At 41.5% G+C, this 461,373-nt stretch carries 365 protein-coding genes, 3 tRNA genes, 3 pseudogenes, 5 riboswitches and 3 other annotated features (2 of these 379 cut by a window edge); of the genes and pseudogenes, 78 read left to right on the forward strand and 293 right to left on the reverse strand.

Annotation, left to right across the window (positions count from 1 at the left end):
* From larAH6 to CDO33_RS08970, 13 genes are all read right to left on the reverse strand, one after another.
* Nucleotides 1–130 carry the 5' end (the start) of a nickel-dependent malate racemase, LarAH6 family gene (larAH6, locus tag CDO33_RS08915; RefSeq protein ID WP_103081050.1) on the reverse strand. 1,121 nt of this gene lie to the left of the window's left edge, so the window shows 130 of its 1,251 coding nt (coding positions 1–130); the start codon lies at nt 128–130; its stop codon lies off the left edge, out of view.
* 83 nt (nt 131–213) lie between these two features.
* The gene (locus CDO33_RS20795) at nt 214–372 is read right to left on the reverse strand and encodes a hypothetical protein (protein WP_161496469.1); all 159 of its coding nucleotides are present in this window, start codon (nt 370–372) and stop codon (nt 214–216) included.
* A gap of 112 nt (nt 373–484) precedes the next feature.
* The gene (locus tag CDO33_RS08920; protein ID WP_103081051.1) at nt 485–2,230 is read right to left on the reverse strand and encodes a class I mannose-6-phosphate isomerase; all 1,746 of its coding nucleotides are present in this window, start codon (nt 2,228–2,230) and stop codon (nt 485–487) included.
* A gap of 20 nt (nt 2,231–2,250) precedes the next feature.
* Nucleotides 2,251–2,970 (reverse strand): GntR family transcriptional regulator, encoded by a 720-nt coding sequence (locus tag CDO33_RS08925; protein ID WP_103081052.1) that lies wholly within the window; start codon nt 2,968–2,970, stop codon nt 2,251–2,253.
* Nucleotides 2,971–3,000: 30 nt separating this feature from the next.
* A complete protein-coding gene (locus CDO33_RS08930; protein WP_103081053.1) occupies nt 3,001–3,900 on the reverse strand; it encodes an ROK family protein in 900 nt (299 codons plus the stop codon).
* A gap of 15 nt (nt 3,901–3,915) precedes the next feature.
* Nucleotides 3,916–6,408: a glycoside hydrolase family 38 N-terminal domain-containing protein gene (locus CDO33_RS08935; protein WP_103081054.1), complete on the reverse strand. Its 2,493-nt coding sequence runs from the start codon at nt 6,406–6,408 to the stop codon at nt 3,916–3,918.
* A gap of 274 nt (nt 6,409–6,682) precedes the next feature.
* Nucleotides 6,683–7,975, reverse strand: a complete 1,293-nt coding sequence (locus tag CDO33_RS08940) for a replication-associated recombination protein A (RefSeq protein ID WP_103081055.1) — start codon at nt 7,973–7,975, stop codon at nt 6,683–6,685.
* Between the two features lie 238 nt (nt 7,976–8,213).
* Complete coding sequence (locus tag CDO33_RS08945) at nt 8,214–9,449, reverse strand: serine hydroxymethyltransferase (protein ID WP_103081056.1); 1,236 nt, start codon at nt 9,447–9,449, stop codon at nt 8,214–8,216.
* A 318-nt stretch (nt 9,450–9,767) separates the two neighbouring features.
* The gene (locus CDO33_RS08950) at nt 9,768–10,748 is read right to left on the reverse strand and encodes an AIR synthase family protein (protein ID WP_103081057.1); all 981 of its coding nucleotides are present in this window, start codon (nt 10,746–10,748) and stop codon (nt 9,768–9,770) included.
* A gap of 99 nt (nt 10,749–10,847) precedes the next feature.
* A complete protein-coding gene (locus CDO33_RS08955) occupies nt 10,848–11,540 on the reverse strand; it encodes a DUF2225 domain-containing protein (RefSeq protein ID WP_103081058.1) in 693 nt (230 codons plus the stop codon).
* A gap of 138 nt (nt 11,541–11,678) precedes the next feature.
* The gene (locus CDO33_RS08960; protein WP_103081059.1) at nt 11,679–13,070 is read right to left on the reverse strand and encodes a VanW family protein; all 1,392 of its coding nucleotides are present in this window, start codon (nt 13,068–13,070) and stop codon (nt 11,679–11,681) included.
* Nucleotides 13,071–13,216: 146 nt separating this feature from the next.
* Entirely contained in the window at nt 13,217–14,404 is a 1,188-nt protein-coding gene (gene thiI, locus CDO33_RS08965) for a tRNA uracil 4-sulfurtransferase ThiI (protein WP_103081060.1), read from the reverse strand.
* A gap of 9 nt (nt 14,405–14,413) precedes the next feature.
* Nucleotides 14,414–15,577 (reverse strand): cysteine desulfurase family protein, encoded by a 1,164-nt coding sequence (locus CDO33_RS08970; protein WP_103081061.1) that lies wholly within the window; start codon nt 15,575–15,577, stop codon nt 14,414–14,416.
* A 156-nt stretch (nt 15,578–15,733) separates the two neighbouring features.
* On the opposite strand from CDO33_RS08970, the gene CDO33_RS08975 reads away from it, so the two are divergent.
* Entirely contained in the window at nt 15,734–17,482 is a 1,749-nt protein-coding gene (locus CDO33_RS08975) for an S-layer homology domain-containing protein (protein ID WP_161496471.1), read from the forward strand.
* 71 nt (nt 17,483–17,553) lie between these two features.
* On the forward strand, nt 17,554–19,347 hold the full coding sequence (locus CDO33_RS08980) for a tetratricopeptide repeat protein (protein ID WP_103081063.1): 1,794 nt from the start codon (nt 17,554–17,556) through the stop codon (nt 19,345–19,347).
* A 165-nt stretch (nt 19,348–19,512) separates the two neighbouring features.
* Here the strand turns inward: CDO33_RS08980 and CDO33_RS08985 are convergent, their stop codons facing one another.
* From CDO33_RS08985 to yneA, 4 genes are all read right to left on the reverse strand, one after another.
* Complete coding sequence (locus CDO33_RS08985; RefSeq protein WP_103081064.1) at nt 19,513–21,768, reverse strand: stalk domain-containing protein; 2,256 nt, start codon at nt 21,766–21,768, stop codon at nt 19,513–19,515.
* Between the two features lie 203 nt (nt 21,769–21,971).
* On the reverse strand, nt 21,972–22,313 hold the full coding sequence (locus CDO33_RS08990; RefSeq protein WP_103081065.1) for a P-loop NTPase family protein: 342 nt from the start codon (nt 22,311–22,313) through the stop codon (nt 21,972–21,974).
* 495 nt (nt 22,314–22,808) lie between these two features.
* Nucleotides 22,809–23,024, reverse strand: a complete 216-nt coding sequence (locus CDO33_RS08995) for a hypothetical protein (protein ID WP_103081066.1) — start codon at nt 23,022–23,024, stop codon at nt 22,809–22,811.
* Between the two features lie 110 nt (nt 23,025–23,134).
* The gene (gene yneA / locus CDO33_RS09000; RefSeq protein WP_103081067.1) at nt 23,135–23,422 is read right to left on the reverse strand and encodes a cell division suppressor protein YneA; all 288 of its coding nucleotides are present in this window, start codon (nt 23,420–23,422) and stop codon (nt 23,135–23,137) included.
* Between the two features lie 274 nt (nt 23,423–23,696).
* Here yneA and lexA point away from each other — a divergent pair, with 274 nt between their 5' ends.
* Nucleotides 23,697–24,350: a transcriptional repressor LexA gene (gene lexA / locus CDO33_RS09005; RefSeq protein ID WP_103081068.1), complete on the forward strand. Its 654-nt coding sequence runs from the start codon at nt 23,697–23,699 to the stop codon at nt 24,348–24,350.
* Nucleotides 24,351–24,736: 386 nt separating this feature from the next.
* Here lexA and hfq read toward each other — a convergent pair whose 3' ends face one another.
* The 17 genes from hfq to murA all read right to left on the reverse strand — a co-directional run bounded on the left by hfq (nt 24,737) and on the right by murA (nt 44,281).
* Nucleotides 24,737–24,976, reverse strand: a complete 240-nt coding sequence (gene hfq, locus CDO33_RS09010; RefSeq protein WP_103081069.1) for an RNA chaperone Hfq — start codon at nt 24,974–24,976, stop codon at nt 24,737–24,739.
* Between the two features lie 98 nt (nt 24,977–25,074).
* Nucleotides 25,075–26,016, reverse strand: coding sequence for a tRNA (adenosine(37)-N6)-dimethylallyltransferase MiaA (gene miaA / locus CDO33_RS09015; protein WP_103081070.1), 942 nt, complete (start codon nt 26,014–26,016; stop codon nt 25,075–25,077).
* 43 nt (nt 26,017–26,059) lie between these two features.
* Nucleotides 26,060–28,678, reverse strand: a complete 2,619-nt coding sequence (gene mutL / locus CDO33_RS21250; protein WP_242973877.1) for a DNA mismatch repair endonuclease MutL — start codon at nt 28,676–28,678, stop codon at nt 26,060–26,062.
* 11 nt (nt 28,679–28,689) lie between these two features.
* The gene (mutS, locus tag CDO33_RS09030) at nt 28,690–31,314 is read right to left on the reverse strand and encodes a DNA mismatch repair protein MutS (RefSeq protein ID WP_103081071.1); all 2,625 of its coding nucleotides are present in this window, start codon (nt 31,312–31,314) and stop codon (nt 28,690–28,692) included.
* Nucleotides 31,315–31,332: 18 nt separating this feature from the next.
* Nucleotides 31,333–31,722: a YlbF/YmcA family competence regulator gene (locus tag CDO33_RS09035; protein WP_103081072.1), complete on the reverse strand. Its 390-nt coding sequence runs from the start codon at nt 31,720–31,722 to the stop codon at nt 31,333–31,335.
* Between the two features lie 121 nt (nt 31,723–31,843).
* A complete protein-coding gene (gene miaB / locus CDO33_RS09040) occupies nt 31,844–33,289 on the reverse strand; it encodes a tRNA (N6-isopentenyl adenosine(37)-C2)-methylthiotransferase MiaB (protein WP_103081073.1) in 1,446 nt (481 codons plus the stop codon).
* 424 nt (nt 33,290–33,713) lie between these two features.
* The gene (locus tag CDO33_RS09045) at nt 33,714–35,249 is read right to left on the reverse strand and encodes a YifB family Mg chelatase-like AAA ATPase (RefSeq protein ID WP_103081074.1); all 1,536 of its coding nucleotides are present in this window, start codon (nt 35,247–35,249) and stop codon (nt 33,714–33,716) included.
* Nucleotides 35,250–35,504: 255 nt separating this feature from the next.
* Nucleotides 35,505–35,972, reverse strand: a complete 468-nt coding sequence (gene nrdR, locus CDO33_RS09050) for a transcriptional regulator NrdR (protein ID WP_103081075.1) — start codon at nt 35,970–35,972, stop codon at nt 35,505–35,507.
* Between the two features lie 113 nt (nt 35,973–36,085).
* Nucleotides 36,086–36,373 carry a YlmC/YmxH family sporulation protein gene (locus tag CDO33_RS09055; RefSeq protein WP_479690696.1) on the reverse strand — a complete coding sequence of 96 codons (288 nt, stop codon included), beginning with the start codon at nt 36,371–36,373 and terminating at the stop codon, nt 36,086–36,088.
* Between the two features lie 230 nt (nt 36,374–36,603).
* The gene (gene sigG, locus CDO33_RS09060) at nt 36,604–37,377 is read right to left on the reverse strand and encodes an RNA polymerase sporulation sigma factor SigG (protein WP_103081077.1); all 774 of its coding nucleotides are present in this window, start codon (nt 37,375–37,377) and stop codon (nt 36,604–36,606) included.
* Nucleotides 37,378–37,517: 140 nt separating this feature from the next.
* Nucleotides 37,518–38,249: an RNA polymerase sporulation sigma factor SigE gene (sigE, locus tag CDO33_RS09065; protein ID WP_103081078.1), complete on the reverse strand. Its 732-nt coding sequence runs from the start codon at nt 38,247–38,249 to the stop codon at nt 37,518–37,520.
* 71 nt (nt 38,250–38,320) lie between these two features.
* Nucleotides 38,321–39,265: a sigma-E processing peptidase SpoIIGA gene (gene spoIIGA, locus CDO33_RS09070; RefSeq protein ID WP_242973354.1), complete on the reverse strand. Its 945-nt coding sequence runs from the start codon at nt 39,263–39,265 to the stop codon at nt 38,321–38,323.
* Nucleotides 39,266–39,472: 207 nt separating this feature from the next.
* Complete coding sequence (gene ftsZ, locus CDO33_RS09075) at nt 39,473–40,546, reverse strand: cell division protein FtsZ (RefSeq protein WP_479690674.1); 1,074 nt, start codon at nt 40,544–40,546, stop codon at nt 39,473–39,475.
* A gap of 173 nt (nt 40,547–40,719) precedes the next feature.
* On the reverse strand, nt 40,720–41,964 hold the full coding sequence (ftsA, locus tag CDO33_RS09080) for a cell division protein FtsA (RefSeq protein ID WP_103081080.1): 1,245 nt from the start codon (nt 41,962–41,964) through the stop codon (nt 40,720–40,722).
* A gap of 41 nt (nt 41,965–42,005) precedes the next feature.
* The gene (locus CDO33_RS09085; RefSeq protein ID WP_103081081.1) at nt 42,006–42,377 is read right to left on the reverse strand and encodes a small basic family protein; all 372 of its coding nucleotides are present in this window, start codon (nt 42,375–42,377) and stop codon (nt 42,006–42,008) included.
* Nucleotides 42,378–42,405: 28 nt separating this feature from the next.
* Nucleotides 42,406–43,251: a cell division protein FtsQ/DivIB gene (locus CDO33_RS09090; RefSeq protein WP_103081082.1), complete on the reverse strand. Its 846-nt coding sequence runs from the start codon at nt 43,249–43,251 to the stop codon at nt 42,406–42,408.
* Nucleotides 43,252–43,327: 76 nt separating this feature from the next.
* The gene (murA, locus tag CDO33_RS09095) at nt 43,328–44,281 is read right to left on the reverse strand and encodes a UDP-N-acetylglucosamine 1-carboxyvinyltransferase (protein WP_103081083.1); all 954 of its coding nucleotides are present in this window, start codon (nt 44,279–44,281) and stop codon (nt 43,328–43,330) included.
* 687 nt (nt 44,282–44,968) lie between these two features.
* On the opposite strand from murA, the gene CDO33_RS09100 reads away from it, so the two are divergent.
* The 3 genes from CDO33_RS09100 to CDO33_RS09110 are packed head-to-tail and all read left to right on the forward strand — an operon-like array spanning nt 44,969 to nt 49,118.
* Nucleotides 44,969–46,378 (forward strand): Mur ligase family protein, encoded by a 1,410-nt coding sequence (locus CDO33_RS09100; RefSeq protein ID WP_103081084.1) that lies wholly within the window; start codon nt 44,969–44,971, stop codon nt 46,376–46,378.
* 45 nt (nt 46,379–46,423) lie between these two features.
* Nucleotides 46,424–47,179, forward strand: coding sequence for a type 1 glutamine amidotransferase (locus CDO33_RS09105; protein ID WP_103081085.1), 756 nt, complete (start codon nt 46,424–46,426; stop codon nt 47,177–47,179).
* Between the two features lie 40 nt (nt 47,180–47,219).
* Nucleotides 47,220–49,118, forward strand: coding sequence for an LTA synthase family protein (locus CDO33_RS09110; protein WP_103081086.1), 1,899 nt, complete (start codon nt 47,220–47,222; stop codon nt 49,116–49,118).
* 328 nt (nt 49,119–49,446) lie between these two features.
* On the opposite strand, the gene CDO33_RS09115 is transcribed toward CDO33_RS09110, so the two are convergent.
* Nucleotides 49,447–51,270: an LTA synthase family protein gene (locus CDO33_RS09115; protein WP_242973879.1), complete on the reverse strand. Its 1,824-nt coding sequence runs from the start codon at nt 51,268–51,270 to the stop codon at nt 49,447–49,449.
* Nucleotides 51,271–51,696: 426 nt separating this feature from the next.
* Here CDO33_RS09115 and CDO33_RS09120 point away from each other — a divergent pair, with 426 nt between their 5' ends.
* Nucleotides 51,697–53,604 carry an LTA synthase family protein gene (locus tag CDO33_RS09120; protein WP_103081088.1) on the forward strand — a complete coding sequence of 636 codons (1,908 nt, stop codon included), beginning with the start codon at nt 51,697–51,699 and terminating at the stop codon, nt 53,602–53,604.
* Between the two features lie 173 nt (nt 53,605–53,777).
* Nucleotides 53,778–54,860, forward strand: a complete 1,083-nt coding sequence (locus tag CDO33_RS09125) for a DUF362 domain-containing protein (RefSeq protein ID WP_103081089.1) — start codon at nt 53,778–53,780, stop codon at nt 54,858–54,860.
* Between the two features lie 153 nt (nt 54,861–55,013).
* On the opposite strand, the gene CDO33_RS09130 is transcribed toward CDO33_RS09125, so the two are convergent.
* Together CDO33_RS09130 and CDO33_RS09135 are read right to left on the reverse strand one after the other, a co-directional pair.
* On the reverse strand, nt 55,014–56,114 hold the full coding sequence (locus CDO33_RS09130) for a PRK06851 family protein (RefSeq protein ID WP_103081090.1): 1,101 nt from the start codon (nt 56,112–56,114) through the stop codon (nt 55,014–55,016).
* Nucleotides 56,115–56,350: 236 nt separating this feature from the next.
* Complete coding sequence (locus CDO33_RS09135) at nt 56,351–57,403, reverse strand: Gfo/Idh/MocA family protein (RefSeq protein ID WP_103081091.1); 1,053 nt, start codon at nt 57,401–57,403, stop codon at nt 56,351–56,353.
* Nucleotides 57,404–57,641: 238 nt separating this feature from the next.
* On the opposite strand from CDO33_RS09135, the gene CDO33_RS09140 reads away from it, so the two are divergent.
* Nucleotides 57,642–58,040, forward strand: coding sequence for a BlaI/MecI/CopY family transcriptional regulator (locus CDO33_RS09140; RefSeq protein ID WP_161496472.1), 399 nt, complete (start codon nt 57,642–57,644; stop codon nt 58,038–58,040).
* Entirely contained in the window at nt 58,033–60,507 is a 2,475-nt protein-coding gene (locus CDO33_RS09145; protein ID WP_103081093.1) for a M56 family metallopeptidase, read from the forward strand. Before CDO33_RS09140 ends, CDO33_RS09145 begins: the two co-directional genes overlap by 8 nt.
* Nucleotides 60,508–60,545: 38 nt before the next feature.
* Here the strand turns inward: CDO33_RS09145 and CDO33_RS09150 are convergent, their stop codons facing one another.
* Both CDO33_RS09150 and CDO33_RS20800 read right to left on the reverse strand, forming a co-directional pair.
* Nucleotides 60,546–61,664, reverse strand: a complete 1,119-nt coding sequence (locus CDO33_RS09150) for an anaerobic sulfatase maturase (protein WP_103081094.1) — start codon at nt 61,662–61,664, stop codon at nt 60,546–60,548.
* A gap of 2 nt (nt 61,665–61,666) precedes the next feature.
* The gene (locus CDO33_RS20800; RefSeq protein ID WP_161496473.1) at nt 61,667–61,819 is read right to left on the reverse strand and encodes a hypothetical protein; all 153 of its coding nucleotides are present in this window, start codon (nt 61,817–61,819) and stop codon (nt 61,667–61,669) included.
* A 113-nt stretch (nt 61,820–61,932) separates the two neighbouring features.
* On the opposite strand from CDO33_RS20800, the gene CDO33_RS09155 reads away from it, so the two are divergent.
* Nucleotides 61,933–62,136 (forward strand): DUF896 domain-containing protein, encoded by a 204-nt coding sequence (locus CDO33_RS09155; protein ID WP_103081095.1) that lies wholly within the window; start codon nt 61,933–61,935, stop codon nt 62,134–62,136.
* A 209-nt stretch (nt 62,137–62,345) separates the two neighbouring features.
* Here the strand turns inward: CDO33_RS09155 and CDO33_RS09160 are convergent, their stop codons facing one another.
* The 4 genes from CDO33_RS09160 to CDO33_RS09175 form a co-directional block, all read right to left on the reverse strand.
* Nucleotides 62,346–63,809, reverse strand: a complete 1,464-nt coding sequence (locus CDO33_RS09160; protein WP_103081096.1) for a nicotinate phosphoribosyltransferase — start codon at nt 63,807–63,809, stop codon at nt 62,346–62,348.
* Between the two features lie 62 nt (nt 63,810–63,871).
* The gene (locus CDO33_RS09165) at nt 63,872–65,194 is read right to left on the reverse strand and encodes a homocysteine S-methyltransferase family protein (RefSeq protein ID WP_242973878.1); all 1,323 of its coding nucleotides are present in this window, start codon (nt 65,192–65,194) and stop codon (nt 63,872–63,874) included.
* A 387-nt stretch (nt 65,195–65,581) separates the two neighbouring features.
* Complete coding sequence (locus CDO33_RS09170; protein ID WP_103081098.1) at nt 65,582–66,232, reverse strand: response regulator; 651 nt, start codon at nt 66,230–66,232, stop codon at nt 65,582–65,584.
* Entirely contained in the window at nt 66,219–67,400 is a 1,182-nt protein-coding gene (locus CDO33_RS09175) for a sensor histidine kinase (protein WP_103081099.1), read from the reverse strand. The genes CDO33_RS09170 and CDO33_RS09175 overlap by 14 nt, the downstream gene beginning before the upstream one ends.
* Before the next feature lie 294 nt (nt 67,401–67,694).
* Here CDO33_RS09175 and CDO33_RS09180 point away from each other — a divergent pair.
* Nucleotides 67,695–67,770 (forward strand) — tRNA-Lys (locus CDO33_RS09180).
* A 122-nt stretch (nt 67,771–67,892) separates the two neighbouring features.
* Here CDO33_RS09180 and CDO33_RS09185 read toward each other — a convergent pair.
* Nucleotides 67,893–68,093, reverse strand: a complete 201-nt coding sequence (locus CDO33_RS09185; RefSeq protein WP_103081100.1) for a hypothetical protein — start codon at nt 68,091–68,093, stop codon at nt 67,893–67,895.
* A gap of 496 nt (nt 68,094–68,589) precedes the next feature.
* Here CDO33_RS09185 and CDO33_RS09190 point away from each other — a divergent pair, with 496 nt between their 5' ends.
* On the forward strand, nt 68,590–69,513 hold the full coding sequence (locus CDO33_RS09190) for a S41 family peptidase (RefSeq protein WP_161496474.1): 924 nt from the start codon (nt 68,590–68,592) through the stop codon (nt 69,511–69,513).
* An 821-nt stretch (nt 69,514–70,334) separates the two neighbouring features.
* Here the strand turns inward: CDO33_RS09190 and tnpA (CDO33_RS09205) are convergent.
* The 5 genes from tnpA (CDO33_RS09205) to CDO33_RS09225 form a co-directional block, all read right to left on the reverse strand.
* Nucleotides 70,335–70,790: an IS200/IS605 family transposase gene (gene tnpA, locus CDO33_RS09205; RefSeq protein WP_103083351.1), complete on the reverse strand. Its 456-nt coding sequence runs from the start codon at nt 70,788–70,790 to the stop codon at nt 70,335–70,337.
* Nucleotides 70,791–71,018: 228 nt separating this feature from the next.
* Entirely contained in the window at nt 71,019–72,107 is a 1,089-nt protein-coding gene (locus CDO33_RS09210; protein ID WP_103082910.1) for a Gfo/Idh/MocA family protein, read from the reverse strand.
* Nucleotides 72,108–72,172: 65 nt separating this feature from the next.
* Nucleotides 72,173–72,892: a ThuA domain-containing protein gene (locus CDO33_RS09215; protein WP_103082909.1), complete on the reverse strand. Its 720-nt coding sequence runs from the start codon at nt 72,890–72,892 to the stop codon at nt 72,173–72,175.
* An 82-nt stretch (nt 72,893–72,974) separates the two neighbouring features.
* Nucleotides 72,975–73,982 carry a LacI family DNA-binding transcriptional regulator gene (locus tag CDO33_RS09220; RefSeq protein ID WP_103082908.1) on the reverse strand — a complete coding sequence of 336 codons (1,008 nt, stop codon included), beginning with the start codon at nt 73,980–73,982 and terminating at the stop codon, nt 72,975–72,977.
* A gap of 123 nt (nt 73,983–74,105) precedes the next feature.
* Entirely contained in the window at nt 74,106–75,398 is a 1,293-nt protein-coding gene (locus CDO33_RS09225) for a CapA family protein (RefSeq protein WP_242973967.1), read from the reverse strand.
* Nucleotides 75,399–75,663: 265 nt separating this feature from the next.
* Between CDO33_RS09225 and CDO33_RS20805 the strand changes: the two genes are divergently transcribed.
* Nucleotides 75,664–75,918 carry a hypothetical protein gene (locus CDO33_RS20805; RefSeq protein WP_161496695.1) on the forward strand — a complete coding sequence of 85 codons (255 nt, stop codon included), beginning with the start codon at nt 75,664–75,666 and terminating at the stop codon, nt 75,916–75,918.
* Between the two features lie 34 nt (nt 75,919–75,952).
* Here the strand turns inward: CDO33_RS20805 and thpR are convergent, their stop codons facing one another.
* Together thpR and CDO33_RS09235 are read right to left on the reverse strand one after the other, a co-directional pair.
* The gene (gene thpR / locus CDO33_RS09230) at nt 75,953–76,504 is read right to left on the reverse strand and encodes an RNA 2',3'-cyclic phosphodiesterase (protein WP_103082907.1); all 552 of its coding nucleotides are present in this window, start codon (nt 76,502–76,504) and stop codon (nt 75,953–75,955) included.
* Between the two features lie 150 nt (nt 76,505–76,654).
* Nucleotides 76,655–77,113, reverse strand: a complete 459-nt coding sequence (locus CDO33_RS09235; RefSeq protein WP_103082906.1) for a MarR family winged helix-turn-helix transcriptional regulator — start codon at nt 77,111–77,113, stop codon at nt 76,655–76,657.
* A 457-nt stretch (nt 77,114–77,570) separates the two neighbouring features.
* Between CDO33_RS09235 and CDO33_RS09240 the strand changes: the two genes are divergently transcribed.
* Both CDO33_RS09240 and CDO33_RS09245 read left to right on the forward strand, forming a co-directional pair.
* Nucleotides 77,571–79,112, forward strand: a complete 1,542-nt coding sequence (locus CDO33_RS09240; protein WP_103082905.1) for a DUF1538 domain-containing protein — start codon at nt 77,571–77,573, stop codon at nt 79,110–79,112.
* The gene (locus tag CDO33_RS09245) at nt 79,105–79,794 is read left to right on the forward strand and encodes a P-II family nitrogen regulator (RefSeq protein WP_103082904.1); all 690 of its coding nucleotides are present in this window, start codon (nt 79,105–79,107) and stop codon (nt 79,792–79,794) included. The genes CDO33_RS09240 and CDO33_RS09245 overlap by 8 nt, the downstream gene beginning before the upstream one ends.
* A gap of 306 nt (nt 79,795–80,100) precedes the next feature.
* On the opposite strand, the gene CDO33_RS09250 is transcribed toward CDO33_RS09245, so the two are convergent.
* A complete protein-coding gene (locus tag CDO33_RS09250; protein WP_103082903.1) occupies nt 80,101–80,904 on the reverse strand; it encodes a hypothetical protein in 804 nt (267 codons plus the stop codon).
* A gap of 360 nt (nt 80,905–81,264) precedes the next feature.
* Here CDO33_RS09250 and CDO33_RS20810 point away from each other — a divergent pair, with 360 nt between their 5' ends.
* Nucleotides 81,265–81,492 carry a hypothetical protein gene (locus CDO33_RS20810; RefSeq protein WP_103082902.1) on the forward strand — a complete coding sequence of 76 codons (228 nt, stop codon included), beginning with the start codon at nt 81,265–81,267 and terminating at the stop codon, nt 81,490–81,492.
* Between the two features lies 1 nt (nt 81,493).
* Complete coding sequence (locus CDO33_RS09260) at nt 81,494–81,814, forward strand: YmaF family protein (RefSeq protein WP_103082901.1); 321 nt, start codon at nt 81,494–81,496, stop codon at nt 81,812–81,814.
* A 41-nt stretch (nt 81,815–81,855) separates the two neighbouring features.
* Here the strand turns inward: CDO33_RS09260 and CDO33_RS09265 are convergent, their stop codons facing one another.
* Entirely contained in the window at nt 81,856–83,004 is a 1,149-nt protein-coding gene (locus CDO33_RS09265) for a transglutaminase domain-containing protein (protein ID WP_242973964.1), read from the reverse strand.
* Between the two features lie 597 nt (nt 83,005–83,601).
* Between CDO33_RS09265 and CDO33_RS09270 the strand changes: the two genes are divergently transcribed.
* The gene (locus CDO33_RS09270; RefSeq protein ID WP_103082900.1) at nt 83,602–84,591 is read left to right on the forward strand and encodes a LacI family DNA-binding transcriptional regulator; all 990 of its coding nucleotides are present in this window, start codon (nt 83,602–83,604) and stop codon (nt 84,589–84,591) included.
* Nucleotides 84,592–84,667: 76 nt separating this feature from the next.
* On the forward strand, nt 84,668–86,488 hold the full coding sequence (locus CDO33_RS09275) for an L-fucose isomerase (protein WP_103082899.1): 1,821 nt from the start codon (nt 84,668–84,670) through the stop codon (nt 86,486–86,488).
* 103 nt (nt 86,489–86,591) lie between these two features.
* On the opposite strand, the gene CDO33_RS09280 is transcribed toward CDO33_RS09275, so the two are convergent.
* The 7 genes from CDO33_RS09280 to CDO33_RS09310 all read right to left on the reverse strand — a co-directional run bounded on the left by CDO33_RS09280 (nt 86,592) and on the right by CDO33_RS09310 (nt 93,195).
* Nucleotides 86,592–87,125, reverse strand: a complete 534-nt coding sequence (locus tag CDO33_RS09280) for a 2-oxoacid:acceptor oxidoreductase family protein (RefSeq protein WP_103082898.1) — start codon at nt 87,123–87,125, stop codon at nt 86,592–86,594.
* A 4-nt stretch (nt 87,126–87,129) separates the two neighbouring features.
* Nucleotides 87,130–87,876, reverse strand: a complete 747-nt coding sequence (locus CDO33_RS09285) for a thiamine pyrophosphate-dependent enzyme (RefSeq protein WP_103082897.1) — start codon at nt 87,874–87,876, stop codon at nt 87,130–87,132.
* Nucleotides 87,877–88,161: 285 nt separating this feature from the next.
* Nucleotides 88,162–89,223: a 3-methyl-2-oxobutanoate dehydrogenase subunit VorB gene (locus CDO33_RS09290; RefSeq protein WP_103082896.1), complete on the reverse strand. Its 1,062-nt coding sequence runs from the start codon at nt 89,221–89,223 to the stop codon at nt 88,162–88,164.
* Between the two features lie 49 nt (nt 89,224–89,272).
* Nucleotides 89,273–89,491, reverse strand: a complete 219-nt coding sequence (locus tag CDO33_RS09295) for a 4Fe-4S binding protein (protein ID WP_274540110.1) — start codon at nt 89,489–89,491, stop codon at nt 89,273–89,275.
* A gap of 106 nt (nt 89,492–89,597) precedes the next feature.
* On the reverse strand, nt 89,598–90,272 hold the full coding sequence (locus CDO33_RS09300; RefSeq protein ID WP_103082894.1) for a nucleotide-binding protein: 675 nt from the start codon (nt 90,270–90,272) through the stop codon (nt 89,598–89,600).
* A 25-nt stretch (nt 90,273–90,297) separates the two neighbouring features.
* Entirely contained in the window at nt 90,298–91,053 is a 756-nt protein-coding gene (locus CDO33_RS09305) for a tRNA threonylcarbamoyladenosine dehydratase (protein WP_103082893.1), read from the reverse strand.
* Between the two features lie 711 nt (nt 91,054–91,764).
* Nucleotides 91,765–93,195, reverse strand: a complete 1,431-nt coding sequence (locus CDO33_RS09310) for an ISLre2 family transposase (RefSeq protein WP_103089282.1) — start codon at nt 93,193–93,195, stop codon at nt 91,765–91,767.
* Between the two features lie 392 nt (nt 93,196–93,587).
* Between CDO33_RS09310 and CDO33_RS09315 the strand changes: the two genes are divergently transcribed.
* Nucleotides 93,588–93,917: an OadG family transporter subunit gene (locus tag CDO33_RS09315; RefSeq protein WP_161496615.1), complete on the forward strand. Its 330-nt coding sequence runs from the start codon at nt 93,588–93,590 to the stop codon at nt 93,915–93,917.
* 306 nt (nt 93,918–94,223) lie between these two features.
* Here the strand turns inward: CDO33_RS09315 and CDO33_RS09320 are convergent, their stop codons facing one another.
* Nucleotides 94,224–94,667, reverse strand: coding sequence for a Fur family transcriptional regulator (locus CDO33_RS09320; protein ID WP_103083190.1), 444 nt, complete (start codon nt 94,665–94,667; stop codon nt 94,224–94,226).
* Between the two features lie 377 nt (nt 94,668–95,044).
* On the opposite strand from CDO33_RS09320, the gene CDO33_RS09325 reads away from it, so the two are divergent.
* Entirely contained in the window at nt 95,045–96,250 is a 1,206-nt protein-coding gene (locus tag CDO33_RS09325; protein ID WP_103083189.1) for a cofactor-independent phosphoglycerate mutase, read from the forward strand.
* Nucleotides 96,251–96,553: 303 nt separating this feature from the next.
* On the opposite strand, the gene CDO33_RS09330 is transcribed toward CDO33_RS09325, so the two are convergent.
* Entirely contained in the window at nt 96,554–98,155 is a 1,602-nt protein-coding gene (locus tag CDO33_RS09330; RefSeq protein WP_242974856.1) for a recombinase family protein, read from the reverse strand.
* A 19-nt stretch (nt 98,156–98,174) separates the two neighbouring features.
* Entirely contained in the window at nt 98,175–98,315 is a 141-nt protein-coding gene (locus tag CDO33_RS20815) for a hypothetical protein (RefSeq protein WP_161496614.1), read from the reverse strand.
* Nucleotides 98,316–98,554: 239 nt separating this feature from the next.
* Between CDO33_RS20815 and CDO33_RS09335 the strand changes: the two genes are divergently transcribed.
* Nucleotides 98,555–98,860: a hypothetical protein gene (locus tag CDO33_RS09335; RefSeq protein WP_133158710.1), complete on the forward strand. Its 306-nt coding sequence runs from the start codon at nt 98,555–98,557 to the stop codon at nt 98,858–98,860.
* A 234-nt stretch (nt 98,861–99,094) separates the two neighbouring features.
* On the opposite strand, the gene rpoN is transcribed toward CDO33_RS09335, so the two are convergent.
* The gene (rpoN, locus tag CDO33_RS09340; RefSeq protein ID WP_161496613.1) at nt 99,095–100,258 is read right to left on the reverse strand and encodes an RNA polymerase factor sigma-54; all 1,164 of its coding nucleotides are present in this window, start codon (nt 100,256–100,258) and stop codon (nt 99,095–99,097) included.
* Nucleotides 100,259–100,435: 177 nt separating this feature from the next.
* Nucleotides 100,436–101,032, reverse strand: a complete 597-nt coding sequence (locus CDO33_RS09345) for a 5-formyltetrahydrofolate cyclo-ligase (protein ID WP_103083185.1) — start codon at nt 101,030–101,032, stop codon at nt 100,436–100,438.
* Nucleotides 101,033–101,306: 274 nt separating this feature from the next.
* On the opposite strand from CDO33_RS09345, the gene CDO33_RS09350 reads away from it, so the two are divergent.
* Nucleotides 101,307–102,671: a DDE-type integrase/transposase/recombinase gene (locus CDO33_RS09350; protein WP_207655289.1), complete on the forward strand. Its 1,365-nt coding sequence runs from the start codon at nt 101,307–101,309 to the stop codon at nt 102,669–102,671.
* 671 nt (nt 102,672–103,342) lie between these two features.
* On the opposite strand, the gene CDO33_RS09355 is transcribed toward CDO33_RS09350, so the two are convergent.
* The 7 genes from CDO33_RS09355 to CDO33_RS21255 form a co-directional block, all read right to left on the reverse strand.
* Nucleotides 103,343–103,699, reverse strand: coding sequence for a zinc ribbon domain-containing protein (locus tag CDO33_RS09355; protein WP_103081227.1), 357 nt, complete (start codon nt 103,697–103,699; stop codon nt 103,343–103,345).
* Nucleotides 103,700–104,305: 606 nt separating this feature from the next.
* Entirely contained in the window at nt 104,306–106,273 is a 1,968-nt protein-coding gene (ligA, locus tag CDO33_RS09360; RefSeq protein ID WP_103081228.1) for an NAD-dependent DNA ligase LigA, read from the reverse strand.
* Nucleotides 106,274–106,312: 39 nt separating this feature from the next.
* Nucleotides 106,313–107,008: a M50 family metallopeptidase gene (locus CDO33_RS09365; protein WP_103081277.1), complete on the reverse strand. Its 696-nt coding sequence runs from the start codon at nt 107,006–107,008 to the stop codon at nt 106,313–106,315.
* Between the two features lie 177 nt (nt 107,009–107,185).
* Nucleotides 107,186–108,040 (reverse strand): N-acetylmuramoyl-L-alanine amidase family protein, encoded by an 855-nt coding sequence (locus CDO33_RS09370; RefSeq protein WP_103081229.1) that lies wholly within the window; start codon nt 108,038–108,040, stop codon nt 107,186–107,188.
* Between the two features lie 247 nt (nt 108,041–108,287).
* Nucleotides 108,288–109,664 (reverse strand): ISLre2 family transposase, encoded by a 1,377-nt coding sequence (locus CDO33_RS09375; RefSeq protein WP_103081230.1) that lies wholly within the window; start codon nt 109,662–109,664, stop codon nt 108,288–108,290.
* 127 nt (nt 109,665–109,791) lie between these two features.
* Nucleotides 109,792–110,796 (reverse strand): GPR endopeptidase, encoded by a 1,005-nt coding sequence (gpr, locus tag CDO33_RS09380; RefSeq protein ID WP_103081231.1) that lies wholly within the window; start codon nt 110,794–110,796, stop codon nt 109,792–109,794.
* A gap of 181 nt (nt 110,797–110,977) precedes the next feature.
* Nucleotides 110,978–111,208 carry a hypothetical protein gene (locus CDO33_RS21255; protein WP_242974857.1) on the reverse strand — a complete coding sequence of 77 codons (231 nt, stop codon included), beginning with the start codon at nt 111,206–111,208 and terminating at the stop codon, nt 110,978–110,980.
* Between CDO33_RS21255 and CDO33_RS21675 the strand changes: the two genes are divergently transcribed.
* Nucleotides 111,102–111,410: a VanZ family protein gene (locus CDO33_RS21675; protein ID WP_422678836.1), complete on the forward strand. Its 309-nt coding sequence runs from the start codon at nt 111,102–111,104 to the stop codon at nt 111,408–111,410. The genes CDO33_RS21255 and CDO33_RS21675 overlap by 107 nt on opposite strands.
* A 27-nt stretch (nt 111,411–111,437) precedes the next feature.
* Here CDO33_RS21675 and CDO33_RS09390 read toward each other — a convergent pair whose 3' ends face one another.
* On the reverse strand, nt 111,438–112,187 hold the full coding sequence (locus tag CDO33_RS09390; RefSeq protein ID WP_103081233.1) for a hypothetical protein: 750 nt from the start codon (nt 112,185–112,187) through the stop codon (nt 111,438–111,440).
* Between the two features lie 350 nt (nt 112,188–112,537).
* Between CDO33_RS09390 and rpsT the strand changes: the two genes are divergently transcribed.
* Entirely contained in the window at nt 112,538–112,801 is a 264-nt protein-coding gene (rpsT, locus tag CDO33_RS09395; RefSeq protein WP_103081234.1) for a 30S ribosomal protein S20, read from the forward strand.
* 216 nt (nt 112,802–113,017) lie between these two features.
* Here rpsT and holA read toward each other — a convergent pair whose 3' ends face one another.
* The 15 genes from holA to CDO33_RS09470 all read right to left on the reverse strand — a co-directional run bounded on the left by holA (nt 113,018) and on the right by CDO33_RS09470 (nt 133,715).
* Nucleotides 113,018–114,085, reverse strand: a complete 1,068-nt coding sequence (gene holA, locus CDO33_RS09400; protein ID WP_103081235.1) for a DNA polymerase III subunit delta — start codon at nt 114,083–114,085, stop codon at nt 113,018–113,020.
* Nucleotides 114,082–116,445, reverse strand: a complete 2,364-nt coding sequence (locus CDO33_RS09405; RefSeq protein ID WP_103081236.1) for a DNA internalization-related competence protein ComEC/Rec2 — start codon at nt 116,443–116,445, stop codon at nt 114,082–114,084. Before CDO33_RS09405 ends, holA begins: the two co-directional genes overlap by 4 nt.
* Nucleotides 116,446–116,502: 57 nt before the next feature.
* The gene (locus CDO33_RS09410; RefSeq protein ID WP_103081237.1) at nt 116,503–117,414 is read right to left on the reverse strand and encodes a C40 family peptidase; all 912 of its coding nucleotides are present in this window, start codon (nt 117,412–117,414) and stop codon (nt 116,503–116,505) included.
* Nucleotides 117,413–117,718: riboswitch (cyclic di-AMP (ydaO/yuaA leader) on the reverse strand. It overlaps the preceding gene by 2 nt.
* Before the next feature lie 198 nt (nt 117,719–117,916).
* Nucleotides 117,917–118,684 carry a DUF72 domain-containing protein gene (locus tag CDO33_RS09415; RefSeq protein ID WP_103081238.1) on the reverse strand — a complete coding sequence of 256 codons (768 nt, stop codon included), beginning with the start codon at nt 118,682–118,684 and terminating at the stop codon, nt 117,917–117,919.
* Nucleotides 118,685–119,141: 457 nt separating this feature from the next.
* Complete coding sequence (gene argS, locus CDO33_RS09420) at nt 119,142–120,842, reverse strand: arginine--tRNA ligase (RefSeq protein WP_103081239.1); 1,701 nt, start codon at nt 120,840–120,842, stop codon at nt 119,142–119,144.
* Between the two features lie 277 nt (nt 120,843–121,119).
* Complete coding sequence (locus CDO33_RS09425) at nt 121,120–124,281, reverse strand: alpha-mannosidase (RefSeq protein ID WP_103081240.1); 3,162 nt, start codon at nt 124,279–124,281, stop codon at nt 121,120–121,122.
* A gap of 180 nt (nt 124,282–124,461) precedes the next feature.
* Complete coding sequence (locus tag CDO33_RS09430) at nt 124,462–125,358, reverse strand: AraC family transcriptional regulator (RefSeq protein WP_202849494.1); 897 nt, start codon at nt 125,356–125,358, stop codon at nt 124,462–124,464.
* Nucleotides 125,359–125,391: 33 nt separating this feature from the next.
* Entirely contained in the window at nt 125,392–126,516 is a 1,125-nt protein-coding gene (locus tag CDO33_RS09435) for a UvrB/UvrC motif-containing protein (protein ID WP_161496481.1), read from the reverse strand.
* 218 nt (nt 126,517–126,734) lie between these two features.
* Nucleotides 126,735–127,178, reverse strand: a complete 444-nt coding sequence (locus tag CDO33_RS09440; RefSeq protein WP_103081242.1) for a GatB/YqeY domain-containing protein — start codon at nt 127,176–127,178, stop codon at nt 126,735–126,737.
* Nucleotides 127,179–127,192: 14 nt separating this feature from the next.
* Nucleotides 127,193–127,369 (reverse strand): 30S ribosomal protein S21, encoded by a 177-nt coding sequence (gene rpsU / locus CDO33_RS09445; RefSeq protein ID WP_103081243.1) that lies wholly within the window; start codon nt 127,367–127,369, stop codon nt 127,193–127,195.
* Nucleotides 127,370–127,552: 183 nt separating this feature from the next.
* On the reverse strand, nt 127,553–127,897 hold the full coding sequence (locus CDO33_RS09450; protein ID WP_103081244.1) for a histidine triad nucleotide-binding protein: 345 nt from the start codon (nt 127,895–127,897) through the stop codon (nt 127,553–127,555).
* Between the two features lie 283 nt (nt 127,898–128,180).
* Nucleotides 128,181–130,823 carry an alanine--tRNA ligase gene (gene alaS, locus CDO33_RS09455; protein WP_103081245.1) on the reverse strand — a complete coding sequence of 881 codons (2,643 nt, stop codon included), beginning with the start codon at nt 130,821–130,823 and terminating at the stop codon, nt 128,181–128,183.
* A gap of 421 nt (nt 130,824–131,244) precedes the next feature.
* Nucleotides 131,245–131,448: a binding site (T-box leader), on the reverse strand.
* Nucleotides 131,449–131,644: 196 nt separating this feature from the next.
* Entirely contained in the window at nt 131,645–132,694 is a 1,050-nt protein-coding gene (locus CDO33_RS09460; protein ID WP_103081246.1) for an AI-2E family transporter, read from the reverse strand.
* 273 nt (nt 132,695–132,967) lie between these two features.
* Nucleotides 132,968–133,147, reverse strand: coding sequence for a hypothetical protein (locus CDO33_RS09465; protein WP_103081247.1), 180 nt, complete (start codon nt 133,145–133,147; stop codon nt 132,968–132,970).
* A 34-nt stretch (nt 133,148–133,181) separates the two neighbouring features.
* Nucleotides 133,182–133,715 carry a PRC-barrel domain-containing protein gene (locus CDO33_RS09470; RefSeq protein ID WP_103081248.1) on the reverse strand — a complete coding sequence of 178 codons (534 nt, stop codon included), beginning with the start codon at nt 133,713–133,715 and terminating at the stop codon, nt 133,182–133,184.
* Nucleotides 133,716–133,907: 192 nt separating this feature from the next.
* Here CDO33_RS09470 and CDO33_RS09475 point away from each other — a divergent pair, with 192 nt between their 5' ends.
* The gene (locus CDO33_RS09475) at nt 133,908–135,269 is read left to right on the forward strand and encodes a DUF1015 domain-containing protein (protein WP_103081249.1); all 1,362 of its coding nucleotides are present in this window, start codon (nt 133,908–133,910) and stop codon (nt 135,267–135,269) included.
* A 551-nt stretch (nt 135,270–135,820) separates the two neighbouring features.
* On the opposite strand, the gene CDO33_RS09480 is transcribed toward CDO33_RS09475, so the two are convergent.
* The 20 genes from CDO33_RS09480 to CDO33_RS09575 form a co-directional block, all read right to left on the reverse strand.
* Complete coding sequence (locus tag CDO33_RS09480; RefSeq protein ID WP_103081250.1) at nt 135,821–136,759, reverse strand: aminoglycoside phosphotransferase family protein; 939 nt, start codon at nt 136,757–136,759, stop codon at nt 135,821–135,823.
* A 367-nt stretch (nt 136,760–137,126) separates the two neighbouring features.
* Nucleotides 137,127–138,731 carry a phosphoglycerate dehydrogenase gene (gene serA, locus CDO33_RS09485; protein WP_103081251.1) on the reverse strand — a complete coding sequence of 535 codons (1,605 nt, stop codon included), beginning with the start codon at nt 138,729–138,731 and terminating at the stop codon, nt 137,127–137,129.
* A 155-nt stretch (nt 138,732–138,886) separates the two neighbouring features.
* Nucleotides 138,887–139,954: a pyridoxal-phosphate-dependent aminotransferase family protein gene (locus tag CDO33_RS09490; RefSeq protein ID WP_103081252.1), complete on the reverse strand. Its 1,068-nt coding sequence runs from the start codon at nt 139,952–139,954 to the stop codon at nt 138,887–138,889.
* 160 nt (nt 139,955–140,114) lie between these two features.
* Nucleotides 140,115–140,204: riboswitch (glycine riboswitch) on the reverse strand.
* Nucleotides 140,205–140,431: 227 nt separating this feature from the next.
* Nucleotides 140,432–141,697, reverse strand: coding sequence for a diaminopimelate decarboxylase (gene lysA, locus CDO33_RS09495; protein WP_161946383.1), 1,266 nt, complete (start codon nt 141,695–141,697; stop codon nt 140,432–140,434).
* A gap of 543 nt (nt 141,698–142,240) precedes the next feature.
* Nucleotides 142,241–142,621, reverse strand: a complete 381-nt coding sequence (locus tag CDO33_RS09500) for a sulfite exporter TauE/SafE family protein (RefSeq protein ID WP_103081253.1) — start codon at nt 142,619–142,621, stop codon at nt 142,241–142,243.
* Nucleotides 142,622–142,689: 68 nt separating this feature from the next.
* Entirely contained in the window at nt 142,690–143,064 is a 375-nt protein-coding gene (locus CDO33_RS09505) for a sulfite exporter TauE/SafE family protein (RefSeq protein ID WP_103081254.1), read from the reverse strand.
* Between the two features lie 223 nt (nt 143,065–143,287).
* Complete coding sequence (gene csm6 / locus CDO33_RS09510) at nt 143,288–144,637, reverse strand: type III-A CRISPR-associated CARF protein Csm6 (RefSeq protein ID WP_103081255.1); 1,350 nt, start codon at nt 144,635–144,637, stop codon at nt 143,288–143,290.
* Between the two features lie 37 nt (nt 144,638–144,674).
* The gene (gene cas6, locus CDO33_RS09515) at nt 144,675–145,430 is read right to left on the reverse strand and encodes a CRISPR system precrRNA processing endoribonuclease RAMP protein Cas6 (RefSeq protein ID WP_161496483.1); all 756 of its coding nucleotides are present in this window, start codon (nt 145,428–145,430) and stop codon (nt 144,675–144,677) included.
* A gap of 1,573 nt (nt 145,431–147,003) precedes the next feature.
* Nucleotides 147,004–148,149, reverse strand: coding sequence for a type III-A CRISPR-associated RAMP protein Csm5 (gene csm5, locus CDO33_RS09520; protein WP_103081257.1), 1,146 nt, complete (start codon nt 148,147–148,149; stop codon nt 147,004–147,006).
* A complete protein-coding gene (gene csm4, locus CDO33_RS09525; protein ID WP_103081258.1) occupies nt 148,146–149,087 on the reverse strand; it encodes a type III-A CRISPR-associated RAMP protein Csm4 in 942 nt (313 codons plus the stop codon). The genes csm5 and csm4 overlap by 4 nt, the downstream gene beginning before the upstream one ends.
* Entirely contained in the window at nt 149,062–149,757 is a 696-nt protein-coding gene (csm3, locus tag CDO33_RS09530; protein WP_103081259.1) for a type III-A CRISPR-associated RAMP protein Csm3, read from the reverse strand. Before csm3 ends, csm4 begins: the two co-directional genes overlap by 26 nt.
* A gap of 29 nt (nt 149,758–149,786) precedes the next feature.
* On the reverse strand, nt 149,787–150,275 hold the full coding sequence (gene csm2 / locus CDO33_RS09535; RefSeq protein WP_242973883.1) for a type III-A CRISPR-associated protein Csm2: 489 nt from the start codon (nt 150,273–150,275) through the stop codon (nt 149,787–149,789).
* 3 nt (nt 150,276–150,278) lie between these two features.
* Entirely contained in the window at nt 150,279–152,693 is a 2,415-nt protein-coding gene (gene cas10 / locus CDO33_RS09540) for a type III-A CRISPR-associated protein Cas10/Csm1 (RefSeq protein WP_161496484.1), read from the reverse strand.
* Nucleotides 152,694–152,890: 197 nt separating this feature from the next.
* Nucleotides 152,891–153,535, reverse strand: a complete 645-nt coding sequence (locus CDO33_RS09545; protein ID WP_103103151.1) for a glycerol-3-phosphate acyltransferase — start codon at nt 153,533–153,535, stop codon at nt 152,891–152,893.
* Nucleotides 153,520–154,647 carry an MGDG synthase family glycosyltransferase gene (locus tag CDO33_RS09550; protein WP_103081262.1) on the reverse strand — a complete coding sequence of 376 codons (1,128 nt, stop codon included), beginning with the start codon at nt 154,645–154,647 and terminating at the stop codon, nt 153,520–153,522. The genes CDO33_RS09545 and CDO33_RS09550 overlap by 16 nt, the downstream gene beginning before the upstream one ends.
* Nucleotides 154,648–154,895: 248 nt before the next feature.
* Nucleotides 154,896–157,190, reverse strand: a complete 2,295-nt coding sequence (gene recJ / locus CDO33_RS09555; protein ID WP_103081263.1) for a single-stranded-DNA-specific exonuclease RecJ — start codon at nt 157,188–157,190, stop codon at nt 154,896–154,898.
* 5 nt (nt 157,191–157,195) lie between these two features.
* Nucleotides 157,196–158,020 (reverse strand): PD-(D/E)XK nuclease family protein, encoded by an 825-nt coding sequence (locus CDO33_RS09560; RefSeq protein ID WP_103081264.1) that lies wholly within the window; start codon nt 158,018–158,020, stop codon nt 157,196–157,198.
* A complete protein-coding gene (locus tag CDO33_RS09565) occupies nt 158,005–160,257 on the reverse strand; it encodes an ATP-dependent helicase (RefSeq protein ID WP_103081265.1) in 2,253 nt (750 codons plus the stop codon). Before CDO33_RS09565 ends, CDO33_RS09560 begins: the two co-directional genes overlap by 16 nt.
* Before the next feature lie 269 nt (nt 160,258–160,526).
* On the reverse strand, nt 160,527–160,985 hold the full coding sequence (locus CDO33_RS09570; RefSeq protein WP_103081266.1) for a hypothetical protein: 459 nt from the start codon (nt 160,983–160,985) through the stop codon (nt 160,527–160,529).
* A gap of 74 nt (nt 160,986–161,059) precedes the next feature.
* Nucleotides 161,060–163,129 (reverse strand): UvrD-helicase domain-containing protein, encoded by a 2,070-nt coding sequence (locus tag CDO33_RS09575; RefSeq protein WP_242973884.1) that lies wholly within the window; start codon nt 163,127–163,129, stop codon nt 161,060–161,062.
* 198 nt (nt 163,130–163,327) lie between these two features.
* On the opposite strand from CDO33_RS09575, the gene CDO33_RS09580 reads away from it, so the two are divergent.
* Nucleotides 163,328–164,164 (forward strand): AraC family transcriptional regulator, encoded by an 837-nt coding sequence (locus tag CDO33_RS09580; RefSeq protein WP_161496485.1) that lies wholly within the window; start codon nt 163,328–163,330, stop codon nt 164,162–164,164.
* 5 nt (nt 164,165–164,169) lie between these two features.
* Here CDO33_RS09580 and CDO33_RS09585 read toward each other — a convergent pair whose 3' ends face one another.
* From CDO33_RS09585 to larE, 11 genes are all read right to left on the reverse strand, one after another.
* Nucleotides 164,170–164,424, reverse strand: a complete 255-nt coding sequence (locus CDO33_RS09585) for a TIGR03905 family TSCPD domain-containing protein (RefSeq protein ID WP_103081282.1) — start codon at nt 164,422–164,424, stop codon at nt 164,170–164,172.
* 278 nt (nt 164,425–164,702) lie between these two features.
* Nucleotides 164,703–166,019, reverse strand: a complete 1,317-nt coding sequence (locus CDO33_RS09590; RefSeq protein ID WP_103081268.1) for a LysM peptidoglycan-binding domain-containing protein — start codon at nt 166,017–166,019, stop codon at nt 164,703–164,705.
* Between the two features lie 199 nt (nt 166,020–166,218).
* Nucleotides 166,219–168,552 carry a YcdB/YcdC domain-containing protein gene (locus CDO33_RS09595; protein ID WP_103081269.1) on the reverse strand — a complete coding sequence of 778 codons (2,334 nt, stop codon included), beginning with the start codon at nt 168,550–168,552 and terminating at the stop codon, nt 166,219–166,221.
* Nucleotides 168,553–168,745: 193 nt separating this feature from the next.
* The gene (locus CDO33_RS09600) at nt 168,746–169,483 is read right to left on the reverse strand and encodes a DUF554 domain-containing protein (protein WP_338053255.1); all 738 of its coding nucleotides are present in this window, start codon (nt 169,481–169,483) and stop codon (nt 168,746–168,748) included.
* A gap of 349 nt (nt 169,484–169,832) precedes the next feature.
* Nucleotides 169,833–170,546, reverse strand: coding sequence for a zinc dependent phospholipase C family protein (locus tag CDO33_RS09605; RefSeq protein ID WP_103081271.1), 714 nt, complete (start codon nt 170,544–170,546; stop codon nt 169,833–169,835).
* Between the two features lie 204 nt (nt 170,547–170,750).
* A complete protein-coding gene (gene cysK, locus CDO33_RS09610) occupies nt 170,751–171,686 on the reverse strand; it encodes a cysteine synthase A (protein WP_103081272.1) in 936 nt (311 codons plus the stop codon).
* Between the two features lie 194 nt (nt 171,687–171,880).
* Nucleotides 171,881–172,036: a hypothetical protein gene (locus tag CDO33_RS20820; protein WP_161496486.1), complete on the reverse strand. Its 156-nt coding sequence runs from the start codon at nt 172,034–172,036 to the stop codon at nt 171,881–171,883.
* Nucleotides 172,037–172,396: 360 nt separating this feature from the next.
* The gene (locus tag CDO33_RS09615) at nt 172,397–173,203 is read right to left on the reverse strand and encodes a MetQ/NlpA family ABC transporter substrate-binding protein (protein WP_103081273.1); all 807 of its coding nucleotides are present in this window, start codon (nt 173,201–173,203) and stop codon (nt 172,397–172,399) included.
* A 347-nt stretch (nt 173,204–173,550) separates the two neighbouring features.
* On the reverse strand, nt 173,551–174,234 hold the full coding sequence (locus tag CDO33_RS09620; RefSeq protein WP_103081274.1) for a methionine ABC transporter permease: 684 nt from the start codon (nt 174,232–174,234) through the stop codon (nt 173,551–173,553).
* A complete protein-coding gene (locus tag CDO33_RS09625) occupies nt 174,224–175,246 on the reverse strand; it encodes a methionine ABC transporter ATP-binding protein (RefSeq protein WP_103081275.1) in 1,023 nt (340 codons plus the stop codon). Before CDO33_RS09625 ends, CDO33_RS09620 begins: the two co-directional genes overlap by 11 nt.
* 64 nt (nt 175,247–175,310) lie before the next feature.
* Nucleotides 175,311–176,138, reverse strand: a complete 828-nt coding sequence (larE, locus tag CDO33_RS09630; RefSeq protein ID WP_103081276.1) for an ATP-dependent sacrificial sulfur transferase LarE — start codon at nt 176,136–176,138, stop codon at nt 175,311–175,313.
* A 458-nt stretch (nt 176,139–176,596) separates the two neighbouring features.
* On the opposite strand from larE, the gene CDO33_RS09635 reads away from it, so the two are divergent.
* Entirely contained in the window at nt 176,597–177,895 is a 1,299-nt protein-coding gene (locus CDO33_RS09635; RefSeq protein WP_103083328.1) for an IS30 family transposase, read from the forward strand.
* 405 nt (nt 177,896–178,300) lie between these two features.
* Here the strand turns inward: CDO33_RS09635 and CDO33_RS09640 are convergent, their stop codons facing one another.
* From CDO33_RS09640 to yfcE, 6 genes are all read right to left on the reverse strand, one after another.
* Nucleotides 178,301–179,488 (reverse strand): SH3 domain-containing C40 family peptidase, encoded by a 1,188-nt coding sequence (locus tag CDO33_RS09640; protein WP_103083217.1) that lies wholly within the window; start codon nt 179,486–179,488, stop codon nt 178,301–178,303.
* Nucleotides 179,489–179,490: 2 nt separating this feature from the next.
* A riboswitch (cyclic di-AMP (ydaO/yuaA leader) is annotated at nt 179,491–179,740 on the reverse strand.
* Nucleotides 179,741–179,852: 112 nt separating this feature from the next.
* Nucleotides 179,853–180,551 carry a heparan-alpha-glucosaminide N-acetyltransferase gene (locus tag CDO33_RS09645; RefSeq protein WP_161496620.1) on the reverse strand — a complete coding sequence of 233 codons (699 nt, stop codon included), beginning with the start codon at nt 180,549–180,551 and terminating at the stop codon, nt 179,853–179,855.
* Nucleotides 180,552–180,651: 100 nt separating this feature from the next.
* Nucleotides 180,652–182,283, reverse strand: a complete 1,632-nt coding sequence (locus CDO33_RS09650; RefSeq protein ID WP_103083219.1) for a putative manganese-dependent inorganic diphosphatase — start codon at nt 182,281–182,283, stop codon at nt 180,652–180,654.
* A gap of 137 nt (nt 182,284–182,420) precedes the next feature.
* Nucleotides 182,421–182,864, reverse strand: coding sequence for a GreA/GreB family elongation factor (locus CDO33_RS09655; RefSeq protein ID WP_103083220.1), 444 nt, complete (start codon nt 182,862–182,864; stop codon nt 182,421–182,423).
* Nucleotides 182,865–183,285: 421 nt separating this feature from the next.
* Nucleotides 183,286–184,584, reverse strand: a complete 1,299-nt coding sequence (nagZ, locus tag CDO33_RS09660; RefSeq protein WP_338053256.1) for a beta-N-acetylhexosaminidase — start codon at nt 184,582–184,584, stop codon at nt 183,286–183,288.
* Nucleotides 184,585–184,708: 124 nt separating this feature from the next.
* Entirely contained in the window at nt 184,709–185,254 is a 546-nt protein-coding gene (gene yfcE / locus CDO33_RS09665; RefSeq protein WP_103082168.1) for a phosphodiesterase, read from the reverse strand.
* 306 nt (nt 185,255–185,560) lie between these two features.
* On the opposite strand from yfcE, the gene CDO33_RS09670 reads away from it, so the two are divergent.
* Complete coding sequence (locus tag CDO33_RS09670) at nt 185,561–188,218, forward strand: cation-translocating P-type ATPase (protein ID WP_103082169.1); 2,658 nt, start codon at nt 185,561–185,563, stop codon at nt 188,216–188,218.
* 71 nt (nt 188,219–188,289) lie between these two features.
* Here CDO33_RS09670 and CDO33_RS09675 read toward each other — a convergent pair whose 3' ends face one another.
* The gene (locus CDO33_RS09675) at nt 188,290–190,839 is read right to left on the reverse strand and encodes a PEP/pyruvate-binding domain-containing protein (RefSeq protein ID WP_103082170.1); all 2,550 of its coding nucleotides are present in this window, start codon (nt 190,837–190,839) and stop codon (nt 188,290–188,292) included.
* Nucleotides 190,840–191,124: 285 nt separating this feature from the next.
* Here CDO33_RS09675 and CDO33_RS20825 point away from each other — a divergent pair, with 285 nt between their 5' ends.
* Nucleotides 191,125–191,298 (forward strand): hypothetical protein, encoded by a 174-nt coding sequence (locus tag CDO33_RS20825; RefSeq protein ID WP_161496551.1) that lies wholly within the window; start codon nt 191,125–191,127, stop codon nt 191,296–191,298.
* Nucleotides 191,299–191,541: 243 nt separating this feature from the next.
* Here the strand turns inward: CDO33_RS20825 and CDO33_RS09685 are convergent, their stop codons facing one another.
* The 8 genes from CDO33_RS09685 to CDO33_RS09720 all read right to left on the reverse strand — a co-directional run bounded on the left by CDO33_RS09685 (nt 191,542) and on the right by CDO33_RS09720 (nt 199,001).
* Nucleotides 191,542–191,961, reverse strand: coding sequence for a bacteriohemerythrin (locus tag CDO33_RS09685; RefSeq protein ID WP_103082172.1), 420 nt, complete (start codon nt 191,959–191,961; stop codon nt 191,542–191,544).
* A 23-nt stretch (nt 191,962–191,984) separates the two neighbouring features.
* Nucleotides 191,985–192,401, reverse strand: coding sequence for a bacteriohemerythrin (locus CDO33_RS09690; RefSeq protein ID WP_103082173.1), 417 nt, complete (start codon nt 192,399–192,401; stop codon nt 191,985–191,987).
* A 73-nt stretch (nt 192,402–192,474) separates the two neighbouring features.
* Entirely contained in the window at nt 192,475–194,217 is a 1,743-nt protein-coding gene (locus CDO33_RS09695) for a putative bifunctional diguanylate cyclase/phosphodiesterase (protein ID WP_161496552.1), read from the reverse strand.
* Nucleotides 194,218–194,671: 454 nt separating this feature from the next.
* Entirely contained in the window at nt 194,672–195,376 is a 705-nt protein-coding gene (locus CDO33_RS09700) for an EAL domain-containing protein (protein WP_242973344.1), read from the reverse strand.
* A gap of 144 nt (nt 195,377–195,520) precedes the next feature.
* A riboswitch (cyclic di-GMP riboswitch) is annotated at nt 195,521–195,607 on the reverse strand.
* A gap of 294 nt (nt 195,608–195,901) precedes the next feature.
* On the reverse strand, nt 195,902–196,564 hold the full coding sequence (locus CDO33_RS09705) for an ABC-2 transporter permease (protein WP_103082176.1): 663 nt from the start codon (nt 196,562–196,564) through the stop codon (nt 195,902–195,904).
* Complete coding sequence (locus tag CDO33_RS09710) at nt 196,554–197,423, reverse strand: ABC transporter ATP-binding protein (protein WP_103082177.1); 870 nt, start codon at nt 197,421–197,423, stop codon at nt 196,554–196,556. Before CDO33_RS09710 ends, CDO33_RS09705 begins: the two co-directional genes overlap by 11 nt.
* A 1-nt stretch (nt 197,424) precedes the next feature.
* Nucleotides 197,425–197,799 carry a GntR family transcriptional regulator gene (locus CDO33_RS09715; protein WP_103082178.1) on the reverse strand — a complete coding sequence of 125 codons (375 nt, stop codon included), beginning with the start codon at nt 197,797–197,799 and terminating at the stop codon, nt 197,425–197,427.
* 290 nt (nt 197,800–198,089) lie between these two features.
* Nucleotides 198,090–199,001, reverse strand: a complete 912-nt coding sequence (locus tag CDO33_RS09720) for an AraC family transcriptional regulator (protein ID WP_103082179.1) — start codon at nt 198,999–199,001, stop codon at nt 198,090–198,092.
* A gap of 205 nt (nt 199,002–199,206) precedes the next feature.
* Here CDO33_RS09720 and CDO33_RS09725 point away from each other — a divergent pair, with 205 nt between their 5' ends.
* Nucleotides 199,207–200,448, forward strand: coding sequence for a hypothetical protein (locus CDO33_RS09725; RefSeq protein WP_103082180.1), 1,242 nt, complete (start codon nt 199,207–199,209; stop codon nt 200,446–200,448).
* 334 nt (nt 200,449–200,782) lie between these two features.
* On the opposite strand, the gene CDO33_RS21260 is transcribed toward CDO33_RS09725, so the two are convergent.
* From CDO33_RS21260 to CDO33_RS09760, 7 genes are all read right to left on the reverse strand, one after another.
* On the reverse strand, nt 200,783–202,825 hold the full coding sequence (locus CDO33_RS21260; RefSeq protein WP_117433637.1) for a GDSL-type esterase/lipase family protein: 2,043 nt from the start codon (nt 202,823–202,825) through the stop codon (nt 200,783–200,785).
* Between the two features lie 125 nt (nt 202,826–202,950).
* On the reverse strand, nt 202,951–204,636 hold the full coding sequence (locus tag CDO33_RS09735) for an extracellular solute-binding protein (protein ID WP_103082181.1): 1,686 nt from the start codon (nt 204,634–204,636) through the stop codon (nt 202,951–202,953).
* Nucleotides 204,637–204,753: 117 nt separating this feature from the next.
* Nucleotides 204,754–205,683 carry a carbohydrate ABC transporter permease gene (locus CDO33_RS09740; RefSeq protein ID WP_202849516.1) on the reverse strand — a complete coding sequence of 310 codons (930 nt, stop codon included), beginning with the start codon at nt 205,681–205,683 and terminating at the stop codon, nt 204,754–204,756.
* A 16-nt stretch (nt 205,684–205,699) separates the two neighbouring features.
* Nucleotides 205,700–206,554: an ABC transporter permease gene (locus CDO33_RS09745; RefSeq protein WP_242973343.1), complete on the reverse strand. Its 855-nt coding sequence runs from the start codon at nt 206,552–206,554 to the stop codon at nt 205,700–205,702.
* A 418-nt stretch (nt 206,555–206,972) separates the two neighbouring features.
* The gene (locus CDO33_RS09750; RefSeq protein WP_103082183.1) at nt 206,973–207,992 is read right to left on the reverse strand and encodes a uroporphyrinogen decarboxylase family protein; all 1,020 of its coding nucleotides are present in this window, start codon (nt 207,990–207,992) and stop codon (nt 206,973–206,975) included.
* 120 nt (nt 207,993–208,112) lie between these two features.
* A complete protein-coding gene (locus CDO33_RS09755; RefSeq protein ID WP_103082184.1) occupies nt 208,113–209,171 on the reverse strand; it encodes a LacI family DNA-binding transcriptional regulator in 1,059 nt (352 codons plus the stop codon).
* Nucleotides 209,172–209,274: 103 nt separating this feature from the next.
* On the reverse strand, nt 209,275–211,950 hold the full coding sequence (locus CDO33_RS09760; protein WP_103082185.1) for a glycoside hydrolase family 38 N-terminal domain-containing protein: 2,676 nt from the start codon (nt 211,948–211,950) through the stop codon (nt 209,275–209,277).
* Between the two features lie 349 nt (nt 211,951–212,299).
* Between CDO33_RS09760 and CDO33_RS09765 the strand changes: the two genes are divergently transcribed.
* Entirely contained in the window at nt 212,300–213,376 is a 1,077-nt protein-coding gene (locus tag CDO33_RS09765; protein ID WP_103082186.1) for a GntR family transcriptional regulator, read from the forward strand.
* 284 nt (nt 213,377–213,660) lie between these two features.
* Here CDO33_RS09765 and CDO33_RS09770 read toward each other — a convergent pair whose 3' ends face one another.
* The 13 genes from CDO33_RS09770 to CDO33_RS09830 form a co-directional block, all read right to left on the reverse strand.
* Nucleotides 213,661–214,689, reverse strand: coding sequence for a lactonase family protein (locus tag CDO33_RS09770; RefSeq protein WP_103082187.1), 1,029 nt, complete (start codon nt 214,687–214,689; stop codon nt 213,661–213,663).
* Nucleotides 214,690–214,812: 123 nt separating this feature from the next.
* The gene (locus CDO33_RS09775; protein WP_103082188.1) at nt 214,813–215,586 is read right to left on the reverse strand and encodes a YdcF family protein; all 774 of its coding nucleotides are present in this window, start codon (nt 215,584–215,586) and stop codon (nt 214,813–214,815) included.
* A 6-nt stretch (nt 215,587–215,592) separates the two neighbouring features.
* Entirely contained in the window at nt 215,593–216,093 is a 501-nt protein-coding gene (locus CDO33_RS09780) for a DNA-deoxyinosine glycosylase (RefSeq protein ID WP_103082189.1), read from the reverse strand.
* 324 nt (nt 216,094–216,417) lie between these two features.
* On the reverse strand, nt 216,418–218,748 hold the full coding sequence (gene yicI / locus CDO33_RS09785) for an alpha-xylosidase (RefSeq protein WP_103082190.1): 2,331 nt from the start codon (nt 218,746–218,748) through the stop codon (nt 216,418–216,420).
* Nucleotides 218,749–218,777: 29 nt separating this feature from the next.
* Nucleotides 218,778–219,857, reverse strand: coding sequence for a DUF4846 domain-containing protein (locus CDO33_RS09790; protein WP_242974858.1), 1,080 nt, complete (start codon nt 219,855–219,857; stop codon nt 218,778–218,780).
* Nucleotides 219,838–220,380, reverse strand: a complete 543-nt coding sequence (locus CDO33_RS09795) for a phosphatase PAP2 family protein (protein ID WP_103082191.1) — start codon at nt 220,378–220,380, stop codon at nt 219,838–219,840. The genes CDO33_RS09790 and CDO33_RS09795 overlap by 20 nt, the downstream gene beginning before the upstream one ends.
* 3 nt (nt 220,381–220,383) lie before the next feature.
* Nucleotides 220,384–220,884 carry a nitroreductase family protein gene (locus CDO33_RS09800; RefSeq protein WP_103082192.1) on the reverse strand — a complete coding sequence of 167 codons (501 nt, stop codon included), beginning with the start codon at nt 220,882–220,884 and terminating at the stop codon, nt 220,384–220,386.
* Between the two features lie 152 nt (nt 220,885–221,036).
* Complete coding sequence (locus CDO33_RS09805) at nt 221,037–221,813, reverse strand: alpha/beta hydrolase (RefSeq protein ID WP_103082193.1); 777 nt, start codon at nt 221,811–221,813, stop codon at nt 221,037–221,039.
* A gap of 316 nt (nt 221,814–222,129) precedes the next feature.
* A complete protein-coding gene (locus CDO33_RS09810) occupies nt 222,130–223,836 on the reverse strand; it encodes a cellulase family glycosylhydrolase (RefSeq protein WP_103082194.1) in 1,707 nt (568 codons plus the stop codon).
* Between the two features lie 412 nt (nt 223,837–224,248).
* On the reverse strand, nt 224,249–226,033 hold the full coding sequence (locus CDO33_RS09815; RefSeq protein ID WP_242973918.1) for a type 2 periplasmic-binding domain-containing protein: 1,785 nt from the start codon (nt 226,031–226,033) through the stop codon (nt 224,249–224,251).
* Nucleotides 226,034–226,165: 132 nt separating this feature from the next.
* Nucleotides 226,166–227,119: a carbohydrate ABC transporter permease gene (locus CDO33_RS09820; RefSeq protein WP_103082195.1), complete on the reverse strand. Its 954-nt coding sequence runs from the start codon at nt 227,117–227,119 to the stop codon at nt 226,166–226,168.
* Between the two features lie 59 nt (nt 227,120–227,178).
* A complete protein-coding gene (locus tag CDO33_RS21570; RefSeq protein WP_338053257.1) occupies nt 227,179–228,630 on the reverse strand; it encodes an ABC transporter permease in 1,452 nt (483 codons plus the stop codon).
* Between the two features lie 48 nt (nt 228,631–228,678).
* The gene (locus tag CDO33_RS09830) at nt 228,679–229,689 is read right to left on the reverse strand and encodes a LacI family DNA-binding transcriptional regulator (protein WP_103082196.1); all 1,011 of its coding nucleotides are present in this window, start codon (nt 229,687–229,689) and stop codon (nt 228,679–228,681) included.
* A gap of 640 nt (nt 229,690–230,329) precedes the next feature.
* On the opposite strand from CDO33_RS09830, the gene CDO33_RS09835 reads away from it, so the two are divergent.
* The gene (locus CDO33_RS09835) at nt 230,330–231,628 is read left to right on the forward strand and encodes an IS30 family transposase (protein ID WP_103083328.1); all 1,299 of its coding nucleotides are present in this window, start codon (nt 230,330–230,332) and stop codon (nt 231,626–231,628) included.
* Nucleotides 231,629–232,232: 604 nt separating this feature from the next.
* Here CDO33_RS09835 and CDO33_RS09840 read toward each other — a convergent pair.
* The 4 genes and pseudogenes from CDO33_RS09840 to CDO33_RS09855 form a co-directional block, all read right to left on the reverse strand.
* Nucleotides 232,233–232,805 (reverse strand): annotated as a pseudogene (locus CDO33_RS09840) (CheB methylesterase domain-containing protein); the annotation flags it as partial.
* 676 nt (nt 232,806–233,481) lie between these two features.
* Nucleotides 233,482–234,489 carry a carbohydrate-binding family 9-like protein gene (locus CDO33_RS09845; protein WP_103080712.1) on the reverse strand — a complete coding sequence of 336 codons (1,008 nt, stop codon included), beginning with the start codon at nt 234,487–234,489 and terminating at the stop codon, nt 233,482–233,484.
* An 82-nt stretch (nt 234,490–234,571) separates the two neighbouring features.
* Nucleotides 234,572–235,858, reverse strand: coding sequence for an alpha-L-fucosidase (locus CDO33_RS09850; RefSeq protein WP_103080713.1), 1,287 nt, complete (start codon nt 235,856–235,858; stop codon nt 234,572–234,574).
* A 17-nt stretch (nt 235,859–235,875) separates the two neighbouring features.
* Nucleotides 235,876–238,443, reverse strand: a complete 2,568-nt coding sequence (locus CDO33_RS09855) for a transglutaminase-like domain-containing protein (protein WP_103080714.1) — start codon at nt 238,441–238,443, stop codon at nt 235,876–235,878.
* Between the two features lie 939 nt (nt 238,444–239,382).
* Here CDO33_RS09855 and CDO33_RS09860 point away from each other — a divergent pair.
* Together CDO33_RS09860 and CDO33_RS09865 are read left to right on the forward strand one after the other, a co-directional pair.
* The gene (locus CDO33_RS09860) at nt 239,383–240,390 is read left to right on the forward strand and encodes a LacI family DNA-binding transcriptional regulator (protein ID WP_161496697.1); all 1,008 of its coding nucleotides are present in this window, start codon (nt 239,383–239,385) and stop codon (nt 240,388–240,390) included.
* A 300-nt stretch (nt 240,391–240,690) separates the two neighbouring features.
* On the forward strand, nt 240,691–241,686 hold the full coding sequence (locus CDO33_RS09865; RefSeq protein WP_103080716.1) for a glycoside hydrolase family 130 protein: 996 nt from the start codon (nt 240,691–240,693) through the stop codon (nt 241,684–241,686).
* A gap of 228 nt (nt 241,687–241,914) precedes the next feature.
* On the opposite strand, the gene CDO33_RS09870 is transcribed toward CDO33_RS09865, so the two are convergent.
* The 6 genes from CDO33_RS09870 to CDO33_RS09895 all read right to left on the reverse strand — a co-directional run bounded on the left by CDO33_RS09870 (nt 241,915) and on the right by CDO33_RS09895 (nt 247,265).
* Entirely contained in the window at nt 241,915–242,067 is a 153-nt protein-coding gene (locus tag CDO33_RS09870; RefSeq protein WP_103080717.1) for a FeoB-associated Cys-rich membrane protein, read from the reverse strand.
* 12 nt (nt 242,068–242,079) lie between these two features.
* A complete protein-coding gene (gene feoB, locus CDO33_RS09875) occupies nt 242,080–243,852 on the reverse strand; it encodes a ferrous iron transport protein B (protein WP_103080718.1) in 1,773 nt (590 codons plus the stop codon).
* 1 nt (nt 243,853) lies between these two features.
* Complete coding sequence (locus CDO33_RS09880) at nt 243,854–244,078, reverse strand: FeoA family protein (protein ID WP_103080719.1); 225 nt, start codon at nt 244,076–244,078, stop codon at nt 243,854–243,856.
* A 372-nt stretch (nt 244,079–244,450) separates the two neighbouring features.
* Nucleotides 244,451–246,295, reverse strand: coding sequence for a heavy metal translocating P-type ATPase (locus CDO33_RS09885; protein WP_103080720.1), 1,845 nt, complete (start codon nt 246,293–246,295; stop codon nt 244,451–244,453).
* Nucleotides 246,296–246,308: 13 nt separating this feature from the next.
* Complete coding sequence (locus CDO33_RS09890) at nt 246,309–246,530, reverse strand: cation transporter (RefSeq protein ID WP_103080721.1); 222 nt, start codon at nt 246,528–246,530, stop codon at nt 246,309–246,311.
* A gap of 366 nt (nt 246,531–246,896) precedes the next feature.
* On the reverse strand, nt 246,897–247,265 hold the full coding sequence (locus tag CDO33_RS09895; RefSeq protein WP_103080722.1) for an ArsR/SmtB family transcription factor: 369 nt from the start codon (nt 247,263–247,265) through the stop codon (nt 246,897–246,899).
* Between the two features lie 352 nt (nt 247,266–247,617).
* Between CDO33_RS09895 and CDO33_RS09900 the strand changes: the two genes are divergently transcribed.
* Both CDO33_RS09900 and CDO33_RS09905 read left to right on the forward strand, forming a co-directional pair.
* On the forward strand, nt 247,618–248,088 hold the full coding sequence (locus tag CDO33_RS09900) for a J domain-containing protein (RefSeq protein WP_103080723.1): 471 nt from the start codon (nt 247,618–247,620) through the stop codon (nt 248,086–248,088).
* 38 nt (nt 248,089–248,126) lie between these two features.
* On the forward strand, nt 248,127–249,944 hold the full coding sequence (locus CDO33_RS09905) for a MutS family DNA mismatch repair protein (protein WP_103080724.1): 1,818 nt from the start codon (nt 248,127–248,129) through the stop codon (nt 249,942–249,944).
* Between the two features lie 36 nt (nt 249,945–249,980).
* Here CDO33_RS09905 and CDO33_RS09910 read toward each other — a convergent pair whose 3' ends face one another.
* From CDO33_RS09910 to CDO33_RS09940, 8 genes are all read right to left on the reverse strand, one after another.
* Nucleotides 249,981–250,244 carry a hypothetical protein gene (locus CDO33_RS09910; protein WP_103080725.1) on the reverse strand — a complete coding sequence of 88 codons (264 nt, stop codon included), beginning with the start codon at nt 250,242–250,244 and terminating at the stop codon, nt 249,981–249,983.
* 12 nt (nt 250,245–250,256) lie between these two features.
* Nucleotides 250,257–251,507 (reverse strand): DNA polymerase Y family protein, encoded by a 1,251-nt coding sequence (locus tag CDO33_RS09915; protein ID WP_103080726.1) that lies wholly within the window; start codon nt 251,505–251,507, stop codon nt 250,257–250,259.
* Between the two features lie 320 nt (nt 251,508–251,827).
* The gene (locus CDO33_RS09920) at nt 251,828–252,958 is read right to left on the reverse strand and encodes a sodium ion-translocating decarboxylase subunit beta (RefSeq protein ID WP_103080727.1); all 1,131 of its coding nucleotides are present in this window, start codon (nt 252,956–252,958) and stop codon (nt 251,828–251,830) included.
* 120 nt (nt 252,959–253,078) lie between these two features.
* Nucleotides 253,079–253,453 carry an OadG family protein gene (locus CDO33_RS09925; RefSeq protein WP_103080728.1) on the reverse strand — a complete coding sequence of 125 codons (375 nt, stop codon included), beginning with the start codon at nt 253,451–253,453 and terminating at the stop codon, nt 253,079–253,081.
* 152 nt (nt 253,454–253,605) lie between these two features.
* Nucleotides 253,606–253,661, reverse strand: a sequence feature (sodium ion sensor (DUF1646 type); this cis-regulatory element may regulate processes involved in with the transportation of sodium ions).
* A 382-nt stretch (nt 253,662–254,043) separates the two neighbouring features.
* Entirely contained in the window at nt 254,044–255,447 is a 1,404-nt protein-coding gene (locus CDO33_RS09930; protein WP_103080729.1) for a sensor histidine kinase, read from the reverse strand.
* Nucleotide 255,448: 1 nt separating this feature from the next.
* Nucleotides 255,449–256,147 carry a response regulator transcription factor gene (locus CDO33_RS09935; RefSeq protein ID WP_103080787.1) on the reverse strand — a complete coding sequence of 233 codons (699 nt, stop codon included), beginning with the start codon at nt 256,145–256,147 and terminating at the stop codon, nt 255,449–255,451.
* Between the two features lie 460 nt (nt 256,148–256,607).
* Nucleotides 256,608–256,739: an LDCC motif putative metal-binding protein gene (locus CDO33_RS21460; RefSeq protein WP_274540081.1), complete on the reverse strand. Its 132-nt coding sequence runs from the start codon at nt 256,737–256,739 to the stop codon at nt 256,608–256,610.
* Between the two features lie 59 nt (nt 256,740–256,798).
* Nucleotides 256,799–257,320, reverse strand: a complete 522-nt coding sequence (locus CDO33_RS09940; protein WP_103080730.1) for a DUF2318 domain-containing protein — start codon at nt 257,318–257,320, stop codon at nt 256,799–256,801.
* A gap of 359 nt (nt 257,321–257,679) precedes the next feature.
* On the opposite strand from CDO33_RS09940, the gene CDO33_RS09945 reads away from it, so the two are divergent.
* The 12 genes from CDO33_RS09945 to CDO33_RS10000 all read left to right on the forward strand — a co-directional run bounded on the left by CDO33_RS09945 (nt 257,680) and on the right by CDO33_RS10000 (nt 269,699).
* A complete protein-coding gene (locus tag CDO33_RS09945; RefSeq protein WP_242974859.1) occupies nt 257,680–258,597 on the forward strand; it encodes a LysR family transcriptional regulator in 918 nt (305 codons plus the stop codon).
* A 342-nt stretch (nt 258,598–258,939) separates the two neighbouring features.
* On the forward strand, nt 258,940–260,304 hold the full coding sequence (gene fumC / locus CDO33_RS09950; RefSeq protein WP_103080731.1) for a class II fumarate hydratase: 1,365 nt from the start codon (nt 258,940–258,942) through the stop codon (nt 260,302–260,304).
* A 124-nt stretch (nt 260,305–260,428) separates the two neighbouring features.
* Nucleotides 260,429–261,211 (forward strand): CoB--CoM heterodisulfide reductase iron-sulfur subunit B family protein, encoded by a 783-nt coding sequence (locus CDO33_RS09955; RefSeq protein WP_103080732.1) that lies wholly within the window; start codon nt 260,429–260,431, stop codon nt 261,209–261,211.
* Between the two features lie 14 nt (nt 261,212–261,225).
* Entirely contained in the window at nt 261,226–261,618 is a 393-nt protein-coding gene (locus tag CDO33_RS09960; protein WP_274540082.1) for a 4Fe-4S dicluster domain-containing protein, read from the forward strand.
* A 27-nt stretch (nt 261,619–261,645) separates the two neighbouring features.
* Nucleotides 261,646–263,631, forward strand: coding sequence for a CoB--CoM heterodisulfide reductase iron-sulfur subunit A family protein (locus CDO33_RS09965; RefSeq protein ID WP_103080733.1), 1,986 nt, complete (start codon nt 261,646–261,648; stop codon nt 263,629–263,631).
* The gene (locus CDO33_RS09970) at nt 263,622–264,080 is read left to right on the forward strand and encodes a hydrogenase iron-sulfur subunit (RefSeq protein ID WP_103080734.1); all 459 of its coding nucleotides are present in this window, start codon (nt 263,622–263,624) and stop codon (nt 264,078–264,080) included. The genes CDO33_RS09965 and CDO33_RS09970 overlap by 10 nt, the downstream gene beginning before the upstream one ends.
* A complete protein-coding gene (locus tag CDO33_RS09975) occupies nt 264,059–265,087 on the forward strand; it encodes a 4Fe-4S dicluster domain-containing protein (RefSeq protein ID WP_103080735.1) in 1,029 nt (342 codons plus the stop codon). Before CDO33_RS09970 ends, CDO33_RS09975 begins: the two co-directional genes overlap by 22 nt.
* Complete coding sequence (locus CDO33_RS09980; protein ID WP_103080736.1) at nt 265,087–266,154, forward strand: 4Fe-4S dicluster domain-containing protein; 1,068 nt, start codon at nt 265,087–265,089, stop codon at nt 266,152–266,154. Before CDO33_RS09975 ends, CDO33_RS09980 begins: the two co-directional genes overlap by 1 nt.
* Nucleotides 266,147–266,992: an FAD/NAD(P)-binding protein gene (locus CDO33_RS09985; protein WP_103080737.1), complete on the forward strand. Its 846-nt coding sequence runs from the start codon at nt 266,147–266,149 to the stop codon at nt 266,990–266,992. The genes CDO33_RS09980 and CDO33_RS09985 overlap by 8 nt, the downstream gene beginning before the upstream one ends.
* A gap of 22 nt (nt 266,993–267,014) precedes the next feature.
* A complete protein-coding gene (locus CDO33_RS09990) occupies nt 267,015–267,689 on the forward strand; it encodes a 4Fe-4S dicluster domain-containing protein (protein ID WP_103080738.1) in 675 nt (224 codons plus the stop codon).
* A 12-nt stretch (nt 267,690–267,701) separates the two neighbouring features.
* A complete protein-coding gene (locus CDO33_RS09995; RefSeq protein ID WP_103080739.1) occupies nt 267,702–269,303 on the forward strand; it encodes an FAD-dependent oxidoreductase in 1,602 nt (533 codons plus the stop codon).
* A 114-nt stretch (nt 269,304–269,417) separates the two neighbouring features.
* Nucleotides 269,418–269,699: a PQ-loop domain-containing transporter gene (locus CDO33_RS10000; protein ID WP_103080740.1), complete on the forward strand. Its 282-nt coding sequence runs from the start codon at nt 269,418–269,420 to the stop codon at nt 269,697–269,699.
* A 246-nt stretch (nt 269,700–269,945) separates the two neighbouring features.
* On the opposite strand, the gene CDO33_RS10005 is transcribed toward CDO33_RS10000, so the two are convergent.
* The 28 genes and pseudogenes from CDO33_RS10005 to CDO33_RS10145 form a co-directional block, all read right to left on the reverse strand.
* Nucleotides 269,946–270,371, reverse strand: a complete 426-nt coding sequence (locus tag CDO33_RS10005; RefSeq protein WP_103080741.1) for an EamA family transporter — start codon at nt 270,369–270,371, stop codon at nt 269,946–269,948.
* A 304-nt stretch (nt 270,372–270,675) separates the two neighbouring features.
* The gene (rbsK, locus tag CDO33_RS10010; RefSeq protein WP_103080742.1) at nt 270,676–271,614 is read right to left on the reverse strand and encodes a ribokinase; all 939 of its coding nucleotides are present in this window, start codon (nt 271,612–271,614) and stop codon (nt 270,676–270,678) included.
* Nucleotides 271,615–271,680: 66 nt separating this feature from the next.
* On the reverse strand, nt 271,681–272,595 hold the full coding sequence (locus CDO33_RS10015) for a nucleoside hydrolase (protein WP_103080743.1): 915 nt from the start codon (nt 272,593–272,595) through the stop codon (nt 271,681–271,683).
* Between the two features lie 455 nt (nt 272,596–273,050).
* Nucleotides 273,051–274,997 (reverse strand): ABC transporter ATP-binding protein, encoded by a 1,947-nt coding sequence (locus CDO33_RS10020; protein ID WP_103080744.1) that lies wholly within the window; start codon nt 274,995–274,997, stop codon nt 273,051–273,053.
* Nucleotides 274,997–276,754 carry an ABC transporter ATP-binding protein gene (locus CDO33_RS10025; protein ID WP_103080745.1) on the reverse strand — a complete coding sequence of 586 codons (1,758 nt, stop codon included), beginning with the start codon at nt 276,752–276,754 and terminating at the stop codon, nt 274,997–274,999. Before CDO33_RS10025 ends, CDO33_RS10020 begins: the two co-directional genes overlap by 1 nt.
* 77 nt (nt 276,755–276,831) lie before the next feature.
* On the reverse strand, nt 276,832–277,293 hold the full coding sequence (locus CDO33_RS10030; protein WP_103080746.1) for a MarR family winged helix-turn-helix transcriptional regulator: 462 nt from the start codon (nt 277,291–277,293) through the stop codon (nt 276,832–276,834).
* 196 nt (nt 277,294–277,489) lie between these two features.
* Nucleotides 277,490–278,356 carry a MerR family transcriptional regulator gene (locus CDO33_RS10035; protein ID WP_103080747.1) on the reverse strand — a complete coding sequence of 289 codons (867 nt, stop codon included), beginning with the start codon at nt 278,354–278,356 and terminating at the stop codon, nt 277,490–277,492.
* 201 nt (nt 278,357–278,557) lie between these two features.
* Nucleotides 278,558–279,190 carry a class I SAM-dependent methyltransferase gene (locus tag CDO33_RS10040; RefSeq protein ID WP_103080748.1) on the reverse strand — a complete coding sequence of 211 codons (633 nt, stop codon included), beginning with the start codon at nt 279,188–279,190 and terminating at the stop codon, nt 278,558–278,560.
* Nucleotides 279,191–279,281: 91 nt separating this feature from the next.
* Nucleotides 279,282–280,142: an HDOD domain-containing protein gene (locus CDO33_RS10045; RefSeq protein ID WP_103080749.1), complete on the reverse strand. Its 861-nt coding sequence runs from the start codon at nt 280,140–280,142 to the stop codon at nt 279,282–279,284.
* Nucleotides 280,143–280,313: 171 nt separating this feature from the next.
* Nucleotides 280,314–281,195 (reverse strand): GGDEF domain-containing protein, encoded by an 882-nt coding sequence (locus CDO33_RS10050; protein WP_103080750.1) that lies wholly within the window; start codon nt 281,193–281,195, stop codon nt 280,314–280,316.
* Nucleotides 281,196–281,263: 68 nt separating this feature from the next.
* Nucleotides 281,264–283,345, reverse strand: a complete 2,082-nt coding sequence (locus tag CDO33_RS10055) for a sensor domain-containing protein (protein ID WP_103080751.1) — start codon at nt 283,343–283,345, stop codon at nt 281,264–281,266.
* Between the two features lie 440 nt (nt 283,346–283,785).
* Nucleotides 283,786–284,238 (reverse strand): hypothetical protein, encoded by a 453-nt coding sequence (locus CDO33_RS10065; RefSeq protein ID WP_103080753.1) that lies wholly within the window; start codon nt 284,236–284,238, stop codon nt 283,786–283,788.
* Between the two features lie 65 nt (nt 284,239–284,303).
* A pseudogene (locus CDO33_RS10070) lies at nt 284,304–284,519 on the reverse strand (aminoglycoside adenylyltransferase domain-containing protein); the annotation flags it as partial.
* Between the two features lie 7 nt (nt 284,520–284,526).
* Nucleotides 284,527–285,195, reverse strand: a complete 669-nt coding sequence (locus CDO33_RS10075) for a class I SAM-dependent methyltransferase (protein WP_103080755.1) — start codon at nt 285,193–285,195, stop codon at nt 284,527–284,529.
* 84 nt (nt 285,196–285,279) lie between these two features.
* Nucleotides 285,280–285,807 carry a hypothetical protein gene (locus tag CDO33_RS10080; RefSeq protein ID WP_103080756.1) on the reverse strand — a complete coding sequence of 176 codons (528 nt, stop codon included), beginning with the start codon at nt 285,805–285,807 and terminating at the stop codon, nt 285,280–285,282.
* A gap of 338 nt (nt 285,808–286,145) precedes the next feature.
* On the reverse strand, nt 286,146–286,829 hold the full coding sequence (locus CDO33_RS10085) for an ABC transporter ATP-binding protein (RefSeq protein ID WP_161496449.1): 684 nt from the start codon (nt 286,827–286,829) through the stop codon (nt 286,146–286,148).
* A 653-nt stretch (nt 286,830–287,482) separates the two neighbouring features.
* Nucleotides 287,483–287,905 carry an ABC transporter ATP-binding protein gene (locus tag CDO33_RS10090; RefSeq protein ID WP_103102785.1) on the reverse strand — a complete coding sequence of 141 codons (423 nt, stop codon included), beginning with the start codon at nt 287,903–287,905 and terminating at the stop codon, nt 287,483–287,485.
* A 258-nt stretch (nt 287,906–288,163) separates the two neighbouring features.
* Complete coding sequence (locus tag CDO33_RS10095) at nt 288,164–288,628, reverse strand: pyridoxamine 5'-phosphate oxidase family protein (protein ID WP_103080759.1); 465 nt, start codon at nt 288,626–288,628, stop codon at nt 288,164–288,166.
* Nucleotides 288,629–288,678: 50 nt separating this feature from the next.
* The gene (locus CDO33_RS10100) at nt 288,679–289,476 is read right to left on the reverse strand and encodes an APH(3') family aminoglycoside O-phosphotransferase (protein ID WP_103080760.1); all 798 of its coding nucleotides are present in this window, start codon (nt 289,474–289,476) and stop codon (nt 288,679–288,681) included.
* Nucleotides 289,477–289,620: 144 nt separating this feature from the next.
* Entirely contained in the window at nt 289,621–290,736 is a 1,116-nt protein-coding gene (locus CDO33_RS10105; RefSeq protein WP_103080761.1) for a GNAT family N-acetyltransferase, read from the reverse strand.
* Between the two features lie 155 nt (nt 290,737–290,891).
* Nucleotides 290,892–291,626 (reverse strand): M48 family metallopeptidase, encoded by a 735-nt coding sequence (locus CDO33_RS10110; RefSeq protein WP_103080762.1) that lies wholly within the window; start codon nt 291,624–291,626, stop codon nt 290,892–290,894.
* 301 nt (nt 291,627–291,927) lie between these two features.
* Complete coding sequence (locus CDO33_RS10115; protein ID WP_103080763.1) at nt 291,928–292,215, reverse strand: hypothetical protein; 288 nt, start codon at nt 292,213–292,215, stop codon at nt 291,928–291,930.
* A 194-nt stretch (nt 292,216–292,409) separates the two neighbouring features.
* Complete coding sequence (locus CDO33_RS10120) at nt 292,410–294,701, reverse strand: glycoside hydrolase family 3 C-terminal domain-containing protein (RefSeq protein ID WP_103080764.1); 2,292 nt, start codon at nt 294,699–294,701, stop codon at nt 292,410–292,412.
* Between the two features lie 392 nt (nt 294,702–295,093).
* Nucleotides 295,094–296,791 (reverse strand): CocE/NonD family hydrolase, encoded by a 1,698-nt coding sequence (locus CDO33_RS10125; protein WP_103080765.1) that lies wholly within the window; start codon nt 296,789–296,791, stop codon nt 295,094–295,096.
* Between the two features lie 29 nt (nt 296,792–296,820).
* Nucleotides 296,821–297,135 carry an AtuA-related protein gene (locus tag CDO33_RS10130; RefSeq protein ID WP_103080766.1) on the reverse strand — a complete coding sequence of 105 codons (315 nt, stop codon included), beginning with the start codon at nt 297,133–297,135 and terminating at the stop codon, nt 296,821–296,823.
* A gap of 3 nt (nt 297,136–297,138) precedes the next feature.
* A complete protein-coding gene (locus CDO33_RS10135; protein WP_103080767.1) occupies nt 297,139–298,494 on the reverse strand; it encodes an acyclic terpene utilization AtuA family protein in 1,356 nt (451 codons plus the stop codon).
* A gap of 176 nt (nt 298,495–298,670) precedes the next feature.
* Nucleotides 298,671–299,501: an MBL fold metallo-hydrolase gene (locus CDO33_RS10140; RefSeq protein WP_161496450.1), complete on the reverse strand. Its 831-nt coding sequence runs from the start codon at nt 299,499–299,501 to the stop codon at nt 298,671–298,673.
* Between the two features lie 236 nt (nt 299,502–299,737).
* On the reverse strand, nt 299,738–300,019 hold the full coding sequence (locus tag CDO33_RS10145) for a hypothetical protein (protein ID WP_161496698.1): 282 nt from the start codon (nt 300,017–300,019) through the stop codon (nt 299,738–299,740).
* Nucleotides 300,020–300,252: 233 nt separating this feature from the next.
* Between CDO33_RS10145 and CDO33_RS10150 the strand changes: the two genes are divergently transcribed.
* Complete coding sequence (locus CDO33_RS10150) at nt 300,253–301,281, forward strand: LacI family DNA-binding transcriptional regulator (RefSeq protein WP_133158687.1); 1,029 nt, start codon at nt 300,253–300,255, stop codon at nt 301,279–301,281.
* A gap of 68 nt (nt 301,282–301,349) precedes the next feature.
* Here the strand turns inward: CDO33_RS10150 and CDO33_RS10155 are convergent, their stop codons facing one another.
* The 5 genes from CDO33_RS10155 to CDO33_RS10175 form a co-directional block, all read right to left on the reverse strand.
* Nucleotides 301,350–301,643, reverse strand: a complete 294-nt coding sequence (locus CDO33_RS10155) for a sodium ion-translocating decarboxylase subunit beta (RefSeq protein WP_103080771.1) — start codon at nt 301,641–301,643, stop codon at nt 301,350–301,352.
* Nucleotides 301,644–302,059: 416 nt separating this feature from the next.
* Entirely contained in the window at nt 302,060–303,121 is a 1,062-nt protein-coding gene (locus CDO33_RS10160; protein ID WP_103080772.1) for an FAD-binding protein, read from the reverse strand.
* 39 nt (nt 303,122–303,160) lie between these two features.
* Nucleotides 303,161–303,388, reverse strand: coding sequence for a helix-turn-helix domain-containing protein (locus CDO33_RS10165; RefSeq protein ID WP_103080773.1), 228 nt, complete (start codon nt 303,386–303,388; stop codon nt 303,161–303,163).
* Between the two features lie 10 nt (nt 303,389–303,398).
* Nucleotides 303,399–303,875, reverse strand: a complete 477-nt coding sequence (locus CDO33_RS10170) for a DUF2975 domain-containing protein (protein ID WP_103080774.1) — start codon at nt 303,873–303,875, stop codon at nt 303,399–303,401.
* A 481-nt stretch (nt 303,876–304,356) separates the two neighbouring features.
* A complete protein-coding gene (locus CDO33_RS10175) occupies nt 304,357–305,229 on the reverse strand; it encodes a hypothetical protein (RefSeq protein WP_103080775.1) in 873 nt (290 codons plus the stop codon).
* Nucleotides 305,230–305,593: 364 nt separating this feature from the next.
* Between CDO33_RS10175 and CDO33_RS10180 the strand changes: the two genes are divergently transcribed.
* Nucleotides 305,594–306,802: an IS256 family transposase gene (locus CDO33_RS10180; protein WP_103080776.1), complete on the forward strand. Its 1,209-nt coding sequence runs from the start codon at nt 305,594–305,596 to the stop codon at nt 306,800–306,802.
* Between the two features lie 620 nt (nt 306,803–307,422).
* Here the strand turns inward: CDO33_RS10180 and CDO33_RS10190 are convergent.
* From CDO33_RS10190 to glmM, 10 genes are all read right to left on the reverse strand, one after another.
* Complete coding sequence (locus CDO33_RS10190) at nt 307,423–307,824, reverse strand: arsenate reductase ArsC (RefSeq protein WP_103080778.1); 402 nt, start codon at nt 307,822–307,824, stop codon at nt 307,423–307,425.
* A gap of 183 nt (nt 307,825–308,007) precedes the next feature.
* The gene (locus tag CDO33_RS20835; RefSeq protein ID WP_103103165.1) at nt 308,008–310,305 is read right to left on the reverse strand and encodes a M56 family metallopeptidase; all 2,298 of its coding nucleotides are present in this window, start codon (nt 310,303–310,305) and stop codon (nt 308,008–308,010) included.
* Nucleotides 310,306–310,309: 4 nt separating this feature from the next.
* A complete protein-coding gene (locus CDO33_RS10200; RefSeq protein ID WP_103080779.1) occupies nt 310,310–310,696 on the reverse strand; it encodes a BlaI/MecI/CopY family transcriptional regulator in 387 nt (128 codons plus the stop codon).
* 253 nt (nt 310,697–310,949) lie between these two features.
* Nucleotides 310,950–311,276 (reverse strand): DUF3626 domain-containing protein, encoded by a 327-nt coding sequence (locus tag CDO33_RS10205; protein ID WP_161496451.1) that lies wholly within the window; start codon nt 311,274–311,276, stop codon nt 310,950–310,952.
* Nucleotides 311,277–311,313: 37 nt separating this feature from the next.
* Nucleotides 311,314–311,955: a lactate utilization protein gene (locus CDO33_RS10210; protein WP_103080781.1), complete on the reverse strand. Its 642-nt coding sequence runs from the start codon at nt 311,953–311,955 to the stop codon at nt 311,314–311,316.
* Nucleotides 311,956–312,482: 527 nt separating this feature from the next.
* Nucleotides 312,483–313,010 carry a GNAT family N-acetyltransferase gene (locus tag CDO33_RS10215; protein WP_103080782.1) on the reverse strand — a complete coding sequence of 176 codons (528 nt, stop codon included), beginning with the start codon at nt 313,008–313,010 and terminating at the stop codon, nt 312,483–312,485.
* 96 nt (nt 313,011–313,106) lie between these two features.
* Nucleotides 313,107–313,823 (reverse strand): 5'-methylthioadenosine/adenosylhomocysteine nucleosidase, encoded by a 717-nt coding sequence (locus CDO33_RS10220; RefSeq protein WP_103080783.1) that lies wholly within the window; start codon nt 313,821–313,823, stop codon nt 313,107–313,109.
* A gap of 477 nt (nt 313,824–314,300) precedes the next feature.
* Complete coding sequence (gene glmS, locus CDO33_RS10225; RefSeq protein ID WP_103080784.1) at nt 314,301–316,124, reverse strand: glutamine--fructose-6-phosphate transaminase (isomerizing); 1,824 nt, start codon at nt 316,122–316,124, stop codon at nt 314,301–314,303.
* Nucleotides 316,125–316,775: 651 nt separating this feature from the next.
* Nucleotides 316,776–317,138: a hypothetical protein gene (locus CDO33_RS10230; RefSeq protein WP_103080785.1), complete on the reverse strand. Its 363-nt coding sequence runs from the start codon at nt 317,136–317,138 to the stop codon at nt 316,776–316,778.
* 496 nt (nt 317,139–317,634) lie between these two features.
* Nucleotides 317,635–318,984, reverse strand: coding sequence for a phosphoglucosamine mutase (glmM, locus tag CDO33_RS10235; protein ID WP_103080786.1), 1,350 nt, complete (start codon nt 318,982–318,984; stop codon nt 317,635–317,637).
* 359 nt (nt 318,985–319,343) lie between these two features.
* On the opposite strand from glmM, the gene CDO33_RS10240 reads away from it, so the two are divergent.
* Both CDO33_RS10240 and CDO33_RS10245 read left to right on the forward strand, forming a co-directional pair.
* Nucleotides 319,344–320,582, forward strand: a complete 1,239-nt coding sequence (locus tag CDO33_RS10240) for a transposase (RefSeq protein ID WP_103083335.1) — start codon at nt 319,344–319,346, stop codon at nt 320,580–320,582.
* Between the two features lie 258 nt (nt 320,583–320,840).
* Entirely contained in the window at nt 320,841–322,148 is a 1,308-nt protein-coding gene (locus CDO33_RS10245) for an amidohydrolase (protein ID WP_338053258.1), read from the forward strand.
* 530 nt (nt 322,149–322,678) lie between these two features.
* Here CDO33_RS10245 and tnpA (CDO33_RS10255) read toward each other — a convergent pair.
* From tnpA (CDO33_RS10255) to CDO33_RS20840, 22 genes are all read right to left on the reverse strand, one after another.
* Nucleotides 322,679–323,134 carry an IS200/IS605 family transposase gene (gene tnpA / locus CDO33_RS10255; RefSeq protein ID WP_103083351.1) on the reverse strand — a complete coding sequence of 152 codons (456 nt, stop codon included), beginning with the start codon at nt 323,132–323,134 and terminating at the stop codon, nt 322,679–322,681.
* Between the two features lie 196 nt (nt 323,135–323,330).
* On the reverse strand, nt 323,331–324,398 hold the full coding sequence (locus CDO33_RS10260; RefSeq protein WP_103082632.1) for a dihydrodipicolinate synthase family protein: 1,068 nt from the start codon (nt 324,396–324,398) through the stop codon (nt 323,331–323,333).
* Nucleotides 324,398–325,414, reverse strand: a complete 1,017-nt coding sequence (locus tag CDO33_RS10265) for an NAD-dependent epimerase/dehydratase family protein (protein ID WP_103082631.1) — start codon at nt 325,412–325,414, stop codon at nt 324,398–324,400. Before CDO33_RS10265 ends, CDO33_RS10260 begins: the two co-directional genes overlap by 1 nt.
* Before the next feature lie 55 nt (nt 325,415–325,469).
* Complete coding sequence (locus CDO33_RS10270; protein ID WP_103082630.1) at nt 325,470–326,093, reverse strand: TetR/AcrR family transcriptional regulator; 624 nt, start codon at nt 326,091–326,093, stop codon at nt 325,470–325,472.
* Nucleotides 326,094–326,182: 89 nt separating this feature from the next.
* Nucleotides 326,183–327,040: a carbohydrate ABC transporter permease gene (locus CDO33_RS10275; RefSeq protein WP_103082629.1), complete on the reverse strand. Its 858-nt coding sequence runs from the start codon at nt 327,038–327,040 to the stop codon at nt 326,183–326,185.
* Between the two features lie 16 nt (nt 327,041–327,056).
* Nucleotides 327,057–327,986 carry an ABC transporter permease gene (locus CDO33_RS10280; RefSeq protein WP_202849531.1) on the reverse strand — a complete coding sequence of 310 codons (930 nt, stop codon included), beginning with the start codon at nt 327,984–327,986 and terminating at the stop codon, nt 327,057–327,059.
* 255 nt (nt 327,987–328,241) lie between these two features.
* Nucleotides 328,242–329,891 carry an extracellular solute-binding protein gene (locus CDO33_RS10285; RefSeq protein WP_202849530.1) on the reverse strand — a complete coding sequence of 550 codons (1,650 nt, stop codon included), beginning with the start codon at nt 329,889–329,891 and terminating at the stop codon, nt 328,242–328,244.
* A 122-nt stretch (nt 329,892–330,013) separates the two neighbouring features.
* The gene (locus CDO33_RS10290; protein WP_103082628.1) at nt 330,014–331,009 is read right to left on the reverse strand and encodes a hydroxyacid dehydrogenase; all 996 of its coding nucleotides are present in this window, start codon (nt 331,007–331,009) and stop codon (nt 330,014–330,016) included.
* Nucleotides 331,010–331,240: 231 nt separating this feature from the next.
* Nucleotides 331,241–332,827, reverse strand: a complete 1,587-nt coding sequence (locus tag CDO33_RS10295; RefSeq protein WP_103082627.1) for an NAD(P)/FAD-dependent oxidoreductase — start codon at nt 332,825–332,827, stop codon at nt 331,241–331,243.
* Nucleotides 332,828–333,048: 221 nt separating this feature from the next.
* Nucleotides 333,049–334,284, reverse strand: a complete 1,236-nt coding sequence (locus tag CDO33_RS10300) for a CdaR family protein (protein ID WP_103082626.1) — start codon at nt 334,282–334,284, stop codon at nt 333,049–333,051.
* Nucleotides 334,277–335,158, reverse strand: a complete 882-nt coding sequence (cdaA, locus tag CDO33_RS10305) for a diadenylate cyclase CdaA (RefSeq protein WP_242973337.1) — start codon at nt 335,156–335,158, stop codon at nt 334,277–334,279. The genes CDO33_RS10300 and cdaA overlap by 8 nt, the downstream gene beginning before the upstream one ends.
* Nucleotides 335,159–335,948: 790 nt before the next feature.
* A complete protein-coding gene (locus CDO33_RS10315) occupies nt 335,949–336,134 on the reverse strand; it encodes a type II toxin-antitoxin system antitoxin (RefSeq protein WP_103082624.1) in 186 nt (61 codons plus the stop codon).
* A 35-nt stretch (nt 336,135–336,169) separates the two neighbouring features.
* On the reverse strand, nt 336,170–337,210 hold the full coding sequence (locus tag CDO33_RS10320) for an SPFH domain-containing protein (RefSeq protein ID WP_422678811.1): 1,041 nt from the start codon (nt 337,208–337,210) through the stop codon (nt 336,170–336,172).
* A 371-nt stretch (nt 337,211–337,581) separates the two neighbouring features.
* Entirely contained in the window at nt 337,582–338,490 is a 909-nt protein-coding gene (locus tag CDO33_RS10325; protein WP_103082623.1) for a CPBP family intramembrane glutamic endopeptidase, read from the reverse strand.
* A 117-nt stretch (nt 338,491–338,607) separates the two neighbouring features.
* Nucleotides 338,608–339,165: a signal peptidase II gene (locus CDO33_RS10330; protein ID WP_103082622.1), complete on the reverse strand. Its 558-nt coding sequence runs from the start codon at nt 339,163–339,165 to the stop codon at nt 338,608–338,610.
* A 279-nt stretch (nt 339,166–339,444) separates the two neighbouring features.
* A complete protein-coding gene (locus CDO33_RS10335) occupies nt 339,445–340,080 on the reverse strand; it encodes an ABC transporter ATP-binding protein (protein WP_103082621.1) in 636 nt (211 codons plus the stop codon).
* A 12-nt stretch (nt 340,081–340,092) separates the two neighbouring features.
* Entirely contained in the window at nt 340,093–341,487 is a 1,395-nt protein-coding gene (locus CDO33_RS10340; RefSeq protein ID WP_103082620.1) for an ABC transporter permease, read from the reverse strand.
* A 12-nt stretch (nt 341,488–341,499) separates the two neighbouring features.
* Nucleotides 341,500–342,663 (reverse strand): ABC transporter permease, encoded by a 1,164-nt coding sequence (locus CDO33_RS10345; RefSeq protein WP_161496699.1) that lies wholly within the window; start codon nt 342,661–342,663, stop codon nt 341,500–341,502.
* Between the two features lie 372 nt (nt 342,664–343,035).
* Nucleotides 343,036–344,415 carry a sensor histidine kinase gene (locus CDO33_RS10350; RefSeq protein ID WP_161496582.1) on the reverse strand — a complete coding sequence of 460 codons (1,380 nt, stop codon included), beginning with the start codon at nt 344,413–344,415 and terminating at the stop codon, nt 343,036–343,038.
* On the reverse strand, nt 344,399–345,076 hold the full coding sequence (locus CDO33_RS10355) for a response regulator transcription factor (protein WP_103082617.1): 678 nt from the start codon (nt 345,074–345,076) through the stop codon (nt 344,399–344,401). The genes CDO33_RS10350 and CDO33_RS10355 overlap by 17 nt, the downstream gene beginning before the upstream one ends.
* 403 nt (nt 345,077–345,479) lie before the next feature.
* Nucleotides 345,480–345,563, reverse strand: a tRNA-Leu gene (locus CDO33_RS10360).
* Nucleotides 345,564–345,674: 111 nt separating this feature from the next.
* Entirely contained in the window at nt 345,675–345,839 is a 165-nt protein-coding gene (locus CDO33_RS20840) for a hypothetical protein (protein ID WP_161496581.1), read from the reverse strand.
* A gap of 326 nt (nt 345,840–346,165) precedes the next feature.
* Between CDO33_RS20840 and CDO33_RS10365 the strand changes: the two genes are divergently transcribed.
* Nucleotides 346,166–347,002, forward strand: a complete 837-nt coding sequence (locus CDO33_RS10365; protein WP_103082616.1) for a metallophosphoesterase — start codon at nt 346,166–346,168, stop codon at nt 347,000–347,002.
* A 191-nt stretch (nt 347,003–347,193) separates the two neighbouring features.
* Here the strand turns inward: CDO33_RS10365 and CDO33_RS10370 are convergent, their stop codons facing one another.
* Nucleotides 347,194–348,546, reverse strand: a complete 1,353-nt coding sequence (locus tag CDO33_RS10370) for a glucose-6-phosphate isomerase (protein WP_103082615.1) — start codon at nt 348,544–348,546, stop codon at nt 347,194–347,196.
* Nucleotides 348,547–348,835: 289 nt separating this feature from the next.
* Here CDO33_RS10370 and CDO33_RS10375 point away from each other — a divergent pair, with 289 nt between their 5' ends.
* Nucleotides 348,836–349,057 (forward strand): alpha/beta-type small acid-soluble spore protein, encoded by a 222-nt coding sequence (locus CDO33_RS10375; RefSeq protein ID WP_103082614.1) that lies wholly within the window; start codon nt 348,836–348,838, stop codon nt 349,055–349,057.
* 287 nt (nt 349,058–349,344) lie between these two features.
* Here CDO33_RS10375 and pheT read toward each other — a convergent pair whose 3' ends face one another.
* From pheT to tnpA (CDO33_RS10395), 3 genes are all read right to left on the reverse strand, one after another.
* Nucleotides 349,345–351,813: a phenylalanine--tRNA ligase subunit beta gene (gene pheT / locus CDO33_RS10380; protein ID WP_103082613.1), complete on the reverse strand. Its 2,469-nt coding sequence runs from the start codon at nt 351,811–351,813 to the stop codon at nt 349,345–349,347.
* Between the two features lie 45 nt (nt 351,814–351,858).
* Nucleotides 351,859–352,878 carry a phenylalanine--tRNA ligase subunit alpha gene (gene pheS, locus CDO33_RS10385; protein WP_103082612.1) on the reverse strand — a complete coding sequence of 340 codons (1,020 nt, stop codon included), beginning with the start codon at nt 352,876–352,878 and terminating at the stop codon, nt 351,859–351,861.
* 359 nt (nt 352,879–353,237) lie between these two features.
* The gene (tnpA, locus tag CDO33_RS10395) at nt 353,238–353,693 is read right to left on the reverse strand and encodes an IS200/IS605 family transposase (RefSeq protein ID WP_103083351.1); all 456 of its coding nucleotides are present in this window, start codon (nt 353,691–353,693) and stop codon (nt 353,238–353,240) included.
* Nucleotides 353,694–353,886: 193 nt separating this feature from the next.
* Nucleotides 353,887–354,160: a binding site (T-box leader), on the reverse strand.
* Between the two features lie 531 nt (nt 354,161–354,691).
* Here tnpA (CDO33_RS10395) and CDO33_RS10400 point away from each other — a divergent pair.
* Nucleotides 354,692–355,531: a tetratricopeptide repeat protein gene (locus tag CDO33_RS10400; RefSeq protein ID WP_103082935.1), complete on the forward strand. Its 840-nt coding sequence runs from the start codon at nt 354,692–354,694 to the stop codon at nt 355,529–355,531.
* A gap of 152 nt (nt 355,532–355,683) precedes the next feature.
* Here the strand turns inward: CDO33_RS10400 and CDO33_RS21265 are convergent, their stop codons facing one another.
* From CDO33_RS21265 to CDO33_RS10440, 8 genes are all read right to left on the reverse strand, one after another.
* Nucleotides 355,684–356,025, reverse strand: a complete 342-nt coding sequence (locus CDO33_RS21265; RefSeq protein ID WP_103082934.1) for a P-II family nitrogen regulator — start codon at nt 356,023–356,025, stop codon at nt 355,684–355,686.
* A gap of 18 nt (nt 356,026–356,043) precedes the next feature.
* Complete coding sequence (locus CDO33_RS10405; protein ID WP_103082933.1) at nt 356,044–357,438, reverse strand: ammonium transporter; 1,395 nt, start codon at nt 357,436–357,438, stop codon at nt 356,044–356,046.
* A 310-nt stretch (nt 357,439–357,748) separates the two neighbouring features.
* Complete coding sequence (locus tag CDO33_RS10410; protein WP_103082932.1) at nt 357,749–361,603, reverse strand: TIM-barrel domain-containing protein; 3,855 nt, start codon at nt 361,601–361,603, stop codon at nt 357,749–357,751.
* 334 nt (nt 361,604–361,937) lie between these two features.
* Nucleotides 361,938–365,213 carry a TIM-barrel domain-containing protein gene (locus tag CDO33_RS10415; RefSeq protein WP_161496600.1) on the reverse strand — a complete coding sequence of 1,092 codons (3,276 nt, stop codon included), beginning with the start codon at nt 365,211–365,213 and terminating at the stop codon, nt 361,938–361,940.
* A 407-nt stretch (nt 365,214–365,620) separates the two neighbouring features.
* A complete protein-coding gene (locus CDO33_RS10420; RefSeq protein WP_103082930.1) occupies nt 365,621–366,472 on the reverse strand; it encodes an ABC transporter ATP-binding protein in 852 nt (283 codons plus the stop codon).
* Nucleotides 366,469–368,253, reverse strand: a complete 1,785-nt coding sequence (locus CDO33_RS10425) for an ABC transporter ATP-binding protein (protein ID WP_103082929.1) — start codon at nt 368,251–368,253, stop codon at nt 366,469–366,471. Before CDO33_RS10425 ends, CDO33_RS10420 begins: the two co-directional genes overlap by 4 nt.
* 924 nt (nt 368,254–369,177) lie before the next feature.
* Nucleotides 369,178–371,919 (reverse strand): glycoside hydrolase family 31 protein, encoded by a 2,742-nt coding sequence (locus tag CDO33_RS10435; RefSeq protein WP_103082927.1) that lies wholly within the window; start codon nt 371,917–371,919, stop codon nt 369,178–369,180.
* Between the two features lie 104 nt (nt 371,920–372,023).
* Nucleotides 372,024–373,055 carry a LacI family DNA-binding transcriptional regulator gene (locus CDO33_RS10440; RefSeq protein WP_103082926.1) on the reverse strand — a complete coding sequence of 344 codons (1,032 nt, stop codon included), beginning with the start codon at nt 373,053–373,055 and terminating at the stop codon, nt 372,024–372,026.
* A 457-nt stretch (nt 373,056–373,512) separates the two neighbouring features.
* Here CDO33_RS10440 and CDO33_RS10445 point away from each other — a divergent pair, with 457 nt between their 5' ends.
* Nucleotides 373,513–374,811 carry an IS30 family transposase gene (locus tag CDO33_RS10445; RefSeq protein WP_103083328.1) on the forward strand — a complete coding sequence of 433 codons (1,299 nt, stop codon included), beginning with the start codon at nt 373,513–373,515 and terminating at the stop codon, nt 374,809–374,811.
* A 713-nt stretch (nt 374,812–375,524) separates the two neighbouring features.
* On the opposite strand, the gene CDO33_RS10450 is transcribed toward CDO33_RS10445, so the two are convergent.
* Nucleotides 375,525–376,520 (reverse strand): LacI family DNA-binding transcriptional regulator, encoded by a 996-nt coding sequence (locus CDO33_RS10450; RefSeq protein WP_103082859.1) that lies wholly within the window; start codon nt 376,518–376,520, stop codon nt 375,525–375,527.
* A gap of 409 nt (nt 376,521–376,929) precedes the next feature.
* On the opposite strand from CDO33_RS10450, the gene CDO33_RS10455 reads away from it, so the two are divergent.
* From CDO33_RS10455 to CDO33_RS10465, 3 genes are read left to right on the forward strand one after another with little or no spacing between them, the layout of a single operon-like run.
* Complete coding sequence (locus CDO33_RS10455; RefSeq protein WP_242973336.1) at nt 376,930–377,871, forward strand: ABC transporter permease; 942 nt, start codon at nt 376,930–376,932, stop codon at nt 377,869–377,871.
* Between the two features lie 17 nt (nt 377,872–377,888).
* Nucleotides 377,889–378,818 carry a carbohydrate ABC transporter permease gene (locus CDO33_RS10460; protein ID WP_103082861.1) on the forward strand — a complete coding sequence of 310 codons (930 nt, stop codon included), beginning with the start codon at nt 377,889–377,891 and terminating at the stop codon, nt 378,816–378,818.
* Between the two features lie 39 nt (nt 378,819–378,857).
* Nucleotides 378,858–380,504: an extracellular solute-binding protein gene (locus CDO33_RS10465; RefSeq protein ID WP_103082862.1), complete on the forward strand. Its 1,647-nt coding sequence runs from the start codon at nt 378,858–378,860 to the stop codon at nt 380,502–380,504.
* A 429-nt stretch (nt 380,505–380,933) separates the two neighbouring features.
* On the opposite strand, the gene CDO33_RS10470 is transcribed toward CDO33_RS10465, so the two are convergent.
* The 5 genes from CDO33_RS10470 to galT all read right to left on the reverse strand — a co-directional run bounded on the left by CDO33_RS10470 (nt 380,934) and on the right by galT (nt 387,223).
* Nucleotides 380,934–382,181: a rhomboid family intramembrane serine protease gene (locus tag CDO33_RS10470; RefSeq protein ID WP_202849535.1), complete on the reverse strand. Its 1,248-nt coding sequence runs from the start codon at nt 382,179–382,181 to the stop codon at nt 380,934–380,936.
* A 458-nt stretch (nt 382,182–382,639) separates the two neighbouring features.
* Nucleotides 382,640–383,350 carry an RluA family pseudouridine synthase gene (locus tag CDO33_RS10475; protein WP_103082863.1) on the reverse strand — a complete coding sequence of 237 codons (711 nt, stop codon included), beginning with the start codon at nt 383,348–383,350 and terminating at the stop codon, nt 382,640–382,642.
* A gap of 59 nt (nt 383,351–383,409) precedes the next feature.
* A complete protein-coding gene (locus CDO33_RS10480) occupies nt 383,410–384,273 on the reverse strand; it encodes a class I SAM-dependent methyltransferase (protein WP_103082864.1) in 864 nt (287 codons plus the stop codon).
* Between the two features lie 144 nt (nt 384,274–384,417).
* Nucleotides 384,418–385,602, reverse strand: a complete 1,185-nt coding sequence (locus CDO33_RS10485; protein WP_103082865.1) for a galactokinase — start codon at nt 385,600–385,602, stop codon at nt 384,418–384,420.
* 52 nt (nt 385,603–385,654) lie between these two features.
* On the reverse strand, nt 385,655–387,223 hold the full coding sequence (galT, locus tag CDO33_RS10490; protein WP_103082866.1) for a UDP-glucose--hexose-1-phosphate uridylyltransferase: 1,569 nt from the start codon (nt 387,221–387,223) through the stop codon (nt 385,655–385,657).
* 370 nt (nt 387,224–387,593) lie between these two features.
* Between galT and CDO33_RS10495 the strand changes: the two genes are divergently transcribed.
* Nucleotides 387,594–388,454, forward strand: a complete 861-nt coding sequence (locus CDO33_RS10495; protein WP_242973962.1) for an AraC family transcriptional regulator — start codon at nt 387,594–387,596, stop codon at nt 388,452–388,454.
* Nucleotides 388,455–388,942: 488 nt separating this feature from the next.
* On the opposite strand, the gene melA (CDO33_RS10500) is transcribed toward CDO33_RS10495, so the two are convergent.
* Together melA (CDO33_RS10500) and melA (CDO33_RS10505) are read right to left on the reverse strand one after the other, a co-directional pair.
* Entirely contained in the window at nt 388,943–390,241 is a 1,299-nt protein-coding gene (gene melA / locus CDO33_RS10500; RefSeq protein WP_103082867.1) for an alpha-glucosidase/alpha-galactosidase, read from the reverse strand.
* Nucleotides 390,242–390,415: 174 nt separating this feature from the next.
* Entirely contained in the window at nt 390,416–391,732 is a 1,317-nt protein-coding gene (gene melA, locus CDO33_RS10505) for an alpha-galactosidase (protein ID WP_103082868.1), read from the reverse strand.
* Between the two features lie 182 nt (nt 391,733–391,914).
* On the opposite strand from melA (CDO33_RS10505), the gene CDO33_RS10510 reads away from it, so the two are divergent.
* The 3 genes from CDO33_RS10510 to CDO33_RS10520 all read left to right on the forward strand — a co-directional run bounded on the left by CDO33_RS10510 (nt 391,915) and on the right by CDO33_RS10520 (nt 395,638).
* Nucleotides 391,915–392,742, forward strand: coding sequence for an AraC family transcriptional regulator (locus CDO33_RS10510; RefSeq protein WP_103082869.1), 828 nt, complete (start codon nt 391,915–391,917; stop codon nt 392,740–392,742).
* A gap of 528 nt (nt 392,743–393,270) precedes the next feature.
* On the forward strand, nt 393,271–393,804 hold the full coding sequence (locus CDO33_RS10515; RefSeq protein WP_103082870.1) for an HD domain-containing protein: 534 nt from the start codon (nt 393,271–393,273) through the stop codon (nt 393,802–393,804).
* Between the two features lie 283 nt (nt 393,805–394,087).
* Entirely contained in the window at nt 394,088–395,638 is a 1,551-nt protein-coding gene (locus CDO33_RS10520) for a multicopper oxidase family protein (protein WP_103082871.1), read from the forward strand.
* 355 nt (nt 395,639–395,993) lie between these two features.
* Here CDO33_RS10520 and CDO33_RS10525 read toward each other — a convergent pair.
* Nucleotides 395,994–396,069: transfer RNA gene (locus tag CDO33_RS10525), tRNA-Val, on the reverse strand.
* 278 nt (nt 396,070–396,347) lie between these two features.
* On the opposite strand from CDO33_RS10525, the gene CDO33_RS10530 reads away from it, so the two are divergent.
* On the forward strand, nt 396,348–397,646 hold the full coding sequence (locus tag CDO33_RS10530) for an IS30 family transposase (protein ID WP_103083328.1): 1,299 nt from the start codon (nt 396,348–396,350) through the stop codon (nt 397,644–397,646).
* Between the two features lie 577 nt (nt 397,647–398,223).
* On the opposite strand, the gene CDO33_RS10535 is transcribed toward CDO33_RS10530, so the two are convergent.
* The 7 genes from CDO33_RS10535 to uvrB form a co-directional block, all read right to left on the reverse strand.
* Entirely contained in the window at nt 398,224–399,777 is a 1,554-nt protein-coding gene (locus tag CDO33_RS10535) for a sodium/proline symporter (protein WP_103081618.1), read from the reverse strand.
* Between the two features lie 88 nt (nt 399,778–399,865).
* Nucleotides 399,866–400,633: a hypothetical protein gene (locus CDO33_RS10540; protein ID WP_103081617.1), complete on the reverse strand. Its 768-nt coding sequence runs from the start codon at nt 400,631–400,633 to the stop codon at nt 399,866–399,868.
* 378 nt (nt 400,634–401,011) lie between these two features.
* Complete coding sequence (locus CDO33_RS10545; protein ID WP_103081616.1) at nt 401,012–402,157, reverse strand: hypothetical protein; 1,146 nt, start codon at nt 402,155–402,157, stop codon at nt 401,012–401,014.
* Between the two features lie 206 nt (nt 402,158–402,363).
* Nucleotides 402,364–403,002, reverse strand: a complete 639-nt coding sequence (gene thiT, locus CDO33_RS10550; protein ID WP_103081615.1) for an energy-coupled thiamine transporter ThiT — start codon at nt 403,000–403,002, stop codon at nt 402,364–402,366.
* A 75-nt stretch (nt 403,003–403,077) separates the two neighbouring features.
* A riboswitch (TPP riboswitch) is annotated at nt 403,078–403,180 on the reverse strand.
* 147 nt (nt 403,181–403,327) lie between these two features.
* Nucleotides 403,328–404,098 (reverse strand): sugar phosphate isomerase/epimerase family protein, encoded by a 771-nt coding sequence (locus CDO33_RS10555; RefSeq protein ID WP_103081614.1) that lies wholly within the window; start codon nt 404,096–404,098, stop codon nt 403,328–403,330.
* Between the two features lie 147 nt (nt 404,099–404,245).
* Nucleotides 404,246–406,180 (reverse strand): type I glutamate--ammonia ligase, encoded by a 1,935-nt coding sequence (locus CDO33_RS10560; RefSeq protein WP_103081613.1) that lies wholly within the window; start codon nt 406,178–406,180, stop codon nt 404,246–404,248.
* Nucleotides 406,181–406,573: 393 nt separating this feature from the next.
* Nucleotides 406,574–408,553: an excinuclease ABC subunit UvrB gene (uvrB, locus tag CDO33_RS10570; protein ID WP_103081611.1), complete on the reverse strand. Its 1,980-nt coding sequence runs from the start codon at nt 408,551–408,553 to the stop codon at nt 406,574–406,576.
* Nucleotides 408,554–409,158: 605 nt separating this feature from the next.
* On the opposite strand from uvrB, the gene CDO33_RS10575 reads away from it, so the two are divergent.
* Nucleotides 409,159–409,947 carry a putative ABC transporter permease gene (locus CDO33_RS10575; RefSeq protein WP_103081610.1) on the forward strand — a complete coding sequence of 263 codons (789 nt, stop codon included), beginning with the start codon at nt 409,159–409,161 and terminating at the stop codon, nt 409,945–409,947.
* A 1-nt stretch (nt 409,948) separates the two neighbouring features.
* On the opposite strand, the gene CDO33_RS10580 is transcribed toward CDO33_RS10575, so the two are convergent.
* The 18 genes and pseudogenes from CDO33_RS10580 to CDO33_RS10665 form a co-directional block, all read right to left on the reverse strand.
* Nucleotides 409,949–411,037, reverse strand: a complete 1,089-nt coding sequence (locus CDO33_RS10580) for a GerAB/ArcD/ProY family transporter (RefSeq protein ID WP_103081609.1) — start codon at nt 411,035–411,037, stop codon at nt 409,949–409,951.
* 248 nt (nt 411,038–411,285) lie between these two features.
* Nucleotides 411,286–412,449: a Ger(x)C family spore germination protein gene (locus tag CDO33_RS10585; RefSeq protein ID WP_103081608.1), complete on the reverse strand. Its 1,164-nt coding sequence runs from the start codon at nt 412,447–412,449 to the stop codon at nt 411,286–411,288.
* A gap of 9 nt (nt 412,450–412,458) precedes the next feature.
* A pseudogene (locus tag CDO33_RS10590) lies at nt 412,459–413,855 on the reverse strand (spore germination protein).
* A 573-nt stretch (nt 413,856–414,428) separates the two neighbouring features.
* Nucleotides 414,429–416,687, reverse strand: coding sequence for a glucosidase family protein (locus CDO33_RS10595; RefSeq protein ID WP_103081607.1), 2,259 nt, complete (start codon nt 416,685–416,687; stop codon nt 414,429–414,431).
* 200 nt (nt 416,688–416,887) lie between these two features.
* Nucleotides 416,888–418,450, reverse strand: coding sequence for an ABC transporter substrate-binding protein (locus tag CDO33_RS10600; protein WP_161496512.1), 1,563 nt, complete (start codon nt 418,448–418,450; stop codon nt 416,888–416,890).
* Nucleotides 418,451–418,593: 143 nt separating this feature from the next.
* The gene (locus CDO33_RS10605; RefSeq protein WP_103081605.1) at nt 418,594–419,466 is read right to left on the reverse strand and encodes a carbohydrate ABC transporter permease; all 873 of its coding nucleotides are present in this window, start codon (nt 419,464–419,466) and stop codon (nt 418,594–418,596) included.
* A gap of 33 nt (nt 419,467–419,499) precedes the next feature.
* Nucleotides 419,500–420,459 (reverse strand): ABC transporter permease, encoded by a 960-nt coding sequence (locus CDO33_RS10610; protein WP_103081604.1) that lies wholly within the window; start codon nt 420,457–420,459, stop codon nt 419,500–419,502.
* Between the two features lie 138 nt (nt 420,460–420,597).
* Complete coding sequence (locus CDO33_RS10615) at nt 420,598–421,617, reverse strand: LacI family DNA-binding transcriptional regulator (protein ID WP_103081603.1); 1,020 nt, start codon at nt 421,615–421,617, stop codon at nt 420,598–420,600.
* 413 nt (nt 421,618–422,030) lie between these two features.
* Nucleotides 422,031–424,163: a DNA gyrase/topoisomerase IV subunit A gene (locus CDO33_RS10620; protein WP_103081621.1), complete on the reverse strand. Its 2,133-nt coding sequence runs from the start codon at nt 424,161–424,163 to the stop codon at nt 422,031–422,033.
* A 63-nt stretch (nt 424,164–424,226) separates the two neighbouring features.
* On the reverse strand, nt 424,227–426,206 hold the full coding sequence (locus CDO33_RS10625) for a DNA gyrase/topoisomerase IV subunit B (RefSeq protein WP_103081602.1): 1,980 nt from the start codon (nt 426,204–426,206) through the stop codon (nt 424,227–424,229).
* A gap of 273 nt (nt 426,207–426,479) precedes the next feature.
* Entirely contained in the window at nt 426,480–428,093 is a 1,614-nt protein-coding gene (locus CDO33_RS10630; RefSeq protein WP_103081601.1) for a copper amine oxidase N-terminal domain-containing protein, read from the reverse strand.
* Nucleotides 428,094–428,440: 347 nt separating this feature from the next.
* Nucleotides 428,441–428,878, reverse strand: a complete 438-nt coding sequence (locus CDO33_RS10635) for a threonine/serine exporter family protein (RefSeq protein ID WP_103081600.1) — start codon at nt 428,876–428,878, stop codon at nt 428,441–428,443.
* Nucleotides 428,879–428,883: 5 nt separating this feature from the next.
* Complete coding sequence (locus CDO33_RS10640; RefSeq protein WP_103081599.1) at nt 428,884–429,639, reverse strand: threonine/serine exporter family protein; 756 nt, start codon at nt 429,637–429,639, stop codon at nt 428,884–428,886.
* Between the two features lie 119 nt (nt 429,640–429,758).
* Nucleotides 429,759–431,963 (reverse strand): ABC transporter transmembrane domain-containing protein, encoded by a 2,205-nt coding sequence (locus tag CDO33_RS10645; protein ID WP_103081598.1) that lies wholly within the window; start codon nt 431,961–431,963, stop codon nt 429,759–429,761.
* A 100-nt stretch (nt 431,964–432,063) separates the two neighbouring features.
* On the reverse strand, nt 432,064–432,612 hold the full coding sequence (locus tag CDO33_RS10650; RefSeq protein WP_103081597.1) for a DUF1854 domain-containing protein: 549 nt from the start codon (nt 432,610–432,612) through the stop codon (nt 432,064–432,066).
* Nucleotides 432,612–434,936 (reverse strand): ABC transporter ATP-binding protein, encoded by a 2,325-nt coding sequence (locus tag CDO33_RS10655; RefSeq protein WP_103081596.1) that lies wholly within the window; start codon nt 434,934–434,936, stop codon nt 432,612–432,614. The genes CDO33_RS10650 and CDO33_RS10655 overlap by 1 nt, the downstream gene beginning before the upstream one ends.
* A gap of 313 nt (nt 434,937–435,249) precedes the next feature.
* Nucleotides 435,250–436,299: a Gfo/Idh/MocA family protein gene (locus tag CDO33_RS10660; protein ID WP_103081595.1), complete on the reverse strand. Its 1,050-nt coding sequence runs from the start codon at nt 436,297–436,299 to the stop codon at nt 435,250–435,252.
* A 48-nt stretch (nt 436,300–436,347) separates the two neighbouring features.
* Nucleotides 436,348–437,133, reverse strand: coding sequence for a sugar phosphate isomerase/epimerase family protein (locus tag CDO33_RS10665; protein ID WP_103081594.1), 786 nt, complete (start codon nt 437,131–437,133; stop codon nt 436,348–436,350).
* 175 nt (nt 437,134–437,308) lie between these two features.
* Here CDO33_RS10665 and CDO33_RS10670 point away from each other — a divergent pair, with 175 nt between their 5' ends.
* Nucleotides 437,309–438,214 carry a helix-turn-helix domain-containing protein gene (locus tag CDO33_RS10670; RefSeq protein ID WP_103081593.1) on the forward strand — a complete coding sequence of 302 codons (906 nt, stop codon included), beginning with the start codon at nt 437,309–437,311 and terminating at the stop codon, nt 438,212–438,214.
* Between the two features lie 91 nt (nt 438,215–438,305).
* On the opposite strand, the gene CDO33_RS10675 is transcribed toward CDO33_RS10670, so the two are convergent.
* Both CDO33_RS10675 and CDO33_RS21465 read right to left on the reverse strand, forming a co-directional pair.
* Nucleotides 438,306–438,443, reverse strand: a complete 138-nt coding sequence (locus tag CDO33_RS10675) for a sporulation protein YjcZ (RefSeq protein WP_103081592.1) — start codon at nt 438,441–438,443, stop codon at nt 438,306–438,308.
* 41 nt (nt 438,444–438,484) lie between these two features.
* On the reverse strand, nt 438,485–438,607 hold the full coding sequence (locus CDO33_RS21465; RefSeq protein WP_274540088.1) for a hypothetical protein: 123 nt from the start codon (nt 438,605–438,607) through the stop codon (nt 438,485–438,487).
* Nucleotides 438,608–439,055: 448 nt separating this feature from the next.
* Between CDO33_RS21465 and CDO33_RS10680 the strand changes: the two genes are divergently transcribed.
* From CDO33_RS10680 to CDO33_RS10720, 9 genes are read left to right on the forward strand one after another with little or no spacing between them, the layout of a single operon-like run.
* Entirely contained in the window at nt 439,056–439,373 is a 318-nt protein-coding gene (locus CDO33_RS10680; protein WP_103081591.1) for a hypothetical protein, read from the forward strand.
* 21 nt (nt 439,374–439,394) lie between these two features.
* Nucleotides 439,395–440,444: a V-type ATPase subunit gene (locus CDO33_RS10685; RefSeq protein WP_103081590.1), complete on the forward strand. Its 1,050-nt coding sequence runs from the start codon at nt 439,395–439,397 to the stop codon at nt 440,442–440,444.
* Between the two features lie 9 nt (nt 440,445–440,453).
* Nucleotides 440,454–442,367, forward strand: a complete 1,914-nt coding sequence (locus CDO33_RS10690) for a V-type ATP synthase subunit I (protein ID WP_103081589.1) — start codon at nt 440,454–440,456, stop codon at nt 442,365–442,367.
* 14 nt (nt 442,368–442,381) lie between these two features.
* Nucleotides 442,382–442,807 (forward strand): ATP synthase subunit C, encoded by a 426-nt coding sequence (locus CDO33_RS10695; protein WP_103081588.1) that lies wholly within the window; start codon nt 442,382–442,384, stop codon nt 442,805–442,807.
* A 27-nt stretch (nt 442,808–442,834) separates the two neighbouring features.
* A complete protein-coding gene (locus CDO33_RS10700) occupies nt 442,835–443,143 on the forward strand; it encodes a V-type ATP synthase subunit F (protein WP_103081587.1) in 309 nt (102 codons plus the stop codon).
* Nucleotides 443,144–443,152: 9 nt separating this feature from the next.
* On the forward strand, nt 443,153–443,761 hold the full coding sequence (locus CDO33_RS10705) for a V-type ATP synthase subunit E (RefSeq protein WP_103081586.1): 609 nt from the start codon (nt 443,153–443,155) through the stop codon (nt 443,759–443,761).
* Nucleotides 443,762–443,799: 38 nt separating this feature from the next.
* The gene (locus CDO33_RS10710) at nt 443,800–445,563 is read left to right on the forward strand and encodes a V-type ATP synthase subunit A (RefSeq protein ID WP_103081620.1); all 1,764 of its coding nucleotides are present in this window, start codon (nt 443,800–443,802) and stop codon (nt 445,561–445,563) included.
* A 27-nt stretch (nt 445,564–445,590) separates the two neighbouring features.
* Nucleotides 445,591–446,985, forward strand: a complete 1,395-nt coding sequence (locus CDO33_RS10715; RefSeq protein ID WP_103081585.1) for a V-type ATP synthase subunit B — start codon at nt 445,591–445,593, stop codon at nt 446,983–446,985.
* Nucleotides 446,986–446,989: 4 nt separating this feature from the next.
* Nucleotides 446,990–447,631 (forward strand): V-type ATP synthase subunit D, encoded by a 642-nt coding sequence (locus CDO33_RS10720; protein ID WP_103081584.1) that lies wholly within the window; start codon nt 446,990–446,992, stop codon nt 447,629–447,631.
* A gap of 564 nt (nt 447,632–448,195) precedes the next feature.
* Here CDO33_RS10720 and speA read toward each other — a convergent pair.
* From speA to CDO33_RS10770, 8 genes are all read right to left on the reverse strand, one after another.
* A complete protein-coding gene (gene speA / locus CDO33_RS10730; protein ID WP_103081582.1) occupies nt 448,196–450,115 on the reverse strand; it encodes a biosynthetic arginine decarboxylase in 1,920 nt (639 codons plus the stop codon).
* 277 nt (nt 450,116–450,392) lie between these two features.
* Complete coding sequence (locus tag CDO33_RS10735) at nt 450,393–451,484, reverse strand: GerAB/ArcD/ProY family transporter (RefSeq protein ID WP_103081581.1); 1,092 nt, start codon at nt 451,482–451,484, stop codon at nt 450,393–450,395.
* 10 nt (nt 451,485–451,494) lie between these two features.
* Nucleotides 451,495–452,676: a Ger(x)C family spore germination protein gene (locus CDO33_RS10740; protein WP_161496511.1), complete on the reverse strand. Its 1,182-nt coding sequence runs from the start codon at nt 452,674–452,676 to the stop codon at nt 451,495–451,497.
* A gap of 2 nt (nt 452,677–452,678) precedes the next feature.
* Nucleotides 452,679–454,289: a spore germination protein gene (locus tag CDO33_RS10745; protein WP_103081579.1), complete on the reverse strand. Its 1,611-nt coding sequence runs from the start codon at nt 454,287–454,289 to the stop codon at nt 452,679–452,681.
* Between the two features lie 263 nt (nt 454,290–454,552).
* On the reverse strand, nt 454,553–455,917 hold the full coding sequence (locus tag CDO33_RS10750; RefSeq protein WP_161496510.1) for an FAD-dependent oxidoreductase: 1,365 nt from the start codon (nt 455,915–455,917) through the stop codon (nt 454,553–454,555).
* 438 nt (nt 455,918–456,355) lie between these two features.
* On the reverse strand, nt 456,356–457,963 hold the full coding sequence (locus CDO33_RS10760; protein ID WP_103081576.1) for a type 2 periplasmic-binding domain-containing protein: 1,608 nt from the start codon (nt 457,961–457,963) through the stop codon (nt 456,356–456,358).
* Nucleotides 457,964–458,029: 66 nt separating this feature from the next.
* Nucleotides 458,030–458,917: a carbohydrate ABC transporter permease gene (locus CDO33_RS10765; RefSeq protein WP_103081575.1), complete on the reverse strand. Its 888-nt coding sequence runs from the start codon at nt 458,915–458,917 to the stop codon at nt 458,030–458,032.
* Between the two features lie 76 nt (nt 458,918–458,993).
* Nucleotides 458,994–459,977 carry an ABC transporter permease gene (locus tag CDO33_RS10770; RefSeq protein WP_103081619.1) on the reverse strand — a complete coding sequence of 328 codons (984 nt, stop codon included), beginning with the start codon at nt 459,975–459,977 and terminating at the stop codon, nt 458,994–458,996.
* Between the two features lie 232 nt (nt 459,978–460,209).
* Here CDO33_RS10770 and CDO33_RS10775 point away from each other — a divergent pair, with 232 nt between their 5' ends.
* On the forward strand, nt 460,210–461,373 hold the 5' portion of the coding sequence (locus CDO33_RS10775) for a response regulator (protein WP_161496700.1). Its footprint extends 342 nt past the window's final position; 1,164 of the gene's 1,506 nt are visible here — the first part of the coding sequence; the start codon lies at nt 460,210–460,212; its stop codon lies beyond the right edge, outside the window.

The following is a 461,373-nucleotide window of genomic DNA, read 5'->3' on the forward strand; positions in this document are numbered from 1 at the left end:
GTGCCCTTTTTACTTCATCGGCCCCTGTAAGCTTGATATCCACATGGTTTTGCCTCAATTCCATAAGGATGTTTTCATCATTAATGTCAAATTCTTTATATGTCCTCCCATACCCATACTTAAAATGCATTGTAAATCATCCCTCCAAAATTGTTGAAATCTTATTTTGCACAGCAAATAAAGCCTTTGCAGCTCTTTATCTGCCAGCACATTCTACTTCTTTCTGTTAATGACCAGGAAAAAATATATACATATCGCCGCGTAAATAATAGTGCTAAATCCCAGATGATACTGCAGCACAAATATATTAATCAGCAGCAGAATAAAACCTATCAGCATTATCCAGGCAAAAATGCGTCTTTTTATATCCATGTAGACTCCTCCAAATATTAACTGATGAACATTATATAATAAAAATATACTGTTGTAAAAATAAAAAAGCAGCAATTTATAAACTAAATTACTGCTTTTATTTTATACAATGCTATCTTATGGTGGCCACAATTACACGCAATGTCTCTTTTTTAGGGGATTCGACAATAAACTTTTTAACATGGGCGGGAATTACAAAGGTTTCACAGTAATGCATTGTTTTTGGTTCCCAACTCCCATCAACGCTTTTGATAAAAGCTTCCGTACCTTCCACAAGGTTAATTACGGCAACAGAATCATTAAGCGTTATCTCTGCATTCTCATCAAAAGTATAACGCAGGGTATCAATCATTTCATATTCATGCAATCCTGTTCTCTCTATTAAGCAATGTTCATCCTTATGCAATACTTTTTCCTGATGAATTAAATTGTCTAGTACCCAATTCGTATCCCGTTCCCACTTGATATTTTTCTTTCCATGATTTATATGAACCGGTCTTGGGAGACCATCAAGCCCAATTTTCCCCCAATCCCATAGCTTAAAGGTGAAGATATATGGAGTAACGCTTATTTCAAGGACATGGGTATCCTTGCCTGAGCAGTGTACAGTTCCTGCCGGAATTAATACATGATCATGCTTTTTTACCGGTATTTTGTTAACGTATTTTTCGGCATCAAACATGATCTCGCCACGGTTTGCTGCTTCAAGATCGGCAATCATTGCTTCCTTGTCGATTCCTTCCTTGAGTCCGATATATACACAGCTGTTTTCTGTGGCATCCAGGATATAATAGCTTTCGTCCTGGGTATAGTTCTTTAACCCAAAAGTATTCTTTATATAATCCCTGGTGGGATGAACCTGTAATGATAGATTGCCACCCTCAAAGGTATCCAGCATATCAAACCTTATGGGAAAGTCAGCGCCATAAGCATTATAAACTTTGTCACCCAGAAGTTCTCTGGGGAACAATTTTACCAGGTTCAGGGCTGGAAATACTATGGTATTTCCTCCAAAGGAAAACCTCACGCAATTTTCTTCCGGCACACCATCAAAGGACCATCCGTAGTTCTCCTCATCTCCATCGACGCCCAACATGTTTTTCATCCATTGACCGCCCCAAACGCTTTTATCAAAATAAGGCTCCATCCTGAAAGGCTCTTTCGATATCTTTTCAAAGGCGGCATAAAAAGATTTTTTATCAATAGCTTTTAATTCACTGCTTATATTAGCATCAACCCAATAATCAACTGATGCAAAATTTTCTTCTTTATGGGTATCCGCCAGTCTCCATTCTATAAAAAACCCTATCTTGTACTTGGTTAGAACCGGGGCATCCGGATTGTTGAACAGCCAGTTGGGGCTCCCTTTACGAAATCTTAACTGAATCTCCCAACGGGTGACGTCAAAATAATAATGAACGTCAGCTTTGGCAAAAAGACTGGCGCCAACACCTATTATAAAGATAACTTCATTCTTGCTTTGCTCAAGGAGCGACTTTACCTGAGCAACTTTATTCTCATCAAAGCAGGTTTCCAGCCTGCTGTTGACCATATAGCCAAATACACGGTCGTCTGTGATGTTCTGATCAAACATCCTATACAATTCGTCCTCTGAACGCTTGCAGGTATCCGTATCAATTAAAAGCTTATGATTTAATACTCTTAAAAGTGAAATTAAGCTTTCCTTATCAACTCCGGGATATAAATCGTAAACGAAAATTCTATTTCCTTGTTTTATTTGATTTTTGATCAATTCTGCCAGATTGCTATTGCCGACAATAACATCTTCCTTCTTATCATTGACAACAATACAGGGCCTTAAATCAAAGTTATTCTTCGATGGGTAATGGTAAGTCATAGTTTATCATCCTCATTTAATCAAAGGTTTACAAAATATCTGTATTTATCTCCGGGATAATAGCAAATTGTGTACTCAACCTCGTTATCATATTGGTCATATGCTACTCTTGTTCTTTTAAAGGTTGGAAAACCTTGAGCAACCTCCAGTCTTTTTGCAATAACTCCTTCTGCAAGGCTTGCTTCAAGTATATCTCCCGCCCTTGTGATGTTTATGTTATATTCATTCTGCAGGAACTTGTACAAAGAGTCCTTATACAAGTCAGCGTCCAACGGCAAGTCCGTTTTTTTTAGGTAGGTTGTTGAGTAAACCAGAGGTTTATTATTTGCGCATCTAACCCTTGTCAGCTCCAAAACAGTGGATTTAACGTCAACATTAAGATTTTTAGCAACTGTTTCACTGGCTTGAACCGGTTTTATTTCACAAAAGCTGGTTTGCATAATAATGCCATGCAATTTCATTTCATCAGAAAAGCTAATAACCCGCTTTAGCTTTTCTTCAATTTTGCCATAGGTAACAACGGTTCCTATTCCTCTCATTCGTTCCACATAGCCTTTGTTTACCAGCTCTCCGATTGCTAATCTTACAGTCATTCTACTGACGCTATACATTTCTTCCAACTGCTTTTCACTGGGAATGATTTGCCCTTGTGTATATTCGCCCTTTTCTATTGCTTGTGCAATCTGTCCGGCTATTTGCAAATATAAAGGTATCGCAGCTTTTCCTCTGTCTAATTCCATCTATTCTCCCTCCATAGCTTTTACCTGGATTTATAGAGTGGTCAATCCTAACATTGTAAGCCTTGACGTATCACTTTCAATAATAAGATCAACCCCCAAAGCTTTGCAGCTCTCCTTCAGCGGTGAAATAAACAAATCGCTTGAACGGCTTATATTTCCACCAATCACTAATGTATTAGCCTTAAATTGCTTCAATAAAGGCAAGAGCGCTGCAGCTAGATCATCTCCAAATTCTTTATAAGCCTGGATAGCTTCTTTGTTTCCATTTTCAGCTATCTTGCTTAATTCTAAAGGAGAAAGAGCTTGGTTGCAATACCTTAAGGCCAGCTTGTTGATTCCGCGCGCAGAAATATATTCATCAATTACCATATCCTTAAAGGGTAATGAATATATCCATCCGTTTTCAGGGATTCCTTGTGACCGATCGGTAGATATCTGACCGTCTATCGAAAATGCGGAACCACAACCTGTACCTATGCAAACATATATCACTCGATATCCTTGATATAAATTTCTTTTGTTCATAGCACCAAGGGCATAAGCTTCTACATCATTGACAAATTGAAAATCATTATTGCTTCTCGGTATAAAATCATAATTTTCCTTGATGCCCAGATGGATCATCTCATCGGGAATAGATACCGAATATAAGCTCTCATACTTGGCAAGTCCTTTTATTTTGGATATGCCTTTGCCGTAATCAAAAGGACCGGGGAAAGCCATCCTGATGCTTCGGATTCTTTTATTATCGTCATGGATTTGCCCCCATATCCTACCACAAATAGTGATAAAGTGTTTTATTATTACATCCTTTTCTTTGTCAGAATTTGAAATAAAATTATAGGAATCCGAAAGAATATTTTTTCCGGTATTATAATAGCCACCCTTTATACCTGTTCCGCCAACATCCAAGAGTATGTCATATAACATAATTATCCCATTCCTTTAAATATAAAATCCCAGCACACCTTCGTTGATTGCTTTGGCATATTCCAATGCCTGATTGCGTGACTCAAACTTATCTGTAACTACTGTATAGGTAAATTCATAGAACCCGCCAAGATCAGCTTTGAAATTGGTCTCCCAGAAATTATTCATTATCCAGGAATACGCAGTAGAGTTTTTAAGTTCCGTATTTTTTCCATCGCATAGTTTAACCGGTGCGGCTTCTCGCTTGCCAAAGCAGATTAAAGGAGCATCCTTTATGCTTACCAATATGTCTGTGTCTTTTCCTGTTCTTAGCATGCCGTTCTGGATGAGATAAAAGTTTTGGCAAGTACCAGGAAGCTGGTCAATACCGGGACGGATAATGCAACCGGTTTTGTCCACATAGGTTTCTTTAGCTGCATCGCTGATAAAAGGCAGTGATACATAAAGATTTTCAGGCTCCCAGACGCTTTCCTTATGGAGACAAATTCTGGCTTCAATCATTGGAGCCACTTTATAAATTTTCAAATACACATAATAGAATTTTGTGCCCGGAAGCTCATAAGACAGCTTTGCAGTAACGTACACGGGACCACTCTCTACAATGGATACATCTGTAAGCTTAGAAATGCTTCTTTGTGTTGCAATGCTTGAGCGGTTTCTTCCCATTTGACGGCGCACTTCACAAGGATTGCCGTTTTTCATCGGTGTAAACTCATAAATGCCTGAAAAAGCGCCTTCAGTAACTTCACTATCGGTAATGCATCTGCCTGTTTTTTTATCCAGAATAGAAGCAATTCCCTTTTCCTGAGAAAACTCCACTTTGTAGTAATCCGTTTCGATCAGGAACGGCGTTTCCAAATATTCGCCTTCTATTACAATATCTTTTACTCCCTCTGCACCAATATGGGCATGGTTTCGTATTGTGCCTGCATTTCCATAGCTCTGTTTCAGCTTAACGATCTTTTCCTCTCCCGGAGCCAAATCCACAACAACCTCGACTTCATGCGCCCTGGATATTCTATGTCCCTGACATGTCAGCCTTTCCCCGGTCTTTTCATCATAGGCTTCAATCGTAGCGCTTGTATCCAGAGGAATACCATCAAAATACTCCCAGTACTCAACATATAGCTTAGCAGTTCCCTTATAACGGAAGGGATGAGGATTGATAATTTTATATCTTTGACACTTATGGGCATCAATTGATACTTCTCCCATTTTGGAAAGAATCAAATCAAGATTTTTTGATATAGCAATATTGGCATTTATAGCATAGGCATCCTTCTTTTTCTCCAGACATGCAACAAGAGAATCCCAAGGCTCAGATATGGAGGAGGAATATCCCCAGGTGTGCTCAGCATAAAGCATAATATTCTCCGCTGCATTTTCTAAAAGCTCTGCATTTCCCAGCCTGTTTTCCGGATCCAGTTTTTTGCAAAGGTCATACTTTCTTTGAGCCTCCCGGAATAGTTTAACCGCATTGGGAGTTGATCCGACGCCGTCAGCCCACCAATCGGTAAAATCGCCTTCATAGGTTGGAATGGAAACCTTGCTGCTTCTCAGTTGGTCAAAAAACTCATCCAATGTGGCCATCTTTATAGTGACTTTGCCGTCAAATATTTGATTCAGCTCATGTACTCTCTTTGCAATATCAGCATTTGGAGGTGCATTGTCTGAAATAACTCCTGAAACCATAATTGGAACGAAGTCATAAGGATAACCTTCTTTTTCAAGATTATCAACATACCTTAGTATTCTTTTCTGTGAAAACTCAAGCTCTTTTTTCTTTGTTTCATCCACACCTGAAGTTCTAAAGCCTCTGCTAAGTTCTTTTCGGATATCATCACTGATCATGTATGAAGTGCCTCCGTGAGGACAGAGAAACAATTCATTGCCCAGATGATAATGTTCGCTTACCCAAACGAGAACTTTATTTTTGTTTGGGCCCTGCCAATAAAAAGGTTGCTGCTTTTTATACAGCGGGAACATACCGTGGTGGGGATGGAGGGCGCAAAGAAGATTTTCTACTCCGCATTCTGAAAGTATGTCAGGGTATCCCCAGGCGTATCCATTAATATCGGCTGACATACCGCTCTTGATTTTAACTCCGATTTTTTCACCATATTTCTTTGCTTTCATTGTTCTGGAAAGCAATACTTCCTTATCCACCAGCTCCGTCATATTGAGATAGTTTCCGGAGAGCCCGATTTCACCAGACTTCACATATTTTTCGAATTTTTCTATTTGCTCTGCTGTAGCGTTTGCATAGAAATTTTCTACCTGCCACTGATTTTCACACTGCCATTTAAACCCTTGGCAGCCTTGTAACTTCCCGGAATGAATATCATCAAGGATATTTATGGCCTGTACTATAAAATCCTTGTGATAGTTCATTAATTTTTCCTGCCGCTCTGTGTAACCGATATCCGTGTGGGAATGATGGATTAAAAATATCGTCCAGTTTTTCATCATTTTTGCTTCCTTTCTTTTTGCATTGATTTGAAATTCCATTATTAAAATTATTATTTATTGTTGATACAGAATTATTGTTGGCATAGATGCTATTGCACATGCTACCAGCATGGCAGGTTTGTTGCTTGTAACGGAGCTTTTAATATTGATGCAAATGTTCTAGAGAATCCAACCTTTATTATAGTTATATTATTATAAGGTTATAACGTTATAACGTTATAACATTTACAATTGTATGGTAGCATCTAATTTTAATGTTGTCAATACAGAATGTTAAATCTTGCTTTATCAATATAGAAACTCTTATGAAAAGCTAAATTCCACTTTTTCTTCTTTCGTCCAGCCACTCCTTGATTTTGCGCTCGTACCCGTTGACCGTAGGTTTGTAATATATTGTGCCTCTCATCTCTTCGGGAAGATATTCCTGGTTTACGATATTTCCGGGATAGTCGTGGGCATATTTGTATCCGACTCCATATCCCAGGTCCTTCATCCCCTGAGTAACTGCGTTTCTGAGATGCATCGGCACATCACCGGTGCGCTTTGTCTCTACATCGTGCAATGCCTGGTTTATGGCAGCGTAAGCAGAATTGGATTTCGGACTGGTGGCTACCATAACAGCAGCATGGGCCAATATAATCCTTGCTTCGGGCATTCCTATCATTCTTACAGCTTCAGCAGCAGCTGTTGCTACCACCAAGGCATTCGGATTTGCCATCCCGACATCTTCGGAAGCGCATATAATTATCCTCCGGGCGAGAAACTCCGGGTCTTCCCCGGCATATAAAGCCCTGGCAAGATAAAACACCGCCGCATCGGGATCACTGCCCCGCATGGACTTTATAAAAGCGCTGATATTGTCATAGTGCATATCTCCCGATTTGTCGAAAGTCACAGCCCTTTTTTGCACACATTCTTCAATTACAGACATATCTATGTGAATCTTTCCGTCACTGCTGATCTCAGAAGTTATTACCGCCAGCTCAAGGGCATTCAATGCGATGCGGGCATCCCCGTTGCATATGTTGGCAAGGTATTTTAATGCGTCATCTTCCACCTCAATATCGTATTCCCCCAAACCCCGCTCCCGATCGGTTAGCGCATTGTTCAGAAGCTTCAATATGTGCTGCTCCGAAAGGGGTTTGAGCATGAATACCGACGACCTTGAGATCAGAGCCTTGTTAACTTCGAAAAACGGATTTTCAGTGGTAGCGCCGATTAAAACTATGGTTCCGTCCTCTACATAAGGCAGCAGCGCATCCTGCTGGGATTTGTTAAAACGGTGGATTTCGTCAATAAAAAGAACCGTTTTTCCCTTGGTATTCAGCATGGGATTTTGGGTATCGGCAACAATTCTCTTTATGTCCGCCACTCCCGCCGTAACCGCGTTCAGCTTTTCAAAAGGAGTTTTCGTCGATTCTGCAATAACCCTTGCAAGGGATGTTTTTCCCGTGCCCGGGGGACCGTAAAAAATGACGGACGATATGCGGTCTGCTTTTATCATCCTGTAAAGCATTTTTCCTTTGCCGACGATTTCTTCCTGACCCACAAATTCTTCAATTGTCCTTGGTCTCATTCTATAAGCCAGAGGTTCTTTTCTTTCCATCGCACTTCTCTTCCTTGTAACATGTAGTATATGACAAATTATATTTTACCATTATAGGAGAGAGGTTTTCCATATATAAATCTTTTTTCTTTTCCGGGGAAGGTGTGCCCCCATCAAAAAGGAAAAGGTGCCGTAACAGGCACCCCGTATAAATCATCAGTATATAAGCTATCAATTAAGCGTAGTTTTTCACCAGATTATTCTGTATAAATACTTTGTGTTGAAGAGTATAGAGCTATCAGTACAATGGATACTTATTCGTGAGGGCTTTTACCCTTTCTATAACAGCTTCCTTGCTGTTGTCAAAATCCGTAAGGGCCAAGGAGATCAGATCAGCTATCTCCACCATGTCATCTTCCTTCATTCCCCTTGTGGTTACCGAAGGAGTGCCAAGGCGCAATCCGCTGGTAACGGTAGGCTTTTCGGGGTCAAAAGGAATTCCGTTCTTGTTGGCGGTTATGAACACTTCATCCAGCTTATGCTGGGCCTCTTTTCCGGTTATGCCCTTATTGCGGAGGTCTACCAGCATGAGATGGTTGTCCGTTCCCCCGGAAACCAGATTGAAGCCTTTTTCCATCAAAGCATTGGCCAGAGCTTTTGCGTTCTTTACAATTTGAGTCTGATATGCCTTAAATTCATCGGAAAGAGCTTCTTTGAAGCTTACGGCTTTTGCCGCAATCACGTGCATCAGTGGTCCTCCCTGTATTCCGGGGAAAACAGCGCTGTTCAGTTTTTTGGAAAGCTCTTCGGTGCACAAAATCATCCCGCCCCTCGGACCGCGGAGGGTCTTGTGCGTGGTAGTGGTTACAAAATGGGCATACGGTACCGGGTTGGGATGAAGGCCGGCAGCTACCAGACCTGCAATGTGGGCCATATCCACCATCAAATATGCTCCCACTTCATCGGCAATTTCCCTGAAAGTTTTGAAATCTAATATCCTCGGATAAGCGCTGGCACCGGCTATTATAAGCTTTGGAGAATGCTTTTTGGCCAGTTCCCTTACCTGGTCGTAATCAATCCTGCAGTCACTTTCCCTTACACCATAAGGGATTACATTATAGTACTTACCGGATATGTTCTTGGGCATACCGTGGCTCAGGTGGCCTCCATGGGCGAGGTTCATGCCCAACACAGTATCCCCGGGTTCCAGAACAGCAAAGAACACTGCCATGTTGGCCTGTGCTCCCGAGTGAGGCTGAACATTTGCATGCTCTGCTCCAAAAAGCTCTTTTGCCCGTTCTATTGCAAGGTTTTCAACGACATCCACATAATCGCACCCGCCGTAATACCTTTTTCCCGGGTAACCTTCGGCATACTTGTTTGTAAGGGGAGTTCCCAGGGCCTCCATGACTGCTTCACTTACGAAATTCTCCGAGGCGATAAGCTCTATATTATTTCTTTGGCGATTTACTTCATCCTCTATAGCCCTGGCTATATCAGGATCAACTTTTTTTATCTGATTCAAGCTGTACATCTTCTATCCTCCTGTTTGTAAAATCAATGTTCCTAATGGACTTTATAATAAAAAATGCTATTAATCTTTATAATAAAAAAAATGCTAGTAATATTAACGTCTTTTATTGACATCTTTATAAAGCTGCATTTATAGCTTGTATTGATGATATTATCATGGCTTAATCAAATGCATAAATAAAAAACTTTAGCAATAAATATACATTTAATCAAATTATAATAACTAAAAAAAGGCATGTCAACAAATTGTCAAAAAAGATGGAAAAATCATCTTTCTGGTAAACTGTGGCCTTAAAGGTCATACTGCAGGCCTGCAGGCTCAAAGGACCTTATACAGCTCGTCCGAATCAGGCTGCGGTATGCACTCTTCGTGCTCGCCGGAAACCATCTTTTTATCCGGACCTGCAGTAACTTCCCCAATTATTGCAGCCGGGATACCGTTGCTTTTTAGTTTTTTCACCAGACCTTCTCCATCAGGACAGGTTATAAGCATGCAGCCGCTGGATATGAGCTTAAGGGGATCAATGTTGAAGAGCTCTGTGATTTGGGCCGTCTCCGGCTCGACAGGTATTCTCTCCCTATATACAATTACCCCTGTCCCTGAGGCTTCGGCAACCTCCCAAAGGGCTCCAAGGACGCCTCCCTCTGTGACATCATGCATGGCATTTACACCATATTCTCCAGCGATTTTTCCTTCCTTTACAGCGCTTATCCTGTTTATGAAGGTCTTTGCCCTGTCAGCAAGCTCCTGTCCAAGTTTGCTTGCCACATATTCCTCTTTGTCGTGAGCTATGATGGCGGTTCCTTCGAGGCCGGCAGATTTCGTCAAAATTATCTGATCTCCCGGCTTTGCTCCCGAAGTGGTAACCATTTTTTCTTTAAGGACCTTTCCCACCGAAGTGCATACAATTACACATCGGTTGACTGCCTCCGTAATCTCCGTATGTCCTCCGATTATGTCAACGTCCAAGGCAGTGGCTTCCTGGGCTATTTGACCCATAATAGTCTCTATGTCTTCTTCCGTCGTATCCGGCGGAGCAAGAAGGGTGATAAGAAGACCCAGCGGTTCTACACCACAGGAAGCTATATCATTGCAGGATACATGAACTGCCAGCCTGCCTATCTCATTCACTGCTCCGGTAATAGGATCGGTGGACAGCAAACATACATTTTCGCCGAAATCCACAGCACAGCAATCTTCGCCTATGTTAGGCCTGACCAGAATATCGGGCCTTTTTGATTTTAATTTGTCCAGTATGATTTTTTTCAAAACATCATTAGGTAGCTTTCCAACTTTCATTTGTGTTTGCCTCCGTCATAGCCAACTTGGTATGTGTTATCCTGTAAACGTAAAAAGACAGGCAGTTCCAACCTTGCGGATACATCTGTATAAGTAGGTTTATTCATGCCTCCCCATCTGCTCCCTCAGCACCTGCAATTGCTCCCGGGCTGTGTTCATAAGCTTCGCATTTTTCCTTGCCTCCGGGGAGCTGATCAGCTTGCTGAACCATTTGAGTGCTTCTTCATATTCATCCAGCCTGCGGTTCAGCTCAGCAATCAGATAAATGCAGGTGAATTCATCCAGCTTGTCCAACGGAAATCTCTCATTCTGGTATGCATCGTAATAATTTTTGAGGGAAAATTCGAGGAACTGTCTTTCTTTTTCTTTATCTCCTTTAAATCTATACAGCCAGGCTATCCTCAGGCATACTTTAGCAAATTCGCTGCAAGGAGCATTCCTTACCTGCAAATTATAAAGGGCCAGTTTGAAAGCTTCCAGGGCGCCATCTACAGTCCTTTCACCGCTAAAGCTTCTCTTTGTCCATCGTGGTTTTATCTCTTTCCTGATAATCGCGGCGCTTTTTGCTCCAATTTCTTCAAATTTGTCTTTCATCGATGAGTATCCGCAATTTTCACATACCCATACATCATAAAGCAAAGGATTTATATTTTCATAATATGTACAGAAGTCCGAGTCCCTGGATACAACCTTGCATGATCTGATCTTGACCTTTGTTACTTCAAAGTTTGAACCGCATACCGGGCAGGTGACCGACGAGTTGTATATACTGTTACTAACGCTGTTGTCCATTTAATTACCTCTTTTCTTCACTGACATTAAAATTTATTCTTATGCTTCATATCCGGTTTTATCTATGAAAGCAGAGGCTATGCCTTTCTGCAAAGAAATCAGACGGCATGGAAGAAATAAGCTTTCTTTGCATCCTGCCTAATCTGATTTCTTGTCTGACCCATATAGATAATTATAGTATTTTTCATTCATTTTTACCATAGCATTCACAGGTTTATATACATCCTCTGAAATTTTTTCCCTGCTTTTTAGCTTGCCGTTTTTATCGTATGTCTCCCGGTATAATATAACCCTAAAACCTTCTCTGGCCTTGCGTTCCACTACTTTTTCGCCGAACGCCAGGCTGTTATCTATTTCTATTTCCTCCTTTTCAGGGGCGTATCTCTCCACTACTTTGGAAACAAGTTTTACCGTATAGTCGTTTTCCTTTTTTCCCAGTATTCTTATGACAATTTGGTTTTTTGCCACTTCTGCGCTGATGCACACAGGATAATCCTTATCGTTTTGAAATTTAAAATCTATATAGTCTCCGGAAATGGTGGCATCCTGACCTAAGCCTACATACAATGACGGCAGTGAATGATGGGTTCTTTCCAGCACTTTCAGCTTGGCCTTGAGTACGGAATTATATAAAGTGGTTGTAGTCTGGCACACCCCGCCTCCTATGCCGTCTATATACTCGTTTTTATATACAATCAAAGCCTCCTTGTAGCCATTTTCCACTGTCCTGGGCCCCAAAGCCTTGTTCATTGAAAATATGTCGCCGGGCATCAATATGATTCCGTTAATTTTTTCACATGAAATTTTCACATTGTGCGTCCTGTTAACATCACTGGGATTAAAATAAGTTGTAAAGCTCGACACGACATGGTTTATTACTTTTACATCGTCATAAGTAATATCGGGTTTGAATTTATCAACTATGAGGCTTATCTCATAAAAATCGCCGGAGGAAACCTTTTCGGAAAACAGCTTAAAATTCTTATTTATGTCCAGTACCTTGCCGGGCTCATCTTTCTTGATGTCGATTTTGCCGTTTTCATATTTAACTTCGGCATTCCTGCCTTTTTCATCGATCTGCAGTTTGATTTCAGCCAGTTTTCTTTTCAAGAGTTCTTCATCAAACTCCAATTCGGCTATGATGCGCTTGCCTTTAAACCTTACCCGGACGATTTCATAAAGCCTTTGGAATAAATTACCTGTGCGTCCTGTTTTGTATGCCTCTTTTATGATTTCGGAGGTTGGATACTTCAAGTTTATGTCCTGCACATCGCAGGTCCAGGAATTGTCTTCATGCCTGAAGGTTATATGCTTTTTTGCATATTTTTCCTGAAAGATATTTTCTATAACCGAGTCCGCTTGCATTTTGTCAAGCCCACCCAGGTTGATACCTTCAAACCATACGCCATCGTATATGGTTTGAAGGTTCAGTACCCAAAAGGCAGCCAAAGCAACGGCAAAAGCCAATGCCAGGAACGTGACAGCCAGAATTATCAGCCATTTTTTTTTAAGTATAGAAGAAAACAACATATTTATACCATCCGGAATATTTCTTTTAATGTCTATTATATAAATATTACAGATGGCTTTATTTATACTAGTTTGAAAGAATTCATTCAATATATAAATTTTCCAGGCTTCCAGCCTTATGGATAAATATGCACAGCCATTTTAAATCAAAGCACCTTGCCCAGCCGGATGCGCAATACTTCCCTTTCCTCCACTGCTTTTTTAATCATATCCTCGATATTCAGGTTTGCTTCCGACTTAAGGATTTGCTCCAGCCTGGGTTTTGTCTTGGGGTGTTTTGCAACGAAAACCGTACAGCAGTCTTCATAGGGCAGGATGGAGGTATCAAAAGTGTTGATTTTTCTTGCAATTTCAATCACTTCATTTTTATCCATTCCGATAAGCGGCCTGAACACAGGAATGCTTACTACAGCATTGGTGCAGGCAAGGCTTTGTATGGTCTGGCTTGCCACCTGCCCCAGGCTCTCTCCGGTAATCAGAGCATGGGCTCCGGTCAAGCCGGCAATCCTTTCTGAAATATCCATCATTACCCTTCTCATAATAATTGTAATCTCATCTTCCGGGCACTTATCATTAATTTCCAGCTGTATGTCGGTGAAAGGCACAATATGAAGATTTATCTCCATGCAGTATTCGGACAGGATTTTTGCCAGATCGATAACCTTTTCCCGAGCTCTCTCACTGGTGTACGGATAGCTGTAAAAATGCACCGCTTCAATTTCCACTCCCCTTTTAGCCATCATCCATCCTGCCACCGGACTGTCAATGCCTCCTGACAGGAGCAGGACAGCCTTTCCGTTGGTGCCCATGGGCAAACCGCCATGGGCAGGGGTAATGTCCGAATAAATATATGAGTTCTCCCGGACTTCCACATGCAGGATAAAGGCGGGGTTGTTGACATCCACCGTCAAAGACGGGATGTTCTCCAGGATATATGCCCCCAATTCCCTGTTGATTTCCGGCGTATCCATGGGAAACTTCTTATTTCCCCTCTTTGTTTCCACCTTGAAGGTGGAATGCCCGTATTTTTCAGTGAGGCTTTTAGCCAGCATCAATCCATGCTTTTTAATCTCTTCAAAATCTGTATCTACTTTCATGACAGAGCTTACGGATACTATGCCGAAAACCTTAGACAGCCGTTTAAGAGCTTCATCAATATCATACTCGTCGGATTCCGGTTCTATATAAATTCTTGACTGCGACTTTATGACCTCAATTTTTCCAAGTCCGTACAGAGACCTCTTTATATTGCTTATGAGCTTTGACTCGAATACTGGTCTGTTAAGACCCTTAAGGGCTATTTCGCCGTAACGCACCAATATAATCCTCTTCATTTGAAGTTACTACCTCCGCCTGTTTTTATGTATTTTGATTTTCGGTATTATTACCTTTAACGCATCGATGGTATCCAAAACATCCTGTTCCGTGTTCAAGGATGAGAAGCTGAACCTTATGGCTCCTTCAGCATAACATTTGTCTACATTGATTGCCTGAAGCACATGGCTCCGGGTATCTTTCCTCGAGGAGCAGGCTGATCCGGTAGATACGTATATTCCCTTCTCCTCCAGGTGGTGAAGCAGCACCTCGGCCTTCAGGTCCGGGAATGAGATGTTTAAGATATAGGGCGACGCATCCTCCGGTGAATTTACATGAAAATCATCTATTTCTTCTTCCAGTCTTTTTAAAAACAAGGATTTCAACCCGGCAACCTTTTTAAAATTCTCCTCCAGCCTTTGGAATATCATCTCCGAAGCCATTCCAAAGCCGCCAATTCCCGATACGTTTTCGGTACCTGAGCGGATCAAGGATTCCTGGCCACCCCCGAATAATATGGGCTTCAGCCTTATGGTTTTATTTGCCCAGACCGCACCCACGCCCTTGGGGCCATGTATTTTGTGGGAGCTTATGGACAACAGGTCAATTCCCAGCTTTTTAGGGTTCAGCTTTATTTTTCCGTAGGCTTGTATCGCATCCATATGCAATACTGTATTCCTGTTGACGGCATTCTTGATTTTTACTATTTCTTCCACCGGTTGAACCGAACCGATTTCATTATTTACCACCATTATGCTTATAAGGGCGGTATCTTCATTTATAGCATCCCTCAATTGCTCGAGATTAATTATCCCCTTGCTGTCCACGTCCAGGTAATCCACCCTGTAGCCGTTCTCAGCCAGGTGCCTGCAGGTTTCCAGCACCGAAGGATGCTCAATTTTGGAGGTGATAACATGCCGTCCTTTCCTGGGGTTTGCACTAAGATATCCTATTATCGCGAGATTGTTGGATTCTGTGCCTCCCGAAGTAAAATACACCTCCCTGCCTTCCACCCCAAGGGAACCGGCAATTATATCCCTGGCTTTCTTTATCAGCCTTTCGGCCTCTATGCCCTTTGTATGCAGGGAGGAAGGATTTCCGTATACACTGGCATTGATATAATTTATGTAATCTATAACCTCGTCATAAGGTCTCGTCGTAGCGCTGTTATCAAGATATATGTCCCTTTCCATTGTCATCCTCTCTTTACTTACAAAAATCAACATTAATTATTCTAACATATAATGATTATTTTAACCATTCTAAATACAGCTTTATATTTAATCAGGTTTTCACAGGTATTTTTTTGTGTTAAACTGTAATATATGTAAGTAATGGGGGTATGTGTTTTGTTAGGTCCTTTTAGAAGAATAATAGGCTGCATTTTGACTATTGCTATGCTGGCTGCTTTGCTGCCGGCTTTTACAGCAAAGGCTTCCGACAATACGGAACCTTTTTTTGATGTTCCGGCTAAAAGCTACGCTTATGATGCGATACACAAGTTGAGGGAGCTGAATATCACCAACGGTATTGGCAACAACCAGTTCGGTTATGGAAAGACGATAACCAGAGCTGACTTTGTCACCTTCCTGGTCCGCCTGATGGGATGGGAGCTTGTATATCCTGAAGAAGGAAGCTTCAATGACAATAAGGATAAAAAGAAGCACTATTATCCTTATATCGAAACTGCCCTGAAGGCTGGAATAATTAAAAAAGCGGAATATTTCCGGCCCAATGACAATATTTCGCGGGAAGAGATCGCTATAATGATAATAAGGACAATCGGCCTGGAAACCCTTGCCCAGCAGCCATCTCTTTCGTATCAGCCTTTCAGCGATGTAAATAAATATAACGGATATATTAATATCGCAAAAGATCTGGGCATCGTCACCGGAATTCCGGGAAATCTCTTTGCGCCCAAGAACAACGCCAAGAGAGAAGAAGCTGCTGTCATGATGATGCGCATGTATGAGAAGTTAAATCACGGCATAAACGAGCTGCATGCCTTTTATGCCCACAATGCTTATTCCCAGAAGGAGTATATAAAAAGCTTGGATTCGGTAAGTTTTGGCTGGTGCCGCCTCGAATATGATGCCGAAAACGGGAAGGTCATACTGAATTCTTCTTCCAAAAACGAAAATGACTTCGTGCTGCCCGACGGTTTTTCCGGCGTTGTGGAATATGCGCGGCAGGAAGGAGCCTCCACCCAGCTTAATGTGTTTGCTTCCAACGACATCCGTATCAATGCTGATGAAACCCAGAAAAATATCGGCCTGGTGGAATACATCATTAAAAATCCTGACGTAAGGAAAGCTGTTATCCATGACATCGTCCAAATGCTGAATTCCGCTAAAAAAGGTGATGAAGAGGCTGCTTTTGACGGAGTGGTCATTGACTTTGAAGCTCTCGGAGGCAAGGATAACCAGGTGTTTTTAAATACATTCCTGGATGAACTGAACACCGAGCTGGACAAACACAGCAAAAAACTTTACGTTGCCGTACATCCGGTGCAAAGACCGGGAGAGGCTTATTATAATGGTTATGATTTTAAAACCATAGGTGAAATAGCCGACAAGGTGATCCTTATGGCCCATGATTATAACGCCAAATCTTTGAACGATAGCGAAATGGACATCGGCTTTACATCCACTCCCCTTACTCCCTTTGATCAGATTTATTTTGCCTTGAAAGCGATTACAGATAAGGATACAGGGGTTCAGGACCTGAGCAAAATTTGGCTTCAGATTTCCTTCGGATCGGCTCAGTGGCAGAAGAAGGACGGAAAGGTTATAAACCGGTATCCCTATGTTCCAACTTATCAAAAAATAAGGGATAGAATAAAGAACCTGGATAATATGCAAAATGTAGTTGTAGAATATGCAAAATCTTATGAAAATCCTTATATAACATATTACAACCCTGACACCGGCGTCAGCAATGTTATATGGTACGAGGACAGCCGCAGCGTCACAGCGAAGGTAAACCTGGCTAAAATGTTCGGTATCCGGGGAATTTCCTTATGGAGGCTGGGAAACATACCTGATTTTGATGATGACGGAATGTATCTGGATGTTTGGCAGCAGTTGATTGAACAATAATTGGGTTTTTTGCATCTAAAATATATGGGATAATAAAGGAATCAACTATTATTAAGGATATGGTGAGATAGATGTTAAGCAGAATCGAAGAAATATTGAAGAAAAGATATATGCCTTACCTTTTAATATCGGTAGTAGGACTGATTGTTTATTGCAACAGCTTTACAGCGCCTTTTACCCTGGATGATTTCGGTTCCATCACAAATAATTATGCCATAAGGAATCCTCTGGATTTCAAGGCTATATGGGAATTTTATTCCAACAGGTTCGTGCTGTACTATACAATATCACTGAATTACTTTTTGTTTCAGAACATGCCCTTTGGATATCATGTTGTGAACTTTATTATTCATATAATCAACGGTATACTGGTATATTCCATACTTTATCACCTGCTCGGACTGGATTATTTCAAAGACAAACTGCCCGGCAGGTACCGGAAGCTTGTCTGCACCCTTTCTGCCATAATGTTTATATGCCATCCGGTCCAGGTAAACGCAGTTACTTATATTATACAGCGTACCGCAGCCCTGGCCGCGACGTTCTATTTTGCTGCCGTCCTGAATTATTTGAAATACAGGATATACCACAGAAAAAGGTATTTTGCATTTACCCTGCTCTTTACCGTCATCGCCATGTTTACCAAGGAAAACACCATTACTATACCATTCATGCTGATTCTAATCGAGCTCATGTTTTTCCTCAAGGACGGAAGAACAAAATGGGTAAAGAGAATAGCTGTTTTTTTGGTTCTCCTTCTGACAATACCTATTATTCCTGCGACAAACCTGTATCTTGGTGGTTACAGCCAGAGTGATCCGAATGTGGACTTCAAGGCCAGCACATCAATGGACAGGATGCACTATTTTTATACCCAGCTGAATGTCATACTCCACTATGTTCAGCAGCTGTTCATACCCTACAGGCTGAATTTTGATTACAGCAACGATTATCCCATATCTAAAACTCTTTGGGAAAACTATTCCTACATATCCTTGATAATTCATGCCATCATTGGCATTATTGCGTTGGTGAATATAAGGAAAAACAAGCTTATTGCTTTGGGAATCCTTTGGTTTTATATAGGCTTGTCGGTGGAATCGTCTTTTATTTCGATAAAAGATGTCTATTTTGAACACAGGCTGTATTTCCCTATCGTAGGGTTTATAATGTTTCTCACCGGCCTCATGCTCCATGAAACCGGTAAAGAAAAGCGTCCCTATCTTTTTAAGCGTCCTATCGAATTCTTTGTTGTTGCAATGGGGTTTCTCATCGTTATGTACTCCGGAGTCACTCTGCACAGGAATTACATTTTCAGTGACGGCATACGCCTCTGGACCGATGTGACGCAAAAGGCTCCCAACAGTGACAGGGCTCATTGCGTTCTGGCTACGAATTACCTCGATTCCTATGAGCTGAGCGACAATAAACCGGCGGAATACCTGGAAGCTGCGGAAAGGGAGTTTAAAAAGGCGATAGAGCTAAACAGCAGAAATGACACTGCCCATTGCAACCTTGCCAAGGTTTATAATTTAAAAGGAGAATATGAGAAAGCCATAGAGGAGGCTAAATCCTGCAACAGGATCAGAAAATCCAAATATGCCTATTACAATCTGGGCACAGCTTATAAAAACCTCGGCAGGACTGAAGATGCCATCGATGCATATCTTGAAGGATATAAGATAGACAACAAGGCCACTTTTATTTTGGAAGCCCTTGGAGATATTTATAGCGACATAGGCGATTATGATAATGCACGTTTCTATTATGAGGAGATAATTAAAAATAACACTTATTCGAAAAACACCAGGATCAAGGAAAAGCTGGAGAAAATCAAGGATTTAAGCGGTGAGAGTAAACCGTGACTGTACAAGAAGGAATGGTCAAGATCAAAGTATGCTTGCTGGAGTTAATAGAGTACCTGTTTTGTTAGAAAAAAGTATACAAATTAATGTGTCAAGAAGCCATTTTGATAAAATAAACCAGCTCCGAAAGGAGCTGGTGTCAATATTTGTTCCTTCTTTCGACATTCAATGGGCCGAAACAGCAACATCTTTTTCAAAGGTGCTCTTTATAATAAATTGGGAACCGTCCCACACAAAATGCTGCTCTATGTACTTACCTTTTATGTTGTCGTAATAAGTATTTATAAACCCGCTTTTTGCAAATTTCTCAAACTCTGTCGTATATCTGCTTTTTCCTCCGCTGCTGAAAATTTCACCGGTTTTTACAGGCAGCAGCTCAATTCCGTCATCTTTAATGGTAAACAGCCTGTACACGTTGCCATTGCTTGAGGCATACTGACCCAGGGCAAAATCAAGATTTCCGTCATTATTATAATCATCAAACTGCAAAAGAAAGCTGCTGTTGAATACCAAGTCCTGGCCGCCAAAGGCTTCATTCAAGTCCAACTCCGATATTGTCTTTCCGGCTTCGTCAATGAGGGAAACGACGAATTTCCCCTGCCAGTTCCAGCCTTGAAATGGCCCGGCTTCTGTTTCCTCATACTGCTTGCCGTCCACCATCCTTACCACAATCTTTTCATCTTTTGAATCCTTATCATAATCCAAGGTATTTTCCGACACAATCCCATCCATATCCCTGAGGCTCTTTTTCAGTTCCATACCATAACGGGTATACCTATACTCAACCCTTTTATGATCAGTCATATCACCGGTCCTATAATAAGCTGAAAAACTTCCGTCTTCTTTATTAAAGAGCACGAAAGATGCATTTAACGCCTGATCAACATTTGCGGACATTAGCGTGTTTCCGTCCCATTCAAATATACAGGCTGTGGTGATTGTACCGGGAAGCTGTGTAATGATTTCTTTCACACCATCACCATCAATATCCATTTCCGCTGTAATGCCATCCACTGAGAGAAATGGCTTTGGAATGCCCTGCTCTATAATGAAGTATTCTGTCTTGGTTTCATAGCCGCTAAATGCCCCTTGAAACTTAACCATTGTTTTGTCAAAGAGGTCCAATGCCTCTGTGCAAACAAGGTCATCAGCAATGCTGTTTTTATCTGCTATGGCTCCCAGGTCATAATACTCTTTGCCTGCAAAACCCATATGAAGGTATTCATTATCGTCGGCCTTTTCATAAATGTACGCGCTTCCACCATCAACATACACACTATCCACCATATCGCCTATATGCCCTTTAATTTCCGTAGAAATTTTTTGCTCGTAGCCATCTTTGCCAAACTTTAAAGGTATGGCAGTAAGGAAGCTGAATTCAGGCTTTAGCATATCATTTAATGTTAATAAGGGAATGTCAAATTCAGGAATGCCGAAAACATAAGGAAAGTATTCATATGCCTGGAAGTAAACCACAACGGCATTGTTCGATAAATAGAAATCCTGATCGGCTTTTATAGCATCAAAGGGATTCAGCAGTGCATAGGTCATTCCCTTCTCTTCCATCTGCTTTTTCACTTCATCGCTGATATAGGATACATAATCAATGCCATCCTTAAATAAATCCTTTAAATCGCATTCCTCTCCTGTGTTCAGATCAAAGGTATAAGAGCTTTGAAGGGTATTGCCATGAGCGCCTCCGCTGTACAGGTAGGCGGAAAACACGATGCTCAACATGCCGTTCTGGTTGTATTTGACCTGGTAATTGAAATAGGTTTCAACCTTAATACCCCTTGCGATTTCATCCTGGCCTATGTATTTTGCAAATTCATATCCTTCTTTCTTTGCCTCTGCTGCAAGTTTTGAAAATAAGGAGTTTAACTTATGCTGCACTTCGGTGTTATCCAATCCTTTAATCTCCGGATATTGAATAGTAAGCTTCAAGGTTTGAGTTTCTTTTACTTCCTTCTTTGTATTGATTACAATAGGATTTTCCTTGACGCTGTGTATCCTTACATCGTTTTTAGCCTTATCCCATATTATTTTCAATCCCATATTATCGCTAAAAAAGTCCTGCCTCATGTAAGTCCTGCCGCCCACATGGGTGTATCCTCCCTGGATATAAGACTCATGGTCATCCACGGCAATTATATAATCCGAAAGGCGGATATTGATATTCCTTTCGGGCATGCGAATGATAATTTCTTGATTTTTTCCGGACCACAAGACCTCAAACCCCAGCTTTTCGGAAATAGCCCGCAGGGGCAAGAACAATTCCCCATCGATAACCTTTGCAGGCATTTCAATTGTTTCGCCGTTTACCGCAATCCTCAAGACATCCACATCGTCTGCCAAGACGACTGTACTTGCAGCCATACAGATTGTAAGAGCCAATAAAAAAACCAGTAATCTTTTACCCATTGTTACCACACCTTTTTAAGACATATTTTTACGCATAATAATTTTAGGCGTATTTAAAGAAGAAAAAGTTCCCTTTTTGAAAATGCAATTTCCTGATGAACCAGCTAAGAAATTTCAAAGGCAGTTCCATCTTCGAGTTCATATTCACCAAATCGGAATTTGCTTTCAACATGATGGCATCTTTTTTAGATATACTCACAAATCTAAAGCCAGTCAATGCCGTTTCTTTGCAAGGCATCCAGAGCAAAACTGCTGTGCTGGGGCTTCACCCTGCAAACCTTGTAATTTGGATAAAGCAGTTTGTCGTCCCCTTCTTCCACTCCCACAGCCAGTGAGATTAGCTTTGAACCCTGCTCCAGCAATTTATTCAAAATATCGCACTGATCCGCCAGAACGTGAATATGGGTCACCCACAGGCCTCTAACTCCCAGCAACTTTAGATAACAGATCAATTCCAGTGACATTGTCAATGAGTCCACTGAAGTACAGGACGTAAAAGGCTCATTGAATAGTACCAGTGTGTCGGAATTGATTCTATTAATCAATTCGGATAACTCCTTGAGCTCCCTTGACAATCTTCCATTATAGACTGGAATAGAAATCATCAGAATAAAGATGCTGAAAGATACTGTCTATTTGCAAATCCTTATATGCACTATACAACCATGATGGTTGGGCATTCATGTCTGTGTCTGTTTCATAAAATAAAATATCTATACCCATGATCAACACCAAATCTAATAAAATAAATTAACGGCTTTGGCAATCTATGTAATTTATGTTCAATTATATAACACTTTACTAATATGTCAATAATTTAAGGGATATGTCTTTAGGCTAGTGATTGAATTAACTTCCCTTTTTATTTTCACTTTTTAATGTTTTCTTTCTGGAATAATAAACAGCTTTCTATGATTTTGTCATAGAAAGTTGTATTCAAATCGGAGTTCATTGAACTGATAGCTGGTAAAGCCAGGCTAAACCCAGGTATTGAATGATAGTACTGAACTTGGCAGAACCTTATTTATCAGAACATCATGTCATTCTTTCTCTTTTTCATTATTATTGAAATTTTCTATCATTTCTTTTTCTTCTTGAATGTCCATGAACTCTTCCAAATAAACAGTTCTATATTCATCTATATCATCCAGGCATTTGCAACAGTTGTCGCACCTTTTCTCCGGGTCCAGGTCGCATATGTCGCATTCGCCACAATCAACGCATTCCCGGTCATACAACAAACATTCCTTGTTCATACTGATATACTCCTTTTTATTGCCATTATTAAGATAAATTATAACCGGTGGGAATGCATTAGTAAACATGGTAATTCAAAAAGTATGCAGCTGATTAAGCTTTCGTACTGCTAACTTCCGACAGGTATCAAAAGCTTGGAGCCTGCATATATGTTGCTGCCGGATAGATTGTTTATTTCTATTATTTTATGAATGTACTCTCTCAAATCTCCGCCTGTGCTGTATTTTTCGGCAATATTCCACAGGTTGTCCCCATGAAAAACGGTTATTTCCATATATGTAGGTTCCTTATATCCCTGTACGCTTGCGGCAAACAAGGTTGTAAGCATTATGAAGGTTATGAAGGAAATGAATAATATGAATCTCTTCTTGTTCTTCAATACATACCTTTTTCTCATAAAACCGCCTCCACAACAGAACATTTGTTCCTTTGTTAACTGAATTATATACGAACATTAGTTCTTTGTCAATAATTTGTGAAAAAAATTCGAACATTAGTTTGATTTTTGTAAAAAATATGTTATAATAAGGTAGAAAGAATGCCGAACCTGTAATTAAGCCAGGTGGTATGGCCTGCATCATTATCCGTGGGTCTGGTTACATATTGATTTACTATAAATTTTCTGGCTTATGAAAGGTTGCTATCAAATAATTCGAACTGAGGTGCAAACCATGCAAAAAGATAATAAGAGTCCGCTTAATGAAAAGCAGCGGAAAATACTTGAATTTCTTAGACAGCAAATAGATGAAAAAGGGTATCCTCCTTCAGTAAGGGAAATATGCAGCGCTATGGGTTATAAATCGACCTCTACTGTACATGGTTATATCGAGCAGCTGCAAAAAAACGGTTATCTTCAGAAAGATCCTACAAAGCCCAGAGCGTTGAAGATTATATCCAATAACAAGGAAACGGAAGTTAGAAAAGAAGGCGAGTATTATTCCAAAAAAGAGCTGGTGGATGTGCCTATAGTCGGCAAGGTTACAGCAGGACAGCCCATTCTCGCTGTTGAGAATATAGAAGACACCTTTCCAATCCCGGTGGATTTCGTACAGAATTCTACGGCATTTATGCTGAGGGTTCAGGGAGATAGTATGGTGGAAGCAGGCATATTAGACAAGGATTATGTGCTTGTTAAGCAGCAGTCAGTGGCATCCAACGGCGATATTGTTGTTGCTTTGATTGGAGATGAGGCGACGGTTAAAACCTTCTACAAAGAAAAGGATTATATCAGGCTTCAGCCGCAGAACAAATATTACGACCCCATTATCGTCAAAGAGGGCGTGTCAATTCTCGGGAAAGTGATTGGTGTTTTCAGAAAGCTGTGATTCAATAAGCTTTATAGCTTATTTCTGATACGATATTGCGATATTATGCGGATTAAAGTACAGACTTAAGGCAAGGGACGGAATTGCAGTGCTTTAATCCAAGGCTTCTTGTGTAAATGTAAAGATTTAAATGACATATAGAGATTTTAAGAATAAACTAAAGAGAGTATCAAGCAGATTAATGGATTGGATAACACCGAAGTGCAGCATAAGCTCAATTTCTTATTTTCAAAGCTTACAGCAGATGCATGGAAAACTATATAGCAGAACAATCAATGACAGCATAATAAAATAGGGCCTAATAATATGGACCCTATTTTATCATGCACAGGTAAAACTTCTGAAATGGATATATCAATTATATTGCCCATAAAAATAAATATATTTTATTCTTTGTTATCGTTGAAAATCAAATTTACCATTTTCATCGGGCTTACAGTTGATATGGCATGTTTATAAACAAGCTGCTGCTTTCCTTCGCTATCCAAAACTACAGTAAAGTTGTCAAATCCTTTTACCATGCCTTTCAATTGAAAGCCGTTGGTAAGATAGATTGTAACGGGAATATGATCCTTTCTTACCTGATTCAGGAAAACATCTTGCAAATTAATACTATTCTTAACCACAATAATCCTCCTCTGTTTTCTGCGCTTGCATAAATATTGACACATTGTATATTAAATATATAATGAGCAATGTTTTGGTTCATCATTTTAATATTATTCTATAGGAAAATTCCAAATGTTGCAAGATAATCTTTGACATTTTCCAATAATTCTAAATGTCCGTCCAGCTTGTCGACGTCAATCCAATGGACATCAGGTATTTTTTTGAACCATGTCATCTGCCTTTTGGCATAATGTCGGGTATCCCTTTTAATAATATAAATTGCTTCGTCCAGTGAAATCTCTCCTCTTAGGTAGGAGAGGATTTCTTTGTATCCAATACCTTGCATCGCCACGGCGTTTTTGTCGTATCCCAGTTCTACCAATCTTTTGACTTCATCCACCAGGCCCTTTTCCATCATCAGGTCGACCCTCTTATTGATCCTGTCGTAAAGAATTTCCCTTTCCATTCTCAATCCAATCAGTATATATTCATATTTTACAGCCTGGGTTCTGGATAACTCCTGATGATAAGATATGGGCTTTTTGGTTTGTTCGTAAACTTCTATGGCTCTGATAACCCTCTTTACATTATTTTCGTGGATTTTTTCCGCTGCCTTCGGATCGATTTTCTTTAGTATATCATGAAGGTAACGATTGCCTTTTTCTTCGGCTTCCTTCCATAGCCTTTCCCTCAACTCCTGATTGCTTTCCGTTTCCGAAAAATTTATGTTATATATCAAGGAGTTGATGTAAAGCCCTGTGCCTCCTGCTATAATGGGAATTTTTCCCCTTTTTAATATTTCCTCAATATATTTTTCTGCCAGATCTTTAAATTTCACAACATTGAATTCTTCATCAGGATATATTTCATCAATGAGATAATGCTTTATACCCTGCCTTTCTTCCATATCCGGCTTAGCTGTTCCGATATCCATGTATCTGTATACCTGCATTGAATCTGCAGATATGATTTCAGTATCCAGCTTTTTAGCCAGATCAATTGACAAATTTGTCTTACCGGAAGCGGTAGGTCCCAAAATGACTATCACCTTATCCATAATCCACCCCACAGTTGCTTCTTTAACTATATCCGTTCTTCATTTATACGATTCTTTTAAACATCTTTTCCAGTTCATATTTAGTAAGCCGTACAATTGTTGGACGTCCATGGGGGCAAGTATATGGATTTTCCAGTTTGTCCAAATCCTCCAGTATTTTTCTTATTTCCATCTCGTCCAGCCGCTTGTTTGCTTTTACTGCAGCCTTACAAGCCATGGTGTATATCGCGTCGTCGGCGATTTTTCTGTAGTTGTCCTTGCCGGCCTTGGTTACACTGTCCACAACATCCAAAAAAACGCTTTTTACAGGCTCATCAATGCATGCAAAGGGCACGGATCTCAGTATAATGGAATTATTGCCAAAATCCTCATAAATAAAACCCAGTTTATTGAAAAATTCTCTTTCTTCCTGCAGTAGCTTTAGCTCCTGATTGGTAACTTCTATAACAATGGGAGCTAGCAGCTCCTGGGATAGAGATTCGTTATCCATAAACTTTTTCTTCATCGCTTCATAAGTTATACGCTCATGGGCGGCATGCTGGTCTATAAGCATCAGCTCGTCCTTATGCTGCAAAATGATATAGGTTGAGAAAGCCTGACCAACCAACGTACACTCGCTTAAAGACATTTCAGCTTCAGGAGTCTTTTCACCATAACGGGATGACACCTCGCGGAAGGTTTCAGCATCGGAGCTTTGAAATTTAACATCCTCGTCTATGGCAAGGGATGCTTTTTCTTCATATCCTGCTTTGGCTTTTCCTATTCCGGTTTCGTTTGTCAAGGTCAAGTCTTCTTCAAATTCGTCTTCTCCGGTTGCGCTTGGAACACTTTCTACTGCTCCATGTTTTATTGATCCAGCTTCGCTTGCAGTAAATTCATTTATATCGATTTTTTGCGCTTCCCTTTCGTATGCTGTAATACCTCTTGCATTGAATCTTTCTGTTTCACCCTTGAATGCAGAAACATCTCTTGTACCGGATTCTCCTGCTTCACCTTTGTACGCTGTAATATCTCCTACATTGGACTTATCTGCTTCGCCTTTATATGCTGTAATATCTCCTACATTGGACTTATCTGCTTCGCTTTTATATGCTGTAATATCTCCTACATTGGACTTATCTGCTTCGTCTTTATATGCAGTAATATCTCTTACATCCGGTTTATCTGCTTCAACTTTGTATGCTGTAATATCCCTTCCATCGGATTTATCTGCTCCGTCTTTGAATGCTGTAACTTCCCTTGCATCGATTTTCGTTGTTTCATCTTTGCAATCTGTAATTTCCCTTTCGTCGATTTCTTCTTCAGCTTTGCTTGGGAAATTATATTTTTCTCCGGGTGACTCCATCCAGGCGTTGCTTGCTGTAGTGTCTTTTGTCGAAGTTTTTTGTGCTCCGGTTATGTTTGAGAAGCTTTCTCTCGCTGCGGCTCTTCCTGTTCCGCTTTCCCATGCCAGAGCTTCTCCTGCTATATAATTTGCTCCTTTTGTGCCCTCTATTTCATGCCGCTTTGCTTCCTCTGTCCTGGCTTCTTTTGTCCCGGTTTTTTTCTTATCCAACACCGGATTTATCCCGGAATATATATCCTGCTGCAAAAAGTCCCCATTGGCCTTTTCAAAGCCGTCGAACTTGAATATATTGCTATCCTTGCTTTCCAGGCGCACCGTCCTTATGAGGGATGTACCCAGAAGAGCGTTGTTTACTGCATGGTAAACGATTCTAAAAATCTTTTGCTCTTCGGAAAACCTCACTTCCATTTTTGTCGGATGGACGTTTATGTCAATCAGAAGGGGATTCAATTCAATATTTAACACAATAAAAGCAAACTTGTTTTTCATCAAAAGCGTTTTATAAGCTTCGTCGATGGCCGAGCTTACCAGCTTGCTTTTTATATACCTTCCATTGACAAATATAGTCTGATGGCTTCTTGTACCTCTTGCAATTTCTGGCTTTCCTGCATATCCGGTAACCCTTATGCCGCTTTCTTCATAATCGATCCTGACCACCTGCCGGGCAACCTCTTTGCCATATACGCTGAAAATAGTGCTTAACAGGTCATTATTGCCAGGGGTATGAAGAACCTGGGAATGATTGCTAACCAATCTGAAGGAAATGTGAGGATTGGCAAGAGCTATCCTGCTTACCAGATCAGACACATATCCGGCTTCGGTGCTGTCCTTTTTCAAAAACTTAAACCTGGCAGGAGTATTGTAAAACAAGTCTCTGACTATAAAGGTAGTCCCTACGGGACAGCCGGTTTGTCTCACATCCTGTACGGTTCCGCCCTGGATTTTTATATAGGTTCCGTGAGGTTTTTCCCTAACTCTCGTTGACACTTCAACGGTTGAAACGGCTGCAATGCTTGCCAGGGCTTCGCCTCTAAAGCCCATGGTTATAATCGACTCCAGGTCGTCAGCATGCCTTATCTTGCTGGTTGCGTGCCTCTCGAAAGCAATTTCAAGATCATCCTCTTCTATGCCTGAACCGTTGTCAACTACCTTGATATAGCTTATCCCGCCGTTTTTGATCTCTATGGAAATGCTTTCAGCTCCTGCGTCTATGGAATTTTCCACCAGTTCCTTTACCACCGATGCAGGTCTTTCCACCACTTCTCCTGCAGCTATTTTATTTGCCGTGTTTTCGTCAAGAATTATTACCTTGCCCATCCTTTTCCTTTCTAAGGCTTTCTAGCCTTCTGCTGAAGCTTATAGAGTATATTCAAAGCATCGAGAGGTGTCAGCGTGGTTATATCGATATTTTTTATTTCCTCCAGCACCTCATTTTCCTGCTTTGACTCGCTGCCTAAAACAGCAAACAGGTCTATCTGTCCTTCCAACGGAACTTTCATCTTTTTGAGCTTTTTTTCCTTCTTGCTGATATCGCTGTCTTCCAGCTCGTTCAATATTTCTTTGGCCCTGTCGATGATTTCCTGGGGCAATCCTGCCAGCCTTGCCACCTGTATCCCATAGCTGCCGTCTGCTCCGCCCCGGGTGATCTTTCTGAGGAAAATTATATCTTCCCCTTTTTCCTTTACGGAAATGCAGTAGTTTTTTATGCCCGTCAGTTTTCCCTCCAGTTCCGTAAGCTCATGATAATGGGTGGCAAAAAGCGTTCTGCAGCCGATTTTATTTTTGTCGCATATGTATTCGATAACTGCCCAGGCTATGCTCAAACCATCGAAGGTGCTTGTCCCTCTGCCAATCTCGTCCAATATGAGAAGGCTTCTTGGTGTGGCATTGGCAAGTATGTTGGACACTTCCGACATTTCCACCATAAAAGTGCTCTGCCCTGCAGCAAGGTCATCAGAAGCTCCGACCCTCGTGAAAATTCTGTCGGTGATTCCGATTTTTGCGCTGCCTGCCGGCACAAAGCTCCCTATCTGTGCCATTAGGACTATTAAAGCTGTCTGGCGCATGTATGTGGATTTTCCGGCCATGTTGGGCCCGGTAATGACAGCCAGCCGGTTATCCTTCATATCCAGAAAGGTATCATTGGGAACAAAGCTGCCCTGCCCAAGCATTTTTTCCACTACCGGATGCCGGCCGTCTCTTATATCTATCTCCTCATCGGCATCCACCACGGGTCTGCAGTAATTTTCGCTGTCTGCCACTTCTGCCAGGGAACAAAGTGCGTCTGCTTCTGCGATACCCTCTGCTGTACTTTTTATTCGTGCGACTTCCTGAGCAATCTTCCCTTTTATCTCCAGGAATATCTGGTATTCCAGATCTACGATCTTGCTTTCGGCTCCCAGAATGCTGTCTTCCATCTCTTTCAGTTCCTGGGTGATGTACCTTTCGCAATTGGCCAAGGTCTGCTTTCTGATATAGTTGTCCGGGACCAGCGAAAGGTTGGATTTGGTGACTTCAATATAATAGCCAAAAACCTTATTGAATCCAACCTTCAAATTTTTGATGCCGGTTTTTTCCCTTTCGGAGCTTTCCAAAGCCACCACCCAGTCCTTGCCTTCTGTGGTTGCCTTTCTGAGCCTGTCCACTTCAGGGTTGTAGCCAGGCTTTATTATTCCTCCCTCTTTTATCGTTATGGGAGGATCATCTATTATTGAGCTGTCGATCAGTTCATAAACATCTTCCAGAGTATCCATCCGCTCAAAGATTTTAACATTGAGGGGCATCGTGCAATCTTTCAGAATGTTCTTTATATGAGGAACCTGGCCTATGGAATTTTTGAGAGCCACAAGATCCCTGCAGTTAACATTGCCCAGGATTATCTTGCCCATCAGCCTTTCTATGTCATATACCCGCTTTAAAAGCTCCCTGAGCTCCATTCGCAGCATGAACTTCTGCTTAAGCTCATCAACAGCGTCCAGCCTCTCATTGATGTCGGCAATATTTATAAGGGGCTGTTCAATCCATTTCCTGAGCAGCCTTCCGCCCATGGAGGTCACGGTTTTATCCAGAACCCACAGCAAGGTGCCCCTTCTGCTCTTTTCCCGCATGGTTTCCGTAAGCTCCAGATTCCTTCTGGTGGACGCGTCCAGAATCATGAACTCCTCGATCTTATATGCATTCAAAGACTGTATATGATCGAGATTGACCTTTTGAGTCTGCTCCAAATACTCCAACAGCGCTCCGACGGCATTAACCGACAGGTTGTATTCCATATTAAGTATTTCACAGTCGCCAAACTTGTCTTTTATCTTGCTGGCAGCAAACCCATATTCAAAATAGCTGTCATCAAATGCTGATATATAAAAATTGAACCTTTTTCGTATGTTTGTCAGCAAAGTCTCATCCTGAAAAAATTCACTGTTTACGATTATCTCCGACGGAGAGAACTTTGCCAGCTCATCCGTCAGCTTGCCTATAGTGTTTCCCCAGTTGATCTGGGTTGCCAGAAACTCCCCGGTGGTAATATCCACAATGGCCAGGCTGAAATAGTATTTATACTTATATACCGAAACAAGGTAATTGTTCTTTTTCTCATCCAGCATGGAAGAGTCTATGACGGTACCCGGGGTCACTATCCGTATCACGTCCCTCTTCACTATGCCCTTGGCCAGTGCCGGATCTTCCAGCTGTTCACAAATAGCGACCTTGTAGCCTTTGTTTATCAATTTTGATATATAGGAATCCGCAGCGTGATAAGGCACGCCGCACATGGGTGCCCTTTCAGGAAGCCCGCAGTCCTTTCCTGTGAGGGTGATTTCCAGCTCTTTGGATGCAATCTCCGCATCCTTGAAAAACATCTCATAGAAATCGCCAAGCCTGAAAAACAATATGCAGTCCTTATACTGTTCCTTTATATCAAGATACTGCTGCATCATTGGTGTTACTGACGCCATCTGAAATTCCTCCTGTCGCTACGCATGGCTGCCACAACCGCCGCAGGAACCGCATTTGCTGTCAGAGCATGGTTCTTCCCCTGTAATTGTGAATAATATGACATCATTGATGGTTTTCATCAGCTTGTCAAAATTCTCTTTAGCTTTCAGGAAATCGGCTGTTATGCTGTAATTTCTGATCTCTTCCTGCTTTGCTGCCAGTATGTTCTTGAGTTGTTCATGAGTACTGGTAAATTCACCATTTTGTGCAGCTCTTATAAGCTCGTCCTGAATCATTTTTTGCTCTCTCAAAAGCCTGTCGGCCTTTTTATCATTAATAACGCGCTCCTCGCACCGCCTCAAAGTTGCCATTTCCTCGGACAAAGCAATCAGCTCGCCCAGTTCCTTTGCTTTTGAAATTATATCCATAAAAATGCACCTCAATAACTAATTTTTTCATGTATATGTCTGAGCAATTATTATAACATATTTTTCATTTTACCAGCCAAATAACCAAAGAATAAGTTTTGGCTAAAACAAACCGCTGTCCTTATTTCTCTATCAGGGTGCCAAAAAGGGACCAGGTTTGAACCTGTTCAATGCGCACGGTCACCAGCTTGCCGATGAGCTCTTCACGCCCTTTGAAATGTACAATTTTATCGGTGCTTGTCCTTCCGGTATAGGTCTCATCGTTGTTTTTGCTTAAACCTTCCACAAGGATTTCCACTTCTTTACCCATATATCCGTCATTTATCTCCCTGCTTATACGGTTTTGCACTTCCAGCAGCCTGTCAAACCTTCTCTTTTTTACTTCCTCCGGTACCTGATCCTCACGTTTTGCTGCTGGGGTTCCTGTTCTTTTGGAGTACAGGAAAGTATAGGCCGAGTCAAAGCGGACTTTTTCCAGCACATCGATGGTGTCATTGAAATCTTCCTCCGTCTCTCCGGGGAAGCCCACAATTATATCGGTGGTTAGAGCTATACCAGGAACCGCATTTTTTATTCTGGCTGCAAGGTCGAGATACTGCTCCTTTGTATATTTTCTGTTCATTTCCTTTAATACCTTGGTGCTCCCAGCCTGAACAGGAAGATGCAGGTGTCGGCATACCTTTTTACAGTCCCTCATGGCCTGGATGAGCTCATCGGAAAGATCCTTCGGATGGGATGTCATAAAACGCACCCTTTCAATGCCTTCGATCTTATCTATCTCATACAGCAGCTTGGCAAAAGAAGTGCCATCCTTCATATCCTTTCCGTAGGAGTTTACGTTCTGGCCGAGAAGGGCAATTTCCTTGTAGCCCTGTTGTCCTAACATCCTGACTTCATTAATAATATCCTCCATACTTCTGCTGCGTTCCCGGCCTCTTACATACGGCACTATGCAGTAAGAGCAAAAGTTGTTGCATCCGTACATTATTGTAACCCAGGCCTTTACCCCGTTTTTTCGCTCAATAGGCATACCTTCGGCTATTGTTCCGGCAGTCTCCCAGACTTCCACCAGCGGAGAGTTGGAGCTGATCGCAGTATATAGCAATTCCGGAAATTTAAAGAGGTTATGGGTGCCGAATATCAGGTCAACATGCCTGTATTTCTTCCTTATATGCTCGACCACTTCCGGCTGCTGCATCATACAGCCGCATACCGCAATAATTAGTTCCGGCTTTTCCTCTTTAAGGTGCTTCAAGGCCCCTAAATGCCCGTATACCTTTAATTCGGCATTTTCTCTTACACAGCAGGTGTTGTATATTATGACATCGCTGTCATTGATGTTTTCCGTTTCAGCATACCCCATCTCCCCAAGGAAGCCGGCAAGCCTTTCGGAGTCGTTCTCGTTCATCTGGCATCCAAAGGTGACCAGATGATACAGCTTTTTTCTTCCGGTCTTCAGTTCCTTCTGGTAGTTGATCTGTTTTACTTCCTCCAAAAACTGGCGCTGTCTTGTAATCTCTTCTGTCGAAACCTGTATGTTTTTTCTTTCTTCTATTCTTAAGCTCATTATTTCCTCCAAACTAATTGAAAACTGATTTTCACAATCCATGACCTGGATTTGTGATTAGTAATAATCATAAAATATCAATAATTTGCTGCCCAAGCAAAAGTAAATACTGGCAGCTATATTTGAAATAAGCCTTTGTTTAGGGCATACATCATATATTATAGCATAAAATTAAAATAATCCCTTCTATTTATTTGTCAAAAAAATTTTGTATGAAAAGATTATTAACTGAAACTACTCTCATGTATTCAAATAGCCATACTTATATGATGCTGATGTCAAGATGAGGATGATTACTCCACTACTCCGAGGATAATTGCACAGGTAGAAAATTCTTTTGATAATGAAGTAACAACAAAAAGCAGGATTAAAGAAGGATTTGAATATACCATTGATCCATTCTACTAGCAGCTATGTCCCTACATCAATGGTTTCTGAACATCCTGTCAAGGCTCCTGTACTGAATCGCTTCAGCCAGATGGCGTGCTTTTATGTCTTCACTTTCATCCATATCGGCGATGGTGCGGGCAACTTTTAGTATCCTTCCGTGGGCTCTGGCACTAAGACCCAGCTTATCAAAGGCATTGCGTAAGAGTGCTTTCCCTTCGCTGTCGAGCTTGCAGAATTTATTAAGCATTGCCGGCTGGAGCTGGGAATTGGAAAAGATGTTAAGACCTTTATATCTTTCCAGCTGAATTTTCCTGGTCCTGTTAACCCTTTCCCGGATTGCGCTTGATTTTTCCCCTTCGGTGGAGCTTTCCAAATCACTGTACTTTACCGAAGCGACTTCAATCTGTATGTCTATCCTGTCCAGGAGGGGCCCCGACAGCTTCCCCAAGTACTGATGTATCTGCCTTGGGGTGCAGGTGCATTGCTTTGATATATCCAGGAGATTTCCGCATTTACAGGGATTGGCAGCGCAAATGAGAGTGGTCTTTGCCGGATATGTAAGGCTTGAGTTAATTCTGGATATGGTCACATAGCCATCCTCCAGCGGCTGCCTCAATACTTCCAGAGCGTCCCTGCTAAACTCGGGAAGCTCGTCCAGAAAAAGAACACCATAATGGGCAAGGCTTATCTCACCGGGCCTTGGAGTTTTACCTCCACCTATCAGGCTTATGTCCGATATGGTGTGGTGTGGACTGCGGAAAGGCCGTGTGGTGATCAAAGATGTGTTGGGAGGCAGCAAGCCAGCAATGCTGTAGACTTTGGTGACCTCCAGGGCTTCTTCAAAGGTCATCGACGGCAGTATGGAAGGGAGCCTCTTGGCGATCATGGATTTGCCAGAACCCGGGCTTCCAATCATCAGGCAGTTATGGGCACCGGAAGCAGCCACCTCTAATGCCCTTTTGACGTTTTCCTGTCCCTTTACATCCGCAAAATCCAGGTCATACACATGTCTGTTGTTAAAAATACTGTCAATGTCAATTATATATCTTTCTATCAATGCTTTACCTTTAAGATGATTGATAACTTCCGACAGATGCTTTGCCGGCAGGACCTTTAACTCCTTGACCACAGCAGCTTCATTGGCATTTTCCTTAGGGAGCACAAGAAATTCTATCCCTTCATCTCTTGCTGCCAGAGCCATGGACAGAATGCCTGTTACCGGCTTTATTTCACCATCCAGGGATAGCTCCCCGATGAACATATACCTGTCCAAATCACAAACGGAGATTTGCTCTGTAGCTGATAAAATGCCAAGAGCTATGGATAAGTCGTAGGACGAACCTTCCTTTCTGAAATTCGCGGGTGAAAGATTTATCGTTATCCTTCTTGCAGGGAACTCGAAACCTGTGTTTTTTATTGCGGCCCTTACCCTTTCTTTGGATTCCCTTACGGCCGCATCACCTAGGCCGACTATGTCAAAAGCCGGTATGCCGTTGCTGATATCCGTTTCTACTTTCACAATGTAACCGTCAATGCCGGTAAGACCACAGCTATTTATTTTCGCCAGCATAGAAAATTACCTCTTGCTAAATAATAAATCTTCTGTGCTGCCGATTTTAAGAAGCACAATTTAAAGGCTTTGAAAGATGGATTCCACCTCATTTTAAAAATCTCAACCAAGCATCATTCTCAATCCGCAGCACAATGTTTGCATTGATTTTGGTATAAAGTATTTTTGATATTATGTAACAACATAATAATACAATAAATTTTAAGAAGTGTATACATTTTTTAGCAAAATTCTTTGTATTTTGCTAAGTGAGGCTTATTTTTCCATGCTGTTGTCTTTCAATAGCTTTTTAAGCTCGTCCATGAAGGTGTTGACATCTTTAAACTGTCTGTAAACAGACGCAAACCTAACATATGCTACTTCATCGAGGTCTTTTAACTTGGCCATGACCATTTCTCCGATGGCCTGGGATGTTATCTCCCGCTGAAGCGAGTTATACGCCTGGCTTTCTATTTCGTCCACCAGACGTTCCAGATCTTCCGATGAGACAGGCCGTTTTTCACAGGCGCGCATAATGCCGTTTAAAAGCTTATTCCGGTCAAAAGCCTGCCGTGTTTTATCTTTCTTTATGACCATGATAGGAAGGTTTTCTACTTTTTCATAGGTGGTAAACCTCTTAAGGCATTTCGAACACTCTCTTCTCCTTCTTATTGCCGTGCCTTCATCAGTAGGTCTTGAATCTATAACCTTATCATCTTCATAGCCACAGTAAGGACATTTCATCTTTACATCCTCCAGTATAAATTATAAAAGGAAGGTGATGCTGCTTTGCCGTTCGATCAAAACAACATGCCAGGACATTATACCTTTAAACAATTTTATACCAATTTTTCATATCAGTCAAAGTATTTGCGCATAAATCTCTCATCCATATCGACAAAAATTATGTCATCGCCTATTTTACTGATATGATCCCAGGGAATGACAACTTCATCATCCTTGCCTATCATTTTAAAAATCCTTCCCGGGCCAGGTATAATTATGGCTTCAAGCCTGCCATCCTCCATATTGATTTCCACATCACTGACAAAGCCCAGTCTTCTTCCATCGTGAAGATTTATTACTTCCTTTTTCTTTAGATCCGATGTCCGGCACATGCTAATACCGCCCCTTTTCCTCATCATATCACCATAAAAAGTGCAGTTCACGATCAGACGCTTCTAAAGCGTACTGCACGAAATCATGGATAACGACAAAATTACCCTGCGACAACTAAAAGAATCCTTAAGCCAATTCCGTCATGCCTCATGGGCGATGAAGGAATAGCTTAAGCCTAGTTAATCCTTACAGTGCGCTATCGATATAAATATATGTCTATTGGCCGGAGTATATGAAAAAAACACCTTTCGGTGTTTTATATATATTTCTTCATGTGAAGGAGAGCTGTTTTTTCCAGTCTGGAGACCTGGGCCTGGGAGATTCCTATCTCTTCGGCGACCTCCATCTGGGTCTTACCTTCGAAGAACCGAAGGTTCAGTATTAATTTTTCTCTGTCATTCAGCTTTCTCATCGCTTCCTTTAACGCGATCCCTTCTAACCAGTTCTCATCAAGGTTTTTTTCGTCCTTAACCTGATCCATTACATATATGGCATCTCCGCCGTCATGATATACTGATTCGAACAAGGATATGGGGTCCTGGATCGCGTCCAATGCAAATACCACATCCTCTTGTGAAATTTTCAGTTCTTCAGCAATTTCACTTATCGTAGGTTCTTTTGAATTCTTGTTTGTCAGATATTCTTTAGCCTGAAGGGCTTTATATGCAATATCCCTTAGAGATCTGCTGACGCGGATGGAATTGTTGTCTCTAAGATAACGTCTGATTTCACCAATGATCATGGGAACGGCATAAGTGGAAAACTTTACATTCTGGTTTACGTCAAAATTATCGATGGCTTTGATCAGACCTATACAGCCAACCTGGAATAGGTCATCCACATATTCTCCTCTATTATTAAATCTTTGTATAACACTCAAAACAAGTCGAAGGTTTCCTCTTATGAACTCCTCTCTTGCTGTGCTGTCTCCATTGTGCATCCTCTCAAAGAGAGCTTTTTTTTGCTCATTTGTTAATACAGGCAGCTTTGATGTGTTTACACCACAAATTTCAACTTTATTGATCAGCATAGAAAAAACCTCCCGGCTACTAATTTCAGTCAGTATCATTATTGCCATGGAGGTCATTTTTATACTGGAAACGGGTGCAAAAAATTTTTGCAAAAGGCCTTGACAAGCCTTGAAATAGAGATGTTTGCGGCTTTTGCACGTCAAGTCATCCGGTTTATTTCTTTCTTAAGCCTGTTAATGATCCTCTTTTCCAGCCTGGAAATATATGACTGGGAAATACCCAGCATATCAGCCACTTCTTTTTGAGTTTTTTCCACTCCGTTTACTAGGCCGAACCTCAGTTCCATTATCTTTTTCTCACGCATGGAGAGCTTTTTCATAGCGGCATCCAGCAGCTCCTTATCCACCTCATCTTCGATGCTCCTGTAAATGAGGTCGCTGTCGGTTCCCAATATGTCCGAGAGAAGCAGTTCGTTTCCATCCCAGTCGATATTCAGAGGTTCATCTATGGATACCTCGGTCTTAAGCCTGTTGTTGCGCCTCAGATACATGAGAATTTCATTTTCTATGCATCGGGATGCGTATGTAGCCAATTTTATATTCTTAGAAGGATTAAAGGTGTTTATAGCCTTGATCAATCCTATCGTTCCAATGGATATGAGGTCTTCCACTCCCACCCCGGTGTTTTCAAACTTTCGGGCGATATATACCACCAGCCTCAGGTTTCGTTCTATCAGGATGGATTTGACGGCAAAATCCCTTTTTTCCAGCTTGCCCAGTAAATAGTTTTCTTCGTCAATGCTGAGAGGAGGAGGTAGTGCCTCGCTGCCTCCGATATAGAACAAGGATGAATCCGTCCTTATATTAAACTTTCTTAATAATTCGATATAGCGCAATTGGACAGCTAATCTCAATTTATTGATGATTTGCATTTCGATATCCCCTTTCATGTTCACTTCTATATCCAATGTATATTAAGCAAACTCTCTGTCTGCTTGTTTAATCAGGATATTAACTCCGGACTTAACAAAGCCCTATATTTTGCGTTTTTTGAAAGTGATCTGTTGTAAATACCTATTATTACATTCTCCACCCCCTTTTTTTCTTCATTTTCTTCCAGCTCGATATAATCGGGCTTAAATCCGATAAGCATACCGTTTTCCTTGCCCAGCGAGTTGAAAGGTATGAGCCTGAACCTTGAAAACCAATTGGATTTGGATACTATATCCGTGACACTGCTTAGGTCATTTTCTTTTGAGTTTTCAAAGATGCTTTGAATTTCAAAAGGCAGTATATCCTTTAGTGCAAGAAATTCTACAATGACTACAGGCATATTGGTCAAAGGATCATGCAGAGAATTGCCGGTGTCAATAAGGGCGGACATATCTGCTATTTTATTTTCAAAAGCTACTTTGAGGCGCACTATAAGTTTGTCCTTGATAAGCCTGGATTGAATCTCCTCCCAGAATATCCTCCCTATAATAACCACCGTCAATATCGAAAAAATCATAAATGTCCATTTTGATGATTGCCAGTAAACGTAGAAAACACCGTTTTTTACGAAGCCGCCTGTCTTATTTAAATAAAGAAAGGAAAAGGCTGCACCGGCAAAGATAAAAGTGGACACATAAAATATGGCAAGGATTTTAAAATATCTTCTGAAATTTTCAATAGAAAAGCTAATGGCCACCATCAAAGCGGACAGTATGACCTTTGCCATTGTGGTATAGTACACTTTGATACCGGGAAACAGTATCAGCACGACGACATAAACCGCGCCAACAAGCGCTCCCAGAAACAGACGGAGGCTTGAAGTACCAGCCTTTGAAAATCTGGCGGTTACCCACAATATCATATAGTTCATAACTATGTTTTCCAAGAAAAGAATATCAATGTATACCTCCAAGGTTATTACCTCACAATCATTCTTCTCCGGCCGCTTATTCATGATTTGCATCGCGGGACGGCCAAAACCGAAAGTGGCCTTTCTATTTACTTATATTCAGGTGCTTGTATAGATATGTCTATTATATTTAAATCCTTATTAATTTTTTGTCAAATGGACTGGTAAACTATGGAAAATTTAATGACAAAAAACACCGGTTTTTAACCGGTGTTTTGTTGCAAATATGCTTGGATGAAAGGGGTATTGATTTTATTTAAACCTGTTTCTTCTCAGGAAAGTCGGTATGTCCAGTTCATCGCCTGAAAAAGGAGCCGGATTTACGCTGCTGCTTGATTTTTCCGCATTCAAAATGCTCTTTTCGGCTGTCTTTTCAGTTTTCTTAATAACCGGACTCTTATCAAATCCTGTAGCAATTACGGTGATGACCATTTCATCCTTAAGGTTTTCATCTATGACAGCGCCAAATATTATGTTTGCATCAGGGTCTGCAGATTTTTGGACAAGCTCTGCTGCCATATTTACTTCAAACAGGCCAAGATCCGTACCTCCGGTGATGTTCAGGAGGACTCCCCTTGCCCCTTCTATTGAGGTTTCTAAAAGAGGGCTATGTATTGCCTGCTTGGCGGCTTCTTCAGCCCTGTTTTCGCCTGAAGCCCTGCCGATTCCCATGTGGGCCAGACCGGTGTCAAACATGATGGTCCTTACGTCTGCAAAGTCAAGGTTTACAAGGCCTGGAACGGCAATGAGGTCAGATATGCCCTGAACACCCTGCCTAAGGACATCATCAGCTATAGTAAAAGCATCCATAATGGAAGTTCTTTTTTCCGCAACCTGAAGCAGCCTGTCATTGGGTATTGTAACCAGAGTATCCACGGAAGCTTTGAGGTTTTCAATTCCCCTTTCGGCATGCTGCATACGCTTCCTGCCTTCAAACATGAAGGGCTTGGTTACTACTCCTACAGTCAGAATTCCCATCTCTTTGGAAATCTGCGCAACGACGGGTGCGGCTCCGGTTCCTGTACCACCGCCCATTCCGGCAGTAACAAATACCATATCCGCTCCCTTCAATGCCTGGGCAATTTCATCCCTGCTCTCGTTTGCAGCCTTCTCACCTACTTCAGGATTGGCTCCCGCACCCAGACCTTTTGTAAGCTTGTCTCCAATCTGAATTTTGGTATTGGCCTTTGATAAAAACAATGCCTGCTTATCAGTATTTACTGCTATAAACTCAACTCCACGTAGTCCTGCATTTATCATCCGGTTTACGGCATTATTGCCCCCACCACCAACACCTATAACCTTTATTTGGGCAAAGTGTTCCATTTCGATATCAAACTCCAGCAATTAAAGTCCCCCTTTATCATCATCTTCTGTGTACCTTACTATATATTTCTGTAAAAATAGTTTTCTGGCTTCAAAGCTTTCAAAACGAGTAAATTACCTTTGTAAAATATCAACTCATTATTAAAATATATCGTAAAATAAAAATAATAAAATTAGAACAATCGTCGGAAAAATTCGAAAACCTTTCCTAATATGCCTGTGTTCCCTGTTTTACGTCCATCGGCTTCCGATTTCTGAACCCGGGTAGTACTTTTGACGGTACTGTATTTGCTGCGTTCCGAAGCATGCTTTACAATGCCGGCGGAGGTGATATGCTCCGGCTTGGTTATCCCGTATGCTTTATAGTTGGCCACCTTGGCAGGCAATTCAAAAACACTGCCGGCTATTTGCTCAGCGCCTTGGAGGTAGGATATACCTCCTCCGGTGAGTACAACTCCAGCGTTTAAGCTTTCATAAATCCCCGAATCGGCTATCCTGTCCCTGCAAAGGGTAAATATTTCAGTGACCCTTGCCTCAATGATATCAACAATTTCAGATACTTTCACGCTTTTCTTCCTGCCGGTATCCCCATCGGTAACCGAGACTTCCTGATCGTTATTTATAAGGGATGTAAGGGCAAGCTCATATTCCTTTTTCAACTTTTCTGCTTCATGAGCAGGTATTTTCAATCCTATGGAAATGTCATTGGTAATATGGTCTCCCCCGACAGGAATAGAATCATAAAATATCAATCGGTTCTTTTTAAATATCGAAACATCGGTTACGCCTCCCCCGATGTCTATCAATATTGCCCCAATTTCCCTTTCATCACTGGTAAGGGCTATAGAAGCGGTGGCAAGAGCTTCCACAATAAATCCGTCTAATTTAATGCCTGACTTTCCAATACTTCTTACTATGTTTTGCACCGAAGTCAGCTTTCCTGCTACCACGTCGGCATCCAACGCCAGCTTCACGCCGGTCATGCCCGTTGGGTCGAGGATTTCTTCATATCCATCCAATATGTATTGATTGGGTATTATGTCAATGATTTGCCTGTCTTGGGCAATCTCTGTATTTCCCGCCATAAACAAGAGTCTTTCCACATCATGGGAAGTCACCTCGTGATCTTCATTGGATATGGATATCTCATTCAAGGTCTTGATTATATCAACATGAGCTCCGGAAATATTGATATATGCGGATTCTACCTTTAGTTGGGCCATGTTTTCGGCCTGACGGATAGAATTTGCTATCGATCCGGCTGTGCTTTCGAGATCTACGATAACTCCCTTTTTAACACCGCTGCAGGGTGCCACTCCCCTTCCCAGCGTCTCTATTTTATTACCTTCCTTTAATCGTCCTATTAACGTACATACTTTTGTTGTGCCTATATCTATTCCGACAACTATGTCAGCCACTTATCCAACCCCCTGTAAAGGCAAAACAGCTACTAACTTTCCTATATATCATGTAACTCATCATCTTTAATATTATCGTTTTTTGAAGGGATATTCAATATAATTCTACGAATTAATGCAAAGTTTAAAAACAACCTGTTTCCAAAAGCAAAAATAGCTGCAAGATATAACTGAATTCCCAACTGATCTCCTATATATGCCAGCATGGAAGCCAATATGGCATTACCAAAAAAGCCGGTTAAGAATATCCTCATATTGAACTTTCCCTGCAGCGAAGAAGCAATACCTCCAAAAACGGAATCCAGAGCCGCCAGGATGGCAACGGCAACATAGTTGGAATACTGGCTGGGTATGTTATATGGGACGAAAACCCCGGCAATAATGCCGATTATCAATCCTAAAATAGGTATCATATTTCAACCTCCATTTAACTTACAAGTGTCAATTATTGGGTATGAAGCTTGGATTTTTGCTTAAAGTGAAATCTAGGCGGCCTTTTTCATCCTTTCTTATGTTCTTCTGCAGGATCTCTTTCATGAAATCAATCCTATAGCCAAGTTCTCTCAGGTCCCCAAGATTTACGATAATCCTGGAATCATAGAAAAGACAGATATTTTCTGCATCTTTAACATCAAAATAATCAACCTGCGGAAGAAGCTTAAATTCGCTTTTTTCATCGGATTTACTTAATTCATTTATCAGATCCACCGCAAGCAAAAAGTTTTCCTCAACTTCAAATTCCAGTGCTTGTCCCAATTTATAGCCTTCAAATTTCAAGCCCTTTATAAGAGGCAGTGATTTTGTGTTTTCCCCGTTAAAGGTTTCCAAAACACATGCCTCGTTATCCACAAGAAGGTAAGTGCCATAAAAGGGCACTACTGCAAAGGGCACTCTTTCTTGAATACTCATTTCTATTTTATCAGGCAGAACATATTTTACAACTATATCTTTTATATAAGGATGATCTTTTTTTACGGCATCCTCCGCAGCACCATACCGGAAAGAAAGAATATCATCAAGGCTGCTTCCTATTGCCTTAAAACCGTTAATTCCGGTACGAAGGCCGGAAGCAATTATGATGTCTTCTTCGCTATAGCGCTCGCTACCATTCACAGCTATGCTTTTTACTTCAAACAATGGCGAAAGGGCGAGCAGTATTAGTATGACCGAGAGCATGCCCGATAAAAATATAAACTCCAGAAAGAAGAGAAATTTTTCAGTTTTTTTCTTCTTTTTAGATTTGATCTCCTTCCTTTTATATTCAGCATCCATCCCTTGTGGCTTCAATTCTCTTCCTCCGCATATCAAAGGTTTCTCTTTTGTTTAAATGTATAATACCGTATAAATACCTGCCGCACCAGGTTCATGTATCAATTCTCTTTATATCGGCGCCTATCATCCTGAGCTTTTCTTCAAGGTTTTCATAACCCCTGTCTATATGCTTTACACCACTTATCACTGTTTCGCCATTGGCCACCAGTCCGGCCAGCACCAGAGCAGCCCCTCCCCTTAAATCCCGGGCAGTTACATTAGCTCCGGTGAGCTGCTTTACACCTTTTATTACGGCAATTCTTCCCTCAAGCTTTATATTGGCTCCCATCCTCAAGAGCTCTTCCACATGCTTGTATCTGTTTTCGAAAACGGTTTCCACTATGATGCTGGTACCTCTGGCAACAGTAAGCAGGGCTACCATTTGTGCCTGCATGTCGGTAGGAAAACCCGGATATGGCAAGGTCCTAATAATATCGACGGCCTTTGGCTTTGCAGGCCCTGATACATGTATTGTGTTCTTTTTGACATTTATTCTGCAACCACAATCCCTCAGGTTTGAAATCACTGCGCTTAAGTGCTCCGGGATTACATTTCTCAGCAGTACATCCCCACCGGTTATTGCAGATGCAACCATATATGTACCTGCAACTATTCTGTCAGGTATTATTGTATGCTCTGTATCTTTTAATTTCCTGTTGCTTCCGCTTATTCGTATAACGCTGGTACCTGCTCCGGAAACCGAAACTCCAATGGAATTCAGAAAGTTTTGCAAATCAACAATTTCCGGCTCCTTTGCAGCATTTCTTATGTAAGTATCTTCTTCAGCAAAAACTGATGCCAGCATTATATTCTCTGTGGCGCCCACACTGGGGTAATCCAGTTGAATTTCGCATCCTCTTAACCGTTCTGCTTCGCAGTAAATGAAGCCTCTTTGAGCGTCATTTATTTTGGCGCCCATACTTCTCAGCGCTTTCAAATGAAGATCTATAGGCCGCGGGCCTATTTCACACCCACCTGGGTGGGTTATACTTCGGGCAAAAGTCACAAATCATATAAAGCTTGCAAATTCATGTTGGATACATTAATAATTGTACCACTCCCTCCATCTTCTATCAATTATATATGTTTATTTTGAAAACATAAAATATTTCCGGGAAAGGCGCTTAAATCCACCTGGAAAATAATACTACATTACAGCAAGAAAAACAATGGCTTTAATGCTCCCACAACTTCCATAATGAAGCTTAAATCCATTTTTAAATCCACCTGTTGAAGCTATAAGGACATTGAAGAAATTTACGAGTCATTTTGCCGCATTCCGAGATAAAAGGCGCTTGCCATCGTTCTCCGTGTTATACACACTGATAAAGTATGATTAATTTTTCCGATATATCCTGAAAATTATGAAGAATTTTGGAAAAGATTAATATATTATTTATGTTTTGTTTATATTTGATTTACGGGAAATCAATAAGTTATGGATAAAATATTTATAATAAAGGCTATCACAGCATGATTTGGAAATATAAGGAATGTATCATGAGAGAAAATATAGACAGAAATTTAATATTAAGTTCAATATTTTAAGTGTGAGGAAGTTTTTTCAAAGCAAATCGTGCTAATAGTATATAGCCGGGCAAGGAGGAATGTTTCCATAGAAAATATCTGTGTATATAATAAGACCTATATGCTATAATTGATATGATTTTAACAGACAAGCATAGAGGTATATATGAATATTCGATTGGTTTTTACAGTAATAGTATCCAAGTTAATAATGAAAGCTTGCAGGCTTTTCAAGCTGGGAGGTACCAGCCTTCCCGGAGAAATCGCGAGGAAGATATACCCGGGTATTGTGAGCGAGATAACAAAAGGTTTCAATATCATAATGGTTACAGGTACGAACGGAAAAACTACCACTACCAAGATTATCGGGCAAGTCCTTGCGGAAAACGGTATTGATTTTATAACCAACAAATCCGGGGCAAACCTTGTTGACGGCGTGACGACAACATTTATTGATTCCGTAAGCATAACAGGCAAGAGCGCAATTAAAACCGCATTAATTGAAATGGATGAAGCTGCCTTTGACAAAATGACGAATTACGTTGAGCCGGACGTGCTGGTGGTGACTAATTTTTTCAGGGACCAGCTGGACCGTTATGGAGAGCTGTACACTACCCTGAATAGAGTTAAGTCAGGCATTATCAAATCTCCAAAGACAAAGCTTGTCCTTAATGCGGATGATTCGCTGTGCGCTTCCCTGGGCAGGGATACCGGGCACGAGGCAATATATTTCGGAATGGCCTGTGAAGCTTGGGAGAGCATTGAAAAGGATAAAAACTCCGATGCGGCTTATTGCCTGTATTGCAAAACCAGGTATGAGTATGACTTTCATGTTTACGGACATCTCGGCGGTTTCAGGTGTCCCAACTGCGGGTATGAAAGGCCTGTTACTCAGGTGACCTGCACGAAGGTTGATGAACTGACATCTTCCAGTTCCCATATGCATTTTGCGGTAAATGACAGCCATAGCTTGAAGGAGGAAGAATCTGAAGTTTACAGTTCCAAGGTCAATCTTCCGGGGATGTACAACATATATAATGCTTTGGCAGCAATTGCCTGCGGACATCTTTTAAATCTTCCTGTCCATAACACGATTAAAGCGCTGGGAAGCTTTGAGAGCGGATTTGGAAGAATGGAGAGCATTGCCGTCGGCAATAAGAACATAAAGCTTATATTGGTGAAGAATCCTACAGGCTTTAATCAGGTGCTGAATTACCTTCTTACTGAAAACAGTAATATACAGCTTGCATTTATCATTAATGACAAAATTGCTGACGGAACCGATGTTTCATGGCTTTGGGACGTGGATTTTGAAAAGCTGCAAGGTATGGAAGACAAGCTTGACAATATTTACACCTCCGGGCTGAGAGCTGAGGATATGGCATTAAGGCTCAAATATGCCGGCCTATATACCAATAAAATCAGCATAATCAAGTCTTATGAGGAGTTGATAAACATAGGCTTGAATAGGACTGAGGATGGCAGCAGTTTTTACATTTTGCCCACTTATACCGCCATGCTGGAAATCAGGAAGCTTCTTAAGAAAAAATTTCATCTTAAGGATTTTTGGAAATAGCATAAGATCTGGGTTTTTAATTTTTGATATCAGCGGAGGATGCTTATGTATGAATTAAATATATGTCACCTGTACCCTGATTTATTAAATCTGTACGGTGACAAGGGCAATATAATTACCTTAAGCAAAAGATGTGAATGGAGAGGTATAAAGGCGAACATCATCAACCTCTCTTTAGGTGATGCCTTCATTCCTGAAAACTATGATATAGTATTCCTGGGTGGTGGCCAGGATTATGAGCAGCAGATAATCCAGGAGGATTTGTTGAAAATAAAAGGCATAGAAATAAAAAATGCCATTTACAACGACAAGGTATTTTTGGCCATATGCGGAGGTTATCAAATACTGGGACAGTATTACAGGACATGGGACAATAAGGAGATAGAACTGCTGGGCGCACTGAACCTTTGGACAATAGGAGGAAAAGAAAGATTCATAGGAAATTTGGTTTTTGAATGCGAAGCTCTGAAATCAGAAAATTCTGACGGTATGGTAGTAGGCTTTGAGAATCATTCGGGAAGAACCTATCTCGGAAATGATGTAAAACCGCTGGGAAGGGTAATCAATGGGAAAGGAAACAACGGAGAAGACGGAGGTGAAGGGGCCGTCTATAAAAATGTCTATTGCTCCTATTCTCATGGCAGCCTGCTGCCCAAAAATCCTGCCCTTGCTGATCATTTGATTTCAACGGCTCTTAAGCAAAAGTACAAGGACTTTATGGGGCTCCAGCCTATCGACAATACCCTGGAGAACCTGGCCCATGATACCATGCTGAACAGGATAATAAACAGCAAGGGATAGTTAAGTTGAATACGCTTATATTTTGAAAGGGGTCATTTTCTTGAAACCAATTTTAAACAATGGAAAAGCTAATTTAAATATTAATATTGAGATCATAGAGCCTCAAAAAGCTCTGTATTGGATCGCTTTTTTTGCAGGGTTCCTGATCAAGCTGACTTATTTTAATTATTCCGTCGGTTTGAATTTCGGAAGTATATTGACATCGCCAAACAGCCGTATGTTCATATCAACTTTTTTCTTTCTTTTGCTTGTTGCAGCCATAGTATTTGTACTGTTTAACAAGAAGAGATATATTGCTCTGCTGGTTGTAGATGTGCTCATTACGATTTTGCTGGTGGCTGATATCCTTTATTTCCGCTATTACCGCTGCCCTATTACCCTGCCGGTTCTAGCGCAAATAAGCCTTGTGGCTCCTGCCGGGGATAGCATAAATGTGCTGTTAAATCCGACGGATGTCATTCTCATATTGGAAATTCCGGTGCTCCTTCGCTTGCTGTTTTTGTTCAGAAAGTCCGGCGTAAAAAGCATCCCCTTCCCCACCAGGTTGGTTACGGGGGTTCTTGTCGCTGCAATATCCATAGGTGCATTGCGCTTGTTCTATAAGAACTCAGATATCCCCATGTTCAATTATGACAGGAATTATGTCGCCAAGGAGCTTGGCATACTTTATTTTCATGTGCATGACGTACAGGCTTATGTGAATGAAAATATACTTACCAATAAAGTATTGACAAAAGAGGACAAGCAGCTTATAGAAGAATTTTACGCAAATAAATCCAAGGTGCCCAAAACTGATAACTATCATGGCATTGCCCAGGGTAAAAACCTTATAATGATGCAGCTTGAGTCTTTTCAGGCCTTTTTACTCAACCGGGAAATTGACGGAAGGGAGATCACACCCAACCTTAACAAACTGCTGAAAGAAAGCGTATTTTTTGAAAATTTCCATTACCAGGTTGGGGGCGGAAATACTTCCGATGCGGAATTCCTGTCCAACAACTCCCTTTACCCGGCACAACAAGGTGCGGTTTATTTCCGGTATCCTGGGAACACATATCATTCCCTTCCTAAATTATTGAAGAAACAGGGTTATGATACCTATGTGTTCCATGCTTATCATCCCAGCTTCTGGAACAGAGCGAACATGTACAAGGCCGTAGGCTTCGACAAGTTCTACAGCAGCGGTGATTTTATAACACCCGCAGAAGAAATTGAAGGCTGGGGCTTGGGAGATAAATCCTTTCTGCTGCAGTCCCTGGAAAAGATTGATAAATCAAAACCTTTTTACAGCTTTATGATCACTCTGTCCAGCCACTACGCTTATGGATCTTTTGAAGATAACGATGAATTCGATGTCGGTGAATATGAAGGAACCACATTCGGAAATTACATTAAAGCCGCCCATTACGTAGATAGCGCCATCGGGGGCTTTTTGGAGGAGCTTAAAAAGCAAGGCTTGTATGATAATACCCTGTTGGTTTTCTATGGGGACCATCATGCTTTCCCCAAGGACAAATCGGAAGATATGCAGCATTTCTTGGGGATTGACGACAGTGAATTCGAATGGCTGAAGTATCAGAAGGTTCCTCTTATCATCCACTATCCCGGTTTGAAAAACGGTGAGGTTATGGATATTACCGGAGGTCAGATAGATATACTGCCGACAGTGGCAAACCTTATGGGATTTGAAGTTCCCTATGCCATGGGCAAGGATTTGCTGAATTCAGAGGAAGGATATGCTATACTTAGAGGCGGTTCATATATTACCGATTCATATATATACATCAGCAACCTGGGAGAAGCCTTCGATAAAAAGACCGGGCGTAAACTGGAAGAAAAGGAGTACGAAAAGGACTTCGAGAGGTTTGAAAAGGAATTGGAGGTTTCGGATACCATACTGCACAAAAACGCCTTTAAATACAAATTAAATATAAATTAAACTGGTATTTTGAATTTATAGCCGGTGCAAATTTTTATTGACAAGCATTATTGATGGCGAAGTTATGAGTAAAAGTGCAGCTTCGATAATGGATTATTAAATTAAATTATTAATTAATATGATGATAAAGACTATGGTAAAAGGAAAAGACCGCTTGATTGCAAAAGCGGTCTCTCTTTTTAAACCTTCATTTTAAGTTAAGGTTTCATTATAAACTTTTTAGGACTTCAATTTAAGCTTTCGTTTTCAGTAATTTTCTAAAAGCTTAACTTCTAAATGCTTATCTTCTAAATGTTTACTTCTATACCCTGATGTTCATAAGGCTTCATTACTTTTTAAAATTATGGCTGTAATAATACTCCACGTTCAGGAAATCCTTCCACAGCTTTTCATTATCCGGAGTCAACTCTTTCTTAAACTCTCCGTTTTCTTTAAAGTACACCTTATTGATAACATCAAACTTTTTCTTAATATCGGACAGGTATTGCATATATTCATTTCCTTGCCATCCTATATAATCGAACAGCTCAGCCATCAGAAAATTGGGACTAATAGAGTTTCCTGTCCCGGTGAAATCCCTTTTAAAAATGCTTTTTGCTTTATCATTAGCCCAGATTATATATGGAGTCTGGTAATAGTTTTTAAATCCTTCCACAGTGGATAAATCCAGGTTTATACCCAGCATGTCATATCCATAATGGTCTTCACCGAGCCATGGGTTGTGATCTCCGAATATAATCAGTATGACAGGCTCTTCTTCTTTTCTGAAATAATCCACAATTTTTTTGATGGCCTGGTCAGTCTTATATATTCCCGACAGATAATTATTGATGATGTTGTACGTACCTTCATCATAGGATGCTTTTTTCTTCAGGTAATCATCCTTTACCAGCCTTTCAGTGGAATAAGGGCCATGATTCTGATAAGTGACGGAAAAATTAAAATAAGGCTGACGGTTTTTAACGCTGTTTTCATACCCTTCAATTATATAGTCAAAAAAATTCATGTCCGCAAGATATACTTCCTGGATATATCTGTACTTGTTGTCGTAGTGGTCATAGGAATCAAAACCAAGGTACTCGTTGATGTTGCGTCTGTTATAAAAGGAACCGGTGATCGGGTGCATGGCTTCCGTCCTGTATCCCTGCTCTTTCAGATACCATACAAAAGAGTTGGTATCTCTGTAATACTTGGGATGAGTGTTAAAGCCGGTAAGAAATGCCCTTTCGGTGTTTACGGTACCACCGGCAAAAATGTTTGTAACCAGGTTGCCATGCAGGGATTCCTTTTGAAGCTCATGAAAGTTCGCATACACATCGATGCTCAAATCAACGCCATCAAACTGGGAAAAATCGTTATAAGCTTCCAGCATTATGGAAATGATATTTACCTTCTGTTCTTCCGGGATGTCCTGATAGCTATATTTTGACAGCTCCTCTGCTGCCTTTTTCTCATCGTACCCTTCCGGCGGTACCTCCCGTGCGCTCTTTATGCTATATATAAAGGGATATACAAAGCCTTTTGACCGAAACTGTTCCGATTCTATCCATATGTTTATCAGGCTCTTATCCCCCACCGCCTCGTATATCTTGGGATTAAAGTAAAAGTTCCGGAAGGTGAAAAATCCGATAAGGCAAAAGGAAACCAATAGGGATATCCTGACCTTAAAGGAGTGGATTTTCTGCCCGAAAAACAGCTTTAAAATCACAGTAATCACCATCAAGCCTATTATGAGTATTATCATCTTCAGGCTAAGGCGGATATTATATTTTTTAGCCATTACCAACGACTCACTGAACAATTTTATGTCAACAAAAGTGAAAGGGTCATCCCTGTACATCAATTTAAATTTATTTACCATGGACAGGATTACAAAAATAAATCCGGTCAGAGAAAAAGCTGCCCACAGCCTGTTAAATATCAAATATGAGAGATACATAAAGAAAAAAATGGGAATAAAGTTCATGAAAATCAGCATGGTTCCCTTGAAATAGCTTTTAAACATGTCCATATCAAATATACCGCTGGAAAAGGCAAAAGTTATGGACATTATGAGAAAGCTCAGTACAACTGTGATTGCAAAAGTAAGCACGTATTCCGGAATGCTACCCAATTTTGATTTTGCCTTATTTGATTTCTCGCCTTTAAACATGCGTATCAATATAATCTCTCCAAATCAATAAATTAATTTAAAATCTATTAAGTAAATATTTTTATCAAGGATGAAACATGAACTTTTTCATTCATAACCAACTCTTTGCGACAGCAAAGGGACGCGTCTAAATATAAAATCTGATAAAATCCACAGATAAATGCACTGTCATGGTTGCTCACCAATAGTTAATATTCTATCAACCAGAGAGCATGGATGTCAAATTGTATATTGATACCTGTCCTGTTTAAATAAGGCATTTTCTGCCGTTATATTATGCTGGCGCTATCCTTTTATTGAATAATTTTAAATAACTGCATTTACAGACAAGCTTTAAAATAGTACAGTATAATATGGATAAACAGTGAATTACCTATTTTATTATGAATTTCGTATGAATCAACTGAAGTAATGGGGGAATTTTAATTGCAGAATATCAAGCATGTTCAAAATAAAGACAAAAAATCTTTTTCCAGGCCGGTTGCTTTGGCAGAAGCGCTTTATATCCTATTCTTTATCGGAGCTATATCATTGAAGAGCATATACTTCCATATAACAACAAAAATTACCCGTAAACCCTATTTTACATCCGGCAATGCTATTATGGCGATTTCAACCTTTGGCATTGCAGTGATTATTGCAGGCTTGGTGCTCCTTGTTTTCAATAAAAGACGAAAGGGCGCTCTGATTTTTTTGAATCTTTTTCTGTCCGCATTGCTTTTTGCTGACACTCTGTATTACAGATATTATTCCAACCCTATAACCATACCTGTGTTATACCAGATGGGTCTGGTGAGCGCTGTTCAGGACAGCATTACAAGCCTGATTAAGCCGAAAGATATAATATATGCCTTGGATTTGCCATTTTTGCTTATGTACATAGTATTTATGAGGGTGTATTTCAGAAGTGCTGTTTTAAAGCTTGATATCAGAAAGAAGCTTATATCCTCTTTTGCCGTGATTCTGTCAGGCTTTGTTATATTCCTCGCATGTTATCTTAAAGTTGACAGAAGCAGCTTCATATATGATAATGTCAACCCTGTAAAAAAACTGGGCATATTGTACTTTCACACCTTTGACTCAAAAAGGTTTCTGGTCGATCACTTTTTTGTCAATAAGGTTCTTAACTCCAAAGACAGAATGCGCCTTGACGATTTTTATGCTTCCAGGGTATCGGAAAGTAAGGAGTATGAAGGTATCGCCCAGGGTAAAAATCTTCTAATTGTTCAGGTGGAAGCATTTCAGGAGTTTGTCGTGGGAAAATCCGTGAACGGCAAAGAAATCACGCCCAATATGAATAAGCTTATCCAGGAGAGCTTTTATTTTGACAATATATACTATCAGGTGGCCGGCGGAAACACTTCCGATGCGGAGTTTCTGCTTAACGCTTCCCTGTATCCGGCCAAGGAAGGGGCTGTGTACTTCAGGTATCCCACCAACAGCTTTCATACCCTGCCCAAGATCCTTAAAGAGCAGGGATATACTTCCTACGTGTTCCACGCAAACAACCCGAACTTCTGGAACAGGATGCTGATGTACAAGTCCCTCGGATTTGATAAGTTTATCAGCTACGATGATTATACCATCGACGAGTTTGTAGGTTGGGGAGGCTGGGCTTTGAGCGACGCATCCTTTTTCCGCCAGTCCCTGCGTAAAATAGATACCTCAAAGCCTTTTTACGGTTTCATGATAACTCTGTCAAGCCACCATCCTTACACTTATTTTAACGAGAATTACAAGGAATTTGACGCGGGAGAGTATGAGGGCACCTATCTAGGGAGGTATTTAAAAGCCATAAACTATGCGGACAAGGCTTTGGGAATGCTTATAGACGATCTTAAAGAACAGGGATTATATGAAAACACCCTAATCGTTATTTTCGGAGATCATTATGCCATTCCCCGGGATCAGTCGGCGGAACTCATGAAGTTCATGAATGTTCAGTACAGTGATTTCCAGTTCAGAAAGCTGCAAAAGGTTCCTCTGATCATTCACTGTCCCGGAATGACGGAAGGTGTCAAAAGATCGGTTGTCGGAGGCGAAATTGACATCATGCCCACTCTAGGAAACCTGATGGGCTTTGATACATCTTATGCCATGGGTAGAGACCTTTTGAATACTGAAACAGGATATGCACTTTTAAGAAACGGTTCGGTCATAACTGAAGATTACATCTATCTCAGCGATCTGGGAGAAGCTTATGACATCAACACAGGAGAAGTCCTTGATAAAACCGTTTATGAAGATGAAGTAAAGAAACTGCAGGAAGAGATGTACATCTCGGACTTAATATTGCAAAAGGATGCCTTTGAGACCTACAGGATACAGAAATAAACTTGATTGGATGCTTTTCATGGCTTGTGGCAGATGGTATAATGTTTAATAACTTTCAGTATTCAAATAAGACAGGAAAGCTCCGCCCTCTATTAGTATTCAATACTTCAGGGCATCTTTCCTGTTGTAAGTATATAAAAAAAATATAGCAAAATATAAGGAGGATAGTCTTTATGAGTTCAAAGGTATTGTTTTCATCGGTGAAATATGAAAGATATGACCCGGATGTCACTTTGCCTGCAAAGTTCGGAAGGCTGATAGACAGTATGAATATGCAGGATGTGGTAAAGGGAAAGCTTACAGTAATTAAAATGCATCTTGGAAGAAATATAGGATACTCAACCATCCATCCCCTTTTTGTAAAAATACTTGTGGACAAGTTGAAGAGCTATGGCGCAAAGGTATTTATAACGGATCAGGAAATAAGCGGAGCCAAAAACAGAGGGTATACCGAGGACTATTTTGGTGTTCCTGTGGTATATGCTTGCGGGGTCACCGGGAAATATTATTATGAAAAAGAAGTGGATTTCAAGACTTTTAAAAATGTCGATGTGGCAGGAAACATCCATGATGCGGAAGTAATGATAAATCTCTCCCACGTAAAGGGCCATGGAGCCTGCGGTTATGGAGGAGCCTGCAAAAACATCGCCATGGGATGCGTTACCGACAGGACAAGAGCTCAAATACATGGTCTCGAAGGTGGTCTGGAATGGAATGAGGAATTATGCATCCACTGCGAACAGTGCGTAGTAAACTGCAACCATTATGCCAATAGTTTTGACAAGGAAGGCAAGTATAACATAAATTACCATCACTGCACCTTCTGCCAGCACTGTGCCAAGGTATGCCCGACATCAGCCATAAAGGTAACCGATGACAAGTACCAGGACTTCCAGATAGGCATGGCAATCTGCACTGAGACGGTATTAAAGACTTTTAAACCCGGACATGTATTCTACATAAATTTCCTTACCAACATAACGGCTTTATGCGACTGCTGGGGTCTCACAACCCCTTCCCTTGTGCCGGACATAGGCATTATGGCTTCTGAGGATATAGTTGCCATCGAAAGGGCATCCATTGATTCCATAAAGGTTGAAAATCTCATAATGGATGGGGTGCCACAAGGCATGGAGCTGGGTACCACAGGACATCTTTTTGAAAGGCTCCATGGAAAAAATCCTTATATCCAGTTAAATGAACTGGAAAAGAGGGGTCTCGGAACCCAGGAGTATTTTATTGAGGAAATCAAGTAAAGCCTATGATTTGAAGGTGGATGGGCATGCTGTCCTTAAAGTAAGGCATCATGCCAACAGTTTCTCCGACACATAAGTTGTATCGGAGGAGATGCTTCAAAGACATGCTAAAACCCCGGCATAATATAAAATTGCCGGGGTTTTTAACTAAGCTCAGTCAAGCTCCCGGGAATAATCTAAAATCCTGCCAAGGGTCCTTTCAAAGCATCTTTGGACTTCTTCAAAATCTATATTAGTTATATAGTATGTTTCCAGTTCATCATGCAGAGCCTTGGACTTGCTTATGGTCTTAATGGCTCTGTCCAGCAAGCCATCAAATTCCTCCCGGTCATACTTTAATTCATCTTCATAGTATTTAACGGCTTCCTTATTCAGAAATTCATCAAAATCTATCTTCCTGCCATATTTAATATCGGCATTATGATAATCGTTGAATGTGGTGAAGGCTACATCTGCTTCCGGTATTATCAGGTGCTCCAGCTTTTCCGGCTGCAGAGCGCAGTAATAGGATTCCACATAGAACCCCTTATCTACAGCGGAGCTTCTGACTTTTTCCAAGAGCCTGTCGGTGCCGGTACCAGGACTTCCAGTCAACACAATAATATTTTTTGTCGTCAGAAGGCTGGGTAGAAAATGCTTAAGTCCTCTAGGCGTTATGGCACTGGCAAACAGATGCCTTTGCTTCCCTTCTACAGAAGACACAGGCTTATCCCCGAATAATTCGTTTATTATTTCCGCCGCTGTGATATTGATTTTTGCATTGTCCACTGCCGAGCCATATATAGCAGCCATATCTTCGTAGATTTGCTCTGCTGCTTTTATGTATCTGTATGCCCTGGCAAAATTCCTGCTGATTTCACCGGTGATTTTCTGTATATCATCCTTGTTTGTCCTCAAACCTTCATCATTCCAAAATTCACCCAAATTTATTATTTCATCCACAGCCCCCGGAGTTTTGGGGTCTACTACATGAGGTGCCGTACCGTCAATCAGGGCAATTTTGATGGCCGGTATTACGATACCGTCGAGGCTGTCCGGATCACTGGAACAGTGCATGTGTTCAATATCAAATCCCCTATCCAGCATCTCGTTTCCTATTTTTTTCATGAATGTTGATTTTCCGGTACCGGGGCCTCCTTTTAGGAGAAATATCTTCAAAGCCTCGTCCTGCTTCAATATATTGCTGAAATAGCTAAAAAAACCCTGGGATGTATTTCCACCTGCAAACATATGCCTGATTCTACCCTTTACCAAGTCTATTCCCTCCTTAATTGCAGATTTCCCATTAAAGCATTAATAATCAGGTACGATATTACAATATGCAGAATTATTTTTTGTGTGAAATTCAACTTATATGTGATGTTCATTCTAATTAAATTTAAAATGCTAATTTCTCTTTAGTAAAATAAAAAGCCTGAGCCAACCAATCAAATTGATTTAGCTCAAGCTTTAGTTTTAACTAATTTATGACAGCTATTTACATATGATAATTATTCAAAGTCAACAACCTGGTTAAGTTCATCGGATTTAAACGCTGCTTCCATAAGCTTCATTACCCTCATAACCTGGTCATGCTTTACTATGATTTCTTCTTCTCCTTTGATAGCGGCCATAACGTTTTTGTAGAAATCATGTATGTCGGTTTTAACTTCCGGAAGGCTTATTTCCTTGATGGTATCATCCCTTCTTGGTGCCATGGTTTTTGTGAGCCCTGCTGCGGTTTTAACCGGAACGACATCCTTTTCATCCCAATCCTGTACGCATACGATCTTGCCTTTTGCATCAAAATCGTATATGATGGCTGTACCGTTTTCTCCCTGCATGTACCATCTCGGGAGGTTTATAAAATTGCTGGTACCAACTTCCAGAAGGGCGGTTTTTCCGCTTTCAAAGGTGAGAAAGATTTTAAAACCGTCATCCACCTCATAATTAGTAACATGGGTCAATTTTGCATACACTTTCTTGACTTTTTCAGGAACCAGCAGAAGCATCTGGTCCAGTATATGTACTCCCCAGTCCAGTACCATGCCGCCGCCGTGTTTCTTTTTGCCCCTCCAGTCTCCCGGAATGCCTCTTGAACCATGAACCCTGGATTCAATGTTGAAAACTTCCCCTAATGTGTTATCATCGTATACTTTTTTCATTATACGGAAATCGGCATCCCAGCGCCTGTTTTGATGAACGGTAAAGACAACTCCATATTTGTTTGCAGCATCGATCATCTCCTGCAAATCTGAGCTGGATAATGTAACCGGCTTTTCAGAAACTACATGCTTGCCTGCCTTCATAGCTTCTATTGCTATCGGTTTATGCGCGTCGTTCGGAGTTGCAATCAGCACAATATCAACGTTTTTATCGGAAAGCACCTCTTCGAGGCTGCTAAAAGTCCTAAGTCCCTTGCTCTTGGCATATTCGATCCTCTTGGGATCAATATCGTATATGCCGTAAACAAACAGGTCGTCAAAATCTGCTATTAATTCGCTGTGCCAGTTACCCATTCCACCAAAACCGACGATAGCCAGTGCAAATTTATTGTTTACCATGACATTCATCCTCCTAAGATAAGAACATTTTGTATTTGTTCCTATATATGTTACTCATATATTATACAACATGTCTTAAAAGCATTCCATTGCAAAAAATACTTTTTCTTGTTCAAATATTGCTTTTTTCTATTTTTATCAGTATTCTTGGCCAAATCAGAAAAAATATTTTCATTGACAATGATCTCATACAGTTGTATGATAATAATATCAAATACAAATGTATGAGGTTTGTGCAATGAAAGGAAAAGAGTATCAAATTTCGCAAGCGGAATGGCAGGTAATGAAAGTCTTATGGGAATGCCCCGGCCTTACGGCTGCCCAGATTTCGAGTAAAGTATCAAAGGAAAACAACTGGAGCGACGGCACCACCCGCACATATTTGCGCCGCCTTATCGACAAGGGTGTTCTTAGGTATGAGCAGGACAAAAAGGACAGCAGGATATATTACTATTTCCCTGTTATAAGCGAACAGGAAGCTTTGGAGCAGGAAAGCAGGAGCTTTTTAAGCAGGATTGTTAAAGGAAGAGCCGGTATAGTGCTGGCTTCCCTGGTTAAAAACTCCGATCTCACAGGAGAAGAAATAAAGGAATTGGAAGAGATATTGCGGCAAAGGAGAAGGGACAAAAATGAATGATATTTTTATGAACCTGCTTGTCGCCAGCGTGCATGCCTCGATAACGGCTGCAGCAGTCATCCTTATTAAAAGAATATTTGCTTCAAAATTAAATGTTCGCATAGGATATCTTTTGTGGGGGCTGGTGCTTTTAAGGTTTCTTTTCCCTGTGCTTCCCGAAAGCCGCCTAAGCATTTTCAATGCTTTAAATCTGGAATTTATTGATGCTGCATTCCTGTCCGACGATCCTTTAACTAATGATTATATCGAAAAATCAAAGTTTGAAGCTGATGCTTCGGGGCATGGGCAGAGCCGGGCCCCAAATGGGTATTTGACCGACGAAAAAAGCAGTGTGACCGGTGATGAAAACAGTGCTTCGGTGCAAAATAGTAAACCGGCAGCTTTTGTGCCTTCGGCAAAGGCCTTTCCAGGAGCAATGGTCTCTATTATCCCATATATATGGGCTTCAGGAGCAGTTCTGGTTATTTTTTATCTAATCCTTACCAATGCTCTTTTTTCCATCCGTTTAAAGAAAATGAAGCAAGCTGTTCTTCCTGAATACTTGGTTGAGCGGCTTAAAGCAGCAACCGGAACACCCCGCCGCAGCATCAGGTTTGTTGAAAGTGAAGATATGGAATCTCCATGCGTATATGGAATATTTAGGAGCACTATAATATTACCTGCAGGGGTTTTGGATGGCAAAGATGAAAAGACCTTGTCCCACATACTGCTGCATGAGTTGGCTCATATAAAGCACGGAGACCTGGCCGTATGCTGGATCGCATCGGTTATTTGCGCCCTCCACTGGTTTAATCCGGTTGTATGGTATGTCTTAAAGCAAATAGAGCACGACCAGGACCTTTGGGCGGATGCTTACACCATGTCCCTCCTTAATGAACATGAAATTGAGGCATATGGCAAGACCCTTCTATCCATGGCGGTTAAAGGAGGAAGGAAGCATCTGGCACCTGTTACGGCAGGGATCACCGAGGATAAAAAAACTCTCAAGAAAAGAATTGTCAATATTGCTGCTTTCAGCAAGAAGAAGTACCGGGTTACGCTCGCTGGTGTGCTGCTTTTGATGGCTGCAGGAGTTATGCTATGCACATCAAGGGTAAATTATCCAGGGACCGACGAAGAACGTATTAGATTTGTTGATAACATCTTATTGAGTCTAAATGCAAAGGATTCCAATGATGCTGAAAGCTTCGAGCTTCGAATTGAAAATAGAAATAGGACTGATCTTCGCAACTGTAAGCTGGAAGTCCTGTCAAACGCCAATACGCCGGATGAACGGATGATTTTTAGCAAAGATGATTTTCGGATTCCAGGGCGTGATTCAGTTAAATTTGATTTTGAGGACGTAAATTACGCCGACGCATATGTAAGATTTAGCTGCAATATAGGATTTTCTTCCGGTGATAAGGATAGAATAAACTGCGAAGGGGATTTCAGAGCATTTGAAAAAACTTTAACCAATGATTCATGGAGTGCCGCAACAGATGAAGAAGTGAGCAGATTCATAAAGGAGAACGGCATAAATGTCATAGGAGTGAGCAGAATATATGGCATTTGTACTATAATCCTGTTTGAGAATGAGGGTTCATCCGGATATTATGAGTTGTACAAGGATAACAGGTCCGGGGAACTTAGGAGCAGGAAAATAATCGGATACACTTTTGAACAGGATAAACCTCCGATTCAGATGATGGGCGGCACCGCCAGTGGCAACTATCCTTTTGTAAACTTTAGAATAAACTCTCCTGCCCTTCTGGCAGTCGGCGATAAAATTGAAGTACAAACAACCAAGGGTACCATTTCCCTCCGCATGGACGGCAAAAAAGGCCATACTGTGAAAACGAGAGGCTACGGAAGCATATACAGGATACTTGTCTATGATAAAACCGGTAAGATGATTTACGATGGTAAGAGATCGTTATTGGAGGATGTAAGCTTTAGACCGGATGATCCGTCATATTTGAACATTATGCATGAAAAGAACTATAAAATAATTGACCAGACTCCGGTCATCCAGGAGATCAATTTCACTAAAGCCATGTTTCCCCAAAAATATATCGTGGCTTATAAAAGCGATGATATGGACTGGAAAATACCTGTCCTTACCTACGGAGATACAACCGTATACCTTAAGTCCATAGTGGAATCCAATGAGTCTCCGGACTACCTTTATGCCCTTTTCTATTTCGTCCATGATACCAAAGGGAAGGACTCCGGCAAAATTTTAAGCAGCACCAGGGTAATTAGGGAGGATGACGGAGAATACGCGTACACAAGCGATGCAAATCCCAGGCGGGATGTGATTTTGTCTGCCACAGGGTTAAAGGTAAAAAATGCTGTCTCTTTAAGGAGCCATGGGCCGGGCGACCAGATAGCCATTTATCTGGACCGGGCAATGGTGGAAAAATCCAATGGGGAATTCTCTGTCATTCTGGAGGGGCTGAATCAGATAAGCTATGCATCAAAATAACTGCAGCCCCTCTATTCCCCCTTTATCTTTTTTGACTTCTATCTTCTCATAAGTATTGCAGCCACATGCTGCAATCTTTTAAAAGCATAATCAAAAAATTCCCGGTAGGATTCACAAAAATGATTGAGACCGGGTTTTCCGTCAACAAAGGGCTCCCTGCATCTTCTGCACCCGCCCCTGCAAAGGCTGGCCCATCTGCATTGCTTACACCTGGTATCTACATGCCTGGAAACTTCCTCAAAGTTCCTTCCGGTGTTGCAGTGCTTCAGATCATAAAATCCCATATCTCTGATATTGCCGAGATGCCAGTCATCTGTCACATAAAAATCACAGGGATACACTCCGCCGTCAGCTTCAATGACAAACTGACTCCTGCACTGCCCCGCCATGTCGCATGCTTCAGGATAGTATCCCATCAACATCATAACCAGATTGTCAAAATAGCGTATGCTTATCCTCTCTCCCTTAATTATGTCTTCATACCACAGATCGAAGGATGTTTTCAAAAAGCTGGTGTAGGATTCGGGAGTAAGAGAAAACTCACGGCTTCCATGGGGTTCTCCCAAGGGATCAAGGCATGGTATGAACTGAAGAAATTTAAAATTGTTTTTCTTAAAGAATCTGTATATTTTTCCTATATGCCTTGCGGTGTTGTTGTTTACTACGCAAAGAATATTATATTCAACACCGTATTTATTAAAGAGGCCGATGGTATTCATCACTTCTTTGAATGAGCCTTCACCTGTGGAATCAATTCTGTTCAGGTCGTGTATGTCTTTGGGTCCGTCCAGGGATATTCCGGTAAGAAACTTGTTATCGGCAAGGAAGCGGGCCCAATCATCATTCATAAGAACGCCGTTGGTCTGTATGGCATTATTGATTCTGACCTTTTTTGTATTGTATTTTTCCTCGAACTCCATCAGCTTTTTATAAAAGTCAAGACCTGCTACAGTCGGCTCTCCCCCCTGAAATGCAAGAGTACAGGAACCGCTGGAAAACTCCAGGGCTTTTTTCACTATCAATTCCAGCAGTTCAGTGCTCATTATTCCATAAGACCGAGTTTCTCTATTTTCAGCCAAGGAATGGTAAAAGCAATATTTGCATCGAAGATTGCAATTGCTGGAAGCTGGTTTTATCAAAATGCTTAAAGGCGGCATAGTTATTCCTCTCCATAAAAATATGAAAATCCTTTTGCATAAAATAATATTATACCCATAACCCCTGTTGCTGCAAGGGCCATAATCTGGTGAAGCTTGTCTTTGGCAGGGAGTATGTAAATTATTATTGCTTTTGCTGCGGATTTATGTATCATGGCATAACCTCCGGCAAATTGCAAGATTTAAACCTCCCAGGCATCGTTTTCATTTGTAATCTTGAATTTCCTGTGTTTTAGCTTATAATATTTTAGGAAAGGATGTGTTTTTATTGGATCGGAAGAAAATACTCAGAATCAATGAACTGGCGAAAAAAGCAAAAAATGAGGGACTTACCCCTGAGGAAAAAAAGGAACAAGAGATTTTAAGAAGAGAATATATAGAAGCCTTTAAATCCAACTTAAGAGCTAGTCTTGAGAATATCGTGCCGGCGAAGCCACATCTCAGGAATTCCGGAATGGATAGGAAAAATTAGGACTTTTAAAACAAAAAAGATGGTAGTTTAAAAACTGCCATCTTAACATATCAAAATAAATCACATATCGAAAGCATATTTCATATCGAAAAAATGGAAACGTCTGTTTAATTTTAGGTATGAAGAAGGGATTAATTACTGTACATTTAACTCCCAACGCCTGAAATATAAGGCAAATCACAACATATATGCACTTAAGGGTATAAAGCTTATCTAAAGGTGTTTTCCTTAAGCATGCGGTGCTTTAAATCCCAAAGAGGCTGTGACAGGTCAACATAATAGCTGTGAGGATTTTCGAACCTAAGCACTTCATCCCATAGAGTGTCTATCTGTTGCTTGCAGTATTCTTTAATCTCTTTTAATTCAGGACTTTTGTATATGCATTTGCCTTTTTCAAAGATTTTAACCCGGAGCTTTTTCGCATAAAAGTCTTTGACAATTTTTCTTTTCCATGTATGCTCAGGATCAAAAATCTCGTAAGGTTGGCTGTCATCTATGGTCTCATCATGCAGTGTTATGACATCGGCTATAGCTTTCCCGCTGCTTCGGCTAAAAAGCCTGTAGACTTCCTTGAATCCGGGATTGGTTATCTTGCCGACATTTTCACTCACCTTAATCTTAGGAATGATCTGACCGTTTTCCTCGATTGCAGCCAGCTTGTATACACCACCAAAAACCGGTTCCGATCTGGAGGTTATGAGCCTTTCTCCCACACCGAACTGGTCTATCTTGGCACCCTGCATCAGTATATCCCGGATTATATACTCATCCAGGGAATTGGAAGCAACAATGGCGCAATCGGAAAATCCTGCTTCATCCAGCATTTTTCTGGCTTCCTTGGACAGATAGGTTACGTCTCCGCTGTCAATCCTTATCCCCTTTGGTCTGAAACCCCTTGGAAGCACTTCTTCATTAAATACCCTTATAGCGTTGGGAACACCAGACTTAAGAACATTGTAGGTATCCACCAGAAGGACGCAGTTGTCAGGATATACCCGGGCATATGCCTTAAATGCCTCATACTCGTTGGGGAACATCTGAACCCAGCTGTGAGCCATCGTTCCCAGAGCGGGTACTCCAAATTCCCTGTCCGCCAGCGTGCATGCCGTTCCGCTGCATCCGCCTATATAAGCTGCTCTCGCCCCAAGGATGGCGCTATCATGTCCCTGTGCCCTTCTGGAGCCGAATTCCATGACCGGTCTTCCCTGGGCTGCTCTTACTATCCGGTTTGCTTTAGTGGCTATAAGGCTTTGATGGTTTATTGTAAGCAAAATCATGGTTTCTACAAACTGGGACTGTATAGCCGGACCTCTTACCGTCAATATGGGCTCACCGGGAAATATAGGCGTTCCTTCCGGCATGGCCCAGACGTCACATACGAACTTGAAGTTTCTTAAATACTCGAGGAATTTTTCACTGAAAATTTTTTTGCTTCTCAAGTATTCTATATCCTGCTCATCAAATTTAAGTTCATTCAAATACTCAATAATCTGCTCAAGGCCGGCCATTATGGCAAAGCCGCCGTTATCCGGCACCTTTCTGAAAAACATATCAAAATATGAAATCTTATCGCCTATTCCATTTTCCAGATATCCATTAGCCATGGTGATTTCATAAAAATCCGTCAGCATCGTCAAATTCAATTTTTCACCGCGATAACTGTATTCTGTCATGTACTAATCCATCTCCTGTTATATATAAAAAGTTAGCATTATTTGCCTCGCCGGCAACCTAATCAGCCCAAAATACCACGATCCAGGACCGTGCTTCCATATTTTCCGGCTGTTTTCAGCAGTTCCTCAATATTATCTTTTCCTGTATCGGGAATTATGACACCGGCTTTGCCTTTATAAAGACGGAGGGCATAATCCAGCGCTTTTGCATTGCAGGTTTCCAATATAAAGGGTTCCCTGACATAGCTCTGAAGGGTGTTGGCCACCTGCGCCAAAAGCTTTTCGTCTCCTTCAGCACCATCGATATTTATGTACACAGCGGTGTAACCATCGCAGGAAAGATCCATTGCCCTGTCGGCAACAGCATCCATATCAGCATTTTTCAGCTCTTCCAGCAAACCAGTATCCTTTCTGGCATCAATGAATCCAATGTCCGCAGGCTCAAGGCCGTCCACCGATAGCGTTTTTACCCCGGATGATATCACTTTTTCAGCCCTGTCTTGAATCTCAGGGACTTCAATGCCGTCAATCCTTTCTCTCAAGGCTTTGATGAAGTCCGGAGTAGTGCCGCAGCAGCCGCCTATAAGCCGCACGCCTGATTTCACATATTCTTCGGCCAGGGAAGAAAATCTCTCCGGTGTTTCTTTATATACCACATTGCCGTCTACTGTTTCAGGCAAGCCTGCATTGGGTTTTACCGCAAGGGGTATACCTCCTGCCTTAGACATTGCTTTGACTATATCCAGCAGATGCTCAGGCCCAAGGGAACAATTAGTTCCTATCATATCTGCCCCCAGGGATTTTAAAACAACTGCTGCAGTATATGGGTCGGTGCCCATCAATGTCCTTCCATTGGCTTCAAAGGCAACAGAGCATATAACAGGCAGATCCGTCTCTTCCTTCGCTGCCAGGAGGGCCGCTCTCAATTCGGCTATATCGGTAAAGGTCTCGAAATTGATCAAATCGACACCGCCGTCAGCTACTGCTCTTACCTGTTCCTTAAACAAATCATAAGCTTTTTCAAAGGTTAATTCTCCTGAAGGCTCAAAAAGCTTACCAATAGGACCGATGGATGCTGCGACAAATCCATCCTTTCCCATAACCTCGCGGGCAAGCCTCGCCCCTTCATAGTTTAACTCATAGGTTTTATCCGCCAGGGAATACTGCTCAAGTTTCAGACGGTTTCCTTGGAATGTATTGGTCTGTATTACATCGGACCCGGCTTCTTTATACATACTGTATATTTTTTTTACCACGTCACTGTGCTCTATATTCCATAGCTCCGGGCACTCTCCTCCGCTCATGCCGAATTTTTGCAGCATAGTGCCCTTTGACCCGTCATAAATAAGTACCTTTTTACCTGCAAGCGTCAGAAAATCCTTCAAATCCATCATCTCCCCGTAAAAAATCCATATCTCCAATCAACTTTTTTTGAACTGTTAAGTATTTAATCAATCGATTCAGACCGATTTAGAGCATGTTCCTCTAGCATTTATTGAATTTTGCAGCGCTCCTATTATATAAACAGCATGCTGCAAGCCCCGTATCGCTTTTACCCTTTATTGAGTTTTTGCAACTTACTTTTATTATATCGCTTTGCGCATTGTGTGTAAAAATCCTCACAATACAAAAAAACTTCTACCCCTACTATAAAATAAAGGAGAAGTGTAATTATATTAATATTATATTTAAAAGAAAGAAGTGTCAATACAGGTTATTTTTGCATACGGAGGACTTCGGTAAAGGAAAAGTATATGATAAAGCTGGTCCCATCAGCTTTTTATATTATGTTTGAAGGCATATATGGCAGCCTGGGTTCTATCTGCCACCTTTAGCTTTTTAAATATGTTGGACACATGGTTTTTTACAGTTTTCTCGCTTATGTAAAGATGCTTTGCTATCTCCTTGTTTATCATGCCTTCCGCTATAAGCTCCAGGACCTCTTTCTCCCTTGAAGTAAGATTGTTTTCTTCGCATTTTTCTTTTTCATTCAGGGTGATTCTGTTAAATTCTTTTACCAGTTCTTTTGTCATGCTCGCCTGAATATATGATTGTCCGGCATAGACATTTCTAATTGCATCTATCAACACATCAGGCTCGGCATCTTTAAGGACATAACCTTCAGCACCCATCTGTATCGTTTTGAACAGGTATTCCCTATCTTCATGGACGGTTAAAACAATTATTTTAGATGGGTTCTTTTCCTGTTTTAATGTGTTAATAGCCTGCAGTCCGTTTATGCCCGGCATATTTATGTCCATCAAAATAACATCCGGCTTTAATTCCCTTGCAAGCTTTATTGCTTCATCTCCGTTTGAAGCCTGGGCTACAACAAAAATATCCTTTTCCAGCTCCAGGATTTGCTTTAACCCCTGTCTGATAATAGAATGGTCATCAGCTAACAAAACACTAATTTTGCTCATTCATATCCTCCTCCTTCTGAACTAAAGGTAATACTATATTTATCCGAGTACCGATGCCTGATCTTGAACTGATATGCATTTCACCCCCAAGGAGTTCGACCCTTTCTCTCATGCTTACAAGTCCAAATCCACCGTTTATGTCCTCGCCGTATTTTTTCAAACTATCCTGATCAAAACCTTTACCATCGTCATAAATGTTCAGTTTTAAACAATCTTCATAAAAATCAATATTTATTGCCGCATTTCTTGCTTGTGAGTGCTTTCTTATGTTGCTGACGGCTTCCTGTATTATTCTGAAAGTGGTAAGAGATATGATTGATTTTACATTCTCATTTTTTCCCCTAGCCTTGAAAACTACATTTATGCCTGTTTCATCCTCAAAGGTTGCGATATATCTTTGCAAAGTAGGTACTAAACCGAGATCGTCCAGGGACATTGGCCTTAAGTCATATATGATCCTTCTAACATCCCGGAGACTGCCTCTTACAACATCCTTCAGGCTTCTAAGCTCCTCCTTCGCCTTTTCGATATCCACGTCAATTAATTTTTCGCAGATTTCAGCTTTTAACACGACATTGGACATCGATTGAGCCGGGCCATCATGGATCTCCCTGGCTACTCTTTTTCTTTCTTCTTCCTGGGACTTTATTATCTTAAAACCAATATACTGCTTTTGTTTGATATCTTCAAGCTGTAAGCTTAACTCCTGAAGATCGCCTGTTAAATATCCGAGTACAGCGGCTACCTGAGTGATCAGCCTTTCTGCCTTTTCTACGGTCTTATAGGCTTCTTTTATTCTAACTTCCAGATAATTGCGTCTCTTGACCAGATATTGCTCCTGCTCGCGTTTCACAGCTAGCTCTATACGAAGATTATCGGCTTTTTCATAAGCCTGCTTGAGTTCTTCCTGTGAAAACTTATGAAAATTCTTGTTAACATACATTAACTTTCTTTTGCTTTCTTGCAATTCAATCTCTATTTCTGCCACCTTTTTTACAAGTTCCTTCACCTGCTCCTTAAGCTGACGCATTTCACTTTCCAGAGCTTTGCACTCATTTCTTGCACTTTCTGCGATGTCAAAGATTTCAGATTTGCTATTGTTTATTGCTTCTATAGTTCTTTTTATTATGCTGTCCAGCTTATTAAAGTCAAGTTTAGTATTGCTCACCAGTGTTTCCCCCACAATTTTTAATATAATTATGCGGTCATCTTTTGAAGTCAATATATATATTTATATCATTAATGAGTGAAAAAAGAAATGGAATATCTAATATTTTACTTTCTGTTGAAAGTATTACAGCAAGGGTACTACAGCATAATTAGACATATTCTATGTGTGGGCGACAATTCCTCTGTAATAATTTTCCATAGGATTACTATTTGAATTTTTCGACAAAAAAATATTATATAAATTGTTGACAAGTTCATCCTTTGCTCTTATAATAATAAAGTGTTCAAAAGCGCGCCATTAGCTCAGTTGGTAGAGCACCTGACTCTTAATCAGGGTGTCCCGGGTTCGAGTCCCTGATGGCGCACCAAAAAAGCCCTTTTAGACAAAAGGGCTTTTTTTATGATTTTACATTGCTTTATTATTAAATTTAAATTCCTTCAAAATTTATTATTTGCTAAATCATCATTTGGCAGCATTTATCCTATCCTATTAAAACTCGTCGTCTGAGTACAGATCTCCACCCTCCATTATCTGATCATATATATGCGCTATCTCATCATATACTTCGTAATTGGAATTTTCTTCATTGTTTAAAAATTCTTCCAAATCCGATATGTCAGTAATCTCCATAGGGTAATCGGTATCTTCCAAAAGTTCATTTATTTTCTCAAACATAGAATTAAGATCCATACTAACCCTCCTTAAAAACTTGTTTCAGTCATAATATTATGAGTAAACCCCAGGATATTATTCATATAAATTATAGCGCAGTTAAAATTCTCCTCTGTTTCTATAGTTGACAGATGCAAATTGATAAAGCAAGGAGGGACATCCCTTTCGCCTTTTAAAAACAATGGACTCAGATGCCAAAATATCATTTCTGTCATAAAAATTGCGGTAACAATTAGGACAACTTGTGGTAAAATTAGTTTGTTGACTTTATATATGAAAATACATGGAAATAAATATGAATGCGAAATAACGAAATTTCATTATGAGTTTTATGTCTTGGATTTATGGGAGATAGACATTAAATAAGCTGTGCATAATTGCAAAAGGTATTTCTTAGCGAAAATTTGAAGCATCAAAATGAATCCATATTTAGCAAGCAAAATACGCAGTGATCACATAAATATGATATGTGTAAGGAATATTAAAATATACCGATGGTATGGGAGATGACGCCATGAAAAAAACAGCCACTGTAGAAGAGCAGCTAAAAAAAATGAAGAAACGCTTCTTTATTTTGCTGACCTTTTTTATTCTCTTTCTGACTGTTGTGGGAATATACATATACCTGAATTATGATTACTTGGCTTTTAAGCACTTGATCTCCCAGAATTACATATATACCGACACCCTTGATGAAATCTTTAAAAAAGAGCTTAAGAGAGATGTCAATGGAAAATATTATTCCTATTTCGACAACCTCGTGATTTCTGTAGTGACGAAATATATTCAAAGCGCCAACAATGACAGATATACCTACCTGTATCTTCCCGAGAATTTAAAACAGGTAAAAGAAGAAGAAAAGGAAGAGGCATCTCAGTCTGAGATAAAGGAGCTTAATGATAAAACTGTATTGCTAAGATTGACCAACTTTTCGAAATATACTCAAGAATTCGTACTAGACAATACTGAAAAACTGGATGACTACCCTTATCTCATTTTGGATCTCAGGGACAATTATGGAGGAGATATAGACGCCATGGCGCGCATATCCGACGTGTTTCTGCCCAAGGGAAAGATAATTGCCACCGACCGTATGCGAATTTTCAACAGGATATACAAGGCAAAACACAAAGATATGTTGGAATATGAAAGAATCATAATACTTCAAAATGAAAATACCGCCAGCGCTTCGGAAAATATGATTGCTGCACTGAAGGACAACCTTGAGAATGTCACCCTTCTGGGTCAAACGACCTTCGGCAAAGGCATCGGCCAATTTACACTGCCATTAAGGAGAGGATATGCAGTAAAAGCAACCGTCCTTTTTTGGGATACGCCGAACAATATAAACATACAGGGCAAAGGCATATCTCCGGATATTTTTTATGATGGAGAGGATGCAGTTGATTATGCCCTTTCAATAATAGATGATATCTAAAGCAAACTAAAATCGAAGGGAAAATACATGATAGAATAAAATATGTATGTCTGGAACCATAGGACAATGGATGACTATTAACTTCATATTATTTTTTAAGTAATCATTTGGTATAAGATTTACAACTTGTCTCATTATGTAAATTTTAAAAAATTTCTGATATTTTGCATTTAGTTGACAAATTGTTGTTGACAATAATTACCACTGGTGATATTCTTTATTATGTATGGATCCAATCAAATAAATAAAACACTTGGAGGTGTTTTATGATTTATGATAGATAATGACCTATTGGTATGTACCACAAAGATTTTGATCCTGTTATCTAATCTTTTTAACTCCAATAAAATTGACTTTGAAGTTCTAAAAAGTAATTCTTGCAATAAACTAAAATTTCTTGAAAGCGGTCTCGATTGCATCGAGGATCTAAAGGATAGGGAACTTGCCCTGTCGGTTATAAATTCTTACAAGTCGATTTTTGCATCTAATGAAAAAGTATAAGCCCGGTATACGAGCAAGTTATATTAACAAGTAAAAGTTATGTAAAGCTGCAAATATCTACCTGTCCTAAGCGTTTCTCTGTCACCTGTTTTTCAGTTTTTTTGATGGCTTTTCGGGAAGGGAGGTATTAACCGGGGATATTCCATATTTATACAATATGTAAAAAGTTATAAATCATAACCACCCGTCCAACGGGTGGTTTGCTCTACCCCTATAAGGGGATGTTACCGGCCAGCGCCTAAAGACGCTGGCTTTCACTTTGTTCAAGCCACTATGCCCTTAACTCGTCGCCGCCCCTTAAGGGACGTTTGTACTACCAGCTACCCCTTGAAGGGGTCCTCATATTCTTTTACACTTAATTTATCTAACATAATGTCGTGTTTCTCTTGCTCTTGTATATATTTTCTAATTGTTGCTTCATTTAATCCTACTGTACTAACATAATATCCTTCTGCCCAAAAGTGACGATTTCCGAATTTATATTTAAGATTTGCGTGCTTGTCAAATATCATGAGTGCACTTTTCCCTTTCAAATATCCCATAAAACTTGATACACTTATTTTGGGAGGTATACTTACTAGCATATGTATATGATCTGGCATGAGATGTCCCTCTATTATTTCTACTCCCTTATAGCTGCATAGCTGTTTTATGATATCTCTTATACTTTCCCTGTATTGATTATAAATTATTTTTCGTCTATACTTAGGTGTAAAGACGATGTGATATTTGCACATCCATTTTGTGTGTGACATATCGTTGCTTTTGTTAGCCATGAAATCACCTTTCCTCTCGTTATGATAGTAGCCTGAACAACTCTATTATAACGGAAAGGTGATTTTTTGTATAACAATCGTTTCCGCACCCGCATAGCGGGTGGTTTTTTGTTTCGCATGGCTCATTTCTCTGCAGAGAAATTCGCTTCATGCTCAACAGGCTAAAGCCCATAAAAAAAAAGGCGAATTATAATTCGCCTTAAATCGTATTTAATTGCTGGATTTTAATTATTTATTGAAATAAACCGGCTTTCCAGTCTTTGCTGATTCATATATAGCTTCAAGAATTTCGGTAACTACCAGTGCCTGTTCCGGCTTGACTATGGGGTCTTTATCGTTGATTACCGCATCTATCCACTGTCTTGCTTCAAACAAGCTGGGATCTTCGGTCTTTCCGGCATAGAAAGCAACTCCACCTGCATCCAGCTTTGGTTTTGTGGTGTAAAGAGTGCTGAATTTTTCACCGTTAAGTCTGAGGCCGTCTCTCATGTCGGCTCCGCCTTCAGTTCCGCACAGTGTAGTTATTGCTTCGCCCTCTTCCAAAGTGTTCAGCGCCCAGCTGGACTCAAGGAAAATAGTAGCTCCGTTTTCCATGGTTATGAATCCGAAAGCTGAATCTTCTACGGTGAACTCCTTAGGATCCCATGGACCCCAAGCATTTGCAGAATTCTCTCTGTCTCCCAGCTTGCGGTATGTATTTCCTACTACATACTTGGGTTTGTAATTGTTCATAACCCACAAGGTTAAATCCAGAGCATGGGTTCCGATATCTATCAATGGACCTCCTCCCTGCTCTTCCTCATTGAGGAACACACCCCAGGTAGGAACCGCACGACGGCGTATTGCATGGGCCTTAGCAAAATATATTTCTCCCAGGCCGCCTTCATCGCATACTTTTTTCAGGTAGAGGGAATCGGGTCTGTAACGGTTTTGATAGCCTATGGTGAGTTTTTTACCTGTGCGTTTTGCTGCTTCAAGCATTGCTCTTGCTTCTGCAGAGGTCTTTGCCATGGGCTTTTCGCACATTACATGTTTTCCGGCCTCGAGGGCATCAATCGTTATGAAGGAATGCTCCCTGTTGGGCGTGCAAACATGAACAACCTCAATGCTCTCATCCTTCAAAAGTTCCTTATAGTCGGTATATACCTTTGCATCCGGTGTTCCAAAATCCTTTGCAGCCTTTTCAGCTCTTTCTTTGATAATATCACAGAAGGCAACCATCCTTACATTATCGAGCTGCTTCAGGCTTGGCATATGTTTTCCGTTGGCTATGCCACCACAGCCGATTATACCGACATTAACTATTCTTTGTGACATTTAAAAATCTCTCCTCTCATTTGATTTTATTTTTAAGTTATATTTCATTAAAAAACTTGATAACCTTATACCTTTTCCAAAGGCTCAACATTTGGACAAGTCAGTTCGGAAAGCATTTTTATAGGCCTTGCCCACTTTACTGCATTTTTGATTATTCTTAAGATATCCGGATTGTAGTATATTGGAAAGGACTCATGTCCAGGCTGGAAATAAAATACTTTACCATTTCCGCGGTGATAGCAGCAGCCGCTTCTGAACACTTCTCCACCTTTAAACCATCCGATGAATACCAGAGTGTCCGGTGCAGGTATATCAAACCTTTCACCATACATCTCTTCATGTTCGATATCAATATACTCGCCTATTCCTTCTGCAATCGGGTGAGATGGTTCAACTACCCATAGCCTTTCGTTTTCACCAATTTCACGCCATTTTAGAGTACAGCTGGTGCCCATCAGTCTAACAAAAGGCTTGGAGAGATGAGCTGAATGAAGAGCTATAAATCCCATTCCGCAAAGCACTCTTTTATGAATCTTTTCTACGATGTCATCCCTTACCTCATGGTGAGCTACATGTCCCCACCATATCAATACATCCGTATTGTTCAGCACTTCGTCGGTAAGTCCATGGTCTTCCTCATCCAGGGTAGCAGTCCTGACTTCCAGCTCCTGATCCTGTTTTAAGTAGTTTGCTATTGCGCCATGTATTCCTTCAGGATAAACCTCGGCAATTTTGCTGTCATGCTTTTCATGCCTGTATTCATTCCATACAGTAACTCTTATCATTAAAAACGCCTCCAGAAGTAATTATTTTAAGGATGCTGCCATAATTTTAAACATTGACAACAGCCTTATTTGCTAAAAAGATTCAATTATTCATTGAATGTCCGACAGTTGATTCCCTAACTATCAGTTCATGCTCCAGCACAATGTGCCGTGATTCCTTTATGCTGCCTTTTATCTGCTCCAGCAGGAGATTCATGGCAGTACATCCAATCTCGTACTTAGGCTGGGAGATAGTTGTGAGCATCGGGTCGCTCATGGATGCAAAGCTTATATTGTCAAACCCGACTACAGCAATATCTTTAGGAACACTCATGTTTTTTTCCTTTACTGCCCTCATGGCGCCGATTGCCATGACATCGGAAATGGCGAATATGGCAGTAACACCGCCTTCCAGATCCAATAACTGTCTTGCACACCGCATACCGCTCATGAAGCTGTAATCGCCATAAGTAATCAACCGGCTGTCGAAATCTATCCCTGAATCTTCCAGAGCCTTTCTGTAACCTGCTTCCCTTTGCTTTGTGGAAACAAAATTATTTCTACAGCTTATCAAGCCTATTCTCTTATGGCCCAAATCTATTAAATGCTTTACTGCATTATAACCTGCTGCATAATTGTCAATTGTGACATGGGAGACTCTAGCTCCTTCTTTATATTCACAGCACTGCACCGTAGGATAATTGATTCCTATCTCGGAAAGCTCTTCTTTTTTCAATTCCGGTGCTAAAAATATCACGCCATCGGAAAGCCTGTTTTTAAGAAGCTTAAGGTACAATTTTTCCTGGGATGCATCGGAATCGGTATTGCACAACATTATAAAATAATCGTTTTTCCGGGCAACATCCTCAATTCCCTTGACAACCCTCGAATAAAAGGGATTGGATATATTGGGCAGGAGAACCAATATCATTCTTGCTTCCATTCTTCTTAAGTTTCTTCCCAGGAGATTTGGCTGATAGTTTAGCTCTTTAATGGCTTTCAGAACGTTTTCCCGGGTTTTGGCAGAGACAGAGCTGCTGTTGTTTAGCACTCTGGATACGGTAGCTACTGAAACACCTGCCACTTTTGCCACATCCTGAATATTGGTCATCGATGCCTCCCAAAAAAGTTTTTATCCTAATGTAATGGATTACATTCCATATTATATATTGACAAGCAAATTTCTTCAATAGTATTTGGAAATTTATTTATAAAATATGCATTAAAATAACCATCAATTGATATCAAAAACCAATTTGTCATTTTCAATACGGCTTGGCGTATTGAGCTTTTCCGAAAGGCTCCTCTCCCTTTCAAGCATTATAAGGGCATCCTCTCCCTTTTGAGGTACAATGCGGGATTTATTGATTATTTTAAAGGGAGTGCCGGACAAAGCAGTCAGCTTGCGATTTTTTATTTCCATTTCGAAAATGAAGCTCTCCTGATTCAAAGGATTGTTCTGATCAAACAGGAAATTTCCAAGGCTGTAGAAAATGGGTTTGCCCTTATATATTTCCACTCCCTGGCACCTGTGGGTATGATGCCCTATAATCATATCCGCGCCGCTGTCTATGATCTCATGAGCAAGTCCGATTTGATTTTCTGTCGGTTCATAGCTATATTCAACTCCCCAGTGAAGTGAAACTATTAGAATATCAAAAATGTCTTTATATTTGGCTATATCCTCCATAATGTAATCTTTTTTTGTGGGAGCTACTCCTGACGAATCCTCCCCTGCAAGGAACCTAAGAGGCGGATTTCCCTTATACAGAACTTCCGCCATATCAGTATATGCCAGCATACCGATTTTTAGGCCTTTTTTTTCCAGGACAGCGGGCTTCCTCGCCTCTTCAAGATTTCTACCGGCTCCTGCATAAGCTATTCCGTTTTCATCAAGGATTTTCATTGTATCGAAAAGACCCTGCTCATAATAGTCCAGAATATGGTTGTTTGCCAGGCTGAGGATGTTGAAGCCAGCGTATTTTATGCCTTCAATTGCCTCCGGATCATTTTTTAACACATACTTTCCACCCTCATCTATGCCGGCGAGACCTTTGGTGCTGGCAGTTATAGGCTCTTCCAGATTACCGAATACGACATCATTTTGATTAAAAATGCCTACTACCTCTTCAAAGGGATAGATATACCTTTTTTCCTGCTTTTCAACCCATATCTTTACTCCCCTTCCCAGATTTATATCCCCTACTACCACGATTTTGAGGGGGTCTTCGAGAAAAGGCGCTTCGGAAGTACCAGCTTCAGCGGTATCAGATTCAGTAGTGCCAGTTCCAGAAGTATCAGTTTCAGCGGGTTCTTCACCCTCTTTGACAGGCTCTCCGGCTGCTCCCTCTTCATCTGCCGTTACCTCTGAAACCGAATCATCGCTTTGAAGAGGCTGAGTTTCCACTGCTGTTTCATAAGCCGGCTTGACGTCCATTGTAGAAAAAACGAAAAACAGAAATGCGGCAAGGCTTAAGGATACTATTGAAGTAACCACCATTATTGCTAAAAGAATTTTAAATTTCATCCTATACTCTCCTGTTTTTAAGAATTTATAAAAGCTTGTTAGTTTTATATAAATCTAGCTGTATGACTTTCATCAGCACAGATAGTGAATCCGAAATTTCTTATTATATTTCATATGCATAAGTTTATCTTTAAAATTTATCCAAATAAAAGCATGAAAAACATTTAAGTTTCCGATACACTATCCCATTCCCATTGGAACATCTTTTGTATCAATCTGATAAAGTGATTTGTCGCATAGATAGGAATGAAATCAGCAAATAAATGTGCCATGTTTCCTTTATGCTGCTTTTTATCTGCTCCAGCAGGAGATTTATCACCATACATCCAATCTCAAATTCGAGCTGGGAGACGTAGGGATTTATTCTTTTGGTTATGCCAACGAAGCACTTAACTTAAATCCTATAGGAGCGGCATCCATCTGTTTCAATCGGAGCTTCATCTTTTTTGGTCTTGTTCTTAGGTGTAAACAGGTTTCCAGGAATTCCGGCGACAATTCCCAGATCCTTAACAATATTTAATTACCTGTCTTAGATCAAATCAATTTTATGAGAACTATCCAAGAGCATATTCCCGGATAGGCGTATAAACCCGTTTCCTTCCTATTTGCTCACTTTTGAACAAACATACCTTTTCTACTGAAATTTCAGGAAAACTCATTTCTGCGGCAATCTTCATTACTTGTCTGAAATCCACCGTAAACAAAATATCCTGTGCTATTGTAATATGAGGAACATATGGCCTTTTCTCCTTTGAAAATCCGAGGGAATGCATCCCGTTTTCAATATCCTGCTGAAGCCTGTTAAGTTTGTCCAAATCGCCACCCAGGCCCAGCCAGAGGACTCTCAGATCGCTCTTTCCCTGGAACTTTCCGATTTCATTCACATTTAAGACAAACTGCTTGTTTTCTTGGCAGATGATCTTCAACCGGCCTCCTATCTCATCCACTTTCCCGTCATTTATTTCATCCAGGAATTTCAGTGTAAGATGAAAATTATCAATATATTTCCATCTTCCATAGGAAGCATAGGGCTTTAATCTATCCTGCAGACTGCTTATGGCAGCTTTCATTTCTTTGCTAAAATCAACACCAATAAATGCTCTCATTGTCATCAACATCCGAATTTTAATTTCTTGGCCCAAAACCGGGCCAGATACCTTAACAGCAAATAGCTTGTCCTGTATATTGCTTAAATTTTATAATAATTTCCTGAAAATTGCAACTTTTGCCTTTATCTACTGTGTAGATTCGGCTACCTACAGCATAGGTAAAAGCCGCTCCTTTACCAAATGGGACTTTAATATCTGGATTGATCTCATCAGTGTTTTTTTGTCTTCGTCGGTAAGGGTATTTAGAAATTCCGAAAAAATTTCAGCCTTTTTCCGGATCATGTTTTTGATATATGATTTACCTTCTTCTGTGATGCTTATTAAAATAAGCCTCCTGTTTTCGGGGTTTTCCGTCCTGCATATGAGCTTTTTGTCCGAAAGGGTATCCAGGATTTTTGTGAGCTGCTGCCGTTGAATTCCCATATGCCCTGCTATATTGGTAACATTCATTGTCCCGCATTTTATCAGGGTTATCAAAACCCTCATATGGGTTGGAGGCAAAAGACAACTGTCTGTTCTCTCAATGCTGTGATAAAACAGTTTATTTAATTGAGGTATCAAGTCCATCAGTTCTTCAGTTATTTCTGCATTATCTATTGTATCCATAAAATCACTCCTTAGAGTAATCACAAATAACAGCTTAGAGTATAATTAATTATATATATCATTTTTAAAAATGTACAGAGAGAAATACATATATCATCCCGATAATATACTGTTGTAAAGGAAACACTTGGATCTAGTACTTAATTATCCTTCCACGGGTGACGAATAAATCATCCTATTGCAGCCACAAGAACTTGACAGGTGCATTATTGATGCAATTAAACAAACTCAGATGAAGAATATTTCCAGCAATTACTTACCGCAATAACAACGCAAAATAAGGCTTTTGAGGACAAATCAGCCCATGTCTATAATATTCTATCATCAAATTTGCTAAATTAGCTTACAAGCAATCTAACTATATGATATAATCTGATAGGAAATAAATATTTCATATCAAGCAACTTCTTATTTTTATTGATCTCTATCATAAAAAAATCTAACAGGAGGTGCATTAATGAACAAAAAACTGCAGGAAAAAATAAAAGAAGCTCTATCATCAGTAATACCTATCACAGCCATAGTTTTTATCCTGAGCATTACCATAACACCAATGCCTATTGGAACGCTTATGCTATTTCTGACAGGAGCGGTTCTTTTGATTTTGGGAATGGGATTTTTCTCTCTAGGGGCAGATATATCAATGATGCCGATGGGAGAAGGAATTGGCGCTGAGGTAGTAAAATCCAGGAATATCAGCCTGGCTGTAATATCCTTTTTTATAATGGGAATGCTTGTTACTATCGCTGAACCGGATCTGCAGGTTTTAGCAACACAGGTTCCATCCATACCGGATATAGCAATCATTCTTACAGTTGCAGTCGGTGTAGGTATTTTTCTTGTGATAGCCTTGCTGCGTACTCTGTTTGGTATAAAGCTGTCATATTTGTTGATCTTTTTTTACATCATCGTGTTTGCTTTGTCAATATTCACCCCAGGCAGCTTTATTCCGGTGGCCTTTGATTCCGGAGGAGTCACTACGGGTCCGATTACGGTGCCGTTTATCATGGCTCTGGGTATAGGCTTAGCTTCTATAAGCGGAAATAAAGATTCCCAGGAAGATAGTTTCGGCTTGGTTGCCCTTTGCAGCGTAGGCCCCATTCTTGCTGTTATGCTGCTGGGTATCTTTTATAATCCGTCTACAGCCAATTACGAAGCTGCTGTAGTGCCAAACGTATTTACAACAAAAGATGTGGCCACCCAGTTTGCCCAAGGCTTTCCTATATACATTAAAGAAGTATCCATTGCCCTTATTCCGATTGCTGTATTTTTTATATTATTTCAATTGAAGTTCAGAAGCTTCAGAAAACGTCAGTTGATAAAGATGGGAGTCGGTATAATATATACTTTCATAGGCCTGGTTTTATTCCTCACCGGTGTGAACGTAGGTTTCATGCCTGCCGGGCAGTTTTTAGGATCAAAAATGGCATCATCCTCATATAAATGGTTATTAATACCCCTTGGCATGGTAATTGGCTATTATATCGTTGCAGCAGAACCTGCCGTCCACGTGCTCAACAAACAGGTGGAGGAAATATCCGACGGAGCCATACCAAGCCAGGTAATGCAGCGCAGCCTTTCCATAGGTGTTGCGGTATCTGTAGCTATCGCAATGATACGTGTTCTGACAGGCATATCCATATATTGGTTTTTGATACCTGGATACGCCATTGCTCTCATACTGGCATTAATAGTGCCAAAGATTTTTACCGGTATAGCTTTTGACAGCGGTGGAGTTGCCAGTGGGCCTATGACAGCAACCTTCCTCCTTCCCTTTGTGGTAGGTGCATGCGAATCTGTCGGAGGAAATATCCTGAACGATGCCTTCGGAGTAGTTGCCATGGTTGCCATGACCCCGCTCATAACCATACAGCTGCTTGGTTTGATATACAAGCATAAAATGAGTGTTGCAAATTTGCCTGAAAGGGTTGATAATATAGATATTTCTGATGAAATTATAGATTTTGAAGAATATGAGGAGGAAATCTCCAATGAATAAGGATTTTTGCAAAGCTTTTGTAAAAGTTATAGTCACTATTGTGGATCGTGGAAAGGGACAGAGAGTTGCTGATATATTCATGGCTCATCATCTTCATTTTCATTACGTCTGCCTGGGATTAGGTACAGCAGGTTCTGAAATACTGGACTACTTTGGCATAGGCGAAACGGATAAAGATGTTGTTTTCAGCTTAATACCGGCATTTAAGGTTTCTGAGTTATTGGATGAAATCGTTGAAAAAATGCAGATAAAAAAGCCTGGACATGGTATTGCGTTTACTATGCCCTTATCAGGAATCAGCGCATTATTTACTCAAGCTTTGATGAAAGAGCAGGAGATTAAAAAAGAAGGGGAAGTGTTAAATATGGAATGTGACATTAAATATGATTTAATACTTACGGTTATAAACCACGGTTATTCCGATCAGGTCATGGAAGCGGCAAAGAAGGTCGGAGCCACCGGTGGTACAATTCTGCATGCAAGGGAAATAGGTCATGAGGAAACCGAGAAATTTTTCGGAATATCCATTCATCCGGAAAAGGAAATTGTAGCCATCCTCGTAAAGCGTGAAACAAAGCATGACATAATGCAGGCTATTAGTCAGGCTGCCGGAATTAACACGCCGGCCAGAGGATTAATTCTGTCCTTGCCTGTCGACAATATCATAGGGATTGAATTGTAGAATTTGCTTGAAAACATAGCCTTTGAAAAAGAGATAATAACATCACGCGGATTATATTACTGTTTTATCCTGGAAAAGCAAATTTTCAAATACATGCATCGTACTTAATGCATCGTTCATAGGCAATTTTTATGTTTTAAATAATACAGCAGATTTTATACGCTGATATGCACCGTGCTGGCTGATAACCGGCACGGTTTTCATTATCCGCTCTATCGATATCCAGGACCAAAGGGATATTCCCTGTATTATAGACTCAGGATATTGTAATGCATAAGGAAATTCAAGCAGCAATCAGCCACTGCTTCATGATTTTACCGCAGTTATTTTCCCCATGCCGCTGTTCAGTTTCACCTTTGTGGGATAAGAAGTATCATTGAATTCATTGATTTCTACATTTCCTATGCCCTCAATGCAAATCCTTGATTCTTCCGGCAGTTTGAACTCCAGATTTCCGACCCCTGTTTCAAAGCCATATTCACCTCCTTCTTCAAAGGCTGCTTTTATAGTGATATTCCCGAAATTGACTTTTGCTGAAGAACCTGCTTTTACCTTGCCTTCATGGATGGTGAGGTTGCCCATATCTCCGGTCAGGTTTACCCTACCTTCTATCTTGTTTATGTCAATATTGGCGGTTTTTATTTCGGCTTTTAAATTACAGTAAAGATCATCATAAAATTTAATTGTTCCAATATCGACTTTACAATATATGTTATCCGTGTTTTGGGGTAGAAAAATTTTCAAATCCACGCTTTTGTCGACAAGGCTGCTTGCCTTTCCATCATATTTTGAAGAAAATATAATTTTATTATCCTCTTTATTTATGTCAATTTTGAAATCCTCCAGTTTTGCTTTTAGTATATCTTTGCTTTCGGTGCCCCGGATTTTTTTTGTTATCTCGAATTTTACACTGCTTTTATCCCAGGCATATACTTCAATATTGCTGGTATCGCTTAAAACCTCAAGGCTCAAGGCTCCCTTAACATCCAATGTCTCCTCACTGTAACTGGAAACTTCGGTTTTAGGCCCTAAGACAGTCTCTTGCTTAGTGCAGCCTGAAACATACAGACAGCACACCACTAAAAACACACTAAGAACACGTATTTTCATACGTACCTCCTACCAGCCATTGGTTTAAGTTATATTAATATTCTAATATAAACAAACGGAATTACCAAAATTTCCCGGAAATTTTATGTAAGCTACTGCCTTTTTCTGCTATTTTTATAGGATTGACACGATTTAATAATTAATGCAATAATTTTGACTGAATGATTATATAAGTTTTCAAGATGAAAATTTTATGTGGTTATAGAATTGACAACCAGCTTAACTTAATCCATTGAACTGGCAAATTGACTTAACATTCAATATTACATAATATTTCCTCCATAACGAAATTTTAACCTTATAAATAATATGTATCTGCACAATTTATAGTTAGGAAGATTGCATCATTATTTACCTTGAATGGCTGCGTTAAAAATATGCAAAGAAGTATCAAAAATTTATGAAAGCAATGGGATTACACTTTGGGTGCATGATTATATAAAATTAGTTTTATTTCAGCTAAAGGAAATATATAATTGTTGTTTAAGAGGACTTAAAACTATAACAATCAAGTGTCCATCATCAGCTAAGATTATTGCGAAACTATATCATATAGAAAAAACGATATGGGATTGGGGAGGTGAGTAATATGTATCCTCATTTGCACAGGTTCAAGTTTGACAGCAAGATATCAAACAATCATAAACACAGGATGTTAGGATATACTGACAACATGATAGGCCTTTACAGCTTCCATCTGCATTATTTTTATGGTATATCGTCATATAACGGACATACCCACTATTTTTCAGGCATGACCGGATTGCCCATAAAAACTGAAAATGGTCATGTCCACAAAATAGAAGGAGTTATGGAGCATAACTGTATGCATGATCATAAGTTCAGCGACCTGACTTTTGAGGATATTGAGTATATCCCAGGAAAGCGTTCAAGAGAAGCTTATATATAGTCCTATTGCCCGATGGCCGGTAACGAATGTTAACTTACAGGTCACCATTCTCCCTGAATCTCATCATATTTGTGATCAACACTGAAATCCGGCTTGTCGAAGTAATCGCCGTTTGTTCCAAAAGTGGTGTCCACATTTATCCACCGGTCTTCTTCCTCTATATAAACCTGATTCCATGCATGATCCCCCCATGAAATTCCGCTAAATCCAAGTCCGGTCACAAGTCGGACCTTTAAGTCCACAGCACGGCACATGGAAACATAAAGGCTGGAATAATCAAAACATATGCCCTTCCCTGTTTCATAAGCAACTATTGCCCCTGAGGAAACATTCCTTTGACCGGTGCTGATCTTTTCCGCCTTTTCGTAATCATATACGACATTTTCGGTAATCCAATCATATATCACAAATGCCTTTTCCCTACTGCTTTCTGCCTCTTGAGTCACCTGTCTTGCCGTTCTGTCTATATCAGGCGTGGATTTCACCGCTTCATCCAGGGTAACACCGTTAAAATACTCAATAACCTTAATATTTCTCCCGGTCAGTCGCTCTACAATTTCCCCCATGCCATACTTGACACCGGACGAAGGACTTCCTGCGGTTTTGGCAAAAGAGTCATTGATGATTACAGGGATTTGCTTTGCTATGTTTGAATTCAGCACAGGATATACGGCATTTTTATATAATAGCTGGTATGCGGCCGATTCGTTCATCCATTTTCCGATGATAGGAGCCTGGAGATAATAATTCATGAAATTTAGAATGACACTGAAAGCAAACACAAGGCATAATGATCTCGGCAGCTGGCAGGCAGCACTGATAATACGCCTTAATAAGCCGTTCGACTGAATCAGGGAATAATAAGCCCTGTCCGCCAGAGGTCCCAGCATATATCGATATAAGGGATTGGTAATGAGCCTCAAGACAGCCATAACCAACAAAAGAATCAATGGCACCGCCAATAAATATGTCAGAACATCCCTTCCGTCCAAAAAAGCTTTTGCCTGTTCCGGTATCATCCCATACAAGCTTCTGAAAAAAGCATCTTCATTGTCGAAGAATATTTTTTTTGTGAGGTATACCGATATGACCAGTCCGATAAGGAACTCCACATTATCCAGCAGCGAAGCCATGGAATAACGGACTTTCTCCATGGAGGGCCGGGAAAAAAGCCCCTTAATCAGCGGCATGACAAATATTCCAATAAGCAATAAATTAACTAAGTTTACTTTCGGCAGAAAATTCACCTAACCCTCTTCCCCTTCGTACCACAGCTTGTATCCTTGATTAAAAAACATCATGCTAAATGTTCCTGTGTTTTTTCCGGATTTATTTAGCGTTACCTTATTCAAAGACAAATCACATTTTACCACTTTTATGTATTTTTGTCATTAATAATACAATCATTCTTAATTTAGGAAAATAAAGTTTTTAACTTCTATAAAGTTTTGAATATAAGAATTTTAACATCTACAAGGCTTGAGTTTCAACTTTAAAAGATTGTCTGACTTCAAATAGATTATCCAATGCAATCGATGGTGCTGATTGATATCATAAATACTAATCTTCAATAAGATTTTGAATTATAGTGAGTCTTATAACTTATGATTAAGCCAAATTGGTTTAACAGTATACTTCTACCATAGCAAATTTTAACCTTTATTTTTTATATTGGAATCAATTATTTTAGAAGGATAAATACAACTTCTGTCGAATAAAAATATTAATGTAAACGTATACATAATAACTCATGGAGCTTATATTATATAAATTCAGGAGCTAAAAACATGTCGGTAACTATAAAGGATGTTGCAAGATACTGTGAAGTTTCCACTGCCACAGTTTCGAGAGTAATAAATAACGATCCAAGAATCAGCGAAAAGACCAAGGAAAAAGTCATGAAAGGCATCAAGGAGCTCAACTACAGAATAAACGGGGTTGCCAGAAGCCTTAAAACTAATCGCACCCGCACCATTGGCTTTATTTGTCCCGAGATTCCCAACGACTTTTTTATGAGCATCGCAAAAGGAGTGGAAGACGAGCTTAAAAAGTATGGATACAGCGTAATAATATGCAATTCCAATGAAAATACCGAAGAAGAAAAGGAACGCATTAAGCTCCTATGCGAGAAGTGTGTGGATGGAATAATTATCATTCCCGCCACCGATGAAGGAAGACACTTCAAATACCTGAAGGATGCCAATATGCCTGTCGTATTGGTTGACAGACTGGTGGAGGACTTTCAATCCGATGCTGTGCTGGTAGATAACATTAACGGCAGCTACTGTGCAGTGGAGTATCTGATAAATAAAGGATATAACCGGATAGGCTTTATCGGCGGAGATGTCAAGCTTACATCCGCCAAGGAGAGATTTGAAGGTTATACAAGGGCTTTAAACGACTACTGCATTCCTTTGGAGAAGGACATAATCAAATTCGGAGATTTTCATATAAAAGGTGGATTTGATCTTATGAAGGAGATGATGCAGCAGGACAACCCACCTCCTTTGGTCTTCATCTCCAACTATTTCATGCACGTGGGTGCAGTTAAATATCTTATTGAGAATAAATATAAGCTGGACAAGGAAGTACTAATTGCGAGCTTTGACGATATGGAGCTTTCTTCTATATTTGGATTTTCAGTTTTAAGGGTAAGGCAGCCTATGATGGAAATCGGAAGTAAAGCCGCACAGCTCCTTTTGAGCAGAATTGACGGGGACAAAACGGCATATCCCCGGATAGTAAGGCTCAAGACGGAGCTTATAACAGAATGGTAATAAACCTTGTATTATACAAGGTATTACAATATAATGTATTTATGCAATCGTATACATAGTTAAGGAGGTCGTTTTCATGGCTAACATTAATGATTTGAAAATGAACCCGCCTGTTAACAGGCTAAGAGGTTCACTGCCGAAAATAGGCATAAGGCCTGTTATCGATGGTAGACGCAAGGGTGTCAGAGAATCCTTGGAAGAACAGACGATGAATATGGCTAAAATGGCTGCAAAGTTCTTGTCCGATAACTTAAGACATCCTAACGGTATGCCTGTGGAATGCGTAATTGCCGACACTTGTATAGGCGGCGTGGCAGAAGCTGCTCAGACTGCTGAGAAATTTGCGAGAGAAGGTGTCGGTGTTTCTCTCACGGTTACTCCCTGCTGGTGTTACGGAAGCGAGACCATAGACATGGACCCCTTTATACCCAAAGCAGTATGGGGTTTTAACGGAACAGAACGCCCGGGAGCTGTTTACCTGGCTGCTGCCCTGGCAGGACACAACCAGAAAGGATTGCCTGCCTTTGGTATTTACGGCAGAGATGTTCAGGATGCAAATGACACATCAATTCCTGCTGATGTTGCTGAAAAATTGCTACTTTTTGCTAAAGCCGGCCTTGCCACCGCAACAATGAGAGGCAAATCCTATCTGTCCATGGGCTCGGTATCTATGGGTATTGCCGGTTCCATAGTGGACGACCATTTCTTCCAGAACTATCTCGGCATGCGCAATGAATACGTGGATATGTCGGAATTCGTGAGAAGAATTGAAGAAGGAATTTATGACAAGGAAGAATATGAAAGAGCCTTGAAATGGACCAGGGAAAACTGCAAGGAAGGCTCCGACCTTAATCCTGTAAGCAAACAGTGCTCGAGGGAAGTTAAAGACAAGCAATGGGAGACCTGCGTTAAAATGGCCATTATAGCAAGAGACCTTATGATTGGTAATCCAAAGCTTGCAGAACTTGGCTATGGTGAAGAAGCCCTCGGACACAATGCCATTGCTTCAGGTTTCCAAGGCCAGAGGCAGTGGACGGACCACTTCCCTAACGGTGACTTTATGGAAGCAATACTTAATTCTTCCTTTGACTGGAACGGAATAAGGGAAGCTTTTGTTGTAGCGACGGAAAACGACAGCCTTAACGGTGTTGCAATGCTTTTCGGCCATCTCTTGACTAATACGGCTCAGGTGTTTGCTGATGTAAGAACCTACTGGAGTCCTGATGCGGTTAAAAGAGTGACCGGAAAAGAATTGACCGGTCTTGCTGCTAACGGCATTATCCACCTTATCAATTCCGGTGCGGCTTCTCTGGATGGTACAGGACAGCAGTCCATCAACGGCAATCCTGTAATGAAGCCCTTCTGGGATATAACTCCGGAAGAAGCAGGCAAGTGTCTCGATGCGACATCATGGAGACCTGCTTCCCTCGATTACTTCAGAGGCGGCGGCTTCTCCTCCAATTTCTGTACAAGAGGCGGAATGCCGATTACCATGTCCCGTATAAACATAATAAAGGGTCTGGGTCCGGTAATGCAAATAGCCGAAGGTTATACAGTGGAACTTCCCCAGGACGTGCATGATATTCTCAATAACCGTACCGATCCAACATGGCCGACTACCTGGTTTGCTCCAAGGCTGACCGGTAAAGGAGCTTTCAAGGATGTTTATTCCGTCATGAACAACTGGGGTGCCAACCATGGTGCTTTCAGCTATGGACATATAGGTGCAGAACTCATAACCTTGGCATCTATGCTGAGAATACCGGTTTGCATGCACAACGTGCCGGAAGAGAAGATATTCAGGCCCAGCGCTTGGAGCGCTTTCGGAACCAATGACCTGGAAGGTGCAGATTACAGGGCATGCAAGAACTTCGGACCTATTTACGGGAAGTATTGATGTTATGTTAGATGTTTAAAGGACATATCAAAATAAAAATAAAATAAAGATAAATATAGGAGTTGGATAGTGTCCAACTCCTTTTTTATATAATTAGTGTAAATCAATATTTCATTCCCATTTCAAAAGCTTTCATTTCTTCCGGTATCATATAATGCTTTTTCTGGGGAAGAACCTTTTTTAAGGCCTGTTCAAAGTTTTCCTTGGATATGATGCCGGTTTTCTCCACCAGCTTACCCAGGAGGATGATGCACGCATAAGTATGATTGCCCATATCTGTAGCCATCTGAGTGGCAGGTATTTCATATACATCAACACCTTCTTTGGAAGGTCTCCGCGGAACCAGTGAGCTGTCGGTAATTATAATACCTCCCTCTTCAACGATACCCTCAAACTTGTCCAGGGATGGTCCATTCATCGCCACCAGTACTGTAGCGCTGTTCAATATGGGTGAACCTATAGTGTCATCCGATATGATGACGTTGCAGTTTGCAGTTCCACCTCTCATTTCAGGACCATATGAAGGCAGCCATGATACATTTTTGTTTTCCAGCATTCCAGCGTAGGCCAGAAGCCTTCCTGCAGACAGTATACCCTGTCCGCCAAATCCTGCTATAATGATTTCCTGATGAGCCATTATCCTACACCTCCAAATCCTTGCCCTTGAAATTTCCCAGCGGATAGAAAGGAACCATTTCATCCTTTATGCGCTGGAGAGATTCAACCGGGTTCAACCCCCAGTTTGTAGGGCAGCTGGACAAAACTTCCACCAAGGAAAAGCCCAAATTGGCCATCTGTACCTGGAATGCCTTTTTGATCGCCTTTTTTGCATTCATGATATTTTTTATATCATGGGTTGAAACTCTTTCAATATATACAGCTCCCTCAAGGCTGGAAAGCATTTCGCAAACCTTTATCGGGTATCCATGCATTTCCGGTTTGCGGCCGAAAGGCGATGTGGTGGTTATTTGTCCTAAAAGCGTTGTAGGCGCCATCTGTCCCGATGTCATGCCGTAAATTGTATTGTTAACGAAAATTGTCGTTATCTTTTCCCCTCTGGTCGCAGCATGCACAATTTCTGCCGTACCAATGGCAGCAAGGTCACCGTCGCCCTGATAGGTAAAAACGACATTGTCCGGATTTACCCTTTTTACTCCGGTTGCTACAGCCGGTGCTCTTCCATGGGCTGCCTGAACCATATCGCAGTTAAAATATTCATAATTATTATAAGCGCATCCCACCGGTGAAATACCGATGGTCTTGCCTTCTATGCCCAGTTCATCCAAAACTTCAGCTATCAGCCGGTGTATAATACCATGGGTACAACCCGGACAATAGTGAAGTGGTTTGTCTTTTAAAGCATGTGGTTTTTTAAATACCGTAGCCATGTTAATCCCCCCGCAATTGATTTGCAGTTGATAATCATCCTTTGATGTGCTGTCACCTTCCAATATCTTAATTTCATAGAAACATCAGATAGCTCGCCTCTTAGATATCAGCACAAATTTTACGCAAATATTGAATATTTTATCAACCGCCTAGTATTATAATTGCTGTGCTGGCTAAACTGAAAATGCTTGTGGAGAGTAAATCGAAAAGGCCAGCACAATGAATTAATGTAAAATTACTTAACCTGACTTGTTTTCAAATTCAATCCCAACTTATTCCAAAGTTTAAGCCTTGCCGAGTATGCTCTTTATTTTCTCGAGTATTTCCTTCTGAGTCGGAATCATGCCGCCCATTCTGCCATGGAAATGAACCGGTTTTCTTCCGTTTACGGCAAGTCTCACATCCTCAACCATCTGTCCTGCGCTGAGCTCCACCGTGAGAAATGCTTTTGGCACTTCTGCATATTTATCAAAGGCGCAAACCGGGAAAGGCCATAATGTAATTGGTCTTATCAGTCCCACTTTTATGCCTTCCTTTTCAGCAAGCTTTATAACATTTTTAACTATTCTGGCAACAGTGCCATAAGCGCATACAATAATATCCGCATTTTCGCAATTAAAGGTTTCCACCCGCACTTCGTTTTCTTCTATCAGCTTATATTTGGCCTGCAGCTTGAGATTGTGCTTTTCCAGCACTTCAGGATTTATGTATATCGACGTTATATCATTGCTTTCTCTTTCCATGCGTGTTCCTGTAACTGCCCAGTCCTTTTCCACATGGACTATGTTCTCTTCATCTCTGAACTCGACTGCTTCCATCATTTGACCGATTACACCGTCGCCCAAAATCATTGTCAAAATTCTGTATTTATCAGAAATATTAAAGGCTTCAACGGTCAGCTCATAAGCTTCCTGAACGCTGCTGGGCGCAAGAACCACCATCTTGTAATCTCCATGTCCGCCGCCCTTGGTTGCCTGGAAATAATCTGCCTGGGCGGGAAGAATTCCTCCGAGGCCTGGTCCGCATCGCATTATGTTTACAATAACTGCCGGAAGTTCAGCTCCGGAAGCATAAGAGATTCCTTCCTGCTTCAAGCTTATTCCCGGGCTTGATGATGAAGTCATTACCCTTGCTCCAGCACTGGCGGCTCCATATACCATGTTTATCGCTGAAACTTCACTCTCAGCTTGTACAAATGTACCGTTCAACTGGGGCATCTTTTTTGCCATATAATGAGCTATTTCTGTCTGGGGTGTTATAGGATAGCCGAAGTAACATCTGCATCCTGCCCTTAAAGCAGCCTCAGCGATTACTTCGTTGCCTTTCATAAGTAATTTTTCTCCCATCGTGTAAGTCCTCCTTAAAACCAACTATAAAGCAATGCTTGCCATTATATTATTTTTCCACCTCAATAACGCAGTCGGGGCATATTGTGGCGCAAAAGGCACAGCCTATGCATTTGTCCATATCATCCACACCGGCAGGGTTAAAACCTTTTTGATTTAGCTTGTCGGTCCTCATGATGACTATTTTTTTAGGACATACTGTAGTGCAAAGCTTACACCCTTTGCATCTTTCTTCATGAAATGTAACCTTAGCCATATTATCCCTCACAGTTTCCGTATAATTTTTTTCATATTTTATCAGTTTATTATATTACTCTTTATACATGTTTTCAATAGCTGATGAATATTTATGCACTGCCGATGATAATTATTGATTACTGCCTATCCCAGGGGAGCAAAATATGTTTATCCATCTTAAGCACCTTCATACCCAGCCTTTTCCCTGCTTCTTCAACCGAATCACCGATTCCTGCGATAAAGGACACAGGAACCTGAAGCTTTTTAGCAACCTTTTCGATGAGCTTATGGCCTTCTATGATATCTTCCGGTGTCGTGCCTTCCAAAAGGTTTGTATTATTGATAATGCCGGTTATTTTAAGCCTGGCGCTGGTTTCTATTTCAAATATCATTTCTTCTATCTTTTCTTCCGTATCGGTCATCGGACGCTTTGTGTTGACGACATAGAACATTTCGTACTGCTCTTTCAGAATTTCTTCATTGTATCTTGATACAACTTTTGCCCCCAGGTCATCTCCGCCGACATCGAACACGACCTTGTATTCCTTGTCCCTGAAAAGAGTATATATTTCAGGAGGCAATGCAGGTATATCCACGTTCGTATTTGCGTACAAAGGCAGAACTACTTTTATGTTGTTTTGCTCCAGTATATCCTTTGCATCAGCAGTGCGGAAATAGGGATTTACTATGTCGGAATCGACTATTGCCGTCTTGCTGGATTGTCTGGACAGCTTAATGGCATAATTGACAGCAATCTCAGTCTTTCCGCTGCCATAATGGCCTGTAAAAAAACTTATCCTCTTGTCAAACATATTCTTCTCCTTCAGCTTTTTACCTTTATGACTTTATCAGATCCTTTACAACCTCACCGGCAATAATCAGACCTGCTACAGAGGGCACAAAGGCAGCACTTCCCGGCACCTGATGGCGTATGGTGCATTTCCTTTGCGTTCCGGGAGGGCATACACATCCTACTTTACAGCTTGTAGTATCCGATTCGAGAGGCTTTAAGGGTACCTCTCTGGAATACACTACCTTAAGGGAGTCCACTCCCCTGCTCCTCAGTTCCTTGCGCATTACCTTTGCCAAGGGGTCAACGGATGTCTCATATATATCCGCTACCTCAAATTTTGTGGGGTCGAGCTTGTTTCCTGCTCCCATGCAACTAATAATAGGAATTCCTTTAGCTTTTGCCCTTACCACCAGGTCAATTTTACCTGTAACCGTATCTATCGCGTCAACAATATAATCATAATCATCCTTTATAAGTCCCTCTGCAGTATCAGGCATATAGAACTCCTGATAAACCGTAACTTCCGCTTTTGGATTGATTTCCAGGATTCTGTCCCTCATGACCTCTACTTTTGCCTTACCTATGGTCTTCCTTGTAGCATGGAGCTGCCTGTTTATATTTGTAAGGCATACACAGTCATCATCCACCAGCACAAACTTACCTACACCGGATCGTACCAATCCCTCAACAACATAAGAGCCTACACCTCCCACTCCGAATACTGCCACTTTACTTTCATTTAACTTTTTAAGCGCTTCGGCTCCTATAAGCATTTCTATTCTTGAAAAAGCATGCAGCATATAACTTAACTCCTTACTCTAATATAGTTTTAGCATAATTTTTTCTGCATTCTAAAATTTTTGCATGTCAATATTTTGTGCAATTTTACTTGCCAGTCTTTTATGAGTAAATATAAATCCGGCACAAAATGCCTTTAATTTCTGTGCTTTCGTTATAAAAGATTCAATTAACCTGTTGTGCTAGCTAATTTGAGATAGCGTGTGGTAAGTTTAGAGATAGTTAGCGCAGGGGAGGATAAGGCAAATCACCTGAACGCAGGGAATTGCTTTATCTTCTGCCAAACTTGTAATTCGCTAATTGAAAACTAGCGAATATATCGATAACTACCTTAAGCTGCTATAAATTTATTGCTTGTTATCCATTCCAGCTCTTTAACTCTGAACACAGCTATCGAAAATGCTAGCACAATGAATTAAATTAAGCTCACATATACTTAATATACTATAAATTTTGCCGTACCACAATTATTATACAAAACAGCGATTGAGTCAATTTACTGTAGGGAATTGAAGATAAGACGACTTCCTAAAATAAGTCCACTCCGGTCACGCCCTTGACAACAAGCATCTCCCATATGGTTTGTCAGCCAGGGCGGCACCCCTTGTAACAGGGGAATGTCTCTGGAGCTTTTGGCTGCCACTTTAGCCCATTATACCATATGGGTCCCTCTTATTGTAAAGGGTTCGCTTCGCCGTTCCCTTCGTTCATTGTTACCCTACAAAGGCTCTTAGCGCTCTATAAAGCAGTGTTTTATGGCCTTTACTGATTATTGTTAGATTACTGTCCCAAACACCATCATATCTATTCCTATTTGTTCTCAATTCACGAATTAATTCATCTTGTAGCTGCTGTGCCTGCTCCCGTTGTTCTTTCTTCTTTTGAGCCATTACCAAGTCGTATACTTTTCCTCCGTTTTTCTTGAAAATTCTGAGTTGGGCCATCTTGTCCGCACCATTTTTTGACCAACCCATTGGCCTGCTGCTTAACCTATCGGATAGAATATGGCTTACATGCCCTTCAGCACTGCATCCTACAATTTCATAGTTATCTACCTTTATCTCTATTCCTGCCCAGTTATTCAATATATATCTTTTTGCATCGTTAACCGCTTTCCTCTTTGTCTCCGATTCTGTCTTTTCAAGAATTTTAGCAAATGCCTTCTTAAGCCCCGCCTTATCAGCTTCTTTCAAGGCATCATCTAATTCCTGTTCGATATCTTCGTCTTCCAAGTGTGCCGTTGCTACTTTTACGTATTTGCTCAAATGATACTTATCCAATACAAACTTGCTTTTACCAATCCAGTTTAATCCCTGTTTTATCCAAGCTGCTCCATCTCCAGATATATATACAGTTTCAATCTTATCCACATCATAAGTATCATCTATGTATTGGGAAACCTCTAGCCACAGTTCTTCACTATCTCTGATTCCTCCAAAATAACGGGGATTCTTCAATACTTTTCTCTTCTTCGTGCTTTTTTCATGGTCAATTCCCTCATGAACGTATACAAGCTTAGGCATTAGTGTGCTACTTGCTCCCCATTCATCTTCTGTCTTATGTCTCTTTTTCCCTTGCTGCGCTACATGGTCTTCATCAGCCTCAATATACAGAATCTTTGGTGTCTCATCCTTTCTCTTTTCCACCGATGGCTGAACAACTTCAAGTTCATGTACTTTATTCATTACAGCCTGTTTGCTTACCTCATCCATGTATGCAGCTTTTTCTCCACCTTTTCTATAACTGCTCTCCGCAGCCTCTTCCACAGCATTTATGACAACATCAGCACTTACTCGGTCATGAGGATTGATACCAACTATTCTATCCACAAGATATTGCCTTTTTCCGCCTTTCTTAGGCTTAAAATATGTTCGTTCATAACTGATGGGTCCAAAGCTTGTTAAAAGTCCTGTTCTATCCTTTCTTACAATTTCCCAGTTCTGCTTGCGAGAAGCCGATTCCCGCAGATAATCATCCATATCTTCAAGAACTTCTGTAACAATGTTTCTACCTAATTCAAGAAGTTCTTCATGCAATCCCAAAACAAGGTCAGCTAGGTCCGTAGGCTTTTCAACAAATTTTTTTACCTTTTCTTCAATCTTTTTTACACCAAAACCAATAAAATGTTGTATACTATTGTACATAGAAGATGCATCCTTTCGTTGAGTATTTTGATTTGGCGACTTATATCTTAACAGGATGTCATCTTCTTTTCAATTTTTTGGATATTTATTCCAATTGATTCCCTACAGTAATTTTACTCGAGCCAAAACAGCTCGTACCTCAAGGATTTTTTTCTTAAAACTGCCATAATAATATACATACATCCTAAATTTATACTTTATTGTGATTTCATTTGTAAAAATGGTACAAGGCTTGTTTTCCATGATGTGCAGTAAAAGGGCTCATATGCTGGATTTCAACCAAAATATGTTTATTGCATACATTTCCATATATTGACTTGACAACGGGTTTGTGATATTAATAGCAGTGAGTGGTGTTCATGCAGAAACACATCATTAAGGAGGCACAGGATATGAATCAGGTCCTTATAATAGTTTCAATTCCACTGTTATTTTTATTGCTGTTATATGTTGTTTACAAAGCCATGACTACTTCCAAAATCAACAATGCTGAACATAGGGATAACGGCACCAAAGAATCTGGTACCGATAGATCTTATAAAAAACCGTTGAACATAGGGGATGACAAAGAGCTGGTGGCGGTATTGACAGCTGCCGTAGTCGCTTATATGGGTAGTGGCTCGGCGTCGAATATAAAAGTGAAATCATACAGGCGCATACCTCAGTCATCACCTATATGGAATTTAATGGGAAGAAAAGAACAGATAGATTCCATGCTGTAGTTTTGCACCAAATCTATAGGCAATGGAAACTTTATATTATATTCCAGGATTTTATTCCAAGGCTTTTTTATGGGATTTTATTCAGGGTTTTAATCCAGAATTTTATTCCGTAACTTTATGCCGGGATTTTATATTCTAGAGCTTTATTTCAGACTTATACTCGAAAACCTTTTCCAGAACTTTACTCAAGATTTATATACCGCCAGTATGTTTTTATATCCGTTTATCAAAGCTGTGTTTTAAAAAAGAGGGCCATCGACCCTCTTTTTTTCTCGTACAATATGAAATATCCATTTCATCCGAAAGTTACTGATTTTTCAGGCAGTTTTTGCAGTACCCATAGAATTTTACCCTGTGGTCCGTGACTTTAAAGCCTTTTTCTCTAGTAATCTGTTCTTCCAAAGACTCCAGAAGATCTTCCTCCACTTCTTCGACTGATCCGCAGGACATGCATATTAAATGATGATGCCTGTGATCTTCGTTCTTTTTATTCAGTTCGTATCTATTGCAGCCGTCGTCAAGGTCAAGCTTGTATACCAAATCCATGCTATCCAGCAATGTTAATGTTCTGTAAACTGTAGCCAGACCAATGTCGGGGTAATTTTTTCTTACCAGTTCAAAGATCTCTTCGGAACTTAAATGTTCGCCTTCGTGCTCTATTATTACATCCAATACAGCCTGCCTTTGAGTAGTTAGCTTAAGACCCCTTTCCTTCAACTGCTCTCTGAAGCTTGCAGCTTTTTCCGACATTATAATCACTCCTAAACTCTTGGTCGGTAATATAACGAGGCTGAAGATGTCCCTGCCTCTTATAGGTGGCGGGTACCTGATTCCACAATAGATGGTGAGTTAAAATCTTCCGCCCCGTTGAAACGGTGTTAAAATTGCTACGCAATTTCTTCCGTTGCTTAAAGCAAAAGTAGCCTTTTTACTATTATATATGAAAATGTTCAGATTTGCAATTTTGTGGGAAGACCATTTCAATTTTGTCTTTCTTTTCACAATTTCCTTTGCTATAATAATTGGATGAAGCATGCTGCAATATGAGTGCCACATTGCAGGATTGTGCAATCAGCATAATTCGTAGGCCATAATATAAAAATTACAGCAAAGGAACTTGATGATGTATGAAGTATATAGTAATAATTGGAGACGGCATGGCAGATTATCCGGTGCCGCAGTTGGGCAATAAAACCCCTCTTCAGAAGGCCAATAAACCCAATATGGATTTCCTTGCAAAGCATGGTGAAATCGGTATGGTGAGGACAATACCGGAAGGCATCTCTCCCGGAAGCGATACCGCAAACCTTTCAGTGATGGGATATGACCCGAGAAAGTATTATACCGGCCGCTCACCGCTGGAAGCCGTCAGCATGGGTATAGAGCTCTCCGACACCGACGTTGCGTTAAGATGCAACCTGGTGACACTGTCGGAAGAAGAAAATTATGAGGACAGAACCATGATTGATTACAGCTCGGATGAAATTACATCGGAGGAGGCCCGGGAACTGATAGACGATATAAACCGGCATCTTAAAACCGACAGCATGACGTTTTTCCCCGGAGTTAGCTACCGCCACTGTCTGGTATGGAAAAATGGTCCGGTTGGTCTTAATCTTACTCCGCCCCATGATATTCTCACAAAGAAAATAGCTGCATACCTTCCGTCCGGGGAAGAAAACAAGGTTCTTCTGGATATGATGAAAAAAAGCAGCGAGTTTATGAAGGAGCATCCTGTCAACAAATCAAGGGTTGCTCGAGGATTAAAGCCGGCGAACTCCATATGGCTTTGGGGAGAAGGGCGAAAGCCTGCCATCCCTTTATTTTACGACAAATACCGCCTGCGCGGCTCGGTGATTTCTGCTGTGGACCTGATAAAAGGAATAGGATTATGTGCAGGCTTAAAATCAGTTGATATTCCTGGCGCTACAGGCAATATAAACACCAACTTCAAAGGAAAAGCGGAGGCTGCCCTCAAAGAGCTTGAAAACGGCCAGGATTTTGTGTATGTTCACATAGAAGCTCCTGATGAATGCGGACATCGTTATGAGATCGAAAACAAAGTCAGGTCGATAGAATTGATTGATGAGCTGGTCATCGGCACCATCCTTAAAGGCTTGGATAAGTTTGATGAATACAGCATACTGGTGCTTCCGGACCATCCTACGCCCCTTTCCCTGAGGACCCATACGTCAGACCCTGTCCCTTATATACTATACAGGAAGGGTGAAGAAAAGACATCCGATGTTCTCGGATATGATGAGTCTGAAGCATCCGGAAGCGGATTCTTTATTGAAGAGGGTTATACTCTGATGGATCGGTTTATCGGGTAAATCCGAAAGTGGATAATACCCAAAATAGCTTTAAAAACATGTTGTGGTGGCAATGATAGGCTTTAATTTAATGCATATATATTTTAAAAATTGTGCATTTCAAGCTTTGAAAGGGACTTTGTAAAACCTTATTAAGGACTTAACAAAGACTTAATATAGCTTAAAAAGATTTAAAAAGATTTAAAAAGACTTAAAAAGACTTGAAAAGGCTTGTAAAGACTTAATGCTGTAGGTTACCAGAATCATTCATATAATGCGGTTATCGGAAATCTAAAAGTGGCAGATGCTGCATCTGCCACTTTTTTAGCCATAGTTGAAATAAATCACAATAACCCCATTATCCGTATTTATGTTTTTGTCCATGTTCACGGTAATGGCTTCGGCCATGTCATCCTCCGGATCGAACACGACTATCCTCTCCACCAGCAGCTTTATCATTTCATTGGTAAGGGAGTCGTTCTTCCACTCATCCAATGCTTCTCTGATTAGCTCCGCTCCCTTTTGGGTCTTATCCTGGATTTTCTTAAGCCTTTCGATTTCATCCGATATTTGTGATATCTTCCTTTCAATAGAGGCATTTAGCCTTAAAAACATTTGCTCGGTTATTTTGCCTTCCAGCTTATCCATGTATAAAGTATCCTGCTGTTTTTGCTTTACGGCAAGGCTTTCTTCCAGCCTTTCTATTTGACTGGTCGTATCATTGCTTTTAAACGTGAACTCGTCAAGCTTTTCCGCCACCCTTTTTCTTATATCCTCATCGGATAAAATCATCTCCAGTTCCTTCATCAGAATGCCGCATAGCTCCATCTCATTGACGTGGTGGCTGGTACAAGCTTTTTTTCCGTTTTTGGCATAATTGCTGCAAATATACCCTGTTGGCCTGTTTTTCCGTACTCTGGCAAATAATACGCTGCCGCATCTTCCGCAGTATAATATCCCCTTGAAAACATGGAGGGTTCCCTTATGGGAGCCGGAATTAATGCTCTTTTCTTTTCTGATCCTCTGGACTTCTTCGAATTCTTCCCTGCTGATAATTGCTTCATGGGTGTTTTTAGTTATAACCCATCGGCTAGGAGGCAAACGCCTGGTTTTTTTGCTTTTGAAACTTATTTTTTCACTTATCCCCTGAACCGTATCCCCTACATATACTCTATTTCCCAAAATCCTCTGCACCGCCACGGCATTCCAGCCCGATCTGGAATGTGCTCCATCCTTTTTCGATGAAGGGGAGGGATAGCCTTTGGAGTTAAGAATATCTGCTATGTATTTGTAGCCATAACCTTCCCTGTAGAGAGCGTAAATTTCCCTTACTATGAAAGCTGTGGTTTCATCCACACAAAGCTTGTTTTTTTCCAGCTCCGATTTTTTATATCCAAAAGGCGCATTGCCTAGGTATTCTCCCTTTTGAATCTTGAAACGGATGTTGGCCCTTATCTTCCTGGAGATATCCCTAACATACCGTTCATTGTACCATGTATCGATCCCCACGGTATCATTGTCTCTTGCACTGTCATACCTACCGTCAAAAGTGATCACTCTTACACCATACTCTTCGAGGAAATCCAGAAGAAGCAAGGTTTTTGCATTATTCCTTCCCAGCCTTGACAGGTCTTTAACGATCAAAAGATCGATATTTCCCTGAACGACATCTTCCCTCATCGCCTGAAGACCTTCTCTTTCAAAAGCTGATCCGGACACATTGTCATCTATGTACACCCTGAAGACTTTTCCCAGATTGCTTTTGCTCACAAAATCCAAAAGAAGGTCGCGCTGTGTTTCTATCGTTTCATAATTTTCCTCATTTTCATCCCTGCTTTCGCGGACATATATGCCTATCTTGTAGTCATGTCTTTTTTCTTCACGGAGCATATCCTCACACCTTGATACGGAGCTTATTTTAGGCATAAAAGAGTAAACTGCAGTTTCAGACTTTAGCCTTGTTTGCTTTTGAGCGGGACATCCATATCTTCATCAGACCAAAAATGATTTCTTCCACCGAAGACTTGCCGTTATATTTTTTTATTACAACGATTTCCTGATCGGAAGACCGTTTTCTTTTCGACATATTCACCGCCTGCAACTTCCTATAATTTAGGTTGGCGCCGGATTATACAGCTATAAAACGAAAAGTCCTTGCTGCAATAACACAATCCGGTATTGAACCTAAAACAATATGGAATATCCTGTTTTCTTCTAATATTTATATGCTGTATAATAGGAGTATAAAAATTGTCCACAAGGGGTTTATTTATTTAAAGAAAGTTGTATAATAATTATGTTACCTATTAAAGGAAGGTGATGGCAGTGAACCGTGAAATTCCCGAAAAACTGTTATATTTTTTGAAGAATGCTCTGAAGGATGTGGACGATGGTTATGAGTACGCATCGGAGCTAAAGCGAATACTGAATTCCGATGAATGTCAAAGGGCTTTAACAGAACGAGAAATTGAGTTTTTAAGAGATTATGCAGATAAGGTAAAAAGTGTCGGTGAAATTGACCATTATACGGAGGAAAAGATTAAGGATATTGAGAGGGAGCATTTCGGAGAGAGAGGAATTAAAGGCTTCCTTGGTATTGAACCATGTTCCAAGCCTCAATGGCCTTTTTAATGGTGTGGTTTACCCGTCATTTCTTTTTAAGATGCATGCCTCATTTAATAATTAATTTGCCCTGATATGCTATGTATGCACAGCATATCAGGGTTAGTTTTTTAGAAATAAGCATAACACTTTTTTGGCTTTGCGGCTTTTGGCTTTTTTGCTTTGCAGCTTCCCTGGCTTTGCTTTGCAGCTATTTTGGCAAAAAGCCTTTAAGGCAAAACTTATAGCATATTAGGGCATACTTTAGCTATTAATAAAATATCTCATTTCAAATATCCCCCACACGCATTGTATGTATTTTCCATTTACTATGCTGGAAACTATCGATTCATGCATATCGACATCTTCCGCAATTTCCTTTGCTGATAATGGTTTTAAAAATTCCCTGCCCCTATGAAAAAAATCCGACTGCTTCGAAACTATTGAATCCGCAACTTTTTTAATAACTTCCTTTCTCTGGTCGATGCATTTTATCAGCCATTTTGCGCTGTCCAGCCTGGTTTTTATGAAATTTTTCACATCATTGCTCACATCCGAAGCCAAAATCCTGCCATAGTATTCATTTATGTTCAGCAAAGGTATGGAATCTTCATTAATATGTACCTCCAGCTTGGTTTTTGACTTTTTTACGATGACATCCGGAATTATATAATCCGCATTGCAGGTTTCAAAAAACTCCCTTCCGGGCTTTGGTTCCAGTGTTTTAATATAGTCGAAAATCTCTTCCACCGTTGTTCTTTTAAGGCCTGTTTTTTCGGCCACTTTGTCAATATCCCCTGCAGCCAGATCATTCATGTGGTTTTCTATAATATTTATGATGTTCTTATCTTTTATGTTCTTTTGTTTCAGTTGAATGAGTAGGCATTCCTTAAGATCCCTGGCACACACCCCCGGAGGATCAAAATTCTGGACATGCTTGAGTACCTTGTTGACTTTGCTGATGCTGACATTAAAATATTTTGCAACTTCAGGAAGGCCAACAGTCAGATATCCATTCTCATCAATATTGTTTATCAGGTATTCGCCTATGGATATCTGATTCTCTTCAAGGTTTGAGATATGAAGCTGCAGTATGAGGTGTTCCTTAAGGGACAGCATTGATTTTGGCATAAGCCTTGGATGTATGTACATGTACTCATTATTATATACGCTCTGTTCTTCTAAAATCATATTTGCGCTTGTTGCTTCACCCAGTTCTGTTTCGTCGTCCATATCTATATAAAAATTATCATCTATATATCTTTCGTCTTCCGCAAGCTCCAGCACCGGATTGTTTTCCATCTGTTCTTCTACATATTTGTATAATTCCTGTGAGCTCTTTCTGAGCACATCCAGCTCTTGTTTAACCTGGGGGGTAAGCAGAATTTTTTGGGAATCGACCAGACTGAGATCAAAACTAAAATCCAAGCAGCACACCTCACAAATAAGGTTATATTATATTATATACCCCAGCGGATGAATATATTAGTGTAGGACATATGGGTGCTGCAAAGAGTTCAAGCTGTAGGGTCAAAAAAGGATGGGCTGCGGCTGAAAGCCTTGCTTTGCGTTTTAAAAAGGCAAAGGGATAGACTGCACTTTTTCTTATATATTTCTGCTTTCGGTAATTATCATGTCCAGCGGTACGTCGTGCTTCTCAACAGGAAGCTCCTCCACTATTTGCAGTTCAAAAGCCAGCCCTGCTTTTAAACAATCCTTCTTCAGCTTAATCAAAAACCTGTCATAATACCCTGCGCCATATCCGATTCTGTTCCTTCGCACATCGAATACCGTCCCGGGGATTGCCGCAAAATCTATCTCGCATGGGTTGATCTCCCTTAATCTGTCTTTTCTGGGCTCAGGAATTCCATAAGTGCCGGGTACGAGATCCCCGTCGGGATCAAATATTTCCGATGCTATTATCTCACTGCGAGGACTCTCGGGCTTTCTCACCACCACCGGCACCGCAACCCTTTTTCCCTGCTGCAGGCAAGTTCTAATGAAATCCTTGGTCTCCACTTCATTATTGAAATCAACATAGGACATTACCACCTTGCTTGCCTTAAACTCTTTCAAATCAAGAAGCTTATCCGTTATCTTACGGCTTTTTTCCTTTATATCCTCAGCAGTGAGAAGAGCTCTTTTGGCCAATATCTCTTCTCTTAATCGCCTTTTTTCATCCTTCCTTTGTGTATCTTTCATATCTTTACCCTCCTATTTTCCGGGGTAGTGTCAAAAGTTTTGATATGCTTTTGACCTCTAACCCTTGGTTTTACTTGCTTTTATATTATTAAGGGTTTTACCCTCATTTAACTGGAAATTAAGAATGTATAGAAAGGCAAAGGTACTTGCCCTTTTTTTGGTATAATGTTGTTGCTGGACAACCCCCAAAGAAAGGAGTTAAGTACCTTTGAACAACATTATAACAGTTTTACTACTATACATTCAAATACAAGCTAAAATTATCATTTACCTCATGTGTGCACTCTTTAGTAAAGGATCCGTCCGCAAGTACTACGATGAGCCTGTTAGGAAGCCTTACCGCAAGCTTGTGGTGGATACCATGCCGATTATTGAGACACTTGAGAAGCTTGATTATAAGCAGCTTATTTCAAATCATCTCAAGGAAACCGGTAAGCTTATAACCCCTATTACAAGGAGAAAAGCTTCTACAGTCCCTGATACTATGGCCTGCCCAAGATGTGGAGCTCCTCATGAATACCTTTACGACAATACCGGTGGTAAAGGCCAGTACTTATGCAAAGTCTGCAAGTGCACTTTCAACAAGAAAAACCGTTACCTAAAAAATCTCATCTTCCTCTGCCCCCACTGTGGAAGGACACTGGAACTTAAGAAAGAGCGTAAGGACTTCAACGTACATAAGTGCACCAACTCCAAGTGCCCCTATTACCTTGACAGGCTCAATTCCATGTCCGAGGAAGACAAGCAGCGCTACAAGTCTTCTCCACATGATTTCAAGCTCCATTACATCTACAGGGAGTTTGATATTGACTTTGAGCCTTTGGTAAGAAAGCCTTCCCAGCCTCCGAGTGTAGATATATCAAGGCTTTATGTCTCTCCTCACGTCCTGGGGCTGATACTTACATACCATGTCAATTTTGGCCTTTCTACCCGGATGACAGCTGCCCTTATGCGTGAAGTACATGGTGTAAGTGTTTCTCATCAGTCGGTATCAAATTATGCCGATGCTGTTGCCACAAACATTAAACCCTTCATTGACAACTACAAGTATGATCTCTCAGATTCCATCTGCGGGGATGAGACGTACATAAAGGTTCTGGGCAAATGGCATTACGTATTCTTTATATTCGACGCAGTAAAGAAGATTATCCTCTCATACCCCGTCTCTGCCAACCGTGATGTTAAAGCTGCAATTTATGCTCTTGACGAAGCATTGTCCAAGTTCGATAAGCTTCCTGAGGATCTTACCCTGATCTTTGACGGGAACCCTATTTACATGCTTGCTCAACACTATTTCGCCCAGTACGGCATCCACTTTGACATAAAGCAGGTAATCGGTCTTACCAACGACGACCCTATCTCCGAAGAATACAGGCCTTTAAAGCAGATCATCGAAAGGTTAAACCGCACCTTCAAGGGAAACTACAGACCCACCAACGGTTTTAACAACTATGCAGGTTCAGTATCCTTCCTTACACTGTTTGTAGCCTACTTCAACTTCCTAAGGCCTCATTCCTCTCTGGAAGGCAGGGTGCCGGTGGTCTTAGAAGAGCTCAAAGACCGGCCTAATATGCCTGCCAGGTGGGTTACACTCATTAAAATGTCCCAAGAATACATCAAAGCCCAACAATCTGCTTAAGGAACGAAATTCATCCTCTTATTTTTGTAGCATAGCATAGCAAAACAGTCGCCGCCGAACCTGTGGAGTTTGTGGGTAACCCGCTGATTTGAGGGGTGTGGGTAACTTGTGTGATAAAGTGTTGGCAACACGCTTTTCGTTGCCAATGCTTTATCCACTTGTTATCCATGCCTCGGGCGGGTTATCCATCAAATCCACAGGTATTATATTCCCATGGTTTTTCTTGTTGCTTATTTGGTTTCCAATGTGCATATTTGGTAAATACTCTCATTTCTGGCGTCAAAATTTTATTCTTTCATAGAACTTTTGACACTACCTTTTCCGGCCATGAAATCATATCATATTTCAACACAAATGGTAAAGTATTGCCCTTCAGTTATTCATGTTTTGTGTGTAGATGCAGGATTTCCTCACTTTCAATATGAAATTTATCTAATAAATAACAAAACAACCAAGGATGAAATCTGGTTGTTTTGTCTTCATTCTACTTATCTCCACTTATAAACCAAGGCAAAAAGACGGCTCCACCCCTATAGTAAGGTTGTAAAACAAGAGGTGGAGATATCTTTTGCCATTTTAAGTACATTTTTATGCCAACCATCGCTCCTGATATATTAACAGGTTAGTTGGGCAACGGATTACCTGTCATAGCATTGGGTTTTCTGTGAATGTTACTGCTTGGTTCCGCACCGGGGACAATATATGACGTCTGCATCCAGCTCTGCTGAACAGTTGGAGCAAGCTTTCAGGTTTTTCAGTTCAAGTATTTTCTGCTTCATCTGTTTTATGTTCTCGCTTATGCTTTGTATCTGCTCGCAGCTATCCTTAAAAGCATCACCTATTGGCTCTCCTCTTTCGTAGGATTCATACAGAGCTTTTCCTATTTCACCGTATAGTTTCTTAATTTTATCCTCTTCTGCACTGATACTCATGTGCAACTTGGTAACTTCCACAATGTCATTTGACTTTTTTGCTGCAGCTTTTGCTGTGTTGCTAACCTTTTGTGTGATACCGCTAAAAACTGACATATGTAATCCTCCTTTTCATTCCATGATTTCTTATTAAATATTATATTATATCTTATTAATAATATCAACATTTATATTAAAAATATTAATATTAACTTTAAAAAAATAAATATATTACGTTTTTGACTCAGTATGCATTAATCAGGAATGGGCGAGGTGCTGGTTTCCGGTTTTCAGTTATGGACTTTCAGCACCTTTCCTGAACTAACTTTAGCATGTAAATGCGTATGCACTTTTCATGTTTGATTGCTCTTTCCAAGCATGAACAGTTGTGCTGGTTAACTTAAGACAGCAGAAAGCCTGAGTATATGAAAAAACCGCACAACTTAGCTATTAAAAACATACATTGCACTTATCAGTATATTCAAAACGTTGTTTCTGTGTGTACTGTTTTTTGCACAACATTTACGGTGTTTGCCACTGTTGGTTGAGTTATTTTAGGGCATTAAATCATATTAACACTCAAATGTTTATTTACCTTACGATGATTTTCAACCAACCATGTAATGAAGCAAATTTCTAACAAAGTTTTGCCAGGATGAAAGATAAATGCCTGCTTGGTATCACATATGCCGCCAAATGTCTATGCAGCTTCAATCCTTACCCTTAAGGCCTTACTCCGGAATTCATCCAATTAAGGAACTCTTCTTCGGTGATAATTTTTATTCCCAATTCCTTTGCCTTTTTATTCTTGGTGGAATTGGACGTATTGTCATTGTTTATTAAATAATTGGTCTTTGAAGTCACGGAGCCTGTGACCTTACCGCCTTTTTGCTCTATCGTCTCCTTTAGCTCATCCCTGTTTTTAAAATGCTCAACCGAACCGGTAATTACAAAAGTAATATTTTCAAATATCCTTTCCGCATCCGCTGACTTCATCGGCTCAAATTCTATCTCATTGAGAATATTCTTTATTATTCTTCTGTTTTTCTCATTGCTGAAAAATCTCACATAGTTATCCGCCATAATCTGGCCGACACCGTTTATTTCCAAAAGCTGCGGTATTGTAGCATTCTCGATTCTTTCCCAGTCATAATCAAACTTCCTGCATATATTTTTAGCATTGGACAGTCCCACATTGGGAATGCCCAATCCAAAAAGCAGCCTTACCACATTGGTTTTTCTTGATCTGTTAATAGCATTTACCAGGTTCTGATAAGACTTTTCGCCAAAACCCTCCATGCTGACAATTTCCTGTTTGAATTTTTCTATATGAAATAAATCTGCCGGTTCTTTTACAAGTCCCCTTCCTATGAGCTTTTCTATGGTAGCTTCAGAAAGGCCTTCTATGTTCATGGCATCCCTGCTTACAAAAAGGGTGAATAATTTTATCTGTTTTGCTGGGCAGTCCTCGTTTGGACAATACAAGCTCTTTACATCATTGTTTTGCTTTATGATCGTCTTACTACCGCATGCAGGACATTCCTCCGGTATGCAAACCTTCCCGCTTCTTGTCAGGTTGTCGGACACCTGCGGGATAATCATGTTTGCTTTATATACACAGATGGTATCTCCAATTCCCAGCTCCAGCCCTTCCATAATGCTGATATTATGAAGGCTTGCTCTGCTTACCGTCGTCCCCTCAAGCTCCACGGGTTCGAAGATTGCCACGGGATTTATCAACCCTGTACGGGATGCGCTCCACTCAATTTCCAGCAGTTTGGTTTCTTTTATCTCATCACGCCATTTGAAGGCTATCGAATCTCTGGGGAATTTGGCCGTTACGCCCAGAGACTCTCCATATGCGATGTCATCATAGGTTAAGACCAATCCATCGGAAGGAAAATCATTTTTGGCAATGTTCTCCTCAAACCATGATACCGCTTTTTCTATATTGGATGAGTCAACCTTTTTATACGTCACCACATCAAAGCCCTGATTCTTTAACCATTCAAGCTGGGCCATCCTGGAGTTGCCGAAATCCACACCATCGGCCTTTACTATTGAGAAAGCAAAAAAATGCACATTTCTTTCGGAAGTTACTTTATTGTTCAACTGCCTTACCGATCCGCTGCAGAGATTTCGCGGATTTTTATACTTACTGGCTACATCAGGTATTTCGTTGTTAATCTTTTCAAAATCAGAGTAGCTGATAACGGCTTCCCCTCTGAGAACCAAATTTCCTTTGTAGGAAATGTTGAGGGGTATGTTGGAAAATACCTTTACATTATTGGTCACTACCTCTCCCACTTCGCCATTCCCTCTGGTTACTGCCTTTAACAGTTTACCTTCAGTATAAGTCAATACGATGGTAAGTCCGTCCAACTTCCATGAAAGCAGCCCGGTTTGATCCCCCAGCCATTCTTTTAAAGCCCCTACATCCTTAGTTTTATCCAAGGACAGCATCGGTTTTTCATGACGCTCTTTGGGCAGGCTTCCTAGCAGCTCATAACCCACATGAATGGAAGGGCTGTTGGATAGAACTATACCCGTTTCTTTTTCCAGCTCCAACAATTCATCATATAATTTATCATACTCCAGGTTGGACATGATTTCCCTATTTTCCTGGTAATAAGCCTTGGATGCTTCATTCAGCAATTTTATTTTTTCCTTCATCAGCTGTAGTTTATCCATTGGATTTGTCCTCCTGTTTTGTCTTAAATATTAACTGTCTTATTTTTTGCCTTTTGACGGCCTTATCAAAGTAGCATTTATCGCGATCAAGGATACCGCAAGCCAGATGATGCCCCAGACTATTGCCGGGATGCGGGTCATGTTTGCCAATTGCACCGCATCCGTCATGGGCTGTTTGTCACCCCAGCCTGCAATTATGCCTAAATACCTGTTTATCTGAAGAAGAATTGTATCCACGAAGGTGTCGTATATCGCATAGGAAACGGCAGCGATTCCCATAATGTCTATAACCCAATCATTAATCTTCTCGTTTCCCAGCATATACAGTATGATTACGAACACGGCAAAAATTATGGCATACAACAGGGCAAAGGAAAAGCCTGAAAATTTGATTGTTATGCCCAGGAACACTATTGCGAGACCACCTAAAATATAGTTTTTGAATGCCGTGTTTTTAAGGCTTAATATTAATAAGGCAAATAATATGCTCCCAAGATATCCGCCGTTGGCTATCATAAAGCTTGAAAACCAACCTTTGGATTGAGCCAGGACATAACCGCTCTCATTATAATTCACATTGAAGCTCTGAATTCCGTAACCAAAAATAAAGGCCATCAGAGAATGCCCCAGTTCATGAAGAAATACGGTAAAAATTTTAAGAGGTTTCATTATTACTGAGTTCCAGAGTATCAGTACCAATGTAAGTATTAGAAAGTACTTACCTACTCTTTTCATAAAATCACCTGTCACACCCATCCATTTATTTCCAAGGAAATAAATTACATAATCTTTTTTAGTACTGCTATTGCTGCCTTCAGGCAATCATATATATATTAAAATTATATAATCAGCACAAAAAAAAAGAAAGGGTTTTTTCCTTTCTTTAGTTAAAAGATAAATCAGAAGATGAGGCTATTTATTTTCAAATTTAAGCCTTAAAGCTTCAATAATTGCATCGTGCAAAGCTTCAGCAGCCTTTAAACGGTATTCCTGGGATTCGAGCTTGCTCCGGTCGGAAGGATTGGATATATATGCAAGTTCCGCAATCACCGCCGGTACTTCTGCAAGACGCAAGACTGCAAGCTTCGGTCTTTCAATTATGCCCCTATCACTGGTCTGCAGCTTTTCTACCATTTTTTCCTGAACCAACAGGGCCAGCTTTTCAGAATCCAGTATCTCGTCACCGTATTTCCCTGTATTGAAATATAGAGTTTCGGAGCCATGAACTTCCGGATTGTCTTCCATACCATTTACATGAACGCTGATAAACACATCCGCACCGGCTTCATTGGCCATGTTTATTCTGTCTTTCAGTTCTACATTTACATCCTTTTCTCTTGAGAATATTACTTTAACACCTGATTTATCCAGCAATTCACCAAGCTTCAAGGATACGTCCAGGGTTATGTTTTTTTCCTTCAATTCCTCGTAATATGTTCCATAATCATTTCCGCCATGTCCCGGGTCTATTGCTACTATCGTATTTTTTAACCATTCATTGAAATCCTTGTCGGCAGCTCCTATATTTTTGTCTTCCACATCTTTGTCCGGCTCCCTCTCTTCCGGCTGCTGGCCTTTTATATCTGTGGTATCGGACGCGTCTTTAGCACTGTTGTCTGTCAGATATGCCTTCGATGATATATCACTGTCTTTAGCACTGGTAGTCGCATATTCGGCCGAAATAACCAACAGCACAAGAAGTACAAATATGCCTATAAGCCCAATGCGATACTTTTCATTCATGACCCTCGAAAAATTACTATACATTTAATCACCACTTATACAAAAATTAAACAACTGATATCATTGCTGCCGGCACTAAAGAATTATATCTACACCTAATGGCACTAACAGGTTTTTGCAAAGGAGCAAAACACAGCCATATACCGGGATTACAGCATAATAATATAATAATATCCCTTAATAGATCAGTCAAGTTAAAGATGTTTTACAGGCAGTGTCAATTTGTTTTCGGTTTTTTAAAAAGCAGGTACACTCTTTATGTTTAAATAGCTTAAAAAATATAGCCGCTATTTCTTACGTTTCTAAGTGCCCGAGTTAACTGACTTACCTTTCCACGATTTAATACTGTGATGTTATGTATCATTTCTCTAGAGGCTTTTCTGTACGCTTTTGATACCTTATCCAACACTTTCTTTTTTACTTTGTACGGAGCTTCGGTCTTTTTGATATGCCTTATTTCTACATGCCCGCCACTACAGCAAAATGCTCTAAGCTCTGCCATAGTTTTTAGACCCTCTCGGCTCCATCCTGACGGCCTGCTGCTCAACCGGCTGGATAATACATGGCTTACATGCCCTTCTGTATTGCTGCCCCTTGAAGCTTCCTCCTGGTATGCTACTATTCCATCCCAGTTTGTTATGATGTAATTTCTGAAACTATCTATTTTTTCCTTAACCTTCTCATTTTCCGCACCCTTACGAAGCTCTCTGCATACCTCCTTAAGGGATTCCTTGTCTGCTTCAATTACTGCATCCCTCAGCTTAGCACAAATAAGCTCATCTCCTCTGGATACTTCCTTTAAGGCTTTATTTAAATGATACCTATCCAATACAAACTGTGCTTTGGGCAAGTATGACAGTCCTGTTTTAATCCATGATGCTCCATCCCCATGAAGATATATTTTCTCTATTTCATCTACATCATAGGCTTCATAAATCCATTCTGCGGCTTCCTGCCACATATCGTTTATACTTTTCCCATGGCTGCTTATATGATGAATATTGATACATTTTCCCCTTTTGCCTCTACGCTTAACACCTTCATGTATACTAATAAGAGGAACAATTGTATCTGTCCCGTCCTGTAGTGAAACATGATCCTCGTCTGCTTCCACATTCAGATACCTTACCTTATGCTTTTCCTGAGGAACCTCTACTTTAAGCCCTGTTGTCCGTCTGATTTTATTCATTACTGTCTGACGGCTTATATTCCCATCACAAACATACTGGCTGCTCTTAGAGTATGATACTTCTGATGCGCTTTCAACTAAGGCTGCTGAAACAGAACCGGTAACTCTATCATAGCTTTCGATTCCTACTACTCTATCCAATAAGTAAGAGTATGTACCATCTAACCTGTTCTTGTAATATCTTCTTTTAAATTCTAAACTGCCAAACTGAGTATATATTTCTCTTTTATCATCCTTATGCTCAACTACATAACCTTTTTTCTTCCTACCCGTCTTATCTTCTGCTATTGCTTCGTCCAGCCCTTCAAGGTAGGTTTTCATCATCTTTCTAAGATAACAATTAGTCTTTTCCTTAAGTTCGGTTTCCATTTCATCGAGCGTCCTTATTGCCCCTGCATTAAAGAAATCTAAAACCTCACTAATGTAATTCTCACAAATTTGTTGTATAATATTATTCATAAGAGACCCTCCTTGGTATTTTTTTGTGTTTAGCGACTAATATTTTACCAAAAAGAGTGGTCTCTTGCTATTTTTGTCCTAAAACAATTTTACACTAAGTGTTTTACATGGTCCCTGTTTTATACGTCTAATTTACATATCTATTCACATCATTCAACGTAATGCCCTGGTGAAGCGCGATATTCAAGCCGTTGGCGATGACTTTTGATACCCTGTCCACCAGCTCGTCTATTTCCTTTGGCGTTACTATGAGGTTACCTATATAAGGAGATAGAATCTCCCGTATCAATGAATATTTCTCTTCCCTGTCCATATCTTTTAGAGTCCTGTAAAATTGTGAATCCTGAGGTGCCTGCTTGATCATGCTGTCCAAAACAAGATCTATGGTATCATTGGCCATAGTAGCAGCGTCAACCACCATGGGAACTCCTATGGCTATAACCGGAACCCCTAGAGTCTGCCTTGACAGCTCCATTCTTTTGTTTCCTACTCCCGAACCGGGAGCGATTCCCGTATCTGCTATTTGTATGGTGGTGCTTACCCTTTCCATTTTCCTTGAAGCCAATGCATCTATTGCTATTATAAGGTCCGGTCTTACCCTGTCCACTATACCCCTGACTATTTCTCCCGTCTCTATTCCTGTTATTCCCAGTACCCCGGGAGCGACGGCACAGACAGGCCTGACACCTTCATCCACCTGTTCCGGAACATATTGAAGAAGATGCCTTGTCACCATAACACTGGAAACTACCTTTGGACCCAGGGAGTCTGGAGTGACGTTCCAGTTGCCCAGTCCTACTATAAGGATTGTGGTATCATCCCTGAGGTTAATTATGTTAACCAACTCCTTGGCCAAGGCTTTACAAGTGTTCTCATAAAGCTCCTGATCATTTTCCTTAAGCCTTGGTACTTCCAGGGTGATATAGTTGCCCATAGGCTTACCGATGGATTCTTCTCCTGCCGGTGAAGTCACCCTAACCCTTGTTATTTTTATTTCATCATCTCCTGCATTTTCCACTTCCACACCGGAAGGTTCTCTAACCTGCTGTGCCGAACCCTTCAGTTCATTCTCCTTTATCAGTTCATGAGCCTCAATAGCAAGGTCTGTTCTTACGCTTTTTCCAGCTATCATATACTCAACCCTTTCATTAGTTTTTATTTATTTTTTGCACATGGAAGGATTTCAATTCTGGTATTTGTCAGCTCCATTTTTATATTAATGGGCATTTTCTATGCACCGGAAAATTACATGTTTTTGAATTTACGACCATCAGTATATTAAGATAAGCAATTATTTATATAAAAATCTAGAATTAAAGCAATAATGCAAATTGACAGATAAGATATGATTTTCCATTGCCTGATTTTAAATTGACTTTCAATCTAATACCCTTAAAAACTGTAAAAGAAATGACCATTTTTGGATTTGGCATTTTTCTGAGGCAAATTGTGGGAAATATTGTTTTATTCATCCCCATGGGCTTCTTTGCTCCTGTTTTATCAAAGAAGTTCGCTTCTTTTAAATCAATTATTGGTTTTTGCATTGTTATTTCGTCAGGGATAGAGATCATTCAAGGAGTTATAAATGTCCTGACACAGTATTATAATAGGTCTGTAGATATTGATGATTTAATTTTAAACACTTTAGGGGCAGCTATTGGATTTCTTATTTTTAAGCTTTTTAAGCCAATAGTGCATAAGTTGTTTCCAAATCTGGTATGCTGCAATCTGACTGATAAGGTTTAGATCTTTTAACAATGGTTTCGGGCTATATTACAATGTTTTACTTACTAAATGCAAAACGCAATAATCCTCTTCAACAGAAATAACTCTTTCATTATTGTATCCGTGCTTCAAAAACCAATCCAAATTCCCATTGGGAAAAGTGCCTACCTCATCTGTAATAGCTATAATCTTAAGGTAGCCTTTTGTTTTTAAATATTTCTCCAATGCATTTAAAGGAGCAGACTTATAATCATATTCTGTGGATGAATGATAGAGACATGTTAAAAATGCTGTGTCTATATCTTTTGGAATTTTATATGGTACATTAATTGATGGAACATACTCTGCTCCGCCTAAAACTCTATTGTCTTTCACATTAATAAAGCCAAAAATATCCTCACAATATTCAGCAAGAAACGCTCCTTTTTTATTGCATGCTTCTTTGCATTGCGTCAAAGTACAGCCCGAAGACACTAAAGAGATATTATTATATGTTAATGGAATAATCTCACCTTTATATATTTTGGTTGCCAACGGAATAATATATGGTTTTTCAACTATTGCGCGTCCATTAAGTAAATTCTCTAATATACTTCTTTTTATAGGTCCTCTGTACCTGGTTCTACCTTCTATAACCGTCAGGAACGGAAAAAACATTTTCTGCTTCTCTGCCATAGAAAAATCATTGGATATGTCATGCAGATAGATATCAAATTTACTGTTATATTCATTTATTAAATTTTGCATCTCATAAATAATAGGACATTGCATGCCCCAATAGTAAAAATCAATTCTCATACTAACCTATCCCTTACATGTAATCATTCTTAATAAGCAAATATAACAATTGCAGGCAAAATCCATGGCAGTATTGCAAGTATTATACATCATATGTTGTCTTTAAATCAATGTAATTGCTATTTATTTCAAAATTAAGATTAATTATGATTGATGCCATTATTCGATTTAAACATTACATAAATTATGCATATCCCTTGCATTTTAATTATATTAATGGTAAAATGTTTGATGTTAATTAACTATGCGGTTCATCTCCGATTTATTAACAGCTATAGCAGTATAGCTTGTTATTTTTCGGTGTATGGTTATATGTTAATATCCACTTTAAATCGCAGGAGGTGAAAAATTTGCCTAACATTAAGTCTGCTATAAAAAGAGTAAAAGTAGCTAAAGCCAAGACTTTAAAGAATGCAATCAGGAAGTCGGCTTTGAAGACATCCATCAGAAAGACAAAAGAAGCTATAGCCAACAATGATCCATCGGCTAGCGAAGCATTGAAACATGCTATAAAGTTGATAGATAAAGCAGCTGCAAAAAATGTGTTACATAAGAACACCGCTGCGAGAAGAAAATCTAAACTGATGAAAGCTTTAAATGCTGCGAGTAAATAAAAGGTACTGTCTCAAAAGAGACAGCCTTTTTATTTATTCCGGTTTTCCTTTATTCATTGTAGTTTATCCTGTAATCTATCCTGTATAGTTTATCCTGGTTTTATCCAGTAGTTTATCTTATATGATCATTATGGTCTCAAATTTAACCGACATGAGGGTATTCTTATAACCTTCTTTTACCCTATAGGCAGCAAGAGGGACTTGGAAAATCTTATTTTAAAGGTTTTCACAAAATTTTGTTATAAATAGTTCCACTGCTATCCTGTCGTTGATTTTGCCTGTTTTGATAGCAAGATCCATCTCCAGGCTGTCGTTGATAACTTCCTTCAACCTCTCAATGGTGAATCCTTCCGCCTGCTTAAAGATTTTTCCTGAAGCATAAGGTGTAAGACCGATCTTTGAAGCAGCTTGACTTTTGGTAAGTCCGGAGGCGGTAAGAAGCTTCATTTCCATAATCTGCCTGAGCTGCCGGGTTATCATAATAAGAATTTTGGGCAAAGGCTCTTTTAGTATCAGCATATCATTCAGAAGTTTAATAGCCTTAACCGTATTTTTTTCAGCTATAGCATCGGTGAGATCAAAAATCCTCCCCTTTACGGATTTTGAGCAGATTTCTTCAATGTCTTTGCTGCTCACTTGAACCCGGTCGCCAAGATATGAGACCAGCTTGTTTATTTCATTCAGGAGCTCTGTCATTCCCTGCTCACTATTGTCTACAAGCTGCGAAGCTGTCATCATATCAATCTCTTTATGATACGATTTCAGCACTTTTATAACCCATTTGGCGAGATCGACGGGCTTTTGCAGGGGAAACTCCACTATGAGACCATTTTTTTTCACCGCATCTACCAGTTTTACCCTCTTGTCGATTTCTTCCTCATAAAAAATCAGGCAGGTATAGGCCGGCATATTCTCTATATATAATCCAAGATCCTCATCGGGATTTTTTGCTGAGCCTTTTCCTTTTGTTTTGGTACTTCCGGCATCCTGTTTTTTGCTTGCTTTGAAAAGGCCTGAGTTTTTGACCAGCACTATTTTCCTTTCAGAAAAGACAGGCATGGTCTCACAAGCCTCGATAATTTTAGACTGCTCACACTTACCTTCAATAACGATTTTATTAAGCTGTTCCATTTCCTTGGAAAGCAGCAAATTTTCTATGCTGCCCAGATAATACTTTTTTAGATATTCTTCAGGGCCATAAAATATATATGCTTTTCTTATTTTATTGTTTTTTATATCCGCTTTCAGTTCTTCAATGCTGTTTTTTTCTTCCTTGGCTCTCATTCTTTCACCTTTATAAAACCTTTTATATCTATACTCTTACCGTCAGATTTCAGGATTATGGCTCCTCTTTCGTCGGTCCTGAATATCTTGACACCGTTATTTTCAAGCTCTTCCAGAACACGCTCCGAAGGATGCCCGAAATTGTTCTTTCCAACGCTTATAACCGCTGCCTTGGGTTTTACTGCTTCCAGAAACTCTTCAGTTGTTGAAGTATTGGAACCGTGATGGGCCACTTTCAAAACGTCGGCCGTCACGTCCGCTTTGCTTTCCACCAGCAGCTCTTCTGCTTCCTTTTCTATATCTCCGGTAAAAAGTATGCTGGTATTGCCATAATTCAATTTTAGCACTAAAGATAGATTATTTAAAGCCGATTCGGTTATTGAGATATTTTTATCCGGGTGCAGCGTGCTGAAATAGGTATTTTTATCAAGCCATATCTCATCTCCCTTATCACATGCTTCCACATTTATTCCCCTGGCTTTTGAAATTGAAATCAGCAAACCCAGCTCTTTTTTGTCAGGGCAATCAGGTATTATTAGATTGTCCACGTTAAACTCCTTCAACACAGGAATCAAACCCTGTATATGGTCATCATGCCCATGGGAAGCCACCACCGCATCCAGCTTTGTCACCCCGTAATCCAATAAAAACGGTATAATTGTGGTTTCTCCGATATTGCTTTCGTTGCTGCCCGGTTTGCTGCTGCTCCCGCCTCCGTCAATCAGTACCGTAGCTCCACCGCTTGTTTTTATAAAAGCCGAATCCCCCTGCCCCACATCAGTAAATACCACCTCCAGCTTTCCGGGCAAAGAAATAAAGATCAGGCAGACGGCAAGAATGCAGCCGAAAGCGGCCAGATAGTGCTTAAACTTAAGATTAAGTTTAAACCACTCCCTGAACTTGAAAATATAAAGAAGGAAAAGATAATACAGCACTATAAGGGGAAGAGGCGGAGTAACCACTCTTATAGTGGCAAAGGGCAGCTGGGTGGATAATTGGCAGACATATAATATGAAGGAGAGAAAAACCGTATTGACATAACCTAGCAGCTTCGAGCATACGATGTTTATCTGCCCCAGCGCAGCCATGGCAAATCCAAGGATTGTTATTATCTCGGTAATAGGAACTACCAGTATATTTGTCAGCAGCGATATTAGTGATATTTTATTAAAGTAATATACGGTTATTGGAAGTACGCCAATTTGAGCCGCCAAAGTTGCAGACAGCACATCGGATATGAAGTTGGGCAAATGCAGACGGTCGATTTTAGCCTTTATCCCCTTGTTGAACAGTACGAGGGAAAGGGTAGCACCGAAAGAAAGCTGGAATCCGATGTCAAACAAGGTATTAGGATTATAAAGGAGAAGCAGTATAGCTGCCAGGGATATGCCGGTGAATATATCCGAATCCCTTCTCAATATCTGACCTACCAGCACTGTAACCGCCATTATAACGGCTCTCAGCACCGACGGTGAAAAGCCTGTCACATAAACAAATATCACCAGCACAGCTATCACTATGCTGTTTGCCATCCTCTGCCTCATCCCAAGCCTTTTAAAAACAAACAGCAAAGGCATGACGATAAAGGCTACATTAGCTCCGGAAACTGCCATGATATGGGTCAGCCCTGCATCGCTGAAAGCTCCCTGCACCGTTTTGTCCAGGCCTCCCCTGTATCCAATCAGCATACCGTTAAGCAGCCCGGCCTGCTGCGGAGGCAGGCTCTTTTCAATTGTGCCGATAATGCGGTTTCTAAGTGCCATTCCCACCATGGCAAACCTGGAAATGTGCTTTCCACTACCTTCTTTAATATTATTGCCGGTGGCATAGATAGTTGCCGAAACGCCCGACTGAGCCAGGTATTTTCTATAGTCAAAACCTCCGGGGTTCCTCTTTCCTTTTGGCATATTGAGGCGGCCGCTTACTTCTATTTGCCTCCCATAATCCAGCAGCTTGTTTTCCGGGCTGTTCAATGTATTGAGGAGCACCTTGCCGGATACTTTCTTTTCCTTATGATCGGTTTTAATGCTTACAGTTTTTATTATATAGCTGACCCTTGAATCCCTTATATCAGGCTCGGTAATTATGTATCCGGAAATGGTAACCTGACAGCCGGAAAATTCCTTGAATTTTTCTTCATTGGAATTATTGATGTACAGGTATTCAAAAGCGCCGAGCGAGTAAAAAATCAAGGCACCAATCATAACGTTTGCTGCTGTGGCATGCCGGGAACTGGCCAGTATGAAGATGAAGGACAGAACTGCTATTGATGCTGCGGCGATTAGGAAAGAATTGCTTAAATAAGCCACTACAATTCCAGCAATAAGTGCAACTGAAAGCAAAGACAATGGCCTTTTCACATACCACCTCTATAACAAAAAGCGCTTCCAAAAAAGAAGCGCCTAAGTCCAATATGATTACAGTATCCTTCTTGCTGTCACATAACTTCTGGCATAATAGCTTTCGGAAAGGTTCGTAATGGTTACACCACTGCGTTCAGATTCAGCATGTATGAATTTCCCATTTCCTATGTAGATGCCTACATGATTTATGTAGCTGCTGGAACCAAAAAATACCAGATCGCCTATTTCCAGCTCAGATTTGCTCACTTTAGTTCCATGTTTTGCTTGATCTGCAGCTGTACGGTTCAATTTTATGCCAAAGTGCTTAAACACATACTGCACAAAACCTGAGCAGTCAAACCCATTGGGGCTTGTTCCTCCGTAAACATATTTCACACCCATAAATTTTTTGGCATACTCCACTATTTTTTGTCCAGTGGAAGTGCTCACATCCAATATTTTGACATCTCTTTCAGCATCTCCGCCTCTGGATGCGGCGGAAGTGTCCAATGTCAAATACTCACTGGCAACCCATGCTGCGGTACCATCGGTAGTTTTAATTTTATACCAGTCTCCGGACTGGGTTAATACCGCAACCTTAGTTCCTTTGTGAATCTGGGATAGCACATCCGATGTTACATCCGGCTTGCTTCTTACATTCAGTACATCTACGGTGACGGTGCCTATTCCTATCGTTTTTTCCACGACATGCAAATAGTCGCCATGCACCCATCCCGTCTTGCCGTCATATGATACCTTATACCAAACGTCCGAACTGGAAAGCACATTCACTTCGGTTCCTTTTGGAAGCTTGTCCAATACTTTCGCAGAAGTACTCGGCTCCTCCCTAAGATTGACCACACTTCCCGTGATAGTTCCTGTGTTTCCGCTGGCCTCCTCTGCGTAAGTACTAACTGTCCACAAACAAAGAGTCAGTACAAACACAGATACACTGACAAGCAATTTCTTCAAACCGGTCATCATCATCTGTCCTCCTATTGGCTTCCGAAGTTAGCTGTCGGGCTCGGGTATAGGACACACCCCTACCAGACCGGAAATTTCCCATAAGCGAGAAACATTATACACGGAAAATGCGATCATATCAGGAAAATGAATCAAATATGATTAAGCATAATTTTCAGCGATATGCCATATATTATATTAGCCGTTCCTCCTATGGCATCGCTGTTCATCCGTTGTTTCCCACTTGGTGTATAACCTATAGTCTGGATTCACCCCAAAAATCTGGTTCCTCCGTAACCCATTAACAGGGATTCAGCCACTTTTTGATTTTTCTTCCACAAACATTATACCTTTAAGAAAAAAAATTGTCAAACTTTAGATAAGAAATATTTCCAAGAATTATTTTAAATTAACTCGTTGTGCAAGCTTTTTCGAAAAAGGAACTCCAAGCCAAATGGAAAGAATCGATATCAAACAATAAATGGTATATTATGGTAGCTGCCAGGGTATATTTACGTGGTTGATTTCAAATCAGGAGCATATCAGTAAGCTCCCGGGCGTTTATAATGGCTTTCCCGATAGGGTGGTTGTTGAAAGCAACCAATGTTATGGAGGACATCTTCTCCATCTCTTTTATCCTTGGAACCCACTCCATCAGTTCATCCTTGCTATACAAATAGTTATACCTGTCGGAACCCTCGCTCCCATACCATTTCTGAGCATTCCTCCCATGCATGCGCAAGTAGGAAATCCTGGAGGTTACTGCCGTGACATTCTTTATAAGGCCTTTTATATCCGGTTCATCTACACAAACATATCCCAGTCCTTCCTTTTTGAGAAACTGCATTGTCTCCGATCTTATCCATTCCCGGTTTCTGAACTCTATTACCACTTCGATGTTCTCAAACCACTCTTTAAGCCTTTTGAGGTGTTCCATATTTTTCTCGTTATAGTGGAAGGAATACGGAAACTGGGCCAGCAGGCAAGTGAGTTTTCCGCTCTCAATAAGAGGTAAAAGGGCATAATTAAACTGCTGTGCTTCCAAAGCTCCGGCACTCCGTTCATGGGTGAATCCTCCGAAGAGCTTTACCGCAAATTTGAAGCCATCGGGGGTTTTTTTATTAAGGCTTTCAAACAATTGAAGCCTGGGCATGTGATAATAAGTCGAATTCACCTCAGTGAAATTAAAATGCTGCGAATAATACTCCAGCATGTATGAATCCTTTATTCCTTCAGGGTAAAAGGGTCCTATCCAGTCTTTGTATGAGTAGCCCGATGTGCCGATATATATCATGTCCTTTACCTCCTCATAATCATATGACTTAAATATCATAGTTTATACTGCTTGTCAACAGTTGTAAACCTCAGTTTTTAGTATTAATTTCCTATTAATTTTTTTGTTTATAATCTCTTAACCTGGGTAGATATATATCGTACAGCAATATACAAAGTTCTTACCCACAAAATAATGCAGCAGATTTGCAGGAATATTTGCAGTACAAGTTCGAAACAGTACATGCAGCAAGGATTAGCAGAAATGCATACAGCAGCAGTTTTTAAGAAGATTTGCAGCAGAAGTTCGAAGAGTAATATGCATCAGAGGTATTCAGCAATATTTCAGAAGAAGTTGCAAAAGTACATGCATCAGTTGTTTTAGTAATATTTGCAGCAGAAGCCTGTAAAAACATATGCATCAGAAACTAGACAGCCGATATCCGTTTTTTCGGATACCGGCTGTTTGGCTTTATTGGTCATACTCTTTCCGGAGCGCTCAATCCAATCAGCTTCAAACCATTGGACAGTGTTATCCTTGTTGCTGCCACCAATGCAAGGCGTGCTTTTCTGAGTTCCTGATCCTCCACCAGAATGGAATGCTCATGATAAAAACGGTTGAAATCCTGGGCTACATCCACGAGATACCGGGTTATCACCGAAGGTTCCAGGTCGTTCATTGCCTGAATTACCTTTTCCGGGAACTGATACAGGGTTTTTACCAACTGATATTCTTCCTTTGTACTGAGCAGTTCCGCATTAAACTCGGAAGAAGGCTCCATGCCCGCTTTGTTAAGCACGCTGCAGGTTCTGGCATGGGTATACTGCACATATGGTCCGGTCTCTCCGTCAAAATTAAGCGCTTCGTCCCAAGTAAAAGAAACGTCCTTTATGCGGTTGTTGCTCAAGTCACTGAATATTACTGCGCCAACGCCTATTTCCCGGGCAGTTTCATCTTTGTTTTCCATATTCGGGCTTTTTTCCTCGATTATTTCCCGTGTTTTTTTGATGGCTTCATTCAGTATGTCTTCCAGCAGCACTACTTTTCCTTTTCGGGTTGCCAGTTTCTCACCACCCAGGCTCACTATACCGAAAGGCACATGAATCAGGTTTTTAGCCCACGGGTATCCCATAAGCTCGATAACTTTAAACCACTGCTGGAAATGCAGACTTTGACTGGCGCCTGTCACATAAATGCACTTGTCAAAATCATAAGTGTTCTTTCTGTATATGGCTGCGGTTATATCCCTTGTCGCATATAAGGTGCTTCCGTCCTTTTTAAGAATTATGCACGGAGGCATTCCATATTCCTCAAGGTCTACAATCTGCGCTCCTTCGCTTTCTTTTAGAAGATTCTTCTGCTTAAGCTCCTCTACGGTGGCATCCATCTTATCATTGTAGAAGCTCTCTCCTGCATAGGAATCAAAGGATACACCCAGTACCTTGTAAACTCTGTCAAACTCTTTGAGGCTTATATCCTTAAACCACTTCCACAATTCCAAGGCTTCCTGGTCTCCCCGCTCCATTTTTGTAAACCAGGCTCTCGCTTCATCATCCAGTTCCGGATTTTTTTCCGCCTCATCGTGGAATCTGACATATAAGGCCATAAGCTCCTTTATCTGATCTTTCTCTACCTTTTCCCTGCTGCCCCATTTCTTATATGCAACGATAAGCTTGCCGAACTGTGTACCCCAGTCTCCGAGATGGTTTACACCCACACAATTGTATCCCATGAACTCAAATATCTTATACAGGGAGTTACCTATCACCGTCGAACGGAGATGGCCTACATGAAAAGGCTTTGCAATATTGGGCGCCGAATAATCTATAACAACGGTTTTGCCCTTGCCGACATCCTGCGAGCCATACTTATCCTTTTCTTTTATCGCGCTTTCCAGCACTTCCTTGATAAAGGCGCTTTTAATAAAGAATATATTGAGATAGCCGGATACGGCTTCAACCTTATCTATGTATTCGGAAACCTGAAGCTTTTCTGCCAGTTCCTGAGCGATCTGTACGGGAGATCTCCTCATGATTTTGCTGAGTTTAAAACACGGTAGGGCCAGATCACCCATTTCGGGGTTCGGAGGCAGTTCCAGTATGTCAAATATTTGCTGGGAATCCAAGGGTTCTATTATGTTGTCCAGCACGTCAGCAACAGCTTTTTTAAAGTTAAGCATTATAGTAACACCTCTGTCAATTCTATGTAGAATTAATTTTAATTAAACAAAGCAGTTGTCCATTAAACCAGCTCAGTTTATTTACATATTTATGTTTTTAATCTTTTCACAATATAATACCATATAAATAAAAAAAAGAACAGGAGTATGAAGGAAAAATTGCACAAAAATAAGCTCCCTTAGCATAAACAGTCTTTTAAACTGACTTATGCCAAGAGAGCTGTAAAATTATGGGGATCTTTATGCCGATTTACATTACATAAACCGGCTCATGGAGTTATATTGATATCTTGAATGTCTTGATCTCATAAGGCTTGATGCTGAACTTGAAGCTGTTGCCGTCAGTTGCAACTTCGCTTATGTTGTTCTCCAGGAGGTCGCATTCCCATACCTTGGAAACATTCTTGAAGAATTTCAGAGTTACATCCGACCTTCTGTTATAGCACTCGTAAAGCCTTACAATCATTTCGTCTCCTTTTTCTGCCTTCTTCACAACCTCTACTACAACATTTTCCTTGTCAACGCTAAGGAGTGAGAATTCCACCGGCAGACTACCCTTATGGGCATCTTCAACCTTCGCATATACAGGGCAGTTGAGCTCATAAGCCATCTTTACTGTACCGGCATCCTTCCAGTCTCCGGCATGAGGATAAATGGAATAAGTGAATTCATGCATTTCCCTGTCAGCATCCACGTTAGGACTGGTTGCTGATTTAAGCAGAGTGAGCCTCATGACACCGTCTTTTATGTCATGTCCGTATTTGCAGTCGTTAAGCAAGCTCACGCCATAGCCGTCTTCCGACAGGTCTGCCCATTTGTGAGCGCATACCTCAAACCTTGCATAATCCCAGCTGGTATTCCAATGTGTAGGTCTTTCAACATTTCCGTACTGTATTTCATAGGTTGCCTTATCGGAATGAACATCTACCGGGAAAGCAGCTTTCAGAAGCACCTGCTTTTCCTTCCAGTCGATAACATTGGCAAAATCTATTCTTGGAATATCGCTGTATACATGCATATATTGTGTGATTGTTGAATCCAGGAACTTCCTTGTTACTTTCAGGGTAGTCCTTACAGGGCCGTTTTCAACGAGTTCCACGCTCTGAACATCATTTACTTCCCACATTTTCTCCTGGTAGTAAATGTTTATATCCCAAGCATCGAAATTGTGTGGCTTATCTTCAAAGGCCTGGAGTACGTTTGCCCTCTGTCCTTCCTTCAACACTTCCCTGTTGTTCACCTTGTCATAGATGGAAGTGATGTTGAGCTGTTCATCCAGCTTCACATCGAAATACTTGTTGCTGAAGCCATTCTTGTCTGCAACTACAGGACTTGCTGCGTTGGCATTTCCCGATGCTTTGGAGATCTTAAATGCCTTGTATCCCTTAGCAGGAATATTCTCTGCCAGGAAGATCACCTTTTTGCGGCCTGCTTCATCTTTTCCAGTACCGCAAACAATCTGGCTCGGCATAACCTTTCCGTTGTAATCGCTTATTTCTATGTTTTCATAACCCTCAGGCAAATCGAACTCAACTATATCTGTCCTGTCATAGCTCAATGTGTTGAACGCCACAACTGACTTTTCCTTAAGGTCGATGCTGCCGGCGATACCGCATAAAGCCTTATCCACAAGCTGCTTTCCTTCATCCAGTATTCTGAGGTAATCCTTCTGTGAATCCTCATAAACCTCTTTAATTGATGAACCGGGCAGGATATCATGGAACTGGTTCAGAAGTATGGTCTCCCAACCACCGTTGAGTTCCTTAGCAGGGTATTCCGGCGCACCTGCCGCAGCCTGGTTTATAACTGACAGAAGCTCTGCATTCTGATAGAGGAACTCGCTCTTTCTGTTGTACTTCTTATTTCTGGCCATGGAAGTATAAGTACCTCTGTGGTACTCGAGATAAAGCTCTCCTACCCATTTAGGCAGCCTTCTGTTGCCGGACACCTTCTTTTCCAGCCTTTTAAAATAGTCCAGGGATTTACCCATCTGAACTTTCGGACATCCGGGTATTCCTTTTTCCATCCTTCTTGCATTCTCGAGCATTTCCTTGGTCGGTCCGCCGCCTCCGTCACCATATCCGAAGGAAATGAGGACGTCATTGTTTATATCCTTCTGCTGGTATCTGTCCCAAGCGCCTTTTACCTGGCTGGGTTTAATATCTCCATTATAGGTGGTGAAATGGTCATTAAGCTTGAAACCCGCATCCTTAGTGGTAATAAAATGGGTCAATATTTCAGTTCCGTCCATACCTTTCCACATGAAGGTATCATATGGCACCTTGTTGTATTCGTTCCAGCTTATTTTGGTAGTCATGAAATAATCAATGCCGGATTTCTTGAGAATCTGGGGCAGTGCAGCACTGTATCCGAAAACGTCGGGGAGCCAGAGCACTTTGCTCTTTATGCCGAACTCTTCTTCGAAGAAGCGTGTGCCGAAAAGTACCTGCCTTACCAGGGACTCACCGGATGAGAGGTTACAGTCTGCTTCAAGCCACATGGCTCCTTCCGGTTCCCAGCGGCCTTCGGCAATCATTTTCTTGATCTCCTCATACAGTTCCGGATGATCTTCCTTCACGAACTTGTAAAGCTGAGGCTGGCTGGACATGAATATATATTCAGGATATTGCTTCATGAGGTTTATAACGGTTGAGAAGCTCCTTGCAGCTTTTTCCCTGGTCTGGGATACAGTCCAGAGCCATGCTACGTCTATGTGGGTATGTCCTACACAGGTAGCTATTACATCATCTACTCCGCAATACTTCTTGTAAAATTCGCTGTCCAGATAAGCATCAGCTTCCAGGACTGACTTATTGAATTCCGGTGAATGCGGCTTTCTCAAGTCAAGCATATTGATTGCATCATTCAGATAATTCAATATGTCAATACGCCTTTTATCCTGGCTATCCTGAAGGAGTGCTATATCAAGAGGCACCTTTATATCGTAGTACAGCTTTTCCACATTCCTGTCAAGCACTGCAAGCTGTGTTTCCAGCAGTGAAAGGGAATCTTCCATTCCTGAGTATGCATGAAGAGCTATCTTGTATTTATCACCACTTTTTGCCTTTTCCGTTATCACAATCTGGCGGTGGTTGACGTCAAGACCCTGGATGAGCTTTCCGTTGAGGTAGATCAGAAACTGTGGGTTTGTAGCATCCCATGCTTTTTCTTTTCCTGTCTTGATTTCAAAAACGACAGTTTTGCCATCAAATCTGTCAGGTATTACCACATCTGTCCTGAACCAGTAGTGGATATCTCTTCCTCCCCAGCGTTCTCCTGCAGTGAAAGTGTCCCAGGAAGAGTCATCGAGATCTACCTGCTCTCCCCCTTTGAAGTTTCCCTGCTTCATTTTGTATGAGGGAATCTTCTCAGTGTCAGGGTATATGTATCCGGACAACTCATGGAGGATTCTCTTTATCCTTTCCTCTGTAAAATACATGTTTATTCTCCTTTCTATATCTTACTTATGATTTAATAGCAATCTGATTCAAAGCAAAAAATCATAAGATGTTGACCGCGAAGTATTTTTATGCAATCTACAAACATAACCTCGCTAGTTATTATTATATAGTATGGTCTGAAAGTCTAAATTCTAAAAATGGACTATTCTTTAATATTTTCAGACATTTGGTTTTTGAGTATTATACCTGAAGCAGCCTGGCGGATAGCCTTCCTCCCTCTTGAAAAACTGATTAAAATAATATTCGCTGGAAAATCCAAGCATGTCGGATATCTGTTTTAAAGACAAGTCCGTTTCTCTTAAAAGCTCACGGGCTTTTTGAAATTTGGACTTCACGATCAAATCCTTGACGGAGGTTCCTTTTGCTTCCCTTACAATCCGGAGCACCTGCTTTTCGCTCAAATGCATGTATTTAGCCACATCACCGACTGTTATGGCATTTGATATGTTATCGTCGATGAACTTCTCAATTTGCTCAATCCTATAATCACTTTTTCTGTTTTTCAACGGTACACTATATCTAATAGGCACACTTTCACTCATTGCCCTTGATGCTGCGGTTATGATCATAGTAGCAAGGCTCTTTATATTTGTATAATAACCGGCATGCTGGTAATATGCTTCTTCCAGCGCCCTGTTAAAAAGCTCTATCGAGCCGTGGGCATCCTTGAAGCTTCTGCAGGGAGTGTCTCGTAAAATCTCCAGAATGAATTTTTCCTCCGAAGGTGCGTCATCTGTCAGGTTTATATCACAATTGATGCAGTATTCCACCATCTTACCGTCACCGATACTCCGCTGCTCATGGAAAACCCCCGGGGCAGTAAGATAGAATTCCCCCTCTTTTGCTTCAAACTCACCGTCGTCCAGCACGACTGAGCATCCCCCTGAAGCTATAAAATGAAATTCATAAGATGAATGGGTATGCCTGTTTATATGCCAGTCTCCGTCATGGATCATCGCCCTGAACCATAAAACATCTATGTCTAGCTTTCCTGCTACAATTTTCAGATCAATTTCCGAAAGCTTTCGGGAAGCTTTAACCAAATCAAATTTCACAAAACTCCTCCAAAGATAAAATTATAATTTTAATTAAGCATGTTCCGTTACTAAAATTCTGTCCGCAATCTTGCAAAGACCTGTTCTCAGCCTTGGATTTCCTTCCACAAGCCAGCTGGAAGGTATCCAAAAGCTCATAATATTATTTTTGTTCTTTCTTAGATAGGAATATATTATCTGGGCTTCGTCGATTTCCTGACGGCTCAGGACACCGCCCACACATAAACCGCTATTTTTAAAGCCTTTTAATATGATGCTCTTTAAATACTCCAATACATCCTCTTTGTCGGCGCTTTCCATAAAAAACGATTCAGCGCCCATCAATCGATTGCCTTTGAAAAGAAATATTTTTAAGCTGCTCTTTCCTGTAGGTTCTATCGCTATTATATTCCTTCTTTTGGACGAAGACTCAATCAGCATTTGCTTGCTTAAAACATGCCTGATGGCCCTCAAATCATCCCTGTACTTTGCAGCCTTTTCAAAGTCCAGCCTGTCGGCTGCCTGGCTGATTTTTTCCTTTATGGATTCTACAACCGAGTTGTCCTTTCCTTCGAGAAAGAGCACAATATTTTCAATGCATTTCCTATAAGCGTCATGGTCGGCATCCTTCCTGCAAGCTCCCATGCATATGCCCAAACTGTAATTAAGGCATCCTGACGATTTTCCTGCGGAAGGCATCCTGCTGCATTTCCTTATAGGATAACATTCTTTTATGAAGGATACGACCCTCTCCACACTGCTAAGGCTCGTGTACGGTCCGAAAAACAAGGAACCGTCATCATCTTTTTCAGCAGCAACAGATACCCGGGGAAACCTTTCTGACATGCTGATTTTTATGTAAGTATATCTCCTGTCATTTTTCAATTGCGAATTATATTTGGGCTTTATTTCCTTTATCAGCCTGCATTCTGTTATAAACGCTTCCAGTTCGGTATCTGTCAAAATATATTCTATGCTGTGGATGTTCTCCACCAAAGCGTTTATTTTTGGTGATCTGTCCCTTTGGTTGTAAAAGTACTGTATCACCCTGTTTTTTAACTTTTTGGCCTTGCCTACATATATTATATTTCCTAAGGAATCTTTCATGATATATACGCCAGGCTTTGGAGGAAAAAGCTTTACCTGTTCAATCAAATCCATAGCTGAAGTTCTTTTCATACATATTTTCCTTTGTAATAGCATTATGAATATCAAACCTTAAATTGCCCATATAAATCAATTATAACAAAAATGTGTCGGAAATCTCAAACTTGTTATGTGCGGTTACTGCAAAAAAAGAGTTTTGAGCACATAGCAATCAATGCGTCTATTATGGACTGAATCCATTATAAAGTTATATAAAACAAAAAAGAAGCCCGATTATATCGAGCTCCTTTTTATCCTAAAAGTTTACTTGCTATTTGGTTTACTGTTTTTCCGTCAGCTCTGCCTTTGACCTTAGGCAGCACTATCTTCATTACCTTACCTATATCTCTGGCTGAACTTGCTCCAGATTCGTTTATTGCTTCCCTTACCAGGGCTTCGATTTCCTCCTCTGTAAGCTGCTGCGGCAGATACTGCATCAGCACATCAATCTCAGCCTTAAGGTTATCAACAAGATCCTGCCTTCCACTATCTATAAACTCAGGAAGGGATTCCTTCCTTTGCTTAACTTCCTTAGCCACTACCTCAATTATACCATCATCGTCAAGGGTTATCTTCTTATCTTTCTCTATCTGAAGTACAGCAGACCTGACCATTTGGATAGCGTTTTTCTTAACGATATCCTTATCCCTCATAGCAACTTTCAAATCATCAAGCAGTCTTTCCTTAAGGGACATTAAGATGGCCTCCCTTATTTAAACTTCCTTTTTCTTGCAGCTTCAGATTTCTTTTTTCTCTTTACACTGGGTTTCTCGTAATGCTCTCTTTTTCTTACTTCGGCTAAAACTCCAGCTTTAGCGCACTGTCTCTTAAACCTTTTGAGAGCACTCTCAAGAGACTCATTCTCTTTAACTCTTACTTCAGACATGTATTTCCCTCCCTCCGATGGTAACAATTGTGCCAAGAATAAACTGTCTATATTACTGCAACTATTATTGGGATGTAAGCTAAAATACAGCACATTAAATATTATATATTATTTGACAAAATAAAGTCAATAGCTAATATAAAGCCCTTAGCTCAACTTTACAAAAGTTTACCATTTAAGACGTTAAATAATCTTTGGTCCCAGATCTTTTCCACCCAGCAGGTGGTAATGAAGATGGAGAACAGTCTGACCTGCGTCAGGACCACAATTATTTATGAGCCTGTAACCTTTATCTGAAATTCCCAGTTTTTCAGCTATTTTGTTGGCAGCGAGATGGATATCCATTAAAATAGAAGCATTTTTTTCCGTCAACTTCTTTACGCTCTCAATATGTTGTTTGGGAACTATCAGCACATGTATGGGAGCAACAGGCTGTATATCATTGAAAGCCAATACCTTTTCATCCTCATAGACAATGGTCGACGGTATCTCTCTTTTGATAATTTTACAAAATATGCAATTTTCCATGTTTTTAAGGCTCCTTTCAAATCATATAATATTTAACATACAATATGCAATCAGCTGTAATATATAAATTGCAGGAACATAGCAGTTTTTGGCAATGGAGAAAAGTTGGGCTTTCCGGCTCCCAAGGAATAATCCTGAAAGCCCGAATCATATTCTCCATTCAAATTTCCTTTAATCCTTATATATAGTTTAACTCGTTGTGCTAGCATTTCCTGCTTGAAAAGCATGGGGCTTCCTAGCACTCTTCAAACTCTGCCGGGATCAGTCAATCATTCTTGACAGCTTACTTTACTTGAGTTCCCACCACATTTACCACATGGCTTAAAGCTTCATCGATTTTTGAAACATCTTTACCTCCGGCCTGAGCCATGTCAGGGCGTCCGCCTCCGCCGCCACCGGCGATTTTAGCTACCTCTCTTATGATATTGCCGGAATGGATTCCCTTTTCAACCACATCCTTGGTAGCAGTTACAACAAAGTTTACTTTTCCGCCATAGGAAGTAGCCAGGGCAACAACTCCGGAGCCCAGCTTGTTCTTTAAGGTATCCCCGGTATTTCTGAGCCCTTCCATATCCAACTGATCGAAACGGGCGGTAACAACCTTGATTCCCTTTACTTCTACTGCTTTTGCCAGCACATCATCGATGGAGCTGGTCACCAGCTTGCTCCTCAGCTTTTCAATTTCCTTTTCTGCTTCTTTCAGTTGAGCGGCCATCGATTCTACCTTTTTCACACTGTCCTGAGGGTTGGATTTAAGTGCGGATGCTACTTCATTTAGAATTCTCTCCCTCTCATTAAAGTATTCAATTGCCGCTTTACCCGTCAAAGCCTCTATCCTTCTGATACCTGAGGCCACACCGCTTTCACCGAGGATTTTAATCAACCCTGCCTGGGATGTATTCTTAAGATGTGTACCTCCACAAAGCTCAATGCTGTAGTCCCCCATCTTAACTACCCTTACGATATCCCCGTACTTCTCACCGAATAAAGCCATGGCTCCAAGCTTTCTCGCTTCATCCACCGGCATTTCCATAACCGTTACCGGCAGGCTTTCGAGGATCTTTTCATTGACCTCCTGCTCAATTTTCCTTAAGTCATCCGGGTCTACCGATGAGAAATGGGTAAAGTCAAACCTTAACCTACCTGGCTCAACCAATGATCCAGCCTGGGTTACATGGGTTCCCAGCACATTTCTCAGGGCTTTCTGAAGCAGATGGGTTGCAGAATGGTTTCTGGCGATGTCCATCCTTCTGGCCGAATCAATTTGGGCTTTTACTGTTTCGTTTGCTTCTACCAGCCCCTTTTCAACCACACCTATATGCAGGTATTTCCCGTCGGCAGTTTTTTTGCAGTCGGTAACCCTTACAATTCCACTGGCAGCCTTGATATATCCTGTGTCTCCCACCTGACCGCCGCTTTCGCCATAGAAAGGAGTCCTGTCCAGGATAATTGTCACTTCTTCTCCTTCCTGGGCATTTTCAACTATTTCATCGTCCTTTATTATATAGACGATCTTCGAATCGGATTCATCCGTTTCATACCCGACAAACTCCGTCTTCAAATTCTTATCGAGCTTTCCATATATGCTGTCATCTCCCCAGGCTGCAGCACCTTTATTCTTAAGGGCGTCCCTGGCTTTCTGCTTCTGCTGGGCCATTTCCTTTTGAAAGCCTTCCTCATCTATTTCAAGGCCGTTTTCACCAGCTATCTCCCTTGTGAGGTCAAGAGGGAAACCATAAGTATCATGCAGCTTGAACACCATATCTCCGGAAATAACCTTACGATTTTCTGCTTTGGTTTTTTCTATAAACTCATTAAGTATGGCCAAGCCCTGATCTATGGTTGCATTGAATTTTTCCTCTTCTATGCTTATCACTTTCCGGATGTAGTCGGCGTTTTCCTGCAGTTCGGGATATGCCTGCCTGGATTCATTAATAACCACCATAGCCACATCATGAAGGAAAGGCTTATCAATACCCAGCAGCTTTCCATGCCTTGCGGCTCTCCTCAGCAGCCTTCTTAATACATATCCTCTTCCTTCGTTGGAGGGTATTACTCCGTCGGAAACCATCATGGTGGTGCTTCTCATATGGTCCGTTATTACCCTGATGGAAATGTCAGCTTTTTCGGATTGGCCGTACTCAACTCCTGCCATTTTACATACATAATTTAGTACATTCCTTACGGTATCAACTTCAAAAAGGTTGTTTACATCCTGAGATATCACCGCAAGCCTTTCCAGGCCCATTCCGGTATCGATGTTGGGCTTGGCGAGCCTTGTATAGCTTCCGTCCTCATGCCTGTAAAATTGTGTGAATACCAGGTTCCAGAACTCTATGAATCTGTCACAGTCGCAGCCAACTTTGCAGTCAGGTTTTCCGCAGCCTTTGTCAACCCCTCTGTCAAAATAGATTTCAGAGCAGGGTCCGCAGGGGCCGGTGCCGTGTTCCCAGAAATTATCCGCCTTGCCCATTCTCACAATCCGGTCCGGGCTTAATCCTACCTTCTTGTTCCATATTTCAAAAGCTTCATCATCATCCTCATATATGGAAACATAGAGCCTGTCCTCCGGCATTTCCAGCACCTTTGTTACAAACTCCCATGCCCATGGAATCGCTTCGTTCTTAAAATAATCCCCAAAGGAGAAGTTGCCCAGCATTTCAAAAAATGTACCATGCCTTGCGGTTTTTCCCACATTCTCTATATCCGGAGTCCTTATACACTTCTGGCATGTGGTGACCCTTCTCCTTGGCGGTTCCTGATCCCCTGTAAAATATGGTTTCAAAGGAGCCATTCCTGAGTTTATCAACAGCAGGCTGGGGTCATTTTGCGGAATGAGAGAAAAACTGGGAAGCCTAAGATGGCCTTTGCTTTCAAAAAACTTTAGATATTCTTCCCTGAGTTCGTTCAAACCTAGTTTTTTCATTCAAAACATCCTTTCTTTTTGATTGTGTTTCTGAATCCTATTTTATCCATTAGCTCATATTATAACTTTTTCATTTACCGGTACTTTCTAAACATTTCTGAGTTTAAATAGCATAAATTTCTATCAAAAAACTCTTTGCATAGCTATCTCCAATTAGCCGGCATAGCTACTCATACTTGCAAAAATCAATAAATAAAGCTCATTCAATGATGAACATAGCCTTCATATTCATGCCAGCGAGTTAGCTCACTTCTATTATTTCACACAATTTGCCAATCCATATCTAAAACTTTGCTTTAAATAAAAAACATCACATCATGCCCGCAGCTATATGGATTTCAAATATCATTTCTTATGTTGATTGAGGATGTGGTATTTATAAAATGAATGCTGCTTCCAAATAAAAACTCCCGTCCTGATAAACAGGGACGAGAGTATATCACGCGGTACCACCCTTATTCCCTGCATTGCAGGGCCCTCAAACACTTTAACGCAGTTAACGGCAAACCTTTTTACGGCTGCAGCTCCGAGGACTGCTTCATTTATAAAATACCGGAAACTCGCACCAACCGTTTCCTCTCTTAAGGCTATTTTATAAACTACTTCTTCCCTTCATAGCTTTTGAATATTTTGCTATATGCATCTGCTTCATTAAATTATATTAAAGCATGCTGGTGGTTGTCAATAGATTGTAATTTGCAGCAATATGCAGAATAAAATGAGGCCGAAGCCTATGCAGGAGCTTTAATATAGGTAGATATAATACGGTTCTAACTATAGCTCTAATATAGCTTTAATCTATCGATACCTCTGTTCCAATGTCACACGATTGCTTCTATCGCCCTTTTCAGAACAGCCTTTATCATAGCCAGCACCGGAACTGCCAGCATCATCCCGATCAAACCGAAAAATTCGCCCCCCACCAGCACTGCCAGCATTGTAGAAACGGGATGTAGCCCCAATCTTCCTTCAATTATCTTAGGAGATATGAAATTGTTGTCAATCTGCTGGATTAAAGTAAAGACGCCTATGGTCCACAAGGCTTTTACCGGCGAATCCAGAAGAGCTACTGCAACAGCCGGTACAGCTCCTATTATCGGTCCGAAAAAGGGAATGATATTTGCCGCTCCTCCTATCAGACCGAGAACTAACGGATATTTCACCCGGACTATAACTAAACCGATGGTCTCCAGTATGCCAACTATTAAAGCAGTCAAAAGCTGCCCTTGAATAAAATTGGACAGTATTCCGTGTATATCCCTGCCGGCGTTTATCATGCCGTTTCTCCATTTTTTCGGTATGAGCATCAATGCTGAATTTTTAAAAAAATCCACATCCTTAATGAAATAATATGCTATAACCATTGCCAGCGTAAAGTCAAACACTAAGTTTATTGTGCCAATAAAGCCGGTGAAGGTTTTCCTTAAAGTCTCAGTCACATATTTCTGGACGATATCCAAACCATTCAGCAGTTCATTAAAAACCATCCCCTTGATATCATCCGGCCAATTGCTGTAGCGTATGGCGTATAAAAAATTATTCAGCATGCGCTGATATTCTGTTATTATTTCAGGGAGAGTATTCATAAGCTCCCGGGTATTGTTGATAAGCTCCGGTATCAAAAACAGAACCACTGAAATAACCGTGGCTATAATAAGTGAATAAACCAATAGTATACCTTTGGATTTAGGTATTTTCTTTTTTTCCAGCTTGGCTACAATTGGACTCACCATATAGGTTATGAAAACAGCCATAAAAAACGGAGACAATATCTTTTTAATTTTTGAACCATAACGATAGAAAAATAATACCATCAGAATGATCAGCACTATTATTATGGCATAAAGCACAATTTTCTTCTTGGATGGCATAAATCATCCCCTTTACAAGCATTCAGCGCTACATTCTCATACTGGAAAACAATAGTTTAAGCTCTTATAGCGTTTCCTGGAAGTTGCAATCAAACTGTGTCCGGTTTATGTATATCTGGATGCCGGGTATGTTTAAACCCAGTTTAAATAAACAGAGCCTTTCTCAATCAATTAATTTGCTTTTGTGCTTCATTTTCCAGACCATATAGCAAAACAGGATATTTTGTCGATATAAAAGACTGGAGATTCTCCAGCCTTTTATATCAGGATATTTTAATGGAACAAGTCAACCACATCACCAATTAAATGACTGGTTTTTCTTACAAGATTTCTGCCGGTTTTCATCATCTTCCTTCTGTTTCTGCCCTTCATCATATCGCTACTCATCATCATGCTTACTGATGCTCCAATCATTCCTCCTACAATCAATCCTGTCGTAAATCCATTTCTCATATATAAATCACTCCTTTCTATTCTGTTTATATATTTATTCTTCCAAAAATCTTTTCTTTAATCCACCACCGGTACCCGTCATTTCTTCGAGAGCTTCTTTTCCTATAAGTATGTTTTCGCTGCTAAACTCAACTTTGCCAAATAGTGGTATGATATTTCTGCCTTTTACAATATCCTGCAGGAGTCCGTCGGATATCTCAACTCCCTCAATAAGTCCACTGTCACAATCGAAAAGTATGTCTTTTACAACCCCCAAATCCTCCCCGTTGACAGTGTACACCCTAAGTCCCAGCACCTCGCCTTTATCCCTAAGCTCGCCTTTTTTCTCCATGTCCTTGAGGTTTTTTAGGTTTGAAGCGCTATTGATGATTACCGCATCATGACCTATATTCAGCACATCTTCCGGAAGAACCAGCTTCCTTTTGATTTCGTAACTGCTGCGCTCAATTATGAATGCCTTGATTTCTTTGCTTCCGGGGCAAAAAATTATATCTTTCACCAGCCCCACTTTTTTGCCGGTATCAACGCATATTACAGGCAATCCGACAACCTCGCTGTACTTATGCAAGTGCATCGCTCCCACGCTGTAGGATGTAGGAACCAAAGCCGTTTAATTTTCTTGCTTTGAAGTCCTAACAACTATTATTTCAAATTTGAAAGTAAAAAATTCAACATAAATATTTGACTAAACACTTAAACTAAATTAGAATTTAAGCATCAATGCTATAAAAACAGAAAATTTGTTTTGTGAGGTTTTGAAATGAAGGAAAGTAATAAATTTCAAAATAAAATCGGTGTGCATGTGCCATCGCTGCTGCTTCCCGCCAAGAACGTGGATATGTGTAAATGGTCTGTCGTCGCCTGCGATCAGTACACTTCCCAGCCGGATTATTGGAAGGAAGTTGAAAAAATAGTAGGCAGCAATCCTTCAACCCTTCATCTAATTTTTCCGGAAGTTTATCTGGGGAAAGGCGATGATGATGAAAGGATAGACAAGATTAACCATTGCATGGAGGAGTATATTAAAAACGGTACACTGGTAGAACATGAACCGGCTCTTATTTACGTTGAAAGAAAGACCTCCCACACTGAATCCAGAAAGGGTCTCATTATTGCCGTAGATTTGGAGTGTTATGACTATGAGAAAGGCTCCTGCACTCTTATCAGGGCGACAGAGGGCACTGTTCTGGACAGGCTTCCGCCGAGAATCAAAATAAGGCAGAACGCTCCCATAGAGCTTCCCCATATCATGCTTCTTATTGACGATCCCGATAAAACCGTGATAGAGCCTTTATCGGAGAAGCTGGACAAATTTGAGAAAATATACGATTTTGACTTGATGATGAACGGAGGTCATATCAAGGGATATAAGATTGATGATGAGGATACTATAAAAAGCATCCTTGATGCCTTGGAAAAACTTACTGATCCGGATAATTTCCGCTCCAGGTATGAACTTGACTCCTGCAGGGATGTCCTGCTATTTGCAGCCGGGGACGGGAATCATTCCCTCGCTACTGCAAAAGCCTGTTGGGAAAGCTTGAAAACCGGACTTTCACCTGAAGAAAGGGAAAACCATCCAGCAAGATTTGCCTTGGTAGAGTTGGTAAACGTTCATGATGAAGGACTTGTCTTTGAACCTATCCATCGGGTTGTTTTTAATGTCGATGTAAATAACATGCTTGAAAAATTGACCGAATATTTCACAGGAACATCAAAAGCCTACTGGATTGACTGCAGCTCCGAAGAACAGGCATTCGAGGAAGCAAAAAAGTTCCCAGGACAGCCGGATAAACATGTCATACCTTTCACTTCAAAGGACATAAAAGGCTTGATTGTGGTGGAAAATCCGGTACATAACATCGAAGTGGGTACTCTTCAGAGTTTTCTCGATGAATACCTGAAGGATCATGCCTCTGCCCGGATTGATTACATCCATGGCTATGACGTAGTGGAGAGGTTGGGCAGCATGGATAGCAATATAGGATTCTATCTGCCGCCCATGGACAAAAAGGATCTCTTCAAAACAGTGATACTGGATGGAGTGCTCCCCAGGAAAACTTTTTCCATGGGTGAGGCCGAGGAAAAAAGATTCTATCTGGAATGCAGAAAAATCAGATGAGTAGATAAATAAGATAAAAGATAAAAGATAAAAAATAAAAAAGGTAAAATGAATAAGGTAAATTTTCCGCTTTGCTTTAATGTTTTTATGCAATAGCGGTAATATACGGTTTAATTGCTTTGAATCATGTTGTTTAAGGGTTTGTAAATATGATAATTTTCTATAATGACGTTAACATGTCATAACAACATATCAACTTTTTAAAGGATAAAAACCATCCGTAAACACGTAAACGGATGGTTTTTTGCTTTTATTCCTTATTTCCTTACAGTGAAACTCTCTTTATGCTCAATAGGCTAAACTTTTATTTCATGGTCGGACAAAATTTATCTTTATGAGTTAAAAATGGATGCCTTATGGCATCCATTTAAAAGCTGGTTTTCGCTTGTCAATTATTTTAGCTCTACCGAACGTCTTTTATAAACCAGCCAAATCTTACCGGTTTCTTTTCTAGTTGTTCAATGGTATTAAGAAGAAAGCTCTTTTTAAGCTCTCATTAGAAGGATGAAATTTGCGCTTATTTTCTTCAACTACACCCGATAAAAGTGAAATTATGGAGTGAATTCTCTCAAATACCAATTTGGCACCGGATTGCGCATTTCATCAAACCAGTTCATTATATTAATTGCTGTTTGAATGGATTCATCCCGGTAGCTCGGCTCTACATAAACCGCCCAGGAAACCAGTACAAGTGCTCCTGTCGATAGATACAGTGCCAGTATACGCCAGAATTCTTCCGGCGGCTCTCCGTTAAAGTAGCCATGTATTTGTCCCGTGGTGAAATGCGGAACAAGATTCGCAAGCAGAATCCTGTTGAATTCCGACCACGGATCACCATAAAGACTATCGATGAGATCCCAATCCACGACCACAACGTCACGATTCGGCGAGATGATCAGATTATCGTTATGGTAGTCACCGTGTATGAAACACTGAGGGCGTCCAAGCAGCAGATGGCGGTTTTCTTTATAAAAAGCCAAGATTGCTTCACTGCCGTTGATGTGGACACCACAATTGAAAAAAGCTTTCAACCGCTCATCATTTATACTTACGAATCTGTCATACCAGTCCTCTAATCCTTCGGGTGCAGGAATGGAATGTATCCTTCTGAGATTCTGACCGGCTTTGATACCAAGCTCGTACTGCTCGGCATGGGACAACTTAGGCAGCAGAACGTCTGCTGTTTCACCGTCGCACCAAGTCAGAAGTTGATACACGTTTTTGCCGCTATTGCAAATACCGAAATCCACAGGAGCAGACATAGATACACCGAGGGAAGCAGCACGCCCCATCATATCATACATTGCTTTTTTTCGTTTGTAGAATTCAATACTCGAAATGCGAAGCAAATAACGCTGTCCCTGAGCAGTTTCCACATAGTATTTATCGTCGCCTGAAACACCTTTGTTTATCGCTTCAATCCTTATAAAGGATTCGTGGTTTGGTATGTCTTTGCATACGGACAATATCATTTCACTATTTGATTTCATTGTAATTGGCTCCTTTCAATATTTTTTTAAATACTGAAACAAAGCCAATCGCATCGTTAGCGACTCAGCATGCTCCATGCAAACGTCGCTAACAAACTGACGAATGGCTTTGCATGGAGCACAGCCTCATGGGCGTTTTTCTAAATCTTAATTTAAGCATATATTACCTCCTGAAGGCATGAGCTTCATCATTGCCTTCCTGTATTAGCAAAGGTTTTCCAGTTGTATTATAACATGCCATAATTATACAAACAACAGTATGAAAAAACGGATGGTTTTGCTTCTGATAATCCATCCGTTTTTTACTTACATTGTCTGCCTGACAGAGAACGGTTCAAAATTTCCGGAGACTTTTTTCATATTTTCATCAGAACTTCAACATGGAAACTTTGAGAACACCGTCGATATTTTTAAGCAGGCGCATTATTTCCTCGCTGACTTCCGCATCAACACTTACAAAAGCTACCGCTTTTTCACCACGGCGGTTTCTGCTCCACTGCATGGCTGCTATATTTATATTGTCCGCGCCCAAAATCGTTCCGATCTGACCGATTATGCCTGGCTTGTCGACGTTCTGTATGGCCAGCACATAGGGTGTAGGTTCAAAATCCAGCTTGTATCCGAAGAAGTCAACAATCCTGATTTCTTCCTTGGCAAATACTGTTCCGGATACGCTAAGCTCCTTTTTCTTGGTAGTGAATTTTACTGTGATCAGATTTGTGTATTTGTCCAGATTGGTGCTTTTGCTCTCTTTAAATTCCACTCCCATATTTTTCAGCATGAGCTCAGCATTTACATAATTAACCTTCTCTTTATTGATGGGATCAAGGAATCCTTTTAAAACCGACAGGGAAATCACTTTGGTTTCCTTGTCCGCCAGGTCGCCTCTATAGATTACTTCTATCTGCTGCACGGTTTCCTTTTCAGCCTGATAATATATTTTACCGAGCATTTCCGCCAGGTTCAGATAGGGCCTTAGCTCAGACAAGTCCTTAGTATGCATTGGCGGCATATTCACCGCAGCCACCATCTCGCCTTTAAGGGCTCCGGCCACCAATTCTGTTATGGCTGTTCCGACATTATAGTTAGCTTCCTGTGTTGAAGCGCCAAGATGAGGTGTTACCATGACATTGTCCAATTCCAGCAGCGGGTTTGTATAATCCTGCTCTTCCGGCTTTTTATCATAGCTGGGTTCGGGGTCCAGTACATCCAATGCTGCCGCAGTAACCCTACCATCTTTAAGGGCATCATACAGTGCTTTTTCATTGACAAGGCCTCCTCTTGCGGCATTTACTATACGGACTCCCCTTTTGCACATGTTTAATTCTTTCTCGCCTATCATGCCATAAGTTTCCGATGTCTTGGGAGTATGCAGCGTAATCAGGTCTGATTGCTTAAGCAGCTCCTCCAAGGTTTCGCATTTCTCAACCCCCAGCATTTTGAACCTGTCATCGGTTATATACGGGTCATAAGCCACAACCCGCATGTTGCAGCCTTTTAATTTCCTTGCTACAATCGATCCTATTCTGCCCAAACCTATTATTCCTGCAGTTTTCCCATCGAGCTCATTGCCTATAAACCTGTTTCTCCTGAAATCCTTGTTTCTTACGGCAACATGAACCTGAGGCAGATTTCTGAATATCGCAAAAGCCAGTGCTACTGCCAGCTCTGCCGCAGCCATTATATTGCTCTCCGGCGTGTTAACCACGATTATGCCTCTCTTGGTGCAAGCGCCGACATCGATATTATCTATACCATTGCCCGCGCGGCCGACAACTTTTAGGTTTTTTGCAGCTTCCAGCAGCTCCTCGTTTACTTTGGTCACGCTTCTTACAATTATAGCGTCATAGTCTCCTATTATCCCTAAAAGCTCGTCACTGGATATTCCATACCTTGTATCCACTTCGAATCCGTTTTCCTTAAGATAATTAATTCCTTCATCCGCAATCCGTTCCGTTATAATTATCCTCATCTTAATCTTAATCCTCCTTCTTTCCCATTCCTTCGCAATACAATATAAGCAGCATTATAACCGTCCATTGTGTATGCACTTAACCCTGGTTTCCGGGGAAGGTCAAAGGACATATCAAAAATTTGCTTCCTCCCCGCTCACCCAGATATGGAAAATCACATTATTATCTTATCTATAGATTCAATCAGTCCTTTTATCTCATCCAATGTCGTATCTGCCATATGCGCAATCCTGAAGGTGATATCCTTTAACTGACCATAACCATTGGATATTACATAACCGACCTCACCCAGCTTTTTGTTGAGCTCTGACACATCGATATTCCTGGTATTCTTAACTGCCGTCACTGTGTTGGAGGCATATCTTTCATCGGCAAACAGCGCGAACCTTTCCTTAGCCCACTGGCGGACATACTCAGCCATTTTTCTGTGCCGTTCAAACCTGTTTTCCAGCCCTTCCTCAAATATCCTATCCAGTTGGTAATCCAAAGCAAACATATGGGACAAGGACGGAGTGGAAGGATACTGGTAATCTTTCTTCTTTATGTACTCATAAAGCTCCAGCAGGTCAAAATACAAGCCTCTGAACTCTACCTTCTTCGCAGCATCCAATGCTTTTTGGGAAATTGAGCATATGGATAGTCCCGGTGGCAGTCCCAGGCACTTTTGTGAGGATGTTATGCATATATCCACCCCCAACTTGTCTACCTCTATCTTGGTACCTCCCAAGGAACTTACGGCATCCAGGCAGTAAACCACATCAGGATATTTTTTCATTACCTCGGCTATTTCCTCCACGGGATTCATAACTCCCGTAGCCGTCTCATTGTGGGTGATGGTTATAAGATCATACTTTCCTGTGGCCAGGGTTTTGTCCACCATTTCAGGCAAAGTCGGTTGACCGGGCTCTGATGATATCTTGTCGGCCTGCACTCCGTTGCAGACAGCCATCTTATACCACCTGTCGCCAAAAGCGCCTATTGAAAAAACTGCAGCTCTTTTTACGGTACAGGATCTTATGGCGCCTTCCATCAACCCGCTTCCCGAGGATGTAGACAGAAGAATTTCATTATCTGTATACATCAGCTTTTTCATTTTTCCACTTATGCTTTTCTGCAATTTGGATGCATCTTTAGAACGATGACCTATCATAGGCGTCGACATTTTTTTTAGAATATCTTCCCTTACCTCCACCGGTCCGGGAATAAATAGCCTTTTATGCATGATTGAACCTCCATTTTCCCTTATTTGCTGCAATGCAAGCAATTGCAAGGATAATTGCAACACACCGTCAAAGCAATATATGAAATTTTCGTCTCATTATAATTAAGGAGCCAAATCTAAAAAAGACTTGACCCCTGTAAGTGCAAAGCAAATACAACCTTTGATATACTCTGTCCTTTTGCCTGAGAGATTTCAGCCTTTTCGGCCTTGCCCCTTCGGCGCCATCATTGGTCTCTCCAGAGGTACGTCCTGATGAGGTCTCGTTTACCTGAGAGTGCAACTCCTTCGGTGTATCTCCCTGTATAAACCAAGGAAATATCTCTCCCTCATCCATCATCCGTCATTATTAAATTATTGTGATTAATAGTTTCATTATAGTTTTGTTAGCAAATGTTGTCAAGAAATATTTAGGGGCGTCATAAAAGCAAGAATTGCATGCCAAAATGCTCCTATACAACTAAGCTTCATCAAATGCTTTTATGCACCGGAATCAACATCAAAATTCCTCATAAGGTCTTCGAGAGTATCCCTTCTGCGGATCAAGGATATGCTTCCATTCTCCCTGATCAATACCTCAGCCGGCCTTAACCTGTTGTTGTAGTTGGAGCTCATGGAATATCCGTAGGCTCCGGCATCCATAATCCCCAGGATATCGCCTTCCTTTAGTTCGGGAAGCATCCTGTCTTTTGCGAGGATATCCCCGCTTTCACAGATATTTCCTACTACATAAACAGGCTTATCCGATTCTGTGCTCTTTAACAGCTTACCTTCCCGGTAAACTTCTATATCATGGTGAGAATCGTACATCACCGGTCGGGCCAGCACGTTAAACCCAATATCGGTTCCTGCATAGGTTACTCCGTAATTGTTTTTGATTGAATGGACGGTACCCAAAAGAACACTGCATTCCGCAACTATATATCTTCCCGGTTCTATCTTGAAGGTAATATCTTTGCCATATTCCCTGATCCAGTCTTTCAGCACCTGATCCAGCTTGCTGCCGAATTCCTTCAATTCAAGACGCTCCTGGCCTTCCTGCTTGCGGTATGGTATTCCGAATCCACCGCCCAAATCTACAAACTCTAGGTCATCAAATTGCTTTGCTATATCCAGCAGGGACTTGACTCCTTCAATATACGGTTTTCCTTCCATGAATAAAGAACCTATGTGTTGGTTGATTCCTACCAGCTTGAGGTCATACCTTTTCAGAATTTCCTTTACCTCGCTGATATAGTCCATGTTCACGCCAAATTTGGTCTTTTTGCCTGCGGTTACCACCTTTTCATGGTGCCCGGCGCCGACTCCCGGATTGAAACGGACAGCCACCTTTCCTCCAGGGTTTAGCTTTCCATACAGCTCCAACTGGGAAAGGGAGTCGGCACTCAATATTATGCCTTTTTCGATGGCATACTTCATTTCCTCCGCAGAAACATTGTTGCTTATATAGAATATCTGCTCAGGTTTAAATCCGGCTGCCAGGAGCACATATATCTCTCCCGGGGACATGGCATCGGCGTTAAGCCCTTCTTCCCTGACTATTTTCAGCAGCTCCAGGTTTGAATTTGCCTTAGTGGAATAATTGACACTGAAATTTGGGTACGTTATGAAATTTTTCATCTCACGGCATCTTTGCCTCAATATGGATTCATTATATACATATAGCGGACTTCCATATTCCTTTATTATTTCAAAAGGTGAGATTCCTTTAAAAAAGTTGGTTTGCTCCGTAAAATAGTTTTTCAAAATTTCGACCTCCATCGTTGTTAAAGTAGATTTATATATAATATGTAAACTAAAGCCTTTTCTTTTACTGCCTTCCAATTTACTGCTTCAACAAGCCGGAATTGATATGGCAGAATTTATAGCCATGGAAGGCACTTCTCCTGTTGATATTCAGACAATAGCACAATGACGGCCAAAATGACAATCAGTTGATGTTTGATTTGTCAAATTGCCAAGTTGTCTCACGCTTCTACCGGCGGGAGCGCAATTGACATAAATTTATAACAAGCGAGTTTCTTTATAAAGATACGGCGTTTGAATATAACGCCGGAAAGGATAAGACAAATCCCGTCAACACAGGGAATTTCCCGACCCTTTTACAAGCTTGTCGTTACTCAATCCTCGAATTTATGCTTAAGGCTATACCCTTCAAAACCCGTCAACTTAAATGCATAATTATTAAATTAAATTTTATTTTTATTAATTTATATATCAAAACAACTCCCGTGTCAAGATTTTATTGCAATGCGTTTCCAACTTCAAAAGCAGGCTTTTGCCCTCCCTTTAGCCACTGTTTTTTTGTCTCCTTTCCATAGCTTTATCCTTCCTGAACATTTCATATATACCCATAGCCAACAGGAAAAAACCAAACCATTTTTTAAGATCCGTCCCTGAAAGTCCTATAGCCATCTTTGACCCAAAAAATGCGCCTATAAGGCCGAAGGCTACTATCGGTATCGCCATTTTCAGATTGACCCTCTTGTTTTTAAAATGTATAAACAAGGCGACTACAGCGGTGGGAATAAAAAAAAGCAGATTCACACTTTGGGCTATGTGCTGATCCACTCCTATAAAAATAACCAACGCCGGTATCAATATGGTTCCTCCGCCTATACCCATCCCGCTTATAATTCCCGATGCCATACCTATTAAAAAAAGTATCATTTATCCCATCACCCGTCCGATCGTTGAAACCGTATGGAAAATTGCAGTTTTCCTTACGGAAAAGCTTTCTAAAGTATCATGCGCAAGGCAGCTGCTATCATGAAAGCTGCAAAAATCCTCCTGAGCACCCGGGCAGGACATATATTAAGAAGCTTCGCTCCTATGTAACCTCCGGCAATTCCTCCCAGGGTAACCTTTATAGTAAGTGCCCAATCGACAAAATTATTTTTTACATAAAAGAAGGCGCTGATCAGAGTCAACGGCAGAATTATGGATATAGCGGTAGCGTGCGCCTTGTGGTCCTCGACTCCCAGCAAAAGCACCATGGCAGGAACTGCTATGGTGCCTCCGCCGGAGCCAAAGAGGCCATTGGCGGTTCCGGTTACCAGCCCGATTAAGGCATATTTAAAATATCTTTTTATAACTCCTGCTTTTTTATCCATATTGATTATTCTTATTATATATGGCTGGAATATACACGATAATTTTTACCTCCAGGCAAAGCATCCGCAGGAAACTAAATTAAATTTTGAGTTTTTCCAATGAACGGCACTACCTCCTGGTCCACCTGTTATCAAGGTTTTATTGCTGATTTTTTCTAAATTTCTAATAAAAATTTCAGTATGGGGTTTAGCATTTCTATTGCATAATCTTTAAGCTTTGTCATTATTTCAGCAGAGGTATCTCCAATATGGTTTTGTTAAGCTGTTCGTAGGAATTCCACGTGTTTTGCGGAATATCGATGCAGCAGGAAAAAAAGTCCATCAGCATTTTCAATACCTCGCCCGTATTAAAGCCGGACCTTTCTTTTATCCATTTTTCCGTTACCACAACAATTTCATGAGCGGCAATATTTCTCACCCTGCCTTCAAAAGACCGTAGTTTAACTGCAATTCCTCCGGCTTTAGCATCTCCTTTAGCAGCGACAATAGGGCTTAAATTTGCCGCGCAAGGCTCCGTATCCCTGTAGCCGCCTCTGGAAGCATATGTACTGTCAAGTATTTGGATGATATCTGCCGGTAAAAGGTTTCGGGATAACTTTGGTGCGTACCTGCCATATGGGTCTTTTAAATAGTAGCTTTCAATATCAATATTGCACTTATTTTTCAAATATATCTCAAACATATCGGTAAGCACCGGTGAAACGGCCCTGACAAAATCTGCAATTTCCCCTTTTTCCCGTTTTATTTTAAGCGTGAGAATGTATTCAAAAACCACCTTTTCCTTTTCGTTATATCTCTTTTCATTGATGGGAAGCAGATCATAACCTGCATTTTCTGCGAACCTCTCTGCATTGCCAAGATCGAGGATCAGTCTGCGAAATCCGGCATTTATAAGGTTTAAAGCTCGGGTATCCATGAAGTCTTTGATATTCTCAGCTACAGTTAAAGCCGCCTTGTAATCATAGGCCAGTATATGCTTTCCCACAGTCTCATACATGATCCGGGCATTCAGGTTTTCGCTTTTTGAAACGAAACAGCGGTATTTATCTTCATCGGAATAATCCTCATAATTATCTTCATTTAGCTCCCATTCCAGATAAATATCATAATCCTTTCCAACAGGCTTTGTATCATTGGATTTTTGGGAAGGAGTTGATACCTGTACCATGGTAAGAGGCTTCGGAAACAAAGTACCCAGAACTAACAGGGCAGACTTCATTTGGGCAGTACCGGATGAAAGATTTATCAAAATATCACATCCTGGATTTTCACTGCTTATGCTTTCCATTATTTTTGAAAAATCACCGTAAAAGGCCTCAAAATCATTTACCTTAACCAGATCCGGACGCTTTATCTTTTTTACATCGCATTTGAAATCAAGCTTTTCACATAGTAAGCTGAGGTATTTTTCATACCTGTTATCCAACTCATCATATTCACATATCTCCTTTGACATATAGAGATACGCCTTTTTGGGCCTATATTTGCGGCATATATGAATAAAAGCCCCGTCTCTGCAGCCTCTAGTCGGATCTGACATACCCAGTGGAGAGAATAATACATATTCGGACATATGATTTACCCCTTATTTTATATTCTGTTTACTTATGCTAAATTTCTTTCAAGATAGGCCTGATTCTGCATCCGCCCATACCCAGGGATGTTTTAACGCCTATTCCGGAATACTCAGAAAAGGAGAGAAGCATTCCGGCAAGCCGTACCAATTGTTCAGGACCACTTATATAAAGCACAATCCTGCCCGCATACCCGGTCACCTTTGTGCCGTCCAAATGATATTGGGCAGAATGAAGAGAATATTTGACAATGCGCATGTTTTCAGCGATTTGCTTCATAGCCTCGGGATCGTCCAGGGAATATTCCTGCGAATAAGCATTAAATCGCATGCATAGGCTTTGCACCATCAGATCTGTTGTTGGAAATAGCACATGCTTTCCTGCGCTTTTATGGGTACAGGGTGTTAAAAATTCCAGCTCATATTTCCTGCAGGGATTTTCTGTCTCAAAAAATCTGGCCATAAAATCCCGCTCACTTAGGTTTTGCCTTTCGGATGAGCATACATTAAGCAGAATACCCTTATGTTTTATTTCCAAAGTGTTTACGGGCAGGATAGCTTTTGCCACCACGTCGGATATACCATCACCCCAAAGTCCGATATTCCATTCGATAATGCTTTCACCCAACGGCAGTACATATTGTGAAAATGGTCTTAGGCTGTTTTCATGAAATGCCTCTGCAGCATCAGCAGGCAGCAATTCCATCAATACACCGTGCATCATGGATCCCCAGTTATATGAAGCTTTTGCTTCTCCTTTGTATGTAAGCTTCAAAGTGATTCTCTGTAGCATTTTATCTTCCTTTCTGTTCTCATAGGGGTAATGGAACATTGTGGTAATATACGCTAATGTGCTTTTTAAGTAATCTTACGGAGCATACCTGAAAATGCAGCCCAAAATCTTGTTTTTATTTGATTTCGTCCCTTTACAGGGTATATAACTCCATAAAAAATCCTCCGGGGAAAAGATGCTTTTGACTTTCTCTTAATATACATTTTCCCGCGAGGACGAATTCGATGACATTCCATTCTAATTTTATCCGTCACCCAAAGGTGTACCCCATCTAATTTATATTTTCAGCACAACTGAGACAACTGAAGTCAATGTATCGTCTCCTTATGGAGCTTTTTTATGCACAACGAATATGTTAAGAAAAAATTAAATCCATTCCCGTCCCCTCAGGGTTATATTAATTTTACTTTTAAATAAAACTTTCAATTTTCAGTTTATAAAAACTGCTCTGCGTTGAGAATAACATCATTACTGCCTCATGCTTATTTCCCATGAATATTATGTTAACGCATTTGCATGCTTTTGTAAATACATGTGAGCAATGGTATATTTCAGTGCCATGAGGTTAGATTTTGCTCCGTTCCCTTGCGGGTGCAGGTTGTTATTTGCTATCACATGTAATGAACTGCGCAATCTGAAATCACCGTCCCCTTACGGGTGTTGGTTGTTATAAGAATATGAAGCACATGTCAAGAAAGCAGAAATCTTGCCGTCCCCTCACGGGTACAGGTTGCTACACGATAAATCCATTTTTAGATATGAAAAAGACCTACTGCCGTCCCCTTGCGGGTATGGGTTGCTTTATAGATAGAAACCTGGTCAGAACAGCAGCTAAGTTACCTTCCCTTATGGGTGTGTATTACTTATTTGAGCAGTTGTTCTTTGCAATAGTCGCTGAAGAGTTACCGTCCCCTCGTGGGTGCGAGTTGTTACATTTATGGCGATACTATTGAAATCGAAGGAGGGCAGTTACCGTCCCCTCACGGGTGCAGATTGTTATTTTGAGGATTATCCAGAAGAATATGTAAAGCAGGTGTTACCGTCCCCTCGTGGGTGCGAATTGTTACTTTATAATTAAGTCTAATGTATCATTTCCACCATCGTTGCCGTCCCCTCGCGGGTGCAAGTTGTTACTCAAGCCGCTGACACTCAACGACCTGGCAATAGCGTTGCCGTCCCCTCGCGGGTGCAAGTTGTTACTATTGTGAAAGCACAAAAGAAGAATGTTTGAAAAGTTGCCGTCCCCTCGCGGGTGCAAGTTGTTACTAAAAAGGCCCGTATACTCCGCATAGGTAGAGACGTTGCCGTCCCCTCGCGGGTGCAAGTTGTTACAACCAAACGGCCAAGTAAAAGCAGAGTGGTTGGAGTTGCCGTCCCCTCGCGGGTGCAAGTTGTTACTGCGCATACCTGTATCACACCAAAACCAAGGTTTTCAAAGTCTCTTTCCGCGGACCCTACTTTCAATATTCATTTTTCAAAGTTCATTTTACCGCAATATCTAACTCAAAGCACCTTAAATACTGCATCTGCGAAACCCCTTAGGTTTCATGTCCACATGACTTCCGCGGAAAACTCATCTGAACATCAGCTCGCATTTGCCCATCTGGTAGTACTTGCCCTTATACATGGTGGTCTTGAGAATATGTGGTGATACCTTGTATACTTTCAGGTCTTTTTCATGCTTATGTATCCTGAAAAGTTTTGCCATCATGTCACTCACAAGCTTAACTGACCTTTCCCTCTCCCGGATCAGAGGATAGGTAAGGGTTTTGCTCACATATCCCGCACCGCCGCCTAAAATTATTTTTACACCGCTTGTACTTTTATCTTCGGCATCCTCAGGCAGCTTTCTATAATACTTCTCGAAATTTTCAAAATGCTTTTTCGAAAATCTCTGCAGTGCGTCCTGTATGAAATCCAAATCTATACCCACCTTGTCCATTATTGTCCTGTCCAAGGTCATTACAAAGCGGGCTTCGGTATCCGGTGCCAGGCATTCACGATAAATGGGCAATTGCTTTGATTTACCATCAGGTTTACGGTCATGTTTACCACAAAGAGTAAGGTTTTCTAAATCTATGGGTAAGCTGTCGCTGATGCTTATCCCTTTCATGAAATCATTCAAAATGCTGTTCCATTTTATCTTGCCAGGCTTGCGCGGATCCGTTATGCCCAGTTTGCAAAAAAGCCTGCTTTCCAGATTTTTTGCTTCCCCTGACACATATGTTTTCTGACTCTTAAATACTTTTGACGATTCTTCGATTTTCAATATTTCCTTATCATAGTTCCCCTTTTCCATGAGCTTTGATCCTATTGCCGTGCGTATAGCGCCTTTCAGGCTGGAGCCGGGTATATAAGGTTTACCGTCTGAGCCTTTTATAAACATCAGCACACCGTGGAATTTTTCAGAAGCAGCCACCTCTCCCGCATCAATCGCATAGGAGGTAAAAAGCTTGTAGTCTTTCTTCGAAACCCCGTTTTCATATAAGAAAGCTTGCAGATCATTTTTATTTGGGCTTAGCAGAAATCTTTCATAAGCTCCTTCAAGCTTTCTCCTGGATAAATATTCCACCAGTTTTGCCAGGTTGAGCATATAAATTACTCTGTCGTTTTTATCATATATGTATTCCTTTTTGGTCAGCTTCTCACCTGAGCCGATAAAAACCGGGGAAAGTGTGCGAAGCACCAACTCAACCCTCTCCAGATGACCATACCTCATAGTCTCACCCCCGCAAACAAGGTTTTACCACACCGCCAGACAGGATGAGTACCTCCATCCGACAGATCAAACATTCCTCCGTCAAATCTTTTTTTTATGCAAGATCCGGGTGCCAGCATATATATCGTCTTTTTCTTTAATTGCGCCTTTGAATAGGTTTCTGATCGGACAAAGCCTCCACGTCTCAAGGTAGCATACCAGCTTTCAGAAAGAATATCATCCAGCGCGCCTTCCTCCGGCAAAGCTGTCCCCAGCAGCATATGATAATCGGCTCTGTCGTCCTCCAGCAGCTCTTCCATTTTCTCAGGCAAAGAAGATTTCATAACATTAAATTTACCCAGGCCGGACGATTGCTTTCCTCCGACCCCGGACAAGCCCAGGGCGGTTAAAACCTCTTCAAAAAACAAAAGCGAGCTTTCATCTTTATACCGCACAATCACATACAGACCACAGCCTGATGCAAAACGCCAAAAGGCCACCTGATAAAGCTGGGGTTGCGGCTGGCCTTTCATCGCTACCCGGGTATACGATGTAAGCCCTCCGAAATTGCATTTTAACCTGTCAGTGTCAACTTCCTTATTGGCATAATCTTTCAGAAAGGCATCAAACAATGAAACCGGAATGTACTCAACGGACTTCAAGGCTTTTCTCGCTTCCGGTCTACCCTCTCGCTGGGCTTTTCCCGTGTGTAGTATAGGTCTTGGAAAATAATATTCATTGCCTTTGTAAGGCAGGCAATCGGAAGTTGTTATTTCACCAGTATAAAAAAGCTCATACAGGCGATCTATATCCCCACGTTTTGCGCACTCACAGCACAATGCAGAAAAAAGCGTGTCCGAATGGATGGTCATGCGTCCATCATCCAGGGACTGGCCTCCCCTGTCAACTCCTATATGCAGCCCAGTAGTAAACTCAAGCCTGTAAAGAGAATATCCCATAGTCCTCTACTCCTTTCAAAATATTCAGGAGCTCATTCGTATCCTCATTACATTGCCCGTTCATGACTTTTATATCAAAGTCCGAGAATTTCACCCTGCCATATCCCCGGGTTCCATGCCCACCAAGATAGTCCATGGATAAAAGCTTCAAGGCTTTTGCGATGCTTTCAAAATCCTCCCGGATTTCCTCCGGCTTTTCCATATCATAAACCATTTTTATGGCAAACTCCGCGCCTCGCACAACCCTTTCTATCTGTCTGGGGTTTGCGATGGATGTGTAGCGGTTTATAACATTTTCAAACTTGATTTCGGTCATTCCTCCTCTTTTCTTCAAATGTTCGGCATTTGTCAGAAAAGCGTCGGCAAATTGCAGCCTTGCACCTTTCGGCTTCTCACCGGTATTTTTGTTTCCGGTTGTCCCGAATAAACGCTTTATAATATCAGGATCATCACTGAAATCCTGCATTACATAATCATTTCTTATTTCCTTGGCCAGCAATGTGCGCATTTTACCCTTTAAACTGGAGCCCGGCACCATAGGCTCTCCGGTCCACGGATCTCTTATGACTACGCTGTCCACAGCTCCAATAGCTGAAAACATGGATGAACCACCTATATGCATTCCTGTCAAAACAGTCATTTTGCAATTGATTGCTATTTTCCCATACATATATTTTGCCCCCCTTAATTCTCTCCGTCCTAGTCTTTTCCTTCATGAAAGCGATGATATGCCACCAGTGCTTCCATATAATGCTCGAAATCAATGAATCTCTGCCGGCTGTATCCTATGCCGGATATGATGTCCAGCAATCCCGCCAGTTCAACAAAGGGTTTTACTATATTTGGTTCCCGTCCGCATTCATATATAAGCCTTACCTTAAGGTATGCGATTTTCCCTCTGATTTCATCATTTAAAACTTCATCCTGCTCCGTCAGGACATCATTGTATATATCGCTCACCATTGCCAATATGTTTCTTATCTTGGAAGTGGTGAAATCCTTATAGTTTTTTCCCAACTTATTTTGAAGCTCTATTATCACCCGTTCAGCTCTGTCAGTGTAGTCTTCATGGAGCTTCTCAAAGGCATCAAAACCTTTTGAGGTAGAATGCTTTGCTTCTGCCTTCTTATTCCTGTTATCCGGTTCACTATATCCGGCTTTCTTCAGCGCATCTTTCATGATATCCATCTTTTAATCCTCCTTCTCATCCCTCAAAGTGCACATGAAAATTATGAGGGCTGTGATTAGCTGCTTCCTGTCCTCCGGTGCCAAAGCCCATTTATAGACGTTGGCACTGAAGCTGGAGTAGGCTTGTTTCAATTTATCTGCGGCTTTTTTGTCAGGCTCCCGGCGTGCCAGCAGATAGGCCAGTCGGGCAACATTGACTTTTTCATTTTCCGACTCCCTTAAGAAGTATAAAATATTGTAAAAATATGTGTTCCCGTAATCTCCGCCTGCTTCATAAAGAGCTTTTATTGCTTTATACTTTTCACCTATAACCTTGCTTTCAAAGGTATCCCAGTTATAAGTATGCTTGTCGGTAAGTTGTCCTTTTTCCGATTCAAGGCCAAAGAGGGAAACGGAATTTTTCGAGCCACCTTCATATTTGTTGTCCTTTGCCCTTTCCTCCAGCTCTGCTGTTTCTTCCGCCATAAGGGATATGGGGTACTTTTCATCAAAAACCGCAAGCCCGGCAGACAGTGTCAAGGCTCTGTCGGTATAACGATTAAATGCCCTTCGTATATCAACCGCAGCAGAAAATACCTCATCCCAGGCACCCACAATAAACAGGTCGTCTCCTCCGGAATACACAATTACCACATTTCTTTTGCCTTCTTTATCCGTCAAGGAAAATTCCGGGTTTTCCATAAGATAATTTATATGATATTTAAAGAACAGGGAAAGACTGCGGGACAGGGTGGTTGTCCTGGAAATCGTCATGTATTTATATTTATTTTCGGGGTCCTTTTCCCTCATAAAACCGCTTACAAAGGCTGCTCCAAGATTATCCACATCGGCTCTTAAAACAGCAATTCTGTTTATTCCTTGAGAATCCTGTGCCAGTTCGCTAAAGGTCTTTAGTGCACCTTCGGCGCTTTTTGCGGCATAATCACCCATCCATAGTTTAATGGAATGGGGAATACCCGTGCTATAGGCATTCTTGCTGTAAATACGGACAACCTTTTCAGGAGCCTCCCTCAACATTTCCCGGACAGCGTCTGCTGTCATCGGCTTTAAATATAGTGAGCTTCCGTCAGCAGAAAAGACAGGCAAACACGCATTGTTGGGTTCTTCCCGCAAAACGGCAAAAACCACATTTTCTTTTATGAGTCCTCCCGATATATCCGACAACGATGAGCACATGCCGCACATAATGCTGCCGTTCCGTTCCGACAATCTTACAGAAGAGGTGCCGCATACCGCACATTCTCTCCCTTCCCTGTCAATGCCAACGGAATTCAAAAACCTTATATCCTCCGCTGAATACCGGCGCAGCTTCATAGCCGATATTTGTGAGGACACACTACGGAATAAGTTAACATAACTTTCAGGATTTCCGGTCCTGGACATCAGCTCATTGGCTGAACAGGCTTTTATTCCATAAGCTATATAAAGCTCGGTTTCGAATTTCTCCAACAACCTCCGGTTTATATTGCTAAAGGATTCCTTAACAGTCGTCAGGACTTTGCCGGTATTGGGAAGCAGCAGATAGGCATGTCCACCTCCGGTATATAAAAGATTCGACCGGGAAACACCGCAGGCATTAAGAATTTCGTCAGCGATGTTTTCCAGCAAAATCTCCAAATAAAAGGATCGGGAGCGCAATCCCTTAAGAGCGCCCTTGGATGAAATCGTATATATGAACTTTTGTATTCCTGATATATCTACCGAAAAGAGGCAAAAAGCTTTTTCGCTGCAAAAATCGGATTCCCTTTCATAAAGCTCCTTACGGTAATTTAACCTGTTTCCTTCCTCTAAATATAACGCTATGCAGGATGCAAGAGCTGCCGTTATTTTGGAATGGTCAAACAGAGAAATATCACAAACCTGTCCCGAATCGGTGGAAGCGGGAATATAGGACAGATATTTTTCGCAAAGCTCCAGCAATGAATTTATGTACTCCGGTTCAAAGCAAATATCGGAAAGGCCATCGGTAAAACCTGATAAGAGTCTGGGATACTCGGTGGCAGCAGCTTTTATGCCTTCTCCCGGATAGTTGATGGTGTTTTTAATCATTCCGGGAGCATATACGGCTTTGCCCTTTCTGTTGCTCAATAGGTTGTACACCGACTCCAGCATCCGTTCCTGGTCATATCCTGTGTTTGCTTCACCTTCAATACCCTTTCTGTCGGCTCCTGATGAAATATGGTCGGCGATATAAACAATATATGCCGGACTTTCATCCGACAGTAAAGCGCTATCTATTTCCTTTCTATGGTGGAACCTGATACAATCTATTATATCCTTATCACTGGTAAACCCTTTTATGTAATCTGCACCGGAAATGCTGTGAGAACGTCCATCTGCGGCACCGGAGCGGTGCAACACCTTGCCGAAGTCATGCAAAAGCCCTCCCACTGTAGTGATATATGCTGCTTTATTCAAAATACCACCTCTTCTAGCCTATGTTATGCAACCTAATGCTGCAATAAAAAAAGATTAAAAGCTTTTCCTTATTGATTTAGCCAAAACTAACCATACCCTGTTATTTATTTTTATTAGGGGTTCATACAACTCATAGTGATATACAATTCTATGCAAGACGACAAATTCCTTTATTTTATGTGAACTTTTCATCGGCACTAAATATGTCTTACCTTGACTTTTCCTTCATCGAAGATGATGTGTAAATTCCATATAGAAACGACAATATCACCTTTGTTGGGATTTTTTAAAATCTTATAGGATACGATGAGACAGATTAAAGTGACGGCTATTTTCACTTCATAAAGAGGTTCATAGTATAGCACCGCAGCATTTGCACTGATAAGGCTCACTGTCACCATGGCGGAATCAGGCTTGATGACAATCAGTGTCTTGAAAAGGACCATCAAAGCTGCAATAAAGAAAACCGCCCTGCTTATGCCAAGAATGCCCAGCAGAGAACCGTAAAGCGTTGAAACAGCTTTGCCGCCCTTAAAACCCATAAAGGGTGAAAAAGCATGTCCGGCTGACGGTGCGGCTATAACCGGAACAAGGTATAACCCCGAAATGTTCAAATAGTTTATCGATATATATATCGGTATAAATGCTTTTAATATATCGAGGAACATACACAGCAAACCTATATGCACTCCGGCGGATTTAATGGCATTGGTACTGCCCGGATTGCCGTCTTCGGTGTTTTCCCTTATGTCGATGCCCAAAAACCATTTGGGAATAAAATATGAAAACATCAAGGAACCTGCAAAAAAGCCTATAATAGTCATTGTTATACAGCTTTGCACATCTGCCTACCTCCTGCTTTTTCAGATAATTTGATAATCAGCTTGGCAATATCCCTGTCCGCATCCCTGTTTATGTACTTTTCCTGAGCTTCTATCATTTTTTTGCGTTTCCTCATGTCAAACACGAGCTCTATGGCTTTTTCCACTGCGCTTTCCGGAGTTTTTGCATATTCCGCCACCCCTATGGAGGACAGGAAATCGGCATTTCTTTCTTCTCCCCCGGGTATCGGGCATGTCAGAACTACAGGCAGCCTTTTGGACAACGCTTCGGTAGACGAAAGGCCACCCGGCTTTGTCAGCAGAACATCGGTAGCATCCATCAGTATGTCAATATTATCTATGAATTGAAAGGGAATAATGTTACTGATTCCTGTGAAACTTTTGAAAAGCTTTTCATTATTTCCGCACACAGCAACCACCTGAGCCTTCGGCATCTTCCTTGCCAGAAGTGTGGAGAGCTCCCGTATATATCCATACCCCATGCTGCCTCCCATTACGGTAAATACCTTGTCGGCAGTGATTCCAAATAAACGCCGGGCCTCAGCCTTATCGTGAGTTTTCTTAAAGCAGGAATTTACGGGTATTCCAAGAGGATAAAGCTTCTCCCGGGGAATTCCTTTATAAGCAAACTCATCAATGAGCTGAGGTGCAGGGATCACATAGGCATCCAGCCTCGTTTCCTCCCAGAAAGGACTGCAGGTATAATCCGTCAAAATACCGACAGAAGGAGTAGAAAGCTCATGCTTTTCATAAAGCCTGGTTATGGCTTGAGCGCTGAAAATATGGGGACATATGATTATCTGCGGCTCCGTGCTTTTGATTTTATCCAAAAGCTTTCCGGAATAAATGGAATTCAAGTAGTATATGGGTGAATGGCGTTTGCTTGAGCTTACAAGCTCACCTGCGCGATAAAGCATTCCGAAAAGCGCAGGCATATGCAAAACGATGTTATCATATAAAGCAGATACCGGAGCTGACACGTTTCTTTTTCCTGACTTCAGGACATCGGATACTATCGCTTCCCAGCCTTCATTCTCCAGGCAACTGGCTATGGCCATGGAAGCTGAATTATGACCCTGCCCTGTTTTGGTTGACAAAATCAGAGCCTTCATAGTTAACCTCACTTCCCCCGGCGGTGCAAAGTTAAAGGCATGTAAATTCTCGTTATATCCGCTATATCTAACTTTAACAAGTATATTATCAATATTATGAATGTATGCTGCTCTTTTACAAGCTTTAGCTTCATATTAACTTATGTTTTATTCTATGTCAATATTGTGTCAATATTATGAAAAGCTGTAAAGTTTCAAGAAAGCTCAAAATTGAATCACTGTTTCCAATATCGGCTGAATATGAACCGCTATTTTAAGTACTGGCCGAAGGATTTTACATCCAGCTTCATCAAAAACTGTTGATAAGCGTTCTTTTCCATCAACGCATTTTTTATGTTTTTCTCAACAGCAATATTATTCGCAGTAGAACGTTCTTTCACTCCATATATATATATTTCGTCCTCGCTGTTTTCCAGGAACTCCACCGGCGCTATGGTCCTTAGGTATTTCAATGCTGCCCTCATTATATTGTCCTCGACACAAAGCATTAGAGCCAGTTGTTCCAAGCTCGATCTCCCACCCTGCTTGTTTATGATATGCTTAACCAAGCCCATCAGGTTGGTCATGAACCCTTTGAAGGTATAATCCTGAGTGACGGCAAAGCTTAGCACCACCTTTCTGGGTCTGGCAAGGGCTATAACCTCCCGGAAGACCGAAGCGTTTACCGGGGTTGACAAAAACACCAGGGTTTCAACCTTTTTGGACGTTCTCAGGTCATACCTGTCGACAGTGTTATCCACCGGGCATTTTAGCCTTAAACCTTCATAAAAAAATACAGCTTCTTCAAAATCCTTCAGCAGGGTTTTTATATCCATTCCCCTTCCGTCTATGAACTCACCTTCAAATACAGCTTCCGGAGTGCCTTCCACCGGCAGGAGATGACTTATCGTAAGCTGGATTTCATCATTCCCCCTGTAGGTATTCCTGCCTATTTTATATACTATGTCGAAGAGCTTTCCACTTAAATCTTCATCCTCTCCAAACCATTTAACCGCAGGAAGCCTGTTGCCGTGACCGTCCGCCAAAACCATTATATGGTGCCTTTTAGCAGTTTTTCTATCGCTGGCGACAGTCGCACCCCTTGTTATAAAGCAGGGAGCTTCAAAGCCTTCCCCATAGGGTCCTGCTTTTAATATCCTGCCATACAGCTCTTCATCGATATTATCCAGGGTCAGCTCCATATCTGCGTTCACTTTTATCTCATCTTTTATGAAGTATTCTCTTTCCGCCAACTCCTCTATTTCCCGGGTGAATTCCTCCAGATCCTCCCTCTTTAATGATAGCCCGGCTGCCTGGGAATGGCCTCCGAATTTCAAGAGCTTGCTGCTGCAGGCTTTAATAAGCTCATAGATGTTGACTTCCTCAGTGGAACGGGCGGACCCTGTAACAGTCGTTCCATCCTCTTTCAATGAGAACAGTATGGCAGGCTTACGATAAGTTTCGCACACTTTTCCCGCAGCGATGCCTATTATCCCATGGTGCCAGAATTCGCTGAAAAGAACCAGTATGCTCTTGTTCTTCTTTCTGTTTTCCACCTGCTCTATGGCCTCGTCAACCATCTCCTGCTGAATCCTTTTCCTTTCCCTGTTGAGATGGTCAATCTTGAGGGCCATCTCCATAGCTTTTTGGGCATCACTGCAAAGAAGCAGCTCAACGGGCAAACGGGCGGACTCCATCCTACCGGCAGCGTTTATCCTGGGTGCCAACTGGAAGGCCACATCCTCTTCCGATTGCAGCTTGCTGTCTTTCTCAGCGATTTCAAGCAGCGCCTTAAGTCCCGTTCTTTTGGTGCCAAACAGCTTGGGCAAGGCCTTTTTCAGCAGATAACGGTTCTCACCGTTTAAGCTCACCACATCGGCAATCAGCGACATGGCAAGTAAATCCAGAAAAGCTTCTGCTTTTTCACTCTCTCCATATTGCTCCAAAAGGGCAAGGGCAAGAAAATATGCCATACCGCATCCCGACAGATTCCTCGCTTTATGGCCTTCTCCGAGAAGCTTCGGATTCAGTATGACGTCAGCCTCGGGAAGGACATCGGGATTGTGGTGATCGGTAATAACAACATCCATCCCCAGGTCTTTTGCTGTCTTTATTTCGTTAATATTTGAAATACCGCAGTCACAGGTGATGATGAGGCTTACTCCGTCCTTTGCCATAGACCGGATGACATCTTCATTCATTCCATATCCTTCAGTGAAGCGGTCCGGCACATGATAGATGACGGAGCTTGAATACCAGGTAAGGCATTGCACCAAAAGAGCGGTGCTGGTTACTCCATCCACATCATAGTCTCCGTATACAGCAATCTTTTCTCCTGTTTCGATAGCCTTTGCGATTCTTGCCACAGCCTTGTCCATGCGGGGGAATTCCTCCGGCTGTACAGGCGTATACAAATCTTCGCAGAGCATCTGCCTTATGGTATCCGGGTCTTTATAGCCCCGGTTGAAGAAAATCCTCGCTATAAGTTCGTCCCCGTCGGCAGCTTCAATGATTTCATCAGGTATATGTGTATTTTCATTGAGTATGTTGACATCTATTTTCATATAACTCAGTACACCTCTTCTGCCCTTTCCCAGTCCAGCTCAAGCATAATATCCTCGTCCTCCTGCATGGCTGAGAAATCCACCCTCTCATTGTTGCAAAACCAGTTAAATTCACAAACCCTGCAGTGTTTGGAGTACATATCCTTGTCAAAGCTGTTGAAATCATAGTTAAGTATGTTTCTTATCTTTTCCCTTATTATATTGCCAAAATGCTCATGCAGTGCATCGCTGTACTTTATCTCAGCCAGAGTCATGGCCGGTTCCGGCTGCCAATAGTGCATGCTTATATTTGAAGCTTTTATTTCTTCTCCTGCCACCAGCCTTGATTGCTCTTTCAAGGCATACATATAAACCATGGTTTGCAGGCTGCTCCTAAGTTTCTTTCCTATTGCTGCGGCACTCACCTTTCCCCTGCCCCCATGGGTCTTCCAATCCCATATCTCGATATGATCATGCTTTACAATCAGAAGGTCAAAATTCGCTTCCAGCTTCATCTCCCCTGAAGACATCCTCAGCTTGTATTCAGGAAGGTATTTGAATTCCGGATTTATATTGAATCTTTTCATGAGGCTTTCCATCCATCTTGAAAGCTCCGGGTATTTTTCCAGAGCCTCTACGGGAGCAGTTTCAATGCCCATAAAATATCTATAGGCCAATAGATGAAAGTTATTGCCTGCCTCGATACTCTTTCTTGTCGCCTCATCGGGAAAGCTGTCCCACTTAAGATTTTCCAGATATCTTTTCTTAAATTTCAAAGGACAGTTATCAAAGGTGGCAAGGGAATGCTGGGTATAAAGGAAATGGTCGGCAAGTCTCAAATCCCTGTCCATTTTGCGCCCACCTCCTCAATATGCTTTTTAATATCCAAAAGATATTTTGACGGCAGGTTTTCATTCCATTTTCCTTGATTGGCATGAAAACCTGAGAGGTAAAGATACTCCCTGGCTCTGGTTATTCCTACATATAGCAGACGGGCTCTTTCTGATATAGTCTCTATTTTTGACTTCAGTATTGAGTCCTCCCCGGTACCGGCCCCAAGGATTTTTTCCAGATCGGCCTTTACCAAGGCCTGGGGATTTTTATATTCCTGCTTCAGGAACCAGTATTCTCCGACAAACTTATCGGTAAGATAAACAGGGAAATCAGCGTAATTAAGCCCTGTAAGGAACACTATATCCCATTCCATCCCTTTTGACTTGTGATAGGTGGCTACGGTCACCACACCGGGTTTTGGCTCGTATCCCTTAAGCTCCCATACAATGCCGGCGAAAAAGTTGAACATGTTCTTGGGGCTCAAAAGCTCCAACGCCAGATCGCTGAGCCTCCATCTCGGGTTCTGGTTCATGAGATACCTTACATCCCCGGCGACCTTCTGGGCTATGGCCCTTTCCTCCCTGCCAAAGTTCAGCTTTTCCGATATATACAATATCAGCTTTTCCACCACTGTCGTGGGAAACTCCAAAAACCCTCTCACTGTCTCCAGCTTATCAGTAAAGTCCCTCCATATCTTTGATTTGAGGAGCTCCGGCGGTATTTCCCGTATGTCTATTTCCCCAGCTGCCGGATACAGCAGCTTTTCCACCGGATATTTTCTCAGGAATGCCGTGAGCATCTCCCTCTGGCTTTCCTTGCCGTGCATGTCCGGGTTAAATTCCGATTCCGGCATCTCATCTTCATATTTATCACGGAGGAAGCATTCATTCATCATGGCACCAAACTTCTCTCCGTTTTCCGGCTCTGCAATAAAATCTATGATCCTGCCCAGAACCTTGATGGTCCTGTTCCTTTCGTCCGAAGTGTTGTCCAGCTGCTCAAAGGGTATGTTCTTATCTTCCAGGCAGCGCACTATATCCCTCATCTTGTAGGAGTTGGGAACCAGCACTGATATCGTCTTGTCCGGGTGCCTCTTAACCATGCGGATCACTTCCGTGACCACCGAATTTACTTCCTCATCCCATGAACCGTATATCTGCGCCTTTATTCCGTATTCAGTGGTGACGGGGTTTTGCCTTTCATCATGGGGGTCCACCGGCTCAATAAACTGAGGAAGAAGGCTCTCCCTGCATTCAGGAACCGGATGCTCTTCTCTCACAAGCTTAACAAAATAGTTGGCCAGATCGATTATCTCCCTTGTGTTCCTGCTGGACTGGGTTATCCTGTAAACGACAGTTTCCGGCTTTTCACAAAAGCTTTTGAACAGGGTGAAGTCACTGTTGCTGAAGCTGCCGCAAATGGCCTGGTTGCTGTCTCCCACCCTCAAAAGGTTTCCATCGGCTATCAGTGTAAGTATTTCACTCTGGATGAGGTTTGAATCCTGGGCTTCATCCTCACAGACAAAGGTGAACTTTTTGCGATACTTTTCAAGAAGGCTGCTGTCCATGGTAAGCAGCTCCTTCGCATTGTAAAGCATATCGTCAAAATCCAGAAATCCGCTCATCTTTAGCTTTTTATCATAAATGGCATATATATCGGCCGCATGTTTCAAAAGGGAAGTCTCCGGAAGCTTCCTGCAGCTTTCCCTGGCCTGCAGCGGCTTCATGCCATGGCTTTTAAAGTCGCCTATAGCCCCCAGCACTACTCCGCAAAGTCTGTCATTCCATTTTTTGTAATTTTCTGAGAGCTTGTTGGCGCTCAGGTTGGATTCTTCCAAATAATATCTGAATATATCTTCATTTTTTCTTCTCCATTCATCCACCGCACTGCTTATAAGATGAAATTTGGTGACCTCATCTATGATTTCAAATTCTTCATTAGTGCTAATTAAATCCGGCTTTTCCTTTACAATTTTAAGGCACAGGCTGTGTATCGTGGATACTACATAATCCTTATTTCCCGATATACCCCTTCTTGCCAGCTCTTTTGCTATCCTCTGCCGGAAATTGTTTACCGCGCTGTTCATATATGTAACAATAAGTATTTTTCCCGGTTTATGCAGCCCCTGAGCTATCATTTCCGCAGCCCAGATGGAAAGGCAGTGGGTTTTACCGCCGCCGGGAATGGCCGGAACCGCGCAAAATCCGCCTCGATATTGTTCGACCAGCTCTTTTTGACCCTTTCGTAATCCCATTACTTTCCTCCGATAATGATTTGTCCACACAGCTTATATTATACCATTTTAGGGAAAGGCGTGGTAATTTCTTTGGTAAATATCAAGGGCGGAGAAAATCCGCCCTTATTGAAACAAAAGAGAGGTTCTTTACTGAATTGGTTGAAAATTATACGATAAATTGTTAAATTTCAGTGTTAGTCTGATTTGTTGCTCTAAAATAGGATATTTTCAACCAACAGAGGTCAGAACCAAAGAGTTATATTATTATCATGCTTGGCTGAAATATACTAATAGCATGCGAAGAACTGTATTTCATCCAGGTCCACACCAAAGTATACCCATCTGCGTCCGGTCCATCTCCAGCCTGCCACCGAACGTCTGCCGACGAATACTAAAAACGCCCAGAACTGCTGTCCGTTTCTAAGCCACAGATAAACAAATCTGAAACGGCATGGAATAATAGCTCCAGGGTCCACGGCAAATACTCCTACTCCTGTACCCGGTGCTGCCAGCGATTGGGCCTGGGCGACAGAAGGTGTAAAGCTTGGCGGTGGCCCTGATGGCGGCTGAAAACCTTGACCTGCCTGGCCGGGAGGCATGAAACCGCCTGGCACGCCGGGTTGGAATCCCGGTATAAACTGGCCTGGTCCAAACTGTCCCAGCCCTTGTCCAAAGGGAGGGCCAAACTGCTGTCCGAAGGGAGGAAACTGTCCTTCTATTTGGCGGTCGTCGTCATATGGAATCATACTAACACTCTCCTTTATCAGCATTCATATTTACATATTATGCTTTTAAGAGTGTTTGAGTTACCATAATTACTCTACTGAAGCATTTCATCCAGATATTCCGACAGCATGCCGTTGTTTTCATATCCGTTGGCCGATAGATTTGATTCAAAGGTATATAGCCTGTCACTGCAGCGTCTTAGCAACGCCCGCATTATTATGGCAAGATAATGCCTTTGATAGGATTCTTCCATTTCTTCCGTGTAAATTTTGCCGGTGTCCCAGGTTTTTGTAAGGACATGGGCATTGGTCAGCTCTTTTATGCTCCTAGGCGTCCAGTTCTCACTGCTTATGCCGCTTAGGATTATTATCCTGCTTTTTAAGGTGCTGGACAGATAAGCTATGGGCGTGGACAATATCACCGAGTCTCCGTTAAGAGTTTCTTCCAGTTCAAAAATGCTCTCCGCCGCTTTTATACCTCCCCTTATCATGTCCAGGAAGCCTTTGTTCGCATTCATGTTGCTGAACCTGGAAACCGTGTCAACAAAGGTCTGGGCGCTGTCTATAAGCTTCTTTGCCTGCAGGATGTCATCATCGGAAATCTCCCTGGAAATGAGAATTTCAAGAAAAACCTTCTGAAAGAACTCATTAATCGGAAGAGGATTTTCCCTTTCCTTGTACTCCTTTATCCAGTTGCGTATGTACTCGTATTTTTCCAGGTTATAATAGCCTATCCTCTCCACCAGACCCGGAAACTCAACATCGGGCAGCTCTGCAAATGGCCTCTGGCTGCATATTTCTCCTGCCAGGATGGAGCTTCGCACAGGATCGATTTTTAGCAGCATCCTTATCAAAGCTTTTACATCATCCCGGTTGGGAAAAATATTATATCCCGGATGGCATAAATGGGCCAGGGTGATAAGAGCCTGGGAAAAGGGGTTATCCACCACCCGGTTTTTACGCGTCAGATTTTTAAGCTGAATTCCCTCTTTCTCCAGCATTCTTCCTATGACAAACTCAGTCACCGGGTCCGCATAGGTCGAAATCACAGCAATATCCGAAGGCTTGTACCCTTCATTTTTTATCAGGCTGCATATTTTCTGTCCGATATTTTCCAACATCTCACTTCTCAGCTCCACCGGGGCTTCCCGGATGATTACCGAATCATCCTTTAGCTTTGCACCCTGGGAGTGTTCTATATTGTTATACAACATGTCGGAAAATTCATACATAAATTCCTTGCAGGTATAAGACCCTTCCAGGTCAATAATGCTGCATTTGTCCAGCAGCTTTTTCTTCATATATTCATGGTTTCCTCCGAATATTTCCCCATAACCGCATTCATGATTGTAGCCAAGCAGGCATGTTTTTAGGTTGGGCAGGAGGTACTCTATAAAGTCAACTTCCGTAGGCACACATTCTTCTATATTGTCAACTATTATGTGCTCCACCCTTTTAAACAGATGGGCTTTATATTCCTCATCCTTTAAAAGGCAGTTATTATATAGGTCTACTGCCATTCCAAAATCGAGGATTCCCAGTTCCAGGCATTTCTTTCTGTATGCGCTGATTATCTCATCAGCCTCACTAAAAATTTGCTTTTTTATGTCATTTTTCTGCTCCAGTGCATTATAAAGCCTGCTGCCGATTTCATAATAAGGAATATCGGAAGTGGCCGCCTTAACCAGATTGGATGTAAGATCTATGGCTATCCGGTCGGTAAAGGAAGTTAGTCCGGCAAAAATGCCTTTGGCATCCCGGCGGGGTTCTATAGCCTTGGATACAAGGTACTGTGCCGTCTCAAAGGTCATAAATACAGGCTGAATGCTTTTATTTGCTATCTCGCCGCAGTTTTTTAAAACAATCGGATAAAAGGTCTTTATTTCTCCCTGGATGAAGCCATAATAAGAAGTTCTCCATATGCTTCCTGACGAACCAAGGACTGTTTTCGACCTCCATTCCAATGACTGCATCCTGTTAAGAAGCAGTATCAGTATTTTTTCACTGGGTATGCCCAGCTTTTCCACCATGTATTTATATCTTTCCAGCAGTATCGTAGATTTTCCCGATCCGGTAGGTCCTCTGAGTATGATTTTGGATTTATCCCCCGGAGCTTCAATGGCTCTTAGCGCCTGTTTACTGAACGTGATGGCATATCCCTCCAATTTTATACTAGTAATATTATACCTGTGAAAATTAATGCATGCAATGACGGCCTGCTTTTTCTAAGGTATTCTAAGGCCAAGAGATTTGCCTGCCTCCGGATGCAAGTAAATTGCATATTGAACCTACTTATTTGAAAAGATGGCACAATGTTTTATATTGAGTTATAATAATGGGTAAAATCCGTTATGAGGTGTATTATGAGTAAAACCATTTTTCCTTTAATTACTGAAGAAGAGAAAAAACTACCCTTTTTCGTAACCAGTGTAGGTATCTCTGAAAATCAGGATCATATGGTGAGGCCTTCCGGGTGCGGGGATTACCATTGGTTGCATTGTGTCAAGGGTTCAGGCATGCTGAAAATAGATGGCGGTGAGCATCTGATATCTGAAAACACAGGTTTTTTCTTTTATCCCCGTATACCCCATGAGTATTATCCCCTGGAAGAACCCTGGGAAACCCACTGGCTGACTTTTAACGGTTATGCGGTGCATGAGCTTATGGAGCTTCTTAAACTTACAGATTGGGAAGTGTTCAGCCTGTCCGATATTCAGGCTGTAGAAAATCTCATGGAAGGCATTTATGTTTCACTGCAGTCGTCAAAAGCGGTAAAAGGATTTGAAACCTCAGTTTTGCTTTATAAGTTTCTTATCGAAGTAAAAAATCATATAGATCCTGTCAATTCCACGAATAAATATCCAAAATACAATCAACTGCAGCCTGTTATATCCTATATGGAGCAAAATTACAGCAAGGATATCACTTTAAAGGAATTATCGGAACTCATAGATATAACCCCATACCACTTATGCCGCATTTTTAAGCAAACCTTTAATATGCGCCCTTTTACATATCTCACCAGACTTAGGGTCCAGAAGGCAAAGGAAATGATGCTCGAATCCGTACATGAACCTATACGGGAAATAGGAAAAAGAGCGGGTTACAACGACGCCAGCTACTTTTGCTCCATTTTTAAAGAGCATGAAGGCTTGACACCTTCCGAATTCCGGAGGATGCACGGAAACGGGCAGGGTTAGTCATTCTATGTCCCTGCCTTTGCTTCATAAGCCTTTTCCAGGGCTTTTGCCAGCTGATCTGGGCAGGATGTCCCTTTTCCCCTGCAGTCTATGCCTTTTAACCTCTTTATAACCTCGGAAACCGGCATTCCCTCCACCAGTTTTCCGATTCCCTGAAGGCTGCCCCGGCATCCTTCCTTAAATTCTACACTTTTTACTATTCCGTCTTCTATGCTGAAAGTTATTTTTCTTGAGCAAACCAGTTCCGTATCATATGAAATTCTGTCCAATTGTAAATATCCCCTTTACATAAGAATTTTTCTTTACAATATCATTAAAATCATATCATCAAAGTTTTTACATTATTCCTATGCATCATCCTTTATCACCGGAATTCTTGGGTTCAAGCGCATCCGAATTCAGCTGGATCGGCATCTGCAGCAAATTCGCAAACCTAAAAAGAAACCAACTCCTTAAAGCCTGAGGCTATGCCAGGATACTTAAATTGCAACAATAGCAATTATAGCTTAAATACTCCTTTTAGATGGGATAAAGCCTGTTAATCTTCTGGTATTATCAGCTTTTGCCCCACCATGAGCTTGTTGGGATCAGTCAACCCGTTTGCTTCCATTATCAAGGTGTATTTCTCTATATCATTGTAATACTTTTTGCTTATCCCTTGCAGGGTGTCTCCCGGTTCAACTATATGCACAACAGGTTCAGCACCTTCGTTTTCACCAGAAGAAGCATCACCTTCTGCATCCGCTTCGCCTCCGCTCTGATCCTCTCCAATCTCATCGCTCTGCTGGTCCTGGCTGTCGCCGTTTTTACCGCCGGATTTGGAATCTGTCGGGTCCAAAGTGCTGGTCTGTCCCGTGGGAATGTCGTTTTTGCTTTGATGTTTTCCCGGCCACAGTTCATTATACAGGTAATATAAAGAAACTGCAACCACTATGCAAGTGATCAATGCCACAATAGTGCCGGTAAAACCGGAACTTTTGCGTTTTCCCTTATCCTCGTAAAAATCTTCTTCTGATTCTGTATTCCTTTCTACATTTATTTCAAAATCCTCTTCCGGACTATTTACCAATTCCACCTTAACTATCATTACGGATATTCCATCGGAAAGCTCCATGTTTATAGCTTTTTTGACCAGCATATTGGCCATATAGTCCGTATCGGCATCCTTTGAAAGCACTTCAGAAATCGCTTGCTCATCCATAGCTTTGACTATATTATCACTGCATATCAGGAATATGTCTCCCTCTTTTAAATGGAAGGTGTTGGACTTTTGTACTCCTGCCATGCTGTTGCCTGAAATGCCATCCATTTTGGATGAAAGGGATTTAGCCTGCTCTTTGGATATGATTCCTGCTCTCAACAATCTTTCAATTTTGCTGTTTTCACCTGAAAGCTGGTTTAAACGCCCGTCCCTCATCAAATAGATCCTGCTGCTTCCGCTGCTTACAGCCGCTGCCATTCCGCCGTCCATCAGGAGCCCCGCGAAACTGTAAGGCTTGTCCCTGTGTTCAGGATTATTTATAGACATGCTGTATATAATATTATTTATTTCATTTACGCAATCGGACATCTGCTCCAGCTTTCCGTCTATATCACCGCCCCAGGTAGATATCCTGCTTTGAAATTTTTTCAGTTCCCTTACCATCGAGACCGGCGTTTTCATTTCCGGACTGCTTCTGTCCATTCCAAAGGTCAGCCCGAATAAATGAAGTTCGGAGCTTCTTTCAACTGAAACCTGAATTTTATCCTGTTCATATTCCTGTTTATATCTTCCGTCTATATAAAAATTATCATTATTGCTTTCAGAATCGGAAATTGAAACAACAGAAACTCCCACTTTGATGAGATTATCCATAAAAAGCTAACCCCCCGCAACATCAGATTTTATGGTAACAACAAACAGGCATCCTTAATACTGGCTATATACATCATATCATACGCCTTTGCCCAGTTCAATTAAAATTGCAATTTATGCCATAAAGGATAATTTCTTGTCAATAATTGGAAAGGTGCCGCAGTATTAGCTCTACGGCACCTTTCATCAAAGTGTTTCTTTACTTTATGAAGCTAAGTGCTTTGTATAAAGCTTGCGCTGCTTCAGCATAAGTAACCTTGTCGTCTCCCTTGAAAACTTCTCCTTCTTTGACAGGCAGTATGCCCAATACGGAGCAGATGGCTGCATACCCTGTTTTATCTTTGCTAATTTCAATATTTTCGGGCAGCTTGAAAATTTCATCTTTCTTTGCTATATCTCCGTATCCTATCAGGTTTGTAAGCAATTCTATAAATTCCACCTTGGTTATTTCTTCCTTGCCGTTAAACTTATCACCGCTGGGAACGATAATTTTATCAATTACGGCACTCTCCACATAGACGAAGTACGGATCGTCCACAGTGACATCTTTAAAAGTCATAGATTTATTGTCTGTGGCTACTGTATAGTAGTAACTTATACCCTTGGCCAGAGCTAACATTTTTACTGCATCTTGCCTTGTAACATTCTCATCATACTTGAAATCCTGCTTTCTCAAAATTCCTTGAGATATGAGAAGCTCTACGCTCCTCTGAGCCCAGTGAGGTCCGAGAGCTTTTATGCTGGACAAGGGTGTAATCCTCTCATCATAAGCTGACCAATCCACAAGCTCGCCTGTTAATGCATCAATTTCATAATATCCATAAAGATTATCCTTATTGTAGAAGTTGTACACAAGCTTCGCCGTATCGCCAACCTTCTGTTTACCGTTTTCATCATAGGTTATGCTAACAAAGTATCTAAGTTTTGCTGTCATATTTTCAAAATACTTTTCTGCTGCTTCCTCTAGCGGAATTACATCCTTAACCTTAGGGAATTCCACATCACTCCATGTAAAGTTGAAGTTGGTCAGATTTCCTGTTGTACGGTCAATACCTACATAAATATTGTTGCTTCCAAACTCAATGCCGTTTACAACCCTTACATAGTTATAGCTGTATTCCTTCATGTACTTCTTGGCTTCTTCATTCAGCTCAGGAGCTTTAAGGTTTCTATCGGAATAAAATCCATACTGGGACGGTACCAGCTTTTTGATAACTTCAGCAGCTTTTTCTTTACCTTGCTCCCAGCTCACATTCTCAACGATTTCTTCAGCCTTTTTTCCTTCCTTAAGCATAATATCGTAGGAATAATCATAGCTGCCGGTGTTAAGGTTTAAAACATGACCCGTGTTGGCATTTATGCTCAAGTTCAAATATGTTTGTTTATATTCTTCATTCCTATACCAGTTGAAATTCCATATTTTTTCCGAGCCATTCAAGTAGTAATATCCATTTCCGGAATTATTTTCATCGAATTTTACCCCAAGGATTTCCTCTACAGCCTTTTTATATCCCTCTGCGATCTTCTTGACTTCCTCGTCATTAACAGCTTTGCTCTTTGGTTCTTTTGCATTAGGATCCATTGGAACCAGATCAGCATCTGACAGCCCGGTCTCAACTGCTTTGCTGTCAATCACTGTCCCGTCATAATTCATTTCTTTTCCTGTAACCGCATCCATCATGTACATGCTGGACACAGGTGTGTAAGCCAGGATTACCTTTTGCTTTGCAGGACCAAAAATGCTCTGCTTGTAATTTAATGAGTAGCGCAGTTTGAAATCTACTGTTTTCCTGTATTCCTTCAGAGCTTCCTCTACCGTTTTCAAGTTCTTAGGAGTCTGGAATTTTATGCTGTCCAAATCAAAACGGTTGATGCTGAAGCTGGTAACCTTACCTTCCGTGCCATCCACTCCAATATTTATGCTGTAGTTCGGGAAAATTACATTGTTGATTTTTCTTGCAAAATCAAAGTAATATGTTATTCTCTCCTTTACTCCACTGGTGCGATAGCTGCTGTACAGATAAGGATCATCTTCGTTTTGAAGCTCAAAATTCTTTATATCTTCCTTCAATACTTCTTTTATATATTTTTCTGCCACAGCTTTTGCTTCATCGCGGGTAAACTTTGCAACAAAAGCACTGTTATTGCCATAAGACTCCCAAGCGTTAAAGGACACAATATCTCCTGTATTGGCATCAACAGCCACACTTACGCTTCCTGACAAGCCTTCTTTTTTACTGAACTCTACGCTCCATATCGTGATGCCGCTGCCCCAATATGGGGATAGAGAAACATACCCCTGACTATAAAGATCAGGGTCATCAAGCATTTTCTCTGCGATTTTCACAGCCTGATCCTTTTTTATTTTTACGTCGCTTTCCTTAATAGCTTCTTCCGGCATAATTTCTCCGGCAGCTATCTTAAGCATAATCTCTTCCTTGGTGAGATCCCCTGCAAAAACGGTATTGCTGAAAACCAAGGACGCAATCAACAGAAAAACAAGGGATAAAGATGCGATTTTTTTAAGGCTCATTAGTTATACCTCCTAATCAATATTTTAAATCTGCTATAGGATAAATTTTCCACAGATTATCATTGTTTTAGACGAGAAATGTATCCAAAAGGTTCCAAGTAAAACAAAAGAATTTTTATTTTTGATTCAATTTTTTTGCAAAATTGATATTATTGTTATAAAAGACTAAGCACAGGCTTGAGGTTCTACTCCCCTATATTGAGCTTAACAAAGTGCAAACCACATAATAGACAAGGGGCATGAAAATCGAGGGAAGCAAATTTCCCACCTTGATTTTCTTTATATCCAACATGTTTATTCCAATGCCCATAATCAAAACACTTCCCACTATGGACATCTGGGTGATTACAGCTTCCGTAAGCCATGGTTTTATTATCCCCGCCAGCAAAGTAATACTGCCCTGGTAAATAAGCACGGGCAACGCGGAAAAGGCCACCCCTATTCCCATTGTAGTCGTAAAAATTATGGCAGTAACGCCATCTAAAATGGATTTGGCGAAGAGAGTACCTGCATCTCCCATCAATCCGTCTTCCAAAGAGCCAACTATAGCCATGGCTCCAACACAGTACACCAGGGTCGCAGTAACAAAACCCTGGGCAAAGCTGCCTCCGCTGCCGGCAACTTTTCTTTGAAACCACTCACCTAGCTTGTCCAGCTTTTGTTCGATGCTTAGAGCTTCTCCTGTCAGTCCGCCTGCAACAAGGCTCAGTATCATGACCATTATGTACCGGCTTTTTATTCCTCCGTTTTCTGCAACATAAAAAATACCCTCCAATGTGCCGGAGATACCAATCATAACTACAGAAAGACTTATAGCCTGCATAACCGTATTTTTAAATCTCTCGGAAAGCCCGTTTCTGGCAAAGACGCCCAGGGCACTTCCGGCAATTATTGCAGCCACATTGGCAATAGTTCCTATACCAATCATCATTAAACCCCCTATCATTTCATTCTGCATGTATGCGAGCAAAGCATTTCCTTACAAGCCAATGGATGAAAAATGCTGTTATAAATTGCTCATTACAAGCATTATAGCAACAAGTTGAATACTTTTCCATACAAAAAAGGAGAAAGAAACCTTTCCCCTTTAAATACCCTGTTTTAATAAAACACCCTGTAAGTCTGATTATTCCAGCTGTTGGATTGGATTTTGACTAATCATTTTTTATCTTACGGTTGCTTTGATTGTTACAATTAAGAGTTCTTTTACTAAACATCATCCTGGTAAAATGCATCTTTATACACATGGATTCCTCTGTTGAATTTAATTAAAATCATCTTTATACATGCCTTCGTGATATCTCCTTGTAAAAATTCAGGAGACAGCCTGCCGTGGTTTTTTGAGCGAGCGGCAGAGTGAACTTGGCTATGGTGTAATATTTTCTGTTATTATCTTTAATATTTTTCAGTTTCCTGTAGATTTTTACCGCAGTGCGGGCATTGCAGTGGATATAATCCTCTATGCTGCCCATATTATAATATCCGCCCCTATAGGCTGCATATCGCGATGAATACAGATAGGTTTTCCTTATGAATGCCTCATATTGATGATGGCTGGCCAGAAGCCGGATGCTGGCGTGCTGCGGTATGGTCATGTCCTGGACTATATGCACCGCAGCCCCAAGATAGAAAATGGCCTTTTCCGTATCCATGGCATTCCAATACCGAAGGGCATTTTCATAATATTCGCTTGCCAGCTTCACCGCATTGCTGCTTCCATAAAGTCCTCTTTTCCTGCTGGGGTCAAAAAAATGGTTTATGCTTTTGAAATCCTGATCTGCCCATACAACTCCGGCATTCAACTCCGCCATGTGATCGTAAAAAAAGTAATATGCATCTTTATATCCGTCATTTTTCAATATATCCACCGCCCGGCGGTTTATATATTTATGTATGCCGGCTTCCACACGAACTATCCGCTTTTTGATGGGATTTATAAAAGCCAGCAGATATTTATATATCTTACCATAAGTTCGCTCTAATCTTCCGGCCATGTCCACTCCTCTTTCCGGTACAATCGCCTATATTTAATCTCTTAATCATAAAATCATAAAATCATAAAATCATAAAATCATAAAATCATATCCAGCAGTTGATAATTCATAAAACAATTCATAAACAAAAAAGTAAAGAGTATTCAAACTCTTTACTTTAATATGCCAAATTTCATTAAATTAAATTCATTTCTGCGATAATTCTTATTCTTCCTGGAACAGAACCGTCGACAGATATCTTTCACCGGTGTCGGGAAGGACAACCACTATAGTTTTTCCTGCATTCTCAGGCCTCTTGGCGATTTGTGTTGCTGCGTACAAAGCAGCGCCGGAAGATATTCCAACCAGCAATCCCTCGGCTTTTGCAACCTTTCTTGAGGTTTCCATTGCTTCCTCATTCTTTACCTTGAATATTTCATCAATTATCTTGGTATTGAATATTGCAGGAACAAAACCTGCTCCGATACCCTGTATCTTATGCGGTCCCGGCTTACCTCCGGACAAAACCGGCGAATCATTAGGTTCTACAGCGACGATTTTAACATTGGGATTTCTCTGCTTCAATACTTCCCCAACCCCTGTTACAGTTCCGCCTGTTCCTACTCCTCCAACAAATATATCCACTTTGCCGTCGGTATCCCTCCAGATTTCTTCTGCGGTAGTCCTTCTGTGAATTTCAGGGTTGGCTGGGTTTTCAAACTGCTGGGGAATAAACGAATTTGGTATCTCCTTTGCCAGCTCCTTGGCTTTTTCTATAGCGCCCTTCATGCCTGCCGCTCCCGGAGTAAGCACCAGCTCTGCACCCAGAGCTTTTAACAGATTTCTTCTTTCAATGCTCATCGTATCCGGCATTGTGAGTATCAGCCTGTATCCTTTGGATGCCGATACAAAAGCCAGAGCTATACCGGTATTTCCACTGGTAGGTTCGATTATAACGGTTCCCTCTTTTATCAGCCCTCTTTCTTCCGCATCCTTTATCATTGCATATCCGATCCTGTCTTTAACGCTTCCTGCTGGGTTAAAATATTCTAGTTTTGCAATAAGCCGGGCTTCTATGTTGTTTTGCTTGTTATAGTTTGACAGTTCTAACAGTGGAGTATTGCCTATCAGATCCGTTAACTTCTTTGCTATCTTAGCCATAATGCTACCTCCAATTTATATCTTACTATTCTTATCGGTTTTTATGGTTTTATTTTATATTTATTATTCAAAATTGTCAATAGCTACTAAAAAATTATTTTTATAACCTGTTTCATGCATACCCTGAAAGTAAAACAAAATCCCGGATGGTTTCCCAAGGATTTTGTTTTCTTACTATTCATATCTTTTTATCATTAGTTCCTTTTCTTTCCTTCCTCTTTTGCATATCTTTCCATTATAGCTTCCAGCTCTTTCTCCGCATTGGATTTGTCCCTCATTTCATTTCTTCTGAAAGGAAAAGTGTTGAGCATTTGAGTGCTTATTCTATTGATAAAATTGGCAAACCTCATATTGCATACCTCCTGATGCCTTTCCTCTCTTTTAGCGTCATGTCATGCTTTTCATTCATGTTTTGCATTGCTTTGATAATTTGAAAACCCCTATGCTTTCTATAGCAAATAACACAAGCTTTTTAGCGACATCCTTATTATTAAACTAAAAACTTTATATATACACTATAGTGTTTTCGTTTTAAATGACCGATAATTTTATCCATTGTGAGGAATAATTCCACCCACAGTTCTTTTTGAATTATGGCGTCCTGCAAATCAGCCTTGATGTTACAAAAAAAACTATCCAGGGAGTATTGCTTCCCGGGATAGTTTTTTTTGACTACTTGATGATTTGGAGCAAATATTTCTATTTATATATTAGAATGCAGGAATAGTTGAATCCCCGAAATTTTCTTTAAGGAATTTCCTTACAGTTTCGGAATTAAGAGCTTTTGCCAGCTCCTTTATTGCCGGATCATCTTTGTTATCAGGCCTTACTACAAGTACATTGGGGAATGGGGAATCCTTGTCCTCCATGAATATTGAATCCTTAATGGGATCGAGGCCGCCATCCAAAGCATAGTTGGTGTTTATAACAGCCAGATCCACATCCGGCAGGACTCTTGGGAGCTGTGCAGCTTCCAGTTCTTTGAACTGGAGATTTTTCGGATTTTCAACGATATCCTTTGGTGTCTGGATAAGTTCATCCTCATCCTTCAGTTTGATGAGGCCCTGCTTTTGGAGCAATATAAGTGCCCTTCCTTCATTTGTCGGATCGTTAGGTATAGCTACAATGGCTCCGTCTTGCAGTTCATCCACCGACTTTATCTTTTCGGAATAAGCGCCCATCGGCTCTATATGGACTTCTGCGGCAACCACCAGCTCCATATTGTTTTCCTTTGCAAAGTTCTCCATGTAAGGCGTGTGCTGAAAGAAGTTGGCATCCAGCTGCTTATCATTAAGCGCTGTGTTTGGTGTGACATAATCAGTCATTTCCTTTATCTCCAGCTCAATACCCTTCTCCTCAAGAATCGGTTGGATTTCTTTAAGAATAAGTGCATGGGGAGTAGGACTGGCACCTACCACCAGCTTGGTTTTCTTCCCTGAATTTCCGGAAGTGCAACCAGAAAAGGCAAATACAGAAATTGCCATAATAATCGACAAAGCAACTAATATTTTCTTCATACAATTCACTCCTTTAATTTTAGTTTAATAATCTGGGCACCCTTAACTACAGCCCTGAAATTTATATTTAAATTTGGCAAAATTGCCATTATTAAATATCATGACAAATTATCAATGCTGCTTTTTCTCTACACACTTATGTAATAATAATTCTAAGCAAAGGCATATCATCCCATATATGTATTTATCTGGTGATGTTTGTTGAAATAACAAATACTCATCAAGATGCAACAACATATGCCGACTCATATCTGCAAACCTTTGCAGATTATGATATTGGCAGTTCTATGCAAGCACCGGTTTGTATTGGTTTGAATTGCTGATATAAACATTTTTGAGATGTGTCCTCATCTCTTGTCAAATTTCTTTGAAAGTGCGTTGCCTGCGGCTTGGATAATTTGAACCAATATAATAAGTACAATTATGGTCGCAACCAATACATCATTCTGAAACCTCTGATAGCCATATCTTACGGCTACATCCCCCAGGCCTCCTGCGCCAATAGCTCCGGCCATGGCTGAATATCCCAGTATGCTTATAACCGTGGTGGTTATGTCCAATATCAGCGATGGCATGGCTTCCGGTATCATAACCTTGAATATCACCTGGGGTATGGTGGCACCTACCGACAGGGAGGCTTCTATTACACCCCAATCAACTTCCCTTAAGGATGACTCTATTATCCTGGCGACAAAAGGTGCAGCGGCTATGGAAAGCGGTACAATTGCAGCCGTTGAGCCGATTGTAGTTCCGACAATCAACCTTGAAAGGGGAAACAATGCTATTATCAGTATTATAAAGGGTATGGAGCGGGTGATATTGACAATGGAGCCCAATATATTGTTTAAACGGGGTTTTTCCCATATATGCCCCGTATCTGTTATTACAAGTATCACACCCAGGATAAAACCCAGTATTACCGAAAAAAGTGTTGAGAAAAAGACCATATAAAGAGTTTCCCCAATGGCTGGCAATATCAAGTCCAGCAAATATTCAGCATATTCCCATAATTGTTCACTATCAGATGACATTTTCCGTCAGCACCTCAATTCTCACGTTATTCTCAGTCAGATAATTTTCTGCTGCAATTATGCTCTCCCTGTCACCGGAAAGCTTTATAAGCAGGATCCCCACCTGGGTATTTTGTATATTTTCTATATTTCCGGCTATTATGTTGGCATCTATGTTGAATTTCTTGACCATTTGGGAAATTACAGGTTCACCGGTAATGCTTCCTACGAAAGATGCCCTTAATATTTCGTCTCCATGGGAATCTCTGTCCGAAAGGATTCCGTCAGGAAGTTCAGCCATCATATCCTTCAAAAACTTTTTAGAAGTCAGCGTCCTGGGATTGGAAAAAACATCTATCACCGAACCGTATTCCACTATTATACCGTTTTCCATGACGGCTACCTTGTCGCAGAGCTTTTTTATTACATTCATCTCATGGGTGATAACCACGATGGTTATGCCAAACTGTTGATTAATGTTCTTTAAAAGCTTCAATATGGAATCGGTGGTGGTAGGGTCCAGTGCTGATGTGGCTTCATCTGACAGGATAATGTCCGGATTGTTGGCCAGGGATCTGGCTATTCCCACCCTTTGCTTCTGACCTCCGGACAGCTGGGCCGGATAGACATTCCTTTTTTCCGTCAATTCCACCACTTCCAGCAAATGATCCACTCTTTTTTTTATTTCTGATTCCGGTATTTTGGATATTCTCAATGGGAAGGCTATGTTATCGTAAACCGTCGAATTCATAAGGAGGTTAAAGTGTTGGAAGATCATCCCTATCTTTTTCCTTACCTCTCGCAGCTCGGCGGATTTAAGCTTCGTCACGTCCTTGCCGTTTACGACAACCTCTCCCGAATCAGGCACTTCAAGCATGTTTATACACCTGACGAGGGAAGATTTGCCAGCTCCGCTCAGGCCTATTATGCCAAATATCTCTCCGTCGCTGATGGTAAGATTTATATTATTCAGAGCGTTTACTCTGCCATTCTGAGTATTGTAACTTTTACTCAGATTTCTTATCTCTATCAACCCACTTCAACCCCTTTTATCCAATATGTATATCTGAACTATAAGACTTTTATCCACTTTGCATCTACTTCCCGCTATCAGACTTTATGTCTAAGGTTTCATTCATGCTTCCTGTTCTGTAGCCTTTAAGGTCAAGGGCAGTATATCTGAACCCTATCTTTTTGAATTCCTCATAGACCTTATCCATAAGTTCCCCGTTATAGAATTTTTCCCGCTCGCTTCTGGATACCTCAATCCTTGCTATATCACCATGATGGCGAACTCTAACCTGCTTAAATCCCAGATCCAGCAAGAATTGCTCTGCCTTATCCACCATTTCCAGCTTCTCTTTTGTTATCTCCTGGCCATAAGGGAACCTTGATGAAAGACAAGCAAAGGAAGGTTTGTCCCAGGTAGGCAGATTCATTTCCTTTGAAAGCTTCCTTATTTCCTCTTTGGTCAGCATGGCTTCTTTAAGAGGGCTTACAACCCCCAGTTCTTTGATAGCCTGCATACCGGGTCTGTAGTCTCCAAGGTCATCATAATTGGAACCGTCCAACACATATTTTATGTTGTTCTGCTTGGCTATTTCCCATATCTTGGTAAACAGTTCGTTCTTACAGAAGTAGCACCTGTTCACGGGATTTTCCTTAAAACCTTCAATCTCCAGCTCTTCCGATGAAATTACTATGTGCCTTACCCCCAGTTCCTTTGCGAAGGCTACGGCTTCCTTGAATTCCCTTTCCGGATAAGTGGACGAGGTGGCTGTGACGGCCACGGCATTATCCCCCAATACGTCATAAGCTGTTTTCAATAGAAAGGTGCTATCGACACCTCCGGAAAATGCTACCGCAACACTGCCCATGTTTTTCAGATTCTCTTTCAATTTTTCAAATTTATCATAAACCTGCATTATATACACCCCTTAAAATTATCGGTTTTCCCTGTTTTTAATCTTTTCACAGCTATTATCAGTTTTTTGAAAATTAATTGGTATTCTTTCTTACATGATATTCATATGTAATTCCAACTATACCTATATGTTTAATATAATAAAATGCATCTCCCTCTCTGTCAATAATGTTCCTATAAATATTTCTATCTATTATACAATAAACATTGGGTATTGTTAATGCTTTATATCAAATTAAAAAGAGAGAAATCTATCATAATGACAAAGTTTAATTGAAAAAGTTATTTCCACCCCAAATTCATAGACAGTGGAATTTAGTTTTGCAAATCGCTAGAAATGAGAAAGGTGGAAGTTACTTTTGCAAAGATCACACTGTTCCTATTTTCTTGTGAAAGCTGGAATATTGTCTCTCAAAAAGCTATGATATATATGGTGGTGCCTCTGAAGGGGGTACATATATGCGTGGCTTTAAACATTTGAGTCAGGAAGAAAGAAATATAATTGAACAAAGGTTAATCAGCAGGAAATCATTCAAAAGCATAGCACGCGAGCTTGGAAAGGACCCAACCACGATATCCAAGGAAGTGAAGAACCATATCCAATTTAGGAAAACCGGCTGTTATGGAAGAGTGTTCAATGATTGTAAACATCGTATTGGTTGCCCTGTTAAGCATCTTTGCGGCAGTTTGCGTTGTAGCCGTTATTGTCGCGCTTGCAAGTCTCGCATGTGTTCATCACTATGTCATGAGTATCAACAGGAAATTTGTCCCAAGCTTTCGAAGCCGCCCTATGTTTGTAATGGTTGTGAAGACAAACAGTCTTGTACATTAGAGAAGAGGATTTATTCTGCAACACATGCACAAAGAGAATACGAGACAGTACGCTCTGAGTGCCGTCAGGGTTTACAAATCACTGAAGAAGAAGCGATAAGATTGGATTCCATTATTAGCCCGCTGCTAATTAAAGGCCAGTCACTCCACCATATATGCATTAACCATGCTGATGAAATCATGCTCGATGAACGCACACTCTACAACTATGTGGACAAGGGTATCTTTACAGCAAAAAATATCGATATGCCAAGAGTTGTACGTATGGGCAGACGTAAAAAGGGAAAAGACCAGTTCAAAGTGGATAAAAAATGCCGAATAGGCCGAACTTATCAAGACTTTCTTAAATTTATGCAAGAGCATCCGGACCTTCCCGTAGTGGAAATGGACACGGTAATAGGAAGAATAGGCGGCAAAGTCCTGCTGACACTGCATTTTACTGTCCCACAGCTCATGCTCGCATTCATTAGAGATGCTAATACCTCCCAATCTGTCATTGATATCTTTGATCAGCTTTACCTGGAACTAGGCCCGGATACCTTCCGCAAATTGTTCCCGGTATTACTTTGTGACAACGGCAGTGAGTTCTCGAATCCGTCCGCTATTGAATTCGATTCACATGGGCAACGCAGAACCTGTGTATTCTACTGTAATCCGCTGGCTCCTTACCAGAAAGGCGCAGCAGAAAACAACCATGCTTTGATTAGACGCATTATCCCAAAGGGTACTTCTCTTGATGAGTTTACTCAGCGGGACATAACTCTTATGATGAACCATATCAACTCGTACAGTCGACTGAATCTCGGGGATAAAACCCCTTATTGGGCTTTTGGATTGCTCTACGGGGAAGAAATATTAAGAAGGATGAATGTAGAACTCATCCCGACAGATAATGTCACCCTGCATTCATCCCTTCTTAAGAAATAAATATTAAATAACCAGAGGCACCACCAGCCACAACTCTATAAGCATTTACAAACAGGGTGGAAATTACTCTTGCAAAAAGTTAGTTAATCTTCACACCTCTAGTTTGATATACCCAAAAAAGGGCTGGCTTTGTTCCTCTACTTCATATTTTAACCTATTATTGACTGAAAAGCATTAAAAATTTGCCTAAATAAACTAATCCAAAACCCGCTGAATTACTATTTTTCTCAATGATAACAGCATCCATGGAATTTACTTTTGCAAAGTGGAAATTACCTTTTCAATTGACCTCATAATGACAAATTTCTCTCTTTTTAAACTTTTTGCTTCGTACGATTGCCGGTATTTGCCCGGTCATGGTACCATTCGTTTCTGCCCTCGTAGATAAACTCCCATCGCTAAATATTAAAGCACTCTTTTGGACTTTATATAAGCTTTTACATAAAAGCTGTCATTTACATTGGTGATCTTTACATCCGATTTTGGGTTGGAAGCATGAATAAATTTTCCGTTTCCTATGTATATGCCCACATGAGTAACAACCCCGTTGTTTGCACCGCTTGTGTCAAAGAACATCAGGTCTCCCGGCTTCAAATCCGATTTGCTGACCGTAGTTCCTTTGGTTGCCTGCTCCTTGGATGTCCTTGGCAAATTTATTCCAAACTGTTTGTATACATAATATACAAGGCCTGAGCAGTCAAAACCTTTGGGAGTGGTTCCACCCCATATATAAGGTACACCAAGGAATTTTTTGGCGTATTCGACGATCTTTTGCCCTTTGGATAAGGAATCCGATGCCTTGTCAGTTCTAGCTGCTGCGGTGCCTCTCGAGGTAACGGGTGCCTTATTCGTAATATATTCGGAATAAACCCATCCTGTCGTTCCCCCAGATGTCTTTACCTTTGTCCAATCTCCGGAAGTGCCTAATACACTCACCTTTTCCCCTTGCTTCAGCTTTCCTTTTATCGATGCGGCAGTGCTTGCGTCACTCCTCAAATTAAGTACGTCGGCAGTAACATATGCCGTACCTGTAGCAGCGGCTTCTTTGCTTTCCTGGGCGGCAGTCGCAGCTAAAGTACTAGCTGTTGATTCTGCCGCTTTGTCCGACAGGTATTCATAATATACCCATCCTACGGTTCCCTCAGAGGTCTTTATTCTCCTCCAGTTTCCCGAACTGCCTAATATGCCTACTTTCTCTCCCCTTTTAAGCTGTCCGGTTACAGGAGAAGAGGTACTCGCCTCTTTTCTGATATTGAGGACATCTGTATTTACTATGGCTATTTCTTTAATTTCAGTTTTGCTGTTTACTGCGACTGCCAGCTCCGATACAAAATCCTCCCCAATCCGGCTGCCGTCGCCTTCATATGTAGCATTTATCCATGATCCAGAATTTCCTGAAGCTATGAATTCTGTTCCTTTGAGAAAAGTTGACAATACTTTTGCTGAATTATTTGCAGATTGGGCAAGAACTACGAGGGATTCTTCTTTTGCTGTTTCCTTATTTCCGTTTTCCGCATGTAAAGCGTCCGTATGTAAGCTTAAAGCAAAAGATAGTACCATGGTACCTGCCAGTACCTTTTTAAAAATATGCATCGTAACCTCCTATTATTAGCTTCCGAAGTTAGCTGACGGGTTCGGTAAATAGGATTACCCCTACCATGCCGGATAACTGAAAACAGGTGTACAATGCTGTTAATCAAATATCAAAGATCATACCGCAGTCTGATGTTAATAACATCATATATGTAACAGTACACATCTTTCCAGTTACCATTATGGATTAACCCCTAAAAACAGTTGGTTCCTCCGTACCTCTTAAAAAAGAGGATTCAGCTTTTAATAATTACCATAACATATTTTATGTTAACATAATGGGACGAAAATTTCAGCATTTTTGTTCAATTTTTTTTCATGTAATGTAAAGCAAAGAAAATAAACAAAGGTTTACTCCCGGCGGTCATTTTCCCGCCAGCCGGTTTATTAAGGACAATACGGCGATTATCACTGGTTGGTGGATCAAATAGATTGCCAATGTATGCCTTCCGGCGCTGCTTATTATGTTATCTTTAAGAGAAAATCCGAATAGGCTTTTTCTTCGGGAGTACAGGAGTTTTCCCAGCAAAACCCCATAAAGAAACAGTCCGAACCAAGGCAGCAAGGGATAATAATCAGAGGAAAAAAAGCTGCTGCTTGTCAATCCAAAAGCAAAGAAATAATCATTGGGAGCATTAATTCTTTCCAGAACCTTTCCGACTATTATGACTGCAGTTCCGATCGCAGCCAGTGCTTCCCAGCGCATTTTTTGAAACAACGGATACAGCAGCATGCTTATTCCCAAAAAGTGAAGTATCCCAAACTTTATAATAAACTCCGGGTCATAAAGATAGGTAATGAGAGTTATTGCCATCCCGGCAGCAAGAACCCTTAAGCCCCTTTTTACATTGCTGCGGCTAAGGGTAGAGCTTACGCCGGAGATCAAAATAAACATTGATGCCGATATTTTCCCGATCCAGTAATTGATTCCATAGCTATAGACGACATCATAACCATATATATCCTTCATATCATATATGACATGAAAATATATCATCATGATAAGGGCTATGCCCCTTAAAAAATCCAGTTCCCATATCCTCTGCCTTTTTTCTTTTTCCATGAGGCACCTCATAAATTATATTAAGCCAACATTTACATTTGATATAACTGTATTATAAGTTAAAGGCGAAGGATTTACAATCATAAAAGTGGGGTATGGATCACTGGACTGCTGCAGCCAGTTGAGGTATGATCTGCATTTTTCTGGAAACAACGCCGTTTAAGTAAACGCTGTCTTCCCCGGCACCGACATTAAATGCCTTCTGGGCTATGCTCTTTTCCCTGCCTGCAAATAAAACCTCGGAACCCACATTGATTATGTCTGTCACCAGAAGTATCAGCAAATCATAATCCTTAAAGGTGCAGATATCATTCATATATTTGATGAGATCATCCTTTATTTCAGAAAGGCTTTCCCTGTCCGATGCATTTATCTGTCCCACGCCGAATTTAAACTTGCCAAGCCGTACTTCTTTAAAATCGTTGTACAGAATCTTCTCAAGACTCTTTCCTCTTAAGGACGAACCCCTCCTGAACATCTCGGAAGCAAACCGGTCAATGTCAAGTTCCGCTATCTCCGACAGCTTTTGAGCTGTGTTAATATCCATCGGAGTGCAGGTGGGCGATTTGAATTTGATGGTATCGGATATTATAGCGGCGCATAATATTCCCGCTATATTTTTACTAGGCCGTATGCCTTTGTCAAAGTACAGATTTGTTATTATGGTAGATGTACTTCCCACAGGTTCGTTTTTAAAATATACCGGATAACCGGTCTGTATATCTCCAATCCTGTGGTGGTCGATAATCTCCAAAATCTCCGCCTGCTCTATCCCATCGACGGTCTGGGACCTTTCGTTATGGTCCACCAGAATTACCTTTTTCCTTTTCCGTGATATAAGATGGTATCTTGATATGAAACCTCTGACCTTCTGTTCGTCATCCAGCACAGGGTAGCTTCTGAACCTGGTTCTCAGCATTTCATCCTTTATGTCGTCGACAAAATCATTGATGTTAAAGCTGACCACATTAGTGCTGGTCATGACATATCCCACCGGAATGCTTTGATTTATCAGCCTTGCCGTCGTAAAAGTATCCCCAGGGGCAATCATCAGAATACACTTATTTTTACGGGCAAGCTCCACGACCTCTTCATCAACGGAGCCATTATAGGTTACAATGAGGCAGTTTGCGCCCAGTTCAATTGCTTTTATCTGGGTTTCCTTTTTGCTGCCGTCAATGACTATGTCTCCTTTGGAAACAAAGGCCCCCATCTCTTCCGGATTCATTGCCGGTATTACTACTCTTCCCGTTGTATTAAAGTCCTTCTGGCTTCCGCATATCAATTTCGCATTTAATGTTTCAACGATATTCATTAAAGGAGTCTTGCTGTAAGCGATTATGTCATTTTCCAACATGTCCATGTACTTCTTGGTTATGTCGGACGTAGTCACCAATCCCAGGAACTTCTCATTCTCATCAACCACCGGAATCACTTTAACATTATTTTTTTTCATGATTGTCCATGCTGTTTTTATCGAGACCTCCGGCCATGCAGGACTTATTATGTCGATATCCAGGTCGGACAATTGCGTCCTCACGGTTGCCAGATATTCAGGTGCTGGTATATTAAAATATTCCAGCACAAATTCTGTCTCTTTGTTTATATCCCCCAAGCGGACAGGGATTGCATTTATGCCTAGTTTTCTTTTTAACTCCGCATAGGCGATCGCCGCGCATATGGAATCGGTATCGGGATTTTTATGTCCTGTTATGTATACTGTATCTGCCATTTTAACACCCGCAAGCAATTGTAGTAGTTTTGATTAATTTTCTCATCAAGCAATAGGGTAACCACATTTGTTCAATAAATACAGTGCACTGCTTTTATACCCCATTACGATGGTATATTATACTACTTTATGCGGCATTATACTACTTCAATTTTTTTGATTCTGTATCTGTATATTCCGCTCGGGGTTTTTACAGAAACATCTTCTCCCTTCTTTTTCAAGAGGAGGGATTTTCCCATGGGAGATAAAAAAGAAATGTGGCCATTTGCTATATCTCTTTCATAGGGGGTCACCAATTTGTATCTGAAAACCTCATTTTCATCGACATCATGTATCTCTACTTCACTCCCTATAATAACAAATGGGAACTCATTATCCGCTTCGTCCGATATTCTAATGTCTTCAACCACCCCGTCAATCTTATTTACATACTCAGATAGAAAATCGATAAACTTATCACGTTCATCACCTATCTCCGGGTAGTATTCATCAATAAGCCTGTTTTTGTTCTCTTCCAGCCTTATAAGATGCTCCAGAACTTTTTCGAACATTGCTCTTGTAAGGCAAATCTTTTTCCCCATCAATTAGCCCTCCCCACCTTAAAATAAAATTAGCTGAATTTTCAGGCTTTTTCATGCAGTTTCATACATAAAATGGCATTTTCATATAAAACACTGTAGGCACCTTGCCAGAAGCAAAGTGCCTACAGTATCATGTTACCACATATAGCATGTGGTGTCAACTTAGTAACAATTTTACATTTTATTGAAATCCTAGATTTAAAGCTATGTTTATATGGCAGGATTTTTACCGGCAAACCATATTACGCCGTAAGACGCAGCAGCATTTCCATTCAGCTTTCATATTAGCTGCATATGAGTTTCATATGGGTTTCATATGAGCCTTCCTTTAGCTTTCATTGAGTTTTCGCCGTGTTTTATTTGATCTTCATTGATCCTTCTTTGAGTATTTATTGAATCTTTCCTTCACGCTTTCCGAAATTTAGCGCAGCACCGCGTCAATTCTGCTATTTATTTCTTCAATATTGACCGAATCTATCCTGTCATCGGCCAAACCATACTTTTCTTTAAGTTTCAATATCCTGTAAAGGCTCTCATCCAGCCTCTCCTCCGGGATATCACCCTTTGATACGGCAGATTTCAAAACGTTTATTACGGCTTCTTCCCTGTCATACCCATGGCAGACAAGAACAATGTCAGCTCCGGCAGATACGGATTTGACGGCTGCATCACCTATATCATAATTTTCCGTTATCGCACCCATAGTTATATCATCGGTAAATACGACTCCGTCAAAACCGCAATCCTCTCTTAAAATGTCGTTAATGACAATTTCCGAAAGGGACGATGGATAATCCGGGTCAATTTCAGGAAGCAAAATATGCGCCACCATAACCGCGTCTGCTCCGTTTTCTATGGCCTTTTTAAAAGGAAGCAGTTCAAAGCTCTTTAGCCTGTCCAAACCATTATCAACTCTTGGCAGACCCACATGGGAATCGGTGGAGGTATCCCCATGACCGGGGAAATGCTTCACCACCGGTATAATATCTTCCGACTGAATGCCCTTCATGGCCTGAACTCCGAGCCTGGTTACCACCTCCGGCTCAGAACCGAAGGCTCTGTCCCCTATGACAGGATTTTTTGGGTTGCTGTTTATATCCAATACCGGAGCAAAGTTCATATTAAACCCCAGGGCTTTTATCTCTCCGGCTATGGTTCTGCCCACTTCAAAGGAATAGCTTTCATCACCGGTCTTTCCGATAACTCCGGCCGCAGGAAGCTTCTTAAGCTCCTCCGGCATTCTGGTTACCCTTCCCCCTTCTTCATCCACTGAAATAAACAGCGGAATCTTGTTCTTCCGGTTGACTTCCTTTAAAGAATTGGTAAGCTCCAGCAGTTGGCCGGAATCTTTTATGTTCCTGCCAAAAAGGACAAATCCTCCTATTTTGTAGTCTTCTATCATCTTTCTGGCCTTCTCGTCCACCGTGTATCCGTCAAGACCGACTACAACCATCTGCCCGATCTTTTCCTCCAATGTCATACCTTTGATGTGCTCTTTTATCGGATTTTTAGGCTCTTGTATGGTATCCTCCGCAGGCTGATCCCCGGAAGGTGATGCTGTACTGCCCCCGGGCTTGTTGCTGTCTTCGCCGGCCTCATAGCTTTTTCTTGCGATGGAATATCCGAATATAAATGAAGCCAGCAAAATATTCAGAAACAGTAGAATAATTATCACTCTTTTTAACATTTTACCTTTTAACAATCCTTTCTGACGCGCCAACTCGTTCTTATTGCGCGGCTAAAATCATGATTCCCCCCCATAATATTGACGTAAACAGGCGTCCATTAAGTTCAATATCAACAGCCGCTTTTTTATTCATAGAAAAAATAATCCGACGGCTTTCTCAGTCCAAAGACACTTCCATATATACATTCCCATAAAAATCCTTGATCCTGAAGCAATTTCCCTCTAAAATCCCGTAGGTATTGGGATGATTTTCCTTGGGGAAAGTTATGGAGCCGGGATTAATAATATATATGTCCCCTCTTTTCTCCGCTTTGGGTATATGGGTATGCCCGTATATCAATACATCCCCTGCCTTTAGCTTCGGAAGATTGCTTTCGCCATATATGTGTCCATGGGTCAGAAAAAGCCTCCTGTCATTATATAAAATGGTAGAATAAGTCGACATGATTGGATAATCCAGCACCATTTCATCCACTTCACTGTCGCAATTGCCTCTTACAGCAATAATTTTATCGGCAAATCCGTTAAGCAATGCTGCCGTTTCCTTAGGGTTATATTCCTTAGGAAGAGGATTTCTTGCTCCATGATACAGTTGATCCCCCAGTATTGCAATATATCCCGCGTTTTCTTTTTTGTAAGCCTCCAGGGCCATCCTGGCATAATGCAAAGAACCATGTATGTCTGAAATAAAAAACAGCTTCATTTCGTATCTCCTTACTTTAAAGTTTCGTTTTCTATTATCATAATAGAACATAAGCCTCATTACAATAATATCAATATTTATTAACATAAACTTAAAAATATTAATATTGATATTTCCCGATATAAATCCATTTATAGCTAAAGTTTTACATTTTTTAATTTACTGGAACGACTTCCTATAGTACAATATAAATGAAACCATAGAAATAATAATAAAGTTAATTCAGCAGAATATAAAATACTAGAATTGGTTTAATTTAGTATGGCTTGTGCTGAAATAACAAAAACTGTTAGAGAGGTGCATCATATGTGGTTTTCAAAAACGCAAGAAGAAGTTCTTAGGGAACTGGGAGTGGACCGTGCTACCGGTCTTTCCAGTGAAGAAGCAAAAGCTAGGCTTGAAAAATACGGCAGAAACAAGCTTAAGGGTAAACCCAAGAAAAGCTTGGCAGCCTTGTTTTTTGATCAACTGAAAGACATGCTCATATATGTTCTTTTAGGCGCAGCTTTAATCACCATGATCATCGGTGAGTATGTCGATGCTGTAATCATTCTTTTAGTTGTAGTCCTAAATGCCATAATAGGAGTCGTTCAGGAGTATAAGGCTGAAAAGGCTATTGAAGCCTTGCAGCAGATGACTACTCCAAAAGCTCTGGTAAGACGTGACGGACAGGTAAAAGAAGTAAATTCGGAGGAAGTGGTTCCCGGGGATATCGTAATTATAGATGCAGGAAGATATATTCCCGCTGATTTGCGGCTGATAGACAGCGCAAACCTTCAGATAGAGGAATCTGCCCTGACCGGTGAATCCGTACCTTCCGACAAGGATGCTGAAGCTATTTTTGATGATCCGAAAACAGGGATCGGCGACAGGTCGAATATGGCCTTCATGTCCACCCTTGCCACCTATGGAAGGGGCGAAGGTGTAGTGGTAGCTACTGCTATGGATACGGAAATCGGTAAAATAGCAAAGATCCTGGATGAAGACAATGAGGAAATGACCCCTTTGCAAAAAAGGCTGGATGAGCTCGGCAGAATTCTGGGCTTTATCGCTATCGGCATTTGCGTACTCATCTTTGTTATTTCCCTGTTCCAGAAAAGGGATCTTTTTGAAATGTTCCTGACTGCGATAAGCCTGGCTGTTGCCGCTATACCGGAAGGTCTTGCCGCTATAGTTGCTATAGTGCTGGCCCTGGGCGTACAGAGGATGTCCAAAATAAATGCCATAGTGAAAAAACTGCCGGCCGTTGAAACTTTAGGTTCCGTAAACATCATATGCTCGGATAAGACCGGCACCCTTACGCAAAATAAGATGACCGTTGTAAAATATTATACTCTGAACAATTTGAAGGATGTTCCTGCTGAAGGAAGCAATTTCAGCGCTTCCCAGGATGAAGCGGAACTAATCAAAACCTTTGTGCTATGCTCCGATGCTACATATGAAAACGGCCAGGGCACCGGTGACCCCACAGAGGTGGCATTGGTAGTATTGGGAAACAGATATAATCTTGAAAAAAACGAACTTAATTCAAAGCATCAAAGGGTGGCGGAAAAACCTTTCGATTCTGACAGAAAACTGATGTCCACTTTAAACGTGGAAGGAAATGGTTATAGAGTGCATACGAAAGGAGCCATCGACAACATACTGAAGATTTCAACCCATGCCCTTGTAAATGGCAAAAGAGTGCCTTTGACCGAAGAGATGAAAGCAAATTACCTGAAATCCGCCGACGAGATGTCGGACAATGCATTAAGGGTTTTGGGCGCTGCTTATAAGGATACCGACAGCATGATTTCCCCAGAGGAGATGGAAAAAGATCTAACCGTTATCGGTTTTGTAGGCATGATCGACCCGCCGAGGCTGGAGGTTAAAGATTCCATCAGGGTGGCAAAGATGGCCGGAATAACCCCTGTTATGATCACCGGCGACCATAAGAACACTGCTGTTGCCATTGCAAAAGAGCTAGGTATTGCTGATTCCATCGATCAGAGCATCACCGGTGCTGAGATCGACCAGCTTTCTGATGAAGAATTTTCTAAAAAAATAAACAGCTTAAGGGTATTTGCCAGGGTTTCCCCTGAGCATAAGGTAAAGATTGTTAGAGCGTTCAAGGCCCAGGGAAATATTGTATCCATGACCGGTGACGGCGTTAATGATGCTCCTTCGCTGAAATATGCGGATATAGGTGTCGCTATGGGCATAACCGGAACCGATGTATCCAAAGGTGCCAGCGATATGATTCTTACCGATGACAACTTTACAACCATCGTCCATGCCATAGAGGAGGGCAGGAACATCTATAACAACATAAAAAAATCGGTTATATTCCTGCTATCCTGCAACCTTGGTGAGGTTATTACAATATTCGCATCCATACTGTTCTTCTGGCCGGTGCCTCTGATGCCAACCCAGATTTTGTGGATCAATCTGATAACCGATACATTGCCTGCAATAGCGCTGGGGGTTGACCCCGGCGATAGTGATATCATGAAGAAAAAGCCAAGAAATCCGAAGGAAAGCTTCTTTGCCAAAGGTGCGGGACTCAGAGCGATCATCGGCGGTGTGCTGATAGGTGCATTGACACTGCTGGCCTTCTTCTTCGGCCTTAGAGAGCACGGTTATACTTTAGGCTCAGAGAATATACCCGAAGAAGTTCTGATTTATGCGAGAACTATGTCCTTCGTTGTATTGGCTGCCTCCCAGTTGTTCTATTCCCTGACGATGAGGAACCCGGTGAAATCCATTTTCCGGATTGGATTATTCTCCAATAAATACCTCATCGGTGCCATTGTCGTGGGAATATTCCTGCAACTGATGGTTATTTCCGTGCCTTTCCTGGCAGGCGCCTTCAATCTTCACAACCTCAGTTTAAACGACTGGGGAATCGTAATATTGCTGGCATTGATACCCCTTGCAGCAAATGAGATAATCAAAATATTCATGAGAAAAACGGAAAGAGATTGATTCTAACAGAAAAAAGCAGGCTGTACGAGTTTGAAGCTCATGGCAGCCTGCTTTTTTGTTGCATGATGTAGCTATTTACATATGAGCTTTTGGGTCACAATGTCGGAGAATATCTCCATTCCGGTGGTCTGAGAAATATGTATTACATTTGAAAACCTCGAACCTTCCGGCAAAACGGATTCCAGAATATTCTCCTTTTCAAGAATGCGGTCCGGATTAAACACAACGCCCTCCTGACCTTCGAAGATGGCGACATAGAATATTCCCGACTCCACAATGTCCTGGAAAAAATGGCTTCCATAAGACAGTTCCGGCATGAATCCTGCTTCATTGGATGCAACCTCGCAAAGGACCTGCATATTGCACAATTCCGAAAAATGTACCGGTACACCCAGGGAAGGCGTGGTGGTCCCCCATCTTCCAGGTCCCATCAGCATGGCATTTTTACCCTTCATTTTGGTGTTGATCATTCCGATCTGCCTCGCAACGGTATATTTCTCCTGCTCACTGAGCTCAAGATATTCCCGGGCTTTGACATATACAACAAAATCCACCGGCAGTCTCACATTTCCACCCATGAAATTGCCCCTGGTTGCAAAGAAGCAGTCCTTTTTGTCTGTCAGTTCCGGCATCCTGACAGGCTTGCCCAGGCCCTTTGTCTGCAAAGGACGGCACTGGAGCGGGTTTACCTTGAATTGGTTGTCTCTTGTGAAATTCACCGTAAATTCAATGTCCACAGGATAATCATACACCTTGGAAAGCAAGGCCAGCATTTCCCTCATCAATTCAGGGAAACCGGTGTCTTTAAGCAGCTTTTTGAAGTTGAGAATAAAAGGGGTCTTTACATCGGTATATCCCAACTCCCGCAGACGGTTGGCAGCCTGGTAGTCCGGCGTGCCGAACAGCTCCTTGTCGGTATTTATGTCTCCGGACATGATTTCATCCAGCTCGCAGGTTTTATGAGCATTCTCTTCCAGTGAAAGAACATCGACAAAGTGCTGGGAGAATTTTTTCTGGTCGTCATGATTCATAGCCAGCATGCGCAAAGGGTTATCCAGACATACGATTCTGGCATAATCCCCGACGGTCCTGTCTACAGCACGCGTACCAAGCCCGAAGACCAGACGGAGCATTCCTGCTTTCATATCCACGCTCTTATCCCACACATAGAGGTTTGAGGAATTTCCAACGCCTGCAGCATGGGGGAAAAATTTATCCTTATGATAATCCCCGGATACACGCTGTACCAATATTGCCATCTGTTCATCCCTGTCGGAAAGTCCTCTGTTGACCCTGTAAGCCAGAGCATCCTCATTCATGGTGCTGGCATAAACGGTGCGCACTGCCTGTTCAAAAGCTTTATACCTTTCCTCGGGAGTTCCCTGATTTACGCAAAACACACTCTCATATTTGCCGGCAAAGGCATTTCCAAAATTGTCTTCCAGCAACGAACTGGAGCGCACGATAATCGGAGACTGGCCAAAATACTCCAGCATCTGCATAAACTGCTCCTGAATGCTCTCCGGAAACTTTCCGTGCAAAATCCCTTCTTTTAGCAAAGGAGCAAATTCGAAATATCCATCCTTCGTCTTCTGCTTCATGCGGAGCTTCCACAGATTGTTTTGAACAATATATGTATAAAAAACATCCGAACCTATATAGTATGAATCATGGGGCTCCAAAAAGGGAATGAATCGGTCTTTTCCCTCTGTTTCCAGTATCTTTCTGGCAACGAGCATACCTATGCTTTTTCCCCCGATAAATCCTGTTCCTATCTCCCTGGATGCTATTGCCAGGATGTCCCTCAATGTGAAAAAACGATCGCAAAGCTCGAATATCCTTGATTCGTCACCTATAATCATGGACATCAGGAACCTTTTGGTTTCTTCCTGCTGTTTTGGTTCCTGCTTCAATACATCCTTTGCTTTATTAAAAATGACATTCCAGTAATCCAGACGCTCTTCACTGCGGTTAATGGCGGAAAACAATTCAGCTGCTTCGGCGCTGGAGGTAATGCATATGGCTTCCTGACCTTTAACCAAATGGGGCAGGAACATGGTAGGAGAATAACGCTTCCAGACCTTAAGGGGGTGAATATACATATTATCCTTCACCTGATATAAATCTATTAAAACCTGGGTGGTCTCACGAATGCCTGCAATGGTGCTGTATGTATGAGCATTTCGCATTATGGCAAAATATGCGATGGTATCCAACTCATATAGAAAAGGGCATATAACCTTGAAGAAGTTTCCGATCATCAGATCGGAATGCCAGTATTCCAGCAGATCTGTCAGACAGTCAAAGACATAAAACGCTTTTCTTCCTTCCTGCTCCACCAGGCTGTGAACAGTGGTGGCAAAGCTTTCAAAGCCCTTTTTCGCATCAGCTTTGAATATTTTGATTTCAGGGTCTTCCTTTATCACCGGTTCATGATTTGCGAAACGAACATAGATCAGCTTTCTTCCATCCAGCTTTGCCTGTTCAACATAGGGACCCACCATCCTTTTATAGCTGGCTATTGAGTCCACCTGCCATACCACGTTATCCCCCAACCTTAGCCGGTCAATAGCCTGATCAATACCTTTAAGGCCTGTGCTAACCTTTTCGTAAATTTCCATTATTTAACTCCCCAAGAAAAAAGTAATTTCTTTATATTATATACGGATAAAGCAGCTTGTAAACAGCAGTTTTGGAAAACTATCATCTGCTTTATGCTAAAGAAACAGTTACCACGAATCATGCTAAAGATGGAAGCAATCGTATATGATTTCAGTATACCAAAAATGATGTCGTTAAAAATACTCGTTCATAAGCCTTGTACCGTAAGATTTACATAAATGCACAATTGGTCCTCAGCTTCATACAATGGCAGTGAATCAAAATAATATATTGGAGGTATTCAAATGACATACAGAGAACTGCTGGAGATAACAAAAAATCATCCGAACCCTTTCTGGAAAAAAAACAGACACGAGAGAGAATTTGAGCAAAAGTACAGGGCATGGCTGGAATTGCAGAACCAGTCCCAGGATTCCGACGACTCCCACAATTCGGAGGATAAAGAAGACTGGACTTGAAAGCAGTGTACTTAAGGCATGGGACAACCTGGAGAATAAAAAGACATGCCTGCCAAAAGCATTAAAATAAGGCTGTTATACGGAAAATCCCGAGATGATGCCCCTATAGGTATCAGCTCGGAATTTTCTTTTTTCGAAAGGTTATTCCCATCGCATATTTTTCCGATAGATATGTAAAGCCAAAAAACACCAGTATCCATATCCCCTTTCTCCAATGGTGTCTTTTAAAGCTTGTTGCAGCTTCTAAACATTAATGCCGTTTTCTTTAAAATATACAGCATACTTCCGGTCTGAGAACAAAATATGACTGCTTATCCATTCGGACAAAAAATCTACGATTTCCAAGGTTGCCTGTTTCTGATCCGCATCAATGTCCTTTGAGGAAATGCTCTTTATCTTCCGGACATAGAATTCATGCTCATGCTTCTGCTTATCCAATTCACCATAATTATATTTCTCCAAGAGATTTTCTTCAAAGGTAAAATGGTATTCAGTATAATCCAAAAGCTCGACTATCAACTGTGTAATTTCATCATAGTGATCATAGGAGTCATTTAAAACCGCAAGATCATAGACCCTTGCCCCAATATCAAACAATCTTCTGTGCTGCTTGTCTATTTCCTCAATGTCAAGTTTGTAGCGGTCCTTCCATTCAAAGGCCATATCCTTTTCCTCCCCGTTTTATATTATTTGATGCCCTTTGCGTTGAAAAATTCCTTGTATCCCATATCCGTTTTTAAAATATGCCCTGCTATCCAGTCGGATACGAAGTTTATAAGGTTTAGCAGTGTCTCTTCCTGGTTTGCATCAATGTCCTCATTTTTCATTCTTTCAAGCTTTTTTACCAGAAACATGTGCTCAATTTTATGCTGGTCCAGTCCTTCAAAACCATACTTTTCCATGAGCATTTCCTCATACCTGAAATGCTTTAGGGTATATTCCTTCAATTCCTCTAAAACGACCATAATTTCATCATAATGGTCATAACCATCCTTTGCCAGTACCAGATCCGAAATCTTACCCCCAATTTCAAACAACTTCTTATGTTGCTTGTCAATCTCAGCAATATTCACGCCGTAAGAGTCTTTCCACTCAAAATACATAATATACCTCCTATCTTGCAATATTTCTTTACATAAAGTACTATATACTATTATACCTTAGCTTCTGGCACTTCTAAAGTAGTTTGATTATTTCATTTTCGGGCAGGGGTTTGCTGAATATGTATCCTTGAATTTTGTCGCATTGGTTTTTAACCAGGTATTGCAGCTGTTCCTTTGTTTCCACGCCTTCAGCTACCACACACATACCCAGTTTTCTACCCAAGGCAATAATTTGTCCTATCAGCACCTTGCTTTCATCATCGGTAGGAATATCAACTATGAAAGATTTATCAATTTTTAATGTAGTAATCGGCAGCTGACTTAAATAGCTAAGGGAAGAATAGCCTTTGCCAAAATCATCCAGAGCAATTCCCACTCCCAGCTCCTTTAATTCGCATAGCTTTGGTCTTATCCTTTCAAAAGACTCCATCAACATGGTTTCCGTAATCTCCAGTTCCAGGTGTTCCGGCTTTAAATCACAGGTTTCCAGTACATCTCTGACTATATTTACAAAATCCGACTGGAGCAATTGCTGTATTGAAATGTTAACGGATATGCTCAGATTTTCAAATCCTTTCTGGTGCAGGCTTTTTAAAAACTCACAGGATGTTCTCAGCACCCATGTTCCCAAAGGTATAATAAGGCGTGTATCCTCAGCTATACCGATGAACTTCATAGGTGATAGGAGACCTAGTTCAGGGCTTTTCCACCTTAATAAAGCTTCAAGTCCGATAATCTTTTTAATTTTCAAATCCAGTTGAGGTTGATAGTACAATTCAAATTCGCTTTTTGCCAATGCCGATCGCAAATGCTTTTCTATGATAATCCTCTCGTTCAAGGCCTTGTCCATGCACTTGTCATACATAACATAGCCATTTTTCCCCTGGCTTTTGCTCCTGTACATGGCAATGTCCGCACATTTCAATAATTCAATTATGCTCTCCCCATGCTCAGGGTAGATGGCAATTCCAATGCTTAAAGTTGTGCTCATCAAAATGCCGTCTACCTCCAACCCATCCACAAAGCCATTTAATATATACTCTGCAAAGGATACCGCATCATCATTGCTCTTAATATCCTTCAGGATGATGACAAATTCATCCCCTCCGATTCGGTAAATGGAGCATTCCTCATTTAAAAGAGAGGACAGCTTTTCACCCACTTTGGCTATGAACTTATCCCCAAAAGCATGTCCCATGGTATCGTTGACATATTTGAAGTTGTCCATATCAACAAAAAAAATCGCTGCTTTGTTCTTTTTGGGACATAAACTATTGATGCTGGCATTTTCCAAAAGGGATAGCTTGTTGGGTAGTCCGGTCAGCGTATCATTATATGCGAGATAATGCATCTTTTTCTCATTTTCAATAAGCTGATCATATTGCTGTTTCAATTCTTCTTCGGAAGCTGCAATTTCCTCATATAAGGACTCCAATTCCTCGTGGGCGGCCGTCAGCTCCTCATAACTTCTCATGAGCTCTTCTTCGGATTTTTTGATGCGTTTAAGCAAACGATAGACCAGCAAAAACAGAACGACGGAGGAAACTATCACATATGCCCAACCTTTCATAATGCTGACATAGGCAAAAATTTCCTTGTCCTGTATAATATCTGAGATAATTTTGTCAGAAAAGGCAATCCACAGGAAGCCCAAAAACGTGCATAGAATAGATAATCTTGCCGATAAATATAAAGGACTAAAATCATTAACTGCCTTTTCTTCCTTTTTGAATAGAAGGCTGAATCTTGTGCCTTTACTGTTTTTAGTTTTACTGACCGCCACAGCCAGTGTTTTTAGAAGCTTAATAGGTGACAATGCGCTACCCTCCAAGACTTCAAAGTTCGTAAATATCACAAGAGCATTAGTTTCATATATCATTTTACTCCTTGCATAGCTATATTTCTACCCAAACAATTTATGATTAAACATATTTTTGCATTAACATACAATACATGTATACAAATACTATTTTATCATAAAAAAAAGCTCAAATAAACCTGAAACTTAACAGATTTATCCAAGCTTTTAAATAATCATATTATGCCACTGCCATCTTTAGGGCAAAACGATTGTTCTGCCTTTATCCCGTGGTATACACGGAAGATTTCTCTGTATGCAACAACATCCATCGTTGTTTCTCTTTATTCTATCCCTTATCAACTTTTCATTCCAGTACATAATGCATAAAAATTAATCCGTCCTGTCTCTGCAAATTATGTGTCATTACATGACAATTTCCGACAGTTCTTTCTTATAATACATTAAAATTCTACAGGATTAAATTTTCTTTAGGCGATGGTTTCCCCAGGTAATATCCCTGGCCATAGGATATGCCCAAAAGTTCAGCGGCATTCAGGTCAGCTTCTGTTTCCACACCTTCTATTATCAATTTCGTTGAATCTACAAGCAGATCAACTAAAAATCTTACAATTCTTTGTTTCCTGGGATTTACGGCGAGATTGCTGGCAAAATATCGATCCAGCTTTATATAGTCAGGTTCTAACTCTATCCACTGTTGAAAAAAAGAATATCCTGCTCCCATATCATCCACTGCAATTTTAACACCTCTCGCCCGAAGTCCCCTCGTCACCTTCTTAAGCTCCTTCCAGTTTTCAACCGGCTCATTTTCCAGAAGCTCCAGCACCACAGGCATATCCTCGGGTATATTGGTATCCCACCAATATAAAAAATTGCCTTTTAAAAGCGTGGAAGGAAATATGTTAATAAATATGAGGTTTGATTCATTTCTAAAGTTATTTAATGCAGTCTTGATAGACATAAGATCCAGTGTGCTCTGACAGCCTTTTTCCTCGGCTTCTTTGAATATCTGGTTAGGGGAAATGTGTAATTTCGAAGCGTCTCTAAGCAATGCCTCATACCCTATAATGCTTAAATTCTTCAAGCAGTATATGGGTTGAAACCAATGCGTTATAGAATAGTTGAACTTGCTGTCATCAATACTGATTTTCCGCAACTTAATCTCCTCCACTAACACTGACATAAGTAGCGATTGAGCTGCCTATGTTATAACTTCATGGAAAGAGATTAAGGGGTCAGGCGCATTTAGAGTGATCTTAAATTGCCCGATCCTTTCCCTGCTTTCAATACCTATAACTTCACTGGCAACCCAACCGTCATGGCATTCTCATGCTTTAGACTTGTGGCTTTGCGTCCTCACCTTTCGATGAGTTTGCCTTTTTCAATGCAAGCTAATTAATGTAAGAATAACCTTTTCCATACAGTAAAATTATTCCTACCAAGTAATAATTTTATCACAACTTTGTCATTTTTCAATATATTATCAAATGTTTTGTAATCTATTATATTGTTTTGTAATCTAATGTAATATTTTGTATCCTGTGTTTATGCTTATTGACATCCTTATACAGCATACTTATTCATGCACACACAAAGAAATCCTGCTTTATATCAAAGCAGGAATCAGCAACCTTTAATGTAAATTCATATTTTGTCATTTGGTTTTTTCACATTTGTATCTTTAAAATTCCCTGTTCTTATAAAATTTCACCGACAATCCGTAGGACAAGGCTATGAAAGCCAATAATGCAACGGCCTTCAGCAGCAGTATGACCACATCTCCTTGGGACCATATAAATTTTGTTATGGCTCCGTCTAATGCGACCCTTTCCCACTCCTGAAAAACTTTCATGATGTATGAAACACCAAAGAATAAGCAAAAGAACAGCAAGAATCCGACTATCCTGGATTTCGCAAACCCGAATTTGAAAAATACGGGCAGGTTCAAGCCTGTCATGATGCTGATCGCAACCATTCCAACCATAAAGCTGTCCAGTGTCATTGGATAAACTTTGATGGGCGCTCCTGAAAGCAATAAAAGATTAGAAAATATAACATAGCCCACGGTAGCCATCAAAAAGAAAACATATACAGCGAGATATTTTGCGGCTACAACCTGGCTCCTTTTTATGGGCAGGCTGTTTATCATTATATCTGTCTTGTTCTTTTCATCATAAGCACAGGATGTCGTCAATAGAATATATACCACCCCTGTGGCCGCTGCGGAAAAAACAACCGATTCCATATTCTGAAAGGCAAAAATCAAAGCAAGAAGATAAAGAAGGCTAAAAGCCACATATCTTTTTTGTATCAGCAGGTCTTTCACGATCAAACTATACAGCATTCTGTTCCCTCCTTGTATGATAAAGCATTATCTCCTCCAGGGTAGGTTTTTCTATAAGGATTTTGTCGCCATACTTTCTTTTTATCTGATTTTTGTCTTTGGTCAAGGCTTCAAATCCAAATCGGTTCTGTCTTACCCCTACGAAATCACGAGATGCATCTTTCCCCAGAATCTCTTTTCCGCCTTTAACCATACCGTAATTGCTCAAAATATCGTCCTTGGACTCACTGAAAAGGATTTCTCCATTGTGGATCAAGGTTACATAATCTGCGATCTTGTCCAGGTCCGATGTGATATGGGTTGAGAAAAACACCGCTTTGTTTTCATCCTGTATCACCTCGGACAAAGTTTCCAAAAGCTCGCTTCTTACCAGTGGGTCCAATCCCGAGGTCGGCTCATCCATGATGAGCAGGTCGGCATTGTGGGATAACGCTATCGTCAGAGATAGCTTCATCTTCATACCTTTTGATAACTCCTTGATTTTCTTTTTCTCCGGCAGCTCAAACTTCTTGATGTACTTCTTATATGCTTTTTCATCCCATGTTTTGTAAAAAGGCTCAATAATCCACTTCATCTCCGAAATCGTCAGCTCTTCATAGAAATAGTTTTCATCATAAACGAAACCAATCCTGTTCTTTATCTCATGCTCAAATTTAACATTATCCTTCCCGAAGACCTTGATTTCTCCCCCGTCCTTCTTCAACAGGTTCATAATAAGCTTGATGGTAGTGCTTTTTCCCGCACCGTTAGGGCCTATAAAGCCCATTATATATCCTTTTTCCAGCACCAGGTCAATACCCTTGATGCTAAAGTCCCCATAACTCTTGCGCAGTCCTTTTATTTCCAAAATCGGTTCCATCTTATCCCTCCTCATATAATATCTTAAGCATTTCCGACAGTTCTTCCATTGATATTCCGACGGTCCGCGCAGCCTGAACCGCTTCCGCCAGCTTCTCTTCAATTATCCGTATCCTGGCCTCTTTTAGCAGATCCTTGTTTTGAGCTGAAACAAAAGACCCCTTTCCAGGAACACTCACAATGTAGCCTTCCCTCTCCAGCTCTTCATAAGCTCTTTTGGTGGTAATCACGCTTATTTGCAGTTCCTTTGCAAGGTTCCTTATGGAAGGAAGCATCTCTGCTTCTGCCAGTTCTCCGTTTATGATAAGGTTTTTTATTTGCTCCACAATCTGATCATAAATGGGCTTATCCGAAGAGTTTGATATGATAATTTTCAACCATTCACCGCCCTTCAACAAATATACTGTATATATAGTATATATACAGTATATTTTATATTTACAGTCATGTCAATATGCATAAATAGAAAATTTTCACTTTTTGAAAGGTAGTGAATTATCTAAATAAAAAAGCTCATATTGTTCTTTTCATATTCTCAAGGCTCGAGCAATATCTTACTCCTGTATGCTGCTTGTAATAATCTTGTTTATCCCGTTTTTATATCAGCTCAGTATAAATCACATTAATCTGAAAAATATTTTCTGAAACATTTCTGACAGGCCTGTTGTTAATTCCGCATGAAAAAATCCGCATTGCGGTTTCTGTAATTCTGGGGAGAAACACCGTTTTTCTTTTTAAACAGATAGGAAAAATACGACATATTATTAAATCCCACTTTATAGCATATGTCAGCAACCGATTCACTGGAATTCAGAAGGAGAGCTTCTGCTTCCTGAAGCCTTAAGTTGTTGATATATTCGGTAGGCGTTTCGTGATAATACCTTTTAAACTGCCGGGTGAGATGCTCCTGGCTTTTTCCGCTCAACCGCACAAAAGCAGCAAGCCCCTGGGTGAAATTTTCCGGCTTGCGCATATCCTTGCAGGCTTTCACAAGCCAGGGAGGAATCAAATCACTGACCGGCTTGAGTTCGCTAAACTCCAGCAAAAGAGTGGAAAGCAGGCTGTAAAGAAGCATACACCGGGATGAGTAAGGAAAAGACTCCCCGGGCAGAAAAAACAGATTTACTTTGCTGACAAGGGTATTCCATAAATGGTGATCCATGTTTTCCAACTGGTATACAACATTACTGTTCCGCTTAAAGTCCAGTCCAACAAGACTCAGCAGCTCTTCCAGAAAAGAAGCCGGAAAAGCGATATTTGTAATGATGGAGGATGAGGATTCATTTTCAATGGAATGCGAATCCCCCGCAAATATAAATGCCACAGATTGTGAAGTCAGCATATGCGCTTTCCCGTTCAAATGATGTATAACGCTTCCTTTCCTGACGAGGAAAAATTCACAAAAGTCCTTGTGGGAATGAAAATCAGTAGTGCTTTTCCTGAAAACGGTGTGGGCCGCATGCACCGGTGAGTCCGGAGTCCGGAACATATCGAAGGTATATGTCTTGGGTTTTTGATTATCGATCAAAGGCATAGCCTTCATCCTTTCGGTGATATCAAAATAGTTAAAACATATCATTATATCAGATTATTTTTTATCAATATAATTATATAATTAAAATGCACAAATAAACAGTCAAATTTGACAGGTGGAGCAAAATATTTTAGGACAGACAAAGCTAATGTTTTAACTCTTTTATATAAAATCCAGGTAAATCCTAAAGGACCGTACAGAAAACTCATATACTAAAACTCACAAATACTATTATCAAGGGGTGTTAAAGATGTATTTCAGCAAACAGGATGTGGAAATCATCAGGGAACTGGCCAAGGAAGTAGCAGAGATAGCTGCCCTTCCGGTACAGGAAGAAAAAAGAAAGCTTTGGAAAAAGCTAAATGGCCTTAAACCCGAAAGGCCTATGGTTATGATGGATCAACTGCCCTGGCATGAGATGGACACCGACGGGGAGTTGATAATCCGGTCGGAACATCCTTTTTCCCAGTGGCTGGAGGGCAATTTACGAAGGACGCTCTATCTTTGGAAGCATATGCCCGTAGATATGGTGGTGGAGCCTTATGTGGAAATTCAGAAAGTAATACACGGCACTGACTTTGGCATACAGGCTAAAGAGGAGACCACTTCCACCGACCCGAGAAATAGCGTGGTCAGCCACAAATTTATTGATCAACTGCAAACCGAAGATGATTTGCAAAAAATCAAATTTCCCAAGGTATGGTATGACAAGGAAGCCACAGAGAAAAACCTTGAGATGGCTCATGAACTATTGGACGGAATATTGGACGTGCGTTTGCAAGGCTGCCTGCCCAATATTCATTCATGGGATCAGATCAGCATGTGGAAAGGCGTGGAGAACTGCCTGTATGATCTGATAGACAGGCCTGAGTTCATTCATAAGCTTATGACAAGGCTTACCGATGCATACTTATCTTTACTCGATCAACTGGAGGAACAGGGTCTTTTAGGATATAACCAAACAACCATACATTGCACCGGCGCCTATACCGATGAGCTCCCCGCCCCCGGATTCGACCCTGAAAAGCCGAGAGCCAAAGACTTATGGACTTTCGGGCTTGCTCAAATTTTTTCAACTGTTTCAGCTGAAATGCATCAGGAGTTTGAGCTGGACTACAGCAATAAATGGTTTGAAAGATTTGGCCTGGTATACTACGGCTGCTGTGATCCTCTGGACAGAAAGCTGGACATTGTAAGAAAAATACCCAATTTGCGAAAAATATCCATGAGCCCTTGGGTCAACGTGGAAAGAGGCGCAGAAGGTATTGGAAAGGACTTTGTGTTTTCCAGAAAGCCCAATCCTGCTTTCCTGGCTGCAAGCCAGTGGGAACCGGAGCTTGTGGAAAAGGATCTGATGGAAACCCGGGATATATGCAAAAAATACGGATGTCCTGTGGAGTTCATTCTGAAGGATGTGAGCACGGTATGCTACCAGCCCCAGAGGTTATGGGAATGGGCAAAAATCGCAATGAGAGTGGTTGAATCTGATTAGCAGGAATTGCATATTATAATCTAATTTGTATTGAACTGGTCAGGAGTAAGGATTGTTTGCTTAACGGGAATAGGATTGCTCACTTATCAGGTGATAATAGTTTCATACTCAGCAGAAGTGAGTTTGCTCAATCTCTGGAATAAATTTGCTTAATTTCTGAGATAAGTTTGTTTAATTATCAGCAATTGAATTTATAAATTACCATGGATGAGATTAATTAATGCAATAGTCAAGGATTAGCGTATTTTGTGGTAACATAAATAGCCCCGTCATGCCGGCTTCCATCAGCCGGCGCAACGGGGTTATTTTATTGATTATTTTAAATTAAAGCATGTCATCGGCACAAATACTGCTTTAAATTCCTGGCCACCACCTCATAACCCTGAGGTGAAAGATGCAGCCCTTCCCTGGTGTAAGAAAGGTCCAAGTTTCCGTTTTCATCCAGCATCTTGCTGTACAAATCTATATAAATGGCACCCTTTTCTTTTGCCAGCTGCTCCAGCTTTTCGTTTACCCTGATGATCTCCTGGTTTTTCCTTACCGAAACCGCATCATGGTTAATTTTCGGGTGGTCCGTATTATTGACCGGCAGGATGGAAATCAGGTGTATCTTGCATTCTGGCAGCCGCTCCTTGACTTTGTCCAGGCATAATGATATATTTTCCATTATTTTTTGCTGTGCATTGCTTCCGAAGCTTGCAAAATCGTTAGTCCCGATGAGCAGAAACAACTTGGAAGGACTGAGCTCAAAAATGCTCTCTTCCAATCTTCTCAGCAAACCTTCGGTAGTGTCTCCTCCAATACCTCGATTGTAAACCGGCATATAATCTTTAAGCATTTCCTCCAAGGGAAATTCCTGGGTGATGGAATCGCCTACAAATACTGTTCCTCCCCTGACTGCTGATTTGTTCAGATTTCTGAACCAATCCACCCTCCATTCAAAAGCATCGGCAAACAAGCGGTCAAAAAACGAAATGGTGTTATCCTCCAGCAAAATGAAACGCGGCCTGTAAATGTGCCCATTTTGGATGGCCAAGTCAAAAGATGTGCAATTCACATTATAGGAAACCAGTATTTTTTCCGGATAGGAAAGATGAAGATGCGCTTTTGCGTTATATGTATAGACGCTCTCATGCATCTCATTTTCATCGCAATAAAATACTTTCCGGGGTTTCGAGAAAGGTCCCCATATATTGTCTCCGTATGCATAGGCCGTATAGTTTGAATTGGTATCATATTGGAAGACCGCAAGAAACTTCCCCTTGTTTTTTCCTCTCAGTATGGGGATGACGCTCATTTCACAGGATACATGATCCAGGAGAGGTTTGCTTTTCAATATATCATTTACAAAATCCTCCCCATCAAAAAAGCTCCACTTAGTCCAGTCAGTGAAGTCCTCCGGCAGGACCCTTGCCGCACAAAGGCTGCGTCTTCTGGTTTCGTGAAATGTCATATATCCATAGACATAAACATAGCCGTCACCGTTCTCAAAGCCTGCCTCTTTCAAATATGGCAGAACGCATGCACCATAATGGATATTAAAGCTTTCAGTGTCTCTCGATAGCTCAGTTCTGTATTGTCTTGCATTCTTAAAATCCGGCATTCCATTTACAATATTCACTTCAGCTATGGCTACACCCAGGCACCTGAACTGAAACCCTTCCGGTTGCGACTTGTCCTCCGTAATTATTGACGGAAGGCAATAAAGCTTGTCTCCATGCACAAATCCGTCCTGCTGCCAGAAATATGCCTTGCTAAAGTCCTCTCCTTTTCCTTCGAAGTCGTAACAATCCCTGGATGGCTTTAAGGCAGCACATGGGATTCCATTATCATCAGTATCATAATAAAACTGAAGAGCACCAGGCTTTTTAGGATCTCCCCCGTCTAAAATGGCATAAGTATTGTTAGGCATATAGACAGGCTCTTCTCTGCGAAGGGTTTCCCTGTCAATCTTTGAAATCAGGGTGTCCCCGAAAAAGAACAGGGTTTTTGTGTCATCCACGTTATTATAATTGTCTTTTCCGTTTGCAATATTAAAGGAGTAGATACCGTCAGCTCCTGCCCAGCCTTCATAACGCTTGAAACAGTCCGTCCAATAATCATTCCGGGAAGCGACATATCCCTCCCCTGCATAAACAGCAACAGAAGCACATTCCCCTTTTGCCTTATCTATTTTTATGAAACGGGCAGTCTCCCCTTTTGCATCATCACCATGTATGTCCATATATTCCTTGTTATCCAGGGATAGAGAAACCTTCACATCAGAATTCTTCTTCTCTATTTTCCCTATAGGTATGATGCGTTTCAGATCGATGATCTTGCTTTCTTGGGATGAATCCAAAAATTCATTGATTAGAAGATCATTTTCGTATACCAAGCTGTATTAACTCCTTTCATTCTAATATATCATTAGAAACATATGAGGCTGTCAGGCTACACAGCCCGACAGCCTTTTTATCTAACTTGAAATTAGATCAGATCATAGTATATGCTTATTTCTTATTATTTACCATAGAAACGATCAGCAGCGGCATTGTATATCTCCAGCAGACGATCTATATCGCCCATGGATTTGAGCCCATTGATGAACTTATCCCAGTTCGCAAAGCTTTCCTCGCCACTGATGAACTTGGTCTGCATTTCATCGCGATAAGTATCCAATGCTGTCTTAATCTTCGAGATTTCCTGATTCTCTTCGGTAGTAAAGGTTACTGTAGGACCATTGAACCACGGAGGCATATATTCATTTTCAGGGAAAGGAATTTCTGTTATATAAGGAGATTTTTCAATGGGTTCCTCATGCAATTTACCATCATAGTATATATAATCATTTGGTGCAAAGGCAACATAGGCAGCTGTATCGGCAGCCATCTGCAGACCTGGACGGTGCTTGCTGCTGGCGCGCATACCATATTTATCCCCTTCTGCCCATGGATCCTTGGCATTCAGTATGGAATCTACAAACTGAGGCTTGCCATCCGACCCGATGGTATATGTCACTCCTTCAATACCCCATGTCAATAGACGGATAATTTCTTCGGAGTACTGGAGGTCAATGAATTTCATCAGTCCCTCAGGGTCCTTGGTCTTTGCATCAATTGCAAACATACCCCAGTTGGAAAGGTTCATGGTATTTACGTTGGATACTGTTTGCCAGCACTTACCGTATTTTGGATTGTCCGGATACAAAGTAACAGCAAACTTGAGGCCTTCTTCATTATTTCTGCTATATTCACCCGGGCTGGTAAACCACTCATTGAGGAATATAAAATTCTTCTGGTTCAGAGCCTTCATCTTGATAGTGTCGTTGGTCTCGATAGAGTACTCCGGATCCAACAAGCCTTCAGTGTACAGCTTGTTCAGGAACATCAGGGATTCCTTGTATCCTTCCTCGAAAGGACCATATACATATTCCTCACCATTCCAGTAGACATCCCTGTCCACATGATGAGCATAGAATATGGGGTTCAAGCTCTGGAATCTGGTGTTGATAGGATATTCATTGGGATAAAGCTCCTTGAGTTTCTTAGCAGCGACATACAGTTCATCCAGGGTTTCCGGTATTTTTATGTTATGCTTTTCAAACACATTGTAGTTGTAGGCAGACATGTTCTGAGCGAGCATGCCCTTGTCTGCCGGAAATCTGGGCAGTTCTCCCTGCATGAAGACATACATGGTGCCATCGGGCAGGAAGCATAAAGCCTCACCATCTTTGGTAGCTTTTACCCATTCCATATAATTGGGCAAAAGATCCTTATACTGGCTCAACTCCAGAAGCAAGCCATCTTTCGCTACCTTCACATAGTCATACCAGAAAGGTGTTACCGTGATGTCGGTCAAATCACCGGTTGAAAACATCAGCTTGGACTTTTCCTCATATTCTGCCTGAGGAATCCAGTTAAAAGTGATGTCAAGAGGACGGCCCATTTTTTCCTCCATAACTTTGAGCCACTCTTTATGCACCATACTGTTCGCATCGTCACCGCCCCAGCCGGTTAGTGTCGCTGTGAACTTTAATGGTTTTGCATCGGCAGTTTTATCGCCACCACTACTGGAAGTGGTATCGGTTGCAGATCCCTTTGTATCTGAACTGCTGTCAGAATTTGAGGATCCTGAGCTACATGCAACCATAAACAACATAGAAGCAACTGTCAATAGTGCTATCAATTTTTTTGATAGTTTTTTCATTTTCTTACCTCCTTGACTTGATTTTCTTGTCGTCTCTTTAAATACCTGCTATTTCCGGGGCACAGCAATAACCTCTTCATCACCACCCTCTTTTATATATAATGGAGAAATCCATTTTCATCCTTTTATGGCACCAATCATAACGCCTTTGACAAAATACTTCTGGAAAAATGGATATATCATCATGATGGGAAACATGGTTATGACAATCATCGCCATACGAACTCCCTTGGGGGTCACTTTCATGTTTGCCATCATACTGTTCACAGCGGAAGCCGATGATCCGGATCTCCGGGCTAAGGCATTGGCATCAATGACATACAGGTAATTGCGCAGTACCAACTGAAGAGGATATTTGTTCTCATCCTTCAGATAAATCAAAGCGTTAAACCAGCTGTTCCATGAACCTACAATTGAAAATAATGCAAAGGTGGCTAACAAGGATTTGGAAAGCGGAAGTATGATCTTAAAGAGAATTAGCATATCGTTGGCACCATCCACCAGAGCTGATTCCCTCATCTCCCCCGGAACATTCCTGAAAAAGGTGCGGAAAACAAACACATTGTATGCTCCCACGCATCCTGGGATTATCATTACCCATGGAGTGTCAAGCAATTTCAGCCTTTGCATCATGATATAGGTAGGGATTAAGCCGCCTCCAAAGAACATGGTTATTGTCAGATAAATGTTTATAAATTTCTTAAATACAAACTCCTGCACCATCAAGGCATAAGCCATCATGGATGTGAAAAGCAGCATCAGCAGGGTTGAACCCGCCGCATACAAAATCGAATTTACATAACCGGTGTATACAAACTTATCCCTCAGTACCAGATAGTATGAATTCACATTGAAGCCTTTTGGCCATATTGAAATATCAGCCTTGGAAATATGGGCTACGCTGCTGAAAGATATAGCGATTATATTAAGGACGGGATAAAGTACAACTACGAGAATAAAAATCATTATTAGAATATTAAAAGCGTCAAATACTTTAGACCCAAAGCTTTCTTTTCGTCTTCTTTTACTTCTTACATTACTTCTCAATTGATTTCACTCTCCTCTACCACAGGCTGGTTTCTGAAACTTTACGCGACAAGGCATTTGTAAGATACAGAATGATGAACGATACCAGCGACATAAACAGGCCAATAGCGGACGTATATTCAAATCGCGCTCCCTGCAAGCCTTCCCTGTACACATAGGTACCAATTACATCAGATACGCTGTAGGTCTCGGGCGAATACAACAGGAGTATCTTCTGATAATCATTTCCCAATATTCCTCCCACGGAAAAGATCAATAAAATGACTGTGGTAGGTTTGATAGCCGGCCAGCTTACATGCAACATCTTATGCCAGCGGTTTGCACCGTCTATTTCAGCAACATCATACAACGTTGGGTCTACACTGCTTAGCGCAGCAAGATATATAATAGAACCGAAACCTACTCCTTGCCAAATTCCCGACGCTATAAATATCGTGCGAAAATATTCAGGCTTTAGAAGGAACATGATAGGCTCTACCCCGAACAACCCCAACAAGTTGTTGAAAAGACCGTCCCTGGAGCAAAACTCTTTTAACATTCCAGCTACAACCACTACTGATATGAAATTAGGGAAATAGGATACAGTCTGAACAAGCTTCTTGAAATGCTGATTCTTAAGTTCATTGAAAAGCAGGGCCAGAATAATTGGTGCCGGAAAACTCCACAACAAAGTGTAAATGCCTAGTAACAACGTGTTTTTCAGTATTCTGGTAGCCATCGGGTTTCGAAAGAAATCCTGAAAGTGCTGAAATCCAACCCAATCACTGCCTAAAATTCCTTTCACCGGACTGTAGTCCTTGAAAGCGATCAAAATACCATACATAGGGAAATAATTAAAGATCAGAACTACAAGAAAACCAGGAAGTGCCATTAAAATAAGATACCGCTGCTTCCACAGTTTTGCTGCCAATGATGCTTTTCGCATACCTCACATCCACACATTTCCGATATGATCTCATGAACTAATATACATTTGCATTTACTTCAATACTGCGGCATTACAAATATGATTCGTTCAACTTATTCCAAATAAACAGGTGTATATGTAATAACCTATGTGAATTATATAACATACTAACTTTTAGTATAACACATGCTTTGAACCGGCTGAGAATGGTAACAGTCAAATTGCTGTAGATACGAGCAAATGTCAACCATATTAAATCAATTTATTTATTTACATTATATCATCGTTTCCAATCATACTCAATATTTATTGAAAATTTTTATTTATTTAAATATACATTAGTCCCTAAAATAAACTCAACTTAGTATACTTTATTTATCTCTTATTCCATAGCAGCTTCCATCATCGCCACAATATTTTCGGGTGGTATGTTGGGCAGCAGGGATTCATGGCTCGGAGATACAATGAAGTTTGGTCCGAATATTTCCCGTATGCGCCTTACTTCATCTCTTACCTCCTGGGGTGTGCCAAAGGGTAAGATATGCTGAGTATCCACGCCTCCCATGAAAACTATTTTTCCATTATATTTTTTGGACAGGCTGTCGGCATCCATATTCGCTGCTTTTGCCTGTATAGGATGCAAAATGTCCACTCCTGCGTCGATCAGGTAAGGAATCGCTTTGTCAATTGCTCCGCAGGAATGCAGCACTACCTTGTAGCCGCGGCGCTTCGCTTGCTGGGTAAACTTGATGAAATACGGCATTACAAACTTTAAGAACATCTCCGGTGAAATGAGCAAATCCAGCTGGCTTCCAAAGTCATTGCCGAAGAAAAATGCATCTATTTTGTCCCCGGCTAAATCAAAGAGCTTCTCGTTGGCTGCCATATAGAAATCAACTATATGTTCGGTAACTGCTTCCACCACGGCTGGATCGGTATACATCTTTACAAAGTAATTTTCCATGCCGAAAAAGTCACAGGCGATGTGGAAAAAAGCACTCCAAGACCCGGAAAGAACCGCTTGCCCTGCCTCAATGGTTTTATCGATCTCCTCCAGCGTTTTTGTGAAATCACAATATTTCACATCCGGCCATGGAAACCGCTCTACTTCTGACACATCCTCGCAATCAGCAAATACTCCGGCTTGATTTAAGCTATCCCGTTTCTTGCCCAGCAAAACATCAAACATGACCGGTTGCTCCGGATTCTGCCACATACCATACTTTTCTGGCATAACCCATCGACAGGTGGAGTTTAACTTAAGCCCCAACTCAAAATCATTCTCTACCCCAAAATAACCGTATAACTTTTCTATGCTGGCCGGGTTTGGGCATCCATGCCAAAAACCACATTTATCACTTTTTCTGTTGGCTATATTCAGAAAATGTTCCTTTCCTGTCATGCCCCCTACCTCCTTAAAGAATTTAACCAAATTTCAAAGCTGTATTTTTAATTTCATTCATGCAATATTTCATGCATAAAATACAAGTTCCTTCCTACTCCCTTTGCAAATTAATTTCCTTTAAACCAGCGGCGCTGTAGACTTACGGATGACCAGCTGACATCCGATCATCATCTTGCTGAATTGCAGATTGGGATTTTCTATGGTTTTTAAAAGCATTTTGGCTGCCCAGTAGCCCACCTCTTCAAAATGCTGTTTGACAGTGCTTAAGGGAACTGGCGACAGTTTTGATGCTTCATAATCATCAAATCCCATAATGGACACATCCTGTGGGATTCTGATTCCTCTCTCGGTAAAAGCATTGATCACTTCCAGCCCGCGGCGGTCATTTACACAAAACAATGCAGTAATCTTCCGGGTTTTAACGGCTTTTATCAAGCGATCATAATCCACCTTCGGCTCCAAAAACAGCAGTTCGTCATCCACTTCAAGGGAAGCATAATGCAAAGCATCGGTATAACCCTCAAAGCGCTCTTTTTCCGAGCTTAGATAAAATTTCTCAGATATAAAGCCTATTTTCTTATGTCCCAAAGAGATAAGATGCTCCACCGCAGAAAAAGCTCCGTCATGATTGTTGCACACAACGGTATTGGTAGGAAAATACTTGGCATATCTGTCCATAGTGACAAAAGGTATATTCTTATCCTTCAGATATCTGAAGTTTTCGACAGACAGTTCCGGATTGGACGGATAAATAATATACCCAGCGACACCGCTATCCAGATATTTATCAATTGCCTGTCTCTCCCTTGCCGGATCTTCTCCGGGATTTTCAACAATCAAGGAGTAACCTACCTGGGAAAGGTAGCGCCGGATTCCTATTATGATCCTGATATATGAACTGTCATTTGCGTCATTGGTCGAAAGCAGGAATGTCACAAGATTCTGGGACGAGGAATTCCGGATCGATGGCTTACCTTTTACAAAGCTTCCTCTGCCTCTAACACGGTAAATTATGTTCTCATTGACCAACTCCCCCATGGCTTTCCTGACAGTTATAGTGCTTACACCAAGCAGTTCTGAAATCTCGTCGTCCTTTGGCAGCCTCTGGTCCGGCAGGTATTCCTCTGATTTAATTTTTGACAGTATATAATTTTTAACCACATCATATTTATGCATTTTTACTGCTCCTATCCTAGGTCACTATAGTACAAATTTTCGAGTATATGCTTATATGAATAATTATATGAAATTCTTGGATACCTGTCCACTGACATCATGCCTAGAACCTGATGCGGAAGGTCTTTATCTCCCAGGGATTAAAGCTCATATGCAGCAAATCGTTCTCAAAAGCTGCCGGTAATAAACTGTTTTCCAGCAAATCGGTTTCAAAAGCTTCCTTTACGGGTGCAGGACAACGCAAGACAGCATTGGAACTATTATTGCTGTAGTTGGAACAGCGAAGGATAACCGCATCCTTTTCCAAGTCTTCAGGGGTTTTGATCAGTGAAACAACAACATGATCTCCTTCCAAGACAAAAGCCCCCGGATTGCTTTTAGGCAAATATGTATCGCATACTCTTTCGGTAACAGTTCTTATACCCGCCTGCAGACAATCCTTTACCCTGATTATATCAGCAAAGGAATCCGTGGAGCGAATGGGCATAAGTCTGTAATTGAAATTTAAAATCTGCTGAAGCTGGCCGTCTTCCTCTCCGTCGGTCAAATGTGTTTTGGAAAAGGAACGGAATAATGTAATTATCATGGAGTAATTCTCATCGTCCAGCACTGCACATTCATGGAGACCGCCTCCGGAGATAAAAGCCAGACCGTCTCCCAAAGCATCTCTCTTCAAAACAACGCTTTCGAAAGCTTTTTCCGCCAGGTCTGCCTCTTTCCATTCTCCTGTATCGCGATTGAATCCAATCTCTCTTTCAACAAAGCAGAAGGCCTGACTGGCGTTATATGTATTGCCTTCAATTCCTGTAGCAAGTTTAAGCCTGAGTCTGTGGTCTCTGGCCACGTTATCAATGCTGGTAGCCACATCCACCCATCGGTTTCCGACACCCAGAGTGATCTTGGAACTGATTTTTAGATCTATTGTGTCGTCGGATCTGGAAAAATCATGGATATCACGGACAGCCCTTTTCGGAACCCTCATGTAATGGGTTATGCAAAAAGTACAAGCTGCAGGGCCATCATCTATTTTTTCTATAACACAGCGGCTTCCACGGCTTGAAACAACCCTGTCCTTCACGAGGCCGGCATGAAACCATCCGTCACCGATTTCCCCATCATCCAGGTAGCTCATGAGATTTCTGTACTCTTTGCCGGTCTCCTTATCTTTTATGTTAATGGTACCATCCGCATTGATTTCCAACCTGATATACTCATTTTCACAGGATGTTTCCGATGTTGATATCTCATTTAAATAGCGGATAGGCTTATCATATGGCACTATCAAATATTCTGTAGGACCCATAGGTGAAAGTTCTGCCAGAAAAGCTATAGTATATAGATCGGCCGTATAGCGGTATAATTCACCCGGCTTCTCTGTAAAGCTGTTTTTCTTAATCTCGACTAGATTGTATGGGATTTCCCTTCCTTCTCTGTCCATTATTTTGAATGCATTTCTCTGCTCCGGATTGCTGGGATCGGCAAATCTGTTAGGATAGTCCTGGATAAAGTCCAGAGTAACCGTTATTGTCTCCCGGCGGGCAAAAGGAAGCGGATTAAATACAGACAGCACACTGACTTCGGATGGCTTGTCTTCTGCATTATGGTTCAATTCATACCGCACTGCTTTATCTGTGATGTTTTTAGCAATGGACTTCACCTGTCTGAAGCGATAGTGCATGTCTTTATGTACTGCATCTATAGAACATCCGCAAATTGAGTCATGAGCATGGCATTGGGTTAATAATTTATATGCGAGATCCGTATAGGTGCTCTGAATGTCACAACCTTTCAGTCTGGCTACGGCTGTCATAGGCAGAGCCCACTTCTCCAACAGAATCTGACATTCATCATTGGCCCTCTTCAGGTCATATCGGCTGGATAATGTATTGGTGATAAGCATGTTATGCCCGCTTTGCATTTTAGCAGTCTCATTCAGCTCACCGCGTTTTACCGGCATTTGAGATACATAGGCTTTCAAATCCGCCACCAAATTTTCCATGTTTTCAAAAACTACAGGACAATCATAAATTTCAGACAATCGGGAAGCAATCCAGGTTGCTTCCTTATGAATTCGTTCATGGTCCATGCCATCCATCAAGACTACATAGGGTATATCCGAACGTTTAAGCTCCTTATCCACATATTGGCATGCTCTGGAAATGAGATTTTCCTTGTCCCGGTCCTTGCCCAATAAATAATCGAGATACACATCTGACCAAAAAGTCGCATATCCTGTCTCCTCTGGCACCTTGAAGGTGATACACCTGCTGCCGTCCGGGGATTCCCAAATAAAGTGCGCAGGGCAGTTGTGGTAGTTGGTGCCTCTGCCCAAAAGGGCCCCTTCGATACCAAACCCTTTCAGAATTTGAGGTAATTGAGCTATATGTCCGAATATATCACATATATAACCATATTTCATGGCTTCAGTTTCATATTTCCTGGCCAATTGATGACCTATCTGCAAATTGCGGATCAGGCTTTCACCTGTAACAAGAAACTCATCGGGCATAGTATACCAGGGTCCGACAACAATTCTACCCTCACGTATCAATTGAATAAGACGATCTTTTTTGACAGGTTCGATTTCTGAATAGTCATCCAGGACAATAGTCTGCCCATCCATGATAAAGGTAGTAAAGGATGGATCTCTCTCCAAAACATCGATTATTTCATTTATTCTTTCCACCAGATGGAATCGAAAACCTTGGAAATCACGATACCACTCACGGTCCCAATGAGTGCTGGATAAATAATAGATTTTCTTAATTTTGTCAGACATGGTACGCCTCCATTTTAAGCTATATGGATTTGTATAAAAAGCATTCGTTATAAGCTGTTTTTAATTAAGTATTTTTGAGAGATTGATAATGTATACTATGTTGTCTAAACTTATTATATGTTAACAATCATATTTTGTAAATAGTAAATTTTAATTTTGAAATAGATTTTCACAATAGCATTGTTTATTCATTGAATTGTTTCTATATTTTAATTATAATTACATTAATATCATGGTTGTGCAAACAATGAGCTATTAGTTTGTTTCATTGATTAATAGGCGATTTTACCAGGAACATCGGTTGATTTGGCATAATACCCAATAAGTTCTGCAAATAGGAGAGTATATAATGGCAAAGTATCCAAAATATCAGATGGTCATTGATTATGTTCTGGACAAAATTAAAAGCGGAGATCTGAAGGCAGGGGATAAAATCCCCAGCGAAAGTGAATTTTCGCAAATAATGAATATCAGCAATATCACTGTGCGAAAAGCAATGTCTGAATTGGTAAATTCCGGCATTATATACCGCATCAAAGGCAAGGGAAGCTTTGTTTCCGATAAGTTTTTGCAAAGCGGCAGGAATACCAACAGGCTTGTTACGTTCATGTTTTCCGATATTGATGTAAGAGATAACGCATACATTGAATTAATAATTAGTATGCAAAAGTATCTCATGAGTCAGAATTTTTCATTGATTGTTGAATGCACCGACGGTGACAGCCAAAGTGAGATTTCCAGCATAAAAAATTTACTCAGCAAGAATGTTGAAGGATTTATTATATACTCAAAAGAACCGAAAAATTGCATACCCAGTTATAAATTCCTCCATGACAACAATATTCCGTTTGTTTTGGTGGACAGGTATACTCCTTTGTTCCCCTGCAATTTTGTCGGCAGCAATGATCATGACGGGGCTTTTGCTGCAACACATCATCTTCTTAAGCTTAATCACACCAACATAGCGTTTGTTGGCAGTCATTTAAGCTTAAGCACAGAGCAGGAAAGGTTTGCCGGATATAAAGACGCTTTGGCAAGCATGTCTCTGGAAGTTAATCCTGAGAACTGCTTCCCGGACTATAAAGTCGACTTAGACCGATTGGTTGCAAATACTAAAAAGGGTGGCATCACTGCCTTTTTCGCCGCCAATGACCACTGCGCCCTGAAGGTTATGAACGCTTTATACAGCGAGGGCATACGTGTACCTGACGATGTATCTATAGTCGGATTTGGCGACTCGGAGGTAATAAAACACAGCATGATCCCTCTTACTACCGTAAAGCAATTTTTCGATGAGATCGGATATGCTTCGGCCAAGTTATTGGTTCAGGTCATTAACAACAGCAGCCGTTTTTATGACTATGCTCATTTATCCTTAAGAACCAAACTTATAATCCGGGATACCACCCGTAAGCTGTCGGTATGATACCTCGACACACCGACAGCTTCTATATCCTTTATCCTTTTCAACTGCATTGTCTGTAAAGATATCCGAACCTAAATCCCTAGTCTCTGCCATGTAAATTTTCAGATTTTAAAACCAATATCTTCAAGCAATTTCTTGCAGAGAGATATTATGATAAAGCATAATATTTTCGCAAATTATAAAGCCCAACATAAAATGACATGGATGTAACCGTTTTTGGTATTATGCATATATTGCTGGAAAACTTCATGTCATTTCCAAGCTATTTTAAGCAAACCGCTATTTTACAGAAAAACAATACATGAAGGCGCCGGTATGTTTACACTATACCCTATATGCTCCAAATGCCCGTTCAAAAAAGAAAATACTTCTATGGTATCCGAATTTTGATTTGCTGCCAACAAGAAACGTCCATCCGGTGAAAAGGAAAAGTCGCGGGGTGTATTTCCTCTTGTGGAGTAAACCCCTGTTAGCGTCAGCTCACCAGTTTCCTCCTTCACACCGAACACCGATATGCTGTCGTGCCCCCTGTTTGAAGCGCAAACAAACCGTCCGTCCTGGGATATTTTTATGGCAGCGCATGTGCTATCTCCACTGAAATCTCTTGGGAGGGTTTTGTACACACCGATGCATTTTGAATTCTGAGCATCATAAGCATATATTTCGTTGGTAAGCTCACACACCAACCATGCGTATCTCCCGTTCCCTGAAAACACAACATGCCTTGGGCCTGCTCCCGGTTTTACTTCAAAAACACTGTCTTCAGCAATTGTACCCTTTCCGGCTTTGTATAAGACAGCTTTATCTATGCCGAGATCTGCTACGCAAAGCCTTTCTTCCCTTCTATCAAACACTGCACAGTGAATGAGAGGACCTTCCTGGCGGTCTTTATTAGGTCCACTGCCTTTATGCTGTATTATTTCAGGCTTGTTTACGATCACGCCACCATCTATTGGAAATATCGTCAACTTTCCGTCGCCGTAATTTGCCACATATAGAAACCTGTTATCCTTATCGGCTGTCAAGTGGCAAGGATAAGTACCTCCGGTATATGCTTTTGAAATAAAGGTTAAGGTTGCATCTTCATTTACTCTGAAAGAAGCCGCAGCGCCTCCATAGAGGCCGTCAATTTCCTCTGTTTCCAGCACGCAATACAGGTATTTCTTGTCCCTGGATAGAGCTAAATAGGACGGATTGCAAGACTCATATGCATCCAGGATATGCATCTCGCCGGTGTGGCCGTCAACCTCCGTAAGATAGATGCCTTTACTTCCTCTCATTGAATAAGTGCCTATATATGCTTTGTATTTCATAGACCTTTCCTCCCGTTAGAGTAAGCTCGCGCTTTTTATGATTATTCTGCACAACCCTTCATGTTTGCATAACACAACCAATAGTGAAAATAACATTACTATTTTCGTGATAACAACTCATGCTTACCTGTCCAGTAAAAAGGATTTGATCAAAGCAAAGTATTCCCTTAAGTAGCTGTTAAACCTTACGGATATGGGGGTGCCGCACGTGATGCCGTAGGGTTCAAATCCATTTCTCCGGGCCAGCATTTTCGATCTCAGCATATGAAAATCATTGGTTACTATCATTATTTTATCTATATCCTGATTCTCCATGTCTGATATCAGCTTTTTGGAAAACCTGAAATTCTCCATCGTGCTTGTGGATTTGTCCTCCATTATCACCCTTTCCGGATTTATTCCCCGGTTGACTAGATATCTTTTCATGGCTTCCGCTTCCGATATATCCTCTCCATATCCCTGACCTCCGGATACAATGACTTTGGTATCCGGATAACGGTTTAAATATTCAATCCCTTTGTCCAGCCTTTGCTTTAAGGTCAGTGACACCGTTTCTCCATTTAAACCGGCTCCCAGTATTATGAGATAATCAGTTCTGACATCATCCTGGGACCTGTTATTGTAAATTATCAAGCCTTCTATCAGCACAAAGGATACGGCAAAAGCAATAAGCCCTGCCTTAATCAAGTTTCTCATGATACGGCTTTTTATAATTGCCTTGTCCTTATAAACCGACAGCTTAAGGCAGGCATAGGCTATGAGTACAATGCCCGCCAGCCCCGGAAGCAGGATGCCCAAATTCATGCCGGCATAGAACAACAGAACTAAGGTATTAAATATCCCTGATATACCTGAAATCAATAGTATTATGTAAAAAACCCTTTTTAACCTCTGCATATCACTTTACTCCCAAAAATGTTCAGATAGTATGATTTTCCACTGCTCCAGCTTATCTTTATATTTTACCGCATTGGCCGGACTGGTGGAAGGCAGCCTGTGAAACAAAATATCCTTTCTGATGTTTAATTTTACCTCTACCATTTTTTTGAACAGCTCTTCCGCTTTGCTTCCATTAAAAAACACTGATTTTATATTAGGGTATTGCCTTAAAAAAGCATCAAAATCGTTGGGCACAGGATTCACGATTTTAGAATCGCTGCTGCCTTCCCTGTCACAGCTTTTCAGAACATCCCAAACTGCAACATGATGCTTAAGCAGGAATGTCTTCCTTCTTTCATAGTCGTCATCAAATTCCTCATTGAACAGCTCGTATATTATCTTCCAGAAATGATTCTGCTTATTGCCGTAATATTGGTGCTTTTCCAGGGACTTTACGCTCGGCATGCTCCCCAGAATCAGTATCCTGCAATCTTTGTCCACTATAGGTTCAAAGGATTTAATCATATTGCAAGTCCGCCTTCAGTTTCATATTTGACCACTGCAATTACCGAATTGACTTAGAATCCCTTCGGTGCAAAAATCATCCATTTTGCCAGTTGAACTCAAACCAATTTATATAATTCTATTATAAAATGATATCACATTAGGTTTCAAATTTACTTGATAAAAATGCAACAAAGTTCAATAAGTAAGCAATTCGTTCTTAAAAATGCTATGTTATAGCATAAATAAACCCAGCAGCGTAAGTAAACCGGCTTTTGCTTAAACTGCTGGGTTTTGCGTTCAACTCACGACAAAATTGTCTGGATATTTTCTTAAAATTATCATTTATTCATTCAGCAGCTTTACTTCAATCTCCTTCATTCCTGCTTCCGCTTTGATGCGCACTCCCATAGGACTCTTCTCTGCAACTGCTCCTTTGACAACCTCCACCGCATCCTTGCTGCGCAGCACCACATACCAGGGTTTATCTGCCATGTCTACGGTAACCTTCAATATATCGCCTGTTCTCGCAGCTTTTGCAGTCATTATGTTCCTCCCATCCAATCCGGGAACCTCCGCTGCTGCGCTGGTGCCGTCATCCAGTTGAAAGATATGGAATGCCACATCCTGGCTGTAATCATAGTCAGGCCTTGTATCAACAGAACCCAAAGCAATAATGGTATTGGGCCGTGCCCAGAGGGGAAGGCTCATATATCCGTATTCTTCTTCCATCCATCGGCCGCCTTCCACTACCCTTCCATCCAGGAAATGGGTCCATTTTCCCTTAGGCAGATAGTATTTTGCCTTTCCTTTGTCATTGAATATAGGAGCTACCAGAAGGGAACCTCCCAGCATGTATTGAAGGTCCAGATAACTGCATACGGGGTCATCCGGAAATTCCAGAAGCATGCTTCTCAACACCGGAATACCTTTTCCGGATGCTTCGCATGCGGCACCATACAGATAGGGCATGAGGCTGCATTTCAGCTTTGTGAAAAATCTCACCACATCCACCGATTCCTCGTCAAACATCCATGGCACCCTGTAGGAAGCGCTTCCGTGGAGTCTGCTGTGAGAGGACAAGAGGCCGAAAGCTGCCCATCTTTTGTACAGATCGGCAGTAGCAGTGCTTTCAAATCCGCTTATATCATGGCTCCAGAAGCCAAAGCCCGACATGCCCAGGGATAGTCCTCCCCTCAATGTTTCAGCCATGGATTCATAACTGGCGCTGCAATCCCCTCCCCAATGAACAGGGAACTGCTGGCTTCCTGCTGTCGCCGACCGGGCAAATAGGCATGCCTCTCCCTTTCCATACTTCTCTTCCAGCACCTCGAACACAGTCTTGTTGTATAGAAAGGTGTAATAATTGTGCATTTTCACAGGGTCTGAACCGTCATAATAAACCACATTTGTGGGTATTCTTTCGCCAAAGTCGGTCTTGAAGCAGTCCACTCCCATATCCAGCAGGCGTCTTAATTTCGATTTGTACCATTCGCAGGCTTCTGGGTTGGTGAAATCAACCAGACCCATGCCGGCCTGCCACATATCCCATTGCCATACGTCACCGTTAGGCCTTTTTACCAGATATCCCCTTTCCATGCCTTCATCGAAAAGCTTGGATTTCTGAGCGATATATGGGTTGATCCATACACAGATCTTTAAGCCTTTCTTCTTAAGTCTTTTCAGCATGCCTTCAGGGTCCGGGAAAACCCTCTCATCCCATGCAAAATTGCACCATTCAAATTCTTTCATCCAGAAGCAGTCAAAATGGAATACATGTAGAGGAATATCCCTTTCTGCCATGCCGTCAATAAAACTGGTGACGGTGTTTTCATCATAGCTGGTGGTAAAGGAGGTGGTAAGCCAAAGTCCGAAGGACCATGCCGGAGGCAGGGATGGTCTTCCGGTAAGAGCCGTGTATTTCTCCAATACTTCTTTAGGGGTAGGTCCGTATAAGATGAAATACTCAAGACACTCTCCCGGCACGCTGAACTGTACCCGGCTCACCTTTTCCGACGCTATCTCAAAGGACACCTTTTCAGGGTGGTTCACAAATACGCCATAGCCTTTGCTGGACATGTAAAACGGGACGTTCTTGTAAGCTATCTCACTGCTGGTGCCTCCATCTTCATTCCACATATCAACAACCTGCCCGTTCTTTATAAAAGGAGTAAACCTTTCCCCCAGGCCATAGATATATTCGGCAACACCCAGGGAAAGCTGTTCGTGCACATATGTGCTGCCGTCATCCATCACAATATATCCCATGTTTTTCATTCCGCTTCCTGTGACCAACTCATCTTCGGCAATAAAATCTATTCCCCAGTCCCTTCCCTTCTTTACCCGGGCAGTCAATCGTCCCGATGTCAGGGTGGCTGCATCCTCATCATTGGTTATCTCCACTTTTGTTTCATGCTTTTCTTTTATTTCATAAGCCGGCGGTTTTAAAGCAAAACCCTTGTGATGATAGAACTTTACTCTGATTACGTCCTCCATGGGAGAAGACAGCTCCACTGTAAACATCGGACAGTTCAAAGTGTCGCCGCGATGCTTTATGGGCCTGGAAGGCGCATATATTTCCAAGGATGCCTCCTTAACATCAACGCTGTATGCCTCTGCAGGAAAAAAAGCCTTAAGGCCATCGCGCATCTGCCAGTATCCGTTTGTAAACTTCATAAAACCACCCCTATCCTTTTTAATTTACCTTAATCTTCAAACCGTACAAGCTGATCCTTTGTAAACTTCCACTCAGGAGTTATGAGAGTTTCCCCAAAGTCAAGGGAATACCATGGATTCCCTTCATCCTCGGCTGGGTTTTTCAGAATATGTATATCCTGGGCAGGCATATAGCTTTGCGCCACAATAAAGATTTTTTCACCCGTATCCTTGTTCTCTGCCATATCCAGAACGATCACGCAGTGGCCGGGATCTTCCCCTTTCAGGAACACATCACCTATTCTCATCTCAGCCAGCGGAACTTTCTTCATCTCCTGAGATAGCGACAAGGTTCCGGCATAAGCAAATACCATGTCCAGGTATCTCCTGAAACTTTCATAATCATTGGAAGGCTCCGCCTGCTTTACCCAATAAGCGTTATTACCTTCTACCTTTATCCTGTTGCCCTGTCTCCATGTAGCATAATCCGCTTTAAAACCATTGGTGAAATTAAAGTGTATCTCATCATAGAGTCCCTTGCCATAAAGGTATTCAGCCCACAATCTCATCACCGCATCAGCACACTGCTGGAGGTCCCTGTTTCCGACATCCATGTCCAGGACAGCTACATGCACATCCCTGGGTTTAGTTCTGCCGTCATAATACTTTACTTTTGAATCATGGGGCTTTAACGGCAGATTTCTCAAATATTCTCCAAAAGAGCCGGCATCAGCTTCTATCCTGACAAAGCCTTCCGGGACTTGTATTCGTTCCTGGACAGTCATGCCGTTTTCATTGATGAGGTCAACTGCTGTATTTTCAGTTGACCTCTGAAATCCATTTCCAACAATCGCCGAATTGCTCTCCGTATCTGTTATGCTGGTATCAAACCCGGAGCCCGGGTCAGCCTTTGTCCGGCAGGCTGTCAATAGCACCGGAAGCATTAATGATACTGCGAGCATTAGATTAATGAGCTTTTTCCTATGTTTTTCCGAGAATCCCTTTTTCATTTGTCTCACCGTAAACCTTTTCCATTGCTTTTCGAAAGCAAGGTATAAATTTAGTAAACTAATATACCGGATATTCCTCTGTTTGTGCACCATCAAAAGCTTATCTGCTGTTCTTCCCATCTATATACCCAAAAGCGTGAAAAACGATCTCTGAGCATATTAATCCCAGTACAGCTCCTCCTATTATATCCGAAGGGTAATGCACGAAAAGGTACATCCTGGAAAACGCGATAAGCAAGGCTAATGCTATCACATAAAATCGGTATTTCTTAAAGGCTTTTGCAAGTACCCCTGCTGCTGCAAAGGATGAAGCTGAATGTCCTGAAGGAAAAGAATAGGATAAAGGCTTTGAAATAAGCACATCGACCAAGGGATTTTCGAAAAAAGGCCTTGGTCTCTGGATTATATTTTTCAATATCCCGTTTGCCAAAATTGCACTTAATATCAAAGCGCAGATGGTCATAATTCCGGCCTTTCTGTATTTCCCGCTCACCATCAGCAATACGGATATTAAGATCCAAATAAGCCCCATGTCTCCCAGGGAAGTGACCCCAATCATTATTTTGTCAAGGAGGCGGCTGTGGAGGTTATCATATATGAATTTGAGAACCTCCATATCCAGGTTTTTAATATGCTCAATCATGATTCACCACCTGTTCCTATGTACCCTTGAGGGATTAAATCTATTCGCTGGTTCCTTTGTCTCTGCCGGATATCCCAAGGACATAATGGATAGGGGTGTGACATTTTCCGGAAGTCCAAATATCTCGCTTATGGCTTTTACCCTTTCCTCATTGGGGTAAACACCAAGCCAAACGGCACCTAGACCAATGTCCTGCGCCATAATCAGCATATTTTCCATGGCGGCAGAACAATCCTGCACCCAATACCCTTCATACTTCTGCAATGACCGGTCACCGCAAACGATAATAGCATGGCTGGCTTCGTTGAGCATTTTTGAATAGGGATGAACCTTTGTTATTTCATTTAGAATATTCCTGTCATCCACTACAATGAAATGCCAAGGCTGTGAATTGCCTGCAGATGGTGCCGCCATGCCTGCTCTTAATATCTGCTCTATCATTTCCTCCGGAACTTTTTTATCTGTATATTTGCGAATGCTTCTTCTGTTAAAAATTGCCTGCATAATTTATCCCTCCTGTAAACCTTTCTGAATCTCTTTCTCCTCTGCTGCCATACCTCTTGACTTCTTGCATATTTTCACAACTGCTGATTTTATGTATTATTGCAGTCTCTTTAGCTCAAAACTTTCATGGCTGCCAGTGTAGGTGCGGATTTTTACAGCATTTTGAACTCTTCCTGCAAAAAGGCGGCTGTGTGCTCCAGCACTTCATCTTCCCAATTCTTACGATTGAACGTATGATCTGCACCCTCTATAATGTGCAAAAGACATCTTTTTTCAAAGACTTCCAAGTATCTATCCGACGTCTCCACCGGAACAGCCGTATCATTATCTCCGTGCAGAATAAGCACATTCTTATCATATTGGGCTGTTTTTCCTATTATATCAACCTTCATTATATCTTCCACAAAGCCTTTCCCCAGCAACAGGCCTCCCAAATCTATATATCCGGATTTATTTAGCGCTGAGAGGTTCTCATCACTATAGCGGGACAATATTGCTTCCTTCATGTTGCCCGCCGGCGCCCATAAGCAAAGGGCACGGATATCTTCCTTCCTTTCTCCGGCCAGCATTCCTCCGACAGCTCCCCCCATGCTCAGCCCGACCACACCGATTCTTGATGTATCCACAAAATCCAGAGTTTTGGCATAATCCAGGATATTAATGGCATCCTGCAGCTCCCCGGACAAGGTCATATCCACAAAATCTCCGTCACTTTCTCCGCTTCCTCCAAAATCAAACCTTACGCTGGCAATACCTTTGCTCTCCAAAAGCCTCGACAGCTTAACAAATATAAAATGAGGCTCCATCTTGTTTCCTGTAAACCCATGAAAAATAAGAACAACCGGAACCTTTCCTTCATGATTTTCCGGCACATGCAGCATACCTCTCAAGGTAAGCCCACGGCTTTGCAACTCTACAGCTTTTTGCATATGAAAACCTCCCAACAATCTTATGCCTTATTTCTTTATTCATATTACGGATATTGGTATTTATTCTATATAAAAATTTTTATTCCTGCTTATTATAACCGGTTTGTCGCACAAATAAAAGTAAAGGAAACCGATACAAGCTTCCTCCTAAAACCGATTTAAATTCATATTCATTGCCAATACCTTTCAAATCCATAATCACTTAGAAGTATCTTTTTCTCCTGCGGCACGGCAGCTTTTTCATGGATTTCTTTTCTTAAAGCTAATTTTTTACCGAAATTTCAACATCATCATCCCGCATAATATCAGCATCATTTTAAATCCTCGAGCCCGATATCCTGTTACCTATTTTCCTTATCTTGTATTTCAGCATCTCCCCGCTTTGAAAATGCAGAGTCAAATAGACTTCCCCATCCTTCGTTTCTGCAAAAAACTTATCCGTAAGGATTACCTTGTTTTTGCCGTAATCCACATGGAAAGCATAATCATATTCCTTGTAGGTAGTCCAATTCTGGGGACCTGCTCCGGAACCGTCTTCATAAGCAGCCTCCAGTGTAGTCAATACATCCCCGTTGAAATTAACTGTGAAACTGAACCCTCTGCTATCGCCAATAGCGCCGTAAGCCACCGGTTTTTTCACACGGTTGATAAACAGGTTCCAGTCAGCACCGGATGAAAACTGAAATTTCAGGGCCGCATTTTGACCGTATTTATCTGTAAGGATGCTCTCAATATAACTGCCCTTTAAAGTAAGAATATCCCTTTCCAGAAGATAATCCTCACCCCGGACCAGGTATCTGTCTCCATCATGGATGGATTTTAATCTGTTGCCATTAAAGATCATCTTCACGGTAATATCCTTTGAACTCTCGTCACCGCTGATGAATATGCGATCCGTTTCAGTATAGGAGCTTCTTCCCGTCCAGGAGGCCTTTATGGTATTGTACAGGGTTGGGTCGCTCCACTCATAGGTCGTACGATTCATATGCTGACCGTTATCCCAGAGCATCAGAGGAATGTTCTTTTGTTTGGCATAATAGTTTATGTACTCGAAATATTTCAGCACTTCGCCATGCTCAACTGCTCCTAAGGATTTGTCAAAGCCCAGCAGCCCATATTCGCCGCAGATGGTGCCGATCCCCTTTGCTGTAAACTGGTTGTATACCCGGTCAAAGGCGGCTTCCAGCTCGGAAACAACCGTTGCATCCATTGTGGTGGTCCCGGCGATATTTGTGCTGAAAGGCCAGTAACCGTAATAATGGAAAGTAGCTATGATGTTTTCATCATTAAGGGACTGAATTGTCTCATAAAGGGAAGCACACCGATCCTCGCTGTCGTTTGTGTTTAAGGTAGGCAGCAACAGCATACGGGTTGCGTTCATACCTCCGGATTCTCTTACAATCTGATAAAAAGTCCTGTTTACTGTGTCCAGGATTTTCAGCTGTGTTTCAGTTTCCCCGTTAAAATAAGGCTCATTCAGCGCCTCGAAGCTGAGCTGCTCCGGATAATTTTTAAAATATTCGGCCAGCTGGGTCCAGAGTGCTGAGAATTTTTCCAGGGCATCGCCGTCATCGGAGCCGATATTGTATGCCCAGTTCCATGAATCATGATGCAAATTGACAACCACGTACAACCCTTCATCCAAAGCCCATTTAACCACCTCGGCATAGCGGTTTAAAAATTCTTCATCTATTTTGTAATCCGGCGCATCTCCCGTCCGCATAACACTGGTAAAAGGCATACGAATACTGTTAAATCCCTGATCTTTAATAGCTTTAATCAGTTCCTTCGTTACCGGCGGATTTCCCCAGCTTGTTTCCCCCCTGTCTCCACCTGTGTCAAAGGAATCAAAAGTGTTACCCAGGTTCCATCCCGGATTCATCTTGTCCACATAGGCTTGGGAAACTGTCTTCTTCCCGCTGTCATCCTTTTCATTTTCCACTTTCACATTCAATGATGCCATGTCCGACAACAAAATGGCAGGAACCATCAATACCACAAATAACTTTTTAAAATTTACCATACCGATCTCCTTTCCATTAATTACTAAAAATTAATAAAGTGGGGGGAGTCAAATAGACGTAAGCAACAATGACCGCCTTGCACGGCGGAAATTGCAAGACCTAGCCGAATCCCCGGGCGAAACGAGTTTACTTAAACCGAATTATCGCTAATCTTATACAGAGGATTGTTTAATCAATTTAATTACCCTGTTTGCCCCGGGAGAGAGCCTTAAGTTTAAAATCAGCCTGTCACCTTCCTGCCATCCTTCAATGACGCTGCTGCTGACCATGTCCTTGGCGGCTGTATAGCCTTTTCTCAGTTCTATCCTGACTTCATCGTACCATGGTTGAAAGGAATGAGGGCTTTGTGAAAAATCCGAAAGCCCTCATCCTGAAAATATCAAAGGATTGCAACTCTATTCTTTTTTCTTTCTATTGCTTGGATTCATTCTCCAAGGAAGTCCTGATTCTCGCCTGCTCCTGCTGGAATTCCACGCACTGCTGGTATCCGTAGTCATTGGCTTTCTGTATCATCTCTTCCACAATGGATTCAAACTCGTCATCATTCTTGGCATAAATAGCCTTCCACGAATAAGTCTTGATAGTTTCGGCTACTTGATTCCATTTAAAAGTCAGTTCATCGCTTTTTGGCGGCTCGGAATAACTGGTGCCGATAGATATGGAAATATAGCCGTTCTTTTCCAGGTATTCATTTACGTCCAGGGCGCCGGTAAAGTTCCTCCAATCCTGCTCAATTTCCTTGACCGGCCTGGAAAGCCTGGTTTCCCACCGGTTAGAATTGTACGTATCCCCGTTGGAAGCTTCGGGGTTTACAGCATCCTTCGACCATGTGGTATTGTTTATTTTGTTTGTGCCATCGTTAAAAGTTCCGCTGTAACCATTTGTCATCTGAGTCTCCCCATCTTTCTGGGTGGCCTCACCTAATTCTGTCAGATATGGCCTTCCCTGATCGTCGTAATCCCAGGTTACACCTTTTGGCCCATAGAAACTGACCATCGTCCCCTCCGGCGTTGACAACCAGTTGATTATCGCCATGCATAGCTCAGGATAATTTGTTTTGGCGCCTATCGTCCATACGCGATTGCCTCCGTTGATATTGAGTCCATAGCATAAATTCTTTTGGTCATTGGCAGCCAGAGGCATCATAGCTTTGCCCTTGTCCAGATGATCATCGTTGTTGTATACGCCGCTGGCCATCCAGTCAAATATATTGAAAAATGCAGCGCCGGTTTTGTACTTTTCTATCATCTCGTCATAGGTCTGGGTCATGGAGTCAGGATCCAGCAGGCCTCGCTGGTACAGTTGGTTATAGAACTTTAAGGCTCGTAGATACATTCCGTCTTTTTTCAAGGCATCCTCGTAAGTCTGGGTGTTAACATTATAAAGTCCAAATCCGAATTCATCATATCCATAAAGCGCCCCTGTAGCCTTGACCATCATTACCATATTTCCGTCCCAGTCCGGGAAAAGGGAAACACCGTAAGTTTTTCCGCCCGTATCAGAAGTCGGCTCTAGTTGTACCATTTTCTCCAACAGATCAACAAAATCCTCCAGTGTATTTACTTCAGGATAGCCCAGCTTCTTATACAGATCCCACCGGATATCCGGGCGATAGAAGAACGCCTCATGCTCGCTGGAGCTGCTTCCCACATTGTGTCCGAAGCCATACAGTTTCCCGTCGGGAGAGATTTTTTTGTTCTTTTCCAGAGCCTTCTGCATGTTTTCCTTGATGTATGCCCCGTAATCCTGGAGCAGATTGTCTTCTTCCCAGTCCAGCAAAAGCCCTGCGTTGATGGCTTGCAAGTATTCATCGCTGTCATTGCCAAATACCACTATATCTCCCAGATTGCCGGACTCCATACGGGTAGCGAAAGTTCCCTCCCCTTCGTTGATGATATTCAGCTTTACATTAAATTTCTCTTTTATCACCTGGCCAAACCAGCCAATCTGTTCCCCCGAGTAGTTTGCCAGCTGAGTATATACATCGAGCGTTATCGTATCCTTCGGGATTATATCAGCCAGGTTGTCCTTTGCACCTTCCTCAGAGCTCCCGCCGGTGTCATCTTTCGAAGCTTCACTTGTGCCTGAAGGTTCTGTCGTACTGTCCTGCCCATTCTTAGCTCCACCGCAGGCCATCACTGAGAGAGCCATACAGAAAAGGAGCAGAACAGCTAAAAAATTTTTCATTTTTTTCATCCAGATTCCTCCCTTTTTAATTTTTATTTTGAATTTCGCGCCTTTGAGCTGCGCATAAAGCCTCATATTCCGTTTGGCAGGCGCGATAAATGAAGACAGCATCAGCATGAAGCAGCAGCATCCATTACGGAGTTAACCTTTTACAGCACCAATCATGATCCCTTTTATGAAATAGCGCTGCATAAAGGGATAAACCAACAATATAGGAAGAATTGTGACCATAGCTACCGTCAGCTTAACTGTCCTGGCATTCAAAACAGAATTTAAAACGCTGGTGTTTACTGAGCCTCCTGAATTCATGAGCGCCGAAAGATTTGATGTGCTGGTAAGATAAATATACAGCCTGTATTGCAGCGTATATAGCTCAGGTTTTCCTGACATCAGTATCATAGAATCGGTAAAGCTGTTCCAGTGCCCTACAGCGCCAAAAATAGCAATAGTCGCCAAAATAGGCTTACTCAACGGCCAAATTATACGGGTGAATATCGTCAAATATCCGGCGCCGTCTATAAATGCGCTTTCTTCCAACTCCGACGGAATAGATTCAATATAGGTCTTAACCAGTATTATATTAAACGGCGCAACTATTCCCGGAATCACATATCCCCAGAAATTGTTTGTAAGCCCCAGCATGGACATGTTCATATACCATGGTATAAGTCCGGCATTAAAATACATGGTAACAATGAAAAGGCGGTAAATAAACCTGCGTCCCCACATTTCCTTTTTTGTTACCAGGTAGCCGACAAAGGCTGAAGCCGCAACCATGAAGGACGTGCCCAGAATAGTCCTTCCCACCGATACCAGAACCGATGTGCCGAGACTGTTCACATTGACCAGGGATATATAATTGTTGAAATGAATCCCCACAGGGTACCATTTAATTTGACCGGTACGTACAAGCTCATTATCGCTTATCGTGTTGATGAACAGATAGTAAAACGGGAACACACATATTAAAGTGAATAAAGTGAAAAATATATAATTCAGTATGCTAAATATAATGTCCCCCGCAGAAAGCTTGAATCTTCTTTTCGCAACACCACCAGGCATTAATCCCCTTTTATTTTCTGCCACAGGTTCCATGCTTTTGCACCCCTTGCTCAATAGAGTTTAAAAATAACCGAAGGCTTTTTATAGGAGGCTTATATTATGCTCTCCCCTCGAAAAGATTTAGACACCCTGTTTGCTCCAAACAGCAGAGTTATGCTGATGAGCGATTTCAACATCCCCACTACGGTTGCCAAAGGTATATTCCCGGAGCCTCCGCTGCCAAGGCCCAAAACATATACATAAAGGTCAAGAACCTCTATGGTATCCTTATTTGCTGCATTTTTGAACACAAAATACTGGTCCATGCCGTTGGACAATATACCTGCTATGGACAGCAACAGCAATACGAAGAAAGTGGGCATCAGCCCGGGCACCGTAATATACCACATTCTTTTAAACCGCCCGGCTCCGTCTATAGTTGCCGCTTCATATAATTGTTGGTCTATACTTGCCGCTCCTGCTGTATATATTATTGCATTCCAGCCGAGGCTTTTCCATGTTCCCCAGGCCCACATTTTCAGCCATATATGCTCGCTGCTCATCAAATAGTTAGTTCCTTTTTCAATAATCCCCAAATCTCCCAGAACAGCATTTACAAAGCCTTCTGTGGAAAACAGCGCAAAGGCGAAGCTATAAACCAGCACCCAACTTATAAAATTCGGTATGGTGGAAAAGGTCTGAACAATTCTGCGAAATTTGCCGGCGCTTATCTCCAGCAGAAATATGGCAAAGGCCATGGGAAGCCATGAAGTGATAATTCCAAGGCCGCTCATTGCCAGGGTATTCCTTATCACCCTCAGTATATCGGCACTGGTTGCCGGGTTCTCAAACAAATAAGTAAACCATTTAAAGCCGACAAAATTCTCCCTTGTCAGGCCGGAACCGGGTTTATAGTCAAAGAACGCATATCTCCATCCCCAAAGAGGCAGATAGGAAAATACGAAACAGAGTATGACAAAAGGCAGCATCATCAAAAACAGTCTATATTTGGCCTCCATCTCATACCTGTCCTGCGGGACAGGCTTAGGCAATGTTATGGTATTGATGAGGCCCAGGAGGAAAGTTAAGGCAAGAAGTCCCAGGAATACCCAAAAACCTTTTGCAAACATAGGCTCTATTCTATCCGGATTGGCAGTCCTGGAGAATTGATCATAAACCCTCGTCAAGAGCAAAAGCGGCATAAGGCTTAAAATTGAAGCTATTGCAATTATCTTGGTCCCCAGTCTTTTTAGCCGTCTTTTTCCCAGCGTAATGCAGCATCCTGCCGCTATCACCGCTATGCCGACAAGCAGCAGCAATGAGGAGATATAAAGCATATCAAGGGTTTTCCTCTCAACCCATCCTCTGTTCAAGGCACGGGTAAATCCCGATATGATCGAAGAACGAGAAAGGGACATGGTTACCAGAGCAGAATTTTTATTGATTAAACCGCTCATTCTGGCGGGATTTAGAGAAGGCACCACAGCAGAGAACAAAAGCAAAATAATTATCGTCCTAAGAAAACTCATCAAAACATAGCCGTTTTTTTGATGCTCTCTTTCCATAAGTATTTCACCCCTAGAAAAATGATTTAGCTGAATCGGTCTATGAAATCAACGGGCAAATCCTACCGACTGTTCCGCCAACAGCTCTCCTTTTATGACAATTGGTACCAAGTTAGGATTTTGCGCATGTTTTATATTGAAAATCAACAGCTTTGCAGCTTCTCTTCCTATCCTGCCGGTGTCCTGACGAATCGTAGCCAGTCTCGGATAGATAAGTTGGGAATACACAACACCGTCATATCCTGTTATGGAAATGTCCTCCGGAACCTTTAAACCGGCTTCCCTTATAGCTTCTATCGCTCCGAATGCCGATACGTCATCGGGGAGCAAAATGCAAGTCGGCCTGTCTTCCATCCTCAATAGCTTTTCAGTGGCTTTTTTTGCCGTATGGGGATTTGCATACAGGCTTTCCAGCATGTATTCCCGCTTTATCTCCAAGCCCAATCCCCTCATGGTGTCAACATAGCCATTTATACGCTGTTGAGTGACATAAGAATCCGTACCGTGGACAAAGGCTATCTTTTTATGCCCCTTCGAATGCACATAACGCACCAGTTCAGACATATCATTCCTGTTATCGGACAATACGCAACCACAACCGGGAAAAATATAGTCTATGCTGACCACCGGCACATCGCTTCCGGCAAGTTCCTGCACTTCAGGCTCATCCGGCTCTACACAGGCAATGCAAACTCCTTCTATGCCCCTGAATTTGCAGTTCTGCAGCAGGGTTATCGTCTGCTTGCCGTAGCGTTTATGGATAAATGTTATATTATAGCCTCTCTCCTCAGCCTCGCTTTTGAAGCTGTTGAGCACATGGGAAAAATACAAATGCGTAAGCCCGTTGTGCTGGTCGTCCGCAAACAATATTCCAAGGGTGAAAGTACGGTTGGTTTTTAAAGCCCGGGCACTTGCATTAGGTACATATCCCAGTTCTTTTGCCGTTTCAATCACCTTGCGGCGGGTTTCTTCCTTGACATAGCTGTAACCGTTCAACGCCTTGCTTACGGTCGATACAGAAAGCCCACATTTTGAAGAAATATCACGAATACTTACCATAAGTTTAAACCATCCTGATTTTTCAGCATAATATCCTTATTATAAAGATGCTTTGGCGCCACAACATGCTAAGGCTTCGAAATCAAAAACCGGCGGTCACATCATGCCCGCTCCCAAGGAGCGGTATTATCTTTTCAAAATGATCTGTATTAAAAACTTTTTCTAAGCTGGATATACTGGAAACTTTTTAATTGAACATGCGACATCGGTTTTGCCTCTATCCTTTTACCGTCTAAAAAGATTTTGCCAAACAGTGAAAAGGCAGATGCCTCCAGCTGCAATTTTCTATTGATAATACCAATAAAGCTGTTATCCCTGCTACATTTAGACTGCTTAAATCAGTATTCTGTCTGAAAACGTTTTATTATGTACTTGCAAGTACATAATATCATTTATTTATGTGTTTTGTCAATACCATCCTTCGGATTTGCATGGCAAATTTACGAACGTTTAATTGAAAAAGTTATTTCCACCCCAAATTCATAGACAGTGGAATTTAGTTTTGCAAATCGCTAGAAATGAGAAAGGTGGAAGTTACTTTTGCAAAGATCACACTGTTCCTATTTTCTTGTGAAAGCTGGAATATTGTCTCTCAAAAAGCTATGATATATATGGTGGTGCCTCTGAAGGGGGTACATATATGCGTGGCTTTAAACATTTGAGTCAGGAAGAAAGAAATATAATTGAACAAAGGTTAATCAGCAGGAAATCATTCAAAAGCATAGCACGCGAGCTTGGAAAGGACCCAACCACGATATCCAAGGAAGTGAAGAACCATATCCAATTTAGGAAAACCGGCTGTTATGGAAGAGTGTTCAATGATTGTAAACATCGTATTGGTTGCCCTGTTAAGCATCTTTGCGGCAGTTTGCGTTGTAGCCGTTATTGTCGCGCTTGCAAGTCTCGCATGTGTTCATCACTATGTCATGAGTATCAACAGGAAATTTGTCCCAAGCTTTCGAAGCCGCCCTATGTTTGTAATGGTTGTGAAGACAAACAGTCTTGTACATTAGAGAAGAGGATTTATTCTGCAACACATGCACAAAGAGAATACGAGACAGTACGCTCTGAGTGCCGTCAGGGTTTACAAATCACTGAAGAAGAAGCGATAAGATTGGATTCCATTATTAGCCCGCTGCTAATTAAAGGCCAGTCACTCCACCATATATGCATTAACCATGCTGATGAAATCATGCTCGATGAACGCACACTCTACAACTATGTGGACAAGGGTATCTTTACAGCAAAAAATATCGATATGCCAAGAGTTGTACGTATGGGCAGACGTAAAAAGGGAAAAGACCAGTTCAAAGTGGATAAAAAATGCCGAATAGGCCGAACTTATCAAGACTTTCTTAAATTTATGCAAGAGCATCCGGACCTTCCCGTAGTGGAAATGGACACGGTAATAGGAAGAATAGGCGGCAAAGTCCTGCTGACACTGCATTTTACTGTCCCACAGCTCATGCTCGCATTCATTAGAGATGCTAATACCTCCCAATCTGTCATTGATATCTTTGATCAGCTTTACCTGGAACTAGGCCCGGATACCTTCCGCAAATTGTTCCCGGTATTACTTTGTGACAACGGCAGTGAGTTCTCGAATCCGTCCGCTATTGAATTCGATTCACATGGGCAACGCAGAACCTGTGTATTCTACTGTAATCCGCTGGCTCCTTACCAGAAAGGCGCAGCAGAAAACAACCATGCTTTGATTAGACGCATTATCCCAAAGGGTACTTCTCTTGATGAGTTTACTCAGCGGGACATAACTCTTATGATGAACCATATCAACTCGTACAGTCGACTGAATCTCGGGGATAAAACCCCTTATTGGGCTTTTGGATTGCTCTACGGGGAAGAAATATTAAGAAGGATGAATGTAGAACTCATCCCGACAGATAATGTCACCCTGCATTCATCCCTTCTTAAGAAATAAATATTAAATAACCAGAGGCACCACCAGCCACAACTCTATAAGCATTTACAAACAGGGTGGAAATTACTCTTGCAAAAAGTTAGTTAATCTTCACACCTCTAGTTTGATATACCCAAAAAAGGGCTGGCTTTGTTCCTCTACTTCATATTTTAACCTATTATTGACTGAAAAGCATTAAAAATTTGCCTAAATAAACTAATCCAAAACCCGCTGAATTACTATTTTTCTCAATGATAACAGCATCCATGGAATTTACTTTTGCAAAGTGGAAATTACCTTTTCAATTGACCCAAATTTACGAACCCATTTCCTTCCAAAGCTCTTTTCAAGAGTTTTTAAATGCCATTTCAGCATTAATATTTCGGCAGGCAGTTATTTTAAGAAATGTATTCCGATATTGCTATGATATAATACTGGAAACACCCGGAATTACCCCTATAATACTTCTTTTACTTTTTCAACCAGATAGTCCGGTTAAGGATATATCCAGTATCCGATTATTTATGTCATTCCTTCTTTATTGCTTCATCTGAAGTTTATTTCCAGGTGGCAACAATTCCAATAAATAGCGCATCCTGCCATGAAAAAGCAGGAATTTTCGTTTTCAGTACAACATCGAAAACAGGATTTGCGGTATCTGTTCAAGAGGCGCCTGCTTTTCAACAGCTCCAATATTAAATGCCACCCTGGGCATTCCATACACCACACAGGACTTTTCGTCCTGCCCTATTGTCCTCGCTCCATTTTCCCTCATGGACAAAAGCCCTTTGGCGCCATCATGACCCATACCTGTAAGGATTATGCCTATTGCATTGCTGCCCGCTTCCTTTGCCACAGATTCAAACAAAACATCCACGGAAGGACAATGCCCGTTAACCTTCTCTCCTTGAAACACCTCAACCTTGTACCTGCCCCCCACTTTCCGAATTCTCATATGTCTATCTCCCGGAGCTATAAACACTTGTCCCTTTTCCACATATTCCCCCGTCTGAGCTTCCTTAACCTTCAGCTTGGTTGTGTTGTTTAACCTTTCGGCAAACAACCTGGAAAAAAATGGAGGTATGTGTTGTACAACGACAATACCGGGGAAATCCGACGGAAGTGATCTTAATATTTTGTGAATAGCTTCCGTTCCACCCGTAGAAGCTCCTATAGCAATTATTTTATCGTTATTTTCAATACTGGTTTCCCCTGCGATTCTGGGCATAGGTTTACCTCCCTTCCAATGAGATATCTTTGCTGTATAAGCCTGTTTTTATCTCCGGCAACAGCTTCTTTATTTAATTCTCTCTATTTTTTTGAAGTTTTGCACCCGGCACTCCACATTCCAAGGTCCCTGCTGTCTTTCACCGCTTTTTAAGTATAACAATACCACTTTTCTGAAATAAACATACGGCTTCCTAATAAGGCGGCAATTATTGGCAATTATCCTGTCGATCAGGGTAATAATATTGCTGAAACCGCTACATAATTCGGTTTTGCTATGCTATATACCACAATAATATAGCATGTAATCAGCAGCAAATCAATGCATTATAAAGTTTATCATCCGAATAATATTTTGATGCTTTTGATGGCTTAACAGATTTGTAGTTTTTATGAGTTTACCTATTCTAAAAATCCCATGCAAAAACCGGCAGGACACGAAAGATTATATCTTTCAACCTCCTGCCGGTTTTCGTTTCTTATCTGCGCTTTCAATATTGAAGAAAATTTCCGGATATTTATATCCCGGATATTATGAAAAGGGCAGTTTTAGAGTTCTATGAAGCTCCGGAAATATTTCCTTCATTTCCACGGCTAATCTGTGCCATGGGTGAAATTTCTAAACGGTAACGGCATATTTACAACGGTTATTTATACATAGTTTTGCCATCGGCAAATATGATAATCTCATGCTTACCGTCCGAGGAAGGACAGGACATCTCAAACCAGTTGTCCGTAACCTGAATTTTCGGTTTGAAGTTCGGATTCAATGGCTTCAGATCCGCAGTAAAACGTCCTGTTTCATCATAATGGGCATGCTGTTCATAATATAGGCGGCGCAGCTCCCACTTAAGCTTTTCATCTTCCGGTATGGTATAATTTTCCTGACCGTCACAGAAGAAAACAAAACCCCACAGCTCCGGATAATGCATGTTTATTATGCCGGTAGGAGACCATACCCAGTTATCCTCCGGAAGTGGCTTTCCGGTCTCAGGATCGATGCGTTTTTTGTACTGGCCGTCCACTACGTCCACCTTCCATTGCACCCGGGAAAAATTGATCCTCCAGTAATCTCCCGGCTTTGGAGCCTTTTCTCCATATCCACAGCACTCCGTCAGCGTCTCAAAAGGCATTACCACTTCACAGGTCCACTTTACATTATTAGCGGAGGGATCGTTCAGTCGGCCGTCAATTTTCACTGCGGTGCGAAGACCTTTCAAATCGAAACCGTTCATAGCCTTTCCGCCATCCCTGTATGCTTTGGTCAGGATCAAATCCCACACCGTATTCCTGGCATTCATCTCAAACTCGAAATAACACTGGGTATCGGAATCCGGATCTATAAAGATTTCAAAGTCATTGTCCTGGAAGATCACGTCATCCCTTTTGGTTACGTGGCTCCAGATCTCATCTCCCATTAGTTCTGCTCCAAAGTATATGGCTTCGTCATCCCACAGCATTTTTGCCCGGGTGCGAAAACGGGGCTTGGGACGTATATCCCCTTCGATATCTACAAAATCATCAGTCCAGGGAGCATCAGCCCAAAATTCCTTATCCAGATTGCCGTCCAGGGTCAGCTTGCCCTTTGCTCTTTTGCAGTAGTAAACCTTCGGATTAAAAGCATCCACGTTGGGTCGTGGAATTCTGTAATTCATCAAATCACAACCTTTCCATATGCAATTTAATTTAGTTATGTAACTCCGTCAAATTATAATGCAATCCCTTGAATGAAAATCTTCATTCATTATGGGTAACCTCTCCATGTCCAAGATTATAGGTGATTTCATCCTCCAGTTCCACTTTTAATACAGTAGTTAAAGGATGCAATTGCATTTCATCTGCCTTTATCCACAATGTACCTGGTATGCCGAACCAAGGCAAGCCTCCGGTATAGTGCCATTTAAGTTCTTCTCCGGTGTGAAGTACTGTGATGCGCTTTACGCGGGTTTTTACCCCTTTGACGCAGATGTATTCCAGCGGCTTATCATAGACAAAGAGATAAATGGTCTTTTTATCTGCCGAAATGGTGCTGCCACCTAAGAACTGATGGTAATTCAGCCCCCTTCCTGTCTCATATACAGCCTCCTCATTATCATGAATCCAGCTTCCCAAATCGAGCAGAATTTTCTCTTGGCGTGGATCAAGGGTTCCATCCTCCTTAGGTCCTACATCGAGCAGCATGTTTCCGCCCAGTGTCAAACAGTCGCAAAACATACGCACAATCTGGCGGCTTGTCTTATAATTGTTATCCGATGGGCGGTAACCCCATGAAGAGTTGATGGTGGTGCAGAATTCCCAAGGTTTGTCAATTCCATAAATAGGCATATTCAGCTCCGGCGTCTCATAATCTCCATAACCCTGCATCCTGGAATTGAGTACCACATTGGGATTCAATGAATGCAGGTATTCTCTGAATTCCGGCATTCTCCACTGCTTCGCGCTGCGCTCCCAGTCCCCGTCAAACCAGAGCAGATCTATAGTACCATAATTGGTCATCAGTTCCCGGATCTGGTTATTGTTGAACTGGAGAAACTCCTCCCAAAGCTCCGGATTTTCAGGCCCCCCTGCTGGAGAACCGTATATATCATTGAGGCAATCCTCAGGCTTCGCGCCTTCAGGATATACGCTGCGATAGCGGGGATCTGACCAGTCTATGAGGGAGAAATACAGCCCTACTTTAAGACCGGCCTCTCTCATTGCCTGAGTGTACTCTGAGACAATATCCCGGCCTGCCGGTGTCTTTTTCACGACGCTCAGATCGCTGTATTTGGTGTCAAAAAGCGCAACACCATCGTGATGCTTGGAAGTCATCACCACATATTTTGCTCCTGCTTTCTTGAAAAGCTCCGCCCATTTTCTGGCATCAAACTTTGAAGCAGTAAAACCTTCGCACTGTTTCATGTAATCCTCATAGGAAATAACCCCGTTGTGGAAGGACCATGATTCGGAAACATCTCCCACCGCATAGATGCCATAATGGATAAAAATACCCAGCTTTGCTTTTGTAAACCATTCCTGCATCATTTCAAACCACTCCTCTCTTATACCGATTTTTTTCTAAAATGCCTCAGCAACATATCTCCGGTGCCTACGTTATATCCGGAGATATGGAAGACACAATTTCCATCCTCATCCAATCCAAGAACCAGCGGAAGCCTGCAGATTTGGGTATTCAAAGCTTCCAGCACTGCGTCAAAGGCATCCTTGCTGTCGTCACGGAATGCAACGAGTACCCCTGTTTCATCCTTTACTTTGCGAAGAAGGGGATTATCCAAAGATTCGCTGCCTTTAAGAATCAGCAGCACACGATCATGCTCCCTGGCAAAATCCGCTTTTTGCTCCAGAATTTCATTCAAAAGATGTTCCGTAGGCTCCATGCCTTCCTCTATGAATGCTATGGCCGAACTTATTCCTGTCCGGAGCAATTTCTGGGCGGCTGCTGGTTTCTTATCCAGGGTCAGTACCGGCATTTGAGGCAATGCAACAGCTTCTCCTGCAGTGATATCAGGTTCCCGCAGGTCTATCACCACCTCCCGTTCCTCACCCCGGCGCAGCTCTGTATGGTAGAACGCTGCCAGGATTGAACCATCTCTCAGGCGGTTTGCCGTAGTTATGCGGTAATGTCCCTCCTCCAACGTATATCGGAGGCTGTCTCCCTCAAAGGGGATGTCATAGAGTCCAAGAGTGTGATAAACGCCGTTTTCCAGCCGAGCCACCGTAAAATTCTTTTCATAGGCAAAGGGTATGTCCGGCGCCTTCTTTCTAAGAATCAAGGAGCAGCAGCGATTGACAGGTTGGCTGCTGCCGCTGTCTATGGTGTGCCACTCATTTTCTTTCCAGTATTCGATTTTCCGGTCAATCTCGTTCATCCGGGCAGGAATACCCAATGTTCGGCAGATAGCTACAAAGAGTATTTTCCTGGACATGGCGCTTCCGTATTTCAATTTCAGAAGTCCTTCCGGAGAAGCGGTAATCATTCCATAATCCCTATCCCCGGAATCAGAGATGTTTTCTGTGATGTAACGCTGTATGCTCCGAGGGTCACGGCAGAACTCCTCTTTTAGCTTATCATCAAAGTATCCGTTAATAAAGCTCCGATAATCGGTGATAAACTCATAATACACCCATGGGCAAAGGATATAGCGGACAAACAGATCTTCATCATAGCATTTCTGATACTCAAGAGCACCTTTCAGATGGTTTCGGAGCGTGGAACAGGTGATATCCGACAAGTCTTTTTTGCGAAGGGATTTCAGCAGCATCACCTTATATTTAAGAGGCAGTCCGTCATCTTCCTGCAAAAAGCATGCGATCTCCCTGTGATTGCCGTTGGAAGATGCAACCAGTTCCTTAATCTCCTGCCCGTACTCACTAAACCCGCCGGCAAACTTGTCGGCAGCTTCACCGCGCATAAATGTACTTTCAAAAGCGCTCCTCAATTCGTTGGCCCTTGCCACCCGTTCCTCATGAAGCTTTGCCATCTCCGGTGTAATTCCCGGATCCGATGCAGCAGACTGGGGAGGTGGAACCAGATCCAGTTCAAATTCGCCGGTATCCTCTGTTTTTGCTTCGGCCATGGAGAAGTGCAGCTCCAAGCAGGATTGATCGGCTTTTTTATGAACAAAGCGGCCGTCCTTGCTCACATGAACGAAAAGATCCCCAAAGCCCGTCATAAGGCATGCCTCTCCCTTAGAGTCAGTCTTTAAGACTGCCAGCGGGAAAAGCTCTGAATAATTTATAAGCTCAAACCTTACCTCTGCTCCATCCAGAGGTCTGCCCTCCTCATCGGTTACAAACACCCGGAGCTTTTTTGTTTTTGCATAATTGTTCATAATGTTTACTTGAGACATAATCGGAGTCTGATGAGTGACATGCTCATCCGACACCAAACGGGAAGGTACCCTGGCAAGAATGAGCATCCCGCGCTTCGCCGATTCCGTAAACCATCCCTTGTCCAGTACCGGCTCCGGCTCACAGGCACCAATAAAGTGCCATTCACCATCTGCCCAGGCCTCCACCCAGGCATGATTGTCATCACAATGAGCCCACCGCGGCGTAAAACACTGTCTGGCTGGAATTCCAACACTTCTTAAGGCAGCCACACATAAAACCGATTCTTCTCCGCAGCGGCCAAAGGCATTGCGGATTACGCCAAGCGGCGAACTAGTCCTCATGTCTGTGGTTTTGTAAGTTGCCTTCTCCAGGCACCAGTAATTGACCTCCAGAATTGCATCCTTCATGGAGAGGTCTTTTATCCGGGGATAAAGCTCGTTAAAAAGCTGTTCCCGGTAATCAACCAGATCCTCATTGTTTATACGGTGGGGCAAAACATAATTAAAAAACAACTCACCGGTTATCCTGCTGCCCCATGGTACGGAGCGTACTGCTGCCAGCGTATCCCTTACGCTTTTTAGAAAAAGCTCCACATCATAGGTTGCTATATCCGCAGCCGGCATATAGGCATAGAGATATTGAAGACAAAAGATTTCTTCTTTGCTGCAGCCTTGAAGTGAACCAAAAATCTGCCGGATGTGATCCCGGACGGGAACTGCGTCCAAATCCCGCTGAACCTGCCGGATTTGCTCTTCTTCCAGTCCAAACATGTGCATAGATTACCCCCTTAAACTAGCGCATTTTCCGCTACTAATTTCAAGTTAAATGTATATTCAATATAGTTAACATGATAAATACCGCCTTAGCCATTTGAGAATCCATAGTAATCCTCCAGCCCCCGCATCGGGATATGGAGCGCATACGATGAAGCAACGGACAGGTTTTAAATGTTAATAAATAAAGTGGAGCCTAACTCCTTACAAGGCGCCACTTATCTGCAAAGTCATATTTGATTTTCCACAGTACTCAACCCCATATCCATTTCTCCCGTATGTTGAGTTTTATTAATGTTTGCAACTCTCATGCCCTTTTCATCGGTTCCGGTCTGCCCGAAAATCCATCCTGCCTTTTATCACAATTTAACATAATTTAATACTTTTGCTTCATTTTCAAAGTTAAATAAGCTGATGCCGAAAGCACTGATAATTACTAAACTAAACAGAATCACTTATATTTTTACTATACAGTCACTTTTCAGCACTGTCAATAGCATTTAACAAATTGAGTTAAGAAATTTAATATATTTTAACATTTAGAATTTTGGCATTTTAAATTTCGCTGAAGCCTTTTTTTGTCCTTCAATAAAAAGCTGTAATGAATAACTTCCGTTACTTCCAGCTTGATGCTTGGCTTTTAAGATGATCAGCAGTCCATTTATCAATTGTGAAAATATACGCTAATATTGCTTACTTTTTGTTAAATTTGATGTTAAACTTATTATTGCTTTCTTTCCAAACTTATAGTATTCTAGTGATGAACGGCCAGCAAGGGATTTTTGTGGAAACGTCAGGCCTGTTTTATTGATTTTCCGCCGGTTCAAAGGATTGTAGTTTTTCTATCCCTGTACAATTATAGGATTTGCGGAATGTACAAAATATATTTCAGGCATGAACATTGGTGAGTTAGAGAGGTAAGCAGGATTAATGAAAAAGACTATGTTACAACAAGTTGCGGATTCTTTATCCCTTTCCAGAGTCACGGTCTGGAAGGTGTTAAATAATCGACCGGGTGTCGCTCCTGAAACAGTGCAGCGTGTGCTGGCAGCTATAGAAAAGCTGCAGCAGGAAAATGACTCCGGTACAGCTGGCACTCAATCCCTTGATCCCTATATCAAAAACATAACTCTGGTCGCAGCAAGAGCAAACACATCGGTCTTTTGGACACAGATTGTGGATCAGATAGCCAGCGAGCTTTTGCTGAACAAAGTCAGGTTGAACTACTTACCCATCGATGTCATGAAGGTGCCATCGTCGGAGCTTTCCAGCATACTGAATGCCGACAAGACGGATGGTATAATAGTTATTAACGTATACGACGAAAAATTTATTTCCACCTTGAGCAGGATCAGCCTGCCAAAGGTCTTTTTAGACACCATTCCGGGGTTTACTGTCAATGATTTAAACGGAGACCTTGTGCTGCTGGAAGGCGAGAAAACAGTGGAATCCATAACCAGCAATTTAATAAAAAAGGGATGCCGGCGTATCGGCTTTATCGGGGACATCCACTATGCCCAGACAAACGCAATGCGATGGAAAGGCTTTGTAAACGCCATGGAGCATAACGGTCTTCCCCTGGAAAGCCAATTATGCTTTACAAAGCCCATTGACAAGGATTCTTACCTGGCGGAAATAAGTACCTTTTTGAACGGGTTGAAGGAGCTGCCGGATGCCTTTGTATGTGTCAACGATTATGTGGCCTTTTTGGTTTTGAATCTGTTGAACGACCGCCGCTATAATTTCTCCGGGAACCCGATACTGACCGGATATGATGATTCCAAGGACTTTTTGCTGGATCAGCACGGCATCACCACTGTGCATGTGCAAAACAGTATTTTGGGAAAACGAATGGTAAACCAGCTGCTCTTCCGGATAGAAAATCCGGAAGCTGATTTTGAGGAAATTACAGTCATGCCCAAGATAGTGTTTCGTACAGCAAACAAGTAATTGATTTTGCCGGTGCAATAACCAATTTGGCAGGCTTATGATAAAAAACCTGTTTCCATATCCCTTCAGCGGGCTTATGAAATGGACTATAAGCTGATTGAAGCATCTCTGCCGAAATATATTAAGGATATAGACAGCCGGCATTAAACAGGAAACTCGGTACACTAGCAAGCATTAAAATTGCTCCGGAATCAGAGCAAAAATTACTAAACAAAAGTTATATGATTTAATGATTTTACTAATCATTATGTTAATAATATTAAATTTAAACATAAAATAGAGAAATGAGGAATGAGAACTATGTCAAAAATAATCGGTACACCTTTACCAAACATACCTTGGGAGGATAAGCCGGCAAACTATAATATGCCGATATGGCGTTATAGTAAAAATCCAGTGATACATCGTCATGATATGCCCCATGCCAACAGCATTTTCAACAGTGCCGTTGTTCCTTTCAATGGCGGCTTCGCAGGCGTTTTCCGCTGTGACAGCCGTGGGCTCAGCATGGATTTGTATGCAGGATTCAGCGATGATGGTTTGAATTGGAAAATCAACACGGAACCGATCCAGTTTATCGGAGCGGATGAGGAAATCCTGAAGAAGGAATACCGCTATGATGCCAGGGTCTGCTTCATTGAAGACCGTTATTATATCACATGGTGCAACGGCTACCACGGCCCCACCATCGGCATTGGCTATACTTTCGATTTTAAAACCTTCTATCAGCTGGAAAACGCTTTTCTGCCATACAACAGAAATGGTGTGCTTTTCCCGCGCAAAATCGGAGGTTACTATGGAATGCTCAGCCGTCCCAGTGATACCGGACATACGCCCTTTGGCGACATTTTCTTCTCAAAAAGCCCGGATATGGAATTCTGGGGTCACCACCGCTATGTCATGGGCACCTTCCGCGGTGATGCTTCCGCCTGGCAGTCAACTAAAATCGGCGCCGGCCCTACCCCAATAGAAACTGATGAAGGATGGCTGCTGATTTATCATGGTGTCATAAACACCTGCAATGGTTTTGTATACCGCATGGGTGCTGCTCTTCTGGATCTGGATGAGCCATGGAAGGTAAAATACCGTTCTAAGTTCTATGTCTTAGGACCGGAAGAATTATATGAATGTGTCGGGGATGTTCCCAATGTGGTATTCCCTTGCGCAGCACTGACCGATGCCGATACCGGTCGTATCGCCATCTACTACGGATGTGCCGACACGGTTACTGGTCTTGCTTTTACAACTGTGGACGACCTGCTGGAATATGTTAAGAAAAACAATCTTGAATTATGATATAGCATGTTGCCTTAATTTAGGGTTCTTAACTGATTAAATTTATGATTGCATTTTAAATAAAATTATATTTAAACTAAGGCCATACTTAAACTGATATTGTACTAGATTGGGATTATACTTAGTTTAATATTCAGTTGTAACTCTGTATTAAAAAACTCCTTCGGCTTTTACAGCATGAGCCGGAGGAGTTTTAATATTATATTTATATTTTCAAATTTTCAAAATTCATTTTTTGGATTCTTCAGCACAGCAGGAGCACCCTTCCGACTTGTATGAACATCCGCTGCATTTTCCTGATGCGCTTTTCTTAATATTTTTATATAATATATACACGGCGGCTACTGCCAAAGCTGCTGCTATGGCTATTTCTACGAACATATTTTCCCTCCTTTAAACTATCCCTAAAATCAAGTTTCCCAAGCTGTATACAATAAATGCAACAACCCAGGCCAGCAGTATTTGATACACGATGGACAGGGCCATCATTTTTCCGCCGTATTCTTTTTTAACTGCGGCCACTGTCGATATACAAGGGGTATACAGCAGCACAAACACCAGGAAAGCATAAGCTGAAAGAGGATTGAAAAATCCCGGCAGTATGCTTTTTAAATCTCCTCCATACAATACGCCCATGGAGCCGACCACCACTTCCTTAGCCACAATTCCGGTAAGAAGGGATACCGAATTCTGCCAGGTTCCGAACCCCAGCGGTATGAAAATCGGATTTATAGCCTTCCCCAAATATGACAGAAAGCTGTCGTTTATATCTGCAAGGCCGGAGAAATTAAAGCTGGACAAAAACCATATGATCACCGAAGCTGCGAAAATAACGGTACCCATCTTTTTGAGAAAGCTCTCTCCCTTTCTCCATGTGTGGATCAGCAGATCCCTCATTTCGGGCATCTTATACTCGGGAAGCTCAATAATGAAAGGCTCTTCGTCCTTTTTAAAGATGGTCTTATCAAAAATCCAGCCTACGATGAAAGCCATCGCAATACCTAGAAGATACAGTGAAAATATTATCAACGTTTGTTTTCCCGGAAAGAAAACCGATGCCAGCAATACATATACGGGAAGCTTTGCATTGCAGGACATGAGTGGTACCAATAATGCCGTAAGCTTTCTGTCTTTTTCGCTTTCCAGCGTGCGGGTGGACATTATTCCCGGAACAGAGCAACCAAATCCCACCATCATTGGGATAAATGCTTTTCCCGAAAGCCCCATGCGCCTCATTATCTTGTCCATCAAAAATGCAGCACGAGCCATATAACCGCTGTCTTCCAGGAAGGATATGCCCAAAAACAGCGTTAGTATCACAGGTAAAAATACTATAACCGAACCAACGCCTCCCATAATGCCGTCAATGATAAGCGATTGGAACCATTCATTGCTGTCGGACAGCAAACTGCCTACCCATGGCACCAGATAATCGTTCACCAGCATGTCCAGCATATCCGAAAGAGGCTGCCCCACCCAACTGAAGGTAAACTGGAATATCAAGTACATAACCAGGATAAAAAAAGGATAGGCCAGATATTTATTAAGCACCAGCTTGTCTATCCTTTCGGTGGGTGTAATTGTATCCCCGCCGGTGGTTCGGGTACACTCCTTCAGTATTTCTTCTATATGTCTGTAAATATCGGCTTCATTATCCAACTGACAATCATTATCAATTAAAGACGTAAAAAAATTGCTGTTTTCCAGCACTTCCTTTAACTTATTTATTCCTGTTTTCTTGGTAGCTGAAATTGGTATGACGGTTACCCCTAACCTTTTGGAAAGCTTATCGCAATCTATCTCAATCCCTTTGGCTTTTGCAACATCCATCATGTTTAACACCAGCACAACAGGCTTGTTAAACTGCCTTAGCTGGAATGTCAAATACAGGTTCCTGCTCAGGTTGGATGCATCCACAATGTTAATAACCACGTCCACATCATCCCTTTGAAGGAACTCTTTGGATATCTTCTCCTCATTGGAATATGTATCCATGGCATATATCCCAGGCAGGTCAACAATCTTTACATTTTTTCCGAAAAAACCTTCTTTTTTTTCGATGGTTACTCCCGCCCAGTTACCTACATATTGGTTTGCACCGGTCAGTGCGTTAAAAAGAGTAGTCTTCCCCACATTAGGATTTCCAAGCAATGCTGCGGTAATCATTTTAGCCCTCCCTTACTTTGATAAACTCTGCATCTTTTCTTCGAAGGGCGATATCAAAACCTCTAAGCTTGATAATGATCGGATCACCTAAGGGAGCGGACCCTCTCACAGTAACTCTCGTACCTTCTATATATCCTAATGCCTTAAGCCTTTTTGCCAATTTCGGATTTCCGCCTATAGCATGAATCACAGCACTTTGACCTGTCTTTAAATCGTTAATTGACATTATACCTTTCCCCCATATTATTAATAATAATCGTTTTCAATTAAATTCTACCATAATGAGAATCATTGTCAATAATATCAATATTTTTTAAGAAATATAAATATGACTGCCAGATGAGCGCAAATGCTTTATCCGTAAGCAATAAAAGGCAGGTACCTTATCCACCTGCCTTCGTACAAGTCCTGTTTTAAACCAAGGAACCTTTTTATAATTTAAGATCGGTACCAGTTGATATCTATACTTTGCTTAAATATTTTCAGACAGAGCTTGGCCTATAGCTTCTGCAGCAATTTTTTTCAAGCAAAGATCCATCCTAAGCCATGTAGCTCCCCTTAAATTTCTTGCATGCAATACTCTAAGTCAAAAGGTTTGCTATAGATTTTTGACATTCAGCGCTCTGAAAGAATTCAGTATCGCAATAACCGTCACTCCTACGTCGGCAAAGATGGCCGCCCACATGGAGGCCAGTCCGAAAGCGCTCAAAGCGAGGACAGTTATTTTTATTCCTATGGCAAACACTATATTTTGATATGCTATCTTCAGCGTCTTTTTCGAAACCCTAATCGCAGTAGCTATTTTAGACGGTTCATCCGTCATTATCACCACGTCCGCCGCTTCAATGGCTGCGTCGGATCCCAGCCCGCCCATCGCAATTCCTATGTCCGCCCGGGCCAAAACAGGAGCATCGTTGATTCCATCACCGACAAAAGCAATCTTGCCCCTTGCGGATTTCTGTGAAAACAACTCTTCCAGCTTTTCAACCTTGTCGCCGGGCAGCAGTTCAGCATACACTTTATCTATCCCCAGTTCTTTAGCAACTTTTGCGCCTACATTCCTGTTGTCTCCGGTCAGCATAACCGTTTGCCTTATGTCGGCAGCTTTCAGCTCCTTAATCGCCTGGGCTGAGTCAGCCTTTATCTCATCGGCAATCAGGATGTAACCGGCATATACATTATCCACTGCGACATGCACCACAGTACCGGCCAACTCTTCCCTGCTGCAAGGGATATTCATCTTATCCATCAATTTTATATTTCCTGCCAGCACCTTTTTCCCGTCAATGGTAGCGCTGACGCCGTGTCCGGATATCTCCTCCACCTCCGATATGCGCCGGTTGTCTATTTCTTTTCCATAAGCCCGCTGGAGGGATGCGGAAATCGGATGGTTGGAATAGCTTTCAGCATATGCAGCCAGTTCCAACAGTTGTTCCTCGGAGATCCCTTCTGCATGAATCTCATGCACATTGAACACAGCTTTTGTAAGCGTCCCGGTTTTATCAAAAACCATTATTTCAGTCCTGGCCAACGCTTCCAAATAGTTGCCTCCCTTGACCAGAACACCCTTTCTTGATGCTCCGCCTATACCGCCGAAGAAGCTCAGCGGGATGGAGATGACAAGAGCACACGGGCAGGATACTACCAGGAAGGACAACGCCCTGTATATCCATTCGCTGAAAGCTGCTCCGTTTATTACAAGGGGAGGAACAAAGGCAAGAAAAACAGCAACCAAAACCACCACAGGGGTGTAATATCCCGCAAATTTGGTTATAAACTGTTCCGATTTGGATTTTTTGCTGCTGGCATTCTCCACCAGATCAAGAATCCTGCTTACGGTGGATTCTTCATACTCCTTGGTAACCTCTGCAGTGATAACCCTGTTTACATTTATACACCCGCTGAGGATGTCACTTCCCACATCGACTTCCCTGAGAGCGGACTCTCCGGTAAGAGCTGACGTATCCACCATTGAGCTGCCCTCAATAACTCTGGCATCCAGAGGGATTTTTTCCCCCGCTTTTATTACGATGATGTCCCCGACACGAACTTCATCAGGATCGACTTTGATGAGCTCATCGCCCTTTTTCACATTCGCATAATCCGGGCGGATGTCCATGAGGCTCGCTATTGACTTTCTTGACTTATCAACAGCATAGTCCTGAAAGAGCTCTCCAAGCTGGTAAAACAGCATAACCGCAACGCCTTCCGGATATTCGCCGATCAAAAAGGCGCCAATTGTGGCAACGCCCATCAGAAAATTCTCATCGAAAACCTTGCCCCTGATAATATTTCTAGCGGCTTTTCCAACCACATCTCCGCCTGCAACAATGTAGCTGGCCGCAAAAAGAGCGATCTGCAACCATTTTATATCTGACCCGACGGCAATTGCCGCAATAAACACCGCCGTACCTATAATTATCCGCCAAAGATGCTTTTTCATAGTCATAACTCCTTTAAGCTTTTTTCATAACGGTATCCGGCTCAATCTTTTTTATTATCTTTTCTGCAGCCTGTATAATTTCGGGCATTTTTTCATCTTCTCCATCAATGATGAGCTTTGTAGTTATGAAATTAACGCTGGCTTCCCTCACACCGTCAAGCTCTTTGATGGCCTTCTCCATTTTTGCCGCACAATTGGCGCATCCCAAACCTTCCAATATAAATTTCTTTTTCATAGCTATATATCCCCCTTTATAACCTTTATAATTTCTGATTTTGCTTTATATATCTCAATCCCGGTTTTCCGGTCTTTTGAGCGCCTTCCTTTTGTTTTTAATATGATTTATTGAACAAGTGTTCATATATTGACTTCTATTAATTTTTATGTCAGCAACTGCTGTAATATTTAAAAAAGTTTATAATATTTAAAAGCTTATAATTTTTAAATGTTCATAATTTTTATATGTTAAAAATTTTAAAATACTGGAATAAACATACGCAATGCTTAAAATGTTCAAATGTTTTAAATGTCTCAAAAATTTCAAATATTGCTATATATCACTGCACCACTATTTCCACTATTCCAATATTTCTCCATTCCCCTATTCCTCGTTTATGTGAATCAGTCCCTGGTCAAATATCTGCCTTACATGCTCATCATCCAAGGAATAATATACTATTTTCCCTTCCTTCCGGCTTTTTACCAGATTGGCCTGTTTCAATACCCTTAGCTGGTGGGAAATTGCCGACTGCGTCATGTTGAGCAGCACTGCGATATCGCAAACGCACATTTCCGCTTCATCCAAAGCCCAGAGTATTTTGATCCGTGTCGAATCTCCGAACACTTTGAACAACTCCGCCAGGTCATAGAGCGTTTCTTCCTGCGGCATTTTGCTTTTCACCTGATTTACGACATCCTCATGGATTACGTCACAGTCGCATCTTTCAATCTGTTCATATTCCTTCGCCATTCCATCACCCTCTCCCTTGAACACTTGAGCGATTATTCATATATTATACTTCCATTATATTCATGCAATAAAAAAATGTCAAGCATTATATGAAAAATTGTTCAAGTGTTTTATTATTAGATATTTTGAAAAGACAGATTTCACTTTACCGGCAGCAAAAGTGGAATTTACTTTTTCAATTGGCCATTTTCATTTTGACAAATTTAGTCTCACTGGCAACAAGTTGCTTTATAATGGTATTATTATTAATAAAATCGTGCTGTTGATTTCCAGAACAGTCGGGTAAACTCATTGGATTTATTCTTTAATAGAAGTTGCCTGACCTTTGCTTGAGTTGAAAAGGAGGGTTTTTATGCCATGTAATTGGGAAAATGTTGATGAAATAAAGAGAAAGCTCCGAAGCCTGAAAAAGCTCGAGATCAAAATACGTTCGGCAAACACTTTCGACTATGCAGAGGCAGCCGGAAGGCAACCAAAAATTGACCTTGTATGGGATAGATTTTTTAACATAAACAATGCTGGCAATTCAAAAGCCAGATACTCTTTGGAAAATATACTTTCTATGAGCAAAGAAGATTTCAAAGATGTCATCAACGAGTTTTTTTTCAATGTATACTACAAATATTATATGGAAAACGGCATTGTGAACTATAGTTTATATGACCCTGAAATCCTTAAATGGATGGGCCTTCCACCGCATGCCGGCCTGGATGACATAAAAAAGCGATTCCGCGAGCTGGCTAAAAAGTATCACCCGGACACCGGCGGAGACAGCAGCAAATTTATTGAGCTTATGGAAAACTATAAAAAGCTTGTGGAGTGAAACTAAAGATTAAAACTGCTGATAAGGAGACGAAAAACTTGAAAACTTCAAAAGAAGTGTATGAAAATCGTAAAAATAAGTATGATCGGTTACTTCAAAAGCAAACAAAGGCATCCAATCTTTTAAGCAATCTAAGATTGCTGGTTATGTTGGCAGGTTTTGCTGGAGCGTTGCTTCTTTACTCGACGCGAAACTATATACTGCTGGCAGGTGTCATGGCTGCCACCCTGATCCTATTTGCTTATCTGGTCATACAACACTCAAAAGTTATTGAAAACAAGGAATATACCGCCTTACTGTCAAAAATCAATGAAGATTCCATTAAACGCTGCAAAGGAGAGTGGAATGAGTTTCCCGATGATGGTAAAGATTTCATGGATGAAAACCATCCCTACTCCGGTGATCTCGATATCTTTGGCCCCGGCTCCCTGTTTCAGTGCATAAATGCTGCCATTACTTATACCGGTCGACGTATGCTGTCAGACCTATTGACCCGGCATCCAACAAATGCAGATGATATCCGCAAAAGGCAAGCAGCCATTGAAGAACTGGCAGGAAAAGTAAGCTGGAGACAGCGGTTTCTGGCAGAAGGGCTTATGGCAGAAACCAAAATGCAGAACCCGGAAAGCCTGATTGCTTGGGTAAATCAGGAAAATCCTTTCTTCAGAAAAGCTTGGGTTGTTTTCTTGGCAAAACTGCTCCCCTCAGCCACTCTTCTGCTTTTGCTTACAGCCTGGGCAACCGGCATTATACCCTATTATATACCGGCTCTTGCGTTGGCGGTTCAATATATCCTGTTATCCGTCAAAAAGAAGGAGCGAAACAGCAACTTCCTTCTGGCAAAAAAATACAGCAAGGATATCAAGGTCTATTACAATCTGATAAAACGATTGGAAAATCAAAAATTCCGCTCCGAATATCTGAAAAGCATAAAGGGCAGCATGATGAACAGGGAAAGCCAGACTGCCTGCTATCAAATGAAAAAGTTGTTTAAAATCGCAGATTCCCTGGATAACAGGAAAAATGCCTTTTATTTTGTTTTCAACATACTGACCCTATGGGATTATCAAAATCTGATCGCTCTTGAAAGATGGAAAGAAAAGTCAGGTCGGTTTCTAAAATCCTGGATTGAAGCCATCGGCACTGTTGAGGCTTTGTCAAGCCTGTCCATATTAAGATTTGATAATCCGGAGTGGTCGATGCCGGAAATCACATCCAACCAAAAGCCTGTTTTTGAAGCAAAAGGCATGGGACACCCGCTGCTAGGACGGGAACGGGTGAACAACGACGTGCAAATCCTGGAACCCATACATACTCTTCTTATAACCGGTTCTAACATGTCCGGCAAGAGCACTCTGCTTCGGGCCGCCGGTATCAACCTCGTTTTGGCTTATGCGGGAGCGCCCGTATGCGCCGGATTTTTCCGGGCTTCATTAATGCATGTCCATAGCTGCATGCGGGTGAGCGACAATCTGGAGAAAAGCATATCTTCTTTTTATGCTGAGCTTTTGAGAATCAAGTCAATTGTTGCAAAATCCAAAGAAGGTGAAAGTGTATTTTTTCTGCTGGATGAAATCTTTAAAGGAACAAATTCCATAGACAGGCATATGGGCGCAAAGGTTCTGATACGGAAGCTATGCAGCACAAAATCAATCGGATTGGTATCCACTCATGACCTGGAGCTGTGCGACCTGGAAAAAGAGAATAATGCGGTAAAAAACTACCACTTCCAGGAGTTTTATGAGAATGGCAGAATTTGCTTCGACTACAAGCTCCGTCCCGGGGCTTCCACTACCCGCAACGCCATATATTTAATGAAGCTGGCTGGCATTGATGTAGAAGATGAACAAATTTAAGTTTATCTAAAGTTTATTAAGGTACCTCTTATTCCTTCACATTTTATAGAGGTACCATTTGCAGGTGGCAACCTCATACTTTAGTTCATATTGCCTCTCCACCCCGTTGATTTCGCTTTGACAACGGTAAACCATCATTCGATTGCCGGCCAGCTTCTCTTCACTTCTTTCCGAGATACGTCCTATTTTTACAGTAATAAACTCATTATTGTCGTCCTTTATCTGAAACTTAAAAGGCGTCAAAGTGCCATTTTCCGAAAACCACGCTATCATTTTTATCTGTTTCATATAAACCTTCATCTATCTCACCTTCTAAAGTATGCTTGTCATCACCGGAAAGTCCTCAACTATGCCGCCCTGGAGCGGTGAAAGCCTGGAGTAAAGGAATCCTGCCCTAAAGACGCTTAGGCTTCCGAATTTCATTCTTATGCCATCTATGGCCTTATCTATCTTCCTTTGCTTTTCATAATCCTTTTCCAGCATGGAAAGCTGAACAAAATCATTTCCGCAGAGCTCCGATACCCTCACCCCCAAATTCCTTATAGGTTCGCCCTTCCAGGCTTCATCAAAAAGCCTGCATGCCTCTTCATATATGGCGTTTGTACAGTCCGTTGGGACAAAAAACTTCCTCTGGTGGGAATAGGACTTAAGCTCGTTGGTCTTTATCGACACCTGTACAAGCCTGCAGCAAAAATTGCCGTGACGCAGCCTCATGCCCACCGTTTCCACCAATGACAGCAATACCTTGTGGGCGGTTTCCCGATCCTCCACATCAAAATGGATGGTGCAGCTGTTCCCTATGCCCTTTACATATGGTATTTCCCCTTCGGGCTTCACTTCCGAATTCTCAATTCCGTTGGCATAGCACCATAAAACCTCACCCCAGCTTTTAAACTTGTATCTTAGATATTCCACCTCCGTATTGGCCAGGTCTCCTATGGTATATATCCCCATTTTCATGAGTTTTGCCTCCGTAGCCGCACCAACCATGTACAAGTCCCTGACATTGAGCTTCCACATCTTGAAAGGTATTTCCTCTCTGTAAAGGGTGGTAACAGCATCGGGCTTTTTAAGGTCCGAAGCCATCTTCGCCAGCAGCTTGTTGGTGGATATGCCGATGGAAACCGTAAACCCCAGCTCTTTTTTAATCCTGTCCTTAATGTGGTGAGCTACCTTCACAGGATCTCCCAATACTTTTTCCATGCCGGTATAATCCAAAAATACTTCATCAATTGAAAAAACCTGTATCCTGTCCGAATAATCCTTTAATATTTCCAGCATCGCAGAACTGCACTGCATATAAACATGGTATTCCGGAGGAATCACCACAAGGGACGGACATTTCCGCAGCGCCTGGACAACAGGCTCACCGGTCTGTATGCCATATTTTTTTGCCGGAATGCTTTTAGCAAGCACAATACCATGACGGGTCGCCTGATTTCCCCCTACAATGGATGGTATTTCCCGATAATCAACTGTTCCGCCATGCTGCAGAGCATACACGGTAGACCACGACAAAAAGGCACTGTTTGCATCCACGTGCATAATAATCCTGTCATTCATAGTTCTTCCACCCCGCACACCCTATTATAATACCGAACAAGTGTTCGTGTAAATACCTATTTTAAATTATGCATAACCGGGTTATTTCATACCATGAAAAAGAAAAACGGATCATCGAACATTTGTTGTTCTGAAGCAAACGGTTTTAGTTTTTTGATCATACAGGACGTGAGAAAGCATATAAAAAGGCCTGACTCCGATATTCTTCCGGAATCAGACCTTGACTTCGTAATCTTTATTTGACTGGCGAAAGGTTCAATCTCCCGCCTTTTTCCTACTTAGAGCCCGCGGCTCAAGGCGTTTAGCTTAATTCAAGGCAATTAACCCAATACGCTGAGCAACACGCCGGCCGCGACAGCCGAGCCGATAACACCTGCCACATTCGGACCCATAGCATGCATGAGGAGAAAGTTTCCCGGATTGGCTTCCTGGCCGACCTTCTGGGAAACCCTGGCAGCCATAGGAACGGCTGAAACTCCGGCTGAACCGATAAGAGGATTCACCTTTCCTCCTGTTGCAAAGCACATCAGCTTGCCAAAAAGCACACCGCCGGCAGTACCGATAGAGAATGCTACAAGCCCCAGAGCAATGATGCCTAAAGTCTTTTTGTCCAGGAAGGCATCCCCTGTTGCCGTTGCACCAACGGAAACTCCAAGGAAGATGGTGACAATATTCATCAATTCGTTCTGTGCAGTTTTACTTATTCTTTCAACGACACCGCTTTCCCTGAAAAGATTGCCCAGCATCAGCATTCCCACAAGCGGGGCAGCATCAGGGACTATGAAGGAAACAATTATCGCTACCATGATGGGGAATATGATCTTTTCCGTTTTTGAAACAGGTCTTAACTGTTTCATTACTATTTCCCTCTCTTTTTTGGTTGTGAGAAGCTTCATGATAGGCGGCTGTATCAAGGGAACAAGAGCCATATATGAGTATGCAGCAATGGCTATAGGACCGAGGAGATGAGGAGCGAGCTTGGAAGTAACGAATATGGCCGTCGGTCCGTCAGCTCCACCTATAATGCCTATCGCGCCGGCTTCCTGGGGAGTATAGCCTAAGGCACTGGCTCCTATGAAGGTTATGAAAATACCCAACTGGGCAGCCGCACCGAGAAGCAAGCTTTTAGGATTTGCAATCAAAGGACCGAAGTCGGTCATCGCCCCGATGCCAAGGAATATGAGGGGCGGGTATATTCCCATCTTTACTCCCTGATACAGGTAGTAAATGAGTCCACCTTCATCATAAGAGCTCAAGCCTACCACCGGCAGGTTTGCCAGGAGCATACCGAAGGATATGGGCAAAAGAAGAAGCGGCTCATATTTTCTCACGATTGCCAGGTATATAAGAAAACAGGCAATGCCGATCATGAGAAAATCCTTCCAGTTGCCCTGAACGAAGCCTGAGTTTAATATCAGATCTTTGACGGTATTAATGAATTCTGAAAGCATATATAACAACCATCCTTCTAACTAAATTGTGCAAAGCTTTTTAAACATACTGTACAATTAATGCAAAACAAAAACACTTTCAGGGTATTACATGCAAAGAACACCTGCAAGCTTAGATACCTACAGCTTTGCAGCTATCTGCTCCTTTCTGCTGACGGAATTCCATACGGGAGAAATCTGGGGTATGCGCCTGTATGATTTCACATGTATGTTGGATTCGGAACTTCCGCCCATTGCCGCGATTACGGCAGCAGTCAATACAGCTACCAGCTCACTGTCGTCCTTTTGTTCTATGTATGCTGTTGACTCTTCAACAACATCCTTGTGAGCCTGGGGGGCCGGCATATCATTATCCTTTGTGTTCATTTTGTCTTTGCCGCCCGTCTTTCCGGCGCTTGCAATTTTTGAAAACAGTGAAATAATAGCCGATAAAAGTATCAATACGATAAAGACAACTACCATTCCCACAATAGTAAGATTAATAGCTAGTTCCATGTGAGCACCTCCTTTGTCTAATATTATGCTGCGTTCTTAGGAAAAACTTTAACACTTTTACAAATAATTTATGTGCTTTTTCCGTCCTAAACATCACTTAAAATCCTCATAGCACATAAATACCAAAATAAAAGCAGGCCACCCAAATAAAGAGTTTCCCACCCTGGAAACAAAATACCTTTGGAATCAAACCCGTGTTTGTCCAACCGAAGATTGGCAATTATTTAATTTTTAACAATATTATATCAATTATCTCATAACTATTCAACTGAATTTTTGCTATATTTTGCTTATCCAAGGTAATGGCAGCCTGCAAAAAAGCTTACAGATTCGCACTGTAAGCCTCCTCATGTCCTTCATTATTTTTCAAAATACGCGTTTTTGTTTTTATAATTTGACAAAAATCAACATCTTACAAAAAATCAATTCGAATTTCACCATCAAAATTCTGATGCGCTACATATTGGTAATCAGCAGACATGCCTTGTCAAAATCAATTTCCCCTTAAAGCGTTTTTTGCATTACATTATAGTTAAGGCACCGGCACAATGGGTTAAGTTATTTAATATTATCCTCTCACAGGCTGATGTTCAATTATCAGACATGCTCATTTTCGGAAGAAAAATTATAAACTCCGTTCCCTCGTTTATTTTGCTCTGAACCAAAATCTTTCCTTTGTGGGCTTCGACTATTGCCTTGGTGATGGTAAGGCCAATTCCTGCACCTCCGGTCAGCCGGTTTCTTGATTTGTCCGCACGGTAGAAGCGTTCAAAAACATGGGGCAGATCCTCGGGGGGAATTCCTATGCCATTGTCTTTAATTCTTATCTCCGTGGCCTCGTTGCCACCTTTGACCGTTATCTCGACCCTTCCTCCCTCCCGGGTATATTTTTGGGCGTTGGATAGAAGGTTTATAATCACCTGGCTTATTTTATCCTTATCCGCATAGACCGTCTCTTCCTCCCCGGAAAAACTCACGGAAATATCCTTGTTCATGAAGCCGGTTTCAAAATTCCGGACCAGGTTTCTGATGAGCTCCGAAATATCAAAGCTCGTCCGGGTCAAAACCAGGTTCTCACCTTCATACCTGGCCAGCTTTTCAAGATCCCCTACCATCCGGTTTATTCTTATGATCTCTTCATGGCAGCTTTTAAGCCTTTCGACATCAGGTTCCCATATCCCGTCAATCATCGCCTCCATATGGCTTTGCAATGTAGCCAGGGGTGTCCTGAGCTCATGGGCCACGTCTGCTGTGATTCTCTTTCTAATAGACTCCTGATTTTCCAGAGTTTCGGCGAGGTTGTTGACCGTTTCTGCCAACTGGTCAATTTCCCTCGTATTGGACTTGACAGTGGCTCTGTCACTGTAATATCCCTTTGAAATCATCCGTGCCGTGCTTATTATCCCGGAAATGGGTGTGCTCAGCCGCTTTGCCATCATTGCACCTATAAAAAGAGAAAGGAAAAAGGAAAATACAGCAACAGCCATCATCAGCCTGTTGACTGTATTTATGAAATCAAGGTCGCTATCGCTGAAATAGTAAGGCCCGATATAACCAATCTCAATTTTGCCGATTTCGTTCAGACTGCTAAAAATGGGATATTCATCAACCACATAACCGCCCTCCCAGCCTGGATAACGGTTTCTCATGTTTTGAGCCATATGGCTGATTATCTCCTGGCATTTTGAATTATCATGGACTGTCGCATCCCATATGACCTTTCCGGAGGAATCGGACACCTTGATGATCATTCCCTTTTCCAAAGCGCTGATGCATATGTTTTCTATGGAATCGGTGTTCCATTTCCCATCCTCTGTATACTGCCTGCTCACGGAACTTACGATCTCCCTGCTCATGCTCTCCTGGTTTTTTATGATGTAATCCCGGAAATGCTTTTCCAGCAGCAGGTTCGTGAGGATGCCAGCCAGAAAGACGCATATCAGGGCAACAAAAATATATGAAAGGGACAGACGGGTTCTTAAGCTGTATTTCACCTCATTCACCACCAAACCGATAGCCTATTCCATGAACCGTCAGAATGTATCGCGGAGCCCGGGGATCCGGTTCAATTTTCTGCCTTATGTTTTTTATATGGGTGTCAATAGTCCGGTCGTATCCGTCATAATCCTCACCCAGCACCGAATATATCAATTCTTCCCTCGTAAAAACCTTATCGGGATGCTTCGCCATAGTTACCAGCAGCTTGTATTCCTTCGGAGTTAAATTTATAGCTTTTCCTTTCCTTTTTACCTCATATTTCTGCGTATTGATGACGATATCGCCATTATTAAAGGACAGTATGTCGGACAGCGGTGCCGCCGAGTCGGCACTTCTCCGCAGGACAGCATCAATCCTGGCCACCAGCTGCCTGGGGCTGAAAGGTTTGGTCACATAGTCGTCGGCTCCGATATTCAAGCCTCTTAGGATATCCTCCTCGTCAACCTTTGCGGTCAGCATGATTATAGGAACTCTTGATTTTTCCCTTAACTTCCTGCAGATATCCTCGCCCGCCATATCAGGGAGCATCAGATCCAGCACTATAAGCGAAGGATTTACCTCCTGGAATTTTTCCAGGGCCTGTTTGGCGGTATATGCTTCATATACCGTGTAACCGCTGTTCTCCAGGTATGATTTTATAACCTGGACAATTTTTACTTCGTCGTCAACCACCAATATATTCTTGTTTTTATTCATCGCTTTGTTTATCATTGATAACTCTACCTTACCTTGTTGATCATGAAACTGTCTTTTAGTATAAAGTATAATTTTATAATTGCTGTCATCTCTTTAGCCCAGCTGCTTTTACTGAAAGCAAATGCCGGTGGAGCCATCTCATGCCTGCAAAGCGCCACCAGTAATATGAGAATGACATTGGTATTTTCATGTCCACAAGCTAATACTTCGTAGAATTAATTTGCATATTAGCTTGTGTTTTTAAAATCATTTTCTCAAAATATCTTATCAGATTATTCTACACATCATATTATAACATTAAAGGCCATCGGAAATATTGGCATTTTACAGCGAGTTTTTTCCTGCCCATTGCAAGTTATCATCCGCTTATAGCAAGTTTTCCCCTGCTCATAACAAGTTATCACCTGCTTATAACAATTTTTCCCTTGTTCATAACCAGTTTTCACCCGCTTATAACGTGTTATTTCCTGCTTATGTTGCTCTGCCGGTTTAGACTGCAGCAGTCGGGTACATTTTTTCCATAAGCTTCTTCATTTTCCTTTGCGAGCTTTTCCAGAAAAGCTTTTATAGCCTTTTTCAGTCGTTTAAGCATAAACCTCGCACCCCCGCTTTTATTAAAATCCAGCTCTTTCAAATTTAAGAGCAAAGGCTTTATCTTTTCCAGTTGGCAAACAGGTCTTTGGCTGCTTCAAAAATTTCAGCCTGAATAACAATATTAGTCCCATCATCAGTCTTGTATTCTTCCGTGATAGGTACTGGATTGCAGCCTCCTGCAATTATCTCCACCTGATCGGCCTGGAATCTGTTGCCGCAGTTCTGGCATACCAGCACCTTTCCTTCCTGCTTGTAATAACCTCTTCCGGAGCTGTAACATACCTGACAGGTGTTGAAGGCTGTTCTAATTGTACCGTCATCGGCTTTTATAGCCAGAACCTCCATTTTGGTTTTGCCTAACTTATAGGGATAAAACTTTGCAACCTCCGTAACCTCACTTTTCAAAATTGTCAAATCCCCACCGGAATTCACGGCATTGCTTTTGCTTCCGGTATTAGCTTTTATCGCGATGATGGCAATAATCAATAAAATAGCTGCCACCCCCGATGCGGTGAAGATTCTCCTTTTTGATTTTTGTGCTGCCTGAGCTTTTTTAATTTGCTGACTTGATTTTCCCATCACGATACCACCTTCATTTTATTTTTAGAATACAAGGCCGATGGCCGGCTTGTTTCAAGGATACTGTAATCTCAATTTCCAAGCGGTTTTTCAATGTGAACTTTCGCTTACCGGAAATCTTCCACAGTGTTTGTCTTTGAATTTTACCACAGGATTGTGGAGATTTTATGAAGAAACCTTGGATATATCCTGGATTATCTTGCATCCGGCTTGTAGGAAATAGGCGCAAACTTATTGATGAAATCTGTCCGTCTTTTTGCTATATTTATAAAATGTATGTATATATTATATTTTTGCAAACGTAACTTATTTTTTAATAACATATTTTACTGGATAAAGGAATGATGGCTATTAATATCATGCATTTGAAATATGCGGTGGAGGTTGAAAAAACCCGCTCAATAAGCAAAGCCGCACAAAATCTGTTAATGGGGCAGCCTAATTTAAGCCGTGCCATTAAAGACCTGGAAGAATCCCTGGGAGTCACCCTGTTCAAGCGCACTTCCCGGGGTATACTGCTGACGCCGCAGGGAGAAGAATTCATACAGCATGCAAAAAAAATCCTTGCCCAGATTGATAAGGTGGAAGCCTTATTCAAAGACAGGAAAATCGACAGGCAGGGATTTGCCATATCTGTTCCCCGGGCCAGTTACATATCCTGCGCTTTTACGGAGTTTGCCAAGGGCATCGGCAGCAATAAGCCGGTAGAGCTGATATATAATGAGACCAATTCCATGAGCGCCATAGAAAATATATTGGAGGAGGATTACAACCTTGCCGTTATACGCTATCAGAAGCAATTTGAGCAATATTTCAAGGCCCTTCTTCATGAAAAGGGCCTCGATTCCGAAGTGATCCTGGAATTCTCCTATCTGGTGCTCATGTCGAAGCGCCATCCCCTTGCCGGGAAGGATGAACTAAAGCCTTCGGATTTGAGGGAATGCATTGAGATCGCCCATGCTGATCCCATTGTGTCTTCCATGTCTCCTATAGATGCAAAGAAAGCAGAGCTGTCCGATTTGTCGGACAAGCATATTTTTGCTTTTGAGAGGGAAACCCAATTTGATCTATTGAGCAACGTTCCCAATACCTTTATGTGGGTATCCCCTGTTCCTCAGCGCCTTCTGGAGCAGTACGGACTGGTTCAGAAAAAGTGCGGTGCCAACAGGAAAAAGTACAAGGATGTGCTGGTCTACAAAAAAGGCTACCATTTCAGCGAAATGGACAAGAAATTCATAAGCTGCCTGAATGATATCAAAAGCCGGATTACGACCTGAAAACATATCAAGCCTTTAATAAAGACCGTTATCAAAACAGATAAAATGCATAGATACGGTTCTACTGCAGCGCAGCCCGCAATATGCCGCGGTTGAGCCGAAGGGATATTCTGAAGAATTACAGCATTATAGGTATGCCGATAAAGATATATCGGTATGCCTTTTTTATATTTCACAAAACACATAAGGATTGTTAAAATAATAACATATTTTGTGAATAAAATAACATACTTTGTTAAAATAATAACCCCATTTATGCCATTTTTTATTAAACTATGAAATTGATACTGACGGCATAAACCGGTAAACGAAAATGCAATTATCGTGAAGGAGGCAACAGCTATGCAATATCGTGTGGAAAGAGATTCTATGGGCGAAATGCAGGTGCCTGCGGACAGGTACTGGGGAGCACAAACCCAGAGAAGCTTTCAGAATTTCAGAATCGGCGTGGAAAAAATGCCGCTGGAAATCGTTCATGCCTTCGGAATACTTAAGAAGGCTGCCGCCATTGCAAACTATAATTTAGGAAAACTCAGCGAAGAAAAGAAAATTGCTATAGAAAAGGCCTGTGACGAGGTTATCTCAGGCAAACTGGACGACCACTTCCCTCTTGTCGTCTGGCAGACGGGCAGTGGCACACAATCCAATATGAATGCCAATGAAGTTATAGCCAACCGTGGGAATGAAATCTGCGGCAAAAAGCTGCTCCATCCCAATGACGATGTAAACATGTCCCAAAGCTCTAACGACACATTTCCGACAGCTATGCATATTGCAGCCGCCATCGGAATTGAAGACAGCCTCTTCCCTGCCATGGACAAACTGATTGCAACCTTAAAGCGGCTGGAAGAGGAAAATGAAGGTATTGTAAAAAGCGGACGCACTCATTTGCAGGATGCTACACCCATCAAATTCTCTCAGGAAATCAGCGGATGGCGCAATATGATCGAAAAAGCAAGGGCGATGCTGGAAGCTGCCCTGCCGGGATTAAAGGAGCTGGCCCTCGGTGGTACCGCAGTAGGTACGGGCCTTAACGCGCCAAAGGGCTTTGCCGAAGAGGTCGCGAAGGTCGTAAGCAGCCTTACCGGCAAAAATTTTAAAACCGCAGAAAACAAGTTCCACGCCCTCACCTCGAAGGATGAAATAGTATTTGCCCACGGAGCTTTGAAAGCCCTTGCCGCAAACCTTATGAAGATCGCCAATGATATCCGTTGGCTTGCCAGCGGTCCCCGCAACGGCCTCGGTGAAATACAAATCCCCGAGAATGAACCCGGCAGCTCCATAATGCCCGGCAAGGTGAACCCTACGCAATGCGAAGCCATCACAATGGTTGCGGTACAAGTTATCGCCAATGATGTGGCAGTTGGCATGGCTGCGTCCCAGGGAAATTTCGAGCTCAACGTATTCATGCCCGTGTGCATATATAATTTTCTTCAGTCGGTTAGGCTCCTTTCCGATGGAATCAACTCCTTCAACGATAATTGCGTTGTGGGCATCAAAGCCAACAAGGAGAAAATGAGGCACAATCTGCATAACTCTCTCATGCTTGTTACTGCCCTCAACCCGCACATAGGCTATGACAATGCGGCAAAAGTGGCAAAGAAAGCATACCAGGAGAATATTTCCCTGAAAGAAGCTTGTGTTGCTCTGGGCTTTCTCACCGCTGAAAAGTTCGACGAGGTGTTCAAGCCTGAGCAGATGGTATGAAACAGCCACTATAAAGCACATTGTTCTAGTGTTTCCGTCGGCTGATAACTCTAATCAAAGCAATCGAGAATCAGCCGGTAACGACAAATCGATTCATACGAAAATAAAATGTGAGGAATGAGATATGATCTACAGTTATTATCCAGGATGTACTCTTAAAACAAAGGCAAAAGATCTGGATGAATATGCAAGAAAATCGGCAGAAGTACTGGGAATCAACCTGGAAGAGCTTCCCGACTGGCAGTGCTGCGGTGCGGTTTATCCCCTTGCGCAGGATGAGATTGCCACAAGGCTTTCGTCCGTCCGTGCTCTGGCATCCGCCGGAAGTCTCGGCCGGGATTTGGTTACCCTCTGTTCCGCCTGCCACCATGTGATAAAAAGAGTCAACAATGACATGAAGACCAACCAAGACATAAGGATGAAGGTCAACAATTATTTGGAACCGGACAAGGAATACGCGGGAGAAACCAAGGTCATCCACTTTCTGGAACTCCTGCGGGATGTTGTCGGATTTGATGAGCTTAAAAAGAAAGTGGTAAATCCTTTGACCGGGAGAAAGATCGGAGCATATTACGGATGCCTGCTGCTTAGGCCGGGGAATGAAATGCAGTTTGACAATCCCGAGAACCCGGTAATTATGGAAAATTTCATCCGCTCCATCGGAGCCACTCCTGTTGTCTATCCCTATCGCAACGAATGCTGCGGAGGCTATGTATCAATAACCGAAAAGAGCCTTTCGCAAAAGAAATGCAATACCATCGTCTCATCGGCTGCTGAAAAGGGTGCTGATGAAATCATAACCGCATGTCCGCTTTGCATGTACAATCTTGATACCAACAGCACGGAGCGGAAATTGCCGGTGCGTTATTTCACCGAGCTTCTTGCCGAAGCGCTGGGTGTTAAGTAAAGGAGGGATCAACAGTGCAAGCAGCAGAAAGAGAAATAGCCGAAAATATCATCCGAATCAGCGGCGTAAATCCCAGGAAATGCATGAAATGCGGAAAATGCTCCGGCACATGCCCGGCATTTAATGATATGGATATACATCCCCATCAATTCGTCTCCATGGTGGAGAAAGGAAAAATAAAAGAGCTGATGAAGTCCAAGTCAATCTGGACATGTCTTTCATGTTTCGCCTGTGTGGAGCGCTGTCCAAGAAATGTGGAGCCTGTGAAGCTGATTGAAGCCGCAAGGCTCTCCGTAATACGCAGGCAAGGAGAAAACCATCTGAAAGCCGACGAAATACCCGCCTTGCTGGATGAAAACATACCTCAGCAGGCAATCGTCAGTGCCTTCAGAAAATACAGCAAATAACCAACACATCAGAATGGAAGTGAGTTAATGCAAAAAATAGGCGTATTTGTATGCTGGTGCGGAAGCAACATTGCTGCAACGGTTGACGTAAAAGCAGTGGCAGAAGCCGTCAAGCATGAACCCGGCGTTGTTTATTCCTTCGATTATCAATACATGTGCTCCGAAGGCGGTCAGTCAAAAATCCGCCAGGCCATACTGGACTATGGACTTACCGGCATTGTGGTTTGCTCCTGCTCCCCCAGGATGCACGAGCAGACCTTTAGAAAGGCAGCCGCCTCAGCGGGATTAAACCCATATATGGTGGAGATAGCCAACATCCGGGAGCATTGTTCCTGGATCCATAAAAATAAAGACGAAGCAACGGAGAAAGCAATCATCCTTGCCAGAACTGCTATCGCAAAGCTAAACCTGAACAAGCCTCTAGTGGCAGGAGAAAGTTCTGTTACAAAGCGTGCGCTGGTCATAGGCGGCGGAATTGCAGGAATACAATCTGCGTTGGACATCGCTGAAGCCGGTTATGAAGTAGATATTGTGGAGAAATCCCCTACCATAGGCGGCAGGATGGCGCAACTGGACAAAACCTTTCCGACCCTCGACTGTGCAGCCTGCATCCTTACCCCCAAGATGGTGGATGCCGCATCCAGCGATAAGATAAACCTCTATACTTACAGTGAGATAGAAGCCGTTTCAGGCTTTGTCGGAAACTTTTCCGTCAAGATAAGGAAGAAGGCCCGCAGCATAAAAACCGAGCTTTGCAGCGGCTGCGGAGTGTGCACGGAAAAATGTCCTTCAAAAAAAGCTAAAAGCGAATTCAATATGGGGCTTTGCAACAGGACTGCGATCTATATACCCTTTGCCCAGGCAATCCCGAATGTTCCTGTGATTGACCGGGAGCAATGCATTAAATTCAAGACGGGCAAATGCGGTTTGTGCCAGAAAAGCTGCCCTGCCGGAGCCATTGACTTTACTCAGCAGGATGAGATCGTCGAAAGGCAGTACGGTGCGATTGTCGTCGCCACCGGTTTTAAACCGATTTCCCTCGAGAATTTCGATGAGTTCTCCTATTCCCTGTCTCCGGATGTGGTAACCTCTTTGGAATTTGAGCGCATAATGAACGCAGCAGGCCCCACAAAAGGCCAGCTGCTCAGGCCATCGGACAATAACCATCCCCACACCATCGTTTTTGTACAGTGTGTGGGTTCAAGAGATACGTCGGGATGCGGCAAGCCATACTGCTCAAAGATTTGCTGCATGTACACCGCAAAGCATGCGATGCTTGTAAGGGAAAAATATCCCGATACCGAAGTTCATGTATTCTACATCGATGTCAGGACACCGGGCAAGAATTTTGATGAATTCTATCGCCGTGCCGCGGAAGAATACGGCGTTAATTATATAAAAGGAATGGTCGGCAAGATTGCAGAGAAAAACGGAAAGTTGATGGTTCAGGGTTCGGACCTTCTTGCCAATGAGCAGATTGTGATAGAAGCGGATATGGTGGTGCTGGCAACGGCCATTGAACCCGATGAAACCGCAAAGAGCCTTGCCACAATGCTTACTGCAAGCATTGATACCAACAATTTCTTCACCGAAGCCCATCCGAAGCTGAGGCCGGTGGAAAGTCCGACAGCGGGAGTTTACCTTTCCGGTGTGTGCCAGGGCCCCAAGGATATCCCTGAAACTGTGGCACAGGCAACAGCAGCCGCCGCCAAGGTTATAGGACTTCTTTCCAAAGACAAGCTCCTCAGCAACCCCTGCGTGGCCGGGTCCGATGAAATGCTGTGCAACGGCTGCTCAGGCTGCGAAAAGGTTTGTCCCTACGGCGCTATTTCTTACATAGATAAGGAATTTAAAGCCGCAGGAAAGGTCGAAGTGCGCAGGGTTGCAAAGGTAAACGAGGCTATCTGCCAGGGGTGCGGTGCATGTACCGTAACCTGCCCGTCAGGAGCAATGGATTTGAAAGGCTTTACCAACAGACAGATCATGGCGGAGGTGGATGCAATATGCCGATAAATAAAAGCAAAAATGGAGAGTTTAAGCCCTTGATCGTAGCATTTTGCTGCAACTGGTGCAGTTATGCCGGCGCAGACCTGGCAGGAACGAGCAGGCTGTCCTACCCTGCTGAAGTAAAAATCATAAGGGTCCCCTGCTCCTGCCGGGTCAACCCGATGTTTGTTCTTCGGGCGTTCCAGAGAGGTGCCGATGGAGTTATAATATGCGGCTGCCATCCGGGAGACTGCCACTATTCGACAGGCAACTATTATGCAAGAAGAAGAATGACTCTGCTTTTCAGCATGCTGGACTATCTTGGAATTGAAAGGGGCCGGACAAGGGTCGAATGGGTTTCAGCAGCGGAAGGTGTCAAGTTTTCTACCGTAATGAACGAATTTTCAAAGACCATTCACGATCTGGGTGAAAATAAAAAGTTGGGGGATCTGCGATGCAAAGAATTTTTGGATTGATAAAGGATAAAGCCGAAAAGCTGCTTGCCGGCGGAACCGTCAACAGAATTATCGGCTGGACCGGCGGCGAGTTTTTTTACGACCCCACTCCCGCGGTTTTTAAAAGTAAGGAAGAGCTGGAAGGCTTGGTATATAACAGCTTCTGTGCCAGCAATTTAAGCAAATATCTTATAAGTGAAAGCAAAAAGGACGGTAAAATATTAGCGCTGCTCAAGCCCTGCGACACCTACGGCTTTAATCAGCTGGTCAAGGAACACAGGATAAAGAAAGACAATGTTTATGTCCTCGGCATTGAATGCAGCGGAATGATAGATATAAATAAAATCAGGGATTTGGGCATCAAAGGCATCACAGGGATTTCCGAAGAGGATGACAGCCTCGTGATACAGACTATTTACGGAGAAAAAAGCTGCCGGCGCAGCGATGTATTGCTGGAAAAGTGCCTCTGCTGCAAAGGGAAACAGCATATGGCTTATGATGAGCTGGTCTGTGCCGATAAGCCTACTGATGGTTCCTGTCAGGACACCCTGGAAGCATCGGCGAAGCCGTCCGAATCTACGACCGACCGTTTTGAAATGGTGAAAAAGCTGGAAGCCATGAGTCCTGAGGAACGTTATTCCTTCTGGCGGAACGAGCTTTCAAAATGCATACGCTGCAACGCGTGCAGAAATATATGTCCGTCATGCTCATGCGTAAAGTGCGTATTCGATAACGATGCCTCCGGCATTGCCAGCAAAGCCAACACCGACGCTTTTGAGGAAAACCTGTTTCATATAATCCGTGCATTCCACGTTGCAGGACGCTGCACCGATTGCGGTGAATGCTCAAGGGTCTGCCCTCAGCATATTCCCCTGCACCTTTTAAACCGTAAAATCATAAAGGATATAAACGAGCTTTACGGTGAATATCAGGCCGGAAAAGATGCGGAATCCCGCGGACCCCTTACGGACTTTGCAATGGACGACCCGGAACCGGGTATTGTTGCGGAAAGAGGAGGAGATCATTGATGTATAAGATACCGGTAAACCATTTGACACAGCTTTTTTCCTTGATTTCCGGCGACAGGGCTTTGTATGCGCCAATAGAAAAAAACGGCCAGGTAAGGTTCGGCAGGTGGTCCGAAAGTGAAAAAGTCAGCCTTGACAAGCTGAATACCATAAGGTCGGCAAAGGATTTTTTCTTCCCCCAGAGTGAAAATCTCGTCGCTTTTAAAACTGAGGGAAAGAAAATTACAATTATTGAAAATAGAGATGATAGTGAAGCTTTTATATTATTCGGTGTCCGCGCCTGTGATGCTGCCAGCTTCGATATTTTGGACAGGGTTTTCCTGTCGGAGCCGGTGGACACATATTATAAAGCGAGACGGGACAATGGCATTGTGATCACCCTTGCCTGCAGCGAGCCGGAAGAGACATGCTTCTGCAATGTTTTTGGTATCGATGCGGCCAATCCTGCCGGCGATATTGCCACCTGGATCGTAGACGATGTGCTCTACTGGAAGGCTGTCACTGCTAAAGGCGATGCCTTCACCGAAACTGTAAAAGGATTGATTGAAAAGGCAGGCTCCTCCGAAAACCTGTTTGAAGCCGCCGGTTCCCCGGAGGAAGAAAAGCTGAAAAAATATAAAGAGAATGTGAAAAAAATCATGGATAGCCTTCCCCTGCATGACTTGAGTCTTGAAGGATTTAACGGCGAAGCCCTGAACGATAAGTTCAATTCACCCAAATGGAAGGATCTTTCGGAAGCATGCCTCGGCTGCGGCACATGCACCTTTGTATGTCCCACATGCCAGTGCTATGATATCCGGGATTACGATACCGGACATGGAATTCAGAGATTCCGCTGCTGGGATTCCTGCATGTATTCCGATTTTACAAAAATGGCTCACGGCAATCCAAGAACAAGCCAACTGGAAAGATTCAGGCAGAGGTTTATGCACAAGCTGATTTACTTCCCTGCCAACAACGACGGCGTATACTCCTGTGTTGGATGCGGAAGATGCATTGCCGGATGCCCGGTTTCGATGAATATTGTAAAAGTTGTTAAAGCTATGGGGGTGGATAAAAATGTATAACCGTGAACAAGGCATAAACGAAGCCCTTATTCCAAAACTCGGTGTTGTCACCGATATAAGAGTTGATACACCCGATGTCAAAACCTTCCGGGTAAACGCCCTGGACGGAGGTGTATGCTTTAAGCATATTCCCGGCCAGTGTGCCATGCTTTCCATACCGGGAGTTGGTGAAGCGATGTTTTCGATTACATCCTCCCCTACCAACACTGAATACATGGAATTCAGCATTAAAAAATGCGGATGCCTTACCGAATGGCTGCATCATATGGATGTAGGACAGCAGATCACAATCCGGGGGCCTTACGGAAACGGCTTTCCTGTGGATACGGAATTTAAAGGCAGGGATTTGCTGTTCATTGCAGGCGGTATAGGCCTTGCCCCTCTCAGATCCGTTATCAATTATGTAAGGCATTACAGAGGTAATTACGGCCATATCGACATTGTATACGGATCAAGAAGCAAGGAAGATCTGGTGGATTATGAAGAGATCATGAATGAGTGGTCAAAAGAACAGGATACCAACGTCTATCTGACAATTGACCGGGAACAGCCTGGCTGGGACGGCCATGTGGGCTTTGTGCCTAATTATGTTAAGGAATTGAATTTCGATACAAATAAAACAGTGATTATTTGCGGGCCGCCTATCATGATCAAGTTTACCCTGGCTGGCCTACAGGAGCTGGGATTTGAAAAGACCCAGGTTTATACCACGATGGAACTCAAGATGAAATGCGGCATCGGAAAATGTGGACGCTGCAATATAGGTTCAAAATATGTGTGCAAGGACGGCCCGGTTTTCCGCTGCGACCAGCTGGATGAACTGCCGAACGAGTATTGATTGGGAAGTGAGGATACGGATTATGGAACAAATGGTTAATGTGTTTTTGATGGGCAAAAAATATTCAGTCCCGGCAAATCTTACAATTATGGGAGCAATGGAATATGCAGGATATCAGCTCATCCGCGGCTGTGGATGCCGTAACGGGTTTTGCGGTGCCTGTGCTACAATATATAGGATAAAAGACGACCGGGAACTCAAAGTCTGTCTGGCATGCCAGACCAAGGTTCAGGAAAATATGTATATTGCCACGCTGCCGTTTTTCCCTCTGGTGAAGCAGATATACAACATAAATGAAATCAGGCCTACAGAGCAAATAATGATGCAGCTTTATCCGGAGATATACAGGTGTATCGGCTGTAATGCCTGCACCAAAAGCTGCACCCAGGAGCTTAATGTAATGCAGTATATTGCATTTGCCCAGCGTGGTGAATATGAGAAGTGTGCGGAAGAGTCCTTTGACTGTGTAATGTGTGGAGTCTGCTCCTCCCGCTGCCCTGCAGGAATATCCCATCCACAGGTGGCACTGCTGGCAAGAAGGCTTACCGGCAAATATTTAAGGCCCGGCTCGGAGCATTTGGAAAAAAGGATTTGCGAAATCGAAAACGGAGATTTCAAGGAATTGCTGGAAGGGCTAATGCAGAAGCCTGTGGAGGAACTTAAGGAACTATATAACAACAGAGAAATTGAGAAATAGGGAGGGCTGATAATGTATACACAGGAAATGCTTGATTCTATCAGAAAAGTTGAAGCAACAAGACAGGAAAGACTTGGTCATGAACCAAGAAGGATGACCGAAAGCGAAAAAAACGAGTTATTATATAAATATCATCCCGATTACAGGCAGGACAACTTCTCTGTTTTAAAAATCGGCCCTAACAAGGGAGACAAAGTGCCTGACGAACTGGCCGATCTGCTTCAGGGCAACAGCCGTATAAAGGATGAGGAGATAGATCTTTCCAAAGTGGACTATGATGTTGATGTATTGGTTATAGGTGGTGGCGGCGCCGGTGCATCGGCTGCTATCGAAGCGCACGAAGGCGGCGCTAATGTAATGATTGTCACAAAGCTCCGCATAGGCGATGCCAACACCATGATGGCAGAAGGCGGAATACAGGCTGCCGACAAGGAAAACGACTCCCCTGCCATCCACTATCTTGATGCCCTGGGAGGCGGTCACTATGCCAACAAGCCTGAACTGCTCTACAAACTTGTGACGGAAGCTCCCTCGGCGATCAAATGGCTGAATGATCTGGGGGTTATGTTTGATAAAGCTCCCGACGGCACTATGATAACCACCCATGGCGGCGGAACTTCCCGCAAGCGGATGCATGCGGCAAAAGACTATTCCGGGGCGGAAATCATGCGTGTTTTGAGGGATGAGGTTATAAACCGCGGCATTCCGGTGATTGACTTCACCTCAGCGGTGGAGCTTATCCTTGACGATGAAGGAAAGGCCGCGGGAGCTGTTTTAATGAATATGGAAACCAAGGAATATATGGTGGCAAGGGCCAAGACGGTCATAATCGCAACGGGCGGTGCGGGTCGTTTGCATTACCAGGGCTTCCCCACCTCCAACCATTACGGAGCAACGGCAGACGGCCTCATTCTGGGTTACCGCGCCGGAGCAAAGCTCCTCTATGCGGATACGCTTCAGTACCATCCGACGGGAGCTGCTTACCCCGAGCAGATTTTCGGAGCTCTGGTGACCGAAAAGGTCCGCTCTCTCGGTGCCATGCTGGTAAATGTCAATGGAGAAGCCTTTATGCATCCCCTGGAGACCCGTGATGTTTCAGCAGCCTCTATTATCAGGGAATGTGACGACAGAAAAAAGGGTGTATCCACACCTTCCGGTTCCGGCGTATGGCTTGACACTCCCATGATTGAGATCATTCATGGTGAAGGTACGATAGAAAAAAGAATTCCGGGCATGCTTCGCATGTATTCAAAATATGGAATTGATATAAGAAAAGTACCTATTCTCGTATATCCGACACTGCACTACCAGAACGGTGGTCTGGAGATAAACGCTGAATGTCTTACTACCGTTGAAAATCTCTATGCTGCCGGAGAAGTAGCCGGAGGTATCCACGGCAGAAACCGTCTCATGGGTAACTCCCTCCTGGATGTAATTGTATTCGGACGGAACGCCGGTAAAAATGCCGCAAAGAGATGCAAAGAAGTAAAGTTGGGCCGACTCACCCTTGACCATGTAAGCAGGTTTTCAAAAGAAATGGAAGCCGCAGGGATAAAAAGCAGCTGTATTTCTCCCAAACTATTGCCGATATATACTCGTAGGCACGATAAATAATACTGGCGATAAGCTGCAGCTTCGCCCATCATTTTAGAAAGGAGGACTCTGATGCCAAATTCAATTTCATGGGCTTTGGCCTTCTGAAATTGCGGCTGGCATCGGAAATTTGACATGAATGAATTAGCCAGTGTTTTGGAAACTTTAATGATAGTGAGCTTCGGAATCTCATGGCCGCTTTCCATAATAAGGTCATACCGTTCCCGCTCAACTAAAGGAAAAAGCCTGTTTTTTATGTGCTTTATATTCTTCGGATATATCTGCGGGATTGCATCAAAATGCATTTCCGGCACATATAATCTGGCTTTCTGGTTTTACTTCCCCAATGTCATCATGGTAGGGACAGATATTTGTCTTTATTTCAGAAACAAGAGAATTGAAGCATCCAATAAATAACCATATAAAATGTTTTGCAGATATTCTTCCCCCTTATCATGCAAAACTCAACTATAGAATGGATACAGTAAATTAGACATAAAAATATTGGAAGCTTTAATCTTATAGAATTTTCCTTATCACAAAGTTCCCCCGGCGATGGATTTTGCTCCTGGAAGCACAGCATACCCCCCTTGCCGGGGGAACTTTCATTTGATGGAAAACTCAAAGGGAAATTTACCAATAAACTAGACTTATGAGCTTTAATTACCTGTTTATGAGAAAAAGCCCTATGATGCACAATATTGATCCCAGTATCTTGTTCAATCCAAAGTCTTCCTTAAAAAACATTACTCCTATGGGAATAAGAATCAATGCCAGGATAATATTGGCTACCAATGACCCTACGCTTATATTCCATCCTGCTCTATATACCAGCATGTAGCCCAACTCCAGTCCGACAATTGAGATGGCAAGCACAATGCTCGTCCAGTTTAACCCCTTGAAGGATTGAAAAAAGCCTGCCTCTGTCTTGTAAAAATGGGATGCAGCAAAGGTCAGAATTGCAGCAGTCACATAGGTAGTAAATAATGCCGTAAAAGGATTGGCATTATTTGGCGTGGATTTCTGGCATATATGATACAGAACATTTGATGCTACAACAATTACTATTGAAAACACATACATAAACATGAATATTAGCCTCCTATTTTTTGCGCATATTGTCTTAACCACTACAAGTAGTATAAATATAAATGGGAATAAAAGCAAATGCAGCTTGCCTGAATTGAGCTCAGGCAAAGCATGCATTATCCTGCCCTTATACCTATATAGATCAACATGAAAATAAAAATGTTATTTTCATTATTGGATGCGCTTTGCAAGCATGAGTGGTTATACTAATTATTATCCTGACAAATGAAATGCCCCATTCGTTTTAATCAGCTTTGTCCCATGCATTTCATGTTTATGTTTAGGCCTTTAAAATAAATATCTGCTATCCTTCAAGCCCCTTTGAGATCAAAAACTCAGCCACCTCTTCAGCCGTAGGCAGAGAAGGCTGAGCTCCTTTCCTGCTGACGCATAATGCACCTACGGCATTGGCATATTTAATCGCCTCTCTTATATCGCCGGATTGCATCATTTTTAATGTCATGGCAGCAGTGAAGGAATCTCCTGCAGCGGTTGAATCCACTGCTTTTACCTTATAGGCCGGGAAAATTTCATATTCTCCGTCTTTATACAAAAGCGCTCCCTTGTCACCCCTTTTGATGACAACATACGATGCTTCAGTCAATTCTGCCAGCGCCTTTGCAGCTCTGACCGCACCCTCGGCATTATCTGCCTGCATACCTGTCAAAGCGGCAGCTTCACTCTCATTAGGGCTTATGACGTGGATGCCTTTTAGCCTGGAGAGATCAATTCTTACCGCCGGTCCTGCGTCCAAAACGACAGGAATGCCTTTCGCCGAAGCCTTTTCAAAGGCATAATATACTATGTCCAGGGGGATTTCCAGCTGCAACATTAGCGCATCATAGGATTTCTCCAGAGCATTGTCCACATCCTCCTTTGTAATACGGCTATTGGCTCCCGGGAAGACGATAATCCGGTTATCACCGTTGGATTCCACGGGTATGGCTGCAAGCCCTGTCTGACTGGTATTGTCCTTTATAATAAAAGATGTGTCCACACCATTGTCCTTCAGATTGCGCAATAATACTTCTCCGTTAGCATCGTCGCCGACACGGCCGCAAAAAGTGACCTTTCCGTTAAGCCTTGCCGCGGCAACAGCCTGATTTGCGCCTTTTCCTCCGGGAATATAGGAATATTCATACCCCAGCACGGTTTCACCTGTCAGGGGAACTCTTTCAATATTCATAACCAGGTCCATGTTGATGCTTCCGATGACCAGTATTTTTACTTGACCCTCCATCATAATCCTTCCCTTCCCCAGTATCTTGCATCAATGCCGAAAAAGCAGGACGCACAGCTGTATGATTTTTTAATTCGCAATCTTTCTAAACAGATCTGCAAATATGGGATCTCTATATATAAAGTACGCACTTCTGATAAAATGCCGGGATTGGTCGAAGCTCCAGGTATTATGGTCTGTAATGATCGGACTGTGAACCAGGTGAGTGGGAACCCAGCCAGGATTTATCAGCCATGCGATGGTTGAAATATCCCAGATAACCTTTGACCATGCAAAGGGGTCGTTTGTATAGCTCCTGACTATACTTGTAAGGTAAGTGCCAATTTCACTTTTACCATCTATGTACTGTTCCAGCTCGGAAATTGTCGTCAATAAATGGGTGGTGACACCGGCGCATGGAATTTGCACCAACGGCACTCCGCTGTCAAAGACGATGCGGGCAGATAATATATCCTGGGACAAGTTGAACTCCGTAGCATTGTCCCAAAATAACGCGTTTCCTCCCAGCCATACGACAACTATTTTTCTTATGATGTCCGGCTCAATCAGCATGGCGGAAGCGATATTGGTAATAGCGCCGATTGCGACTACATAGAGGGGATCATCATCATCGGATTTCATTGCCCGGTTGATCAAATCCCTGACCGCATCACTCTCTTCCGGCTTTTCAATATTCTTGAGATAATCGGTGGAGCCTTTAAAAGCAAAATTGTTTGCATCAACCTTCAACATACCGAGGATTTTCAGGATTTCAGTATAGCTTAATTCCATACCCTCTTTAGGACTTGTGGATCTTTCGTTATAAAAGGGTGCTGCATATACCGCTTCAAGATCTATCTTTTCCTTTGATTTAAGAGCATAGGTCAGGGCGAACTGGTCGTCCACTTCATTATATGTATCCGTGTCCAGCACCATTCTCACCTTTCCGGCTGGTGGTTCCAGCCTTTTCAATAATAATTGGGCAGAAAGCTTCGGAAATTGCATGCAAATCCCTCCTAGATAAAGCCTGTGATTATAAGGCTTGTTTGATTAAAATCATCTATGAACAACATTATATATGATTAACATTTATTTGTGGTTAACATTGTTTGCGATTATTACACATAATTGCTGCGTAGGATTAACATCATTTGCGATTAACATTATTTATGATCAAAACATTACTTGTGATTATCATTGCTTTCTGTTATCAGTATTTGTGATTGCTGTCCATTTATGATTATTATTGTGAATACTTATTGTTATGATTACCATTGTTGCCTTTACCATCATTTGCGATTACTATTGATTGCAACTTCCAGTGTTTATGCATTATTATGATTATCACTGCCTGTTATTTATATTGCTCATGATCAGAACGGCTGCCGTCATAGCATGTATGCCAGCAGCCGGTATTATTTTTCTGACTTTATATATGAAGCAATACACGGTCCTCCCTGCTAGTCCAGTTCAACCGCCCCCGTGTAGAGCTGATAGTATCTTCCGCGCATTGCCAGGAGTTCCTCATGGGTACCCTGCTCTACAATCTCACCTTGTTCCAGCACGATGATCATGTTGGAATTCCGCACGGTGGAAAGCCTATGGGCGATTACAAAGGTAGTCCTGTCTTTCATCAGCCTATCCATTCCCTGCTCGATATGCTTTTCCGTCCTTGTGTCAACAGAGCTGGTGGCTTCATCGAGTATCAGGATAGGAGCTTTCGAAATGGCCGCCCGCGCAATATTCAAAAGCTGGCGCTGACCCTGGCTCAGGTTGGCGCCGTCCCCTTCCAGAACCGTGTCATATCCCTCCGACAATCTTTCTATAAAGGAATGGGCATTGGCTATCTTGGCAGCGGCTATTACCTCCTCATCGGTGGCATCAAGCCGTCCGTAGCGGATATTCTCCCTCACCGTTCCGGAAAACAGATGGGTATCCTGGAGCACCATAGCTATATTGCCTCTCAATGACTCCTTCTTGATTTTTTTGATATCTATGCCGTCAATCAATATCTGTCCTTCCTCTATTTCATAAAACCTGTTGATGAGGTTGGTTATGGTCGTCTTGCCTGCACCGGTAGAACCGACAAAGGCGATTTTCTGGCCGGGTTTTGCCGTCACGTTGATGCGCTTCAGTACGGTCTTATCAGGGGTATAGCCGAAAGTCACATCCTTCAGCACCACCTCACCTTTTATCGGTACAGCACCCTGTTTTGGATGTGCCTCGGAGCATATCTCCACCGCATCCTCCGGATCTGGCGCTTCAGGTGCCTCATCCATCACATCAAACACTCTTTCTGCTCCCGCCAGAGCCGCGAAAATGGTATTCACCAGCATGGACAATTCATTGATAGGCCTTGAAAACTGCCTGGAATAATTGGTAAATATCGTGAGCCCTCCGATATCAAAATTTGCAGTAAGACACAGGATACCACCGATGGTTGCAGATATTGCATAGCTTACCTGGCTTAAATTGCCCATAACAGGTCCCATGATACCGCCGAAAAACTGTGCCTTAAACTGCTTGCCCCGCAGGTCATCGCTTAATAATTCGAATTCTTCCATAGCCGTATCTTCATGGTTGAAGACCTTTATAACCTTCTGTCCGGTTATTGACTCCTCGATGTACCCATTGACAGCAGCCAGAGCCTGCTGCTGACCTATATAATATTTGCGGCTTTGCTTGCCGATAAATCCGCCTACATATATCAATGCCGGCACTGTCAGAATGGTAATTATTGCCAGAATCCAGTTGGTGACAAACATCAGTACGATTGTGCCTATCAGGGTGACAACGCCGGAAAATATCTGGGACAGCGTATTATTAAGCATCATGCCCACTGAATCCAAGTCGTTGGTAAAACGGCTCATGATTTCACCATGGGTATGGGTATCATGAAATTTCACCGGGAGCTTCTGAATTTTGCCGAACAAGTCTTCCCTGATCTTAACCAGCGCATTCTGGGATACTCCTATCATAATTCTCTGCTGCAGGTAGGTACATATGGTACCAACAGCGTAAATGCCTGCCATCACCAGGATGCCCATCACAAGATTCATCAACTTCTCTTCTGCGGACTTGGCCGGATCTACCAGATTGTTGATTACAGGACGCAAAATATAGCCGCCTCCCAAGCCAGCCAGAGAACTGCCCAGTACACAGGCAAAAACAAATGGTATTTTTATCTTATCCCGGCCGATATATGCAAACAATCTTCTGATTACTCCGAATGCGTTTTTAGGTTTTCCGCCGCCCATGGCGCCATGAAAGCGTCCCGGCCCTCCAGGACCTCCCGGCCTTCGCCCCCTAGGTCCCGGTCCTCCCGGACCAAAAGACGGGCCTCCTGCGTTCTTGCCTCCATACCTGCGCAGCAATGCCTCTTTTCTTTCCTCGCTAATACGACCCATTATGCCGTCACCTCCTTGTTCATTTGGGGATGCTCCTTATCCATCTGCGAATAGTAAATCTCCTTATATGCTTCACAATCTCTCATTAATTCTTCATGGGTGCCTATTCCGGTGATCTTTCCGTCATCAATCACCACGATTTTGTCTGCCTCTATCACAGAAGAAATTCTCTGGGCAATGATGATTTTCGTCGTGTTCTTCAATTCATTTCTCAGGCTTTCCCTGATTTTTGCCTCTGTTGCCGTGTCCACTGCGCTGGTGCTGTCATCCAGAATTAAGATTTTAGGCCTTTTCAGCAGCGCCCTGGCAATGCACAATCTCTGCTTTTGTCCGCCGGAAACGTTGGTACCACCTTGGCCCAACTCAGTTTCATATCCATCTTTAAAGGATGAGATAAATCCATGGGCCTGCGCGCTCTCCGCAAACTTGCATACCAATTCGTCATCCGCGTCTTCATTTCCCCATTTGAGGTTTTCCTTAATTGTGCCGGAAAAAAGGACATTTTTCTGGAGCACTATGCCGACTCCGTCCCTGAGATTCTTCAAGGAGTAATCCTTCACATTCACATCGTCCACCAGCACTTCCCCCTGGTCTGCATCGTACAGCCTGGGAATAAGCTGTACAAGACTGGACTTGCCGGAACCTGTTGACCCGATGATTCCCACCGTCTCTCCAGGGTTTATTACCAGATTAATGTTTTCAAGAACCCATTTTGCGTTATTTTTGTAGTATTTAAAGCACACGTTTCTGAATTCAACCTTGCCATGGGCTACAGTCAAATCCTTTCTGGAAGCATGTTCATCCGTAAGGTCGATATCTGTGTTGAAAACCTCATTAATACGCTTTATCGATGCCAGCACTCTGGAGCTGTTCAGAATAATCATGGAAACCATCATCAAAGACATCAAAATCTGGACCACATAATTCACAAATGCGGTAAGAATTCCTGTGGTCATGCTTCCCGCTATAACCTGCCTGCCGCCAAACCATACAACAGCTAAGGTTGTGACATTCATAGCCAAGGTTACCACTGGGATGGCAAAAATGACTACCTTCAGTGCGTGGATTGTACTGTCCTTCAAGTCCGTGTTTGCCCTCTTGAATTTCTCCTCCTCATACTTCTCCCGTATAAAGGATTTGACAACCCGGATATTCGTCAGATTCTCCTGGGTGGCGGTATTTAATGCGTCCAGCTTCTTCTGCATGGCTTCAAAGCGAGGAAATCCGGTCTTTATTATGCAGTAGATGGTGAATGCCAATATGGGAATGATGCACATTATAACCGTTGCCAGCTTGGGATTCAATGAAAAGGCCATAATTAGCGCACCGATAAACATGCCCGGAGCCCTCAAAGCCATCCTCAGCATCATCTGGATCATATCCTGTATCATGGTTACGTCGTTGGTCAACCGTGTGACCAAAGAGCCTGTGCTATATCGGTCAATATTGGCAAAGGAAAACTTCTGAATTTTGTTGAAAAGGTCCTTCCTTAAATCGTTGGCAAATCCTGAGGATGCCTTGATGGCAAAAAAAGCACCTCCGGTACCTCCCGCCATCATGATGAACGCTGTTATCACCATTGCCACACCCATCATGATTATATAAGAAATGCTCCTGCCTCCATTTACTCCTTTATCGATGATATTGCTGAGCAGGAGCGGCATGACTACCTCACCTATAACCTCAACAATCATAAGAACGGGTCCTATGATAAATGCGGGAAGATATGGTTTAACATATTTCCAATATCTTTTCATAAATTTTTAACTCCTTCAAACCTAAAACTTAATATGATGCTTAATTAACTCACTATTTAACTTGTTTTATATAATTTTCATTTTATTTCTTCTTCCATCCTGGCCAAATTAGAGTCCAGCTTTCGCAGCAAGGAAGACAAGGTAGATAACTCTTTTTCGGTAAACCCGTCAAAGAGCTTCTGATCCACCGACTCAAAGATTTGCTTGCTCTGTTCCACTACTTTATTTCCTTTTTCAGTGATGATAATCTGATTGAGCCGGTTATCCTCCTCGTCCATGATTTTCTTGATATATCCCCCTTTTTCAAGTTTTTTCAGGGAAACCGCTATTGTCGCCGTCGATACCTCCATCGACTCGGCAAGCTCTTTTTGCGAGGCGTACCGGTTATGGGAGATTTTCATCAGCAAATGGTGCTGAGCTTGGTAAACCCCTGTCTCCTGGAGATAATGCTGCATGACTTTCCTGTGTTTTATCACCAAACCAATCATCAGTTGTACGGTTTCTTTAATAAGGTTTCGGTTAATCTGGTTAGGTACCATTTCCTTCCTTCTCACCACCTTTTAGCACATTTCATTAGTTGGTTTATAGTTAACATTATAATTATTAACTAGTTAACTATTCCTTAATATATCACTTCTTTTCCTATGATGTCAATAGCCAGTTTTCATGGAATCTTTCATAAAAAAGTAAAGGGGTTCGGCAAACCGCAGTTTCCCGCCCCCCGATTCGCAAGTATTATTTGACTTGAGGATATTTATCCATGAAAATTCTGTTTGCAGCCTGGAGCTTATCAAAATACTCTCTATAGGAATTGCTCAATATTTTCATATTCTCAACAAATATATCATAGTAGCCGTTCTCTTGAAGGAATTGGGACAGCAATTGCCGCATTTCATAAGCCGGTGTTTTTTTGAATTCATCCGAATTTCTATATTTCAGATATTCATCAATGGATTGCTTGTTCCTTTCCAGATACTCATCGGTATTATTTACAGCCTCCATAATTGCTGAATTGAGTTTTTCCATTGCCTGCTCCGACTGCTCGAAAAATTGACACAGATATTCTTCCACCTCTTTCGGGAATTCTATTTTTTGAATTCCGTCCAGATAGTCAATAATTTTATTGTACGCCTCTTGTTTTTCATCGGTATCAATCTGTCCGTCAAGGAACTGCCCGAAGTGCAGGCATAAATACATTCCATAGACGCCTGGGAAAGCTTGAAGCAGCCTTTCCTTAATTGTAAAATGCTTTTCAATGTTATCTTCAACATAGGCAGCCGTCTGGTCAATATCATAATCTTTCATCAACTGCTCCAGACATTTTTTCTTGGCCAGGGATTTCTCCACTTCCAAATCAGCCTTGTATTTGCATTTTGCCAGGGCAGCTCTTTTGTTATTGCTGGCCAGAATATCCTTGATATCGCCAACACTGATGCCTAATTTTCTTAGCACACTGATTTCCTTTAATGCAGCAACATCATCATCGCTGTAATTGCGATATCCGTTGTCTTCAACCGCCGGAGAAATCAACCCTTGTTCTTCGTAATATTCAACAGCCTTCTTCGTCAGTTTGCATTCTTTGCAGACATCTTTAATAAACATTTCCATCACCTCGAAATTATCATAGACCAACCCCCAAGGCGCTAGTCAATACCTATTTGCACGAAATTCATGACGGGTTTTCTCCGGCAGCATCCCCTAAGTTAAATGGCTGCACCTTCATGATTTTACTTCCAAGTTATTTAGTTTTTATAAAGCTCATGCTTTTCTTTGTACATTACCGAATCAGTCAAGCCCATGTTATTATTTATTCTTTCTTAACACAAAATAACATTGATTATCTACGTATTCCATTCCTCTGCTTGTATTTTTCATATCCCTTTTTGATTTTCCATGCTTGTTATATATTTCGGTGTGATTTTTACTGGCATTTTTATCGATTACGTATTTTCTGCCCCTTTTATAGACGATCGCATCCAGAATTGCCATAGAATCTCCCAACGCGTCTTCCGCATCCCTATGATGATTATTGGTCAAAATAATCCCACCGGGCTTTACATACTTTATGCATGATTTCGAAATTTCACCGGCATATAACGAAATCAGCAAATCGTAGTTTTCTTCCCTTACTGGCAGCGGTTTGGTATAATCTCCATGAATAAACTGAATATATGCAGATTGCTTATATTTTTTATTGCTGTTTACAAATTCCAAAATACTTCGCGCATCATTAAAGAACTCCTCTGCAGCTGCGCTTTTGTCTACATATATGACATGCGGGAAGTAAAAGGAAGGGGTTATATGTATCGAGCAGCCCGGATATAAGACAGTACTGCAGTCATATGTCCTTTTTAATGCCTCAAACAGCCCTGCTCTGTCAAAATTCATATCTGTGTAAAATCTTTTGTAAGAGTCAACATTCCTATCGCTGTTCATGCAAGCCTCCGCACTTAAACTTTACTCAAACGTCCTCTTCATCCTATCTTTTGCTGTTGTTTCAGACAGCGTTCAGAGCCTTTAAGGCATCTTACAAATCAAAGCTTACAATACGATCTACTTTGTCCACTTCCTTGGGCAGCCTCCTTGCTATATCGTCTACAAATTCTTTAGAAAGGTTTAAAAGCTCCATTGTTTTGTCCAGATAGATAAAATTCTTATTGTTTCCTAACAACCTCTCGTAATAGTTGGTGCTTATAGCATCTGCCAAGTGCAATATCCTGATTTCATTATTAGTATTGCTGTTTATGAATGGAGTATGATGATACTTGACTATATCCTTGATTTCCTCCGGCAATCCCCACTCATCGCACAGCCACATTCCGATTTCCATATGTGTCAGTCCGCTTAATACAATCTTTTCTGCTGCCACCTGATGCAATCCTTTTAACTGCAGTGAAAAAATTTTATCCAGGTGTTCCGGCAAGCATATATCTAAAACTGTCACACCAATGTCATGTATTAATCCATATGTAAACATTTTATCCTTATCACACAAGCCGGTTTCGACTGCAATCATGTGACCGGCGATGGAAGTGCCGATGCAATGCTTCCAGTATGCTCTATTATTAAATATTTTAGTTCTTCCATCCTTATTTGATAATAATAATCGGGTTATGAACATGATGGCAATGGTCCTGACATTTTTTGCGCCCAAATATAGAACTGCGTCTTTCAAGGTCAATATTTCACGGTTTAACTTCGTACCATAGTTTAAGACTTGTATTAAAATTGCTTCTAACCTGGGAAGACTGGATATCTTCTCAATGCATTCATTCATGTCAAATTCACTGGGTTCCAACAGCATGTTCAAAGTTTCGCCAAATGCCTTTGGTATTTGGGGTAGGTAATTTGACTCCTTGATTAGCTTAATAATTGGATGATTTTGCATTGTAATCCCCCTCTCAGAAATTCTGAGCAGGGAAATCGTGCTTAAACCAATGGTCGTGGAAGAAATACAAGTAACAAATCTCCAGTTCTGCTTTCAATACTCCTGGTGATTTTCCTGCTCGTATAATTATTTTATATAGTTAAAGACAGTATTCCGACTGTCTTATAACCCTTATTGAACCACCTTATTGCGGCCTTGCTTTTTGGCTTCGTATAACTTGCTGTCTGCCAGCTTTATTAAGTCATCAGATTCCAATGTGGTATCCTTGACAGTAACCAGGCCAAAGGAAGCCGTCACCTTTATTAATATATCATCAGCTTTTACTGTCATATTTTCAACTTCTTTTCTTATTCTCTCCACTATCTTGCCGGCCTGTTTATCATTTACATTATGTAAACATATTAAAAACTCATCCCCACCGTACCGTGCTATCCAATCAGTTTCATTTCTAATGGATTCAATCATAACATCACTGAACTTTTTAATGACAAGGTCACCCACATAGTGGCCGTATGTATCATTTATGCTTTTGAAGTCATCGATATCCACCATGACAATAGTCAGATATTGGTTGCTTTCATTGCTGCGAGCTATTTCAACAGGAAGCATTTTATTCATGTATCTTCTGTTGTATAAGTTGGTGAAGGAATCTTTCAGCAAAATACTGTTTATGTCGTTGGTAATATTCCTTATCTCATGCTCATTTTCCCTGTCAACCGTTTCAAAAAGCAGATTTCCAGTAACATCCTTAAGCAATTCTATGACCATTGCCTTTCCTTGTATTTTTACAGGTGTTGCAAAAAATATGTGCATCTTTTCCATGTCATACTGTATCTTTACAAAAGTTTTATTTTCTTTTAAAGCCTTTTCGGCAATACATTCCTTGCACATCTCACTGGTTTCCCAAAATGCGTAACAGTCAATATTTCGGTATATTAACTTATCTTCCTCAAGGGTGATTGACTTCCTGGCTATCGGGTCAACAACCCGTATAATATCAAACACCTTTTCATAGGGCTCTGTCACTTGCTTAAATATATCATATTCAGTCATATGTTACGTATCTTCTCTCCTTTAACTCTGAGTCCTGGTTTGCGTTACAGCCTTTAATTATCTTTTTATTATGTATGCAATAGACTATCTATTTCTTCCGGCGGCAGCGGTCTGCTCACCAGGTATCCTTGCCCCAACTGGCATCCGGCTTCTTTTAAATATAACAATTGCTCACTGGTTTCAATTCCCTCTGCCACCACGGTTAAATTCAAGCTTTTCGCCATCGCTATTATAGATTTAACCAGGTTTTGCTTTTTTGAAACATTAAGCAGGCCGTCAATAAATATCTTGTCTATTTTCAACTTGTCCAACTCAAAAAGATCAATCTGCCCAAGGGAAGAAAAACCCGTACCAAAATCGTCCATGGAGAATTTAATGCCGTACTTTTTCAGCCCCTTAAGGTTCTTGACAATCGTTGCCAGGTCGCCGGAAGATACTCTTTCAGTTATTTCCAATTCGATGTTATCGGGTTTGACATTATTTTTTTCTATAATTTCCATAACTCTTTTGCAAAACTCTGCGTGTTCCAACTGCTCTACCGAAATATTAACCGCTATAGGAAAGATACCGTAACCTTTTTGCTTCCAAAGGTTGATTTGCTTGCATACCTGTTCCAGCACCCATTCTCCAATGTATTTAATATGTCCGGTTTTTTCTGCCAGAGGTATGAATACATCCGGGGATACCCTGCCAAAAACAGGATTATCCCATCGCAGCAGCGCTTCCGCTCCTACAATATTCTTAGGATTTCCCACATCAAATATCGGCTGATAATAAACTGACATCTCTGAGTTGGATATTGCCATTGTCAAAAGGTTGGCCATCCGAAATCTCTCTTCAATTTCGCGGGAAATGTCCTCGGAATAAAAGAATATTCTCTTTTCTGACCGGCCATTTTTCTTATACAGAGCCGTTTCTGCATATCTTATCAAGGTTTCCGCATCCCTGCCGTCATCGGGAAACCTGCTGATTCCAATATTAGTTTCAATATTCAATACCGTATTTTCTATCATAAATGGCTGCCTGATGCTCTCCAGCAGCTTTTCCGCCAAGTTGACCACATCCGTTTCCTCGCCAATGGATTTTGACAGAATCACAAACTCATCTCCGCTATATCTGGATAAAATACTATTATCCTTTATTACCAGCAGCAATCGCTTTGAAATTTCAATCAATAGCTTGTCCCCGATATGATGCCCCAGAGAGCTATTGATTTCCCTAAAGCCTTCTATATCTATAAAAATGACTGAAAATCGCTCATTGTCCTTGCGGGTTTTAATATGCTTGTCCACAAGCTGCAGAAAGTGCCCACGGTTGTACAATCCTGTCAAAAGGTCTTTTTGCTGCAGTTCAGCCATTCTTCTGTCAATTTTCTTCTTTTCCGAAAGATCTTTGAAAATGCCGACATAATGGGTGGTTTTATTTTCTTCATCCTTTATGCTGCTTATGGTCAGCCATTCAGAGTAGAGTTCTCCGTTTTCAGCTTTGTTCCATATCTCTCCGCTCCATGTGCCCTTATTCTTCACTTGCTCCCACATTTCATTATAAAAGTGTTGATCCTGAATCCCTGACTTCAGTATGTTCATTTTCCTGCCCTTTACTTCCGGCAAGGAATAACCGGTTATTTTATTAAAAGCAGTATTTATCCATTGGATATGACCGTCGGTATCGGTAATTACCACGCCTTCTGAAGTATTCTCCAGGATTTTTTTAAATACCGGCATTAAATCCTTGTTAAGATAATCTTTTTCGGTAAGCTGTCCTTTCAACTGTTCCGTCTCGTTGATATCTGTCATGACGGCGTAGAGAGTTCCGTTTTCATTAACAATTCTTATATCAGCCGGAAAGTCATTTCCGTCCTTTCTTTTATGCATCCATCTGAAGGATATCTTGTCTTCACTGCCAAGAGCGTTTTTGAAAATCTTCTCACCTTTATCAATTGAAGAACTTCCGTCCGGTTGTTTCTCAGGCGACAATTCATACAGCCTTCTGCCTATGATCTCTTTTTTGCTCTCATAACCAAATATCTTTACGGCAGCGTTATTGCAATCAATTACGACCGTGTCCCTTATAACATAAAGGGCACACGGAAACAGATCCAGCAAATTTTCATGTCTGTTCTTATGGCTTTTATATGTTTTTGTCACCATGTTTTCTCCCCGAACATATTATATAGTTTTATTATATCATTTTCCCTCAATTTAAATAATTGAAACTCGTTCAGAGAAGCAATTCTACATAATTCATTAAGTCATAATGCTTTAGATGGCCAAGACAATTTCTCCGGCCTTCCAAATTGGATTTTTCTTTCATATAGTGGAATTCATCTGGCGCATCCACCTGCCCATGCATCTTATATAGCTTAGGAATGAATTCAGCTAAAATGGATGTATTGATTGCTGTATGCCTTGAATCCTTTTGGAACAACAATCATCCATTTCAATCAGCTGGTTTCAAACCAATTTTATATAGGAAAATAAAAAAGGCTAAATCGTACGCACGCCAGCCGCGGACATTTAGCCTATCCACCCGTGAAAGTACGGGAGCATGATTTCACTGTTATTGAAGTCATCAGCAATTAATTGTTAAATCATTCACTAATATTTTTACCTTTTATGCTTTTATATAGATTTAGGGCTATATTGGCCGGAAATAAACGCTGCTCAAACAAAAGGACAATTGATAGGCCAGCTCCAAGCAATCCAATAATAAAATACAAGACATGCAAAAAAGCAACCGCCCTTAGCATTACACATTGAACGACAATCCATATGACTAATGCCCAACTAAAAACACTACTTATATATCCCTGGAATTTTGATTTGGCCCGCAGTGTAAAAGCACTGATGATATTCCCAAGTCCAATTACAGTAAACAGAATAATACCAGGAATAAGGTAATCATCAAAAGGTGTATTTTTCAATGGGTCTAACGGCATTCCCAGCGGCGCCTTAGGATAAATAATTGCGGCTGATCCGCCAAACAGGGCTCCTATTCCCACAAATATATGCAAAACAAACAGCGCACGGTATATTCCCTTCATTTTAATATAATCCTCCTTCCCGACAGATTATAGCTTTTAGTAATGCCTCTCTTAACTCTGCATTCTCAATTATTTCTCTCAAACTGTATTCCTTTTTCAAGACAAGTTTCTATCGCCTTTTTCATGCTATTTGCGAGTTCTGCGGTCTCTTTTTCCAGGCCTTGCCACTTATCAATGCACTCTCCAAGATAGGCTTTTTTAGCCATTTCAAGCAAGTTGGCTTGATCTTCAGGAAGACGAGGTATTGCCCATTCTGCGGCCACATCCTTTGAAGAAATTTCACACAAGTCACTTTTGCCAAACCAGCAAATAGCGCCAAAAAAGCTTACGCTTAACCTTTGCCGTCGGGATATGTTTGTTTACCAATGACCTTATTTCATCCATCGTCATATATGTATCATGCCTGCCATGCCTTTCCCAAACTTCTTTTGCATGCTCATCGTCTTTATTAAGCCTGCCATTTTTTAATAAATTCATTATTATGTTAGGGAGAAAGGCACTTCCCCATATGATATAATCGCTTAAGGATTTTGCTTTCACAAGGTCCAATATAATGAGTCTGCCGCCTTTTTTAAGCTTATCCTTGGCAAAATTCAAAAGCCATTCATAAGGCAGATGGTGTGCTGTGGCCGTTGATATAATTACATCAAGGCTGTTGTCTTCAAACCCCATGTCGAGAATGTTTCCGCAAATATACTCAATATTCTTATTGGAATGCAAAGCCTTTGCCTTTTCAATCATCTTATCGGCAAGGTCAACTGCAATTACCCTTTTAGCTTTCCGGGACAGCATAAAGGAGAGTTCCCCTTTGCCGCATCCGATGTCAAGGCAAGTTTCTGCATTATGTGGTATAAGCTTTATTAGTTGATTGAAATAGCAATTATTGTGATTCCATTTTGGTTCATCAAGCTCCGATATTTCGTTGAAATCAGCTTTTACAACATTATAATCTTCCATTTTCTTCCCTCACAAAATTTTATTTCGCCATCTCGCCATCTTTAGTTTCCTCACATTTTATTTACCATTACAGGATGCTCTTAACTATGATCTATGATGCTCCAGTTCATTGCCATCAGCATCATAAATATGATATTCATTGCCTTTGAAATCTCCATCCCCAACAGCATATACCATGTCCATATCTGATGAACTGAACCTTACCCCTTCTATGTTGTTCCATACCACTTTATCTACAGAATCATCATAGATGATTCCAAAGTAAACCCATTTTTTCCCTTTGTCATAAGTTGAGCCATACAGTCCTACCCTCAGGTCTTCGTGGTAAGGTGCTAATTCTGCATTAACATCAACAATCCTATATCCGGCAATCTTCTTTTCCGCAACTGCACAGTTCACATTACCTCTGCCATTATAATAAAAGAGCAAGCTTTTGTTTTGATTTATGTCGACTTGTTCAATGAGTGCACAATACATAAGTATGCTATCTTGTTTGCCCATATACCCTTTTTCCAGGGCGGCCAAAGGTGTCTTAGGCTGCTTGTACCAAGCTGCAAATATTAACCCACATAAAAGGAATGCTATAGCTGCAATCAGTTTTATTCTTTTCATTTGACAATCCTCCCATAATAAAACCCTTAAATACTTATCTTAAGTACTTATATCATGCTTTTCTTCAAATCCATACCAAATATCATTATTTTACACTAAAGAACCTGAAAAATCATCTACTTTTCCTCATCTCTCTCTTATATTTTATATTCTATGTTCTCATTCCCGTATCTTGAAATATAGGTACGCTTTAAATGCCCGACGTGATACTTTAAGTTTAACAGAATAAGGTTCTGCAAGTAACAATATCCCTCCAACTCCGGTGGTGGCAAGGAACCTGTTGTCATAGAAAAGGTTTTGCCACTTCCGCACCCTACCCAAGGCATGATTGCTCATGTTTAGCGGTACCATTGCTCCTGTGAGGTATATAACCTTTTATATTCGCCATTCTTATTTATTAAGCTGTCATGGGTGCCGATTTCGCATATCTGCCCATCCTTCATTACGATAATTTTGTCGGCGAATTTGCAAAGACCGACCCTGTGAGATATTATAACAGCTGTCTTATCCCTAGCTATTTCAATGAATTGCTTTAATATTTCCGTTTCAACAACAGGGTCCAGTGCGCTGGTAGGTTCGTCCAGGATTACAAATGCACTGTCTGAAACGCACGCTCTCGCAATCGCCACACGCTGCCATTGCCCCCCGGACAGATCAACGCCGTCGTCTTCCAGCTTGCCTAAATTGGTATCGATACCTTTAGGCATCTTGTTCAACACTTCTGTCGCCAATCCTTTATTGACAGCATCCAATATAGCTTTATCATCCTTTAGCTTATCAATATCTCCAAAAGCAATGTTTTCTCTTAATGTTAATGAATAGCTTGAGTAATCCTGAAAAACAACACTATAGATCCGTTTTAATTGGGAGAATGGTATATCGTCCAAATTGATGCCGTTTATTGTGATTTTTCCGCTATCAGGCTTATAAAGTTTGCAAAGCAGTTTGATAATCGTGGACTTACCGGCCCCATTTTCCCCAACTATGGCAACTCTCTGCCTGGGAGATATTTCAAAAGGCACACCTTTTAGGACGGGTTTTATTTGTTTTTGGATATGTGAAATGCACATTGTCAAATACGATATGCGGTTTAATAATATCAATGGATTTTTCTTTTTCGTCAATTTCAGGCAATGACAAGAAAGTATGATAGTGTTTTATCTCTAAATATTGCTGGGATAAGCTTGAAAAATTCCTTGACAATGTTTCACTCAACCCCAAAACCGTTGCCGCAGACCCAATCACTGCCACAAATATTCCAATGCTTACAGCTTGATGATAAATTGACCATATGAGGGAGAAGACTACGAAACCAGCCTATAATATTATCAGCAACGCACTTATCGCAAAATACTTCTGGGAACGGATAGTAGTTTTTACACGCTCATCAAGCACCTTTTTGTTCGTTTTTTCCATTTGGACAATATGTAATCAATCGCACTGAATATTTTCAACTCAAACAGGGATGTCTTTGAATTCAATAAGCCGCTTAAATACTCTAAACGGCGCTCTTGCTCTGATTGTGAATTAAACAGGGTGTTCATCATATCCATGGCTTTAAAGTCCAACCACAAAATGAGCATGAGTATTAGTATGAACGCCAAAGAAAACCCTACCGACACTTGAGCAAATATTATGGTCGTTCCCAATATTGTAATTATCAGAGTGATTATATTTATTGTGGTAAGAAAAATATTAAGGATTTTTCATGGGGTGCGCCGCCCATCCGATTAATTGTATCCGCTACTTCTTTATCCTCAAAGCATTGATATTCCAGTCTTCTAAATTTATCAACAACAGTGGAAGTGAGGTTTTTATTTATATTTCTCTTTAATGAAATATTTAATATATTATCAAAAAATCCATTGCCGGCATCAAATAATAACGAAACAAGCAGTAAAGACATAAATAAGGCAACGCGCCATATATCAGCGGTTCCCTTCACATATGATTCAATGCTGTTTATGAGGTTTTGTGTGAAAAATATACTTAGTGGAGTCAAAACCGCCGCCAATATGCTTTGCAAAATTTTAATGCCGGCGGGGATTTTCGCATTCATAAAAATGATTTTTATTGAGCTTAATGCTTGCTTTAACAACGTTCTTTCACCCTTCCACAAAATACAGATTTTCCCACAGAGCATCCTCCGGTTGATTTTAAACATAAAAACCCCGCAGAATTACTCTCAAGAGTGACTCCGAAGGGTTATAACCATTCGTGCAGGACTTTCATGGTCCCTGTGCTGCTCACACATTAGTGCTTAAGCACACTCACTTTTTTGGTATTATTTCATATGTTTCCCAGGTTGTCAATGCTGATTTAAACTTTTAATCCTCAAGCTGGGAACTCTCAACCATTACTTCCTAGCCTTTCCCGTCAAATGCTCAATTTCAATTTTAATGACCTTTGCTTTGGTGCTGTCCTTCTTTATGTATTCCATACCCTTTTCCATAAACTCGCTGGAATACTTCTGAATGAGTGCGATCAATGCGTCCTCCTTTTCCTTATCATGCACTTCTGTTGCACGTCCAAACGCAATCGCACTTTCATACTTATAGCTGAACTTTTCAGGTATTGGTTCAGTATTGCCCACTACACAAAAGGAAACCCTATTATTAAATTTGATGTTATCGAGCTTACACCCTTCGCCGGCGCAATGAAAATAGATTTTTCCTTCACTGTATACATAGTTCAGCGGAACCCCATAGGCATATCCATTTTCACCCACTGTAGATAACACTCCGAATTTACCTTTCTCCAGCAAATCAACAGCCTGCTCGTTATCAATACTCCTGTCTTTTCTCCTCATTTCCTTGAACATACCATCTCTCTCCTTGTCCATTGTTTTATATCGCTCGCATTTGCCATGCTTTAAAAGAACTCATCCAATAATTTATAATACTCTATTTTTGAGTAATCTATTTTATCCATGCCGTATTCCTTGAATAGAAGCGGAATCCATTTTTCACCAAAATTATATGCCAGGCTTCTGGCAACCAGGGCAATATCCTGGTATCTGTCGGCAATTCCTCCTCTGCCCCAGTCAATAAAGCCGCCTATATCTCCGTTATTTATTATAATATTAGGCAGGCAATAATCACCATGGGTAAAAACAAGGTCCTCCTCGGCAGGCTTTGTAGCTATCAACTCCTGAAACAAGTCAATGGCTTTCCTTCCTTTACGGATGTCGTCAAAATCATCTTCGTCCACAAGCCCATTAACCGTTCTATACTCAGCCTCTTTCAACTTTATACTCAACCTCTGGTCAAAAGGGCAGTCTTTTATGTCTACACTATGTATCATTCTTAATCCTTTTGCCAACAATCGAACCAATTTAGGCAAATCGCTTTCAAAAGAAGGGGCGCAGGAATGGATTCCTTTAACTTCAGTCATCAGAAAATATTCATATTCGCTGTCATGGATGAATAATAATACCTTTGGTACCGGAAGCTTCCCTTCCAACCATTTCAGAAGATCAACCTCCCTTTCCATGCTCAAGTTCAGTTTCCTGGGCATTATTTTAAGATACCTGTTTTGTCCCGACTCATCTGACAGCATATAAGTGTACGCACCGGACTCGCCAATTGTTACCTGCTTCCATTTGCTCTTTTCCACCTTAATTCTTAACTCCTCAGGGAGTGCCTCTAAATCCCATTTCTTATTATCCATTTGCTTACCACTCACTTCCTTGTAAGTTTATATGTTACTCTTACCCGAAGGGCCTATAACGATTCTTCTTTAACCTGTCCCCATCTTTTGCCTTTGTTCTCCATCATTAATCCTTCGAAATATCCAGTCAATTTTTTGCTAAATCTACTTAAGCTTAATCCAATGTATTCGCCTTTCTTTCCTAAATCCTGCCTTTAATGCGAGATTCATAGACTTTATATTATCTTCCTCGATATGCACAAAGGGCAGCTCACCAATTTGCAGCAACCTTCTTATCATTGCAACGGTTACATCCGTCCCATAACCTTTCCTTCTATACTCTAACAAGACATTCAGGAAACCTATGGCACCATCATCATGGGTGATAGCCCATGCCACCAATTTCCCATCCTCATAAATTCCAAGAGCAATCCCGTTTTTTATCCTGTCTTCAATATACTCAATGGATATATACTCTTTATATTTGGAGTTTTCGTATATATATGGGGCGTCAGCAATTGATAAATCAACAACATTGGACATTATATGCGGCAATGGCATATTTTCATCATAAACCAGTTTCATGCTGGTAAGCCTGGACCTTATTTCCCTATCCTTCACGATATATGGAAGCATCCAGTCCTCAAGCACTGCAAAGCATTTATCCTCTTCATCCAATCCCTCAATCAGTTGAAGGAACTCTTCTTTGGAGTTGCTGCTTATGTAAACCCAATTCTCATCGCTTTTTCCTCTGACGAGCACTGAATCTCCAGCATCATCAAAAGTTTGAACAGGGTAGTTTTTTATGAAGTTGATTATATTGATGTTTCTTATTCTGTCTTTTTCGAGTAGTCTTAATGTCTTGCTGCTCAAAAATTCCAACACTTTACTATGCAGTTTTGGCTGTATATCTGCATAGGTAAGGTTATCAGGCATCGCTGTCAATAAAGTAATTTCGCATATTTCACTCTCCGGCAAAGGCCCTATTTCAGCAACCTTTGCATAAAACAATCTCCCGAAGGTAGTTGTCCCACTTATGGTAACAGAGTAGTCGCATATGGGATCAACTTCGTATTTTACCGCACCTGTTTCCTCAAATAACTCCCTTGATGCAGTTACATTAATATCTTCCTTCTCTTCCCTGTGCCCACCCGGTATTTCCCACGTGTTCCTGTCCTTATGCCTCACAAATATCCATTTACCTTTGTAAGCGGCGCAAATAACTGCAAAATTGAACTTTTCATTGCTTATTTCGCCTAAACTGTAAAAATCTATTTTCATAATCATGCTCCGATTTTTTTAGTTTTTCTTATTGTAGCGTCTTCGCTATAAAACCGGTTTGAATTCGGCCGATTGAAGTGGTAAAATCTGGATGATAGCATTGAAAAGGTATACCAGCAGCGGTTATTGATTATGGTAAAAAACTCACCTACAAACTATAATCCAAGTCTACTTCCGTTAACTTTCAGCCACTTCCGGCATTCGCTGTAGTTTGGCTGAATTGACTCTACAAGGCTCCAGAAGTCCTTTGAGTGGTTCATAACTTTCAGATGGCACAGTTCATGCACAACTACGTAATCAATTACATGGAGAGGTGTCATAATCAATCTCCAGTTTAAATTTATATTTCCCTTTTTACTGCAACTTCCCCACCGGGTTTTCTGATTTTTTATCATCACCCTGCACGGAGCTACCTTGAGCTGCAAAGAATACTTGTCAATTCTTTCTTTAGCAACTTCAGCAAAACGCTGCCTGTACCATTTCATAATTGCTTCTTTTATTGCCTGTTTCCTGGATTCCCCAGATAATCCCCGAGATATGTACACTGTCATGGTATCTTCCTGCATAAGCACTTTTGCCTTGCCCGAATCCTTTTCCACCACTTCAAGGGTATATTCCTCACCGAGATACAGGAATTTTTCGCCGCTGACAAATTGCCTGGGTACTATGTTTGAATTCCTTTCTATGGCTTCATTTACTTTTTTAATAATCCAGCCTGCCTTTTCCTGCACTATTTCTCTAATCTGTTTTTCACTGATACGCAAAGGAGCAGATACCTTTACCTCACCATTCATATCAACAGTTATTCCTATCGTTTTCCGCCTGGTTTTAACTACAGTATAGGCAACCTTATTATCCTCGATTTCAACAAAATATTTTTTACTTTTCATGTCTTCACTCGCTTGTTTCAAAATTATATGCAGGATTTATAACATCTGCTATTTCCATGGTATCATGAATGTCTATAAATTTCATCCATAGGTTTGCAAGCCGGAACCTATTCATCCGGTGTTGACCTGTTAAAAGTAATGGTATATTCCCATTGATTTATAAGCTCTTTAAGCTATTCATAAATTCTTCAAGACTGTTGGTTTCCTCAGCCTTTCTCCTGCTTATCAGACTTCCTGCCCCGTGAGGCACTGAGTATTTTCATTTATTCTGAACTTTAATTATAAATTGCTATTCCTTAAATTACAGCCTTTCTACGCTGCCTATCTCCATTAATTTATATGTTAACTCAAAATGGGTTTCGGCTTTGGAGTTTTTTAAAATATTATTTGCCCATTGGGATAGCTGTCGTTCCCTTGTGCAAATAAAGGATTTTATATTCCAATTGTATTCAGTAGCATAGTTTATAGATTTTACACCCTCAACAAAAAACTCATTATACTTTGCTCTCTTTTCCCTATTTCTTTTTAATACTTCAAAGCGTTGGAAATCATTATTTTCAGAAAATATTCTCTTGATTTTGGGTTTCATTTTGCTTTATCCTCATTTGAGTCTTTCTATATGAAATTTACTAATAAACCCATCTTGCTAAAATATTATACATCAGCATAATACAATTGTGTATTTATTTACGACTACCTATTAGAGAAGGTAAATACATTAACGAAAAAATGAGTAATCCCCTCTCTCAAATAGAGGATTACTCATCCATCTTTTACTGCTCATTATCCATTGAGCTTTTCATTTAGTTTTTGAATCAATTCATTCATCTTTTCCTCAGTGAATGCACCTCTGCTAAAGTTAACTATAGCGCGAAGCGGCGTGTATCTCATAATTGCCATCATAATTGGATCCATCGGTTTTTCCTGATCCTGCGGCACGCTAATTACAGAATTTTCCTGTGTTGCTCTGCTCATAAATTCCTTGATTACAGGGGCAAGATTTGGATCCGAAAGCAAGTCGCCCATCAGCGTATTCCTGTGCACCGGCTTCCTAACAGTAACTGTGGATTTTACAACTATTTTTTCTTTAAGGACAATGTCCCTCGATGACTTTCCGATTAAAATCTCAAACTCGCCGGTCTCTACATGCCAGTCTTTTATATCTGTATTGTAATAGGCAAAGGCTCTCTTGTCCAACTCAAATACCACAGTCTTCTCCTCGCCTGGCTTTAGCTCTACCTTTTCAAATCCCTTCAGCTCTTTTTCCGGCCTTATAACTGAGCTTTCCACATCTCTTACATAAAGCTGCACCACCTCTTTACCTGTCATGTCGCCGATATTCTTAACTTTTACACTGACTGTTACCGTTTCGGTATCCAGCATTTCCTTCTTGTTAATATTAAGGTCGCTGTATTCAAATGCAGTATAGCTCAGCCCATATCCAAAGGGAAACAGTGGCTCTATGTTCTTCTTGTCATAGTACCTATAACCCACAAATGCGCCTTCCCTGTATTCCACCCTGTCGCCTTCTCCTGGGAAATTCAAATACGAAGGATTATGGCTTAATTCTTTAGGGAAGGTCTCAGCCAGCTTGCCGCTGGGATTTGCGTCTCCAAACAGCAGATCAGCAACAGCTCCGCCCATGGCTTGACCTGCCAAGTAAGCCTCCAGCACTCCCTTTACTTTGTCAATCCAAGACATCTCTATTGGTGAACCGTTGCTGAGCACTACTACCACATTGGGCTGTACTTGCGCTATCGCCTCGATAAGGGCACAGTGGCTCTCCGGCATCCTCATGTGCTGACGATCATATCCTTCCGATTCATAATGATCAGGAAGTCCTGCAAATATCACAGCCACATCTGCCTGCACAGCCGCTTTCTTTGCTTCCTCCAAAAGCCCTTCATTCGTTTCATCCTTTTCAAGACTGTAGCCCTGGGCATATGTAACATTAACATTGTCTCCTGCTGATTTCCTTATCTCCTCATAAACATCATCCAGTATTGTGGGATTCACATGGGAGCTTCCACCGCCCTGATACCTGGGCCGTTTTGCAAACTCGCCAATTATCGCAACTGTTCCCTGTTTTTTAAGCGGCAGGATATTATCCTCGTTTTTCAAGAGTACCATGCACTCTCTTGCCACTTCCCTGGCCAATTGATGATGGGCATGCTTATCATATGCAGCATTTTCTTTCCTGTTATCCACTACTTTAAAAATGATATTGAGTATTCTCTCAACAGCTCTGTCCAGTACCTCTTCAGGCAGTATGCCATTTTTTACAGCCTCTACTATTTTGCCATCACCTACTCCAAAACTGGAGGGCATCTCGAGGTCAAGCCCTGCCTCCAAACCCTTAACCCGTTCATTGACAGCGCCCCAGTCGGATACCACAAAACCTTCAAAGCCCCATTCATCCCTCAATATTTCTGTCAACAGATTTTTATTCTCCGACGCATATTCACCGTTTATTTTGTTATATGAACACATGACTGTCCAGGGCTTACCCTTTTTCACTGCCCCTTCAAAGCTGGATAGGTAGATCTCGCGCAGGGTCCTCTCATCCACTATGACATCAACGCTCATTCTGCGATGCTCCTGATTGTTGGCGGCAAAGTGTTTAAGAGAAGTGCCCACTCCCTGGCTCTGCACCCCTTTTATATGACTGGCTGCCATTTCGGAAGAAAGATACGGATCCTCTGAAAAGTATTCAAAATTTCGGCCGCAAAGGGGAGAACGCTTGATATTAGCTCCCGGTCCAAGGAGAACGGATACTCCTTCCGCTTGACACTCTTCGCCCAAGGCGGTGCCCACCTTCTCCACCAATTCACGGTTCCATGAGCTTGCCAAACCTGCAGCCGTAGGAAAGCAAGTGGCCGGCACGCTGTCATGAATACCAACATGGTCTCCTTTCTGTTCCTGTTTTCTAAGCCCATGAGGCCCATCAGTCACCATAATGGACGGGACGCCAAGGCGCTCAACGCCTTTTAGATGCCAAAAATCCAAGCCTGAGCACATACCCGCCTTTTCTTCCAAAGTCATCTGTGAGATTAATTTTTTGATATCCCTTTGCATACTTCAACCTCCCATTATTTGTTTATTATTGTTGAAAAGCCTTATATAATTATTAAATTCATCTCGTTGTGCTGCACGAAATCTTACATGTAGTAGAAATATTATGATAATCACCATGGCTATTAATATCTCAGCAAAGAGCTACTGTCTGGGGTAATTACTCAAACACATACTCTTTGACTTTTGAAAATCTAAAGCATGAATTATGATTTAAGCGATATTTGAGCGTTATATTGATAGGTAACAATATCAAACTGGAGTTTTCATTATCAATATTTACTTTTAAGCAAAGCTATTACAACCAATCATGCTTGCAAAGCGCAACCAATAATGAAAATAACATTCATATTTTTGTGTCAACAAAATAATAACAGCGAAATCCTGTATTTATATTATATTATGGGCAATTGAATTGAAGAATCATATTTACCACCAGTATGCAATATTTGATTAGCTATTTTAGTCTTATCATGAGTTGACCATATACCTTTGTAATTGGAATGAATTGCATATTGAGGAAAATCGGAGGATGAAATATCTATGCGAATTCTTGAACCTGCACTAATCTTCCAGGTAATAGGTAGGGTCTTAATGTTTATCTCTTCTATATCTCCAGGCACATATGATATTCTCTTTGGTGAATTATTTCTATAAGCCATTGTGGTAATGCCGGTTCTAAGATTATATGCATCCCCATTAGGAAAAACTTCCATAATTTTAGCTGTAAAACACGTATCTTCGCAGTCGGAGCTTACAAAAAGTTTGACATTAATATTGCCAACCACCAGAATATCCTCAGTCAGCACATCGGATACAAAACTTATAACATCGTCTCTATATCCCGGCTTCTCCTGTAGTAAACTTCCCCTTCTTTCAGCAGACACGAAGATTGTCTCTCCCCCATTGGTAAACACGGGATTCAGCGGATCATATTGGTATTTTATTGTTTTCGCAACATCAGATTTTTCATGAGATAAAACATAAGCATCAAATTCAGAATGTCTATTGGTGGTTAAATACAGAGTTTTTATTGCATTAGGCTGTATTGGCCAGCTCTCCCACTGACCCCAGATATCATCGCCAATTATGTAGGTTTTTATCTCCGGTTCAGGTAATATGTTTTTCCTCAAAATTTTATCAAACCAATTAAACATATCTGAATTTAGATTAAAATATGCACTCTTACTTTTATGTCCGGGAATAGAGGGTTTAAAGTCATGATCCCATCCTCCCACGATTAATCTGCTGTATTTTTTTGTATCATTACTTAATTTCTCATAACCTAAAACCGTACCCTCCAAATGATGATCAAACCAACCTCCGACAATGCATATAGGTATATTTATCTTTTCAGGTATCTCTCTTAATTTACCCCAAAATCCCCTTTGCCAGTACTCACAGTCATAGTCAGTATGGGTAATCCAATCCCTGTACCAGCCTAATTTGATTCCCCATAAGTCTTCATCCACCTTTATATGAGGACGATATAGGCATGCTTTTATATAATCTGTTTTAAAATCGTCGGTGATATGCTTGCCTGCATTTGTCATTGCCCACCCTGTTAAAATATCATGTCTAAATAGACCATCTTTATATGCAGATAGATAGCGGTCAACACCATAGTGACACAGATATAAAGCCTTAACTTTTTCAGGCAATTTATCTGCAATTATCCAACCCGTCAACGCCATGTAGGAAACACCGTGAATCCCTATTGATGCACACCAGCTTTGCTGTGCCAACCAATTCACACTATCAATACCGTCATTGGGTTCATTGATATTCGGCTCCCATGTACCTTCTGACCCTACTGTACCCCGGCAGAACTGAAAAACATATATGAATCCTCTTTTAGCATATTCCTCTCCATGAGCTTTGAAAAATTCATACATAGGATAAGGGGTTCTCACAAATAGAACCGGCCATGACCCCTCGCCTTTGGGAGAGCATATTACTGTCCTCAATTTAGTCCCATCCCTCATGGGAACCATAACCTCTTTTATATCATCCATTTCATAAGTAGCTGGATATACATCCTGTCTATAGCTGCTTCTAACGAAATCTATCATCTCAGTGGTTTTATCACACAAAATTATACACCCCCCAATAGGAAGTTCTCCTAATCTTTTTCATATTCAATTTCCATTTCCAATAATGCTGAGCTTAGACTCTTTCCATGTGCATCCAAAGCAAGGGTTCTTGTAACTCCTCCTCCCAATGCCTTTTCCAATACAAAATTTAGAGCGCCTAACTTAGGCAGTTCATATCTCTTTACATCTCCTTCAATTATTTCAGAAAACCAGTTTTTTACTTTTTCGGCAGTTACCTGTTTTTCAATTATCTTATAATCTTCCATATTGTATACAATTAGGGATATATTTGAAATATTGCCTTTGTCTCCAGCTCTCGAATGAGCAATATGCCTAAGCTTCACTTTTTATGCCTCCTCATATAGGACATCAATTTTTATGTCCCGGCGCTGGATAAAGATAGATGCAATGGATACAATATCTCTAACATACTTTCTTGCTCCCCCGCCACCTGCTGGGCCATTCAAATAAAGTGATTCTACTTCATTCCCAACTATTTCAGCATCAGTTTTACAGCTCGTCCTGGCCGCCACCCTGAGCCTTACTTCTGGAAAATCATTCTTTCCATGAGCCAGATACATGCCCAGTGTATCCTGATAAAGGGAGTTCAAACCTATATAGTCAATTCTGAGCTCATCCAAGGGCACTTTAAGATATTCCAGCCTTTTTTTAATGATTTCTCCTGCTAATCGTGCTCTTTCCAAAGCTCCCGGGCCACCGTAACTTATCTCCCCTTCCCCGATGTAGCAATCCTTGTATCCGATGCTCACCTTATATAGTCCATTTCCTTTCCTTCCCGTAGCTCCTTGAACCAGCACCTTATTTTTGGCAATTTCTTTTACTTCTACCTGAGAATAATCAGCAATTCCATCAGGAGTTATATAGCTTGATGGATTATGTATTTCATATAATATTTGTTCTTTACAGATAGATGGAGTAACCATTCCTCCTGTCCCTTCAAGCTTGGTTACAACAATTTCTCCTTCCTTGCTGATCTCAGCAATAGGAAATCCTATATTCCATAATTCCGGAACATCCTTGTAGCCAGGATCTGCAAAGTAACCTCCCGTTATTTGGGATGAACACTCCAGCAGGTGGCCTGCAAGTATTCCTTTGCCTATCAGGTCATAACAATCCTTTGCCCATCCAAACTCATACATAATGGGTCCCAAAAATAAAGACGGATCTGCGATTCTGCCTCCAATAACAATATCAGCACCATGCTGCAAGGCCTCTACAATTCCATCAGCTCCAATATACGCGTTGGCAGATATTATTTTTGGGTATATAGTCGATAGCTTTTCACCTGTCTCCAATAAAGGATAATTCAAATATTTGTCAATACAATCTAAAATATCATCTCCTATGATGACAGCAATTTTTAAACCTTTTATCCCCATATCTGAAGCCATTCTTTTAATGACCCTTGCAGCTGCAATTGGGTTAGCAGCACCCATGTTGGTTATAATCTTCACCTTATTCCTGAAACACGCCGGTAAAACTTTTTCCATTCTATATTCCAATAAATCGTTATATCCTTTGTCAGGGTCTTCAAGCTTCTGTAGCTGAGCCAGAGCTATGGTTCTTTCTGCTAAGCATTCAAATACTATATAATCTAAATTTCCATATTCAATCAGATCAAGAGCAGGCTCTATTCTATCTCCCGCATAGCCTGCACCTGACCCAATTCTTATAGTCTCCAAAAAAATACCTCCAGATGTTGATTATTTCTATCTAAGACTTAACATTGCAAGCTATCTATGTGTTTGAAAACGCATAGACAGCCCATAAAACTACCATGAACCCATCACTGTTGGATGATAAAGCCGCAATGTGTATGTAGACTACAATAGAAGATCAAGTTTAAATAATTATATTACTATTTGGATTTTTCATAAATGAAAGATGCCTTTTTATATTGTGCACGCTCTAAAACACCATGCTTTCCAAACACACCATCCGGTACAGAAGGTGGAAAACCAAATCCGGCCAGATCTGGCATTATATTAGCTCGATCTTCCAAAATGGCTTCTGAAAGCCCAATAAAGTCATCCAGATAGGATGGATGCAACTGCGGTCCATTATGGGCAGGATAGATGGTATCGAACTCTTCAGCCCGTTTTTTCAGTTTCCGCATGTTTTGTAAATGTGATGACACTACCTCTTTATAGGGCAATGGCTGATTCCGTACAAATAATAGTACCTGACCTGCTTCCAGTTCATCACCTGTATACAATGCTCTATTATCCCTATCCAACAGGGCTATACTGCTTTCATGGTGAGCTGGTATTTCAATGACTTCCACCTTGCGCTGGCCCAAATCAAATACATGCCCCTCCCTGACCGTATTTACTTTGTAGTCTGGATATGGTCTGCTGTTGTGAATCTGTTGCATTTCATCGGTAAATGCCTTTTTCATAGTTTTTTCAGCACCTGGTCCTGCATAAACTGTATCCCACCATGGATTGCCCCCAGTGTGATCATAATGCCCATGGGAATTGACCACGATTATAGGCTTGTCAGTGATTTCCTCTACAAATGCACGTATATTTCCGACCCCATATGCTGTATCAAACAGCAATGCCTGCTCCGTGCCTATCATAAGATAACAATGCACATTGCCAAAGGATATGGTGTATGTTCCTGGTGCTGTCATCCACTTGCCGTAAATGAAACCTTGCTCATTGATGTTCTCATTTCTAAAATTCATGGTTTTGCTCCTTTCTACTGTTATTTTGTAATAAAATTGATATGCATTATATATAAGGGTTTTCAATGTCATAATCGTCGTTCCGTTTAATCAAGTCATGGATGGATATGCTTCCTTTACCTTGGCAAGCAGTTGGGTGATCTGGTTGTAACTGCTATAGCCGTCGGTTGTCAAAGAGAAATCATCAACGCTGTAGACAAGCTCATCAAAAAATATCTTTCCTTACTATAAGCCCATTAGCATAAGCTCGCTCTTTCAACAGAGATTTGCTCAAAATAAGTTCCCCATGTCACGGGTATTAAATTTACAGTCATATTCAAATCTTTAGAAGCCAATTCATTCACGGCCTGGTTATCTTTACTTTGATTGGGGCTTTTCTGTGCTAGGCAATGCAAATAATTTACTTGATAAGGCTCTTCATCAAAATTAGTACTTGCATCAGTAGTCTGACTGCTTTTTGAATCAGTTTTACTAACAAAAATGAAACTGATTTTTTTGCATTTCATTCTCGCTTCCATCCAAAACAGTAAAAAATCAAATATAACGTTCTACTTAGTAAAACGTTCTACGTATTTTAGTATATCAATAATATACTGTTATTGTCAATAATTAGAAGTAAAATTCCGATTAGTAGAAATGTTTGCATTGGTGTGTAATATACTTCCTTGCCTTTTCTGACGATAGTAACTATAATTACTGTATTACAAGCATTTAATTATGCCTGCAGGTTGCTTTGAATGGAGGTTTAATATTGGCTACTATAAAGGATATTGCTAAGCATGCGGGAGTGTCTCCAAGTACTGTGTCCATTGTACTTAACGGGCAAGCTGATGTAAGAAAAATATCAGCAAAAACTCAAAAGAAAGTATGGGCTGCCATAAGGGCTCTTGAGTACCAACCCAACATACCAGCACGGCGTTTGCGTGGAGATTCCCAGTCTAAAACCTTGGTTATTGCTGTTTTCTGGGCTTCGGATTTCAGAGCTCATATGGTATTGCGCTTTCTACGAGGCTTACAGGATGAAATTTTGCAATCAAATCGTGAATGTGAAATCATTATTCATCCATATAAAAACAATGAATTATGCAACATTACATCTTTGCGATCAATGAATATGTATAATGCTGCTATTATTTGCAATGCTTCTTCAAAAGATCTGGAATATTTAGAAAGCTGTAACTTTAACATACCCATTATCCTTTATAATCGGCACTCCCAAAAATACTGCACTGTGAATGTGGATGACGTCAAACTAGGCAGTATACCAGCTCAGGTGTTTGCGTCCCGAGGCCATCGAAAAGCGGCCATTATTACCTCTCAACCCGTTTTTTCAGGTATGGAGGTGCGTATTGAAAGTTTTATATCTACTGCTACCAAACATAATTTAGAAATTGTAGACGTCATTTATGAAGATAATTCTATGCCGGGAGGATTTTCAGCAGCAAAACGGTTGCTTGATCTTGAAGTTAAACCCGATTGTCTGTTTTGTGCTTCAGATGCTATGGCCATTGGAGCATTGCGCTGCGTACATAAATCAGGTATCATTATTCCTGACGATCTGGAATTGATTAGTATAGGAAATGGCGACATGGATCTTGAGGAATATGCTACTACATCTCTCTCAGTAGTTCACCTGCCTATGGAGAAGATGGCCGAAACCTGTCTTAGATTAGTCTTTGATGTACTTAACCATAGAATAGAACCTCCTCACTCCATTGAGCTACCTGTTCACTACATAGCGCGGGAAAGCTGCGGCGAAATGAATATTGACGAAGGATAAGGGAAAGTAACGCATAGACCAAAAATCTATTTAATATGCAGCAAAATCTATGCAGAAAAATCATCCGATTAAGCTCTACGCCTATTTTCCGGATTTTTAGCCAAAAGCAAATATATAACTCCCAAAATCGCTAACACTGCAAAAACAATCGTAAACCAAGGAGAAGAGGTTCTTTCTGCCAAGTAAACTGCCGTTGGTCCATCTGCGCCACCTATAATTCCCACTGAAACCGAATTGGTCACATCATTAATAAATTTGTGAGACAGATATAATGGCAATATATAAGTAAGAAAAACGCTGATAACCGCTACCAAAGCGCATATAACAGTCAATAGCTTAATTACCTTGTTAAAATTGATCATTTTTCTTCACCTCAATATAATTATTTATTAAATCATAATGCTGAAAATCGATGTTTTAATACTTTTTTCAATGAATTCATTTTTGCCGGTACGTTGCAGCTTATAAAAATATCATTTGAGTATCAAGCATTTCATGATTTTGTTACCGCTTACTACAAATTTACAAATATGTATTTTTATTTTATTACGCAATATATTTGACAATACCTCTTCATTATTTTAACATGAATTTTATGAGTGTACAAAGATAATATCAAAATACCTATTGTATCCAAACACTGCCCTGATTAGTGTGAAAAAGCAATGAAACTCATTTTAGTACTGATGGTAGGAATAATGAGAAACATTACCTGTATAATTAACACGCATAATTCTATCACAATGAAACTTTATATAAATATCTCTTTTCTATATCACTACCTAATGCTTTGCAGACCGGATTTCATAGCTAAATACCTAAGAAACGGATTATACATAGCAGGGGATTTCATGTTTTTAATAAGTAAATTTAATTTAATACCCTTTACTTTCTGCTCATACCTTTCCAAAAATCCATCTATGCCCACCTCAAGGCTTTGAGCCAAGTATAAGGAGCTTTTCAATGCGTAGCTGATTCCTTCCGCAGAGCTGGGACTGATTGCGCCTGCATCCTCTCCCACTAGAGCTATACAATCCCTTCCGGTATAAAACTGTGATAATCTCTTTGGCCTATAGATATGTGCTCCTTCTGTTTTTACTTTGCTATCAAAATTAAAGCCTAACTTTGCCAGCTTTGCTTTCAACCTGTTATACCTTTCCCAAGGGCCGTCTTTGGGGCTAAGGGCAGACCCTAATAAGAGATATTTCTCCTTGGGTATGATCCAGGAGTAGAAATCGCTTATTTCCTCATCAAAAATCGCTGTGAAATAAGGTACGGTATTTGAGCATTCAAACCATTCCTGAATTGCAATGTATTGTTTAGGAGTGCTTATGCCTTTGTCCAAATTCCTTCTTATCTTTGAGAGAGCCCCATCAGCACCTACAATAATCCTTGTCTTTGCAGACATCTCTCGTCCGTTATGCGAATATCTTACTTCATATCCTCCCGGTATTTCAGTAAAGCTTCTAAAAAAGGAGTTAAACTTTTTGTCAACACTGGTGGGAATAATGGAAACCATCCATTTATCAAATTTTTCCCTATCCATATTGTAATAGAATCTCTGGTACAGCCTTTCCAGGTTGTTGGTTAAATCAATAGTTCTCACAGCAAAAAGCTGCGGGTTGACCAAAATATCCTTTGGTATGCCTAAGCCCAGCTTCGCAATCATTTTCTGAGCATCCGGGGCCAATAGTCCCCCGCAGCATTTGATTGCATGGTTTTGGGGATTTTCATTTTCCAGATCGCGTTTATCAATCAATAAAACCTTATACTTGCTTCCTATTAAACGTGCCAGGTTGGACCCCGCCGGGCCTGCACCCACAATGACAATATCATACATATATCTACCTCATAAGCTTTGAAACATTTTTAGCTTCCTTTATATCTCATCCTTTAAGTTGGTTTCACTTCTATATTCCAGAATATCTCCAGGTTGACAATCCAGAGCTTTGCATATCGAATCCAAGGTTGAAAACCGGATGGCTTTTGCCTTTCCATTTTTAAGTATGGAAAGGTTGGCCATAGTTATTCCCACTTTCTCTGTAAGCTCCGTTAAGCTCATTTTTCTTTTAGCCAGCATTACGTCGAGATTGATTATAATCGCCATCTTATCCTCCTCATACCGTCAAATCATTTTCTGATTTTATTTCTATGGCTTCTTTAAGAAGCATTTGAAGAACAGCAGCAAAGACGGCAATCACAAGTGAAGTAAATACGGGGATCATTGCGATTATTATTAAGCCCGGAGCATCGTCTTTCTTCGCTAAAAGATAAACGAAGGGCAGCATTAACACATACAAGGCGCTGATTATGGCTGCACAATATTTAATTTTCTTTAAAGCTTCTACAGATAATTCCGAGAAAGCATTACCCATGTCAATGTAGTTTAATAGCTTGAAAGCCTGGTACAGTGCAAAGAAAAATGGCAGTGCAGACAAATAAATACCTATTATAATCGGATACAGAATATGGGCATAATGTGGATTTACCGGGTTAACAGCCAACTTATGCAATCCAAATATGCATAAGGCAAGAACAGGAAGTCCAATAAAAATAACGGCTACCTTCAAAAACAGGGTTGTTCCATGTTTCATAAAAAAGCACCTCACTTATTTTTTCATCAATATATATATTACCAATATATTTATCGTTATTCAATAAAATAATATTGAAGTGCAATAAATTTTTTCTGTTGAATAAAAAACCTTTTTCCTTTAGATTGAATAATATGAGGTTTTATTGGCAGGAATTGAGTTTCCTAAAGGCATCGAACTGTCCGTTATTGCCAAATATTGTTATATACAAATTCAGCTTGAATTCAGCTAATTGAAGTGGATGATTGCTGTTCCGAAAGGATTCAAAGCACATAAAAATCAATACATCCATTATTAGCTGAATTCATTTCTAAACTATATGGTTCACATAAAAAATGGACTCAAAAGGTATGCCAAGAAGAGAAAAAAAGGACAGGGTTGCATTTTCTCATACGTTTTATCGCTGACCAACCCTTATCCTTATCAGAAGCAATAAATTTTAAGGTTTGCTATGGAATATGCTTCCTGTGCAGTATGAGTTTTATGCACGCACAGATTCATTTACACTTCTAAAAATCAAAAGCGCAGATATAGCTGCCAACAAGCCAAACAAAGACATCATAACAATCATTGGAAGAGTTCCTTCTATTCCGGCCAAATTCATTGAAATTCCCTTGGATAAAAGCGCAACCATTATCAAAGCATTGGTGACCGTCGCAATTGGTGCCAACATGTAACCAAAGGCTTTTTTCTTTATCAAAAGCAACCCGGATAAAAAGATCCCGGGTAGGAAAAATGCCAGGTCAAAGGCTTGAACTGTCAGCGTAGTACCATGCTCCACTTCCAAAGGTACAGAACCGTCAATGAGTGTTGGTATGGCTCTCGCAAGCCACAATAATCCTATCATTGCCGTTGAGAACAAGAGGTAGCCTCCTATAAACCTGACCGGCAATTTACTGCTGAAGCAAGAGCTCATTTTATCAATATCAAACGACAGCAAAGTCAAAACAAATGCAAAAAAACTGGCTGACATGAGCAGTACATACACTAAAAACAGCCTGTTATACATTGCAATAAATGTATACATCGTATATGTAATTAAAAAATACCCCAATGTTCCACTAAGAAGTAGTCTCCCTTTCATCAAACCCCTTCTTGCCAGGAAAAGCGAGACTAAAAGAATGGGGATGCCCAGAACCAGTGTCACAATATCCTGCGGTATGGCCTGCAGGGCTGCTGATACGGAATTGCTGCCATATATACCTTTGCCGTAAATAGTTATTGTTTGCCCATGTATCGACGTGAACTCATATTCTCCCGGACCCTGCTTTGAAAAAATCCCACAGGTTGTCGCAATCAATGACAGAGCAGCAATACAAAAAACCAGTAAACTTATGGTTTTTCTAAACTTCATATTCCAAATGCCCCCTTATATATTTGACTATGGTACCGCACTTAACATATTAAATATAGTGCCTACCAAAGATTATAAATATCAAATATTCCTTTAAATTTTGGGACAGCATAAATGAGAGTCCACCTTTACCGCAACCGATATCAAAACTAGAATTGACATCATATGGAATGGATTTCATGAGTTGATTGAAATAGCAACTATTATGATTCCATTTTGGATCATCAAGTTCTGATTTTCTATTGAAACCGGTTTTTACAATAGATTAAGTCTATATAATGGTGTAAAAAGAAGTTGAGCCAAAGCTCATACCTCGGTTAAAATATAAGTTGCCAAACAAATACCAAACCGAGGAGGATGAACCATGGCTCAGTTTAATATTACTATAACCGAGGAACTTTTGCACGGATTATTTTTATCAAATGGTAAGGAAGAAGCATTTTCCAAATTATTGGAGGAAATCTTCAACCAGATCCTTTTGGCTCAATCTACAGAGCAAATAGGTGCGGAACCCTATGAGCGCACCGAAGAAAGAACCGCATACCGCAATGGATTTCGGGATAGGCAAATAACAACTCGAGTTGGTACGCTCACATTGCGGGTTCCCAGGCATCGCAATGGGCAGTTCACTACAGAGCTTTTTGCTCGGTATCAGCGTAGTGAACAGGCATTAATGCTTGCTATGATGGAGATGGTCATCAATGGTGTTTCTACTCGAAAGGTTGAATTAATAACAGAGGAGCTATGTGGTAGAAAGTTTTCAAAATCGACCATCTCAGAACTTTGCAAGAACCTGGATCCGATGATAGAAGCATTCCGCACAAGACCGTTGCAAAGCCAATATCCCTTTCTCATGGTGGATGCCATCTATGTTAAGGTGCGGGAAAATGGACGTATACAATCGAGAGGCATGCTGATTGCCATTGGCGTTAACGAAGATGGCTATCGTGAAATCATCGGGTTTCAGCTAGCAAATAGCGAATCAGAAAGCAGTTGGGGTGAGTTCTTTTCTTCTCTCAAAGATCGTGGGTTAAAGAACGTGCGCCTGGTTACCTCTGATGACCATAAAGGGTTGGTCAATGCAGTTAGAAAACATTTTCAAGGCGCTAGTTGGCAGCGTTGTCAAACCCACTTTTCCAGGAACATGCTGGATCATACGCCTAAAGCATTGCAGGCTGAAATGAAGGAAGAACTGCATCAGCTTTATGAGGCTGTTGACCTTGAGAGTGCTCGTAAAATCAGAGACCATATTATTCAAATATATGAAGTCAAAGCACCAAAAGCCACAGCTCTCCTGGACGAGGCGTTTGATGATATTACTGCTGTTCTTGCACTACCCTTGAAGTATCGTAAGAGGCTTCGTACTACAAACGGTGTGGAAAGACTGAATGAAGAAATTCGTCGCCGAGAACGGGTCATTCGAATCTTTCCCAATGCTGCATCCGTTATCCGGCTCATGGGGGCCTTATTAATAGAGCAGGATGAGAAATGGCAGACCGGTCGCAAATACTTTGATATGCAGCTATATTATCAAGTGCAGAATAAGGAATCCAAGTCTGGCACTGCTGCATAGAAATCGCATTTATTCCACGGTCTGTTGACAATGAGCCTCCCATGGCATGTTTTCAGGCATCAGGGCCATCCCCCCTCATCTTTGAGGTGAAGTCTTATGCTGGAGTGGTGATGCCCGGCTAACAGCCTAACATGCCATGTACTCATTGTCAACAGCTTTCGCGGCATAAACGCTTAGGTATCGTTTGATTAGCTACTGCTTAATGACCGAGGTAATTTACACACAAATTTGGACTTGACTTTACAATATATAATCTTCTTTAATTTCCAAGTTTAAAATGCGATTTAAACTCAAATAAATGCCATGCTCCAATTTTTTATTATTTTTTGCAATAAAAGAACTATTCTTACTGCATCAAAATACTAGCTATTATTAATCTTATTTATTACAAAGCACAATATTCTATAAAAGGCATTACATATATCCTTATTTTACACCATATTTTATATAAAAGCATCTTATTTTTATAATTTCATATCCAAAATTCACTAGCTTTAATAAATATACTCTTGATAGCTGATTATGTATCAGCATAAATAGAAAGAAAACTGCTCCCGGTACCCGCAAAGCTATGGTGTATGGGACTCCATGAGTTGTATATATTTTTTCATGACAAGTTATCAAATCTGGTTGCTTTTCACCCTCTGTATTAAATCCTCCACTTTTTCCCTAATTATATCTCTCGTTTTTCTGTAATCCTCTATTGGTCCTCCAGACGGATCACTAAGCCCCCAATCTTCTCTATGCTGACACGGTACATAAGGGCATTCCACATTGCATCCCATCGTTATTAATATATCCACTTTCTCCGGGATATCGCTTAATAGTTTCGGATGATGGCCACTCATATCCACTCCTGCTTCTTCCATAACCTGTACTGCCAGTGGCTTCACTTCAGGGTAATTTTCTGTCCCTGCTGAGTATGCTTCCAGCACATCGCTTCCCAATTTCTTTGCCCATGCCTCTGCCATTTGGGAACGGCAGGAATTATGGACGCATACAAATGCAACCTTCCTTTTCATATGTCATATATTCTCCTTTCATCGGTATGCTTAAACCAGTGCCTTGCAGTGTTATATTCATAAAAGCTGCCGAATTACATACTTTTCCGTTGACAAGCAAAAGTTCCGCAGCAAATCAGGACTCCTCCTGAATCTATTTCGGGATTTTGAACTAACTTCACTATATAAAGTGAAAGTCTATTATCATGGTCCTGTTCCGGTAGAATTAATTCTCCAGCCGCTTTTTTCAGTTTCTTTCTTTAATATAACAAATCTTGGCTGGACTCCATCATCTGATGTTATTGACTTTTTAAAGTCAAAATCTACTTCAACCATGTACTCCAGCACTCCCGGCTCATTGTTTAATCCCTTTATCTCTTTTATCTCCAAGAGTTTTGCGCTTTTTATGTTGTAGTCAATTCCATCCTCATCCGTATTAAAAAGGTATTGGTTGTTCATATTAGATGATAAATGCCCCGACAGATTTTTCCGTGTCATGCATGCCCATATCATTTTTATATCATTCCTGTCTAATGCCTTGAAATACTCTCTAATAATATCCTCCGGCTCCATTTTTGACAATTTGATTTCCAATTCATCCTCATAATCTATATAGCTTTCAATCCATCCATCCCATTCCTTACCCGTGATATCTTTTAAACTCCTTCTATCGAGGGAACAAGCAAAAGAATCGTGCCTTCCAGCATCAATATATGCTCCGATAATCTCATCATTATATTTAAGAACAATACCCCTTGCATCTCTTCTTGGCTTCATAAACTCGGGAAGTGGTTCCCGCAGCCTGTAAATGTCTATTACTACATCTTTTCCAAGATACTCAGCAAAATCAAGCCCTATCTCCTTTGATAGCTCATTATTATAAGCCCAGTATATTTTTACCGGGTATTCTCCTGCCTTATGTTTTAAGCTTTCAGGCAATTTTTCTTTCAGAGTATTTATTCTATAGTCAACAGTCCAGTTATACTTGTTAAAAAGCTGCATTACCTGAGCTTCTATATTTGTATCAGGATTTGAATACTCATTTAGATCTGCAATGTATCTAAAAAAGCTATAATCAGGCTCAAGCCTCCTGCCGTCTTCCTCAATGTACCCTATTTCATAAAGAGTATCATATGCAAAAGCAATCTCTCTTTTGCTCCCCTCTGTTTCATAAAGGATTAACTTGTTGTTTTTGCGGGCCATTCCGCTCATATTGCCTATTTTGGACTCATCGGCCAAAGGCTTGCTTTTTTCTATCATGGACATGATATCATGTATCATTTTATCGTCTGTGATAGATATCGGTTTTACCTCATTCCAGTAAAGCCCATTTGTGTCCAGGATAAGTTCGATCCTTGGGGTACCTGTACTGCTGTTTGCTTGATTCCCGGTATGTTCAAAATCATCCTTTCCGGCTAGTGTCCGCAATGAGGTCTGATTAGTCAATCCTACAACTCCCACAGCCACTATTATAACAACCGCTGCAACAGACCATTTCCACGAGTTTTTCCTAAACATTGCAATCATCTTGATTCTCCTCTTTATACCAGACCTATTGCTGTTAGTCATCCCTGTAGTAATCGAAGCCCAATACGGCTTGGATATTGCATTTATCAAATTGATGATTGTCTCTCCATATTTTTTATGCTCTACTTCCTTTAATCGGGATAAAACGTACGCATCACACGCAACTTCACAATCTTCGCGCATTTTATAGAAAGCGTACCACACTATCGGGTTAAACCAGTGCAAAATCTGTACCAGCAACATTATCCAGTTCGCCCAATTATCCTTTCTCTTAAAATGAGCAAGTTCATGCAGGAATATATACCTCTTTTCCTCTTCCGATAAGGTATTGATGATTTCGGAAGATATCAGAAGTTTAGGTCTTACCAATCCAAAAAGAGAAGGTGTTTTCATATTATTGTCATATACTATTGGGATGTCCTTCTTGACATTCATTTTTAGCTTGCACCCATTGAAAATTCTTAAAATTTCTTCATCTTTGCATATGCCTTTTTGTGTTCTAATCAGAAGTGTAGAGTTTAGGATAAATATATACAGCAGAAAAAGAACTGTACCGATCAGATAGATTATGCTTATTATTCTAAAGTTGAAATCAAAACTTTCTTTATTAGGTTCAACCTCATTTACCATATCATCTGATTTGCTTTGCAGATTGCCGGTAGTATCCATGTCCGTACCTGTAAAGCTCTGCAAATCCTTTTCTATAGGTGAAAAAGGCACATTTCTATCGATATTAGAATATTGTGCCGTTTCAATCTTTTGGGGTGTGGAAGGAAAAAGATTAAATATGCTCAGTGAACTCTCCGGAGCAAAAGGCATTGTTAGCCTGACAATCAGCAGAAACCATATAAAATAATGCCAATTAGCACTTAATTTATTATTAAGTAATCTTTTTACCAGTATAATTATTCCTGTCAGTATGCTTCCCATTAAAGACAAGGAAAGAATATTCCTAAAGAATGCTTCTAATACCATTTACCTATCTCCCACCTTGTTTGCTTTTTTCATCCAGCATCCGTCTCAAATCATCAATCTCTTCCGAAGTTAATTTTTCGTTTTCTATAAAGCTCTTTATCAGCAAATGCAAAGATCCGTCATATACTTTTTGGATAAAGGACCTTGTCTCCACTTTTCTGCACTCTTCCTCAGTAACCAGGGGGAAATATTTATTGAGAGAAAAATCTTTATTAACTCCAACCACCTCTTTTTTTACCAATCGGCTAATGAGGGTGTGAATCGTCTTTGGGCTCCAGGTAGTGCTATCTCTTAAGGCATCGATTATCTCTGTAGAAGTTAAAGGGGATTTCTCCCATAAAACTCTCATGACCTGCCATTCTGCATCGGAAATATTGGGTAGCTTTTTCATGCTCCATTCACCTTCCTACAAATGTAGTCTATATTATATATACTACATTTGTAGTCTATATGTGTCAAGTACATCTTAATTTTCATTATGTTAAAATAAGCATATTTTATAATCTCCCTTGGCAATTCCATTTTTTAAGCCTGAGTGAATTTTGCTTACTTATACAGCAAAACCATCAGAGAGCTCAATTCCTCTGATGGTTTTACCGATAACCTTACTTGTAAAACCCAACACACATTCAAAATGAATACAATTAGCCAAAATAAGCAACAGTATGCCATAACTGTTTAATATACTGAAAAAGCTGCTCTTTGCTGCCCAGATCAGCCCATTTTTCAGGATAGAGGCCAATGTCACGAGATGCCTGACCAATAAACGCATTAACGACACCTTGTCCATTTCCAAAAATACTATCTATTCTTTGTACCAACAGCGGAATTTTCGGTCCCCTAAAAAGCTCACCAATGCAATGAATATCCAACTGCCTTTCGGGAATCCAGTTTAGTTCTATCTCATATTTTTGGCGCATAATTTCTGATTTTCTCACTTTCTCAATAGCATCTTTTTGATAATGCAGCATAATGCACCTCATTTCCCGCGATTGCCAGGCCAAACTGCTAATATCCCAGTTGTTTTCTAACAATAATCACTTTTATCCTGCCTTTGATAAATTGCCCCCTAATGACTACAAAATCATTGCATATCCTATTCGGGCTTTTGCAGTCCATGCAGTAGCCTAAAGCAGTGCACGGCGTATCCTTGCCCAATCTTTTGGCATCTATTGGAGCTGCATATTGTCTAACTCTTTTTTCCGCTTCCTCAATGTCACGAACTATTTTGTTAACACCTGCAACTAAAATAACCTGCCTAGGTCCATACAGCATAGGTGCAACTCTGCTTCCATTACCATCAATATTATACAATTCACCACTTTCGGTTAAAGCATTTGTGCTGCACATAAAGGTATCAGCAGAGAAGTTTTTTATATAAATCTCCCTTTTTTCTTCACTTGTTATACCCTCTCTATATTTGTCAAGAAAATTGAAATTGCCTTTACGAAGAAAATCTATTACTCCTGTTTCAAAAAGCGTCATTGAGTCTCCCACGCCTACTATAGAGTTCTGCGGAATCAGTTTTGCCAGCAGTTCGATTAATTCTACTTCATCGTTAACAATATACCCCTCCATGTTGCGTTTTCTTAAACCCTCTATAGTTCTTTCAACCTTTTTTTCCATATACCATGCAACGTTTTTTTCCAAAGAAATACCCCCTGTACTAACTATAAAGCTATATCATCAGGCTTTTAAGGATTTCATTAATAAACCAACTCGTGCTCTGAGTGTTCAAAGCATGACTAAAAGATTCAACCAGGTGAGGAGTAAAATAACTAATAACAACATCAAAAGATTCCTCAGTAAAATCCACATCCTCTACTGGTGTACAGATATTTTTCAGACATCATTGTTGCTGAAAAGCTTATTAAAAATGCTTTAGCGAGGATTTCATTACATAACCACTTTCATTAACCTATCTTTCAGTCTAAATTCTTTACTATCAACATTGACGTACACTAAATTATAGTGTACGAGTTTCCATGACCTGGATATATTTTTGTTATTTTATAATCCTTTATTAATTCCCAACTAGTTTTGATTGATTGGTCGTTATAGGCTTCAATAAGGCTGAATTTTTTAGAATCAACTTTTTACCTTTATTTCACACTAATCATCCATAAAAGTGCCTACTTTCTTACGCCTTTTCACCCAACTCCTTTTTTAACATAAGTCTATATATGTATCCAGTACCTTTCTAAATATACATCTTGAGACTCATAATAAACGGTACTTTCGTATACACCACCATTAGCCAGAATGGTGCGTTTACTTCCTTTATTTTCCTGATTGCATGTTATCAAAATATCCTTGAGCCCGTATGCTTTACATGCTTTAAGACACTCAGCAAGCATCTGTTTGGCATATCCCTTTCTTCTTTCACTGGGCCGAACTGAATATCCAATGTGGCCACCATATTTCTCAAGAAACTCGTTAAGATAATGGCGGAATTGAATCATACCAACTATTTTATTGTCTGCTACGCGAACATAAATATATTGGTCACATGTAACCCAGTTTTCAGGCACATATTCTTTATTTCCACAACACTGGCTATATTTCAGCCATTCTTTAATATTATCCATTTGCTTCAGAGGACCTGTTCCATCCATAGAGCTATTAGCCTCTATCATTTCTTTGCGAAATGCTTCAATTTCACTCTCAAAAGAAAGGTCTGGTTTTATTAACACGCAATCAGCCATATGGATCTCCCTTTTTTTATGTATATTTTATTCATTCAATCCCTTTGCGCTTGCTTTTTAACATATAACATGAATATACTCAATTTCGAACTGTGTTCATTTCACAAGTGAAAAATAAGTCTTTATTTCTTTCAATAATCCCAAAACAAAATCCTTGGATATGTTTGATGCCACATCACAGTTCTTTTCAAAATTTTCAAAACCACTATGGGTTGCTGTATCAGTAATCGTTCGTATGGCAATAAATGGTACACGATTAACATAACACACATGGGCAATACTTGCTGTTTCCATATCAGCAGATAATGCTGCATATTTGGCACTAATGCTATTTATTAAATTTATATCATCTATAAATTTATCTCCTGTAACCATTTTCCCAAAATAAACAGCATAATCGGATTTTTTGTTTTGGATTGATTTCCTTGCCAGATCAAGTAAAAGACTATCCGCATCAAAGTATATTGACGGCATATGGGGATGGAACTCTTTCAATATATTATCACTAACATCGTGATATGCCACCTGGGTCGAGATTACCGTGTCGAAAACATTAACCTTACTGTCTATTCCACCTGCTGTTCCTGCATTTATAATAGCATTTACATGGTAAGTATCTATCAGTATTTGAGCGGCTATCGCGGCATTTACTTTGCAAACTCCGCTAAATAGTGCGACAACAGATACTCCTTCTATTGTTCCCTCGTAAATCTTTAGCATTGCTTTTTCTGAAACAATACAATTTTCTATGTGGGTTAAAAATGGCTTAACCTCTCTATCGACTGCACATATTATACCTATCTTCCATTGCATAATACTTATCCTCTCCTTTTTGTGAAATATTTGTCTATTATGAATAGGGTAAAAAAATATTTCTACTTTCTATTTCCTATTTCCTCTTTCCCTTTACCGGATTTATTAAACCATTTTCATGTTTGGGTATTTCTTGCAACATCTCATAAATGTCCATATCACTACTTATTGCCATTTTCCTTAACTCATAAATTCATGTGTTTTTTACCCCTATGTTTCTTTTATTTAAAAAACCCCACAGAATCACTCATTAGAGTGACTCCGAAGGGTCATAACCATTCGTGTAGAACATGCATGGTCCCTATGCTGCTCGCACATTAATGCTTAAGCATACTCACTTTGCAGGTATTATTGCATATATTTTCCATATTGTCAACACTTTTTTGGATTCTTACAAATCCGTTTGTGACTCTCAGGGTATGCTATTTTCATATGGTGTGAAGTTTATTTTTTATACAGCACAGAAAAACCATTTCCCTACTCCACAGTCACGCTTTTGGCCAGATTCCTGGGTTTATCAACGTCGCACCCCTTTTGAACCGCCATATAGTATGCAAAAAGCTGCATGGAGGTGATGGCGGCGATGGGAGCGACTAAAGGATCAACATCCGGAATCTTTATTACCACATCTGCAACCTTCTCCACCTCTTTGTTCTTTTCCTGCGTTATGGCCAATACCACCGCACCTCTGGCTTTTACCTCCCTTATATTGCTTATCATCTTCTCCAGCAGGTCATCCTGAGTCATTGGGCATACCACCAGTGTGCCCTTTTCTATTAGGGCGATGGTTCCATGCTTTAACTCACCACCGGCATAGGCTTCAGAATGTATATATGAAATTTCCTTCAATTTCAAAGAACCTTCCATGGACAATGCATAATCCAGCCCTCTTCCAATGAAGAATATGCTTTTTGCATTATAATGCTCGGAAGAGAATTTTTGTATGGCTTCCTTGTTTTGCAGCACCTTATCTACAACAGAAGGCATCTCCTTCAATTGCTCAATTATCCGCTCAAGCTGCTCGTCGTCGATAGTTCCTCTTTTTTTGGCGAAATCGCAAGCTATGAGATAAAGCACCGCCAGCTGCGTGTTGTATGCCTTTGTCGATGCCACGGCTATCTCCGGGCCTGCCCAGGTATACAGCACTTCGTCCGACTCCCGCGCAATGGAGCTGCCCACCACATTCACAATGGACAGAACTCTTGCTCCTTTCCTCTTTGACTCTCTTAGAGCAAAAAGGGTATCAATGGTCTCTCCAGACTGGCTGATTATTATGACCAGATCCTTGTCGGACAAAAGAGGATCACGGTATCTGAATTCTGAAGCAACATCCACTTCCACCGGTATCCTGGCCAGCTTCTCTATAAGGTATTTTCCCACAACTCCGGCATGATAGGCAGTTCCGCATGCCACTATATGTATCCTGTTTATATTCTCCAGATACTCAGGCTCAATATTGATGCTGTCCAATACTATCTTCCCGTCTTTTATCCTGGGGCTGATGGTATCCTTCAAAACCTTCGGCTCCTCGCACATTTCCTTCATCATGAAATGCTTATAGCCGGATTTTTCCGCCGCAGCCACATCCCAGTTCACATGGAATACTTCCTTTTTGACCTCGGTCCCGTATATGTTGAATACCTTCACATTGTCCTTGTCCAGAACTGCGATTTCTTTATCCTCAAGTATATAGATATCCCTGGTGTGCTCCAGTATGGCCGGTATATCAGAAGCTATGAAATTCTCCCCCCGGCCAAGGCCGACAATCAAAGGGCTGTCCTTTCTTGCGGCTAAAAACATATCGGGGCAGTCGCTGCAAATGACACCCAAAGCATAAGAGCCTTCCAGCTCACTGATAGTGCTCATTACCGCTTCCTTTAAATCTCCTTTGTAATTATAATCCACCAAATGAGCCACCACTTCGGTATCCGTATCCGACTCGAAATTATATCCCTTGGACTGCAAAAACTCTTTCAGTTTTATGTAATTTTCAATAATCCCATTGTGCACCACTGCTATTTTTCCCGAATTGCTTATATGAGGATGGGAGTTGACATCATTGGGTTCTCCGTGGGTAGCCCATCGAGTATGGCCTATTCCCACCTTCCCTTCCAGGGTTTCATTGGCCACCTTTTCTTCAAGGCATTTGAGCCTTCCCTTGCACTTTACGACCTTCAAAGCACCATTATCAAAAACAGCAACCCCGGCCGAATCATAACCCCTGTATTCCAGCTTTTTTAAACCATTTATGAGAATCGGCGCAGCACACCTTTCACCAATATATCCAACTATACCACACATAATACATTACACCCCTTCAAATGATAATTTAATCAATGATTTTGAAAAAACTTCTCTGCACAGTTCAGGATTTGCAAAGCTGATAATAGATTCGATAATAGACTTCGAACCCATATCGAACACAAAGTCCTAAAAAGGCATTATTATCCTAAACTTGTGATACATTGCGTTTCCGGAAAGCAATGGTATCTCCGATCAATATCGTTTTATTGTTTGCAAAATAATAGCTTTAAGATTTCGTCTGCTTACCCAAAGCTTTTACTCAACCTGTTGAAACCGCAGCAACATGGTATGTGCATTTATATTTCAATTTACTGCCCTATTTATTTTTCAATTCTCTTTCCATCAGGTAAATAAAGCCTTTTCAGCTATTGCTTTCCATTTAACACCACAATGATAAAATAGAACTATATGCCTATATAAAGTCGGTTTGAGTTCAGCTAAATTAGTTGGATGATTGTTGCTCCAAAAGGATTCATAAACTCAACAATCAATGCAATCCTTATTAAGCTGAATTTAATCCTAAACCATATAGGGTTGGCAGCAGTTCATGCCAAATATACAGCATAAGGGCCTTACAGCAAAATTACTCATACATTGTCCTAATCTGGCATGAACAAAAGCATGAAAGCACCCTGACAGGGCATCACCCTAAAAAGAGCATAAGGACAAAAAGCACACATATACCCTCAGAGAGCAAAGTCTTGCCCCTTTCAAGGCATAAACCACTCCTTTGCCGCACTGTATCCCATCTCTTTGGAGCTGTCCAGCCATCGGCATATTAGCTGATTTTTTGACGCATAAGGAATAAAGATAGCTTTTGAAAGGAATCACAAAATTACATACAGCAATTAGCTGATGCACACCCTGCATCAGTTGCCGGTAATCCGTGATTATCAAGAACAGGATTAGCCACTCAAGCTCCTTCTGTTCTGCAGTCGCCTGCAGTTTTTGTAGAGCTCTGACGGTTGTGGCAAACCGGAAGGTTTCCGCCGAAAACTCGATAATTTGCATTAACTGCTGCTCTCAAAGCCCCTATTATCGATCATCAACAAAAATTTATCATTGACATCCATCGGTAACCGGACACAGTAAGCCAGCAATCAATGCAGCCTCCTTCTCCTCGTCAACAGACCTTTGAGTCTGTCCTGGCGCTTTTTCTTACGGCACATACCCTGTAGTATTTCATCCTCCTCTCCGTGCCCTTAATAATCCTGTCTTTACTAATGTATCACCCCTTTCCAAGGAAATATGGATTTTAATTTCTTGCAATCGGAGTAATATTAATACTCCGATTGCAAATTTTACAACTTCTATTATAGCACAATATTTTATCCTTAACACCAATTTATTCAAATATTTAGAAAATAGTGTTTGAAAATTGATAACTGGAAAATCCTGTGTTCCTGGTCCATATTCAACTGCCGGTTTTACCTTCTAACCGGCAATCCGGCTTCTTAAAAAACATCAAGGTTAAATCTAATATGTAATTCTGATTTTCCCTGCTGTCTCATCCTAATCTTTCTTCAATCAATCTTGCCAGTTCTTCAGCCCTGGATCTGATATAATCCTGATCCTTGCCTTCTATCATAACCCTTACAAGAGGCTCCGTACCGGAAGGCCTGATAAGCACCCTTCCTTCGCCGTCAAACTCCGCTTCAAGCTCTCCACACACTTTGGCTATCACTTCATCCTCCAGGTATTTATGCTTGTTGTCATTCCTGACTTTGGCATTTATAAGCACCTGGGGAAGGACCTGCATTACGGAGGCCAGCTCCGAAGGCTTCTTGTTGGAGTCTTTCACGACCCTAAGCAACTGCAGCGCCGTCAAAAGGCCGTCACCGGTGGTATTGTGCTCAAGGAAAATTATATGGCCGGACTGCTCTCCACCTAAAACATATCCTTTATCCAGCATTTCCTCAAGGACATACCTGTCTCCTACCTTTGTCTTGACCAAGCTGATTCCTTCCCTTTTTGCCATTATATCAAAACCGAGATTGCTCATTACGGTTGCAACAATGGTGTTTTTGGAAAGCTTGCCTTTTTTGGCAAGATCCAGCCCGATCACAGCCATTATCTGATCTCCGTCTATTATGTTACCCTTTTCATCCACTGCCAGCATACGATCGGCATCGCCGTCGAAAGCCAGGCCGATATCGGCACCAGATTCCACTACAAGTTTCTGCAGTTCCTCCATATGGGTCGAACCACAGTTTAGATTTATGTTTACACCGTCGGGATTATTGTTTATAACCAGAACCTCTGCTCCCAGTTCACGCAGGGTCTTGGGTGCAGCCTGAAAAGCAGCACCGTTGGCACAGTCCAAAGCTATTTTCATGCCTGACAAATCCGTATCAATGGTGCTTTTCAAGTATGAAACATAGTCGTCCACAGCCGTACCAATCACACTTTTAAATCCCAGCTCCTTGCCTGTCGGTTTGGGAAGCTCGTAGCTTTCGTCCAGAACAATGGCTTCAATTTTCTCCTCTATCGCATCCGGAAGCTTGTATCCGTTTGCATTAAAAAACTTTATACCGTTAAACTCATAAGGATTATGGGATGCAGATATAACCACCCCGGCATCGGCCTTATAAAGCCTTGTCAAATATGCTACCGCAGGTGTTGGTATGACTCCCAGGCATATCGCCTCCGCACCCACCGAGCATATTCCGGCCACCAGCGCAGACTCCAGCATGCTTCCTGATATTCTCGTATCCATGCCCACCAGTATCCTCGGCGTGTGTTTTGTCTCCGATGTCAGGACATATGCGCCTGCCTGACCCAATTTATATGCCAAAGCTCCCGTCAATTCCAGATTTGCTATACCTCTAACCCCGTCTGTACCAAAAAGTCGTCCCAAAAAAAACCCCCCTAAATATTGATTGGTATCCGATAATATAATAATATGCAATTTTTGTTCATTCTGCCGGCAACCGCAATAGGCTGCGGCTTTTACATCATTGGCTGTCAATGCGTTACTTATATAGACTTGGAAAACCGTCTGCCGGCAATATTACTATTCGTCTCCTATTCCGTAGATTCAGTATTAATCGGTACCCATCCTAAATTATATATAGTACTTACGCAAAAGTAACATAAACAAGTCATATCAGCACTTTGAAAACAGAATATAGCTTAAAAGGTTGTTGCATTGAGGTTTCCATATATTACAGCTATTCACCAGTTTTCGAATTATGCTATTCTTTTGGCAGGGGTTCCATGAGGTCTACCAAAAATTGCATTTCCGACATAACCGTTGCCAAGCACGGCATTCACGATATTATTACTGAACTGGTGAGAAAGTTCAATTTGGATAAGTTTTTGTTCCCTGAGAAGTATACACTGGTCTTCGTTGCAGCATGTATGGGTATAATCCTGTTTAATAATCCTACAGCAACATATATTGCGCAGAAGCTGTACTGGGTATCCCATGATGCCATAACAAGGCTGCTGCCGTTGCTTTCTATTAATAACACAAATATCATGATCCTGTTCATCCAGGCAATACAGTCACAAACGGCTGGTCTTGGATATTTGATCATCGATGATGTGATTATCAGGAAGCCTTTCGGCAAGAGCATTTTCCCGACATCTTATGTATACGATCACACAAATAATCGGTATGTCTGGGGAATGCACATTGTAGTCCTTCTATGGTCTAATGGTTGGATTAAAATCCCCGTGGCGTTTCGGATATGGAAACCGGAAGAAAAGTGTGAAGAATATCATACCAAGGTTGAACTAGCCATACGTATGATATCCTTCGCCCACAAATTTGGTTTGGCTGCCGAATACGTCACATTCGACACCTGGTATTCCTGTAAAGAGCTCCTGCAAAAGCTCTCAGAGTGCGGTTACCACTATGTCTGCATGATAAAGAATAACCGCAAAGTGCTGTACAACAACAGGGTTAACTTTAACGTTAAGACCATAAGCCTGCTGTTTAGCAAGAAACAGTACAGGTACTACCCCGGTACAGGCTTCTACATCAAGGCTTTATCGGTAATCTTACCTGGTGTGGGTAACACCATGATGGCAATAGTCAAAAACGGCTATAACGCATCTATCCAAAACACCAGATTTATCATTACTGACTTGCCCGGTGTAGCTGCTCAAGACATCCTCAAGAAATACCTTTGCCGTTGGGACATTGAAGTATTCTTCAGAGACATCAAGCAGTTTCTGAACTTTGAAAAAGTTCAAGTCCGGTCTATTAGAAAACTTGAGGGTCACTTCTCCTTGGTGTTCATAACTTCTGTATTCGTGCAGATTTTGCAGATACAGAATAATTTGAATACCATGGGTGAAACCATCAGCTTCCTGCAGGACATTGTCCAGGTTAAAGTCAACGGTATTGTGTACATTATTAATGTAACATCCAAAGACCGGACAGGTAAAGAGGTAAATACTGTCTCAAATCCTCTCGCAACAACCATTTGGGACAAATTAAGTGCGTGAAATCTTTATTTTTCAAGGATCATTTTGTTTTGCGTAAGTACTGTTATATAATTAGCATGATTTGCTGTATAAAAATACATTATAACTTTACAATAAAATGAGGCAAATCACAAGAGGGTTTTAAGGATTTTTACACATTCTCCCAGAAATAGATTAAAGCTGCCACACAATTTTATCTTTTTTTTATGGATATGTCTGATTCCCTCTAGTATAATATAAGTAACCATTTATATACACACAAAGAAAGAAGGTATGGCATTGGATGAACTGAAAAAAACCGTCTGTGCTGCAATTGATGCTAATCGTGAAAAGATAATACAAATTGGCGAAGAAATTTATAAACATCCTGAATTAGGTTACCAGGAACACAAAACATCGGATTTTATATCCCTATTGTTTACAGAGTTGGGATTAAAGAACATCTCCCGGCATGCCATCACAGGAGTCAGAGGACTTATATCAGGAAGAAGCCATGAAATATGCCTTGCTGTGATGGGAGAGCTGGACGCAGTCATCTGCCCGTCTCACCCCTTTGCCGACCCTGCCAGCGGAGCAGCCCATGCTTGTGGTCATAACGCCCAGCTGGCTTCCATGATAGGCTGTGCCATAGGGCTCACGGAGTCGGGAGCTATGGAACAGCTGGATGGTGATATCTGCTGCTTCGCCACTCCAGCAGAGGAATATGTCCAGATAGAATACCGTAAGCAGCTCATGGACCAGGGCAAGATCTCCTACCTCGGTGGAAAACAGCAGCTAATTGCTTCCGGAGCTTTTGATGATATCGATCTTGCCATGATGGTGCACAGTGAAACCAACGCTCCTGCTCCAAGGGTGGTGGTAAACGGCAGCGCTATGGGCTTCATAGGCAAAGCTGTTCGTTTCATAGGCAAGGAAGCCCATGCCGGAGGAGCTCCCCACGAAGGCATCAATGCTCTCAACGCAGCTTCCATTGCCATAATGTGCATAAATGCCCAGAGGGAAACTTTTCGGGACAAGGACAGCGTGCGGGTACATCCCATAATCACCAAGGGCGGTGACCTGGTCAATACGGTTCCGGCCGATGTGCGCATGGAAAGCTATGTGCGCGCCAATACCATCGAAGCGATGCAGGATGCCAATGAAAAAGTCAACCGGGCGATCCGTGGGGCTTCCTATGCCATCGGAACGACAGTGGAAATAGATGATATGGCCGGATATCTCCCCCTGCACCAAAATGAAGCGATGAGCAGCCTTTTTGCTCAAAATGCCGCAGAGCTTTTGGGAAACGAAGCAGTACAATCCGGCTTGCCTTTCCCCGGCTCCACCGATGTCGGTGATCTCAGCTATATTATGCCCGTCATCCAGCCTACTGTCAGCGGCTTCTGTGGTGCCGCCCACAGCAGGGATTTTTGCATCAAAGACAGAGAACTGGCTTATATTGTCCCGGCAAAGCTGATGGCTCTCACTGCCATAGACCTTTTAAGGGATGGTGCTCGTCATGCTGTGTCCATCCGGGATAACTTCCCCAGAAAGAGCGTAGAGCAGTACAAGGCTTTGTGGAATGATATTTTAGAAAATGGAAGATGATAGAGATAAATCAACTCATCATGCAAGTATTTTCGATAGCTGAGTTCCGAGTTAAAGAGCTGGAATCGATAGCAAAGAGTAAATTCAAAATAAAATTAAGGTAGTTATCGATATAACTTGCTAATTTTCAATTAGCGAATTACAAGCTTGATAAAAGATTAAGCAATTCCCTGTGTCAGGTGAATTGCCTTGTTCTCCCCTGTGCTAACTTGATGTCGCATCTTGAAAAATAGAAATCAAGGAAATGCGACTTACCATTTTAGCCAGCGTTGGACTATACGCAATCTTGAAACTTTAGATTAAGCTGTATATACCTCTTAAACATTCCACAACGCTATCTTAAATTAGTTAGCACAACAGGTTAATTTAACTATATGAAACTAATCATAACCACCCGTCCAACGGGTGGTTTGCTCTACCCCTATAAGGGGATGTTACCGGCCAGCGCCTAAAGACGCTGGCTTTCACTTTGTTCAAGCCACTATGCCCTTAACTCGTCGCCGCCCCTTAAGGGACGTTTGTACTACCAGCTACCCCTTGAAGGGGTCCTCATATTCTTTTACACTTAATTTATCTAACATAATGTCGTGTTTCTCTTGCTCTTGTATATATTTTCTAATTGTTGCTTCATTTAATCCTACTGTACTAACATAATATCCTTCTGCCCAAAAGTGACGATTTCCGAATTTATATTTAAGATTTGCGTGCTTGTCAAATATCATGAGTGCACTTTTCCCTTTCAAATATCCCATAAAACTTGATACACTTATTTTGGGAGGTATACTTACTAGCATATGTATATGATCTGGCATGAGATGTCCCTCTATTATTTCTACTCCCTTATAGCTGCATAGCTGTTTTATGATATCTCTTATACTTTCCCTGTATTGATTATAAATTATTTTTCGTCTATACTTAGGTGTAAAGACGATGTGATATTTGCACATCCATTTTGTGTGTGACATATCGTTGCTTTTGTTAGCCATGAAATCACCTTTCCTCTCGTTATGATAGTAGCCTGAACAACTCTATTATAACGGAAAGGTGATTTTTTGTATAACAATCGTTTCCGCACCCGCATAGCGGGTGGTTTTTTGTTTCGCATGGCTCATTTCTCTGCAGAGAAATTCGCTTCATGCTCAACAGGCTAAAGCCCATAAAAAAGAAGGGCAATGGATTACATCAGTAATCGCCATTGCCCTTTTCTGCCTCAAGAAATTCCTTTACAAATTCATCATCGTTCAACTCAGGATACATCTCATATACCCGGTCAATCTCTTCCGCCTGCCCCGGGGATAAGCCTTCGTCTTCATTTAAAGTCCATATTCCTTCCATCAAGCCCTGCCTGCGCAGCACTTCATGAATTCCTGTAATGCATCCTTTAAACCCATTGGCCGTATCAAAAAACGCACTGTTGGCATCGGTCACCCTGGCAGCCAGGGTTAATAATTCTGCAGGGATATAATCCTGTTCTGCTGCTTTTTTTATTGCATCAAACATCCTGACCACAGTGCCGGTCCATACCGCCCAATGTCCAAGAAGCCCTCCAGCGAAGCGTTTGGTATAAACCTTTCCGTCCTTCTCAAAAACAAATTTCGTTAACAGGTCGATGACTATATTATCATCATTGCCGGTATATAAAGCAATTTTATCCGCCCTGCTGCTCAAAGCCACCGCTCTTACCACGTCCAAAGTCAGATAACGGTTGAAAGGTGCGGTTTTAATGGCCACCACATTATCAATTTCGCAAATTGACTGCCAGTACTGGTAGGAAAATACCCGACCTCCCACCGAAGGCTGCAAATAAAAACCTATAACCGGCATCTTAGCGGCTACTGCCCTGGTGCGTTCCACCATCTCCTGCTCGGATAGATGCGAAAGACCTCCCGGGCTTAGCAGTACGGCATCATAACCCAATTCTTTTGCTATGGTGGCTTCTTCAATTGCCTGAGATACCGGACCGCATGCTCCTGCGACCAAAATTATGACTTTTCCCGTTTCCTTTTCAAACCTCCTGGCTTCTTGGGCAGCAATGTTTAGAACCTTTTCAAAATATCGAGTCTCGGGCTCACGGATCTCAAATTGGGTGGTATGCACAGCTACTGCAAGGCCACCTGCACCGGCACGGAGATAATAACGCACAAGCCTTCTCTGCCCTGCTTCATTAAGGTTCCTGTTGCTGTCCAAAACCAATGGAACCGCAGGAATCACCGTACCTTGATAAAGCTTGTCTAATGCTTCTTTCCTCATCAGTAATTTCCCTTTCTTTCTTCAAAATGAGTGGGAAGGTTAAGGGTTCTACCTCCGTCCAGAATCCATTCGGCCTGCCAACGGATCATCTGGTTTAAGGTAACCGATGGATAGCCGAACCATTCGAAACATTTGGCGGCATTGCTGATGTAGGCCTTGCTGCCTTCCTCACCTTCAAATACAGGCGTCTTGCCCAGGTATTTCCCCAACTGCTCCGCCGCATAACGCACTGAAATCGTTTCCGGCCCTGTTACATTCAATATCTGGGCTGGAGAATCCACTCGCAGAAGGGAACGGATGGCAATCTCATTGGCATAGCCTTGCCATACGCAGTTAAAGTTGGGTGTTTCAAGATTTACCGGCTTATCCGCCAGAATTTTGGATGCTATGTCATAAAGGACTCCGTATCTTAAATCTATTGCATAATTCAGCCTGTAGAACAGAACTTTGCTCTCATATTTCCTGGCAGCAAACTCAAAAATGCGTTCCCTTGCCAGAGAGCTCATGCAGTATTCCCCTATCGGCGCCGGCTTTACATCTTCGGTACAGCCGCCGGACGTAATGGGAACCTGTGGGTATATGTTTCCTGTTGAAAACACTACGATATTTGATTTTTTGAACCTACGGCAAACAAGAGTGGGCAATGATGCATTCATGGACCATGTTTCGCATTCGTTTCCATTTGTGCCGAACTTTTTGCCGGCCATGAAAATGATATTTTCCGCATCCGGTATCGATTCCAAGGCTCCCTCTTCCATTAGATCGGAAGCTATGATATCTACGCCGCATGCTTCAAGGCGCGAAACCACATCTTTATTGGAAAAACGGGATACTGCGAAAATCCGTTTATCAATTCCTGCCGCATTGCAGGCATTCTTGGCCAGTATTGCAAGAGTAGGCCCCATTTTACCGCCTGCACCTAAAATAAATATGTCACCTTTTATTTTTTTTATATCTTCGATTAAGCCTTGAGATGGCGTTGTCAATAGATTCTCCAGTTTTTCCTCTGTCCACATTCCGATTCTCCTTTTATATTACTGTTGATAAAATGGTATTTCTTGCTGTGTCTGTTCAATTGCACATATAAGCTGTCATGATGTCAATGGTGTGCTGTTTTCTGATCTTGAGCAGGTTCTCATCGGCCAGGTTCTGTGCAAACAGCTTTGAAAGGGTGTATCTGTTTGAAAAATTGGCAAAGCAAACCACAATCAGAGAAATGACCGCCTGTTCTTCATCAATGGTTGGCTTGAAAATTCCCGCCTGCTTTCCTTTGCGTATTTCCTCCTTGATGAATTTGATGGTAGGGCGTTCCACCTCGGAAGACGGCATTTCATTGAGATAAGCAGCTTTATTCAAGTTTTCCCACATCAGGATGCTGACAAAGTTAGGGTTGTTTTGCAGAAAGTCAAAATACATGGATATTATGTTGCGGATCAAATCCACGCCTGTAACTTTTTGCTCCAATATCTCATATTCCGCAATCTCCAATCTCTTGTATACATTGAACAGCACTTTTTTGTATAGGGTCTCCTTGTTTACGAAATACTCGTAAATCATGCGTTTGTTTATGTTCGCCTGCTTTGCGATTTCATCAATTCTTGCACCGTAAAAACCTTTTGCTGCAAATTGCTCCTCCGCAGCGTTAAGAATATCCTGTTTTGACTTTTCCGAATTTTTTTCTCTTTTAAACTCCATATTAACAATCCCCTCATCATGTAACTTTTTGGTTACATGATACTATTTTTTGTTAATCTTGTCAACCTATATAAAAATCTATAACGCAACTATCCTTTTATAGAACCGATCATGACACCTTTGACAAAGTATTTCTGAGCAAAAGGATATACCAGTAAAACAGGTATCATGGTTATGAAAATAGTCGCATTTTTAACCGCCTCCGATGTTATTTTGCTATTGGCTACCGTTGACGAAATGTTTGACGAGTCATCCAGAAGCATATCTTTCAGGATCAACTGCAGCGGATATTTCTTTGAGTCGTTCAAGTAAATCAAGGGTAGGAAATAGCTGTTCCAGTGCCCCATGAAGTAAAACAAACCGATAGATGCAAGAGATGCTTTGGACAGTGGCAAGAATATCTGAAACAATACACGGTATTCCGATGCACCGTCCAGCACCGCCGACTCATACAAGCTGATGGGCAGCGTGCGGTAAAAGCTAATCAAAATCAAAAGCTCCATTGTCCAGATGGCATTGGGCAGCACCAGCGACCACATGGTATTTATCAGCTTTAGGCTCTTTACTACGAGGTAGGTTGGAATAGTTCCCCCGGAAAAGAACATGGTGAATATTATAAGTTTCATTATAATAGTCCTTCCTATCAGCTGGCTTTTGGAAAGCGGATATGCCATTATGGCGGTCATCAGTATGTTTATCATCGTGCCTACGGTAGTATACAAAATAGTATTGCCATATGCCCTCGGCACCTGACTGCTTTTAAATATATGCTTATACGCATCCAGGCTGAAGCCTTTTGGCAAAACGCCAACCTTCCCCTGCACTATATAGGAGGCACTGCTGAAGGAAACCGCAACTACATGCAGGATAGGATATAATACGGCGATTAGCACTAATCCCATAAGAATATATATGATTATGTCAAAAAGACCAAACTTTTCTTCCATTATTATCTATTCCCCCTTACCATAGGCTCTCATTGGTCACCTTTCGGCTGATGCGGTTGGTTACAAAAAGCACGATGCCACACACCACCGATTCAAACATACCCACTGCCGAAGCATACCCATAATCATGATTGGTAAAAGCCATTCTGTACAGGTAAGTGGAAAACACATCCGCCACCTCATACGTGAGAGGATTGTACAGCAGCAGTATTTTGTCCGCTCCTACACGGAAAATGTTAGCGGTGTTTAAAATGAACATGGTCACAATTGTGGGCATTATCGAAGGCAATGTAATATGCCATATCATTTTGATGCGGCTGCAGCCGTCAATTCGTGCGGCCTCATACAACGATATGTCAACACCGGATAATGCAGCCAGATATATAATTGCTCCTGAGCCCATGCCTGCCCAGATGCCCGATGCAATATATACGGTACGGAACCATCTCGGGTCCTGCATGAAGTAAATGGAATCCATGCCTAAAAGGTTTAAAATCTTATTAATCAAGCCACCGCCTGGGGATAATATATCGATGGTCATGCTGCATATGATGACCAGGGATAAAAATGTAGGAAGGTAACTCACCGTCTGAACAAGTTTTTTGTAAGTTCTATGGCGCACTTCATTGAGCAGCAGTGCAAACAGTATAGTTATGGGAAATGACCATAGAAGGTTATATGCTCCCAGCAGCAAAGTGTTTCTTAAAAGTATCCTAAAATCGCTGTTGGAAAAAAATCTTATGAAATTGTCCAATCCTACCCACGGGCTTGCTGCTACCCCTTTAAAAGGGCTATACTTTTTAAAGGCAATGACCAGACCATACATGGGGCCGTAACGAAATATTATATAAAATATCAGCCCTGGCATCAACAGTACGATTAGTTGCCGGTCTCTTTTCAATTTTTTCAACAAGCTGATTTTTTGGGTATTCGCATTAGTTTTCATAGCCATTACCTCTTTTCCATAAATCATTCTGCCCATATTTAAAATCTTCGCTTAACCACGGCATGTGTACAGGCTTGCAATAATTACTGTGATATAAAAACCATGCTCCTGCCGGTTTTATGCGATCCTTTGCCATTGGCGATATTTTATGTTCTTTACCTATTTACTTTGTTAAAGGCTGTTTTATCCTTTGTAAAAGTTGATGTTGGCTTTCAGAGCAGGCCTCAAGGCCTGCTCTGAGCCTTGATGGTATGGTTATTTCACTTCAGCGTCATATCTCGCCTGGGCATCGTTTAAAATCTTCAATACGTCGGCCACTTTCAAGCTTGATTCCTTTGCCTTCCATTCATTCCACTGAGCTTCGCCGTAACCTTTGTCCGTTACATACTTGGCGGCGAACTCTTCCACTGCTTTGCTGATGGCTGTAAAAGCATCGGCATATGCGGTCATTTCGCTGTCTGTGAGTTTCAATTCAGGGTCATTGGGAAGGTATCCGGTTTCTTTGTTAGCAATATCCTGAGCCTCCTGCTCCCTTTCGGAGTAGTTGTAATAAACGCTTCTATGGTCAGGCCGTACATACATGCCTTCTACCCACATACCGAACGTCTTTTCCAGCAGGGCTATGTCAACCAACGGCTCATCCTTTAATGAAGGATATACCGGTTTACCGTTGGAATCCCACTCAAAGGTCTCTCCTTCAATACCAATAGTGAACAGCTCGCTGCCGGAAGGGCTGCTCATGTAATCCAGAAGCTTTAATGCTACCAGCTCGTTTTTTCCCTTTGCAACTGAAGGACCCCAGTTTTCAATCTTGGGCAGAGTAAACTGCTTGCCTGTTCCTATCGGTTTTCCAAACCTTAAGTCATACTCGGGATTGCTATCCTTTACCTGCGCTGTGAACAGCTCCAGTCTTCCAATCCAGTCCCATGTAACGAAGGCCTTGTCGGTAGTCATCTTTGCAGACCATGAATCCTGAGTGTCGGTTAAGAATTCCGGATCCAGCAGACCTTCATTATACAATTTCTTCATGAAATCCAACATATCTTTGAACTTGGCATCCGTTCCTGCAAATTTCCAGGTGCCATCACTTTCGTCATAGTAGAATGGATACCGGTTGTCACTGATGTCCCATGATTTTGCCAGTTTTGAGAATATGCTGGCGCCGTTTTTGGAAGCGAATGGATATGAATCGGGATATGCTTCTTTTATCTTCTTCAATGCATTATAGAAACTTTCATTATCTGTCCATGGTTCTATACCCAACTTTTTGAATACATCGGCGCGATATAAAAGACCATGGTTAACATCCCTTGCCAATTGATAAATCGGCCACTTGTACAGTTTACCGTTGTCGTCGGACCAAGAATACAAGATCCAGCTGTTTTCGGGATTATCAACATAGAGAGTTTTAAAGTTGGGCAGTTCATCAAGATAATCATTGATGGCAGCGAATGCTCCGTCAAGGGCATATTTGTTCGTATCTGCCAGTGAAAGACCGTTGATGATGTCGGGAAGATCGCCACTGCCCATCGTAACGTTTAATTTCTCTGCATAGCTCTGAAGTGGAACCGGCTGAAGGTTCAGTTTGATTCCTGTACGCTTGGATATTTCCTGGGGTATCGCCAGGGAGTTCAAATCCTCAACCGCCGACGGCACCATCCATGTGATAGTTACTTCCTTATCCACCAGCGGCAGGGTCAATCCCCCTGTATCGCCATAATCATTTTTGGCTCCTGTGGTGGTAGAGTCGGTTGAAGAGTTTTGTGAGGATGTCGAATCCGATGGTGTTGTTGTTGAGTCTGATGAGCCTTTTTTGTCGCTCCCACAGGCTGTAATTGCCAGGGATACGGCTAACGAACATGCCAGCGTGACAGCCAGCGGTTTGAACCTCTTTCTCATTTTCATAATGACACCTCCATGAATTTTTAGCATTATAAGCTTATTTAAAGGCTTTTAAATGAAAGCCATAAGTAACCATTTAGTTATATCTGGAGCAAAAAAATGCAATGTCATTCATCTGTCAGTATTTACTTTGTCATATGGGCTGCTTGGTTTCTGGTGATTTCCAGCTTAAGAGGATTTCCTGAGTAAAAATTTTCGATATCTTTCAATAGTCCTTCGGTAACAAATTTTCTCCGGTCAATTGTCGGCCCTGCCATATGAGGCATAAGCAGAGTGTTAGGAGCACTCCTTAACTTGCTGCCCATGGGCAACGGCTCTTCCTCATATACATCCAACACTGCCTTGAAACGGCCGGTGTGCAATTCCTGCGCCAAGGCTTCCTCATCTACTACACTTCCTCTGGCTGTATTTACGAACAAAGAACCTTCGGGAATCATTTGCAGCAATCTCCGGTCTATCATGTGGTAGGTTTTAGGCGTTGCTGCGCTGTGAATGGAAATAATTTTGCATTCAGAAAATATTTCGTCCAGGGTGGCTCTTTCAACTCCCCATCGCAGGGCATCTTGTTCGCTTAGATGACTGGAATATACCTTGATTTTTACATCAAAAGCCTTGAGCATGGGCACGAGATATTGTGCGATGGCTCCAAATCCCACCAGACCTACTGTCTGGTCCAAAAGCCCCTCGTTCCACCAGCTGCCGTCATGCCACCCCTTGCTCCGCAGCATTTCAGAGTACTTGGGGATATCACGAAGGGCAACCAACATGTATGCGATAACACCTTCAGCCACAGAACGGGCATAGATTTCATTACCGCTTATGACCCGCACGCCTTTATCATATAGAGCTTCGGAAACCAGCGGGGCTACGGTTCCGCCTGTATGAGCAACAAGCTTTAAGCTTTGAGCTTTTTCCAGGACGTACTCATCCAATTTGGCATTACCCCATCCGGTTATACATACGTCGATTCCTTCCAATCTTTCTCTTAGCTCTTCCGGAGTAAAATTTCTCTCCATTTCATTCCAAACGACCTCACCTATCTGTTCCAGCTTCGTTGCAATATCAGGTGGGAAAAAAGTATCGCGGATATGTCCTTTTGCGTTGGCAACCAAGATTTTCATAAGTTTACCTCGTATTATACCCGAATCAATAAATTATATAAGTAACTGTATAGTTATATGATAACAACACATGTTTCTTTTGTCAATCGTTTTTTAACTAAATTTATACTCCAAATTTTTATCATCTATTATTCACGCTTTATTCTTATTTTTATCTTTTTTACATTAGATTTTTATCTTGCTTATGTCTTACTTTTACTTTGTTTCATTTTATTTTTCTATTAAACAGGCTCAAGGCTGCCTGTAGGTTTTTATGATCTGTTCCGCCACTCTTATGCCATCCACCGATGCACTCACTATACCCCCGGCATAGCCTGCACCTTCCCCTGAAGGATAGAGTCCTTTTATACCGATAGCTTCCAGGGTATCCCCCCTTGTGATCCTTACCGGGGATGATGTCCTGGTTTCCACACCGGTCAGCAATGCGTCCTTCATTCCAAAACCCTTCAATTTCCTGTCGAAATAGCTTATCGACTCCTTCATGGGATTTGTGACAAAGGAAGGAAGGCACAGATTTATATCCGACATCTTGGTTTTGCCCGTATAACTGGGCCTTACTGAGCCCAACCTTGTGGTGGCTTGTCCCAGAATGAAATCCTCCAACCTCTGGACAGGAGCCGAATTATTGCTTCCACCTACCTTATAGGCAAGCCTCTCCCAGTTTCTTTGAAAAGCCACTCCGGCAAGAGGATGACTGCTTCCAAAATCCTGCGGCTCTACAGATACAACAAGAGCACTGTTGGCATTTTCCTTATCCCGGGCAAACTCGCTCATACCGTTGGTGACTATGGATTCCATTTCCGAAGCGGATGCGACGACCACACCTCCCGGGCACATGCAAAAGGTATATACGGTCCTGTCCCCTGTTCTGTAAAACAATTGGTAGTCAGCCGGACCTAATTTAGCATGGCCTGCAGCTTTTCCAAACTGGGCGTGGTTTATTATCTCCTGGGGGTGTTCTATTCTGACACCTATTGAGAAGGGTTTGGGTTTGAATTCCACACCGCAGTTCAACAAAGCCTCATAGGTATCCCTTGCGCTATGGCCGATAGCCAGAATGACCACATCCGCCGGTATTTCTTCGCCATCATTCACAACGATGCCTACAAGCTTACCATCTCTTATTTTCAAGGAAGTTAATTTGGTATTAAACCTCACCTCTCCCCCGGCGTCAATTATGCGGTTTCTAAGGTCTGCCACCACATTTTTCAGCACATCGGTTCCTATATGGGGCTTGGATTTATATAGGATTTCGTCGTGGGCGCCGGATTTGTGGAATTCTTCCAGAACCTTCTCACACCTGCGGTCGTTTATTCTGGTGGTCAGCTTGCCATCGGAAAAGGTCCCTGCTCCTCCCTCACCAAACTGCACATTGGTCTCCACATCAAGCTCCCCGGTTTCCCAATAGCGATGGACAATCTCTGTGCGCCTGTCAACCCTTTCGCCGCGTTCTATCACCAGCGGCCGGTATCCGTTTTGGGCGAGGGTAAGGGCAGCAAACATCCCTGCAGGTCCCAAGCCCACCACCACCGGTCTATTATTTAAAGGCAGCTCTCCCGGGACAAGCGGTTCATCTTTTGCATCCTCAACTATCCGAACGTCCCCATCCCCGTGCATAACCGCCTTTCCTTCGATTTCTACCAGCAAGGAATAAACCAGGCTTATGTCGGGTTTTCTCCTGGCATCCACAGATTCCTTAGCTATCTTAAAATTTTTTATATCCTTTACGCTTATTTTAAGCTTTTTAGCCGCAATTCTTTTTATATCCTCAATATCGTCGTCCAATGACACCCTGATGTTGTTTATAATATACTTCATCCTTTTCCTCCGCTTGCTATAAAATATGAAAGGAGGATGCTCAATCCCCCTCACAAATTATATTATATCGCTAAATTAAAGTACTACTACTTGCACATGAAAATAACAACTAATAAAATGAAATTCATATTTTCATGCCAATCACTTCAATATCTGAAAAGCATAAGTTGCTTCGTCTTATGCTTTCTCTTGCAAACTTTGAAGTAGGGACACCGTCTGGTCTATTGCTGTTCCTGTAGCTGCAGATCTTCTTCCTCTACCTTTTTCTTTACCAGGAGTTCAACCTCATATCTGCCTAATATGTCCACATTGCCGCTATAGTCGAACATGAGCGGCATGCTGTGGGTTCCTTCCTCCAACCCTATGACATTCACATATGGTTTCAGAGTCAAGGCATTGACTTTTTCCAAATCTTTCTGCAAGCCTTTTACAACCACAGCAACTTCTTCTGTCTGTATGGCATATTCCGATGAGGCATCCATATTCTTAATTGTAATCATGTTTTTGCCCAGCCTTATGGTCTTTTCCTTCAATGCTTCTACAGTCACACTTGCCGTAATCTTTTGGTCGGGATCTACCAGCTTGACTCCTTCCGGCAGGACAAGAGGCGCTGTAATATCGGTATTTTCAGTAATTCCGCTTAAATTGAAAGGCTCAGTCTTTAAGCTCGTTATTTTATCAAGTACGTCGCCAGGTCCGGTTATCAGCACTTTTGTGGGACTGTACTTTGATATTCCACCGACATAGCCGTCAGGAATGCTTCCGGTTTTTTCGGCAACCACCGGCACTTCCTTGGCAATTTCCACCAATACTTCTACTTCATATTTATTGCTGTGTTGAGGTATTTCCTTTCCATTCTTGTCATATACCTTGCATTTTTTTATATCGGAAATGCTTTCGTTCAGGTTGTCTAGATTTATGTCAACCTTTACGCTTTCCACCTGATTGACAACTGACTCCAAATCCCTTATTACTATTCTATCTTGATTTATTTTTATGCCTGCGACCTTGTATCCGGGCTTTAGCTCTCCCTTAGTCTCTCCAATCTCGACTTTGAAAGACCGGGAAATTATCTTTTCCAGGCTTACTCTAACGCTGGTTGGCCAATACTGTAGAACTTTAACGCCCTGAACCTTGCCCGTATATTCGGGTGTGGGGATTTTTATGGTGTTATCGTCCACCGAATCAATTTGGGAAAAATCCAGTACAGCTTGAAAATCGCTTTCGCTTACCTGGGTGAGTTTATCTTTCTTTCCCCTTACCCTGACCTGAATAGTTTTGGGAAAATTCCTGTTTTTCAGCTCTATGTTTTTTTCATGCAAATCATCTTCATTTATCACGTTCAGATTTATAGTATAATCCATCGTATTAACCGGATTTACCGCAAGCCAAAGACCTATAGCGAATAATACCGATACAATCTTCATGATCGTATCATTTTTTAACCACTCATTCATTTTTCTTCACCTTCCACAAAGTCAGTTTCCTGCTTGCAGCTTTCTTTTCAAGAAGATTCTTGTTTAAGGCTTTTCTTAACATATCCGGCGTAAGGTTTCTGGTCAAACCTCCATTCAGTGCAAAGGAGATTTTACCTGTTTCCTCCGAAACAACAACAGCTATGGAATCCGATACTTCCGTAATTCCAAGGGCAGCTCTGTGCCTTGTGCCCAGCTCCTTGCTCAAATTGGGATTGTCCGTAAGCGGAAGGAAACATCCTGCAGCCTGTAGCTTGTTGTTCCTGATAACCACAGCCCCGTCATGCAAAGGGGTATTGGGGGTGAAAATATTCAAAAGCAGTTCAGCTGTAATATAAGAATCCAGCTGGGTTCCAGTCTTTATTACCTCACCTAATTTAGTATCCCTTTCTATGACGATCAGCGCACCGGTGAAAGTTTTAGACATTTCGGTGGCGGCTTTTACTATCTCCTCTATCGCAGCAGTAATCTGTACCAGGCTGCTTTCTTCCTCAAAATTGAACAGATTGCTGAATCTGCTTCGCCCAATCTGCTCCAGTCCCCTTCTCAGTTCAGGCTGGAACACTACCAGGATGGCAATTGCCAGTATTGATATTGTATTGTTCAAAATATATGAAATGGTCCTAAGCTCAAGAAGCTTGCTGATCTCCGCAGCTATCAATATGAAGATAACCCCCTTGACCAGCTGCCAGGCTCTCGTTTCCTTCGCCAGCATCACAATCTTGTAGAACACATATGCCACAATTCCAATATCAACAAAAGCCCTAATTACATCGATAGGGTTGTTAAATCCGATATAGGCTGAAATATAATCTATTAAATTTTGAAAATTCAGAGTAGTTTCCAAATCTGCCAAAACCTCACGTCCTTGCAGTTGCAGCCGTATTTTTACAGCTCGGCATTATTAACTTTTTATATCAATTTATATATCTGTGCTTTATTGAATACCGCAGAATAAACAACATTACAAAAATTATATCCTCTTTTTCCATTCTGTAAAAGGTGTTTCAATAGATTTTAATCAAAATTTAATATCTTACATTCGTTCCAATTAAAGGTACTATTTTTTTCTATTTATCGCTATTTATATCCCATCGTATTTCATCCGATGCATTTATTTTAATTTAATTATCGACATAATTTATTTATAAAAATAGATAAAAGCATAAATTTTATGGACAGTTTTTCCTTTAAATCCATTTGAGAAAATTATTTCCCGAAAAAGAGTGAAATCCCAACAGTTCCGATGGACGTTAAGAAAAAAATCACTGCAATAATAAACGCGACCAACCTTGAAAATTTTTTATTCACCATACACATCCCATCCTGTTATCATAATAAATCATGCAGTAAGGCAGCAAGCCTTAACATACTGCTATTAGGCAATTTAATTATTATAAAACTTATTATAAATATAAATTACCAAATATCAAATATATGGGCAGAAAATTTTTATGCTTAAGAGGATTTTCATTTTTCATATTGAATATTTTTTTAATATCGATTATTATTAGTAGTAACAGGTAAAGTACTCATCTAAGAGATAATGCTTTTCCTATCTAAAAAACACTAGTATGGAACGATTCTCCCCTGTTGCATACTAGTGTTTTTCATTTATTTAGAATATATATCCCTGAAAATCAACTTTAAACATCTTTATCCGTATTATCGATGTTCTTTTTTTTGCGTTGCTTCACACACTCTGTCAACAGGTACTCTATCTGTCCATTTAGAGAGCGGAACTCATCCTCCGACCAAGCCACCAATTCTTTCCAAAGGGATGATGACAGCCTGAGCAGAATCTGTTTTTTCTCATTATTCTTGTTTTCCATGCATCATCACCCCACCCTTCTTATTCATTAATATATTAATATATTGAACCGCTGTTGACAACCGGCTGGGCATCCCTGTTCCCACAAAGAACAACAAGGAGATTGCTTACCATGGCTGCCTTGCGTTCTTCGTCAAGATGTACGATATCATTTTCATTAAGCTTTGAAAGAGCCATTTCCACCATTCCTACAGCACCCTCAACTATCATCTGCCTTGCGTCAATAATTGCCGAAGCCTGCTGTCTCTGCAGCATAGCAGCTGCTATTTCAGGAGCATAAGCCAGATGAGTGATCCTTGCCTCCAATATCTCAAGCCCTGCAATTTCGACCTTTGACTGAATTTCTTCCCTCAGTCTTTCCGCAATCTCCCTGCTGCTGCCCCTCAAGGATTTTTCATTGTCATCGCCGGTGGAATCATAAGGATATTGGCTCACAATATTTCTAAGGGACGAGTCGCATTGGATGGACAGGTATTCCGTATAATTATCCACATTGAAGACAGCCTTTGCCGTATTGACTACTCTCCATATAACTACTATTCCGATTATGATCGGATTCCCCAGCTGATCATTTATCTTTTGCTTCTCATTGTTGAGAGTCATTACTTTCAAGGATATTTTTTTATTGAGTTTACCCACAGCAGCAGCTCTTTCTGCAGCATTTTTATCCTGATTCAAATCTACAGCAGCAGTAAATGCTGCAGTGGTGGCAGCTGGCATTGTAGGGTTTATTGCGGTGGCAAAAGGATTGACAAAGTAAAAGCCTTCGCCTTTCAACGTTCCGTAATACTTTCCGAAAAGGGTCAATACAAGTGCTTCCTTCGGCTTTAATATTTTCAAACCACCGAAAAGTATAGGTCCTGCGATGAAAAGATACAAAGAAGATACTGTTATCAGCATAACACCCAGGATACTGCTTGTATCCCTACCTGCAAAAATACATCCGAAGATAAATCCTACCAGAGATGCGATCATAAGCGCAATGTTCAACAGAAGAATTACCATGCCATTTGCCGCTTTCACCTGGATTTCCTCATACTGCATTTCTTTTTCATTAGTTTTAAGCGTATTAGCCATTACTAAACCCCCCTTTTAGTTGGATTATGTATGATATCATTTTGATATATTTTTATATTATAATAATATATAAAGGATTTCAAGTAAAATTATGAAAATTCTATGTTCAGATATTCTCCTTAAAGAAAAAGATTTCTTGATAGCCAATTTATATCATTGTTTTGCACTAAAGCATTGCCTGTATCTTTCGTGCCTGTAAAACAAAGCAAAGTCACCTCGTTACAAATGACTATAACCGGCAATAAAGCAATGGTGATGAGCTTTAAACAACATTTTACGCACAGGAAACGCTAATTGAGAAACTCCAACGGTAGCAAGGCATGAAACTAAAAAAGCGGGATAGCTTAGCTATCCCGCTGCTGAGTTTTCGTTTAGTCTACTGATGTGAAAATGGAATCAGTCCTTTTTTTATCATTTCTACGCATCATTAATAGAGCTAATGTTATTACCAGACCATAACCAATTATAGCAGGTAACGAAGCTTCAATACCAAACGCGCCACCATTCAGGAGTCTGGACTCAGAAGTTAATTGATAAGAAAATATTGCTGATGATGACTCTGCACTTATCTCTAATATTCCACCAATAATAATAAAATTCCATATGCCATGTACCATGGCACTTGCCCATATTGAGTTGCTTTGTATTGCTATCAGTGAGAACATAATCCCCACGGCAGTTCCGGCAATTACAAGAATGAGAATGTCAGCTATTTTCGGACTATCCATATTTAAAATGTGTAACATTCCAAACAAAACCGAAGGAATGACAACCGCAACTGCTTTTCCCCATCGGATTTCCAATACATGCATTATCAGCCCTCGAAACACCAATTCTTCTGTTATTCCGGCAGCCAGACATGAACTGAAAATAGCACGCAGAACAATCATAATATTTCTTGATGCTTCATAATTAGATGAAGAAAAATTGCCAGGGGTCAGAAAAATAAAAAATGCTGACACAATAAGGGGAAGCACAAAAGAGCAAATAATCCAAATAATGATATTTTGGGGTTTACATATACGAAACTCCTGCAAAGGCAGTTTCAATACCCTGCTGATATACAAATACACAAGCAATGACAGTATAACGATTTCTAGCACTGGCCTGATTATTATTACTAAAGCAGAAACCTCTAATTTTGTTATTCCGTAAAACAAATCGACGGGCAGTGATGCCAATATACTCCCCACTATGAGTATGACAACCCCTATCACTGCATGAAATATTGATTTTAATCCATATTTGTCGTGCTGAAGATCTAATAAATTTTTCATCATTTACAAATTCCTCCCAGCTGCATTATTACTTCGAAAGCAAATTACTTCTTTTGCACATCACCCCTGGATATGGAATCGAAATTAAAACCTGCGGTTTTGTGAGACGAAAACTTAATATTATTCTCTGGCTGACGAAAGCATACACTTCCTTATCCATAGTAGTATACTGGTTTGCCTGCGTTCTTCCTTACTCAGTTTTGAATACTTCTTCAGGTAATAATTAACGCAAAAAATGAGTGCAGAAATTACACCGACATTTAAATACACATCTTTCAAATCAAAAGTAAACCAATCGAACAAGCGTAAGAAATCCAAGCTTCCGCCCCAAAACACTACATCAACAAAGGAACACATTATACCTGCAGTTAAAAATACCACCATTCCATTTAAGAACTTCCTTCCTTGAGTCCATAGATATGAGAGATAATGATAATATAAAAAAACTATTGCTAAAGAAAAAATCTGAGCTGCTATCATAAACCATACAGGCGTTTTATATTCAATTATGCTGGCTATCCAATTTAAATATGTATTCAGTACAGGCCGAAAGCGCAAAATATCTGGTATCAAAACCATATCAGCATTCACAAAATAATGCGCAATTGCAAGCTTGCTAACCTGATCTATTGCAACTAACACAGCTAAAATAAGGGGACAAGCAAGAGACTTTTTCATGATACCTCCTGGAAGCAAGCAATATTAATGTCTACAAATACTTGCCAGTATTTGCTATAATTAAAATCATTATATCATCATATCATAAGAAAATCATCAATCAAATATGCGTATATAAATTTGTCAGACCTCCGCTGGCACACTCGAGGCCGCGGACACAGCAATTAAAAACGGCAGCTGTTTCCGAAGCTGCCGCTTGATAGTTTTCCATCAATATGATCATCAGTTCAAATCTCACTGATGTTTCATATACTTGCAGTAATTACGACCTATTAAAAGCTATAATTTGCAGATTTGAATATTGCCACGATTCAACCTGTAAATCACATCGGCTTGTTTTGCAAGCTCTTGACTGTGCGTTACGACAATCACACACTTATTTAACTCATGGGCACTTTCTACAAGCAATTTGGTAATTTCTCCCGCTGTTTCTTCATCCAGGTTGCCGGTTGGCTCATCTGCAAGCAGGAGAGAGGCATCGGATGCCAGGGCACGGGCAATAGCTACGCGCTGCTGCTGGCCGCCCGAGAGTTTCTGTACATTGCGCCTTGCCTCCTCCTTTGACAGCCCAACTTTCTCCAATATGGGTAAGGGAGGCAATTTAGAAGTTAGGCTGACGTTTTCGGCAGGAGTAAGATAATCAATCAAGTTATAGCTTTGAAAAATAAAAGCAACATTGTTACGTCGGTGAGCGGAAAGGCCGTTTTCACCTATGCTTTTTCCATCCAGCTTGATTTCACCTTTTGTCGGCTCATCCAATCCTCCGATTAGGGATAGCAATGTCGTCTTACCACAGCCGGAAGGGCCGAGTATAGCATATATTTTGCGCGGTTCAAAAACCGCATTTATACCTTTCAGGACAGGTTTGTCTTTCTCATAAGCGTAATGGACTCCTACCAGTTCCAGTTTCTTCATTATATTTTCCTCCTAACTCATTTTTGAAAGTATTTCTTTTGGTTTTAGCCGAATGACGGTGTGGGATGCGATTAAGACAGCGGCAAGAATCAACAGAGTTCCTATCCCACAGACCCATATCATGTATTCTGGCATAATTTTAATTTCAATTTCCTTTACCAGTTCGGCAGAAGATGCGCCGGACAACCTGTCAAAATATTCTGAATAATCGCCTTCAACAAGCTCAGAGCTATCAAAATTCTGCAGATTGGATGCATCTACAACTTGTCTCATAATGAAATTACCGGCTACATCGGCAGTCATGTGGCTTAAGGGGTAAGAAAAGCCGAAAGCTATAAGTGCTATTATGAGGCATTCCAATACGAATTGACCAATAATATTTTCTTTTCTCACACCGATGGACATCAATATCTCGGTTTCTTTTACTCTGCCGCGTATCCAAATGGTCAGCAGCAGTGCCAAAATAGCCAAACTGACAACCGTTATGATGATAATCAAGGTACGAACCAAGCTCTGCAAGGATTCCAACGGATTGGCAATGGTTTCATACTCCTCACTGTCAATACTAAGGATAAAAGTCTTACCCTTTATCAACGGGTGTTCGGCTATTCGGTTATAAACATTTCGAATATCCACAGGGTCTTCAACATAAATGTCCAGAGAGGAGTATCCCGAATACTCTTCACCGTAAGAATCTTCGGACGCTTTTGCGTCAACGATGCACTGATTGCCGGGCCTTGAGGCTACGGTTAAAGCGTTTTCGCCTGTTCCTTCCGTGCCGGAGAAAATACCAACAATCTCCCGCTCAACAATTTTATCCGTGTAATCGATATATAGCTGCAATTTGTCACCCACTGATAAATTGTTGTAATCTGCCAGCTCCTTTGAAATCATTATGACATTGCGGTCTGTTTCCACAATGTGCCTACCTGCCACCAGTTTAAGTTTACCACTGGTAAATCCGCTGTATTTCTCTGAAAACATCGTCTTAGTCATAGCAGAATTAGCACCGTATTTGGTTGGTCCCATATTGATAACAGCCGGCAAATACTTAAAATTGACAGCAGCTGCAAAGATACCGGGGCTGCTGACAGAGTTATAACCCACTACGCCAGGTATCTCCCGTATTGCTGCAAGAATTTCGTCCGTAATAGGGTCACCTACATACTCCTTGTCATATCCCCATTGACTCTGTCTGGTAACTAAATTTTTTTCACTCATATCAACTGCCAAGTTAATTTGCCCGCCAACAGATGTGCGTATATTTTTAGCGGCTTCATTGGCGGAGCTTTCGATAGCGACGCCTGTCAATACAAATGTCGCAACGGCTGTCAGCACCAAAAACAATATTAGACTTCTAAGCTTTTGCCGCCAGCAATAAAGAAACGCTCTTTGTATAAAACCCATTTGTTCTACCTCCTAAGCCATTTTTGAGAGTATTTCTCTCGGTTTTAGCCTGATAATCATGGAAGATGACAGGAATACCGCGCAAAACAATGTTGCTAAAATGCAAATGAATATCACAAGAGATATGTCAGCCGGTAATGCGAGTGTTAGGTTTTGTGTGCTTTTTACCGGTTGCCCCTCCACTTGTACAATTTGAATGTTCTCCACGATACCCTTGTTAATTCCACCTGCAACAGCTACGGCGAGAAAATAAGCGCCGACAAAGGCAAGAAAAGCCGTCAAAAGAACCTCTGCGATAAACTGCCCCACAATCTCCTTCCTGGAATACCCAATAGAAAGCAACACACCTGCTTCATGTACCCTGCCCCGCATTCTCATTGCCAGTATAAGAAGGAGTACTGCAGCGCTTACCAGACAGATGCAAACGAGCAATATCCGAATCAAATTTTGAATAGTGTTAAGTCCCGCGGCAATCTTTTCATAATTAAAGTCATCATTTAGAATAAAATAGCTGTCCCAATCAATGCTGGTTAAATGTTTTACTTTCCGTACAATTGAGTCCAAATGTATGGGGTCGGAGAGATAGAATGATACTCCACCGGTATAAACGCCTGCTTGCATCCGGTTCAATGCGACCAATGTATGATGGTCCGTAATCATGAGATTTGAGCAAAGCCCCGCGGTAGGCTGATAGGCCGCATCCTCCTGCGGCTTTAATATTCTGAAAAAGCCCACAATTTCCACTTCCGCACTGTATGGTGAATCTTTCAAGGTATCAATGAATACATCATCCTCCTGCTCAAATTCCGCAGGAGCCAATAAAATCTTATCACCAACGGAAAGCTGATTAATTCTTGCCAGTTCCTCGCTTATGATGATGCAGTTTTCGTCGTCAGGAGTGATGTGGCGGCCTTCGCTAAGCTCCAATATCTTATCTGTAAAATAGGGATGCAGAGCAGAATAAGTGTTTGCGGATAATCCGCCCATATTATTTTCATCCGTATGACCTGTTCCAGGGATAAAACGAATCTGGCGACTTTTTGCATAAGCAAAATTCCTGGCGTTGTAATATTTGATTTCTTCATTTTCCATAATTTGTTGTATTGCCATATCCGTTATTACAGCCTGCTCATCATTTTCAGTATCAATTTTTGATCCATTAAAAGAAAAATCCATGGATGAACGAATATGAAACGCTGCTCCGACAGATGTACGCAAGCTTTTAGATACTGCCTGCGTTGTATACAAAACAGAAAAACAGGTTAGCACAAAGGCTGTTACTATGAAAATAAGCAAAAGCAAAATAAGGGTTTTCCCCTTTTTCCTTGTTAAGTAAAGCACTGTTCTTTTCAGAAAAGACACCATAGCACCTCCTTTTTGAGGAATTATAGATAAGGAAGGACAAGATACATTTAAGAATAGGACAAGATTAGGACAAGATTTTTCAATCAAAAAAGACCGCTTCGAGGCAGTCTTTTTTGATTAAACAACAGAAGTTAAAGGAGTTTAAGGCAATTGCTTTTCTATGTAGCGTAATATTTTATTGTATCAATTATAGGATAGCGGGAATATAATTTCAAACCGAACGCCTTGCTCCGTATTTTTAAATGTATAATGAAGTTGATGCGCTTCAAGTATGACCTTTACAATATATAATCCCAAGCCGCTGCCGCCAGTATGGCGGTTACGGGATTTATCCACTCTACAAAATGGCTCAAAAATATGGTCAAACTCGTCCGATGCAATATGAACCCCGGTATTCTCAACCGTTAAAGTTGCGGTTTCATTTGCTTTTTTCAAAGAAACTATAACGGTTTGCCTTTCAGGAGAGTGGTGTACCGCATTGCCAATAATATTGGAAACAGCTTTCAGCATATGGCTGGGATCAACATCTGAAATGACGTTCTTATCGCATTTACACAGAATATCAATTTTCTTTTTGAGAGCTAATTCCTGATACATATTGCAGCATTCGTATACCAATGCATACAAATCAGTGGGCGTCTTCTCCAGCATATCGGTATCTGAACCGATTTGACCTACCTGTAATATTTCTTGTATAAGCGATTCCATTGACTCCGTTACTTGCAAAGCATGCTTCAAATACTTCTCTCTATCCTTATATCGCCCGATATTATGCAACATGCCCTCCAGGTCGCAGCGCATGACAGTAACAGGCGTTTTAAACTCATGGGATATTGCCATAAACAAGTCATCGCGCCGTTTTATCTCCTTTTGGAGATTCTCATTGGCTGATTTCAAGTCAGAAAGCGCTTTATCAAGCTTCTTTGCCATTTCATTCAAATTGCCGGCAAGAGAGCCAATCTCGTCAGTACGTTTTACATCGCAAAACCACGTAAGATTTAATTCTGACAGCTTTTTAGATATTTTGCTGATCTCTATGATCGGTTTGGTTAAAGCTCTGGAGGAAATGAGGCTACCTAATAAGGATATGCCCAGGATAAAGATAAATACAAAAGGAAGCAGGCTCATCAGGGTATCACTCACCTGATCGATTTGATCCATTTTAGCATAGGCTGAAACGATATAATCCTCACCATTGCATTTATATACTCCTGAGAGGAATGTTACGTTATCATCCGTCATTTCGGGCATAGTGTTAGCATCCATGCCCTCAGCCTGGATGGAATATATGATATTCAAGTTTTTGTCCGTAACATAAACACTGGTATTGTTCGATATGCAAAAATTCTGTAAATACCTTTCGGTGTTCTGACCGTTGTCTTCATTTAACGTTTCTATCAGCGTTCTGAAATTCGCATTAAATCTTTTATTCAGCTCAATTCTGTACGTCTTAGGCATATAGATAAAAACAAGTGTGTAAATAAGTACACCGGACAAAATCAGCAAGGTGGCAATGATGATAAAGGTTTTTGCATTCAGGCTGCTTTTAATCCTCCGAAGCAATTTTGTATCCCACCCCTCTGATTGTTTCAATATAATCTGCACCAAGCTTCTTGCGGATATTGCCAATATGAACATTTACAACACGGTCATTTCCAAAAAACTCATAACCCCAAATATCGTTCAGTAATTGATCGCGGGTAAGTACGCAATTTTTGTTTTCAAGCAGTTTTCTCAGCAACTCAAACTCGGTGCGGGTGAGTGCCACCAGATTCCCAGACATCCGGGCTTCATAGCTTTTTAGGTCAAGTGTCAGCTCCTTATATTTCAATATCCCATGAGGCTCCTCGTTAATAGCCTTGGTTGCCCTCCTGAGAACTGCTTCTATACGTTTTAGCACAATATTCATAGAAAATGGTTTTACAATATAATCGTCTGCCTTTAAATCAAACCCCTTTATTTGATTCTTTTCACTTCCCATAGCTGTAAGCATTATTACGGGAATGTCAGATTCCTTCCGTATCATTTCCAGAACAACATAACCGTCTATTTTGGGCAATAATATATCCAACAAAACTAAATCAAAATGTTGGTTCTGAAACTTCATAAAACCTTCCATGCCGTCATCTGCAACGGATACAAGGTATCCGGCATCCTCCAGTACATCCTTCAAGAAGTTATGAATATCCACTTCATCTTCAATTATTAGTATTTTTGCAGGCATACGCATATCCCCCATTACTCTACCACATTTCTCTCAGCACGTTTGACGGTTTTGTTCCGGTGACATCTCTATGACTTGGGTATAGCTCATGTTTGTAACACCCAACCGTTCTGCACCGGGTACCCTTCAGTCTTCACAAGGCTTTTGAATACAATGCTCTAAAACGCCCACTCTTGTGCTGTTTGTTTGCTAAAAGATATTCCATATGTAGATTTGTTTGCAACATTATATATAGATTACAGTTCGGCATTCTAAACGAATAACCTGCAATGCACTTGTGTTTGCATGATGCATTTGTATCACTATTTATAAAATTCCTCTATTTTGTAAATAATCCGAACTTAAATATACAAAAAAAGGATTCATACCGTGATGGTCCGAATCCTTTTAATATATTACAGGTTGGTGCGGGTGACAGGACTTGAACCTGCACGGGGTTACCACAAGATCCTAAATCTTGCGTGTCTGCCAATTCCACCACACCCGCATTTCATTTTTACAACGAATTTAATTATAATTCCATCCAACCCTTTTGTCAACACAAACATGGGCAAAACAAGGCATGTTGGCCGGAAAAACTCCGGCCCATCCCTTTCCGTCATGCCATATCATACAATGTTAAAGCAGTAATAAATAGTGTAAAGACTATAATAGCTGTAATAAGTGAAAATTTTATGGCCTGTTTAATAGTCACCGTATTCTTTGCTTTGTAGCTTTTTATTGTATATTTCACAGGATACAATTTCCTGTCGTCACCTATCATTTTTCTTACCCCCTTATTATATTCTAGTTGGAAGTAAATACAAAATCTACAGGTATTTTCTTCCAGTTAATCATTTTTCACTAATACGCATCACAAATCAAAAATTCTTGCTCTCCTATTCTTTAATATACGTATCAGGATTTCATTTTCCTCAAGTTTAAGTTGCCGTATGGAATACTTGCTGTTATATTATTGTATATATGCTATATAGGCTATGAAGCTGAAATAACAGTTTCACCGGCCGTATGGTAAGTCGCAAGTCTTCTTAATCACTGTTATATTGTTGGGCGGCTTCCATACATAATTTTTTGAAATGAGGTAACAGAATGCACTATTTATATGTTTTTTTGGGGTTGTTGGCTGCGGCTTTGATATATATGTACATGGAAGCCTCTTTTGTTAAGGTGGATCATATAAGGCTCACAAAAAGCAAAAAGGGATTAAAAATCCTGCAGATATCGGATATACATATTAATATGCTTAGGGTGTCCGCTAAAAAGGTTGCTTCGGTGATTGAAAGGGAGAATCCCGATATTATTGTCATGACAGGAGATTATGTTCAAAGGCCTTCCGATATACCGGCTTTTCTGGAGTTTGTGGACGGGATAAGAAGCAGCCGCCCAATATATGCATGCCTCGGAAATCATGATTATTATGCTTTTTACAATAATAAATCCGAGCTCAAAAAGTTCATGGATCAGATGGAAAACCACGGCATAACTGTGTTGGAGAATAAATCGGCCTTCTTTAAAAAGGGAGATAATATTTATAATATCATAGGTGTTGGTGACATAAGGAGCGATGCGGATGACATCGATAAAGCCCTCGCTTCTTCCGAAGCCAATAGTTCTGGCGATGGTATCCCTTCCGCCGGCAAGCGTCCGGTTAAAATCGCCCTGGTGCATAATCCCGATGCCGTGCTGAAATTTCCGAGAGGCAGCGTGGATTACATGCTCTGTGGGCATTTCCACGGAGGGCAGATTTGGGCTCCCTTTGATCTGGAATTTCGAATGCTCCGCAGTGAAAAGCTGTGCCGGATGGGAATAAAGCGCGGGCTCCATAAGGTGAACAGCATAAATCTATATATTAACAGAGGTCTGGGAAATGTGTGCGTTCCTTTAAGGTTCATGTCCCGACCGGAAATTACGGTATTTTATCTTTGAAGTGGTGACATCTTTAGCCTCGTTATAAACAAGACATTACAAACAAGACGGCACAAAAACAAATAAACCGGATGACAGATTAGTGTACTGCATCCGGTTTTATGATTTTATAGGGTAAATGTCTTTAATTTGAAATTACATAGCTCGGCGGCTTCCCCAAGCTGCAAACTTATTTTCTATGACAACATTCTTTATTTGCCAAGTCTTTCTTCCAGCTTCTTTTTCTGCTCCTCATAACCAGGCTTGCCCAACAAAGCAAACATATTCTTCTTATATGCCTCCACACCCGGCTGGTCAAATGGATTTACGCCCAGCAGGTATCCGCTTATACCGCAAGCCTTTTCAAAGAAGTAAACCATGTTTCCGAAGTAATAATCGCTAAGTTCAGGTACGCTTACCACGAGGTTGGGCACTCCTCCGTCGGTGTGGGCCAGAAGGGTTCCTTCAAAAGCCTTTTTATTTACATAGTCCATTTCTTTTCCTGCCAAAAAGTTAAGACCGTCGATGTTGTCCTTGTCCTCTTTTATGACTATGCTCTTTCTAGGCTTTTCCACATAAATTACAGTCTCAAAAATGTTTCTGAGCCCTTCCTGTATATACTGACCCATGGAATGCAGGTCCGTAGTGAAGTCAACTCCGGCAGGGAATATGCCTTTTCCGTCCTTGCCTTCGCTCTCTCCGAACAGCTGCTTCCACCACTCGGTGAAGTAATGGAGGGATGGCTCATAATTTACCATTATTTCTGTGGTCTTTCCCTTGCTGTACAGAGCATTTCTTGCTGCTGCATACTGATAGCATGGATTTTCGTCTATATTCGGATTTTTGTAAAGCTCATAGGCATCAGCCGCACCTCTCATAATTTCATCTATATTGGCACCGCTTACGGCAATAGGCAGCAGTCCTACCGCAGTCAGTACGGAATATCTTCCGCCGACATCATCCGGCAGAACAAAGCTTTCGTATCCTTCCTCAACAGCTAGTTTTTTCAAGGCTCCCTTCGCCTTGTCGGTAGTGGCATAGATTCTCTTCCTTGCTTCTTCCTTGCCATATTTTGATTCCATATAATCCTTGAATATCCTGAAAGCGATGGAAGGCTCAGTAGTAGTGCCGGATTTGGATATCACATTCACCGATATCTCCTTTCCTTCCAGCAACTCCAGCAAATCGGCTACATAAGTCGAACTGATGTTGTTTCCTACAAAATATATCTCCGGAGTCTTCCTTTTTTCTTTAGGCAGCATGTTGTAAAAGGAATGAGACAGCATCTCAATTGCCGCTCTCGCTCCCAGATAAGAACCCCCTATTCCGATTACCACGAGGGCATCAGAATTGGATTTTATCTTTTGGGCCGCAGCTTTTATTCTCTCGAACTCCTCCTTGTCGTAACTTACCGGCAGGTCCACCCAGCCTAAAAAATCATTACCCGCACCGGTTTTTTCATGCAGCATTGTATGAGCAGCTTTTATGAAGCTTTCATAATATTTAACTTCATGATCTCCAAGAAAATTTGCTGCTTTTGAATAATCAAACTTTAGTTTTCCCATCAAAATTACCTCCTGACTAAATAATCCCTTTATACTACAGGCATCCGGCTTTAACCGAACTATACCTTATATGCGATTTTTAATTGCTGCAAAACAGCTGGAATTTTCTTCTGACTTCTTGATAGTATATCATTTTTTAAGGGTTTTTTAAAGAAAAAATCTTACTTTGATGATTATTTTGCTATCACTGTAATTATTTAATACGTAATATATTTTTATTTTTGCTAACACTAAAATTGACATAAATAATTTTTAGGAATATGCAAGCAAAGAAAGAAGGTGAAAACATATGTCTAACAGAAAAAATGCATTTACCTCCAAGGATCAGGAGGCTTGGACTAAGTTCAAGATGGAATGCGCACAGGAAATCGGTCATCTTCAGTATGTTAAAGAAAACAATGACCATTATAAAGGTGATGTAAGCGCTCGGCAAAACGGATTGGAAGGCGGTCCTATAGGTGGACAAATGGTAAAAAGAATGATAGAGATGGCAAAAAGCCAGCTTAAATAAAGCCTTCCGATATGATTGAATAAAGCAAAATTAACACGTTGTGCTGACATTTACGGTAGCATGGTTGCGTAACATTAAAAACTTCCGACAACTCTCCACAATTCTACCTCCAATTAGCTGGCACAACGTGTTAATTTAATCAGATGTCTTTTTTGTAGGTCCGCTCTAATAAAAAATATTTATTTCTCAACTGAGCGTCCAAATTTCCCTGTAATTTGCTCCCTCAATAATTTTGCTTTTTCAACTGAACGTCCAAATTTCTCAATATTTTGCTCTTTCAAACATTTTTACTCTCTCAGTTGGGCATCCAGATTTCTCTTCAGTCCGTCAATTATCTTGTGCATGCTCTTATTTACATCATCATCGGTAAGAGTTCTGTCCTCAGCTCTGAAAGTTATGGAATAAGCAACGCTCTTCATGCCTTCAGGTATCTGTTTACCCTTGTACACGTCAAAAAGCTTCAGGCTCTCCAGGATTTTTCCTCCCCGCTGCCTTATGATATCCTCTACCTGTTTTACGGTTATTTCATCCCGTATCAGCATGGCAATGTCCCTGGAAACCGCCGGATACTTGGGAAGCGGCTTGTACTGCACTGTATCGTTATAGTTGTTTATGAGCTTTTCCACCTCTATGACTCCGACATAAGCCCTCGTCTGTATGTCATAGTTCTCCAGGACGTCGGGATGTATTTCACCTATAACCCCGGCATACTCCCCATCTATTAGCAGCGCTGCTGTCCTTCCGGGGTGGAATGTCGGATTTTCCGTCTCCTGTGCAAATTCATACTTGGAAATTCCCAGTTTTTCAAGCAATCCTTCTACGACACCCTTTATATCATAGAAGTCGGCATTTCCGTACATGCCCAGAGTCAATACCTGGATTTCCTTGGGCAGCGAGCTTTCGTCAATTCCTTCCACCTGAGATGTTCTTGGTACATCCTTCCTGTAAGTATAAGAGAGTTCAAAAAGCCTTGCTTCCTCCACCCTCCTGTTGTAATTTCTGGCCAGCACCGTCAGCATATCCGGAATGGTCGTAGTTCTCATAATGCTGTAATCAACACCCAGAGGATTAGATATGACTACGGCATTTCTCAGCGGACTATCCTTAGGAAGATTTATCGTATCAAATACACCAGGGCTGGTAAAGGAGTAAGTGTATATTTCCGAAAGCCCGGAAGCAGTCATTACATCCAGTATCCTATCCTCAATTTTCTGTTTTTTGGTCTTTATTCCCCTGGTGGTTTCTTTTCCATGGAGAAGTGTAGGCTTGATGCTGTTATATCCGTAGAATCGTGCAATTTCCTCCGCCAGGTCCGCCATCTCTTCTATGTCCATCCTGAAGGTTGGCACCGTAATCATGCCGGAAGCTTCATCCACTTCCAGTTCTATTTTTCTCAGTATTCTGATCATCTCTTCCCTGGAGATGTCAGTTCCCAGAAGCGCATTGATCTTGTCGCTTTCCAGCTTCAAAACCCTGGGCTCTACCTTTTTGGGATAGCAGTCCAATATTCCGCTTACCACCTCACCAGCTCCCAGTTCCTCAACCAGTTGAGCAGCGCGGTTGACTACATTGATGGTGTTATTCACATCCAGGCCTTTTTCATATCTTGAGGATGCCTCCGTCCTCAATCCCAGCTTTCTGGATGTCGTTCTGATGGAAGTCCCGTTAAACACTGCGGATTCAAAAAGAAGGTTCTTTGTGGATTCAGTTATCTCCGAATCCAATCCTCCCATGACTCCGGCGATGCAGGCCGGTTTCTCAGCATCGGCTATAACCAGCATATCCGGGTCCAGCTTTCTGTCATTTCCGTCAAGGGTTTTGATGATTTCTCCTTCCTTTGCCCTCCTTATGACAACCTTACCGCCTTCCAGCTTGTCGAGGTCAAATGCGTGCATCGGTTGGCCCAACTCCAGCATGACATAGTTGGTTATGTCAACTATATTGTTGATCGGCCTTATTCCTGCAGCCCTAAGACGCTCCTTCATCCATTCCGGCGAAGGACCTATCTTGACGTTTTTAACAACTCTTGCAGAATATCTTGGGCACAGGTCGGCATCCAATATTTCAACGCTGGCCAAATCCTTAATATTACCGCCCGATTCCTTTACCTTTATATCAGGCTTTCTGAATTCGGTGTCCAGGGTTGCTGCCGTTTCCCTTGCTATTCCCGTAATGCTCAGGCAGTCGGGCCTGTTGGGGGTTATTTCGAATTCCACCACATCGTCATCTATTCCCAGCACTTCTTTTATATCTTTTCCTAAAACAGTTTCGTCCAGCAGCTTTTCATCGGTATTTCCCCCCAGATATTTTTCAACCAGGGTCTGCTTTGATATTATATAAATACCGTCCTCGGCTGCATCCGGGAAATCATACCGGGTATACCCCAACTCTTGTATGGAGCACATCATGCCACAGGATTCCAGGCCTCTTAATTTGCCTTTCTTGATTTTCTTTCCTCCCGGCAGAGACGATCCGTCCAAAGCCACCGGTATATAATCGCCAACTTTTATGTTCTGGGCACCGGTAACAACCTGTATTGTCTCCTTCCCTACAGCGACTTGTGTAACCTGCAGCTTGTCGGCATCCGGATGCTTTTCTACAGAGATTATCTTTCCTACCACAACTTTTTCAATCTCTTCTCCCTGCTTTTCCACGCCCTCAACTTTTGATCCGGACATGGTGAGAGCATCCGCATATTCTTTCGGGCTGACATTTATATCAACATAATCTTTAAGCCATTTAAGAGGTACTTTCATCGTCATTACTCCTTCCTATTATTTTTTCATGCTGCTCTATAGTTGTCAGAACTGCATTAAAAATCTTACGTCATTCTCGGTAAACAGCCTCATATCATCTATATTGAATCTCGCCATGGCAACTCTCTCAACTCCAAGGCCAAAAGCAAAGCCGCTGTATTCATCAGGATCTATTCCACATTCCCTCAGCACTTTAGGGCTAACCATTCCGGCGCCGAGGATTTCAACCCATCCTTCGCCTTTGCAAACCCTGCATCCGCTCCCATGGCAGCTCCAGCAGGATACGTCAACCTCCGCGCTGGGTTCGGTGAACGGGAAATGGTGAGGCCTTAAGCGGATTTTTGTATCCTCTCCGAACAAAGCTTTTGCAAATACTTGCAGTGTTCCTACCAAATCTCCCATAGTCACTCCCTTGTCCACCACCAGGCCTTCGATCTGATGAAATACCGGAGAGTGGGTGGCGTCCACTTCATCGGAGCGGTAAACCCTTCCGGGACATATAATCCTGATGGGAGGCTTCTGAGTTTTCATAACCCTAGCCTGAACAGGAGATGTATGAGTTCTTAAAACTACATTGCCATCGATGTAGAAAGTGTCCTGAACATCCCTGGAAGGATGATTTTTGGGTATATTCATCGCTTCAAAGTTAAAATAATCCAGTTCCACTTCAGGGCCTTCGGCAATCTGGTATCCCATTCCCAGGAATACCTCCTTTATTTCATCAATTACCTGGGTCAGGGGATGCCTTTTTCCAAAGCTTCTTGTTCTGCCCGGCATTGTTATGTCTATTTTTTCCTTTTCCAGTCTGATTCTTTTTTCCGCTTCCGCCAGTTCTTTCATCTTTTTGGTGAGAATGTCCTCAATAAACTGCCTGACTTCATTGGCAAGCTGACCTATCACAGGCCTTTCCTCGGCAGAAAGGGCTCCCATGCCTCTCAGCACGGCTGTCAGTTCTCCTTTCTTTCCAAGATATTTCACTCTGACATTTTCCAGCTCCTGTATCGATGATACGGAAGACAGGGCTTCTTCTGCCTGAGCCTTGATATTGTTCAACTGTTCTCTCATCATAAGTCGACTCCTTTCCTTAATGCTGGTTTAATAAAAATGTATGGGGACCTACTGCCTTCCTTTCGGACTACACGGTTTGCAGAACACCCCCGTATTTTTCATTTTATGTACCCTTTCTGTTTTCCAAAAAGCTTTTTCGTTTTATTATTTTAAAACCTGCTCCGGGATATCCAACAGCTGTCCTTTTGGATTTAATCCCATCCTTTCCAATCATAACCACCCGTCCAACGGGTGGTTTGCTCTACCCCTATAAGGGGATGTTACCGGCCAGCGCCTAAAGACGCTGGCTTTCACTTTGTTCAAGCCACTATGCCCTTAACTCGTCGCCGCCCCTTAAGGGACGTTTGTACTACCAGCTACCCCTTGAAGGGGTCCTCATATTCTTTTACACTTAATTTATCTAACATAATGTCGTGTTTCTCTTGCTCTTGTATATATTTTCTAATTGTTGCTTCATTTAATCCTACTGTACTAACATAATATCCTTCTGCCCAAAAGTGACGATTTCCGAATTTATATTTAAGATTTGCGTGCTTGTCAAATATCATGAGTGCACTTTTCCCTTTCAAATATCCCATAAAACTTGATACACTTATTTTGGGAGGTATACTTACTAGCATATGTATATGATCTGGCATGAGATGTCCCTCTATTATTTCTACTCCCTTATAGCTGCATAGCTGTTTTATGATATCTCTTATACTTTCCCTGTATTGATTATAAATTATTTTTCGTCTATACTTAGGTGTAAAGACGATGTGATATTTGCACATCCATTTTGTGTGTGACATATCGTTGCTTTTGTTAGCCATGAAATCACCTTTCCTCTCGTTATGATAGTAGCCTGAACAACTCTATTATAACGGAAAGGTGATTTTTTGTATAACAATCGTTTCCGCACCCGCATAGCGGGTGGTTTTTTGTTTCGCATGGCTCATTTCTCTGCAGAGAAATTCGCTTCATGCTCAACAGGCTAAAGCCCATAAACAAAAAAGCCTTCATCCCTTTTGGGACGAAGGCATTGCTTCGCGTTACCACCCGAATTCCTGCATTTTTCAATACAGGCCCTCAATAAGACAACTCCTCAGATGATCGTAAAAAGCATCTGATTTTATTGTCCTCATAAGTTAACGGTTATGTTCCGGCATCTCCTACTATTAGTTCAGGATGCAGCTCCAGAGGGAACTTCAACGGTTCATATTGTAAAGATACTTTCAGCCTCAGGTATCTTTTCTCTTGGACAAAATCCCCGCCTACTTTCCTCTTTCACAGCCTTTTGCTTATTTTTTGTAGTATTATACCATATGTTCATTTTTTATTCAACAGCTTTTTAAATTCACTCATTAGCGCGAAAATTAGAACATGGATTTTTATTAATTGCACTTTACATGCATCAGAAGCTGTGCCAGCCTTTTCCAAGCATAAGTTTCACGTTAAAAAATTAATATCGATACATATCATAAATTTAGTTATACTAAGATAATTACTAAGGTGATTTATTATTATTTTGAATTTCCATCATTGCACATTCTCAGTTGCATGCTGGTAAATGGCGGTTTATAATATTTTTAACAGCAAATGATATTTTAGATATCAATGCAAAGCGCACATGATGAACACAGTTTGTCATGATGAGTACAGTCTATCATGATAAGCAAGGCTTAAACTGTTCATATATGGACCGGGCAGTGCAAAGCAGCATATGTGAAATGCAGCTTGGTGCTATCCGGAAGTAAATCAGGCTGCGCAAGGCAGAGTATAAAAGCATAGTTTGACACTAACGTGAAGAAAAATACCCGGAGGTAGTGATATGAAATCTAATGCATTAATGAAGTTCTTCCTCAAGTTTCTTTTACCTGTTTTGATTTTCGTTATTCTTTTTTTCTTTAACAGTTATGCAGCATTAGCCTTTGCCGTCTTGTATATAGCATATTCTTTATATGACGGAAGGTCTGCGATTTTTGCAATTATGGGCAATGTGAGCTATGGCAAGGGTGATGTCCAAAAGAGCATGGAGTGGTTCCGGAAAGCTTACGCCACTGGAAAAGCCCAGCCAAAAACCATTATTTCCTACGCTTATCTTCTTCTTAAATATGGAAAGGTGAATGAGTCGGAAGCCATATTGGATAAATTCCTCAGCAAATCTCCGGCCTTTGATGATGAAATGCTGGCAAAATCCAATCTTGCCCTCGTTTTATGGAAAAAAGGGAATCTTGACGGAGCTGTTGATCTTCTTGAGGAGGTATTCTCCAAATACAAAACTACCACCATCTATGGAAGCCTGGGATACCTGCTGATATTGAAAGGAGACCTGGAAAAAGCCTTGGCCTTTAACCTGGAAGCGTACGATTATAACAACAGCAATTCCGTAATAGTGGACAATCTGGCTCAGAATTATTATTTGCTGGGAGAACTGGATAAATCGGAAGAGATATACGAAAAGCTCATGTCGCAAAACCCAACCTACCCTGAAGCTTATTATAATTATGGCCTGACTCTGGAGGCAAAAGGCAAGATCGATAAAGCGCTGGAAAATATGGAAAAAGCTCTGAATTTCCAATTCACCTTTTTAAGCACAGTAAGCCGGGAAGATGTTGAAAACAAGATAAAGGAATTGAAGTCAAAAAAGAATAACTCCGGTGAGCAGTGAAATTTAGTAAAATAAAGTATTATAATTGCTTTTCGATATCTAATTTCATATTTGAATCAATCAAAAAAATTACTGACAGGAAAACCCTCTGCAAGCAAAAGAGCTGCAGGGGGTATAAAATTTTTCTATTAATTTGTCCTGATGAGAAGTAATTATAATGCATCATTGCCCTTTTCTCCAGTTCTGATCCTTACGGCTTCCACGACATCGTAAATGAAAATCTTGCCGTCGCCGATATCTCCTGTCCGGGCACTCTTGATTATAATATTCGTGATGGTTTCCACATCCTCATCCTTGACCACCAGATCGATCATAACTTTGGGAAGCAGGTCCACCTGGTATTTTTCACCGCGCCATGCCTGGGTAATTCCCTTTTGAGCGCCTTGCCCCATGATATCAGTTATCATGACTCCACGATAGCAACCCGTCTTTTCCAGTGCTTCTCTGACATCCGGCAGTTTTTCCGGTCGAACAATTGCTTTAATCTGTTTCATGGCTCCAACCTCCCTTTATCAAATTTTGACCTGTTCCGGACTCTTGGATGCTTTGATGCTCTCCGAAGCGCCGGCTCCGACGGAAACAGTATTTATATCTTTTACAATAAGGGCATAAGGTATCTTGTGGGAGACAAATTCAGGATACGCCTGATTGCCATGTTCCCCGAGGTCCAATCCTTCTATCTCCTCCTTAAGACTTACTCTGATGCCGATAGTGTGCTTAATTGCCAGCCAAAGTACTGTGGATGCTGCAAAGGTAAATGCTCCTGCACATATGACACCAATTAACTGTGCTCCCAAAAGTCCCAGGCCACCGCCAAAGAACAGTCCATTGGGAGTGCTTATTCCACCTATACCATCCTGGGCAAACAAACCTACGCCTATTGTACCCAAAACACCGTTTACAAGATGGACAGCCAGGGCACCTACCGGATCATCCAGCCTCAGACGGTCAAACATAATAACTGCAAATACTACTGCAACACCTGCCACAGCACCGATAATCAAGGAACTGGTTACACTTACGAATGCACAGGAAGGAGTGATGGCTACCAATCCAGCCAACAACCCGTTTATTGACATTCCCAAATCCGGTTTGCCGATCACAATCCATGAAGTGGCTGTAGCTGTGAGTATTGCTACAACACCGGCAGTATTGGTGGTCATAAGAATGTGCGTTATGGATTCAGGAGTTGCCGCCATCGTGGAACCGGGATTGAATCCAAACCAACCAAGCCACAGGACAAATGCACCAATTGTAGCTAAAGACATGTTATGACCCGGTATAGGATGAATCTTGCCGTCCTTTGTATACTTACCAACTCTTGGACCCAGGATCATCACACCGGAAAGCGCAGCCCAGCCGCCTACCGAATGTACCACCGTGCCTCCGGCGAAATCCAGCATGCCCAATTCTGAAAGGAAGCCTCCCCCCCAGATCCAATGTCCTACTATGGGGTATACCAGCAAAGTTAAGAAGAAAGAAAATACTATAAAGGAAATATACTTGATGCGTTCTGCCACAGCTCCTGAAACAATGGTAGCAGCGGTTCCGCAGAACACCAATTGGAAAAAGAACTTGGCCCAGAAAGGAATTCCTGCCCACGATATGGCAGAATATACGCCCTGGTAGGCATCTCCGGTAGCCGGTGAATTATCTGCACCACCGGCCATAAACAAGCCTTTCAGTCCTATTAGGCCATTTCCGTCTCCAAACATCAGTCCCCACCCCAGAATCAGAAAACCCAGGGAAGATACTGCAAATACAATAAAGTTTTTAGACAGGATGTTCACGCAGTTCTTTGCGCGAGCAAACCCGCTTTCCACCATGGCAAAGCCAAGGTTCATGAAGAACACCAGCATAGCTGCTAAAACAACCCATAAGGTGTCCAGTATAACTTGAGTTTCCATATTTCATCCCCCTCTTTTATTCAAAAATTTAATATTAAATAAAAAAGGTGTTTAAATCGCAAACGATCTAAACACCTTTGTTTATTTCTAAGATGTATTCCCTTATTTAATTTTATATGAGTTTACCACGGATTCTGTATCTAGTCAATAGGTTTTTTCTAAAATACGGTTAAAATTTTGCCGCATCATCTTCCATATTTTTACACAAAAAAGTGAGTTTACTCAAATTTTTCCGTGCAGCTTGGCACCACCATCCTTGTATTGACGATTTTACTTTTCATCTCTTGGCTTTTATCTTTATGGTTATGGACTATTTCTTAATCAATCTCACGCCATCAAGGTGCAAAGTAGTCCCTCCCGGCGAATTCACATAAAAACCAATATCAATATATCCCGTTGTAACAGAAATGTTGTCAATCACATAGTGTCTCCATTCTGTCGACTGGGGTATATCAAAGTATATGGTGTTTCCTCCATATTCCATGACTTCGGCCCGTGCTGTATATGGTGCTGTGTTGAACTGTCTTGCCCAAAACTCCAGTTTGTACACTCCGTTTTCAATATTGGCAGTTTGGTGAATACTCTGACTATAGGCAGAACCGTGATAGAAGTAAGCCCGCTGTTCCCCTTCCCGGGCAGCTTCGGGCGGGTTCGTACCGATGCCGCTGTCAACACCATAAGCCAGAGCCTGGCCTGCAGGATGCCACTCAGTCCATTTGGAGCTATCCCAGGTAGGTCTTTCAAATCCACCATTATCAAGGATGTTTCTTTCTACATGTGCGGTGGGTGCAGCCAAATTTACCTGTAAGCTGTCCAGATTGACATAGCCGCTGTTTCCGCTATCGAAACGGAAAGAAATGGTATTCTGGCCTTTCTGAAGATTGAAGGTGTTTGCCCAGTCGGACCATACATTCCAGTCATATCCGCTGCTGGCTAAGTTGGCAGTGGTCTGATAGACACCATTTACATAAACGTTAAGCGTTTTTGCAACACCATTTGCATTGCAATATCTAAGCATGGTATCATAGCTTCCGGACTGGGGCACATCAACCTTGAATGCAACTTCAGCTCCAACGCTTTCCATACCGGCCACAAAACCGGAACCACTGTAAAACCAGTGATCTGTTTTCCTGGCTGCCGTACCGTATAAGGCCGCAGACTCGGCTTCAAATACAGCAGTTTCAGGATAGAAAGGAACGCTTATGTTGTCAATATTCAAAAATCCGGTATCACCCATACTTGCTTCATACTTGATCGTGATGCTGTTGCGTCCCGCAACTAACGGCAGCATCTGGGTAGAAGTACCCCAAGTATCCCAATTGCCAGTAGGTGCAAAGGAAACCTGACGTATGAACGTTCCATTCACATAAACACTCATGGTCCTGTTCTCCGAGCTTCCGTTAGCGTAGCGGATATCAACCGGGAACTCTCCTCCCACTTTCACTTTGGCGTCGAAAGTGACAGCTGCTCCGTCGTTTTCAAATCTGTCGGCGAAGCCCAATCCGGTATACCCGGTGTGATTAGTGTTGTAACCGGCTTTGGTTGCAACCGTCTTTCCCCATAATGAAGCTTCCTCTGCTTCATAGGTCATTCTATCAGCCGATTGTGCAACCGAACCATTGATAGTAACGTTTTTCTGCGCACCTGCTGCTATTTTTACATATGTTACATCTCCATAAATATCTTTTCCTACAGCGTACCCCTCTCCAACTCCGGACCTTAAAGCATAGATATTCGGGTAGGACGGTACGGAGCTGACACCATTGATTGATACTGTTTGCGCAGCTTTGCCATGAATCTTCAGGTAGTAATATTTAATTGGAGATGCGTAAGAACCTGACTTGGCGCTAACAGATACATTTATGCCACTACCGCCGAGATCCTGAGCCGTAAATACCTGCTTAAAGTACTGGCCGTTTTCATAGTTGTAGGTCTGGCCATCATCATCATAAAAGTTGAAAGTGCTGGCCGCCATGTCGGGGAAAATATCCACAAAAATATCGGTAACAGCTTTTTCATCAGCATAATTCAGCACTTCCTGGCTGGGTATTATAGCGCCTTTCTTTATGAACAGCGGTATATCCGTCCAGCTTTCTCCGTTGACAGCATACGGTATGTATTGCCCACCATTGTAGACAATGCCGGTAAAGTAATCTATCCATTCACCTGCCGGCAGGTAAATCCACTTGGTAGTCTGATAGCGCTCCGTTACAGGTGCTACCAAGAGCCAATCTCCAAACATCCATGCGTCGGAATAATTGGCGACATTGGGATCATTCGGGTAGTCATACAGCAGCGGCTTTACCAGTCCCACACCTTTTTCATAAGCCTTGTATTCATATGAATACACATAAGGCAGTAGCGCATAACGGAGCCGTATTGCCGCTTTAGAGCTTTCCTCCGCAGTGAAGCCGTAATACCATGGCTGTCTCTGGTGCTGGAAAGTTCCATGTACGCGGAAAACAGGGGTAAACGCTGCTAACTGCAACCAGCGTGTATATAATTCGGGGCTGGGGTTCTCAGTGGTGCCGGTATTCTGATTGAATCCGCCTCCGTCGGATCCCCATTTCATCTGTCCGTTGTTGATGGTAGAAAGCATAGTGGCTTTCTGTTCGTTTAATCCCGCAGTCCACCAAATGTGCTCATTCATATGGAACTGGGTACCCACATCTCCGGACCAGATGGTGGTGGCATAGCGCTGTGTGCCGGGATAGTAATTCCGGGCAGTTTGCCATACACGGGTCTGTCCGTTGGTATAACTGCGCTGACCTTCATATATGGCCTGGGACAAGTGAAGGGTTGTAAAGTTCCCAAACCAGAAGTTTGCCCAACCGGATGCCACGGTGTCGGTCTCATCATTCCACCAGCCTGCTATGCCCTTATTGAAAGCGTCAATGGAATGCTGCCAAAACCAGTCTCGAGCCGCTGGCTTATAAGGATCAATACTTCTAACGGTAACCGGATAGAAATAATCAGTATATTCCGCATGTCCAGGATAGAAATAGTCTCCTGCCTGGGCATCAAGACCTTGTTTTGTCCATGCACCATTCTGCAGCTTGGTTACGATACGGGGTTTTGTAATCCCTATCAGGCGAATGCCTTTGCTCAGCATGGTATCCTTCAGCAGATTGCTGGATGCATCCGGGAAATTTGCCGTATTCCATGCAAATTCACCATAATTATCTTCACCATATCTCTTCCAGTCATAGTCTATACCATAGCTGTCTATCGGAATGTCCTTGGCACGGTAAGTGTCAACTATATTGTACAGCTCTGTTTGATTGATTCCCCATTCATAATTTGAGAATCCCATGGACCATTTCGGCATCATCGGAGCCTGACCGGTTATACGGGAGTAATTTTCCATGATATTTTCGGGATCGCCGAACATAATGTAGTATTCTACATTTTCCTTATAGTAACGACGGCCTTCTTCGATCATGTCTCCATAATAAAATTCCATCTTGTTTGTGCTGCTTTCCAACACCGGATAACCGCCGTCGGAATCAATCAGAAGACCATATCCGGCAGTAGACCACATGAAAGGTCCACCGGAATTACCCTGCTGACCTGCCTTGGCAGGGGCAGTCGTGTTGTTCCGGAGCAGCTCTCCGTTTTCGTCAAAGCAGGCATATCCATGCAATCCATACATGTTCTGTCCGGCAGGACGCTGGAAACGGACACCGTCGTGAAAAACACCAGCATTGTCAGGCTCCCAGAAAAGTACAGTGCCATCGGGTTTCTTAACGGTCATGCGGCAGGGATTGCGCTTGATTTCAATTCTCATATCACTTGTGCTTATGGTAATGGGATCTGAATTTACATCAATAGATGCGCCAACACTTCCCCATACCCGTGTAGGATCGATGATGGGAGTAGATGGGCTGGAAGCAATGCCATTGGGCCGGTAATTAACTCTAAGTATGTCGCTCTCGCATACTTGAAGCTCGAGTATGTCATCTCCGGGCTCCATGCCATTGTCAACAATGATTGTTACATTATCGCCATTGGCTGTTGCGGAAATCACATTGCCAAGGGTATCGGCATAAGCATTTGCGGTGATGGGAGACTGTAGTATTGTTACAGAACATATAATTGAAAATATAATTAACAAAGAGATAAAACGTGCATTGATGGAGCTTTTATTTTTATCATATATACTCATAACTCACACTCCTTCTTAGGTAATCATAAAGTAACAGAGTTTCTCGGGTGGATATCTATTAAATAAATATCCGCTAATAAATATCCACCCTTTTTTGTAAGCCATATATAGCACAACAAAGGAATTGCAACTCAGTATAGGGAGAAAGTAATTGCCGGACGGTAAATTTCGCTGACTCAGCAAGTAATACATCCTGGAGAAGGTGAACTTACGCTGGCTACCTTAGGAATCCCCTTAAAATTCATCTCTCCGACGCCATTGAAGTTTACCTTGGAATCAATTTAGCTTTCTCTTTTATGCAAACTCTCTGTCGCTGTCTGCATAGTTTTGTGAACTAATTTTTGCGTACGGTGATGTTGTCCAGATTAATCCCCGCTTTATTGCCGGAATCATAAGATAACCGTATGGTGTTTTTGCCTTTGTTCAATGTAATGGACTTGGTTACAGTCCCCCAGGTATCCCAGTCTGCAGTCTTGGGCAAATCAACTGTGGAGTGTATTTCACCGTTTACATACAGGTTGCGCGTTGCATTTTCCGTACCGGCAGAGTAGCGTATGTCAAGCGTATAAACCATATTGGCCGGTGCATGAATTTCAAACTCAACCGATTTTCCCGCCTGGGCGAAATTATCAACAAATCCTGTTCCCTCATAACCGGCATGATTGGTATTGACATCAACACCATTCAAAGTGGCATACTCTGCTTCATAAGGAACTTCATGCACATTTTCCAGGATAATAGCTGAACTTGTGGAAGCAGGAACTTTAATATATGTCAGATGCTGCTGGGCGTCATAGTACCATCCACTGGATGCAGCTTTGAAAGCCGCCAGGTCATTAAAGCTTGAAATTGCCGTATTGCCAAACTTAACAGCACCAGGCTTTCCGGAGAAAACCTGCAGTGTGCATGTCCTGTTCATCACTGGTGCATTGATGGTAATCTGGGATGCTGCATAGTTTTCATTTACCGATAAGGACCTCTGGACTTTATCAACATAGTCATACCAGTCATAGTTGGTCTGGCCGGAAGGATAAATGCGGAAAGTAAGGTTCTTGTAGGATGTGGTATCATTTCCGACAGATCCGCCAAAATCATAATCCGAATTCAGATTCATCGGAAGAACACTTCCGGCTCTTACAAACACCGGAATAGTATCCAGACCGGCATAATAGGTGATGAAGCTTTCACCAGGACGCTTTGCACCCCAGAAAAGATCAATCCACTCACCCTCGGGCAGATAAATCAGCTTGCTGGTTTGACCTTCATTTTCAATGGGCGCAACGAGCAGGTTTCCACCCAGCATATACTGGAACTCCATAGTTTCTGCCACAGCATCATCAGGGAATTCATAGGCCATGGACCTCATCATGGGTACTCCGGTTGCATTTGTGTATTTTGCTTCGTTGTACAAATAAGGGATCAAGCTCATACGCATATTGGCAAATTTCCGGTAAATATTGATGCAATCGATGTCCCCTGTACGTTCATACATGTTCCAGGGAGTCCTTGCAACGCTGGGGTACGGGTCTCCTCCTGACTCAGAATGCAGCTGCATAATCGGAGAGAAGGCCGCCTGAGCAACACTGCGTTTGTAAAGCTCCGTGCTTGGTATGTCTCCGTTGAATCCCGCCAAATCCCAGGTTACAAAAGGCACACCTGACATTGATGCCGTTATGCACGCCCTCATGGCATCTCTGTAGGCACTGAAGCTGGAACGCTGGTCACCTGACCATGAGATAGGATGCTGACCTGCCAAAGCACCTCCTGCACGGCTGAAAATTACGCTGTCAGCGTTATATGTTTTGGCAAAGTCATAGTATGCATTAATGTATAGATCCGGATAAAGGTTGCGCAACTCGTCTCCTTTGATTCCTCCAAAGGAGGTTATGTTCCGTCCCCATACAAATTCTCCCCCGTCACACTTAAAGCCATCGATGCCCATTTCCTCAAGCAGGTATCGTCTCTTGTTAAGATACCATTGAGCAGCAGCAGGGTTTGTAAAATCAGGCAACACGCTATTGCCATACCATCCGGGTGCCATGCGATAGGCTCCTCCTTTGCCGTCACCCAATACATATCCCTGCTGCAGGGCATAAGCCTCATCGGTAGCCAACTGCGGAATAGGATTGCTTGAGCTTTTAATAACAGGCAGCTGCCACAAAAGAACTTTAATATTATTTGCATGGGCATAGTCTATAAAACCCTTTGGATTTGGCCAACGACCACCAAAAGTGAAATCCGACATGGTAGGAATCCAATTGGCATCCCGGGGAGTATATTGGGCATCACCCCATATATAGAAGGTTTCCTCGTCAGCCCATGCCTCAACAACCATAGCGGAAGTGGGAATATCATACTGCAGAGTTTTAGCAATCTGCTCTTCTACTTCGGATTGCTTGTTCCATTCATTTGCAGATATCCAGGGTCCAAAAGCCCAGACTGGCGGAATTTCCGGCTTTCCAACCACATCCGTGTATTTGACGGATATTTCTTTTGGTGTGCCGCTAAAGAAATACATATCCAGGTTTGTGTTGGTGTATCCGCCGGCATTCACCCGTATGGTAGCCTTATCACTTGCATCGGTCGCCAGCCGGAACTGTGAATAGTAAGTGGAGTTTAGGAATATCCCGTAATTCTTGTTTGATATATAGAAGGGAACCGGAAGATAAGTCTTGTTATCCTGATCAAGATACCAGTTCACAGTGTATATATCAACATTCTTTCCTCGCTGATTAATCGCGTTATATCTCATACCGAAGCCTGAAAAAGTCTCATCGGCCGGAGTATATAAATTCTCCTCGATCTTTGAGACATAATTGGTTCCATTGGTAAGGAAAGCCAGGCTTCTGCCCTGTGAACGATCATATTCTGTAGTAAGAAGATTGTTGTTTGCATCGTAAACCTCAAGTTTGTACGGTGTCTTGAATACCTTCAATTTGATGTCCGGTCCGTTAATCAGTACGTATGCAGGATTGGAGCTGTCAACAGTGTAATTTGCAAGCCCTCCCGAGAAAGTGCCGTTACCTAACGGTTCAAATTGCATACGGAAATAGCCGGAACCGGGAAAAGAAAAACTAATCTTTGGATTTAAAGTTCCGGATTCTGATGAGCACGTGAATTCAACACGATTGTTGTAATTGGTAAACGAAATGACATCTTTAACAGAGTCCCATCCGGTAACAACAAAGGAGTAAGTATCCGTGGATTTTCTGTTTTGACCATAGTGATCGGCATGGACTGTATATTCCACTACGTCACCTTTTGCAAAGCTTCCAAGGTTGGCTTCCCAGTATGAGTCATAGCCATCGTTGTATTTCCATTGAGCATTCACAACAGGCTGTTCAACCCCGTTTTTTTTCCAGGTTACCCATACTGCCTGCCCTAACTCAATAGGCCAAGTCTTGGACTTTATGTATACATTTTCCCCTGCAATAGGGTCACGGGGGTAACGCTCGCAAGGCTCTGTTCCAACTTCCTTACCTCCGTAAAGATCATCCCAGCCTGTCGGATTATGCCATATGCCGTCGAGAGCGTAAACGTTTAAGTTAATGCTAAAAATAAGCACAAGTATAAATATCTGTGTGATAATGTGCTTTAGACGTCTGTTCATCTCCATACCTCCTGTTTTGGGGGTTATTTTCCCTACTAATATCATATTGTGCATTCCCTTCGCTGCCTTGCTCTTGAGCTTTTTTAGATTCCAGTGTTTTTGATTAGGTCATGGAAATCACCCTCCTTTTTTTAGTAAGGATTTTCATTTCCATAGATGTGTGCATGAGGGGTAAAACTAAAAATGATGTAAAATTATGAAATTATTGTAATTTAATGCTACCATAATATACAAATGGTGTCAATAGTTAGTTAATTGTTTAAGTGAATCTTTATAAGTAATTGCTGGAAGATTGAATTCATCAGTATCCTGGATGCTTCGGAAATTTTGGCCTTCTTTTTTGGGAAATGAGCCAAATAAGGATTTCTTTTTACTACGGACTGCGCGCTTATAACTTTGTGATAGGTTCATAGAAGATCAATAAGCAAAAACCTCGCAGCGAAACAAGCTTTTTTCTTGATCTGCTGCAAGGTTTTAGAAAAAGCTGCTTTCTTTGACCTCTGCATATACGGTGCATTCCACTGCTTTAAATGATAAAGGAACTCATTAACTCTGGTTTCAATCAAATGGCCAGCCTTATACAATCGTACATCCTTGGCGATGCGTTCTTCTTTAAAAATATCAAGAAAATAAGCAAGCTTACGATTCACAGCCGCCAGCCTTTTACGGAAATTAGCGTCCCTCTTTTGCGCTGCTGCCGTTGCAACAATGCTTAATATTGAGGAAACCAAAATTACGAGAACAATCCAAAAGGATAGCTGTGAGATGATTGTCAGCGTTCCTAAAAGGGTAACAATACCGGCGCAAAAGGAAGCAATGTTATTTGCGAGTCCCGCTATGCCGCCGGAGTACCAGCTAATACCGATTTTAGCCTGTTCAAGTTTATTGTGAAAATTCGATGTTTCAATAACCTCATATTTCAATCTTGCAGTTTTTCTCCCGATCTCTTCCTCAAGATGCAGCTGCACGTCATTATGGACCAAATCCATGTGGCGCGATATGGCATTGCTGCATATGCCTATAACAAGGTTTAGCAAAACCAATAAACCTGCTGTGGTAAAAAATAGCCGTGCATCCAGCGCAGTCAAAAAGTAAATCAAGCTTCTGCTTAGCATTATTGTAAGCAGCGGACCGGCTCCTGTTAACAGAATTTTCAGCATAAAAGATATGAAATAGCTTTTATGCTTTGAAAAAATAAGCCTTGCAAAATAGCTCAGTGTTGTAATGGCTTCTTTTCTGAACAGCCTGGCATTCCTCATAGCTCTCCCTCCTTATAGTATTGGGATTGCACCCGGAATAATGATGCATATTTGCCGTTTTGCTTTATCAAATCATCATGGCTGCCTTGCTCTACGATTTTCCCGTTCTCTAACATGATAATCCGGTCGCAAAAGCGCGTCGATGCAAGACGGTGTGATATGTAAAACACCGTTTTGTTTTGTGTTAATTCATTAAACATTTTATAAATTCGTTCTTCTGCCAAAGCGTCATAGGATGCGGTTGGCTCGTCTAAAATCATAATTGGCGCATCTTTATAAAGAGCCCGGGCGAGGGATAGCTTTTGAAGCTCACCGCCGGAAAACTCCACTCCATCGTCATCAATGATTTTTAACATAGGCTGCAAAACGCCCTTGGGCAGCTTTGCTACAGTTTCAGAAAGACCTACTTGCTCCAGGCAATGCTTTACCCTATCAATATCCGTGTACCGCAGTGGCTTAAGGGAAACGTTCTCTGCCAATGTAAATGAAAATAAATTGGATTCTTGAAATACCACCGAAAATTGATCATATAGCTCTAGCCTGCTCACATCTGCAAGATTTACGTCATTGAAATAAACATCTCCCATGCTCGGTTCATACAGCTTTGTCAGCAATTTGATCAATGTAGTTTTTCCGGCTCCGTTTAATCCTACAATAGCAATTTTCTCATTCTTTTTAAATGAGACTGATATGTTATAGAGTGCGTCAACTGTTTGATTGTGATATCTGAAACTGACATTTTTCAAAGTGATTTCATTAATCGCTTCTGGCAATGGCGCATATTGAGCTTTTTCATCCCTCACATCCAAATCCATGAAAGCACGAAAATCTTTCACGTATTCATTCTGCTGCACTATAAAAACAGTATCATTAATGGTTTGGCTGGCTGCTGAGTAAAAAGCATAGACTGCAGCCACATACATGGTGTATTGGCCAATTGTGATAATCCTTTTGAAAACAAGGGTAGAAAAAACTATATAAATAACCATCTGCTGCATGGCTGATAATACAGAAAAAACATTGTTTTTCAAGCAGTTTCGGTCATTGGTTTTTTGGAACCCCTTGCGTTTCTCATTTCCTAATAGAGACAGCTTACCAAATATCATTTTTTGCATGTTAAAAATAAAGATATCTTTGTAATATGCGGTGTCACTGAGGATTCCTATGATATAATTCCACTTGCGTTGGGTGGTAACTAACTCATCCTGTACCTTCTTTTCATACTTACCGGCTTTTGATGAAATAAAATATGTAAATGCCAACAATACAATGCAGAATAATGTAACCAATATATTCACACTCAAAATAGACATGCCAAGCACTAAAACTGTTAAAAGATTGGCGCCGTAGTTCGCGAGCCTATGCAGTATCCCCTCAATACCGGATGCATTATTTTCAGTAGCGCGGTCACCACGTTTTGATAAATCAAGAACATCAGGGTTTTCAAAATGCATGTATTTCATAGTTATAAACTTTTGGCCTGATTCTACAATCAGCTTAAACCGCAGTGTCATAGAGCGGACATAAATGCTGGATTTTAGCAAATAGGTCAAAGACGAGGCAGCGATGGTTCCGACTGCAAACAACAGAACATAGTTCAAAACTACGTTATAATCCTTGCCATCTATCAATCCGTCAATGATGTACCGGGGTAATATTACTGGCAGAGTAATATTAAGCAGCATAGCAAAATTATTTATTACGAGAAAGAACAATAATAGCTTATCATGCTTCTTTACAGACCTGAAAATATATGCCAGATTATTCCATAAACCCTCCACAAATTACCTCCTGTTATCCTATCTTTTGCCAGTCAACTCAATATTATATCTTTTATGAGGTTTAATTAAAAGCATTAAAAGTAGAAATTGGAATATTATACTTTTCAATCTAAAACTATAAGTAAGGTATTGGGAATAATCTCTCACCCTTTGCAGGTTATGTCAATGTAGTGAAGGTACTGCACAGAAAGGAAGGAATTCAACGTTGCATACTGACGTGGGAAACAGTTTCTCTGAGATTATCATGAATAAGCCATGGAGTAGATCGAATATTTTTTACATAGTTTAGGAATGAACTCAGCCAATATGGATGTATTGATTATTGTATGTTTTGAATCCTTTCTGAACAACATCATCCATTTCAATTGGCTGAATTCAAACCGATCTTATATAGGCATAAGCAGGCTATTGTCGAAGGATTAAGCAGATCCTTGGGTTAATACATACTTGCTTACTGTCATTGAAGGAAAAATAGTTTACATAATGATATTTACACCCTCAAAATAAAGCACCGTGATTTTCTATGAACTAGTAAATCACGATGCTTTATGAGTATCAAATTAAAGGAACATATGAGTATTTTTTTTGCTGCCCGGCGACCCCATAAGCTCATCAGGTGATCCATTCTTATCCAGGTTTGTCGCTTTTTTGCGTGTTTTCAATGCTTTTAAAAATCACATACACTTTTTATCCTTTCATTATGAACTTATGTTGAAGTATGCACTTATGTTGAAGCCAGCAGCTTCACTTTGGTTCATATATTTTTACATGCTTTACATACTTTTGCATGATTTTACACGTTTTTATATGTTTTTATATTTTTCATATATTTTATATACTTTTATTTTATAAGTAATATCAATTAAAATCCGTTATGCAATGCAACTACATTTACTTTTTTCGCTTTATTTCAGACAACTTACTTTACCCAAGCTTTACTGCATACCCCGGAACTGCTCTCCCGAACACCTTTGCAGTAATGGGCTGTGTTACTGCCTTGCCTCCGTTGACAATAACGTCCTGCACTTTATAATTGTCCCCGGCAAAGATTAGTGTGACCTTATCCGCATCTATTTCGGGACTGCATTCAATATCTATTTTACTTCCTACAGCCCTTACCTTTATGGTGCTCTCTGAGCCTACAGTTTTTATGCTGCATTCACCTTCTCCGTATACCAAAAAGCATAGATTTGCATATTCGTCGGTGTTGTTTCCCACAAATCCTGTTTTGTCTGTTTCGCCCATTATATAATGCTCATTCAGGTTAACCGGGATCAGACTGCCGCCTTTAACGAAAACAGGTATCCTATCAAGCGCGCAGGGGTACATTATCGCCTTTCCACCGTCAATTCTTTCCCCTGTCCAAAAATCGTACCATTCTCCCTCAGGCAGGTAGATACTCCTTTCGGTTTGCCCTTCCTTTATAACCGGAGCTACCAGCAGTGCGCGCCCCAGCATATACTCGTCATCGATGTTTATTACATTTTCATCCTCCGGATAATCATATATCAAATGGGCCATCATAGGCCTTGACACATTGACACAGTTTGAAGCTTCTTCAATCAAATAAGGAATGAGATTCATCCTTATGTTGGCATATTTCCGGTACTGCTCTAAAATTCTGTTGTCTTTATTTACCCTGGCCATATTCCATGGGCTTCTGTCATTGATCCAATGCTCACGTTCCGTGAGGAAGAATTGTCCGGATCTCGGCTCCGAGTGGAACTGCATGATAGGACAAAAAGCAGCAAACTCTACCGATCTTATGTACAGCTCCGTTGTAGGGAATTCTCCTGCAAATCCTCCGATATCGAAACTCCAGAATAAAATTCCGGACAAACCTGCTGAAATACCTGCCGTAAGCTGACCTCTCAGTTCCGAATACGTTGATAGCTGGTCGCCTGCCCAATGTATAGGATATTTTTGTGCGCCTGTAAATCCTGCGCGGCTGAAAGTCACACCGTTGCCCTCACCAAGATGCTTCTTCAGAAAATCATTGTAAGCTCCCACATACAAATTCGGATATAAATTGTGCATCTCTTCTACGTCTTTTCCGTTATAAAACCTGGCACTGCTGTCGTATATAAATTCTCCCCCGTCAGTTTTAAAGCCTGCCACATTGAGTTGAGTCAAAAGGTACTCCCTCTTTTTAAACCACCATTCTACTGCTTCCGGGTTTGTAAAGTCCAAAACCAATGAATTATTGAACCAGTTGTCGGTTATCCTGTACGGGGTCCCGTCATCATTCATGATGCAGTATTTATTTTTTATTACGTAGGACTCATCATTAAAAAGCTGATTGTCTTTATTGCCTTCGATATATTTTATTACAGGAATCTGCCAGAGAATAAGCTTGATATTGTTTTCTTCCAGCATGCCGGTAAAAGCTTTCAGATCAGGCCACTTGCATTGCTGTTCAAAGGTAAAATCTTCAAATTTAAAGCTTTTTCCTCCATCTCCCAATTCATATTTTGCATCATTGAAAATATAGAAGGTTTCTTCGTCGCTCCAGGCCTCCAAAACCATAACCGTGGCAGGTATTGAATGGAAGTTCAGTTGTTCTATCTGTTCCTGGGCTTCTGATTGAGTATTCCATCCGTTGGCTGAAATCCATGGTCCAAAAGTCCATCTTGGAGGTAGTGCAGGAGCACCTGTCAGCTTATGGAATTCTTTAATTACAAAGCTTGGCTTGCCTAGGAAAATATAATCTTCAAAAAGCAATCCACTTTTTCTGCACAGGCTCTCAATTCTTACATCCACTAAATCCGTTGATTCCACCGGGTTCAGGAAGAAATCGCTGCGGTAGGACGTATCCCGATAGAATCCATATCCCTTTTCAGTGAAGAAAAAAGGCATGGGTATATACGTCTTATCCTGCTGGTTTGTAAATTTCTCAACAACAAACGCTTTAGGAGCCAGACCTTTTTGATTGATCCTGTCAAACTTCTCTCCAAAGCCATAGAAACCTTTGCCCTGCATTCTGAAGGTCTGGCCTACTTTGTATACATTGCCCGCAGCATCCACATCCAGAGCAAGGGCCATATTTTTTTCAGAAATCTCTATTATTTCTTCCCCGTCTTTTGAGATACAGATTCCAAACGGATTTTCAGAAACCTTTACACTGTATCCTTCATCGTTTTTGTATTCATACCCGTTGGTCTTTTTCAAGGCATTAATAGCAGCAGGTTTTTGACCGCTATGGCTGCTTAGCCGGAGGAGATTGTTTTGGATTGCCGCCTCGATACTATAATAATTTTCACCATATTTGTACACCGCCCATATGCTGTTTTCGGATTCGCCTGCAAGTTCAGGCTTTGTCAGCTCAATCCGGGTGAGAACATCAAAGCTGTATTCCTTGGTGGAAATTTCAGCATCGGATGCTTTGGCGATTATTTTATAGGTTACATGCACAGGCTGGTCAAAGGGACCCAGATTAAAAGAAAAATAAGCTCTGTCATCATTTTCCCTTGAAAACCTGGTGCCTTTTATCCTTTCCTGTTCCATACCGTCCAAAGTCCACTGGATAAACACATCGGCATTCTCCGGAAGGTGCTCGATTCTGCAGTTAATCTCGACTTTTTCGTTTTTCAGAGGATAATGAGGTGTGCGCTGGTATCCGCAGTCATAATAAGGCGATAATCCGCAAGGTAGGTGCTTAATAAGCATGTTATTCACTCTCCCACAATTTTTATACCTTTGATATTTTTGACATCACAGCAAACCGATTTCATATAGTGTGCAGTGAAGTTATGTCTTCTAGCGAATGGCTTTTAGTTAATGTCTTTTACCGAATCTCTTTCAACTATGTCCACCGGAAGGATAATATCCCTCTTTTCTTTGATTTCATTTTCGATAGTCTGAATAATTATCTCAGCCGCCTGTCTGCCTTTTTCAGCAATATTCTGCCTTACTGTCGTCAGGGAAGGATCAGTGATTCTGGCAAGGTACACATCATCAAATCCTACAACGGATATGTCCTCCGGAACCCTTAAACCATTTTCCTTAAGTCCCTTAATGACCCCCACTGCAAGGATATCAGCTGTCGCAAAGGCTGCCGTTTCTCCATTTTTGCTATTTGCCAGCCGGGCTCCTGCTTTTATGCCATATTCAAAGTTGGTATCCCCCAGATAGAGAAGCTTCTCATCAAAGTCAATGCCATACTCCTCCAGCGCATCCTTATATCCCAGAAGCCTGTTGGAATTTACTCCGTTCTCCTTTACCATACCGGATATGAAAGCTATTTTCCTGTGACCTTTTTCAATGAGGTGTTTGGTTGCCAGGTAACCTCCATGCCTGTCATTGATTCCTATACTGTGAAAATAATGATCACTGCAATAACTATCCACTAAAACTATAGGTATCTGGCATTGCTTTAGCTCTTGAAAAAAACTGTCAGGATATATCCCAACGATGATGATACCGTCAAGGCCACGGTTCTGCGCCACCTGGATGTATTTCTGATCGGCTTCGGTTCCTGAGATAAGCAAATGAAACCCTTTTTTGCGCGCTTCATACTCAACGCTGCTTAAAAACTCTCCGTAGAAAGGATTATAGAACATAAATTCCTTACCTGCTTCCGCCTGGGGTATTACCACCCCAATGAGGTTTGACCTTTTGCTTACAAGGCTTCTTGCCGACAGGTTCGGAACATAGTTGAGCTTCTTTATAGCCTCCCTTACCCTGTTGATAGTCTCATCGCTTATGGATTCTCCCTTTTTGTTATTTAACACGTAAGAAATTGTTGCGATGGATACGCCCGCTTCCCTGGCAACATCCTTAATGCTGACTCGCTTTTTCTTCATACATATTACCTCGTAATCTTCAAATTATCTCAAAATATGAATTGATTAAATTTCTAATAGATATGTCAATTTTAGCTATGATAGTTACTGCTCATAATCATAATACACCGTGTCCACGAAGCGAGAAATACGCCTGACTCCTGCTATAAGTAGTGGTACTTCCAAGTCATCATATTACTGAATCGTTTAAGTTCAATTGCATTATATTTTAATATGTACGGAATGTCAATACTATTTTTATAATCAATAATTTTTATATTTTAATGTTTAATTGAAAAAGTTATTTCCACCCCAAATTCATAGACAGTGGAATTTAGTTTTGCAAATCGCTAGAAATGAGAAAGGTGGAAGTTACTTTTGCAAAGATCACACTGTTCCTATTTTCTTGTGAAAGCTGGAATATTGTCTCTCAAAAAGCTATGATATATATGGTGGTGCCTCTGAAGGGGGTACATATATGCGTGGCTTTAAACATTTGAGTCAGGAAGAAAGAAATATAATTGAACAAAGGTTAATCAGCAGGAAATCATTCAAAAGCATAGCACGCGAGCTTGGAAAGGACCCAACCACGATATCCAAGGAAGTGAAGAACCATATCCAATTTAGGAAAACCGGCTGTTATGGAAGAGTGTTCAATGATTGTAAACATCGTATTGGTTGCCCTGTTAAGCATCTTTGCGGCAGTTTGCGTTGTAGCCGTTATTGTCGCGCTTGCAAGTCTCGCATGTGTTCATCACTATGTCATGAGTATCAACAGGAAATTTGTCCCAAGCTTTCGAAGCCGCCCTATGTTTGTAATGGTTGTGAAGACAAACAGTCTTGTACATTAGAGAAGAGGATTTATTCTGCAACACATGCACAAAGAGAATACGAGACAGTACGCTCTGAGTGCCGTCAGGGTTTACAAATCACTGAAGAAGAAGCGATAAGATTGGATTCCATTATTAGCCCGCTGCTAATTAAAGGCCAGTCACTCCACCATATATGCATTAACCATGCTGATGAAATCATGCTCGATGAACGCACACTCTACAACTATGTGGACAAGGGTATCTTTACAGCAAAAAATATCGATATGCCAAGAGTTGTACGTATGGGCAGACGTAAAAAGGGAAAAGACCAGTTCAAAGTGGATAAAAAATGCCGAATAGGCCGAACTTATCAAGACTTTCTTAAATTTATGCAAGAGCATCCGGACCTTCCCGTAGTGGAAATGGACACGGTAATAGGAAGAATAGGCGGCAAAGTCCTGCTGACACTGCATTTTACTGTCCCACAGCTCATGCTCGCATTCATTAGAGATGCTAATACCTCCCAATCTGTCATTGATATCTTTGATCAGCTTTACCTGGAACTAGGCCCGGATACCTTCCGCAAATTGTTCCCGGTATTACTTTGTGACAACGGCAGTGAGTTCTCGAATCCGTCCGCTATTGAATTCGATTCACATGGGCAACGCAGAACCTGTGTATTCTACTGTAATCCGCTGGCTCCTTACCAGAAAGGCGCAGCAGAAAACAACCATGCTTTGATTAGACGCATTATCCCAAAGGGTACTTCTCTTGATGAGTTTACTCAGCGGGACATAACTCTTATGATGAACCATATCAACTCGTACAGTCGACTGAATCTCGGGGATAAAACCCCTTATTGGGCTTTTGGATTGCTCTACGGGGAAGAAATATTAAGAAGGATGAATGTAGAACTCATCCCGACAGATAATGTCACCCTGCATTCATCCCTTCTTAAGAAATAAATATTAAATAACCAGAGGCACCACCAGCCACAACTCTATAAGCATTTACAAACAGGGTGGAAATTACTCTTGCAAAAAGTTAGTTAATCTTCACACCTCTAGTTTGATATACCCAAAAAAGGGCTGGCCTTGTTCCTCTACCTCATATTTTAACCTATTATTGACTGAAAAGCATTAAAAATTTGCCTAAATAAACTAATCCAAAACCCGCTGAATTACTATTTTTCTCAATGATAACAGCATCCATGGAATTTACTTTTGCAAAGTGGAAATTACCTTTTCAATTGACCTTTATATTTTAATTTATCTTAATCAAATTTTAATTAAGTTAAGCTGCTTCAATCCATGTTGAAAAAGCGCTGGATTGCTCAGGAATGCTATTTTTTATATGGACTTTTTTATATTGATATTAGTGCTGTTTGTATCAAAAAGTCGATATTAAAACTGTACTATAAACTACATTTATTTAAACTATGTTATTAAACTATTACTTATTACTTAATTAATAAGGTTAAAAAGGTTAAAATAGAATCTAAAATAAATACCGGAGTATCTGGAATAAAGTATCATATAAAGGTAATATTCAGAATTATGTTTTATAAAATTATAGTAAATATTTTTTGGACAACTAAATATTTATCCCAACAATTTCTATCAGATTTGAAGAATAACTTAAACGCTTAAGTGCTAACAAAATACCATTATCCAATTCCTCAAGCATTAAGATCCTTCACTGACTCTCTCTCCATAAGCTGAACATCCAGAACAACGTTCTCAGCAGGGGATGACGGATCCTCTATGTGGCGGAACACTATATCGACCGCAATCCGGGCCTTTTTGGCAATATCCTGGTATATGGTCGTAAGGCGTGGGACTATCAGCCCTCCCAATGGGAAACCATCAAAACCGATAATTGAATAATCCTCAGGCAGATTTTTTCCCAAATCCCTCATCTCATTTATTATTGAAGCGGCAAGGGAGTCAGAAGAAGCAAAAATCGCCGTTACTGGTTCTTTAAAAGAGCAGATGGTCCGGGCAGGCTCCTTGATAGCATAGGCATCCAGAATATGTTTAGGGCCCAAGGAGAATCCGAAGGCTTCCAGCGTATCTTTAAAACCTTTCAGCCGTTGCTGTACTACACTGGATGCCATATAGTCTCCCACATAAACAAAGCTCCTGTGTCCTTTTTCAATAAAGTGCTTTGCCGCCAATGCCCCTCCTTTGTAATCGTCAATGCCTACATTGGTGATTTGCCGCACCTGGCTGTAACTATCAGTAAAAACCAGAGGTATGGTATTGTCCTGCTGAATTTTCTGCACATCCTGGTCGAAGGTACCGATAAAAATGGCACCACGTGCATTCCATGTCCTTAAACGCTGGGTGATGTCATCATATTTATTGATAAAATGCAGCATCAGAAAATACCCGCGTTCCTGCACATAGGGCACTATCTCCCCTACCATAGCGGCATTGTACTGGCTCTTCTTAAACTCATTTTCACTTCCCTGAACAATCACTGAGATTATGTTCGAAGCTTTGGAAGAAAGGGAACGGGCAGTTGAATTAGGTACGTAACCTCGTTTCTTTATTATCTCCTGAATCTTTCGCACATTTTCCTCTGAGACCTTGGAATGCTGCCCGTTTACCACACGGGAAACCGTCATAACACTCACGCCAGCCTCTCGGGCGATATCTTTTAGTGTAACCATGATAAGTGCTCCTTCTATTATAAATTTATGTTAACGCTATACCTATAAATTTATATTTCACTAACTAATCTTTTTTATATTATATCGATGTATCAATTCAAAATCAAGCCCTTCATAAAATTATTGAACAATTTATAAAAGACACTTGACATTTAATAGGCACATGTGTTATTGTTAATTTGATGATAACGTTAACACAATGAATGCGGATTACATAATAAAAAGAACCATCACTATAGATAATTTATGTTATATGATATCATATGCAGCATTCATAATCCGTGACAAGCGGCAATACACGCAATCTATAGCTTGAGCAATATCCGCAGCCTACAACATCTTACGAATTTTGCTCTGATTCAATTCTTAATATCCATCAGGAATGTCCTGAGAAATGGGGGTTTTTATTTTGAAAACAGTAATCCATGCTTCACTCTCTTCAGGAAACACTCTGCGGCGCATCCGTAGGAATTGGGGGTTATATCTTCTGCTTCTCCCGTCGGTTGTCCTCGTATTATGTTTCGCTTACAAACCTATGTACGGCATCATCATAGCCTTCAAGGATTTTAAGCCCGCATTAGGTATCACCGGAAGCCCGTGGGCGGATCCATGGTACAAATACTTTCTTAAGTTTTTTAAATCATACCAATTTAAAACGACCATTACCAATACCATTTTAATTAATCTCTACAGTCTGGCTGTTAACTTTCCCCTGCCTATTATTATGGCGCTGTTGATCAACCAGATGCAGGCCAAAAGATTTAAAAGGGTCTTTCAAACCATAACTTACATGCCCCATTTCATTTCGACGGTCGTAATGGTAGGGCTTATATTAATTTTCCTTTCACCGGGTAGCGGTCTCCTGGGCAACATCTATAAGCTTTTTGGTATGGAAGCTCCAAATTTAATGGGTAAAGCCAAAGCCTTCACCAGCATTTACGTGTGGACCGACGCCTGGCAGCATACCGGCTGGGATAGCATAATTTATATAGCTGCTCTTTCAACTGTTGATGTATGCCTGTATGAAGCCGCTACAATAGATGGGGCAAGCAAATGGCAAAAGCTTTTCTACATTGACATACCCATGCTGATACCTACAGCTGTCATCCTGCTGATCATGAGGGTAGGAAACCTGATGAGCCTGGGCTTTGAAAAGGTCTACCTCATGCAGAACAACCTCAACCTTTCAGCCAGTGAGGTAATTGCCACCTATGTATACAAGATAGGTATCAACAGCGCTCAGTACAGCTATTCCGCTGCCATCAACATGTTCAATACTATCATCAATTTCCTGCTGCTCATATGTGTCAATCAGATATCGAAAAGAGTCAGTGAAAACAGCTTGTGGTAAGAAATGGAGGTAATACCATGACGGAAACAGCATTAAACAGGGGAAAAACTGATAATTTAAAGGATACTAAGCAATATTCCCTTTCCGATCGGATATTCAATTTTGTTGTATATAGTTTCTCTTTTATCTTTCTTCTAATCACGGTATATCCTATTTATTTTGTCGTCATAGCATCTTTCAGCGACCCTTATGCGGTGTCCGGTGGAAAAGTGTGGTTCCTACCTTACGACTTTACTCTGGACGGATATAAGGAGCTTCTTAAGCATAATGAAATATGGAGAGGTTATTGGAACACCATTTTATATACGATAACCGGAGCTTTTGTCGGTCTCGCAGTGAATATCCCGGCAGCCTATGCTCTTTCCAGAAAAGACCTGGTGGGCAGGAAATTTATTATGCTGCTTTTCATATTCACCATGTATTTTAACGGAGGTCTGATTCCAACCTTCCTCACAATAAAAGAGTTTGGCTTGTATGATAACTTTTGGGTCATGGTACTGCCTTTCTCCGTATCAGTCTATAATATCATAGTAGCCCGGACTTTCTTCACCTCAAGCATATCCGAGGACCTGTGGGATGCCGCCCAGATCGATGGCTGCGGAAACTTAAGATATTTTTTCAGGATTGTCCTTCCCCTGTCCAAAGCGATCCTTTCAGTTATAGGGCTATGGATTGCCGTAGGTCAGTGGAACTCATACTTCAACGCTTTGATTTATATTAAAAATGCAAAGCTTTATCCCTTACAGCTCATTCTCAGGGATATCCTGATAATCAATAATGTGCAAAGCGCACTGGGTACAGGTGAGGCTGCTCAGATAGCACTGCGCCTGGCTAATCTCATGAGGTATTCCATAATCATCGTTTCTACAGTTCCTATAATGATCTTCTATCCCTTTGTGCAGAAATACTTTAACCATGGCGTTATGGTTGGTGCTGTTAAAGGCTAAAAGCCTTTTAATAATAATAAATTTAAGGAGGATAAAAAAATGAATAGCATTTTCAAGAAGACCATCAGCATTATTATGGTCATTGGACTGATTCTCGCTATTTTCTCAGGATGCGACAGTAAAGAGTCTGAAAAAAAGCCTGATACTGGAAACACCTCAAGCACTTCCGACACAGTCGTGAGTAAAGACTCAAACTTTAATCCGGAAGGTCTGCCCATCGTAAATGAGCCGATCACCCTTAATGTGCTTACCACCCGTTGGGGCAGTATGGGAGACTCTTTCACCCAGAACCAATGGCTTATCGACCTTGAAAAGAAAACCAATGTTAAAATCGAATGGCAGGTCCAGTCCTTGAACGACTGGGGTGAGCAGAAATCCATAATGCTTGCCAGCGGAGAGCTGCCGGAGGTAATAATCGGCTCCCAGACTTTCAATGATACCGATATCATGAACAACAAAGAGTTGTTCCTTGATCTGACGGACCTCATCGACAAATATATGCCCAACCTGAAGGAAGCAATGAAAACCATACCGGAATTCAAAACCATAGTAACATTCCCCGACGGCAAGATCTATTCCCTGCCAAAGAACCTGCCTTCACGGCCTATGACCTGCAACCAGCCCATTATTAATAAAAAATGGCTGGATAACCTCGGTCTGAAAGAGCCTACGACTATTGACGAGCTGTATAACGTATTGAAAGCCTTTAAGGAGCAGGATGCCAACGGAAACGGCGATCCCAACGACGAATTCCCTATCTGCGGAGCCAAAGGTCTTCCCATGGATCTGTTAAACCCCTTTGGTATTACAGATCTTAACGGAACTAACATGATGGTTTTGGATGACGGCAGCCTTGCTTACTACCCGATTACGGAGAATTACAAAGAAGGCCTGAAGTGGCTCAGAAAGCTCTATGCCGAAGGTATAATAGATCCTGAGTCCTTTACCCAGGATGCAACCATGCAGGACAGCAAGAGAAAGAATCCGTCAGTTTCTCTCGTAGGTTTTGACTACGCTTGGACTCCCGATGCCCTTTTCGGTCAGTGGTCCAGCGAGTATATCGCCCTGGCTCCCATCAAAGGACCCGACGGAAAGCAATACGCAGCCGGCGATAAAAACGGTATATCAAGTATCATGAGAAACGAAGCGGAAATCACCAAGTTCTGCAAGCATCCGGAAGTAGCCGCCCGTTGGCTGGATCAGTTCTATGACGGGGAAGCCAGCATTCAGAACTTCTGGGGAGCTATCGGTACCGTCATCACCAAGAACAGCGACGGAACATATACTTTGAATGATCCTCCGGAAGGAACCAGCGCCGACGCATGGTATTGGGATCAGAGCCTTAGAGATTTCGGTCCGAAATATGTCAGTCCGGAATTCCAAAAGAAAATCAAGCTTTCACCGAACAGCGGCGACGGCCTCAAGCTGGAACTCAGCAAACTGGGGGATCCTTATATAACCACACCGTATCCCAATGTCATGTTCACGGTAGAAGAACATGAAAGCCTTTCCTCTTTGCTTACTGACATAGGCAAATTTGTTGAGACTACCAGAGCTGATTGGATCACCAACGGAGGAATTGATGAAGGTTGGGACAATTACATCAAGCAATTGGAAGAAATGGGATTAGACCAACTCATAAAGATTTATACCGATGCCTATAACCGTTTCAAACAAGCCAATTAAGAAAATACAGCCTACATGATTTTATCCATAAAAATTATTGGAGTAGGCAGATAAATCTATTATTACGCATCAATTGAAGTTAAAGCATTTCTAAATTCTTTGGGGTTAACGATATCAAGGCTAATCCTCGAATAACCCATATTAAATTAAAAAAAGGTGGTTCTTGCATCAAGCAGGAATCGCCTTTTTCTTTTTTTTCTTTTTTTTCTTTTTTTCTTTGATACTACTTTTTTTCCCAGGATAACAATGCAGTATTAATTCCATATTAATTCCTTATTAATTCCTTATTATTATTCTGTATTAATTCTACAACAAAGCAGTACTAGTTCAATATCCTTCAATATCCTTCAATATCCTTCAATATTTTATGCTATATTTTATAATCCTTTATTATCCTTCTATTAATTTTAGTTATCTTTAATTATCCTTTCATTTTCCAAAATTTATATAATAGTCATATATCATTTTTAACTCTATATTAGCCGGCATATTGAACCCGATATAAACACCTCCGGCAACCAGGATCAGTATTGCCACCCAGGAAAGAACCTTTGCCTTGTTTAAGCCCTTCTCCCCCAGCAGACCTACTGCCCAGGCTGCAAGATAACCCCCTATCAGCCCGCCGATATGGGCATAGTTGTCAATTCCGGATTGGGTAAATCCATAGGCTATATTAAACACAATCGTTACTATGACATCCCGTCCTATGGTCCTTCTGAAAAAATCCCTGTATTTATGCCCCATATATAGAAGTGCTCCCAAAAGGCCAAATATGGCTCCGGACGCACCCACCGACGGGTTTATTGAAAAAATGAAGCTGGCTACATTTCCCATTATACCTGCTACTAAGTAGATTACTGCAATCCTTGCCGGACCATAAAGCTTTTCAACCGTAGGTCCGACGGCATACAGGGAATAGGAATTGACAGCCAGGTGAAGCAGTCCACCGTGAAGAAAAATGGGGGTAATAAGCCTCCAGTACTGGCCTTCCATTATGAGAGGATTGAATTTTGCACCAAATATCATATTGGCATTTACATCATACATCTTTCCATAAAAATATGTTATTAGCCAAATAAGAGCATTTATAGCTATGAGCGCATAGGATACTACGATTTTTTTATCCGACAGCCTAAGACTCCGAGTTCTATTTTTTTCTGTATCCTGATTAAAATAAGGGTCCGTGGAATACTCCCAAGACTTTACGAATCTCTCATCCAACATTACAGCTCTATCCAATATCTTTTCCAGTCCTTCCAGGTTCACTGGCGGTTCAAAAAGTCTGATGACCCGGGAAGTTACCATATCAAGACAGAAGCTTGTTATGTATCTCTTATACCATTGCATTTTACCCAACATGTCTTCCAATAGTCTCAGCTTGCTTTCAGGGATACCATTTTCAAATGTAAAAGCTTCAATCAGCACCACCGGATATTGACCTTCTATGGATCTGATGGCATTATAACCATTTTCCAGCCTTCTTACCATCTCATCCTCACTGAAGTAATCCCCATCTATAAGTTCAAAGATAAACACTGCGCCCCAGGACTGCTTTTGAAGTATGTCTATATGATCAAACTTGAGAATATTGCCGCTGGCATCTGTAAGAGGTCTAAATCCATTATTTTCAACAAGCTCTTTTAAAATATAATTTCTTGTTATAGCTCTGCTTTGCAATTAATTACACCACCTTGCAATTATCATCGATTACCGGCATATAGAATGGTGGTAGCACCACTAGTGCAACAAATTAACCTGTTTTGCTAGCTAATTTTAAGATAGCGTTGTGGCAAGTTTAGAGGTATAGGCAGCGTAATCTAAAGTTTCAAGATTGCATAAAGTCCAACGCTGGCTAAAATGGTAAGTCGCATTTTCTTGATTTCTATTTTTCAAGATGCGACACCCATGTTGGCGATATGGAGAAAAAGCAAATCACCTGAACGCAGGGAATTGATTTTCCCCGCAACCAGCCTGCTATCTCTTTAACTCGGAACTCCGCTATCGAAAAAGCTAGAACATTGAGTTAAATTAATATTTAAATTCTTTCATTGCAGCAATCATCCATTTTCATTATATGAACTTAAGCCAATTTTATATAAATCATTTCATTTTTTATAGAGCATTTCATCAACATTCTAAAAGCTGTCAATATCAAAACTGCTCCACGGGTATACATATGGCGGACTACATTCAAAAGCCATATCGACCTTTCGGGTTGGATGATTCAGCACTATCTTTGATGACCACAGGGCAATCTGCCGATATGACTTTTCAGGATATCCGCCATACTTCTGATCACCGTACAGCGGATTTCCTATGGCTGAAAACTGAACCCTTATCTGATGGGGACGTCCAGTATGCAGATTTATTTTTACAAGGCTTAGATCATCCGTCATACCCAGTACTTCATAATCCAGCACTGCTTCCATGGCTTTTGCATGATCTCTTTCCACCACTTTTACCATATTGGTCTTTTCGTTTTTTGCAAGATAATGCTGAAGTTTCCCGTAACTGGCCGGAAGCTTTCCATGCACCACCGCCAGATATGTCTTTTTGAACACGCGTCTTCTGATCTGGTCGGACAGCCTTGAGGCAGCCTTGGATGTTCTGGCAAAGACCATCACACCTCCCACCGGCCGGTCCAGCCGGTGCACCAGTCCAAGGTATACCTCTCCGGGTTTATTGTATCTGAGCTTAATATCCTGCTTTAAAAGGGTCAGCATGTCCGGATCTCCGGTTTCATCGGCCTGGGAAAGGATATTTACCGGCTTTTCCACCACCAGAAGATGATTGTCTTCATATATTATCCTGATATTAAAAGAATTCTTCCTTTGTTCCCTTTCCATTATTTACGCTCCATTTGTGATGTTCTAATCCTTCATATAACAAGACCGTTTAAGCCCTTTTACCTTTCCCACCTGCCTGAAGCTCCACAAGGCAGCACCAGTCCTGACGCTTTTATAGGCAGGCCTATTTCGTCACTATATGCTTGCCCTCCAAACTTCTTTATCATCGACATGGATAAAATGTTGGTAAGAACACTGGGCGCCAGACCTGTTGTATAGGAATTTATCAGGAAGAATACCGGTTCAGGGCTTAATATATCCATGCACATCTCCACAAGTCCGTAAAGCTCATCTTCTATCTTCCACAGTTCACCCTTGGGCCCTCTGCCATAGGAAGGAGGGTCCATGATGATCCCCTCGTACATCTTACCCCGGCGCTTTTCCCTCTGCACAAATTTTATCACATCATCGGTTATAAACCGCACCGTTCTGTCCTTCAACCCTGAGAGCTCAAGGTTCTCCTTTGCCCTGGTCACCATGCCCTTGGCAGCATCCACATGGCAAACCTCGGCTCCTGCGTAAGCACAAGCGACAGTAGCCCCTCCGGTGTACGCAAAAAGGTTTAGAACCCGTACCGGTTTAGAGGCAGATCTAATCTTATCCATCATCCATTCCCAGTTTACAGCCTGTTCAGGGAATAGTCCGGTATGCTTGAATCCTGTAGGTTCTATATAAAATGAGAGCTTACCATAGGATATCGTCCATCGGGAAGGCAGCTTTGTCTTATACTCCCAGCTTCCTCCCCCGCTCTGGCTTCTATGGTAATGGGCATCTGCCTTCGCCCACGCCTTTTCATTGTCTGTGCTGGGCCATATGACCTGGGGGTCCGGCCGTCTTAAAACATATTTACCCCATCTTTCAAGTTTTTCACCGTCTCCTGTATCTAAAAGTTCATAATCTTTCCATTTATCAGCAAGCAACATTTTGTAAACTTCCTCCACATCTATTTTCGCCTAATTTTACCACAGCCAGGGGAAAAATAAAAGGCTGTCATGTCGTATTTTGCACAACATAATAGCCTTTTATATGCTAAAACTTTATAAGTTGGCTCAAAGCTTATTTAAAATTTACTTAATCTCCCTGCCTCCGTCGCCGACCTCGGAAACGTAGAACTCAGCAGTGATGCCAGTTTTTTGAGTGTATGCGCTGCCGACATCTTCAATAAATCTGTCTACGGCATCTTCCCTGACAATGCTTACAGTACAACCTCCAAAGCCTGCCCCGGTCATCCTTGAGCCGATGACGCCGTCAATTTTCAGTGCTTCTTCCACCAGAGTATCCAATTCGAGGCCTGTAACTTCATAAAGATCTCTGAGGGAATTATGGGACTCAATCATATACCGGCCAAAGCTATGTAAGTCGCCTTTTTTCAAAGCTTCAACCGATTTCAGCACCCTGTCGTCCTCGTATATGACATGTTCAACCCTTTTCCTCACAACTTCATCGGTGATAAGGTGCTTATTCTTTTCAAATTGCTCTGCTGAAATCTCACCCAGACAGGATATGCCGGGAATCGCCTTTTTTAATATCTCCAGCCCTGCTTCGCATTCGCTTCTTCTCTCATTGTACTTTACCGCTCCCAGGCTTCTCTTCTTTTTTGTATTGGATATTACAATTCTGTATCCCTTTAAATCCAGCGGAACGTGCTCAAAGCTCAAATCCTTGCAATCAAGGAATATGGCATGGTTTGCTTTGCCCATCGCAGACGCGAACTGGTCCATGATTCCACAATTGACACCAACATAATTATGCTCGGCCGTCTGGCTTATCTTCGCCATCTCCACCATGTCTATGCCGCTGTTTACTCCATGGGCTTCATTTCCCAGAGTCACCAGCGTGATGGCGGTGACCACCTCAATTGCAGCCGATGATGACAATCCGCTGCCCAGTGGCACTGTGTCATGGAAGAGCATATCACAGCCTACCAGCTTGTATCCTGCCTTTTGAAGCTCATCTGCTACTCCCAACTGATAATTTCCCCATTTAATATCCTTATGCTTTTCCAGTTCGTCCAAGGAAGCCGAAACCATTATTCCCAGGTCGGTAGCTATAAGATTTATCTGTCTGTCCTTCCTCGGCCTCGCAACTACCGTTGAGCTTAATGTAAGAGCTGCCGGGAAAACATAACCCCCGTTATAGTCCGTATGCTCCCCTATCAGGTTAACCCGTCCGGGAGATGAAAACACTCTCAGTGCTTCTCCATTATCACCGAAGATCTCAATGAATTTTTGCTTTAATTGATTAATATCCATCTCTTCTCCTCCGTCTTATATTTTTTAATAGCATCAGGCCTCACTTGCCGCGCTATTTTCCACTATCTCCCTTTATGCTGAATCCTGCGTGATCCATAAATTTCAGGAATGAATCCATTCCCTTTTGATCCCGTTTGAAAACTCCCGCATCTTCCAATACCCGGGTGAAAATTCTGCCAATCTCCTTTTTCACTATTTCCTCGGTGTCATCTTTTTGGTTGCCGGTTCCGTATTTTTCCACCAATTCTTGAATCCACGGGAGGTGTTTTCCTAAATCCTCATCCTCCATGAGCCTTTTTTCATCAAAAGGCTTTTCACCGGCCAGGATAGCTTTGATGCCCTCCATCTCCACGCTCAGCCTTCCCGGGAGCACTGCCAGTCCCATAACTTCTATGAGACCTATGTTTTCCTTCTTTATGTGGTGGAGATCCTCATGCGGGTGAAATATCCCATAAGGATGCTCCTTTGACGTACGATTGTTCCTGAGCACCAGATCCAGCTCATACTCCTGGTTCCGGTTCTTCCGCGCTATAGGTGTTATTGTGTTATGGGGAGTTTTCTTTCCGCCTTCTTCACTATATGCCAACACTTCGACAGACTCATCGCTGTACTCCCTCCAAAGCGCCAATACTCGGTCGGCCAGTTCTACCAAATCCTCTTTGCTTGCTCCCGACAGCCTTATAACCGACATTGGCCACTTTACAATTCCCACCTTGACATCGGGAAAATCCTTATGGATAAAAGTCCTCTCCACCTGGGCCTTTTCCATGGGGAACTGGTGATGTCCTCCCTGGAAATGGTCGTGGCTCAGTATGGAACCTCCGACAATTGGCAGATCGGCATTGGAGCCAATAAAATAATGGGGCACCTTCTCAACGAACTCCAAAAGCCTCAGGAATGCCTCTCTGCTGATTTTCATGGGCCTGTGTGCTTCGGAAAACACTATGCAATGCTCATTATAGTAAACATATGGTGAATATTGCAGGAACCACTGTTCATTGCCCAGTTCTATCGGGATCACTCTATGGTTTTCCCTGGCAGGATGGTTGACCCTGCCTGCATATCCGACATTTTCAAGGCAAAGCTGGCATTTCGGATAGCTGCTTTGCTTCATGTTCCTTGCCGCTGCTATCGCTTTAGGGTCCTTTTCAGGCTTTGAAAGGTTCACTGTAATCTCAATATCGCCGTACTCAGTGGAGGCCAGCCAATAAAGATTCTTTTCAATCCTATCCATGCGGATATAATTTGAAGCTTTTGACAGGGTATAATAATCGTCTGTCGCCTGCTTTATGGACTTTTCCCTGACTGTATTATAAAATTTTTCAATCACTTCCGACTGTCTTGGCATCAGCAAGCCCATGATCCTGGTGTCCAGCAAATCCCTGTAGGTAACCGTATTCTCTTTAAGAAGCCCGGTTTCGTAGGCATAATCCAACAGATTGTCGAGGATGGGTACGGGCGAATCATAGCTTTCTTCTTCCACCAGCCCATCATAGGGCTCTGAAATCTGAAAAAGGTCCAAAAGAGCATTCCGTGTGGGAACTACATCCCATTTGCCCAGCAGCCCCCAGTGCTGTCCATATTTCAACAGTCTTTCAATCTCATATGCCGGGTTTATCATGTGTGGGATAACCTCCTATCCGTAGCAGAAAATTCAAAAATTCATCCAAAAATCCTAAGATAATATATAGTATTATTATGATTCTTCATTTACTGTAGATTAATCTATGCCAACCTTAATTTCCCTGCCATAATGGCATTATTTTTCCTCTATGGCTGAAATTATCTGAGATGCCTCAGACTGCACATATTTCCCTCACCTTTATTTTAGCCTATAGCATGGCAAAGTAAATGGTAGAATGTTATAAAAATATGGTATAATGTTGAGTGTATAGTTTTGAAAAATTCAAGGCAGAATGATGGCATACGGTCTGCGTATACCGCCGAATTGCTCAAACATCTGCTAATCTAGCGAAATCAGGTGGAAGGCGTTGCTGGAAAAGATATACATTACCAACTCCAATCACACAGATTTAAATATGTACCGATGTGGTATAGAAGATTGCGCCCCGGGACATTGCTGGGGTCCGGCGGTCAGGGATCATTTTCTGATTCATTACGTGCTTCGGGGAAAAGGCACATTTACCATAAACGGCAGAACCTACAAGCTGGAAAAAGGCCAAGGCTTCCTGATTCCTCCCAATGTCGTCACCCAGTACCAGGCGGACGGCATAGATCCATGGAGCTATTCCTGGGTAGGTTTTAACGGTTTGAAGGCGGAAAGCTACCTGTCGAGAGCCAATCTTTCTTTGGAAAACCCGATATTCGTATATGACAGGGACGACTTTGTAAAGGACCTGTTTTTAAAGATGGTGGCAACAAAAAACCTCGAAAAAACAAGGGAGATTTATTTGCTGGGCTATTTGTATATTTTCCTTGGGCGCATGATGGATATCGCGGAAGAAAACCATGCCTTTGAAACTAAAGAGGACAGGAAGGAAGCTTACATTAAAAAGGCCATAGAATACATAGAAATGAATTATTACAGGAAAATAAGCGTTTCCGAAATGTGCCGGCATGTGGGCCTGGACAGAAGCTATGTCTACTCCGTTTTTAAAGAGTATCTTAATGTATCCCCCCAGGAATACCTTATAAAGTACAGGATGGATAAAGCCCGGGAACTTCTTAAAAACATGCAGCTATCCATCGGAGATGTCTCCCGTTCTGTGGGATATGAAGATGCTCTGCTGTTTTCCAGGATGTTTAAAAAGATCAACGGAATGTCTCCTAAAAACTATAGAAAAGAGCTGCAGCCTTTATCTGGTATAGTGCAACGCAGCCGCAACAGATAAAGAAGCGATAAAGATTTACATTTTCAGCATAACCTATAACTCATCCGGTAAGCTTCAATGCCCGCATGCATAAGCTTTCTGTAAAGATGCATGGTTCGGACAAATAATGACCGGATTCCATGATGCAACCCGTATTATGTCTGGGCGTCATCTTTTGCTGTATATCCTGTTCCTTTGAATACGCAGTTTCCTAATTAAAATAAAGCCGCAAACCAGTACCAATGCAAAATCTTTATCGCTTCATATAAGGTTTATGTTTGCTTCATTTAAGTGCCTTTTAATTTTGGTCCATATTAATCATCTACAATTTTGGTTTAGTTCTTTTATTTGAGTTCTTTTAATTGGGTTCTTTTAGCCAGGTACTTTCAATTGAGCACTTTTTTAATTTACTGAGTATTCTTTATTTAGGTGCTATTTATTTACGCACCTTTATTTCCATAGCCTTCGGACATCTTTCCTTCGAGCACTGCTTTGTTCAGATACCAGTCTTATTTGAACTTGGGCAGCCAGTCTCCATGGGCTTCTATGAGATCGTCGCAAAGAGCCTTTATATCATCCAGTGAAAGCTCGGAGGACGTGTGAGGATCAAGCATTGCCGCATGATAGATGTATTCCTTCTTCTGAGTAAGTGCTGCCTGTATGGTAAGCAGTTGAACATTGATGTTGGTCCTGTTAAGGGCCGCACACTGCTCCGGCAGATCGCCCACAAAAGTCGGTGTTACACCGCTGGCATCAACAAGGCAGGGCACTTCTACGCAGGCTTCCTTGGGAAGGTTTGTTATCAACCCGTTATTGAGCACGTTTCCACCTATCTTGTAAGGCTTGTTGGTCTCCATCGCCTCCATGATATAGGATGCGTATTCATGAGTGCGTTCATGGCTCAAGTCACGGTTATTAACCAGCTCTTCCCTCATCTTCTTCCAGCCTTCGATCTGATTTATGCAACGCCTTGGATATTCATCCAGTGGTATGTTGTATCTTTCTATGAGCTCCGGATATTTGCTTTTTATAAAATAGGGCATATATTCCGCATTATGTTCACTGGATTCGGTGACATAATAACCAAAGGTGTGCATTATTTCATGCCTTACCCTGTCCCAGTCCGGAGGCCCTTGTTTTTTTGATCTTTCCTTTATTTCCGGGTAGAGATCTTTTCCGTCCCTGGTTATCTCCAGGAGCCATGCCTGATGGTTAATTCCGGCTATCTTCCACTGTACCCTCTCGTCATATTCCATGCCAACTCCATTGAGAAGGGTTGAAGCGCAGACCTGAACGCTGTGGCACAAGCCTACGGTTTTTATACCTGTAGCCCTGAGCATGGCGCCGGTGAGCATGGCCATAGGATTTGTATAATTGAGGAACCATGCATCCGGGCAGACCTCCTCCATATCTCTGGCAAAATCCAGCATTACAGGTATGGTTCTCAAAGCCCTGAATATGCCCCCAATTCCGAGGGTATCGGCTATAGTCTGACGAAGCCCGTACTTCTTTGGTATTTCAAAATCTGTAACAGTACAGGGCTCATATCCCCCTACCTGTATTGCATTGACCACATAATCCGCGCCTTCAAGAGCTTTCCTCCTGTCGGTATATGCGGTTATTTTTGCGTATCCGCCGGTGTTTTTATTGATGTTATTCAGCATGTTTTCGGAATCTTTAAGCCTCTGAAGATCAATATCATATAATGCGATGTGGGAATCCCGCAACGCAGGTGTCAGCATGCAGTCTCCGAGGACATTTTTTGCAAACACGGTGCTTCCTGCACCCATAAAAGTTATCTTTGGCATAGGTTTCTCCTCCAGAAAATTTGATTTATAGCACCAACACAGTGTTTTATATACAGTTTGGTTAATCTGGTAAATAATGTATTCTAATCCGTATCAACAACAGATCTGCCAAGCCTGATTTAATATCAGCTGGCAGATCCGGCAATTCACAAAGGAATCAAAAATGCTTAAATCCTACAGCTTAAACTGTGGCAGCCATTCCTTGTTGGCTTCAAACATCTCGTCCACCATGGATTTTATCTCTGCCAGGCTTAATACCGAAGATGTCAGCGGATCGAAACAGATGGCATGGAATATCTTTCTGGGATCTCCGGTGAGAGCGCCTTCCACAGCCAGTTCCTCACATCTGGCACTGGTATTTACCAAAACTGCCAGATGATCCGGCAGCGGTCCCACATGCATCGGGCTCAGGCCGCGTTTAGAAGCAAGAACAGGCACCTCTACGCAGCAACCCTCCGGAAGATTGTCGATGAGCCCGAAATTGCGTACATTGCCATTGAACTCATACATTGTGCCGTCCCCTATGGTTGCATTGAATATATAAGCGGCATACTCATGCCCTCTCTCAAGGTCCACATTGTCGTCAGCGAGCCATGCCTTTATTTCATCCTTCCATGTATCTTCCCTCTTCAGGTACTCATTGAGTATGTAGGCATAATGCCCCGGATTCCAACCGGTACCGTGGGTACAGTATTTTTCTATGAGATCAGGTCTTTTCCTGAACCATGCGTTATACTCGGAATTATGCCCGCTTGATTCTGTGACATAGTAATCCAGGTGCAGGAACATTTCATTTCTGACCTGCTCCTCGTTGTATATCTCAGGTCTTTTAATAGCTTCACGGATTAACGGGTAGGCATCCTTTCCGTTCCACTTATACTCGAGATAGAACGCCTGATGATTTATTCCGGCGCATAAATAGGTTATCTCATCCATCGGTGCTCCAATCCATCTGGCCAGCATCTCTGCTGTTCCCTGAACGCTGTGACAGAGACCTGTGACCTTAACCTTGCTTTCGCTCTGCATAGCCCTGCAAAGCATTGCCATAGGATTGGTGTAATTTAAGAATATCGCATCAGGACAATATTTTTCTATATCCTTGCAAATAGCCAGCATTTCAGGCACAGTCCTCAGGAACCTGAAAATTCCCGCCGGTCCCCGGGTGTCCCCCACATTGATATCCACACCATATTTCTTAGGAATCTCTATGTCATTCCTCCATATCTTCACTCCGCCGGCAAGAATGGTGCAAACCACTCCATCAGCACCTTCCAGAGCTTCGGCCCTGTTGGTGGTGGCAATAACCTTTGCAGGATATTTTCCTGCCGCAACAATTTTATCTACAGCTTCTTTAATATAGGAAAGGCGCTCGGGATCAATATCCATCAAAGCTATTGTACTGTCGGCCAATGCGGGGAAAGAAAGAATGTCTCTTACCAGGCTTCTGGTAAAACCGAAGCTTCCTGCTCCGATAAAGGCAATTTTTTTCATATTTGACCTCCCTCTGAAAACCAACGTTTTCATAGAATTTTTACACTATCGGCAATAACTTAGCAGAAAATATATTACATATATATTCTAGCTTTTGTGCTATTTAAGTAAATGGAAACTTGCTATCTAAATATGGTATAATGATAGATATGAACTTTTAATATTATAGAAAAAGGTGCGCTATGATTGATTTTATCCCTGTTAAAAAGCTGGATCACAAAGATTTATATGTGTACCAATGCGGCAGCCAGTTTTGCGAGCCCGGACACTCCTATGGCCCTGCCGTGAGAGACCATTATCTGATTCACTATATACACAGCGGCAAAGGAATTTTTCAGGTAGACGACAAGACCTATCATCTTAAGAAAGGAAACGGCTTTCTGATTTGCCCCGATATCATCACTTATTATGAAGCCGATTTGCAGGACCCATGGCATTATTCATGGATAGGCTTCCATGGCCTTGAAGCAGAGCGTTATCTGAAGCTATCCAATCTTTCAATGGATAATCCGATATTCATGTATGACAAGGATGACTCTGTTGACAGCATTTTTAAGCAAATGCATTCTACCATAAACCAGGAAAAATGCAGAGAAATTAAGCTTTTAGGCCTCTTGTGGCTGTTCCTTTCCCATTTGGTGGAAATAAGCCCTTTGGATTACCCGGAAAATGAATACGAGGACAGGCAGAAGATTTACGTCAGAAAAGCGATAGAATTTATTGAATCCAACTATTCCCATCACATAAATATATCCGCCATGTCCAGATATATCGGACTTGACAGAAGTTATCTCAACTCCGTTTTCAAAATGCAGACCAAAAAAACTTTGAAGCAATACCTTATCGAATTCAGAATTAAAAAAGCTTGTGAGCTGATGTACAATGATACTTTGTCAATTGGGGATATATCCCGCTCGGTTGGATATGAGGATCCTCTTCTATTTTCCAAGATATTTAAAAAGATTAAGGGTCAATCGCCGAGGGAGTACAGGAAAAGCCTTGCAGAATGAACGTATCGATGTTGGCTGCGGATAAGGGGAAAAGCCGATTTCGCAGCCAACATGAGATTTTTTAGCAATGGATTTTATATAATAAATAGCAGTATTAAATCGCATGGAAGAGGCGTCTTATTGGTTCAGGTTAAATTTCCCTAGATGCGGAAGCTTTAAGCCTGAATATTTATTATTTCTTATATTTTTATTAATTTTTTGTTAATTTCTTTCATTTAAAATTATGATATATTGTTATCAGGTATAAAGCTTATGTTATAAGGCTTATAGATTTATAACAATGATTTTATGCCTTTTACTAGCGCTTTTAAACATAGATTTCGGAATGAATGCTATAGCTTTGCTCTGCATTCCATAAGCCGGGCACGAACAGGTTTTTCATATTTATGACTGATAATGTTTTCAATATAGATATACAAGAATGCAAAAAATTGATAAAATGTAAGAATGTTTAATATATAATTTACCGTGGCATTAAAGCCCAAAAATTGACTTGCATGTAGACTAAAAATATAAGGGGTACTGTCAATGAAAAAACTGCTGAAATCAAAGTTGTACTCAGGTTCAGATAACTACAGTACAACAGAATACGAAAACTGCATTAATGATCTCATTAACCATGAAATGATAGTTTCTATGAAAAATTTCACGCAGCATGGCAATGTAAGCTGTCTTGAGCACTGCATCAACGTATCCTACAGCAGCTATATAATATGCAAACGGTTGGGACTGGACTACCGTTCAGCTGCCAGGGGAGGCTTACTGCACGACTTTTTTCTGTACGACTGGCATACCGATAAGCCATATAAAGGGTTGCATGGGCTTGTACATCCCCGTATCGCATTAGATAACGCCATCAAGTATTTCGACCTTAATGAAAAAGAAAAGGATATCATTCAAAAACACATGTGGCCACTAACCATGAGACCGCCGAGGTATAAGGAATCTTTTATCGTTCTGTGCGTTGACAAGTATTGCGCTTTTATGGAGACTGTAACCTACAAAGGAAGAGTATATACCAACAAGCTATTTGCAGCATTGGGAAAAAAGATTAATGTTTAAGGCAATGGATGAATTGATTTAAAGAAGCTGGCAGCTGCTAATGAGCTTTCAGCTTCCTAAAATAATAAATAAAATATCTTATTAAAAGGCATAAGAGGGCTTTATTTTTTACCAGTGAAATGGCTGGTACGGAATGAAGCCCTCTGTTTTTTCTCCAGATTCCATTAATCGCAATAACTCTGATTTTCATAATTAAATTATAGTAACTATTTTTAGAAATTCCCATATATTGGCATTGTATAAATATTTAATTAGCGCTATTAACAAGAAAGAAGATCTCTTTATGGAATTGTCCAAATTTGTCGACAAACTTCCCATTCCCAAAAAGCTTTGCCCAAAGTACAAAGGCCATGGCTGGAGCTATTATGAAATACGAATGAAAGAGTTTAAGCAAAAGCTTCACAGAGATTTGGGAGAAACTACTCTATGGGGTTATGAAGGGTGCTATCCAGGACCGACCATAGAAGTAAGAAAACGTGAAAAAGTGCTGATAAAATGGATCAATGAGCTGCCGGACAAACATATTCTTCCCGTAGATAAAACATTACATGGAGCTGAGCATGATGTACCAGAAGTAAGAACTGTTGTCCACCTTCATGGGGCCAACGTAGAGCCTGATAGTGATGGCCATCCGGAAGCTTGGTTTACAAGAGATTTCAAAGTACGGGGACCGAAGTTTGCGACCAAGATTTATGAGTACACCAACGATCAGCCTGCAACTGCCCTGTGGTACCATGACCATGCGCTGGGAATCACCAGGCTCAACGTGTATGCAGGACTGGCAGGAATGTATATAATCAGGGACAAGTATAAAGACAAGCTGAATCTTCCCAGTGGAGAATATGAAATACCTCTGGTTATACAGGATAAGATGTTCAAGGAAAACGGAGAGCTGTATTATCCCGAACAGCCTGACAATCCACCGCCCGGGCTGCCAAACCCCTCCGTTCTGCCTGCATTTACCGGGGATGTAATATTGGTAAACGGTATGGTATGGCCCTACCATGAGGTCGAACCCAGAAAGTATAGATTCAGAGTTGTGAATGCTTCCAATACCAGATTTTATAATTTAAAGCTGTCCCAGGAAGGAGATGCAACAGCACCTCCTTGGTATCAGATAGGAAGCGATGGAGGTCTGTTTGACATTCCTGTGCCTATGATATCGCTTATCCTTGCTCCCGCCGAAAGAGCTGACTTGATTGTTGACTTTACAGATTTTGCAGGCAAAAAGATCCAAATGCTCAATGATGCCGTAGCTTCGGACGACCCAACTCACAGTATTATGGAATTCAGAGTAACCAAGAAGCTTAAAGGAGAGGATAAAAGCTATCTTCCGTCCCACCTTTGTCATGTAAGGCGTATTCCTGAATACAAGGCATGTAAAGTCAGGGATTTAAGCTTTGGAGCCGTTAATGATCCCAATTATCCTCGCCCGCTTTTTTTGCTGGACAATAAAATGTGGTCTGATCCTATTTCTGAAACACCAGAGCTGGGATCTGTGGAAATATGGCGCTTAATAAACCCAGGACAGTTTCCACACCCCTTGCATATACACCTTGTTCAGTTTCAGATACTTGACAGACAGCCTTTTGATGTTGAGAGATACAATGCAACTCAGGGAAAAGAGCTTGTGTTTACCGGTGGAAGAGTCTTACCCGACTTGAATGAAAGAGGGTGGAAAGACACAGTCAGGGCTGAAGCAGGATTTGTTACAAGGATAATTAGCAGGTTCATAGATTTCAGCGGCCAGTATGTATGGCACTGTCATATCCTGGAGCACGAGGATCATGAAATGATGCGTCCGTTTTTGGTAAAGGAACCCGAAAAACATTAAGAACCATCAAGCCAAAAGCGGTGCAGCTTGGCATTAAGCATCCCTTGCGGAGTTTATGCTGTGGGTTCCACAGGCAATTTCATTGCCCTATGAATCATCAACGCCGAAGTTTGGAGACAACTTCGGCCGTTACTTATTAAGAATGCTATTACTTTTATCATTCATAGGATTAGTCTTTATGCAAAATCGGGAAACACAAAATGCACCAATGAAAATCATTCCAATAAAGATTCACTTTATCTGTATTCTTGAGAAAGAAATCAAAAAACTTTATATCATGCTCTTTTCCCTCTGCTGGATGGTAAAAAAGATAAAACCGCAACTTTGATACCATCATCAAAATTGCGGTTTTATATGGTGGGCAATGAGGGGCTCGAACCCCCGACTTTCACCACGTCAAGATGACACTCTACCAGCTGAGTTAATTGCCCTTGCTTGATATATTATACATGCTTTTTTGAGAAATATCAATATGTAATTTCAAAGTTTATTAATATCCACGCAATTTATATAAATTGTTTAATTGAAAAAGTTATTTCCACCCCAAATTCATAGACAGTGGAATTTAGTTTTGCAAATCGCTAGAAATGAGAAAGGTGGAAGTTACTTTTGCAAAGATCACACTGTTCCTATTTTCTTGTGAAAGCTGGAATATTGTCTCTCAAAAAGCTATGATATATATGGTGGTGCCTCTGAAGGGGGTACATATATGCGTGGCTTTAAACATTTGAGTCAGGAAGAAAGAAATATAATTGAACAAAGGTTAATCAGCAGGAAATCATTCAAAAGCATAGCACGCGAGCTTGGAAAGGACCCAACCACGATATCCAAGGAAGTGAAGAACCATATCCAATTTAGGAAAACCGGCTGTTATGGAAGAGTGTTCAATGATTGTAAACATCGTATTGGTTGCCCTGTTAAGCATCTTTGCGGCAGTTTGCGTTGTAGCCGTTATTGTCGCGCTTGCAAGTCTCGCATGTGTTCATCACTATGTCATGAGTATCAACAGGAAATTTGTCCCAAGCTTTCGAAGCCGCCCTATGTTTGTAATGGTTGTGAAGACAAACAGTCTTGTACATTAGAGAAGAGGATTTATTCTGCAACACATGCACAAAGAGAATACGAGACAGTACGCTCTGAGTGCCGTCAGGGTTTACAAATCACTGAAGAAGAAGCGATAAGATTGGATTCCATTATTAGCCCGCTGCTAATTAAAGGCCAGTCACTCCACCATATATGCATTAACCATGCTGATGAAATCATGCTCGATGAACGCACACTCTACAACTATGTGGACAAGGGTATCTTTACAGCAAAAAATATCGATATGCCAAGAGTTGTACGTATGGGCAGACGTAAAAAGGGAAAAGACCAGTTCAAAGTGGATAAAAAATGCCGAATAGGCCGAACTTATCAAGACTTTCTTAAATTTATGCAAGAGCATCCGGACCTTCCCGTAGTGGAAATGGACACGGTAATAGGAAGAATAGGCGGCAAAGTCCTGCTGACACTGCATTTTACTGTCCCACAGCTCATGCTCGCATTCATTAGAGATGCTAATACCTCCCAATCTGTCATTGATATCTTTGATCAGCTTTACCTGGAACTAGGCCCGGATACCTTCCGCAAATTGTTCCCGGTATTACTTTGTGACAACGGCAGTGAGTTCTCGAATCCGTCCGCTATTGAATTCGATTCACATGGGCAACGCAGAACCTGTGTATTCTACTGTAATCCGCTGGCTCCTTACCAGAAAGGCGCAGCAGAAAACAACCATGCTTTGATTAGACGCATTATCCCAAAGGGTACTTCTCTTGATGAGTTTACTCAGCGGGACATAACTCTTATGATGAACCATATCAACTCGTACAGTCGACTGAATCTCGGGGATAAAACCCCTTATTGGGCTTTTGGATTGCTCTACGGGGAAGAAATATTAAGAAGGATGAATGTAGAACTCATCCCGACAGATAATGTCACCCTGCATTCATCCCTTCTTAAGAAATAAATATTAAATAACCAGAGGCACCACCAGCCACAACTCTATAAGCATTTACAAACAGGGTGGAAATTACTCTTGCAAAAAGTTAGTTAATCTTCACACCTCTAGTTTGATATACCCAAAAAAGGGCTGGCCTTGTTCCTCTACCTCATATTTTAACCTATTATTGACTGAAAAGCATTAAAAATTTGCCTAAATAAACTAATCCAAAACCCGCTGAATTACTATTTTTCTCAATGATAACAGCATCCATGGAATTTACTTTTGCAAAGTGGAAATTACCTTTTCAATTGACCATTTATATAAATTATTTCAGCACAAGGACCACGTCTTTGAATGCCCTTTGAGAAAAACTCAAACTTAGAATTCAACTCAAACACTTTGACAGTCAGAAAATACTATTCTCCTTTACCACGAAACTTTCAAGGCATAGTCCGGAATCATCAATATAACAAGATATTAAAAATACTAAAAAGGGATACGGAGATGATAACTCGATCTCCATACCCTAGGCTAATTCAAACATGTTTTGAATGCTACACTCCCGTGCCCGAAACCGGAATAACATAATGGCAGCCTAACTTTAGCATGCCTTTGCCTGCTCAAACTCCTCCTGTATTTCCTTGGACGGTTCTCCACTTATATAAGAAACTAAGAAAATAACAATTGAGGAGAATATGAAAGCCGGCAGTAATTCATAGATACCAAAAATTCCACCCATGGGACTTAAAACCAGCTTCCAGAGGAATACCATTCCAGCTCCGGCCAGCATACCTGCAATTGCACCCGCTCTGGTTGTCCTCTTCCAGAACAGTGAGAAAAGCATTATAGGTCCAAAGGTGGCTCCGAAGCCAGCCCATGCAAAGGCAACCACCGTAAATATGACACTGTTTTCATCCAGGGCGATTATTATCCCAACCAAAGTTATTATGAGTAGTATAATCCTCGATACTATCATAACCTGCTTATCAGTTGCATCCTTTTTTATGACTCCCTGAAAGATATTCTTGGAAACAGCAGAAGCTGCTATAAGCAAATAGGAATCCGATGAACTGATGGTTGCTGCCAGAATTCCTGCCATTACAACTCCTGCAATCAAGGAAGGCAGCAGGTTTGTTGACATAAGTATGAATATATTTTCCGACAAGCTTTTGGTAAGCAGGGCATCAGGATATAGTGCTCTACCTATTATTCCTATTGCTACAGCAGCAAAAAGGGATATAAAGCACCATGCTGTTGCAATCTTTCTGGATTTTCCGAGATCGCCGGAATTTTTAATTGCCATGAACCTCAATAATACCTGGGGAACACCAAAATATCCCAATCCCCAGGACATGGTAGATATAATTGTTAAAAATCCATAGTTTCCGGCTTCTCCGAACAGAGGCCGGCCTGCTTCACCTATCTGCTGTACTCCATCGACAAGCTTAGGTTGTGCAATTCCAAACAGTTCAAAAAACCCCGGAATCTGCTTGGAATTTTCTATAACAGCCGAAATACCTCCGGCATTCCAGATACCAGTTAAAAGTACGGTTACCAGTGCAAAAATCATAACCACGGCCTGCATAAAATCCGATGCGCTCTCCGCCAGAAAACCACCTAAAACCGTATAAATAACAACAAACAACGCACCTGCTATCATCATATATTGGTATTTTATATCTAACAATGTGCTGAAAAGCTTTCCCACCGTAACAAAACAGCTGGACGCATAAACTGTAAAAAACACCAAAATAAAAAGAGCTGAGAGCGTCATAATGATCTTTCTGTTTTCCTTGAAACGGTTGCTGAAAAAGTCAGGAATAGTAATTGAATCCCCTGCAATTGCCGAATAATTGCGAAGCCTTTTGGCCACAACCAACCAATTAACATATGTGCCTATTCCCAAGCCTATCGCTGTCCATGCCGCATCACTCAAACCACACCAGTATGCAACCCCGGGAAGCCCCATCAAGAGCCAACCGCTCATATCCGATGCTTCTGCGCTCATAGCCGTGATCCACGGCCCTAATGACCTGCCACCTAAAAAATAATTCTCGCTGCTTTCATTGGCCCGTTTTGAATAATATATTCCAATGCCAATCACCAGTGCCATATACAAGCACATGGCTACAAAAATCTGCATGCTTTCGCTCATAATCTACCCCCTGAAGCAATAACTATAAAGTTTTTTGTATAATTATACTACAGGGGCAGACCTATTACAAAAGTTATTTCATATTTTTCTAAAATTCATCATCTTTCAGCTTTTTTTCTATTTCAAAGGCACCGTATTCCAAATCATAATATAATAGAGCAATAAGCTTCTCATTCATCATATTGAAAAGGGACAGCATAAAATATATGACAAAGGAATAAATGAGTGCGCTCCCTGAAGTGACAAACACTCCAAGAATCATCATTGATATAAAAATCAAAACAACAGTGAATATCAGAGTTAAAACAAAAATCCTCCACTTATACCCGCTTGTCACTTTCCTGCTCGCCTTGAAAGAGGCTATTATCCCGTAATTTCTATCTACGATGTAGCATGTATTGAACTGGTACATTATGTAAATTACTAAAATCGGAATAGCCAGATAAAATAATCCGCTCAGTGTCAAAATAACGATCAATACTGTAGTAAACAATGTATAAACAACAGAAGCGGCTAATATTCTCAATGATCTTTTAAGCACCAGATCCACACAGCTCTTTAATGAATACACTTCCCCTTTCATCTCTTTTATGCAGGCAGCAAGATATACACTGAGTGCCAATTTTGTAATAATATTCATTAAAATATAAAGGGGTATGGTGCTAGGGGTTATTTTATCTGCAATATCCGAACCATCCGTCGGACCTTGCAGGAATATTCCCAACAGGTTGGCAAACAAAACAATTGAAAAAACTATCGGTGCCAAGCGATCGTCCTTCAGATCAAAAAACTTAAGCGCTTTTGGAAAATACGCTCTGAATCCTCTTAGTTTTCCAGTGCCATGATTAGATACCATTTAGTTCCTCCACATAAAAAATTTTATAATATTACTTTATCACGTTCAGTTCCATATGTGAAGTATTTTCAATCCTGTTGCCTGTTAAAATGCCCTGTTCAAAGTAAAAAGCCTGATTCCATAATAGATGCTGGGGTGGTTAAAAATTGCTCAGCATTTCCTTCATGCGATGTCAAAGACTTAACTCAGATGAGAATGTAAACATAAATGAAATAGCAACCCATCCCTCGTTTACTCATTAAAATAAAACCAGCGAGTAGTCTCACGACCATTCGCTGGAGAGATATATCGATATTTTATTTTACTTGAAGCCCACCCCAACTATTGACATAGAGCATTTTACTCTTTACCCTATTCCTCTGCTTTGAAAAGATGGGGTTATATTTTATTTTTCAGCAATTTTCTAGCGGATGGCAGAATATTTGTAGCACTCACAACATAGTGGTTAAGCTTTTGGTAACTGCCATTAATGCATTCAAATATTCCCATGTTTTCAAAATATGTAATAATATCCTCCAGTGTAGTTCTAGCCAAATCCGGATAATAATCATATAGCGCATCAATAAACCAACTGGTGGGTGTTGCCCAGTAAGCACCGTTTTGATATTCTCCCTGTTTAACAGGTAAAAGCAGCTTTTCCCAACAGGTTCCCGGGGCTGTGTGCCGCAGTTGTCCAAACTGTACCAACCCCTCGTAATTCGCCGCAAGATAGTCTGCAATACTGGCTTTAAGCTTCTCAGGCATCGGGAAACCTATCGAAACCGCATAACAGCTACCCCAAACGTCTGTCTGCTTACAATCGACTGTAGCTGCATTAAACATTCCATCGTCATTTTTAAACATGTCAACCAGTACATTTTCTATCTTTTTAGCAGCCTTGACTGACACATCCGAAGGAAGATTAAACTTGCTCTGCCATTTAGCCATAATTCTGTATGCACGCCAGAGGAGAAGCGATTCTTTCATAAGCGAACCGGTCTTTTGTATGCAGTCTGTAAAACCATAAGGGGAATGCGGACATTGTGGATCATTCCAAATCAAACCGTTTTCATCCTTGGGAAGAGAATCAAGAGCGGTCATAATTACTTTTTCCCATTTGACAAACAATTCCTTTGCACCCTCAGGCTCCATCCGGTTTAATGCACAATCCATGGCAATGACAATAAACGAGTTATTATCAAGATTTTCCATACCTTGAGGCATGTCACCGGCGGCATATGCTGTGGTGCCGTTGGCATAAACGCGGTCCGGAAGCCAGCAATCACCTTCACGTGCATGTTCCAGCAGATATTCGTTACATGCCAGAATATCTTCAAGCGGGATATATTCTCCCGCATACTCAATCATGTAAGTATAATCCCGTGTCCACAATGCGTTGTAATTCTTTAAACCATCCGGGGTGTATAGGGTAATGCCAGTTGTTGAAAGGATTTTGCACCCTTCAATTTCCTGCTTGGCCCATCGTTCAACTAAAGCAAGAGCTTTCTCAGGCTGATCTCTATATGCATACTTTAACCTATCCAAAATTACTCCCCCAAAAGCTTATTAAAAAATGCCCACAGGCTCACTGCAAATTGCGGTAGTTTCCTCAATGCTTAAGTGATTTTACGTTTTTATTTAGATTTTCAATGATAAAAACGTCTTTTCATATTATATCACAGTTAAAGCGCTGGCGCATCAAATCAGCTTAAATATATTATTTATCAGCTTAAGCCCAATTTCCCTCAATATTAAGCTGTCGCTTCTTTCCTTATTCGGTTTATGGCAGCCTTTAAGCTCGGTATAAGCAGTAATCCAATGCAAATCAGTGTATCCGGAAGCATATATGACAAATTATATGTCAGAGAATAAAGCCATACACTCTGGCCTTCCGGAGCAAACTCTCCAAAGAAAATTACTCCGGTGAGAAAGTGACTAATAAATCTTGCTGTTCCTCCCACAGCGGCTCCCAGGTAAATGTTCCTTTTAAACAGGCCTGCCAAACCCAACACAGCAAATGCTATCGGATAATCCAGCAGCATCTGCGCCCAATGAACTACATAGGCACCCTGAACCAGCTGAAGTATACCATAAACCAGTCCGGCGAGAATACCAGCTCTGGGGCCATATATGTATGAAAAAACAAAGATTGGAAGCATACTGGCTATGGTAATAGTTCCACCTGTCGGCAACTCAAAGAGCTTTATGTAAGAAAGAAGAAATGCGGCCGCTACTGCTACGGCTCCATACGCCAGCGTTTTCGTGTTATATGCCGTTCTTTTGCTGATTACAACAAGTATTATCGCAAGGGCTGCGAGAGTAACAATTGTTGCAATGGACTTTGCATTGAGAAGTTCTAAAATCTCTTCCTGAATAACAATTTTGAACATAAACTTTTCACTCCTTTAAATATTTTTTACTGAAACTAAAAATCGCTTACCCCATAGGTAAGCGACAAAATTCAAAAAAAAACAGTTCAGCTTCCCTACGGTGGTACTAACCACATCAGGTTCAAAGGGTTAAGATGCATGCATCTTTCTCAGCCTTGCGGCACCCCTAGCGAAATTATTTAGTTTTCGTATAGATTATACTATCATCTTATTCTCTTGTAAAGCATATTGAGGGAATAAGCAAATACCATTAACAATTTTTAAGCCTTATAACACGATTCGATTGATCCGAACAGGTTACGGTACAACAGGCTATTTCATTTGTCTATTGCAAACCCATCTTTTTCAGGTTTTCTAAGCTGATGGCCAGGCTTTCAAAAGGATCCCTCTGGCATACATCCTGCTCCACAATGTACCATTTGATTCCGATTTCCCTGCAGGCATCAAGAATTGCAGGCCAGTTCAGGTTTCCCTCGCCAACTTCGGCCATTATCCTTCCCTTCTTAATATCCATTACCATGTCCTTCAAGTGAACTATATCCATTCGGCCTTTCATCTTTCTGATCCAGGCTGCAGGATCAGAACCACCGCTCTGTACCCAGTAAGTATCTATTTCTGCATTGAAAGCGCTTTTATCGCTCTCTTCGAAGATTATATCCAGCCCAATTTTGCCGTCAAATTTTATAAACTCAAAATCATGATTGTGATATACAAAGGATAAACCTGCTTCCTGAAGCTTTTTTGCTATTACAGAAGCCTCTTTTGCAAACCGGATAAATCCTTCCTTTGAAGAGCGGTATTCTTCCGGCATCGAACCCAATCCAACATACTTGCAGTTCCAAAGCTTGTGATCTGCTATGACACCTTCGATATCATCCTTCAAGCGTTGATAACCTATGTGGGTTGCACATATCTCCAGTCCATTGTCATCGGCGATTTTTTTCAGCTGATCAGGAGCAATCGGACCCATTCCTGACACCTGTACAGCTTCATAGCCTATTTCTTTTACCTTTTTAAAGGTTTTAGCTATATCTTCAGGGGTTCTGCAAAAATCCCTTAAAGTATACAACTGGGCTGCTATATTTGACTTTGCCATTGTTACATTCCTCCTGAACCTAAATTACTTACTTTTACTTTATCGCATATTAAACCCCTGTTCATTGCTTTTATTGCTTCAAATATAGCTTTTGTTGACAAGATTAAGGCTATACCCGCCAATTCTCAATTTTTCCTGCTTGCGACGCTATGGCTCAATATCCAGTATGTTTCTCTTATACTCCGTATACAGCTTTTTAAGCTCTCGTATCTTCTCAGCCATCTCCAACTGCAACCGGGACACTTCATCATAATTTCCAGCATCCATGTTCTTCCTTATCTCAGCGAACAAGGAATCCTCCCTCAGAGAGCTCTTCATAAGGTAATGCCTGAGATTATTTATCCTGGTCCAGATTTCTTCATCATAATCATTAAATTCTCTGCCTTTATGAAGCTTTACGCAGCTTCTTACCAGCTCGGCATTTTCGTTTATTATTCGCTCACACAGTTCCATCGTCCACTGGATTCTGGCAGCCTTGACATAAGACTCCAGTATGTCTTTTTCAAACACTCCTCCTTGCTCCAATACGGCAGCTTTATCTGCGTATTTTTGCAGATTGCAGAGGTTTTCCCACACTGTAGCGGGAGGCACCCCAAACAGCCTGTTCCTCTCCTCCTCAGTATAGTGTTCGAATACATCCTCTTCACTTCTGTAGGCTCTATCGGTTTCAAGATAATCGCTGTGTTCTCCCGGCTCTTTGGTAAATTCCTTTTCCAGCTCTTTAGACGTTTTGCCTGAGGATACCGCGTATCTGATCCCATCCAGCATGGCCTGGTAAATTGCCGCCAATGCCAGATATGTATTGGTATGAGGATTAGGCGACCTAACCTCAAATCTCAGCGACATGGGATTGGAATTATCTTTAACAAGCCCTACCAAAACCGTCCTGTTTCTGGAGGGAGTTTCAGCGTTCTTGCCTATGGAGGCAACAATACATATTGGAGCTTCAAACCCTGGCTTCAAACGGTTTAGAGCGTCATTGCTGGAGGCTATGAACGGATTTACCGCTTCATAATTCTTCAACAGACCCATCAAAGCTCCCCATCCAACGGTATTGAGAAAATCCTTCCTCATGTCCCTGGGAGCAAACAGATTTACCATTTTGCCATTTTTCAGCTTTGCCGTCACATTGACATGGGTATGCTCCCCGCTTCCTGCCACACCTTCTATGGGCTTGGCCATGAAGGTGACTTCCAGTCCGTGCCTTCGGAAGGTTTCCTTTATCAAAATCCTGGCAATGAGCTCATTATCTGCAGCCTGCAGAGCCAAAGCATACTTCCAGTCAATCTCCAACTGCTCCATGATGTGGTTGAGCCTGCCCTCACCACCGATTTGCGCCTTAACCCCACCTACTTCCTTATGGCCCATTTCCGGTTCCAGTCCGTATCTTTCCATCAAAAGCAGGGACTTTTCCAAAGCGGTCCGTACTGTGCCCTTTGTCCTTTTCCAATACTGCTCCTGGAGCATCTGGGATGCTGACAATTCTTCGTATTCAGCCCTATCCCCGGGAGTCTTAACCCAAAACTCCAGTTCTGTGGCCGATGTAAGCCGTATTTCCTGTATATCATCAATATTTATGCCGAGTTCTTCGGCAGTTTTCGGATTGCTTTTTAGGATTTTGAGAATTTCACTGCTGAAATAATCCACCGATTTTTGCAGAATGGACCTGGAATCTACCCTTCTGCCGTTATGTACAAGAAAAGAAGGAATCCTCAAAGTGCCTACCGGCTTTTTAGTTTCAAAATCAATATGTTCATAATTATAATCCACAAACCATTTAACTGAAATGTCGGCTACAAGGTCAACCTTTCCGTCGTTCAGGGTGGCAATACCTGGCAGCACCACGCTGGAACCGTCGGTCTGCACTCCCCCGTTTAAAAATTCATCAATATCATCAATAAAATTCTTGACCGGGATTTTTTCATCGGTATCATTTCCTCTAAGGTCTACTCCCACAAAGGAAACAAATTTAATTTCCGGATGCGCTCCTATGAGAGAAATTATATCCTCCTTAGAGTGCTTTTCCGGCGGTATTATATATAGTAATTCCGATTCATTAAACTCTTCCATAACGTTGCTCATATTCATCCTCCCAAAATATTATTAAGTATCCATATTCATAAAAAAGCTCAGAATTCACGATATATCAAATTCTATATTGCATAGCAGTTTTTATTGAAACTATCGGTAAATCCTGTGATTTTAATTATGACCTTTTTCCTAGCCTTACATGGTTATCCTTGCCTGATATCAAGCCCTGCGGGCTGATTGAATATCTTTCTTGTATAAATTCCAATGACCGCGGAATTATACAGGAAGCACCAGATTTTACCATAACCTGGCCTAAAATAAAATATAAAAAATTATACCATAAAAATAAAAAAAGAAACAAATATAAATTAATATTTGCTTCTTTTAACTGGACATTTTAATTTTCAAGTTTAGTAAAAACTACAGAAACAATAAAATAAAACACTACAGAATTTTCTGCTTCAGCTCCAAAATCCTGTCCCTCAACTGCGCTGCTTTTTCAAACTGCAAATCCGCTGCAGCATTTTTCATTTCTTTGGTCAGCCTGTCAATAGCCTTCTGAATATCTTCCATGCTCATATCTTCTACAGTGTCCTGAACTGTATAAGTTTCGGCTTCCTCGGACACCTTCGTCGCTTCAATCTTATCCCTGATGCCTTTTGTCACAGATTTTGGCACAATACCGTGCTCCTCATTATACTTCATCTGTATTGTTCTTCTTCTGTTGGTTTCGCTTATTGCCCTTCTCATGGAATCGGTTATCTCATCGGCGTACATTATCACCTTGCCTTCAACATTCCTCGCAGCCCTTCCTATTGTCTGTATAAGAGAGGTCTCGGAGCGCAGAAAGCCTTCCTTGTCGGCATCCAGTATCGCCACCAGGGATACCTCCGGCAGGTCCAGACCCTCTCTCAGAAGGTTTATTCCCACCAGAACATCAAAAACCCCCAGCCTTAAATCTCTTATGATTTCAACCCTTTCCAAGGTATCTATATCAGAATGAAGGTACTTGACTTTAAAATCCAGCTCCTTCAAATAGTCGGTCAGATCCTCAGCCATTCGCTTGGTAAGGGTAGTAACCAGCACCCTTTCATTTTTGGCAATTCTTTCGTTAATTTCACCGATCAGATCATCAATCTGACCCTTGACCGGTTTTACAACCACCTCAGGATCCACCAGTCCCGTCGGCCTGATTATCTGCTCCACTATCTGCGTAGAATGCTTCCGTTCGTATTCCGCCGGAGTAGCGCTTACATATATGACCTGGTTAACCCTTTCCTCAAATTCCGAAAATTTCAAAGGCCGGTTGTCAAAAGCCGAAGGCAGCCTGAATCCGAAATCCACCAGAGACTGCTTCCTCGATCTGTCCCCGTTATACATGGCACCTATCTGAGGTACGCTGACATGGGATTCGTCGATTATTAAAAGATAATCCTCAGGGAAATAGTCAATAAGTGTATAAGGCGGGCTTCCCGGAGTTCTTCCGCTGATATGCCGGGAGTAGTTTTCTATGCCCTGACAGAAGCCTACCTCCTGCATCATTTCCAGATCATACCGCGTCCTTTGCTCAAGCCTCTGAGCTTCCAGCAGCTTACCCTGGCTCTTTAGCTCCCGGAGCCTTTCTTCCAGTTCCTGCTCTATAGTTTTTACAGCATGTTCCATTTTTTCTCTTGTGGTAGCATAGTGGGATGCGGGAAAAATCGCCACATGGGATCTTAAACCGATTATCTCCCCTGTCAGGGAATCAACCTCAGTGATCCTCTCTATTTCATCACCAAAGAATTCTATGCGCAGCACCTTTTCGGAGGAGCCGGCTGGAAATACTTCCAGCACATCTCCCCTTACCCTGAACTTGCCTCGTTTGAAATCTATCTCATTTCTTTCATATTGAATCTCCACCAGCTTGCGTATTACTTCATCCCTGTCCTTTATCATTCCCGGCCGGAGAGACACCATAAGGTTTTTATAATCTTCAGGATCACCCAGGCCATAAATGCAGGATACGCTGGCAACAATAATGACATCCCTTCTTTCAAAAAGCGCTGCTGTCGCCGAATGCCTCAGCTTGTCTATCTCATCATTGATAGAAGCATCCTTCTCAATATATGTGTCGGTGGATGGTATATATGCTTCAGGCTGATAATAGTCATAGTAGCTTACAAAATATTCAACAGCATTGTTAGGAAAGAACTCCTTGAATTCACTGTACAGCTGTGCTGCCAGGGTCTTGTTATGGGCAATCACCAGGGTCGGCTTTTGAACCCTTTCTATGACATTGGCCATGGTAAAAGTTTTACCGGAACCGGTAACCCCCAGCAGAGTCTGATGCTTATAGCCCATATTCAAGCCGTGGACAAGCTTGTCTATAGCTTGCGGCTGGTCTCCGCAAGGTTTGTAATCAGAAACAATTTTAAACTCAGGCATTGCTGATCTCCTTACTTTACTTAATTTGACCGGCTATGCAGGCACAGACGGTTTAGTCATCTTTTTCTTTATACCTTTCATTACATTTGCTCACTAATATATTATAGCATTATATATGCAATAATCAAACATATGTTTTGTTAATTTATGTATGATATCACCATCTATCGTTGCGTAATTTCACAATAATCTCATGGAAACCTTCATTTGCACAAAATCATTTGATAATATGTTCAGTTCCTATGATACTCCATGTATAATTAAAGGATCTTTTCAGGATTGACTTGGAAGAGATTTTTACTGTATATTTTTAAACGCATAAACGCTACATAAATGCTGCTTTCAAATTTTTTACAGTAATTTTTTTAAAAAACAATATATATATTAGCAAAAGATGGAACTTTCCACCATTTACCAGAGGAATTCCCTTCGCTACGTCGAAATTATTAGTATTACGGCATTAATGCCACACCTGTAGCAGCACATGGTGCGGCCGTTTGCCTGGTGTGCAATGGGTTGTTTTTGTTATGCTTTGTCCTCAGGACTTAAATTTGGTTTTTGTTATATAAGGTGTTGCAAACTAATGTGTGTGTAATGGAGGCTGTATGTTTGATTTGACTGTATTAGGCTATGATCTTTACCACCTTTTTTTTTACTTTACCATTTATGCCTTTATCGGGTGGTGCATGGAAACCGCCTATGTATCTTACCTGGATAAAAGATTCGTCAACAGAGGCTTTTTAAACGGTCCCTTCTGCCCTATTTACGGATTTGGGGTTATCCTTATCATATCAGTATTAAGGCCTGTAAAAGATAACCTTGTATTGCTTTTTCTGGGTTCCTTTGTGTTTACCTCTCTGCTGGAGTATTTTACTGCCTTCATCCTGGAAAAAGCATTCAATAGTACCTGGTGGGACTACAGCGACAAGCCTTTCAATATTCGCGGCAGGATTTGTTTGTCCAACTCAACACTTTGGGCTGTCTTATCAACAATTATCGTAAGGTATGTACAGCCTTATACAACCCGGTTGGTGGATCAAATTCCTCATAATGTCGGTATTACCACGCTTTATATATTGTTAATTTATTTCATCATTGACTTGATTTTTTCCGTGATATCAGTCATAGGATTAAATATCAGATTAAAAAAGCTGTATATGCTGTCCATGGAACTGCAGGCAAAGTTGGAATATGTGAAAAGTGCCACCATTGGAAAAATAGCTGAACTGGAAAACATGCTGCAGGAACTTAAGAACAGATACAATAATCTCCTCAACAGGAACAAGCTTTCTCAGATTAGAATTTTGAAAGCTTTTCCCAGATTGAAGTCCTTAAAATTCAACAATGTTCTGAATGATTTAAAGGAGAACATAAAAAAATACAGCAGGTTTTGATTCAAGCTTTTTTACTTCTCCTGATCTTTATTTCACTGCCAATAAGTATTATTATGGGAAGAAGGACTTGAAACGGAAGTGCATAAATGTTGTATACACGATAATTCCAATCTATCATTGCCGTTATGCTTATATAGTTGACATAGGCTACTTCTGCCATCAGCAAAGCAACAGGTGTGACTATAACTCTATAACTTTCAATTTTCAGCACTTTTGCCAGGCCTTTACAGGCAGCCAGCAAACACACACATACTTTAACAAATCCTGCGATCATGAATGAAATAGCCACTGATCCTTCTACCCTTTGGATGAAGCCGCCGACATTAACCGTCCTTATGGATGAATATGTTGAGAAGTATAGGATTGACATGAATTTTTCCCCTAGAACAAGGATATTCATCAGAGCAACAATGGTAAGAATTACCCCTCCTACCAGCATTCCCGTAAGAAGAATTCTGTAGGGAGAGCTTTTATCTTTAAGAGCTCCAAATACCATTGTAAATATCACTGTCTCGGCGAAAGGAAATGCAAATCCTGAAATCGCACCTTTTATTACCGGCTTTGGTCCATTATACATTATGGGCAGGATGTTGTTTATCTCCATATTTGGTATACTGAGCAAAACAAGAGCTATAATAAAAAAGATAACGAGATGAGTAAAGAATTCCGACCACTTCCCAAGAAGCTCAATACCGTCCTTTACCGCCCATATGCACAGCAGCATGAAAACTATTACGATAAACAATTCCGGAGTCTCGGGAAGAGCAATGACATTTATAAATTCGCTGAAGTTTCGGACGACCAGTGAGCCCAGGTGGAAGGCATACCATATATATAGGATGGATATTACACCTCCAAAAAACCGTCCGAAAACCATCTGCAAAATTTCAAAGAGATTTTTTCCCGGAAAGTTTGACAGAATCCTGGAATAAGCCAGCAATGCAGGAACTGCCATAATGATGGACAGCAGAGCCGCAATCCAGGAATCCCGCTTTGCTTCTTCTGCAATCCCCAGCAGCAGATTGCTTCCCAAAACAAAAAGTATTGTCATCATAATTCCTTGTTTATTGGTTATCAATTCCTTTTCCATATAACTCTCCGGCTTTCCTGTTAGTATCTAGGCAATTAATCGCCTGTCAGCATCAAAACTATATTTTTGATCGCTTTGCTGGGGCTGGGGAGCCTTACATCAAGGCCGATTAAAACTGCCACAACAAATGATGCTGCAAGCCCAATGAGATAAATCCAAAAGTCCTTTCTACGGCTTTTTTTATCATAGGCAGCAATTCAAAAACCACAATAAAAGCATATAACAATACGACAAAAACAAGCATGATATCACCTTTTTATATTCTCTATAGGTTCTCGCATAAGAGCGGTGTTTCTGATTTGCACATTGGATTTCACACTAACCTTCAAATCCTTAAATCTTTCATCCCACTCAGACCCAATTTGCTTCCAAACTTTCGGCATTTTTGCTTTAATTGCTCTTCCGAATCCGAATATATCACTTCCGTATTCCTTTTGGACTTTCTTTATGGTCTTTTCACATCGACTTTCTATTTGCTTTTCTATGCTTTCTTTTAAAGCCAAATGTTCCTTTTCTGTTGAAACTTTTATATCGCCCATCATTTCTCCGATGCTAAGGTTTGTGTCAATCTTTACTTCTATCATGACCTCACCGTTAACATACCGGGGAATAATCTTTACATTATTTTTGAATATCTCCAAAGTCAATTTTTTTGTCTCTTTTTCACTTTGAATAGTCTGAGCAAAAACTCCTCCGTTTATCTCATCTTTGATGAGAAGTGTATTTTTGGTATCTTCTTCATTAAGGTAACCTATGGCTTTATCATCTTTAAAGACGACACTCCCTTTGATGTTAGGTATGTGCTCTCCATTGTTTTCTATAGAGCTTACTACCGGGATTATCGGTTCCATCCCCTCCTCGTAGATATCCACAATGAAACTCTTTATTGTGGCAGTAGGAAATTCCGGAATCGTATTTTTAATAGTTTTCAGCTCTGCAAGGAAGTATGAAACATTTTCAGAAGGCACATCTTTAGCTTGAAATACTTCTTTTGCCATCTTCTTATCGGATATATAGATAAACATGCTGAACCTTGTTTCCTGGTCCCGGGAAATAAAATCAATAATGGGCAGTATTCCCTCATCGGCAATTGAACGGCTGATGATGACTGTCTTGGCATGGCTCCAGTATAAACGCTCACTGGTCTGTTTCGCCAAGTCCCTTATCGCATCAAATATGGTATCCGCTTCGGTGGAGAGAATTCTGGTAGTCGTTTCAACATCCTGCCCTCCCGGCTGGATATCCAGAACTTCCACCGTGACCACATATTTTCCGGTCCCATCATCCTTATCAATGGCAGCACCGGTTACCAGGGTAAGCTTATCTATCTCACGATAATTCCAGCATCCCGCATTCATTACCATTAATACGAATACTATCAACAGGAAAGATATGCCCCTTATAAACCTCATATCTAACCTTCACCTGCCACCCTTCGATCTACGCAAAGGATTCCGGGGGCTCAGAAGCTGCGGGCGGAAATACATAAACCATAATGGCGCTCTGACCACAGTGTCTTTTACATCCTCCGGTCTTAGAGATCCCAGCCTTAACATATAGGGTATCCCAAAGGAACGCATACTAAAAAGGTAATGAACAGGCCCATAACTCCAAACGTGTAACCATACAACCCCAGAACAGCCGACAAGAATAGCAATATAAATCTTAGGGAAATAATAGGACCTTTTATTTTTGGAGTTATCAGGCCTGTTATTCCCGTAAGAGCTGTCACGATAATTATAGGCGAGCTGACAAACCTTGCCTCTACTGCTGCCTGTCCCAAAACCAATGCACCAACGATGTTGACTGTCTGTCCGATGGATTCAGGCATCCTGGTTCCTGCCTCCCTCAGCAACTCAAATATTAAAATCATAACCACCGCTTCAACTATTGTAGGAAACGGCACACCACGCCTGGAGGCTGAAATACTGAACAGCAGCTCTTCCGGTATCATTTCCTGCTGATATGTGGTAAGGCCGACATAAAACGCTGGTGTGCTAATGGTAATGTATGCCGCTATTATTCTGAGCAATCGGTTAATCGAAGAAAATATGTAATTTTGATAATAATCTTCATTTACCTGAAAATATTCAATGAATAAAAAGGGCAGAGTCAGCGCAGAAGGTGAACCATCGACTATTACGGCAAATCTGCCTTCTAACAGCTTTGCTGCCACAACATCCGGACGTTCGGTGTTACCAATGGTTTTAAAGGGAGACAGAGGTTCATCCTTTATTAATTCCTGTATGTAGTTTGAGTCCAGAACTCCGTCAATATCAATCTTATCCAGCCTTTCGACCAGCTCCGTGAGTATCTTTTCCGACGCCATACCTTCTATATAGCATATGCACACCTTTGTTTTGGAGTACTGACCCAGTCGTTTGAAAAGGAATTTCAGCTTAGTCGTTTGCAGCCTACGCCGGATCATGGTAAGATTTACCAGGATGGATTCGGTAAAACCTTCCCTCGGCCCTCTCAAAACCTTTTCAGAAGTAGGCTCTTCAATGGCTCTTTTCTCCCAGCCTTTGGTATCTAATAGTAATACATCGCCGGAGCCATCTATTACAAAGGCTGTATCCCCATAAAGTATGGCACTTATTATCTCATCCACAACATCTGTCTTTTTTACGTTTACAGATGCCACCACTTTATTCATCAGTTGCTCCACATCAGGAGCATTTTTTTTATGACTTTCGGCATCATAATCCAAAATCGGTTTTATTATGCTTTCGCTTAAGGTTTGGGTATCTACCATCCCATCGATATAAACAAAACAGCCTTTGCTGCCGGAGCAAGGTATATCCAGATACCTTGTCACCAGAGTGTCATCATTCCGGAAGATATCGCGAAACAGCTTTATATTATCCTCAAGAGATAACGATAGACTGTACTCATTCAAATGCTCCTTGTTATCCGTCTTTCTGCTTCCCGAAGCTTTATTATTCTTTTTCAACCTGACAACACCTCATGGAATTTCTTCTCTTTAGTTGTTGCCATATTTAAGATATTTATGCACTCATACACGTATTAAAGCAAAAGATGAGATATTTGAAAAGCGCAAACATATGAAAATAATGGAATTGGATATGTATTCTAAAAATTGGATGCTTGCTTGGAAAGCTATGCTATAAATATATAACAATCTTCCAAATAATAACGGATTTGCACATAGGAAAATCTCAGAAACTTTTATCGGTTAGTTCGTCGGATATAATTTTAAAAACCAATAATGTGCTGTATGACCTTAAATCAATCATTAGAAAATACAGAAGATTTTAAGCTTCGGAGTATAAAGTGGCAAGACTTTCCGAAACCACTTATACTCCGATGCCAATCCTTATCGATGTCCATTGCACAAAATCCCTGTTCATTGACCCAATTAAAACTATTTTTATTTAACCAATTCGATGACGGTTGTCCCTGCTCCGAAACGTATATGACCTTCATGAGCCAGCCCGTTGACCTTTATCTCCCTATAGCTTCCTGCGGGAATAAAATCAATATCAAGAGTTCCTGTGGAAGTGACAGAGTAAATCTCTCTATCCTTTTGCCTGCTGAAGGTAAAGTCTATCCGGGCAGAGCCAACCCTGATGTTTGTAAGTGACATTTTGCTCCATGCATCCGGTACGCAGGGTTCAATAGTCAGCTTGTTATTGTGAGCAGCAGGACAAATTCCTGCAAAGCATTCCACCACCGGTACCATCATGGCATATACCGTCCATGCTTGTGTGAAGCAACCGTAATCAGGCGACATCTCACTTATTGAGCCAGGCAGTACCATTGAAAATGTACTGCACATCCTTTTAAGCAGTTCAAGAGAATGGTTGACACACTTGTATCTGCCTTCTGCAACAGCCTGCACTCCTGTTGATATTGTCATAATATGCTTGTGCATAAAACCGGATAAATAAACTCCGTATTTGCCAACAAAATCTTCGCTGCGCATTGTTTTCAACGCAATCAGCGCTTTGTCCGTGTCTGCTATCCTTGTTTCCATGGGTATATTAATTACCCAGTTCTTGTTTATAATGAACGGAAGCTCCTCATCAGCAGGCAAGGTGCTCAGCTGCTCCTTCAAATTGTCCAGATATGCCTTATATTCCTCTGTGATGGTGATATTATGAGACTCTTTTGATCTTTTCAGCAGTATGTCAATTCTCTCTATAATCTGCCTGGGAGTCCCGACAGCATCAACAAACAGTCCTTCCTTTTCGTCCCAGAGTCGGGTATTGATTATCTTTTTGAGTTTATGTGCAGTTTCCAAATAATATTTGTTTTCCTTTCCAAGAGCTTTTGACATCTCATAAATACAGAAAAGCGCCTGGCATGTGTACACGGCAGTATCAATCAACTCGACATTCATTCCCTCAATCTCGATTATTCCATAACCGGACGGCAGCAAATCCCTGTCTTCATCCATCTCATTCAAAAGCCAGTCAATGCCCTTTACACAATAGTCATATACATCTTTAACCAAATCCACATCTCCGGTCCATCTCCAATAATTATAGACAGCGGTGATAAAATGACCGGTTTCCTGGCTGTTTCCGGGGTTTGGAATCATGCCGTTGGTGGTAATCTCGTGTACAATCCTGCCGTTTCCGTTTATTTTCTCGCTGTAGTTCTTAAGCAGCATGATTGTCTGCTTTGCCAGTTCGAATTCTCCCAATGCGAGCAATCCCTGTATTGAATATGAGTTGTCACAGCCAAACCACCAAGGGTATTCAGGTATCCCGGCAGTAAGGCCGCGCCCGTATTTACCGCAATCCGCCACCAACCAGTCGGTGTTATACTTAATCCACTCAAAAACCTGATCGAAATCCTCTTCATCGGTTTTTAGATCCGTACGGCTTTTGATTGCCTGGTAACGTCGGATTTTATTCTCCAGCAAAGCTTTTTCGTCTTTTTTAAGCCTGTGGAAATCCTCCAATGCATCGTTTTTGTCAATATAAGAGCCGACAAGATAGAACGTGATGGTCTGCTCCCCGTGGGGAGCCAGCTCTATCGTTTTGGTAATACTTGCACAAACGCCCTTTCCTACTGTTTCACAGTGTCCTATATGCTCCTTGGTAATGGTCACACAGCCTGCATCTATATTGAAATTGCAGCCCATCAGTCCGTACCAGTCATGTCCCTGGTCCTTGGCAACTATAACCTGGTTTGCCTCATCAAAACAAGCACTGTCTTCAAAATCCAGAATTCCATTTTCTTTTGAAAACCAGACGGGCAAAAGATCAAATCGCGTGATGAATTTCAATTCCAGCCTTTTTTTCTCCTTTGTTGCATTTTCAAATATGTATTTTATAGCCAGCCCTTTAACCTCATCAGGGGAAAATTGAAACCTTTTTATATTTACTCCACAAGGCAAGTTATATCTGAATATATTGCCGTAAGGAAGTGTTTCATATTCATCGGCTTTGTAAAATTGTCCGTCAATGCTCAGCCAGAATGCATCGGCTATTTTTATAGGATGGACCCATATGCCACCCATCTCGTCCTCCAGATGATGACCAAAATCCCGGAATAATCCATCCTGCCAGCCGATTGCTTTGCATTTCTCGCCTGCTGTTACATAAAGACTTCCGGTTACTCCGCTTTTATTGCTGCCTTTTTTTTCAGACAAGTTTTCCCTTTTAACAAGTGATTTCATTTATGCTATCTCCTCATTTGCATGCTTATTTTCGTGTTTTTCTAATACAATTGATCATATCAATTTGACTCATTGCTTCTTCCGATGGTGCAAGGCATATTTGCTGAGTCAGCAGTAATAAAAGGTTTTACATCTTAAAGGCTTTCAAAAAGACAGGATGCATCTGACAGACGCATCCTGCCAATATCATAGGTAATTAATTATTTGGCTGCTATATAAGCATTGATCTGCTTTTGAGTTTCCTCAATGATATCCTGCAAACCAGCCGCATTCATCTTCTTCATTATTTCATCTCTCACTTCGTTGATATCCGTAACTCCTATAGCCAGATTCAATGAATATTCATTCATTACCGCGGTTACCTGGCTGACCTGTGCTTTAATCTTGCTCTGGTCCAATGTAAAGCCCACGAAAGGAGTAACTACCGATTTGCTGTCCCAGGTTTTCAGCTTTTCGATATCTTCCTTGGGATATTTGGAAGAAAAACGAGCAAGATTTATATCATTCCACATCCAGACATTTGTGGTGTATACTTTTTCTTTAGGAATATCACTTATGTCAACTGCACCGTCAACCAGCTTATAGTTCTCCCCTTCAACACCATACGACCAAAGATCATAGTTTTCCTGGCTTTTCTTAATCCAGTTTATCAAAGCAACCGCTTCATTTACATGCTTGCTTGTGCTCGGAACAGCCAGCATGTTGTCTCCTGCCAGGTAAATATGTCGGGTCTTAGGTTCCAGCAATACAGTTTCAACAACCGCTCCGGGAACATTAGCCGTTATGGTGTCAATTCTCTCGGAAGCTCTCATTATGTTGGCCGCTACGCAAGCAACCTTGCCGTAATCAAAACCAACATCCCCATTTTCAACTTTAGAAGTGTCGGAATTCAGCCAGCCTTTTTCTTTCCATTCTTTACGCTTTGTAGTAATCTGGGTAAAGGCCTCTGAATCCCAGAAAGATTTCACTGTGTATGTCTCATCGGTGGGATCAATATAAATCGGATTAATACCTCCGTCACCTATAGGGAAGAAGTAGTCGGCGTAAACCGGAAAGAGAGGCTGCCAGTTTGTATCCATAATAGGATACATGTCAGGTTCGTTTTCCTTAATGGCTGCAAAATAAGCTTCCAAATCTTCTATTGTTTTGATTTCAGGAATACCATATTTCTCACGCAGATCTCCACGTATATTGAATACGTTATTAAATGCTGTCATTGGTATCGATCTCGGTAAAGCATACTGCTTGCCGCCTACGGAACCACCCTTTAGCACGTGCTCAGGGGTATTCGCCAGCAGATCCGCACCGTAAGCCTTTAAAGCATCGTCAATTGGCTGGTAAACCTTTTTGGAAACCAAGTCAGAAAGAGTACTGCTATGCGCCCAGGCAATGTCATATTCAGCTCCGCCTGCGATGTCAAGCGCCAGCTTGTTCCAATAGTCGTCGATATACTTGATGCTTACATTGACATTAAGACCATCGGCTTTCAGTTTTTCATTGATTGCTTTCAGCACGCTTTCCGCTGCTTTGGATTCCTGTCCTGGAAATACGGCGGTAAGGTTCACAGGTGCTTTCTCACCTTTATCTGCATCTTTCTTTGTGCTTGCTGCAGCGTCTGCTTTTGTATCTGCTTTTGCATCCGTACTTACTGCTGCATCTGTTGATTTGTCAGATTCGTTTGACTTCTTGCCGCATCCTGCAAGCATTGTCAATGTCATCGCCATGATGAGCAGAAATGACACAACGACTTTAAACCTTTTCATTTTCATTATCTCCTTTCTTTCAACAGCATGATTTGGTAAGTTTTTATACCGCTGTTGTAAGTATAAAAACTTTTTCTCTGCAGAGATTAAAAGGTTTTTATAACATTAACCCAATTTTCATTAGGTTAAAGCCAAAAAGCAGATTATCCCTTTACGGCTCCGATCATAATACCCTTTACAAAGTAGCGTTGTATAAGCGGATAAAGCAATATGATGGGGCCGATTGTTACAAATAATGTTGCGATCTGATATGTTTGTGCAGGAAACTCAAATCCGCCAATATAACCGTTTTTCCGTATGAACTCCATCATGGACTCAATTCGGAAAAGCATGTATTGGAGCGGGAATAAATTGCGCTCATCGATAAACCAAAGTGCCAGCGACCAGTCGTTCCAGTATGCCAATCCGACAAAAAGCGCGACAGTGGCGATAATCGGCTTTGACAACGGTAAGACAACCTGAAAAAAGGTCCTCATGACACCGCATCCATCTATATCAGCCGATTCGATAAGCGAAGCCGGTATTGTCTTAAAGTAATTCCTCATCAAAAATATATTGAACGAAGACACCAGCATAGGAAGGATTAAAGCCATGATGGTATTCTGCAAATGCAACAGCTGGGTGCACACCATGTACCATGGCAGCAAACCGGCGTTAAAAACCATTGGGATATAAAAATACATTGAAATAGCATTTCTGTATCTCACACGATTCAAAGACATGGCATATCCGGCCATTCCGCAAATTAGCAGCGACAGCAATGTTCCCACTGTTGTAACAAATATGGAAACACCATAGGCATAATAGATAGAGCTGTCCTCAAAAATGGTTTTATACGCCAGCAGTGAAAATTCCTCAGGAATCAGTTGATATCCGTTGTCTATAACACTTTTTTCACTGCTCAGTGAAACCATGAATGTCAAAACAAAGGGATATGTACATATAAAAGCATATATAGCGAGTATCAAATGTATTAAAAAGTGTGCAGCTCTTTCGCCAAAAGATCGTTTTTGCATTATTAACCCCCTCCTTGCTGATTCGTCGTGGTGCTAAAACAGAGCATAATCCTCGTTGTACTTTTTTACCAGATAGTTGGAACCGAACACCAGTATAAAACCTACAACAGATTGGTACAAACCCACAGCCGCAGTCGGTCCGAAATCTGCTGCCTGTTTGATAGCCCGGAATACATAGGTATCAATTACGTCGGTATGCTTGAACAGCAATCCGTTGTCGCCAACTATTGAGTAAATTGTTCCGAAGTCACCCCGCAGCATACCCCCTATGCTAAGCAGCATCATCGTTATAATCGTAGGCAGGAGCAAAGGTAAAAGAATTGTTTTTATCTGCTTCCAGCGTGTTGCACCGTCAAGAGCTGCTGCTTCAAACAATTGTTCGTCTATTCCGGTAATTCCAGCAAGATAAATGATAGAATTATAGCCTGCCACTTGCCAGATATGAGTCCCTATAATAATCCAGCCCCACGGCTCCGCTGTCTGGGACCAGATAACCGGTTGACCGCCGAACAACTTGATTACCTGGTTTGCAATTCCATATTGGTCCGAAAACACTATATCGGTCACAAGCTTTCCTATGATGACTGCTGAAAAGAAGTATGGCAGAAACATCGCGTTTTGATAGATTTTTTTCAGAAGCTTGGTTCTAACTTCATTTAACATTATCGCAAAAGATACACTAAACAGTGTTGTCCAGAACAAATAATTGATATTGATAAAAAGAGTGTTGAAGGTTGTTCGTAAAGCATAGGTGCTTGTAAAGTAAAACTTAAAGTTATTTAATCCTACAAAAGGACTTTTAAATTTATCAACAAAATTAAAGTCCTGAAAGGCCACGATTAATCCAGGATAGGGCAAATATGCAAAAATGAAAAGTATTGAAGCTGCCGGCAAAATCATCAAATAGTAAGGCCAATTCCGCTTCATTTCTTTTAAGAAAGCATGCTTCTGTTTACCGCTTTGCAGGCTTGCAGCTGTTTTTGAAGATTTCATTCCGATCACCTTTTCTCCGACAATTATTTATAATTTTACATTTGACAGTCGCCGTTGTTGGACGGAACCGTCACCACATCATTAGTGTAGAAAAGTAAATTTATGGCACAAAAACGTTTTTGTAAAAGGCAAAAATTTTTAAAGCTTTTTTACGCTCGCTCGGATGACTATTTCGTGTGGGATATACACATGCTTAACCTCTCTGGGGTCCTCTATAATCTTTTTCAATAGCGCTGCTCCATGATATCCGTTTTGTGACATATCCTGCCGTACGGTAGTTAATGCAGGCCGGATATATTCAGCAAGAGGAATGTCATCGAAACCGGTTACGGAGAAATCATCCGGCACAGCATATCCGGTGTCTTTTATTGCGTTAATCACTCCGATGGCCATGATATCACTCATGCAGATAAATGCCGTAGCGCCGTTCTTTCCATTTTTAAGAATATACTCCTTAGCACTATTATATGCCTTTTCCTCACTGAAATCACAGTAAATAATATTGCTATCGGGTAAGTCGAGTCCTTTACCGCACATACCTTCCTTAATTCCAGCCAACCTCTCCAAGGTGACTGCTGCGTTTTTTTTGCCTGCTATGACCAGAAACTTTCTATGATTCTGCTCAATCAAATATTCGGTCATTTCCCTGGAAGCTTTAATATTATCAATTGAAACACAGCCTACTTTATTGACTGCAATTGGAACATCAATCACAACACATGGGATATCGGAGTCCACCAGTTCTTTGAAATATGCATCGGTTGTGGTAATTCCGCTTAGAATAGCTCCGGCAATGTTTCTCTCTCTGCAGAACCGTGCGTAAGATTTTTTCTGCTGTCTTTTGGAATCAGTCGCATAAACCGAAACCTCCAAGTCATTTTCGGAGGCAAAGCGGTAAACACCCTTGAGCATTAAATACCATAAGTTATCATTGTCATTACTGTCCAAAAGCCCGGATACAATGAAACCAATGTTGGAGGCTGTTTTGGAAGAAAGTCCACGAGCAATTACATTAGGAGTATAACCAAGCTCTTTAATCGACTGGAAAATCCTCTCTTTCGTCTCAGGGCTGATGTCTTTATAACCATTAATTGCTCTGGATACTGTACCGATGGTGACTCCAGCATGTTTAGCCACATCTTTAATGGTTACAGCCATAAAATCACTCCAGTTGATTTACAAAAACGTTTTCATTGACACCTATATATTATCACACTGTTTGTAAAAAGTAAACAGTTTTGACTAAATTATTTTTGCATGCCATAAAGGCTGCACAGCGGAGTATCCATGTACATTGAAATTTACCGTAACCAATTGATGCTCCGATGCATGCAAAACCTTTATCATTAAAGAACATGTCCATTGCGGTAGACAATATTAGTCTACCACAATGGACAACTTTTGATTTTAATCAACCCACTCAGAATACCCACGTTGACTATATAATATCAAACTACCTAATATCTAATAATATCAAACATCAAGCATTAAACACTAAATAAATATTATATAGTAAATATTAAAAATTAAATTTGTAAATATCAAAAATTAAACGTTAGACATTAAAATTATTAAATATCGATGTCCAGTTTCAACTGCTTATCTTCCTCATCTTCACTCTTTATATAGCAGCCTACTGCCGGAATATTCTGCGTCCTGTAATAATCCGGGTCCTTGAAGTTAACTTGGCTTAAAGGCTTCACAGCAGTCATTATGCTTCCCTTCTTGGACTTCAACACTTGAACTCCCTGAGAATTCCTTGTAGTTTTGGAATTGATAGCGGAGGTGTTAAATACCAACGCTTTGTTGATGCTGCTGAAAGCCACCAAATCCATGTCCTCAATTATATGCATTATATTCACCAGGGGTGACAGATCGGAATAGGCATTGGCCAGCTTCTTCCTGTTAGTCTTGGTCGCATAGCTGGCAAGATCTATCTTTGCTACTTTCCCGTTTTCAAAGGAGAACAGCAAATAACCCTTATAGTCATCCGTTGCCACCATATAAAGTATCTTCTCATCCTCGTCCATTTCCAGCAAATTCGGCAAATACTCCCCAAGGCTGCTGGCTTTGCAGTCATTTATTTCATAAATTTTCAGCTTGTATACTGTTTGCTTGCTGGAAAACAGCAGCAAATCAGCCTTGTTGTGAGTTTCTACCTCCTGGATGATTCTGTCGTCGTCCTTTAATTTATGCTCCGGATTGGCTCTCAGAGACGTCAGAGCAATCTTTTTGAGGTAATTCTGCTCAGTAAGGAACAGCTTCAGGTTATAATCCTCTATCAGGAGATCCGGTGTGATTTCCTCTATTTCATCATCATATACAATCTGAGTGCGTCTGGGCTGTTCATACTTCTTTGCTACTTCTTTCAACTGCTTTATTATTATCTTTTTTATCTTTCCTTCATCGGAATAGGTTTCTTTCAGCTCATTAATCCCTTTTTCCAGGCTGCCAACCTCATCTACCCGATTTAATATATACTCCCGGTTAAGATTTCTCAGCTTAATTTCAGCTATATATTCCGCCTGAACCTGATCGATCCCAAACCCCTTCATAAGATTGGGAACAACCTCTGACTCCAGTTCCGTCTCCCTTATTATCCTGATTGCCTTGTCTATATCCAGGAGTATCTTTCTAAGACCATACAGCAAATGGAGCTTTTCCGATTTTCTGTCTATATCGAAAAGCAGCTGCCTTTTTATGCAGTTTATCCTGAAATCCGTCCACTCTCTGAGGATGGCTTTTACACCCATCACCTTCGGTCTGCCGTTAATCAGTATGTTAAAGTTGCAGCTGAAGGAATCCTGAAGCGGGGTCAGCTTGTAAAGCTTGTTCATCAAAGCATCCGGATCGGCATTTTTTCTGATATCAATTGTTATTTTCAGACCTTCCAGGTCCGTCTCATCCCTTACATCGGTTATATCCTTTATTTTTCCACCTTTTACCAGGTCGATTATCGCGTCTATTATCGCTTCGGTGGTTGTGGTATAGGGAATTTCGTATATTTCTATGCAGCTGTTTTCCCTGTCATATTTGTAGCTGGCCCTCAACTTGAAACTGCCTTTTCCGGTCTTGTATATTTCAGCCATTTCCTTTTCATTGTATATCAGCTGGCCGCCGGTGGAAAAATCCGGAGCTTTTAGGTATTTACCGATATCGGCATCTTCATCCTGTATATACTCTATAGTCGCTTCGCATACTTCCTTAAGGTTGAAGCTGCATATATTGCTGGCCATGCCCACCGCAATCCCCTGATTGGGGTTTACCAGTATATTGGGAAATGTGGTCGGCAGCAATGTAGGCTCCTTCATTGTGCCATCATAGTTGTCTACAAATTCCACAGTATTTTTGTCCAAATCCCGGAACAGCTCTTCACATATCTTGTCCAGCTTTGCTTCCGTATAACGGGGAGCCGCATACTTCATATCCTTGGAATACTGTTTCCCAAAATTTCCTTTGGAATCAATATAGGGGTGCAGCAGCGCTCCGTTGCTTTTGGTAAGCCTCACCATGGTCTCATATATCGGCCCGTCACCGTGGGGATTTAGTTTCATCGTCTGGCCTACGATATTGGCGGATTTTGTCCTGCCGCCGGTAAGAAGTCCCATTTTATACATAGTATACAGAAGCTTCCTGTGAGAAGGCTTAAACCCATCAATCTCGGGTATGGCTCTGGAAACGATGACGCTCATCGCATAGGGCATGTAGTTTTTTTCCAATGTTTCAATTATCTTTTGCTCAATATGGTTTTTCAAAGTTTAACCTCCCTAACTCACATCAATCATATCCATATATCTGTATCCGTTTTCTTCAATGAATTCTTTTCGTCCCTGAAGATTGTCCCCCAACAAAAGGTCAAAAACCTGCTCCGTCCTGACGACATCATCAGGCATAACCTTTATAAGCCTTCTGGTCTCAGGATTCATAGTGGTCTCCCACATCATATCCGGGTCATTTTCACCCAAACCTTTTGACCTCTGTATGGTATATTTGCCGCTTATCTTGGAAAGTATCTGGTTTTTTTCCTTTTCAGAATAGGCAAAATAGGTTTTATTTTTGGTGGTTATCTCAAAAAGGGGCGACTCGGCTATATATACCTTGCCGGCTTTTATAAGCGTAGGCACCAGCCGGTAAAGCATTGCCAGGATCAGCGTTCTTATCTGAAATCCGTCCACATCAGCATCGGTGCAGATTATCACCTTGTCCCATCTCAGGTTGTTGATGTCAAAAGTGTTAAATTCTTTATTATGCTTTGTCTTTATCTCCACACCGCATCCAAGCACCCTGAGGAGATCTACTATTATTTCATTTTTAAAAATGCTGTCGTACTCGGCTTTCAGACAGTTGAGGATTTTTCCCCTCACCGGGATAATGGCCTGAAATTCTGCATCCCTGCCCAGCTTACATGAGCCTAAAGCCGAATCACCTTCCACTATATATATTTCCCTTCTGCTCACATCCTTGGTACGGCAGTCCACAAACTTCTTAACGCGGTTTGAAATATCCAGGCTGCCGCTCAGCTTTTTCTTTATGTTCACCCTGGTCTTTTCCGCGGTTTCCCTGCTTCTCTTGTTTACCAGCACCTGCTCCAGTATCTTTTCACTTTCCACCTTATTTTCAATAAAATATACTTCCAACTGTTGTTTTAAAAAGTCCGTCATCGCCTCCTGTATAAACTTGTTGGTGATGGACTTCTTAGTCTGGTTCTCATAGCTGGTTATGGTGGAAAAGGAGTTGGTCACCAGGATAAGGCTGTCCTGAATGTCAGCAAAGGTTATTTTTGCTTCGTCCTTGTTATATTTGCCCCTGGCTTTCAGGCACTTGTCAATTTCGGTTACAAAAGCGTTTTTAACAGCCTTGTCCGGAGCTCCTCCGTACTCCAGGAAGCTGGAATTATGATAATATTCCAGCAAATTTATTTCGTTATTAAAGCAGAAAGCTATCTGCATTTTAACCTTGTATTCCGGTTTATCCTCCCTGTCCCTTCCTCTTGCGGAGGATTCATAAAACTGAATCTCGGTAAAACCCTTATCCTGATTTATTTCCTTAATATAATCAACTATGCCGTTTTGATAGCAATACTCATAGTCCGTTCCGGTTTCCTCGTCATGGAGCTTGAATATGATGCCTGCATTTACTACCGCCTGTTTTTTCAATGTGTTCTGGAAATACTCCAGAGGTATGTCTATATCAGTAAATACTTCCAGGTCCGGCCTCCATTTTATGAAAGTACCGGTGGTCTCATAATCACATTTTACCTTTTTAAGGCCTCCTATGTTTTCACCCTTTTCAAAATGCAAGTCGTACCGGTATCCATCCCGGTATACCGTAACATCCATATACTCCGAGCTGTATTGGGTGGCACAGCTTCCCAGTCCATTCAGCCCAAGGCTGAATTCATAGTTTTCTCCTGAATTGTTTTTGTACTTCCCCCCTGCATAAAGCTCGCAGAATACCAGTTCCCAGTTATATCTCTGCTCTTTAGGGTTGAAGTCCAGGGGTATGCCTCTTCCCTCATCCCTGACCGATATGGATTTATCCTTGTACCTAACCACCTCGATGACATTTCCATAGCCTTCCCTTGCTTCATCTATGGAGTTTGACAAAATCTCAAATACTGAATGCTGGCAGCCTTCTATACCGTCCGATCCAAATATAACGGCTGGACGGAGCCTAACCCTGTCGGCGCCCTTCAAAGATGATATGCTGTCATTTCCATATCCGGTATTTTTGACGTTTTTAGCCATTTGCCCCTCCACCTTTAAAATTTGTACCTATATACATTATACCAAACTTATGTTCGTGTCAAGAATATGTATTTTCATTTGAAGGATTCCCAGGCACGCATTGCATGCTTATTACAATGCCCAATCCATGCCACGCGCCTGGCACATTACAATTATATAGGCAGAAATGAAAATATTGCAAGCCTTAACACGCGAAAAAGCTTCCATAATATTACAGAAGCTTTTTCTTTTATAATGTTCTAGTTCTAATATTATCGTTATTACGAGCGGGAGCTATTCTTCTATAGTTGTGTAAAACAGTATTTCTTCTTCCAAATACAGTTCCATTTTCACTTTCATAGCTTCGGCTACAAATTCCGCCGGAACCATCGTCTTTCCTTCAACAACCGTTACAGGAGCGTCAAGAGTAACCTCACTGCCATTTAACAAGGCAGTTCTACTGTTCTGCTTCAGAACTACACTGATATCATCCTTTGTTATCACTACGGTTTTATCCTTGCCATTCCATTGGACATCTGCACCGAGAGCTTCAAACACAGTACGGGCTTCCACCATCAGTGTATCACCTTCAAAATATGGATCTGCCGTGAAATCTAGGTATTCATAATCCACCAATACACTGAAGGGGAAATCCTCCTCCACATATTCGTAATCCTCATAATCATCCAGATTGTAATTCGGGAATCCCATAAGGTCATTGAAGCTGATGGAATTGCTGCTGTCCACCTGGGGAAGTTCAAAATCTTCAACCTTGTTGATATCGGATATCGCACTGCTGAATTCCAGACCAATTTCATATGTACCGTAAGATTTGCTGGGCTTATTCACATAGATTTTTTTCCCTGCTTCTTTTGCCTTCATACGGTTGGAGGCATCTTCTATTGCACCTGTATCGATGACAAGGTCGATGTACCCGTTTTCCTCCACTATGTATCCTTCCGAGTTAACTGCATAAGTTATTGTTATGCCTTTTTCCCCAATAAATTTCACATCTTCAAAGGCACTGAGAGCGATATTGGCCTTGTCGATAAACTCCTGAATGTTTTTGCTCAGATCTTCCTCCAGCAGCTCTTTATCTTCGGTCGTTGCTTCTTCAGAACCATCCCCGGCAACATCGGCCAGTCCGGTAAAAGATGCGGCCACTTCTTTGAAAAGCTCCAGTGTACTTTTACTCTTAAGAGTATTATTTATGAAGTATTTCAACAAGTCCTTAAATGCTCCGTCGTTCAGCTTTAATTCATACACCGCAAGGGTTTCGCCATCTACAATCTTGTTTTCCTTACGGGTAACGGCAACAAAGCCCGGATCGAATTCATCTATATTGTCCTTTACAAAATCGAGCATCGTGTTTTGCAATGTGGTCGACAATTCTATGATCTTTTTATAGTTCAGCTGGGTATTGCTCTCAGATTCCGCCAAATCTTCCTGACCCATCACCAGATACTGCTTATCATAGAACTCTTCCGGAAGATACATTCTAAAGAAAGCAGGAATCTCCATAACCTGAGTCATAACAGGTTTTTCTCCCGAAAAATCAATATCCTGCCAGATGCCCATATTCATAGTCACTCCAAGAAGGCTCAGGCTGAGATCCATATCTTGCTTTAAGGCAGTTTTTTCTTTATTCTGTATAGTTTTGCCTTCCACTTTTATCTCCATATTATTAAGGATATCAGCAATCTGGCTTATGATGACTGATTCCTCTTCAGAAAGGCCCTTTACGTTAAAATGGATTTTAAGATTGGTGCTGTTCTCCATGGAAGTTATTTCTGATGACTTGACCAAAGCGTCAAGCAGGCTTTTTTCCTCTGCCGTGCATCCGGTAAAAAACGCTGTTATCATTGAAATAACCAGCACAACAGACAATGCTTTTAAAATTGCTCTCATTGCTATCCCCCTATTCAGACTATTGAAAATACAACTCTATATATTATATCGGGTAATATGAGAATAAAATTACAAAAATCACCTTTTTGTCTATTCTTACCAATTGCTTATTATAGACTTGTTTATTATAGACGTTTTTCGGTGCTGCATAAAAGCCTTGGGGTGTTCTTTTCGCTTTTTATTGAAACTATAATATTGCAGCAATCAATTTCGTGCGAATATCTATAGATAATTTAATGTTCTAACCAGCCATGTAAAAAACCTCTCATTGGACTGCCAAAAGCAGCAGCCGGAAATAAGCGGCGAACCATCGGATTTCTTGTTTATATTATGTACCTCTGCAATGCTTATGTGGCCTTTCGGCCCTTTTTCACATTTTTCATCACACGGAACACGGCTGACATGAGCATGATTCCCAGAGCGATGCAACCAGCACTGGCCAGAGTTTCTATACCCTTGCTTGCCGACTGGGCAAGCTCGTTCCCCACTATGTATTCCACAGTCTGATATGCTCCTATACCCGGCACCAATGGAAAGATACCTGATATGGAAAAAACGGTGGCCGGGCATTTAAGGCATCTGGCCGCAATCTCGCTGTACAGGCCGACACAGACTGCACCTACAAAGGTTGAAACTATGACTTGTCCGGTAATTTCATACAACCACGAGTAGGCAATCCATCCCACGGCACCGGACAGGCCTGCCCATACAAACCTATTCCTTCCGACATTGAAGGTTATGGCAAGGCTTAAGCTGCCAAAAAAAGCCAGTAAAATCTCCTTCATCTACGTCACACCCACCTGATTCCTATTGACAGCATTATACCAACACCGGAAGCTACCGCCACGGCAATAAATACTGCTTCTGCCAGGCGGTATATGCTGGAAACCGTGTCTCCGTACAATGCATCTTTTATACCGTTGGTCATTGCCACACCAGGCACCAGTATCATTATCGAACCTATGATTATTTTATATAAATTCATTTCAGGAAAGAGTTTAACCGCAAAAATGCTCATGGCTCCCGATATCATTCCCGATACGAAATACTCAAAAAATTGAAAGAAACCAACCCTGGAGATATTCTCCTTGACAGTAAAAACCATCAGACTTATGAACAAGGCGGCAACCGCTTCCTTTACGGAGGACTTAAAAAGCAGCGAATATACGAACGCAGCAACCCCTGATGCCGCAAGCCTTGTGGAGAATCTGTATCTTGGTGTGCTTTCTATGGCATTCAGAATTTCCATGGCTTCCTCATAACTTACCGCTTTCACCATCAGGCTTCGGGAAAAGGAATTGACCTTTTCTATCTTCTGCAGGTCGTTGATATGGCCTTTTATCCTTTTTACAACCGAAATCACTTCATCATCCTCGCCCTTTGCGGTGATGAAAATACCCGACAAAAGGACAAAGCATTCGGCTTCAACATCATAACTCCTGAAAATTCTTGCCAGGGTGTCCTCCACCCTGTACACTTCAGCTCCGCTTAATATCAGTATTTCGCCTGCTTTCATAGCCACATCAATGATTTCTCTCGTTCTCATACCCAGCTCCGTTCGGCATAAAAGTGACAAATGCATTTGTTATTTTGCTCATCTGCTTTATTATTTTTATTATAGCAAATAAAGCGCACATTTAACAATTTCGTTTCTTATCCGGCACATCAGCTTCCTGCTTTTGCCCCTCTGACCTTGAACATCTGCCGCTGGGCCATCACAAGGCCATAATATATTCCTTTCTTTTTCAGAAGTTCGTCATGGGTTCCCAACTCAGCCTTTTTACCCTTGTCGATTACCATCAGACGGTTTGCATTTTTCAATGTTGAAAGCCTGTGAGCTATGGCGAAGGTAGTACGATCCTTGACCAGCCTTGCCAGAGCTTCCTGTATAAGCTGCTCCGATTCTGTGTCCAGAGAAGCAGTAGCCTCATCGAGGATCAATATCCTGGGATTATGGAGGATTGCTCTGGCTATGGCAATTCTCTGGCGCTCACCTCCCGAAAGATTATAACCGTTTTCACCAACTTTCGTATCATATCCGTCGGGGAACTTGACTATGAAATCATGGGCATTGGCAATCTTCGCCGCCATTATTATCTCATCCATTGTAGCATCAGGCTTGGAGTACCTTATGTTATCCAGGATGGTGCCTGAAAAAAGGAAGGTTTCCTGAAGAACTACACCGATCTGGGATCTAAGGTCCTGAAGGGGTATGTCCCTTATGTCAATGCCGTCAATCAATATCTGTCCGTCGTCCACATCATACAGTCTCATAATAAGGTTGATAAGAGTGGACTTTCCTGCTCCGGAGTGCCCTACAAGGCCTATCATTTCACCTGGGCTTACTTCCAGGTTGATATTTTCCAATACAGGCTCATGGGACTGATAGCCAAAGGTCACGTTCCTGAATTCCACCCTGCCTTTTATCCTATGATGGACTACATGCCCGGTATCGGCAATCTCAGGCTCTTCATCAATTATTTCAAACACCCTTCCTATCGCATTCATAGCGTCGGCAAACATTCTGGGTAGAAAGCTCATAAAGCTTAAGGGACCATACAGCATTGATACATACTGGGTAAATTGCACCAATTGGCCCAGCTTCATCTTTTCCCCTAAAACCAGTTGGCTTCCGTAATAAAGCACAAAGAACTGCCCTATGCCCATAAAGAAGCCGTAAATCGGGAAAACAGTATTAAAAACCTTTTCTGCGTTTCCTGACACATCAGCATATTTGCGGCTGGCTTTTTTGAAGCGCAGAATCTCCTTTTCCTCCTGTCCGAAGGATTTCACAACCCGGATGCCGCTCAAAATGTCCTGCAGCAAAGAGTTGGCCTTGTCCCATGTTTTCCAGCATCTATGGTACATCGCATGTATCTTTTTCCATATCAGACGGATGGAAACGGTGACGAAAGGAGTAGGCAATATAACCAACAGGGCAAGCTTCCAGTTGGTCACAAACAATACGATGCATATCCCAATCAGGGTTATAATCTGGTTTATGCCTGTGGTGGTCTGGTGCTGTATGAATTCTTTTATACGGTTGGTGTCGCTGTTTATACGGTTCATCAGGTCACCGGTTTTTCGTTTCTGTATATAGCTCAGGGACAGCTCCTGAATTTTTGTGTATACCATGGAGCGCAGCTCTGCTGCAATATTGCTTCCGACCTTGATCATCACCCTGCCCCTCAGTACTGTAACCAAAGTATTCAATGATTGCACCAGAGCTATGGAGCCTACAAAGAAAAGAATCAGCTTTATATCACGGCGCTCTGCCATCAATACGTCATCAATGAAAACCCTGTAAAGATAAGGTGTAATAAGGGACAGGGCAGTTACCAGCCAGAAAAGCAAAAGGGCAATCCCTATGAGGCTCCAATAGGGTTTCACCACCTGCCCTAACTTCTTCAAGGCCGACATCCTGTCCATGCATTTGGGACATACCTTTGAACCCCTAGGTAAGCGTCTTCCACATTTAGGACAGACATTTTCGTCCTCACCGCTCACTATGTGCGGCTCTCTGCCCTCAGACAGGACATTTAAAGCTCTTGCAATATATGCGTACCTTGGAACATGCCTCATCGTATATCGGGCTATGATCTGAGGCTCACCGTTAAAAACCGCCTCGAGAATTCCATTGCCCACCATGCTGACTGATGCATATCCCCTGCCTTCGGTTATGTCAAATTCCTTTTTAATTCTGCCTTCCTCCAGAAAGAGTATTTTTATGCGGGTAACGACCACCCATCCGTCGGACTTCTTTCCCTTCTCATTCAGGTCGGCAGGAGTGCAATATAAAATTTGTTCATTCCCAAGCCGTTCGGAAACTATTCTTTTTTCCGCGTCCGGCAGCTCAAATAACAGTTTCATGTTACTTCTCCTTTAGAAAATCAGGATTTCATGGCAACAGAAAGAATTGCAGAGGTCCTTACATCGCATCCTTCAGGAAAGTGATGGATTTCCCTCCGCGTCATATTACGCTTTCCAGCTTTTTCACGCTTTTTTTGTCAAGGGATGCATAATCCTTTATCTCAAAACGGTTGCCGTCCACATCAATAATAAGTATGCGGCCGCTGTCCTCTCCTATAGGCACTATATTATGCCCTCCCCGGACAGTAAACCTGCAGGTTCCCACGTCGGTCAGCACATCCCAGTAATAATACCCGAACTCTTCCTTTATATTATTGATTTTTATGATCATCGGTGTAAAATATCTCCTGTCCAGTTGCTCCTCAATGAGTTTTGCAATATTCTCGGGGAAATCGTCAAGGCACCGAATCACTCCAATTTCTTTCGCTTTAACTCCAATTTCCTTGCTTTCCGGCTCCCTGACGGATATGTACTCCCTGGGTTTGGTAAAAGGGAATGCCCTGTAGAGATCAACCCTTGGATATTTCCTGCCGTCTTTTGTAGTCAAAGACAGGAAGCCTCCGTCGGTCCTTTCAAACTCTGCAGTTTCACTGGTGAGATAGTTTATTTCGGTATATTGCTCAATATCTTTCACAACCGTATCCGGCATCAGTCACCAACTCCTCTCATTTTCAAAGCTTCGCTCTGTTTTTGAACAAGCCTGTAATATGTTCCCTTCAAACCGATAAGCTCGCTATGGGTTCCGGACTCCACAATCTTTCCACCATCCAGCACAATGAGCTTGTCGGCATTTCTCAGCGTGGAAAGCCTGTGGGCTATGGAAATGGTAGTTCTGCCTTTAACCAGCTTGTCCAGGGCATCCTGTATCAGCCCTTCCGTCTCCGTATCCATCGCGGATGTTGCCTCGTCCAGTATCAGAATTTTCGGATCATACAAAATTGCCCTGGCTATGGATATCCTCTGGCGCTCGCCTCCCGAAAGGTCTCTTCCTCCCCTTCCTATTACGGTGTCATATCCGTCCGGAAGCTTTATGATAAAGTCATGGGCATGGGCAGCTTTTGCAGCTTTAAAGATCTCCTCCATTGTGGCTCCCGGCTTAGCATAAGCGATGTTCTCCGCTATTGTTCCCATGAAGAGGTAGGTTTCCTGAGACACGACACCAATATTCGCTCTCAGATCCTTCAGAGCGATATTCTTTACATTTACGCCGTCGATGGTAATTTCGCCCGAATCCACATCATACAGCCGGTTTATGAGGTTGGCTATCGTTGTCTTTCCGGCACCGGAATGTCCTACAATGCCCAGCATTTTACCTGCCTCAATTTCAAAACTTATGTCATGGAGAACAGGCTTGTTCGGTTCATAGCTGAAGTTCACCGACCGGAAGGAGATATTTCCCTTCATATCCCGCATTTCGACAGGATTTGGCGCATCAGTTATATCCGGAACCGCATCGATAACTTCAAAAATACGCTGTGCTGAATTCATGCAGCCGGACCACCAGTCAACTATCCTTGTCATGAAATCCAGAGGCCCGTACAGCATGCCTATGTAATTGATGAAGGTTATAAGCACTCCGAAGGATATTTTTCCGTTTACAACCTCCCATCCTCCGAACCCCCATGCGATGAAGGAACCTATGGTCATAATGTATCCTAAAAACGGGAACATGGTGCTTAGCAATTTCCCCAGTCCGATATCGACATTCAGAAGGGCTGCATTTGTCCGGGAAAACCGGTCCACTTCCAGGGCTTCCTTTCCAAATGCCTTTACAACTCTTACTCCTTTTAAGGTATCGTTAATCAGTGCATTCAGCTTGCTCGATTTTGAATATCTTCTGTGATATATCTTCCAAAGCTTTGGAAACAGCTTTTTTACGCTTATAATGATTAATGGTGTAGGTATAAATACCAGCAGCGCCAGCTTCCAGTTCATAGCAAACATAACGGCGGCTATTCCTATGATCTGCACCGCATTCACTATGAAATACGGCAGTCCGTCATGGAAAAAGCTCTGAAGCTGCTCAGCATCATTATTAATCCGGGTCATCAAGCTTCCTGTCTGCCGTTTGTTATAAAAACTCAGGGACAGCCTCTGCATGGCGGAAAATATCTCAGTTTTCAAATCAAATATTACTTTGACAGTCATACCGGAATTTATCCTTCCGTAAGCGATACCCACAAGCTGGGCTGCAACCCTGGCCACTACTATCACCAGGACTGTCATGCCTACCTGGCCATAGTACTTCCCGCCTTCCGTAAGCACCTGGTCAAACAATATTGTTCCGCTGAGATAGGGAAATAAAAGATTGAAGCCTGCATTTAGAAACATGCACAATATTATCAAAGACAGCTGCAGCTTATAGCGGGGAACGAAAGAAAGAACTCTTAAAAACACCGACTTCCTGTCGATGCATTTAGGACATACCTTTCTGTCCTGTTCAGGATAGAGAAGACCGCATTTTGGGCAATACTCCAAGGATTGAACTTCATCAAAATCCTCTTTTGTCAGCTCCTGACCCTGCTTTATTTTTTCAAAAAGCCTTACAAAGCTTCCTACCTTTCTGCCATGACTGTTGGTAAAGCAGCAAACTGCAATATCTTCGCCTGAAATCCTTGCGGTCAGCATCCCTGTAGATGCAAGATTGTCTACTGTAAGGCTTTCCACCTTTTCCAGGGGATATTCCTCAAAGCTTGTTTCCTTCCATCCGGCATCGTTTTGCCTGCTGCCACCACCCTTATTTTTGGATTTCCCTCCGGACTCTCTGAAACCGGAGAACAGCTTTAATTTGTCATTTCCACCAGCACCTGTGAGTATCACCAGATTGGTCCCTGTTACAGCAATCCAGATGTCGCAATAATTTCCGTCCACCGACAGATCAGCATTAACCGCTAATTTTATGGTGCTGGGATATATTTCATGATATTCCAGAGCTGCTTTTATATGATCCGGTATGACCTCCAACTGCCCCATAATAGATCCTCCATTCTAAGTGGATTATGTATGAAATCGTCATAGAAGCAGGATTTCATCAATTACTAAAGATGATAAAAAGAGCGCATAGATGCAAACGTATGTACTATTCTATTTCTAAAAAGAAAAAATGTCAATATATTGCAACTCAATATTAATTCTATTGGAAGCAAATTTCCAGGTTTTTATCCAAATACCTGCAAATACCTCCGATTTCCACTGATTTTTAACTAGTTTAAACCCTATTAGCGCCTGTTTTATGTAAAAAATAAAGCGACAGCCTTCAAAACTATCGCTTTACCTTTTTTTGTTATTATAACGAAATCTCCCTCATCAATTCACTGGATTTGTAAGCGGCATCTATTATCTTCATCAGAGCAGCACCCTGTTCGGGCTTGCTGTCAGGCTCCTTGTCGTTTATGATGCAATCGATAAAGTGGTCGAATTCGCTTACTACCTTCCTGTTGCTGCTCACATCCGGCAGGATGTTTATGCTGGTGTCAAATATTTCCGAATACAGCTTCAGTTCTCCGTTGACGAAGGACACTCCGCCTTTTGTTCCCATAAGCTCGTAATATTTGACTTCCTTTTCTATATTGGATGCCCAGCTGAACTCAAAGTTTACTGTGGCATTGCTGTCAGTCCTTAAGTGGCCGATGGCCATATCCTCCACATCAAACTTACCGTCTCCATTGTTTTTGTATCCGGCTCTCAAGCGGTTGTCGGAGTTGGCAAACTTGGAATAGGTGGCGCCGGAAACCGAAACAACCTGGGGATATCCCATAAAGTACATGACCAGATCCAGATAGTGCACGCCCAAATCTATCAAGGCGCCGCCTCCGGACAGTTTCTTGTCTGTAAACCATACACCCTTGCCGGGAATCCCGTTTCTTCTTCTCCAGCCGCATTTAGCATGATATATTTCACCGAACATGCCCTTCTCCACACAGCTCTTTACAAAAGCGGACTCGGCTGTAAACCTGTTGTTTAATGCCACCATGACTTTTCCTTTGTATTTGTTCTTGGCATCAACAATCTCCTGAGCTTCCTCAGCATTAATGGCAAGGGGCTTTTCGCAGTGCACGCTTATTCCTTTTTTCAATGCACTGATGGTGATGGGAGCATGCAGGTAATTAGGAGTACATACGCTTATAAAGTCCAATTTGAGCTTATCAAACATTTCATTATAATCGGTAAAAATGTTTTTTACGTTATATTTTTGCGCCAGCCTCTCGGCTGCAGCTATATTAGAATCACAAATTGCAGCAACTTCAACGCTGTCCCTTTTTGAATACTCGTTCAGATGCTTTTTATCAGCTATTCCACCAGCGCCGATGCATGCATATTTGAGCTTTTCCGCCACTTTTCTCACCTCATATCAAAGTAAAAACATCGTCAGCAAATTAATTTCCTATAATACTAAGCTCTTGAAATATTTTATGGTAAAATCCAATCCCCTGTCGCCTAATTCCCCGGACCATACACTGGAGTGAGGTTCTATGCTTAAACCTCCCTCATAGCCTTTTGCATGGAGAATCGAAATAAAAGAACCCCAATCTGTTTGATCCAAGCCGGCCGGTGGATCATCAAATCTCTGCCCGTCAACTATCAAGGAACCTTTAAGATGAACATGATAGAACCGGTCTCCCCAGTCCACCATTTCCTTAAGATAGTCAGCCCCTGCATATCTGCTGTGGGAAGGGTCATATTTGATACCCAGCTCTTTGAGGTGTCCATGGATAATGGTCCAAGCCATAGGGTTATGGACAAAGTTCACCTTGCGGCAATTATATGTGGATATTTTTACATTCTTACTCCTTGCATATTCAATCAGTTTTGAAAAATAATTTATCGCAGCCGTGCAGTTTTCATAATATGAAAGATTATCCTGATAGTTGCATCCGCATACAAAATTTGTGCAATTCAAATAATTTGCTGCATCAATCAAACGATATGAAAGGTTTAGCTCCTCAGGAACAATATTTCCTCTCTCATCTATCCGGTTTACCTTCCATCGTCCTATGGACCCCACCTCAACCCCATACTTGTCCATCCATTGCTTTATTTGGGGAAGGTTCCTCAGAAACTCTTCCGAGTCACAGTTGGGGTTTATGCAGAATTCCAGAAAATCCAAACCTTTACTTTTTGCCATTATAAAGCTTTCTTCATTCGGTGGCGCAATAATTCCCAGTTTCATATTGACCTCCCTTTCAAGGCGCAACAAAGTTTATTTTTCCAACATTGTATAAATTACAACACAACCGTTATACCAACAGCTTTAATTTTAAACTATCATATATAAAAAGATTGTTATATAATAAACATATAAAAAAATATAAAAAATTTGCGATTTTGGGATAGTAGGTGTTATTATGTCTGAACCGTATTTTGAATCGGACCGCCCTGCGTCCGGGACCTTGCAGTATCCATTTTCATGCCACTTGGAGAATACAAGAAAAAGAGCTTTTAAAGTGAATGCCCATTGGCACTATTATATAGAAATTTTATACTCCCTTTCCGGCACAGCCCGGGTCATTCTCGGAGGCGCCTGTTACTCCCTGAACAAGGGGGATATGATATTGATAAACGGACGGGAAGTTCATTCCATATCATCGGATGAAGGTGTGGATACCAAATACATTGTAATCCGTTTTGACCCTCAGGTTTTGTATACTACATCAAGAACGGTTTTTGAATCTAAATACATTCTTCCCTTCGTCATGGCAGAATTCAAGCATCAGAAGCTTTTTGCCGAGGAAGAGATATTCAATACACCGGTTCCTGTGCTGATCAATGAAATATATCAGGAATTCAGGGAAAAGGCGTATGGTTTCGAGCTCGCTGTAAGAACCGATATAGGCAGATTATTTCTATGGATACTCAGAACCTGGTATAATAAAGGGCTTACTCTGGATATAGGCAATAAATTGAAGGAAAGCGAAATACAGAAACTGCAAAATGTGTTTAATTATCTCGATGAGAACTACAAGTACGACATAACGGCAGAATCAGCCGCCAAACTCTGCAACATGAGCTACAGCTATTTTTGCCGTCAGTTTAAGGCGCTCATCGGGAAAACCTTCACCGAATACCTTAATCATATAAGGATTACCGAAGCAGAAAAGCTTCTATTGACCACGGATATGAATATTACACAGATAGCGTTGGAAACCGGTTTTTCCAACTCCAGTTACTTCATCCAGCAGTTTAAACATTTTAAAAATATATCTCCCAAGCAGTTCAGAAAAAAAATACTGGGCATAAAAACAAGTAAATAAGTGAAGGCTATAAAGCTGATAAGCACGCAATAACAAAAGGAGGGTGAAACCTCTCCTTTTGTTATTCGGGGTTTTTTGGTTTATCCATCTATTATTCCTTGCATCCGTATCCTCCGAAAAATCCGGGGAATAGCAAGCATATGATGATCAGTATTATTATAATCCACCAAATCACTTCAAAGCCAAAGCCGCAGCCAAAGCCAAAGCCTATGCTTCTGTCATCTGCCATACCACTATACCTCCTCAACCACCATGCCACTGTAATGTACATTACAGGCCGTAATCGTAACCGCCAAAGTTCCAGAATAACAACAGGAATAAAATTATGAACCAGAGAATGGTGTCGTCTTTAAAAAATTTTCCGAAACCTCCAAATCCGCCTTTGCCATCCATAATATAAATCTCCTTTCCTTTTGAATTTTCAATAATATACTATTCATCAAGCAAGCTTTATGTTACCCTCCCATTCATAAATAAATTTAGCTCACCGTGCCGGCATTTCCGATAGTCCAATCCCTCGCGCTTGCAAATCACAATTATTAATGGAAAATAATAATGATGAAAATAAATTCTTGTTTTGTGATAACATTTTAAATTTTTATTAAATATAACGCCAAATTTACCACTCTGGGATGACGAAGAAATATCATACAGCTTTTGAAAGATATTTTAATTTATTAACCAAATTTACCTATGAAAAGATAAATTCATATCTTTTTTCAGTTTGACACATAATTTACATGTGATAAAATTGAGTTTAATTTGTTTTTTGCAGAATTTTACCATGCGGCAACTGCCCTTTTGGGGCATGCTTAAATGGTAGTCCGAAGGGGTTTTACGGATGGAAGACATAATAAAACAGGTTATAGAAAGTGAATACAGAGCACGGCAAATAGTGGAGGAAGCTGAAGAAAAACGTAAACATTTTACAGACACCGTCGAAGATGAAATTCGGAAAATAAAGGACGGTATTTTTGCTTCCGTTAATAAAGAGATAGAAGAAATCCGAAAAAATAATCAGCATCAGGCTGATATTAAGGTTAAGGAAATCATGTCAAAAGCCGAGGATTCTGTTAAAAGGATGCAGCAAAAATATGAATCCAACCGGCAGGTTTGGGCGAAGGCTTTACTGGATTCCATACTGGGTGAAAGGGGTTAATCCCTATGGTGGTGAATAGCAATGATTGGAACAATATTCAAGTACAATTCATCAAATATCAAAGCCAGAGCTCTGTTTGGAAAATTGCTCGATTCCCATGATTATTATGAGCTGCTGGAAAAAAGAACCGTCCAGGATGTGGCAGGATACCTTAAGAAGAACACCAGTTATGGCCATCTTCTTTCGGATGTAAATGAAGCCATGGTTCATAGGGGTGACCTGGAAAAGCTGTTTAAGACATCCCTGTATGAGGATTATATTAAGCTGTTCCGCTTTCTCAGCGGTAAAGCGGAGGAATTTTTGAAAGCAATTTTTCTTCGTTATGAGACGGAAGACCTGAAAATGCTGTTTAGAATAGTATATAACGGTGAGGCAGGTGAGCCGGCCAAAAAATACCTGTTTTTTCTGAGTTCCTTCAGCTCTCTGGATTTCAAAAAGCTGACCGCCTCAAAAAGCATACGGGATGTTATTGATAATTTAAAAGGAAGCGAATATTTCAAAGTGCTTTCACCTTTTTGGAATGTCGATAAGCCTATCAGCCTTTTTGACATAGAAATGGCTCTGGATTTGCACTATTTTATGAAAATCTCAAAGCTCAAAGATGAGCTTTTATCCGGTGCCGATCTTAAATCCGTCGGAGACATCTTCGGTACGGAAGTTGATATCCTGAATTTGCTGATGATATACCGGTGCAAGAAGCTTTTTCACACATCCAGAGAATTAACTTTTAAATACGTTATTCCCTATTGGTATCACCTGACCCGAGAGCAGCTGGTTCAGCTTTCCGGATGCCGTGATACCGATGGTTTTAAAGCTTTAGTAGAAAAGACAAAATATGCTGGCATATTTGACTCTTCCGAAGAACACCTTTGGGAAGTAAATTCAATGAATTATCTGTACAGAATTTATAAAAGGCATCTTCGCAGTGATGTATTCAATATAGGCACCACAATTGCTTATCTGCATCTTAAGGAGATAGACATCAGAAATATTATTACACTGATTGAGGGTGTCCGCTACAGTCTTCCCAAAGATGAAATAAGAAGCTATTTAATCGGAATCAGCATTTGAGGTGATTTAATGTCGATACTTAAAATGAAGTTTGTGAGCATTGTGGGGCTAAATGAATACTTTGATGATTTTGTGCTCAAGTATATAGTAGATAGCGGCATGCAGCTGGAGAATGCTCTGAGCTACCTTGAAACCGTCAAAGGGCTTACCCCTTATGATGGCAATAATCCCTATTATGATCTGGTAACACGAAGCACCGCCCTCGTAAATGCCATGGGACTAAAAAAAGAGTTAAAGGAGAGCACTGACAGCACCAGGCAAATTTATGATTCTGCCGATGAAATCCGTTCAGACATTGCCAAGCTGGAAGAAGAGTACAGAGGTCATTCGGAGCATCTCGAAAAGACCAAGGAAATGCTCAATAAATGCATCCATATGGAAAAGCAGCTGGAGCTTCTTGCCAATATCGATGTGGATATAAAAGCTTTTTTCAACTTCGAATTTATCAAGTTCAGGTTTGGAAAAATGCCGAGGAAGTCTTATGAACAGCTGCAATTGATGTCTAACGATCTGGAGGCTATCGCCATACCTGTTTCTCAGGAAAAGGACTTTATCTGGCTTATATATTTTACACCCAGGAATTTTAGTGAAAAGGTAGATGGTATTTTTTCCTCTCTTTACTTTGAACGCACCCGGATATCCGACGAAGTCCAGGGTACTCCTTCTCAAGCATTAAGGCAGGTAAGGGATAAAATAACCTCCCTGCGTTCGGAAATGAAGGACGCTGAAAAGGCTATCCGAGACTTTACAAGCAAGCACCGGGAAAAGGCTATCAACCTGTATTATTCCTCGATGAGGCTGAACCGCGTATCGGAAGTCAGAAAATATGCAGCCCATACCATGAAATCTTTCTATATCATCGGATGGATGCCGGAAAAGGAGCTGAACAGGCTTATTCCGATACTGGATAAGGATGAAAAGATAATATATATCCATAAGGAGCCGGACACCGAAAAACTATCTCATCCGCCTACCGAACTCAAAAACAACCGAATCTTCCGCCCCTTTGAAACCCTTGTCCGCATGTACGGGTTGCCTTCCTACAATGAAGTGGACCCGACACCCTTTGTTGCGTTAACCTACTTCCTCATGTTTGGCTTCATGTTCGGAGATGTGGGTCAGGGGCTGGTTATTTTGGCCGGAGGCATTTTTATGCTTTTTAAGCTTAAAATAGCTTTTGGAGGAGTCATCCTTGGGGCTGGAATATCTTCCACGCTATTCGGATTTGTATACGGAAGCGTGTTCGGCTTTGAAGATTGGCTACCGCCTCTTTGGATGAATCCCATGCACGATATAAACACCATGCTGATAGCAGGAATCGGTATGGGCATGGCATTGATAATCGTAGCCATGGTATTGAATATAGTAAACGGCATCAAAGCCCATGATCTTGCGAGGATTTTCCTCGATAAGAACGGAATACCCGGGTTTGTGTTTTATCTGGGGGGTATTGTCTCAGTGGTATACTTTTATCTGAATAACAAACTCATGGTATCCGCCGGAATAACTGCAGCCATACTCTTGATTCCTATATTGCTGATGTTTTTTAAAGAGCCCATTGAAAATTTCATACATAAAAGAAAAGCCATAGCCCAGAGCAAAGGTGTATTCTTTGTTCAAACCTTTTTTGAGCTTTTTGATGTTGTTCTTTCCTTTTTGAGCAACACGATATCTTTCATAAGGCTGAGCGCTTTTGCCCTGAACCACGTCGGCCTGTTCATGGCTGTATTCATTCTGGCGGAAATGGCCAGTGGCTTTGGCAGCGTTGTGGCGATCATAATCGGCAATATCCTCATCATCGGGCTGGAAGGGCTCATTGTCGGCATACAGGGCTTAAGGCTCGAATATTACGAATTGTTCAGCAGATTTTTTACCGGCAACGGTAAACCTTATAAACCACTAAAAAAACAGTATTTTTCATGATTAGGAGGATCATTATGGAGTTTATTTTAGTAATAACTGTATTTCTGGTATTATCAATCATCGCACTAGGGCTATACTGCATTAAGAAGGGAATCTCCGGCAAAGGTGCAAAAAAAATACTCAGCATCAATATCTTCAGCATTTTCAGCTTATTGATTATCGCTACGGTATTAATGTTCTCCGGAAACGTATATGCCCAGGGAACCGAAGTGCAGGCAGCAGATTCGGTAAATGGTTTAGGCCTTATAGCCGCTGCTTTGTCTACCGGTCTGGCAACCATAGGCGCAGGAATAGCTGTGGCAATATCCAGTTCTGCTGCTCTTGGAGCTATAAGCGAAGATTCCGGCCTTCTGGGTAAATCCTTGATTTTCGTTGGTTTGGCAGAAGGTATAGCTATATATGGCCTTATAGTTTCAATACTCATATTGGGCAGACTGTAAAATGCCGTAAGGCTGGAGGTAATTTAAGTGAAAATGTACCTTATAAGCGATAATATTGACACCCTTACCGGAATGCGTCTGGCTGGAGTTGAAGGGGTTGTTGTCCATGAGGAGCATGAGGTGCGGGATGCGCTTGCTGAAGCGATTGAAAAAAAGGATGTTGCCGCGATACTGATTACAGAAAAGCTGGTCGACCTCATCCCAGATTATATCAAGCAAATCAAGCTGACATTAAAACAGCCTCTCATCGTGGAAATCCCCGACAGGCATGGCACCAGCAGGCCTTCCGATCTTATAACCAGGCGTGTCAGGGAATCCATAGGCTTGAAGATTTGAGGTGATTGTTTGTTAAGCATATACGAAAAGCTAAGGCACTTTAATGAAGTAATTTTAAAAGATGCAGCCTCTGAACGGGATGAAATACTCCGTCAGCTTGAAGAAAGCACACAGAAGCGCATCGATCTTGAAAAAAGTAAATTTGAAGAGCAGGCCAGACAGTTGCTTTATAAAGAAACTGTTCAGGCTGAAAATGATAAAAACAACAGGATTTCTAAAGCAATAATTGACAGCAGGCACCTTTTGGTAAAGAAAAGAGAAGAAATAGTCAATACAATATTGAAGGACACCAGAAGCTTATTGGAAGACTTCATTCAAAAGGACGAAGCCTATCTCCCCTATCTTGCCCGGATTATCCGTCAGGCATGCAACTCTGCCGGCGATGGAGATCTGGTAGTATATTTAAGACCGGAGGATGCACAAAGGCTTGCACCTCTAATGGATGAAGTGAAAAAAGACCTTCCCCCGAATACCGTCTTTGAGCAAACCAATGATGATATCATAGGCGGATGCAAAGTTTTTAACAAGACCACCAATACTGTAGTAGACGAAACTTTGGCAGGCAAGTTAGAAGGCAGCAGGGATAAGGTCCTTGAAATCTGTGATTTAAAGATTTAGATTCGTGTATTTAAAGTAGGTGAAATTACTTGAACAATATGGACAGTATAGGAGCAGGCAAAAGCCAGATTAGCAGGATAAACGGTCCGGTTGTCAAAGCCAGGGGTACTTCCGGCATGAAAATGCATGAGACCGTTCTTGTGGGCGATAAAAACCTAATCGGTGAAGTCATATCCCTGGACAAAGATATTGCTACCATTCAGGTATATGAGGTTACCACAGGATTAACCGTAGGCGAACCTGTCAAACCCACGGGAAAACCTCTTTCCGTCAGGTTGGCGCCTGGAATTATCGGCAACATATTCGACGGCATAGAAAGACCCCTGCGTAATATCGGGGAAAAATCCGGAGCCTTCATACCCCGCGGTGTTGAGGTGGAGTTCCCCAATGCTGATGAAAAATGGCCCGTGCATATGCTGGCAAAACCCGGCGATAATGTGACGGAGGGTATGATTGTAGCAGAGACGCAGGAAACGCCCCTCATAAAATTTAAAATAATGGTGCCTCCCGGGATAAATGGCAAAATTGTCAGTGTTAAACCGGATGGGGATTATACTGTCAATGATACCCTTATGGAGATTTCAACTCCCGGAGGTGGTGTATACTGTCTCACCATGCTGCAGGAATGGCCGGTAAGAAAACCAAGGCCGTGCTTGGAGAGGATGGTGGTTACCGAACCACTGGTAACCGGACAGAGGGTTGTTGATACCTTCTTCCCCATCGGTAAAGGCGGAGCAGCAGCGATACCCGGAAGTTTCGGCACGGGAAAAACGATGACCCAACACCAGCTGGCCAAATGGTCGGACGCGGACATAATCGTGTATATCGGCTGCGGTGAACGGGGAAATGAAATGACGGAAGTTCTGGAGGACTTTCCAAAGCTCATCGATCCCAAATCGGGACGTCCCCTCATGGAACGCACGGTTTTGATCGCCAATACCTCCAACATGCCCGTTGCAGCCAGGGAAGCATCCATATACACCGGAGTAACGCTGGCTGAGTTTTACAGGGATATGGGATACAACGTAGCCATCATGGCGGATTCCACTTCCCGTTGGGCGGAAGCTCTGCGTGAAATATCCGGAAGACTTGAAGAAATGCCGGCCGAGGAAGGTTTTCCTGCCTATTTGTCTTCCAGGCTTTCAGAGTTCTATGAGAGGGCAGGAAAGGTTAGGAATCTCAATAACACCACCGGATCAATAACGATAATCGGCGCGGTATCCCCCCAGGGTGGCGATTTTTCAGAACCCGTCACACAAAATACAAGACGGTATATACGGTGTTTCTGGGAACTCGACAGACAACTGGCTTACGCAAGGCACTATCCTGCCATCAATTGGCTGTCAAGCTACAGCGAATATGTTGACACCCTGGAAAAGTGGTATGATGAAAATGTTGATCCGCGCTTCATGGACTACAGAAGCCGTTTGCTGAAAATTTTGCAGGAGGAAAGCAAGCTTACTGAAATAGTAAAGCTCATCGGCAGTGACATGCTTCCTGATGACCAAAAGCTCGTCCTCGAAACCGGAAAGGCCATACGCCTTGGTTTTCTGCAGCAGGGTGCTTTTCATCCTGTGGATACCTATGTTCCCCTGCAAAAGCAATTTATGATGATGGAAGTAATACTTATGCTTTATGAAAGAGCTTATGAAATCATCCGGAGAGGAGTTCCCATAGCCCAAATTAAAAATACCGGATTGTTTGATGAAATAATTAAAATGAAATACAATATTAAAAATGATGAACCCGAACGTTTTGAAGAGTTAAAGAAAAGAATTGCCGATAGTCTTAATGGTCTATAAAATCTATGAAAAAGGAGGATGCTTCCAATGTCAATAGAATACATGGGACTAAGAAGTATAGATGGTCCGCTTATAGCTGTGCAAGGTGTAAAGGGCGCATCCTATGAAGAACTTGTGGAAATTGCGGTTGACGGTCATGGAGTCCGTCTGGGAAGAGTTATGGATATTTCCGATGACGTAGCGATTATACAGGTATTCGAAGGCACTTCGGAAATATCTGTTAAGAATACAAAAGTAAAGTTTCTGGGACATCCCCTGGAGCTTTCACTGTCGTCAGAAATCTTAGGAAGGGTTTTTGATGGCCTTGGCAGGCCGATAGACGGCCTGGGTAGTGTGTATCCACAGGTCAAACGGGATGTAAATGGTGATCCCATTAACCCTGTGTCCAGAAAATATCCCAAGGATTACATCGAAACAGGCATATCTTCCATAGATGGCCTGACTACCCTCATCAGAGGTCAGAAGCTTCCTATATTCACCGGCAGCGGACTTCCCCACAATGAACTGGCGGCACAAATCGTCCGCCAGGCAAAGCTTCCGAGGAACGAAAGCACAAAATTTGCCGTGGTTTTTGCTGCCATGGGTGTTAAATATGACGTTGCCGAGTACTTCAAGGAGAGTTTCAGCAAAAGCGGTGTTCTTCAAAGGGTTGTCATGTTTTTAAACCTGGCAAACGACCCCCCGGTGGAGCGTATAGTCACACCGCGATGTGCTCTTACCGCTGCTGAGTACCTCGCTTTTGAACTGGGTATGCATATCCTGGTGATACTCACAGACATGAGTGCATACTGCGAATCCCTCCGGGAGATTTCCTCTTCCAAGGGTGAAATCCCGAGCAGAAAAGGCTTTCCAGGATATATGTACAGCGATCTTGCCTCAATATATGAAAGGGCAGGCATGATAGAAGGCAAGGAGGGTTCCATCACGCAAATACCAATACTGACGTTGCCCAATGATGATATAACCCATCCTATCCCCGACCTTACCGGTTTCATAACCGAAGGGCAAATTGTTTTGGATCGGGGACTGTATCAAAAAGGGATTTATCCCCCTGTATCAATCCTCCCCTCCCTGTCCCGATTGATGAAGGACAGCATCGGTGAAGGCTTCACCAGGGAGGATCACGCTCCATGTTCAGCGCAGCTGTTTGCTTCCTATGCAAAAGTACAGGAAATCAGGTCCCTGGCTTCTGTCATAGGAGAAGATGAACTGAGCGAAACCGACAAAATGTATATAGAGTTTGGCAAAGCTTTTGAAAATGAGTTTTTGAATCAGGATAAGAATGAAGACAGAACCATAAACCAGACCTTGGATTTAGGATGGAAGCTTTTGGGCCTGCTGCCAAGGCAGGAACTGGACAGGGTCGATGATAAAATCCTGGATAAGTATTATAAACCTGCAATGAAGAATACAGGAGTGTGATTTTATGGATGTTTCTACTTTTCCTACAAAAGGTAATCTCATAAAGGCCCGTACTAACCTCAGCTTGTCCGTCAAAGGTTATGAGCTGCTGGACAGGAAAAGAAATATCCTTATAACTGAAATGCTGTCGCTTATAGATAGGGCTCAGAAAATCCAAGCCAAAATCGACAGCGTTTTCAGTGCTGCCTACAAAGCCCTGCAGCGTGCCAACATATCCCTGGGCATTGACACACTCCAGCAGGTAGGTTATGCAATTCCTGTGGAAGAGAACATTGATCTGAAGTTCAAAAGCATTATGGGTGTTGAAATACCAATTGTCAATATCAATAAGGACCCTGAAAACCTTCAGATAAACTACAGTATTTTCAGGACGAATTACTTTCTGGATATGGCATATGAGAATTTCAACAAGGTTAAATTCCTTTGCCTGGAAATAGCTGAAGTGGAAAATACCATATACAGGCTGGCGGAGCATATAAGAAAAACCCAGAAAAGAGCCAATGCCTTAAAGAGCATTGTGATTCCCCAATACAAGGAGCTGGTAAGCCATATACAGAATTCACTGGAGGAAAAAGAACGGGAGGAATTTTCACGGCTCCATGTATTGAAGCAAAGGGAAAATTCCCCTCCGGAGAGTGAGGATTAATTTTGAGAGCGAGGTTTTTTTAATCTTTCTAAATAGCTGCAATAAAACGTTCCGGGCAATTTTGTGATAGCCGGCGATTTTGCAGACCCACTCCATACAAAAGCATCACACTTTATAATATTCCAAATAAAACCAATATGTTATCAGCTGCAGGCAAAACTGCAGCATTATTACTAAATAAAAGTGTAGTTTTTCAAAATTGAAGTTAAGTTTTTGATCAAAATAGTTATTATCTAATAAGTTAATTGGTTAATATTAAAATAGCAATGTTTTTCATTATTGGTTGCGATACGCAAACATATGTGGTTGCGCAAGCATTTTTCTTTTCTGAAAAACAAACAGCAGACAGCTTTGATAGCTGCCTGCTGCATGAAAAGTTTCACCTGTTCCCTTTGCAAAGAACATCAAATCTCTGTTTTTCACAGGATCCGATTTGGCATATATTATAAGTTTTATTATAGTGATGATCTTGCCCGATGAAGAGGTAAAAGTCTCTCACCGAACCTCTGCGCAAAGCAAGCTTGACGCCGGATTCCATACCTAAGCCGCCGGCACACAACCTGCTTATCTCTCGTAATAGGTATATCCACGCATTCCGTTGTCATATGCCCGCATTATTTCCTTGCGTTCGCTGGCGGTGATTAATCCTGCCCTTACCGCTTCTTCCGCCTTTTCACGGAAGCTCACCAGCATAGCTTTTGGATCGAACTCAACATAGGAAAGGACATCCGACACGCTGTCTCCGTGAATTTCCTTAACCAGTTCGTAAGTTCCGTCAGGATTAATTCTCACACTGACCACATTTGTATCCCCAAAGAGGTTGTGCAAATCGCCCAGTGTTTCCTGATAAGCCCCCACAAGAAAAACACCCAGGTAGTAGTCGTCACCGTTTTTCATCTCATGTAAAGGCAATGATTTTCTTACATCATGCAGGTCTATGAAACGGTCAATTTTACCGTCACAATCGCAGGTGATGTCTGCAATGACCGCGTTGCGCTTGGGCAACTCCAAAAGCCTGTGCAAAGGCATGATTGGAAACAACTGATCAATCGCCCAGCTGTCCGGGATGGACTGAAATACTGAGAAATTGCAGTAATAGGTGTCTGCGATCGCACTCTCTATATCTTCCAGCTCTGGCGGTGCATGTTTCAGCTTCTGCTTTTCCTTTGCTATATGGTTGATGATATTCCAGAAGATTCTCTCAGAAAAAGCCCGATCTCTCAAGCTTATTCTTCCATGCTTGAACATGTCCCGTATTTCATCTCTATAGTAAAGAGCATCGTTATAGCATTCCTGAATATTTTTCAGACTAATATTCTTGCTTACTTCAAACAAATTCTTAATTTGCTCCGGAGCCTTCTCATCAAGCTTGTCAGGAATTTCATACTCTTCAAACTTCTCCACATCCAGCACATTGAAAACCAGCACGGAATGATAAGCAACCGTAGTCCTTCCGGATTCGGTAATGATCACCGGATGAGGTATATTGCTCGAATCCATTATTGACATTACTGCCTCCACAACGTCGGTGCAGTATTCTTCAACTGTATAGTTGCGGCTGTAGGCATAGTTGGTGTTTGAACCGTCATAATCGACGGCCAGGCCGCCGCCCAAGTCCAGATAGCCCATAGGGGCGCCTTCATTTACCAGTTCAGCATATACCCTGGCTGCTTCCAATACGGCGGAACGTATATCCTGAATATTGGGTATCTGAGATCCCAGATGATAATGGAGGAGCTTCAGGCAATCCAACATGTTGTGCTCTTTCAGGATATCCACCATCTCTATCAGCTGGGACATGTTGAGGCCAAATATGCTGCGATCCCCGCCGGATTCAGTCCAATGTCCTCCGGCTTTGGCTGAAAGTTTAATACGTATGCCCATATACGGCTGAACCCCCAGAACTTTTGAACGTTCCAATATTATGTCCAGCTCCCCGGGAAACTCAATGACAAAAAAGCACTTAAACCCCATTTTCACTGCATACAATCCCAAATCTATAAATTCCTCATCCTTATATCCGTTGCAAATAAGGCAGGCTTCTTTATCTTTCATCAGGGAAAGGGCTGCCACCAGTTCTGCCTTGCTGCCTACTTCCAATCCATGATGGTAATTTTGTCCGAATCTAGTCACTTCTTCAACAACCTGCTGCTGCTGATTTACCTTGATGGGGTAAACGCCTCTGTATACCCCTTTGTAGTTCAGATTTTTCATCGCTTCATTGAAGGAATTGTTCAGATACGAAATCTGAGAATCCAGCAAATTTTCAAAGCGCAGCAAAACCGGCATGTCAAGGCCACGTTCACGTACACCGGATATAATGTCCATAAGGCTGATTGCAGTTGTATTATTATTTTTATATGGGCTCACTATCACCTCTCCCTTGTCGGAGATGGAAAAATAGCCAGCGCCCCAATTTTTTATCCCATACAATTCTTCGGACTTTTCTTTAGTCCACCTACCCAAAAGCTCTGTCTTATTCATGATTCACCTTCCCTTTCAACCAAATAAGCAATCGCATCATAATCACGAAAAAAAGCCCTTTTAGAAAAACTAGTTTTCCAAGGCCCCTAAATCATAATAAGTATGCGCTAATATTATAATTTATATAATGCACAATACCACAAGGAGTTAATCTTGTCAACATGCATATTAGGGTAGAAAAGAAAAAAGTATTAAAGAGTTGAAAATGCAAATTACAGATGATGTCACAATTTTACAGGAGCAAGGCAAATAAGCTTTTAATACATAACAGCATCCGTCACTCATCCTTCACTCCCCTTATAACAGCCGTAATATACAGAAGGAGGGGTATGACAAATGATACTATAAGGCCATAAGGCTCCAAAAACATGAAGAATTTTTCAAACTCTAATGTATTCCCAGGTATAATAGAGATGATATATGTCAGTATAACCACAGGTATGATGAACGGTCTATGGCTTTTAGTGCCAAACATCTGCGATAATGTCACAACTATAGCATATAAAAGGCCGCATATTGTGGGAAAAACTAAAATAATCCACAGCCCGGAGTATGCCACACCTAATCTTTCTACGAATGCACCCGGAAGTTGCAGTTCTTCCAGGACAGCAACCCCGGGGGACAAGTAAATCTTCGTGAGTTCAACTCCCAGAATTCCTATTTGAGTAACTATTGAAAGAAAGGCAAGGAACACCGGTATATACAGCCCAAACAGAGCAGCTTTCATAGCCTTTTCAGGTTTTTTCATAAAGGGTACTAGAAAAAGCATGAAGGTCATTTCCTCTATATCGCCCAATTGCATTATAGCAGACTTCAACACCTTTTGAGGGCCTTCTGCAAGAAAAGGCAGAAAGTTGTCTATTTTTACCTCGCTCAATAACGATAAGGTTATTAGAGTTATTAAAGGCAAAATAACGACGACGGTAGTTAGAGACACACGGCACAAAGGCTCTAAACCATTCCAGCACAGATAAACGGCTATCAGCATAATGGAGAAGACAATCACCCAAATGGGAGTCCTATCGAGCAAAGTCGTCCTGACCAAATCTGTAGAAGCACTCATTACCCTGGCGGAAACAACAATCCAGTAGACTACCAGGACCGCCGATAGTATCCATCCTATGACCGGGCCTGCTATTATACGGCTGAACTCTGCAAATCCGTGCTTGTAAAAGCGCTGTGCCAATCTAACTATGATAAATGTAGCAATCAAAGTAAACACATTTCCTAATAGGAAGGCCAACCATGCATCCGGTCCTACTTCCTTTGCCAGATTTCTGCTTACGGTCAGCATCCCTACTTCAATCGTGCTCGCTATTATAAAAAATGTAGCTTCCTCTGTATTGATCTTGTCATTATTTCTGAACATATAACCACCACTAATATGCCCGACCTATGTGACGTACTTTCGTCGAAACCTGTACTGATACCGGCACTTCGGGATAGATCGCATCCCAGTCCTTTTCCAATACTTTCCACTGCTTATTATGACGCTTTTTAAGCGTCTCTCCAAAACCTAAAACATCAGCTTTATATTGTTTCTGCAGTTTCTCCACCGTATTCTTAATTTGCTTCTTTACATAAGCTGATACAGCTTTCTCCACACTGGCAATGGCTTCCTTACCAATTTTCACCGGTTCATCATTTATCTCTGTGATATTGCATTCTATCTTCGTATCTATAGTAAAACGGGGAATTTCATTTTTAGTATCAACTTTCAGCTTTGTACCCACGCCGGAAATCTCAACCGTAATAAATTTGCCTTGTCTCTCCGGATCCTCAACGTTGATTTCTCCACCCTTTGCTTCATTTAAAACATATTGAGCTGCCTGGGTCTCATGCCCATCCAGCCAGCCTACAAGCCTGCAATCCTTTATTACTCCACTTCCTGATACTCTAAGGGAATTATTTTCAGAAAATTCGATGCTTCCCAGCAACCCATTGCCACACTCCGTCAATTCACTCATGATTGAAGTAAAATCCTTATTAATAAACTCAGCACTTTTCCGATTTTGCTCCGACTGATTAAATATAAACACGCTGACATACTTGCTGTTTTTTGGATCAGCATTAAATAACTCCCTGGCATTACCACGGGCAAGCAATATTTTCATACTTCGGTCCACTTCAGGGTCTCGGATCCAGAAGTCAAGCACCTCCAAAATATTATGCTTTCGGGCCAGCTCTTCTCCGATGATAATAACCTGCTGATGTCCAAAAAACAATATTCGATCTGATTCCTTGGCTTCTTCACGCAAAATCTCAAAGAAGCTGTTTCCCACGCCGGTATGCAGCAATGAATTCCTCTTTTGCTGTGTATTACCTCCACCATTTCCACTCTCACTTTCTGCATCTTTATGTATAAGAGCAGTCTCCAAAGTCAGCATAAACAGAGGAGATTTTTTGGTATCAGCGAACTTCTCAATGGTAAGCTCATTGTCTTCAGGTGCCATATCCAGAGCTGCACCCAAAACAAAAGAACGCCTGTCCAGTTCTATTCTGTCCCAGCATCCGGAAAGAAATACCACTAAAATCAAGATAATAATCCGGATCCGCTTCACCACTATTCTCCTTTCCTTCTCTTAAGGTGTTCTTCGACCTTATCCAGATCCGACCGCTTTTTATCCTGTGTGTGCATGTAGGAAGGACGATAGCTCATATACTGCCACGGTGCCCTTAATACCGTGTCTTTCAGGTCCTTCAGATTTAGTGGAATCCATGGAGCCAGATATGGTGTTCCAAAGCTTTTTAAAATGCATATATGGCTCAGTATCAACAAGAGGCCAAGGATAAGCCCGTATAGTCCTAAAACGGCTGAGAGGATCATCAGTCCAAAGCGCAGCAGCCTGTAACTTAAAGCCACATCAAAGCTGGGAACAGTAAAATTGGCAATACCTGTTAACGCCACCACCACTACCATAACAGGACTGACAATTCCTGCGGAAACTGCAGCCTGACCTATGACCACCGCTCCTACCACTCCCATGGTTTGCCCTAAACTTCCCGGCAGCCTTATACCCGCTTCTCTCATCAATTCAAAGCTGCCTTCCATAAGAAAGGCTTCTACAAAAGCCGGAAAAGGCACCCCTTCCCTACAGGATGCAATTGATAAGGCAAAAGCTGATGGAATCATTTCCGGATGAAATGATACCATGGCTATATAAAGGGCTGGTAGTACGGTTGATGCAACAGCGCCGGTAAGGCGCACAATGCGTATAAGCGTTGCCACCATCCAGCGCTCGTAATAGTCATCCGGTGCCGTTAAAAGGTCATTCATTGTAGCAGGCAGTACCGACGCCATGGATGAATTATCTATCAGGATGCATACTTTGCCTTCCAAAAGTGCCGCAGTCACCCTGTCCGGCCGTTCTGTTGTCATAAACTGAGGAAACGGAGAAATCCAATTATCTTCCATAAGCTGCTCGAGTAAGCCATTGCCCACCACACTGTCAACATCTATGTTTTCTATCCTATTAAATACTTCTTCCACCAATCGGGGATTTGCGATATCCTCAATATACATTACTTCGACCCGGGTCTTGCTCCGCCTTCCTATTAAGTAGCCTTTAAGCTTGAGTTTAGGATCGCAAATTCTCCTCCTGATAAGAGCCGAATTTGTTCGTATATTTTCGGTAAAAGCATCCCTGGGGCCACGTACAGTGACTTCGTCCTGTGGTGCTTCCACCTGGCGTTGTTCCCAGCCCTTGGCTTCTACAATTAATGCAGACTCATTTCTTTCTATAAATATAACTACAGCACCTATCATTATGGCATGTAGAACTTTCTCAAGCTCCTTGCTTTCTTTTATATTAGCCGTGGATATTATGGCTTCTTTTGCATACAGGAAAGCCTTTTTTTCATCTTCCACTTCTATTCCCGCCATACCATATTCCAGCATGAGGGGTTTCATTACAAAATTATCCACAGCATCTATTTTTACCATACCATCCATATATACCAACTCGGCCTTAAACCGTTTTGCTATTTTGAAAGGACGGTATACAATATCATCGCAATCCCTGAAGATGGTTTTAATGCTTTTAATGTTATTGTCAAGACTTTTGTCCAAGTGAATACCTTGGTAATCTCCAAATACCTTTGAAACATTGGTGTCTGTATTAACTTTCTGGATTTTCTTTCTGTTTTTTCTTGATAGCAACCTAAATAACCCCATATCATAGAACCCTTTCGAAATTATTTATTTCAAATCGCAGTATTCGTGACTACCTTGGTTTTATTATGATCGTGTTTTTGATTTATTATAAGCAAATGCAGCGAAATTAAACTACACAGCTTTTCAGGTTGATTTTGAGGCAAATTATTCCGTATGTAAAATCAACTGATTGTACTGGTATTTTCTATGCAAAAGAAAAGAGTTTTCTAAAACTTAGAAACTCTTTTCCTTAGAAAATTATTATATTTTCAGCGAATCTAAATTTAAGCAAATTTGGCTCCCAGTTGAATCATGCGCTTACGAACAAGAGCCCCGTCAATCTGGTGTGGGCTTACACCTTTTTCAACAGCCATAGCTGCCGCAATTCCACATGCCTCACCAATAGCCCGGCATGTAGGCATAACCCGCAAAGAGCTTTGAGCTATAAAATCAGCACCTATACACCTTCCGGCTACCAGCAGGTTGTCGATGCCCTTAACCAGCAGGCTGCGATAAGGTACTTCATAGTATGGTTTTTCATCACTGCCCTGCCTGGATTTGCTTTCTATCAGCTTCAGCTTCCTTCCGTGGATGTCTACAGGGTAATTGGACTGAGCGATACCATCATCAAACTTTCTGTGGGACAGCACATCTTCGGCAGTAAGCACATAATCAGTGTCGATCCTGCGGGATTCCCGTATCCCTACCATAGTTGCAATAGCGGAAATATATGCGTTTTCAAAGCCAGGAAAATATTTTTTATAAAATCTCAGCTGCCTCAGTATAGCCTTTTTACCTTGCATCTGAACGAAGGTGAGGTCTTCGTAATCCACTCCGTTGGTCCTCTCAAAGAATTCAGGGCAATTAAAAGCCAATGTATCCTTCCTTCCCGGAACCCCAAAAACCTGCCAGTAGACCGCATCATCTTCTATCAAATCACCTTTGGCAATCGCATCCATAAAAACAGGATAAAGCGGCCAGTCTCTATTAGGTACAGTAACTGCAGCATGAAAATTGCTTTCAGGGTCATAGGCTTGCCTTTGCTCCGGCTTTTTCAATGAGTTCAGGTATTCCCAAAATTTCTCGATATCAACGCCACCTATCATATAGCGGAGGGATACCGGTTGGTTTTTACCCGTTTCTTCGTCCCCTGACCGGAAGGATGCCTTTGCCAGATAGGATACATCCCCATCTCCTGTGGCATCTATATAAATGCTCCCTGTTATCAGTCCCCGGCCTGATTTATTATGCACCTCAATTCCCCTGATGGAGCTGCCGTTCGTTAACACTTCACATACAAAAGTATGGTAGAAAATTTTGATATTTTCATGCAGCAAAAATTCCTCCAGCACCAGAGCCAGCATTTGGGGATCAAATACCGATCCGTCTCCTGTGGCACCTCCGTATTCCACAAGCTTTTCATTGACCTTTTGACTGACATAGGAGCACATGGGATTTCCCTCTATACCTGTATGCATTAGTGGTGTTACTAAAGATAGAGTTGCACTTCCCCCGGCAGTACCGAATTGCTCGATCATCGCGACCTTTTTCCCTTCATTTGCTGCCGCAATTGCCGCTATGGAGCCGGCTGTTCCCGCGCCGCATACGACAACATCCGCATCGTATAAAAATTGATATCTGGAACCCATACATAAGTACCTCCTCATGGTATGTATTAATATGTAACGCTTTGTTATCTCCAAGGAAGTCCGGAAACCGTTTTCCATTAATAAGCAAAACAAAGCAAAAAACATCATGAATTCGCACCGTGCTGCAATACTAACCTATATCGTAATACACTTGCCTGTTAAAATCTATTATTTTGTCCCACACCCATGCTTGCAAAGCTCAATCAATAATGAAAGCAACAATTTATTTTTGTACTAAAATCGTAATAAATAACCAGGCTTGCCGCCTAAAACTTCATGTCCGTCCTGCAGGAGCAAAACCCTTTTTAAAGTTCTTTGTAAAGCTCTTTTATACAGAAACCTGATAGGCCTTTTAACTTGTCCGGCCCACCAGGTTTCCTTCACAGTATACAGCATATCAGCAGCATACAGCTTATCAGCCGTCAAGCTGACTGAGCTTTAGTTAAATTTTGATTTATTTTCCGCATACCAGGTTTCCATTGCATTTTCATATTCGGCTCCGCCATTTTTATCCCAGTTTGCGATAATCTTATTTATAGCGGTCTGAGGATCTTCTCCGCTGACAATAGCTTGTATCAGGGAGTCGTCCACCATTTTATCCAGAGCAGACTTATTCTTTTGCACTGCTTCAATGGAGGATGCATAGGATTCATAGTAATTATAGATGGTATACTCGTTTATCCTTGAGTTCATCTGGTCATACATTTCCGACATGGCATCCGTTTTTCTTACTCTTGCCTGCCACATCTCGAATACCCTGTCGGTAGGTACTACGCCGGTAAATTTATCCGAATTGGTGTAATCCGCAAAGGCCGGGAATATCGGATAATAGCTTCCGTTCTTTATTTCATAGGTTACACCCTCTTCTCCGATATATATCTTTTTAAAATTCTTAACATCGGAGATGGTGTTAAACCATATCATGGCATGCTCAGGATTCTTAGCGGTCTTGGGTATGCAGGTAAGATGGCTTATACCATGATTTACATACACATGAGGAGCCGTATTGGCATCCGGAGCAAGATAGGTTGCCACTTTAACTTTTGCGTTAACACCAGCCGCCTCAAAAGCACTGTATATACCATCAATGTCCCAGAACATTACAGGATATGCGATGGTCGTCCCATTGGTAAACTTTTCCTTAGCCGACTGGACGGTATTAATCGGAAAATCATTGTCCAACAAGCCTTCTTTATACAGCTTTTGCATAAAAGCCAAATATTCAGCAGCTTTAGGGTGCTTTATACGGGGAAGATATTTTCCATCTACTTCGTACCAGCCTGCATCTCCCATTCCAAAGGCAGCCAGAATAGTGGTATTCCATCCGCCTGCTGCTTGAGTAAAGGCAGCCTTTCCTGTTTTTTCAGTGTATTTTTTTAGTATCTCATACAACTGGTCTATATTGGTAGGTATGTCCATGCCTAAGTCTTCCAGATAGGCAGTATTAAATCCAATACCTCCCTTGAGGACGCCGTAAGGATTTCCTCCGGGCTGCGGTCCGTCAAAAGACTCATGGGGTATACCATAAATCATGCCCTTTTCGTCGGTTACAGAAGCCATTGCCATATCAGATACAGCTGCATATATATTTTGTCCGTATTTATCGAGGTATGGCTTCAAGTCATACAATGCGTTCTGAACATAAAGCTGATTAGCCTGATTGGGTGTCATCCTCATAAGCAGGTCATAGGAAGTGCCTCCTGCAATCTCAAGCAAAAGCTTTTCATCAGGGTTATCCATGGGAAGATTAAACCAGTTTACCTTGTATCCAGTCATTTCCTCCACCACTTTTTGACTGGGCTGCTCCTTCATGTTGAAATTAGTGTAGTATGTAAGAATATTAAGCTCCGGCTTTTCCCCGGTTAAAAAGGGATCTTCCTCTGATTCTTTTGAATCTCCGGACTGACTGTCAGAACCGGTACTGTTTGTCTTGGGGCTGTCTGTTCCGGAGGTGCTTTCTTTTTTAGTTCCGGAACAAGCTGCCATGGTTAGTACCATAGCCAGAACCAGGATTAATGCAGTCAAACTACTTAGAAATCTCTTCATTGAAATATCCTCCTTATCTTAATTATACTATAACTTTACAAATCATTGTAAAGTTGAGTAGACTAATCAACCTTTTACCGAACCTATGGTGATTCCTTTTACGAAATACCTCTGCAGGAATGGATACACCATTAGAATTGGCACTGTTGACACAACTATGGTGGCTGCTCGCACGCTTTCGCCGGTGAGGTTCATTGCAGCATTGATATCTCTGATATTTCCGGTCTCGTCATAAGTGTTGAGAGCTTCGTTAATCAGATCATAAAGGTATTGCTGCAAGGGTTTTAAAGAAGCATCGGTGATGTAAAGGACACCCGACATGTAATTATTCCAGAAAGCCACTCCATAAAAAAGTGTAACTGTTGCCAAAACCGGCAGGGACATGGGCAGTACGACATTGACCAATATATAGACATTTGATGCTCCGTCAATCTTGGCTGCCTCCTCTATGGATTCCGGCAGGGACTCAAAATAGTTTTTGACAACAAACATATTGAATACGGAAAAAGCGCCGGAAAATACCAAAGCCCATATGGTATTGGTAAGCCTTAAAGAGCGGAAAAGCAGATAGTTGGGAACCATCCCTGGGTGAAACAGCATTATAAAAACGAATATGTACAGAAATATTTTTCTTCCCTTAAGCTTCGGCTTCGACAAGGGATATGCGGCTGTGACGGTAAAAAACATGGCTATGGCAGTGCCCACTACAGTAACAAAGAGGGATACCTTGAAGGAACCTAGAAATTCCGGTTTCTTCAGGACATGCAGAACGGTATCGATCTGAAAATCTATCGGCCAAAAGGATACCAAGCCTGCGATAACAGGGCCCTCTCCACTGAAGGCTTTGGAGACAACATGCATAAAAGGCAGCAGCGTAATCACGCCAAACAAACAAAGGAAAAAAACATTTATAATCATGAAAACCGAAATTTTTCTCGCATTACGTTTGCTCATATTTTCTGCATTCCTTTCCTGTGGATTCTTTACCAGATTCTATACCAGATGCTTTTGCAAATGCTTTTCAGATGCTTTACCATATGCTTTTCCCGGTGGCCCTTTTGGCAAGCTTGTTAGAGCTCAAAACCAGTATCAGCCCAATCAGAGAGTTAAAAAGTCCCACCGCGGTACCTGTACTGAAGTCCATTTTTCCAAGGCCCATCCGATAAACATAGGTACCGATAATGTCCGAAGAAGCATATACTGTGGGGTTATACATGGCGAAAATCTGGGAGAAACCTGCATCCATAATATTTCCGACGCGGATAATAAGCATCAAAATAATGGTCGGCATCAGGCCCGGTACTGTAATATGCCACATCTGCTGGAAACGGTTTGCTCCATCAACTCTTGCCGACTCATAACATTCCTGATCTAATCCTGCTATTGCCGCAAAATATATAATGGAACTCCATCCTACTTCTTTCCATGCATCCGAAAAAACCAAAACTTTGCGGAATATATTATTGTCCATCATAAACTTGACCCTCTCAAATCCCAGGTCTGTAAGTATTGTGTTGACCACCCCGGTGGAGCTGAGCAGTGTGACAAATATTCCGGCAACCACAGCCCAGGACAGGAAATGAGGGAGATATACTATAAGCTGCAATCCTTTCTGAAACTTCACACTTTTTACCTCATTGAGAAAAATCGCAAAAATTATCGGGAGTGGAAAAATAAAAATAATCTTGTAGGTGCTGATGATTAAAGTATTCCTTAAAGCTCTCAGAAAATCATCCCGGCTAAAAACATTGATGAAATATTTCAATCCCACCCATTCACTGGCGCCGATGGATTTCCACGGAGTTTCCCCGGCAAACATGTTATAGTCCTTGAAAGCCAAAGTGATCCCGTACAATGGGATAATATTGAAGATGAATACAAAAATCAGGGTTGGTATCAATAACAAATACAAATCATAATTTTTTATAAAGTACCGCCCAAAGGTTTCTTTCTTCTTTTGCACTGCTTTTTCACGGGTCTTGGATACCGATAAGTCAGGAGCAATTTTGTTCATATGTACATCCCTCTTGTCATTATTGTATGTTTTTGCTAACATTATCTTATAAAATAATACAGGCATTTTACAATGAACTGCTCAAATAAAGATTTATAATTTCTTGCTGTTTTACATAGGCTCTTTGGGATGGATTTATAAAATATTGCGATTTTTTATAAATTTTTGAGTTTCGTTTTTTGAGTTTCTTTATTTCTGATATAAAGGGGTGCAGAGACAATACATGCTAAAAATGTTACTTGTAGAAGATGAGCCTGCAACAATAGAAGGTATAAAATCTGCTATTAACTGGCCGATGATCGGCATCTCCATCTGTGGTGAAGCAACAAACGGCCTGGAAGCGATTCAGATGATTGATGACCTGGAACCGGATATTATACTTTGTGACATCCGGATGCCTAAAATGGACGGAATTTCACTTATCAACCAGATACAGCCCCGCCACCCAAATATAAAGGTTATTTTTTTGAGCGGTTATTCCGACAAAGAATATCTCAAAAGTGCCATACGTCTCAACGTCGTCGATTATATCTACAAACCCTTTGAACTGGGCGAACTCATACAAGCCATAGAAAAAGCCAAAGCCGCCTGTAAAAAAGAGCATGATTCCGAAAGTGTCTCAGAAGACAATGACATTGCATTGAATATTATTCAAAAAGGCTGGGCTTCTGCATCATCCTTGAAGGATATTCCGCTTGATCTGGACGAATTAATAGCTACAATAATAATCCACTTTAATTCCGGCATAGAGGTTGCATATGAGACCGAAGCTTTCACCATCAGCCGTTATTTGCCTGAATTTAAGAGAGCTTTTTCACAAATTTTCAACAACCGTTATATCATCTCCTGCATAAATAATGCATATATCCTGCATGCCAATGTACCCACGAATTTTGCATCGGACAAGAGCCTGATAACACAGCTTAATGAGCTCTTTGCCACCGTTAAGAATTTTTCCGGAGCCATTGCTGTCGGCATAAGCAATCCTGTACCGTCTTTTGAGCATCTGAGAGAATCTTACCATCAAGCCAGAAATGCGGTATTATCAGCTTTTCTTGTAGGATATGGAAAGTTGATTTTTTATAAAGATCTTAGCACTGTTGTTTTTACACCTCGCCATGACCTGGAAGAGATGTTTTTCAACCCTATAAGCAACAACAATATCGCTTCTTCTATAGACTTCCTGGAGGAGTATGTATCATACATGAGGAGCTGCCGGCCGGAGGATATACCTGCCATTAAGGATGAACTGGCGGCTATAGCCTTTCAACTGAATCAAAAGTCAAAAAAGCAGGATCACATACAGAGAAGATGCATTACAGAAACCATCAACTATGCTCTGGAAATAGAAGATATAAAACAATATCTGCTGCAGATGCTGGAGCAAATTCAGGGT

This window comes from Clostridium thermosuccinogenes (assembly GCF_002896855.1).
GTDB lineage: Bacteria > Bacillota > Clostridia > Acetivibrionales > DSM-5807 > Pseudoclostridium > Pseudoclostridium thermosuccinogenes.

Coding starts and splice junctions, on each gene's coding strand:
- CDO33_RS20795 (WP_161496469.1), bottom strand. CDS start 372: ATGGATATAAAAAGACGCATTTTTGCCTGGATAATGCTGATAGGTTTT.
- CDO33_RS08920 (WP_103081051.1), bottom strand. CDS start 2,230: ATGACTTACCATTACCCATCGAAGAATAACTTTGATTTAAGGCCCTGT.
- CDO33_RS08925 (WP_103081052.1), bottom strand. CDS start 2,970: ATGGAATTAGACAGAGGAAAAGCTGCGATACCTTTATATTTGCAAATA.
- CDO33_RS08930 (WP_103081053.1), bottom strand. CDS start 3,900: ATGTTATATGACATACTCTTGGATGTTGGCGGAACAGGTATAAAGGGT.
- CDO33_RS08935 (WP_103081054.1), bottom strand. CDS start 6,408: ATGGAATTTCAAATCAATGCAAAAAGAAAGGAAGCAAAAATGATGAAA.
- CDO33_RS08940 (WP_103081055.1), bottom strand. CDS start 7,975: ATGGAAAGAAAAGAACCTCTGGCTTATAGAATGAGACCAAGGACAATT.
- CDO33_RS08945 (WP_103081056.1), bottom strand. CDS start 9,449: ATGTACAGCTTGAATCAGATAAAAAAAGTTGATCCTGATATAGCCAGG.
- CDO33_RS08950 (WP_103081057.1), bottom strand. CDS start 10,748: ATGAAAGTTGGAAAGCTACCTAATGATGTTTTGAAAAAAATCATACTG.
- CDO33_RS08955 (WP_103081058.1), bottom strand. CDS start 11,540: ATGGACAACAGCGTTAGTAACAGTATATACAACTCGTCGGTCACCTGC.
- CDO33_RS08960 (WP_103081059.1), bottom strand. CDS start 13,070: ATGTTGTTTTCTTCTATACTTAAAAAAAAATGGCTGATAATTCTGGCT.
- thiI (WP_103081060.1), bottom strand. CDS start 14,404: ATGAAGAGGATTATATTGGTGCGTTACGGCGAAATAGCCCTTAAGGGT.
- CDO33_RS08970 (WP_103081061.1), bottom strand. CDS start 15,577: ATGGAAAGGGACATATATCTTGATAACAGCGCTACGACGAGACCTTAT.
- CDO33_RS08980 (WP_103081063.1), top strand. CDS start 17,554: ATGTTAAGCAGAATCGAAGAAATATTGAAGAAAAGATATATGCCTTAC.
- CDO33_RS08985 (WP_103081064.1), bottom strand. CDS start 21,768: ATGGGTAAAAGATTACTGGTTTTTTTATTGGCTCTTACAATCTGTATG.
- CDO33_RS08995 (WP_103081066.1), bottom strand. CDS start 23,024: ATGAACAAGGAATGTTTGTTGTATGACCGGGAATGCGTTGATTGTGGC.
- yneA (WP_103081067.1), bottom strand. CDS start 23,422: ATGAGAAAAAGGTATGTATTGAAGAACAAGAAGAGATTCATATTATTC.
- lexA (WP_103081068.1), top strand. CDS start 23,697: ATGCAAAAAGATAATAAGAGTCCGCTTAATGAAAAGCAGCGGAAAATA.
- miaA (WP_103081070.1), bottom strand. CDS start 26,016: ATGGATAAGGTGATAGTCATTTTGGGACCTACCGCTTCCGGTAAGACA.
- mutL (WP_242973877.1), bottom strand. CDS start 28,678: ATGGGCAAGGTAATAATTCTTGACGAAAACACGGCAAATAAAATAGCT.
- mutS (WP_103081071.1), bottom strand. CDS start 31,314: ATGGCGTCAGTAACACCAATGATGCAGCAGTATCTTGATATAAAGGAA.
- CDO33_RS09035 (WP_103081072.1), bottom strand. CDS start 31,722: ATGGATATAATTTCAAAAGCAAAGGAACTGGGCGAGCTGATTGCTTTG.
- miaB (WP_103081073.1), bottom strand. CDS start 33,289: ATGAGCTTAAGAATAGAAGAAAGAAAAAACATACAGGTTTCGACAGAA.
- CDO33_RS09045 (WP_103081074.1), bottom strand. CDS start 35,249: ATGCTGGCGAAAATAAATAGCTGTGGTCTTACCGGCATTGACGGTTAC.
- nrdR (WP_103081075.1), bottom strand. CDS start 35,972: ATGAAATGTCCTTACTGTGGCTATGAAGATGATAAGGTTATAGATTCA.
- CDO33_RS09055 (WP_479690696.1), bottom strand. CDS start 36,373: ATGATGAGGAAAAGGGGCGGTATTAGCATGTGCCGGACATCGGATCTA.
- sigG (WP_103081077.1), bottom strand. CDS start 37,377: ATGCTGATCAATAAAGTTGAAATTTGTGGTGTAAACACATCAAAGCTG.
- sigE (WP_103081078.1), bottom strand. CDS start 38,249: ATGCAAATCATCAATAAATTGAGATTAGCTGTCCAATTGCGCTATATC.
- spoIIGA (WP_242973354.1), bottom strand. CDS start 39,265: ATGAATAAGCGGCCGGAGAAGAATGATTGTGAGGTAATAACCTTGGAG.
- ftsZ (WP_479690674.1), bottom strand. CDS start 40,546: ATGGAACACTTTGCCCAAATAAAGGTTATAGGTGTTGGTGGTGGGGGC.
- CDO33_RS09085 (WP_103081081.1), bottom strand. CDS start 42,377: ATGATACCTATTTTAGGATTGATAATCGGCATTATTGCCGGGGTTTTC.
- CDO33_RS09100 (WP_103081084.1), top strand. CDS start 44,969: ATGAATATTCGATTGGTTTTTACAGTAATAGTATCCAAGTTAATAATG.
- CDO33_RS09105 (WP_103081085.1), top strand. CDS start 46,424: ATGTATGAATTAAATATATGTCACCTGTACCCTGATTTATTAAATCTG.
- CDO33_RS09115 (WP_242973879.1), bottom strand. CDS start 51,270: ATGTTTAAAGGCGAGAAATCAAATAAGGCAAAATCAAAATTGGGTAGC.
- CDO33_RS09125 (WP_103081089.1), top strand. CDS start 53,778: ATGAGTTCAAAGGTATTGTTTTCATCGGTGAAATATGAAAGATATGAC.
- CDO33_RS09135 (WP_103081091.1), bottom strand. CDS start 57,403: ATGGTAAACAATAAATTTGCACTGGCTATCGTCGGTTTTGGTGGAATG.
- CDO33_RS09140 (WP_161496472.1), top strand. CDS start 57,642: ATGAAAGGAAAAGAGTATCAAATTTCGCAAGCGGAATGGCAGGTAATG.
- CDO33_RS09145 (WP_103081093.1), top strand. CDS start 58,033: ATGAATGATATTTTTATGAACCTGCTTGTCGCCAGCGTGCATGCCTCG.
- CDO33_RS09150 (WP_103081094.1), bottom strand. CDS start 61,664: ATGCCGCCTTTAAGCATTTTGATAAAACCAGCTTCCAGCAATTGCAAT.
- CDO33_RS20800 (WP_161496473.1), bottom strand. CDS start 61,819: ATGATACATAAATCCGCAGCAAAAGCAATAATAATTTACATACTCCCT.
- CDO33_RS09160 (WP_103081096.1), bottom strand. CDS start 63,809: ATGACAGAATACAGTTATCGCGGTGAAAAATTGAATTTGACGATGCTG.
- CDO33_RS09170 (WP_103081098.1), bottom strand. CDS start 66,232: ATGAGCAAAATTAGTGTTTTGTTAGCTGATGACCATTCTATTATCAGA.
- CDO33_RS09185 (WP_103081100.1), bottom strand. CDS start 68,093: ATGGATCTTAATTCTATGTTTGAGAAAATAAATGAACTTTTGGAAGAT.
- CDO33_RS09190 (WP_161496474.1), top strand. CDS start 68,590: ATGAAAAAAACAGCCACTGTAGAAGAGCAGCTAAAAAAAATGAAGAAA.
- tnpA (WP_103083351.1), bottom strand. CDS start 70,790: ATGGCTAACAAAAGCAACGATATGTCACACACAAAATGGATGTGCAAA.
- CDO33_RS09210 (WP_103082910.1), bottom strand. CDS start 72,107: ATGTCACAAAGAATAGTTAATGTCGGTATAATCGGCTGTGGTGGCATA.
- CDO33_RS09215 (WP_103082909.1), bottom strand. CDS start 72,892: ATGATAAGAGTTACTGTATGGAATGAATACAGGCATGAAAAGCATGAC.
- CDO33_RS09220 (WP_103082908.1), bottom strand. CDS start 73,982: ATGACCAATATTCAGGATGTGGCAAAAGTGGCAGGTGTTTCAGTAGCT.
- CDO33_RS09225 (WP_242973967.1), bottom strand. CDS start 75,398: ATGAAATTTAAAATTCTTTTAGCAATAATGGTGGTTACTTCAATAGTA.
- thpR (WP_103082907.1), bottom strand. CDS start 76,504: ATGAGAGCATTTATTGGTGTTGATTTTAGCAAAGAAATGAAAGCTGCC.
- CDO33_RS09235 (WP_103082906.1), bottom strand. CDS start 77,113: ATGGATACAATAGATAATGCAGAAATAACTGAAGAACTGATGGACTTG.
- CDO33_RS09240 (WP_103082905.1), top strand. CDS start 77,571: ATGAACAAAAAACTGCAGGAAAAAATAAAAGAAGCTCTATCATCAGTA.
- CDO33_RS09245 (WP_103082904.1), top strand. CDS start 79,105: ATGAATAAGGATTTTTGCAAAGCTTTTGTAAAAGTTATAGTCACTATT.
- CDO33_RS09250 (WP_103082903.1), bottom strand. CDS start 80,904: ATGAAAATACGTGTTCTTAGTGTGTTTTTAGTGGTGTGCTGTCTGTAT.
- CDO33_RS20810 (WP_103082902.1), top strand. CDS start 81,265: ATGGCTGCGTTAAAAATATGCAAAGAAGTATCAAAAATTTATGAAAGC.
- CDO33_RS09260 (WP_103082901.1), top strand. CDS start 81,494: ATGTATCCTCATTTGCACAGGTTCAAGTTTGACAGCAAGATATCAAAC.
- CDO33_RS09265 (WP_242973964.1), bottom strand. CDS start 83,004: ATGCCGCTGATTAAGGGGCTTTTTTCCCGGCCCTCCATGGAGAAAGTC.
- CDO33_RS09270 (WP_103082900.1), top strand. CDS start 83,602: ATGTCGGTAACTATAAAGGATGTTGCAAGATACTGTGAAGTTTCCACT.
- CDO33_RS09275 (WP_103082899.1), top strand. CDS start 84,668: ATGGCTAACATTAATGATTTGAAAATGAACCCGCCTGTTAACAGGCTA.
- CDO33_RS09280 (WP_103082898.1), bottom strand. CDS start 87,125: ATGGCTCATCAGGAAATCATTATAGCAGGATTTGGCGGACAGGGTATA.
- CDO33_RS09285 (WP_103082897.1), bottom strand. CDS start 87,876: ATGGCTACGGTATTTAAAAAACCACATGCTTTAAAAGACAAACCACTT.
- CDO33_RS09290 (WP_103082896.1), bottom strand. CDS start 89,223: ATGGGAGAAAAATTACTTATGAAAGGCAACGAAGTAATCGCTGAGGCT.
- CDO33_RS09300 (WP_103082894.1), bottom strand. CDS start 90,272: ATGTTTGACAAGAGGATAAGTTTTTTTACAGGCCATTATGGCAGCGGA.
- CDO33_RS09305 (WP_103082893.1), bottom strand. CDS start 91,053: ATGCTGCATGCTTTTTCAAGAATAGAAATGCTTATAGGAGCCGAAGCG.
- CDO33_RS09310 (WP_103089282.1), bottom strand. CDS start 93,195: ATGTACAATAGTATACAACATTTTATTGGTTTTGGTGTAAAAAAGATT.
- CDO33_RS09315 (WP_161496615.1), top strand. CDS start 93,588: ATGAATCAGGTCCTTATAATAGTTTCAATTCCACTGTTATTTTTATTG.
- CDO33_RS09320 (WP_103083190.1), bottom strand. CDS start 94,667: ATGTCGGAAAAAGCTGCAAGCTTCAGAGAGCAGTTGAAGGAAAGGGGT.
- CDO33_RS09325 (WP_103083189.1), top strand. CDS start 95,045: ATGAAGTATATAGTAATAATTGGAGACGGCATGGCAGATTATCCGGTG.
- CDO33_RS09330 (WP_242974856.1), bottom strand. CDS start 98,155: ATGCCTAAAATAAGCTCCGTATCAAGGTGTGAGGATATGCTCCGTGAA.
- CDO33_RS20815 (WP_161496614.1), bottom strand. CDS start 98,315: ATGTCGAAAAGAAAACGGTCTTCCGATCAGGAAATCGTTGTAATAAAA.
- CDO33_RS09345 (WP_103083185.1), bottom strand. CDS start 101,032: ATGAAAGATACACAAAGGAAGGATGAAAAAAGGCGATTAAGAGAAGAG.
- CDO33_RS09350 (WP_207655289.1), top strand. CDS start 101,307: ATGTGTGCACTCTTTAGTAAAGGATCCGTCCGCAAGTACTACGATGAG.
- CDO33_RS09355 (WP_103081227.1), bottom strand. CDS start 103,699: ATGTCAGTTTTTAGCGGTATCACACAAAAGGTTAGCAACACAGCAAAA.
- ligA (WP_103081228.1), bottom strand. CDS start 106,273: ATGGATAAACTACAGCTGATGAAGGAAAAAATAAAATTGCTGAATGAA.
- CDO33_RS09365 (WP_103081277.1), bottom strand. CDS start 107,008: ATGAAAAGAGTAGGTAAGTACTTTCTAATACTTACATTGGTACTGATA.
- CDO33_RS09370 (WP_103081229.1), bottom strand. CDS start 108,040: ATGTATAGTAATTTTTCGAGGGTCATGAATGAAAAGTATCGCATTGGG.
- CDO33_RS09375 (WP_103081230.1), bottom strand. CDS start 109,664: ATGAATAATATTATACAACAAATTTGTGAGAATTACATTAGTGAGGTT.
- gpr (WP_103081231.1), bottom strand. CDS start 110,796: ATGATAGCTGGAAAAAGCGTAAGAACAGACCTTGCTATTGAGGCTCAT.
- CDO33_RS21255 (WP_242974857.1), bottom strand. CDS start 111,208: ATGCAAAAACCAATAATTGATTTAAAAGAAGCGAACTTCTTTGATAAA.
- CDO33_RS09390 (WP_103081233.1), bottom strand. CDS start 112,187: ATGAGAATTGATTTTTACTATTGGGGCATGCAATGTCCTATTATTTAT.
- holA (WP_103081235.1), bottom strand. CDS start 114,085: ATGAGAGCCAAGGAAGAAAAAAACAGCATTGAAGAACTGAAAGCGGAT.
- CDO33_RS09410 (WP_103081237.1), bottom strand. CDS start 117,414: ATGATGATGACCGGTTTGAAGAAATTGCTTGTCAGTGTATCTGTGTTT.
- CDO33_RS09415 (WP_103081238.1), bottom strand. CDS start 118,684: ATGATATATATCGGCACATCGGGCTACTCATACAAAGACTGGATAGGA.
- argS (WP_103081239.1), bottom strand. CDS start 120,842: ATGCTTAACTTTAAAAAAGCTGTTGCTGACGTGCTGGACAACATAATA.
- CDO33_RS09425 (WP_103081240.1), bottom strand. CDS start 124,281: ATGTATTTTACAGAGGAAAGGATAAAGAGAATCCTCCATGAGTTGTCC.
- CDO33_RS09435 (WP_161496481.1), bottom strand. CDS start 126,516: ATGAAAAGAACTTCAGCTATGGATTTGATTGAACAGGTAAAGCTTTTT.
- CDO33_RS09440 (WP_103081242.1), bottom strand. CDS start 127,178: ATGTCCCTTAAGGAAAGACTGCTTGATGATTTGAAAGTTGCTATGAGG.
- rpsU (WP_103081243.1), bottom strand. CDS start 127,369: ATGTCTGAAGTAAGAGTTAAAGAGAATGAGTCTCTTGAGAGTGCTCTC.
- CDO33_RS09450 (WP_103081244.1), bottom strand. CDS start 127,897: ATGGAAAATTGCATATTTTGTAAAATTATCAAAAGAGAGATACCGTCG.
- alaS (WP_103081245.1), bottom strand. CDS start 130,823: ATGAAAAAACTAGGTTTGAACGAACTCAGGGAAGAATATCTAAAGTTT.
- CDO33_RS09460 (WP_103081246.1), bottom strand. CDS start 132,694: ATGCCATCCAAGAAGAAAATTGTGCTTTATGCCATAATAATAGTGCTG.
- CDO33_RS09465 (WP_103081247.1), bottom strand. CDS start 133,147: ATGAGAAATGGATTTACGACAGGATTGATTGTAGGAGGAATGATTGGA.
- CDO33_RS09475 (WP_103081249.1), top strand. CDS start 133,908: ATGAAGGAAAGTAATAAATTTCAAAATAAAATCGGTGTGCATGTGCCA.
- CDO33_RS09480 (WP_103081250.1), bottom strand. CDS start 136,759: ATGAAATCAAATAGTGAAATGATATTGTCCGTATGCAAAGACATACCA.
- serA (WP_103081251.1), bottom strand. CDS start 138,731: ATGAGGATAATTATAACGGAACGGATTGCGGATGAAGGAATTAATTAT.
- CDO33_RS09490 (WP_103081252.1), bottom strand. CDS start 139,954: ATGCATAAAAGGCTATTTATTCCCGGACCGGTGGAGGTAAGGGAAGAT.
- CDO33_RS09500 (WP_103081253.1), bottom strand. CDS start 142,621: ATGATACTTTTTTTAATAGGTATGGCATCGGGAATTATAAGCGGGATG.
- CDO33_RS09505 (WP_103081254.1), bottom strand. CDS start 143,064: ATGGATAAAAAAGCAGGAGTTATAAAAAGATATTTTAAATATGCCTTA.
- csm6 (WP_103081255.1), bottom strand. CDS start 144,637: ATGTCCGAATATGTATTATTCTCTCCACTGGGTATGTCAGATCCGACT.
- cas6 (WP_161496483.1), bottom strand. CDS start 145,430: ATGCTACAGAGAATCACTTTGAAGCTTACATACAAAGGAGAAGCAAAA.
- csm5 (WP_103081257.1), bottom strand. CDS start 148,149: ATGAGGTATGGTCATCTGGAGAGGGTTGAGTTGGTGCTTCGCACACTT.
- csm4 (WP_103081258.1), bottom strand. CDS start 149,087: ATGGGATATTCTCTTTACAGGCTTGAGTTTACTACTGGGCTGCATATA.
- csm3 (WP_103081259.1), bottom strand. CDS start 149,757: ATGTATGGGAAAATAGCAATCAATTGCAAAATGACTGTTTTGACAGGA.
- csm2 (WP_242973883.1), bottom strand. CDS start 150,275: ATGGATATCATGAAAGATGCGCTGAAGAAAGCCGGATATAGTGAACCG.
- CDO33_RS09550 (WP_103081262.1), bottom strand. CDS start 154,647: ATGAAGGCTCTGATTTTGTCAACCAAAACAGGGCAGGGTCATAATTCA.
- recJ (WP_103081263.1), bottom strand. CDS start 157,190: ATGAAAATAGATGTCAACATACTCAATGAAAATACACATATACCTGAT.
- CDO33_RS09560 (WP_103081264.1), bottom strand. CDS start 158,020: ATGGACAGGGATTTGAGACTTGCCGACCATTTCCTTTATACCCAGCAT.
- CDO33_RS09565 (WP_103081265.1), bottom strand. CDS start 160,257: ATGGGATTACGAAAGGGTCAAAAAGAGCTGGTCGAACAATATCGAGGC.
- CDO33_RS09570 (WP_103081266.1), bottom strand. CDS start 160,985: ATGATTCCATATGACGACGACCGCCAAATAGAAGGACAGTTTCCTCCC.
- CDO33_RS09580 (WP_161496485.1), top strand. CDS start 163,328: ATGAGTAAAACCATTTTTCCTTTAATTACTGAAGAAGAGAAAAAACTA.
- CDO33_RS09590 (WP_103081268.1), bottom strand. CDS start 166,019: ATGGATAATCTCATCAAAGTGGGAGTTTCTGTTGTTTCAATTTCCGAT.
- CDO33_RS09595 (WP_103081269.1), bottom strand. CDS start 168,552: ATGAGCCTTAAAAAAATCGCATCTTTATCCCTTGTTTTTCTGTTGATT.
- CDO33_RS09600 (WP_338053255.1), bottom strand. CDS start 169,483: ATGATGATTGGTATAGGAACTATTGCCAATGTGGCTGCAATAATTGCC.
- CDO33_RS09605 (WP_103081271.1), bottom strand. CDS start 170,546: ATGGCCGGAAGATTAGAGCGAACTTATGGTAAGATATATAAATATCTG.
- cysK (WP_103081272.1), bottom strand. CDS start 171,686: ATGGCTAAGATAGCAAAGAAGTTAACGGATCTGATAGGCAATACTCCA.
- CDO33_RS20820 (WP_161496486.1), bottom strand. CDS start 172,036: ATGAGGTTTGCCAATTTTATCAATAGAATAAGCACTCAAATGCTCAAC.
- CDO33_RS09615 (WP_103081273.1), bottom strand. CDS start 173,203: ATGAAGAAAATATTAGTTGCTTTGTCGATTATTATGGCAATTTCTGTA.
- CDO33_RS09620 (WP_103081274.1), bottom strand. CDS start 174,234: ATGTCATCTGATAGTGAACAATTATGGGAATATGCTGAATATTTGCTG.
- larE (WP_103081276.1), bottom strand. CDS start 176,138: ATGCAGGTTTATGATAAATTTGAAAAATTGAAAGAGAATCTGAAAAAC.
- CDO33_RS09635 (WP_103083328.1), top strand. CDS start 176,597: ATGCGTGGCTTTAAACATTTGAGTCAGGAAGAAAGAAATATAATTGAA.
- CDO33_RS09640 (WP_103083217.1), bottom strand. CDS start 179,488: ATGCATATTTTTAAAAAGGTACTGGCAGGTACCATGGTACTATCTTTT.
- CDO33_RS09645 (WP_161496620.1), bottom strand. CDS start 180,551: ATGGAAAAAGAAAAAAGGCAGAGGATATGGGAACTGGATTTTTTAAGG.
- CDO33_RS09650 (WP_103083219.1), bottom strand. CDS start 182,283: ATGGCAGATACAGTATACATAACAGGACATAAAAATCCCGATACCGAT.
- CDO33_RS09655 (WP_103083220.1), bottom strand. CDS start 182,864: ATGGGGAAAAAGATTTGCCTTACAAGAGCAATGTTCGAAAAAGTTCTG.
- yfcE (WP_103082168.1), bottom strand. CDS start 185,254: ATGAAGCTGTTTTTTATTTCAGACATACATGGTTCTTTGCATTATGCC.
- CDO33_RS09670 (WP_103082169.1), top strand. CDS start 185,561: ATGTGGTTTTCAAAAACGCAAGAAGAAGTTCTTAGGGAACTGGGAGTG.
- CDO33_RS09675 (WP_103082170.1), bottom strand. CDS start 190,839: ATGGAAATTTACGAAAAGGTTAGCACAGGCCTTAAAGGTATTGATCAG.
- CDO33_RS20825 (WP_161496551.1), top strand. CDS start 191,125: ATGACATACAGAGAACTGCTGGAGATAACAAAAAATCATCCGAACCCT.
- CDO33_RS09685 (WP_103082172.1), bottom strand. CDS start 191,961: ATGGCCTTTGAATGGAAGGACCGCTACAAACTTGACATTGAGGAAATA.
- CDO33_RS09690 (WP_103082173.1), bottom strand. CDS start 192,401: ATGTATTTTGAGTGGAAAGACTCTTACGGCGTGAATATTGCTGAGATT.
- CDO33_RS09705 (WP_103082176.1), bottom strand. CDS start 196,564: ATGCTGTATAGTTTGATCGTGAAAGACCTGCTGATACAAAAAAGATAT.
- CDO33_RS09710 (WP_103082177.1), bottom strand. CDS start 197,423: ATGGAACCGATTTTGGAAATAAAAGGACTGCGCAAGAGTTATGGGGAC.
- CDO33_RS09720 (WP_103082179.1), bottom strand. CDS start 199,001: ATGATATGTTTTAACTATTTTGATATCACCGAAAGGATGAAGGCTATG.
- CDO33_RS09725 (WP_103082180.1), top strand. CDS start 199,207: ATGTATTTCAGCAAACAGGATGTGGAAATCATCAGGGAACTGGCCAAG.
- CDO33_RS09735 (WP_103082181.1), bottom strand. CDS start 204,636: ATGAAAAAACTATCAAAAAAATTGATAGCACTATTGACAGTTGCTTCT.
- CDO33_RS09745 (WP_242973343.1), bottom strand. CDS start 206,554: ATGGCACTTCCTGGTTTTCTTGTAGTTCTGATCTTTAATTATTTCCCT.
- CDO33_RS09750 (WP_103082183.1), bottom strand. CDS start 207,992: ATGACAGGAAAGGAACATTTTCTGAATATAGCCAACAGAAAAAGTGAT.
- CDO33_RS09755 (WP_103082184.1), bottom strand. CDS start 209,171: ATGCATAAATATGATGTGGTTAAAAATTATATACTGTCAAAAATTAAA.
- CDO33_RS09760 (WP_103082185.1), bottom strand. CDS start 211,950: ATGTCTGACAAAATTAAGAAAATCTATTATTTATCCAGCACTCATTGG.
- CDO33_RS09765 (WP_103082186.1), top strand. CDS start 212,300: ATGGCAAAGTATCCAAAATATCAGATGGTCATTGATTATGTTCTGGAC.
- CDO33_RS09770 (WP_103082187.1), bottom strand. CDS start 214,689: ATGAAATACAAAGCATATATAGGCACTTATTCAATGAGAGGAAGTAAA.
- CDO33_RS09775 (WP_103082188.1), bottom strand. CDS start 215,586: ATGCAGAGGTTAAAAAGGGTTTTTTACATAATACTATTGATTTCAGGT.
- CDO33_RS09780 (WP_103082189.1), bottom strand. CDS start 216,093: ATGATTAAATCCTTTGAACCTATAGTGGACAAAGATTGCAGGATACTG.
- yicI (WP_103082190.1), bottom strand. CDS start 218,748: ATGAAGTTTACAAACGGATACTGGCAGATGCGCGATGGCCTTAAGGCT.
- CDO33_RS09790 (WP_242974858.1), bottom strand. CDS start 219,857: ATGGGAAGAACAGCAGATAAGCTTTTGATGGTGCACAAACAGAGGAAT.
- CDO33_RS09795 (WP_103082191.1), bottom strand. CDS start 220,380: ATGATTGAGCATATTAAAAACCTGGATATGGAGGTTCTCAAATTCATA.
- CDO33_RS09800 (WP_103082192.1), bottom strand. CDS start 220,884: ATGCAGGCAATTTTTAACAGAAGAAGCATTCGCAAATATACAGATAAA.
- CDO33_RS09805 (WP_103082193.1), bottom strand. CDS start 221,813: ATGCAAAAAGCTGTAGAGTTGCAAAGCCGTGGGCTTACCTTGAGAGGT.
- CDO33_RS09810 (WP_103082194.1), bottom strand. CDS start 223,836: ATGGTAAATTTTAAAAAGTTATTTGTGGTATTGATGGTTCCTGCCATT.
- CDO33_RS09815 (WP_242973918.1), bottom strand. CDS start 226,033: ATGAAAAAAATGAAAAATTTTTTAGCTGTTCTGCTCCTTTTCTGTATG.
- CDO33_RS09820 (WP_103082195.1), bottom strand. CDS start 227,119: ATGGAACCTGTGGCAGAAAATAAAAGGGGATTAATGCCTGGTGGTGTT.
- CDO33_RS21570 (WP_338053257.1), bottom strand. CDS start 228,630: ATGGAAAGAGAGCATCAAAAAAACGGCTATGTTTTGATGAGTTTTCTT.
- CDO33_RS09830 (WP_103082196.1), bottom strand. CDS start 229,689: ATGGTAAGTATTCGTGATATTTCTTCAAAATGTGGGCTTTCTGTATCG.
- CDO33_RS09835 (WP_103083328.1), top strand. CDS start 230,330: ATGCGTGGCTTTAAACATTTGAGTCAGGAAGAAAGAAATATAATTGAA.
- CDO33_RS09845 (WP_103080712.1), bottom strand. CDS start 234,489: ATGAATTACAGAATTCCACGACCCAACGTGGATGCTTTTAATCCGAAG.
- CDO33_RS09850 (WP_103080713.1), bottom strand. CDS start 235,858: ATGATGCAGGAATGGTTTACAAAAGCAAAGCTGGGTATTTTTATCCAT.
- CDO33_RS09855 (WP_103080714.1), bottom strand. CDS start 238,443: ATGCACATGTTTGGACTGGAAGAAGAGCAAATCCGGCAGGTTCAGCGG.
- CDO33_RS09860 (WP_161496697.1), top strand. CDS start 239,383: ATGTTACAACAAGTTGCGGATTCTTTATCCCTTTCCAGAGTCACGGTC.
- CDO33_RS09865 (WP_103080716.1), top strand. CDS start 240,691: ATGTCAAAAATAATCGGTACACCTTTACCAAACATACCTTGGGAGGAT.
- CDO33_RS09870 (WP_103080717.1), bottom strand. CDS start 242,067: ATGTTCGTAGAAATAGCCATAGCAGCAGCTTTGGCAGTAGCCGCCGTG.
- feoB (WP_103080718.1), bottom strand. CDS start 243,852: ATGATTACCGCAGCATTGCTTGGAAATCCTAATGTGGGGAAGACTACT.
- CDO33_RS09880 (WP_103080719.1), bottom strand. CDS start 244,078: ATGTCAATTAACGATTTAAAGACAGGTCAAAGTGCTGTGATTCATGCT.
- CDO33_RS09885 (WP_103080720.1), bottom strand. CDS start 246,295: ATGAAAAAGCATCTTTGGCGGATAATTATAGGTACGGCGGTGTTTATT.
- CDO33_RS09890 (WP_103080721.1), bottom strand. CDS start 246,530: ATGAAAAAGAAATTTATATTGGAAGGTTTGGGATGCGCCAATTGTGCG.
- CDO33_RS09895 (WP_103080722.1), bottom strand. CDS start 247,265: ATGGCGAAGGAATATGAACAGATTGAAAGATGCGACTGTGACGTAATC.
- CDO33_RS09900 (WP_103080723.1), top strand. CDS start 247,618: ATGCCATGTAATTGGGAAAATGTTGATGAAATAAAGAGAAAGCTCCGA.
- CDO33_RS09910 (WP_103080725.1), bottom strand. CDS start 250,244: ATGAAGGTTTATATGAAACAGATAAAAATGATAGCGTGGTTTTCGGAA.
- CDO33_RS09915 (WP_103080726.1), bottom strand. CDS start 251,507: ATGAATGACAGGATTATTATGCACGTGGATGCAAACAGTGCCTTTTTG.
- CDO33_RS09920 (WP_103080727.1), bottom strand. CDS start 252,958: ATGCTTTCAGAATTCATTAATACCGTCAAAGATCTGATATTAAACTCA.
- CDO33_RS09925 (WP_103080728.1), bottom strand. CDS start 253,453: ATGGAACTAGCTATTAATCTTACTATTGTGGGAATGGTAGTTGTCTTT.
- CDO33_RS09935 (WP_103080787.1), bottom strand. CDS start 256,147: ATGAATAAAAACAAGAATATATTGGTGGTTGACGACGAAGTAAAAATT.
- CDO33_RS21460 (WP_274540081.1), bottom strand. CDS start 256,739: ATGCTTAAACGACTGAAAAAGGCTATAAAAGCTTTTCTGGAAAAGCTC.
- CDO33_RS09940 (WP_103080730.1), bottom strand. CDS start 257,320: ATGGGAAAATCAAGTCAGCAAATTAAAAAAGCTCAGGCAGCACAAAAA.
- CDO33_RS09945 (WP_242974859.1), top strand. CDS start 257,680: ATGCATTTGAAATATGCGGTGGAGGTTGAAAAAACCCGCTCAATAAGC.
- fumC (WP_103080731.1), top strand. CDS start 258,940: ATGCAATATCGTGTGGAAAGAGATTCTATGGGCGAAATGCAGGTGCCT.
- CDO33_RS09955 (WP_103080732.1), top strand. CDS start 260,429: ATGATCTACAGTTATTATCCAGGATGTACTCTTAAAACAAAGGCAAAA.
- CDO33_RS09965 (WP_103080733.1), top strand. CDS start 261,646: ATGCAAAAAATAGGCGTATTTGTATGCTGGTGCGGAAGCAACATTGCT.
- CDO33_RS09970 (WP_103080734.1), top strand. CDS start 263,622: ATGCCGATAAATAAAAGCAAAAATGGAGAGTTTAAGCCCTTGATCGTA.
- CDO33_RS09975 (WP_103080735.1), top strand. CDS start 264,059: ATGCAAAGAATTTTTGGATTGATAAAGGATAAAGCCGAAAAGCTGCTT.
- CDO33_RS09980 (WP_103080736.1), top strand. CDS start 265,087: ATGTATAAGATACCGGTAAACCATTTGACACAGCTTTTTTCCTTGATT.
- CDO33_RS09985 (WP_103080737.1), top strand. CDS start 266,147: ATGTATAACCGTGAACAAGGCATAAACGAAGCCCTTATTCCAAAACTC.
- CDO33_RS09990 (WP_103080738.1), top strand. CDS start 267,015: ATGGAACAAATGGTTAATGTGTTTTTGATGGGCAAAAAATATTCAGTC.
- CDO33_RS09995 (WP_103080739.1), top strand. CDS start 267,702: ATGTATACACAGGAAATGCTTGATTCTATCAGAAAAGTTGAAGCAACA.
- CDO33_RS10000 (WP_103080740.1), top strand. CDS start 269,418: ATGAATGAATTAGCCAGTGTTTTGGAAACTTTAATGATAGTGAGCTTC.
- CDO33_RS10005 (WP_103080741.1), bottom strand. CDS start 270,371: ATGTTTATGTATGTGTTTTCAATAGTAATTGTTGTAGCATCAAATGTT.
- rbsK (WP_103080742.1), bottom strand. CDS start 271,614: ATGATGGAGGGTCAAGTAAAAATACTGGTCATCGGAAGCATCAACATG.
- CDO33_RS10015 (WP_103080743.1), bottom strand. CDS start 272,595: ATGCAATTTCCGAAGCTTTCTGCCCAATTATTATTGAAAAGGCTGGAA.
- CDO33_RS10020 (WP_103080744.1), bottom strand. CDS start 274,997: ATGGGTCGTATTAGCGAGGAAAGAAAAGAGGCATTGCTGCGCAGGTAT.
- CDO33_RS10025 (WP_103080745.1), bottom strand. CDS start 276,754: ATGAAAAGATATTGGAAATATGTTAAACCATATCTTCCCGCATTTATC.
- CDO33_RS10030 (WP_103080746.1), bottom strand. CDS start 277,293: ATGGTACCTAACCAGATTAACCGAAACCTTATTAAAGAAACCGTACAA.
- CDO33_RS10035 (WP_103080747.1), bottom strand. CDS start 278,356: ATGTTTATTAAAGATGTCTGCAAAGAATGCAAACTGACGAAGAAGGCT.
- CDO33_RS10040 (WP_103080748.1), bottom strand. CDS start 279,190: ATGAACAGCGATAGGAATGTTGACTCTTACAAAAGATTTTACACAGAT.
- CDO33_RS10045 (WP_103080749.1), bottom strand. CDS start 280,142: ATGCAAAATCATCCAATTATTAAGCTAATCAAGGAGTCAAATTACCTA.
- CDO33_RS10050 (WP_103080750.1), bottom strand. CDS start 281,195: ATGACTGAATATGATATATTTAAGCAAGTGACAGAGCCCTATGAAAAG.
- CDO33_RS10055 (WP_103080751.1), bottom strand. CDS start 283,345: ATGGTGACAAAAACATATAAAAGCCATAAGAACAGACATGAAAATTTG.
- CDO33_RS10065 (WP_103080753.1), bottom strand. CDS start 284,238: ATGAAGGGAATATACCGTGCGCTGTTTGTTTTGCATATATTTGTGGGA.
- CDO33_RS10075 (WP_103080755.1), bottom strand. CDS start 285,195: ATGGAAGATTATAATGTTGTAAAAGCTGATTTCAACGAAATATCGGAG.
- CDO33_RS10080 (WP_103080756.1), bottom strand. CDS start 285,807: ATGAAAAGAATAAAACTGATTGCAGCTATAGCATTCCTTTTATGTGGG.
- CDO33_RS10095 (WP_103080759.1), bottom strand. CDS start 288,628: ATGTTCAAGGAAATGAGGAGAAAAGACAGGAGTATTGATAACGAGCAG.
- CDO33_RS10100 (WP_103080760.1), bottom strand. CDS start 289,476: ATGGATAATAAGAAATGGGATTTAGAGGCACTCCCTGAGGAGTTAAGA.
- CDO33_RS10105 (WP_103080761.1), bottom strand. CDS start 290,736: ATGAAAATAGATTTTTACAGTTTAGGCGAAATAAGCAATGAAAAGTTC.
- CDO33_RS10110 (WP_103080762.1), bottom strand. CDS start 291,626: ATGAAAAGTAAAAAATATTTTGTTGAAATCGAGGATAATAAGGTTGCC.
- CDO33_RS10115 (WP_103080763.1), bottom strand. CDS start 292,215: ATGAAACCCAAAATCAAGAGAATATTTTCTGAAAATAATGATTTCCAA.
- CDO33_RS10120 (WP_103080764.1), bottom strand. CDS start 294,701: ATGCAAAGGGATATCAAAAAATTAATCTCACAGATGACTTTGGAAGAA.
- CDO33_RS10140 (WP_161496450.1), bottom strand. CDS start 299,501: ATGAATTTTAGAAATGAGAACATCAATGAGCAAGGTTTCATTTACGGC.
- CDO33_RS10145 (WP_161496698.1), bottom strand. CDS start 300,019: ATGGAAGCGAGAATGAAATGCAAAAAAATCAGTTTCATTTTTGTTAGT.
- CDO33_RS10155 (WP_103080771.1), bottom strand. CDS start 301,643: ATGATCAATTTTAACAAGGTAATTAAGCTATTGACTGTTATATGCGCT.
- CDO33_RS10160 (WP_103080772.1), bottom strand. CDS start 303,121: ATGTATGATATTGTCATTGTGGGTGCAGGCCCGGCGGGGTCCAACCTG.
- CDO33_RS10165 (WP_103080773.1), bottom strand. CDS start 303,388: ATGGCGATTATAATCAATCTCGACGTAATGCTGGCTAAAAGAAAAATG.
- CDO33_RS10170 (WP_103080774.1), bottom strand. CDS start 303,875: ATGAAACATGGAACAACCCTGTTTTTGAAGGTAGCCGTTATTTTTATT.
- CDO33_RS10175 (WP_103080775.1), bottom strand. CDS start 305,229: ATGAAGTTTAGAAAAACCATAAGTTTACTGGTTTTTTGTATTGCTGCT.
- CDO33_RS10180 (WP_103080776.1), top strand. CDS start 305,594: ATGGCTCAGTTTAATATTACTATAACCGAGGAACTTTTGCACGGATTA.
- CDO33_RS10190 (WP_103080778.1), bottom strand. CDS start 307,824: ATGAAAAGGAAGGTTGCATTTGTATGCGTCCATAATTCCTGCCGTTCC.
- CDO33_RS20835 (WP_103103165.1), bottom strand. CDS start 310,305: ATGGTATTAGAAGCATTCTTTAGGAATATTCTTTCCTTGTCTTTAATG.
- CDO33_RS10200 (WP_103080779.1), bottom strand. CDS start 310,696: ATGAAAAAGCTACCCAATATTTCCGATGCAGAATGGCAGGTCATGAGA.
- CDO33_RS10205 (WP_161496451.1), bottom strand. CDS start 311,276: ATGCTGCATTATCAAAAAGATGCTATTGAGAAAGTGAGAAAATCAGAA.
- CDO33_RS10215 (WP_103080782.1), bottom strand. CDS start 313,010: ATGGCTGATTGCGTGTTAATAAAACCAGACCTTTCTTTTGAGAGTGAA.
- CDO33_RS10220 (WP_103080783.1), bottom strand. CDS start 313,823: ATGCAATGGAAGATAGGTATAATATGTGCAGTCGATAGAGAGGTTAAG.
- glmS (WP_103080784.1), bottom strand. CDS start 316,124: ATGTGTGGTATAGTTGGATATATTGGTGAAAGGTGTGCTGCGCCGATT.
- CDO33_RS10230 (WP_103080785.1), bottom strand. CDS start 317,138: ATGCAAATTATCGAGTTTTCGGCGGAAACCTTCCGGTTTGCCACAACC.
- CDO33_RS10240 (WP_103083335.1), top strand. CDS start 319,344: ATGAGGTCTACCAAAAATTGCATTTCCGACATAACCGTTGCCAAGCAC.
- tnpA (WP_103083351.1), bottom strand. CDS start 323,134: ATGGCTAACAAAAGCAACGATATGTCACACACAAAATGGATGTGCAAA.
- CDO33_RS10260 (WP_103082632.1), bottom strand. CDS start 324,398: ATGAGGAAAGAAGCATTAGACAAGCTTTATCAAGGTACGGTGATTCCT.
- CDO33_RS10265 (WP_103082631.1), bottom strand. CDS start 325,414: ATGTGGACAGAGGAAAAACTGGAGAATCTATTGACAACGCCATCTCAA.
- CDO33_RS10270 (WP_103082630.1), bottom strand. CDS start 326,093: ATGGAGTTTAAAAGAGAAAAAAATTCGGAAAAGTCAAAACAGGATATT.
- CDO33_RS10275 (WP_103082629.1), bottom strand. CDS start 327,040: ATGGAAGAAAAGTTTGGTCTTTTTGACATAATCATATATATTCTTATG.
- CDO33_RS10280 (WP_202849531.1), bottom strand. CDS start 327,986: ATGAAAACTAATGCGAATACCCAAAAAATCAGCTTGTTGAAAAAATTG.
- CDO33_RS10285 (WP_202849530.1), bottom strand. CDS start 329,891: ATGAAAATGAGAAAGAGGTTCAAACCGCTGGCTGTCACGCTGGCATGT.
- CDO33_RS10290 (WP_103082628.1), bottom strand. CDS start 331,009: ATGAAAATCTTGGTTGCCAACGCAAAAGGACATATCCGCGATACTTTT.
- CDO33_RS10295 (WP_103082627.1), bottom strand. CDS start 332,827: ATGAAGTATATTATAAACAACATCAGGGTGTCATTGGACGACGATATT.
- CDO33_RS10300 (WP_103082626.1), bottom strand. CDS start 334,284: ATGAATGAGTGGTTAAAAAATGATACGATCATGAAGATTGTATCGGTA.
- CDO33_RS10315 (WP_103082624.1), bottom strand. CDS start 336,134: ATGGAAAACAAGAATAATGAGAAAAAACAGATTCTGCTCAGGCTGTCA.
- CDO33_RS10320 (WP_422678811.1), bottom strand. CDS start 337,210: ATGGCTAATACGCTTAAAACTAATGAAAAAGAAATGCAGTATGAGGAA.
- CDO33_RS10325 (WP_103082623.1), bottom strand. CDS start 338,490: ATGATGAAAAATTTATTAGATCTTCAGCACGACAAATATGGATTAAAA.
- CDO33_RS10330 (WP_103082622.1), bottom strand. CDS start 339,165: ATGAAAAAGTCTCTTGCTTGTCCCCTTATTTTAGCTGTGTTAGTTGCA.
- CDO33_RS10335 (WP_103082621.1), bottom strand. CDS start 340,080: ATGAAGAAACTGGAACTGGTAGGAGTCCATTACGCTTATGAGAAAGAC.
- CDO33_RS10340 (WP_103082620.1), bottom strand. CDS start 341,487: ATGGGTTTTATACAAAGAGCGTTTCTTTATTGCTGGCGGCAAAAGCTT.
- CDO33_RS10345 (WP_161496699.1), bottom strand. CDS start 342,663: ATGGATTTTTCTTTTAATGGATCAAAAATTGATACTGAAAATGATGAG.
- CDO33_RS10355 (WP_103082617.1), bottom strand. CDS start 345,076: ATGCCTGCAAAAATACTAATAATTGAAGATGAAGTGGATATTCATAAC.
- CDO33_RS20840 (WP_161496581.1), bottom strand. CDS start 345,839: ATGATAGGTGACGACAGGAAATTGTATCCTGTGAAATATACAATAAAA.
- CDO33_RS10365 (WP_103082616.1), top strand. CDS start 346,166: ATGCACTATTTATATGTTTTTTTGGGGTTGTTGGCTGCGGCTTTGATA.
- CDO33_RS10370 (WP_103082615.1), bottom strand. CDS start 348,546: ATGGGAAAACTAAAGTTTGATTATTCAAAAGCAGCAAATTTTCTTGGA.
- CDO33_RS10375 (WP_103082614.1), top strand. CDS start 348,836: ATGTCTAACAGAAAAAATGCATTTACCTCCAAGGATCAGGAGGCTTGG.
- pheT (WP_103082613.1), bottom strand. CDS start 351,813: ATGAAAGTACCTCTTAAATGGCTTAAAGATTATGTTGATATAAATGTC.
- pheS (WP_103082612.1), bottom strand. CDS start 352,878: ATGAGAGAACAGTTGAACAATATCAAGGCTCAGGCAGAAGAAGCCCTG.
- tnpA (WP_103083351.1), bottom strand. CDS start 353,693: ATGGCTAACAAAAGCAACGATATGTCACACACAAAATGGATGTGCAAA.
- CDO33_RS10400 (WP_103082935.1), top strand. CDS start 354,692: ATGAAATCTAATGCATTAATGAAGTTCTTCCTCAAGTTTCTTTTACCT.
- CDO33_RS21265 (WP_103082934.1), bottom strand. CDS start 356,025: ATGAAACAGATTAAAGCAATTGTTCGACCGGAAAAACTGCCGGATGTC.
- CDO33_RS10405 (WP_103082933.1), bottom strand. CDS start 357,438: ATGGAAACTCAAGTTATACTGGACACCTTATGGGTTGTTTTAGCAGCT.
- CDO33_RS10410 (WP_103082932.1), bottom strand. CDS start 361,603: ATGAGTATATATGATAAAAATAAAAGCTCCATCAATGCACGTTTTATC.
- CDO33_RS10415 (WP_161496600.1), bottom strand. CDS start 365,213: ATGAACAGACGTCTAAAGCACATTATCACACAGATATTTATACTTGTG.
- CDO33_RS10420 (WP_103082930.1), bottom strand. CDS start 366,472: ATGAGGAATGCCAGGCTGTTCAGAAAAGAAGCCATTACAACACTGAGC.
- CDO33_RS10435 (WP_103082927.1), bottom strand. CDS start 371,919: ATGCTTATTAAGCACCTACCTTGCGGATTATCGCCTTATTATGACTGC.
- CDO33_RS10440 (WP_103082926.1), bottom strand. CDS start 373,055: ATGAAGAAAAAGCGAGTCAGCATTAAGGATGTTGCCAGGGAAGCGGGC.
- CDO33_RS10445 (WP_103083328.1), top strand. CDS start 373,513: ATGCGTGGCTTTAAACATTTGAGTCAGGAAGAAAGAAATATAATTGAA.
- CDO33_RS10450 (WP_103082859.1), bottom strand. CDS start 376,520: ATGGTTACACTAAAAGATATCGCCCGAGAGGCTGGCGTGAGTGTTATG.
- CDO33_RS10460 (WP_103082861.1), top strand. CDS start 377,889: ATGACGGAAACAGCATTAAACAGGGGAAAAACTGATAATTTAAAGGAT.
- CDO33_RS10465 (WP_103082862.1), top strand. CDS start 378,858: ATGAATAGCATTTTCAAGAAGACCATCAGCATTATTATGGTCATTGGA.
- CDO33_RS10475 (WP_103082863.1), bottom strand. CDS start 383,350: ATGGAAAGGGAACAAAGGAAGAATTCTTTTAATATCAGGATAATATAT.
- CDO33_RS10480 (WP_103082864.1), bottom strand. CDS start 384,273: ATGTTGCTTGCTGATAAATGGAAAGATTATGAACTTTTAGATACAGGA.
- CDO33_RS10485 (WP_103082865.1), bottom strand. CDS start 385,602: ATGGATATTAATCAATTAAAGCAAAAATTCATTGAGATCTTCGGTGAT.
- galT (WP_103082866.1), bottom strand. CDS start 387,223: ATGATAAACCCGGCATATGAGATTGAAAGACTGTTGAAATATGGACAG.
- melA (WP_103082867.1), bottom strand. CDS start 390,241: ATGCCAAAGATAACTTTTATGGGTGCAGGAAGCACCGTGTTTGCAAAA.
- melA (WP_103082868.1), bottom strand. CDS start 391,732: ATGAAAAAAATTGCCTTTATCGGAGCAGGAAGCTTCGGTTTTACCAGA.
- CDO33_RS10510 (WP_103082869.1), top strand. CDS start 391,915: ATGATTGATTTTATCCCTGTTAAAAAGCTGGATCACAAAGATTTATAT.
- CDO33_RS10515 (WP_103082870.1), top strand. CDS start 393,271: ATGAAAAAACTGCTGAAATCAAAGTTGTACTCAGGTTCAGATAACTAC.
- CDO33_RS10520 (WP_103082871.1), top strand. CDS start 394,088: ATGGAATTGTCCAAATTTGTCGACAAACTTCCCATTCCCAAAAAGCTT.
- CDO33_RS10530 (WP_103083328.1), top strand. CDS start 396,348: ATGCGTGGCTTTAAACATTTGAGTCAGGAAGAAAGAAATATAATTGAA.
- CDO33_RS10535 (WP_103081618.1), bottom strand. CDS start 399,777: ATGAGCGAAAGCATGCAGATTTTTGTAGCCATGTGCTTGTATATGGCA.
- CDO33_RS10540 (WP_103081617.1), bottom strand. CDS start 400,633: ATGGTATCTAATCATGGCACTGGAAAACTAAGAGGATTCAGAGCGTAT.
- thiT (WP_103081615.1), bottom strand. CDS start 403,002: ATGTTCAAAATTGTTATTCAGGAAGAGATTTTAGAACTTCTCAATGCA.
- CDO33_RS10555 (WP_103081614.1), bottom strand. CDS start 404,098: ATGGCAAAGTCAAATATAGCAGCCCAGTTGTATACTTTAAGGGATTTT.
- CDO33_RS10560 (WP_103081613.1), bottom strand. CDS start 406,180: ATGAGCAACGTTATGGAAGAGTTTAATGAATCGGAATTACTATATATA.
- uvrB (WP_103081611.1), bottom strand. CDS start 408,553: ATGCCTGAGTTTAAAATTGTTTCTGATTACAAACCTTGCGGAGACCAG.
- CDO33_RS10575 (WP_103081610.1), top strand. CDS start 409,159: ATGTTTGATTTGACTGTATTAGGCTATGATCTTTACCACCTTTTTTTT.
- CDO33_RS10580 (WP_103081609.1), bottom strand. CDS start 411,037: ATGGAAAAGGAATTGATAACCAATAAACAAGGAATTATGATGACAATA.
- CDO33_RS10585 (WP_103081608.1), bottom strand. CDS start 412,449: ATGAGGTTTATAAGGGGCATATCTTTCCTGTTGATAGTATTCGTATTA.
- CDO33_RS10595 (WP_103081607.1), bottom strand. CDS start 416,687: ATGAAATCACTTGTTAAAAGGGAAAACTTGTCTGAAAAAAAAGGCAGC.
- CDO33_RS10600 (WP_161496512.1), bottom strand. CDS start 418,450: ATGAAAAGGTTTAAAGTCGTTGTGTCATTTCTGCTCATCATGGCGATG.
- CDO33_RS10605 (WP_103081605.1), bottom strand. CDS start 419,466: ATGCAAAAACGATCTTTTGGCGAAAGAGCTGCACACTTTTTAATACAT.
- CDO33_RS10610 (WP_103081604.1), bottom strand. CDS start 420,459: ATGAAATCTTCAAAAACAGCTGCAAGCCTGCAAAGCGGTAAACAGAAG.
- CDO33_RS10615 (WP_103081603.1), bottom strand. CDS start 421,617: ATGGCTGTAACCATTAAAGATGTGGCTAAACATGCTGGAGTCACCATC.
- CDO33_RS10620 (WP_103081621.1), bottom strand. CDS start 424,163: ATGCCCTATGCGATGAGCGTCATCGTTTCCAGAGCCATACCCGAGATT.
- CDO33_RS10625 (WP_103081602.1), bottom strand. CDS start 426,206: ATGGCTAAAAACGTCAAAAATACCGGATATGGAAATGACAGCATATCA.
- CDO33_RS10630 (WP_103081601.1), bottom strand. CDS start 428,093: ATGAGAGCAATTTTAAAAGCATTGTCTGTTGTGCTGGTTATTTCAATG.
- CDO33_RS10635 (WP_103081600.1), bottom strand. CDS start 428,878: ATGAAGGAGATTTTACTGGCTTTTTTTGGCAGCTTAAGCCTTGCCATA.
- CDO33_RS10640 (WP_103081599.1), bottom strand. CDS start 429,639: ATGAGAACGAGAGAAATCATTGATGTGGCTATGAAAGCAGGCGAAATA.
- CDO33_RS10645 (WP_103081598.1), bottom strand. CDS start 431,963: ATGAAACTGTTATTTGAGCTGCCGGACGCGGAAAAAAGAATAGTTTCC.
- CDO33_RS10650 (WP_103081597.1), bottom strand. CDS start 432,612: ATGCCGGATACGGTTGTGAAAGATATTGAGCAATATACCGAAATAAAC.
- CDO33_RS10655 (WP_103081596.1), bottom strand. CDS start 434,936: ATGGGGCAGTTGGAGGTCATACCGGATCATATAAAAGCAGCTCTGGAA.
- CDO33_RS10665 (WP_103081594.1), bottom strand. CDS start 437,133: ATGAAACTGGGAATTATTGCGCCACCGAATGAAGAAAGCTTTATAATG.
- CDO33_RS10670 (WP_103081593.1), top strand. CDS start 437,309: ATGTCTGAACCGTATTTTGAATCGGACCGCCCTGCGTCCGGGACCTTG.
- CDO33_RS10675 (WP_103081592.1), bottom strand. CDS start 438,443: ATGGCAGATGACAGAAGCATAGGCTTTGGCTTTGGCTGCGGCTTTGGC.
- CDO33_RS21465 (WP_274540088.1), bottom strand. CDS start 438,607: ATGGATGGCAAAGGCGGATTTGGAGGTTTCGGAAAATTTTTTAAAGAC.
- CDO33_RS10680 (WP_103081591.1), top strand. CDS start 439,056: ATGGAAGACATAATAAAACAGGTTATAGAAAGTGAATACAGAGCACGG.
- CDO33_RS10685 (WP_103081590.1), top strand. CDS start 439,395: ATGATTGGAACAATATTCAAGTACAATTCATCAAATATCAAAGCCAGA.
- CDO33_RS10690 (WP_103081589.1), top strand. CDS start 440,454: ATGTCGATACTTAAAATGAAGTTTGTGAGCATTGTGGGGCTAAATGAA.
- CDO33_RS10695 (WP_103081588.1), top strand. CDS start 442,382: ATGGAGTTTATTTTAGTAATAACTGTATTTCTGGTATTATCAATCATC.
- CDO33_RS10710 (WP_103081620.1), top strand. CDS start 443,800: ATGGACAGTATAGGAGCAGGCAAAAGCCAGATTAGCAGGATAAACGGT.
- CDO33_RS10715 (WP_103081585.1), top strand. CDS start 445,591: ATGTCAATAGAATACATGGGACTAAGAAGTATAGATGGTCCGCTTATA.
- CDO33_RS10720 (WP_103081584.1), top strand. CDS start 446,990: ATGGATGTTTCTACTTTTCCTACAAAAGGTAATCTCATAAAGGCCCGT.
- speA (WP_103081582.1), bottom strand. CDS start 450,115: ATGAATAAGACAGAGCTTTTGGGTAGGTGGACTAAAGAAAAGTCCGAA.
- CDO33_RS10735 (WP_103081581.1), bottom strand. CDS start 451,484: ATGTTCAGAAATAATGACAAGATCAATACAGAGGAAGCTACATTTTTT.
- CDO33_RS10745 (WP_103081579.1), bottom strand. CDS start 454,289: ATGGGGTTATTTAGGTTGCTATCAAGAAAAAACAGAAAGAAAATCCAG.
- CDO33_RS10750 (WP_161496510.1), bottom strand. CDS start 455,917: ATGGGTTCCAGATATCAATTTTTATACGATGCGGATGTTGTCGTATGC.
- CDO33_RS10760 (WP_103081576.1), bottom strand. CDS start 457,963: ATGAAGAGATTTCTAAGTAGTTTGACTGCATTAATCCTGGTTCTGGCT.
- CDO33_RS10765 (WP_103081575.1), bottom strand. CDS start 458,917: ATGAGCAAACGTAATGCGAGAAAAATTTCGGTTTTCATGATTATAAAT.
- CDO33_RS10770 (WP_103081619.1), bottom strand. CDS start 459,977: ATGAACAAAATTGCTCCTGACTTATCGGTATCCAAGACCCGTGAAAAA.